The organism is Rhizobium sp. CF080, assembly GCF_000282095.2.
Lineage (GTDB): Bacteria > Pseudomonadota > Alphaproteobacteria > Rhizobiales > Rhizobiaceae > Neorhizobium.
In genome coordinates, this window is the sequence record NZ_AKKC02000016.1 from 113,237 (window position 1) to 550,335 (window position 437,099).

Annotated in this window: 465 protein-coding genes, 5 tRNA genes and 1 pseudogene (1 of these 471 cut by a window edge); 225 read left to right on the forward strand and 246 right to left on the reverse strand. The window is 62.5% G+C overall.

Features of this window, described 5'->3' with window-relative positions:
* The 11 genes from nuoG to PMI07_RS30875 form a co-directional block, all read right to left on the reverse strand.
* Positions 1 to 112, reverse strand: the 5' end (the start) of a protein-coding gene (nuoG, locus tag PMI07_RS30825; RefSeq protein ID WP_007772684.1) for an NADH-quinone oxidoreductase subunit NuoG. The gene continues 1,970 nt to the left of window position 1, outside the view; the window shows 112 of its 2,082 coding nt (coding positions 1-112); its start codon is at positions 110 to 112; its stop codon lies off the left edge, out of view.
* Between the two features lie 70 nt (positions 113 to 182).
* Positions 183 to 860 (reverse strand): hypothetical protein, encoded by a 678-nt coding sequence (locus PMI07_RS30830; RefSeq protein ID WP_155956704.1) that lies wholly within the window; start codon positions 858 to 860, stop codon positions 183 to 185.
* Positions 861 to 930: 70 nt separating this feature from the next.
* A complete protein-coding gene (gene nuoF / locus PMI07_RS30835; protein WP_007754583.1) occupies positions 931 to 2,235 on the reverse strand; it encodes an NADH-quinone oxidoreductase subunit NuoF in 1,305 nt (434 codons plus the stop codon).
* A 10-nt stretch (positions 2,236 to 2,245) separates the two neighbouring features.
* Entirely contained in the window at positions 2,246 to 3,457 is a 1,212-nt protein-coding gene (locus PMI07_RS30840) for an NADH-quinone oxidoreductase subunit E (RefSeq protein WP_007754585.1), read from the reverse strand.
* A gap of 16 nt (positions 3,458 to 3,473) precedes the next feature.
* Positions 3,474 to 3,731, reverse strand: a complete 258-nt coding sequence (locus PMI07_RS30845; RefSeq protein WP_007754590.1) for a hypothetical protein — start codon at positions 3,729 to 3,731, stop codon at positions 3,474 to 3,476.
* Complete coding sequence (locus PMI07_RS30850) at positions 3,731 to 4,921, reverse strand: NADH-quinone oxidoreductase subunit D (protein ID WP_007754594.1); 1,191 nt, start codon at positions 4,919 to 4,921, stop codon at positions 3,731 to 3,733. The genes PMI07_RS30845 and PMI07_RS30850 overlap by 1 nt, the downstream gene beginning before the upstream one ends.
* Before the next feature lie 77 nt (positions 4,922 to 4,998).
* Complete coding sequence (locus PMI07_RS30855) at positions 4,999 to 5,601, reverse strand: NADH-quinone oxidoreductase subunit C (RefSeq protein ID WP_024164317.1); 603 nt, start codon at positions 5,599 to 5,601, stop codon at positions 4,999 to 5,001.
* 18 nt (positions 5,602 to 5,619) lie between these two features.
* Entirely contained in the window at positions 5,620 to 6,201 is a 582-nt protein-coding gene (locus PMI07_RS30860) for an NADH-quinone oxidoreductase subunit B (RefSeq protein ID WP_007754646.1), read from the reverse strand.
* Positions 6,192 to 6,557, reverse strand: a complete 366-nt coding sequence (locus PMI07_RS30865; protein WP_007754643.1) for an NADH-quinone oxidoreductase subunit A — start codon at positions 6,555 to 6,557, stop codon at positions 6,192 to 6,194. The genes PMI07_RS30860 and PMI07_RS30865 overlap by 10 nt, the downstream gene beginning before the upstream one ends.
* 264 nt (positions 6,558 to 6,821) lie before the next feature.
* Positions 6,822 to 6,898 (reverse strand) — tRNA-Asp (locus PMI07_RS30870).
* Positions 6,899 to 6,969: 71 nt separating this feature from the next.
* A tRNA-Asp gene (locus PMI07_RS30875) sits at positions 6,970 to 7,046 on the reverse strand.
* A 265-nt stretch (positions 7,047 to 7,311) separates the two neighbouring features.
* On the opposite strand from PMI07_RS30875, the gene PMI07_RS30880 reads away from it, so the two are divergent.
* The 3 genes from PMI07_RS30880 to PMI07_RS30885 all read left to right on the forward strand — a co-directional run bounded on the left by PMI07_RS30880 (position 7,312) and on the right by PMI07_RS30885 (position 9,728).
* Positions 7,312 to 7,387 (forward strand) — tRNA-Val (locus tag PMI07_RS30880).
* Positions 7,388 to 7,837: 450 nt separating this feature from the next.
* Complete coding sequence (locus tag PMI07_RS35200; protein ID WP_007754640.1) at positions 7,838 to 8,002, forward strand: hypothetical protein; 165 nt, start codon at positions 7,838 to 7,840, stop codon at positions 8,000 to 8,002.
* Positions 8,003 to 8,006: 4 nt separating this feature from the next.
* Complete coding sequence (locus tag PMI07_RS30885; RefSeq protein ID WP_007754637.1) at positions 8,007 to 9,728, forward strand: hypothetical protein; 1,722 nt, start codon at positions 8,007 to 8,009, stop codon at positions 9,726 to 9,728.
* 36 nt (positions 9,729 to 9,764) lie between these two features.
* Here the strand turns inward: PMI07_RS30885 and PMI07_RS30890 are convergent, their stop codons facing one another.
* From PMI07_RS30890 to PMI07_RS35890, 14 genes are all read right to left on the reverse strand, one after another.
* Positions 9,765 to 10,676 carry a glycosyltransferase family 2 protein gene (locus PMI07_RS30890; RefSeq protein ID WP_007754634.1) on the reverse strand — a complete coding sequence of 304 codons (912 nt, stop codon included), beginning with the start codon at positions 10,674 to 10,676 and terminating at the stop codon, positions 9,765 to 9,767.
* Positions 10,677 to 10,692: 16 nt separating this feature from the next.
* The gene (locus PMI07_RS30895; RefSeq protein WP_007754630.1) at positions 10,693 to 11,286 is read right to left on the reverse strand and encodes an acetyltransferase; all 594 of its coding nucleotides are present in this window, start codon (positions 11,284 to 11,286) and stop codon (positions 10,693 to 10,695) included.
* A complete protein-coding gene (locus PMI07_RS30900; RefSeq protein ID WP_007754628.1) occupies positions 11,273 to 12,448 on the reverse strand; it encodes a glycosyltransferase in 1,176 nt (391 codons plus the stop codon). The genes PMI07_RS30895 and PMI07_RS30900 overlap by 14 nt, the downstream gene beginning before the upstream one ends.
* Positions 12,445 to 13,557 (reverse strand): glycosyltransferase family 4 protein, encoded by a 1,113-nt coding sequence (locus PMI07_RS30905; RefSeq protein WP_007754625.1) that lies wholly within the window; start codon positions 13,555 to 13,557, stop codon positions 12,445 to 12,447. The genes PMI07_RS30900 and PMI07_RS30905 overlap by 4 nt, the downstream gene beginning before the upstream one ends.
* Positions 13,554 to 14,597: a glycosyltransferase gene (locus PMI07_RS30910; RefSeq protein ID WP_007754623.1), complete on the reverse strand. Its 1,044-nt coding sequence runs from the start codon at positions 14,595 to 14,597 to the stop codon at positions 13,554 to 13,556. The genes PMI07_RS30905 and PMI07_RS30910 overlap by 4 nt, the downstream gene beginning before the upstream one ends.
* Positions 14,594 to 16,213: a hypothetical protein gene (locus PMI07_RS30915; protein ID WP_007754621.1), complete on the reverse strand. Its 1,620-nt coding sequence runs from the start codon at positions 16,211 to 16,213 to the stop codon at positions 14,594 to 14,596. Before PMI07_RS30915 ends, PMI07_RS30910 begins: the two co-directional genes overlap by 4 nt.
* Positions 16,210 to 17,745: a lipopolysaccharide biosynthesis protein gene (locus PMI07_RS30920; RefSeq protein ID WP_007754619.1), complete on the reverse strand. Its 1,536-nt coding sequence runs from the start codon at positions 17,743 to 17,745 to the stop codon at positions 16,210 to 16,212. The genes PMI07_RS30915 and PMI07_RS30920 overlap by 4 nt, the downstream gene beginning before the upstream one ends.
* An 18-nt stretch (positions 17,746 to 17,763) precedes the next feature.
* Entirely contained in the window at positions 17,764 to 18,666 is a 903-nt protein-coding gene (locus PMI07_RS30925) for a hypothetical protein (RefSeq protein ID WP_007754617.1), read from the reverse strand.
* Positions 18,663 to 19,970, reverse strand: coding sequence for a WcaI family glycosyltransferase (locus PMI07_RS30930; protein ID WP_007754615.1), 1,308 nt, complete (start codon positions 19,968 to 19,970; stop codon positions 18,663 to 18,665). The genes PMI07_RS30925 and PMI07_RS30930 overlap by 4 nt, the downstream gene beginning before the upstream one ends.
* Positions 19,970 to 20,941 (reverse strand): GDP-L-fucose synthase, encoded by a 972-nt coding sequence (locus PMI07_RS30935; protein ID WP_007754613.1) that lies wholly within the window; start codon positions 20,939 to 20,941, stop codon positions 19,970 to 19,972. The genes PMI07_RS30930 and PMI07_RS30935 overlap by 1 nt, the downstream gene beginning before the upstream one ends.
* Entirely contained in the window at positions 20,934 to 22,037 is a 1,104-nt protein-coding gene (gmd, locus tag PMI07_RS30940; protein WP_007754611.1) for a GDP-mannose 4,6-dehydratase, read from the reverse strand. The genes PMI07_RS30935 and gmd overlap by 8 nt, the downstream gene beginning before the upstream one ends.
* A 260-nt stretch (positions 22,038 to 22,297) precedes the next feature.
* The gene (locus tag PMI07_RS30945; RefSeq protein WP_024164318.1) at positions 22,298 to 24,574 is read right to left on the reverse strand and encodes a GNVR domain-containing protein; all 2,277 of its coding nucleotides are present in this window, start codon (positions 24,572 to 24,574) and stop codon (positions 22,298 to 22,300) included.
* A 66-nt stretch (positions 24,575 to 24,640) separates the two neighbouring features.
* A complete protein-coding gene (locus PMI07_RS35885; RefSeq protein ID WP_348626260.1) occupies positions 24,641 to 25,504 on the reverse strand; it encodes a polysaccharide biosynthesis/export family protein in 864 nt (287 codons plus the stop codon).
* Positions 25,505 to 25,534: 30 nt separating this feature from the next.
* The gene (locus tag PMI07_RS35890; protein WP_245277259.1) at positions 25,535 to 25,711 is read right to left on the reverse strand and encodes a hypothetical protein; all 177 of its coding nucleotides are present in this window, start codon (positions 25,709 to 25,711) and stop codon (positions 25,535 to 25,537) included.
* Positions 25,712 to 26,154: 443 nt separating this feature from the next.
* Between PMI07_RS35890 and PMI07_RS30955 the strand changes: the two genes are divergently transcribed.
* A complete protein-coding gene (locus PMI07_RS30955; protein WP_024164320.1) occupies positions 26,155 to 26,940 on the forward strand; it encodes a metallophosphoesterase in 786 nt (261 codons plus the stop codon).
* A gap of 13 nt (positions 26,941 to 26,953) precedes the next feature.
* Here PMI07_RS30955 and PMI07_RS30960 read toward each other — a convergent pair whose 3' ends face one another.
* The 4 genes from PMI07_RS30960 to PMI07_RS30975 form a co-directional block, all read right to left on the reverse strand.
* Entirely contained in the window at positions 26,954 to 27,739 is a 786-nt protein-coding gene (locus PMI07_RS30960; protein WP_037088741.1) for an SDR family oxidoreductase, read from the reverse strand.
* A 27-nt stretch (positions 27,740 to 27,766) separates the two neighbouring features.
* Positions 27,767 to 29,197 carry an aminotransferase class I/II-fold pyridoxal phosphate-dependent enzyme gene (locus PMI07_RS30965; RefSeq protein ID WP_007757825.1) on the reverse strand — a complete coding sequence of 477 codons (1,431 nt, stop codon included), beginning with the start codon at positions 29,195 to 29,197 and terminating at the stop codon, positions 27,767 to 27,769.
* Entirely contained in the window at positions 29,197 to 36,651 is a 7,455-nt protein-coding gene (locus PMI07_RS30970; RefSeq protein WP_007757826.1) for a type I polyketide synthase, read from the reverse strand. The genes PMI07_RS30965 and PMI07_RS30970 overlap by 1 nt, the downstream gene beginning before the upstream one ends.
* 247 nt (positions 36,652 to 36,898) lie before the next feature.
* Entirely contained in the window at positions 36,899 to 38,086 is a 1,188-nt protein-coding gene (locus tag PMI07_RS30975; RefSeq protein ID WP_037088743.1) for a polysaccharide biosynthesis/export family protein, read from the reverse strand.
* A 413-nt stretch (positions 38,087 to 38,499) separates the two neighbouring features.
* On the opposite strand from PMI07_RS30975, the gene PMI07_RS30980 reads away from it, so the two are divergent.
* On the forward strand, positions 38,500 to 39,351 hold the full coding sequence (locus tag PMI07_RS30980; protein WP_007757828.1) for a DUF6030 family protein: 852 nt from the start codon (positions 38,500 to 38,502) through the stop codon (positions 39,349 to 39,351).
* Here PMI07_RS30980 and PMI07_RS30985 read toward each other — a convergent pair.
* Entirely contained in the window at positions 39,348 to 42,800 is a 3,453-nt protein-coding gene (locus tag PMI07_RS30985; RefSeq protein ID WP_024164321.1) for a YhaN family protein, read from the reverse strand. The two genes, PMI07_RS30980 and PMI07_RS30985, sit on opposite strands and share 4 nt — an antisense overlap.
* Positions 42,801 to 42,803: 3 nt before the next feature.
* On the reverse strand, positions 42,804 to 44,039 hold the full coding sequence (locus PMI07_RS30990) for a DNA repair exonuclease (RefSeq protein ID WP_007753384.1): 1,236 nt from the start codon (positions 44,037 to 44,039) through the stop codon (positions 42,804 to 42,806).
* A 115-nt stretch (positions 44,040 to 44,154) separates the two neighbouring features.
* On the opposite strand from PMI07_RS30990, the gene PMI07_RS30995 reads away from it, so the two are divergent.
* Entirely contained in the window at positions 44,155 to 45,141 is a 987-nt protein-coding gene (locus PMI07_RS30995) for an aldo/keto reductase (RefSeq protein WP_007753386.1), read from the forward strand.
* A gap of 172 nt (positions 45,142 to 45,313) precedes the next feature.
* Here PMI07_RS30995 and PMI07_RS31000 read toward each other — a convergent pair whose 3' ends face one another.
* From PMI07_RS31000 to clpP, 6 genes are all read right to left on the reverse strand, one after another.
* Positions 45,314 to 45,781 carry a GNAT family N-acetyltransferase gene (locus PMI07_RS31000; protein ID WP_007753397.1) on the reverse strand — a complete coding sequence of 156 codons (468 nt, stop codon included), beginning with the start codon at positions 45,779 to 45,781 and terminating at the stop codon, positions 45,314 to 45,316.
* Between the two features lie 64 nt (positions 45,782 to 45,845).
* Complete coding sequence (locus tag PMI07_RS31005) at positions 45,846 to 48,041, reverse strand: esterase-like activity of phytase family protein (RefSeq protein WP_007753404.1); 2,196 nt, start codon at positions 48,039 to 48,041, stop codon at positions 45,846 to 45,848.
* Between the two features lie 178 nt (positions 48,042 to 48,219).
* Positions 48,220 to 48,495: a DNA-binding protein HupB gene (gene hupB / locus PMI07_RS31010; protein WP_007753405.1), complete on the reverse strand. Its 276-nt coding sequence runs from the start codon at positions 48,493 to 48,495 to the stop codon at positions 48,220 to 48,222.
* A gap of 200 nt (positions 48,496 to 48,695) precedes the next feature.
* A complete protein-coding gene (gene lon, locus PMI07_RS31015; protein WP_007753412.1) occupies positions 48,696 to 51,116 on the reverse strand; it encodes an endopeptidase La in 2,421 nt (806 codons plus the stop codon).
* Positions 51,117 to 51,520: 404 nt separating this feature from the next.
* The gene (gene clpX, locus PMI07_RS31020; protein WP_007753415.1) at positions 51,521 to 52,798 is read right to left on the reverse strand and encodes an ATP-dependent Clp protease ATP-binding subunit ClpX; all 1,278 of its coding nucleotides are present in this window, start codon (positions 52,796 to 52,798) and stop codon (positions 51,521 to 51,523) included.
* Between the two features lie 286 nt (positions 52,799 to 53,084).
* The gene (clpP, locus tag PMI07_RS31025) at positions 53,085 to 53,717 is read right to left on the reverse strand and encodes an ATP-dependent Clp endopeptidase proteolytic subunit ClpP (RefSeq protein ID WP_007753416.1); all 633 of its coding nucleotides are present in this window, start codon (positions 53,715 to 53,717) and stop codon (positions 53,085 to 53,087) included.
* 386 nt (positions 53,718 to 54,103) lie between these two features.
* On the opposite strand from clpP, the gene PMI07_RS31030 reads away from it, so the two are divergent.
* The 3 genes from PMI07_RS31030 (at position 54,104) to PMI07_RS31040 (ending at position 58,497) form a co-directional block, all read left to right on the forward strand.
* Complete coding sequence (locus tag PMI07_RS31030) at positions 54,104 to 55,354, forward strand: GGDEF domain-containing protein (RefSeq protein WP_007753419.1); 1,251 nt, start codon at positions 54,104 to 54,106, stop codon at positions 55,352 to 55,354.
* Positions 55,355 to 55,422: 68 nt separating this feature from the next.
* On the forward strand, positions 55,423 to 57,210 hold the full coding sequence (gene ggt, locus PMI07_RS31035) for a gamma-glutamyltransferase (RefSeq protein WP_024164322.1): 1,788 nt from the start codon (positions 55,423 to 55,425) through the stop codon (positions 57,208 to 57,210).
* 39 nt (positions 57,211 to 57,249) lie between these two features.
* Positions 57,250 to 58,497 carry a cytochrome P450 gene (locus PMI07_RS31040; protein ID WP_007772545.1) on the forward strand — a complete coding sequence of 416 codons (1,248 nt, stop codon included), beginning with the start codon at positions 57,250 to 57,252 and terminating at the stop codon, positions 58,495 to 58,497.
* A 119-nt stretch (positions 58,498 to 58,616) separates the two neighbouring features.
* Here PMI07_RS31040 and PMI07_RS31045 read toward each other — a convergent pair whose 3' ends face one another.
* Positions 58,617 to 59,426 carry an SDR family oxidoreductase gene (locus PMI07_RS31045; RefSeq protein ID WP_007772546.1) on the reverse strand — a complete coding sequence of 270 codons (810 nt, stop codon included), beginning with the start codon at positions 59,424 to 59,426 and terminating at the stop codon, positions 58,617 to 58,619.
* Positions 59,427 to 59,610: 184 nt separating this feature from the next.
* On the opposite strand from PMI07_RS31045, the gene PMI07_RS31050 reads away from it, so the two are divergent.
* The 3 genes from PMI07_RS31050 to PMI07_RS35205 all read left to right on the forward strand — a co-directional run bounded on the left by PMI07_RS31050 (position 59,611) and on the right by PMI07_RS35205 (position 60,562).
* Complete coding sequence (locus PMI07_RS31050) at positions 59,611 to 60,099, forward strand: MarR family winged helix-turn-helix transcriptional regulator (RefSeq protein WP_007772547.1); 489 nt, start codon at positions 59,611 to 59,613, stop codon at positions 60,097 to 60,099.
* Positions 60,100 to 60,170: 71 nt separating this feature from the next.
* Positions 60,171 to 60,410, forward strand: coding sequence for a hypothetical protein (locus PMI07_RS31055; protein ID WP_007772548.1), 240 nt, complete (start codon positions 60,171 to 60,173; stop codon positions 60,408 to 60,410).
* On the forward strand, positions 60,410 to 60,562 hold the full coding sequence (locus PMI07_RS35205; RefSeq protein ID WP_007772549.1) for a hypothetical protein: 153 nt from the start codon (positions 60,410 to 60,412) through the stop codon (positions 60,560 to 60,562). Before PMI07_RS31055 ends, PMI07_RS35205 begins: the two co-directional genes overlap by 1 nt.
* Here the strand turns inward: PMI07_RS35205 and PMI07_RS31060 are convergent.
* Complete coding sequence (locus tag PMI07_RS31060; RefSeq protein ID WP_007772550.1) at positions 60,552 to 60,896, reverse strand: cupin domain-containing protein; 345 nt, start codon at positions 60,894 to 60,896, stop codon at positions 60,552 to 60,554. The two genes, PMI07_RS35205 and PMI07_RS31060, sit on opposite strands and share 11 nt — an antisense overlap.
* Entirely contained in the window at positions 60,893 to 61,510 is a 618-nt protein-coding gene (locus PMI07_RS31065; RefSeq protein WP_007772551.1) for a TetR/AcrR family transcriptional regulator, read from the reverse strand. The genes PMI07_RS31060 and PMI07_RS31065 overlap by 4 nt, the downstream gene beginning before the upstream one ends.
* Before the next feature lie 85 nt (positions 61,511 to 61,595).
* Here PMI07_RS31065 and bdcA point away from each other — a divergent pair, with 85 nt between their 5' ends.
* Positions 61,596 to 62,309 carry an SDR family oxidoreductase gene (bdcA, locus tag PMI07_RS31070; RefSeq protein ID WP_024164323.1) on the forward strand — a complete coding sequence of 238 codons (714 nt, stop codon included), beginning with the start codon at positions 61,596 to 61,598 and terminating at the stop codon, positions 62,307 to 62,309.
* A 21-nt stretch (positions 62,310 to 62,330) separates the two neighbouring features.
* Here bdcA and PMI07_RS31075 read toward each other — a convergent pair whose 3' ends face one another.
* Entirely contained in the window at positions 62,331 to 63,614 is a 1,284-nt protein-coding gene (locus tag PMI07_RS31075) for an O-acetylhomoserine aminocarboxypropyltransferase (protein WP_007758599.1), read from the reverse strand.
* A 124-nt stretch (positions 63,615 to 63,738) separates the two neighbouring features.
* Here PMI07_RS31075 and PMI07_RS31080 point away from each other — a divergent pair, with 124 nt between their 5' ends.
* The gene (locus PMI07_RS31080; RefSeq protein WP_007758598.1) at positions 63,739 to 64,164 is read left to right on the forward strand and encodes a DUF6455 family protein; all 426 of its coding nucleotides are present in this window, start codon (positions 63,739 to 63,741) and stop codon (positions 64,162 to 64,164) included.
* Positions 64,165 to 64,211: 47 nt separating this feature from the next.
* Here PMI07_RS31080 and PMI07_RS31085 read toward each other — a convergent pair whose 3' ends face one another.
* Positions 64,212 to 64,640 carry a CoA-binding protein gene (locus PMI07_RS31085; RefSeq protein ID WP_024164324.1) on the reverse strand — a complete coding sequence of 143 codons (429 nt, stop codon included), beginning with the start codon at positions 64,638 to 64,640 and terminating at the stop codon, positions 64,212 to 64,214.
* An 87-nt stretch (positions 64,641 to 64,727) separates the two neighbouring features.
* Here PMI07_RS31085 and PMI07_RS31090 point away from each other — a divergent pair, with 87 nt between their 5' ends.
* The 3 genes from PMI07_RS31090 (at position 64,728) to rpsI (ending at position 66,831) form a co-directional block, all read left to right on the forward strand.
* Positions 64,728 to 65,078, forward strand: a complete 351-nt coding sequence (locus tag PMI07_RS31090) for a hypothetical protein (RefSeq protein WP_007759338.1) — start codon at positions 64,728 to 64,730, stop codon at positions 65,076 to 65,078.
* Between the two features lie 818 nt (positions 65,079 to 65,896).
* A complete protein-coding gene (gene rplM / locus PMI07_RS31095) occupies positions 65,897 to 66,361 on the forward strand; it encodes a 50S ribosomal protein L13 (protein WP_007759339.1) in 465 nt (154 codons plus the stop codon).
* Between the two features lie 2 nt (positions 66,362 to 66,363).
* On the forward strand, positions 66,364 to 66,831 hold the full coding sequence (rpsI, locus tag PMI07_RS31100; protein WP_007759340.1) for a 30S ribosomal protein S9: 468 nt from the start codon (positions 66,364 to 66,366) through the stop codon (positions 66,829 to 66,831).
* A 65-nt stretch (positions 66,832 to 66,896) separates the two neighbouring features.
* Here rpsI and PMI07_RS31105 read toward each other — a convergent pair whose 3' ends face one another.
* The gene (locus PMI07_RS31105) at positions 66,897 to 67,358 is read right to left on the reverse strand and encodes an Lrp/AsnC family transcriptional regulator (protein ID WP_007759341.1); all 462 of its coding nucleotides are present in this window, start codon (positions 67,356 to 67,358) and stop codon (positions 66,897 to 66,899) included.
* A gap of 153 nt (positions 67,359 to 67,511) precedes the next feature.
* On the opposite strand from PMI07_RS31105, the gene PMI07_RS31110 reads away from it, so the two are divergent.
* The 3 genes from PMI07_RS31110 (at position 67,512) to argC (ending at position 70,345) form a co-directional block, all read left to right on the forward strand.
* A complete protein-coding gene (locus PMI07_RS31110) occupies positions 67,512 to 68,303 on the forward strand; it encodes a phenylalanine 4-monooxygenase (RefSeq protein ID WP_007759342.1) in 792 nt (263 codons plus the stop codon).
* An 85-nt stretch (positions 68,304 to 68,388) separates the two neighbouring features.
* Positions 68,389 to 69,339: an agmatinase gene (gene speB / locus PMI07_RS31115; protein ID WP_007759343.1), complete on the forward strand. Its 951-nt coding sequence runs from the start codon at positions 68,389 to 68,391 to the stop codon at positions 69,337 to 69,339.
* 73 nt (positions 69,340 to 69,412) lie between these two features.
* The gene (gene argC / locus PMI07_RS31120; RefSeq protein WP_007759344.1) at positions 69,413 to 70,345 is read left to right on the forward strand and encodes an N-acetyl-gamma-glutamyl-phosphate reductase; all 933 of its coding nucleotides are present in this window, start codon (positions 69,413 to 69,415) and stop codon (positions 70,343 to 70,345) included.
* Positions 70,346 to 70,488: 143 nt separating this feature from the next.
* Here argC and PMI07_RS31125 read toward each other — a convergent pair whose 3' ends face one another.
* Positions 70,489 to 70,896, reverse strand: a complete 408-nt coding sequence (locus tag PMI07_RS31125) for a DoxX family protein (RefSeq protein ID WP_007759345.1) — start codon at positions 70,894 to 70,896, stop codon at positions 70,489 to 70,491.
* 157 nt (positions 70,897 to 71,053) lie between these two features.
* Complete coding sequence (locus PMI07_RS31130; RefSeq protein WP_007759346.1) at positions 71,054 to 72,154, reverse strand: COX15/CtaA family protein; 1,101 nt, start codon at positions 72,152 to 72,154, stop codon at positions 71,054 to 71,056.
* Between the two features lie 142 nt (positions 72,155 to 72,296).
* Here PMI07_RS31130 and PMI07_RS31135 point away from each other — a divergent pair, with 142 nt between their 5' ends.
* Positions 72,297 to 72,509, forward strand: coding sequence for a DUF2842 domain-containing protein (locus tag PMI07_RS31135; protein WP_007759348.1), 213 nt, complete (start codon positions 72,297 to 72,299; stop codon positions 72,507 to 72,509).
* Positions 72,510 to 72,628: 119 nt separating this feature from the next.
* Positions 72,629 to 73,876 (forward strand): GNAT family N-acetyltransferase, encoded by a 1,248-nt coding sequence (locus PMI07_RS31140; RefSeq protein ID WP_007759349.1) that lies wholly within the window; start codon positions 72,629 to 72,631, stop codon positions 73,874 to 73,876.
* 4 nt (positions 73,877 to 73,880) lie between these two features.
* Here PMI07_RS31140 and PMI07_RS31145 read toward each other — a convergent pair whose 3' ends face one another.
* Positions 73,881 to 76,103, reverse strand: coding sequence for an exopolysaccharide transport family protein (locus PMI07_RS31145; RefSeq protein WP_024164325.1), 2,223 nt, complete (start codon positions 76,101 to 76,103; stop codon positions 73,881 to 73,883).
* 187 nt (positions 76,104 to 76,290) lie between these two features.
* Here PMI07_RS31145 and PMI07_RS31150 point away from each other — a divergent pair, with 187 nt between their 5' ends.
* The 10 genes from PMI07_RS31150 (at position 76,291) to PMI07_RS31195 (ending at position 84,237) form a co-directional block, all read left to right on the forward strand.
* Entirely contained in the window at positions 76,291 to 76,875 is a 585-nt protein-coding gene (locus tag PMI07_RS31150) for a polysaccharide biosynthesis/export family protein (RefSeq protein ID WP_007764922.1), read from the forward strand.
* A 7-nt stretch (positions 76,876 to 76,882) separates the two neighbouring features.
* Positions 76,883 to 78,043, forward strand: coding sequence for a glycosyltransferase family 4 protein (locus PMI07_RS31155; protein WP_037088746.1), 1,161 nt, complete (start codon positions 76,883 to 76,885; stop codon positions 78,041 to 78,043).
* Positions 78,044 to 78,125: 82 nt separating this feature from the next.
* Positions 78,126 to 79,679, forward strand: coding sequence for an undecaprenyl-phosphate glucose phosphotransferase (locus tag PMI07_RS31160; RefSeq protein WP_024164326.1), 1,554 nt, complete (start codon positions 78,126 to 78,128; stop codon positions 79,677 to 79,679).
* Complete coding sequence (locus PMI07_RS31165; RefSeq protein WP_007774174.1) at positions 79,676 to 80,941, forward strand: O-antigen ligase family protein; 1,266 nt, start codon at positions 79,676 to 79,678, stop codon at positions 80,939 to 80,941. The genes PMI07_RS31160 and PMI07_RS31165 overlap by 4 nt, the downstream gene beginning before the upstream one ends.
* A gap of 76 nt (positions 80,942 to 81,017) precedes the next feature.
* Positions 81,018 to 81,266, forward strand: coding sequence for a hypothetical protein (locus PMI07_RS31170; protein ID WP_051484296.1), 249 nt, complete (start codon positions 81,018 to 81,020; stop codon positions 81,264 to 81,266).
* A 75-nt stretch (positions 81,267 to 81,341) separates the two neighbouring features.
* Positions 81,342 to 81,491 carry a hypothetical protein gene (locus tag PMI07_RS35490; RefSeq protein WP_007774176.1) on the forward strand — a complete coding sequence of 50 codons (150 nt, stop codon included), beginning with the start codon at positions 81,342 to 81,344 and terminating at the stop codon, positions 81,489 to 81,491.
* Positions 81,492 to 81,596: 105 nt separating this feature from the next.
* Entirely contained in the window at positions 81,597 to 81,785 is a 189-nt protein-coding gene (locus PMI07_RS31180; protein WP_007774177.1) for a hypothetical protein, read from the forward strand.
* A 184-nt stretch (positions 81,786 to 81,969) separates the two neighbouring features.
* Positions 81,970 to 82,293 (forward strand): hypothetical protein, encoded by a 324-nt coding sequence (locus PMI07_RS31185; RefSeq protein WP_007774178.1) that lies wholly within the window; start codon positions 81,970 to 81,972, stop codon positions 82,291 to 82,293.
* 280 nt (positions 82,294 to 82,573) lie between these two features.
* On the forward strand, positions 82,574 to 83,839 hold the full coding sequence (locus PMI07_RS31190; RefSeq protein ID WP_024164328.1) for a flagellin: 1,266 nt from the start codon (positions 82,574 to 82,576) through the stop codon (positions 83,837 to 83,839).
* Between the two features lie 321 nt (positions 83,840 to 84,160).
* Positions 84,161 to 84,237 (forward strand) — tRNA-Pro (locus PMI07_RS31195).
* 129 nt (positions 84,238 to 84,366) lie between these two features.
* Here the strand turns inward: PMI07_RS31195 and PMI07_RS31200 are convergent.
* The 8 genes from PMI07_RS31200 to PMI07_RS35495 form a co-directional block, all read right to left on the reverse strand.
* Positions 84,367 to 84,816: a BA14K family protein gene (locus PMI07_RS31200; RefSeq protein ID WP_024164329.1), complete on the reverse strand. Its 450-nt coding sequence runs from the start codon at positions 84,814 to 84,816 to the stop codon at positions 84,367 to 84,369.
* A gap of 98 nt (positions 84,817 to 84,914) precedes the next feature.
* On the reverse strand, positions 84,915 to 85,448 hold the full coding sequence (locus tag PMI07_RS31205) for a MerR family transcriptional regulator (protein ID WP_007770266.1): 534 nt from the start codon (positions 85,446 to 85,448) through the stop codon (positions 84,915 to 84,917).
* Between the two features lie 154 nt (positions 85,449 to 85,602).
* Entirely contained in the window at positions 85,603 to 85,941 is a 339-nt protein-coding gene (locus tag PMI07_RS31210) for an integration host factor subunit alpha (protein WP_007770264.1), read from the reverse strand.
* Positions 85,942 to 86,062: 121 nt separating this feature from the next.
* Positions 86,063 to 87,034 carry a beta-ketoacyl-ACP synthase III gene (locus tag PMI07_RS31215; protein ID WP_024164330.1) on the reverse strand — a complete coding sequence of 324 codons (972 nt, stop codon included), beginning with the start codon at positions 87,032 to 87,034 and terminating at the stop codon, positions 86,063 to 86,065.
* 20 nt (positions 87,035 to 87,054) lie between these two features.
* A complete protein-coding gene (gene plsX / locus PMI07_RS31220; protein ID WP_007766268.1) occupies positions 87,055 to 88,101 on the reverse strand; it encodes a phosphate acyltransferase PlsX in 1,047 nt (348 codons plus the stop codon).
* 151 nt (positions 88,102 to 88,252) lie between these two features.
* A complete protein-coding gene (locus PMI07_RS31225; protein WP_007766257.1) occupies positions 88,253 to 88,819 on the reverse strand; it encodes a DUF177 domain-containing protein in 567 nt (188 codons plus the stop codon).
* A gap of 6 nt (positions 88,820 to 88,825) precedes the next feature.
* Positions 88,826 to 89,377, reverse strand: a complete 552-nt coding sequence (locus PMI07_RS31230; RefSeq protein WP_007766254.1) for a ubiquinol-cytochrome C chaperone family protein — start codon at positions 89,375 to 89,377, stop codon at positions 88,826 to 88,828.
* The gene (locus PMI07_RS35495) at positions 89,328 to 89,681 is read right to left on the reverse strand and encodes a hypothetical protein (RefSeq protein ID WP_197032583.1); all 354 of its coding nucleotides are present in this window, start codon (positions 89,679 to 89,681) and stop codon (positions 89,328 to 89,330) included. Before PMI07_RS35495 ends, PMI07_RS31230 begins: the two co-directional genes overlap by 50 nt.
* Between PMI07_RS35495 and PMI07_RS31235 the strand changes: the two genes are divergently transcribed.
* Positions 89,602 to 90,117, forward strand: coding sequence for an outer membrane protein assembly factor BamE (locus tag PMI07_RS31235; RefSeq protein ID WP_007766252.1), 516 nt, complete (start codon positions 89,602 to 89,604; stop codon positions 90,115 to 90,117). The genes PMI07_RS35495 and PMI07_RS31235 overlap by 80 nt on opposite strands.
* Positions 90,118 to 90,189: 72 nt before the next feature.
* Here PMI07_RS31235 and PMI07_RS31240 read toward each other — a convergent pair whose 3' ends face one another.
* The 4 genes from PMI07_RS31240 to ribH all read right to left on the reverse strand — a co-directional run bounded on the left by PMI07_RS31240 (position 90,190) and on the right by ribH (position 94,747).
* Positions 90,190 to 92,331, reverse strand: a complete 2,142-nt coding sequence (locus PMI07_RS31240) for a sodium-translocating pyrophosphatase (protein WP_024164331.1) — start codon at positions 92,329 to 92,331, stop codon at positions 90,190 to 90,192.
* A gap of 221 nt (positions 92,332 to 92,552) precedes the next feature.
* Positions 92,553 to 93,776, reverse strand: coding sequence for an MFS transporter (locus PMI07_RS31245; protein ID WP_024164332.1), 1,224 nt, complete (start codon positions 93,774 to 93,776; stop codon positions 92,553 to 92,555).
* Between the two features lie 28 nt (positions 93,777 to 93,804).
* Positions 93,805 to 94,287 (reverse strand): transcription antitermination factor NusB, encoded by a 483-nt coding sequence (gene nusB, locus PMI07_RS31250; RefSeq protein ID WP_197032577.1) that lies wholly within the window; start codon positions 94,285 to 94,287, stop codon positions 93,805 to 93,807.
* A 1-nt stretch (position 94,288) separates the two neighbouring features.
* A complete protein-coding gene (gene ribH, locus PMI07_RS31255) occupies positions 94,289 to 94,747 on the reverse strand; it encodes a 6,7-dimethyl-8-ribityllumazine synthase (protein ID WP_007759364.1) in 459 nt (152 codons plus the stop codon).
* Between the two features lie 207 nt (positions 94,748 to 94,954).
* Between ribH and PMI07_RS31260 the strand changes: the two genes are divergently transcribed.
* Positions 94,955 to 95,473, forward strand: a complete 519-nt coding sequence (locus PMI07_RS31260; protein WP_007759365.1) for a GNAT family N-acetyltransferase — start codon at positions 94,955 to 94,957, stop codon at positions 95,471 to 95,473.
* Between the two features lie 175 nt (positions 95,474 to 95,648).
* Entirely contained in the window at positions 95,649 to 96,815 is a 1,167-nt protein-coding gene (locus tag PMI07_RS33865; RefSeq protein WP_007759367.1) for an HD domain-containing phosphohydrolase, read from the forward strand.
* 4 nt (positions 96,816 to 96,819) lie between these two features.
* On the opposite strand, the gene PMI07_RS31270 is transcribed toward PMI07_RS33865, so the two are convergent.
* From PMI07_RS31270 to PMI07_RS31290, 5 genes are all read right to left on the reverse strand, one after another.
* Positions 96,820 to 97,434, reverse strand: coding sequence for a riboflavin synthase (locus PMI07_RS31270; RefSeq protein WP_007759368.1), 615 nt, complete (start codon positions 97,432 to 97,434; stop codon positions 96,820 to 96,822).
* Positions 97,434 to 98,720 carry a bifunctional diaminohydroxyphosphoribosylaminopyrimidine deaminase/5-amino-6-(5-phosphoribosylamino)uracil reductase RibD gene (gene ribD, locus PMI07_RS31275; RefSeq protein WP_024164333.1) on the reverse strand — a complete coding sequence of 429 codons (1,287 nt, stop codon included), beginning with the start codon at positions 98,718 to 98,720 and terminating at the stop codon, positions 97,434 to 97,436. Before ribD ends, PMI07_RS31270 begins: the two co-directional genes overlap by 1 nt.
* A gap of 3 nt (positions 98,721 to 98,723) precedes the next feature.
* Positions 98,724 to 99,203, reverse strand: coding sequence for a transcriptional regulator NrdR (nrdR, locus tag PMI07_RS31280; RefSeq protein ID WP_007771094.1), 480 nt, complete (start codon positions 99,201 to 99,203; stop codon positions 98,724 to 98,726).
* 52 nt (positions 99,204 to 99,255) lie between these two features.
* Positions 99,256 to 100,545, reverse strand: coding sequence for a serine hydroxymethyltransferase (gene glyA, locus PMI07_RS31285; protein WP_007771097.1), 1,290 nt, complete (start codon positions 100,543 to 100,545; stop codon positions 99,256 to 99,258).
* Between the two features lie 178 nt (positions 100,546 to 100,723).
* A complete protein-coding gene (locus PMI07_RS31290) occupies positions 100,724 to 102,055 on the reverse strand; it encodes a L,D-transpeptidase family protein (RefSeq protein WP_007771099.1) in 1,332 nt (443 codons plus the stop codon).
* Positions 102,056 to 102,468: 413 nt separating this feature from the next.
* On the opposite strand from PMI07_RS31290, the gene PMI07_RS31295 reads away from it, so the two are divergent.
* A complete protein-coding gene (locus tag PMI07_RS31295) occupies positions 102,469 to 102,690 on the forward strand; it encodes a hypothetical protein (RefSeq protein ID WP_007771101.1) in 222 nt (73 codons plus the stop codon).
* Positions 102,691 to 102,808: 118 nt separating this feature from the next.
* Positions 102,809 to 103,045, forward strand: coding sequence for a hypothetical protein (locus tag PMI07_RS31300; RefSeq protein ID WP_007771103.1), 237 nt, complete (start codon positions 102,809 to 102,811; stop codon positions 103,043 to 103,045).
* A gap of 133 nt (positions 103,046 to 103,178) precedes the next feature.
* On the opposite strand, the gene PMI07_RS31305 is transcribed toward PMI07_RS31300, so the two are convergent.
* Complete coding sequence (locus tag PMI07_RS31305) at positions 103,179 to 103,694, reverse strand: MarR family winged helix-turn-helix transcriptional regulator (protein ID WP_037088832.1); 516 nt, start codon at positions 103,692 to 103,694, stop codon at positions 103,179 to 103,181.
* 233 nt (positions 103,695 to 103,927) lie between these two features.
* Positions 103,928 to 104,377, reverse strand: coding sequence for a DUF6163 family protein (locus PMI07_RS31310; RefSeq protein WP_245277260.1), 450 nt, complete (start codon positions 104,375 to 104,377; stop codon positions 103,928 to 103,930).
* A gap of 127 nt (positions 104,378 to 104,504) precedes the next feature.
* Here PMI07_RS31310 and hemB point away from each other — a divergent pair, with 127 nt between their 5' ends.
* The 5 genes from hemB (at position 104,505) to PMI07_RS31335 (ending at position 108,158) form a co-directional block, all read left to right on the forward strand.
* Entirely contained in the window at positions 104,505 to 105,518 is a 1,014-nt protein-coding gene (gene hemB, locus PMI07_RS31315) for a porphobilinogen synthase (RefSeq protein WP_037088749.1), read from the forward strand.
* A 62-nt stretch (positions 105,519 to 105,580) separates the two neighbouring features.
* Positions 105,581 to 106,039, forward strand: coding sequence for an RDD family protein (locus PMI07_RS31320; RefSeq protein ID WP_007771107.1), 459 nt, complete (start codon positions 105,581 to 105,583; stop codon positions 106,037 to 106,039).
* Between the two features lie 127 nt (positions 106,040 to 106,166).
* Positions 106,167 to 106,928 (forward strand): arginyltransferase, encoded by a 762-nt coding sequence (locus PMI07_RS31325; protein WP_007771108.1) that lies wholly within the window; start codon positions 106,167 to 106,169, stop codon positions 106,926 to 106,928.
* Between the two features lie 9 nt (positions 106,929 to 106,937).
* Positions 106,938 to 107,843 carry a DMT family transporter gene (locus PMI07_RS31330; RefSeq protein ID WP_024164334.1) on the forward strand — a complete coding sequence of 302 codons (906 nt, stop codon included), beginning with the start codon at positions 106,938 to 106,940 and terminating at the stop codon, positions 107,841 to 107,843.
* A 57-nt stretch (positions 107,844 to 107,900) separates the two neighbouring features.
* Positions 107,901 to 108,158 carry an AbrB/MazE/SpoVT family DNA-binding domain-containing protein gene (locus PMI07_RS31335; RefSeq protein WP_007759044.1) on the forward strand — a complete coding sequence of 86 codons (258 nt, stop codon included), beginning with the start codon at positions 107,901 to 107,903 and terminating at the stop codon, positions 108,156 to 108,158.
* On the opposite strand, the gene parC is transcribed toward PMI07_RS31335, so the two are convergent.
* Positions 108,159 to 110,441: a DNA topoisomerase IV subunit A gene (gene parC, locus PMI07_RS31340; protein WP_007759042.1), complete on the reverse strand. Its 2,283-nt coding sequence runs from the start codon at positions 110,439 to 110,441 to the stop codon at positions 108,159 to 108,161.
* Between the two features lie 257 nt (positions 110,442 to 110,698).
* Here parC and PMI07_RS31345 point away from each other — a divergent pair, with 257 nt between their 5' ends.
* Positions 110,699 to 111,889 (forward strand): hypothetical protein, encoded by a 1,191-nt coding sequence (locus PMI07_RS31345; RefSeq protein ID WP_007759041.1) that lies wholly within the window; start codon positions 110,699 to 110,701, stop codon positions 111,887 to 111,889.
* A 75-nt stretch (positions 111,890 to 111,964) separates the two neighbouring features.
* On the opposite strand, the gene PMI07_RS31350 is transcribed toward PMI07_RS31345, so the two are convergent.
* Positions 111,965 to 112,285, reverse strand: a complete 321-nt coding sequence (locus tag PMI07_RS31350) for a DUF1236 domain-containing protein (protein WP_007759040.1) — start codon at positions 112,283 to 112,285, stop codon at positions 111,965 to 111,967.
* Between the two features lie 198 nt (positions 112,286 to 112,483).
* On the opposite strand from PMI07_RS31350, the gene PMI07_RS31355 reads away from it, so the two are divergent.
* Genes PMI07_RS31355 through PMI07_RS31365 form a run of 3 tightly spaced genes read left to right on the forward strand, consistent with a single transcriptional unit; the run spans position 112,484 to position 116,112 of the window.
* Complete coding sequence (locus PMI07_RS31355; RefSeq protein ID WP_007759039.1) at positions 112,484 to 113,899, forward strand: cytochrome P450; 1,416 nt, start codon at positions 112,484 to 112,486, stop codon at positions 113,897 to 113,899.
* Between the two features lie 5 nt (positions 113,900 to 113,904).
* Positions 113,905 to 114,915, forward strand: coding sequence for a Lauroyl/myristoyl acyltransferase (locus tag PMI07_RS31360; RefSeq protein WP_007759037.1), 1,011 nt, complete (start codon positions 113,905 to 113,907; stop codon positions 114,913 to 114,915).
* A 42-nt stretch (positions 114,916 to 114,957) separates the two neighbouring features.
* On the forward strand, positions 114,958 to 116,112 hold the full coding sequence (locus PMI07_RS31365; RefSeq protein ID WP_024164335.1) for a serine hydrolase domain-containing protein: 1,155 nt from the start codon (positions 114,958 to 114,960) through the stop codon (positions 116,110 to 116,112).
* Between the two features lie 69 nt (positions 116,113 to 116,181).
* Here PMI07_RS31365 and aspS read toward each other — a convergent pair whose 3' ends face one another.
* Entirely contained in the window at positions 116,182 to 117,972 is a 1,791-nt protein-coding gene (gene aspS / locus PMI07_RS31370) for an aspartate--tRNA ligase (RefSeq protein ID WP_007765317.1), read from the reverse strand.
* Between the two features lie 168 nt (positions 117,973 to 118,140).
* Positions 118,141 to 118,671, reverse strand: a complete 531-nt coding sequence (locus PMI07_RS31375) for an isoprenylcysteine carboxyl methyltransferase family protein (protein WP_007765319.1) — start codon at positions 118,669 to 118,671, stop codon at positions 118,141 to 118,143.
* Positions 118,672 to 118,899: 228 nt separating this feature from the next.
* Between PMI07_RS31375 and PMI07_RS31380 the strand changes: the two genes are divergently transcribed.
* The 3 genes from PMI07_RS31380 to PMI07_RS31390 all read left to right on the forward strand — a co-directional run bounded on the left by PMI07_RS31380 (position 118,900) and on the right by PMI07_RS31390 (position 121,736).
* Positions 118,900 to 120,138: an MFS transporter gene (locus PMI07_RS31380; protein ID WP_007765323.1), complete on the forward strand. Its 1,239-nt coding sequence runs from the start codon at positions 118,900 to 118,902 to the stop codon at positions 120,136 to 120,138.
* Between the two features lie 77 nt (positions 120,139 to 120,215).
* On the forward strand, positions 120,216 to 121,361 hold the full coding sequence (gene rnd, locus PMI07_RS31385; RefSeq protein WP_007765339.1) for a ribonuclease D: 1,146 nt from the start codon (positions 120,216 to 120,218) through the stop codon (positions 121,359 to 121,361).
* A 57-nt stretch (positions 121,362 to 121,418) separates the two neighbouring features.
* Positions 121,419 to 121,736 (forward strand): hypothetical protein, encoded by a 318-nt coding sequence (locus PMI07_RS31390; RefSeq protein ID WP_007765343.1) that lies wholly within the window; start codon positions 121,419 to 121,421, stop codon positions 121,734 to 121,736.
* Here PMI07_RS31390 and PMI07_RS31395 read toward each other — a convergent pair.
* On the reverse strand, positions 121,708 to 122,115 hold the full coding sequence (locus PMI07_RS31395; RefSeq protein ID WP_007765345.1) for a DUF2000 family protein: 408 nt from the start codon (positions 122,113 to 122,115) through the stop codon (positions 121,708 to 121,710). The two genes, PMI07_RS31390 and PMI07_RS31395, sit on opposite strands and share 29 nt — an antisense overlap.
* On the opposite strand from PMI07_RS31395, the gene PMI07_RS31400 reads away from it, so the two are divergent.
* The 3 genes from PMI07_RS31400 (at position 122,114) to PMI07_RS31410 (ending at position 125,350) form a co-directional block, all read left to right on the forward strand.
* Positions 122,114 to 123,046: an AraC family transcriptional regulator gene (locus PMI07_RS31400; protein ID WP_081761011.1), complete on the forward strand. Its 933-nt coding sequence runs from the start codon at positions 122,114 to 122,116 to the stop codon at positions 123,044 to 123,046. The genes PMI07_RS31395 and PMI07_RS31400 overlap by 2 nt on opposite strands.
* Before the next feature lie 127 nt (positions 123,047 to 123,173).
* Positions 123,174 to 124,532 (forward strand): esterase-like activity of phytase family protein, encoded by a 1,359-nt coding sequence (locus PMI07_RS31405; protein ID WP_007765349.1) that lies wholly within the window; start codon positions 123,174 to 123,176, stop codon positions 124,530 to 124,532.
* 221 nt (positions 124,533 to 124,753) lie between these two features.
* On the forward strand, positions 124,754 to 125,350 hold the full coding sequence (locus tag PMI07_RS31410; protein ID WP_007765351.1) for a hypothetical protein: 597 nt from the start codon (positions 124,754 to 124,756) through the stop codon (positions 125,348 to 125,350).
* A gap of 49 nt (positions 125,351 to 125,399) precedes the next feature.
* On the opposite strand, the gene PMI07_RS31415 is transcribed toward PMI07_RS31410, so the two are convergent.
* The 5 genes from PMI07_RS31415 to PMI07_RS31435 form a co-directional block, all read right to left on the reverse strand.
* Entirely contained in the window at positions 125,400 to 125,597 is a 198-nt protein-coding gene (locus tag PMI07_RS31415) for a hypothetical protein (protein WP_007765363.1), read from the reverse strand.
* A 148-nt stretch (positions 125,598 to 125,745) separates the two neighbouring features.
* A complete protein-coding gene (gene ppx / locus PMI07_RS31420; protein WP_007765365.1) occupies positions 125,746 to 127,266 on the reverse strand; it encodes an exopolyphosphatase in 1,521 nt (506 codons plus the stop codon).
* A 5-nt stretch (positions 127,267 to 127,271) separates the two neighbouring features.
* Positions 127,272 to 129,464: an RNA degradosome polyphosphate kinase gene (locus PMI07_RS31425; RefSeq protein WP_007765367.1), complete on the reverse strand. Its 2,193-nt coding sequence runs from the start codon at positions 129,462 to 129,464 to the stop codon at positions 127,272 to 127,274.
* A 280-nt stretch (positions 129,465 to 129,744) separates the two neighbouring features.
* On the reverse strand, positions 129,745 to 130,464 hold the full coding sequence (gene hdaA, locus PMI07_RS31430; protein WP_007765370.1) for a DnaA regulatory inactivator HdaA: 720 nt from the start codon (positions 130,462 to 130,464) through the stop codon (positions 129,745 to 129,747).
* Between the two features lie 7 nt (positions 130,465 to 130,471).
* On the reverse strand, positions 130,472 to 131,668 hold the full coding sequence (locus PMI07_RS31435; protein ID WP_007765372.1) for an AI-2E family transporter: 1,197 nt from the start codon (positions 131,666 to 131,668) through the stop codon (positions 130,472 to 130,474).
* 178 nt (positions 131,669 to 131,846) lie between these two features.
* Between PMI07_RS31435 and purM the strand changes: the two genes are divergently transcribed.
* The 4 genes from purM to PMI07_RS31455 all read left to right on the forward strand — a co-directional run bounded on the left by purM (position 131,847) and on the right by PMI07_RS31455 (position 134,547).
* Entirely contained in the window at positions 131,847 to 132,920 is a 1,074-nt protein-coding gene (gene purM / locus PMI07_RS31440; protein ID WP_024164336.1) for a phosphoribosylformylglycinamidine cyclo-ligase, read from the forward strand.
* Positions 132,917 to 133,600, forward strand: coding sequence for a phosphoribosylglycinamide formyltransferase (gene purN / locus PMI07_RS31445; RefSeq protein WP_007761008.1), 684 nt, complete (start codon positions 132,917 to 132,919; stop codon positions 133,598 to 133,600). The genes purM and purN overlap by 4 nt, the downstream gene beginning before the upstream one ends.
* A 105-nt stretch (positions 133,601 to 133,705) precedes the next feature.
* Positions 133,706 to 134,032: an antitoxin Xre/MbcA/ParS toxin-binding domain-containing protein gene (locus PMI07_RS31450; protein WP_037088754.1), complete on the forward strand. Its 327-nt coding sequence runs from the start codon at positions 133,706 to 133,708 to the stop codon at positions 134,030 to 134,032.
* Positions 134,029 to 134,547 (forward strand): RES family NAD+ phosphorylase, encoded by a 519-nt coding sequence (locus PMI07_RS31455; protein WP_007761015.1) that lies wholly within the window; start codon positions 134,029 to 134,031, stop codon positions 134,545 to 134,547. The genes PMI07_RS31450 and PMI07_RS31455 overlap by 4 nt, the downstream gene beginning before the upstream one ends.
* A gap of 14 nt (positions 134,548 to 134,561) precedes the next feature.
* Here PMI07_RS31455 and PMI07_RS31460 read toward each other — a convergent pair whose 3' ends face one another.
* The 3 genes from PMI07_RS31460 to PMI07_RS31470 all read right to left on the reverse strand — a co-directional run bounded on the left by PMI07_RS31460 (position 134,562) and on the right by PMI07_RS31470 (position 138,680).
* On the reverse strand, positions 134,562 to 135,731 hold the full coding sequence (locus tag PMI07_RS31460; protein WP_024164337.1) for an alpha-D-ribose 1-methylphosphonate 5-triphosphate diphosphatase: 1,170 nt from the start codon (positions 135,729 to 135,731) through the stop codon (positions 134,562 to 134,564).
* Positions 135,732 to 135,951: 220 nt separating this feature from the next.
* Positions 135,952 to 136,545, reverse strand: coding sequence for an NUDIX domain-containing protein (locus PMI07_RS31465; protein WP_007756484.1), 594 nt, complete (start codon positions 136,543 to 136,545; stop codon positions 135,952 to 135,954).
* Positions 136,542 to 138,680, reverse strand: a complete 2,139-nt coding sequence (locus PMI07_RS31470) for a molybdopterin oxidoreductase family protein (RefSeq protein WP_007756481.1) — start codon at positions 138,678 to 138,680, stop codon at positions 136,542 to 136,544. Before PMI07_RS31470 ends, PMI07_RS31465 begins: the two co-directional genes overlap by 4 nt.
* A gap of 83 nt (positions 138,681 to 138,763) precedes the next feature.
* Between PMI07_RS31470 and PMI07_RS31475 the strand changes: the two genes are divergently transcribed.
* From PMI07_RS31475 to PMI07_RS31485, 3 genes are read left to right on the forward strand one after another with little or no spacing between them, the layout of a single operon-like run.
* Positions 138,764 to 139,642 carry a 23S rRNA (adenine(2030)-N(6))-methyltransferase RlmJ gene (locus tag PMI07_RS31475; protein ID WP_007756473.1) on the forward strand — a complete coding sequence of 293 codons (879 nt, stop codon included), beginning with the start codon at positions 138,764 to 138,766 and terminating at the stop codon, positions 139,640 to 139,642.
* Between the two features lie 50 nt (positions 139,643 to 139,692).
* On the forward strand, positions 139,693 to 140,358 hold the full coding sequence (locus tag PMI07_RS31480) for a ribonuclease (RefSeq protein WP_007756470.1): 666 nt from the start codon (positions 139,693 to 139,695) through the stop codon (positions 140,356 to 140,358).
* Positions 140,359 to 140,394: 36 nt separating this feature from the next.
* Positions 140,395 to 140,991: a glutathione S-transferase gene (locus PMI07_RS31485; RefSeq protein ID WP_024164338.1), complete on the forward strand. Its 597-nt coding sequence runs from the start codon at positions 140,395 to 140,397 to the stop codon at positions 140,989 to 140,991.
* Between the two features lie 57 nt (positions 140,992 to 141,048).
* Here PMI07_RS31485 and PMI07_RS31490 read toward each other — a convergent pair whose 3' ends face one another.
* Positions 141,049 to 141,684: an outer membrane protein gene (locus PMI07_RS31490; protein ID WP_007751716.1), complete on the reverse strand. Its 636-nt coding sequence runs from the start codon at positions 141,682 to 141,684 to the stop codon at positions 141,049 to 141,051.
* A gap of 681 nt (positions 141,685 to 142,365) precedes the next feature.
* Here PMI07_RS31490 and uvrC point away from each other — a divergent pair.
* From uvrC to PMI07_RS31510, 4 genes are all read left to right on the forward strand, one after another.
* Positions 142,366 to 144,405 (forward strand): excinuclease ABC subunit UvrC, encoded by a 2,040-nt coding sequence (gene uvrC / locus PMI07_RS31495; RefSeq protein WP_007751719.1) that lies wholly within the window; start codon positions 142,366 to 142,368, stop codon positions 144,403 to 144,405.
* A 151-nt stretch (positions 144,406 to 144,556) separates the two neighbouring features.
* Positions 144,557 to 145,144: a CDP-diacylglycerol--glycerol-3-phosphate 3-phosphatidyltransferase gene (gene pgsA / locus PMI07_RS31500; protein ID WP_007751721.1), complete on the forward strand. Its 588-nt coding sequence runs from the start codon at positions 144,557 to 144,559 to the stop codon at positions 145,142 to 145,144.
* Complete coding sequence (moaD, locus tag PMI07_RS31505; RefSeq protein ID WP_007751723.1) at positions 145,141 to 145,398, forward strand: molybdopterin converting factor subunit 1; 258 nt, start codon at positions 145,141 to 145,143, stop codon at positions 145,396 to 145,398. Before pgsA ends, moaD begins: the two co-directional genes overlap by 4 nt.
* Positions 145,399 to 145,523: 125 nt before the next feature.
* Positions 145,524 to 145,988 carry a molybdenum cofactor biosynthesis protein MoaE gene (locus tag PMI07_RS31510; protein WP_007751725.1) on the forward strand — a complete coding sequence of 155 codons (465 nt, stop codon included), beginning with the start codon at positions 145,524 to 145,526 and terminating at the stop codon, positions 145,986 to 145,988.
* 1 nt (position 145,989) lies between these two features.
* Here PMI07_RS31510 and PMI07_RS31515 read toward each other — a convergent pair whose 3' ends face one another.
* The gene (locus PMI07_RS31515; RefSeq protein ID WP_024164339.1) at positions 145,990 to 146,886 is read right to left on the reverse strand and encodes a branched-chain amino acid ABC transporter permease; all 897 of its coding nucleotides are present in this window, start codon (positions 146,884 to 146,886) and stop codon (positions 145,990 to 145,992) included.
* Positions 146,887 to 146,950: 64 nt separating this feature from the next.
* Between PMI07_RS31515 and PMI07_RS31520 the strand changes: the two genes are divergently transcribed.
* Both PMI07_RS31520 and PMI07_RS31525 read left to right on the forward strand, forming a co-directional pair.
* Entirely contained in the window at positions 146,951 to 147,499 is a 549-nt protein-coding gene (locus tag PMI07_RS31520) for a CGNR zinc finger domain-containing protein (RefSeq protein ID WP_007769590.1), read from the forward strand.
* A complete protein-coding gene (locus PMI07_RS31525; RefSeq protein WP_037088840.1) occupies positions 147,499 to 147,996 on the forward strand; it encodes a hypothetical protein in 498 nt (165 codons plus the stop codon). The genes PMI07_RS31520 and PMI07_RS31525 overlap by 1 nt, the downstream gene beginning before the upstream one ends.
* Positions 147,997 to 148,107: 111 nt before the next feature.
* Here the strand turns inward: PMI07_RS31525 and ndk are convergent, their stop codons facing one another.
* Positions 148,108 to 148,530 carry a nucleoside-diphosphate kinase gene (gene ndk / locus PMI07_RS31530; protein WP_007769585.1) on the reverse strand — a complete coding sequence of 141 codons (423 nt, stop codon included), beginning with the start codon at positions 148,528 to 148,530 and terminating at the stop codon, positions 148,108 to 148,110.
* A 96-nt stretch (positions 148,531 to 148,626) separates the two neighbouring features.
* Positions 148,627 to 149,316 (reverse strand): glutathione S-transferase family protein, encoded by a 690-nt coding sequence (locus PMI07_RS31535; protein ID WP_007769582.1) that lies wholly within the window; start codon positions 149,314 to 149,316, stop codon positions 148,627 to 148,629.
* Positions 149,317 to 149,547: 231 nt separating this feature from the next.
* Here PMI07_RS31535 and PMI07_RS31540 point away from each other — a divergent pair, with 231 nt between their 5' ends.
* The gene (locus PMI07_RS31540) at positions 149,548 to 150,582 is read left to right on the forward strand and encodes a GGDEF domain-containing protein (RefSeq protein WP_007769569.1); all 1,035 of its coding nucleotides are present in this window, start codon (positions 149,548 to 149,550) and stop codon (positions 150,580 to 150,582) included.
* Positions 150,583 to 150,717: 135 nt separating this feature from the next.
* On the opposite strand, the gene PMI07_RS31545 is transcribed toward PMI07_RS31540, so the two are convergent.
* Positions 150,718 to 151,437: a hypothetical protein gene (locus tag PMI07_RS31545; RefSeq protein WP_007769566.1), complete on the reverse strand. Its 720-nt coding sequence runs from the start codon at positions 151,435 to 151,437 to the stop codon at positions 150,718 to 150,720.
* A 264-nt stretch (positions 151,438 to 151,701) separates the two neighbouring features.
* Between PMI07_RS31545 and PMI07_RS31550 the strand changes: the two genes are divergently transcribed.
* Positions 151,702 to 152,370, forward strand: coding sequence for a Crp/Fnr family transcriptional regulator (locus PMI07_RS31550; RefSeq protein WP_280949785.1), 669 nt, complete (start codon positions 151,702 to 151,704; stop codon positions 152,368 to 152,370).
* Between the two features lie 60 nt (positions 152,371 to 152,430).
* Here the strand turns inward: PMI07_RS31550 and PMI07_RS31555 are convergent, their stop codons facing one another.
* Positions 152,431 to 153,318 carry a hypothetical protein gene (locus tag PMI07_RS31555; RefSeq protein WP_007769562.1) on the reverse strand — a complete coding sequence of 296 codons (888 nt, stop codon included), beginning with the start codon at positions 153,316 to 153,318 and terminating at the stop codon, positions 152,431 to 152,433.
* A gap of 167 nt (positions 153,319 to 153,485) precedes the next feature.
* Here PMI07_RS31555 and PMI07_RS31560 point away from each other — a divergent pair, with 167 nt between their 5' ends.
* The 6 genes from PMI07_RS31560 (at position 153,486) to PMI07_RS31585 (ending at position 157,724) form a co-directional block, all read left to right on the forward strand.
* A complete protein-coding gene (locus PMI07_RS31560; RefSeq protein WP_007769559.1) occupies positions 153,486 to 155,369 on the forward strand; it encodes an ATP-binding cassette domain-containing protein in 1,884 nt (627 codons plus the stop codon).
* Positions 155,370 to 155,426: 57 nt separating this feature from the next.
* Entirely contained in the window at positions 155,427 to 155,702 is a 276-nt protein-coding gene (locus PMI07_RS31565; protein WP_007769557.1) for a type II toxin-antitoxin system VapB family antitoxin, read from the forward strand.
* The gene (locus PMI07_RS31570; protein WP_007769556.1) at positions 155,689 to 156,078 is read left to right on the forward strand and encodes a type II toxin-antitoxin system VapC family toxin; all 390 of its coding nucleotides are present in this window, start codon (positions 155,689 to 155,691) and stop codon (positions 156,076 to 156,078) included. Before PMI07_RS31565 ends, PMI07_RS31570 begins: the two co-directional genes overlap by 14 nt.
* A 119-nt stretch (positions 156,079 to 156,197) precedes the next feature.
* The gene (locus PMI07_RS31575; RefSeq protein WP_007769555.1) at positions 156,198 to 156,491 is read left to right on the forward strand and encodes a hypothetical protein; all 294 of its coding nucleotides are present in this window, start codon (positions 156,198 to 156,200) and stop codon (positions 156,489 to 156,491) included.
* Positions 156,492 to 156,496: 5 nt separating this feature from the next.
* Positions 156,497 to 156,796, forward strand: a complete 300-nt coding sequence (locus PMI07_RS31580; RefSeq protein WP_007769554.1) for a type II toxin-antitoxin system RelE/ParE family toxin — start codon at positions 156,497 to 156,499, stop codon at positions 156,794 to 156,796.
* A 73-nt stretch (positions 156,797 to 156,869) separates the two neighbouring features.
* Positions 156,870 to 157,724: a polysaccharide deacetylase family protein gene (locus PMI07_RS31585; protein ID WP_007769552.1), complete on the forward strand. Its 855-nt coding sequence runs from the start codon at positions 156,870 to 156,872 to the stop codon at positions 157,722 to 157,724.
* A gap of 18 nt (positions 157,725 to 157,742) precedes the next feature.
* Here the strand turns inward: PMI07_RS31585 and PMI07_RS31590 are convergent, their stop codons facing one another.
* Together PMI07_RS31590 and PMI07_RS31595 are read right to left on the reverse strand one after the other, a co-directional pair.
* On the reverse strand, positions 157,743 to 158,192 hold the full coding sequence (locus PMI07_RS31590; RefSeq protein ID WP_007769549.1) for a DNA polymerase III subunit chi: 450 nt from the start codon (positions 158,190 to 158,192) through the stop codon (positions 157,743 to 157,745).
* 45 nt (positions 158,193 to 158,237) lie between these two features.
* On the reverse strand, positions 158,238 to 159,734 hold the full coding sequence (locus tag PMI07_RS31595; protein ID WP_024164340.1) for a leucyl aminopeptidase: 1,497 nt from the start codon (positions 159,732 to 159,734) through the stop codon (positions 158,238 to 158,240).
* Between the two features lie 230 nt (positions 159,735 to 159,964).
* Between PMI07_RS31595 and PMI07_RS31600 the strand changes: the two genes are divergently transcribed.
* The 7 genes from PMI07_RS31600 (at position 159,965) to rsmA (ending at position 168,424) form a co-directional block, all read left to right on the forward strand.
* The gene (locus PMI07_RS31600; RefSeq protein WP_007750828.1) at positions 159,965 to 160,756 is read left to right on the forward strand and encodes a phosphatase PAP2 family protein; all 792 of its coding nucleotides are present in this window, start codon (positions 159,965 to 159,967) and stop codon (positions 160,754 to 160,756) included.
* A gap of 113 nt (positions 160,757 to 160,869) precedes the next feature.
* Positions 160,870 to 162,045, forward strand: a complete 1,176-nt coding sequence (gene lptF, locus PMI07_RS31605; protein ID WP_007750830.1) for an LPS export ABC transporter permease LptF — start codon at positions 160,870 to 160,872, stop codon at positions 162,043 to 162,045.
* Entirely contained in the window at positions 162,042 to 163,130 is a 1,089-nt protein-coding gene (gene lptG / locus PMI07_RS31610; RefSeq protein ID WP_007750831.1) for an LPS export ABC transporter permease LptG, read from the forward strand. Before lptF ends, lptG begins: the two co-directional genes overlap by 4 nt.
* A complete protein-coding gene (locus tag PMI07_RS31615) occupies positions 163,130 to 165,457 on the forward strand; it encodes an LPS-assembly protein LptD (RefSeq protein WP_007750834.1) in 2,328 nt (775 codons plus the stop codon). The genes lptG and PMI07_RS31615 overlap by 1 nt, the downstream gene beginning before the upstream one ends.
* A gap of 138 nt (positions 165,458 to 165,595) precedes the next feature.
* Entirely contained in the window at positions 165,596 to 166,531 is a 936-nt protein-coding gene (locus tag PMI07_RS31620) for a peptidylprolyl isomerase (RefSeq protein ID WP_155956726.1), read from the forward strand.
* A gap of 43 nt (positions 166,532 to 166,574) precedes the next feature.
* The gene (gene pdxA / locus PMI07_RS31625) at positions 166,575 to 167,591 is read left to right on the forward strand and encodes a 4-hydroxythreonine-4-phosphate dehydrogenase PdxA (RefSeq protein ID WP_024164341.1); all 1,017 of its coding nucleotides are present in this window, start codon (positions 166,575 to 166,577) and stop codon (positions 167,589 to 167,591) included.
* Positions 167,591 to 168,424, forward strand: a complete 834-nt coding sequence (gene rsmA, locus PMI07_RS31630; protein ID WP_007771433.1) for a 16S rRNA (adenine(1518)-N(6)/adenine(1519)-N(6))-dimethyltransferase RsmA — start codon at positions 167,591 to 167,593, stop codon at positions 168,422 to 168,424. Before pdxA ends, rsmA begins: the two co-directional genes overlap by 1 nt.
* A gap of 501 nt (positions 168,425 to 168,925) precedes the next feature.
* Here the strand turns inward: rsmA and PMI07_RS31635 are convergent.
* The 3 genes from PMI07_RS31635 to PMI07_RS31645 all read right to left on the reverse strand — a co-directional run bounded on the left by PMI07_RS31635 (position 168,926) and on the right by PMI07_RS31645 (position 171,214).
* The gene (locus PMI07_RS31635; protein WP_037088761.1) at positions 168,926 to 169,291 is read right to left on the reverse strand and encodes a hypothetical protein; all 366 of its coding nucleotides are present in this window, start codon (positions 169,289 to 169,291) and stop codon (positions 168,926 to 168,928) included.
* A 147-nt stretch (positions 169,292 to 169,438) separates the two neighbouring features.
* Positions 169,439 to 170,047, reverse strand: a complete 609-nt coding sequence (locus tag PMI07_RS31640; RefSeq protein ID WP_007771428.1) for an N-acetyltransferase — start codon at positions 170,045 to 170,047, stop codon at positions 169,439 to 169,441.
* A 405-nt stretch (positions 170,048 to 170,452) separates the two neighbouring features.
* Positions 170,453 to 171,214, reverse strand: coding sequence for an SDR family oxidoreductase (locus tag PMI07_RS31645; protein ID WP_024164342.1), 762 nt, complete (start codon positions 171,212 to 171,214; stop codon positions 170,453 to 170,455).
* Positions 171,215 to 171,371: 157 nt separating this feature from the next.
* On the opposite strand from PMI07_RS31645, the gene PMI07_RS31650 reads away from it, so the two are divergent.
* Positions 171,372 to 171,971: a TetR/AcrR family transcriptional regulator gene (locus PMI07_RS31650; RefSeq protein ID WP_007771623.1), complete on the forward strand. Its 600-nt coding sequence runs from the start codon at positions 171,372 to 171,374 to the stop codon at positions 171,969 to 171,971.
* Between the two features lie 94 nt (positions 171,972 to 172,065).
* Here PMI07_RS31650 and gmk read toward each other — a convergent pair whose 3' ends face one another.
* The 5 genes from gmk to PMI07_RS31675 all read right to left on the reverse strand — a co-directional run bounded on the left by gmk (position 172,066) and on the right by PMI07_RS31675 (position 176,654).
* Positions 172,066 to 172,746, reverse strand: a complete 681-nt coding sequence (gmk, locus tag PMI07_RS31655) for a guanylate kinase (protein WP_007771624.1) — start codon at positions 172,744 to 172,746, stop codon at positions 172,066 to 172,068.
* A gap of 3 nt (positions 172,747 to 172,749) precedes the next feature.
* Positions 172,750 to 173,637 carry a YicC/YloC family endoribonuclease gene (locus PMI07_RS31660; RefSeq protein ID WP_007771625.1) on the reverse strand — a complete coding sequence of 296 codons (888 nt, stop codon included), beginning with the start codon at positions 173,635 to 173,637 and terminating at the stop codon, positions 172,750 to 172,752.
* A 32-nt stretch (positions 173,638 to 173,669) separates the two neighbouring features.
* Positions 173,670 to 174,863: an endolytic transglycosylase MltG gene (gene mltG, locus PMI07_RS31665; RefSeq protein WP_007771626.1), complete on the reverse strand. Its 1,194-nt coding sequence runs from the start codon at positions 174,861 to 174,863 to the stop codon at positions 173,670 to 173,672.
* A 162-nt stretch (positions 174,864 to 175,025) separates the two neighbouring features.
* Positions 175,026 to 176,288, reverse strand: coding sequence for a beta-ketoacyl-ACP synthase II (gene fabF / locus PMI07_RS31670; protein ID WP_007771627.1), 1,263 nt, complete (start codon positions 176,286 to 176,288; stop codon positions 175,026 to 175,028).
* Positions 176,289 to 176,417: 129 nt separating this feature from the next.
* Positions 176,418 to 176,654 (reverse strand): acyl carrier protein, encoded by a 237-nt coding sequence (locus tag PMI07_RS31675; protein ID WP_003502080.1) that lies wholly within the window; start codon positions 176,652 to 176,654, stop codon positions 176,418 to 176,420.
* Between PMI07_RS31675 and PMI07_RS35210 the strand changes: the two genes are divergently transcribed.
* Positions 176,653 to 176,967: a hypothetical protein gene (locus PMI07_RS35210; RefSeq protein ID WP_155956709.1), complete on the forward strand. Its 315-nt coding sequence runs from the start codon at positions 176,653 to 176,655 to the stop codon at positions 176,965 to 176,967. The two genes, PMI07_RS31675 and PMI07_RS35210, sit on opposite strands and share 2 nt — an antisense overlap.
* Here the strand turns inward: PMI07_RS35210 and fabG are convergent.
* On the reverse strand, positions 176,942 to 177,679 hold the full coding sequence (fabG, locus tag PMI07_RS31680; RefSeq protein ID WP_007771628.1) for a 3-oxoacyl-[acyl-carrier-protein] reductase: 738 nt from the start codon (positions 177,677 to 177,679) through the stop codon (positions 176,942 to 176,944). The two genes, PMI07_RS35210 and fabG, sit on opposite strands and share 26 nt — an antisense overlap.
* A 28-nt stretch (positions 177,680 to 177,707) precedes the next feature.
* Positions 177,708 to 178,655: an ACP S-malonyltransferase gene (fabD, locus tag PMI07_RS31685; RefSeq protein ID WP_007771629.1), complete on the reverse strand. Its 948-nt coding sequence runs from the start codon at positions 178,653 to 178,655 to the stop codon at positions 177,708 to 177,710.
* Between the two features lie 165 nt (positions 178,656 to 178,820).
* Here fabD and PMI07_RS31690 point away from each other — a divergent pair, with 165 nt between their 5' ends.
* Together PMI07_RS31690 and PMI07_RS31695 are read left to right on the forward strand one after the other, a co-directional pair.
* On the forward strand, positions 178,821 to 179,867 hold the full coding sequence (locus PMI07_RS31690) for an aldo/keto reductase (RefSeq protein ID WP_007771630.1): 1,047 nt from the start codon (positions 178,821 to 178,823) through the stop codon (positions 179,865 to 179,867).
* Positions 179,868 to 180,058: 191 nt separating this feature from the next.
* Entirely contained in the window at positions 180,059 to 180,997 is a 939-nt protein-coding gene (locus tag PMI07_RS31695) for a hypothetical protein (protein ID WP_037088763.1), read from the forward strand.
* A gap of 94 nt (positions 180,998 to 181,091) precedes the next feature.
* On the opposite strand, the gene PMI07_RS31700 is transcribed toward PMI07_RS31695, so the two are convergent.
* Positions 181,092 to 182,639 (reverse strand): peroxidase family protein, encoded by a 1,548-nt coding sequence (locus tag PMI07_RS31700; protein WP_007771632.1) that lies wholly within the window; start codon positions 182,637 to 182,639, stop codon positions 181,092 to 181,094.
* Positions 182,640 to 183,117: 478 nt separating this feature from the next.
* Between PMI07_RS31700 and rpsF the strand changes: the two genes are divergently transcribed.
* The 14 genes from rpsF (at position 183,118) to PMI07_RS31770 (ending at position 195,046) form a co-directional block, all read left to right on the forward strand.
* On the forward strand, positions 183,118 to 183,597 hold the full coding sequence (rpsF, locus tag PMI07_RS31705) for a 30S ribosomal protein S6 (RefSeq protein ID WP_007771633.1): 480 nt from the start codon (positions 183,118 to 183,120) through the stop codon (positions 183,595 to 183,597).
* 22 nt (positions 183,598 to 183,619) lie between these two features.
* Positions 183,620 to 183,874, forward strand: a complete 255-nt coding sequence (gene rpsR, locus PMI07_RS31710) for a 30S ribosomal protein S18 (protein ID WP_007771634.1) — start codon at positions 183,620 to 183,622, stop codon at positions 183,872 to 183,874.
* Positions 183,875 to 184,033: 159 nt separating this feature from the next.
* Positions 184,034 to 185,023 (forward strand): hypothetical protein, encoded by a 990-nt coding sequence (locus tag PMI07_RS31715; protein ID WP_007771635.1) that lies wholly within the window; start codon positions 184,034 to 184,036, stop codon positions 185,021 to 185,023.
* An 18-nt stretch (positions 185,024 to 185,041) separates the two neighbouring features.
* A complete protein-coding gene (rplI, locus tag PMI07_RS31720) occupies positions 185,042 to 185,617 on the forward strand; it encodes a 50S ribosomal protein L9 (RefSeq protein WP_007771636.1) in 576 nt (191 codons plus the stop codon).
* A gap of 255 nt (positions 185,618 to 185,872) precedes the next feature.
* Positions 185,873 to 187,369: a replicative DNA helicase gene (locus tag PMI07_RS31725; RefSeq protein ID WP_024164343.1), complete on the forward strand. Its 1,497-nt coding sequence runs from the start codon at positions 185,873 to 185,875 to the stop codon at positions 187,367 to 187,369.
* 358 nt (positions 187,370 to 187,727) lie between these two features.
* Positions 187,728 to 188,090, forward strand: a complete 363-nt coding sequence (locus PMI07_RS31730) for a hypothetical protein (RefSeq protein ID WP_007762472.1) — start codon at positions 187,728 to 187,730, stop codon at positions 188,088 to 188,090.
* 113 nt (positions 188,091 to 188,203) lie between these two features.
* A complete protein-coding gene (gene alr, locus PMI07_RS31735) occupies positions 188,204 to 189,370 on the forward strand; it encodes an alanine racemase (RefSeq protein ID WP_007762475.1) in 1,167 nt (388 codons plus the stop codon).
* A gap of 66 nt (positions 189,371 to 189,436) precedes the next feature.
* Positions 189,437 to 189,694: a type II toxin-antitoxin system ParD family antitoxin gene (locus tag PMI07_RS31740; RefSeq protein ID WP_007762477.1), complete on the forward strand. Its 258-nt coding sequence runs from the start codon at positions 189,437 to 189,439 to the stop codon at positions 189,692 to 189,694.
* A 47-nt stretch (positions 189,695 to 189,741) separates the two neighbouring features.
* On the forward strand, positions 189,742 to 189,987 hold the full coding sequence (locus PMI07_RS31745; RefSeq protein ID WP_245277268.1) for a type II toxin-antitoxin system RelE/ParE family toxin: 246 nt from the start codon (positions 189,742 to 189,744) through the stop codon (positions 189,985 to 189,987).
* Positions 189,988 to 189,995: 8 nt separating this feature from the next.
* A complete protein-coding gene (gene radA / locus PMI07_RS31750; protein ID WP_024164344.1) occupies positions 189,996 to 191,399 on the forward strand; it encodes a DNA repair protein RadA in 1,404 nt (467 codons plus the stop codon).
* 103 nt (positions 191,400 to 191,502) lie between these two features.
* A complete protein-coding gene (locus tag PMI07_RS31755) occupies positions 191,503 to 192,090 on the forward strand; it encodes a CvpA family protein (RefSeq protein WP_007758009.1) in 588 nt (195 codons plus the stop codon).
* 155 nt (positions 192,091 to 192,245) lie between these two features.
* Positions 192,246 to 193,748 carry an amidophosphoribosyltransferase gene (purF, locus tag PMI07_RS31760; RefSeq protein WP_007758008.1) on the forward strand — a complete coding sequence of 501 codons (1,503 nt, stop codon included), beginning with the start codon at positions 192,246 to 192,248 and terminating at the stop codon, positions 193,746 to 193,748.
* A gap of 235 nt (positions 193,749 to 193,983) precedes the next feature.
* Entirely contained in the window at positions 193,984 to 194,724 is a 741-nt protein-coding gene (locus tag PMI07_RS31765) for an SDR family NAD(P)-dependent oxidoreductase (RefSeq protein ID WP_007758004.1), read from the forward strand.
* Between the two features lie 103 nt (positions 194,725 to 194,827).
* Positions 194,828 to 195,046 (forward strand): hypothetical protein, encoded by a 219-nt coding sequence (locus PMI07_RS31770; RefSeq protein ID WP_007758003.1) that lies wholly within the window; start codon positions 194,828 to 194,830, stop codon positions 195,044 to 195,046.
* A 201-nt stretch (positions 195,047 to 195,247) separates the two neighbouring features.
* Here the strand turns inward: PMI07_RS31770 and pyrE are convergent, their stop codons facing one another.
* On the reverse strand, positions 195,248 to 195,763 hold the full coding sequence (pyrE, locus tag PMI07_RS31775; protein ID WP_007758002.1) for an orotate phosphoribosyltransferase: 516 nt from the start codon (positions 195,761 to 195,763) through the stop codon (positions 195,248 to 195,250).
* 231 nt (positions 195,764 to 195,994) lie between these two features.
* Here pyrE and PMI07_RS31780 point away from each other — a divergent pair, with 231 nt between their 5' ends.
* The 12 genes from PMI07_RS31780 to PMI07_RS35500 all read left to right on the forward strand — a co-directional run bounded on the left by PMI07_RS31780 (position 195,995) and on the right by PMI07_RS35500 (position 205,052).
* A complete protein-coding gene (locus PMI07_RS31780; RefSeq protein WP_007758001.1) occupies positions 195,995 to 196,375 on the forward strand; it encodes a hypothetical protein in 381 nt (126 codons plus the stop codon).
* 215 nt (positions 196,376 to 196,590) lie between these two features.
* Positions 196,591 to 197,976, forward strand: coding sequence for a cysteine--tRNA ligase (gene cysS, locus PMI07_RS31785; protein WP_024164345.1), 1,386 nt, complete (start codon positions 196,591 to 196,593; stop codon positions 197,974 to 197,976).
* A 34-nt stretch (positions 197,977 to 198,010) separates the two neighbouring features.
* Positions 198,011 to 198,397: a VOC family protein gene (locus tag PMI07_RS31790; protein ID WP_024164346.1), complete on the forward strand. Its 387-nt coding sequence runs from the start codon at positions 198,011 to 198,013 to the stop codon at positions 198,395 to 198,397.
* Positions 198,398 to 198,460: 63 nt separating this feature from the next.
* On the forward strand, positions 198,461 to 198,700 hold the full coding sequence (locus tag PMI07_RS31795) for an AbrB/MazE/SpoVT family DNA-binding domain-containing protein (RefSeq protein ID WP_007775698.1): 240 nt from the start codon (positions 198,461 to 198,463) through the stop codon (positions 198,698 to 198,700).
* Positions 198,697 to 199,116: a type II toxin-antitoxin system VapC family toxin gene (locus tag PMI07_RS31800; RefSeq protein WP_007775701.1), complete on the forward strand. Its 420-nt coding sequence runs from the start codon at positions 198,697 to 198,699 to the stop codon at positions 199,114 to 199,116. The genes PMI07_RS31795 and PMI07_RS31800 overlap by 4 nt, the downstream gene beginning before the upstream one ends.
* On the forward strand, positions 199,113 to 199,610 hold the full coding sequence (locus PMI07_RS31805; RefSeq protein WP_007775702.1) for a GFA family protein: 498 nt from the start codon (positions 199,113 to 199,115) through the stop codon (positions 199,608 to 199,610). Before PMI07_RS31800 ends, PMI07_RS31805 begins: the two co-directional genes overlap by 4 nt.
* On the forward strand, positions 199,607 to 200,104 hold the full coding sequence (locus PMI07_RS31810; protein WP_007775705.1) for a GFA family protein: 498 nt from the start codon (positions 199,607 to 199,609) through the stop codon (positions 200,102 to 200,104). Before PMI07_RS31805 ends, PMI07_RS31810 begins: the two co-directional genes overlap by 4 nt.
* The gene (locus PMI07_RS31815) at positions 200,101 to 200,577 is read left to right on the forward strand and encodes a GFA family protein (protein WP_007775706.1); all 477 of its coding nucleotides are present in this window, start codon (positions 200,101 to 200,103) and stop codon (positions 200,575 to 200,577) included. The genes PMI07_RS31810 and PMI07_RS31815 overlap by 4 nt, the downstream gene beginning before the upstream one ends.
* Positions 200,574 to 201,533, forward strand: a complete 960-nt coding sequence (gene pip, locus PMI07_RS31820; protein WP_007775708.1) for a prolyl aminopeptidase — start codon at positions 200,574 to 200,576, stop codon at positions 201,531 to 201,533. Before PMI07_RS31815 ends, pip (PMI07_RS31820) begins: the two co-directional genes overlap by 4 nt.
* Positions 201,534 to 201,774: 241 nt before the next feature.
* On the forward strand, positions 201,775 to 203,391 hold the full coding sequence (cimA, locus tag PMI07_RS31830; protein ID WP_007775711.1) for a citramalate synthase: 1,617 nt from the start codon (positions 201,775 to 201,777) through the stop codon (positions 203,389 to 203,391).
* Between the two features lie 247 nt (positions 203,392 to 203,638).
* Entirely contained in the window at positions 203,639 to 204,661 is a 1,023-nt protein-coding gene (gene rsgA / locus PMI07_RS31835) for a ribosome small subunit-dependent GTPase A (RefSeq protein ID WP_037088849.1), read from the forward strand.
* 232 nt (positions 204,662 to 204,893) lie between these two features.
* Positions 204,894 to 205,052 carry a hypothetical protein gene (locus PMI07_RS35500; protein WP_007775716.1) on the forward strand — a complete coding sequence of 53 codons (159 nt, stop codon included), beginning with the start codon at positions 204,894 to 204,896 and terminating at the stop codon, positions 205,050 to 205,052.
* Between the two features lie 155 nt (positions 205,053 to 205,207).
* On the opposite strand, the gene PMI07_RS31840 is transcribed toward PMI07_RS35500, so the two are convergent.
* Positions 205,208 to 205,897: a pentapeptide repeat-containing protein gene (locus PMI07_RS31840; protein ID WP_007775717.1), complete on the reverse strand. Its 690-nt coding sequence runs from the start codon at positions 205,895 to 205,897 to the stop codon at positions 205,208 to 205,210.
* A gap of 162 nt (positions 205,898 to 206,059) precedes the next feature.
* On the opposite strand from PMI07_RS31840, the gene PMI07_RS31845 reads away from it, so the two are divergent.
* Positions 206,060 to 206,734 carry a DUF5343 domain-containing protein gene (locus PMI07_RS31845; RefSeq protein ID WP_007775721.1) on the forward strand — a complete coding sequence of 225 codons (675 nt, stop codon included), beginning with the start codon at positions 206,060 to 206,062 and terminating at the stop codon, positions 206,732 to 206,734.
* Positions 206,731 to 207,207, forward strand: a complete 477-nt coding sequence (locus PMI07_RS31850) for a TIGR02391 family protein (protein ID WP_007775723.1) — start codon at positions 206,731 to 206,733, stop codon at positions 207,205 to 207,207. The genes PMI07_RS31845 and PMI07_RS31850 overlap by 4 nt, the downstream gene beginning before the upstream one ends.
* An 89-nt stretch (positions 207,208 to 207,296) precedes the next feature.
* Here PMI07_RS31850 and PMI07_RS31855 read toward each other — a convergent pair whose 3' ends face one another.
* Complete coding sequence (locus tag PMI07_RS31855; RefSeq protein ID WP_007775726.1) at positions 207,297 to 208,169, reverse strand: methyltransferase domain-containing protein; 873 nt, start codon at positions 208,167 to 208,169, stop codon at positions 207,297 to 207,299.
* 154 nt (positions 208,170 to 208,323) lie between these two features.
* On the opposite strand from PMI07_RS31855, the gene rarD reads away from it, so the two are divergent.
* Together rarD and PMI07_RS31865 are read left to right on the forward strand one after the other, a co-directional pair.
* Positions 208,324 to 209,238: an EamA family transporter RarD gene (gene rarD / locus PMI07_RS31860; protein ID WP_007775729.1), complete on the forward strand. Its 915-nt coding sequence runs from the start codon at positions 208,324 to 208,326 to the stop codon at positions 209,236 to 209,238.
* Between the two features lie 20 nt (positions 209,239 to 209,258).
* Complete coding sequence (locus PMI07_RS31865; protein WP_007775731.1) at positions 209,259 to 209,588, forward strand: DHCW motif cupin fold protein; 330 nt, start codon at positions 209,259 to 209,261, stop codon at positions 209,586 to 209,588.
* Positions 209,589 to 209,599: 11 nt separating this feature from the next.
* On the opposite strand, the gene PMI07_RS31870 is transcribed toward PMI07_RS31865, so the two are convergent.
* Complete coding sequence (locus tag PMI07_RS31870; RefSeq protein ID WP_037088770.1) at positions 209,600 to 210,229, reverse strand: TIGR00730 family Rossman fold protein; 630 nt, start codon at positions 210,227 to 210,229, stop codon at positions 209,600 to 209,602.
* A 145-nt stretch (positions 210,230 to 210,374) separates the two neighbouring features.
* Here PMI07_RS31870 and PMI07_RS31875 point away from each other — a divergent pair, with 145 nt between their 5' ends.
* From PMI07_RS31875 to PMI07_RS31895, 5 genes are all read left to right on the forward strand, one after another.
* Positions 210,375 to 212,201 carry a LysM peptidoglycan-binding domain-containing protein gene (locus PMI07_RS31875; RefSeq protein WP_024164347.1) on the forward strand — a complete coding sequence of 609 codons (1,827 nt, stop codon included), beginning with the start codon at positions 210,375 to 210,377 and terminating at the stop codon, positions 212,199 to 212,201.
* A gap of 928 nt (positions 212,202 to 213,129) precedes the next feature.
* Positions 213,130 to 213,816 (forward strand): hypothetical protein, encoded by a 687-nt coding sequence (locus PMI07_RS31885; protein WP_007775689.1) that lies wholly within the window; start codon positions 213,130 to 213,132, stop codon positions 213,814 to 213,816.
* A 350-nt stretch (positions 213,817 to 214,166) separates the two neighbouring features.
* The gene (locus PMI07_RS31890) at positions 214,167 to 216,056 is read left to right on the forward strand and encodes an ABC transporter ATP-binding protein/permease (RefSeq protein WP_007759307.1); all 1,890 of its coding nucleotides are present in this window, start codon (positions 214,167 to 214,169) and stop codon (positions 216,054 to 216,056) included.
* A 140-nt stretch (positions 216,057 to 216,196) separates the two neighbouring features.
* Positions 216,197 to 216,337: a hypothetical protein gene (locus tag PMI07_RS35215; RefSeq protein ID WP_024164348.1), complete on the forward strand. Its 141-nt coding sequence runs from the start codon at positions 216,197 to 216,199 to the stop codon at positions 216,335 to 216,337.
* A gap of 98 nt (positions 216,338 to 216,435) precedes the next feature.
* The gene (locus tag PMI07_RS31895) at positions 216,436 to 217,458 is read left to right on the forward strand and encodes an LLM class flavin-dependent oxidoreductase (protein WP_007753473.1); all 1,023 of its coding nucleotides are present in this window, start codon (positions 216,436 to 216,438) and stop codon (positions 217,456 to 217,458) included.
* A 78-nt stretch (positions 217,459 to 217,536) separates the two neighbouring features.
* On the opposite strand, the gene PMI07_RS31900 is transcribed toward PMI07_RS31895, so the two are convergent.
* Together PMI07_RS31900 and PMI07_RS31905 are read right to left on the reverse strand one after the other, a co-directional pair.
* Positions 217,537 to 218,208: an isochorismatase family protein gene (locus tag PMI07_RS31900; protein WP_007753477.1), complete on the reverse strand. Its 672-nt coding sequence runs from the start codon at positions 218,206 to 218,208 to the stop codon at positions 217,537 to 217,539.
* A 216-nt stretch (positions 218,209 to 218,424) separates the two neighbouring features.
* Positions 218,425 to 219,270 carry an SDR family oxidoreductase gene (locus PMI07_RS31905; protein WP_024164349.1) on the reverse strand — a complete coding sequence of 282 codons (846 nt, stop codon included), beginning with the start codon at positions 219,268 to 219,270 and terminating at the stop codon, positions 218,425 to 218,427.
* 94 nt (positions 219,271 to 219,364) lie between these two features.
* Here PMI07_RS31905 and PMI07_RS31910 point away from each other — a divergent pair, with 94 nt between their 5' ends.
* The 3 genes from PMI07_RS31910 to PMI07_RS31920 all read left to right on the forward strand — a co-directional run bounded on the left by PMI07_RS31910 (position 219,365) and on the right by PMI07_RS31920 (position 221,967).
* Complete coding sequence (locus PMI07_RS31910) at positions 219,365 to 220,294, forward strand: AraC family transcriptional regulator (RefSeq protein WP_024164350.1); 930 nt, start codon at positions 219,365 to 219,367, stop codon at positions 220,292 to 220,294.
* A 117-nt stretch (positions 220,295 to 220,411) separates the two neighbouring features.
* Positions 220,412 to 221,110 (forward strand): phosphatidylserine decarboxylase, encoded by a 699-nt coding sequence (locus PMI07_RS31915; RefSeq protein WP_037088851.1) that lies wholly within the window; start codon positions 220,412 to 220,414, stop codon positions 221,108 to 221,110.
* A 17-nt stretch (positions 221,111 to 221,127) separates the two neighbouring features.
* Complete coding sequence (locus tag PMI07_RS31920; RefSeq protein ID WP_007773027.1) at positions 221,128 to 221,967, forward strand: phosphatidylcholine/phosphatidylserine synthase; 840 nt, start codon at positions 221,128 to 221,130, stop codon at positions 221,965 to 221,967.
* Positions 221,968 to 222,282: 315 nt separating this feature from the next.
* On the opposite strand, the gene PMI07_RS31925 is transcribed toward PMI07_RS31920, so the two are convergent.
* Genes PMI07_RS31925 through PMI07_RS31935 form a run of 3 tightly spaced genes read right to left on the reverse strand, consistent with a single transcriptional unit; the run spans position 222,283 to position 224,087 of the window.
* Positions 222,283 to 222,900, reverse strand: coding sequence for a LysE/ArgO family amino acid transporter (locus PMI07_RS31925; protein ID WP_197032582.1), 618 nt, complete (start codon positions 222,898 to 222,900; stop codon positions 222,283 to 222,285).
* A gap of 37 nt (positions 222,901 to 222,937) precedes the next feature.
* Complete coding sequence (locus tag PMI07_RS31930; protein WP_024164351.1) at positions 222,938 to 223,705, reverse strand: SOS response-associated peptidase; 768 nt, start codon at positions 223,703 to 223,705, stop codon at positions 222,938 to 222,940.
* Positions 223,706 to 223,760: 55 nt separating this feature from the next.
* Positions 223,761 to 224,087 carry a YnfA family protein gene (locus tag PMI07_RS31935; RefSeq protein ID WP_007752651.1) on the reverse strand — a complete coding sequence of 109 codons (327 nt, stop codon included), beginning with the start codon at positions 224,085 to 224,087 and terminating at the stop codon, positions 223,761 to 223,763.
* A 167-nt stretch (positions 224,088 to 224,254) separates the two neighbouring features.
* Between PMI07_RS31935 and PMI07_RS31940 the strand changes: the two genes are divergently transcribed.
* From PMI07_RS31940 to PMI07_RS31990, 11 genes are all read left to right on the forward strand, one after another.
* Positions 224,255 to 224,533: a type II toxin-antitoxin system RelE/ParE family toxin gene (locus PMI07_RS31940; RefSeq protein WP_007752652.1), complete on the forward strand. Its 279-nt coding sequence runs from the start codon at positions 224,255 to 224,257 to the stop codon at positions 224,531 to 224,533.
* 24 nt (positions 224,534 to 224,557) lie between these two features.
* Positions 224,558 to 224,866: a HigA family addiction module antitoxin gene (locus PMI07_RS31945; RefSeq protein WP_037088773.1), complete on the forward strand. Its 309-nt coding sequence runs from the start codon at positions 224,558 to 224,560 to the stop codon at positions 224,864 to 224,866.
* Between the two features lie 22 nt (positions 224,867 to 224,888).
* Positions 224,889 to 225,305 (forward strand): NUDIX hydrolase, encoded by a 417-nt coding sequence (locus PMI07_RS31950; protein ID WP_007752660.1) that lies wholly within the window; start codon positions 224,889 to 224,891, stop codon positions 225,303 to 225,305.
* A 46-nt stretch (positions 225,306 to 225,351) separates the two neighbouring features.
* Positions 225,352 to 225,786 carry a TIGR02301 family protein gene (locus tag PMI07_RS31955; RefSeq protein WP_007752663.1) on the forward strand — a complete coding sequence of 145 codons (435 nt, stop codon included), beginning with the start codon at positions 225,352 to 225,354 and terminating at the stop codon, positions 225,784 to 225,786.
* Between the two features lie 101 nt (positions 225,787 to 225,887).
* Complete coding sequence (locus PMI07_RS31960; protein ID WP_007752665.1) at positions 225,888 to 226,145, forward strand: hypothetical protein; 258 nt, start codon at positions 225,888 to 225,890, stop codon at positions 226,143 to 226,145.
* 16 nt (positions 226,146 to 226,161) lie between these two features.
* Positions 226,162 to 226,926, forward strand: a complete 765-nt coding sequence (locus PMI07_RS31965; RefSeq protein ID WP_007752669.1) for a hypothetical protein — start codon at positions 226,162 to 226,164, stop codon at positions 226,924 to 226,926.
* Positions 226,927 to 227,243: 317 nt separating this feature from the next.
* Positions 227,244 to 227,546: a hypothetical protein gene (locus tag PMI07_RS31970; RefSeq protein WP_007752672.1), complete on the forward strand. Its 303-nt coding sequence runs from the start codon at positions 227,244 to 227,246 to the stop codon at positions 227,544 to 227,546.
* Positions 227,547 to 227,726: 180 nt separating this feature from the next.
* Positions 227,727 to 228,569 carry a folate-binding protein YgfZ gene (locus PMI07_RS31975; protein WP_007752674.1) on the forward strand — a complete coding sequence of 281 codons (843 nt, stop codon included), beginning with the start codon at positions 227,727 to 227,729 and terminating at the stop codon, positions 228,567 to 228,569.
* Between the two features lie 32 nt (positions 228,570 to 228,601).
* Positions 228,602 to 229,186 (forward strand): HD family hydrolase, encoded by a 585-nt coding sequence (locus PMI07_RS31980; RefSeq protein ID WP_037088775.1) that lies wholly within the window; start codon positions 228,602 to 228,604, stop codon positions 229,184 to 229,186.
* A complete protein-coding gene (locus PMI07_RS31985; RefSeq protein ID WP_007768808.1) occupies positions 229,183 to 229,719 on the forward strand; it encodes a tyrosine phosphatase family protein in 537 nt (178 codons plus the stop codon). Before PMI07_RS31980 ends, PMI07_RS31985 begins: the two co-directional genes overlap by 4 nt.
* A 107-nt stretch (positions 229,720 to 229,826) precedes the next feature.
* On the forward strand, positions 229,827 to 230,732 hold the full coding sequence (locus tag PMI07_RS31990) for a mechanosensitive ion channel domain-containing protein (RefSeq protein ID WP_007768811.1): 906 nt from the start codon (positions 229,827 to 229,829) through the stop codon (positions 230,730 to 230,732).
* Between the two features lie 83 nt (positions 230,733 to 230,815).
* On the opposite strand, the gene PMI07_RS31995 is transcribed toward PMI07_RS31990, so the two are convergent.
* The gene (locus PMI07_RS31995; RefSeq protein ID WP_007768814.1) at positions 230,816 to 231,508 is read right to left on the reverse strand and encodes an RES family NAD+ phosphorylase; all 693 of its coding nucleotides are present in this window, start codon (positions 231,506 to 231,508) and stop codon (positions 230,816 to 230,818) included.
* Complete coding sequence (locus PMI07_RS32000; RefSeq protein ID WP_007768817.1) at positions 231,505 to 231,894, reverse strand: MbcA/ParS/Xre antitoxin family protein; 390 nt, start codon at positions 231,892 to 231,894, stop codon at positions 231,505 to 231,507. Before PMI07_RS32000 ends, PMI07_RS31995 begins: the two co-directional genes overlap by 4 nt.
* Positions 231,895 to 232,036: 142 nt before the next feature.
* Here PMI07_RS32000 and PMI07_RS32005 point away from each other — a divergent pair, with 142 nt between their 5' ends.
* Positions 232,037 to 232,531: an HIT family protein gene (locus PMI07_RS32005; RefSeq protein ID WP_007768820.1), complete on the forward strand. Its 495-nt coding sequence runs from the start codon at positions 232,037 to 232,039 to the stop codon at positions 232,529 to 232,531.
* 44 nt (positions 232,532 to 232,575) lie between these two features.
* Here the strand turns inward: PMI07_RS32005 and PMI07_RS32010 are convergent, their stop codons facing one another.
* The 3 genes from PMI07_RS32010 to PMI07_RS32020 form a co-directional block, all read right to left on the reverse strand.
* Complete coding sequence (locus tag PMI07_RS32010; protein ID WP_007768823.1) at positions 232,576 to 233,388, reverse strand: ABC transporter permease; 813 nt, start codon at positions 233,386 to 233,388, stop codon at positions 232,576 to 232,578.
* Positions 233,385 to 234,173, reverse strand: coding sequence for an ABC transporter ATP-binding protein (locus PMI07_RS32015; RefSeq protein ID WP_007768827.1), 789 nt, complete (start codon positions 234,171 to 234,173; stop codon positions 233,385 to 233,387). The genes PMI07_RS32010 and PMI07_RS32015 overlap by 4 nt, the downstream gene beginning before the upstream one ends.
* Positions 234,174 to 234,358: 185 nt before the next feature.
* A complete protein-coding gene (locus PMI07_RS32020) occupies positions 234,359 to 235,399 on the reverse strand; it encodes an ABC transporter substrate-binding protein (RefSeq protein ID WP_007768830.1) in 1,041 nt (346 codons plus the stop codon).
* A 505-nt stretch (positions 235,400 to 235,904) separates the two neighbouring features.
* Between PMI07_RS32020 and PMI07_RS32025 the strand changes: the two genes are divergently transcribed.
* The 4 genes from PMI07_RS32025 to PMI07_RS32040 are packed head-to-tail and all read left to right on the forward strand — an operon-like array spanning position 235,905 to position 240,695.
* Positions 235,905 to 238,673: a DUF2339 domain-containing protein gene (locus PMI07_RS32025; protein ID WP_007768833.1), complete on the forward strand. Its 2,769-nt coding sequence runs from the start codon at positions 235,905 to 235,907 to the stop codon at positions 238,671 to 238,673.
* Positions 238,670 to 239,320, forward strand: a complete 651-nt coding sequence (locus tag PMI07_RS32030; protein ID WP_007768836.1) for an HD domain-containing protein — start codon at positions 238,670 to 238,672, stop codon at positions 239,318 to 239,320. The genes PMI07_RS32025 and PMI07_RS32030 overlap by 4 nt, the downstream gene beginning before the upstream one ends.
* Positions 239,321 to 239,332: 12 nt before the next feature.
* Complete coding sequence (locus tag PMI07_RS32035) at positions 239,333 to 240,184, forward strand: MOSC domain-containing protein (protein WP_024164353.1); 852 nt, start codon at positions 239,333 to 239,335, stop codon at positions 240,182 to 240,184.
* A 13-nt stretch (positions 240,185 to 240,197) separates the two neighbouring features.
* Positions 240,198 to 240,695 (forward strand): GNAT family N-acetyltransferase, encoded by a 498-nt coding sequence (locus tag PMI07_RS32040; RefSeq protein ID WP_007762091.1) that lies wholly within the window; start codon positions 240,198 to 240,200, stop codon positions 240,693 to 240,695.
* A 26-nt stretch (positions 240,696 to 240,721) separates the two neighbouring features.
* On the opposite strand, the gene PMI07_RS32045 is transcribed toward PMI07_RS32040, so the two are convergent.
* Positions 240,722 to 241,945: an MFS transporter gene (locus PMI07_RS32045; RefSeq protein WP_024164354.1), complete on the reverse strand. Its 1,224-nt coding sequence runs from the start codon at positions 241,943 to 241,945 to the stop codon at positions 240,722 to 240,724.
* Positions 241,946 to 242,152: 207 nt separating this feature from the next.
* Between PMI07_RS32045 and PMI07_RS32050 the strand changes: the two genes are divergently transcribed.
* Positions 242,153 to 242,722, forward strand: a complete 570-nt coding sequence (locus tag PMI07_RS32050) for a TetR/AcrR family transcriptional regulator (RefSeq protein ID WP_155956728.1) — start codon at positions 242,153 to 242,155, stop codon at positions 242,720 to 242,722.
* A gap of 259 nt (positions 242,723 to 242,981) precedes the next feature.
* Here the strand turns inward: PMI07_RS32050 and PMI07_RS32055 are convergent, their stop codons facing one another.
* A complete protein-coding gene (locus PMI07_RS32055; protein WP_007772778.1) occupies positions 242,982 to 243,977 on the reverse strand; it encodes a DUF3883 domain-containing protein in 996 nt (331 codons plus the stop codon).
* A gap of 319 nt (positions 243,978 to 244,296) precedes the next feature.
* On the opposite strand from PMI07_RS32055, the gene PMI07_RS32060 reads away from it, so the two are divergent.
* Positions 244,297 to 245,196: a DMT family transporter gene (locus PMI07_RS32060; protein ID WP_007772776.1), complete on the forward strand. Its 900-nt coding sequence runs from the start codon at positions 244,297 to 244,299 to the stop codon at positions 245,194 to 245,196.
* A 399-nt stretch (positions 245,197 to 245,595) separates the two neighbouring features.
* Positions 245,596 to 246,837 carry an MFS transporter gene (locus tag PMI07_RS32065; protein ID WP_037088857.1) on the forward strand — a complete coding sequence of 414 codons (1,242 nt, stop codon included), beginning with the start codon at positions 245,596 to 245,598 and terminating at the stop codon, positions 246,835 to 246,837.
* Positions 246,838 to 246,853: 16 nt separating this feature from the next.
* On the opposite strand, the gene PMI07_RS32070 is transcribed toward PMI07_RS32065, so the two are convergent.
* Together PMI07_RS32070 and recO are read right to left on the reverse strand one after the other, a co-directional pair.
* Entirely contained in the window at positions 246,854 to 247,228 is a 375-nt protein-coding gene (locus tag PMI07_RS32070) for a GFA family protein (RefSeq protein WP_007760684.1), read from the reverse strand.
* Positions 247,229 to 247,255: 27 nt separating this feature from the next.
* On the reverse strand, positions 247,256 to 248,008 hold the full coding sequence (recO, locus tag PMI07_RS32075; protein ID WP_007760682.1) for a DNA repair protein RecO: 753 nt from the start codon (positions 248,006 to 248,008) through the stop codon (positions 247,256 to 247,258).
* A gap of 188 nt (positions 248,009 to 248,196) precedes the next feature.
* Here recO and PMI07_RS32080 point away from each other — a divergent pair, with 188 nt between their 5' ends.
* Positions 248,197 to 248,589 carry a hypothetical protein gene (locus PMI07_RS32080; RefSeq protein ID WP_007760680.1) on the forward strand — a complete coding sequence of 131 codons (393 nt, stop codon included), beginning with the start codon at positions 248,197 to 248,199 and terminating at the stop codon, positions 248,587 to 248,589.
* A 10-nt stretch (positions 248,590 to 248,599) separates the two neighbouring features.
* Here the strand turns inward: PMI07_RS32080 and PMI07_RS32085 are convergent, their stop codons facing one another.
* The 7 genes from PMI07_RS32085 to PMI07_RS34625 form a co-directional block, all read right to left on the reverse strand.
* Positions 248,600 to 249,058: a PAS domain-containing protein gene (locus PMI07_RS32085; RefSeq protein ID WP_245277269.1), complete on the reverse strand. Its 459-nt coding sequence runs from the start codon at positions 249,056 to 249,058 to the stop codon at positions 248,600 to 248,602.
* Between the two features lie 232 nt (positions 249,059 to 249,290).
* Positions 249,291 to 250,244 (reverse strand): GTPase Era, encoded by a 954-nt coding sequence (gene era, locus PMI07_RS32090; protein ID WP_007760676.1) that lies wholly within the window; start codon positions 250,242 to 250,244, stop codon positions 249,291 to 249,293.
* A gap of 10 nt (positions 250,245 to 250,254) precedes the next feature.
* Positions 250,255 to 250,974, reverse strand: coding sequence for a ribonuclease III (gene rnc / locus PMI07_RS32095; RefSeq protein WP_037088858.1), 720 nt, complete (start codon positions 250,972 to 250,974; stop codon positions 250,255 to 250,257).
* Positions 250,971 to 251,720, reverse strand: a complete 750-nt coding sequence (gene lepB, locus PMI07_RS32100) for a signal peptidase I (protein ID WP_007760671.1) — start codon at positions 251,718 to 251,720, stop codon at positions 250,971 to 250,973. The genes rnc and lepB overlap by 4 nt, the downstream gene beginning before the upstream one ends.
* An 83-nt stretch (positions 251,721 to 251,803) precedes the next feature.
* Positions 251,804 to 252,205 carry a holo-ACP synthase gene (acpS, locus tag PMI07_RS32105; protein ID WP_007760670.1) on the reverse strand — a complete coding sequence of 134 codons (402 nt, stop codon included), beginning with the start codon at positions 252,203 to 252,205 and terminating at the stop codon, positions 251,804 to 251,806.
* Positions 252,206 to 252,245: 40 nt separating this feature from the next.
* Positions 252,246 to 252,806 (reverse strand): DUF2062 domain-containing protein, encoded by a 561-nt coding sequence (locus PMI07_RS32110; protein ID WP_024164355.1) that lies wholly within the window; start codon positions 252,804 to 252,806, stop codon positions 252,246 to 252,248.
* A 232-nt stretch (positions 252,807 to 253,038) separates the two neighbouring features.
* Positions 253,039 to 253,194 (reverse strand): DUF3563 family protein, encoded by a 156-nt coding sequence (locus tag PMI07_RS34625; protein WP_007774693.1) that lies wholly within the window; start codon positions 253,192 to 253,194, stop codon positions 253,039 to 253,041.
* A gap of 289 nt (positions 253,195 to 253,483) precedes the next feature.
* On the opposite strand from PMI07_RS34625, the gene PMI07_RS32115 reads away from it, so the two are divergent.
* Positions 253,484 to 254,962: an FAD-dependent oxidoreductase gene (locus PMI07_RS32115; RefSeq protein WP_007774691.1), complete on the forward strand. Its 1,479-nt coding sequence runs from the start codon at positions 253,484 to 253,486 to the stop codon at positions 254,960 to 254,962.
* 176 nt (positions 254,963 to 255,138) lie between these two features.
* On the opposite strand, the gene PMI07_RS32120 is transcribed toward PMI07_RS32115, so the two are convergent.
* On the reverse strand, positions 255,139 to 257,355 hold the full coding sequence (locus tag PMI07_RS32120) for a bifunctional (p)ppGpp synthetase/guanosine-3',5'-bis(diphosphate) 3'-pyrophosphohydrolase (RefSeq protein ID WP_007774011.1): 2,217 nt from the start codon (positions 257,353 to 257,355) through the stop codon (positions 255,139 to 255,141).
* 158 nt (positions 257,356 to 257,513) lie between these two features.
* Entirely contained in the window at positions 257,514 to 257,921 is a 408-nt protein-coding gene (gene rpoZ, locus PMI07_RS32125) for a DNA-directed RNA polymerase subunit omega (protein ID WP_007774009.1), read from the reverse strand.
* Positions 257,922 to 258,210: 289 nt separating this feature from the next.
* Between rpoZ and PMI07_RS32130 the strand changes: the two genes are divergently transcribed.
* Together PMI07_RS32130 and PMI07_RS32135 are read left to right on the forward strand one after the other, a co-directional pair.
* Entirely contained in the window at positions 258,211 to 258,786 is a 576-nt protein-coding gene (locus tag PMI07_RS32130; RefSeq protein WP_007774007.1) for an NYN domain-containing protein, read from the forward strand.
* 85 nt (positions 258,787 to 258,871) lie between these two features.
* Complete coding sequence (locus PMI07_RS32135) at positions 258,872 to 259,933, forward strand: trifunctional transcriptional activator/DNA repair protein Ada/methylated-DNA--[protein]-cysteine S-methyltransferase (protein WP_007774004.1); 1,062 nt, start codon at positions 258,872 to 258,874, stop codon at positions 259,931 to 259,933.
* 216 nt (positions 259,934 to 260,149) lie between these two features.
* Here PMI07_RS32135 and PMI07_RS32140 read toward each other — a convergent pair whose 3' ends face one another.
* From PMI07_RS32140 to dapA, 3 genes are all read right to left on the reverse strand, one after another.
* Complete coding sequence (locus PMI07_RS32140) at positions 260,150 to 261,115, reverse strand: YbhN family protein (protein ID WP_037088779.1); 966 nt, start codon at positions 261,113 to 261,115, stop codon at positions 260,150 to 260,152.
* A gap of 293 nt (positions 261,116 to 261,408) precedes the next feature.
* On the reverse strand, positions 261,409 to 261,885 hold the full coding sequence (gene smpB / locus PMI07_RS32145) for an SsrA-binding protein SmpB (protein WP_007773998.1): 477 nt from the start codon (positions 261,883 to 261,885) through the stop codon (positions 261,409 to 261,411).
* A 120-nt stretch (positions 261,886 to 262,005) separates the two neighbouring features.
* Positions 262,006 to 262,890 carry a 4-hydroxy-tetrahydrodipicolinate synthase gene (dapA, locus tag PMI07_RS32150; protein ID WP_007773996.1) on the reverse strand — a complete coding sequence of 295 codons (885 nt, stop codon included), beginning with the start codon at positions 262,888 to 262,890 and terminating at the stop codon, positions 262,006 to 262,008.
* Between the two features lie 275 nt (positions 262,891 to 263,165).
* Between dapA and PMI07_RS32155 the strand changes: the two genes are divergently transcribed.
* Positions 263,166 to 265,241, forward strand: coding sequence for a lytic transglycosylase domain-containing protein (locus PMI07_RS32155; RefSeq protein ID WP_024164356.1), 2,076 nt, complete (start codon positions 263,166 to 263,168; stop codon positions 265,239 to 265,241).
* 377 nt (positions 265,242 to 265,618) lie between these two features.
* Here the strand turns inward: PMI07_RS32155 and PMI07_RS32160 are convergent, their stop codons facing one another.
* The 5 genes from PMI07_RS32160 to PMI07_RS32180 all read right to left on the reverse strand — a co-directional run bounded on the left by PMI07_RS32160 (position 265,619) and on the right by PMI07_RS32180 (position 270,670).
* The gene (locus PMI07_RS32160) at positions 265,619 to 266,629 is read right to left on the reverse strand and encodes a porin (protein WP_007757950.1); all 1,011 of its coding nucleotides are present in this window, start codon (positions 266,627 to 266,629) and stop codon (positions 265,619 to 265,621) included.
* Between the two features lie 308 nt (positions 266,630 to 266,937).
* The gene (locus tag PMI07_RS32165) at positions 266,938 to 267,996 is read right to left on the reverse strand and encodes a porin (protein ID WP_007757952.1); all 1,059 of its coding nucleotides are present in this window, start codon (positions 267,994 to 267,996) and stop codon (positions 266,938 to 266,940) included.
* Between the two features lie 417 nt (positions 267,997 to 268,413).
* Positions 268,414 to 268,503, reverse strand: a tRNA-Ser gene (locus PMI07_RS32170).
* A 125-nt stretch (positions 268,504 to 268,628) separates the two neighbouring features.
* Positions 268,629 to 269,429, reverse strand: a complete 801-nt coding sequence (locus PMI07_RS32175; RefSeq protein ID WP_007757955.1) for an HpcH/HpaI aldolase/citrate lyase family protein — start codon at positions 269,427 to 269,429, stop codon at positions 268,629 to 268,631.
* Between the two features lie 11 nt (positions 269,430 to 269,440).
* A complete protein-coding gene (locus tag PMI07_RS32180) occupies positions 269,441 to 270,670 on the reverse strand; it encodes an FAD/NAD(P)-binding oxidoreductase (RefSeq protein WP_007757957.1) in 1,230 nt (409 codons plus the stop codon).
* Positions 270,671 to 270,955: 285 nt separating this feature from the next.
* Between PMI07_RS32180 and PMI07_RS32185 the strand changes: the two genes are divergently transcribed.
* The 3 genes from PMI07_RS32185 to PMI07_RS32195 all read left to right on the forward strand — a co-directional run bounded on the left by PMI07_RS32185 (position 270,956) and on the right by PMI07_RS32195 (position 273,705).
* Positions 270,956 to 271,309, forward strand: coding sequence for a PilZ domain-containing protein (locus tag PMI07_RS32185; RefSeq protein ID WP_007757964.1), 354 nt, complete (start codon positions 270,956 to 270,958; stop codon positions 271,307 to 271,309).
* Between the two features lie 348 nt (positions 271,310 to 271,657).
* Positions 271,658 to 272,521 carry a LysR family transcriptional regulator gene (locus PMI07_RS32190; RefSeq protein WP_007758907.1) on the forward strand — a complete coding sequence of 288 codons (864 nt, stop codon included), beginning with the start codon at positions 271,658 to 271,660 and terminating at the stop codon, positions 272,519 to 272,521.
* 74 nt (positions 272,522 to 272,595) lie between these two features.
* Positions 272,596 to 273,705 carry a pyridoxal phosphate-dependent aminotransferase gene (locus PMI07_RS32195; RefSeq protein ID WP_007758906.1) on the forward strand — a complete coding sequence of 370 codons (1,110 nt, stop codon included), beginning with the start codon at positions 272,596 to 272,598 and terminating at the stop codon, positions 273,703 to 273,705.
* A gap of 186 nt (positions 273,706 to 273,891) precedes the next feature.
* On the opposite strand, the gene PMI07_RS32200 is transcribed toward PMI07_RS32195, so the two are convergent.
* A complete protein-coding gene (locus PMI07_RS32200; RefSeq protein WP_007758903.1) occupies positions 273,892 to 274,158 on the reverse strand; it encodes a sel1 repeat family protein in 267 nt (88 codons plus the stop codon).
* 524 nt (positions 274,159 to 274,682) lie between these two features.
* On the opposite strand from PMI07_RS32200, the gene PMI07_RS32205 reads away from it, so the two are divergent.
* From PMI07_RS32205 to amn, 9 genes are all read left to right on the forward strand, one after another.
* A complete protein-coding gene (locus PMI07_RS32205; protein WP_037088860.1) occupies positions 274,683 to 275,018 on the forward strand; it encodes a DUF2147 domain-containing protein in 336 nt (111 codons plus the stop codon).
* 574 nt (positions 275,019 to 275,592) lie between these two features.
* On the forward strand, positions 275,593 to 275,814 hold the full coding sequence (locus PMI07_RS32210; RefSeq protein ID WP_024164357.1) for a hypothetical protein: 222 nt from the start codon (positions 275,593 to 275,595) through the stop codon (positions 275,812 to 275,814).
* 86 nt (positions 275,815 to 275,900) lie between these two features.
* Positions 275,901 to 276,173 carry a hypothetical protein gene (locus PMI07_RS32215; RefSeq protein WP_024164358.1) on the forward strand — a complete coding sequence of 91 codons (273 nt, stop codon included), beginning with the start codon at positions 275,901 to 275,903 and terminating at the stop codon, positions 276,171 to 276,173.
* Between the two features lie 87 nt (positions 276,174 to 276,260).
* Positions 276,261 to 276,482: a hypothetical protein gene (locus tag PMI07_RS32220; RefSeq protein ID WP_024164359.1), complete on the forward strand. Its 222-nt coding sequence runs from the start codon at positions 276,261 to 276,263 to the stop codon at positions 276,480 to 276,482.
* Between the two features lie 87 nt (positions 276,483 to 276,569).
* Entirely contained in the window at positions 276,570 to 276,797 is a 228-nt protein-coding gene (locus tag PMI07_RS32225; protein ID WP_024164360.1) for a hypothetical protein, read from the forward strand.
* Positions 276,798 to 276,901: 104 nt separating this feature from the next.
* Positions 276,902 to 277,189 (forward strand): hypothetical protein, encoded by a 288-nt coding sequence (locus tag PMI07_RS32230; protein ID WP_007765559.1) that lies wholly within the window; start codon positions 276,902 to 276,904, stop codon positions 277,187 to 277,189.
* A 452-nt stretch (positions 277,190 to 277,641) separates the two neighbouring features.
* Positions 277,642 to 277,914: a hypothetical protein gene (locus PMI07_RS32235; protein ID WP_007765556.1), complete on the forward strand. Its 273-nt coding sequence runs from the start codon at positions 277,642 to 277,644 to the stop codon at positions 277,912 to 277,914.
* 248 nt (positions 277,915 to 278,162) lie between these two features.
* On the forward strand, positions 278,163 to 278,333 hold the full coding sequence (locus tag PMI07_RS35225) for a hypothetical protein (protein ID WP_007765554.1): 171 nt from the start codon (positions 278,163 to 278,165) through the stop codon (positions 278,331 to 278,333).
* A 74-nt stretch (positions 278,334 to 278,407) separates the two neighbouring features.
* Positions 278,408 to 279,910, forward strand: a complete 1,503-nt coding sequence (gene amn / locus PMI07_RS32240) for an AMP nucleosidase (RefSeq protein ID WP_007765548.1) — start codon at positions 278,408 to 278,410, stop codon at positions 279,908 to 279,910.
* Positions 279,911 to 279,944: 34 nt separating this feature from the next.
* On the opposite strand, the gene PMI07_RS32245 is transcribed toward amn, so the two are convergent.
* Both PMI07_RS32245 and PMI07_RS32250 read right to left on the reverse strand, forming a co-directional pair.
* A complete protein-coding gene (locus PMI07_RS32245) occupies positions 279,945 to 281,048 on the reverse strand; it encodes an acyltransferase (protein WP_007765532.1) in 1,104 nt (367 codons plus the stop codon).
* 153 nt (positions 281,049 to 281,201) lie between these two features.
* Positions 281,202 to 282,155: a lysylphosphatidylglycerol synthase transmembrane domain-containing protein gene (locus tag PMI07_RS32250; protein ID WP_037088781.1), complete on the reverse strand. Its 954-nt coding sequence runs from the start codon at positions 282,153 to 282,155 to the stop codon at positions 281,202 to 281,204.
* An 85-nt stretch (positions 282,156 to 282,240) separates the two neighbouring features.
* Between PMI07_RS32250 and PMI07_RS32255 the strand changes: the two genes are divergently transcribed.
* Positions 282,241 to 283,260 carry a glycosyltransferase family 2 protein gene (locus PMI07_RS32255; protein WP_007765527.1) on the forward strand — a complete coding sequence of 340 codons (1,020 nt, stop codon included), beginning with the start codon at positions 282,241 to 282,243 and terminating at the stop codon, positions 283,258 to 283,260.
* The gene (locus tag PMI07_RS32260) at positions 283,244 to 284,743 is read left to right on the forward strand and encodes a glycosyltransferase family 39 protein (protein ID WP_051484299.1); all 1,500 of its coding nucleotides are present in this window, start codon (positions 283,244 to 283,246) and stop codon (positions 284,741 to 284,743) included. Before PMI07_RS32255 ends, PMI07_RS32260 begins: the two co-directional genes overlap by 17 nt.
* A 76-nt stretch (positions 284,744 to 284,819) precedes the next feature.
* Here PMI07_RS32260 and PMI07_RS32265 read toward each other — a convergent pair whose 3' ends face one another.
* Entirely contained in the window at positions 284,820 to 286,187 is a 1,368-nt protein-coding gene (locus tag PMI07_RS32265; RefSeq protein ID WP_024164362.1) for an aspartate aminotransferase family protein, read from the reverse strand.
* A 96-nt stretch (positions 286,188 to 286,283) separates the two neighbouring features.
* Here PMI07_RS32265 and PMI07_RS32270 point away from each other — a divergent pair, with 96 nt between their 5' ends.
* Complete coding sequence (locus PMI07_RS32270) at positions 286,284 to 287,618, forward strand: glutamine synthetase family protein (protein WP_024164363.1); 1,335 nt, start codon at positions 286,284 to 286,286, stop codon at positions 287,616 to 287,618.
* Here the strand turns inward: PMI07_RS32270 and PMI07_RS32275 are convergent.
* Entirely contained in the window at positions 287,615 to 288,337 is a 723-nt protein-coding gene (locus PMI07_RS32275; protein WP_007763663.1) for a hypothetical protein, read from the reverse strand. The two genes, PMI07_RS32270 and PMI07_RS32275, sit on opposite strands and share 4 nt — an antisense overlap.
* A 388-nt stretch (positions 288,338 to 288,725) precedes the next feature.
* Between PMI07_RS32275 and PMI07_RS32280 the strand changes: the two genes are divergently transcribed.
* The gene (locus PMI07_RS32280; protein WP_007763662.1) at positions 288,726 to 289,469 is read left to right on the forward strand and encodes a GGDEF domain-containing protein; all 744 of its coding nucleotides are present in this window, start codon (positions 288,726 to 288,728) and stop codon (positions 289,467 to 289,469) included.
* Positions 289,470 to 289,508: 39 nt separating this feature from the next.
* Here the strand turns inward: PMI07_RS32280 and PMI07_RS32285 are convergent, their stop codons facing one another.
* Complete coding sequence (locus PMI07_RS32285) at positions 289,509 to 290,447, reverse strand: diacylglycerol kinase family protein (RefSeq protein ID WP_024164364.1); 939 nt, start codon at positions 290,445 to 290,447, stop codon at positions 289,509 to 289,511.
* 260 nt (positions 290,448 to 290,707) lie between these two features.
* On the opposite strand from PMI07_RS32285, the gene PMI07_RS32290 reads away from it, so the two are divergent.
* Complete coding sequence (locus tag PMI07_RS32290) at positions 290,708 to 291,949, forward strand: MFS transporter (RefSeq protein ID WP_024164365.1); 1,242 nt, start codon at positions 290,708 to 290,710, stop codon at positions 291,947 to 291,949.
* A 193-nt stretch (positions 291,950 to 292,142) separates the two neighbouring features.
* Here PMI07_RS32290 and PMI07_RS32295 read toward each other — a convergent pair whose 3' ends face one another.
* On the reverse strand, positions 292,143 to 292,538 hold the full coding sequence (locus PMI07_RS32295) for a helix-turn-helix domain-containing protein (RefSeq protein ID WP_007757679.1): 396 nt from the start codon (positions 292,536 to 292,538) through the stop codon (positions 292,143 to 292,145).
* A gap of 123 nt (positions 292,539 to 292,661) precedes the next feature.
* Here PMI07_RS32295 and PMI07_RS32300 point away from each other — a divergent pair, with 123 nt between their 5' ends.
* Positions 292,662 to 293,678: a zinc-binding alcohol dehydrogenase family protein gene (locus PMI07_RS32300; protein ID WP_007757680.1), complete on the forward strand. Its 1,017-nt coding sequence runs from the start codon at positions 292,662 to 292,664 to the stop codon at positions 293,676 to 293,678.
* Between the two features lie 77 nt (positions 293,679 to 293,755).
* Here PMI07_RS32300 and PMI07_RS32305 read toward each other — a convergent pair whose 3' ends face one another.
* The gene (locus PMI07_RS32305) at positions 293,756 to 294,367 is read right to left on the reverse strand and encodes a L,D-transpeptidase (protein WP_007757681.1); all 612 of its coding nucleotides are present in this window, start codon (positions 294,365 to 294,367) and stop codon (positions 293,756 to 293,758) included.
* Between the two features lie 184 nt (positions 294,368 to 294,551).
* Here PMI07_RS32305 and PMI07_RS32310 point away from each other — a divergent pair, with 184 nt between their 5' ends.
* Entirely contained in the window at positions 294,552 to 294,773 is a 222-nt protein-coding gene (locus PMI07_RS32310) for a type II toxin-antitoxin system VapB family antitoxin (RefSeq protein ID WP_007757682.1), read from the forward strand.
* Between the two features lie 35 nt (positions 294,774 to 294,808).
* Here PMI07_RS32310 and PMI07_RS32315 read toward each other — a convergent pair whose 3' ends face one another.
* Positions 294,809 to 295,381: a hypothetical protein gene (locus PMI07_RS32315; protein WP_155956711.1), complete on the reverse strand. Its 573-nt coding sequence runs from the start codon at positions 295,379 to 295,381 to the stop codon at positions 294,809 to 294,811.
* Between the two features lie 90 nt (positions 295,382 to 295,471).
* Complete coding sequence (locus PMI07_RS32320; protein WP_007757686.1) at positions 295,472 to 297,148, reverse strand: electron transfer flavoprotein-ubiquinone oxidoreductase; 1,677 nt, start codon at positions 297,146 to 297,148, stop codon at positions 295,472 to 295,474.
* 258 nt (positions 297,149 to 297,406) lie between these two features.
* On the opposite strand from PMI07_RS32320, the gene PMI07_RS32325 reads away from it, so the two are divergent.
* The 5 genes from PMI07_RS32325 to PMI07_RS32345 all read left to right on the forward strand — a co-directional run bounded on the left by PMI07_RS32325 (position 297,407) and on the right by PMI07_RS32345 (position 303,536).
* Positions 297,407 to 298,195: an SDR family oxidoreductase gene (locus tag PMI07_RS32325; RefSeq protein ID WP_024164366.1), complete on the forward strand. Its 789-nt coding sequence runs from the start codon at positions 297,407 to 297,409 to the stop codon at positions 298,193 to 298,195.
* A gap of 128 nt (positions 298,196 to 298,323) precedes the next feature.
* Complete coding sequence (locus tag PMI07_RS32330) at positions 298,324 to 298,683, forward strand: hypothetical protein (protein ID WP_007775249.1); 360 nt, start codon at positions 298,324 to 298,326, stop codon at positions 298,681 to 298,683.
* Positions 298,684 to 298,783: 100 nt separating this feature from the next.
* Positions 298,784 to 298,987, forward strand: coding sequence for a hypothetical protein (locus PMI07_RS32335; RefSeq protein ID WP_007775256.1), 204 nt, complete (start codon positions 298,784 to 298,786; stop codon positions 298,985 to 298,987).
* Between the two features lie 200 nt (positions 298,988 to 299,187).
* On the forward strand, positions 299,188 to 300,414 hold the full coding sequence (locus tag PMI07_RS32340; RefSeq protein WP_024164367.1) for an efflux RND transporter periplasmic adaptor subunit: 1,227 nt from the start codon (positions 299,188 to 299,190) through the stop codon (positions 300,412 to 300,414).
* Complete coding sequence (locus tag PMI07_RS32345) at positions 300,411 to 303,536, forward strand: efflux RND transporter permease subunit (RefSeq protein WP_007757809.1); 3,126 nt, start codon at positions 300,411 to 300,413, stop codon at positions 303,534 to 303,536. The genes PMI07_RS32340 and PMI07_RS32345 overlap by 4 nt, the downstream gene beginning before the upstream one ends.
* Positions 303,537 to 303,584: 48 nt before the next feature.
* On the opposite strand, the gene PMI07_RS32350 is transcribed toward PMI07_RS32345, so the two are convergent.
* Together PMI07_RS32350 and blaOXA are read right to left on the reverse strand one after the other, a co-directional pair.
* A complete protein-coding gene (locus PMI07_RS32350; RefSeq protein ID WP_024164368.1) occupies positions 303,585 to 305,147 on the reverse strand; it encodes a hypothetical protein in 1,563 nt (520 codons plus the stop codon).
* 295 nt (positions 305,148 to 305,442) lie between these two features.
* Positions 305,443 to 306,267, reverse strand: coding sequence for a class D beta-lactamase (gene blaOXA / locus PMI07_RS32360; RefSeq protein WP_007760936.1), 825 nt, complete (start codon positions 306,265 to 306,267; stop codon positions 305,443 to 305,445).
* 104 nt (positions 306,268 to 306,371) lie between these two features.
* Here blaOXA and PMI07_RS32365 point away from each other — a divergent pair, with 104 nt between their 5' ends.
* From PMI07_RS32365 to PMI07_RS35235, 5 genes are all read left to right on the forward strand, one after another.
* Positions 306,372 to 307,262, forward strand: a complete 891-nt coding sequence (locus tag PMI07_RS32365) for a LysR family transcriptional regulator (protein WP_007760923.1) — start codon at positions 306,372 to 306,374, stop codon at positions 307,260 to 307,262.
* 140 nt (positions 307,263 to 307,402) lie between these two features.
* Positions 307,403 to 308,695 carry an Hsp70 family protein gene (locus PMI07_RS32370; RefSeq protein WP_007760921.1) on the forward strand — a complete coding sequence of 431 codons (1,293 nt, stop codon included), beginning with the start codon at positions 307,403 to 307,405 and terminating at the stop codon, positions 308,693 to 308,695.
* A 251-nt stretch (positions 308,696 to 308,946) separates the two neighbouring features.
* Positions 308,947 to 309,846 carry a uracil-DNA glycosylase gene (locus PMI07_RS32375; protein ID WP_037088783.1) on the forward strand — a complete coding sequence of 300 codons (900 nt, stop codon included), beginning with the start codon at positions 308,947 to 308,949 and terminating at the stop codon, positions 309,844 to 309,846.
* A 174-nt stretch (positions 309,847 to 310,020) separates the two neighbouring features.
* Positions 310,021 to 310,212: a hypothetical protein gene (locus PMI07_RS32380; protein WP_007760916.1), complete on the forward strand. Its 192-nt coding sequence runs from the start codon at positions 310,021 to 310,023 to the stop codon at positions 310,210 to 310,212.
* 27 nt (positions 310,213 to 310,239) lie between these two features.
* Positions 310,240 to 310,389: a hypothetical protein gene (locus PMI07_RS35235; protein ID WP_007760914.1), complete on the forward strand. Its 150-nt coding sequence runs from the start codon at positions 310,240 to 310,242 to the stop codon at positions 310,387 to 310,389.
* A gap of 13 nt (positions 310,390 to 310,402) precedes the next feature.
* Here the strand turns inward: PMI07_RS35235 and PMI07_RS32385 are convergent, their stop codons facing one another.
* Complete coding sequence (locus PMI07_RS32385; RefSeq protein ID WP_007760912.1) at positions 310,403 to 311,341, reverse strand: DMT family transporter; 939 nt, start codon at positions 311,339 to 311,341, stop codon at positions 310,403 to 310,405.
* Positions 311,342 to 311,683: 342 nt separating this feature from the next.
* On the opposite strand from PMI07_RS32385, the gene pepN reads away from it, so the two are divergent.
* Entirely contained in the window at positions 311,684 to 314,332 is a 2,649-nt protein-coding gene (gene pepN / locus PMI07_RS32390) for an aminopeptidase N (protein WP_007760909.1), read from the forward strand.
* Positions 314,333 to 314,370: 38 nt separating this feature from the next.
* Here pepN and PMI07_RS32395 read toward each other — a convergent pair whose 3' ends face one another.
* Positions 314,371 to 315,090: a hypothetical protein gene (locus tag PMI07_RS32395; RefSeq protein ID WP_007760906.1), complete on the reverse strand. Its 720-nt coding sequence runs from the start codon at positions 315,088 to 315,090 to the stop codon at positions 314,371 to 314,373.
* A gap of 124 nt (positions 315,091 to 315,214) precedes the next feature.
* Here PMI07_RS32395 and PMI07_RS32400 point away from each other — a divergent pair, with 124 nt between their 5' ends.
* Positions 315,215 to 315,676, forward strand: a complete 462-nt coding sequence (locus PMI07_RS32400) for a helix-turn-helix domain-containing protein (protein WP_007760889.1) — start codon at positions 315,215 to 315,217, stop codon at positions 315,674 to 315,676.
* A 31-nt stretch (positions 315,677 to 315,707) separates the two neighbouring features.
* Here PMI07_RS32400 and PMI07_RS32405 read toward each other — a convergent pair whose 3' ends face one another.
* Positions 315,708 to 316,271, reverse strand: a complete 564-nt coding sequence (locus tag PMI07_RS32405) for a TetR/AcrR family transcriptional regulator (RefSeq protein ID WP_007760887.1) — start codon at positions 316,269 to 316,271, stop codon at positions 315,708 to 315,710.
* A 122-nt stretch (positions 316,272 to 316,393) separates the two neighbouring features.
* Between PMI07_RS32405 and PMI07_RS32410 the strand changes: the two genes are divergently transcribed.
* Together PMI07_RS32410 and PMI07_RS32415 are read left to right on the forward strand one after the other, a co-directional pair.
* Positions 316,394 to 317,596, forward strand: coding sequence for an MFS transporter (locus PMI07_RS32410; protein WP_007760883.1), 1,203 nt, complete (start codon positions 316,394 to 316,396; stop codon positions 317,594 to 317,596).
* 163 nt (positions 317,597 to 317,759) lie between these two features.
* Complete coding sequence (locus PMI07_RS32415) at positions 317,760 to 320,090, forward strand: PAS domain-containing sensor histidine kinase (RefSeq protein ID WP_037088865.1); 2,331 nt, start codon at positions 317,760 to 317,762, stop codon at positions 320,088 to 320,090.
* Positions 320,091 to 320,126: 36 nt separating this feature from the next.
* Here PMI07_RS32415 and PMI07_RS32420 read toward each other — a convergent pair whose 3' ends face one another.
* From PMI07_RS32420 to PMI07_RS32525, 22 genes are all read right to left on the reverse strand, one after another.
* Entirely contained in the window at positions 320,127 to 323,117 is a 2,991-nt protein-coding gene (locus PMI07_RS32420) for a bifunctional [glutamine synthetase] adenylyltransferase/[glutamine synthetase]-adenylyl-L-tyrosine phosphorylase (protein WP_024164370.1), read from the reverse strand.
* A gap of 32 nt (positions 323,118 to 323,149) precedes the next feature.
* Entirely contained in the window at positions 323,150 to 324,559 is a 1,410-nt protein-coding gene (locus PMI07_RS32425) for an ATP-binding protein (protein ID WP_155956730.1), read from the reverse strand.
* A gap of 9 nt (positions 324,560 to 324,568) precedes the next feature.
* On the reverse strand, positions 324,569 to 325,327 hold the full coding sequence (locus PMI07_RS32430) for a response regulator transcription factor (RefSeq protein ID WP_007766459.1): 759 nt from the start codon (positions 325,325 to 325,327) through the stop codon (positions 324,569 to 324,571).
* A 76-nt stretch (positions 325,328 to 325,403) separates the two neighbouring features.
* Positions 325,404 to 326,996 (reverse strand): Do family serine endopeptidase, encoded by a 1,593-nt coding sequence (locus PMI07_RS32435; protein ID WP_007766457.1) that lies wholly within the window; start codon positions 326,994 to 326,996, stop codon positions 325,404 to 325,406.
* A 146-nt stretch (positions 326,997 to 327,142) separates the two neighbouring features.
* Positions 327,143 to 327,577, reverse strand: coding sequence for a cytochrome c-type biogenesis protein (locus PMI07_RS32440; protein ID WP_037088784.1), 435 nt, complete (start codon positions 327,575 to 327,577; stop codon positions 327,143 to 327,145).
* Positions 327,578 to 327,765: 188 nt separating this feature from the next.
* Positions 327,766 to 329,754 carry a heme lyase CcmF/NrfE family subunit gene (locus tag PMI07_RS32445; protein WP_024164372.1) on the reverse strand — a complete coding sequence of 663 codons (1,989 nt, stop codon included), beginning with the start codon at positions 329,752 to 329,754 and terminating at the stop codon, positions 327,766 to 327,768.
* The gene (gene ccmE / locus PMI07_RS32450; RefSeq protein ID WP_007768228.1) at positions 329,751 to 330,236 is read right to left on the reverse strand and encodes a cytochrome c maturation protein CcmE; all 486 of its coding nucleotides are present in this window, start codon (positions 330,234 to 330,236) and stop codon (positions 329,751 to 329,753) included. The genes PMI07_RS32445 and ccmE overlap by 4 nt, the downstream gene beginning before the upstream one ends.
* Entirely contained in the window at positions 330,233 to 331,369 is a 1,137-nt protein-coding gene (ccmI, locus tag PMI07_RS32455) for a c-type cytochrome biogenesis protein CcmI (protein WP_037088785.1), read from the reverse strand. The genes ccmE and ccmI overlap by 4 nt, the downstream gene beginning before the upstream one ends.
* Positions 331,370 to 331,530: 161 nt before the next feature.
* Positions 331,531 to 331,965 carry a membrane protein gene (locus PMI07_RS32460; RefSeq protein ID WP_037088869.1) on the reverse strand — a complete coding sequence of 145 codons (435 nt, stop codon included), beginning with the start codon at positions 331,963 to 331,965 and terminating at the stop codon, positions 331,531 to 331,533.
* 266 nt (positions 331,966 to 332,231) lie between these two features.
* On the reverse strand, positions 332,232 to 333,638 hold the full coding sequence (locus PMI07_RS32465) for a HAMP domain-containing sensor histidine kinase (protein ID WP_155956712.1): 1,407 nt from the start codon (positions 333,636 to 333,638) through the stop codon (positions 332,232 to 332,234).
* Between the two features lie 7 nt (positions 333,639 to 333,645).
* The gene (locus PMI07_RS32470; RefSeq protein WP_007765053.1) at positions 333,646 to 334,317 is read right to left on the reverse strand and encodes a response regulator transcription factor; all 672 of its coding nucleotides are present in this window, start codon (positions 334,315 to 334,317) and stop codon (positions 333,646 to 333,648) included.
* Between the two features lie 50 nt (positions 334,318 to 334,367).
* Positions 334,368 to 334,634 carry a hypothetical protein gene (locus PMI07_RS32475; RefSeq protein ID WP_007765050.1) on the reverse strand — a complete coding sequence of 89 codons (267 nt, stop codon included), beginning with the start codon at positions 334,632 to 334,634 and terminating at the stop codon, positions 334,368 to 334,370.
* Positions 334,635 to 334,751: 117 nt separating this feature from the next.
* A complete protein-coding gene (locus tag PMI07_RS32480; RefSeq protein WP_007765048.1) occupies positions 334,752 to 334,964 on the reverse strand; it encodes a hypothetical protein in 213 nt (70 codons plus the stop codon).
* Between the two features lie 21 nt (positions 334,965 to 334,985).
* Complete coding sequence (locus PMI07_RS32485; protein ID WP_024164375.1) at positions 334,986 to 338,777, reverse strand: glycoside hydrolase/phage tail family protein; 3,792 nt, start codon at positions 338,775 to 338,777, stop codon at positions 334,986 to 334,988.
* A gap of 377 nt (positions 338,778 to 339,154) precedes the next feature.
* A complete protein-coding gene (locus PMI07_RS32490) occupies positions 339,155 to 339,619 on the reverse strand; it encodes an NlpC/P60 family protein (protein WP_007766176.1) in 465 nt (154 codons plus the stop codon).
* Positions 339,616 to 340,491: a DUF2163 domain-containing protein gene (locus PMI07_RS32495; protein WP_007766180.1), complete on the reverse strand. Its 876-nt coding sequence runs from the start codon at positions 340,489 to 340,491 to the stop codon at positions 339,616 to 339,618. The genes PMI07_RS32490 and PMI07_RS32495 overlap by 4 nt, the downstream gene beginning before the upstream one ends.
* A complete protein-coding gene (locus tag PMI07_RS32500; RefSeq protein ID WP_007766185.1) occupies positions 340,488 to 341,129 on the reverse strand; it encodes a DUF2460 domain-containing protein in 642 nt (213 codons plus the stop codon). The genes PMI07_RS32495 and PMI07_RS32500 overlap by 4 nt, the downstream gene beginning before the upstream one ends.
* A gap of 145 nt (positions 341,130 to 341,274) precedes the next feature.
* A complete protein-coding gene (locus PMI07_RS32505; protein WP_155956713.1) occupies positions 341,275 to 342,405 on the reverse strand; it encodes a hypothetical protein in 1,131 nt (376 codons plus the stop codon).
* 271 nt (positions 342,406 to 342,676) lie between these two features.
* Positions 342,677 to 343,225: a phage tail tape measure protein gene (locus PMI07_RS32510; protein WP_007766199.1), complete on the reverse strand. Its 549-nt coding sequence runs from the start codon at positions 343,223 to 343,225 to the stop codon at positions 342,677 to 342,679.
* Positions 343,212 to 343,424 carry a rcc01693 family protein gene (locus PMI07_RS32515; RefSeq protein WP_037088788.1) on the reverse strand — a complete coding sequence of 71 codons (213 nt, stop codon included), beginning with the start codon at positions 343,422 to 343,424 and terminating at the stop codon, positions 343,212 to 343,214. Before PMI07_RS32515 ends, PMI07_RS32510 begins: the two co-directional genes overlap by 14 nt.
* Positions 343,425 to 343,447: 23 nt before the next feature.
* Positions 343,448 to 343,795 (reverse strand): gene transfer agent family protein, encoded by a 348-nt coding sequence (locus PMI07_RS32520; RefSeq protein ID WP_007766200.1) that lies wholly within the window; start codon positions 343,793 to 343,795, stop codon positions 343,448 to 343,450.
* Entirely contained in the window at positions 343,795 to 344,202 is a 408-nt protein-coding gene (locus PMI07_RS32525) for a phage major tail protein, TP901-1 family (protein ID WP_007766201.1), read from the reverse strand. The genes PMI07_RS32520 and PMI07_RS32525 overlap by 1 nt, the downstream gene beginning before the upstream one ends.
* A gap of 104 nt (positions 344,203 to 344,306) precedes the next feature.
* Here PMI07_RS32525 and PMI07_RS32530 point away from each other — a divergent pair, with 104 nt between their 5' ends.
* Entirely contained in the window at positions 344,307 to 345,521 is a 1,215-nt protein-coding gene (locus tag PMI07_RS32530; RefSeq protein ID WP_037088871.1) for an MFS transporter, read from the forward strand.
* On the opposite strand, the gene PMI07_RS32535 is transcribed toward PMI07_RS32530, so the two are convergent.
* The 13 genes from PMI07_RS32535 to PMI07_RS32595 all read right to left on the reverse strand — a co-directional run bounded on the left by PMI07_RS32535 (position 345,507) and on the right by PMI07_RS32595 (position 353,118).
* Entirely contained in the window at positions 345,507 to 346,007 is a 501-nt protein-coding gene (locus tag PMI07_RS32535) for a GNAT family N-acetyltransferase (protein ID WP_007766205.1), read from the reverse strand. The two genes, PMI07_RS32530 and PMI07_RS32535, sit on opposite strands and share 15 nt — an antisense overlap.
* Before the next feature lie 4 nt (positions 346,008 to 346,011).
* A complete protein-coding gene (locus PMI07_RS32540) occupies positions 346,012 to 346,287 on the reverse strand; it encodes a DUF1778 domain-containing protein (protein WP_007766211.1) in 276 nt (91 codons plus the stop codon).
* A gap of 78 nt (positions 346,288 to 346,365) precedes the next feature.
* A complete protein-coding gene (locus PMI07_RS32545) occupies positions 346,366 to 346,764 on the reverse strand; it encodes a DUF3168 domain-containing protein (protein WP_024164376.1) in 399 nt (132 codons plus the stop codon).
* A complete protein-coding gene (locus PMI07_RS32550) occupies positions 346,761 to 347,093 on the reverse strand; it encodes a phage head closure protein (RefSeq protein WP_007754690.1) in 333 nt (110 codons plus the stop codon). Before PMI07_RS32550 ends, PMI07_RS32545 begins: the two co-directional genes overlap by 4 nt.
* On the reverse strand, positions 347,093 to 347,662 hold the full coding sequence (locus PMI07_RS32555) for a head-tail connector protein (RefSeq protein ID WP_007754688.1): 570 nt from the start codon (positions 347,660 to 347,662) through the stop codon (positions 347,093 to 347,095). Before PMI07_RS32555 ends, PMI07_RS32550 begins: the two co-directional genes overlap by 1 nt.
* Before the next feature lie 131 nt (positions 347,663 to 347,793).
* On the reverse strand, positions 347,794 to 349,071 hold the full coding sequence (locus tag PMI07_RS32560) for a phage major capsid protein (RefSeq protein ID WP_024164377.1): 1,278 nt from the start codon (positions 349,069 to 349,071) through the stop codon (positions 347,794 to 347,796).
* On the reverse strand, positions 349,068 to 349,649 hold the full coding sequence (locus PMI07_RS32565) for an HK97 family phage prohead protease (protein ID WP_007774366.1): 582 nt from the start codon (positions 349,647 to 349,649) through the stop codon (positions 349,068 to 349,070). The genes PMI07_RS32560 and PMI07_RS32565 overlap by 4 nt, the downstream gene beginning before the upstream one ends.
* Positions 349,650 to 349,712: 63 nt before the next feature.
* Positions 349,713 to 350,042 carry a DUF6107 family protein gene (locus PMI07_RS32570; RefSeq protein WP_007774364.1) on the reverse strand — a complete coding sequence of 110 codons (330 nt, stop codon included), beginning with the start codon at positions 350,040 to 350,042 and terminating at the stop codon, positions 349,713 to 349,715.
* A 221-nt stretch (positions 350,043 to 350,263) separates the two neighbouring features.
* The gene (locus tag PMI07_RS32575) at positions 350,264 to 350,569 is read right to left on the reverse strand and encodes a type II toxin-antitoxin system RelE/ParE family toxin (RefSeq protein ID WP_007774357.1); all 306 of its coding nucleotides are present in this window, start codon (positions 350,567 to 350,569) and stop codon (positions 350,264 to 350,266) included.
* Entirely contained in the window at positions 350,569 to 350,829 is a 261-nt protein-coding gene (locus tag PMI07_RS32580; protein WP_007774355.1) for a ribbon-helix-helix protein, CopG family, read from the reverse strand. The genes PMI07_RS32575 and PMI07_RS32580 overlap by 1 nt, the downstream gene beginning before the upstream one ends.
* 54 nt (positions 350,830 to 350,883) lie before the next feature.
* Entirely contained in the window at positions 350,884 to 352,071 is a 1,188-nt protein-coding gene (locus PMI07_RS32585) for a phage portal protein (protein WP_024164378.1), read from the reverse strand.
* A 38-nt stretch (positions 352,072 to 352,109) separates the two neighbouring features.
* Entirely contained in the window at positions 352,110 to 352,424 is a 315-nt protein-coding gene (locus PMI07_RS32590; RefSeq protein WP_007775377.1) for a Dabb family protein, read from the reverse strand.
* Between the two features lie 49 nt (positions 352,425 to 352,473).
* Positions 352,474 to 353,118, reverse strand: a complete 645-nt coding sequence (locus tag PMI07_RS32595; protein ID WP_007775383.1) for a hypothetical protein — start codon at positions 353,116 to 353,118, stop codon at positions 352,474 to 352,476.
* A 158-nt stretch (positions 353,119 to 353,276) separates the two neighbouring features.
* Between PMI07_RS32595 and PMI07_RS36015 the strand changes: the two genes are divergently transcribed.
* Complete coding sequence (locus PMI07_RS36015; RefSeq protein WP_007775397.1) at positions 353,277 to 353,402, forward strand: hypothetical protein; 126 nt, start codon at positions 353,277 to 353,279, stop codon at positions 353,400 to 353,402.
* 29 nt (positions 353,403 to 353,431) lie between these two features.
* Here PMI07_RS36015 and PMI07_RS32600 read toward each other — a convergent pair whose 3' ends face one another.
* The 4 genes from PMI07_RS32600 to PMI07_RS32615 form a co-directional block, all read right to left on the reverse strand.
* Complete coding sequence (locus tag PMI07_RS32600; RefSeq protein WP_051484312.1) at positions 353,432 to 354,652, reverse strand: terminase family protein; 1,221 nt, start codon at positions 354,650 to 354,652, stop codon at positions 353,432 to 353,434.
* Between the two features lie 301 nt (positions 354,653 to 354,953).
* Positions 354,954 to 355,613, reverse strand: a complete 660-nt coding sequence (locus PMI07_RS32605) for a hypothetical protein (protein WP_007771808.1) — start codon at positions 355,611 to 355,613, stop codon at positions 354,954 to 354,956.
* A 273-nt stretch (positions 355,614 to 355,886) separates the two neighbouring features.
* Positions 355,887 to 357,386, reverse strand: coding sequence for a protein adenylyltransferase SelO (locus tag PMI07_RS32610; RefSeq protein WP_051484313.1), 1,500 nt, complete (start codon positions 357,384 to 357,386; stop codon positions 355,887 to 355,889).
* 71 nt (positions 357,387 to 357,457) lie between these two features.
* A complete protein-coding gene (locus PMI07_RS32615; RefSeq protein WP_155956715.1) occupies positions 357,458 to 358,846 on the reverse strand; it encodes an MFS transporter in 1,389 nt (462 codons plus the stop codon).
* Positions 358,847 to 359,053: 207 nt separating this feature from the next.
* Between PMI07_RS32615 and PMI07_RS32620 the strand changes: the two genes are divergently transcribed.
* Complete coding sequence (locus PMI07_RS32620) at positions 359,054 to 359,683, forward strand: outer membrane protein (protein WP_007771811.1); 630 nt, start codon at positions 359,054 to 359,056, stop codon at positions 359,681 to 359,683.
* 91 nt (positions 359,684 to 359,774) lie between these two features.
* Here PMI07_RS32620 and PMI07_RS32625 read toward each other — a convergent pair whose 3' ends face one another.
* From PMI07_RS32625 to PMI07_RS32660, 8 genes are all read right to left on the reverse strand, one after another.
* Positions 359,775 to 360,005, reverse strand: coding sequence for a hypothetical protein (locus PMI07_RS32625; protein WP_007771822.1), 231 nt, complete (start codon positions 360,003 to 360,005; stop codon positions 359,775 to 359,777).
* A 458-nt stretch (positions 360,006 to 360,463) separates the two neighbouring features.
* Positions 360,464 to 360,661 (reverse strand): heavy-metal-associated domain-containing protein, encoded by a 198-nt coding sequence (locus PMI07_RS32630; RefSeq protein ID WP_007771842.1) that lies wholly within the window; start codon positions 360,659 to 360,661, stop codon positions 360,464 to 360,466.
* 109 nt (positions 360,662 to 360,770) lie between these two features.
* On the reverse strand, positions 360,771 to 361,202 hold the full coding sequence (gene cueR, locus PMI07_RS32635; RefSeq protein WP_007771844.1) for a Cu(I)-responsive transcriptional regulator: 432 nt from the start codon (positions 361,200 to 361,202) through the stop codon (positions 360,771 to 360,773).
* Positions 361,199 to 363,619, reverse strand: coding sequence for a heavy metal translocating P-type ATPase (locus PMI07_RS32640; RefSeq protein ID WP_024164380.1), 2,421 nt, complete (start codon positions 363,617 to 363,619; stop codon positions 361,199 to 361,201). Before PMI07_RS32640 ends, cueR begins: the two co-directional genes overlap by 4 nt.
* A 73-nt stretch (positions 363,620 to 363,692) precedes the next feature.
* On the reverse strand, positions 363,693 to 363,962 hold the full coding sequence (locus tag PMI07_RS32645; RefSeq protein WP_007760740.1) for a type II toxin-antitoxin system RelE/ParE family toxin: 270 nt from the start codon (positions 363,960 to 363,962) through the stop codon (positions 363,693 to 363,695).
* Complete coding sequence (locus PMI07_RS32650) at positions 363,946 to 364,170, reverse strand: DUF6290 family protein (RefSeq protein WP_007760739.1); 225 nt, start codon at positions 364,168 to 364,170, stop codon at positions 363,946 to 363,948. Before PMI07_RS32650 ends, PMI07_RS32645 begins: the two co-directional genes overlap by 17 nt.
* Positions 364,171 to 364,204: 34 nt before the next feature.
* A complete protein-coding gene (locus PMI07_RS32655; protein ID WP_037088791.1) occupies positions 364,205 to 365,299 on the reverse strand; it encodes a helix-turn-helix transcriptional regulator in 1,095 nt (364 codons plus the stop codon).
* 214 nt (positions 365,300 to 365,513) lie between these two features.
* Entirely contained in the window at positions 365,514 to 365,975 is a 462-nt protein-coding gene (locus PMI07_RS32660) for a YcgN family cysteine cluster protein (RefSeq protein ID WP_007760737.1), read from the reverse strand.
* A gap of 185 nt (positions 365,976 to 366,160) precedes the next feature.
* Between PMI07_RS32660 and PMI07_RS32665 the strand changes: the two genes are divergently transcribed.
* Positions 366,161 to 368,371 (forward strand): PBP1A family penicillin-binding protein, encoded by a 2,211-nt coding sequence (locus tag PMI07_RS32665; RefSeq protein ID WP_051484314.1) that lies wholly within the window; start codon positions 366,161 to 366,163, stop codon positions 368,369 to 368,371.
* Here the strand turns inward: PMI07_RS32665 and PMI07_RS32670 are convergent.
* Both PMI07_RS32670 and PMI07_RS35505 read right to left on the reverse strand, forming a co-directional pair.
* The gene (locus PMI07_RS32670; RefSeq protein WP_155956716.1) at positions 368,352 to 368,828 is read right to left on the reverse strand and encodes a hypothetical protein; all 477 of its coding nucleotides are present in this window, start codon (positions 368,826 to 368,828) and stop codon (positions 368,352 to 368,354) included. The genes PMI07_RS32665 and PMI07_RS32670 overlap by 20 nt on opposite strands.
* 318 nt (positions 368,829 to 369,146) lie before the next feature.
* Positions 369,147 to 369,270, reverse strand: a pseudogene (locus PMI07_RS35505) (IS5/IS1182 family transposase); the annotation flags it as partial.
* A 23-nt stretch (positions 369,271 to 369,293) separates the two neighbouring features.
* On the opposite strand from PMI07_RS35505, the gene PMI07_RS32675 reads away from it, so the two are divergent.
* Entirely contained in the window at positions 369,294 to 369,707 is a 414-nt protein-coding gene (locus tag PMI07_RS32675) for a ribonuclease E inhibitor RraB (protein WP_051484302.1), read from the forward strand.
* Positions 369,708 to 369,747: 40 nt separating this feature from the next.
* Here the strand turns inward: PMI07_RS32675 and PMI07_RS32680 are convergent, their stop codons facing one another.
* Positions 369,748 to 370,068, reverse strand: a complete 321-nt coding sequence (locus PMI07_RS32680) for a HigA family addiction module antitoxin (protein WP_007760732.1) — start codon at positions 370,066 to 370,068, stop codon at positions 369,748 to 369,750.
* Positions 370,040 to 370,324, reverse strand: a complete 285-nt coding sequence (locus PMI07_RS32685; protein WP_007760722.1) for a type II toxin-antitoxin system RelE/ParE family toxin — start codon at positions 370,322 to 370,324, stop codon at positions 370,040 to 370,042. Before PMI07_RS32685 ends, PMI07_RS32680 begins: the two co-directional genes overlap by 29 nt.
* A gap of 125 nt (positions 370,325 to 370,449) precedes the next feature.
* Between PMI07_RS32685 and PMI07_RS32690 the strand changes: the two genes are divergently transcribed.
* Together PMI07_RS32690 and PMI07_RS32695 are read left to right on the forward strand one after the other, a co-directional pair.
* The gene (locus PMI07_RS32690) at positions 370,450 to 371,043 is read left to right on the forward strand and encodes a DUF1214 domain-containing protein (RefSeq protein ID WP_007760721.1); all 594 of its coding nucleotides are present in this window, start codon (positions 370,450 to 370,452) and stop codon (positions 371,041 to 371,043) included.
* A 55-nt stretch (positions 371,044 to 371,098) separates the two neighbouring features.
* Entirely contained in the window at positions 371,099 to 371,713 is a 615-nt protein-coding gene (locus tag PMI07_RS32695; RefSeq protein ID WP_245277262.1) for a DUF1254 domain-containing protein, read from the forward strand.
* Positions 371,714 to 371,727: 14 nt separating this feature from the next.
* On the opposite strand, the gene PMI07_RS32700 is transcribed toward PMI07_RS32695, so the two are convergent.
* Positions 371,728 to 371,904 carry a hypothetical protein gene (locus PMI07_RS32700; protein ID WP_007765783.1) on the reverse strand — a complete coding sequence of 59 codons (177 nt, stop codon included), beginning with the start codon at positions 371,902 to 371,904 and terminating at the stop codon, positions 371,728 to 371,730.
* 660 nt (positions 371,905 to 372,564) lie between these two features.
* On the opposite strand from PMI07_RS32700, the gene PMI07_RS32705 reads away from it, so the two are divergent.
* Positions 372,565 to 373,605: a DUF2336 domain-containing protein gene (locus PMI07_RS32705; RefSeq protein ID WP_197032580.1), complete on the forward strand. Its 1,041-nt coding sequence runs from the start codon at positions 372,565 to 372,567 to the stop codon at positions 373,603 to 373,605.
* Between the two features lie 3 nt (positions 373,606 to 373,608).
* On the opposite strand, the gene PMI07_RS32710 is transcribed toward PMI07_RS32705, so the two are convergent.
* Positions 373,609 to 373,953: a DUF1491 family protein gene (locus tag PMI07_RS32710; RefSeq protein WP_007772658.1), complete on the reverse strand. Its 345-nt coding sequence runs from the start codon at positions 373,951 to 373,953 to the stop codon at positions 373,609 to 373,611.
* Between the two features lie 124 nt (positions 373,954 to 374,077).
* On the opposite strand from PMI07_RS32710, the gene PMI07_RS32715 reads away from it, so the two are divergent.
* Both PMI07_RS32715 and PMI07_RS35245 read left to right on the forward strand, forming a co-directional pair.
* Positions 374,078 to 374,413, forward strand: coding sequence for a GIY-YIG nuclease family protein (locus tag PMI07_RS32715; RefSeq protein WP_007772656.1), 336 nt, complete (start codon positions 374,078 to 374,080; stop codon positions 374,411 to 374,413).
* 114 nt (positions 374,414 to 374,527) lie between these two features.
* Positions 374,528 to 374,695 (forward strand): Thivi_2564 family membrane protein, encoded by a 168-nt coding sequence (locus PMI07_RS35245; RefSeq protein ID WP_007772654.1) that lies wholly within the window; start codon positions 374,528 to 374,530, stop codon positions 374,693 to 374,695.
* A 255-nt stretch (positions 374,696 to 374,950) separates the two neighbouring features.
* Here the strand turns inward: PMI07_RS35245 and PMI07_RS32720 are convergent, their stop codons facing one another.
* The 7 genes from PMI07_RS32720 to PMI07_RS32750 all read right to left on the reverse strand — a co-directional run bounded on the left by PMI07_RS32720 (position 374,951) and on the right by PMI07_RS32750 (position 380,140).
* Positions 374,951 to 375,559: an ATP-dependent Clp protease proteolytic subunit gene (locus PMI07_RS32720; RefSeq protein ID WP_007772650.1), complete on the reverse strand. Its 609-nt coding sequence runs from the start codon at positions 375,557 to 375,559 to the stop codon at positions 374,951 to 374,953.
* Between the two features lie 45 nt (positions 375,560 to 375,604).
* Positions 375,605 to 375,964 (reverse strand): SRPBCC domain-containing protein, encoded by a 360-nt coding sequence (locus tag PMI07_RS32725; RefSeq protein WP_007772648.1) that lies wholly within the window; start codon positions 375,962 to 375,964, stop codon positions 375,605 to 375,607.
* Positions 375,961 to 376,275: a metalloregulator ArsR/SmtB family transcription factor gene (locus PMI07_RS32730; RefSeq protein ID WP_007772647.1), complete on the reverse strand. Its 315-nt coding sequence runs from the start codon at positions 376,273 to 376,275 to the stop codon at positions 375,961 to 375,963. Before PMI07_RS32730 ends, PMI07_RS32725 begins: the two co-directional genes overlap by 4 nt.
* A gap of 51 nt (positions 376,276 to 376,326) precedes the next feature.
* Positions 376,327 to 376,611: a hypothetical protein gene (locus PMI07_RS32735; protein ID WP_007772646.1), complete on the reverse strand. Its 285-nt coding sequence runs from the start codon at positions 376,609 to 376,611 to the stop codon at positions 376,327 to 376,329.
* A gap of 19 nt (positions 376,612 to 376,630) precedes the next feature.
* Positions 376,631 to 376,870 (reverse strand): hypothetical protein, encoded by a 240-nt coding sequence (locus tag PMI07_RS32740; protein WP_081761034.1) that lies wholly within the window; start codon positions 376,868 to 376,870, stop codon positions 376,631 to 376,633.
* 791 nt (positions 376,871 to 377,661) lie between these two features.
* Positions 377,662 to 378,612: a peptidoglycan-binding domain-containing protein gene (locus PMI07_RS32745; RefSeq protein ID WP_024164384.1), complete on the reverse strand. Its 951-nt coding sequence runs from the start codon at positions 378,610 to 378,612 to the stop codon at positions 377,662 to 377,664.
* Positions 378,584 to 380,140 (reverse strand): HAMP domain-containing sensor histidine kinase, encoded by a 1,557-nt coding sequence (locus PMI07_RS32750; RefSeq protein ID WP_051484304.1) that lies wholly within the window; start codon positions 380,138 to 380,140, stop codon positions 378,584 to 378,586. The genes PMI07_RS32745 and PMI07_RS32750 overlap by 29 nt, the downstream gene beginning before the upstream one ends.
* A 443-nt stretch (positions 380,141 to 380,583) precedes the next feature.
* On the opposite strand from PMI07_RS32750, the gene PMI07_RS32755 reads away from it, so the two are divergent.
* The 3 genes from PMI07_RS32755 to PMI07_RS32765 all read left to right on the forward strand — a co-directional run bounded on the left by PMI07_RS32755 (position 380,584) and on the right by PMI07_RS32765 (position 382,730).
* On the forward strand, positions 380,584 to 381,003 hold the full coding sequence (locus PMI07_RS32755) for a DUF5330 domain-containing protein (RefSeq protein WP_007759407.1): 420 nt from the start codon (positions 380,584 to 380,586) through the stop codon (positions 381,001 to 381,003).
* A gap of 205 nt (positions 381,004 to 381,208) precedes the next feature.
* Positions 381,209 to 381,631, forward strand: a complete 423-nt coding sequence (locus PMI07_RS32760) for a SufE family protein (protein ID WP_007759405.1) — start codon at positions 381,209 to 381,211, stop codon at positions 381,629 to 381,631.
* Positions 381,632 to 381,746: 115 nt separating this feature from the next.
* Positions 381,747 to 382,730: a phosphotransferase gene (locus tag PMI07_RS32765; RefSeq protein WP_007759401.1), complete on the forward strand. Its 984-nt coding sequence runs from the start codon at positions 381,747 to 381,749 to the stop codon at positions 382,728 to 382,730.
* Positions 382,731 to 382,812: 82 nt separating this feature from the next.
* Here the strand turns inward: PMI07_RS32765 and PMI07_RS32770 are convergent, their stop codons facing one another.
* The 10 genes from PMI07_RS32770 to PMI07_RS32815 all read right to left on the reverse strand — a co-directional run bounded on the left by PMI07_RS32770 (position 382,813) and on the right by PMI07_RS32815 (position 391,860).
* Complete coding sequence (locus PMI07_RS32770; protein ID WP_037088798.1) at positions 382,813 to 383,640, reverse strand: DUF6456 domain-containing protein; 828 nt, start codon at positions 383,638 to 383,640, stop codon at positions 382,813 to 382,815.
* Positions 383,641 to 383,680: 40 nt separating this feature from the next.
* A complete protein-coding gene (locus PMI07_RS35895) occupies positions 383,681 to 384,112 on the reverse strand; it encodes a helix-turn-helix domain-containing protein (RefSeq protein WP_007759398.1) in 432 nt (143 codons plus the stop codon).
* Between the two features lie 314 nt (positions 384,113 to 384,426).
* Positions 384,427 to 384,858 carry a MucR family transcriptional regulator gene (locus PMI07_RS32780; RefSeq protein WP_007759396.1) on the reverse strand — a complete coding sequence of 144 codons (432 nt, stop codon included), beginning with the start codon at positions 384,856 to 384,858 and terminating at the stop codon, positions 384,427 to 384,429.
* Positions 384,859 to 385,296: 438 nt separating this feature from the next.
* The gene (mnhG, locus tag PMI07_RS32785) at positions 385,297 to 385,641 is read right to left on the reverse strand and encodes a monovalent cation/H(+) antiporter subunit G (RefSeq protein ID WP_007759395.1); all 345 of its coding nucleotides are present in this window, start codon (positions 385,639 to 385,641) and stop codon (positions 385,297 to 385,299) included.
* Positions 385,638 to 386,054, reverse strand: a complete 417-nt coding sequence (locus PMI07_RS32790; protein ID WP_007759394.1) for a cation:proton antiporter — start codon at positions 386,052 to 386,054, stop codon at positions 385,638 to 385,640. Before PMI07_RS32790 ends, mnhG begins: the two co-directional genes overlap by 4 nt.
* Complete coding sequence (locus tag PMI07_RS32795) at positions 386,051 to 386,524, reverse strand: Na+/H+ antiporter subunit E (RefSeq protein WP_007759393.1); 474 nt, start codon at positions 386,522 to 386,524, stop codon at positions 386,051 to 386,053. The genes PMI07_RS32790 and PMI07_RS32795 overlap by 4 nt, the downstream gene beginning before the upstream one ends.
* A complete protein-coding gene (locus tag PMI07_RS32800; RefSeq protein WP_024164386.1) occupies positions 386,521 to 388,086 on the reverse strand; it encodes a Na+/H+ antiporter subunit D in 1,566 nt (521 codons plus the stop codon). The genes PMI07_RS32795 and PMI07_RS32800 overlap by 4 nt, the downstream gene beginning before the upstream one ends.
* A gap of 354 nt (positions 388,087 to 388,440) precedes the next feature.
* Positions 388,441 to 388,818 (reverse strand): Na+/H+ antiporter subunit C, encoded by a 378-nt coding sequence (locus PMI07_RS32805; RefSeq protein ID WP_024164387.1) that lies wholly within the window; start codon positions 388,816 to 388,818, stop codon positions 388,441 to 388,443.
* A complete protein-coding gene (locus tag PMI07_RS32810) occupies positions 388,818 to 389,240 on the reverse strand; it encodes a Na+/H+ antiporter subunit B (RefSeq protein ID WP_007763722.1) in 423 nt (140 codons plus the stop codon). The genes PMI07_RS32805 and PMI07_RS32810 overlap by 1 nt, the downstream gene beginning before the upstream one ends.
* A 274-nt stretch (positions 389,241 to 389,514) precedes the next feature.
* Complete coding sequence (locus PMI07_RS32815) at positions 389,515 to 391,860, reverse strand: putative monovalent cation/H+ antiporter subunit A (protein WP_007763720.1); 2,346 nt, start codon at positions 391,858 to 391,860, stop codon at positions 389,515 to 389,517.
* Positions 391,861 to 392,030: 170 nt separating this feature from the next.
* Here PMI07_RS32815 and msrB point away from each other — a divergent pair, with 170 nt between their 5' ends.
* A complete protein-coding gene (msrB, locus tag PMI07_RS32820) occupies positions 392,031 to 392,441 on the forward strand; it encodes a peptide-methionine (R)-S-oxide reductase MsrB (RefSeq protein WP_037088877.1) in 411 nt (136 codons plus the stop codon).
* Positions 392,442 to 392,488: 47 nt separating this feature from the next.
* Here msrB and PMI07_RS32825 read toward each other — a convergent pair whose 3' ends face one another.
* The 3 genes from PMI07_RS32825 to PMI07_RS32835 form a co-directional block, all read right to left on the reverse strand.
* Positions 392,489 to 392,875 carry a VOC family protein gene (locus tag PMI07_RS32825; protein ID WP_007763715.1) on the reverse strand — a complete coding sequence of 129 codons (387 nt, stop codon included), beginning with the start codon at positions 392,873 to 392,875 and terminating at the stop codon, positions 392,489 to 392,491.
* Positions 392,876 to 393,023: 148 nt separating this feature from the next.
* Positions 393,024 to 393,893: an aldose 1-epimerase family protein gene (locus tag PMI07_RS32830; RefSeq protein WP_007763714.1), complete on the reverse strand. Its 870-nt coding sequence runs from the start codon at positions 393,891 to 393,893 to the stop codon at positions 393,024 to 393,026.
* A 115-nt stretch (positions 393,894 to 394,008) separates the two neighbouring features.
* Positions 394,009 to 394,416, reverse strand: a complete 408-nt coding sequence (locus tag PMI07_RS32835; protein WP_007763712.1) for a cupin domain-containing protein — start codon at positions 394,414 to 394,416, stop codon at positions 394,009 to 394,011.
* A 415-nt stretch (positions 394,417 to 394,831) separates the two neighbouring features.
* Here PMI07_RS32835 and PMI07_RS32840 point away from each other — a divergent pair, with 415 nt between their 5' ends.
* Positions 394,832 to 395,458 (forward strand): DUF1062 domain-containing protein, encoded by a 627-nt coding sequence (locus PMI07_RS32840; protein ID WP_007763709.1) that lies wholly within the window; start codon positions 394,832 to 394,834, stop codon positions 395,456 to 395,458.
* Here PMI07_RS32840 and PMI07_RS32845 read toward each other — a convergent pair whose 3' ends face one another.
* On the reverse strand, positions 395,459 to 396,412 hold the full coding sequence (locus PMI07_RS32845; protein WP_081761036.1) for an SDR family oxidoreductase: 954 nt from the start codon (positions 396,410 to 396,412) through the stop codon (positions 395,459 to 395,461).
* Positions 396,413 to 396,480: 68 nt separating this feature from the next.
* Between PMI07_RS32845 and PMI07_RS32850 the strand changes: the two genes are divergently transcribed.
* On the forward strand, positions 396,481 to 397,050 hold the full coding sequence (locus PMI07_RS32850) for a TetR/AcrR family transcriptional regulator (protein ID WP_007773365.1): 570 nt from the start codon (positions 396,481 to 396,483) through the stop codon (positions 397,048 to 397,050).
* On the opposite strand, the gene PMI07_RS32855 is transcribed toward PMI07_RS32850, so the two are convergent.
* Positions 397,047 to 397,526 carry an Lrp/AsnC family transcriptional regulator gene (locus PMI07_RS32855; protein WP_007773364.1) on the reverse strand — a complete coding sequence of 160 codons (480 nt, stop codon included), beginning with the start codon at positions 397,524 to 397,526 and terminating at the stop codon, positions 397,047 to 397,049. The genes PMI07_RS32850 and PMI07_RS32855 overlap by 4 nt on opposite strands.
* 86 nt (positions 397,527 to 397,612) lie before the next feature.
* Between PMI07_RS32855 and PMI07_RS32860 the strand changes: the two genes are divergently transcribed.
* The 3 genes from PMI07_RS32860 to PMI07_RS32870 all read left to right on the forward strand — a co-directional run bounded on the left by PMI07_RS32860 (position 397,613) and on the right by PMI07_RS32870 (position 399,509).
* Complete coding sequence (locus PMI07_RS32860) at positions 397,613 to 398,533, forward strand: DMT family transporter (RefSeq protein ID WP_024164389.1); 921 nt, start codon at positions 397,613 to 397,615, stop codon at positions 398,531 to 398,533.
* Positions 398,534 to 398,630: 97 nt separating this feature from the next.
* The gene (locus tag PMI07_RS32865) at positions 398,631 to 398,816 is read left to right on the forward strand and encodes a hypothetical protein (protein ID WP_007760859.1); all 186 of its coding nucleotides are present in this window, start codon (positions 398,631 to 398,633) and stop codon (positions 398,814 to 398,816) included.
* A gap of 60 nt (positions 398,817 to 398,876) precedes the next feature.
* Positions 398,877 to 399,509, forward strand: coding sequence for a LysE family translocator (locus PMI07_RS32870; protein ID WP_007760858.1), 633 nt, complete (start codon positions 398,877 to 398,879; stop codon positions 399,507 to 399,509).
* A 157-nt stretch (positions 399,510 to 399,666) separates the two neighbouring features.
* Here PMI07_RS32870 and PMI07_RS32875 read toward each other — a convergent pair whose 3' ends face one another.
* Positions 399,667 to 400,170, reverse strand: coding sequence for a GNAT family N-acetyltransferase (locus PMI07_RS32875; protein ID WP_007760857.1), 504 nt, complete (start codon positions 400,168 to 400,170; stop codon positions 399,667 to 399,669).
* A 119-nt stretch (positions 400,171 to 400,289) separates the two neighbouring features.
* On the opposite strand from PMI07_RS32875, the gene PMI07_RS32880 reads away from it, so the two are divergent.
* Positions 400,290 to 400,766, forward strand: coding sequence for a hypothetical protein (locus PMI07_RS32880; RefSeq protein ID WP_007760855.1), 477 nt, complete (start codon positions 400,290 to 400,292; stop codon positions 400,764 to 400,766).
* Positions 400,767 to 400,787: 21 nt separating this feature from the next.
* Here PMI07_RS32880 and PMI07_RS32885 read toward each other — a convergent pair whose 3' ends face one another.
* From PMI07_RS32885 to PMI07_RS32895, 3 genes are all read right to left on the reverse strand, one after another.
* On the reverse strand, positions 400,788 to 401,453 hold the full coding sequence (locus tag PMI07_RS32885) for a hemolysin III family protein (protein ID WP_007760853.1): 666 nt from the start codon (positions 401,451 to 401,453) through the stop codon (positions 400,788 to 400,790).
* 86 nt (positions 401,454 to 401,539) lie between these two features.
* The gene (locus PMI07_RS32890; protein ID WP_007760851.1) at positions 401,540 to 401,884 is read right to left on the reverse strand and encodes a TraR/DksA family transcriptional regulator; all 345 of its coding nucleotides are present in this window, start codon (positions 401,882 to 401,884) and stop codon (positions 401,540 to 401,542) included.
* 14 nt (positions 401,885 to 401,898) lie between these two features.
* Positions 401,899 to 402,309 (reverse strand): universal stress protein, encoded by a 411-nt coding sequence (locus tag PMI07_RS32895; RefSeq protein WP_007760848.1) that lies wholly within the window; start codon positions 402,307 to 402,309, stop codon positions 401,899 to 401,901.
* Positions 402,310 to 402,506: 197 nt separating this feature from the next.
* Between PMI07_RS32895 and PMI07_RS32900 the strand changes: the two genes are divergently transcribed.
* The 3 genes from PMI07_RS32900 to PMI07_RS32910 all read left to right on the forward strand — a co-directional run bounded on the left by PMI07_RS32900 (position 402,507) and on the right by PMI07_RS32910 (position 405,904).
* A complete protein-coding gene (locus PMI07_RS32900; RefSeq protein WP_007760845.1) occupies positions 402,507 to 403,370 on the forward strand; it encodes a VOC family protein in 864 nt (287 codons plus the stop codon).
* A gap of 99 nt (positions 403,371 to 403,469) precedes the next feature.
* Positions 403,470 to 404,624, forward strand: coding sequence for an AI-2E family transporter (locus PMI07_RS32905; RefSeq protein ID WP_155956717.1), 1,155 nt, complete (start codon positions 403,470 to 403,472; stop codon positions 404,622 to 404,624).
* Between the two features lie 23 nt (positions 404,625 to 404,647).
* Positions 404,648 to 405,904 carry an FAD-dependent oxidoreductase gene (locus PMI07_RS32910; RefSeq protein ID WP_007760833.1) on the forward strand — a complete coding sequence of 419 codons (1,257 nt, stop codon included), beginning with the start codon at positions 404,648 to 404,650 and terminating at the stop codon, positions 405,902 to 405,904.
* Here PMI07_RS32910 and PMI07_RS32915 read toward each other — a convergent pair.
* Positions 405,895 to 406,284: a DUF930 domain-containing protein gene (locus PMI07_RS32915; protein WP_037088883.1), complete on the reverse strand. Its 390-nt coding sequence runs from the start codon at positions 406,282 to 406,284 to the stop codon at positions 405,895 to 405,897. The two genes, PMI07_RS32910 and PMI07_RS32915, sit on opposite strands and share 10 nt — an antisense overlap.
* 118 nt (positions 406,285 to 406,402) lie before the next feature.
* On the opposite strand from PMI07_RS32915, the gene PMI07_RS32920 reads away from it, so the two are divergent.
* From PMI07_RS32920 to PMI07_RS32940, 6 genes are all read left to right on the forward strand, one after another.
* A complete protein-coding gene (locus PMI07_RS32920; protein ID WP_155956718.1) occupies positions 406,403 to 406,648 on the forward strand; it encodes a hypothetical protein in 246 nt (81 codons plus the stop codon).
* A complete protein-coding gene (locus tag PMI07_RS36020) occupies positions 406,645 to 406,767 on the forward strand; it encodes a hypothetical protein (protein ID WP_007760828.1) in 123 nt (40 codons plus the stop codon). Before PMI07_RS32920 ends, PMI07_RS36020 begins: the two co-directional genes overlap by 4 nt.
* Positions 406,768 to 406,858: 91 nt before the next feature.
* On the forward strand, positions 406,859 to 408,952 hold the full coding sequence (locus PMI07_RS32925; RefSeq protein ID WP_037088885.1) for a S9 family peptidase: 2,094 nt from the start codon (positions 406,859 to 406,861) through the stop codon (positions 408,950 to 408,952).
* 282 nt (positions 408,953 to 409,234) lie between these two features.
* Complete coding sequence (locus PMI07_RS32930; RefSeq protein ID WP_007760826.1) at positions 409,235 to 409,750, forward strand: DUF1697 domain-containing protein; 516 nt, start codon at positions 409,235 to 409,237, stop codon at positions 409,748 to 409,750.
* Positions 409,751 to 409,757: 7 nt separating this feature from the next.
* Positions 409,758 to 410,297, forward strand: a complete 540-nt coding sequence (locus PMI07_RS32935; RefSeq protein WP_024164390.1) for a hypothetical protein — start codon at positions 409,758 to 409,760, stop codon at positions 410,295 to 410,297.
* 135 nt (positions 410,298 to 410,432) lie between these two features.
* Complete coding sequence (locus tag PMI07_RS32940) at positions 410,433 to 410,708, forward strand: hypothetical protein (protein ID WP_007752939.1); 276 nt, start codon at positions 410,433 to 410,435, stop codon at positions 410,706 to 410,708.
* A gap of 10 nt (positions 410,709 to 410,718) precedes the next feature.
* On the opposite strand, the gene dmeF is transcribed toward PMI07_RS32940, so the two are convergent.
* Positions 410,719 to 411,705, reverse strand: coding sequence for a CDF family Co(II)/Ni(II) efflux transporter DmeF (gene dmeF / locus PMI07_RS32945; RefSeq protein WP_007752938.1), 987 nt, complete (start codon positions 411,703 to 411,705; stop codon positions 410,719 to 410,721).
* 20 nt (positions 411,706 to 411,725) lie between these two features.
* Positions 411,726 to 411,998 (reverse strand): Ni(II)/Co(II)-sensing transcriptional repressor DmeR, encoded by a 273-nt coding sequence (gene dmeR / locus PMI07_RS32950; protein WP_007752937.1) that lies wholly within the window; start codon positions 411,996 to 411,998, stop codon positions 411,726 to 411,728.
* A 127-nt stretch (positions 411,999 to 412,125) separates the two neighbouring features.
* On the opposite strand from dmeR, the gene PMI07_RS33870 reads away from it, so the two are divergent.
* Positions 412,126 to 412,683 carry a hypothetical protein gene (locus tag PMI07_RS33870; RefSeq protein ID WP_007752935.1) on the forward strand — a complete coding sequence of 186 codons (558 nt, stop codon included), beginning with the start codon at positions 412,126 to 412,128 and terminating at the stop codon, positions 412,681 to 412,683.
* Positions 412,684 to 412,734: 51 nt separating this feature from the next.
* On the opposite strand, the gene PMI07_RS32960 is transcribed toward PMI07_RS33870, so the two are convergent.
* The gene (locus PMI07_RS32960; RefSeq protein WP_007752928.1) at positions 412,735 to 412,956 is read right to left on the reverse strand and encodes a hypothetical protein; all 222 of its coding nucleotides are present in this window, start codon (positions 412,954 to 412,956) and stop codon (positions 412,735 to 412,737) included.
* A 117-nt stretch (positions 412,957 to 413,073) separates the two neighbouring features.
* Between PMI07_RS32960 and PMI07_RS32965 the strand changes: the two genes are divergently transcribed.
* The 5 genes from PMI07_RS32965 to PMI07_RS32985 all read left to right on the forward strand — a co-directional run bounded on the left by PMI07_RS32965 (position 413,074) and on the right by PMI07_RS32985 (position 415,895).
* Positions 413,074 to 413,487, forward strand: a complete 414-nt coding sequence (locus tag PMI07_RS32965; RefSeq protein WP_007752925.1) for a helix-turn-helix domain-containing protein — start codon at positions 413,074 to 413,076, stop codon at positions 413,485 to 413,487.
* Between the two features lie 31 nt (positions 413,488 to 413,518).
* On the forward strand, positions 413,519 to 413,869 hold the full coding sequence (locus PMI07_RS32970; RefSeq protein ID WP_007752924.1) for a type II toxin-antitoxin system RelE/ParE family toxin: 351 nt from the start codon (positions 413,519 to 413,521) through the stop codon (positions 413,867 to 413,869).
* 1 nt (position 413,870) lies between these two features.
* Positions 413,871 to 414,179, forward strand: a complete 309-nt coding sequence (locus PMI07_RS32975) for a helix-turn-helix domain-containing protein (protein WP_007752923.1) — start codon at positions 413,871 to 413,873, stop codon at positions 414,177 to 414,179.
* 77 nt (positions 414,180 to 414,256) lie between these two features.
* Entirely contained in the window at positions 414,257 to 415,219 is a 963-nt protein-coding gene (pip, locus tag PMI07_RS32980) for a prolyl aminopeptidase (RefSeq protein WP_007752922.1), read from the forward strand.
* A 178-nt stretch (positions 415,220 to 415,397) separates the two neighbouring features.
* Positions 415,398 to 415,895, forward strand: coding sequence for a GNAT family N-acetyltransferase (locus PMI07_RS32985; RefSeq protein WP_037088801.1), 498 nt, complete (start codon positions 415,398 to 415,400; stop codon positions 415,893 to 415,895).
* Between the two features lie 16 nt (positions 415,896 to 415,911).
* Here PMI07_RS32985 and PMI07_RS32990 read toward each other — a convergent pair whose 3' ends face one another.
* The 4 genes from PMI07_RS32990 to PMI07_RS33005 all read right to left on the reverse strand — a co-directional run bounded on the left by PMI07_RS32990 (position 415,912) and on the right by PMI07_RS33005 (position 418,371).
* Positions 415,912 to 416,103, reverse strand: a complete 192-nt coding sequence (locus PMI07_RS32990) for a hypothetical protein (protein ID WP_007752918.1) — start codon at positions 416,101 to 416,103, stop codon at positions 415,912 to 415,914.
* A gap of 18 nt (positions 416,104 to 416,121) precedes the next feature.
* Entirely contained in the window at positions 416,122 to 417,036 is a 915-nt protein-coding gene (locus PMI07_RS32995; RefSeq protein WP_007752916.1) for a cytochrome c, read from the reverse strand.
* 82 nt (positions 417,037 to 417,118) lie between these two features.
* Positions 417,119 to 417,559, reverse strand: a complete 441-nt coding sequence (locus PMI07_RS33000) for a cytochrome c (protein WP_007752915.1) — start codon at positions 417,557 to 417,559, stop codon at positions 417,119 to 417,121.
* Between the two features lie 179 nt (positions 417,560 to 417,738).
* Positions 417,739 to 418,371: a LysE family translocator gene (locus PMI07_RS33005; RefSeq protein WP_024164391.1), complete on the reverse strand. Its 633-nt coding sequence runs from the start codon at positions 418,369 to 418,371 to the stop codon at positions 417,739 to 417,741.
* A gap of 135 nt (positions 418,372 to 418,506) precedes the next feature.
* On the opposite strand from PMI07_RS33005, the gene PMI07_RS33010 reads away from it, so the two are divergent.
* Positions 418,507 to 419,211 carry a YafY family protein gene (locus PMI07_RS33010; protein WP_007762499.1) on the forward strand — a complete coding sequence of 235 codons (705 nt, stop codon included), beginning with the start codon at positions 418,507 to 418,509 and terminating at the stop codon, positions 419,209 to 419,211.
* Here PMI07_RS33010 and PMI07_RS33015 read toward each other — a convergent pair.
* Entirely contained in the window at positions 419,208 to 420,050 is an 843-nt protein-coding gene (locus PMI07_RS33015; protein WP_037088802.1) for a metallophosphoesterase, read from the reverse strand. The two genes, PMI07_RS33010 and PMI07_RS33015, sit on opposite strands and share 4 nt — an antisense overlap.
* A 208-nt stretch (positions 420,051 to 420,258) precedes the next feature.
* On the opposite strand from PMI07_RS33015, the gene PMI07_RS33020 reads away from it, so the two are divergent.
* Positions 420,259 to 420,705: a hypothetical protein gene (locus PMI07_RS33020; protein WP_155956719.1), complete on the forward strand. Its 447-nt coding sequence runs from the start codon at positions 420,259 to 420,261 to the stop codon at positions 420,703 to 420,705.
* A 13-nt stretch (positions 420,706 to 420,718) separates the two neighbouring features.
* On the opposite strand, the gene PMI07_RS33025 is transcribed toward PMI07_RS33020, so the two are convergent.
* On the reverse strand, positions 420,719 to 421,090 hold the full coding sequence (locus PMI07_RS33025; protein ID WP_007762506.1) for a DUF4440 domain-containing protein: 372 nt from the start codon (positions 421,088 to 421,090) through the stop codon (positions 420,719 to 420,721).
* A gap of 104 nt (positions 421,091 to 421,194) precedes the next feature.
* Positions 421,195 to 421,797 carry a superoxide dismutase gene (locus tag PMI07_RS33030; RefSeq protein ID WP_007762509.1) on the reverse strand — a complete coding sequence of 201 codons (603 nt, stop codon included), beginning with the start codon at positions 421,795 to 421,797 and terminating at the stop codon, positions 421,195 to 421,197.
* A 174-nt stretch (positions 421,798 to 421,971) separates the two neighbouring features.
* On the opposite strand from PMI07_RS33030, the gene PMI07_RS33035 reads away from it, so the two are divergent.
* Entirely contained in the window at positions 421,972 to 422,295 is a 324-nt protein-coding gene (locus PMI07_RS33035) for a hypothetical protein (protein WP_007762516.1), read from the forward strand.
* Positions 422,296 to 422,355: 60 nt separating this feature from the next.
* On the opposite strand, the gene PMI07_RS33040 is transcribed toward PMI07_RS33035, so the two are convergent.
* Complete coding sequence (locus PMI07_RS33040) at positions 422,356 to 423,240, reverse strand: branched-chain amino acid aminotransferase (RefSeq protein ID WP_007762517.1); 885 nt, start codon at positions 423,238 to 423,240, stop codon at positions 422,356 to 422,358.
* A 169-nt stretch (positions 423,241 to 423,409) separates the two neighbouring features.
* Here PMI07_RS33040 and tam point away from each other — a divergent pair, with 169 nt between their 5' ends.
* A complete protein-coding gene (gene tam, locus PMI07_RS33045) occupies positions 423,410 to 424,180 on the forward strand; it encodes a trans-aconitate 2-methyltransferase (protein WP_007762519.1) in 771 nt (256 codons plus the stop codon).
* Between the two features lie 49 nt (positions 424,181 to 424,229).
* Here tam and PMI07_RS35255 read toward each other — a convergent pair whose 3' ends face one another.
* Complete coding sequence (locus PMI07_RS35255) at positions 424,230 to 424,631, reverse strand: hypothetical protein (RefSeq protein WP_155956720.1); 402 nt, start codon at positions 424,629 to 424,631, stop codon at positions 424,230 to 424,232.
* On the opposite strand from PMI07_RS35255, the gene PMI07_RS33050 reads away from it, so the two are divergent.
* Together PMI07_RS33050 and PMI07_RS33055 are read left to right on the forward strand one after the other, a co-directional pair.
* Complete coding sequence (locus PMI07_RS33050) at positions 424,630 to 425,352, forward strand: gamma-glutamylcyclotransferase (protein WP_007762531.1); 723 nt, start codon at positions 424,630 to 424,632, stop codon at positions 425,350 to 425,352. The two genes, PMI07_RS35255 and PMI07_RS33050, sit on opposite strands and share 2 nt — an antisense overlap.
* Before the next feature lie 165 nt (positions 425,353 to 425,517).
* Entirely contained in the window at positions 425,518 to 426,177 is a 660-nt protein-coding gene (locus tag PMI07_RS33055; RefSeq protein ID WP_007762533.1) for a glutathione S-transferase family protein, read from the forward strand.
* 31 nt (positions 426,178 to 426,208) lie between these two features.
* Here the strand turns inward: PMI07_RS33055 and PMI07_RS33060 are convergent, their stop codons facing one another.
* Complete coding sequence (locus tag PMI07_RS33060; protein WP_007762534.1) at positions 426,209 to 426,544, reverse strand: hypothetical protein; 336 nt, start codon at positions 426,542 to 426,544, stop codon at positions 426,209 to 426,211.
* 107 nt (positions 426,545 to 426,651) lie between these two features.
* Positions 426,652 to 427,545, reverse strand: a complete 894-nt coding sequence (locus PMI07_RS33065; protein ID WP_007762535.1) for a LysR family transcriptional regulator — start codon at positions 427,543 to 427,545, stop codon at positions 426,652 to 426,654.
* A gap of 368 nt (positions 427,546 to 427,913) precedes the next feature.
* On the opposite strand from PMI07_RS33065, the gene PMI07_RS33070 reads away from it, so the two are divergent.
* The 4 genes from PMI07_RS33070 (at position 427,914) to PMI07_RS35510 (ending at position 431,350) form a co-directional block, all read left to right on the forward strand.
* Positions 427,914 to 429,110, forward strand: a complete 1,197-nt coding sequence (locus tag PMI07_RS33070) for an MFS transporter (RefSeq protein WP_007772506.1) — start codon at positions 427,914 to 427,916, stop codon at positions 429,108 to 429,110.
* A gap of 24 nt (positions 429,111 to 429,134) precedes the next feature.
* Positions 429,135 to 430,172, forward strand: a complete 1,038-nt coding sequence (locus PMI07_RS33075) for an aldo/keto reductase (protein ID WP_024164392.1) — start codon at positions 429,135 to 429,137, stop codon at positions 430,170 to 430,172.
* A 103-nt stretch (positions 430,173 to 430,275) separates the two neighbouring features.
* Positions 430,276 to 431,103, forward strand: coding sequence for an aldo/keto reductase (locus tag PMI07_RS33080; RefSeq protein WP_007764446.1), 828 nt, complete (start codon positions 430,276 to 430,278; stop codon positions 431,101 to 431,103).
* 70 nt (positions 431,104 to 431,173) lie between these two features.
* Positions 431,174 to 431,350: a hypothetical protein gene (locus tag PMI07_RS35510; RefSeq protein WP_007764442.1), complete on the forward strand. Its 177-nt coding sequence runs from the start codon at positions 431,174 to 431,176 to the stop codon at positions 431,348 to 431,350.
* Between the two features lie 39 nt (positions 431,351 to 431,389).
* Here PMI07_RS35510 and PMI07_RS33085 read toward each other — a convergent pair whose 3' ends face one another.
* The 4 genes from PMI07_RS33085 to PMI07_RS33100 form a co-directional block, all read right to left on the reverse strand.
* Positions 431,390 to 432,424 (reverse strand): magnesium transporter CorA family protein, encoded by a 1,035-nt coding sequence (locus PMI07_RS33085; protein WP_007764439.1) that lies wholly within the window; start codon positions 432,422 to 432,424, stop codon positions 431,390 to 431,392.
* A 318-nt stretch (positions 432,425 to 432,742) separates the two neighbouring features.
* The gene (locus tag PMI07_RS33090) at positions 432,743 to 433,027 is read right to left on the reverse strand and encodes an acylphosphatase (RefSeq protein ID WP_007764437.1); all 285 of its coding nucleotides are present in this window, start codon (positions 433,025 to 433,027) and stop codon (positions 432,743 to 432,745) included.
* A 174-nt stretch (positions 433,028 to 433,201) separates the two neighbouring features.
* On the reverse strand, positions 433,202 to 433,591 hold the full coding sequence (locus PMI07_RS33095; RefSeq protein ID WP_007764435.1) for a hypothetical protein: 390 nt from the start codon (positions 433,589 to 433,591) through the stop codon (positions 433,202 to 433,204).
* 90 nt (positions 433,592 to 433,681) lie between these two features.
* Positions 433,682 to 434,662: a YihY/virulence factor BrkB family protein gene (locus tag PMI07_RS33100; protein WP_007764432.1), complete on the reverse strand. Its 981-nt coding sequence runs from the start codon at positions 434,660 to 434,662 to the stop codon at positions 433,682 to 433,684.
* Between the two features lie 116 nt (positions 434,663 to 434,778).
* Between PMI07_RS33100 and PMI07_RS33105 the strand changes: the two genes are divergently transcribed.
* A complete protein-coding gene (locus PMI07_RS33105) occupies positions 434,779 to 436,353 on the forward strand; it encodes a helicase HerA-like C-terminal domain-containing protein (RefSeq protein WP_024164393.1) in 1,575 nt (524 codons plus the stop codon).
* A gap of 192 nt (positions 436,354 to 436,545) precedes the next feature.
* Here the strand turns inward: PMI07_RS33105 and PMI07_RS33110 are convergent, their stop codons facing one another.
* Complete coding sequence (locus PMI07_RS33110) at positions 436,546 to 436,851, reverse strand: alkylphosphonate utilization protein (protein ID WP_007767444.1); 306 nt, start codon at positions 436,849 to 436,851, stop codon at positions 436,546 to 436,548.
* Between the last annotated feature and the right edge of the window lie 248 nt (positions 436,852 to 437,099).

Here is a 437,099-nt window from a genome sequence, read left to right on the forward strand (position 1 = left end):
GTTCGTGGAAACAAAAGCGCGGGACCTCGGCGCCGGCTTCCTCGCATGCCTGAAGCAGCGTGAAATGATCCGGAACTTCGACCTCTTTGCCGTCAACCTTCAGCTTAACCATCGTCTCACTTACGTCCTTAGTTCCATCCTTTGGGTCTCCTGGGGGTCAGGCGACTCGGGGACATATTCTTTTATTTCAACAGAGCTTTCGCCTGGCCGACCCAGTCGTCGCGGCTGATGCGTCCGTTGAGCCCCAATTCGTTGTCGAAGCGGGCGATATCGGCTTCATCCCAGGCAGCGACCTCAGCGAGGCTCGTTACACCCAGGCCGTTCAGCACTTCCACCAGCTTCGGGCCAATGCCCGAAATCTGTTTCAGATCGCCGCCGGCAGGTGCCTTGGCCTTGACCGTCTTCGCCTTGGGCGCCTTGACCTTCTTCGCCTCGACTACCGGCTTTGCCGGAGCTTTCGGAGCTGCGGCCTTGGCCGTCGCAACCTTGGCCTTGGCGGCCGGCTTCTTGACCGCTTCGGCCTTGGGCGCAGTTACGGCAGCCTTGGGCGCCGGTGCAGCTGCCTTGCGAGCCGGTGCGACCGGCTTTGCCTTCGGCTTTTCAGCGATCGCCGCGGGTTCTGAGACTGCGGCCGCGGCGGTCGGGGCCGGCGTTTCCGTGGCAGCGGACGCCTCAACCGGAGCCGCCGCGGAAGGAGCTTCTCCAGCAGCCTTCTGGCGATTGCTTGCTTCCATCGCGCCATGCAGCGCGCCGAAGAAAGCACCGGCCATCTGGCTGGCAATGCCGAAGCTGATCGCGGTTGCCGCGGCCATGTTCGCCATCAGCGGATTGAGCTTCATGGCCTCGGAAAAATCGGGCATTCGCGCGGGATCGTGCGCCGGACGATCCGTCGCCTCCCCTTCATGCTCCTTGCCCGACTTTGTCACTTGGCTACTCCGCAGCTTCGAGGACGGCGCCATGCGCCGTCGCGTTTCGGGTATACTGGTCGATACGCGCTTCGATCTCCGGACGGAAATGCCGGATCAGGCCCTGGACAGGCCAGGCCGCGGCATCGCCGAGCGCGCAGATGGTGTGACCTTCGATCTGCTTGGTCACCTGGAACAGCATGTCGATTTCGCGCTTCTGGGCATTGCCCTTGACCATGCGCTCAAGCACGCGCCACATCCAGCCCGTGCCTTCGCGGCACGGCGTGCACTGGCCGCAGCTCTCGTGCTTGAAGAAGGCCGAGATGCGGGCGATCGCCTTGATGACGTCGGTGGACTTGTCCATGACGATGGCGCCGGCCGTGCCGAAGGAGGAGCCGACGGCGCGCAGGCCGTCGAAATCCATCTGGCAGTCCATGATATCCTTGGCCGGCACGATCGGGCAGGATGCGCCGCCCGGAATGACCGCCAGCAGATTGTCCCAGCCGCCGCGGATGCCGCCGGCATGCTTGTCGACCAGTTCGCGGAAGGTGATGCCCATCACTTCTTCGACGGTGCACGGCTTGTTGACGTGGCCGGAGAGCATGAACAGCTTGGTGCCGACATTGTTCGGACGGCCCATGGACGAGAACCAGCCGGCACCGCGGCGCAGGATGGTCGGGGCAACCGCGATCGATTCGACGTTGTTGACGGTGGTCGGGCAGCCGTAGAGGCCCATGTTCGCCGGGAACGGGGGCTTCAGGCGCGGCTGGCCCTTCTTGCCTTCGAGACTTTCGAGCAGCGCGGTCTCTTCGCCGCAGATATAGGCGCCGGCGCCGTGGTGGACGTAGATGTCGAAATCCCAGCCGAGCTTGTTGTTGCCGCCGAGCAGGCCGAAATCATAACATTCATCGATCGCCGCCTGCAGCGCTTCGCGTTCGCGCATGTATTCGCCGCGCACGTAGATATAGGCCGTGTGGGCGCCCATGGCGAAACCGGCGATGACGCAGCCCTCGATCAGCGTATGCGGATCGTGGCGCATGATGTCGCGGTCCTTGCAGGTGCCGGGCTCGGATTCGTCGGCATTGACCACGAGGTAATGCGGACGGCCATCGCTCTCCTTCGGCATGAAGGACCACTTGAGACCGGTCGGGAAGCCTGCGCCGCCGCGACCGCGAAGGCCGGAGGCCTTCATCTCGTTGATGATCCAGTCCCGGCCCTTCTCGATGATCTCCTTGGTGCCATCCCAATGGCCGCGGCTCATCGCGCCTTTCAGGGACTTGTCCTTGAGGCCGTAGATATTGGTAAAGATGCGATCCTGGTCTTTAAGCATGTCTCACCTCTTACCGCGGCTTCTTACCGAAGACTCTAATGTATTCGGCCTCGCCGCCCTTGGCGAGCGCCTTTGCCTGCTTGACCCAATCGTCGCGATCGATGCGGCCCTTGAAGTTCAGATACCCGTCGACCCAGTCGCGCTCGGCCTTCTTCCAGGCGGAAACCTGCGCGAAGGTGAAGATGCCGAGTTCATGCAGCGTGCCCTCGATCTTCGGCCCGACGCCGGAGATCATCTTGAGGTCGTCCGGCTCGGCCGGCCTGTCGATGCCCTTCGGACGGTTCTTGTCGTCGAGCGACGGCTTTTCGACCTTGGCAGCGGCCGGTCTCGCCGGTGCGGTTGCCGCACCTGCCAAAGGAGGAGCGCCTTCGGCCTTGCTGCCGGCAGTCTTCGGGTCCGGCTCGCTCTTGGCGGTGCCGGAAAGCGGCTGCGTTTCGGCGGCCTTGGCATTGCTGGCGGAAGCCGCCGGCGCCGTTGCCGGCGTCTTCAGCGACGGATTGGTTTCAGCCGCCGTGTCCTTCGGACGGGCGGCATCTGCCGGAGGAATGCTGGCCGCGGCAGCGACCTCTTCGGCGCTCGGATGCGGATCGAGATTGGTGCGGACCGGCTTGATCTCGTCGTTCAAGGTCTGCGGCCCGCCCTCGGGCGCCGAGAAGATGCGATCGATCTGCGGGCCTGGCTTCACTTCGTGGCCCTTGCCGGCTTCGAAAGCGTCGATGATCTCTTCCAGGCGCTCAGGCGTCAGGTCCTCATAGGCATCCTTGAAGATGATGACCATCGGTGCGTTGACGCACGCGCCCTGACATTCGACCTCTTCCCAGGACAGCGTGCCGTCGGCATTCAGCGCGAACGGATCGTGGTGGATCTTGTGCTGACAGACCTTCATCAGGTCCTCGGCGCCGCGCAGCATGCAGGGGGTGGTGCCGCAGACCTGGATATGGGCGCGGGTGCCGACCGGCTTCAGCTGGAACTGGGTGTAGAAGGTCGCGACTTCGAGGACGCGGATATAGGGCATGTCGAGCTTGCCCGCGACGAACTCGATCGCCGCGCGGGTCACCCAGCCGTCCTGTTCCTGTGCACGCATCAAAAGCGGGATGACAGCCGATTGCTGCCGGCCTGCCGGATATTTCCTGATCGTTGCCTCGGCCCAGACGGAATTCTCATCATTGAAGGCGAAAATTGCCGGCTGCACCTGGTCTTCGGCTAATCGACGAACGGACATTCTTTTCCACGCCTTATCAGTTTATGGATCCACACCGCGATCTCGTGAGCGTCACGAATTCGCAGGCATAGGCAGACTTGTCTTTCTGCATGAACACTATGAACTTTGTTCCACTGGGAACGGAGGTTTTGATCTCGTATCCTTCCGACAGGAGATCCTTCATCGACTTCGATCCGCCGCTTTGCGTCGTAATCGCGCCATCCGTCTGGGCCTGCTGCGCAAACGCAGCCGGGGCAGCAGACAGAAGGCCCATGAAAACGACGGCGCGGATCATCAGCGGTCCACCTCGCCAAAGACGATGTCAAGCGAGCCGAGCACTGCCGAAACGTCGGCGAGCTGGTGTCCCCGACAGATGAAATCCATGGCCTGGAGATGGGCATAACCCGGAGCGCGGATCTTGCAGCGATACGGCTTGTTGCTGCCGTCGGCGACCAGGAAGACGCCGAACTCGCCCTTCGGCGCTTCGACAGCCGCATAAACCTCGCCGGCCGGTACGTGATAGCCTTCGGTATAGAGCTTGAAGTGGTGGATCAGCGCTTCCATCGACCGCTTCATCTCGCCACGCTTCGGCGGCACGACCTTGCCGTCCGCAGACGAGAACGGGCCGGTCTTTGCGTCACCGAGCAGGCGGTTGACGCACTGCTTCATGATCTTCACCGATTCGCGCATCTCGATCATGCGGATCAGGTAACGGTCGTAGCAGTCGCCGTTCTTGCCGATCGGAATGTCGAATTCCATGTCCGAATAGCACTCGTACGGCTGCGCGCGACGCAGGTCCCAGGCAGCGCCCGAACCACGTACCATGACGCCCGAAAAACCCCAGGCCCAGGCGTCTTCGAGCTTGACGACGCCGATATCGACGTTGCGCTGCTTGAAGATGCGGTTGCCGGTCAAGAGGTCGTCGATGTCGTCGAGCTTGGCCGGGAATTCATCGCACCACGTGCCGATATCCTCGACCAGTTCCGGCGGCAGGTCCTGGTGGACGCCGCCCGGGCGGAAATAGGCGGCGTGCATGCGGGCGCCACAGGCTCGCTCGTAGAACACCATCAGCTTTTCGCGCTCTTCGAAACCCCAGAGCGGCGGTGTCAGCGCGCCGACGTCCATCGCCTGCGTCGTGACGTTGAGGAGATGCGACAGGATGCGGCCGATTTCCGAATAAAGCACGCGGATCAGCTGGCCGCGGATCGGGATCTGGATATCCAGGATCTTTTCGACGGCGAGCGCGAAAGCATGTTCCTGGTTCATCGGCGCGACGTAGTCGAGGCGGTCGAAATAGGGAACCGCCTGCAGATAGGTCTTGGTCTCGATCAGCTTCTCGGTGCCGCGGTGAAGCAGGCCGATATGCGGATCGACGCGCTCGACGATTTCGCCGTCCAGCTCCAGCACGAGGCGAAGAACGCCGTGTGCCGCAGGGTGCTGCGGCCCGAAATTGATGTTGAAATTACGGACGTTATGTTCGGTCATGCTGCTCGCTCCATGCCGGGCGGATAACCGCGCCAAGCGGGAAAGAAGTGCGGTTGGCCGGCGCTGATGCGCCGGTCTCAGGCCTTGGCTTTTTCGTCACCCGGAAGGACGTAATCGGTGCCTTCCCACGGAGACAGGAAATCGAAATTGCGGAATTCCTGGCGCAGTTCGACGGGCTCGTAGACGACGCGCTTGGCGTTGTCGTCGTAGCGAACCTCGACGAAACCGGTGGTCGGGAAGTCCTTGCGCAGCGGGTGGCCTTCGAAACCGTAGTCGGTCAGGATGCGGCGCAGGTCCGGGTGGCCGGTGAACAGAATGCCGTAGAGATCCCAGGCTTCACGCTCGAACCAGTCGGCACCCGGATAGACCGAGAAGGCCGACGGAACCGGTTCGTCCTCGGCCGTTGCGACCTTGACGCGGATGCGCTGGTTCTGACGGGGCGACAGAAGGTGGTAGACGACGTCGAAACGCTTTTCGCGCGCCGGATAGTCCACACCGCAGATATCGATAAAGCTGATGAACCCGCACTGCACGTCGTCGCGCAGGAAGGTGAGCAGCGGCAGCAGGTTGTCCGCGGTCGCCGCCAGCGTCAGCTCGCCATAGGCGATCTCCGCCCCGGCCACGAGAGACGGGCGCGCTTCGCGGATGTAGGTCGAAAGCTCGTTCAGGGCTTCAGTCATGATCTTGTCCTCAAGCCCTCAGCGCTCGATCGTACCGGTCCGCCGGATCTTCTTCTGCAGCAGAAGCACGCCGTAGAGCAACGCCTCTGCCGTGGGGGGACAGCCCGGAACATAGATGTCGATCGGCACGACGCGGTCGCAACCGCGCACCACCGAATAGGAATAATGGTAATAACCGCCGCCATTGGCGCAGGAACCCATCGAGATGACGTAACGCGGCTCCGGCATCTGGTCATAGACCTTGCGGAGCGCCGGCGCCATCTTGTTGGTCAGCGTGCCTGCGACGATCATCACGTCCGACTGGCGTGGGCTAGCGCGCGGCGCAAAACCGAAACGCTCGACGTCATAACGCGGCATCGAAAGCTGCATCATCTCGACCGCGCAGCAGGCGAGGCCGAAGGTCATCCACATCAAGGAGCCCGTGCGGGCCCAGGTGATCAGCTCGTCGGTGGAGGTGACGAGAAAACCCTTGTCGGCGAGCTCGTTGTTGATCTCGCCGAAGAACGCGTCGTCGCTGCCGATGGGCTTGCCGGTATTCGGATCGATAATGCCCTTGGGTTGCGGCGCGACGAGAGTGCTGCCGTTGTCGACTACTCCCATTCCAGCGCTCCTTTCTTCCATTCATAGATGAAGCCGATCGTCAGAACGGCCAGGAATACCATCATCGACCAGAAACCGAACCAGCCGACCGCGCCGAAGGACACGGCCCACGGAAAGAGGAAGGCCACTTCGAGGTCGAAGATGATGAAGAGGATCGAGACCAGGTAGAATCGAATGTCGAACTTCATGCGCGCGTCGTCGAAGGCGTTGAAGCCGCATTCGTAGGCCGACAGCTTTTCCGAATCGGGCGCCTTGTAGGCGACGGCGAAGGGCGCAACCAGAAGCGCGATGCCGATCACCAGGGAAATGCCGATGAAAATCGCGATCGGGATATAGGAAGTGAGGAGTTCACTCATTGTATTCGATCCCAGCTTGCCTGAAGCGTCGGGAGACGACGCCTGAATATCAATGCACAGGCAAGCGAACGTGCATTGCAACAATGCCGTGGTTAGCGCAGGCGAAGCCGCGGCGCAAGCGTTTTGAATGTCGCATCCTGTGCCAAAATGGAGCATTTCAAACGATTACCGGCGGCTGTATCATGGCGACAACCATAGACCGTGATCGTGAGGGACCGGTGACGGTCGGATCGTTCAAGGAAGTCGGCTTTTTCTGGTAGTGAATGGCGCGAGTGACGGGGCTCGAACCCGCGACCTCCGGCGTGACAGGCCGGCACTCTAACCGACTGAGCTACACCCGCGCATAATGCCGACTGGCGGCGACCACCTTATGCGCGAGACGCGCAATCGGCGGAGAGTTCGAAGAAGAGAATGGCGCGAGTGACGGGGCTCGAACCCGCGACCTCCGGCGTGACAGGCCGGCACTCTAACCAACTGAGCTACACCCGCGCATTTCTCTTGAGGCCGAAACCTCTTGGCCGGGCGACCTCAATCGCTCGGTTGAGCGGCTAACTAAGAGGTTCGGGATCGGGTGTCAAGCGCGTTTCAAGACAAAAGGATGACGTTCCATCGCTTTGCCCTCTCCTGCCCCTGTCCAGTCGGCTCTTCCCCAAAAATTTCAAAAAAACATCATGAAAGCTCTTGCGGTTTTTCCGCGATCCGCATAGATCACGGCCACCGACGCGGCGGGCCTTGATGCTCCGCAACCGCGAACGGGCGATTAGCTCAGTTGGTAGAGCGCCTCGTTTACACCGAGGATGTCGGGAGTTCGAGTCTCTCATCGCCCACCATTCCCAACTTCTCTTCCCGTTCCGTTTCGGCTTTTTTCTGACAAATCGCGCTGTCCCGTGCTTCGGCTTTCGGCCGAACACGCGCAATCTCGTTCGATTCTTTTGGCTATCGCGGGGAAGAATATCGGCTCCGAGCGCGACACAGCGCTCCGTTCCGACCGCCCCATAGCCTCCGATCCATAAAGCATATCAAGCGTTTCATCGCCGACCGTTTCCGTGTTCCATTGATCATTTTGCGAATCTTTTCCGCCATTTCGTCCCCGCTCCTCAACCCGTTCCTAAAATCGGGTTCTGAAATGCCCGCCGGCAGATAACCGATCGGCCGGGCTTGGAACCCAAGGAGACAGGAATGGGAAAACATCGCCTCAGGCACGGAATCAACGCCACAGGCGCCCGATGCGCTCGAATCGATGAGGGCCGGACGGTCGGCGTTGGCGGCGGGAGGGGATGATGCTGGATCTCGGACTTTCCCTGACAGGCCCATGCACTTTTCCCATCGGCGGCGAGCCGCCCGAGGAGGACGGGTTCGTCCTGATGGATGCCGAGGGCAATGCGCTTGCCGACGCCGAAAACAATCAACTGACAATCAGCCAATTCACCGACCTCAAGGACTGACACGATGCCATCGCGCCAAATTCCGAAACTCTACATTCCTTCCGATGCCTCGGAGGCGGCCATCCGGGCAGCGCATGCGGCGGCGGTCGCAGCGGGCGGCGGGGGCACCATTCTGCTGCCGGATGCGACGATTGCGCTGACGGAACCGCTGCCGGTCGCTTCCGGCATCGGTTATCAGGGGGTGCAGCCGGTGCTCGACTATCTCAACGACAGCGTGCCGGACAGCGGATGGGATTTCGTCGGCGGCACCGTGCTTGCCGGCGACGGGACGTTTCCGGCCTTTGCCGCCAACGACGCCGATCTCGGTTCGCCGCATTCTCATATCACCGACGATTGCGTCACCGGCTGGCGTTGCGAGCATATCGGTTTTACCGGGTTCACGCGGGCGATCAGCATCGGGGCTGTGAACAATATCGGCCTGCAGTTTTCCACCATCCACGATCTCTTCATTCGCGACTGCGGCGACTGGGGCCTATTCCTCGCCAACTTCATGCACACGGATGTCTCGCGCATCTGGACGCATCTCTGTGAAAACGGCCAGTTTTACGGCGCCCTGCTGCCGGCCTCGACGCTGATGCCTGGAAACAGCCGCTTCGATTCGCTCTTCAACATCATCCCCGCCGATGGCCGGGACAACCGGCTCTGCCGGGGCATCGTGTTCGAGGCGGGCGGCACCGGCGCGCATCTCAACGAGATGTATGCCGACCGGATCCAGAACAACGCCTTCAACCGCGCCGAGCTTCTGATGAGCGCGACGTTATCGAGCGGCTCGGCGAGTATTGCCGTTGCGGACGGGGCCAAGTTCCGGGCGCGCATGCCGGTCACCTTCACGGGCAGCAATTACGGGGTCACGGCCGGGCGGGTCTATGTCGTCAAGTCGGTAAACGGCAACACGATCCAGATCGGAACCGCATTCACCTCCCCGGCCTTCACCGCGTCCGGAAACGGCTCGTTGACCCTTTCGTCCTGGGGCATGCCCTGTTTCGAGCTGAGTTCCCGCAACGAAGGCGCGTTCGTCTCCAATTCGCGCTTCCTCGGCGTGGATGTGGAGGGCGGCTCCGGCGCGGGTGTCTATGTCGAGAATGCCCAGGGCTGCGACATCAACATTTCCGAAGTGCCAGGCGACAGGAATGCCGACATCGTCGGGCGTGCCGCCGGCTTCAGCCGGTTCTACAGCGGCAACACGACAATCACCGATTTCGACACGGCCTCGGCCACCAGCCAGTTCCATGGCGCGCGCGGGACTGCCCGTCAAGCAATGCTGGCGGGTCTGTGGACCGACCATACTCGTGGCGGCCTGGCGTCGCTCAATATTCGTGGCGATGCTTGGGAAAACCAAGGTGATCTGGAGGTCAGGGGCGGCAACAGCTTCATCTATCCGAGATTCGGAATGGGAATGAAGTCGACGCTCAAGACAGCGAACACGACACTCCATCCGCTGGACGCAGGCCTCGTCACCTTCGAAGCTTTGTCGGCGCTCGTCTGCACCCTGCCGACCATTACCCATGCCTCGGATGCGTCCTCGCTGGTGGGGCTGCCGTTTCATATCGTCAATGCCGGATCGGCGGATCTAACGGTCAACACCAGCGGCACGCAGCTCTTCAACAAGATCTCGGGCAAGACCGGCTACACCCTGAATGCTGGCGAAAGCCTGCTGGTAGTCGCGGCCGAAGGGGCATCTTCGACGCTTTTCTGGGCCGCCTTCCCCAGCGTGGGTGTTGTGTGAACCGGACATTTATCGCTCCCCAATCGGGCTGTCGCTTCACAGCGGCAACCCGGTCAGCCGTGCCAGCGCCGTGCGCTTTTCCTCAGGCGTTGCCAGCGAACGGATCGACCGGTCGAGCTCCATGACTTTCGCACCGACGAGGAAACGGTACCAGCAGCCTTGCAGGACATGGTAGATCAGCCCTTCGCGGCCATCGAGGAAGCCGAGCTGACCGATATAGCGGAACAGGAAATAACCGAGCGCAGCGATAGGAAACGGCAGCCAGTTATAGATGTACTCCTTGATGAACCGCTTGACGGAAGCCTGCCGTGAGGATGCCTCTCTCGATAGGCTCCGGTCTTCGAGAAACAGGCCGTAGCGCCGGCCGAGGACATCGACGGCTTCACGGGTTGCATAGCTGTTGTGCTTGCTGGTGAAGAAGCTCAGATCGTTGAGATTGTGATCCGAGAACGGTGCCTCGAAAAGCACCGGGCGACCACCCGTTACGACGATATGTTCGTCCATCCAGCGGTCCTCGATCCGCCCTTGCCCTCGCCGCCAGATGCGGGTGAGGATGAGCGGATAACGCCCGCCATAGCGGATCCAGCGTCCGAGGAAGATGTGTCTTCTCCTCAGGTTGATGCCTGCGATATCGGGGCCAAGCGCGGGGAGTTTTCGGGCGATCTCAGCAGCTAGTTGTGGTTCGACCACCTCATCCGCGTCGAGACGCATGATCCAATCCGCGGCGATCGGCGCATTGTCGAGCCCCCATCGGAACTGCCGGGAGTGGCTGGTCCATGAGTTGAAAAGAACGGTTGCGCCAAGCGACCGGGCGATCTCGACCGTCCTGTCGGTCGAGAAACAATCGATGACAAAGACCTCAGAAGCAAAAGGCGCGACGCTTTTCAGGGCGCGGGCGATATGGCGTTCTTCGTTGAAGGTGAGGATGAGGACGGCGAGGCTGACCATTCGGCGACTGTCCCGGTTACGAGATCATCCGCGCCGAAAAGACGCCACGTGTGTGCTTCTCGAAGCGGCGCCGCAGCTTCCTCGCAGGATTGCCGGCGTAGATCGTCCAGGGATCGAGATGGCCAAACGTGACGGCGCGGGCGCCGAGCACGGCCCCTTCCCCGACGACAACGCCCGGTCCAACGAATGCCTCCGCGGCGATCCAGGCATTTTCTCCGATGACGATCGGCCTGGTGACAATCTGGAAATCGGCATCGTCGACGTCATGCGTGCCGGTGCACAGATATGCGCTCTGGGACACGGTTGCATGGGCGCCGAGTTCGATGCGGTCCATGCTGTAGCAGGTCACATGTCTTCCGAGGCAGGCATGCGCGGCCATGACGAGGTTCGGCGGATACCAGATCTCGACGCCGGGGTAGATTCTTGCCGTGCGGTCGATGCGGGCGCCGAAACAGCGCAGCAGGGACCGGCGCCACGCAAACAGCGGCACCGGCGTCCAGCGGCCGAGAAGGCCCCAGACGAGGTTCCAGACGAGCCGGAACAGCCGGTGTCTCATCGAAAAGCTCGGCCCGCCCAGTGGATTGAAGGTCTTCGCGTCAAGCGGCTTCATGAAGTCCTCGCCCGGAGATGGAATGCAGAACGGTGATGAGATCGCGCGCCGCAGCCTCGATGCGGAAATGCCGTTCGAAGCCGGCACGCGCATGGGCGCGCATGGCGCTCCTGGCATTGTCGGAGAGGCCGAGCCAGGAGCGTAGAAGGCTTTCGATGCCTTCCGACGTGTCCGGCCCGACGAGACCGCCGCCGCTGGCCTTCACTTCGCGCCAGATATTGACCTTGTCGGTCAGCAGGACCGGCGTTCCGCAGGCCATCGCTTCGGCGACGACAATGCCGAAATTCTCCTGGTGCGATGGCAGGACAAAGGCATCGGCGGCGCGGAAGGCGCCCCATTTGGCATCGCCGGCCAGCATGCCAGGCCAGTGGATGCGATCGGCGAGGCCCGCCCTGACTGCCTGGGCAATCAGTTTCGATTTCAGCCCGGATTGGTCCGGTCCGGCCATCACCAGATCGATATCGGGATGAGATGCGGCGATCTTCGAAAAAGCTTCGACGAGCAGGTCGCAGCCCTTCTTGGCATGGATGCGGCCGAGGAACAGGAGAAAGCGCCGGCCCTTTAATGCCGGCAAAAGCCGGTGGAACGCGGGAAGCTGATTTTCCGCCCGCGCCGGCGAATCGGCCGTGCCGAATGACAACACGCGTTCCGTGTACCCGTAGCCGCGGAAGGTGCCGCGCGCCCGGCAGCGCTCTTCTTCGCAGGTGAAAAGCACGGCCGCCGCATCGCGCAGAACCTTGCCCTGCCAGGCAAACCAGAACGCCTGCTTGGCGATGTGCTTGAGCGGATCGCTTTCTCGGAACCATGGATCCATCATGCCGTGTGCAAAAACGACATAAGGCAGCCCTGCCCGCCTCAACGCCGACCAGCCGCCGATCGAGGCATGATTCCACAGCCCGTGGATGATCGCGGCATCGAAACGATGTGCGTTGGTGGCGACCCAGCGCGCCAATTCCGGCGTATATCCGTATCTCCGGGTCCATCGCCCGCAGGCATGAATGGGCAAGGGAAAATCTCTCAGATAGGCTGCGGAAGGATTATCCAGAGTGACGGCTTGGACAGGATGGCCAAGGCGCGCCATTTCCAATCCGCTCAGCCGCAGCGCTTCGATGGGACCGCCGGTTTCGGGATCGGCGCTTGCAATGATGTTGAGGATTCTCATGGCAGCTCCGCGATGAGTTCTTCGAGATTTCCCTTGAAATGCTGCATGAGGTAACGGGACCGCACCTTTTCAGCCCCCGCCTCTCCCATCGCCGTGGCGATTTCCGGATTGGCGAGAAGCATCGCGATCTTTTCGGCGGGCGCTTCGATGTCCCGCGGGTTCACGGCAAACCCGTCGATGCCATCGGTGACGATTTCCGCCGCCGCATCCTCAGTGCTGCAGATCACCGGCAGGCCGTGCAGCCAGGCTTCGAGGAAGACGATGCCAAAACCTTCTTTGGACGAGGGCATCGCGAACAAGGATGCCTGGGCATAGGCTTCGGCCAGTTTCGCATCCGATACGCGGCCAAGGAATTTTACCTTGTCTTCGACCGCAAGCTCATTCGCCAACGACATCAATTCCGGCTTGAGCGGCCCCTCGCCGACGACCTGGAGAATGCATTCCACATTCCGGCGCTTGAGCAAGGCCATCGCCTTGATCAGGGCGTCGATATTCTTGGCGCGGTCATGCCGGTCCAACCGGGCGACTGTCAGGATATTCTGACGATCCTTTTCCGGAGTGGGCTGCCGACCGATGTCGTCGATGGCATTCGGAAAGATCCTGAATCTCTCGGGGGAAAGCTTGAAAGCCTTCTGCATCCGGTTTGCCGTGAAGGCGCTGACGGAGGCGATGCGATCGAGGGCTCTCGCCATAAGCGGCTCGTAAAACCGCATCCGGCGATAGGCGGGGTCGTCCCACACTTCGTCGCCGTGGACAAAAAGCACGAGCCGGATTTTCGGGGAGAACAGCTTGCACAACAGCCCGAGGGCCAAGAGGTTGATATGCCCGAGAAACAGGATTTTGGACCGACGGGCGGCGGCAACCGAATGGAAGATAAAGTCTAAGCGCCGGGGGCCAAAGGCGGTTATCGCGGCAGGCATGGTTTCGGGGATATCCGCCTGATCGTCCCGCATGATCTGGATGGCGGGGTGCTTCCAGCTCTTGTCCGCCGAGATCGTTGCAAGCGCGGCGATGACGCGCCGGTTGAAGCGCTGAATTCCGCCGATCCGGCCATAGGTGTCCAGCGCGAGGAAAAGGACGCCCGTCTCGTGCCCCTCTGCCGACCTCATCGCGCTTCGCCTCCCGCCCGTCTCAGGTCGGCAACCTGTTCGAGTATCCGGTGCGCCAGGACCTGGTTATAGGTCCCGTTTGCGAATGTGCGGCGATGTCCGGCATCGGCGATCTTCCGGCGCCTGTCGTCATCCGCCAGAAGCTGTTTGCAGGTTTCCGCGCAGTCATCCGGTCCATCGAAGAAAGCGGCCTCCTCGCCTTGCCTGTAGAGTTGCTGATGATGTGCGGTTCGCGGGGCGCACATGGCGGTGCCGATGGCGGGAATCTCCGCAGAACGCGTCGTATGAAGGTCGGCGTTTGCGCCGTTCAGCAGAGCCAGGGCGATTTTCGCGCCGGCGATCGCCCGTGTGTAGTCCGCGCCCTCAACGTGGCCGGACCGGATAGACGGGCGGAGCAGCCTGTATTCAGGAGCCCTTTGCCAGCGTGGACCGTGGATCGCGAGCGGCACGCCCTTTTCGATCAGACGCGCCATGAAGGCGCCGCGCCCTGGCATCCAGGTTCCGACGAAGACGACCTCCGACGACCAGCGGTGTCGCTCCTCCTGCGTCAGAGACAGGGGGCGATGCGCGAGTTCGTCGGCGCATTGCCAGATCGTGTCGATCCGCCCTGCCCCTCTCCCGGCCATCATCGCTTCGATCCCGTCCCGGCGCACGCCTATGGCCAGATCGTAGTGCGGGAGAGCGCGGTGAAAGATGCTCCAGCGACGACGTTCCGGGGACGGGTCCAGAAAGGGATTGTCGGCATTGTAGTTGACGATGACCGGCGCTGCCTTGCGGATGACGTTCAGGGCAGCTGGGCCGATCACGTCGCCGCAATCCACCAGGGCAAGGTCGAAGCGCTGCCCCCCGATCCGCCTGCTGAGCCCCTCTGCCACGAGATGGTCGATACCGGGACCGCCGGCCCGGTTCAGCCAAAGTGCCCAATGGGACGGCAGGTGGGTATAGGGTGACAGGTGCAGGACATCGGCGCCGATTCGCCCGAATGCCGCCGCGCGCTGCAGACTGGTTCCCGAATCCGCGCCGACATAGAGGAGCTTCATCTCAGCGTCACGCCCCTCGTCAGCCAGAACATCAGCACATAGAGCAGCACCGTCTGGGGAAGCGCGCGGACGAGGTTGCCGGCCTGGACTGCGACGGATTCGTCCATAAGCCCGTTCATGAAGAAGCGGGTGATGCAGATGCAGGCCAGCGTCGAAAGCAGCACGCGCCCGTCCGCCATCCGGATAATCAGCGCGTCGCCGACGAGGAAACTGGCGAAGGCGAATAGTGCGAAGACGGCCATGTAAAACGCGCCGAGAACGACGAAGCCATCGGCGATCGAGGAACCGGTGCGATAACCTCCCAGCTCATCGCCGGTGACGAGGAAGTTGTAATAGTCGCCCGACGAGAAGGCGTAACCCGACTTGTCCAGCCCTGGCGCGATGAAGTTTAAAACCGGCGTCGGAAGCAGCAACAGCAACTGATTGACGGCGTTTTCACGCGCCAGGTCCTCTCCGGTCTGCGATAGCGAAAGGCCAAGCGCAATGTTGTGGTCGATATATTTGGTGGAGACAAAGAGCGCCAGAAGCGGGTTGTCGACATAGATCTCGTTATAGCTGCCCTCGGCCAATATCCGGTCCATCTCGCGTCTGGACTGCAGAGCTTGGCCGTCGAAATATGTGCCGATGGTCGAGAGAACGAGTTCCTGCGACGAGATGTCGGAGCGGTCGTCGCGGGCAATGACCATGGCGGTCGCAAGATCCGAGAGGATGCCCGCCGGGATGGGGCTGAGCAGGACGGCGGCGGCCATCCAGATCATACCGCGCCTCGTGAGGATGAAGCGCCCGATCAAAACAGCAATGGCGAGGCAGAGCAGCACGGTCAGGGCGTTGATCGCAAAGGCGCCCCGGCTGTTGCGCGCCAGCGCGATATAGAGCGTCAATGCGCAATAGGCAGTCAGCGTGAGCCAGTTGACCTGCCGCTTTCGGTCCGGTGGATCGATGAGGTAGGCGGCGATCGGGATCAGGAAGGGCGCGACGGAAAATTGCGACAGGCCGGCGAGCAGCTTGAAGGCGATATCGCCGAAATTGTCCTCGCCCCAACGGTCGGCATTGGTGTACCAGGAGGCGAACGAGCCAAGCAGCCCCATCCACCACAATTGCCGGTTCGTCGGGGCGCGGTAGACGCCGAGCGGCGCAAAAATCCTTTGCCGGATCGTGAAAGTGATCGCATGCATCACCCGCGACTGGATGTAGAGCCAGTGCAGCGCCGCCGCCCATATCTGCAACAGTGCCAGGGCCGAAAAGGTGGTGACCGGCGCTTCGAGGTTGAAGGTGATCGGTTTCCAGGCCAGGGTCTGAACGATCAGGGCGGCCAGGGTCGAGTGGACCTGAAAGCCGAGCACGACCAGAGTCGAGATCGTATGGCGCTCGATCCGACCCGGCCTGGTGCAGTAGGAAAATACCCAGGCCCCGACCAGTCCGGCAGAAACAGCGCAGAAAACGTTGGCGATATCCGGCGATATCCCCGCCTGGATCGCCGCGCAGAGCAAGACCAAAACAACCACGCCCCAGCGGGCCTTGGCGACATAACGGGCGTTGCCGGAATCAATTCGCCTCCGCAGGGAACGCCAGCCGAATGCAGCATCGCCGCTCGCCAGACCTCCGCTCTCTGTCATGGCCGATCCCCCATGAGAGCGGCCTGCCTCCGAGTGAGGTTTGGAACGCGACGCAGGAGGGCGGCTAGTCTGTGAGGCGGCAAAGTCCGGTAGGCCATCCACGCCGCCAGCAACGAGCCGATCACGGCCGGAATGGATGCCCAACCTGTCGATTGCGGCCAGATTGCCATGGCGAACAGGCCGGCAATGACCGAGAGGCAGCCGCAAACAGATGCAGCGAAGGCATGGCTGGGCAGGCGCGAGCGCAGCTTCCGGAGCACGGCACGGGCAGCCGCGGCAAAGATCAGGAAGCTTGCGATCTCGGCCGCCAGCAACGAGAGACCAGCGCCCGGCAGGCCCCATGAGGGCCATGTCAGATAACAGCCGATCACGGTGATCAGCAGGGACACGCCGTTCGCAACGACCGGCGGCAGCAGGACATTGTTTCCCCGGACGATCGACACCAGCGGCTGCGAGAAGCCGTAGACGAGGACGCAGGCGCAGAGCGAGGCGAACAGGAGCGGATCCAGGTGGAAATTGCCGTGGGTCCACCACAGGAAAAAGCCCGGCGCCACCCATTGGAGTAGAATGCAGCCAGGGCCGACGATGACCAGCGCGAAGAGCCAGCTGAGGGTGACCGTGGTTTCCGCCGGTTCGCTCTTCCCTTCCCTCAGATAGCGCAGGAGCTCCGGCTCCACCGGACCGGCCAGTGCGCTAACGCCCTGGGTGGCGATATTCGGGAGCGTCCGGGTCGCCGTGAACACGCCGAGAAGGCTGACGCCCGCGAGCGGCGCGATCAGCAGCCGGATGCCCTGCTGGTTTGCGATAACGATCAGTTCGCAGAGTGATACGACCAGGCTTCTGGCGAGATTGGACCAGCCCCGCCGCAAATCCGGCACGGCGAAACCGATCTTCTCGCGCCGCCAGAGACGAAAGCAATCGAGATGCACGCCGATATTGACGACGACGTTGGCGACCGACGAGGCGATCACGGCGTCGAGGACATTGCCGCCGGAGACGACAGCCATCAGGGCCGCGAGGTTGATGCCGACCAGCAGCCCAAACCGCCACCACGCCATTCTCGCGTAATAACCGAAGGGGATGAGCGCGCGGCCGAGAACGCCGCCCACGGAGCCGGTGAGCAGCCAGGTGAGCGCATGGACGATCATCGAGCCGGTGAGGTCGTCTATCAGCTCCGCGGAGATGAAATCGCCAAACAGCGTGTCGGCCCATCCGAATGCCGGGACGGCCGTCCAGAAGCACAGAAATGCCGTTCCGAGGAAAATGGCGGCCGGAACGGACGAGAAGAAGTCCAGCCTCACGGCTTCCCTTGTGCCGAGGCGCTGGAATTCATAACCGAGGTAGTTCTGGTGGCCGAGGTCGAAGACGACGGAGAGGGAATAGAGCGCCTGCAGCAGCACCCAGAGGCCGAATTGCTGCGCCGACCACCAGCCGAACATGATCGGCACGCTGATCAACTGGATCAGGATATTGCCGGCGAGGAACGCCCCGTTGGCGATCGAACCCGAGATAAGCCGTACTGACACACTCATCGAAAACGCGACCTACGGCTACACGGTTAACCTTCTCAATAATTTTCGCGCGACGATGCGGACGTCCGTCACACAGTCGCGAAGCATGTTTTCCAGGACATCGATGAAGCCCAGCGGCGCGGTTTCCTGGCTCAGGTTCATGAAATGGGAGGCGAAGGGAGGCTGCTTGCCCAGAAACCGGATCGCCTTTGGCCAGAACAGCGGCGTGACCGGATGAAGGTAGGAATGGGCGGGGGTCCATCCGAGCCATTTCAGCCGGAACCATTTTTGCGCATTCACCTGATGCGCATGTCCCCAGGTGGTGATCTTTTCCCACATCTCGGCATCGCTCATGACATAGCCGTAGTGGTAGCAAGGCTCATCGACGAGGATTGTCGCGGCCGAAGTGGTCTTCCGCGCCGTCTCGAAGCGGACGCCGCTCCTGCAGCGGATCGCGAAACCCGCATTGACATCCCGGATCGAGCCGTTGCCGCTGGTCAGCACCAGTTCGGGCGTCTTCCAGAAATTATGCCATGGGGTCAATATCCGGTCGTGCCCGCGATCGGCCGCCATGAACTTCAGCAGCGCCTCCCAGGAGACGTCGGAATAGAACTCGTCCGCATCCTGGATGATCAGCCAGTCATAACCTTCGCCGATCGCCCGATCGAGGCAGTCGTTGCGGGTATCCTCTTCAGTCTTGAAATCACTACAGATGACCTCGATTTCGGCGGTTACGCCCTTCGCGCGGGCGGAAGCGATCGCCTCCTCCACCTTTTCTCTGGTCGTCGGATTTCTCTTGGCAGCACGGGAGGCAGGCGCATAGTCCCAGGGACGCTCAGGCCAGACGATAAAAATCTTGTCGACGAAACGGCCGCAGTTCTCGACAACGTGCGGCAGAAAACGATCGACGTTGTAGGCGAGGATGTGGCCGGCGACCCTCATGGCTCACCGCCGTCGATCAGCTGCCTAATAGCGAGGATGGCCGGCCGTTTCGACAGGCTCTGGACCAGAGCCGTCCGGGAATGCGGCTGCCATGCGTACCGCTCGGACATCGCGCGAAAAATGCAGGCCGCGAGGTTTTCCGGGTCGTTGGGCGGTGTCAGGTAGACGACCCCCTCGACAAATTGCGCCAGTTCGGTGCCTTCGTCGGCGGTGACCAGGACGGGTTTTCCAGAGGCCAGCATACCGCCGAGCTTGGAAGGCAGCGCGAGGTCCGCGGTGCTTCTGTCCTGCGGCAGCACATGCAGATCCGGCATGTTGAGCAGCGCGTTCAGCCGCGCATAGGGCTGGAAGGCCAGGAAACGGACATTTGCAAGGTGGCCGTAACGGGCCTCCAGTTCCGGCTTCTGCGGGCCCTCACCAGAGATCACGAAATGGATGTGCCGCTCATCCTTCAGGCGCTCGGCTGCGTCGAGGAGAACGTTGAGGCCCTGCTTGGCGCCGATACTGCCCGAATAGAGGACGACGAAATCCTTGGCGCCGAAGCCGAGTTCCGCCCGATAGGGGCTCACCTCTTCCATCGGATGGATATGAGCCAGATCCACCCAGTTGCGGACGACGGACACTTTGGCGTCCGGGACGCCTTTCAGGATGAGGCCTTCGGCCATGCGGTTGGAAATGGTGATCAGCCGGTCGAACCCGCCGAGCACGCCGCGCTCGAAAACATGGCCGAGCGTCTTCAGCCAGGCCTTGGAGCTCAAATGCCCGACGGCGAATGCGGCATCGACTTCCATGTCGTGGACATGCAGCACGGTACGCGCGCCGATCAATCTGGCGGCAATCTGGGCCGCAGGAGCGGCAAACAGCGTCGGCTCGACACAGAAGACGGTCACCGGGCGGCGGCGCAGGATCTGCCAGAAGACCAAAGGCGCCGATGTGAGCGCGAAGGAGAGCGGTGCCAGGAGCCGCCAGATGCCGCCCATCTTCCGCCGTAACATCAGGGGTGCCCGCAGCACCGTGATGCGGCCTTCGATCTTCAAGGAATAGCGGTTGCGATATCCGGGCTGGACGGCCCAGCCGGGATAATGCGGCGGGGTCGTCACCACCGTGACGTCCATGCCCTCGGCGGCCAGGTATTCGGCGATCTCGCCGGTATATTTGCCGACGCCGGCGGTTTCCGGCGCGTAGTTCATCGCATAGACGACCACGCTTTTGCGCGGCGATGTGGCAGCTGCCGTGGCCAGACCCAGTGCGGCGTCGAACGTCTGTTCGCATTCGTCGCTGAGGGGCTGGGCGGTTGCTGTCATCAGGCAGCATCTCCGCGTTTGCGCTCGAGATATTCACCCTTGAGGAAGGCCTGATAGGCATCGGTTATGCCCTCCTGCAGCCCTATCCGCGGCGACCAGCCGAGCCCCCGCAGCTTGTTCGCGCTCATCAGCTTGCGCGGCGTGCCGTCGGGCTTGGTGAGATCGTGGACGATCTCACCTTCGAAACCGACGACCTTGCAGACCAGTTTCGTGAGCTCCAGGATGGTGACGTCCTCGCCGGACCCGACATTGACATGGGTCTCGGCCGAATAGGTCTTCATCAGGTGTACGCAGGCATCGGCGCAGTCGTCGACATGCAGGAATTCGCGGCGCGGCGTGCCCGTGCCCCACACGGTAATGTCCGGAAGGTGGCCGGTCTTCGCCTCATGCGCCTTGCGGATCAGCGCCGGCATGACATGGCTGGACTTCAGGTCGAAATTGTCGCCGGGGCCATAGAGATTGGTCGGCATGGCGGAGATGAAGTCGTGACCATGCTGCTTGCGATACGCCTGGCAAAGCTTGATGCCGGCGATCTTGGCGATCGCGTACCATTCGTTGGTCGGCTCCAGCGAGCCGGTCAAAAGCGACTCCTCGGTGATCGGCTGGTCCGCGAATTTCGGATAGATGCAGGAGGAACCGAGGAACATCAGCTTTTCGACGCCCACCGTATGGGCCGCCTGGATGATGTTCGCCTCGAGGATGAGGTTGTCGTAGAGGAAGTCGGCCGGATAGCTGTCATTGGCAAGAATGCCGCCGACCTTGGCGGCAGCCAGGAACACCGCGTCCGGACGGTTCTTCTCCATCCAGGCCTCGACCTCGTCCTGCCGCGTCAGATCGGCATCGCCACGCGTCGCCGTCAGGATCTCGCAACCTTCCGAGGCGAGACGCCGGACGATCGCCGAGCCGACCATGCCGCGATGTCCCGCGACATAGACCTTCTTTCCGGCAAGGCTGTAGATCGTCTCAGGCATGGGAGAGCCCCTTGTTGCCGCCTGAGGTCGGCACGTTGCGCGCCATCACCTTGAGATCCTCACGCACCATTTCGGCGACGAGCTGGTCGAGATTGGTCTCGTGTTTCCAGCCGAGCTTCTGGTGCGCCTTGGTGGGATCGCCGATCAGAAGATCGACCTCGGTCGGGCGGAAATAGCGCGGATCGATCGCCACGACGCATTCGCCCGACGTCGTGTCGTAGCCCTTCTCATCGACGCCCTCGCCGCGCCACTCGATCGGCATGCCGACCTTGGCGAAGGATTTTTCGACGAAGGAGCGCACCGTATGGGTCTCGCCGGTCGCCAGAACATAGTCGTCCGGCTGGTCCTGCTGCGTCATCAGCCACATGCCGCGCACATATTCGCGGGCATGGCCCCAGTCGCGCTTGGCATCGAGGTTGCCGAGGAAGAGGCGTTCCTGCAGGCCGAGATGGATGGCGGCGGCGGCGCGGGTGATCTTGCGGGTGACGAAGGTCTCGCCGCGGATCGGGCTTTCATGGTTGAACAGGATGCCGTTCGAGGCGTGGAGACCGTAGGCCTCGCGGTAGTTCACGACGATCCAGTAGGCATAGAGCTTGGCGACGGCGTAAGGCGAGCGCGGATAGAAGGGCGTCGTCTCGCTCTGCGGCACTTCCTGCACCTTGCCGTAAAGCTCGGAGGTCGAGGCCTGGTAGAAACGGGTTTTCTTGGAAAGGCCGAGGAGACGGATCGCTTCGAGCAGGCGCAGCGTGCCGGTACCATCGGCATTGGCGGTATATTCCGGCGTCTCAAACGAGACCTGCACATGGCTCTGGGCGGCCAGATTGTAGATCTCGTCCGGCTGGGCTTCCTGCACGACGCGGATGAGGTTGGTCGAATCCGTCATGTCGCCGAAATGCAGGATGAAACGCGGGTCAGCCACATGCGGATCTTCGTAAAGATGCTCGATGCGGGTGGTGTTGAACGAGGAAGAGCGCCGTTTGATGCCGTGGACCGTATAGCCCTTCGCCAGCAGCAGTTCCGCAAGGTAAGCGCCGTCCTGGCCCGTTACCCCGGTGATCAATGCTACCTTGCCGTTGCTCTTCACATTCTCAGTCATCATATCCCCCTAACGGAACCCGTCAGTCTTTAAGTGAAACGTGCACGTCCGTGCGTGCAATGTGCCAGTCGCGAGTGCTGGGAACACCGTTGTGATGCCCCCCGGAATGCGGCGAATCCGAGACATACAGTGATTCGTACCATTCGGGGCTTATGCCAAACATTGCGGCCAAGCGCTTCAGAAAAGATCATCGGTGGTTGTCAGGCTCCTTCCTTCTCGTTTTCATTCCGGTTGCGGCATCGATGGAAACCGGCATCGGATCAGGACGTGTTTTCCTGGTAATAGTGCGTATAGCGTGACGCGTAGTAATCCGACGATCCGTATCCCTCGTAGAGTTTCATCCTGCCGGCATCGACCTTGTTGAGGATCACACCGAGGCAGCGGCCGGCGATCTGTGGTTCGGCATTCAACGTATCCTTGACGGCCTTTCGGGATGTCCCGCCCCATTCGACGACCATGATGAAGCCGTCGACGCGGGGCGCCACCGCCCTCGCATCGACGACGGGGCCGAGCGGCGGCAGGTCGAGAACGACATAATCGAACTCGGCGGCGACCTGCGCCAGCAGCCTGGCCATCGCGGCCGATGCCAGCAGTTCCGACGAATGCGGTATCCGCCGCCTGACGAAAGCCGGAAGGAATCTCAGGCCGGTATCGGGATCGGTCAGTATCGCGGAGGCCGGCGCACGGCCTTCCAATAGAACTTCGAGCAATCCTTCTTCCGCATGCTGGCCGAGCGCCCTCGTGGCGCCCGGATTGCGCAGGTCCGCATCGATCAGCAGAACTCTCGCGCTTCCGGCAAGCGCCTGGGCGAAATTCATGGCGATCGTCGATTTCCCCTCGCCGGGCAGCACGGAGACGAAACCGATGACCTTGTGGGGCCTCTCGATATGGACGTCTGCCGCGATCCTGGCGCTGCGGAGCGTCTCGGCAAAGGCGGACGACGGATGCTCGGTTGCAAAACCGGACACTTCGTTTTTCCTGTAGACCTCTCCCCTCACCGGCTCTGCGGGCGGCCTCCTGCCTGGCGGCGGCTCCACCAGCGGTACCGATCCGAGATATTCGAGGCCCAGAAGGTCCCTCACCTGTTCACCGGTGCGGAAGAACCGGTCCCGGAATTCGCGAAAAGCCCCGACCGCTCCGCCGACACCGCAGCCGAGCGCAAGGCAGAGCGCCAGGACCAGCGACAGCCGCGGCTCGCTCGGCCCCGTCGGCGGCACGGCGCGGGAGATGATCCGCGCTTCCGTGACAGGGAAAGACTGTTGCTGCAAGGCTTCCTGATAACGTTGCAGAAAGGTCTGGTAGAGGTTCCGGTAGGTTTCGGCGGCCCGTTCGAGCTCCCGCAGCTGCACCTGCGTTTCGCCGGCGGTGACGCTGATATCGGTGGCATCCCGCACGCCTTGCGTGATCTGGCGCTCGCGCGACTGCGCAACTTCGAGCTCGCTTTGATAGCTCCTGGCGATCCGCCTGAGCTCGTCGAACATCAGCCTGTTGTATTCCGTCATTTCCTGGCGAAGGCGGGTGACCTGGACGTGCCCCTCCCCCAGCCGCCTTGAGATCTCGGCCTCCCGCTTCGACGACTCCAGATATTTTTCGCGCAGCGAGCTGATCACGGAACTGTCCAGCGCATCGGTGACGATCGCGTCCGTCTCGCCGCTCGCGATGATCGCCTCGATGCGTTCGGAACGCGCCCGGGCCCTGGCGGTATCCGCCCGCGCCGCGATCAGCGCGCTGTTCAGTTCGGTGAGCTGCTGGTCGGAGACGAGTTTGTCATTGGCCGTGACGAGGCCGTTTTCGGCGCGAAACCTCTGGACCGCCAGATCCGATTCCAGCGAGCGCTGCCGCAATTCCTCGATGCGCTGCTGCAGCCAGTTGCCGGCGCGCCTTGTGGCATCGTATTTGGCGTCCAGCTTGTCGGTCAGATAGGCATCCGCAATCGCCCCGGCGACCGCTGCGGCAAGGCGCGGCGATGTGGCCGTGAAAGAGATTTCCAGCACGTAGGATCGCCCGACGCGCGAAACCTTCATATTGCCGATGAGCATGGCGAGCGCCTGGCGGCGGTTCGCCTCGATCTGGTCGAGCCGTGACGGACTGACGCCGCCCAACCATCGCCTGACGTTGAATATCGCCCGTATGTCCGAGACTGCCGCAAGCACCGGGTTGCGGCGGCTAGCCATGAATTCGGGATCATCCTGCAGCTTCAACTGGTCGACCGCCGACAGGCCGATCGTCTCGGATCGCAGCAGCTCGACCTGGCTGAGGACCGACGCCTCGTCGTCCAGCACCCCGCCGATCGTCGACAGCTGCTCGACGACCTGCCGATTGCCCCGGTCGATCAGGACGCTGGTTCTCGCGGTATATCGGGGTACCGCGGTCAGGACGTAACCCAGGCCGAACACCATGAATAACGCGACGCAGAGGCCGGCCACCCGCCACTGCCGCCGGGCGATGGCGATCAGGCGGTCCAGATCCAGTTCCGGAGCCTCTTCCTCCCGGAGCTCCGTTTGTTGGCGCGTGAGAAAAACAGGCCGCTGGTTCATCGCTTCGCCCCATCGATCTGAGGGGTGCAAAGCACCGGTATGGAACCGCCGCGAGCGGCCTGAATGTCAGTCGCGCCAGGCATCATGACTGCTCGCAATATCGCGGGTGGAAGCGGTGACCGAATTGAGGATGGTGAGGAACTTGACGAGCTCGACGGCATCGGCTGTCGATACGTAGAGCACGTCCTTGTCCTGCATGGGGAATTGCTGGACGGCGAAGAACGCAGCCGGATCGCGCAGATTGGCGCGGAAGATCACCGGCACGTCCCGGGTTCCGAACCGGCTCACGTCGACGCCGATATCGCGCAGAAGATCACGGTCCGTGACGCGGTAAAGCAGGACCGATTGCGGTTCGGCCTTGTCGTCGATGAGGCCCCCGGCCTTGGCCAAAGCCTCCCCGAGCGACAGGTCGGAGTCTTCGAAATCAAATCGTCCGCTTTCGCCGGTCAGGCCGAAGGCGAGGAAGGTCCGGCGATTGCGATCGACGAAGATCGTGTCGCCCGGCTGCACATAGATATTCTCCTGCGGATGATCGCTCAGCGTCCGGTAGGCGACGGTGACGCGGCGGCCGCGGCGCTGGAGCGTCACCGTCGCCTCCTCATCCGGGACGCTCAAGCCGCCGGCCTGCGAAATCACATCGATGATACGTTCGCCGGCCGGGCTGAGCTCGATCTTCTTCGGCTGCTTGACATCGCCGAGGACGGACGCGCCCATCGAGCGGCTCATCACCGTCGAAATCACCACCTGCGGCTCGATGGCGCGATTGGCCAGTCGCTCGGCGATATCGAGTTGCACGGCATCGACCGGACGGCCTGCCGCCCTCACCTTGTTGGCGTAAGGAACGCTCAGCGTGCCGTCGCGACCGATCGTCTGGTTCGGCAGGGTGATGTAGTTGCCGGGACGCGCGCCCGCATCGGCGGGAATGAACAGGCCACCGCTCTGCGCTTCGAAAACGGAGACCTAAACGACATCGCCGATACCGAGGGTCAATGGCGGTGGTGCGTTGCCGCCACCGCCGAACCCGGCGTTCAAGCTCGGCCTCGCCGATTTCGGCAGATGGGCCAAGACGGTGCGATTGATATCGACAAGCGCGTAGTCGATGCCGGCCTTGTTGCCAGCCGCGGCAAAAGCCGTCACGGTTGCATTGGCTTCAACGGCGTACGGATCCGGCCCCGACCGCGGAAGTCCCGTACAGCCGGACAGAAACGCAACAGTAGCAAGCGTTAAAACAGCACTCAAGGAACTCAGCATACGCCCCGCCATACAACCCAAAGTATGGTATCGGTTTAGCCGATCAGTGGACCCGGTAATTCTAAGGGGTAAGCAGGGGGCGAATCAGAAATCGGCGGAGTGTGGCAGATCAACAACATGGATGGTTAATCAATTTCCTATCCACAGAATACAGGCACTGTGCGGTGAACGCCGTCGAACGGACTTGTGGCGTGCGCAATTGTCCCACAGAGATGGCGGCGACGATCCCTGCGCCCAACAGTCCGGGCTTCAGATGTTGTTAACACTCCTTCGGGCATCCATTTCTCCTTGTCGGCGGGATCGTCCATATCAGGCGGATGGCGGGAAGCATGCGAAAGTTGACGGACTGGTTTTCGAGGCGCCGCCCGGCTGGACCGGTCAGGCCTCGCCGCCGCCGGATCGACCTCGGTCAGAACCCGCCCACCTACCCGATCTATGCGATCGGCGACGTGCATGGCTGCATCGACGAACTCAGGGATGCCGAGGCTCGCATCGCCCACGACATGGCGGAGAACCACCGTCCCGGAATGGTGATCCTGCTCGGCGACTATGTCGACCGAGGCCCCGCTTCGAGCCATGTCCTGGAACACCTGATCAGACCCAGCCAATACGGCTTGCGGCGGATTCCGCTCTGCGGCAACCACGACGATATTTTCCTGAAGTTCGTCGACGATCCGGAACGTTATTCGGAATGGCTGGGAATGGGCGGCGAACAGACGCTTCTGTCCTATGGCATGGACCCGTATAATCTGGGCACGCGCCAAAAGAGGAACCGCGCCAAGCTCGGCGATCTGCTGATGGAAACCGTGCCGGTGCCGCACCGGAAGTTCCTCGCCAATCTTCCGGTCAGCCTCACGATCGGCAAGCTCGTCTTCGTCCATGCGGGCCTGAGGCCGGGGATACCGCTGCAACACCAGAGCGAGGAGGACATGCTCTGGATCCGCGAGGCGTTTCTCGCCGCCGGGCCGCAGCTGCCGCTTCTGGTCGTCCACGGCCATACGCCGCACCCGGAACCCGACCTTGGACCTGGCCGGATCGGCATCGATACCGGCGCCTATTATTCCGGCAGGCTGACGGTCCTCAAGATCGACGGGGGCCGCTTCTCGTTCCTGTGAAGGACAGCGGATCTCAGAACCGGCGCTGGTACCACCAGAACAGCAGAGGCTTGATCAACGAACCGAACAATCCGAGCCCGGTGATCGAAAAACCGAAATAGATCCTCGGCGTGCCCCGGTCGATGCCGCGGACAATCCGTTCCGCCACCGCCTTCGCCGTCCAGGGCAAGGCCGCCCCCATGACGATTTTCGCCTCCCGTGGCCGGGTCAGCATTTCCCTCTCGAACTGCGGCGTGATCGTATCCGGGGGATAACAGATGGAGATGCGGACACCTGAGCCTGCGGCCTCCATGCCGAGCGCTTCGGCAAACCCCGTCAGCGCCGCCTTGGAGGCGCAATAGGCAGCATAACCGTAGATGCCGATCAGCGCCGCGCCTGAGGACACGATCATGATCCGGCCCTCTCCGCGCGATTTCATACCCTTGTAGATCGCGCGGACGGCATTTGCCGTGCCCATGAGGTTGGTTGTCACCTGCGCGGCAAAGGCCTCGCTCGACAGCGTTTCGAAGCTGCCGGGCTCGACAATGCCCGCCGACGTGACCAGCACGTCGCAAGGTCCCAGCGCCGCCTCTGCCGCAGCGACGGCTGCCGACAGATCGGCATCCTCGCCGACATCGACGGTTGCAATATGAATATCGACGTCCGAAACCTGCCCTGTCGTGATAAGTTCCTCGCGGGCCTTTTCAAGCCTTGGGGCATCGCGGGCAATCAGCGTCAGCCGATAGCCGCGCGCCGCATAGAGCCTTGCCACCTCCAGGCCGATGCCGCTCGATCCGCCGGTGACGACGACATGCATGATCCCATCCGTCCCGGCCTGGCTCGCAGCTCAGAGTTTGCCCGTTGCCTGCAGCAATGGCTGCAGCTGCATGACCTTTTCCATGTCCAGCGACGCTAGGCCGAAATTGCGATCCTGTAAATCTTTCAACTTGTGGGCGGTGACCTCGACCGAATGGCGGATCTGTTCCTCCGTATGGTCGCAGGTGATGAAGAAGCGCAGCCGGGCCATGCCTTCCGGCACCGCCGGGTGGATGATCGGCAGGACGTTGATCCCCTCTTCCAGCAGGTCGTTGGAAAGCTGCACGGCACGCAAGGAATCGCCGACGATGACCGGCACGACCGAAAAGCCGACGCTGAGGCCCGTGTCGAGGCCGGCGGTCCTGGCGCATTCGAGGAAAAGCGCACCGTTGCGGTGCAGCCTTTCGGTCCGTTCCGGTTCGGTGCGCAGGATATGCAGTCCGGAACACGCAGCCGCCGCCAGAACCGGCGCCAGACCGACGCTGTAGACGAACCCGCCCGCTTCCGCCTTCAGAATATCGACAAGCGCCTGGGAGCCGGCGATATAACCGCCGCAGCTCGACGTGGTCTTGGAGAGCGTTCCCATCCAGATATCGACATCGCGCGGATCGAGCCCGAAATGTTCGAACGTGCCACGGCCGCTCTTTCCCAGCACGCCGAGCGCATGGGCCTCGTCCACCATCAGCCAGAAGCCGTAGCGCGAGCGCAGTTCGATCAGCGCCGGCAGGTCGGCGATATCGCCGTCCATGGAATAGACGCCCTCGACGATGACGAGGATGCGCCGGAACTCGGCCGAGAGCGTCCGCAGCACGGATTCCAGGTTGTCGGTATCGTTGTGCCGGAAAAGGCGCCGCGTCGCGCCGGATTGCTTTATGCCGGCAAGCGCGCTGTTGTGGATGAACTCGTCATGGATGACGAGATCCTGCGGCCCCATCAGACAGCTGATCGCCGCAACATTGGTCAGGTATCCGCTGACGAAACAGACGGACGCATCGACGCCATAGACCGATGCGAGATCCGCTTCGAGGTCCGTATGCACCGGCCGTTCGCCGGCGACGAGACGACTCGCCGAGGCGGAGATGCCGAACCGGTCGATCGCGGCCTTGGCCTTTTCCACCGTCTGCGGATCGGTATTGGTGGCGAGGTAGTCGTAGGACGCGAAATTGATCAGTTCGCGCCCGCCCATCGAGGTCGTCGCACCGGCGGCCCGGTCGTGGGAGCGGTAGAAGGGATTGGCGACGCCGATCATCTCGCCGGCCATGCGCTGAAGCTGGACACGCTGATATTCCGGCAATTCATCGAAACGAAGCGCCTGGCGGACCGGCGCCGGCGGTTGGCGGTTCAGCCGTGCGGCACGGTTGCGGCCGGAGGCTTCGCTCGTCCGGCGCATCTTGTCCAGCAAGCCGCGCTTTCCCTCGGTGCCGAGCCCCGGGGTTGTTTCGTCATCCGGACCTTTGCTCATCAATGCGCTGCCGCTTTCTGCTGCTTTGAGACGGAATGGCTCTTCACGAGCTTGTCGACAACGCCGTTCTCAGCCGGCGCCGCGTCTTCCGTCTCATCACTATGCGTCGATACGCGCTCGCGCAAGCGCGTGACGACATCGCCGACGGTGGTGTCGTCGCCGACCCCGCTTAAGGGGATATCGAAGCCGGTCTTCTGCTGGAAGCCCATGCCGAGCTCCATTGCCATCAGACTGTCGAGGCCGATCTCTTTCAGGATCTTGTCCGGGGTGATCGTATCCTCGGTGACGCGCAGGATCGCCGCGATCTCGCCGGCGACCAGCGTATGGAGGATCTGCTGCGCCTCCTCCGCTGATTTGCCGCGGATCAGCTCTTCCAGATCGATCGTGTCGCCTTCCGCCGTCGCATTGCTGCTGCCGGCATGGCGCAGCACCGTCTCGAAGATCGCGCTCCGGGAGATCGGCAGCATCCGCACGGCATTCCAATCGACTTCCGCAATCATCGCCGCAGCAGCGCCGATGCTGCCGGTATCGGCAACCATGTAGCGCTCGACCTGTTCCAGTGCTTCGCGCGCCTTCATTGCCGTCTTGCCGATGCGCTTCGACAGCAGCTCGTTGACTTCGCTGTTGCGGGCGAGGAAACCTGTGTCGGCGATCGCGCCGAAACCGACGGCGAGCGCCGGAAGACCGGCGGCACGGCGGGCGCGCGCCAGGCCTTCGAGATAACCGTTGGCGATGACGTAATTCGCCTGGCCGGGATTGCCAATCATCGTGGTGGCCGAGGAGAAGAGCAGGAAGAGTTCCAGCTCGTCCTTCAAGGTCAGGCGGTGGAGGATTTCGGCGCCCTTCACCTTTACGTCGACGACCGGCTTGTTACGTTCGGGCGTCAGGTTGGAGAGCAGCGCGTCGTCGAGCACCATGGCTGCATGAATGATGCCCTTCACCGGACCTTCGCTGCGCAGGAGCTCGAGCAGAACGGCGGTGGCGGTCTCGTCGGTGATGTCGCAGGCATGGACCGTCGCATGGACGCCCTTCTTGTGCCAGACGGCGATTGCCGCATGCGTCGCATCGTCGGCCATGCCGCGGCGCGAGCAAAGCGCGATGCGGCGTACACCCTTGGCGACCAGCCATTCCGCTGCCGAAAGGCCGAAACCGCCAATGCCGCCGGCGACCAGGAAGATGCCGCCTTCGGAGAAGCGCAGCGGCTTGCCAGGGGTGGCCAAAACCTTGTCCTTTCCGGCAACCGGCGGACGGACGACGATCTTGCCGATATGGCCGGAATTCTGCATCAGCCGGAAGGCGCTGCCGATCTCGTCATGGCTGAAGGCGCGGTAGGGAAGCGGCGCCAGCTTGCCCTCGGCAAACAGGCGGCCGATCTCGGTGAAGATCTTCTTCGTCACCGCCGGCAGGCTGACCAGAAGCTGGTCAGCGTCGATGCCGAAATAGCTGATATTGCGGCGGAATGGCCGCAGCCCGATCTTGCGGTCGGAATAATAGTCGCGCTTGCCGAGTTCCAGGAAGCGGCCGAACGGTTTGACCAGTTCGATGCTGCGCTCCATCGCTTCCGAGAACAGCGAATTGAGAACCAGATCGACGCCCTCGCCGTTCGTCACGCCGCGGACGCGTGCGACGAAATCGAGGGAACGGGAATCGAAGATGTGGTCGGCGCCGAGCGCTTCGAGGAAGCGGCGCTTCTCGACGGTTCCGGCTGTCGCAATCACCGTCGCGCCTTTGAGCTTGGCGATCTGCAGCGCGGCGAGACCGACGCCGCCGGCAGCGCCATGAATGAGAATCGTCTCGCCCTTCTCGATATGGCCGAGCTGGACCATCGCATAGTAGGCGGTCAGGAAGGCCACGGGCACTGTGGCGGCGGCTGCAAAATTCAGCCGGTCGGGGAATTTCGTGACGCCGTCGCGGCGAACCCGGACATGGGTCGAAAACGCCGCTGGCGCGATGCCCATGACCCGGTCGCCCGGATAAAGGTCGTTGACATCAGATCCGACCTGGACCACGCGACCGGCAAGCTCCATGCCGATCGTGGCGCCGGCAAAGCCGTCTTCCAGCGCCTCTTCCGGCAGCAGGCCCATCGCCCACATGACGTCGCGGAAATTGAGACCGGTCGCCTCGACCGCGATCACCACCTCGTCCTTGTCCGGCACGGGAAGATCGCAGGCTTCCCAGGCAATGCTGTCGACGCGGCTGCTGACAAGCTGCCGGATCGTCGCCGCCGGAAAATCGGAGACCAGGACGTCGGACGTCGGGAACGGACCGGTGGCGGCGCGGATTTCCCGAAGCCGGCCATCGACGATCGCCCATTCGCGATTGTTCGTGGAAGCGGACAATATGTCCGTCAATGCCGCAGACGTTGCGGGGAGATCGGTTTCGGCATCCAGCAGGTGCACATCGAACAGATCGTATTCGTTCTGCAGCACGCGGGCGAAGGTCCAGAGGCCGGCATTGGCCTCGTCCGTTCGCTCGCCAGCCAGCGGCGATCCGCCGGGCGCCAGGATTGCGAGTTTCGGTCTTGCCGCGAAGATTCCGGCTTCGCGAAGATAGGCAACCAGAGACTCCGCAAGCGAACGGGAGGTCCGCAAGCGGTCCTCAGCCAGCACCGAGACGTCACGCGTGCCCCTGCGTTCAGCCACATAGATCAACCGAAGCGGCTGGTCTTCGAAACGGACAAAGGCTTCGCCAAGCTCTGCCTCGCCGCAATCGGCACCGAGCGTATCGACCTTTACGACGCCAAAGGAAATTGCAGCATCAGCCCGCTCGGCAAGCAGCAGAACCGGGCTTCCAGGCGCAAAGGAGGTGATCTCCTGCGGAGCGACGGCAGCAGAAGCGGTCGCCAGCAGCAACGCCCCTTCCGGATAACCGCGCTCTTCCACATGCGGCCGGACAAAACCGAGATCGCCGATCAGATCCTCAACCTGAGGCGCGGCTCCGAGCTGGCCGATCGGGAATTCCGGGGACTGGCTGTTTTCGAACCAGCCGTCCGACTGGCCGAAGACGAAATCGTTGAATGCCGACGGGGCACGATCGGCAAAGAGAAGAACGGCGCCATTGGCGGCGGCAGAACGGATAGCTGCCCGCACCTCGTCATGGCCCGACAGCAGCTTCTGGCTCTGGGTACCGGCAGCAACCACCAGGTCGGCTGATGGCAGCGCCTTGAGCTTGTCCATTTCCGGCAGCGTCACGTGGACATCGTGTTCGAAAGCAAGTTCGAGGGTGCGGCGGACGCTTTCCCGGGGCTCGGCGATCGTCAACGTCGCGCCGTTTTGCGCGGCGATCGTCGCGAGACGGCGGCTCAGCGCCACCGACGTCGAACCGGCTTTGAGGATATGGCGAACCTCGCCCTTGCGCGCGGCGACGGCTGTTTCGACGGCTTCGACCGTGGCCGACAGGCGGCGGCCGGCAAGCGGCGAATGGACGAGCACGTGGTCGAGCGTCGCTTCGCTGACATTGTCGGCTTTCGCACCCTTCTCACTGTGATCGTGGAGAGATGCCGAAGAGAGGCGCTCCAGCGCATCGCAATAGGCATTGTTGACGAGTACCGCTTCGGCGACGCGGCCCGCATCCTCCCGGTAGACTTCCTGCAAGATCTCGCTGACCGGCGGCAGGGTGAAGTCGCGCGGAACGTGCCACTCGCCATCGTCCGAGGTCGCAATCCCGGCGTCTTCGAGGATGAACAGGCAATTGGTCAGGAACGAACGGAACGGCGTATCACCCGGAAGACGACGGGTCGAGACGATGCCGCGATGATCGGCGACCGTCGCGGCAATCTCATGACAGGCCCGGTAGATGGCCGCGTCGATCAGCAGGGTCGCGTTGTCCGACGGTCGGGACTTGGCGGCCGCGAATATATGCGCAGCATCGAACCCCTGCTCGTCCCGCGAGGACGCGAGCGACGCCGGAACGCTTTCATAGTGGAATGCAACGGATGCCAGTGTGTGATGACGGCGCAGCGAGGTGCGCCGGAAACGGCAATCATCGAAGGCCGCGACACGATTTCCAACCGCGTCGAACATCTGGAAGCGGACCTTGATCGAATATCCGCTGAACCGTTCGATCTCGATCCGTGCCTTGGCGATCGGGCCACCCTTGCCAGACACCCGGATCGAGCCGAAGCGAACGGGGATATAGGGCGCGCCGGCCTCGTTGCCGGAAAGCGCGCCGAAAAGCGCGACCAGGCCATGGAAAGCCGCATCGACGGAAAACGGATTGAGGTTGTATTCGACAAAGGGATGAGCCGGCTTTTCCGCCGGTTTCAGATCCACCTCGATGAAGGTGCGTCCGAAGGACGTGGCTTTGGATAGGAGCTGGAAGCACGGACCGTATTGAAGGCCGAAGCGCTCGGCAGTCTCGTAAGCTTCGTCCGATGTCACCACCGAGCCCTGCGCGCCGGCAGGCCTTGCCATCGGCACGTCGGCTTCGGCTTCGATCGGGCGGCGGCTGCGGGCGACTGCGTGAACCGTCCAATCGTCATGGCTCAGCCGCTCGCGCGAGCGGATCTCGATATAGCCGGTCTCCGGCGACAATAGCGTCGAAAGCTCGACGATACGGTCCTGGCGCAGTTCCAGCGGCCGGACGATTTCGAGGTTGGAGATCTCGACCTCATCGGTGCCGTAATAACGCTGCGCAGCCGTCACAGCGATTTCGATGAAACCGCTGCCCGGCAGGATAGGGCGCGAATCCACCACATGCTCGGCGAGATCGGGGAAAAGCCGCGCGTCGATATGGTTCTTCCAATGAGCCGCATTGGGATCGGCACGCCAGCCGAGCAGCGTGTAGGGAAGTTTGGCATTGCGACCGAACACGTCGATTTCGTCGGTCGTCGACAGGCTCTGCAGATCGATCGGCTCGAACGGCAGACCCGGCAGATCGACGAAAGCGTTGCGCTTGCCGCTGTGGCGCGACAGCAGCGGCGACGCGCCGTGCGCGACCGCGCGGGCAAAAGACTGCGCGACCGGATCCCTGCCCGGCACCGGCGTCTCGCGCTGCAGCGTCGCAGTCACCACGGCCGGGACGGAATTCTGCTTGGCGATATCGCCAACGTAATTCGACAGGATGGGGCGCGGTGATATCTCGATAAACAGATTGCAGCCCATGTCCATCGCCGCCTGCGCAGCGGCCTTGAACATCACCGGTTCGCGGACATTGTGCCACCAATATTCGGCATCCAGTCCCTGGCCGTCCTGAACCGCACCGGTAACCGTCGAAACGAACGTACAGGTGCCGGTTTCGGGCTCTATCTGCGGCAGATCGGCAAGGAAGGCGTCCTTCGCCTTGTCGATGATCGGATGATGAAACGGGTAGTTGATATCGAGGACATGGGCGACGATCTGGGCCTTGCGGGCCGCATCGCGGAATGCCTGAATCTCGTCGGTCGGACCGGAAATCGTTACCGAGTTCGGCGCATTGATCGCCGCCACGCAGATTTCGTCCAGACCGTTCGCTCTCGCAAAGGCAAGCGCGGCCTCTTCGTTCATGACAACGGCGGCCATCTTGCCTTGGCCGGCAAAAAGATCCTGGTAGCGGGAGCGCTTGGCGACGATCGCGACCGCCTCCGCCGCCGTCAGGGCCTTTGCCACATAGGCTGCGGCGATTTCCCCGACCGAATGGCCGAACACCACATCCGGCCGCACGCCGAGAGCGACGAGACAATCCGAGAGGGACGCCTGGACCGCAAAAAGCAGCGGCTGAGCGATCTTGGTATCGCCAAGGCGAAGCGCAAGGTCGGGCGCGACGAGTACATCCGTCAGCTTCTCGCCGAGATGATATTCGAAGAGCGCGCTGAACGACTGGAAACACTGGCGGAAATGCCGGCTCTCCTGATAGGCCTCGACGCCCATGCCCGCCCATTGGGCACCGTTTCCGGAAAACACGAAGGCGATCCTGGCAGCCTGGGCCGGAGCCTCGCCGCGCTCGCCCTGCGAAGCCTCGCCGGCAATATGTGTTTCGATCGCCTTCAGGACACCTTCGCTGTCCTTGGCCTCGACCGCGAACCGATGGCGCAGCGCGTCTCTGTTGGCAGCGGTCGAACCGATGATGCGACGGGCTTCCTGCGGCGCCGAGGCGGACAGCCGGTTCCGGTAATCTTCGAGCAGCCGCGACAGAGCCGCAGCCGTATGGGCGCTTGCAACGAACAGGGCACCCTCGCCCTTCGGCGGATCGACCGGCGTAATCCGCTCGGGATCGCTGATCACCACATGCGCATTGGTGCCGCCGAAACCGAAGGAGTTGATGCCGGCAAAACGCGGCTCCTTGGCAGGAAGCAGCTTGACCGCCGAAGTGGTCACCCGGACATTGAGGCTATCGAAATCGATATCCTCGTTGACCCTTTCGATATGCAGCGATGCGGGCAGGAAATTGTCTTCGAGCGCGATCATCGCCTTCAGCAAGCCGAACAGGCCCGAGGCCGGCTCGGTATGGCCGATATTGGTCTTGATCGAACCGATCGGCACCGGGGCGCGGCGCTTCTTGCCGATCACGGTACCGATCGCCCAGACTTCGGCCGGATCGCCGACGCGCGTGCCAGTGCCGTGCCCCTCGACGAAGGCGAGACGATTCACGTCGATCGCGCCGTCCTCGTAGATCGAGCGCAACAGCGCCGCCTGGGCTTCGCGGGACGGAAGGCTGATGAAATTGGTGCGGCCGGAGGAATTGACCGCGACTGCGTGCAGCCGGGCATGGCTGCGGTCGCCTTCCCGCCGCGCCCGATCGGAGCGGCGCAGAACGATCGCAACACCACCCTCCGAGCGTACGTAGCCATGGCCGTTGGTATCATAGGCCCGGCAGAGCCCTTCCGGCGACAGCATCCGCGCCTGGGCGAACCCCACGAAGGACAGCGGATGCACGAGCAGGTTGATGCCGCCGACGATCGCCGTGTCAATATCGCCCCTTTCAAGGGCTGCGACCGCCTGATCAAGGGCGACCAGCGACGACGAACAGGCCGTATCGATCGTCATACTCGGGCCCTTGAGGCCGAAGACATGCGAGATGCGGTTGGAGACGATCGACAGCGTGTTGCCGGTCATGAAATAGGGGCTGCCGGCGGCCGGATCCTCGGACAGAAGGTTGCCGCTTTCGAGGCTCGATGCGCCGATATAGACCCCGACCCGCTCGCCCGCGAGCTTGCTGACCGGCAGATTGGCATCTTCGAGCGCCTGCCACACCAGGTTGAGCAGAACCCGCTGCTGCGGGTCCATCTGCATCGCTTCGCGCTGCGACAGGCCGAAGACCGCCGGATCGAACGCATAGATATCATCGAGCACGCCAGCGGCGAACGTATAGGTCTTTCCGGGAATGCCCTGTGCGGGATGCCAGAAACGGGCGCTGTCCCAACGATCATCCGGTATCCGAGTGATTGTGCACAATCCCTCGCTCAGAACCCTCTGCAGCTCCCGTACAGAATTTGCGCCTGGGGCAACGCTGGCCCTGCCGATGATCTCGATCGTCATGGTCACTCGGTGTTCGTCACATCTAGTGTGGCAGAGGGGTCAGGCCATCTCGCCAGATAACTTTAACAACACACTTAATAAGGGTTGTCACGAAAAAACCTCGGGATATTCAATCCTGCATATGGATTTCTGGGGGTTGTGAAACGCGAATTAACCATCGGTTGCACCACCATGCAAGTCCGTCCAAAGAGGTGGGAGATCTAATATTCCCGCCACAGGGCAGTCTGAAAAGTTCCCTGACCCTTGGTCAGTTTCCGAGCCGGTCTAGATTATACGCCACACCAGCCCCTTGCGACGCGATGCCGAGGGGCGCACCGATCAGCGTCAGGAACTTTCGCAGGTCGACGCTCATATGACGAGACGCATAAATCACGTCGCGATTTTTGATGGGGAACGTCTGGCCGACAAGCAGGCTGTCCGGGTGGGTCATGTCGAAACTGTAGACGATCGGATAACGACCGACTCTATCCGGCTTCATTCCCTTACTCAGCAACTCGTTGAAGCGCTGCGTGCCGAGCAGACTCATGACGACATCCGGCTCTTCGTACCGGAAAAGGAAGTAACCTTTGGCATCGACAGCAGTGTCGTTGCCGCCTCCTCCGAGCGCCACCGCTTCGAGCAGATTGAGATCGCTGGCGCCGAAGTTGACGCGTCCATTCGTCTTAACCGATCCGAGCAGCGTGAACGTCCGCGGATCGCGAGAGACAAAAATCTGGTCTCCCGGCTGAACGAAGATATTTTCGGACGGGTTATCGATGACCGAGGACAGTAGTGCCACCCCGGTCTTGCGACCACGAACAAGCGTAACATAGGTTTCGTACGGTTGTCCCGTCGGGCCGCCCGCCTTGGCGATCACGTCGGTAATCTTTTCGCCGACAAGGCCAAGCGGAACCTGAGCGGAATTTGCGACGGCGCCGGAAACAGTGACTTTTCGCGACGCGGTGTTTACGCTGCTGACGATAACATCCGGTTCGACGGCCTTGCTCGTCAATGCGGACAGAATGGCCTGGCGGGCTTCTTCGAGTGTCTTTCCCGCAAACCGCACAGCGCCGACGTAAGGGATCGCGGCAGTCCCGTCTGGCTGGACGACGACATCGATATTCGTCTGCTTCGATTCGCTTGTGGAGAACAGCCCATCCGCTCCCGCTTCGAAGATGCTGATCTTCAACTGGTCACCGACACCGATCACCACCCGGCCAACGCCTCCGCCAATTCCGAACCGGCGATTGAGGGCTGTGGCAATATATTCAGACACCAGCTTTGCGGTTCGACTGTCGACATTGACTATATCGAACACGGCCGCATCGATGCGCCCGACCTGCTCGGGAGATTGACCGGCATCAGCCTTGATATCAGCCGTCAATGGTCCTTCGCCGGGTACGGCCTGGCAACCAGCCAAGGCTGCACAGATCATCATCGCGGTCATTCGAACCAAATTCGATACTCCAAAATCAACGCCGGTGTGCGTGCGCGGGAGGTTGCACAAACACCTGTTTGAATCCGACCGACCCTCAAAAGCACACCGGGCCCTGAACAACAAGCCGGATTGCGCGGAGCCCCGGAAAATAAAAATCCTGTGCGCTTTTATGGCCATCGTCCGGCGACAGACTAGTACCAGGACGCGAACCTAAACAAGTTGAGTTAAATGCCTTCTAATCAACGTGGTTAACGGGCCGGCGACGGGCACCGCTCGGGAACGCGAGTGGAAGCAGGAATCACTTTCCTTGCAAGGCCGCTCGATCCGCATAAGCTCCCGCTGCCGCATGGAGATGGAGCGGTTTGAGGTTATCCCGTATTATGTTATCCGCGGGCCGACCGCCCGACGATCCTCGATCGGAAATGGAGCCCATGCCGGAAGAGGGTAAGGCAGACATACTGACACCAGCCGATCGGCGCCGCAGGCAGCGTTCGGCCGTTCTCGTGTTCGGCCTCTTCCTTGCCGTCGTGCTGGCGGTACTCGCGACCACCGTGCTCGCCGTCAACAATGGCAGCAACTACAAGCGGCTCGTCCGGCAATTCGCCCTGGAGCAATACCTTCTCCCCGCCCCGCCGGCGCCGCCCCTGCGAATCGGCCGGCAGAGAGCGTTGCCCCCGGTCGAGCATTATCCGCCCTGGCTCCTCAATGCAGGCCTCGAACGGATGGCGGTGTTCGAGAAGACCTCGGCACTTTCCGCCGAGGAACGCTGCGAGCTGTTGCGGGACGACAGGGGCACGGCGCCCACCTTCACCCGTTCGGGCAACGATTGGGAATGTCTGTTCTTCGAGACGTTCGGGAATGCTGCGCCGGAACCGGCTGCACTGTTCATCCAGGCCCGCGGCGTCGAGCCCGACATCGTCAACAGCTTTCGCATCAAGGTCAGCCTGACGGATCTGACCATGGAGCTTGCCGTGCTCAGCGAGGCGATCGGCGCCACCGAGCGGTTCGGCCTGCCGATGACGCCGGAGACGCGCAGCTACCTGATCGAGAAACTGGCGGGACGCACCGAGTTCAGCTCGATCGTCGAAAACTACCGGATGACGTTCAGCCGGGAGATCACCGACGCGCGACGCTACAATCTGCTGATCCTGCCGCGTCGGCAGACGGCGAGCTGCGGCGAGCACCCATCGCCCCCGCCGGACAGGTGGACGACGCCGATCTATCACATGCCTGTCGGCTGCCTGGCGCTGCGCAACGCTATTCCCGGGCAATCCGCCTCTTAGGCTCTTTCCAACTGGACGAGGTCGAGCCCGTCGCCCAGCTCGCGGCGTGCGGTCTCGACCAGGCTCATCTGGTGGGTGAAGAGCACCGTCTGGAATTTTTCGCCAGCCGCCGCCAGAGTACGGATGCCGGCGGCGGTCCGCTCGTCGTCGAAGGTCTGGAAAATGTCGTCGAGGATCAGCGGTGCCGGCTCGTTGCGGCTGCAATAATCCTCCAGGAAGGCGAGGCGCAGCGCCATGTAGAGCTGGTCGCCGGTGCCCTCGCTCAATCCATCAAGCCGCACCTGCTCGCCGGTTTTGCGCTCGACCGCGAGCTGCAGCTCATCCTTCTCGTCATAGATCTGGACGAGGCGCGAAAAGCGGCCGCCAGTGAGATCGGCAAAGACCTGCCCTGCCCGCTGCATGACCGGATCGGCCTGGCGTTCGCGATAGGCTTCCATAGAGTTGGCCAGAAGGCCGGCCGCGAGTTTCAGTACCACCCAGCGCCGCGCGAGATCCTTTGCCTCCGTCTCGGCTGCGAACTTCTGGAAGACCGCGCGTTCGGCGCCGATGCCGGTTTCGAGCTCGCGGCGGCGGCGTTCGCTGTCGGCCCCCGCGATACCGAGCGCCTTCATCCGCTCGACCTGGCGGGCATCCTCGGCATCCAGCCTCTCGATTTCCAATCCCGCGGCGATCCTGTCAAAACCAGCGAGTGCGGCGCGCGCCTCGTCCTCGCTTGCACCGTCTGCCTGTTCCGCAAAGCGGGTACGGCATTGTGCCAGGCTCGCTTCCAACCGGTTATGCTCGTGAAGATCACGAAGAAGGCCAGCGGCTTCCTCGATTTCCGTGGATGCGGCAGAGGCAAGGCTGCGCAGGTCCGCCAAAAGCGCCTCAGCCTCTGCCGAATGGCGGGCGACCGCGAGTTCCGCGCGCTCCAGCGCCGTGGAGAGCGTTGCCTGCTGGTTCGCGGCGGTCCTGGCGCCCATGGCGCGGTCGTTGAGCATGCCCGCTGCGACATCGGCCGGCAGCAAAGCAAGATCCGGCGACACTTCGGCGGCGATCCTGCGCACCTCCGTTTCGAAATCCTCCATGTCCCGCGTCATGCCGCGCACGCGCCGGTCGCGGTTTTCCCGCTCGGAAAGCAGATCCGGGACGGTGCGCCAGATATCCAGCGCCGCCAGAGCCATATCGACGGTCGCGTCTTCCGGAAGACCCGCCAGGACTGCCGCATTGGAAAACGTGGAACGCCAGAGTTCGATATCACGGCGGAGGACCGTCTCGCGCTCCTCCAGTTTTTCCAAGGCTTCTTCGGCGGAGTGACGCTTGCCTTCCAGCGACCGGCTTTCGGTCCAGCGCTCGTTGAGTTCGCCGATCCGGCGTTCGAGCCCGCGGGCGAGAGCGGGCGGCGGAAGAGCCGCCGCGGCCAGACCGACCGCATCGGCCAGCGCCAGCAGGGCCGGCTTGAGTTTCTCTTGCCTGAGGCGCAGCGTCTCCAGCTCATCGCGCGCCTCGTTCAATGCGCCCGACAGCAGCGAAAGCCCATCGACGGCACGTCGCCAGTCGATCATCCGCTCCGGCGTTGACGGCGCGACGGGTGCGGCATGGAAAAGATCTTCGAATTCGGTGACCGCGTCGGCGGCGGCAATGCCGCTTTCCTTGGCAGTGATCTCGGCAGCGCCGATCGCCTGTTGCAGTTCGCGCTGTCGCAGGGTGAGCTGGGCATGGCGCGACACACGCTCGGCATCGGCGAGCGCCGCATCGGCCAGCCGGTCGGTTTCCCCAACCGCGATCTTCAACTCGCTGAGTTTATCGGCCGATGGCGTTGTCCCGAGCGCATCGATCTTCTCGTCTCGGCCGGCTCTTGCCGCTGCGATATCCTCGCGGGAGACGATCCTCCCCTGTCCTTCCAGGGCCGCAAGCTGGCTGGTGATCGCCTTGGCTTCGTCCCTGAAGCCGGCGAGCTTCTGGGCCGCCTGCACGCTTTCCGTCTTCGCTGCCTCGATCAGCCGGCGATGATGGGTAAGCGTCGCGATATCCGGCAGCGGCACCGAAAGAAGGCGTGGGATATCCTTGACTGGCGGGTCGAGGCGAGCGGCAGCTACGGCGAGGTCACTTTCCGCCCGGGCGACGCGCACCTGCAGGGTTTCGATGCTGGAGAGTTCGTTGATCTCGGGGCGCAGTGCCGCAAGCTGCTCCGCCCAAGGTTTCGGGTCGATCAGGCGGCCGTCACGACCCTGGTCTCCAAGCCGCCGCACAACATCCTGGGCGTCCTCGATCTGCTGGCGCAGCTGTTTTAGGCCTCGATCGAGCTCGGTGCCTTCCTCGACCAATTTGCGGAGGCGCACGAGATCGGCATCGGCCGGCTGGGCGCGCTGAAGCTCTTCGAATTTGCCAAAGCCGAGCCGGCGGGCCGACTGGGCGATACGCTGGTCGAAATCGTCGACCTCGCCGCGCACCCGGGCGATGTCTTCCCGCGCATTGACGTAAGCACCCTTATCAGCATGAGCAGCAACAATTCTGGGCGCAGCGGCGATCAACGCTTCGTCAACATGCACGGCAGAGATCTCATCGCGCAGACGCAATGCCTCGGCGTCCGCGGCCTTAAGCGCCTCGGCGTTCTTGCGCTCAGCGTCCAGAGCTGCGGCAAGCCGGTCCTCGAAGCCGGCCGGCAGCGGAGCCAATGCCTCGTATTGCGTCAGGGCTTCCCGCTCGCGGTCGATCTCCCGCAGCACCGGTTCCAGCCGCATCAATGTCCTCAAGCGATCAAGGGCGCGCTTGGTCTCCTGCCGTTCGGCCTGCACGGCGGCGAGGTCCGCGTCGAGCTCCCCCTGTTCGGCGAGCAGCTTCTTCCAGTCACCGGATTTCAGCTCGTTGTCGCGTTCAGCCTTGCGGGCTTCGTCGTGGCTGTCGAGCACCTGATAGAACAGCCGGTCCTTGGAGCGGCGCGGCGCATAGATGCCGTCGGCCTCCGCATCGAACGACTTGCGCAGGTCAGAAAGCCCGGTCAGGCCGGAAGCGGCGGAAAACAGCAGGCTGCCAATCTCGCCGCCGCTTTTCAGCATCGTCTCGCCACCGGCCCTGAGCGATGCGGAATCCAGCCCGAAGGCGCGTTCGAACACATCGCGGGACAGGGTGCCGAGGAACGGCGCCAGGGCATCCTCGGGCAAGGCCTCTTCCGACTCGCTGGCGGAAAGCAGCGTATTCTTGCGGCCGCGGCGACGGCGGAATTCGAGCGTCTGCCCGTCGCGCGTCGTGATCGCAGCGCCGACGCGCAACGCAGTCGCATCATGCAGGAAACTGTATTCGGCGGCATTCGGGAAACCGAACAGCAGATCGGAGATCGCCGACAGCGCCGAGGATTTCCCGGCCTCATTCGGTCCGTAGATCACATGCAATCGGGCATCAGGCCGGAAGATGAGCATCCGGTCGGTCAGCGCGCCATAGCGCAGAATGTCGAGGCGATTGAAACGCATGGATCAGCCAGCCCTCGCCGCACGCGAGAGCAGGAGATCGCGGGCCTCCGCCAGCAGCGCTTCGGCATCGTCACCGAGCGCCAGTTCGCCTGTACCGATGCCACCCGGCAGGCGCGCGGTGATCTCGGCGATCTTGGCGTTGGCATCAGCGAGTAGTTCGGCGGGAAAGCCGTCCACCGGGATGAGGCTTTCGAGGCCGAGCATATCGGCCGCGACGCTTGTCCCGTTGGTTGACGGCTCAAGCCGCACTTCCAGCTTTTCCAGCCAGATATCCTCGTGGGAACGATGGCAGGCGGCCTGTACCTCGTCGCGAAAGTCCTCGGCGCGGGCCATGACTTCGTTGCGGAAGTGGCTTTTGCCGGTGATGCGGATGCGTAGCGCCAGCGGCCGGGCTTCCATTCGCTCAACGACGTTTTCGAGGGCGCTCTCGATACGGCGCAGGATCGCCGGAATGTTGTCGTCCGGTTCGACCGCGACGGCGAGTTCGGCGAAACGGGCGCTGTCGGTGATGACCCGCTCATGGGTGATGCGGCCGTCCTCGACCGTCACAAGGACCGCGCCCTTCGCCCCCTGCTCGCGGATCGAGCGACCCTGGAGGTTGCCGGGGAAGACGACCAGCGGGTCCTCGGCGACGATCTCGAAATCATGCACGTGGCCGAGTGCCCAGTAGTCATAACCGCGCGAGCGCAGATCCTCGACCGAGCACGGCGCATAGGGCGCATGCGGTTCGCGGCCGGTGAGCGAGGTGTGCAACACGCCGATATTGAACCAGCCGGTTTCCGGCTTCGGATAGGCGAGTGCCAGGTTCTCGCTCGCGGAGCGTTCGGCAAAACCCTGGCCGTGCAGCGCCACCTTCAGGTGATCGAGCTTGAAACTGCCCGGCTTGTTGACCGGGAATTCGCTGACATTCTTCGGCAGGGTGATCGTTTTAGTGATGACGCTTTCGGCGTCGTGATTGCCCTTCAGCAGGAAGACCGGAATGCCGGCGCGTTCCAGCCGCGCCACTTCGCGGTTGAAGAACAGGCCGATCTTGTTGTCCTTCCAGTCACCGTCATAGACGTCGCCGGCGACGATGAAGAAATCCACCCTGCGCTCGACCGCCTCGTCGACCAGGCCTGAAAACGCCCTGCGGCTTGCCTCGATGAACAGTTCGGCAATCGCGGCATCCTTCAGCGCCAGCCCCTGGAAGGGACTGCCGAGATGCAGGTCGGCGGCGTGAATGAATCGGAAGGAGGTCATCGAATCGCTTGTTTCGGTTGCCGGAGCAGATCAGGTGTTTTAGGCAAATGCCGGGCACGAAGAAAGCTCGGGGTTCCGCAGCCTGTGGATAGCCCAATCAAACTCGGAGGACACCATGAGAAACCATGCGTTCGGACGCACATCCTTCACCGTCAGCGAGATCGGTTTCGGCGCCTGGCAGATCGGCGGCTCCTGGGGTGACGTCAGCGAAGCGGATGGACGCAAAGCGCTGGAAGCGGCGCTCGATGCCGGCGTCACCTTCATCGATACCGCCGACGTCTACGGCGACGGCCGCTCGGAAAAGATCATTGCCGGCGTCCTGAAGTCGCGCGGCGGCAATCGTCCGATGGTGGCGACCAAGGCCGGGAGGCGCTTGAGCCCGCATGTCACTGAGGGCTATACCGAGGCCAATCTCGAAGGCTTCATCGACCGCAGCCTGAAGAATCTCGGGCTCGACAGCCTCGACCTCGTGCAACTCCACTGCCCGCCGACCGAAGTCCTCTACCGTCCGGAAGTTTTTGGCGCGCTCGACGATTTGCGTCGTGCCGGCAAGATCAAGAATTACGGGGTCAGCGTCGAGAAGGTCGAAGAGGCGCTGAAGGCGATCGAATATCCCGACGTCACCAGCATCCAGATCATCTACAACATCTTTCGCCAGCGCCCGGCGGACCTGTTCTTCAAGGAGGCCAAACGCAAGAACGTCGCGGTCATCGTCCGCGTGCCGCTGGCGAGCGGTCTGCTCTCCGGCAAGATTTCCCGCGATACGGCCTTTGCCAAGGACGACCACCGCAACTTCAACCGCCACGGCGATGCCTTCGATGTCGGCGAGACCTTTGCCGGCGTGCCGTTCGAAGTCGGCCTTGAGGCGGTCGAGGAAGTCCGCAAGCTGGTGCCGACGGGCGCTTCGATGGCGGCTTTCGCGCTGAAATGGATCCTGATGAACGAGGCCGTCACCGTCGTCATCCCCGGCGCCCGCAACGAGGCACAGGCCAAGGGTAATGCGGCGGCAGCCGAGCTTGCCGCCCTTTCTGCCGACGTGATGACTGCGACAAAGGAAATCTATGCGCGGCTGGTCGCCCCGCATGTGCATCAGCGCTGGTAGCGGGTGGAATTGCTATCCTGCATCGGCGGGAAGCCCCTCATCCGGCTGCCGCCACCTTCTCCCCGTAGAAACGGGGAGAAGGAATTTGTGGCACCGCCGCGCTCCGTCCTCCTTCTCCCCGCGTGCGGGGAGAAGGTCCCGGCAGGGGGAGGAGGGGCCATCGTCTTTTTTTCTACTGCCCGATCGTAAACCGGTAGATCGTCCCGCCATCTGAATTGATGCGCTCTACGTCCCCTCCTCCGGCGGCGTCGATCACCCGAGGCCAGAAGGCCTGAGCCGGTGTGTTCAACGCCGTGATGCTCAATTCCCACAGGCCGGGACGGGCGTGCAGGACAGCCTTCGCGGCGTCCCGGCCAGCGCCAAGCCCCCGCGCGCCCGGGACGATATAGAATTCGGCGATCGCGAAATCCGTGCCTCGGCCGGATGGTGACCAGGTATTGACGAAGGCGAAGCCGATACATTCGCCGCCCCGTCGAACGAGATAGGGCCAGCGGCTTTCAGGTTCCTGCCAATAGGCCTCGAAATACGGGTCGTCAGCGCCGGAGCCGCCATATCGTTCGAACTCGGCGAGACATTCGGAGAGAAGACCCTTCAGCAGAGGTTTGTGCGCCGCAGACGCCAGTTCGATGCAAATACCCATCACATCTCCTTACAGAAAAAGGCCGGGCAAAACCCGGCCTTTTCCGTTTCAGCCTTGAAGGGGCTCAGTTCGTGCCCTTCAGGTCAACCGGGAAGAACAGGGTTTCGCCGGAGCTGTCGTCCACGCCGTCGTTGTCGGTGACGGCGAAGGCCTTGCCGGACTTGTCGAAGGTGAAGCCTTCGAGCTTGTCGGCGATATAGCCGTTCGATGCGGTCTTCAGGTCGACCATGAAGTCATGGGCTTCCTGCTTCTTGACCACCGGCAGTTCAGTGCCGATCTTGCCCGGCTTCAGGTCGGCGATCGCCACCCGATAGAGCTTCTTCAGCTTGGCGGCATCGCCGAGCAGGTTGTCACGCTCGACGATATAGACGTGATCGCCATGAGCGGTGATTTCCGAAAGGCCGACCCATCCGGCTTCGGTCTTGTCGAGCGGGTAGCGCACGGCGCCCCATTCCTTGGACTTCGGCTTGTAGGAGACGAGCTTGACGGTACCCTTCGGGTCGTCCTTCCACTCGCGCTGCATCGCCATCCACAGCACCATGTCGTCGCCTGACCCAACGGTCGTCACGCCTTCGAAACCGTAGCGGGTCTCACTGGCAAGCAGGTCTGCGGGCAGGCCGATCTCGGCCTTGATCTCGCCCTTGGCGTTGACGTTGTAGAGGCCATGGCCGGTCAGCTTGGCGGAATCGCCTTCCGACGCGAGCCAGAAACCGCCCTTGCCGTCGAGGGCGATGCCTTCGATGTCGAGCTTCTGGGCGGGCTGGCCATCACGGGTGATGCGGACCACGCCGGTGATCTCGGCCGGCTTCCTGGTGGTATCGATGGTGAAGATCGACGGCTGCATGCTGTAGACCGAGTCGCTGACGGCATAGAGGATGCCGTCCTTCTGGGCGTCGCCGACCAGGCCGGAGAGCGCGCCCCAGCCGAGCACGTTGCCGTCCAGATCCTTCGAGACGAGCCTCGGATAGTTGGCAACGCCTTCTTCGAGCGCATAGATCATCACGTGCGAACGGGCGCCGCCGTCCTTGCCGAGATCGACTTCGTTGGCGGTCGCAAACAGGTTGCGGCCCGGAATGGCGACGGCACCTTCCGGCGAAATGCCCGAAGGCAGGATCTGCATGAGCTGCGGCTCGGCGCCGGTGTCCTTGTAGACGGCGACGATCGAGGCGCGTTCGGCGAGCAGGAAGAAATACTTCTGGCCGTTGAAGGTCGCAGCCTCCATGCCCTCGACTTCGATGCCCTTCGAGCGCGCGCGCTTTTCCGGGAAATGGCCGAGGCGGGCAACCGCGCGCTCCAGCGAGGCGCCGGATTCGTAAAGGACCTTGCCGGTGCGGTCGAAGATGGTGAAGCCGCGCGAACCGCCCTTCCAGTCACCTTCGTTGGCGACGACGAGGCGGTTGTTGTCGAGCCACTTGATGGCATCCGGCTCGCGCAGCACGCCCGAGGCCTTGCCGGTGAACGACAGCTGGCCGTCGGTCTTGTTGTCGATGCCTTCGAGATCGGCCTTGCCGGCGGAGAAGTGGCCGGTGACCTGGCCGGTCTTGCCGTCGATGATGACGATCTCGTTGTTTTCCTGCATCGTCAGGGCAATTTCGCCATTGTCGTTGATGGCAACGAATTCGGGCTCCGGATCTTCCGGCGCGACACCGGCAAGGCCGGTCAGCGTGACGTGCTTGATCGAGGCGCAGTCGGCGATACCGTCCTTCAGCGAGACGATGACGAGGTCGCCGGCCGGCATCTGCGGGATGGCACCGTCATTGACCTCTTCATCGCGCTCGTTCTCGATGGCGATCGCGGCAAAGGTCTTGTCCTTCGAGACGGCGATCGAGTCCGGCTGGCCGCCGAGATCGCAGGTCAGGTCGATCTTCTTGGTCGCGATGTCGACGACGGCGAGCATGCCGGTCGGCTTCTGCTTGCTTTCGCCCGTGTTGACGGCGGCGAGAACCTTCTTGCCGACAGCCGCGACCGAGGTCGGCTCACCCTTGAAGGTGAGCGCGCCGAGCGCCTTCGGAGCCTTCGGATCGGTGATGTCGATGAAGCCGATCGCACCGAGCGGGCTGTCGGAATAGATGAGCGTCATGCCGTCTTCGCTGGCGGTGACGATTTCGGCCGAGCTGGTGCTCAGCTTGTCCTTGTCGGCGGGAAGATTGCCGGCAACGGGAAAGGAAGCAATGCGGTTGAAAACCTGTTCGGCGCTTGCCGGCACGGCGACCGAGGCAAGAAGCGCTGCGGTCAGCGCGGCACGAAGTGAAAACGTCATGGGAAGCCCTCCTGTCCATGAAACTACAGGTGGCTTTTGGGCCACGGTCATGACAGGCGGATGACAGTTTTCGCATCCACGGTTGCGGCCGGCAGGGATCGGCTATTCGTAAAAAAGGCCCGGGAAACCCGGGCCTTCTTAAACACGAGACTGTAACAGGATGCCCGAAGGCAGCGTGTTAGCTGTTGACTGCGTCCTTCAGGCCCTTACCGGCCGAGAACTTCGGCACATTACGTGCCGGGATGTCGACTTCGGCGCCGGTCGAGGGATTACGACCCTTGGACGCTTCGCGACGGGAAACGGAGAAGCTGCCGAAACCGGCAAGACGGATATCGCCGCCCTTCTTCAGTTCAGCCTGTACGGTCTCAAAAACGGCGTCTACAGCGGATGCGGCATCAGCCTTGGAGAGGCCGGCCTTCTCGGCCACTGCGGATACCAACTCATTCTTATTCATGTTTCCACCCCTTTCAAACGGTTTTGGAACGACTCATGTAATCGGGGCAAACAATAGTCAGGCGCCTGCCCGTGGCAACCCAAAAGCTCCGCAATCGCCTGAAAAACAAGGGGTAAGCGTTATTTTTCACAAAAAAAGCCGGCTTTGTGCCGGCTTTTTTCATTGCTGGTGCCAATTTGGCATAACCAAAAGGCTATCGATCAGTGCGCTATGGTCACGCCTGCGTCGTCCACACCTTCGACCGTGGCGATCAGAGGCGTCTCCACCGTGCCGTCCCATTCGATCGCTTCCGGCTGACGGACGAGCGCGTGACGGATCACCTCGCCCATGCGGGAAACCGGAATGATCTCCATGTTGTTCTTCACGTTGTCCGGAATCTCGGCCAGATCCTTGGCGTTTTCCTCCGGGATCAGAACAGTCTTGATGTTGCCGCGAAGCGCAGCAAGCAGCTTCTCCTTGAGGCCGCCGATCGGCAGCACGCGGCCGCGAAGGGTGATCTCGCCCGTCATCGCCACGTCCTTGCGGACCGGGATGCCGGTCATGATCGAAACGATCGCCGTTGCCATGCCGACGCCGGCCGACGGACCGTCCTTCGGGGTTGCCCCTTCCGGCACGTGGACGTGGATGTCCGACTTGTCGAAGCGCGGCGGTTCGATGCCGAAATCGATCGCACGCGAACGGACATAGGAGGCCGCCGCGGAGATGGATTCCTTCATGACTTCCTTGAGGTTGCCGGTGACCGTCATGCGGCCCTTGCCCGGCATCATCACACCTTCGATCGTCAGCAGCTCGCCGCCGACTTCCGTCCAGGCAAGACCGGTGACGACGCCGACCTGATCCTCGCCCTCGGCTTCGCCGTGGCGGAACCTAGGTACGCCGAGGTAATCGGAGATGTTGGCCGCGGTGATCGCAACCGACTTCGTCTTGCCCTTGATGATCTCGGTGACCGCCTTGCGGGCGAGCTTCATCAGCTCACGCTCGTAGCTACGAACGCCGGCTTCGCGCGTGTACTGCTGGCTGATCGCCATCAGGGCATCGTCGGTGACCGAGAATTCGTTCGGCTGCAGGGCATGTTCCTTGATCGCCTTCGGCAGAAGGTGACGCTTGGCGATCTCGCGCTTCTCATCCTCGGTGTAACCGGCGATGCGGATGATTTCCATGCGGTCCATCAGCGGCGCCGGGATGTTCAGCGTGTTCGCCGTGGTGATGAACATCACGTCGGACAGATCGTATTCGACTTCCAGGTAGTGGTCCATGAAGGTCGAGTTCTGCGCCGGATCCAGCACTTCGAGCAGAGCCGAAGACGGGTCGCCGCGGAAATCCATGCCCATCTTGTCGATTTCGTCGAGCAGGAAGAGCGGGTTGGACTTCTTGGCCTTCTTCATCGACTGGATGACCTTGCCGGGCATCGAGCCGATATAGGTGCGGCGGTGACCGCGGATTTCGGCTTCGTCACGGACGCCGCCGAGAGCCATGCGCACGTATTCACGGCCGGTCGCCTTGGCGATCGACTGGGCGAGCGAGGTCTTGCCGACGCCCGGAGGGCCGACAAGGCACAGGATCGGACCCTTGAGCTTGGTCGCGCGGGCCTGCACGGCGAGATATTCGACGATGCGTTCCTTGACCTTGTCGAGGCCGAAGTGGTCGGCTTCGAGGATCTTTTCGGCATTGTTGAGGTCGGCCTTGATCTTCGACTTCTTGCCCCACGGAATGCCGAGCAGCCAGTCGAGATAGTTGCGCACGACGGTGGCTTCCGCCGACATCGGGCTCATCTGCTTGAGCTTCTTCAGCTCGGCATCGGCCTTTTCCTTGGCTTCCTTGGAGAGCTTGGTCTTGGAGATGCGCTCTTCCAGTTCGGCCATCTCGTCACGGCCTTCCTCGCCGTCGCCGAGCTCCTTCTGGATCGCCTTCATCTGTTCGTTGAGGTAGTATTCGCGCTGGGTCTTCTCCATCTGGCGCTTGACGCGCGAGCGGATGCGCTTCTCGACCTGCAGAACCGAAATCTCGCCTTCCATGAAGCCGAGCGCCTTTTCGAGGCGCAGCTTGACGGAAACCGTTTCCAGCATTTCCTGCTTTTCGGTGATCTTGATCGACAGATGCGACGCGACCGTATCGGCCAGCTTCGAATAGTCTTCGATCTGGCTTGCGGCGCCCACCACTTCCGGGGAGATCTTCTTGTTGAGCTTCACGTAGTTTTCGAATTCGGAAACCACGGAGCGCGACAGGGCTTCGACCTCGACCGCATCTTCGTCGGGTTCGGCAAGCACGCTGGCCGTCGCTTCGTAGAACTCTTCGCGGTCGGTATAGCCGTTGATCTTGGCGCGCGAGCGGCCTTCCACCAGGACCTTGACGGTGCCGTCGGGAAGCTTCAGGAGCTGCAGCACGTTGGCGACGGTGCCGACCTTGTAGATTGCCGAGGGTTCGGGATCATCGTCGCCGGCATTGATCTGGGTGACCAGCATGATCTGCTTGTCGGAACCCATGACCTCTTCAAGCGCGCGAATCGACTTTTCCCGGCCGACGAACAAAGGCACGATCATGTGGGGGAAAACCACGATGTCGCGCAGCGGCAGCACCGGATAGGTTTCGCCGCCAGGCGCCGCAGACGTTGAATTCGTCATTTCATTTCCTTTCCATCGTCCCGTTTCCGGGATACGTCCCGGGCAAATCACCCGGGCACTTCACTCTCGCCCAAAGTGGAGTTTTTGAAATTTGATTTCAAGCCTTGCAAGGCCGCCGTCGCCTCGGATTGTGACAGGGGTATTACAAAGCGTGCGCACACAACGCCACGCGGAATGCCAAAGAACACGGGACGCGATCACCGGTACTGCCAACCTGTTGTCACAGACTGGCGAAGCAGCCGAAGTGCCAATGATCTTCCCGCACCGTCTCTAATGCAAGACGAATATGGTGTAATTCTTCGCGAGGCAAAAATGGTGGAAAAAACAAAAAAAGCAACCCTGTCCGCCGACATAAAAAAGAGGCCCTTTCGGGCCTCTTCAGGGTGCCGGACGGGACGGCCGGATCAGGCCGAAACGTTCGCTTTTTCGTCCTGCCGGTCGGCATAGATGTAGAGCGGCCGGGCGTTTCCACGCACGACATCGTCCGAAATCACCACTTCGCGCACGCCTTCGAGCGTCGGCAGTTCGAACATGGTGTCGAGAAGGATCTTCTCCATGATCGAGCGCAGGCCGCGGGCGCCGGTCTTGCGGGTGATGGCCCGCTTGGCGATCTCGCGCAGAGCATCCTCGTGGAAGGTCAGATCGACATCCTCCATCTCGAACAGGCGCTGGTACTGCTTGATCAGCGCGTTCTTCGGCTCGGACAGGATCTGGATCAGCGCGTCTTCGTCGAGGTCTTCTAGCGTCGCCAGAACCGGCAGACGGCCGATGAATTCCGGGATGAGGCCGAACTTCACCAGATCTTCCGGCTCCAGTTCGCGCAAGACTTCGCCGACGCGACGGTCTTCCGCAGACTTGACGGAGGCGCCGAAGCCGATCGAGGTCTTTTCGCCGCGGGCCGAGATGATCTTGTCGAGACCCGCAAAGGCGCCGCCGCAGATGAACAGGATGTTCGTCGTGTCGACCTGCAGGAATTCCTGCTGCGGATGCTTGCGGCCGCCCTGCGGCGGGACCGAGGCAACCGTGCCTTCCATGATCTTCAGAAGCGCCTGCTGCACGCCCTCGCCCGACACGTCTCGGGTGATCGACGGGTTGTCGGACTTGCGGGAAATCTTGTCGACTTCGTCGATATAGACGATGCCGCGCTGGGCGCGTTCGACGTTGTAATCCGCAGCCTGCAGAAGCTTCAGGATGATGTTTTCGACGTCCTCGCCGACATAGCCGGCTTCGGTCAACGTCGTGGCATCGGCCATCGTGAAGGGAACGTCGATGATCCGGGCCAGCGTCTGGGCAAGATAGGTCTTGCCGCAACCGGTCGGGCCGACGAGCATGATGTTCGACTTCGCAAGCTCCACGTCGCCGCCCTTGGAGGCGTGCGCCAGGCGCTTGTAATGGTTATGCACCGCGACAGACAGGATGCGCTTGGCCTGCTTCTGGCCGATGACATATTCGTCGAGGACCTTGATGATGTCCTGAGGCGTGGGCACGCCGTCGCGGGACTTGACCATCGAGGTCTTGTTCTCTTCGCGGATGATGTCCATGCACAGTTCGACGCATTCATCGCAGATGAATACGGTCGGCCCGGCAATCAGCTTCCGGACTTCGTGCTGGCTCTTTCCGCAGAAAGAGCAATACAGGGTATTCTTGGAGTCGCCGCCGTTGCTGCCGCTGACTTTGCTCATATCACTTTCCTTCCAGCACTCCGCACTCTCGTCAAAACGGGCGCGGTCCACTCTACCGCTTGCCGGCGCGCGCCCCGACGGGCCTTGCGCGCCTGCCTTGCCTTAAGGGTACTCTACCGATCCTGCGCATACCATGCGGGATCAGCGGCAACGAAACCCCTAAGAGACGAATGCTATGTCATAAAAGTTCAACACAGCATTAATAAGTACTAATAGCGCTTTCCGTGCGACTTGAAACCCCTTTTTCCTCACATCGGGGTGAGTTGCATGGGTCACGCCATCAGACTCAGTCTCCGGAGCCACCTTCCATTTCCTGACGCGATGTCAGGATCTTGTCGATGACACCCCAATCCTGGGCTTCGTCGGCCGTCATGAAGTGGTCGCGATCGAGGGTCTTTTCGACTTCCTCCAACGTGCGGCCCGTATGCTTCACGTAGACCTCGTTAAGACGCCTTTTCATCTTCAATATGTCACGGGCATGGCGTTCGATGTCGGACGCCTGGCCCTGGAAGCCGCCGGACGGCTGGTGCACCATGATGCGCGAGTTCGGGGTTGCAAAGCGCATCCCCTTCTCGCCGGCGCATAAGAGCAGCGAGCCCATGGAGGCAGCCTGGCCGATGCAGAGCGTCGAAACCGCCGGCTTGATGAACTGCATCGTATCGTAGATCGCCATGCCGGCTGTCACGACGCCGCCGGGCGAATTGATGTAGAGGGCGATTTCCTTCTTGGGATTTTCCGCTTCCAGGAAGAGAAGCTGGGCGCAGATCAGCGACGCCATATAGTCTTCGACGGGACCCGTCAGGAAGATGATGCGCTCCTTCAGAAGACGCGAATAGATGTCGTAGGAGCGCTCACCGCGATTGGTCTGTTCGACGACCATCGGCACCAAGGCCATTGCGGTATCAACTGGATTTCTCATGTCCGTCCTTTGTCAAGCTTCTCTTGATCCCTGGCCGAAGGCAAAAAGGCGCTCCGGAATCAAATGGAATGGGTCATCCCTACATAGAGTGTCAACGCCCGGTACTTCAAGACGGAGCATCCGATATCCTTAATTGCCCGGGGATGCGCGAGGCTGACCGCTATTACGATTCTTGCCCGGCCACAGCCGGCAAAGGGGCCCGTTCGCCCGATGGCACAGGTTTTTGCGCGATCAGGGTAAAGCAGGCATGAACATTGTCTCGAAAATCCCGCCGACACCAGTCCGAGGGCCGGACTTTCCGCGATCCGTGCAACGTCGTCTTAAAGACTGCATGTCATTCTAGATGCCATTCTGGGGGCGCTCGACGTTAAGTATTGGAGTTTCGGGTGGATATTTTAACGGGCCTGATGATCTGGGCGGCGGAGGCTTTGACGCTCGCCGTCCTTCTGTGCTCGCGCTGGTATTACGAGCGGGACCGTTTCTACTTGAGCTGGGGTAGCGGTTTTGCGCTGCACGGGATCGGCGTCGTGCTGGTCGCGCTGCGCGGAGATATCCCCGATTTCGTCTCCATCCAGATCGCCAATACGCTGGTGCTCGCCGGCGTCGGCCTGTGGATCGCCGGCCTCCTGCAGTTCGACCGGAAGCCTGTGGAAGCCTACATCGCCATCCCGGCACTTCTTTGGGTGGCGGGCATGTTCCTTTATCCGATACGCGAGAACTTCGCCCACCGGGTGGCCCTTCACAACGGCGCGACCATGGTCGGCCATGCGATCATGATCTATATCCTCCTCAGCAACGACGGCGCGTCGAAGATAACGCGGCGGGTGCTGGCGGCATTCATTGCCATACAATTCTGCGCGAACGGCGTGGTCGCAGTTCTGGTGGTCGCCGGCGAGGCGAAATCCATTGGCGTGTCGCCGCACTCCGCCTGGCTGCTCTTCCCGGCGGCAATCTGTTTCGTCGCCAGCATCATGACCGGCGCAAAGCTGCTGACCGAGCGTTCGGAAGAGAAGCTCAAGGCACTTGCCGTCACCGACCCGCTAACCAGCGTTCTCAACCGGCGCGGCCTGATCGACCAGTTCCATGCCTTGAAAAAACTCGAGAACGAGGAGAAGCCGCTGATCGCGCTCCTGCATTTCGACCTCGACAACTTCAAGCAGATCAACGACCGCTGCGGCCATCAGGCAGGCGATTCGGTGCTGGTCGCCTTTTCGCAGGTCGGCCAGACCTCGCTGCGCGGCCGTGGCTTCTTCGGCCGCATGGGGGGCGAGGAATTCGCCTCCATCCTGCGTGTCGGCCACATGATCGAGGCCGCCAGCATTGCCGAGGCGATCCGCCTCACGCTGAAACGCCAGACCATCGTCGCCGGCGAGCACAGCATCACGGTCACCGTCAGCGCCGGTATCGCGCTTGCGGGCGCCGGAAACGCCGACCTCGATCTCCTGCTCAGCGCCGCCGACCGGGCCCTCTACACCGCCAAGGACAGCGGCCGCGACCGAACCGCGATCGATACCGGCACCGAAGCCTCGATCGTTCCGGCCGTCGACCGGCAGGGCGAGGACGATGCCCCGACGGACGTGCGCGCCAGCCGGCAGGTCGCAGCCCTGAAACGCCTCGCTTCGCTCGGCAAACGCTGACCTCCTCTTGTCCTCTTCATCCTGAAGCCCACATTCGTCAGGAGGGATAAAACCGCGGAGGGCGCGCCATGCGGGCAAGATTTTTCGGGACACGTTTCTTCACCGGCATCCTTCTTTCTTCGACGCTTCCCGCCTTGATGTTTTCGGCCGGAACAACGCTGGCGCAGCAGGCGTCCGATACGGTTGCGCCGGAACGGGCGACCGGGTTCACCTCCGCCAAGCGCGTCGAGGCGAAAAGCTTCATGGTCGCCGCCGCCAATCCGCTGGCGGCCGAAGCCGGGCGCGACGTGATCGCCAAAGGCGGAAATGCTATCGATGCCCTGATCGCCGTGCAGACCGTGCTCGGCCTCGTCGAGCCGCAAAGCTCCGGCCTCGGCGGCGGCTCCTTCCTCGTCTATTACGATGCGGCATCCAACAAGCTCACCACCTTCGACGGCCGCGAGACGGCGCCGATGGAGGCAACGCCAAAACTGTTCCTCGATGCGCAGGGCCAGCCGCTGAAATTCATGGACGCGGTGGTCGGCGGCCGTTCGGTCGGCACGCCGGGCACCGTGCGCCTCCTCTCCGACGTCCATAAGCGCTACGGCAAGGCCGACTGGGCCAGCCTGTTCGAACGGGCGGAGAAGCTTGCCGCCGACGGCTTCCAAGTCTCTCCCCGTCTGGCTTCGCTGATCGCCGCCGAGGGTGACCGGCTGAAGAAATACGACGGTCCGCGGGGCTACCTCTACGACGCATCAGGCGCGCCACTGAAGGCCGGCACGGTGCTCAAGAACCCCGCCTATGCAGAGACGCTGAAGGCGATCGCGACTGGCGGCGCGGATGCCTTCTACAAGGGGCCGATTGCCGAGGCGATCGTCAGGACGGTGCGCGAGGCGACGGGCAATCCCGGTGTCCTGTCGCTCGCCGACCTCGCCAACTACCGCGTCAAGGAACGCGAGCCGATCTGCGCCAGCTACCGGGCGCTCGACGTCTGCGGCATGGGTCCGCCCTCCTCCGGTGCTGTCGCGGTCGGCCAGATGCTCGGCGTGATCGAGAATTTCGACATCAAGGCACTTGGGCCGCAGAATGCCGAAAGCTGGCGGATCATGGGCGACGCGCAGCGCCTCGCCTTTGCGGACCGCGAGCGCTACTTGGCCGACCCGGATTTCCAGCCCTTGCCGATCAAGGGCCTGCTGAAGAAGGATTATCTCGGCAAGCGCGCTTCGCTGCTCGACGGCACCAAAGCTCTCGGCGCCGACCAAGTGAAGGCCGGCGAGCCGGAATGGGACCATGCGCTGCTGTTCGGCCGCGACGCGGCGATCGAGTTGCCTTCCACCAGCCATTTCGTCATCGTCGACAAACAAGGCAATGTCGTCTCGATGACCACGACGATCGAAAGCGGTTTCGGCTCGCGGCTGATGACGAACGGCTTCCTGCTCAACAACGAGCTCACCGACTTCTCGTTCAAGACCCATGACGGCAACCTTCCTGTCGCCAACCGCGTCGAACCCGGCAAGCGGCCACGTTCCTCGATGGCGCCGACGATCGTGATGAAGGAAGGCAAGCCGCTGCTGGCGATCGGTTCGCCCGGCGGCAGCCAGATCATCGGCTATGTGGCCCAGGCTCTGATCGCCTATATCGACTGGGGCATGCCGGTGGAGCAGATCGTCGCCCAGCCGCATTTCATCAACCGGTTCGGGCCTTACGAGATCGAGGCCGGCACCGAGGCCGAAAAGCTTGCCGAACCGCTGAAGGCGCTGGGTTATGAAGTGAAGCCCGGTGAGATGAATTCCGGCCTGCATGCGATCGAAATCACGGCAAACGGACTGGTCGGCAGCGCCGACCCGCGCCGCGAGGGCGTCGCGGTCGGGGACTAGAGGGCTTTTCCGCACGCCAGTTTCGGCTAGGTCTTTCGAATGACCGCCCTGCCCGACTTCCTGCGCATCGATCTCAAGACCCGCCACGTCTCGCTCGACGGCCGCAATCCGGCTTTCTACAGCGATCCGAACTGCGTCTATGCCCTCCTCCACGAACATTGCCCGACCTTCTATTGGGAAGAGCAGCGGCAGTGGTTCTTCACCCGCTACGAGCATGTGAACGGGCTGTTGCGCGACCGACGGTTCGGGCGGCAGATCCTGCATATCGCCAGCCGCGGGGAACTCGGGCTTCCCGAACCCCTGCCGCATCTCGAAAACTTCGATCTCGCCGAGCGGTATTCGCTGCTGGAGCTCGAACCGCCGGAACACACGCGGCTCCGTACACTCGTCAACCGTGCCTTCGTTTCACGCCATATCGAAAGGCTCCGGCCGGAAATCGCAGAGCTTGCGGAGACGCTGATCGACGGGTTCGAGGGTCAAGGCGAGACGGAACTGCTCTCCTCCTTCGCCGACATCATCCCGGTGACGATGATCGCCCGGATGATCGGCATCCCGGACGAGATGGGGCCGCAGCTTCTCGCCTGGTCGCATGCCTATGTCGGCATGTACATGTTTAAGAGGACGCAGAAGGACGAACATGCCGCCGACCGCGCGGCCGGGGAATTTGCGGGTTACGTCAAGGGCCTGATCTCAGAGCGCCGCAGGGAGCCGCGCGAAGACCTGCTGACCCACATGATCCACACGGAGCACAAGGGCCAGTACCTCACCGACGACGAACTGGTTTCCACGACTATCGTGCTGCTCAATGCCGGCCACGAGGCGACGGTGCACCAGATCGGCAATTCGGTGCGGGTGATCCTGGAGAACGATCTTCCGGCCGCCGAACTTTTCTGCGACGAAACTGCGACCGAACGGACGGTTGAGGAGACGCTGCGGATCTGTGCGCCGGTGCATATCTTCCAGCGCTGGGCGCTCGAGGACGCCGAGATCGACGGGCTCAGTTTCAAACGCGGCGACAAGGTGAGCCTCATCCTTGCCGCGGCCAATCTCGATCCGAAGAAATTCTCCGATCCGCTGGCCTTCAAACCTGACCGGCAGGAAGCCCCAAACCTCTCCTTCGGCGCCGGCATCCATTTCTGCATCGGCGCGCCGCTTGCAAGGCTGGAACTCAACACCGTGCTGCCGATCCTCTTCCGGCGGCTGCCCGGGATGCGGATCGCCACGCCGCCAGTGATCAAGGACGTCTACCATTTCCACGGGCTGGAGCGGCTGGATCTGGCTTGGTGAGCGGCATAGAAACGGCTTATCGGTAGTGATCAAAACGGTCGCGTAAACCGCTGAAAACAATGCAAAGAACCACTGCGCAACTGCGGACGTTTGTCGCAGTTGCGCATCGATTGTCGCGATCAAGCCTTGGCGACAACTCCGTACCGGGCCGCCGGCTTGTTGAGCGACAGGTAGGGACGCAGCCCGCCTCGAGCAGCCGTGTAAGTGTCATAAAGCTGCGTATCGGCGAGCGATGGCATGGTGACGAGTTCGCCGCGGTCGAGACCGGCAAGCGCCGCATCGACGAGGTCGCCCACTTCCATCACCGTGTTCGGGTCGAGACCATCCATCGAGCCGCCGACGCGATCGAAGATTTCGGTGCGGGTATAGCCCGGCAGGACTGCCTGGATCGTGACGCCGGTGTCCTTCAGCTCGGAAGCCAGCGCTTCCGTCAGAGCAAGCACGAAGGCCTTGCTGGCGGCATAGGTGCCACTGAAGAATTCTGCGGCGAGTGCGACGGCGGAGGCGATGTTGACGATGGCGCCCTTACCCCGGGCGGCAAAGGCCTGGGCTGCCACAACGGCGAGACGATTGGCGGCGGTGACGTTGAGATCGACCATCTGGTCGAGATAATCCAGATCGGCTTTCAGCAGCGGGCCCTTCGGGCCGATGCCGGCATTGTTGACGAAGAGCGTGATCGAACCGTCCTCGCGCAGGCGCTTGTCGACAAGAAGCACATCGGCGCGCTGGCTGAGGTCGGCGCGCAGCACATCTGCCTTGACGCTATGTTCGCTCGCCAGCCGGCCGGCAAGCGCCTTCAGGCGATCCGCGTCACGGGCGACGAGGACGAGGTCATAGCCGCGCCTGGCGAGCTTTTCCGCATAGGTCGCGCCGATGCCCGAAGATGCGCCGGTTACGAGGGCGGTTCCGAGTTTCGAGGTATTGGTCATGGTCCATCTCCTTTGGTTTTGGCTGGAATTGCGGCCGGGTTTCCGGCATCTGGAATTTACTGGCATATGCCACTATATATGAAAGGCACGATTTGAAGCTGCAAGAGGCGGCCGCAAATTTTTCATCGGAGTGGAAGGGCCAGCCGAAAGCGGGCATTGTCCCGCGACGAGATCGGAACGAGACATGACGGACGACGACAAGCAGAACAAGCAAGGGGAGAGTTCAGATGGCATCTGGCTTCATTGCAGCAACAGCGCGGTGCGCCGCGCCTCGCGGCATCTCGGCCAGCTCTACGAGGATGCCATGGGCGATACGAGCCTCAGGGGAACGCAGTTTTCCCTGATGTCGCAGATAGCCGGATCCAACGAGCCGACATTGAAGAACCTCGCGGAGGCGATGGTCATGGACCTCTCGGCGCTCGGTCATACCCTGAAGCCGCTGATCCGCGACGGACTGGTGGAACTGGTGCCCGATGCCCAGGACCGCCGCGCCAAGCGCGTCCGCCTGACGGACATGGGCGCGGCCACACAGCGCGACCTCATCGCCCGCTGGCAGATCGCCCAGGACCGTTTCGACAAGGCTTTCGGCAAGGAAAAATCGGAGGAACTGCGGCGGACGCTGGCGTTTATTTCGTCGGATGAATTCGCGAAGGCCTTCAACCGGAACGACTGAAAGGTCAGTGGTTTCGGCTATTGTTTTAAGCCGGACTGAGCCATATTCTACATCGATCTCGGAGGTTCAGAATGCGGACATATTCCGTTGCGGAAGCCGATCGCCATTTTGCCGACATGCTGGATCACGTCCGGCATGGGGAAACCGTGCTCGTCGAAAACGGCAAACCTCTCGCCCGGTTCTCGCCTGCAGAAGCACCGAGGCTGGACGATGCGGGCACCCGGCACGAACGCCTGCAGAAGATCCGGCAACTCTTCGACAACGTCACCTTCGATGAAATGATGTCGGCACGCGACGAAGGCCGCGAATAGTGGCCGGCATTGTCATCGACGCATCCGTTGCCGCCGCCTATCTCGAACTCTCCATGCGCTTGGATCTTTCGCTGGCGACGTTCGACAAGGCTCTGGCGGCCGCGGCGGCCCGCAACGGCAAGCTTGCGCACCACACGCCCCTCAAACCCTGATCACGTAATCCTTGCGAGTCGTTTCAACGACTTCCCAGGTTCCCTTGAAGCCGGGTCTGAGGATCATGCTGTCGCCGGCCTTCAACTGGACCGGCTCGCCGCCCTCCTCCGTGACGATCGAATGGCCGGAGAGGATGTGGAAATATTCCCACTCCTCATAAACGATCCGCCACTTACCGGGCGTTGCCTCCCAGATGCCGGCATAGAGCCCGCCGTCGGCTTCCTCGAAATTCCAGGTTCGGAATGTCGGGCTGCCGGAGACCAGCCGGTCCGGTGCCGGGGCGCCCTCTTCCGGTTCGATGGACGAGAGGTCGAATTTGATCCAGGCGCTCATTGTTTGGTCCCCTTGGGTGCGATCCCCTCGATATGGTGGGAAAGCTGTGTTGACGCGATCGCGGCTATGGCCCGCAGGCGTTCTGCCGGGACGCCGTTGCGGGCGCTTGCGGAAAGGCCGGCCATCGTCATCATGATGTAGTCGGTGATGAGTTCTGCGCGCTCCGGTTCACGGCCGGCGATTGCCGCGTCGATGACGGCACGGCTCATGTCCAGCATGCGCCGGGCCTGGCTGCAGGCCTGCTGGTCAGCCGTGCCCCTTGCCCCCTCGATTACCATGCAGCCCGGCGCCGCACCGCTGCCATAGTTGTCGGCGGCCTGTCTCAGCAGCGTGGCCACCCCCTCGTCGAGCGGCCTGTCCGGTGCCAGAGCACCTGAAATATCCAGACCTTCCTTTTCCTCATAACGCTTGAGAGCTGCGCCGTAGAGCTCGGCCTTGCTGCCGAAGGCGGCATAAAAACTCGGTGGATTGATGCCGATCGCCTCGGTGAGGTCGGCGACGCTCAGGGCGTCGTACCCCTTGGCATGAAACAGAGCCTGGGCCTTGGCCAAGGCCTCTTCCTTGTCGAAAGCGCGCGGCCTGCCCCGCGTCGAGACTTTTTTTGTAGCGCTCATTACAAAATCCTTGACTACCATGCTCGTTCAATTTATGTAGCGCTCATTACATTAAATCTCAAGCCTCAATCAAGGAGACACGACAATGACTGACTTCCATGGAAAGAAAGCGCTGGTTCTCGGCGGCAGCCGCGGCATCGGGGCTGCGATCGTCCGCCGTTTTGCCGGCGATGGCGCCGACGTGACATTCACCTATGCCGGCTCGAAGGATGCGGCAGATGCTCTTGCCGCAGAAACCGGCACCAAAGCAGTCCGCTCGGACGCGGCCGACCGCGCGGCCGTGATCGGTACCGTCCGTGATGCCGGCCCGCTCGACATTCTGATCATCAGCGCCGGTACGCTGGCACTCGGCAATCCGCTGGAACTCGAAGCCGACGCGGTCGACCGGATGATCGACGTCAATGTCCGGGCACCGTACCATGCGGCGGTGGAAGCCGCCCGCGGCATGCCGGACGGCGGCCGGATCATCGTCATCGGCTCGGTCAATGGCGACCGCATGCCGTTTGCGGGCGGTGCTGCCTATGCGCTCACCAAGTCGGCCATGCAGGGCATGGCGCGGGGCCTCGCCCGCGACTTCGGCGACCGCAACATCACCGTCAACGTCATCCAGCCCGGCCCGACCTCCACCGACATGAACCCGGAAGACGGTCCTATGAGCGCCTTCATGCACGGTTTCATGGCCATCAAGCGCCACGGCCGCCCGGAAGAGATCGCCGGCCTTGCCGCCTATCTCGCCGGTCCGGAAGCCGGCTTCGTCACCGGCTCCCTGCAGACGATCGACGGCGGTTTTGGCGCCTGACGCCGGCCGTTATCCCTTCTCTCAGATCTTCGACAAAGCCTGGTCGAGGTCGGCGATGATGTCGGCGGCATCTTCGATGCCGATCGACAGGCGCACCACGTCCGGCCCGGCTCCGGCAGCGATCTGCTGTTCCTCGGTCAGCTGCCGGTGTGTCGTCGAAGCCGGATGGATGACTAGGGAGCGGGTATCGCCGATATTGGCGAGGTGGGAGAACAGCTGCAGACCTTCAACCAGTGTCTTGCCCGCCTCGTAGCCGCCGGTGACGCCGAACGTGAAGACCGAGCCGGCGCCCTTTGGCGAATATCGCATCTGCAGGGCGTGGTTCGGGTCGTCTTCGAGGCCGGAATAGCTGACCCAGGCGACCTTTGGATGCGCCTTCAGCCATTTCGCGACAGCGGCGGCATTGTCGCTGTGTTTGTGCATGCGCAATGGCAGCGTTTCGATGCCGGTCAGGATCATGAAGGCGTTGAAGGGCGAGATCGCAGGCCCGATATCGCGGAGGCCCAGCACGCGGCAGGCGATGGCGAAGCCGATATTGCCGAAAGCCTGATAGAGGACGACGCCGCCATATTCGGCGCGTGGTTCCGAGAGCATCGGGTAGTTGCCCGATTTCGACCAGTTGAACGTTCCCCCGTCGACGATCACGCCGCCCATGGAATTGCCGTGTCCGCCCATGAACTTGGTCAGCGAATGGATGACGATGTCGGCGCCGTGTTCGAGCGGCCGGACGAGATAGGGGGTCGCCATCGTGTTGTCGACGATCAGCGGAATGCCGCGTCTTTGCGCCACCTCGGCAATCGCCGCGATATCCACGAACGTGCCGGCGGGATTGGCAAGGCTCTCGATGAAGATCGCCCGGGTGCGCTCGTCGATGCCGGCCTCGAAGCTTGCCGGATCATCGGTATCGGCCCAGCGTACCTGCCAGTCGAAACTCTTGAACGCATTGCCGAACTGGTTGATCGAGCCGCCATAGAGCTTTCGAGCCGCGATGAAATTGTCGCCCGGCTGCATGATCGTGTGGAAGGTCAGCATCTGGGCGGCATGGCCGGAGGCGACCGCCAGCGCCGCGGTGCCCCCTTCGAGGGCCGCCACCCGCTCTTCCAGCACCGCCTGGGTGGGGTTCATGATGCGGGTGTAGATATTGCCGAACTGCTGCAGGCCGAAAAGGGCGGCTGCGTGGTCCGCATCGTTGAAGACGAAAGACGTCGTCTGGTAGATCGGCGTCGCCCGCGCCCCGGTCGTTGGGTCGGGCTGCGCGCCCGCATGCACGGCCAGCGTCGAAAATCCCGGATTGAGTGTCGGCATAATAGTCCCTCCCCTTGAGATGGCGCCCGGTTGATAGCGCTGCAACAGACCCCGGCGGTTGATCACGATCAAGGAATATCGTTCTCCGGAACCTATCCTCATGGGAAATAGAGAGGAGTTCACGATGGACAACACGATCCATACCCCGGAAAATCTCGCCGACAGGCTGAAGCGCTGGTGTTCCGCCACGTGGGAGGCGATCAACGAAGCGAAGCTTCTCGCCAGCCTCGACGATGAAACCGTCAAGCTCTTGGCGCAGGACAACGCCCTGTCGGAGCAGGAACTGCGCGACTTCATCGCCAAGGGCCCGCATGCAGCCGACGAGATGCTGGCGCTGATGAAGCTGCTCAATATCGACCCGGAGGAAGCCAGTCTGGAAGAGCCGGCGGAATTCCGCGAAATGCACGTCACCTGCACCCATTGCGGCGAGAAGACCCGCTGCCGGCGCGAACTTGCCGACGGCAGCGCCGCCGCCGACTTCGCAAACTATTGCGGCAATGCCGAGATGCTCGACGACATGCGCAGCCGGCCGGAACTGCTCGCCAGATAGCCAGGCGTCCGAATGGCCAGGTCAGCCGATCCGTTCAGGCGGGCACCTCAGGCGATCAGGCGGGGATACTCGATCGCCGGGCAGCGATCCATGACGACCTTGATGCCGGCGGCCTCCGCCTTTGCGGCAGCCTTGTCGTCACGCACGCTCAGCTGGCCCCAGATCACCTTGGGCTTGGTTTCGAGCGCGACCGCCTCGTCGACCACGCTGTCCAGATACTCGGCCGCCCGGAAGACATCGACCATGTCGACCGGCTGCGGCACGTCCGAAAGCGTCCTGTAGACCGTCTGACCAAGGATCTGCTTGCCCGCCTGGCCGGGATTGACCGGAAACACCGTATAGCCCTTGGAGATGAGGAAACCCATGACCCGGTTGCTCGGCCTGTCGGCATTCGGGGACGCGCCGAGTAGCGCAATCGTCCGGGTGCCCTTCAGGATATCGGCGATATAGGCATTGTCGTAATGGTCATGGTTCATGACGGCGGCTCCGGTGGTGGCGCGCCTCTGGCGGCGCAGTGCTTCCGCGCTATGTAAGTCCGCGTCTCGTCAAAAGGGATGCAGGTCATGAAAAAATTTATCGGCTGTCTTGCGATCATCGCCTGCGGCACCTTCCTCCCGGCTGAGCCGGCTGCCGCAATATCGCGTTACAATTCCACCGGCATGTCCTGTGCTGCCGTACAGCGGGCGATCAGCCGCGAGGGCGCGGTGATCCTGCGTTACCCATCCCGCAACAAGGCGCGGATGACGCTCTACGACCGCTATGTCGTCGACAGCGGCTACTGCGACGGCCACGAATTCGCCGACCGGGCGACGGTGCCGACGGCCGATACGCCGAGCTGTCCCGTTCGTGCCTGCAAAAGAAGACCCGATCCCGAAGATTGTTTTCCTCTCCAGGCAGGCTGCCTGAGATTTTAACCGGCTTCTTGACTCAAAAAATCGAGAAAGCTCTGCACCCCAATATTCCCTAAGCGTTCCCTCAATATTCACTTTATGTACATGTACATATTAGCACCATCTTATGGTTGAATTAGAAAGTGCTACTAGATTTTGGTGGGCAAACTTGGTTCCACCCAACATTTGTCAGGTTCCGCCCTTCTTGATGCATCGTATTGAAACATGAGCACATGACAGCTATCCTGCCCTCCAAAATCCCCCTAAAACCTTCAAGAAAGCATGGACTCGGCAATTCACTCATCATTCGCCGTCTTTCGATTTACACAACTCAGGATATAGATCGAACGAGCGATGGGCCGACAGGTGGCGCAACTCGGCGTGCCATATCAACAGATCTTTCGGGGCGTCCAACGGCTGTTCGCAGACGTCATATTGCCGTGCGACAACATTTCCGGCCGGCGGGTATTGGATGGGTTTTCTTTCCCATCGGGAAAAACAGGGGGCTTCCTTTCCGGACAACGGCCGAATGCCCGGTTTGACAGCCGCGGTGGGCAGAACCCGTCATTTGGGTATCAAGCGCCTCCCAATTTCTCCCGAAAAGTTGTGGTATCATAAAACCACATACACAAGCCATTGATTTTGCTTAATCTATTTTTCGCCTCGGCAAAACCGTCTCCTTGACGCTTTTGGCCTCCCTCGGTATAAGCCGCCCAGATCGCGGACCTTCTCGGCCCGCTTTCTTTTTTGCCGGCTTCGGCCAAGGCAATCCAAGCAACAAGAAACGCCCTGCATTCGAACCTTTTCGAGTGTCACGGGTCCTAGATGAAAGAGCTAAAGACATGTCAACCTTCGTTCAGAAGCCTGCCGAGGTGGTGAAGAAGTGGGTGATCATCGATGCCGAAGGCCTCGTTGTCGGTCGCCTCGCTACCATCGTTGCCAACCGGCTCCGCGGCAAGCACAAGCCCACCTTCACCCCGCATGTCGATGATGGCGACAACGTCATCATCATCAATGCGGAAAAGTGTGTCCTCACCGGCAAGAAGTATTCCGACAAGACCTATTACTGGCACACCGGTTATCCGGGTGGCATCAAGGAGCGCACCGCGCGCCAGATCATCGAAGGCCGCTTCCCGGAGCGCGTCATCGAGAAGGCTGTCGAGCGCATGGTTCCCCGTGGTCCGCTCGGCCGTCGCCAGATGAAGAACCTGCGCGTCTATGCCGGTTCCAACCATCCCCATGAAGCACAGCAGCCGGTCGCTCTCGACGTGGCATCGCTGAACAGCAAGAACGTAAGGAGCGCCTGATAATGGCCGATCTTTCCTCCCTGAAGGACCTCGCGCCGGCTTCCGAAGCTGCCGCTCCGGTCTATGTCCGCAAGGTCGACAGCCTCGGCCGCTCCTACGCGACCGGCAAGCGCAAGAACGCCGTCGCCCGCGTCTGGGTCAAGGCCGGCACCGGCAAGATCACGGTCAACGGCCGTGACTTCTCGACCTACTTCGCCCGTCCGGTCCTGCAGATGATCCTGCAGCAGCCGGTCATCGCCGCTGCCCGCACCGGCCAGTTCGACATCGTCGCGACCGTCGCCGGTGGCGGCCTCTCCGGCCAGGCCGGCGCTGTTCGTCACGGCGTCTCCAAGGCACTCACCTACTTCGAGCCAGGCCTTCGCGGCGTGCTCAAGAAGGGTGGCTTCCTGACCCGCGACAGCCGCGTGGTAGAGCGTAAGAAGTACGGCAAGGCCAAGGCCCGCCGCTCCTTCCAGTTCTCCAAGCGTTAATCGCTTCGGAACTTGTACCTTCAAAAGGCGGAGCTTCGGCTCCGCCTTTTTCGTTTAGGCAACGCTCATATCGGCAGTTCGGTCGTCGATTTCAGTTCGCGAAGAACAAAGCTGGAGACCACGTTGCGCACATGCGGATTGCGCATCAGGTGGCGGGTCATGAAAGCCTCATAGGCTTCGACATCGCGCGCCCTGATCTTCAGCATATAATCAAATGTCCCGGACAGTGCGTAACACTCCATGATCTCCGGTCGGTCGCGCACGACCGTGGCGAAGGCCTCGATCGCCTCCTCGTGGTGATCCTCCAGCGTCACATGGGCGACGATGCAGAGCTTGAGGTCGAGCTTTGCCGGATCGAGAAGTGCCACCCGCTTTCGAATGACGCCCTCGGCCTCCAATTCCTGGACCTTCCGCCAGGCGGTGCTTTGCGACATGCCGGCCTTCTCCGCCAATTCGGCGAGCGATGAGCCATCCCCCGCCTGCACGAGCTGCAGAAGCTTGCGGGCGGCCTGCAGATTTTCTTTCATGAAGCTTCCTCCTCCTGGAATATCCTCCCATTATTTAATCTCAATTCGGCAAAGCTGAAATGATTACCCGCGTATTCAGAGATATATTGGTGATCTGGCAGCCGGCGGCTGGAATACCCTCGGCTCATTGGCTTAACGAATGGGAGGTCGTTCATGAGCAAGCAAAGCACCTATTCGGCGACCCTGCCGGATGCGGAGGGCATCTATCGCTACACGAGCGAGGAAGACCTGATCTGGAGCGAACTCTACCAGCGCCAGATGACGCTCTTGGCCGACAAGGCCTGTGGGGAATATCTGGACGGGGTCAAGGCGCTTGGGCTGAAGCCGGACAAGGTTCCCCAGCTTCGCGATGTCGACCGGCGCCTCAACGAGACCACCGGATTCGGCGTGGAGGGCGTTCCCGCCCTCATTCCGCCATCGCGCTTCTACGAATTGCTGTCGCAGGGCAAGTTTCCACTGGCAACGTTCATCCGCCGCCGCGAGCATATCGACTATATCGAAGAGCCGGATATCTTCCACGAGGTCTTCGGCCACTGCCCTCTCCTCACCAACCAGAGCTACGCCAATTTCGTCCGCCGCTTTGGTGAAAAGGCCGTCGGGCTCGGCCGGGAATATTCCTGGCATCTGTTCCGGATCTTCTGGTTTACCGTCGAATTCGGCCTGATCGATACGCCGGAGGGCCGCCGCTGCTTCGGGGCCGGCATCGTCTCATCGCCCAACGAGACGCGTGCGGCGATGGAAGGCAAGGAAGCCGAATTCCGGCCCTTCGATCTGATGACGGTGCTGAGGACCCCCTATCGCATCGATATTGTCCAGCCGATCTACTATGTCATCGACAGCTTCGCGCAGCTGGAATCGATCATCGAGGAGGATATCGGCGCGCGGATCAGGGACGCCAAGGCGCTTGGCGATTTCCCACCGGTTTTCGAAGCCAAGGCTTCCTGAGCGGAAGGAATTCTCTCTCGCTCAGGCTTGCCTTGTCGGCCCTTATTGTCCAACGTTCCCGCCACGTTAACAATGGAGGGACGCCATGGCAGAAAAGTCGATCGACCATGCCTTCACTGCGAAAGGCCTGACCTCAGCCGCGTCGGATCCCACCTTCGCCGGGGCTCTGTCCTTCATGCGCCGCCGCTTCACGAAGGATCTGACCGGTGTGGATACGGTCGTGTGGGGCATTCCCTTCGATGCCGCGACCTCCAACCGGCCGGGCGCCCGGTTCGGGCCGCAGGCGATCCGGCGGGCATCGGCGATCTTCGACAACGATCCGCAATATCCGTTCCGGCGCGATCTCTTCGCAGACATGGCCGTCATCGATTACGGCGACTGCCTGCTCGACTACGGCAACCACCAGAAGACGCCGGCTGCGATCGAGGCCCAGGCGAATGTCATCCTCGACAGCGGCGCCTTCCTGCTGACGCTCGGCGGCGACCACTATGTCACCTGGCCGCTACTCAAAGCCCATGCGGCCAAACACGGGCCGCTGGCGCTGGTACAGTTCGACGCGCATCAGGACACCTGGCTAGACGAGGAGGGACGGATCGACCACGGCTCTTTCGTGGCGCGGGCGGTACGGGCCGGCATCATCGATCCTGCCCGCTCGATCCAGGTCGGCATCCGCACCCACGCGCCGGAAGATTTCGGGATCCGCCTCCTTTATGGCCACGAGGTCGAGGAGATGACGGCAGCCGAAATCGCAAAGGCGATCCTCGATCATGTCGGGCAAACGCCGACCTACCTGACGTTCGACATCGACTGCGTCGACCCGGCCTTCGCGCCCGGAACCGGCACGCCGGTCGCCGGCGGGCCTTCGAGCGCGAAAATCCTGTCGGTCCTGCGCCAGCTTGGGCACCTCGATATCCGTGGCGCCGATGTCGTCGAAGTGGCGCCGGCCTATGATCATGCGGATATCACCGCCATTGCAGGGGCGACGGTTGCAATGTATATGCTCGGGCTTCGAGCGGAACGACGCGCGGTCCGTTAATTTTCTGAATCAACTTGCTGGTAGACTGAATCCGGCGCTCAACCCAAGGCACTGATCTAACAGGACAATGACCATGACAGCGAAAATCTTCATCGATGGCGAACACGGCACCACGGGACTGCAGATCCGCACCCGCATGGCCGGCCGCCGCGACGTCGAATTGCTGTCTATCCCGGAAGCGGAGCGGCGCAATGCCGCCATGCGCGAGGATCTCCTGAACAGCGCCGATGTCGCCATCCTCTGCCTGCCGGACGATGCGTCGCGGGAAGCCGTGACAATGCTTGCCGGCAACAACAGAGTGCGGGTAATCGACACCTCGACCGCCTTCCGCGTCGATCCCGCCTGGGCCTACGGCTTTGCGGAAATGGACAAGGCGCAGGCCGACAAGATCAAGGCCTCGCGGCATGTCGCCAATCCTGGCTGCTATCCGACCGGCGCGATCGCCCTCCTTCGGCCGCTGCGCGCCGCCGGCATCCTGCCCGACGGTTATCCGGTCACGGTCAACGCGGTCTCCGGTTATACCGGCGGCGGCAAGCAGCTGATCGGCCAGATGGAAGACCAATCGCGGGAAGACGCGATCTCGGCCAACAATTTCCTCTACGGCCTGAACCTCAAGCACAAACACGTGCCGGAGATGAAGATCCACGGCCAGCTCGACCGGGCGCCGATCTTCTCGCCGTCGGTCGGCCGTTTTGCGCAAGGCATGATCGTCCAGGTGCCGCTATTCCTCGAAGATCTCAAGGAAGGCGCGACGATGGAGAGCATCCACAAGGTGCTGGTCGAGCATTATGCCGGCCAGGACATCGTCACCGTCGTGCCGCTGGAGGAGAGCAAGGCCCTGCCGCGCGTCGATGCGGAAGAGCTGGTCGATACCGACACGATGAAGCTTTTCGTGTTCGGCACGCCGGGCGGTGCGCATGTCAATCTCGTGGCCCTGCTCGACAACCTCGGCAAGGGCGCTTCGGGTGCTGCCGTCCAGAACATGGACCTGATGCTTTCGGCCTGATGGCGGGAAGCATTTCCTTTCCCGCAATACGCCTTCGCCTTTGGCTGCCTGTCTGCCGCGCGGCATGACGAGAACGGCAACGCAAAAGACCGCGACGACGCGCTTGCCGTTGCCGCCTCGGTCCCCAACGTGATGCAGCGAGCTTAGGCAAACACCCGCTTCAGACCCAGATTGACGGCAAGCTTTTCACCCGGTCCATGCACGGCGGCAAACAGCAGGCCGGCCAGGAAGGTGAAGTGGTCGACGAAGAAGCCGAACTCCGCCTGGTTGGCTTCCCAATGGCTCGGGCCATGGAAAGCGAAGGCCAGGAAGATGACGTAGGCGCCAGCGAGCAAGGCGGCCTCCGAGAAGAACGCGCCGGTCAGGAATGCGAGGGCCAGCCCCACCTCGAAGATCGCCGCGACCCAGGCGAGGAACAGCGGGAACGGGAAACCGGCGCCCGCGATGAAGGCTGCGGTCGCGTGCATGTCGAGAAACTTGAATACCGTCGCCATGACGAACAGGCCGCCGAAGATCAGCCTTGCGACGAGAATTGCGATTGTCTTTGCCATAACCCTACCCTCTCCTTGGCCGAAGCCGTTTGAACTATGTCTCAAGGACGGGCGCGGAATTCCAAATCCGACACAAGGCCGCGATTTTTTCACAGACAAAAGGCGGATGGAAGATTGATCCGCCCGCCTTCGCCTGTGTCTAGCAATGTGTGGGAGATCAGCTCCGCGTGACGATCGCCGTCTCCGGCGGATATTCGCCGACAAACGCGCGCCAGTGGGCGACCGCAAAACCCAGGACGATCAGTGCAGCAGCCTGGTGCGTCAGCGCCAGATCGAGCGGCACCTGCATGACCAGCGTCGAGATGCCGATGACGGCCTGGACCGTCACCAGTCCGAACAGCAGGACGGAACGGCGGGCATGGGTCGAGCCCGGGGCCAGCCGAAGCGAGATGATCATGTGCACGAGGGTCGCGGCCCACAGAACATAGGCGCCGCAGCGGTGCACGAACTGCACCGTCTTCGGGTTCTCGAACAGATTGATCCACCAGGGCTGCTGGACGAAGAGATCGCCGGGGACCAGAGCACCGTCCATCAGCGGCCAGGTGTTATAGGAAAGGCCGGCATCGAGCCCGGCCACCAGGGCGCCAAGATAGATCTGGAAGAGGACTAGGAAGGCGATGCCGCCAGCCGCCCATTTGGATCTTGCCGTCGGCGGAAGGTCACGGCTGTGCGGCGCCAGCCCGCGCATGATCCAAATACAGGCGGCGAAGATCAGACAGGCGATGACCAGATGCGTGGCGAGCCGGTATTGCGAGACGCTGACCAGTTTGGTGAGGCCGGAAGACACCATCCACCAGCCGATGAAACCCTGGAAGCCGCCGAGCGCGAGCAGGCCGACCAGGGGGCCGCGCAAACGCTTTTCGATGCGGCCGGTGAGCCAGAAGAAGATCAGCGGCAGCGCGAAGACCATGCCGATCGAGCGGGCGAGGAACCGGTGCGCCCATTCCCACCAGAAGATCGACTTGAATTCGTCGACTGTCATGTCCTTGTTGATTTCCTGATATTGCGGGATGCGCTGGTAGAGGCGGAACTCCTCGTCCCACTCCGCAGCCGACAGAGGCGGGATGACGCCGTGGATAGGTTTCCATTCGGTGATCGACAGGCCGGAATCGGTGAGCCGCGTCGCGCCGCCGACCAGCACGAGACAGAACAGCGTGAAGACGACGACGCCGAGCCAGATGCGCACCGCCTTGCGGTCGCGCTCGCGGCGCTTGGTATGGTTCAGGACATCGATGATCACAGCATCGGTTGCCGACATGGGTATGCTCCTGTCGCTCAAGCCAAAAGGACGCGGCACATGGCAAGCGCCCACAAGCATTTCGCGTTGCTTTGCCCCATCAACCCATGCAAAACAAGCCCCGGCGCTTTGCGGCATGCGGTCGCGGATAGGAGAAGACGTCTTGGTCCCGCGTTTGAGAAGTTTCATCGGCACGATCCTGATCATCATCCTGGTGATCGTTTATGCGCTTGCCGCCACGACCTTCGCCATGTTGCTGCTTGCCACCTCCCCCTGGTGGGTCCATTTCCTCTACTTCCTGATCAGCGGCCTCCTCTGGATCCTGCCGGCCATGGTGATCATCAAATGGATGGCCGGGCCGAAGCCGAAACCGTGATCGGTTTTACCAACGGTTAACCAGCGGCAGCGGTTTCGCAGGGCTGAAACCCACCGGTAAACCGATTTTTGGTGCCCTCCCCCTATGTTGCCAGCCAAACGGCATCAGCGGGCGAAGCCATGCAGCAGCGTGAAATCCACCACGAAGAGCAGATCGAGGAAAAGCTCGACCTGCGAACCGATGACCGGACGGTCCGGTTTGCCGCGCTCAGCCTTATTGCTGTCGCCGATCTCGGTCCACTGGAAGCCGAATGGCGACGCCTCGAAAACCTCACCAAGAACTCCCTGCACCAGGGTTTCGACTGGTGCCTTGCCTGGGCGCAGGCGCATCGCAACGAACTGGCGATCGTTCAAGGTTTCGTCGGCGACCGCGTGCTTTTCATCCTGCCGCTCGAAATTGTCCCGGAACGCGGCGTGCGGATCGCCCGTCTGCTCGGCGACCGGTTCAACAACATCAATACCGGCCTTTTCGATGCAGACCTTGCCGCACCCGATGCGGAGGAACTACAGAACTTCGCCTATGGCTTGAGGCTCGCGCTTTCGGACAAAGCCGATCTCGTCGTTCTCGACAATATCCCGCTCGTCTGGCGCGGTATGCGGCATCCGCTTGCCGGTCTGGCGACGATCGAGAACCAGAACCATTCCTTCCAGCTTCCGCTCTTCCCAAATTTCGAGGCGACGCTTGCCCAGTTGAACGCCAAGAGCCGCCGCAAGAAGTTTCGCTCGCAGAGCCGGAAGATCGAGGCGATCGGCGGCTATGATCATATCGCCCCGACCGACCCGACTGAAAAACACGCCCTGCTCGACACGTTCTTCCGGCAGAAGAGCGAGCGGCTGAGGCTGTTCGGCCTGCCGGACGTCTTTCACGCAGCCGGTATCCATGACTTCTTCCACCGCCTCATGGATATTCCGGCCGAAGGGACCGATACGCCCCTGACGCTGCACGCGATCCGCCTGCGCGGCGAGCATGACGGCCATATCGCGGCAGTTGCCGGCCTGTCGCGCAAGGGCGACCACGTGATCTGCCAGTTCAGTTCGATCGACGAAACGATCTGCCCGGAGGCAAGTCCGGGCGAACTGCTGTTCTGGCTGATGATCGAGCTGTCCTGCCGGGAAGGCGCCACCGTGTTCGATTTCGGGGTCGGCGACCAACCCTACAAGCGCAACTGGTGCACCCGGGAAACGGTGCAGCACGATATCCTGCTGCCGCTCACCTGGAAGGGTTCGCTGATGCGCCCGCTTTTGATCGGGGTGACCAAGACGAAGGCGGCGATCAAGCGCAATCCGCATCTCTATGCGATGGCCCAGCGCTGGCGGTCCCGCCAGTGCCCGAAAGTGCCGGAAGCTCCCGCCTCCGACGCGGAGTGATCAATCAGGCGGCGCGGCGCTTGCCGGGGCGCGGCGAACGCCGGTCGCCGGCCTGCGCCATGACCAGCAGGTTGCTGTAGCCGGCCGCTTCGAAATCCGTCACCAGTTCGGCGACCTCTTCATCCTTGAAGCCCGGGACCGACAGGATGATTTCTGCCATCGCGTTGCGTGTCAGGCGCGAGATGCCGGCGATCTCGGCCGGGCCGCATTCGATCAGCACCAGGTCATAGGCATCGGCCAGCGCATCTACTATCATCGACAGGCGGTCGGCGCCGCGCATGGCACGGGCCGGATCCGAAGCGCCGTGCGGGATGATATGCGCGTCGGAGAGCCGGTCCGGATGGATCGCATCGCCAAACGCGGTCTCGCCGCAGAGAAGATCGGTAATGCCGGGAAGCTTCGGATTTTCCGCCATCAGCTCCGTCGGAGTGGCGGAACCGGTCATGTCGACCAGCACGACGGTGCGGCCACGCTCGGCGAGCTCGCGGGCGAGCATGACGGTCGCCGTCGAACCTTCGTCACCGCCCGGTGAGATACCGATCGCGACGGGGACATCGTGACGCTGCAGGTAATGTGCAACAGAGCCTATCGTGAAACCGCGGTCGTCGGGCTCCGCCACGGCATCCTCTTCTTCGCTCTCCTTCTCGGAAAGCGACTGTTCGGCGATCCTGGCATAGGCGAGCGCTGCCGCGTTCTTCGGGTTTTCGCGGGCGGGTTCCGGCCGGTCGAAACGGGCGGCGTCGGCCTGCATCTGATGGACCGGCAACGGAGCCGCGGCTGCCGATGCGGCAGGTTCGAGTATCAAGTCGTCCTCGACATCACGAACGCCCGACGGGCGCAGAGCACGGCCGGAAAAGAGCTCGATGACGATGACGATCAGGCAGCCGAAGATGAACGTCGCGAGCGAAACGACGATGACGATCGGGATAATCTTCGGGAAATAGGGCTCCGACGGTTCGACGGCTTTCGAGACAACGCGGGCGTCGGCCGGGCTCGAATTGCCCTCGAGACGTGAGCTCGCTTCGCGGTAGCGGGCGAGATAGGTTTCGAGGAGCTGACGCTGGGCGGTGGCCTCGCGTTCCAGTGCGCGCAGGCCTACTTCCTCTTCGCCCGCCTTGGCGGAATCCGCCTTCAACCCGTTGAGCTGCCCCATCAACTGACGCTCGCGGATACGCGACATTTCAGCTTCGTTGTCGAGGCTCGCGAGGATCTTCTTGGTCTCGCTTTCGATCTGTAGGCGGATGCCGGAAAGCTGGCCGCGCAGGCCTTTCAGCCGCGGATGGCCTTCGAGCAGCGAGGTCGAGGAGTCCGAAATCTGCGCCTGCAGATTGGCTTCCGCTTCCTTCAGCCGCTGGATGACCTGCGAGCCGACGACATCGCTCAGCGTATCGGAGGCGCGGCCGGCCTTCAGAGCAGCACGGACATTTTCGGCGCGCGCCTCGGCATTCGCCCGCTCGCCGCGGATACGGGCAAGCTCGGTCGAGATGTCGTTGAGCTGCTGGGTCGAGAAACTGTTGGTCTCGGTGGTCTGGAACAGGCCGTTGGAGGACCGGTAGTCCGCCACCTTCTTCTCGGCCTCCTTGACCTTCTGGGTCAGGTTGGCAATTTCCGGCTCCAGCCACTTGGCAGTCTCGGAATGGGTGTCGAGCTTGGCGCCGCTCTGGATCTTAAGGTAAGCCTCCGCCATCCGGTTCGGGATCTCGGCTGCGAGCTTCGGATCACGCGAGGAAAACTCGATGGCGATGACGCGCGAATTCTCGACCGCGTAGACATTCAGCTTGTCGCGGAATTCCTGGATCACCCGGTCTTCCGGGTCGAGCTTCATCGGATCCTGCTTCAGGCCGATCAGGACCAGAGGATCGGGCAGGAAGGATTGCGCGGCCGGATCGAATTCCTTGAGCTTGGCGAGGTTGAGGTCGCGGGCGACCCGCTTGATGAGGTCGGTCGATTGCAGCAGCTGCGCCTGGCTGGTGATGTTGAGCGAGTCCAGCAGCGGATCGTTGGCCTGCGCGGCGGCATCCCCTCCCGCAAGGTTCGGCGAGCGGGATTCGATCAGCATCCGCGTCTCGCCCTTATAGCTGGGCTTCATCAGGCTGGTGCCGACCAGTGCGATTGCGGCTGCGACGATCGTCGCGCCCAAAATCCTGCCCTTGCGTTCCCAGACCGCCGAGATGACCCGCCCGAGGTCGATATCCACGTCCTGATTGCCACCGTTTACGCCTGACATGATACGCTCCAACTGATCGGTTTCGGCGAAGAGTAAAGGATCATGGTAACGCGAGGGTTAATGGCCGAGTACAGCCGTTAAAGCTCCAAGAAAATCTCGAAATGCCCGGCCTCTTTACCGGGCATTAACCCTAACGGATCGATAACGGGGACAGATGGTATGAACAGCCGGAGCCTGGAACGCGGAAATGTCCTTCGCCCCCTTCAAACGCGTGATGGCCAGACACTTGGCTGCGCTCGCCCTTGCGGCGACTGCGCTTGCCGGCTGCACCAGTTATGCGCCCGCTCCGAAGAGCTTCCAGGAAGCGACCATGCAGCCCTATAGGCTCGACAGCGGCGACCGTCTGCGTGTCAGCGTCTTCGAGCAGCCCGGCCTCACCAATACCTATACGGTCGACCAGGCCGGTTACATCGCCTTCCCGCTGATCGGCCAGGTCGCTGCCCGCGGCCAGACGCTGCCGGCGCTGGAAGGCTCCATCGCCTCACGCCTGAAGCAGGGCTATCTGCGCGATCCGGACGTCACCGCCGAGATTGACCGCTACCGTCCCATCTTCGTGATGGGCGAAGTCGGCCGGCCGGGGCAATATTCCTACGTGCCCGGCATGACCGCCCAAAACGCGATCGCCATTGCCGGCGGTTTCACCTCCCGCGGCAACCAGCGCGACATCGACGTCACCCGCAAGATCAACGGCCAGGTGCTGACCGGCCGCACCGTCATCTCTTCCACGGTGCTTGCCGGCGACACGATCTATGTCCGCGAGCGGCTGTTCTGACCGGTCCATGGCTGAGAGCCCTCCCTTGCGGATACTCCACTGCTTCAGGTCGCCCGTCGGCGGGATCTTCCGCCATGTGCGCGATCTCGTCGAGGAGCATCGGGCGGCCGGCCACGAGGTCGGCATCCTGTGCGACAACTCGACCGGCGGAGCGCATGAGAACCGCCTCTTCGACAGCATCAGGCCACAGCTTTCGCTCGGCCTCACCCGCATTCCGATGCGGCGCGCGATCGCCCCTTCCGATTTCGGAGCGATCTACAGGAGTTACAAACATATCAAGAGCTTGCAGCCGGACATTCTGCACGGGCACGGCGCCAAGGGGGGCGCCATTGCCCGGCTGATCGGCTCAGCCCTGCGGGTCAACAGGTATCGCGTAGCCCGCCTCTATTCGCCGCATGGCGGCAGCCTGCACTTCAGCCGGTCGAGCCTTTCCGGCCAGGCCGTGCTGCGGCTGGAACGCTTCCAGGAGCATTTCGGCGACGCCCTCGTCTTCGTCTGCGACTATGAGCGGCGCACCTACGAGGCCAAGGTCGGCAAGCCGCGCAAGGTTTCCCGCGTCATCTACAACGGCATCAAAGATGCCGAGTTCGAAACGATCGACACCGATCCCTCGGCACCGCACTTCCTCTATATCGGCATGCTGCGCGACCTCAAGGGTCCGGATGTCTTCATCGACGCCTTCGCGCGCACCGAAAGGGCGATCGGCCACCCGCTTTCGGCGCTGATGGTCGGCGACGGCCCGGATCGCGACCGCTACGAGGCGATGATGGCCGAGCGCGGGCTTGGCCGCCGCATCCAGATGCGGCCGGCCATGCCGGCGCGCGACGCGTTTGCCATGGCAAAGATCGTCGTCGTTCCCTCCCGCGCCGAAGCGATGCCCTATATCGTGCTCGAGGCCCTGGCGGCCGGCAAGCCGGTGATCGCCTCCCGGGTCGGCGGCATTCCGGAGGTGCTCGGCGATACCAGTGCGGCGCTTGCCATGCCCGGGGACGCCGAGGATCTCGCCCGCGTGATGACCCAGGCAGTCACCACGCCCGGCTGGCAGGACGCGGTGATGCCGAAACCGGAAGCCTTCAAGGCGGTGTTTTCCGCCTCTGTCATGGCCCGAGAAATGCTCGGCCTGTATCAATATCTGACAGGTTCGAGGCCTGATTCCGGCCGCGGCTAAAGGCTTCCTTCACCTCTTTTTGGTAAGCGTTTCCCATATCTTCCTGCGCCCCCCGGGACTGGAAGGCCAAAGGGATCGGTCTATGAACCAGCCGAACAAGTCCGAGCAGTTCGATGTCGAAAGCCTTCGCAAGAAGGTTTCGGAACTCCGTGCAGCCGACGAGAAGCACGATCCGGCGAATGCCACCGTGCTCAATCCGTTTGCCCGCCAGATCGCCGAGCAGTTCCGCAACGACAGCTATTCGCCGACAATGCTGATCGGCCAGTTCCGGCTGTTCGAACTTCTGGCGTTGCTGGGGATCGGTCTTGGCGTCGGGGCGCTTTTCTCGCCGATCGATCTCACCGGCTTTTTCGCCCGGTTCGCGCTTGTCGCCTGGGGCTCGACACTCACCGTGCTGCTTCTGCAGGTGGCCGACACCTACCAGATCCCGTCGCTGCGCGGCGCCCAGCGCACCGCCAGGCGCGTCTTCGTCTGCTGGGCGATCGGTTTTCTGCTGACGGCATCGACCCTCTATCTCGTCGAACCCACCCCCTATCCGCTTGCCGGTCTTTGCGCCTGGTTCATCACCGGTGCCGCTTTCCTCTTCCTCGAGCGGCAGCTCACCGCCTTTGCCATCCGCCACTGGGGACGCAATGGCGTGATGGAACGCCGCGCCATCATCGTCGGCGGCGGCGAACCAGCCAAGCAGCTCGTCCGCCAACTCGAACAGCAGCCCGACAACGACATCCGCATTTGCGGCATTTTCGACGACCGCAACAGCGATCGCTCACCGACCGTCGTCGCCGGCTACCCGAAGCTCGGGACCTTCGCCGAACTCATCGAATTCGCCCGCCTCGCCCGCATCGACATGCTGATCATCGCGCTGCCGGCCAGTGCCGAGGCCCGCATCCTGCAGCTGCTGCGCAAGCTCTGGGTGCTGCCGGTCGATATCCGTCTCGCTGCCCATGCGAACCGCCTGCGCTTCCGCCCGCGCTCCTATTCGCATGTGGGCGCGGTGCCGATGTTCGACATTTTCGACAAGCCGATCCGCGACTGGGATTCGGTCGCCAAGCGCGTCTTCGACATCGTCTTTTCGGTGGTCGGCCTCCTCCTCACCTGGCCGATCATGCTGGCTGCGGCGATTGCCGTGAAGGCGACGTCGAAGGGGCCGATCCTGTTCCGCCAGAAGCGCCACGGCTTCAACAACGAGATCATCGACGTCCTGAAGTTCCGCTCGATGTACACCGATCTCAGCGACCAGACCGCGGTCAAGGCCGTCACCAAGGGTGATCCGCGCGTCACGCGGGTCGGCCGCTTCCTGCGCAAATCCTCGATCGACGAGCTGCCGCAGCTGTTCAACGTGCTGCGCGGCCAGCTTTCGCTCGTCGGCCCGCGCCCGCATGCGGTGCTCGCCCAGACGGGCACGCGCAAATATGTCGATGTGGTCGAGAGCTATTTCGCCCGCCACCGCGTCAAGCCGGGCGTTACCGGCTGGGCGCAGATCAATGGCCTGCGCGGCGAACTCGACAGCGACGAAAAGATCCGCGCCCGCACGGCCTACGACCTCGACTACATCGAGAACTGGTCGCTGCTCTTTGACCTGAAGATCCTGTTCCTGACGCCGATCAAGCTGCTCAACACGGACAACGCCTATTGAGCACGCTCGACTATAGCCGCGGGCGCGGCCACCCAGTGGGTTTCGACAGCCGGCTTGCGGCGCTGAGGCTTGCCGGCTCCGGTCTTGTCGCCTTCGGTGTCTTCCTGTCGGGCTTCGTCATCTCGGAACCGGCGCCGTACGAACTGATCATGGTGATACAGATCGCCATCTGGTTCCTGCTGGGGCTGAAGATATCGCGCACCGTCGCGCCTTTGCTGGTCATGATGCTGACCTTCAATATCGGCGGCCTGTTCACCATGCTGATCATGAAGAACATGAGCGAGGCGCCGATGTATTTCGCCGTCTCGGGCTTCCTGGCGCTGAGCGCGGTCTTCTACGCGGCGATCATCGAGGATGACCATCGGCGCCTCAACCTGATCTTCAAGGCCTGGGTAGTGGCGGCGATCATCACCTCGCTGCTCGGCATTCTGGGATATTTCAACGCCTTTCCGGGCTCGCATGTCTTCACCCGCTACAATCGCGCCATGGGCGCCTTCCAGGACCCGAACGTCTTCGGTCCCTATCTCGTCGCCCCCCTCCTCTACCTCCTCTACCGGTTGCTCACCGGACCGCTGATGAAGGCGCCGATGCTGATCGGCGGCATCCTCATCCTAGCGCTGGGCATCTTCCTCTCCTTCTCGCGCGCCGCCTGGGGCCTCCTGGTGTTCGCCGGCATCGCGCTGGTCATCGTCATGCTGCTCAAGGAGCGCACGACCGCCTTCCGCTTCAAGATCCTGGCGATCGCCGGCGGAGCCGCGATCTTCCTCGTCCTGGCGCTGGCGATCGCGCTGCAGTTCCCGCAGGTCTCCGACCTGTTCATGAACCGCGCCAAGCTGGTGCAGGAATACGACGGCGCCCGCCTTGGCCGTTTCGAGCGCCACAAGATCGGCTTCCTGATGGCCATGGAGCGCCCGCTCGGTCTCGGCCCGATGGCGTTCGGCAAGATCTTCGGCGAGGACGAGCACAATATCTGGCTGAAGACGCTGACTACCTATGGCTGGCTCGGCGCGGTCACCTATCAGATCATGATCTGGTCGACGCTGTGGTTCGGTTTCCGCTACATGCTGCGCGAACGCCCGTGGCAGGCCTATCTGATGATCGCCTGGGTGATGATATTGGGCCACGCGATCATCGGCAACGTCATCGATACCGACCACTGGCGGCATTTCTATCTGCTGCTCGGCATCGTCTGGGGCTGCGTGGCGCTGGAACACCGCTTCATCCGGTCGCAGCGGCGGTCCCCCTCGCCCAGGCCCGCTTGACTTTGCAGCCTAGCGCTCCAAATTTCCTATCATGCTGACGGTTTCTCAACTCCGCGCCGCACGCGCGATGACAGGAATGACGGTGGAGGAACTCGCCGCCGCATCCGGGATTTCCAAATCCGCGATCGAAGAAGCCGAAGCCTCGCAGGTCTTCGCCAACGCTGATATCACCGACCGGCTGCGGTCGATCTTCGAGTCGAAGGGTGTGTTGTTCCTCGGTGCCGGACAGGACGATGCCGGCGCCGGGCCGGGTCTCCGGCTACGCCAGCAGTTCCAGGACGAGGGAATTCGTCCACAGAACCTCAACGCCGCAAACGACGATTGATATTGCCGCGACGCGGGAACTCTTTGAGTTCCCATGCGTTTTCCCGCCGCTGGAAATTATGCAGGGGGTTTACGCATGACACGCACCAACAATCTATATCTCATCATCGGCGCATTGCTCGTGGTCGTCATCGGCCTCGGCTTCTATGCCTATCGCGAGGAAACCAAGCCGAAGGGCGTCGAGCTGAGCATCGGCCAGAATGGTATAAAAGTCCAAGAAAAGTGAGGGTTACTAAGAGGATACATTTTTAACGATAACAGATCAGACTTGCCTGGAACAAAAATTCACCATGTGAATTTAGGTTCAAATAAGCAAGAAAAGGGGATAATTATGACCACGCGCATGAATCCAGACGATGTCGACAGTAAAGGCTTCAAGAAAGTCTGGAGCGTCGCCGAGTTTGCCAAGCGTTATCGTCTTGACCGTCAAGAAGAATCTCGACTGCTGAAGCTTCTCGGGCCATTTGCATCCCAGCAGGAATTGCTGATGAATGCGAGCCGCGCGCCACGCTTCCGGTAGACATACGGACAAATACGGCAATTATCTTTTGCGTCGTCTCCATGCCGAATTTCCGAGCATGTGTAGCCTCTGGTTTTACATTGAAATGCTCTTTCAAGGAACCTTTGCCTCCCTCTTCTAGTTGGTCTTTCGTGAACCCACTGGCGCCCAGGCGGTGAAACCGCAGCGCCGAAGGAGGATAACCATGATGAAACTGATCTCGAGCACCGGGCTTGCCGTTGCCCTCTCGCTGAGCGCGATCGGCGCCTTTTCCACTCCCGCTTCCGCACAGGATATCGAACTCCGCTTGGGCCCTGATGGTCCACGGCCGATGATCCGCGACCGGGAACGCGACTATGACCGGCGGGGCTGCAGCTTGGGCGAAGCGCGGGCCGCCGCCCGCGACGAAGGTTTTCGCGACGCCCAGGTCGTGCGCGTGACCAGCCGCAGCGTCACCGTCGAAGGGCTCACCAGCAACGGGCCGGATCGCATCACTTTCGCCAACCGCCGCGGCTGTCCTGAAATCTGACCTGCCGCGATTGGCCAACGGATCGAGAGCCCTGCCCGCCGGCGGGGCTTTTTTTCGGGATGTGCCGTCCAGCGCAGATGCAGCAAATTAAGAGCAATTGTTAGTTTTCATGTTTACCGTAAATAAATTGGCAAGGAGTTGAAGCCAGATTTGCCCCGTACGACGGATTTGGTGTTCCTTCAGATTGAAGAAACCGAGTGGGCATGACGCCGGACCGACGTGCCGGTAAATACAGCCCGGAATGTCCCTTCCCGCCATCAGCCATTCAAGGGGCACCTAAATGACGAGCATTCTTACCAATATTGCGGCCATGTCCGCTCTCCAGACGTTGCGCGGTATCGCTTCCGATATGGATTCCACGCAGAGCCGCGTTTCCTCGGGCCTGCGCGTCGGCACCGCTTCCGACAACGCCGCCTACTGGTCGATCGCCACCACCATGCGTTCCGACAACGGCGCGCTTTCTGCGGTCCAGGACGCCCTCGGTCTTGGCGCTGCCAAGGTCGATACCGCCTATTCCGCCATGGAATCGGCCATCGACGTCGTCACCGAAATCAAGAACAAGCTGGTTGCCGCTTCCGAACCGGGCGTCGACAAGTCCAAGGTCCAGGAAGAAATCACCCAGCTGCAGAGCCAGCTGAAGAGCATCGCTTCCTCCGCCTCCTTCTCCGGCGAAAACTGGCTCCAGGCCGAAATCGGCGGCACTCAGAACGCCACCACGGGCATCATCCAGGCCGGCAGCGAAATCAGCAAACAGCTCGTCGGCTCGTTCGTCCGTGACGCCGACGGCAATGTCACGGTCAAGACCATCAACGTCGTCCTCGACGAAACCAACGTCCTGTTCGACCTGAGCGGCGGCCGTGGTGGTCTTCTCGACGCCAATGCCCTCAACGGTTTCCGTGCCATCAATTACGACGACGGCACGACCAACCAGAAGCAATATTTCGGCAAGGTCAACACGTCCTCGTATTATGCGACCAACTCTGTCTGGAAGGACATCGGCGGCGGCGTGTTCATGCGGGGCGATACCAACGGCGTCTACTCTTCGGGCTCCAACGGCACCTATATGATCAAGGTCGGCGGCGCTTATATCGATGCAGTCTACACCACCAAGGGCTACGACTTCTCGGCTGGTGCGACCGCGACGGCCGGCATCAAGTACGGTACGGACATCTCCATCTCCGACCTCGACATCACCAGGCTCGAAGACTACCGCGACTCCAGCGGTGTCAGCTACCTCGGCCTGGGTACCAAAGCCAGCGATGAGGACATCATGGCGGCACTGACCTCGTTGGTCGACGGTCAACTGGAACTGATGGCCAGCGGGGCGGCGAAGCTCGGTGCGGTGGCCAAGCGTCTCGAAATGCAGACGGACTTCGTCTCCAAGCTGACCGACTCGATCGACCAGGGTGTCGGCCGACTGGTGGATGCCGACATGAACGAAGAGTCGACCCGGCTCAAGGCACTGCAGACCCAGCAGCAGCTGGCGATCCAGTCGCTCTCGATCGCAAACTCCGACTCGCAGAACATCCTGTCGCTCTTCCGTTAATCGAAACAGGGGAAATGGCGTGGTGGCTGACCACGCCACGCACCTCCGGAGGCCGCGTCCGAGTTCGGACGCGGCTTTTTTCATGTTCCAGCTTCCGCGCGGATGTGCCGCCGTTTTCATCTGCGAAACACGTGATCATCGTTTTGGGACAGGCGAGGATGCCAGACACGGGATGGCTACATCCCGCGAGACTTTCGGGGATGCATCTGCGCCACTGCGGGCATTCTTGCACCGACCGTTTTCTTTTTCTTCCGATCAGAGGATTTTGAGCTTGCGCCGGCAAAGCGGAGCGACTAGGGAAAACATGCTCATCGAGCAGGTCGGGGCGTAGCGCAGCCCGGTAGCGCACTTGACTGGGGGTCAAGGGGTCGTCGGTTCAAATCCGGCCGCCCCGACCAATTAAATCCCCTTGAAATCTCAGTCAGATCAAAAGCCTTTTCCGGGAACCGGGAATTTCCACACGCGATTTACCCACCCCACCGGATCCGGCAGGGCGGGCTGAGGTTTGCATCCCGCTGCGACTGATCTCAGTAGGGCGAGAAGCACTGCTGGCGCGGGCCGTAATAGGGCTGGAACGTATTGTCGTAGGCCCTGTAGGACCGATAGCGGGCATAACACCAGTTCACGTGCGCATTGCCGCCGACATAACGCCGGGGCGCGTAATAGCGCCGTGCGTATCTTGGTGCATAGCGCGGCTGGGCCAGCGCTCCGCCGATGATCGCGCCAAGCGCAAGCCCTCCGATGATCGCACCGGCATTCGAGCCACGGCGGCGATAATGGCGGTCGCCATAATATCGGTCGCGATAATAGCGACGTCCTTCCCAGCGGTCACGATCGCGCCAGCGGTATTGCACCTGCTGGATATCCTGGGACGCCTCGATCCTAGGGGCGCTGATCGACGGGAACGCCTGGGCGGGAGCGACGCCGCTAAAAGCCGTAATCAAGGATAAAACGACGACGGCGAGCTTCTTTTTCATAATTCACCTCCTCTGATTTCCTCATGAAGAAATGATCCTCCATTTCTCCTGAACCAGAGGTGAATGGTAAATTTTGCTTAACATTGCCGTGCGTTGAATTAGCGAACCTGATCCAGGAGGCGCTTGCATTCCAGGAGGTCGAACAGCGCTTCCTGCAACAGGGCGCGGTCCTCCTTGCCGATGCTGGACTTGCCGATCGACACTTCCATGTCGTCCTCGTGGGAGGCGCCGAAACCGAAAAAGCGGCCGCTCGGCTTCACCTTGGGGCGGCCGACGATCTGATCCTCTTCGGCCGTGCTGACCTTCGGCTCGACCTGCTTTTCGCTGTTTGCCGCCATGATCGCTTCCATCGTGGCGAGATCGCCCGAGGCGATCGCCGAAACGAACTTGTTGCCGTTCGTCTTCAGAAGCTTCTGCACGCCTTTTATGGTGTAGCCGTGATCGTAGAGAAGGTGGCGGATGCCCTTCAGGAGATCGACGTCCTCGGGACGATAATAACGCCGCCCGCCGCCGCGCTTCATCGGCCGGATCTGCGGGAATCGCGTTTCCCAGAAACGCAGCACATGCTGCGGCAGATCGAGGTCGTCGGCGACCTCGCTGATCGTACGAAAGGCGTCCGGGCTCTTCTCCAAGGTCACACTCCAAACGGCAGGCTGCCCATGCCCCAAGGGCAGACTCATAGCCTCCGATACATGCGCGAATTATGCGCCGAATCGGACATATCTCAACGGTTTAAGCCGGGAGATTCAAGCATGTTCACAGGATTACAGAAAAGGTCGCGGCTCTTCAGGCAACCGGGCTTGCCGGCTTCAGTTTCGCCTTGCGCGCCGTGTGCGCCTTGAGGATACGGCTCTTCAGCACGTTGGAGGCCTTGAACGTCATTACCCGACGGGGAGAGATCGGCACTTCCTCGCCGGTCTTCGGATTGCGGCCGATGCGCTCGTTCTTGGAACGCACCTGGAAGGTCGCGAAGGAGGAAAGCTTGACCACCTCGCCCCGCACGATCGCGTTGCAGATCTCGTCTATGACCGTCTCGACGAGCTCGGCCGATTCCGTCCGCGAAAGCCCGACCTTGCGGAAAACCGATTCCGCCAGATCCGCGCGTGTTACTGTCTTGCCGGCCATGATCCCCGCCCAATTTTCGAAATTGATCTTATCAAAGCCGATAGAGAGTATTTTGCTTGAGCGCGAGGGTCAAGCGCCTGTGCTCAATCGCTTATTTACGTTTCGGCCTACCGTTGCCGCCCTACCAGCGGACCAGCAATGCGCCCCAGGTAAAACCGCCACCCATGGCTTCGAGCATCACCAGATCACCCTTCTTGATGCGCCCGTCGGAGGCGGCAACCGAAAGTGCCAAAGGAATCGATGCAGCAGAGGTGTTACCATGCAGATCGACGGTCACGACGACCTTTTCGGACGGAATGCCAAGTTTTTTCGCGGACCCGTCGATAATGCGGCGGTTGGCCTGGTGCGGGACGAGCCAGTCGAGATCGTCTGCCGTCGTGCCGGTCGCGGCGAATGCGCTGTCGATCACGTCCGTGATCATGCCGACCGCATGTTTGAAGACCTCACGGCCTTCCATGCGCAGATGCCCGACCGTGCCCGTGCTGGACGGGCCGCCATCGACATAGAGCTTGTCCTTGTGCGAACCGTCGGAGCGCAGATGCGCGGTGAGCACGCCGCGATCGGCGATCGTCCCCTCGCCTTCGGCCGCTTCGAGCACCAGCGCACCGGCGCCGTCGCCGAAGAGCACGCAGGTGGTGCGGTCCTTCCAGTCGAGAATGCGGGAAAAGGTCTCGGCGCCGATGACCAGCACACGCTTGGCCATGCCGCCGCGGATATGCAGGTCGGCAGTCGCCATCGCATAAACGAAGCCGGTGCAGACCGCCTGCAGGTCGAAGGCATAGCCATGGGTCATGCCAAGCCGGTTCTGGATATTGACGGCGGTCGCCGGAAAGGTGTTGTCGGGCGTCGAGGTCGCGACCAGCACCAGATCGATGTCGTCAGGCGTCAATCCGGCATTGTCCAGCGCCGCACGCGCCGCCTGCTCGCCGAGGGAGGCGGTCGTCTCACCCTCGCCGGCAATGTAGCGCTGACGAATGCCCGTGCGCTGCACGATCCATTCATCGGAGGTCTCGACGATGTCTTCCAACTCGCGATTGGTCACCACCCGCTTCGGGAGCGCTGCCCCGTAACCGCGAACCACTGAACGGATCATTCTTAACTCACATCCTGTCGTCATGCCGCTTCGGGGCCAGCCGGAGGCTGGCGACGGGCATGGTAAATTGCCAGATCCTGCCGGATCTTCGCGTTGAGATCATTGCGTGCCATATCATAGCCGACATCGATCGCGGCAGCGAACCCGTCGGCATTGGCGCTGCCATGGCTCTTGATGACGATGCCGTTCAGGCCGAGGAACACGCCGCCGTTGACCTTGTTCGGATCCATCTTCTCGCGCAGCCTGTCGAAGGCGGGCTTGGCGAGAAGGTAGCCGATCCTGGCCAGCAGCGTGCGCGACATCGATTCGCGCAGAAGCGTGGCAATCTGCCGGGCCGTGCCCTCCGCCGCCTTCAGCGCGATATTGCCGGTAAAGCCTTCGGTCACCACCACATCGACGGTGCCCTTGCCGATGTCGTCGCCTTCGACGAAACCGTGATAGGCGATCGTCGGCAGGTTGGCCTCGCGGATCAACCGCCCGGCCTCCTTGACCTCTTCCTGGCCCTTCACCTCTTCGACGCCGACGTTCAGAAGCCCGACAGTCGGCCGATCCACCTCGAAGAGAGAGCGTGCCATGGCGCCGCCCATGATCGCAAAATCGAGGAGCTGCTGCGCGTCGGCACCGATCGTCGCGCCGATATCGAGGACGATGCTTTCGCCCTTGAGGGTCGGCCAGATGCCGGCAATCGCCGGGCGTTCGATATTGGCCATGGTGCGCAGACAGAACTTCGCCATCGCCATCAGGGCGCCGGTATTGCCTGCGGAGACCACGACCTCCGCCTCGCCGACTTTCACCGCCTCGATCGACCGCCACATGGTCGAGATATAACGGCCGCGGCGAAGGGCTGCACTCGGCTTCTCCTCCATGCTGACGGCGAGTTCGCATTCGTGGAAGACGGATTTATCCCGCAGCTTTGGATATTTCGCCAAAACCGGATCGCACTGAGCCTTCAGGCCATAGATGAGGAAGGTCACATCCGGGTGGCGTTCCAGTGCCTTGGCGGCACCGGCAATGACGACCTCGGGACCAAAATCGCCGCCCATGGCATCGATAGAAATTCTGATCACGCGTCCCTGATCCTTATCTTCGCCGAACGCACCACCTGTGGGGATGATGCGCCAGTTCTCACGTCTCCAACGGCCTTTCGCTCCTCATGCGGGGCCCTGTCGGCGAATTCGTGGCCAAAATATAGTTTTTGCTGCCGCTTACAACCCGTCCTCAATCCTTTTTCCAGTCCTTAAGGGCGGCAAAGGGATTGGGGCGCCCGGACCTTTCATCCGCATCGCCTTCCAGGTGATCGGAGAACTGTGCGCCCGGTTCGCGCGGATAGGGATCGATCGCAAGTGCTGCGAATTCGGCCACCACTTCACCGACATCGATCGTATCGCCCGTAAACATTTCAGGAAGATCGGGACCATCGGGATCGATCACCATCTCCGCGGTATCACTGGTGACGATCCGCGCGAGCTTCGACCCTTCAGGCACGAAGATCTGCTCGAACGGCTCGTCTATCTTCGATGCGACCGGATCGAGCGTGACGACGGAGGACTGGACGATGTCGGCCTTGACACGCCCCTTGAGGCGCACGCCGTCCTTCTTCCAGCGGGCGATCTGCAGCTCGGCCTTCAGCGAACCGACCGAGACGACCTGCCACAGCCTTGCGAGGCCTTCGAGTTCGCGCGCATCGGCTTCGAGCTTTACCGTCACCGCGTTGGCGGAAATATTCCCGACTTTGACGGGATAGGAAAAGGGAGGCTTTTCGCCTCCACCATTGTCATTCTTCATGAAACCTCACTTTTCCCGCGACGGCGGGCCCGGCAGGGGCAGCACCGCTTGCCCGCGGGAAATCTCATCTTCGGAAACACCGGCGAGCGCCGCTTCCGCGGCGATCATCCAGTTTGCCAATCCTTGCATCGCGGGTGCATCTTCGGTCTTGGGATAGATATTCCGCCGGAGCGCCGCGGCAAGCGCCTCGATGTCCCTGCCTTCGAGAGCGGCAGCATAGGTCTCCACCCGGCCGTAGAACATACCGGCCAGCTTTTTCATGCGCTTCGGCACGCTCTGGTCGCCAATGCCGAGTTCGCGGATCGAGTGATCGATATCCTGGAAAAAGGCGTCGACGATCTCCTGAGCCAGTTCCTGGCCGCTCGAATCGGACTTCGCCGTCCGCCGGAAGAACAGGATCATCACGATCGAAAGCATCTCGAAACGGCCCATGACCGTGTCCGGGACATCCAGATCGCTGTAGAAGAACGGAACGCGCGCCATCGACGTCAAGGTCGAGTACTGGCGGTCAACGATCGCGTGGTTCTGGTTTTTCTTCTTGAAAAGGCCGAAGATCATCTGAATTCCCGTTATTTGCCTCCAGGAACGCCCCAGCCTGCCGCCGGCCATGTTGCATGGAAACGAAAGCTGGTTTACCGAAGCATGCACGAATTGCAATGCCGTTCCGCCGGATCAGCGAACGGGGTGGGATCTTCGCGGCCTTATCATCAGGGTCGAGATCGATCTTGTGTCCCTGAATAGCCACAATGGTAGGGTCAGCAGGGGCAGGTTGAGTTTGGGGGATGCCGTTGAACAAGCGGGTTTTCGGATACGAGATGACATTCTTGAGTAAAACCGCGATGGCAATGGTCGTCGCATCCATCACCGTCTCGGGTTGCACTTCCATGCATATCGGCGACACCATGTATAACGGCTACGTGGTCGACCAGAAGTCGCTGGAACTCATTCCGGTCGGGTCGAGCCGCGAGCAGGTGATGTTGACGATGGGCACGCCCTCGACGACGGCGACCTTCGATACCGAGGTGTTCTACTACATCTCGCAAAAACGCGAGCGCGCCGCGGCCTTCATGAAGCCGAAGATCGTCGACCAGACGGTGCTTGCCATCTATTTCGACAAGGACGGCATCGTTGCCCGCCGTGCCAACTATACGATGCAGGACGGCAAGGTGTTCGACACGATTTCGCGCACGACGCCCACGGGCGGCCGCGACCTCACCTTCCTGCAGCAGCTGCTTTCCGGCGGCGCCAGCAGCGGCGCTGCTGCCGCTCGCAACCTCTTCCAAGGCTTGAGCAAATAAGCACAGGAAACGAGATACAAAAGCCCGCGAGGATCGCTCCTCGCGGGCTTTTTGTTTGGCCTGGTTCAGAGATCAGCCGGCAAGAACCGCCAGCAGCAGAAGCGCCACGATATTGGTGATCTTGATCGCCGGGTTGACGGCCGGGCCGGCGGTGTCCTTGTAGGGATCGCCGACGGTGTCGCCGGTGACCGATGCCTTGTGAGCCTCGGACCCCTTCATGTGACGAGTGCCGTCCTTGTCGACGAAACCGTCCTCGAAGCTCTTCTTGGCATTGTCCCAGGCGCCACCGCCCGAGGTCATGGAGATCGCCACGAAGAGGCCGTTGACGATGACGCCGAGCAGCGAGGCTCCAAGCGCCGCAAAAGCCGAGGCCTTGTCGCCGCCAGAGATCAGCAGAACGCCGAAATAGACGACGATCGGCGCCAGAACCGGCAGCAGCGACGGAATGATCATCTCGCGGATCGCAGCCCGGGTCAGGATGTCGACGGCGCGGCCATAATCCGGTTTTTCAGTTCCCTCCATGATGCCCGGCTTTTCGCGGAACTGCTTGCGCACTTCCTCGACGATCGAGCCCGCAGCGCGGCCGACTGCAGTCATCGCGATGCCGCCGAACAGGTAGGGGATAAGGCCGCCGAAGATCAGGCCGGCGACGACATAGGGGTTGGAGAGGTCGAAATCGATTTCGCCAACGCCGTTGAAATATGGATACTGGGCGCTGTTGGCGGCGAAATATTTGAGATCGTTGGAATAGGCGGCGAAGAGGACCAGAGCGCCGAGACCGGCGGAGCCGATCGCATAACCCTTGGTGACCGCCTTGGTGGTGTTGCCGACCGCGTCGAGCGCATCGGTGGATTTGCGCACTTCCGGCGGCAGATGCGCCATTTCGGCGATGCCGCCGGCATTGTCGGTGACCGGGCCGAAGGCGTCGAGCGCGACGATCATGCCGGCGAGACCCAGCATGGTGGTGACGGCGATGCCGGTGCCGAACAGGCCGGCGAACTGGTAGGTGGCAATGATGCCGCCGACGATGACGATAGCCGGAAGAGCGGTCGATTCGAGCGAGACCGCGAGACCCTGGATGACGTTGGTGCCATGGCCGGTCACCGAGGCCTGGGCGATCGAGTTCACCGGGCGCTTGTTGGTGCCGGTATAATATTCGGTGATGACGACGATCAGCGCCGTCACCACGAGGCCGAGAAGGCCGCAGATGAAGAGGTTCGCGCCGGTGATCGGCTTGCCGGCGACGGTGCCGATCGGCCCCCAGCCGATGGTCACCGAGGTTGCAACGGCGAGACCGACGATCGACAGGAGGCCGGTGACGATCAGGCCCTTGTAGAGGGCGCCCATGATCGAGCCGTTGGAGCCGAGCTTGACGAAGAAGGTGCCGATGATCGAGGTGATGATGCAGGCGCCGCAGATCGCCAGCGGATAGACCATGACGGTTGCGAGGATCGGCGCGCCGGCGAAGAAGATCGCCGCCAGCACCATGGTGGCGACGACGGAAACCGCATAGGTCTCGAACAGGTCGGCTGCCATGCCGGCGCAATCGCCGACATTGTCGCCGACGTTGTCGGCAATGGTCGCCGGGTTGCGCGGGTCGTCTTCCGGAATGCCGGCTTCCACCTTGCCGACGAGGTCACCGCCGACGTCCGCACCCTTGGTGAAGATGCCGCCGCCGAGACGGGCGAAGATCGAGATCAGCGACGCGCCGAAGCCGAGCGAGACGAGCGCGTCGATGACTTCACGCGAGCCGGTCGGATGGCCGAGGCCGGCCGTCAGGACCCAGTAATAAATCGAGACGCCGAGGAGAGCGAGGCCTGCCACCAGCATGCCGGTGATGGCGCCGGATTTGAAAGCGATATCGAGACCGGCCGCGAGGCTTTGGGAAGAAGCTTGCGCCGTGCGCACGTTGGCGCGGACCGAGACGTGCATGCCGATGAAACCGGCAGCGCCCGAAAGCACGGCGCCGATAACGAAGCCGATCGCAGCGGTGCCAGACAGCAGCACCCAGGCCAGGATCGTCACGACGACGCCGACAATGGCAATGGTCATGTATTGGCGCATCAGATAGGCTTGTGCGCCCTCACGAATATATCCTGCGATCTCCTGCATGCGGATACTGCCCTGATCGGCAGCCAGCACGGAACGCGTCGCCCAGACGGCATAAATGATCGATAGCAAACCGCACACGATCACACCCAGAATTACAGTCATTCGCTTTTCCTCTCCCTTAGCGCCGGATGGTCCATACCCCCCGGCCATGCACGCCCTGCAGCGGCGCGCATCCACGGGATGAGCAAAGACCGCCGCAGCACTCCATAGTGCGCATTCTCGCGCAGACGACCGCCTCCCCTCCCAAGGATTCCGGGATCGTCCACGCGGACGGGAGATTGCGGTGGAGATGAATTGGCGTCAAGCCCCGAAGGGGCAAGACTCTAGGCGGATTTCACGGAAGTACGCTTGAGCATCAGCGCCAGAACGAGACCGAGGCAGATGATGGTCACCGGCCAGATGATCAGGTTCATGAAAGACCAGCCATAGGCGGTGAACACCTTGCCGGAGGAGAAGGAGGAGAGTGCCACCGTGGTGAACAGGATGATGTCGTGGAAACCCTGTACCTTGTCGGCCTCGTGCGGGCGGTAGCTGGAGGCGACGATCGCGGTCGAGCCGATGAAGGCGAAGTTCCAGCCGATGCCGAGCAGCACCAGCGCGCCCCAGAAATTCCAGAGTTCGATGCCCATGTGGGCGACCACCGCGCAGCCCATCAGGATCAGCAGACCGGCGGCGACGATCTTCTCGACGCCGAAGCGGGAGATCAGCATGCCGGTGAAAAAGCTCGGCGCGAACATGGCGAGCACGTGCCACTGGATGCCGAGCGTGGCCATTTCCGACGGGAACCCGCAGCCGATCACCATGGCGAGCGGCGCGCCGGTCATCATGAAGGTCATCAGTGCATAGGAGGAAATGCCGCAGATCATGCCGGTCAGGAACCGCTGGGTGACGACGATCTCACCGAGCGGACGTGCCGGCACTGAGGTGCTGGGACCGCCGCTCATCGGCGGCAATTTCAACGGCGCCAGCATCACAAGGGCGATCAGGTAGAGCGGAATGACGGCCACGAAAGCGCCGGCAAACAAGACGGGCGACAGCAGGTCCTTGGTCCAGATCGCAAGCTGCGGTCCCAAGACCGCCGAGACGATGCCGGCCGCAAGGATCCAGGAGATCGCTTTCGGCTTGTAGAAAGAGGGCGACGCGTCGGCGGCGGCAAACCGGATTTTCTGGCTGAAGCCGTTACAGAGGCCGATCAGAACCAGACCGACTGCAAAAAACCAGAAATTCGAATGGAAGAGCGCGATTGCCGCAATCGCCGCGCCGAGGGCTCCGAGAACCGAACCCAGCATGAAACTCATCTTGCGGCCGAGGAATCGGGAGGCGACCGCGACCGCGACCGCGCCGGCTGCCATGCCGATGTTGAAACCGGTCAGCGGGGCGGTCGCCAGCGACTTGTCGTCGCCGAGCAACTGGTAGCCAACGAGGCCGCCGAGCGCGAAAACCAGAGGCGGCGCCGAACCGAGGACCGCCTGGACGCCGGCAAGCAGCGCGACGCTGCGCCGGGCGGTTTTCATCTGTGTCTGAAGACCGTCCACCGCACCGTCCATGCTGCCCACCCTGACTTTTCGTTGTTTTTTATTTCTTGGCTTCGCCGCGCACCTGCTTGGCGATGCGGTCGAGGACGGCGTTGACGATGCGCGGCTCTTCCTCTCCGAAGAAGGCGTGGGCGATCTCGACATATTCGGTGACGATGACGGCGACCGGCACATCCTTGCGCTCGAGGATCTCGAATGTGCCCGCGCGCAGGATGGCGCGCAGTGTCGAGTCGAGACGCGACAGCGGCCAGTCTTCCTGCAGAGAGGCGCGGATCAGCGGGTCGATCTTCACCTGGTCGCGCACGACGCCGGCAACGATCGAGCGGAACCAGGAGGCGTCGGCCTTGAGGTAGGTATCGCCGTCGAGCTCCTGGCCGAGGCGATGGGTCTCGTATTCGGCCACGACCTCCAGCACGCCGGTCCCGCCGACATCCATCTGGTAGAGCGCCTGCACGGCCGCCAGGCGGGCTGCACCGCGCTGGTTGGCCGGCTTGACCGGGTGTTCGCCTTCCTTCGCCATCAAATCAACCGCCGTTCATCTTTTCACGCAGCGCGATCATGGTCAGCGCGGCGCGGGCGGCGAAGCCGCCCTTGTCCTTGTCCGAACGGCGGGCGCGCGCCCAGGCCTGTTCGTCGTTCTCGCAGGTCAGGATGCCGTTGCCGATAGCCAGCGATTCCGACACGGCGAGGTCCATCAGCGCGCGCGAGGATTCGTTCGAGACGATATCGAAGTGATAGGTCTCGCCACGGATGACCATGCCAAGCGCGACGAAACCGTCATAGTCGGTTCCGCCTTCTTCCGACGCATCGAGCGCCATGGCGATTGCCGGCGGGATTTCGAGGGCACCCGGAACGGTGACCACGTCATAGGTCGCCCCCGCCTCTTTCAGCGCATGGGTTGCGCCTTCGAGCAGCGCATCGGACATATCGTCGTAGAAACGCGCCTCGACGACGAGGAGGTGTGGAGCGGTTTCGCGTGACATGGTTCACCTTTGTTCAAAATCGGCCCAGCATGACCTCGTATCGCCTTCAAGGCGGGCCGAAAGGCATATGGGTCTCGGGCAGGTGGCGGTCAAAACACGCTCTGAGGGGAATGGCAAGCAATTTTCGCTGAACGCAGCGATGCGAATCGGGAATAGCTGAACGAACGACCCGACAGACCCACCTGTCCGTGCCCCCTGGAGCCCGTCATGATCATCCCCACCATCGAGACCGAACGGCTGATCCTGCGCCCGCACCGGCTGGAAGACTTCGAGGACTATGCCGCCATCTGGGCCGATCCGGACGTGGTGCGCTTCATCACCGGAAGCCCGATTTCACGCGAAAACAGCTGGAGCCGCATGCTGCGCGTCAACGGCATGTGGCATCTGATGGGTTTCGGCTTTCTGGCGATCGAGGAGAAGGCGACCGGCCGCGTGCTCGGCGAAGCCGGTTTCCAGGATATGCGCCGGGAGTTTCAGCCTTCGATCGAGGGGACGCTCGAGACCGGCTGGGCGCTCATTCCAGCAGTCCATGGCCGCGGTTACGCGACCGAAGCGGTCAGCGCGATGATCTCCTGGAGCGAGGCCCGTTTCCCTGACCGCCGGATGACCTGCATCATCAGCCCGGAGAATGCCGCCTCGCTCAGGGTCGCGGCAAAACTTGGCTTCCGCGAGTTCGCCCGCGCCGATTACCACGGCCCGATCGTGGTGCTGGAACGCGAAAACTGACCATCGACCGTTCACTTTTCCGCAAGTATCGAATGCAGACCATGAACGGCGATTGCATTTTGGAAAAGCTCAACGAAAATATTCCAGAAGTTGCAAGAACAGCCTGATTCCCGTTTCAACTTTCTATTTTATTAGAAGGTTGCGATATAGATAGACCTATATCATCGAGAACCATATGGACGCACTCGTGAAACAGCATCCTCTTCCATCCGGTGGCATGGAAGACCTCATCTTGCGAATGTCGATGGCCCGTGGCCTCGACGAAATCATGGCGGCGGTCCGCCAGTCCGCCCGCAGCCTCATCGGTGCCGATGGAGTGACTTTCGTCCTGCGCGACGAGGGCAAATGTTATTACGCCGACGAGGATGCAATCTCGCCGCTGTGGAAAGGCCAGCGTTTCCCGATGGAGACCTGCATCTCCGGCTGGGCGATGCATCACGCCCAAGTGGTCGTCATCGAAGACATCTACAAGGACGATCGCATCCCGCACTCGGCGTACAGCCCGACCTTCGTCAAAAGCCTCGTCATGGTGCCGGTGCGCGAAGAGGACCCAGTCGGGGCGATCGGCGCCTATTGGGCGAAGGCCGAGCGCCCCTCGGCGGAAGCCGTCCGGCTTCTCCAGAGGATCGCTCATAGCGCAGCGGTCGCCATGACCAATGTGGCCCTGATCAATTCGCTCGCCGCCGCCAAGGAAGAGGCCGCACGGGCACGCGATGCGATGATCCTTGCCATGGCCTCCCTCGCGGAAACGCGCGACCACGAGACCGGCAATCACATCCGCCGCACCCAGCATTATGTGCGTGTGCTCGCGGAGGCTCTGAAAGAATACGAGCCCTATTCCTGGCAATTGAGCGACGACGTGATCGATCTGCTCTACAAGTCGGCGCCACTGCACGATATCGGCAAGGTCGGCATTCCCGACAACATCCTCCTTAAGCCGGGCAAGCTCGAGCCGGAGGAGTTCGAGGTGATGAAGACCCATGCGGAACTCGGTCGCGCAGCGATCGCCACCGCCGAACGCTATATGGGATCGTCAACGCCCTTCCTCAGCCTCGCCAAGGAAATCGCCCATACCCATCACGAGAAATGGAACGGCACCGGCTATCCGCAGGGGCTTAGAGGCGAGGATATTCCGATCGGCGGGCGAATCATGGCGATCGCCGACGTCTATGATGCGCTGGTCTCGGAGAGAATCTACAAGCCCGCCATGCCGCACAAGGACGCCGTCGACATCATCATCCGGGACAGCGGCACGCATTTCGATCCCAGTCTCGTCGAAATCTTTGCCAGGATCGCGCCGAAATTCGAGGAAATCCACCGCAACTTCGAAGACGCAGCGTGAACCGTCAGCTCCTGGCCGGGAACTCCGCGAGCCGTGCCGCGTAACGCGCCATCGTATCCACTTCGAAATTGACGAAATCGCCTGCCTTGCGGTCGCCCCAGGTGGTGACCGCAAGCGTGTGGCGGATCAGCAGAACGTCGAAATCGGTCCCCTCCACGGCATTCACCGTCAGCGACGTGCCATCCAGCGCGACCGAGCCTTTCGGGGCGACGAAGCGGGCAAGCGCCTCGGGTGCGCGAAGACGGATGCGCACCGCCTCGCCTTCGTGTTCGATGCCAAGAATTTCCGCCTTGCCGTCGACATGGCCGGAGACGATATGGCCGCCGAGCTCGTCGCCGATCTTCAACGCCCGTTCGAGATTGACCCGCGTGCCCTCCGTCCAGGCGGCGATCGTCGTCAGCCGCAGCGCCTCTTCCCAGGCCTCGACCTCGAACCATCGTTCGTTGCTGCCTTCGTCCGGCAGGTTTGTCACCGTCAGGCAGACGCCGCCATGGGAAATCGAAGCCCCCATGTCGATGGTTTTAGGGTCGTAGTTGGTGGCGATCCTGAGCTTGACGCCCTCGTCCATCGGCGTCGTTGCCGCGACCGTGCCGACATCGGTGACAATTCCGGTGAACATCAGAAACCTCTTTCGTATTCAAAACAGCGGTCCGGCCCGAAGCTTTCTTCGCGCACGAGCTTAAATCCTGCCGGCATATCGGATGGCGTCAGCGGCGATTCAAGCCCGCCCTCGCCGACAATGCCGGTGCCCTGGAAGAGGAGAATACGGTCGACAAGGTCTGCTTCGAGGAAGGCTCTCGCGACGGTGGCGCCGCCTTCGACCAGAAGCGAGGAGATGCCGCGCACCGCAAGGATCGCCAGGAGGATATCGAGTTCGGTGCTGTCCATGATCTCGACGCCGGCCTCGATCAGTCTCTCGCGCTTGTCTCCCGGGGTCCCCCCCTCTGCCCTGCCGGGCATCTTCCCCTCAAGGGGGGAGATCGGCAAGAAGCCAGCACCCTGCGCAACTCCGGCCGGTTCGTCTGCCGCCGCGATATCGGAGCTTGAATGGGACGGACGAGCCCGCCGCTGGTCGATCTCCCCCCTTGAGGGGGAGATGCCCGGCAGGGCAGAGGGGGGTGCGGCCCCACTCTCAACCTGAGAAGTTAAACCCGGCGCAGCCACAACGATCACCGGCACATCCCGCGTACTCTGTACCAGCTTGGAATCCAGCGGCAGTTGCAAATGCCGGTCGAGCACGATGCGCACCGGCGAGCGGCCTTCAAGCCCGGGAATACGTACGGTCAACTCCGGATCATCGGACAGTACCGTACCAATACCGACGAGAATCGCATCCGCCTCGGCCCGCAACCGATGTACCTCAGCCCTCGCCTCCGCGCCCGTAATCGACACTTCCTCGCCCCGCCGGCCGAGCATGCCGTCGGCGGAAACCGCAAGCTTCAGAGTCACATGCGGCCGGCCCTTCGTCTGGCGCGTGAGGTAGGCGGCAAGCGCACGGCGCCCCTCCTCCTCCATCAGCCCCGTCTCGACGACGATCCCGGCATCGCGCAGGATCGCAATCCCGCGGCCGGAAACGCGTGGATCGGGATCGGTCAATGAGATGACGACGCGGGCGACACCTGCCTCGACGAGCGCGTTGGCGCAAGGCGGCGTGCGGCCGTAATGCGAGCAGGGTTCGAGCGTGACATAGACGGTCGAACCCCTCGCCTTTTCGCCGGCGATCTCGAGCGCCTGGGTTTCCGCATGCGGCCGTCCGCCCGGTGCGGTGACGGCGCTGCCGACGATCTCGCCGTCTCTGACGATCACACAGCCGACCGAAGGATTGGTCCCGGTCTGGCCGGTGTGAAGGCGCGACAGGCGCAGCGCCGACGCCATGAACCACCGGTCTTCGGCAGCGCCCGTCATGATCTACGGCTCGATGCCGGGATCGCGGGCGATCTTGGCATTGATCTCCTGGATCACCTTCTCGAAATCCTCCGCATGGGAGAAATCGCGATAAACGGAAGCGTAACGGACGAAGGCGACGTCATCGAGGCTCTTCAAGGCCTCGAGCACCTGCAGGCCGATCTCTTCCGAGGAAATCTCGTTTTCGCCGGAGCTTTCGAGCCGGCGCACGATGCCCGACACCGCCCGCTCGATGCGGTCATTGTCGACCGGCCGCTTGCGTAGCGCGATCTGGAACGACCGTACCAGCTTGTTGCGGTCGAACGGAACCTTGCGGCCGGTCTTCTTGGTGACCATCAGCTCGCGAAGCTGGACGCGTTCGAAGGTGGTGAAGCGGCCGCCGCAATCCGGGCAGATGCGCCGCCGGCGGATGGAGGTGTAGTCCTCCGCCGGACGACTATCCTTGACCTGCGTGTCTTCCGAACCGCAATAGGGGCAGCGCATCGCCTCTCCTTAGGCTTGCAAGAGGGACTGCGAGATGCAGTCCCCGCTCGGATCACATGTAGGGGTACATGGGGAAACGGCCGGTGAGCGCCACGACCTTGTCGCGCACGCCGGCTTCGACGCTCGCATTGCCCTCATCGGAATTGGCGACCTTCAGGCCATCGAGAACGTCGATGATGAGATTGCCGATCTCCCTGAATTCCGCTTCCTTGAAGCCGCGCGTCGTGCCGGCCGGGGTCCCGAGGCGGATACCGGACGTGACGAAAGGCTTTTCCGGATCGAAGGGAATGCCGTTCTTGTTGGTGGTGATGTAACCACGGCCGAGAGCCGCCTCGGCGCGCTTGCCGGTGGCGTTCTTCTTGCGCAGGTCGACCAGCATCAGGTGGTTGTCGGTGCCGCCGGAGACGATGTCGAGGCCGCCGGCCATCAGCGTTTCGGACAGCGCCTTGGCATTCTTGACGATCTGGGCGGCATAATCCTTGAAGTCCGGCTGCAGCGCCTCGCCGAAGGCAACCGCCTTGGCGGCGATGATGTGCATCAGCGGACCGCCCTGGAGGCCCGGGAAAACCGCCGAATTGAACTTCTTGGCCAGTTCCTCGTCATTCGTCAGGATGACGCCGCCGCGCGGCCCACGGAGAGACTTGTGCGTCGTGGTGGTCGCGACATGGCAATGCGGGAACGGCGACGGATGCTGGCCGCCGGCAACCAGGCCGGCGATATGGGCCATGTCGACCATCAGATAGGCGCCGACCGAATCGGCGATCTCGCGGAACCGCTTCCAGTCCCAGATGCGGGAATAGGCGGTGCCGCCGGCGATGATCAGCTTCGGCTTGTGCTCTTCGGCCTTCTTCTGCACTTCGTCCATGTCGAGCAGGTTGTCGCCTTCGCGCACGCCGTAGGACACGACGTTGAACCATTTGCCAGACATGTTGACCGGCGAACCGTGCGTCAGGTGACCGCCCGAGTTGAGGTCGAGGCCCATGAACGTATCACCCGGCTGCAGCAGCGCCAGGAACACGGCCTGGTTCATCTGGGAACCGGAATTCGGCTGGACGTTGACGAAATTGACGCCGAACAGCTTCTTGGCGCGCTCGATGGCGAGTTCCTCGGCGATATCGACGAACTGGCAGCCGCCGTAATAACGCTTGCCTGGATAACCTTCCGCATACTTGTTGGTCATGATCGAACCCTGCGCCTCAAGCACGGCGCGGGAAACGATGTTCTCCGATGCGATCAGCTCGATTTCGTGGCGCTGGCGACCCAGTTCCTTCTCGATCGCGCCAAAGATTTCCGGATCGGATTCGGCCAGCGGGCGGGAGAAGAAGACGTCGGTGTTCGACATGTGCGAGGCTCCTCAAAGGGGTGGGCATTGCAATGTCGCGTCTTAGCGTTCCGCCTCCCGCAGAGCAATACGCAGAACGACATTTGCGCGTCGGAAGACGCGGGGATGATCGCAGAAAACGAAAAAGCCGCACCCTCTGGCAGATGCGGCTTGCCGTAAACGGAAAATGAGGCCGATCTTATTGCGGCAGCAGGTCGTCGTCGGCAGCGCCGGCCGGCTTCTCGATGCCGGTGGTCGTCTGCAGCGCGAGTTCCTGGTTGCCGTCACGCTCGTAGATATCGTCACGGAACTGCACGACGCGGTCTCGGGCGGACCAGGCGGTAATGTAAACGATATAGACCGGAACTTCCTCGGTCAGTTTGATCGGGGTGTTCTGGCGCGTCGAGATCACCCGTTCGATCTCCTGGCGCGACCAGCCTGTGGTGTCGCGCATCAGCCAGGTGATGAGGTCGCGGACGTTCTGAACGCGCATGCAGCCCGAGGATTCGAAGCGCATCAGCTTGTTGAACAGGCCCTGCTGGGGCGTGTCGTGCATGTATTCGTTGTTCGGGTTGTGGAAGTTGATCTTCGTCGAGGCCATGGCGTTGATCTTGCCGGGATCCTGCCGGAACATCAGGTTCGGCGCCTTCGGCGCAAACCAGTCGACCGTTTCCGGCGCCACTTCGTTACCCTTGCCGTCGATCAGGCGGATATTGTTGCGGGTCAGATAGGTCGGGTCCTTGCGCATCAGCGGCACGATGTCCTTCTCGACGATCGAGCGCGGCGCAGTCCAATAGGGGTTGAGGATGACCTCGTAGATCTTCGAGTTGATCGCATGCGTCGGCCGGTCGATGCGCCCGACGACGGCATTGGTGCGCAGCGCCACCCGGTCGCCCTCCACCGCCTCGATATAAGCGGCCGGAATATTGACCATGACGTAGCGGGGACCGAGATCCCCCGACATGGACTGCAGGCGCACCAGATTGGTCCCGAGCTGGCGCAGGCGCACGTCGGCCGAGATGTTCATCGCCTTGACGGTGAACTCGCCCATCACGCCGTCGGAGGGCAGGCCGTGGCGGGCCTGGAAACGCTTTACCGCGCCATCAACGTAAGAGTCGAACGAGGAGGACATGCCCGCCTCGCGTGGCAGGTCACCTGAAATCATCAGGCGCTGGCGCAACTGCTGGACGGAAGGATCGACGACGCCGAGACGCAGGCGCTGCTGGCCGGGATTGACCTCGGGCCAGCCGCCGTTGGCGACGATCTGCTGGTAGTCGACGATCGCCTGCTGGATGTTCGCCGGTCCGCCGGGGCCGAGCACCGGATTGTTGGAAACGACGTTGACGGCGGTACGCGATGCGGCCTTGGCGTCGAACTGGTCGTCCCAGGTGCCGCGGCGCGGCGCATTGATCAGATCGTCCATCGCCGTCTGGGCGAATGCGGGCGCTGCAAGCGCGGCGGCGCCGGCAGAGACAGCCGTGCGAAGCAAGGCACGGCGGGAAAGAGCTTCAGATCCGATCTTCTTCGACATCAATTATACCCATCTGGTCCGAGCAGCATCAGAGACGCCTACAGGGATATGGTTAAGAACGCGCAAAAAGTTAGCGCAGCCGCTCGGGGCTTCGTCGTCATCGCAATGTTATGAAAGCGCGAATTCCCGCCGGCCCGTTGCATCCAGCGGGTCCCATAGCAATATGGCCAATTCGTGTCAGGTACTTGCGCGTCACAAAGCCGTGTTGGCACGTGATTTTTTCAAGCGGCATATACGCCACACCGGGACGAACGCAAGCGATCCGGGATGGGCGCCCCTCAGGTCTGCCCTTTGAAAAAAACCACCGAGCATTGCGGCCATCGGGACCGCCCTTTTGCCGAAACGTAAAAGCCGTAAGCCTGGGACAAGCGGATCGGTTAAAAATCACCCCTCAGAAATGAGGAATTTGAGAATTGAACTGGTACCCGATCGAAGCCCTTGAACCTGGAAAGCTGGTCGTCCTGCATTTTCGCGATGAAACCGCGCCGCAATGTGTAGGCTATGTCGAACGGGACGGCGTCTGCGGATGGCCCGAAAAGGTGACGGGCCGCAGACCCGACGGCTGGCTCGACCTCTCCTCGCTGTTCTCCGGCATGACAACCGAGATCCGCCGGGCGGTGGCGGCCACCTTATAGGCAAGATTCCGGGGCAATCGGACGGAACGGGCCGTATTCTGACGCTCATGGCAGAATACGCCTATCAACCCGGCCCCCATACTGGTAGGCACCTCAATCACCATATTGGAGAGCTACCGTGACCCTCGACGAAAAATACCAAATCATTGTCAATGCTTTCCACAACAATAAGTTTGGCGTTTCGCCGACCTCCACACGCGGAGCCGTCCAGAATTATTGCAAAAAACACGGGCTCGAAGGCGAAGACTATACCGAGACCCTCGCCTCGGCGATGACCGCCGGCTTGATTGCCCAGATGGCCGACTCGGCCCTCACCATCAGGAACGCCGGCCGCGCCCTGCTGGCCAAGCAATAGCCTGAAACTGCCGGAGGTTGCTACGCAGTTGGCGCACAAACGGGCGTAACGGCGCGTCTTCCGACGCCCCGTTACGCTTTGCGTAGCACCGCATGACTGGAGGTAATGGAGTGTTTCGCAAGCCCCCGGTGGATCAAAGGCGGTAGAGGATCTGGTCGTTCCAGAAGCGGTCGAGACGCTGGAGCAGCTTGTTCATCTGCGAGAATTCGCCCTCGCCGATGCCGCCGACCTTTTCGATGGAGCCGATATGGCGTTCGTAGAGCTTGCCGACGGTTTCAGCGATCCCCTGGCCTTCCGGCGTCAGGCTGATGCGGACCGAGCGGCGGTCGATGCGCGAGCGCTGGTGGTTGATGAAGCCGAGATCGACCAGCTTCTTGACATTGTAGGAGACGTTGGAACCGAGGTAATAACCGCGGGAGCGCAGTTCGCCGGCCGTCAGTTCCGAATTGCCGATGTTGAACAGCAGGAGAGCCTGGACGGCGTTGACGTCGTCACGACCCTGGCGGTCGAACTCGTCCTTGATCACATCGAGAAGACGGCGATGCAGGCGTTCGACCAGATGCAGCGACTCCATGTAGAGAGCGCGAATGGTTTCTTCATGCGGATCTGCTACTGCCGGTGCCGCCTGCGGCTTCAGTTTCGTGTTCATCATGACTGCCTCATCTGTTTTGTTTGGCGGTGTTTGTTGTGTTCCCGCCTTGAGACAGACACTATCCAATACGCATAAAATTCGACTTAAAACATAGGCTTAACAAGCGCTTAACGCGTTCCTTCGAATTCCCGCGACCGGTCGCCGACCGGATCCACCCCCATTTCGATTTCAAATAAATCAATCACTTAACAGCGAATTCCCGATCAAATCCGGCCGTCAAAGCTTTAATTTCAGGGTGAATCAATCCTTACCCGCTCCGCCTTGCGGCGCGCTTCGACCCACAGGGAGAGCCGAAACACGACATAGAGCGCGGCGACGAGGCCGTGCATGAGGGGAACGAGACGGTTGTGCCCGAAGATCTCCGGCCAGACGATGTACATCGATATCTGCGAGATCGCGGCGATCGCCCAGAGCACCGGGCCCCAGGAGACGGTGAGCCAGAGGCCGAGCGAGGCAACCGGAAACAGGACGGCAAGAGAAGACGCCGCCACCTTCCATGGAAGCGCCAGCAGATCGAAGCGGGCCATGCCCCTCAGCGAATAGCCGACCAGCATCGCCCAATATTGCAGGCCGAACCAAAAACAGGCGACCGCGACCAACCTCAGGAAGATCACGTAGAGAATTTCGGTCAGCGTGCGCTTCGGCACCGTGAGTGAATCAGGCTCCATGGCGGCCACCATAACGACGAGACGTTCCGTTCGCCAGCACCCGCGAAGCGGTGGGCGTGCGGCGATCCCGCCCATTCATAATCGTTCGTGCACATGGTATGGACCGGCGCAGGTAAGAAGGAATGGAGACATGAGGCCCATGGACAAGACGCATCTGGTCGACGAGATCACCGGCCATCGCCGCATGCGACGCAACCGCAAGGCCGACTGGACGCGGCGGATGGTGCAGGAAAACCGGCTGACGGTCGACGACCTGATCTGGCCGATCTTCATCGTTCCCGGCACCGGCATCGTCGATCCGATCGCCGCCATGCCCGGCGTCAACCGCATGAGCATCGACAAGGCGGTCGAGGCGGTGAAGGAAGCTGCCGACCTCGGCATTCCGGCGATCGCCACCTTCCCCGATATCGAGATGGACCTGCGTGACGAGACCGGCTCCAACAGCCTGGTCGCCAACAACCTGATCAACCAGGCGACCGCCGCCTTCAAGAAGGCCGTGCCGAATATCGGCATCATCACCGACGTGGCGCTCGATCCGTTCACCAGCCACGGCCATGATGGAATCCTGCGTGACGGTATCATCGTCAACGACGAGACGGTCGACCAGATCGTCCGGGCCGCCGTGATGCAGGCGGATGCGGGCGCCGATATCATTGCGCCGTCGGAAATGATGGACGGCCGCATCGGCGCCATCCGCCGCGGCCTCGATGCCAGCGGCCATCAGGATGTCGGCATCATGTCCTATGCGACGAAGTTCTCCTCCGGCTTCTACGGCCCCTATCGCGAGGCGATCAACACCAGCGGCCTGCTGAAGGGCGACAAGAACAGCTATTACATCTCGCCGGCCAACGGCACCGAAGCGGTGCGGGACGCTGCCCTCGACGTCGAGGAAGGCGCCGACATGCTGATGGTCAAACCCGGCATCGCCTATCTCGACATCTGCTGGCGCATCAAGGAAGCGTTCGGCCTTCCCGTCTTCGCCTACCAGGTCTCCGGCGAATATACCCAGATCAAGGCCGCCGCGATGAACGGCTGGATCGACGGCGAACGGGTCATGATGGAGACGCTGCTCTGCTTCAAACGCGCCGGCTGCGACGGGATTCTTTCGTATTTTGCGGTGGACGTGGCGAAGAAACTGGCGAAAAACGGATAAGTCTTGTTGCCGAGGCGGTTTCTTCCCATATCAATATCCGAGAAACAGGAGATGTTGAAACGATGAGCCTCGACCCGAACCCGACCTATGCCGCACCGGACGATTGGCGCGCCTATAGCGGCGTTCTTTCGCGCCGGGTGTTCGCCTTCATTATCGACTACGTGATCGTGCTGCTGCTGTGCATTCCGGCAGCGGTCGTCGTGTTTTTCCTCGGAATCATCACGCTCGGCCTCGGCTTCATGCTCTACCCGGTCCTGTTTGTGATCGTCGCGCTTCTCTATTTCGGGATGACGCTCGGCGGCTCGGCCCAAGCCTCGCCCGGCATGCGCGCCATGGGGATCGCCATGCTGCGGGTCGACGGCCGGCGGATGGATTTCCTCACCGCCATGGCCCACACGGTGATCTTCTGGATCATCAATTCGGTGCTGACGCCGCTCATCCTGCTCGCGGGCCTGTTCATCGAGCGTTCGCGTCTCGTGCACGACCTGTTGCTCGGCACGGTCGTGGTGCGTACGCCGTAACGATTACGTCACTGGCCAAAAGTTTATGGTACATGCCGGCTGCCTGTCGCAGCATATGGTTGACGTTTTACTTTTATGCGCCATGGTATGACATTTACGACACTAAAGACCGGACTGCCACGACGCAATGAACACCCAGGCAACGCCCTCACCGCAGTTCTATCTGACGGCCCCGGCAGTTTGTCCCTATCTCTCGGGTGAAATGGAGCGAAAGGTCTTCACTCACCTGGTCGGTCCGCGCGCCGCCGAGATGAACGACCTACTGACCCAGGGCGGTTTCCGCCGTTCGCAGAACATCGCCTACCGGCCGGCCTGCGAATCCTGCCGTGCGTGCATTTCCGTGCGCATTCTCGCCCATGAATTCGAGCCCGTGCGCTCGATGAAGCGGGTTCTCGCCACCAATCGCGACGTGATCGCGACGGTCTATCCGGCGCAGCCTTCCACCGAACAGTTCTCGCTCTTCCGCCGCTATCTCGACGACCGTCACCAGCGAGGCGGCATGTCGGACATGTCGGCACTCGACTATGCGATCATGGTCGAAGACACGCATGTCAACACCCGAATCATCGAGTACCGCCGCCGCGAGCCGGGCTCCGGCATCAGCGCCGAGCCGAAGGGCGAGTTGCTCGCGGTGGCGCTCACCGACATGATGAGCGACGGCCTGTCGATGGTCTATTCCTTCTTCAACCCCGAGTATGAAAAGCGCTCGCTCGGCACGTTCATGATCCTCGACCATATCGCCCGCACCAGGACGCTCGGCCTGCCGCATGTCTATCTCGGTTACTGGGTCAAGGGTTCGGCGAAGATGGGCTACAAGACCCGCTTCCAGCCCCAGGAACACCTGACCCCGCGCGGTTGGGAAATCTTCGATCCCGCCACGGACATCTGAAATCACCTCATGAACGATCATAAAAAGGGCCTCGTGCTCACCGCCATCGGCGGACTTGCGCTCTCCTTCGACGTGCCGCTCGTGCGTCTCGGGCATGGCGAAATGTGGTCGACGGTCGCGCTGCGCAGCACGGCGACTTTTGCCGCCGCCATCATCCTGTGGCTGCTCGTCCGCCGCCTCAGTTCGAGCCGTCCGGTGCTGATCCCCGGCAGGGCCGGACTTGCCGCCGGGTTCTGCTACGGCATTTCGACGATCGCCTTCCTCGGCGCCGTCTTCAACACGGCGACGGCCAACGTCGTCTTCATCGTCGCCTTCACACCCATGTATGCCGCCATTCTCGGCTGGCTGATCCTGAAGGAACGGCCCTCGCCTGCGACGCTCGTCACCATGCTGGTGATGTTTTTCGGCGTCGGCCTGATCGTTTCGGGCGGGCTTGCCGGCGGCCACATCCTCGGCGACATCCTGGCGGCAATAGCCTCGTTCCTGCTTGCACTGGCGATCACGCTCAGCCGGGCTGCGCGCATTGACATGGGTTTCGTGCCGCTGGTCGCGACCATCATCCCGGCAACGATCGGTCTTTCCTTCGTCGGCACATCCTCACTTGCCGGCACGGGCGGCTTTTCGGTCGAACACCCCATCTGGCTGATATTCGACGGCGCGATCATGATGCCGCTCGCCTTCTGGTGCCTGGCGACCGGCCCGAAATACCTCTCCGGCCCCGAAGTCGGCATGTTCTACCTGCTCGAAACCATCCTCGCGCCGATCTGGGTCTGGCTGATCTTTTCCGAGGTCCCGTCCGCCCGCACCCTGCTCGGCGGCTCGATCCTCGTGCTGGCACTGATCGGTTATTCCGCGTGGCAGATGCGGCGGGTGGAGCGGATGCGGGTCAAGACGATGGCCTCGCAAACGATTTGATATTCGCGAGCTCTTTTGCATGTGGTAGTGTCCCGCTACTACTATAGGTGGCTGGCGATGAGCACGAAGAGCACTGTTCAGAAGATCACCATTCAAAAGATCGGCGAAGATCACGGCATCGTCTTGCCGCAGGAGATTCTCGATCGTCTTGGTTGGAAAGAAGGTCAGATACTGGAGCTTCATGTCGACGATACCGGGATCGAGCTTTTCGATCCCAAGACGGTATCAGATGAGGATTTCCAGCGTCAGCTCCTCGCCGCCAAAATGGCGATGAGGAAGTATCACGTAACCCTCAGCGCACTCGCCAAAAGCTGATCACCCCGCAAACTTCCCACTCCGCGGAAAGCCCTTCGGAACGGCGCGGCCGGCGGTGGCGCGGTCGGCGATCCATTCGAGCAGTTCGTCCTTGTTGCGGGTGAACGAGCGGCCGGCGCTGTCTTCCCATGAAAGTCCGTCGGCCATGGTGAAGCAGCGGATGTCGGAAATGCCGCCATCCTTGTAGCGCTGCAGGCGCACGCCCTTGCCGCGGGTCATTTCCGGCAATTGGGTCAGCGGGAAGACCAGCAGCTTGCGGTTCTCGCCGACGACCGCGACGTGATCGCCCGAAACCGGCACGACCAGCTTCGTCTCGTCGGGCATGGCGACGTTCATGATCTGCTTGCCCTTGCGGGTATTGGCGATCATCTCGCTTTCGGCCACGACAAAACCGTTGCCCGCAGTCGAGGCGACGATCAGCTTGCGCGATGGCTCATGGACGAAGGCGGTCAGGATGTCCTGGTCGTTCTCCATGTCGACGATGATGCGGATCGGCTCGCCATGACCGCGGCCGCCCGGCAGCTTGTCGGCGCCGAGCGTATAGACCTTGCCGCCGGTCGTGACGAGCAGCAGCTTGTCAGTCGTCTGTGCCGTAAACGCGATCTTCGGCCCGTCGCCTTCCTTGAAGGTGAGCGTCGAGGTATCCGAGATGTGCCCCTTCAGCGCGCGGATCCAGCCCTTCTGGGAAACGACGACGGTGATCGGCTCCTTCTCGATCATCGCCTGGTTGATCGCGTCGATATCGGCATCCGGCGCGTCGGCGAAGGTCGTCAGGCGCGCATAGGGCTTGCCCCGGCCCTTGGCGAAATTCTTGCGGACGTCCTGGATCTCGTGCTCGATGACCCGCCACTGCTTGTCTTCGGATGCGAGCAGCGATTCGATATCCGCCTTCTCCTTAGTAAGGTTCTCATGCTCGGTGCGGATCTCGAATTCTTCGAGCTTGCGCAAGGCGCGAAGCCGCATGTTGAGGATCGCCTCGACCTGGATGTCGGAGAGCGACCAGCGCTCCATCATCACCGGCTTCGGCTCGTCCTCCTCGCGGATGATGCGGATCACTTCGTCGATATTGAGGTAGGCGATCAGCAAACCGCCGAGGATTTCCAGCCGCCGGTCGATCGCGGCTAGCCGGAAGCGCGAGCGGCGGACCAGCACGTCGCGGCGGTGCGCCAGCCATTCCAGCAGCACTTCGTTGAGCGCCATCACCTTGGGCACACGGCCCATGGAGAGCACGTTCATGTTGAGCGGCAGGCGGGTCTCGAGTTCGGAGAGCTTGAACAGCGATTCCATCAGCAGGGTCGCATCGACCGTGCGGCTCTTCGGCACCAGCACGACGCGAACGTCTTCGGCCGATTCGTCGCGCACGTCTTCGAGAAGCGGCAGCTTGCGGGCGAGCAGCAGTTCGGCAATCTTCTCGATCAGCCTGGACTTCTGCACCTGGAACGGAATTTCGGTGACGACGATCTGATAACCGCCGCGGCCGAGATCCTCGATCACCCAGCGGGCGCGGACGCGAAAACCGCCGCGGCCCGTCTTGTAGGCCTCGACGATCGATTCCCGGCTGTCGATGATGATGCCGCCGGTCGGAAGATCGGGGCCTTCGATGCCGCCCTTGGCGGGCTCGGCCGGATCCGCCATCAGATCCTCGACGGTCGCCGCCGGGTTCTTGATCAGGTGCAGCGCCGCATCGCAGAGCTCATGGACATTGTGCGGCGGGATTGATGTCGCCATGCCGACCGCAATGCCCGACGTGCCGTTGGCGAGCAGGTTCGGGAAGGCGCCGGGCAGCACGACCGGCTCCGAGTTCGACTCGTCGTAAGTGTCGCGGAAATCCACCGCGTCCTGGTCGATGCCTTCGAGCAGCAGTTCGGAGACCGCCGTCATCTTCGATTCGGTATAACGCATCGCGGCCGGGCTATCGCCGTCGATATTGCCGAAATTGCCCTGGCCGTTGACGAGCGGATAACGCTGCGAGAAATCCTGCGCGAGACGCGCCAGCGCGTCATAGATCGACTGGTCGCCGTGCGGATGGAAATTACCCATCACCTCGCCGACGATCTTGGCGCATTTGCGGAAGGCGGCGTTGGGGCGCAGGCCCATCTCGCTCATCGCGTAGACGATGCGGCGGTGGACGGGTTTCAGGCCGTCGCGCACGTCCGGCAGCGCGCGGTGCATGATGGTGGAAAGCGCATAGGCGAGGTAACGCTCTTCGAGCGCTGCTTTCAAATCGACCGGCAGGATGTTGTCGCCGCCGTCGCCGCCGGGTGGTGTCAGATTTTTTCCCATGGGCCTTGACTAGCGGAAAGCCCGATTCTCGGCAAGAAAGTAAGGGCGACAGCCTGTGGATGAAGGCTTTTCCCAAGCGGAAATCAGTGATTGGTTTACCCTGAATCGTCAGCCGCAATTTTGACGAAAGGAATGTGGAACACAGCCATAAACCTTTTACCCGGCTTGCCTATAAGCTGCCGCGAACAAGCAGACCGAACTATCGACAAACCCTAAACGATCGCGGGCCGGACCATTGCCCGCCAGGAGGAACTTCGATGCAATACTCCACCAAGGCCCGACTTCTGCTCGCCGGCGCAGCACTTTCGACTTTCGCCGGCCCGGCATTCGCGCTCGACGGCAACGATCTCGTCGCCAAGATCAACAACGCGCTCTCGATCCAGGGCGGCGCCGGCTTCTCGGCGGAAAAGGCCACCGTCAACGGTTCGGACGTCACGCTCACCAATGCCAAGTTCCTGGTTCAGGCCGGCAAGCAGAGCCTGCCGCTCGGCACGGTCAAGTTCGAGGGCGTCGAAGAGGATAGCGGCGGCTACACGGTGGAGAAGGTCACGTTCGACAACGTCAACGCCACCGAAGACAAGACCGCTTTCACCGCCTCGGACATCTCGATCAGCGGCCTCACCGTGCCGGCCAATGCGACCGGCGACAGCCTCGATGCGATCCTGCTCTACGATGAAGCCCATGTCGGCAAGATAACGGCCACCGTCGACGGCAAGCCGGCCTTCTCGGTCGACGAGACGAACGTCACCACTGAGGTTGCGGACGACAATTCCTCCGTCGGCTTCGACCTCCAGGTCAACGGCATCAAGAGCGACCTCAGCCTCGTCGAGGACGCGCAGACCAAGGACACGCTGCAACAGCTCGGCGTCACCTCGCTTGACGGCAAGGTTGCAATGTCCGGCGCCTGGACCCTCAAGGACGGCACGCTCGACATCGACGAATACGCCCTCGATTTCGCCAGGGTCGGCAAATTCAACCTCGCCTTCAGCATGTCCGGCTACACGCTCGACTTCATCAAATCGGCGAACGAGACCGCCAAGGCGATGGAAGCCAATCCGAACAAGGAAGAAGCCCAGCAGGCCGCAGGCCTTGCGATGCTCGGCCTGATGCAGCGCCTCACCTTCAACAGCGCCGAGATTCGCTTCGAGGATGCCGGCATCACCAAGAAGGCACTCGACTATGCCGGCAAGAGCCAGGGGACCACGGGCGAAGCCATGGCACAGATGCTGAAGGGCATGACGCCGATGATGTTGGCGCAGTACAATGTGCCGGAACTGCAGAACATGGTGAGCGCTGCGGTCAACACCTATCTCGACAAGCCGGGCAGCTTCACGATCACTGCCGAGCCGGCAGATGCCGTCCCGTTCCCGATGATCATGGGTGCCGCGATGGGCGCGCCGAACACGCTGCCAAAGGTTCTCGGCGTCAAGGTCACCGCCAACGACTGAGGCCCCGCCCTCGACATGAAAAAACCCGGCGATCGCTCGCCGGGTTTTTTATTGCTCTGACTGAGCTTGTCCGAACTATTCCAGAACCTGGATGACCGTGCGGGTCTGCGGATTGACGATGACACGGCGTTCGTTGACGACCGTGTAGGCGTAGTCGTTGTAACCATCGACCGTGTGCACCTCGACCGTATCCGGAAGGGCCGTGCCGACCGCGATGTCGCCCTGATAGGAAACCGACGGAACGCTCTGCTGCATCACGTAGGTGCGAACCTCGCCGGGCAGAACGACGGTCGAATTGGTGGTGACCGGGTCCTGGGTAACGATCGTCGTCTGGGCATAAGCTGCGCCCGAGAGTGCGATCAGCACCGCCGACGCGGCCAGTAGGGTCTTGCGCATATTGTTTCTCCCTGTGCTTCTGCTGCCCTAACAACACAAACGCGCGGATATGGTTCCCCCCAGCCCCTCCACGCATGGGAAAGCCTGGTCGGCATCTTGACGCCGCGGCCAAGCGCAAGCGACAAGATTGCGGTGACGAGGCGGGGACGGACAACCAAGCATCGGCAAATGTCGTTTTGACGAGAGGCTTGCGTTTTCATGCTGTCCTGGCTTGCTGCCGACACCCAGACGATCGAGACCTTCGATGGCGCCGGACAACGCTTCGAGCCGGCTCGCCCATCCTATTACAGCGGTCGGCCGGGTAATCCGCTGCAGCGGCTGATGACAGCCCGGCGGGACTTCCTGTCCATCTGGCGGCAGACCGACTATTCCGAGCGGGTCAGCCAGATCAGGCTGCTCGGCCGCCAGATCGTGGCGGTGAATTCCCCGGAGGCGATCAAATACGTGGTCGCGACGCGCCACGAAAATTTCGAACGGAAGACGCCGCAGATGCGCCGCGCGCTCGAATACCTGCTCGGCGACGGCCTGTTCATCTCGGATGGCGAGACCTGGAAGCAGCGGCGTCCGCTGGTGTCCGACATCGTCCACAAATACCGGGTTCCGGCCTTCGGCAACATCATGAAGACCACGTCGCTCGAACTCGTCGAGCGCTGGACGAAGCTCGGCGACCGCGCCTCCGTCAACGCGCTCTACGAGATGGCCGGGCTGACCGCGGAGATCATCTCCCGCAGCGTCTTCGGAAACGACCTGGGCGAAGAACAGGCCGGCAGCGTGACGGACGGTTTTAGCAGCTACCAGGCGCTGATCGATTCCGTCAATATCGGCTATTTCCTGGGTTTCGACGAAGGCCTGCCGCTCATGCGCACCCCGTCGCTGCGCCGTTCGGTCAAACGCATTCACACCATTATCGACCGGGTCATCGAGGATCACCTGGCCGGCAAGGGCGACGACAATTCGATGGTCGAGCTGCTGATCCGCCGGCAGCAGCGCAATCCGGAACTTAAGCTCGACGTGGTCGCCCTGCGCAACGAAGCGGCCACCATCTTCATGGCCGGCCACGAAACGACGGCCGCAACGCTCACCTGGGCCTGGTATCTGCTGTCCAAGGCGCCCTGGGTCGAAGAGGCCGTACATGCGGAGATCGAAGCGGTCTGCGGCAGCAACGTGCCCACAGTCGACGACGTGCCGAAGCTCAAGTGGTGTACGGCGGTGATCGAGGAGACGCTGCGCCTCTACCCGCCGGTGCCGATCCTCGCCCGCCAGGCCAAGCAGGCCGACCGTGTCGGCACTATCGACGTCAAGCCGGCATCGCTGGTGATGATCGTGCCCTGGACCCTGCACCGGACCCCGTCCCTCTTCGAGGATCCGCATCGCTTCAATCCGGAGCGTTTCATGGGCGGAAAAAGGCCGGTTCCCTATAGCTACATTCCGTTTGCGAGCGGCCCGCGCATCTGTCCCGGCCTGCAGTTCGGGCTGACGGAATCGATCCTGTGCCTGGCGGTTCTGGCCCAGCGGTTCAAGCTGCGGGTGCCGGAGAGCCACAAGGTGGAGCCCGTCTGCCGGCTGACGCTCAGGCCGCGCGGCGGCCTGCCCGTTACGCTGCATCGACGGTGAGCGGGATGGAGGAGAACCGACCGCTGGAAGCGGGCCATAAGGCAAGCAAACGCAAGGCTTGGGTTTTCGAAGAGGGAACATCCCTTCGTTTCTCCGATTTCCTTGCCGGCGGTGAAGCCCGCCGGCAGTTCTTCAAGCATCTCCGCAAGGAAACACCGCGCGATATCCGCGACCTTCTGATGGTTTTTGCCTTCAAGATGCTGCCGGCGAGCGTCGTCTCGAATATCGGCGGCTTTCTCGGCCGCCATGTCATACCGCGCCGATACAAGGTGATGTCGGCCCGCGCCCGGGAAAATTTCCGCATCATCCGGCCCGAGGCCTCCGAAACGCAGATCGAGGCCTGGCTCGAGGAATTCGCGGATTCGCAGGGGCGCCAGCGGGCGGAATATGCCGTGATGCGCCGCCTCGCCGCCAAGACGCAGAACATCCGTTTCGTCGGCACCGAGAACCTCGTCCAGCAGTGCGCCGGCCAGCCGGTCATCTTCATCGGCCTGCATCTCGCCAACTGGGAGGTCGCCTGGCAGTCGCTGGTGGCCATGGGGCTGGAACTGACCGGCAGTTATGATCCCCCGAAACGCCGCGTGCATCACTGGCTGGTCAACCGCGAACGGCGGCGCGACCGTTTGACCGTGCTGAAGCCCGGAAAGGATGCCGTCCGGCCCGCACTTCAGACGCTCAAGGACAATGGCAACCTGATCGTCTTCTGCGACGAGGGGTTCGAAGGAAAGGTCAGAGCTCCCCTGTTCGGCCGGCCGGCACATCTGCAGGGCAATTACGCCTTCGTCGCCCGCCTCGCCCGCAAGACGGATGCGCTGCTTTATCCGATCTATGTCACCCGCGACCGCGGCACGCATTTCACCTTCCGCACGGTCGAACCCTTTCGGCTGCCGCCGGAGGACAGTCCCGGCGGCCGGCTGATCGACGATGTGAAACTGATCAATTCCGTCGTCGAGCCGATCGTCGCCCAACATGTCGCCCAATGGTTTTTCGTCGCCCACCGGATCGTCCCGCTCTGAGGCGGCCCTAGATGAAAGCGTCTTCACCGGAGGTTTCGTCCCATGAATCTGCCCATCAGTCCCTCGACCCGAACATCCTGCCCCACCATCGACGCTGCAATCGATAGTGCGCTCGCCTCCAGGCGCCTCGTCGGTACCGTCGTGATGGTCGCCAAGGACGGCGAGGTCATCTACCGCCGCGCCGCCGGTTTTGCGGACCGTGAGGCACGCTTGCCGGCCAGCGAGGACACGATCTTCCGGCTGGCCTCGGTGACCAAGCCGATCGTCACCATCGCCGCCATGCGGCTCGTCGAACAGGGCCGCATCGGCCTCGACGATCCGGTGACGAAATGGCTGCCGGACTTCCGGCCCCGCCTCGAGGGCGGCTCCGAGCCGGCCATCCTCATCCGGCATCTTCTCACCCACACGTCCGGTCTCAGCTATTGTTTCGAGCGGGATGATGGACCTTATGTCCACGCCGGCGTTTCGGACGGCGTCGACCAGCCAGGCCTTTCGCTCGAGGAGAATCTCCGCCGCATCGCCTCCGTACCGCTGCTCTTTACGCCCGGCACCGGCTGGCAATATTCGGTCTCGATGGACGTGCTCGGCGGCGTCATCGAGACGGAAACCGGCAAGCGCCTCGGCGAGGCCGTCGCGGCACTGGTGATGCGGCCGCTCGGCCTTTCCGATACCGGCTTCACCGTCACCGACCGCAGCCGGCTGGCGGCCCCTTACGTCGACGGTTCGCCCGAGCCGAAGCGGATGGGCGAGACGGAAAAGGTCCCCGTCCTCAACGGCACGGTGACCTTCGCCCCCGACCGCATCTTCGACCTCGCCTCTTTCCATTCCGGCGGCGGCGGCATGGCCGGGATCGCCTCCGACGTGCTGACCGTGCTCGAAGCCATCCGCAAAGGCGGCGCGCCGCTGCTGTCCGAAAAGACGGTCAGGGCGATGACGACCAACCAGATCGGCGATCTGCTGGAGCCGACGCGGCCGGGTTTCGGCTTCGGTTTGGGCTGGGCGATCGTTCTCGATCCGGCAAAGGCGGGACTGCCGGTGTCACCCGGCTCGCTGCAATGGGGTGGCGTCTACGGCCACCACTGGTTCATGGACTTGACGAGGAAAGTCACGCTGGTGGGGCTGACCAACACGACACTCGAAGGCATGTCGGGCCAGTTCACGCTCGACCTGAAAAAGGCCGTCGCTGCCGACCTTTAGGTCCATCAACCTCAGAGATTGAATCAAAAAGCCCGGCACATGGCCGGGCTTTTGTGTTCTTGCAAGAACTCAGTCCTTCTTCGGCGTCGGCATGACGCGGATGGCGAGTTCGCGCAGCTGCTGCGGCGTGGCCGGCGACGGGGCGCCCATCAGCAGGTCCTGCGCCTGCTGGTTCATCGGGAACAGCGTCACTTCGCGCAGGTTCTTGGCGCCGACGAGCAGCATGACGATACGGTCGATGCCGAAAGCCGCGCCGCCATGCGGAGGCGCGCCGTACTGGAAGGCGCGGTACATGCCGCCGAACCGGTCCTCGACGTCTGCCTGGCTGAGGCCGACCTTTTCGAAGGCCTTGACCATCAGTTCCGGCGACTGGTTGCGGATCGAACCCGAAGCGATTTCGAAGCCGTTGCACACCGCGTCATACTGGAATGCCTTGATCGTCAACGGATCCTGGTTTTCCAGCGCCTCGATGCCGCCCTGCGGCATGGAGAACGGGTTGTGGGCGAAGTCGATCTTCTTTTCCTCCTCGCTCCATTCGTAGAACGGGAAGTCGACGATCCAGCACATCTCGAAACGGTCGCGGTCGACGAGGTTCAGTTCTTCGCCGGCGCGGGTGCGGGCTTCGCCTGCAAACTTGTAGAACTTGGCCGGGTCGCCGGCGACGAAGAAGCAGGCGTCACCGTCATCGAGGCCGAGCTGGGTGCGGATCGCCTCGGTGCGCTCCTCGCCGATGTTCTTGGCGAGCGGCCCGGCGCCTTCGAGCTTGTCGCCTTCCTTGCGCCAGAAGATGTAGCCGAGGCCCGGCTGGCCGGTCGACTGCGCCCAGGCGTTCATGCGGTCGCAGAATGCGCGGCTGCCGCCGGTCTTGGCCGGGATTGCCCAGACTTCGACCTTGGGGTTCGAAGCGATCATGCCCGCGAACACCTTGAAGCCGGAGCCGGCGAAATGGTCGGTGACGGCCTGCATCTCGATCGGATTGCGCAGGTCCGGCTTGTCGGAGCCGTATTTGCGGATCGCCACGTCATAGGGAATGCGCGGCCAGTCCTTGGTGACCGGCTTGCCTTCGGCGAACTGTTCGAACACGCCGGTCATGACCGGACCCATCGTGTTCCAGACGTCTTCCTGGGTGACGAAGCTCATTTCCAGGTCCAGCTGGTAGAACTCGCCCGGCAGGCGGTCGGCGCGCGGGTCTTCGTCGCGGAAGCACGGAGCAATCTGGAAATAACGGTCGAAACCGGCGACCATCAGCAGCTGCTTGTACTGCTGTGGCGCCTGCGGCAGCGCGAAGAACTTGCCCTCATGAATGCGGCTCGGCACCAGGAAGTCGCGTGCGCCTTCCGGCGACGAAGCGGTCAGGATCGGCGTCGAATATTCGGCGAAACCGATTTCGCCCATGCGGCGGCGCATGTCGGAAATGATCTGGGTGCGCTTGACGATGTTCCGGTGCAGGGTTTCGCGGCGCAGGTCGAGGAAGCGGTACTTGAGGCGCACGTCTTCCGGATAGTCCGGCTCGCCGAACACCGGCAGCGGCAGTTCCTTGGCAGCGGAGAGCACTTCGATCTCCTGGGCGTAGAGCTCGATCTCGCCGGTCGCCATGCCCTTGTTGACGGTGTCTTCCGAGCGCGCCTTGACGAGGCCGTCGATGCGGATGACCCACTCGCCGCGAACGATCTCGGCGGTCTTGAAGGCGGGGCTGTCCGGATCGGCGACGACCTGGGTCATGCCGTAATGGTCGCGAAGGTCGATGAACAGCACGCCGCCGTGATCTCGCACGCGATGCACCCAGCCGGACAGGCGGACGGTCGATCCGACGTCGGACTTCTTGAGGGCGGCACAGGTATGGCTGCGGTAACGGTGCATTTCAGTATCCTGGACGGTTAAGTTTTGCGGTCTTTTGGCGTGCGTAGCACGGCCTGCCGGCTTTATGGAAAATCGGCGGGAAAAGCGCATGATGGACATGCTTTGTCAAGGCAGAACCGATCTGCCGCCCAAAACGCCGTGAAGGATCGCAGGTATATCGGGCCGCGGTCAGCGGGCTGCGGCGGCCCCGAACAGGTCGCGCATCGCCTTCTCCTCCTGCACGATACGAACGATCAGGATGACGAGGTAGACAGGCAGCCCGATCATAAGCGTGAGCCAGCTGTGGAAGATCAGTGCGTAACCGACGAGTTCCGGCAGGATGTTCAGAAAATAGTTCGGGTGCCGGATGGTGCGGAAAAGCCAGTGCCGGCTGACCAGATGGTTTTTCGCGATCATGATCTTCACCGTCCAGACCGGACCGAGCAGCCGGACGATCCAGACCAGCATCAGCAGAGAGGCTACGAAGATCGCAAGACCGGTCGCGGACAGGCTGTCGAATTCGGTATGCCGGCTCCAGCCTTCGCCGAACGCCCCGAGATAGAACACGCCGTGGGCGAGCGCCAGCAGCCTGGTGTTCAACGCTCCGTACTCCACCGCGCCCTCCTCCCGCAACTTCAGTTCATGCCGCTTGGAGACCACGACGCTCGCGATTCGGGCCGTGGCAGCAGCGAGAAAGATGACGATGAGGATGGGACTCATGTGTGGGCGCCTCCGTTTCCTCCCGATTAGGACAACAAAGGTCGCAACTCCAGAGGCCTCCGATACGGACACGCGTTGCCGCCAGAGCACCGGCACAATCTCCCGCACATGACCCGAAGGATCGAAAGACCGTAAGTGTCGCTTATCGCTGTGCCCCGCCCGCCGTTCAGGATATAGGTTCGGTAGAACTGCCAGTGCCTCTCCCGATTCCCGTGCAAAGCCCTGCCGATGAGCCATATCCGTCCGCTGATCCCCCTCCTCGTCACCGCAGGCATCCTCATCGGCGGCAACGGACTTCAAGGAACATATATCGCGCTGCGCGGCTCGGCCGAAGGGTTTTCGCCTTCGACCATCGGCATGATCGGCGCCGGCTACAGCATCGGTTTCGCCTTCGGCTGCATGTATGTGACGCGGCTGCTCCGGCAGATCGGCCATATCCGCACCTTCTCGGCCATGGCAGCGGTCACAGCTTCGGCTTCAATCGGCATGTCGATGATCATCGACCCGGTCTTCTGGTTCGCGATGCGCTTCGTGATCGGTATTGCCGTCGCCAGCTTGTTTGCAACGGTCGAGAGCTGGATCAACGCCAAGGTCACCAATGCCAACCGCGCACGCACGCTCTCCGTCTACCGTTTCGTCGATCTCGGCTCGGTGACGGTGGCGCAATACATCATTCCGACCGTCGGCATCGAAGGCCCGATCATCTTCAACATCATCGCGATTGCGCTGGTCTTGTCGCTGGTGCCGATCTCGATCGCCGACAAGTCGAGCCCGGCGCCGCCGGAAGCGATCGCCTTCGACCTCAAGGCCGTCTGGCGGATTTCGCCGCTTGCGGTCGTGGGCGTCATCTCAGTCGGCCTGTCGATGGCGGCCTTCCGCAATATCGGGCCGATCTATGCCGAAGAGATCGGCATGAGCATCACCTCGATCGCCACGTTCATGAGCGCCGGCATCATCGGCGGCGTGGTGCTGCAATATCCGCTCGGCATCTATTCCGACCGGCTCGACCGGCGCCGCGTCATCCTGTGGACGACGATCGGCTCGATCATCACAGGCGCCTACCTCTCCTTCGGGGCGGGTACCAACGAGACCGCCAATATCGTCAGCGTCTTCCTGTTCGGCGCCTTCTCGATGCCGCTCTATTCTCTCTGTTCGGCACATGGCAACGACTATGCCAAGCCCGGCGAGCACGCGCTGGTCTCGGCGGGCCTGTTGTTCTACTGGTCTGTCGGCGCGACGATCGGGCCGCTGCTCGCCTCGATCCTGCTGCAATATTACGGACCGCGCGCCTTTTTCGCCTATACCTCGTTCATTTTCCTGGGCTTCATGATCTTCACGCTCAGGCGAATGCGGGCGCGTGCCTCAGTGCCCCCATCGGAGCGATCCTGGCGCTTTCGTGCACTGCTTCGGACATCGGCCTATTTCAACAGGCTCGCCGGTCCGCCCGATAAAGACGAGCGCGAGTAACGCTTAAACACCGTTGCGTATTGACATATGCGGCCGGAAGGAGAAGGAAGGTTGATCACCCTCACGTGAATGAAACGATGATCCAAACGACCGCTGCACTCGAAGAAGCCTGCATCCAGCTGGCCCAATCGGACTTCATCACCATCGACACCGAGTTTCTCAGGGAAACGACCTTCTGGCCGGAGCTGTGCCTCATCCAGATGGCAAGCCCGACTGTCGAAGTCCTTGTCGATCCGCTCGCCAAGGGGCTGAGCCTGAAACCCTTTTTCGAGCTGATGGCCAATCCCGCCGTCATCAAGGTGTTTCACGCCGCCCGCCAGGACATCGAAATCATCCACCATCTCGGCAATCTGGTGCCGCATCCGATCTTCGATACGCAGGTCGCCGCCATGGTCTGCGGTTTCGGGGATTCGGTCTCCTACGACCAGCTCGTCAGCCGCATCAAGGACGTCCATATCGACAAGTCCTCGCGCTTTACCGACTGGAGCCGCCGGCCGCTGTCCGACAAGCAGCTCGAATATGCGCTGGCCGATGTGACCCATCTGCGCGACGTCTATCTCTTCCTGAAAGCCCAGCTCGAGCGCGAAGGCCGCGCCCTGTGGCTGACCGAGGAAATGGCAGTCCTCGAATCGCCCGGCACCTATGACCTGCATCCGGACGACGCCTGGGCGCGCCTCAAGTCGCGCCTGCGCAAGCCGACGGAGCTCGCCGTCCTGAAATACGTCGCCGCCTGGCGCGAACGTGAAGCGCGCAGCCGCAACGTGCCGCGTTCCCGTGTGCTGAAGGACGACGCGATCTACGAGATCGCCCAGCAGCAGCCGAAGGACGTGGAGGCCATGTCGCGGCTCCGCACCATTCCGAAAGGCTGGGAGCGCTCCGCCTCCGGCACCGCCATCATCGAAGCGGTCAATGCCGCGCTCGCCCTGCCGAAGACCGAGATGCCGCATGCGCCGAAACATGTGCATGTCCCGGAAGGCACCGCCGCCGCCGTCGAACTGCTCAAGGTCCTCCTGAAGCTGATCTCCGACAAACAGGGAGTCGCCGCCAAGATCATCGCCAATACCGACGATCTGGAAAAGATCGCCGCCGAAGGCGAAGCGGCCGAGGTTGGAGCCCTGCACGGCTGGCGCCGTGACCTCTTCGGCGACACGGCGCTCAAACTGATCAGCGGCGGCGTGGCGCTGCGCTTCGTCAACAAGAAGGTCGAGGCGGTGGAGCTTTAAGGGTTATGCCCTGAGCGCTTGCCTTGAACTTCGCGGCGCTGGAGGCCTGAGCGACCGATGCGCTACCCGACATCGAATGTCCTGATCGCCGTCGTCGTCCTGCTCTCGCTGTTGCTCGTCCTCGTCATGGAAGCGTCAGGGTTCGGGGCCTTTTCGCCGCTCTGGAACCGCCCGATCGTCCGGGGGATCTGCGCCGCCAACCTGCTCGTCGCCCTGCCGGGCCTGATGAGGGCGAAGCACGTTGCCTGGATCAACTACCTGCTCCTTAGCATCACCACTTATATCGTGGCCTCGACCACGCCGATCGCCGCGCTCTGGATCATTCCGAGGACTGCTTTCCTCGCCGTCAGGCATGCATTTTCGAGCCTTTGGTGATCTTGTCGACGATCTTCTTGTCGGTCCTGATCGCGATGCCCACCAGTTTCGCATCCTCCGGCGAGAACTGTGCGAACACCTCGCGGTTGGCAGCATCATGGCCGGTCGAGAACATCTCCTCGATATAGGCCGATGTCGTCACGTCCCGTTCCAGCGAGCGCCGGTGGATGGTGCGCAGCATCTCCTGGTCGGCGGTCAGCACCACGACCGGCTGGATGCTCATCGGATTGTAGACATGACCTGCCGCATCCCGATATGCTTGGCCGATGATCGCGGGATTTTGCGCGATGATGCCGCTCGTCAGAAACGCGGTCACATTGAGCTCCTGCCAGGGGGCGAGGTCATCGCGAAGCACGATCGCGATCTTGGTATCGAACATGAAGAACAACTCCGTCGAAGGTTATGCCAAAGGTCATGCAAGAACTGACGAGATAGCGGCAGAGGGTGCCGTGGGTCTTGAACGTTCGTGCAGCGCCGCAGGCACATCTGGGATCAGCACAGATTGCGCATCGGACGGCATCGTCCAGGCGCCCTCCTCGCGCGGCATCGAGCGGATCGAGGCTCGCTTCCACGGGCTCGGTTTCGAGCCGCATCGCCACGACACTTACGCGCTCGGCCTGACGCTGTCGGGCGTCCAGACCTTCCACTATCGCGGTGCGGCCCGCGCCAGCCTGCCCGGCAATGTCATCGTGCTGCATCCGGACGAGGTGCATGACGGTGCGGCCGGCACCGACGACGGCCTGCGCTACCGCATGCTCTACCTGCCGCCGGAGCGGCTGATCGAGGCGGTCGGCGGTTCGCGCGGCCTGCCCTTCGTGCCCGACCCGATCATCGCGGATGCGCAATTCCGGCAGTGTCTTGCCGAAGCTCTGGACGATCTTGAAGCCGAGCCGCAGGACCTGCTGCTCGACGACCTGATCGCCCGGCTTGCGACAAGCCTCTGGCGCCATGCGGACGGCAAGGGCAGCGCGGCGGGCACGCCGCGCGCAAAAGAGGCGGTTCTGCGCTGCCGCGATTACCTGCAGGCGAACACGGACCGGACTGTCTCTTCCGAGGAACTGGAGGACGTCAGCGGCTTCGACCGCTACACCACCGCCAGGCAATTCCGGAAGCTTCTCGGGACCAGCCCGCACCGCTATCTGGTCATGCGTCGGCTTGATCGGGCGAAGGTCTTGCTGTCGCAAGGCGGCAGCCTGGCGGATATCGCGGTCGAGACGGGCTTTGCCGATCAGGCGCATTTCACCCGTCATTTCAAGAAGACATTCGGCATGACACCGGGCCGCTGGATGGCGCTTCGCAGGAGCGCCTGAAGCTGCGGGCCCTTGTAAAATAACCGTCATCAAAGCTTCATCGAAGCGTCAATCTTCCATCACCTCCCCGTCACGCACTCGCCTTAACCGGTTGGCGTCTTCGACACGCCAACCAACAGGTGATCCCATGACTCGCTTTCTGCTTGCTACCGTCGCGCTCGCCGCGCTGATCAGCGGCTCCGCTTCCGCCGACGACAAGGTTTTCCCAGCCAAGCTCACCGGCCAGGCGGTCCTGCCCGCCAACACGGTCCTCCCGGCTCCGGCCGATGCACCGGCGTTCCTCAAGACATCCGGCAAGTTCACCACCGCCGACCGCAAGCGCACCGAAGCCCTCGGCACCCTGCCGGGCAAGGACGGCGCCCGCATCACCGACGTCAAGCTGCCGCTCGACGGCCAGCCGGTCCAGGGTTTCTCCGGCATCAAGACTATGGCTGACGGCACGTTCTGGACGCTGTCGGACAACGGTTTCGGCGGCAAGACCAATTCCTCCGACGCCATGCTGTTCCTGCACCAGATGAAATTCGACTGGGCTGCCAACAAGGCCGAAGTCGTCAAGAACGTCTTCCTCTCCGACCCGAACAAGATCGCGCCGTTCCCCATCGTCGCGGAAGCTTCGGAGACCCGTTACCTCACCGGCGCCGATTTCGACATCGAATCGATCCAGCCGGTTGCCGACGGCTTCTGGCTCGGCGACGAATTCGGTCCCTATCTCATCAAGGTCGACAGCCAAGGCCGCCTGACGGACGTCGTATCGACGTTCGTCGACGGCAAGCCGGTCACATCTCCCGACAGCCCGCTCGTCCAGCTGCAGGCGAACCCGGTCGCCAAGGCACCGGTCTTCAACGTGAAGCGTTCCGGCGGCTATGAAGGCCTTGCGATGTCCAAGGACGGGGCCAAGCTCTACGGCCTGCTCGAAGGGCCGCTCTACAAGGAAGACGGCAAGGTCGAAGACGCAGACGGGCTGACCGCGCTGCGCGTCATCGAGTTTGACGTCGCCTCCAAGGCGTGGACCGGCCGCTCCTGGCTTTACCCGCTCTCCAAGGGCGGCGAGGCGATCGGCGACTTCAACATGGTCGACGCGACGACCGCTCTCGTCATCGAGCGCGACAACGGCGCCGGCACCGCCGACAAGCCCTGCGCCGACCCGGCAAAGCCGGAGCCGACCTGCTTCAACGCACCGGCCAAGCACAAGCGCGTCTACAAGATCGAAATGACCGACGCCAATGTCGGCAAGGCCGTCCGCAAGATCGGCTATATCGACCTGATGAACATCCAGGACCCGGACAACAAGAAGAAGGCCGGCAATGTCGCCGGCGTCTACGACATGCCGTTCGTGACGATCGAGAACGTCGACGTCATCGACGCCACCCACATCATCATCGGCAACGACAACAACCTCCCCTTCTCGGCCGGCCGCGCCGTCGACAAGGCTGATAACAATGAGTTCAGCGTACTCGAAGTTGGGGAGTTTTTGACCGCGAAGTAAGCGGGAAGCGTCTCAAAGGCGAAGAGCGTCCGGTGAAAGCCGGGCGCTCTTTTTTGGGGGCTTGGCCGTTAGTGGGGCCGCTTTTGGCCCGAAGCGGTCATACGCGGTATGTGATATCGGAAAGCCAGATGCATCAATGATATCTTCGTCCGCGACGCGAAGGGCTGTTATCCCTCACTGAGTAAAGCGACAGTCGAGGCAATAGAAAGGCAGAGGTGGGGATGCAGCATATTCCAGATGATGCGTGGGATGCCTGGGCACCGGAACTGCTTTTTGAGCGCTTCCGCTATCAGAGTTCACCCTGGTACGTTGTCGGTGGCTGGGCACTGGACCTGTGGCACGGCTACCAGACCCGCGATCATGAGGACTTGGAGTTCTGCATACTTTCGGAGGATGTCGATCTTTTTCGCGCCCAGTTATCCGAGCTGGATTTCTTCGAGGTCCATAACGGCACGTTTGCTTATCTTGCTCCCGAAATCAGGCCTCGACCAGAGACCTACCAATTGTGGGGAGCCGACACGACCAACGTTTGCTGGCGAGTAGACATGATGATCGAACATGGCACCCCGGAAAACTGGATTTACAAGCGCGATCCATCGTTCCGTTTGCCTAGGTCGACTGTCGTTCGAGAAACACCATCCGGAATTCCTTATCTCGCTCCTGCTCTCGTCCTTTTGTTTAAGGCAAAACACATTCGGCCCAAAGATGCTGCAGACTTCCAGGCTGCGTTGCCGAAGCTTTACGATCAGGAAAAAGCCGACCTACGATGTTGGCTGGAGGCGATGTATCCCGGACATGAATGGATCACACAGCTTTGAGGAAAGGCAGGGTGTCCACTATTGGCGCGAAGCAGCCACTCACCTGCCCTCAACCGCGATAATTAAACAACCACTTGATGAACGCGGTCGATATCGTCACGAAGACCATCAATCCCGCCCAGGTTTCCAGGTAGAACGGCGGCGGGGCCGGTAGTTTTCCTTCGATGTCGAAGTAACCCAAGGTCATCAGGGACGCACAGATGACGAACGCCAACGTCGCCCAGATCCAGATACGCAGATATGACATTCGTCCCCTCCCGTTTAGCGCGCCGTAAAATAATTCAACGGCGGCATCGGGGAAGTTGTCCAATTGGAGTAGACCCTCAGGCTGAGTGTGGGGGTCCGGCATGGCGACGAACTGTCCCCATGCCCGTGTTCCCGCCCCCCTCCGGGTACTACTCGAACCGGAACGCCAGCCGCTTGCCCGTCAGCCTCGCCAGCTGCTGCAAACGCCCGTCCAGCCGCTCGCCGGCGAAATTGCGGTAGGCGGAGGGCACCACGAATTCGAGGTCGAGATCCGGTTCCGAGGATGGGCGGAAGCTCAGGTGGTCGACGAGGCCCGGCATGGAAGCGGAGAAGAGATAGACGACCCGCAGCAGCCCGCCGAGCAGCTTTGCGAGATCGAGCAGGCGGGGTGTGGCGATCGTCGCCAGCGGCCCGGTCGCGCCGTCGTCATGCAGACCTTCGAAACGGTAGTAGTTGGCGAGCGCCAGATAGGCGCGGCCGGCATGAGTGATGCCGACGAAGGAGGAATGGGCGATCAGGTTCAGCGCCTGCAGGCCGCGATAGTCCGGATGGGCGCGCCAGCTGATATCGGCGAGCAGGCAGGCGGCCTGGCGATAGCGGCTTTCCTCTTCCGTCTCGACAATCCCGAAGGCCGGCACCATGCGGCCGGTCCAGTCGGCGAGTTCGCGGGCGTGTTCGGGCGAGCGGGCGCGCAGGATGGCGAGCTGGTCGGCGGCGACCAGCAGCGGATCGCCCGCCTGCTCTTCATCGGAAAGCAGCGAGTAGAGATAGCCTTCGCGAACGCCCTGCGCGGAAAAGCTCACCTTGGCGGGCTTCATGACGTCCAGCACTTCCTGCATCGCGACGGCGCCGAAAGGCAGCAGCGAACGGCGGTTCTTGGAAACGGCCTGCCAGGCGGGATCCTTGCTGTCCTTGGCGGCGATCACTTCGTCGAGGAATTTCCGCATCTCGTCGAGCGTAAGCTCATAGCCCTGCATCATGTGCAGCGGATATTTGCTCATCTCCATGTGCAGCTTGGCGATGTTTCGCCAGGTGCCGCCGACGGCATAGAAGGTGCGGCCCGCACCGTTTTCCAGGAACCGCGCCGTATTCACCTGCTTGCGGGCGAAGGTGCGCGCCTTGGAAAGCGAATTGCCGGAGGATTCCGACAGCCTCAGCCCGCCGAGCGGCAGGGTGATGCCCCGGCCGAATTCCGTGCCCTTGATGTCGATCAGCTCCAGCGAACCGCCGCCGAGGTCGCCGGCGATGCCGTCCGGGTCATGGAAGCCGCTGATGACGCCGAGCGCCGAATACCGCGCCTCTTCCTCGCCCGACAGAAGCTGGATCCGCTGGCCGAGGATCTCTTCCGCCTGGGCGATGAAATCCGGGCCATTCGACGCTTCGCGGGCGGCAGCGGTCGCCAGTACGTAGACTTCGGTTGCCTGGGCCTGAGTGGAGAGCGCGCGGAAGCGCTTCAGCGACGACAGGGCGCGCGCGACACCCTCGTCATCCATGCGGCCGTTCGAACCCAGCCCCTTGCCGAGGCCACACAGCACCTTCTCGTTGAAGAGGACGGTCGGGGCGCGGGAAAGGCCTTCGTAGATGACGACGCGGACGGAGTTCGAGCCGATGTCGATGACGGAGACAGGAGCGATCCCCGGAAGGCGCCCCTGGGCTTCTGATCGTACCATAGTGCCTATTTCTTGCGTCCGGACACGAGGCCGGCGATGAGTTTCGGAGCACTCGACTTCAGGGCTTCACCGCGCCCCGAGAGGCTCGGATTGGTCATGAAATAGTGCTGCGCGTTAAAAGGTTCCTCGCCCTTGCGCACTTCCATGCGCCGCGACGTGCCGTCGGCCAATATCTCGTAGCTCTGCTGGTTGTCAATCAGGTTGCCGAGCATGATCTGGGATAAAACCTGCTCGTGCACCGTCGGATTGAGGAGCGGCACCAGCGTCTCGACCCGGCGGTCGAGGTTGCGCGGCATCATGTCGGCCGAACCGATATAGACCAGCGCCTTGTCGGACGGCAGGCCGAAACCGTTGCCGAAACAGAAGATGCGGCTGTGCTCTAGGAAGCGCCCGACGATCGACTTGACGCGGATATTGTCGGAGAGGCCGGGAACCCGCGGACGCAGGCAGCAGATGCCGCGCACCACGAGATCGATCTCGACGCCGGCGCGGCTGGCGCGATAGAGCGCGTCGATGATCTCCGGATCGACCAGCGAATTCATCTTCATCCAGATCGCCGCCGGCTTGCCTTCCTGGGCGTGGCAAATCTCTTCCTCGATATGGCGCAGGATGCGGGGCCGCAGCGTATAGGGCGAGACCGCCAGCTTCATGCTCTCGGCCGGCTCGCCGTAACCGGTGATGAAGTTGAAGATGTTCGCCATATCATGGGCGATCTTCGGGTTGCAGGTGAAGAAGGACAGGTCCGTATAGATCTTGGCGGTGATCGGGTGGTAGTTGCCGGTGCCGAGATGGCAATAGGTCCTGAGCTTGCCGTCCTCGCGGCGAACCACCATCGACATCTTGGCATGCGTCTTCAGTTCGATGAAACCGAAGACGACCTGCACGCCGGCGCGCTCCAGGTCGCGCGCCCAGCGGATGTTCGCCTCTTCGTCGAATCGGGCCTTGAGCTCGACCAGCGCCGTCACCGACTTGCCCATTTCGGCCGCATCGATCAGCGCCCGGACGATCGGGCTGTCGTTCGAGGTGCGGTAGAGCGTCTGCTTGATGGCGAGCACGTCCGGGTCGCGCGCTGCCTGCAAAAGGAACTGCACAACCACGTCAAAGGACTCATAAGGGTGGTGAACCACCATGTCCTTTTCGCGGATGGCGGCAAGGCAGTCGCCGGCGTGTTCGCGAACCCGCTCGGGAAATCGAGCATTGTGGGTCTCGAAGCGCAGGTCGTCGCGCGGTGCCTTGGTGATCTCCGACATGGTGTTGAGCGCCAGAAGGCCCGGCAGAACCGCGACGCGGTTTTCCGGCACGCCGAGTTCCTGCACCACGAACTGGCGGAGCGACGCCGGCATTTCCGAATCGGTCTCGATGCGGATGACCTTGCCGCGGCGGCGGCGCTTCAGCGCCGTCTCGAAGAAGCGCACCAGGTCTTCGGCCTCTTCCTCCACTTCGATATCGCTGTCGCGGATGATGCGGAACGTGCCGGCGCCCCTGACCTCGTAACCGGGGAAAAGCCGGTCGGTGAACATGCCGACCACATCTTCCAGGGTGATGTAGCGGATCGCCGAATTGAGGTCCGGCAGACGGATGAAGCGGTCGAGCGTGGTCGGCAGGCGCAAAAGGCCGGTCATCGGCTCCTTGCCGTGCTTGCTATGCAGCTGCAGGCCCATCGAGAAGCCGAGGTTCGGGATGAACGGGAACGGATGGGCCGGGTCGATCGACAGCGGCGTGAGGACCGGGAAGAGCTCGTCGTCGAAGGAGTTCGCCAGCCAGTTGCGATCCTCGGCGGACAGAGCCCCGGGCCTGACGATCAGGATGTCTTCCTTGGCAAGATACTGCTGCAACACGGCGAGTGAGGCCTGCTGCTCCATCTGCAGGTTGTCAATCTCCTGCAGGATATTGTCGAGCTGTTCGGCCGGTGTCTTGCCGTCCGGCGAGCGGATGACGATGCCCTGCCGCACCTGGCCTTCGAGGCCGGCGACGCGCACCATGAAGAATTCGTCGAGATTGGCCGCCGAGATCGACAGGAAGCGAACCCGCTCCAGAAGCGGATGGGCGGTGTTCAGCGTTTCCTCGAGGACGCGGCGGTTGAACTGCAGCCAGGAGAATTCACGATTGATGAACCGATCCGGACTCGTCATCAGGTCGAAGTCGGTATTGGCCGCCTCCAGGCCGGGCTCGCGCGCTTCAGTCGTGATCGAATCCATGTCTTCACCTCCACCGCCGCACCATCGTTTCCCGATGGCAGGCTAAATTCTCCGTCCTCATCCCTGTGCTTGTCACAGGGATCCAGCCAGCCCAAGTCCTTGGGCTGAGAAGAGCCTTTCACCGCGCAGACGCGCGGTTGCTGGATTCCTGTGACAAGCACAGGAATGAGGATGGCGAACGTATGCACTTGCCACCCTCATCTCATCCGTTGCGCGACATTCGTCCCAGTCGGGCAAATCGTTACGCAACACCATAAACTCGGCAACCATCTTGTCACAGTCAATCGTCAGTGCCGGCGCCGGTTCCGGAATTCCCAAAATCGTTCAGTACTTCGGCCGCGAGCGGTCGGGTTATCCGGGTGCCGCGCGCCAGCGCCAGGCGGTCCAGCCGCTCGACGATCGTCTGGGCCGCACCGAGCGACCGTTCCATCCGGTTGACGATGTAGCCCACGAGCTTGTCATCGATATAGAGCTGGCGGTCGGCGAACAGCTTGACGATCACCTGGGCCAGCAGATCCTCGTCAGGCTCACCGATTTCCACGACCGTCGCCGCCTTCAGCCTGGATTTGAGGTCCGGCAGGGTGACGCCCCAGGAAACCGGCCAGAGGCGCGACGTCATCAACAGGCTGTGGCCGTTCTCGCGCACGCTGTTGATGACGTGGAAGAGTTCGGTTTCGTCGAAACCGCGGCGTTCGGCATCCTCGAACAGGACCGGACCTGCCGCGGCCATTGTCGCGGCATCCGAGCCGACGACGGGATGGATGTCGGCCGCACCCGCCTTTTCCCGCCAGATATGCGCCAGGTGCGATTTTCCCGACCCTACCGGACCCGCCAGCACGACGACCGGCGACGGCCAGGCCGGCCATTCGTCGACGATCGCGACGGCCGCAGCCAGGCGTCCGGACACCAGGAGGTCGTCCCGGGTTCTCGCCGCATCATGGGTGAATTGCAGCGGCAACTGCTCGTGTCTGCGCCGCTCGCGCTCGCTCGTCTCGGTCATTGGTCTTTCAAATGCTCTTCTGAGAGTCATTCGCGTGAGGGTCATTCGGGGCGGTTATCCCGGCACCAGTTTCGGCATGTTCCAGCACATGCGGCCGTTCGGCCTCTTCCCAGGGAAGAACGGCCGCCCGGCCGTAATAAATATCGCTGTCAAGATACCGCGACAGCACGAAGCGGACAAGCACGCCCACCACGGCGGCGGCCGGCACCGCGATCAGCAGGCCGACGAAGCCGAATATCGCGCCGAAGGCAAAGAGCGCGAACATCAGCCAGACCGGATGCAGCCCGACGCTTTCGCCGACCAGCTTCGGCTGCAGAATGTTGCCCTCGACGAACTGGCCGACGAAGAAGACGCCGGCGACGGCGAGGATCCAGGGATAATCCGGCCAGAACTGCACCAGCGCCACGCCGACCGAAAGCACCAGGCCTATCAGCGAGCCAATATAGGGAATGAAGCTGATCATGCCGGCGATGAAGCCGATCAGAAGCCCGAAATTCAGTCCGACGACCGACAGGCCGACGGCATAGAAGATGCCGAGGATGAGGCAGAGCGAGCCTTGGCCGCGAATGAAACCGGCGACCGACTCGTCCATTTCCCGGGCGATCTCGCGCACCGTCGCCACCTGGTCGCGTGGCACCCAGCTATCCACCTTGGCAACCATGCGGTCCCAGTCGAGCAGGATATAGAAGGCAACGACGGGGGTGACGATCAAGAGCGACACGACGTCGATGATCGCCTTGCCGGAATTCCAGATCTGGGCGAGCAGCGAGCCGATGAAACCGGCGCCCTGGCTCAGCACCTCGGAAAAGTTCTGCTTGACCGTCTCGATCTGAGCGCTGATCCAATGGGGCAGGAACGAGCTTTCCGGGCTCGATATGATCTGCTGCAACTGGGAAATATAGCCCGGCAGGGCGGCAGCGAACTCGGTGAACTGGTTGATGATGATCGGGATCACCAGCATCAGCGACAGCGCGAAGACCAGAACGAAGCCGACGAGGATCAGCACCGTCGCCATCAGGCGGCTCAACCCCCGTCGTTCCAGCCAGTCGGCCACCGGATCGAGGAAATAGGCGAGCGCCATTCCGGCGACGAAGGGCAGCAGGATCGAACGGAAGAACCACAGGAAGACGACGAAGACGATGAGAACGCCGACCCAGAAGAAGACGTAGCGCTTCAGGCTCGCGCCACTGATATGATATGCCATCGCCGCTTCCTCTGAATTGCCCGGGCAAAAAAGGGATAGGGAAGCCCGCAACCCAGGTCAAGGGTTAGGAAGCGGTGCAGCAAGGCCTGTGAAAAGCCTTCAAAACCGCGTCCAACGCTTGCATCCGGCGCCATGTCGTGCAATTGCGGGCCGCTATAACGATCATTGGAGATGAACGATGAGCGAGGCGGGCAAGAACGGTCTCACCTATAGCGATGCCGGCGTCGATATCGACGCGGGCAATCTGATGGTCGAGAAGATCAAGCCGGCCGTGCGCTCCACCCGCCGCCCCGGCGCCGATGGCGAGATCGGCGGCTTCGGCGGCCTCTTCGATCTCAAGGCCGCCGGCTTCACCGATCCGATCCTGGTGGCCGCCAATGACGGCGTCGGCACCAAGCTGAAGATCGCCATCGATGCCAATTTCCACGACACCGTCGGCATCGACCTTGTCGCCATGTGCGTCAACGATCTCGTGGTCCAGGGTGCAGAGCCGCTGCTCTTTCTCGACTATTTCGCGACCGGCAAGCTCGATCCGGACCAGGGCGCGGCGATCGTTTCCGGCATTGCCGCCGGCTGCCGCGAGGCGGGCTGCGCATTGATCGGCGGCGAGACCGCCGAAATGCCCGGCATGTATTCCGACGGCGATTACGATCTGGCGGGCTTTGCGGTGGGCGCTGCCGAACGCGGCCAGCTCCTGCCGGTCGGCGATATCGCTGCCGGCGACGTCATCCTCGGCCTGACCTCGTCGGGCGTCCATTCGAACGGCTTCTCTCTCGTCCGCAAGATCGTAACGCTTTCCGGCCTCGCCTGGGATGCACCCGCCCCCTTCCGTGAGGGCATGACTCTGGGTGAGGCGCTTCTGACGCCCACCCGCATCTACGTGAAGCCGCTCCTGAAGGCGATCCGTGAGACCGGCGGGCTGAAGGCACTCGCCCACATCACGGGTGGTGGTTTTCCGGAGAACATTCCGCGCGTGCTGCCGAAGCACCTGGCGGCCGAAGTCGATCTCGACAGCATCCCCGTGCCGCCCGTCTTCTCTTGGCTGGCAAAAACCGGCGGCGTCGAGTCGAAGGAAATGCTGCGCACCTTCAACTGCGGCATCGGCATGATCGTCGTGGTCGCGCCTGAAAACGCCCAGGCCGTCACCAATATCCTCACCAATGAAGGCGAGATCGTCGTGCCGCTCGGCCGCATGGTCGAACGCGCCGAAGGCAGCGCCGGCGTGATCTACCAGGGCACCCTCGGCCTATGAGCGCATCCGCGGCAGAAACGGTGCGCAAGAAGCGCGTCGCCGTGTTCATCTCCGGCGGCGGCTCCAACATGCTGGCACTCGCCGAAGCCTGCGCTGCGCCGGACTTCCCCGCCGAGATCGTCGCCGTATTCTCCGACAAACCAACGGCCGGCGGCATCGCCAAGGCGGAAGCCCGCGGCATCAAGACCTTCGTCTTCGAACGCAAGGGTTTCGCCGGCAAACCCGAACACGAGGCGGCGATCCTCGCCGCACTCGACGAAGTGAACCCGGATATCCTCTGCCTCGCCGGCTACATGCGGCTATTCTCCGCCGAGTTCATCAGCCGCTACGAAGGCCGGATCCTCAACATCCACCCTGCCCTCCTGCCGCTCTTTCCGGGTCTCCACACACATGAACGGGCCATCGAGGCCGGCGTGAAGATTGCCGGCTGCACCGTGCATTTTGTCACCGAAGGCATGGACGAAGGCCCGATCCTCGCCCAGGGAGCCGTCCCGGTGCTTGCCGACGACACTCCCGAGACCCTGGCCGGCCGCGTGCTGACGGTCGAGCACAAGCTCTACCCGCTGGCGCTGAAGCTGCTGGCGGAAGGCAAGGTGCGGATGGAGGGCGACCGGGCGATCACCTCACCCGGCACAACGATCGATGTCGCGGATCAGCGGATCTTCTCGGCGGGCAGCTAAGCGCCGCACTCGACAAGCGGCGCCTCACGTCCTACATTCTGTACGCAATCTTCGTACAGGAGACCGGACATGGCCAGTACAACTCAGAGAATTCCCGATCTAGGGATGCCTTCGATGGAAGCCGAAGCCGTCTCCATCCGCCTCGGGATCTCGAAACGCGAACTGGCTGAGACGGCCGGACTTTCCGCCAACACGCTCCAGCGCAAGGAGCGCGCCCAGTCCCCCGCAGTAACCACGCGGATCGGTGAAATGGCGGAGATCATCCATCGCGTCAGCGAATGGGCAGGAAGCGAACGGCAGGCGCTCGCCTGGTATCGTGCCGAGCCCATTCCGGCTTTTGGCGGCCGGACAGCAGAGAGCATCGTCAAGAACGGCAAGGCAGCCGCCTTGCGCGACTATCTCGATCATCTTGCGCTCGGCGGCTTTGCTTGAGGTTCCAGGGCGTCTGTTACCGCGCGCACGATCCTCGCTGGGCGATCAGTCCGACATCCGGCGATGGTGCCGCCATTCGCGGCGCCCGTTTCAATCCCAAAGGCGTGTCGGCGCTCTATCTCGCCACCTCGATCGAAGGCGCAATCACCGAGGCAAGCCAGGGCTTTGGCCATAAGATCCATCCGCTGACGATCTGCTCCTATGACATCGATTGCGACGATATCGCAGATCTGACGGATGAAGTATCGAGGCAGGAACTTGGTATTTCCCTTGAGGTCATGGGGTCGGCCTGGGCGACCGCCCTTTCCGACAATAAACGACCCGGGTCATGGGTGATCCACGATAATCTTCACAGTGAGTATGCCGGAATAATCGTTCCGTCTTTCGCCCACAGAGCCGGGCGATCCATCAGCAATCTCGTCCTTTGGAATTGGAGCGCCGACCTGCCGCACAAAGTGACGGTCATCGACCCGACAGGCCGGCTGCCAAAAAACCAGAGGTCCTGGGAAGAATAGGCTCCCTCCGAACCTCAGGCCGCCAGCGCCCGGAGCGGATGCAACGTGCCGTCGCTGTAGACGAAGCGGCCGGCGCGGAAGGTGGCGCGGATGCGGTGCACGTCGCCCTTTTCCACCACGACCAGATCGGCGCGCTGGCCCACAGTGATCTCGCCACGATCGGTCAGGCCGGCGGAGCGGGCGGCATTGCCGGTCGCCATGGCGACGGCCGCCGGCAGACCGCCTTGCGACACATCCGCCAACTTGAAGATGCCGGGCACGAAGGCCGCCGGGTGGTAGTCGGCGGCAATGACTGTCAGCAGGCCGGCCGCGGCGGCATCGAGCGCGCTCAGGTTACCGGACATCGACCGGCCGCGCAGCGCGTTCGGCGCGCCCATCAGCGTCCAGAGCCCGCGGCGGCGGGCTTCCTCGGCAGCCGCCAGCGTCACGGGGAATTCGCTGATCGTCACGCCGAGATCGAACATTTCGGCGACCTTCTCGACGCTGTCGTCGTCATGAGAGGCCAGCGACAGCTTGTGGCTCAGGGCGAGCCCGACGATATCCGTCAGCTTTGTCGCGATATCGGGGTTGTCGCGCATGGCGATGCGCTTGCGGACGATTTCGGCAGCCATCTCCTCGGTAATCGCCCGGCGTTCGGAAATGCTGGCGATGTACGCGGCAAGATTGTTGTACTGGCCCTGGCCCGGCGTGTGGTCGGTGAGCGACACCATGTCGATCTCGTCGGCCTTCAGCAGCCGTTCCAGCGTCGGCGCGGCGCCGATATTGGTGATCTCGTAGCGGGCGTGGACGCGGTGGTCGATCAGCAGGTTGTCGCGCAGGCGGTTGATGCCCTCGATCACGGCCGAGGTTGTCTCCAGCGAGCGGACATGGCCGTAGACGCTTTCGGTGGCGAAGGAGACGGCTGCGTAAGCCGTGGTGACGCCCGCTGCGGCGAGCTTCTTGTCGAGTTCGTGGATGCCGAAATCGATCGGCATCTGGGCGTTCGGCCGCGGTGCGATCTCGCGCTCGATCATGTCGCCATGCAGATCGACGAAACCCGGCATCAGCAACCGTCCGCCGCCGTCGATCACGGCGCCGGCGACCGGTTCGGCGCGGATTTCGGCGATCACGCCATCTTCAATCCGCACCGAACCTGCGTCCACCACCTCGTCCGGCAGAACGAGGGTGAAATTGCTGAGCCACATGGGCTTTCTCCTGATCATATAGGTGATTATCAAGGGGCAGCGCATAACTGCAGTTCGTGACAGAGATGTGAAATCCGGGAAGCACAAGGTCAAGTCACATTCGCACGGCGACTGAAACAGGCTGCGAACTCCGCGAAATCGTACCGGGCATCGGGACCCGCTCCCGATGCGGACCCGTGCAGCAGCAAGCCCCGGTCGTCACCGTGCGGCAGGTGCCGTGTCAGCCTGCGAGCGATGCCCGGTTTATCACAGCCCATTGCAGCAGCATGATCGTCTTGGCGTCGATGATTTCGCCGGAGCCGATCATCGCCACCGCCTCGTCGAGCGGCAGTTCGAGAACCTCGATATCCTCGTGCTCCTCAGCCAGTCCACCGCCGTCCTCGACGCGGTCGGAAAGGTCTATCGGCGCGTAGAAGAAATGCACGACCTCGGTCACCGAACCGGGCGAAGTCAGCGCCTTGAACAGGAACTTCACGTCGCGGACGCGATAGCCGGTCTCCTCCATCGCCTCGCGGCGGATCGCTTCCTCGGCCCCGTCCCCGTCCAGCAGGCCGGCCGGAACCTCTATCATCCATGCGGGATCGCCGGTCAGGTAGGCCGGAAGGCGGAACTGCTTTGCCAGCACGACAATGTCGCGCCTGGCATCATGGAGCAGGATGCAGGCGGCCGGGGTGCGGTGAAAGATCTCGCGGCGGAGGCGATGGGTCGCGCCACCGCGGTCGGTGTAGTCAAGCGTGTAGCTGGAAAGCCGCGTCCAGCCGTTCGACAGCGTTTCGTCGCTGACGATGGTCGCCCGTTCATGCGTATCCGTCATGCTGTGTCCTTGCGAAGCCATACCTTGTTGTCGTGGAAGGCGGCGCCGCCATAGGGCGCCACGGCGTCGGCGCCGGTCAGCACGTTGATGCCCTCGCCGTCTAGATGTTTGTGGTTCGGCCACAGGCCCTCGGCGATCAGCACGCCCGGCCTCGCGCCGGCCACGAGCTTCGCATGCAGGCGGATCTCGCCGCGCCCGTTGCCGAGCCGGACGATATCGCCGTCGATGATGCCGAGGCGTTCCGCATCGGTCGGCTCGATCATCACTTCCGGCCGCCCTTCCCGCTCGTAGGAGCTTTTCGTCTCGGTGAAAGACGAATTGAGGAAGCTGCGGGCCGGCGAAGTTGCCAGCCGGAACGGGTGTGCTTCGTCGGCCGCTTCGATGACATCGACCTGATCCGGGAAAACCGGCAGTTCGCCGATCGGTCCCAAAGGCCCGACATTTTTCGGCGGCTTGTCCGGCGAAGGGCCGTTCGCCCAGTCCGGCCGGAACCGGAATTTGCCATCCGGATAACCGAAACCCTTGATGTAGTGGGCGGTTTCGAAATCCGGCTGGGCGTCGATCCATTTGGTCCGCGCCAGGTCCTCGTAGGCGCCCCAGTGGCTCGCCTTGAGGATGCGGTCGATATGCTGGCGCTCGTCGAGGCCGAAACCGGGGAAATGATCGACGCCGAGGCGTTTTGCCAGTTCCTCGATGACGAAGAGATTGGTGCGCACCGTCGACGGCGGCTCGACCAGCTTCGGACCCAGCAGGATATGCTGCTGCCCGCCGGCGCGGTAGAGGTCGTCATGCTCGACGAACATGGTGGCCGGAAGGACGATGTCGGCGACTTCGGCCGTATCGGTCAGGAACTGCTCATGCACCGCCACGAACAGGTCTTCGCGCAAGAAACCCTGGCGGACGAGGCGCTGTTCCGGCGCGACGTTCATCGGGTTGGTGTTCTGGATCAGCATGGCCGTCACAGGCCCGCCGTAACGCAGCGCTTCCGCGTCGCCGGTCAGCACACGGCCGATCTGCGACTGGTCGAGCTGGCGGATATCCGGATCGGCGTAAGCCGTGCCCATCAGTTCCGACTTGTTGAGCCGGAAAATCTCGCCGTTGTTGTGAAAGGCGCCGCCGCCCTCGTATTGCCATGCGCCGAGGACGGTCGAAATCGAGAGCGCCGCATGCATGGCCACCGTGCCGTTGCGCTGGCGGGCGAAACCATAGCCCAGCCGGAAGAAGGTCTTTTTCGTCGTGCCGACGAGCTTGGCGAAGGTCTCGATCTCCTCGACGGACAGTCCTGTGATGGCGGCGGCCCATTCCGGCGTCTTCGCCTTCAGATGTTCCTCGAGGCCGGCCGGATCGTCGGCATAGGTCGCCATGTAGGCCCGGTCGGCATAACCATCGCGGAAGGCGATGTGCATGACGGCGCAGGCGAGTGCGGCATCGGTGCCGGGCCGCACGGTGAGCGCCATGTCCGCCTGTTTCATGGTCGGGTTGTCATAGATGTCGATGACGACGATCTTGGCGCCGCGCTCCTTGCGGGCCTTCACCGCATGGGTCATGACGTTGACCTGGGTGGAAACGGCGTTCGTCCCCCAGATCACCACGCAATCGGATTTCGCCATCTCGCGCGGATCGGGACCGCGAAGCGCGCCGGTGCCCATCACGTAACCGGTCCAGGCCATGTTGGTGCAGATCGTGCCGAAGAAGCCGGAATATTTTTTCGCGTGGCGCAGGCGCTCGATGGAATCACGCTGCACCTGACCCATCGTGCCGGCATAGAAATAGGGCCAGACCGCCTCCGAACCGTGTTTCGCCTCGGCCTTGACGAAGGCATCGGCGATCTCGTCGAGGGCTGCTTCCCAGGAAATCTCCTGCCAGGCCCCCTCGCCCTTGGCGCCTACGCGGCGCTTAGGGTGCATCAGCCGGCCGGGATGGTAGAGCCGTTCGGAATACCGGGCGACCTTGGCGCAGATGACGCCGGCCGTATAGGTATTGTCGGCCGCCCCACGCACCCGGCCGATCCTGCCGTCGGCGGTCAGATCGATATCCAGCGCACAAGCTGACGGACAGTCGTGCGGACAGACTGTATGGCCGACCGAATTGTGGCCGAGGGAGGTTTTCGCGGTAATCGGAGTCGCAACGTTCATGGCTTTTCTATATTGCAAGCTGACGCCCGCAAAAAGCGTGATTTGCAGCGCATCAATTTAATTCAAGCGAGACACCAGCAACGATGAACTACCGGCATATCTATCACGCGGGCAATTTCGCCGATGTCCTGAAACACGCGGTCCTGGCGCGGCTGATCCGCTATGCCCAGAACAAGGACAAGGCGTTTCGGGTGCTGGATACCCATGCCGGCATCGGGCTCTACGACCTTTCCTCGGACGAGGCGCAGAAGACCGGCGAGTGGCGCGACGGCATCGGCCGGCTGATGGAAGCGGAACTGCCGGAAAAGGTCGCGAACCTGCTGGAACCTTATCTGACGGCGGTCCGGGAGCTGAACCCCACCGGCGCGCTGAAACTCTATCCCGGCTCGCCGAAACTCGCGCGCATGCTGTTCCGCCCGCAGGACCGGTTGTCGGCGATGGAACTGCATCCGGAAGATTTCAACCGCCTGCACAATCTGTTCGAGGGCGACTTCCAGGTGCGGGCCACCGAACTCGACGGCTGGCTGGCGCTCGGCGCCCATCTGCCGCCGAAGGAAAAGCGCGGCATCGTACTCGTCGATCCGCCTTTCGAGGAGGAAGGCGAATACAAGCGGCTGGTCAAGGGCCTGTCGACCGGCTGGCGTCGCTTTCAGGGTGGCACCTTTTGCCTCTGGTATCCGATCAAGAAGGGCGCGCCGCTCAAGGCCTTCCATGACGAGCTGAAGGCGCTGGACATCCCGAAAATGTTGTGCGCCGAACTCACCGTTCAAAGCGACCGCGAGACGACCGGGCTCTCCGGCTCCGGGCTGATCATCGTCAACCCGCCCTTCACGCTGAAGGACGAGCTGCACGCGTTTCTGCCGACCGTGAAAACCGTCCTGGCGCAGGATCGGTTCGCCTCCCAGCGAGCCTTCTGGCTGACCGGCGAGACCGTCGACAACGAGCTTGATCCGGACGCTTGACCGGGCGCGGCTTCCCGCCCATGGTGCGCCGCATTGCAGGGGGGCGGCCGATGACCAACCGATTTATCGCTTTTCTTTTCCTCGCCCTTTTCGCGTCCACGGCCTCCGCCCAAGAGCGCCGTTCGGACAATCGGCAGGATCATGCGGGACAGTTCGATTTCTACGTCCTGTCGCTTTCCTGGTCGCCGACCTTCTGCGCTTCGCAGGGCGGGAACAGGAACGACCAGCAATGCAGCACGGACAAGGATTTCCGCTTCATCGTCCACGGTCTGTGGCCGCAGTACGAAAAGGGTTATCCCGATTTCTGCGAGACGAGGGAGCCCGGCCGCGTGCCGCAATCGCTCGGCGAACCGCTGTTCGACATCATGCCGTCTATGGGCCTGATCGGACATCAGTGGCGCAAGCACGGAAGCTGCACCGGCCTCAGCCAGCGTGAATATTTCGGCAAGCTGCGCGAGGCCTTTGCCCGCATCAAGCTGCCCGCCGACCTGTCGCGCGGCGACACCGGTGTGACGCTGTCGGCCGACCAGATCGAAGAAAAATTCGTCGCCGCCAATCCGGGCATGAGCCGCCGCGGCATTTCGACGAGCTGCGAGGGCCGTCGGCTGGAAGAGGTGCGCATCTGTCTCAGCAAGGACCTGCAGTTCCGCGATTGCGCCGAAGTGGACCGGGACGGCTGCAGGATCAGCCAGATCACCCTGCCGCCGGCGAAATGACCGGCTTGTGCTGAAATCTATCGAGAGGACACGACCATGAAGCTGCTCTACTCCCCGGCCTCGCCCTATTCCGCCAAGGTGCGCATGGCGGCGCGCCATCTCGGCATCGAGATAACCGAGGTGAAGACCGATACCAACGCTTCCCCGCCGGAACTGGTGAACAACAACCCGCTCGGCAAGATCCCTGTTCTGATCCGCGAGGGCGAGCCGCCGATCTACGACAGCATCGCCATCATGCACTGGCTCGACCGCCGGTCCGGCGGCAAGCTCTATCCGAAGAAGGATGCGAAACGCACCGAGGCGGAGGTGCTGGAATCGCTCTGCGACGGCATCATGGATTGCCTTCTGGCGATCGTCTACGAGCGCCGCTCGCGCGACGAGGAGAAGGTCCACCAGCCGTGGATCGACAAGCAGTGGAGCAAGGTGGTGCGCGGGCTCGACCATCTCGAAAACAACCTACCGAAGACCGGCAAGAAGCTGCATGGGGGCCATTTCGCGCTGGCCGCGACAATCGGTTATCTCGATCTGCGCTTCAACGGCCAATGGGCCGAGGGCCGTCCGGAACTCGCCTCCTGGCCGGATGTCTTCGCCAAGCGCTTCGCCTCGTATACTGCCATGAAATCGGCAGCCTGAACAAAAAAAGCCCGGACCGAAGTCCGGGCTTTCCCCAGCCTGTTAAGGCTATCGAACTTAGAACTTCACGCCGATACCGACCTTGACGCTGTGATCGTCGAAGCCCTTCGAAACCGAACCGGCGCTGAGATCGTAATCCTGGGCGGCGAAATCGGTGTAACGATATTCGATACGAGCGGTGATGTTGCTGGTGACGAAGGCTTCGGCACCGGCACCGACCGTGTAACCGACCGAGGTCTTGTCGTCGGAGGTGACGCCGTCATCCAGTTCGTTGTTCTGGAAAGCAACACCGGCCGTACCGTAGATCAGGAAGGGGTTCAGGTCGTAACCAACGCGGCCACGGACAGAGCCGTTCACGCCGGCCTTGCCTTCAAAGCCTTCGATCGTGGTGTTCTTGACACCGCTGTAGCCGACATCGGCTTCGATGCCGTATACGATCGAACCGGTCTGGAAGTTGTAACCGGTGTAAGCACCGCCACCAAACGCGCCGTCACGGTCGCCACCACCGAAGCGACCCCAGTCATACTGACCGTAACCACCGAGGTAGAAACCCTGCCAGTTTGCAACCGGCGCCGGCTCTTCGACTGCAACCGGGGCCTGCGGAACTTGATCAACGGCATCAGCGGCATTGGCCGCGGAGATGGCGATGAAGCTGACTGCCGAGGCCATCAGAGTTGCGATGAGAGTACGCATACATTTTCTCCTTTTACTGCTGCGCCGGGAATTCGCCGCGACAACATGGTTGGCGACACATTGGTTCCCTGCCCGCTGAAATGGAATGTGGCGTTCAATTGAGGAATAGAAAGAGCCGAAATGTGAATTGATTGTGGCGCACAGAAGGCCAAACTTGGATGTTGCTGTATCGCAACAGGCATTTCGTTAACCCTAACCAATACTTACTTTAAATATAAATATTTTTACATTTGCTACTTACTTCTTAAATCACAAGAATAACTACGTCAATACGACTTGACGCGCGACCTGACGCCGATCCCTTTCCGGCAATTCCACTTATATCCCGAACAAAACGCCAGCCCTGCTCCCGACAAAATAAGAATTGATCGCCGGAAATAGCTCCTTCCTGGCTTCGCGCAATCGTCTGGCCGACATCCGCGCGTTGCGATGCCGAATTTCTGCCTTGAATGAACCCCTTCCGGGCAGCCCTTTTTGCCCCCTGCGCCTTCAGGAGGAGGATTGCCTCTCGACGCTTTCAAAATCGGCGCGGAGACACTATTTCTCCGGCAGCGGCCTTTGTTCAGGGAATCGGGGCGCTTCACCGCAATATTTTGACAAGCTGCCGGTCGCGCGCACATGTCATGAGCACAGGGATCGAATCGCCAAGGCCGGATGCCGACATCCGGCGGAGACTATGGAATGAACGGAACGAAGCTGCCCGACGGCGGCGTTCTCTATGACGAGACGGAAGAAGACGACGACGAAACGCCGGTGGCCGAGCCGAGCCAAGGCCCTGCTGCGTCGATCGACTGGAACGAAGGCTGGAAGAACGACAGCGGCCTGAAAGGCGCCGACCTGATCGCCGAGTTCGTCAAGCACCTGCCGAATGCGCCGGGCGTCTACCGCATGTTCAACGATGCGCAGGACGTTCTCTATGTCGGCAAGGCGCGCAGCCTCAAGAAGCGCGTCGGCAATTATGCGCAAGGCCGCGTCCATTCCAACCGCATCGCCAAGATGGTGCGCGAAACCACCCATATGGAATTCGTCACGACGCGGACGGAAACCGAGGCGCTGCTGCTCGAGGCCAATCTCATCAAGCGCTTGCGGCCGCGTTTCAACGTTTTGCTGCGCGACGACAAGTCCTTCCCCTATATCATGATCACCGGCGACCACCGGGCACCGGCGATCTTCAAGCATCGCGGCGCGCGGGCGCGCAAAGGCGATTATTTCGGACCCTTCGCGTCGGCTGCGGCCGTCGGCCGCACCATCAACTCGCTGCAGCGCGCCTTTCTCTTACGCACCTGCACCGACAGCGTGTTCGAGACCCGCACCCGCCCCTGCCTGCTCTTCCAGATCAAGCGCTGTTCGGGGCCATGCACCCATGAGATCAGCGACGAGGGGTATGCGGCGCTGGTCGGTGAAGCCAAGGATTTCCTCTCGGGCAAGAGCCAGAACGTCAAGTCGGCGATCGCCCGCCAGATGGCGGAAGCCTCCGAGGACCTGGATTTCGAGCGCGCCGCGATCTATCGCGACCGATTGGCAGCGCTCAGCCACGTCCAGAGCCATCAGGGCATCAACCCGGCCGGCGTCGAGGAGGCGGATGTCTTTGCCATCTACAACGAAGGCGGCCTCTTCTGCATCCAGGTGTTCTTTTTCAGGACCGGCCAGAACTGGGGCAACCGCGCCTATTTCCCGAAGGCCGATCCGCAGCTCTCGGGCGCGGAAGTGCTCAATGCCTTCCTCGCCCAGTTCTATGACGACAAACCGGTGCCGAAACAGATCCTGCTGTCGGAAACCGTCGAGGAACAGGACCTGCTGGCGCTCGCCTTTTGCGAAAAGGCCGGCCACAAGGTGACGATCTCCGTGCCGCAGCGCGGCGAGAAGAAGGACCTGACCGATCACGTGCTTGCAAATGCCCGCGAGGCGCATGGCCGCCGGCTTGCCGAGACCTCGTCGCAGGCCCGCCTGCTGCAGGGCCTGGCCGAGACCTTCGGCCTGCCCTTCGTGCCGCGCCGGATCGAGATCTACGACAACTCGCATATCATGGGCACCAATGCCGTCGGCGGCATGGTCGTGGCGGGGCCGGAAGGTTTCGTGAAGAGCCAGTACCGCAAGTTCAACATCAAATCGACGGAGATCACCCCCGGCGACGATTTCGGCATGATGCGGGAAGTGATGACCCGCCGTTTCTCGCGCCTCCTCAAGGAAGAAGGCATTCCGGACCGCACGGCCGCTGCCGGCGCCAGCGCCGAGGATGCGGCCGATGCCGCCTTCCCCGCCTGGCCGGACGTGATCCTGATCGACGGCGGCCAGGGCCAGATGACGGCGGTACGCGCCATTCTGGACGAGCTCGGCATCCGCGACCTGGTAACCGCGATCGGCGTCGCCAAGGGCGTCGACCGCGATGCCGGCCGCGAGCGGTTCTTCGCCGACGGCCGATCCGACTTCTCGCTGCCGCCGCGCGATCCGGTCCTCTACTTCATCCAGCGCATGCGCGACGAGGCGCACCGGTTCGCGATCGGCTCGCACCGGGCGCGGCGCAAGAAGGAGATGGTCAAGAACCCGCTCGACGAGATCTCCGGCATCGGGCCCGGCCGAAAGCGCAAGCTCCTGCAGCATTTCGGCACGGCGAAGGCCGTGTCGCGCGCAGGCCTCACCGACCTCATGGCCGTCGAGGGCATTTCGGAGGCCGTGGCGAAACAGATCTACAATCATTTCCACGAGAACCGGGCGGGGTAAGGGACTAATCGCCGCAGATCTACCCCTCACCCTGCCATATCAGACAAGCCCCAAACGCCTCCGACGCAATCGTCTGCAAAAAAGCCGCGAAACCCTGTTGACGCTTCGGCCTCAACACATCAACTAGGGACAAACATCCGGAAGGCTTTCCATGGCGTCGCGCGCGTACAACATTCCCAATCTTTTGACCTATGCGCGCATCCTGGCCGTGCCGATCATCGTCGGCTGCTTCTTTGTCGAGGGACAGCTTGAAAGCTCCGATGTCGCGCGCTGGACGGCGCTGGTGCTTTTTGCCGTCGCGTCGCTCACAGACTATCTCGACGGTTATCTGGCCCGCATCTGGAACCAGACGTCGAATATCGGCCGGATGCTCGACCCGATTGCCGACAAGCTGCTGGTCGCCGCAGTGCTGCTGCTGCTCGCCGCCGACCAGACGATCGCCGGCTGGTCGCTCTGGGCGGCAATCACCATCCTCTGCCGCGAAATCCTGGTCTCGGGCCTGCGTGAGTACCTCGCCGCGCTGAAGGTCTCCGTGCCGGTGACGCGCATCGCCAAGTGGAAGACGACGATCCAGATGGTGGCGATCGCCTTCCTGCTGGCCGGGCCTGCCGGCGACAAGATCGTGCCCTACACGACCCAGATGGGCATTGCACTTCTGTGGATCGCCGCCATCCTCACCTTCTACACCGGCTACGACTATTTCAAAGCCGGCGTCAAACATCTGGTGGACGAAGAATGAGCGTCAAACTCGTCTATTTCGCCTGGGTGCGCGAACGGATCGGCAAACCGGAGGAAGATCTCGACCTGCCGACAAGCGTCGTCACCGTCGGCGACCTGCTCGCGCATCTGACGACATTAGGCGAGGAATACGAAAACGCCCTGCAGTTCCCCGAGGTCATCCGCGTGGCGATCAACCAGGAACATGCCGAACACGACGAACCGATCGCCGGTGCGCGCGAGATCGGTATCTTCCCGCCGATGACGGGCGGGTGAGAAGCGGTCTGGCGAGGGCGGAGAAATCGATCCCGTGAATCGATTTCAGCGACGAACGCTCTGAGCCAAAGCGAAGGGCGGGGAGCCGGTGAGGCAAACTCGCCCCACGGCAATGGAGACGACAGATGTCGATAATCACCCCCAGCATTCGCGTCCAAGCGACCGACTTCGACCTGCAGGCCGAAATCACGGCCCTGACCGCCGGCCGCAAGAATATTGGCGCCGTCGTCACCTTCACGGGCCTCTGCCGCGACGAGCAGGGTGCCCTGTCGGCACTCGAACTCGAACATTATCCGGGCATGGCGGAGGCGGAGATGCTCCGCATCGGGGAACTGGCGATCGAGCGTTTCTCGCTGCTCGGCCTCACCGCCATCCACCGCTACGGCAAGATCCTGCCCGGTGGAAACATCGTGCTGGTCATCGCCGCCGCCCCGCACCGGCAGGCGGCCTTCGACGGCGCCAATTTCGTCATGGATTTCCTGAAAACCTCGGCCCCCTTCTGGAAGAAGGAACACGCCGCCGACGGCCGCCAAGGCGACTGGATCGCCGCCAAGGACACCGACGATACCGCCCGCGACAAGTGGCGGTGACCTAAGGCACCACCCGCTCCCGCCGGCTCATCACCAGCACCATGACCAGGGCGGCGACCACGAAAAGGTCGCGCCAGACGATCGGGCCGTAGCCGCTCCAGAGCGTCTCGGCGAGCCCGATGACGGCGGCGCCGGCCGCCGAGCGCAGCGGGTTTGAATGGCCGCCTGCTGCGGCGATCAGCACGACCTTGAGCCCAAACAGTAGGCCAGCGCCAAAATCCATCGTGCCGTAATGGGAGGTGGCGAGCACGCCGCAGATCGAGGCGTAGAGTGCCGCCGCCGCGTAGGCCACGACGAAGACCCGCGCGGAATTGGTGCCCGAAAGTTCCGCCGCCAGCGGATCGTCGGAGACCGCCCGCCACATGCGGCCCCACCGGGTGCGCGCCAGCACCAGATAGCCCAGGCCGATGACCACCAGCATCACGGCGATGTTGATGAGCTGGATCAGCGTCAGCGTCACCGGAAAGCCGTCTGCGTGCCAGAAGACGATCGCATCGTTGAGAAAAGGCGGCAGCCAAAGCTCGCGGGTGTCGGCGGCGATCCGGGCGCCCTCCATCAGCACCATCAGCGCGCCGAGCGAGGCGACGATCACCGCATTCGGCGATATCTTTGCAAGCGGCCGCATCACCAGCTGCCCGATCGTCACCCCTACCCCGATGCCGCCGGCGATCCCGGCCGCAGCACCGAGCCCCAAGGCGGCCGGCAGGATCAGCCACAGCCGGTTCCAGCCGAAATGGGCAAAGAGCAGGTAGAGATGGCCGGAAAAGGCAAAGATCGCGCCATAGGTAATGTCGGCCCGCTTCGTCACGGCAAAGGCGATCGAATATCCGAAGGCGAGCGTCGCATAGAGCGCCGCCAGCGGAACCGCGTTCGCCAGTTGCTGCAGCAGATAGGCCATGGGCACTCCGATAGCGATATCGAATATAACTGGTCAACCGTATTTTACCAGTTATAATATCGCCATGAGCTTTTCCTGGACCCCGCATCGTTTTGCCGGAGGCGCGCTGGCGCTGGATGTCGCCAACAGCGTGATCCTGCGCTTCGACCCCGAGCACAGCATCGATCGTTTCGCCGAACTGCCACAGATGGACGCCTTTCCGAAGGCGGCCGAAAAATTCTCCGCCGAGCGGGCGCTGTTCGGCGATCTCGCGCCGGTAGAACCCAAGAACCGCACGCCGTTCATCGTGATGCGCGAAGCGATCGACCGTTATTTTCGCGCCCGGGTGCTGGGTGACGACGCACAGACGCTGCTTGCCGATTTCCTCGAAGCGACGGCGGCCATCCTGCACCGCGCCGGGAAAAACTCGCTGGAGGCGGCGACCGCCCATTCGGCACTCAGGCTGCTTGCCGATGAGAAAATCTCGCGGATGAAGATCTGCGGCAATTGTGGTTGGCTGTTCATAGACCGCAGCAAAAACCGCAGCCGCACCTGGTGCGACATGGCGGTGTGCGGCAATCGCGTCAAAGCCAACCGCCATTATCATCGCAGGAAGAAGGAGGCCGTGTCATGATGCGCCGGCTTGTGGTTTTCAGCCTAACAGCCCTCACTCTTGCCGCCTGCCAGCGCGAGACGGAAAAGCTGGTGGAGGTCAGCGGGCACATCTTCGTGTTCAACTACCGGGTCGCCAGCGCCACCTATCTCGTGACGCTGAAGAAGACCGGGCCGATCCCGGAGGGCACCGTGGCGATCGCCAAATTCGACGACCCCGCAGGTGGCGACCCGATCGTCATCAACGAAAAGATCTTCCCCGCATGGGACAAGATTACCCTGCAGAGCCCAAATGTCCGCTGCGTGCGCAAGGACAAGCCCTATTCCGTGGATATCCGGCTAGTGGATGCGGGCGGACAGACGCTGCAGGAATTGAAGACCCAGCTCGTCTCGGATGTCGACCAATCGGTGCTTCCCAGCAAGCCGCTGGTACTCGGAGCCGGCTATGAGCGGAACCCCGACGTCTTCAAGCCGGATGGCACGGTGGACTATGGCCGGGACGCCAACTGCCCGGCATGAACGGCAGCTCACGCCTGCCACACGAGGCCGGCCCATAAAAAAACCGGAGCCAGGGCTCCGGTTTTGATTGTCCCGATCAGAAGCTCGAGGCTCCCGACCTCAGATTTCAAATCAGCCGACGATCTCGGTTTCCGAGAACCAGTAGGCGATTTCCTGGGCGGCGGTTTCCGGAGCGTCGGAGCCGTGAACCGAATTTTCGCCGATCGACAGGGCGAAGGTCTTGCGGATGGTACCTTCGTCGGCGTTGGCCGGGTTGGTGGCGCCCATGATCTCGCGGTTCTTCAGGATGGCGTTTTCGCCTTCCAGAACCTGGACGATGGTCGGGCCGGAGGTCATGCCTTCGACGAGTTCGCCGAAGAACGGGCGTTCCTTGTGAACGGCGTAGAAGCCTTCGGCTTCGCGCTTGCTCATCCAGACGCGCTTGGAAGCGATGACGCGCAGGCCATTGTCTTCAAACACCTTGGTGATGGCGCCCGTGAGGTTGCGCTTGGTGGCATCCGGCTTGATCATCGAAAACGTGCGTTCAATCGCCATTGTTCTATCCTTCGTTTCCTGTGGCCCCTGAATAAGGGGGAAAGTGCGGGGTCTTTACCCGCCCCTTTCACTGGAAACAAGGGGGTTCCGGCAATTTCACGCCGCTGTCACACTGCGCCCGACGCCATTGTGGAGATCGAGGCAGCGTTCGAACCACAACCCGACCGGATCGTTGTCGGAAAACACCTTGGCGCCGGCGGTGACTCGCATCCACTGCAGCGCCCCGAACAGGATGTAGTCGACGAAAAGCGGTCCGTCGCCGCCGATGAAGTCATGATATTTCAGGGCGTGGCGGATCGGCTCCAGTTTTGGCGCGAAACCGTCGATCTCGGCCTGGCGGCTCGCCTCCATCTCCTCCAGCGTCCTGCCGAGCCGGGCCTCGCGGCTGGTGCGGAAATAGACCTGGTCGGTTTCGCCGAGCATGTCATGAATGTTCTTCACCGCGATCTTGGTGATCGCCGTATGCACCACCATCTGGGAAAAACCCTCGACGAAACGGGCGAGCGCCTTGCCGGCCGGTCCGCCGAACAGCGTCGGGCGGTCCGGATAGGCCTCCTCCAGATAAAGCGCGATCTCGAAACTGTCGCGGATCAGCTCGTTGCCGTCCCGAAGGATCGGCACGGTCTTCGAAAACCCGCCTTCGAGGCTGGGAATCTCGGTGAACGGCGTCGGCTTCTCGATGAAATCGAGGCCCTTGTGGGCAAGCGCCTGCACGACTTTCCAGCAGTGCGGCGAAAACGGGCGGCTCTCGTCGGCACCGCAGAGCGAATAGAGAATACGGGTCATGGCAGGCTCCTGATCCGGATGTTCGGCCCGGGATATTGAAAGCAAATTCCCTTTTGAATCCAGTCAGGAAATTTCATGGATCGCATTCGATCGGTCGTCTGGACGATCCTTTAACCGTAACTCCCGACGATCCCGTCCTTTTTAGCAAATGTTAAAAGCCGGTGCCGCATGGCTTGTCGCACAATCGAACAAACCGGATCTGTTGGCCGGATCAACCTGTGGGGACGAGAGATGGCGGGCGAAGCGAGCAGAACTGGACAGGATCGCAGCCTGCAGGCTGTCATCCAGCTCATGATCAAGCTGGACGTGAGCGGCCTGCCGCGCAATTACGAACTCTTCCACGAGGCGCTGCTGGGTGGCGATCCGGCCCTTTCGCGCGAGGTGCTGGCACTCCCGGCCGGCCCTTCGCAGACGGTGCTCGACGAGATGGGACTGCGGCACCAGCTCCCCGCTTTCGTTGCGCTCATGCCCGTCAGGGGGCGCGATCAGGAAATCAAGCTGCTGCTGGAACTTCGGGACAAGATGGTCAGCGGCGTTACCCAGAAGAAGGGTTTCACCCGGGTGCTGGAAACCGTCGCGCGCAGCCTGCGCCAGGACAGCAATGCGGGGCCTGAGGACATTCTCGCCGAGATCGAATACTTAAGCGTCTCGCTCTCCGATGCCGTGGTCGCCGAAACCGAGCTGGAAGCCATCCTGAGATCGGGCGCCGATCGTCTCGTCAAGGCCGAGCGCGAGGCATCCGTCGCCCGCTCGGTGACGCTGCGCGACCGGCTGACCTCGCTGCCGAACCATGCCGCTCTCGCCGAACGGCTGGAGGCGCTCTATGGCGTCGATGCCGACAGCCGCGATACCGCACTGTTTCTGGTGACGCTCACCGACCTTGCATACCTCGCCCGCACCTATGGCGATCCGGCCGTCAACCGGATCGTCAAGAAGGCCGCCTCGATCTTCCGCAAGGCGATCAAGAAGAACGATTTCCTGGCGCGCATCGGCAAGGGCGATTTCGCCTTCGTCTTCCGCGACGTCGGCCGCGACAGCGTGCAAACGATCGCCGAACGGCTGATCGCCTCGATCACCGACAATCTCGTCTTTGCCGCCTCCGACGGCACGAGCGGCATCGGCTTGTCGGTCGGCGCGGCGCTCACTGTGGACGCGTTTTCCCCGCAGGAACTGCGCCTGCAGGCCGGCACCGCGCTTGAAGCGGCGAAGGCCAATCCGCGCCTGATCGTCGCGGTTCACGGCGGAGCGCCGAAACGGGCGTCTTAGGACGGATATATTTACCGAACCAGAAGGCCGCGGTTGCCCACGGCCTTCCATTTCGCGAACAACGATCGGTTACCGACAGGGGTAGCATCCGACGACCGGTCCCTGTTGAAGGCTCGGGGCGGGCCGCCGGCAGAACTATACCGGCATGAACTGGTTCTGCTGGGTGAACCGGACCGCAACATCCGTGACGCCGGCAAAGCTCACCTCATAGGCTGCCGAAGTCGTGGCCGTGTCGATCACCTGTCCTTCGACGAACGCGCCGGCGAGAATGTAGTATTTCGGCTTGGGCGTGAACTGATAGGTGATGCCGGGCTCGAGTTGGACCGCGATCGTCGGTTTGCCGGCCATGGCGATGCCCACATTCAGGTAGGTGTTCTTGCTGTCCTGCACCTCGGTGTCCGGAATGGTGCTGTCGGCCTTGACGACGATCAAACCCTTGACACCGTCGGTGGGCCCCTCCGGAAAGCCGGGAGCACCATTGGGGAACGGTCCCTGATAGGTGACCGGCACCGTATTGTGAGTGTCGATCATGACGCTGGTCGTGCTCGACGTCATGAATGAGCGGGGCGAACCCGCAGAGCCGAGCTGCTGAATGTGACCGACTGTCGCGGCATAGTCGATCGTCCAGTTGAAGGACGACATGCTCGGCTGAGTAGCGCTGCCAGCGGCGGCACCACCGACCATCCAGGCCAGCGACGACGGGGAGAACGACGGCCCGATGACTTGGGGGATCGTCTGATACAGCGCGAACTGCTGCCATTTCGAATGCTCGTTGAGAACCCTGAGGCTGTAGAGCTGGCCAGCAGCCTGTGCACTGAAGGCCTTGATCGCGTTCTGGCCCATATAAATGGTCATAATACCTCTCCTCTTTCAGGTTGCCGCACCGCACCACGCGATGACGGCGTCTTCGCTCCCGGCACCCGTTTCCGTGGAATGCCATTTGCACAAGCACAACCTAGGATATTTAAATCTCGAAATATGTAACACGGGTGACAACCCTGGTTTGCATTGTTGATAAATATCAACCCGACGGATGGTAACGGCGTTTCCGATCTCAGGGTGGTCACGGAGAAGATGAAAACAACGAAGAGCCAGAAAATCTCGGACGAGATAAGAAAAATGGAACTGTTCAGCGCTGCCGATGATGTGGTTATCTCGGCGTTTTCCAACAGAATAAATATAAATACACACAAGGATCGACAGACACTATTCATGAGTGGGGATCCTTGCGATACGATCTATATTATAATTTCTGGCGGAATATACCTTTACTTTATATCCGAGGAAGGTAACGAGGTGATATTTTCCGAACTTCAGCCGGGGGATGCCGTCGGCGAGATCGAGTTCGCTCTCAACTACCGGCATTCCTCGAACGCGGTGATCTGCGGGACGACCCGGTTGCTCGAAATCGATCGGAAGACATTCAACGAACTCTCGACAATCCCGCACGTGTCTTCCTACCTGATACGCACGATCGCCCGAAAGCTCCACCGCACCATGATGTTTGCGGAAGGAATGGCGCTTTACCCGCTGGAGACCCGCCTTGCGCGCCTTCTGCTCAATCTCGGCGCCGCGCACGGGCGGTCGACCAGCGACGGCATCCTCATCGAAAAACCGATATCCCAGAGCCGCATGGGCCAGCTCATCAATGCCAGCCGACCGCGCATCAATGCCCAGCTACAGGCCTGGAAGAGCGAGCGGCTGATCGGCGTGCGGCAGCACCGCATCGTCATTTTCAACAAGAGGTCGCTGCAGATCATCTCGCGTCATTCAGACCCTGCGGCCTGAATGACGCGAACGCCTCCCCGGGGCCGGGCCGCCCGTCGCCGCCTGCCCGGATTGGGTGACTTACGGGCAACCGTTCTTGACGATGGCGATCAGATCGGCGGTGTCCTGCGTGAAACTCGGACCGAAAACGCCGTCCGGTGCGCCGCTGGAGACGACGCTGACCGCCTTATGGACGTTGTTCGCTGTCACGAACCACGCCCCGCCGCTTGCGCCGCCGCCATGCATCGGATGCGGGCGGGCGTCATAGGAGGTGCCTGCCTGCACCACGATACGGGCGGTTTCCTGATACATATACTGGCCGTCCTCCAACCTTGCGGGGTAGCCGGTCACTGTCACGTTTTCATCGACATGGGCGCCGTCGATGCCGAGTTCATATTTGCCGACGGCGGATGCGACGGTGGTGCGCATCACCGAATAGTCGAACTGCGACCGCGCGAGGCTCGGATCGTTGTCCGCGACCTCGGTCCAGCGCAACAGCACCGCTGCCCTGTCCATGCGGTAGAGCGTCCCGCCGCCGTTGGAATATCCCTGATAGAAGCGGATGTTGCTCGCCGCCATGCCGCCCTTCCAGAGACTGTGGGCGGCGCCGATGACAATATTCGCATCCGCGACGAATTGGGCACTGGCGGTGTAATCGTCCCCGCCACGCGTGTAGAGCAGCTGGCCGCCGAATTTGTAGGGCGCCTGGTCGATCGGCGCCCGCTCCGCATCCTCCGTGAGGGTGCCGCCGCCATCGCGCGGAAACCCGGTTGTGGGCAAGGTCTCGATCATTTCGCGCTCAGGGATCGCCGCGGCAATTCTTTCCGGCGTCCAGTATTCCGCGTCCGCATTGGCTGATCCCACGCCGCCGGGATCCCAGCAGGTAAACTCCACCGCCCCCGCGTCGAGCGGGATCATCAGCGCGGAGGCCGACAGCAGCATCGACCACGTCCATCTTCTCACTCTCATGACATTTGCTCTCCCGATTGAAGTTCGGTCGCGCCATCGCGGCCGACGGCAGCGCCGCTTCATTTAGCTACCAGGGCGTGCAATCACTTTCTGTTTCCCTCGGGACAGGGAATACCGATCCATCGCCGCCCTTGCCAACCAACAGGGTTTCGGCCAAAACCGCCGCCATGATCACGATTACCGACCTTTCCGCCCGCATTGCCGGGCGCCTCCTCCTCGACAATGCCAGCGTGACGCTTCCGGCGGGCACGAAGGCCGGTCTCGTCGGCCGCAACGGCGCCGGCAAATCCACGCTGTTCAAGGTCATCACCGGCGATCTGGGATCGGAAACCGGTTCGGTCTCCTATCCGAAGAACGCCCGGCTCGGCCAGGTGGCGCAGGAGGCGCCGGGCACCGAGGATTCGCTGATCGAAATCGTGCTTTCCGCCGACAAGGAGCGCGCCGCACTGCTGGCGGAGGCGGAAACGGCCACCGACCCGCACCGCATCGCCGACATCCAGATGCGGCTCGTCGATATCGACGCCCATTCGGCGGAAGCCCGCGCTGCCAGCATTCTCGCCGGCCTCGGCTTCTCCCAGGAAGCGCAGTCGCGCCCTGCCTCGTCCTTCTCGGGCGGCTGGCGGATGCGCGTGGCGCTCGCCTCCGTCCTGTTTGCGGAGCCCGACCTGTTGCTGCTCGACGAGCCGACCAACTACCTCGATCTCGAAGGCACGTTATGGCTGGAAGACTATATCCGGCGCTATCCGCATACCGTCATCATCATCAGCCATGACCGCGACCTGTTGAACAACGCGGTCAATGCCATCGTGCATCTGGACCAGAAGAAGCTGACCTTCTATCGCGGCGGCTACGACCAGTTCGAGCGCCAGAAGGCCGAGGCCGACGAATTGCAGACCAAGGCCAAGGCCAAGAACGAGGCGGCCCGCAAGCACCTGCAGAGCTTCATCGACCGCTTCAAGGCCAAGGCCACCAAGGCACGGCAGGCGCAGAGCCGCGTCAAGGCATTGGAACGCATGGGCACGGTCGCCGCGGTGATCGAGGATCATGTCCAGCCGATCACCTTTCCCGAGCCGGAAAAACAGCCCGCATCGCCGATCGTTGCGATCCAGAACGCCGCCGTCGGTTATGAACCGGGCAAGCCGATCCTCAAGAACATCACACTGCGCATCGACAATGACGACCGCATCGCGCTGCTCGGCTCGAACGGCAACGGCAAATCGACCTTCGCCAAGTTCATCGCCAGCCGCCTCAAGGCGGAGAGCGGCGATATCCGCCTGGCGCCGAACCTGAAGATCGGCTTCTTCGCCCAACACCAGCTCGACGACCTGGTGCCGGCGGATTCGCCCGTCGCCCATGTGCGCCGGCTGATGCCGGATGCGCCCGAGGCCAAGGTTCGCGCCCGCGTGGCGCAGATGGGGCTTGCGACAGAAAAGATGGCGACGGCCGCAAAGGACCTCTCCGGCGGCGAAAAGGCGCGCCTGCTGATGGGCCTTGCGGCCTTCCATGCGCCGAACCTGCTGATCCTCGACGAACCGACCAACCATCTCGACATCGACAGCCGCCGCGCGCTGATCGAAGCGCTCAACGACTATGAAGGCGCCGTCATCCTGATCAGCCACGACCGCCACCTGATCGAGGCCACCGTCGACCGGCTGTGGCTTGTGAACAACGGCACCGTGTCGAACTTCGAAGGCGACCTGGAGGAATACCGCAACCTGATTGTCAGCTCCGGCAAAAAAAAAGACGAAAAAATTGAGCTGACCGAAGATCTGTCCTCGAAGGCGGACCAGCGCAAGGCGAATGCCGAAAAACGCGCCTCGCTGGCACCGCTCAAGAAAAAGATCAACGAAATCGAAGCCGTAACGGCCAAGCTCGAGAAATTGATCAAGGCTCTTGATAAAGAACTTGCAGACCCGGTTCTCTACGAAAAAGCCCCCGCCAAGGCCGCCCAGAAAGCCAAGGAACGTGGCGAGGCCGCAGCAAAGCTCTCCGCCGCCGAAGAGCAATGGCTGATGCTGTCGTCGGAGTACGAAGAGGCGATGGCGGGGTGACCTTGTTCCGCCGGTGAATATACATTACCTTTCGCTGTATATTCACGAGGTGCCGCCATGCCCCTTTATGTCCGCGACGAACGCGTCAACGAACTCGCCGAACAGGCCCGGAAGATCCTCAAGGCGCCCACCAAGACGGATGCCATCCGCCAGGCGCTGCAGCGCGTGGTGGAAGCGTCGGAGGCATCGGACAAGGCGGAAAAACCGCCGCTTAGAGAGCGCCTCGATCAGCTGAGAAAAGAATTCAACCTGCCCGAATATTCGTCCCTTCCTCCTTTCGACGAGAAGGCCTTCCTGGACGACATGTGGGGAGAGAACGATGTTCATCGATAGCTCGGCTGTCGTTGAGATCATTCTGGATGCGGACATGGCCAATAATCTCCTTCGGCAGATCGGTGTCGCGTCGCACCGCTATTTAGGTCCGAGCGTCATATATGAAGCCGCGGTCGTCTTGAGCACCCGTCTTCACATGGAACCTGCAACGACAAGGCTTCTGGTCAGCAGGTTCATCGAGCGTTTCGAAATCGAAGTCCTCCCTGCCTCAGCCGAAACTGCCTTTGCCGCAGTGGACGCCTTCGCCCGCTACGGCAAGGGCCGCCATCCCGCCAAACTGAACTTCGGCGATTGCTTCAGCTACGCCGGCGCCAAAATGGCCGGTGTCGGCCTGCTCTATGTCGGCGAGGATTTTGCGCTGACGGACCTCGCGTGATCATTATTCCGGCAGACGTTTTAGTCGGTCTAGAAGGCGGGGGCAGATGAAGTTATCTTTGGGTCAGCAGAACATTTAAGCTATCATCCTCCCTCAACCCTGACTTTACCAGGTCGCCAATGCAGAACCACTCGCTATCACTCCGCCTTAAACCGGATGTCCAGGCACGCCTGCAGGCGGAGGCGGAAGCCAGCGAGCAGAAGATGGCCGAAATAGCGGTGACGGCTATCGAGACCTATCTGGAAGGCCAGGCGGAGAAACGCCTTCAGCTCGAGCAGGCGATTGTGTCAGCCGACGAAGGCACCTTTATCTCCAGCGAAAAAATGGACGACTGGATCGCCTCCTGGGGAGCCGAAAACGAACTTCCGGAACCGGAACCGGATATCTTTCTGAAGCCTTCCAAACCCGTCTGATTCTGATGAAGATCGTCTATCTACCGCAGACGCGCGCGGATCTCCGATGGATGAAGGATTATTATACGCAGGTCTTTCCGCAAGGTGCTCGTTACGCGCGGCTGCGGTTTCAGAACGCTGAGCGGCTTCTCAAGGACAATCCGGAAATAGGACGCCCCGGAGCGCTTCCCGGCACCCGCGAACTCGTCATCGCAAGAACGCCTTTCATCATCCTCTACCGCATTCAGATGGACAGGATCGAGATCCTGCGCATATGGGATGGACGCTCAATTCGCCAATCGAGCACAACCGAAGACCCATCATAACCAGCCATTAACCATAATCGGTGAATGTGACTTCGCTTCAACTCCTTAGTCACTTTTTAGCCGAGTCGCTCCCATGTTCGTCCGCGTCCTTTGCGTCGCCGCTGTCGTCGCGTGCCTTCTTTCCTCCTGCGCCGGTCGCAGCCAGACCGAGGGCGGCTCGCTTGCCACTTCGTTTGCACCCGCCAAGGCGCTCTCCTCGACCAACCCGGTCAAGAAGGCCGAGGCGGATTCGCCGGTGGCGCTGACGCCGGTCGCCTGGGGACGTTTCAACAATCCCGGCAGCCTTTCCGGCCGCACCCTCACCGTTTCGTCGCTTTCCGACCTGAAGCTCGCCAACAAGGAGGTCGTGCTGACCTTCGACGACGGCCCGATGCCGAAGAAGACGGAGAAGATCCTCTCCATCCTCGACGAATACGACGTCAAGGCGACCTTCCTGATGGTCGGGCAGATGGCCAAGGCCCATCCGGAGATCGCCCGCAAGGTCGTCAATGCCGGCCACACGATCGGCAGCCACACCTATCGCCATGCCGACCTGCAGCACCTTTCCTTCGATGCGGCCGTCGCCGAGATCGAGAAGGGGCGCGATGCGGTGACCAGCGTCACCCACGAAGATGCCGGCTTCTTCCGATTCCCCTACCTTGCCGATACAAGCCGCCTGCGCCAGTGGATCGCATCGAACGGCATGGTCGTGCTGGACGTGCAGATCGACTCCAAGGACTATTTCGGCGTCTCGCCCGCTGCCGTGGCGACGCGGACGATGAATTCGCTGAGAGCGCACGGCAAGGGCATCATCCTGCTGCACGACATCCATGCCCGCACGGCCGCCATGCTGCCGGCGCTGCTGACGCAGCTGAGTGCGGAAGGCTACAAGGTCGTCAGGCTGCGCCACAGCAATTCGTCGATGATGCTGGCTTCGCTCGTCGACTGAGAGGTCAACAGGCTCGGTTCAGGCCTTCTTGACCCAGCGCCCCTCTTCCGATTGCTGCCAATAGGTCAGCGCATGGCCCTCGCCCTTCAGCTTTTTCCACTGGGCGCGGGCATTGTCCAGCTGGATGGCGTCGTAGCCGTCGAACATGAAGACGATGCGGTCATAGTCAGCGATCGGTGGCGGCTCGGCACCGTCCACCAGAAAACGAACGGTCGCCCCGTTGCCGTTTTCGGCGGCGGAGGTCAGCAGAACCGGCTGCGCCTCGGCCATCGGCGAGACATCCGTGCCATGCGGCAGAAAACTGTCCTCGCGAAACGTCCACAGATGGGCGTCGAGAAAGTCCCGCCGCACATCGCCGCTCGTCTGCACCGCCACCTTCCAGCCGCGCTCGACGCTCTTTTCGAGAAGCGCGGGCAGCGCATCCTCGAGCTTCGATTCGGTCAGGTGATAGAACAGGACTTCGGTCATCACGGTTGAGAACCCATATTTCGTCGAACCGACAAATGTGGGTTCTCAACCCATCTCGTAGTGCGCCCGGACGAGTTCGTCCAGCAGCCGCACGCCGTAGCCCGATCCCCAGGACTGGTTGATCTCGCTCGACGGCGAGTTCATGGCGGTGCCGGCGATATCGAGATGAGCCCAGGGCGTCTCGCCGACGAAGCGCTTCAAAAGCTGCGCCGCGGTGATCGAGCCTGCATAGCGGCCGCCGGTATTCTTCATGTCGGCGAATTTCGAATCGATCAGCTTGTCGTAATCCTTGCCGAGCGGCATGCGCCACAGGCGCTCGCCGGTCACGTCGCCGACACCGGTCAGCTGGCTGGCCAGTGCGTCGTTGTTGGAGAAGAGACCTGCCTGCAGATTTCCGAGCGCCACCAGGATGGCGCCGGTCAGGGTGGCGAGATTGATCATGAAACGCGGCTTGAAGCGGTCGTTGCAATAGTGAAGCGCATCGGCAAGCACCAGCCGGCCTTCCGCATCGGTGTTGATGATCTCGATCGTCTGGCCCGACATGGTGGTGACGATGTCGCCCGGCCGCTGGGCATTGCCGTCCGGCATGTTCTCGACCAGGCCGAGAATGCCGATCGCGTTGACCTTGGCCTTGCGGGCGGCGAGCGTATGCATGAGGCCGATGACGGCGGCGGCACCGCCCATGTCGCCCTTCATGTCCTCCATGCCCGCGCCCGGCTTGATGGAAATACCGCCGGTGTCGAAAACGACGCCCTTGCCGATGAAGGCAACCGGCGCCTCCTTCGGCTTGCCGCCCTTCCACTGCATGATGGCGAGCCGCGGCGGCCGAACCGAACCCTGGGCCACGCCGAGCAGCGCGCCCATGCCGAGCTTCTTCATCTCTTTTTCGGTGAGGATTTCCACCTCGACCCCGAGCTTTTCGAGCTCCTTTGCCCGGTCGGCGAATTCGACCGGCCCGAGCACGTTCGGCGGCAGGTTGACGAGCTCACGCGCCAGAAGCACGCCGCCGGCGATCGCCTCGGATTCGGCAAAGGCCTTCTTGGCGGCCGCGTGCTCGGCGGTGACGATCGTCACCTTCACCGTCTTCGGCGCCTTGTTGTCGTCGTCTTCGCCCTTCTTCGTCTTGTAGGTGTCGAAGCTGTAGGCGCGCAGCAGCATGCCGAGCGCTAAGCCGGCGATCTGTGCGCCGCCGACCGCAAGGCCGGGCGCATCGGCAAAGATCACTACCCTGGTCATCGACTTGACCGTGGAGGCGGCGATGCCGCCCGCCTTCAGCCAGTCATAGGCGGTCAGCGTCTCGGCCTTGCCGAGGCCCAATACGACCAGCCGATCAGCCGGCGATCCCTGCGGTGCGATGAGGTCCAGCGTCGACATCGGCTTGCCGGAAAACTTCGCGATCTCCGCAGCCCGGGTCACGATGCCGGCGGGGTCGGCCTCTGCGGCACCCGCCGCGGGTCCGTCGCCAGCAAGCTTGAGCTGAATGGCAAGGCCGCCATCGATCTTGGCGGACTTGGCGAAGGAGATATCGAATTTCACGGACATTGCGACTCCAGGAGGCTTTCGAAACAAGCGGCGATCATCGCCGTTTCGGCTTGAAGCGCAAGGGCGAGAAGTCACAACCGCGTCAACCCGGAGTCGGGCGCCCTGTCCCGACGCGTCAAAAAGCCCGATTTCGGGCGCGGACATTCCCGGCTATCGGCACACGGCCCTGTTCAAATCCCGCGCGTCTTGCTCTAGGGTCGCGCCGCCTGATGACCACCGGATCAATTCGCATGACCCCGCCCTCCCCCACCGTCTCCGACCGGTTTGCCGCCATGCGACGATTCTTCGCCAGACCGAAGGGATGGTTCATCGTGCTGATGGCGCTCTGGTGGGTGCTGCTGGCGGTCTTCTACCTGGCACCGCAGATCGACCTTGCCGTAGCGCGCGCCTTTTTCGCCCAGGCCGCCTGTGGGGAGGCGATCGAACGGGGCCGCGTCTGCGGCAGTTTTCCCTATGGCGCCGAAACGGTCTTCGTCCTGATCCGGCGCGTCCTCTTCTACCTGCCGGCGCTGGTCGCGATCTACATCCTCTACCGGCTGATCGCCAACCTGCAGCACCACGGCACGACCTATAGCCCACGCAAGACGCGGGACTATTCCATCGCCCTGATTTCCTTCCTGATCGGCCCCTATGTGCTGGTCAACCTGATCCTCAAACAGGTCTCCAACCGGCCCCGCCCCTACGAGACCGACTTTTTCGGCGGCAAGGCCATGTTCACGCCCGCCGGCGATTTCGGCGGCGCCTGCATCGGCAACTGTTCCTTCATTTCCGGCGAGGCGGCCGGTGCCGGATGGCTGGCCTGCCTGATCGTTTTGCTGCCGAAACCGCTGCGTCCGGTGCTCGGGCCGCCGCTGATCGCCATCTCGCTGATCTCGCCAGCGCTCAGGACCTCCTTCGGCGGTCACTATTTTTCGGACGTGACCCTCGGCTGGCTGTCGTCGCTGGTGGTCTATGCGGGGGTGGCAGCTTCTTTCGAAATGTCACAGCGGACAAGAAAACGAAATTCGCGAACAAATTTGTGACGCGGCCCCTGTCGCAAAGCTGGCTTCGATCGCTTAGATAGGCGCGACCGTCATCTCGGGGTAACAAGTCGTCACCATCCCCGGGTGACGTTGTGCAAGGTGTCTAGGCCGGAATGAAGCTTCTCGAAGTCTACATATTGCGCCGGATTTTTCAGATGTTCCTGGTGACGCTCCTGCCGGTGCTCACCATCATCTGGACCATCCAGGTGCTGGGACGCATCAACCTGGTCACCGATACCGGCCAGTCGATGGGCTCTTTCGCGACTCTTGCCACCTTCATCCTGCCGACCATCATTCCCGTCGTGCTGCCCTTCGCTCTCGTGATCGGCATCACCCAGACGCTGACGGCGATGAACAACGATTCGGAACTGCCGGTCATCGACGCGGCCGGGGCGACGCGCAACATCATCTACCGGCCGGTGCTGATGCTCGGGATCGCGCTCAGCCTGTTCTCCTTCCTGGTGACGAATTTCGTCGAGCCACCCTCGCGCGTCGCAGCCCGCCAGATGGTCGCCGCGGCCTATGCGGACCTTCTCTCCTCGGTCATCGAGGAGAAGACCTTCCGCAGCATCGAGCCCGGTCTTTACGTGCAGATCTCGGAGCGCCATTCCGGCCGCGTGCTCAGGGGCCTGTTCGTCGTCGACTATCGCGACCCGAATTTCGACCTCATCTATTACGCCCGCGAGGGATCGATCGACGAAAGCGGCACCTCGCTCACCATGCGTGACGGCGAGGTTCACCGCAAATCCGCCGACGGCCGCATCTCGATCATCAAGTTCGTGTCCTACGCCTTCGATCTGTCGGCGATGACGAAGGCGGAAGGCGGATTGCCGCAATATTCCACCGACCGCAGTCTTGCCTTCCTGCTGAACCCGGATCCGAACGATCCGGTCTATCAGAAGTCGCCGGATGCCTATCGATCGGAACTGCACAGGCGCCTGTCCGACTGGCTTTTCCCGATCTGTTTCGCGCTGATCTCGCTGGTCATCGCCGGCAGCACCCGTTCGCACCGGCAGACCCGGGTCCATCCGATGGTGTTTGCGCTGTTCCTTGCCTTCGGTGTGCGCTGGATCGGGTTCTCGGCCACCAACATGGTCGAACGCCACCCGCTCTACACGCCGCTTCCCTACGTCGTGCCGATCGTCTTCTCGCTGATCGCGATCTTCATGCTGGCCACCAACCGGCAGTTCTCGGCGCCGGGCTTCATCACCCGCGGCATGTCGCGCCTGGCGAGCAGTCTGCACCGGCGCATGCCCGCCTCGCGGACTTCGGGCGGAGGTACGGCATGATCTTCACGACGCTCGGCCGCTATTTCTTCCGCCGCTATATCGTCACCGCGCTCTGGTTCCTGCTCGGCGTCGGCGCCATCATCTTCCTCGCCGACTTCAGCGAAACCAGCCGCCGCATGTCGGGCTTTACCGGCTACACGGTCTCGGCCGGGCTCCTGATGACCGCCATGCGCGTGCCGCTCATCCTGCAGCAGGTCATCCCGACGCTCAGCCTGTTCATCGGCATGACGGTGCTGATCGCTCTCAACCGCCGATACGAACTGGTGGTGACGCGCGCCGCCGGCATTTCCGTCTGGCAGTTCGTCTCGCCCTTCGTCATCGGAGCGTTTCTGATCGGGCTCGCCACCCTGCTGGTGGTCAATCCGCTCGCCGCTTGGGGTCAGCGCGAATCCGCCTCCATGGAGGCGAGCTGGCGCGAGGCGAGCAACCGTTCCCGCGCCTCCGCCTTCGTTCCGTGGATCCGCCAGATCAGCGGCGACGACGATACGATCATCGGCGCCAAGAGCTATCAGGAGAAGGGAACGCTGCTCGTCGACGTGGTGGTTTTCCAGTTCGACAAGGACGGCCGCGTCATGATGCGGCAGGACGCCAAGACCGCAAAATTGGAAGATGGTTACTGGCTGCTTAACGAGGTTTTGGAAAACCGGCCGGGCGAAATTCCGGTGCGTCGCGAGACAGCACAGGTTCGCACCAACTTGAAGCAGGAATATATTCAAGAGAGCCTGGCGCAGCCTGATACTGTTGCGTTTTTTGATCTTTCCAGAAAAATCGAGGTCAGCAAATCTTTCGGCATTCCCACAAAGGCGCTCGAGACGCAGTACCATTCGATGCTCTCGCTGCCGATCCTGCTCGTGGCAATGACTCTCATTGCTGCAACAGTCTCATTAAAATTCAGTCGGTTCGCCCAGTCCCGCTCCGTGATTCTGGGTGGAATAGTTTCTGGCTTCGTGCTTTATGTCGTCACAGTGCTTGTCAAAGCATTCGGGAGCAGTGGGGCAATTCCTCCTTTCGTGGCGGTCTGGATTCCAGTGATCGTCGCGACGGCGCTGGGGACGACAATTCTGCTTCATCAGGAGGATGGCTAGTGGCGGTAAGTGACCGCAAACATATAAGACGGCTCGCCGCCGCCCTGCTGACAGGTGTGTCTGTATGCGTATTCGGCGTTTCCGCAACGGTCGTGCAAGCGCAGGGTCTGGTGCCTCAGGCAGCGGACGGCGCCAAGCTGCTGCTGCGCGCCAATGAGCTTGTCTACAATCAGGATGCCCAGGTGGTCACCGCCACCGGTGGCGTGCAGTTGTATTACAACCGCTACAAGATGGTGGCGCAGCGCGTTCAGTACGATCAGAAGAGCGGCCGCGTCATGGCGACCGGCAATATCGAGCTGATCGAGCCGGGCGGCACCCGCGTCTATGCGGACCAGCTCGACATCACCGACGACTTCGGCGAAGGCTTCCTCAACGCGCTTCGCGTCGAAACCACCGACAATACCCGCCTTGCCGCGGAGAGCGCCGAGCGTCAGCCCGGTGACCTGATGGTCTTGAACAACTCCGTCTATACCGCCTGCCTTCCCTGCGCCCAGACGCCAGGCAAGGCGCCGCTCTGGCAGGTCAAGGCGCAGCGCGTGGTCCGCAACGGCCAGGCCCATACGATTCGTCTGGAAAACGCCCAGTTCGAACTGTTCGGCCTGCCGATCGGCCGCCTGCCCTTTGCAATCGAAGTGCCGGACGAAACGGTCGAGCGCAAGTCTGGCCTTCTCTTCCCGCAGTTCAGCGCGAGCGACAATCTCGGCTTCGGCGTGACGGTGCCCTACTATCACGTGTTCTCGCCGAGCATGGATGCGACGCTCAGCCCGACCTACTATTCCAACCAGGGGCTGCTGATCCAGGGCGAGATCCGCAACAAGTTCGAGACCGGCGAGCACACGTTCCGCTTCGCCGGCATTCACCAGAACGACCCGGGAGCCTTCGACGGCGGCACAAGCGACGCGCGCGCCGACAACCGGTTCATGGCCGCTTCCAAGGGCGTGTTCCAGATCAATCCGCGCTGGACATTCGGCTGGGACGTCATGGCGCAGAGCGACAACAACTTCTCGCGCACCTACAAACTGACCGGCGTCGGAGACGATACGTTCACCAACGATATCTACCTGACGGGTATCGGGACGCGGAACTACTTCGACCTGCATGGCTACTATTTCAACATCCAGGACGACACCTACAGCAACACCGCCGAACAGAAGCAGGCGATCGTCTATCCGTCGCTCGACTACAGCTATTACGCGCCGCAACCGATCCTCGGCGGCGAGCTTTCGGTCACCTCCAACATCACCAACCTGTCCCGTCGCGAAGACGACTGGTACACGGAAGGCACGACCAACCGTTTCCCGGGTCTCGAAGGCAGCTATAGCCGCTTCACCGCGGAAGCCGAGTGGAAGCGCACCTTCAACACGCTCGACGGCCTGCTGCTGACGCCGATCCTGGCCGCTCGCGGCGACGGCATCCGCCATACGGGCTCCAGCACGCCGGGGGCCTATCTCGGCGATATCGAGCCGGAGGGCGGCAATGGCCGCTATATGCTCACTGCCGGTCTCGAGGCCCGTTATCCGATCCTGCTGACCACCGAAAACAGCAGCCACGTCATCGAACCGATCGCGCAGATCTTCGTGCGTCCCGACGAGCAGATGGCAGGCGGGTTGCCGAACGAGGACGCGCAGAGCTTCGTCTTCGACGCCACCAGCCTTTTCGAGCGCGACAAGTTCTCCGGCTTCGACCGTGTCGAAGGCGGCACACGCGCCAATGTCGGCCTGCGCTATACCGGCACCTTCGCCAACGGAATCGGCGTGCGCAGCATTGTCGGCCAGTCGTACCAGATTGCCGGTCAGAACTCGTTCGCCACCGAGGACCTCGTTCAGGCAGGCGCCAATTCCGGTCTCGAAACGCGCCGGTCCGACTATGTCGCGATGGCGGCCATCGACCTGCCGCAGGGCTTCACAATCGGTGCAAACACGCGCTTCGACGAAAAGACGTTCGCGGTGAAGCGCACCGACGCCTCGTTCGGCTACACGACGCCGCGGCTGAGCGGCACGCTCGTCTACACCCAGGTGGATCCGCAGCCGGAATACGGTTCGGACGAGTCGAGAGAAGTGCTGAAGAATTCGATGAGCTTCCGGATCAACGAAAACTGGGCGCTTGCCGGCACGGCGACCTGGGATCTCGCCGACAAGGAATTGATCCGGCGCGGCATCGGCATCAGCTATGCGGACGAATGCACGATCTTCACGCTTGCCTATACGGACAAGCCGTCGGACACGGCCGCCAACGACTGGACCGTCAGCGCACGCCTGAGCTTCCGCACGCTTGGCGACATCAGCGTCGGGTCGACCGAAGGTTTCGATCAGGACTACCGCTACTGACGTAGCTGCTCGTCCGGTCGATTGTCATCGTTTCGCCGTAAGAATTGTGCAAGCGGTCGCAGATAGAGTATGGAAGGCGAGGCCGGTCGGGCTCGGGTGCCCACCGGGGCGGGAAAAGGAATTGGTATGATGTTCGCAATGACCGCAACGCGCAAGCTGGTGCTGGCCGCAGCCGTCTTGGCCGCCTCGGTGGTCATTCAGCCCGCCGTTCAGCAAGCGCAGGCCGCAAGCGAAGTCTCGGCCGTCGTCAACCGGACGGCGATCACCAGCACCGACGTCGCAAAGCGCGTCGCCTTCCTGCGCCTGCAGCGCCAGAAGGCCGACACCAAGACGGCTCGCGAGGCACTGGTGGATGAGGCGCTGAAGCGCCAGGAAATCGCCCGCGTCAAGATGTCGGTCAGCACCGAAGACGTCGACAAGTCCTTCGAACGGTTTGCCGCCGGCAACAAGCTGACTGCGGCGCAGATGGGCCAGATCCTCGATCGGGCCGGCGTCGGCGTGGAGCATTTCAAGAATTACATCGCCGTGCAGATGAGCTGGCCGCGACTGGTCAACGCCCGCTATGGGGGATCGCGCGGACGCATGTCGAGCCAGGAACTCGTCACGCGCATGATGGAGAACAAGGAAAAGCCGGTCACCACCGAATATTTCCTGCAGCAGGTGATTTTCGTCGTGCCGCCGGCCAAGCGCAACGCCATTCTCGCCAAGCGCCAGAAGGAAGCGAACGCCGCGCGCTCCAAATTCCCGGGCTGCGAGCAGTCGAAGGATTTCGCCGCGACCATGCTGGACGTATCGATCCGCGACCTCGGCCGCGTTCTCGCCCCCGAACTGCCGGCCGATTGGAAGCCGCTGGTCGAGAAGACAGCCGAAGGCGGCACGACGGGTACCCGCGTCACCGAACGCGGCGTCGAATTCCTGGCCATCTGCAAACAGCGCCAGGTGTCGGACGATCTCGCGGCGGAAGTCGTGTTCCGCGCCGAGGATCTCGGCAAGGAGAAGAAGGGCGCTCCCGATCCCAACGACAAGAAATATCTCGACGACCTGCGCAGCAAGGCCCAGATCGAGTATCGCTAAGACCATCGCTGACCTCGACATCTAAGTCATTTCCGGAGCCGCAATGCCTCTCGACCGTCCGCTCGCGTTGACCCAGGGCGATCCTGCCGGCATCGGCCCCGACATCACCCTCGTCGCCTGGGCGTCGCGCCGGACATACGACCTGCCGCCTTTCCTTTTTCTCGGCGACCCGGCCGTGCTCAAGGCACGCGCCGTGATGCTCGGCCTCGACGTGCCGATCCGGGAAGTGGATAGCGATAACGCGATGTCGATCTTTGACGACGCCCTGCCCGTGCTGCCGATCCCGGCCGGCGCTGAAATCGCCGCCGGCCAGCCGCATGTGGCGACCGCCAGGGGGACAATCCAGGCGATCGAGACCGCCGTTTCGCTCTCGCTTGCTGGCAAGGCCGCCGGCACGGTCACCAATCCGATCGCCAAATCCATTCTCTACCAGGCCGGCTTCGGTTTTCCCGGCCATACGGAATTCCTGGCCGACCTCGCCGAGCGTGCCACGGGCAAGACGATCCTGCCGGTGATGATGCTGGCCGGGCCGAAACTCCGGGCCATCCCAGTCACCATCCATATCCCGATCGCCCAAGTCCCGGCGGCCCTCAATGCGGAGCTGATCGCCGAGACCTGCCGCATCGCCCATCACGATCTCAAGACCCGCTTTGGCATCGACAAGCCCCGGCTCGCGGTCGCCGGCCTCAATCCGCATGCGGGCGAGGACGGGGCGATCGGCCGCGAGGACCAGGACATCATCCATCCGGCGATCTTCAAGCTGCGCGCCGAGGGCCTGCATGTGTTCGGGCCGCTGCCGGCCGACACGATGTTCCACGACGAGGCGCGCGCCCGTTACGACGTGGCGATCTGCATGTATCATGACCAGGCGCTGATCCCCGCCAAGGCGCTCGGATTCGACACGTCGGTCAACGTCACGCTCGGCCTGCCCTTCATCCGTACCTCGCCGGATCACGGCACGGCGTTCGGCATTGCCGGCCAGGGTGTCGCCCGCGAGACGAGCCTCGTCGAGGCGATCAGGCTCGCCGGCAATCTCGCATCCACATCGAAAGCCGCCTGATGGCCACTCTGGATGGCTTGCCGCCGCTGCGTGACGTGATCCAGCGTCACGGGCTCGATGCCAAGAAGTCGCTCGGCCAGAATTTCCTCCTCGACCTCAACCTCACCCAGAAGATCGCCCGCAGCGCCGGGCCGCTCGGCGATGCGACGGTTTTCGAGGTCGGTCCCGGCCCCGGCGGCCTCACCCGCGCCATCCTGTCGCTCGGCGCCAAAAAGGTGATCGCCGTCGAGCGCGACAGCCGCTGCCTGCCGGCGCTTGCCGAAATCGGCGAGCATTATCCCGGCCGGCTGGAAGTGATCGAAGGCGATGCGCTGAAGACCGACTTCGCGGCTCTCGCGCCGGAAGGCCCGGTAAAGATCATCGCCAACCTGCCCTACAATGTCGGCACGCAGCTGCTCATCAACTGGCTGCTGCCCGCACCGGACCAATGGCCGCCCTTCTGGGAAAGCCTGACGCTGATGTTCCAGAAGGAAGTCGGCCAGCGGATCGTCGCCGACGAGGAGGACGACCATTACGGCCGTCTCGGCGTTCTCGCCGGCTGGCGCACCGATGCGCACATGGTCTTCGACGTGCCGCCGCAAGCCTTCACGCCGCCGCCGAAGGTGACCTCGACGGTCGTGCACCTGACGCCCCGGACACATCCCCTGCCCTGCGACGTCACCAAGCTGGAGCGCGTCACCCACGCCGCCTTCGGCCAGCGCCGCAAGATGCTGCGCCAGAGCGTCAAATCGCTCGGCGGCGAGGCGCTGCTGGTGAAAGCCGGCATCGACCCGGCACGGCGGGCGGAAACGCTGTCGGTGGAAGAGTTCGTCAGGTTGGCGAACAACCTCTGAGCGGTGGCAATGACCGTTTTGGCCCATTGCGGCCATCACGGCAGTGTCCATATCAGTCGATTACATCTGGATGTAAGCTAACGACGAGATCGACGCAGCTTTCGAGCGTCAACTACAGTCGCGCCCATGTAACCGATAAAACAGCTTCGAAGTTTTTCATGCATTAGCGTTGCTGACGGACTTCCTAGCCATTGGTCGCCATCAGCGATGAAAAGCCAGTCAGCGAATTGCTCTGCTGTAACCGATCCTCGTTCAGGAACGAAATCGGTGACATGTACAAAGCCTTCGTCCTGTAGGCTCCCACAATAGCCGTAACCTACGCAGACAGCCCTCAAAAGCCCGTCGAAATCTGATCTCTTTGACATGGGAAAACCCGGCGTCCGGGTTGGAATGGAGACGCAGCAAACAAACACAGAAGCGGAAATCCGTCAAGCATTCCGGCCAGTCTCATACGACCGCTCTTGGCGCTCTTGCGTCATGACGCCAATCGGCCCATTGCGATCATCGGCTGTACTTGACAACGTATTCGCCGGCGATTGGCCCGCTAGTCCAAGGGCCAACATCGTAACCCGCTTCAAGGCTGTTGATCTGCTTCTGAACTGCACCCTCCAACTCATCTTGCAGTGATTGATATCGTTCGATGACGCCGAACTCCGACCATGGTGATCGATTGAACCCATGCTCGAAGTGGTTGTAATAGATTACAACTTCGCCAATCAATGCGACAACCCAGCAAGGGCCGTAGCCCTTCAGCTCCCACTCTTCAGGCATCCGCTTAATAGCGTCCCAAAACTTACGCTGTTTGAACGACATGCGGCTCCAACCATCATTGATGTGGTCCCAAAGTCTTTCTTCTGGGAAACGCATGATCGTCTTCTGTCGTTATGCGGTCGATTTATAGCTTCCTAGGGCTTCTGGAAGGACTTGGCAACGTCCACAATTTGGCGCTTTGCCGCCGCTCGTCGCTGTCGGCCCTAAGTGGACTAGCGCTGTCGCACCGATCTGCAGGTAGTGTCAGGAATTCCGCGACAGCTCCTTGACCATAAGTATCCACTCTCCCGGTTCATCCGATCCTGGAAACGGAAAGAACGGGCGTCTGTCCCATTCCGTGAAGCCACTTTTCCGATAAAGGCCATACGCCCTCGGGTTGAAGCTGCCGACCAACAGTGTCAGACAATCGTTTCCCGCTGACCGTGCCAAGCTCTCCGCTTCCACCAGTAGCGATTTGCCGAAGCCCTTGCTCTGATGTTCAGGATAGATGGCGGCGGCGGACATGTACCACGTCCCGGCGGCCATCGCTTTCAGCTCATTCAATGGCGTCACGACTTTGATGGTTGCGGCCGGGCCGGATACCTCGGGAATAATGTAACCGTTCAAAGCTCCGGCGATTTGGCCGTGATGTTCGGCAACGCGCCAGTTCTTGAAGTGGGTAAAATGGCTTTCGTCATTGCGGATGACGTTCCGGCCGATCTCATAGGCCGATTGGCCGGGAGCGGCCATCTGCGCCCACAGGAATGACGTCAGGCGGCGTGTCGCCATATCTGCGAGAAGAACAAGATGGGCGCAATCCTCCTGGGTCGCGGACCGAAAGGTTATGGGCGGAGGAACAGGCGTTGAGAGCATATTTTCTCCAAAGGGTTCGACAGGTTCAGACAACAAAAAACCCGCCGACCGAGAGGTTGGCAAGTTGCGGAAAATCCTGGGATGGTACAGAGGTCTATCCCTCCATGAACTTTCGCCATCGCAGTTTCATCACGCCGCCCTGCATCGTCCCGCAGCGTCGGCGTCGGAGGATGTTTTTCGGGGCGCATGGTCATAAGTCGATCATGAGTTGGATGACTTCCGGCGTCAACTACGCACGAGGGAGTTGTCGCAACGGCCGGTGTTGGCGCTTTCAGGCCGGAAGTTACGTCACCCGTCGGCCATTGCGGCCGTGGGCGGTCGCAAGCGTGATCCCTGAACTTCGTTCGAAGCTCAGGGACTCGCGCCCGATCCGGATTTCGGAGCCGGAGCGTTGGGCTTCGGCGCTCAGATTCCAATACCACCGGCCACGTTGACGGTCTCACCGGTGATGTAGCCGGCGTGTGGTCCGGCCAGGAAGCAGATGGTTTCGGCCACCTCTTCGAGGGTTGCAATGCGACGGATCGGATGCATGTCGAGGATGGCGTCACGGTTCGGAAGCTCGCCGGCAACCTCCGCCGCCATGTCCGTCGGCATGATGCCCGGCTGCACGACGTTCACGGTGATATCGCGGGGGCCAAGGTCGCGCGCGATGCCCTTCGCATAGCCGGCGAGCGCCCACTTCGTTCCGGCATAGTCGGCGACACCCGAGAAAGGCACGACTGAGCCGAGGCGAGAGCCGACGAAGATGATCCGGCCGCCATCGGTCAGCCTGGGCGCTGCCGCGCGGGTGTTGGCGATCGTGCCCAGGACGTTGACCTGCCATTGGCGGTTATAGTTGTCCCAGTCGAGTTCCGGATCGTCCACCATCTGACCCTGGATGGCGATGCCGGCATTGTTCACGAGGATGTCGAGCCTGCCAAATTCCGCCATCACCGTGTCGATCAGCGGCTTTGCGGAAGAAAGGTCGGCCTGGTCGCTCTTGACCGCAATCGCGCGAACGCCCTTTGCCCTGAGCTTCTCCACGACGGCTTTCGCCTTGTCGGCCGAGGCCGCGTAGCTGATCGCCACATCTGCTCCATGATCGGCGAACGCTTCCGCCGTCGCGGCACCAAGGCCGCGCGAACCGCCCGTAATAAGGACGACCTTCCCCTTGAATATGTTGGACATGAGTATCCTTTCCTAGTTCGACGAGGGCTCCCGCTCGATCCTGCCGAGCGGGAGCTCAATTTCGTAACGTACGTTACGATAACGATCGGTATGGAATTTGACAGAACCAGTCAAGGGGTTTAGTAACGATCATTACGAAAATGACAGGGCAGAGTTGATGGGACGCCATCGCGAATTCGATGTGGAGAAGGCGCTCGACGCCGCGTTATGCGTCTTCTGGCGCAAGGGCTATGAAGGTGCCTCCTATGCCGACCTGACGGAGGCGGCGGGTGTCGAAAGACCGGCCCTCTATTCCGCGTTCGGCAACAAGGAAGCGCTCTTCCGCAAGGTCTTGGCACGCTACTACGAGCGCTATGTGGACTATCTTCCCGCCGCACTCCAGCTCCCGACGGCGCGCGAGGTCGCGGCGCGCGCTCTCCAGGGCGCAATCGACCTCACCACCCGTTATCCCGAGCATACGGGATGCCTCGCCATCCAGGGGGTCCTGGCGGGATCCGACGAAGCGGAGCCTGTCCGGCAGGCCCTGATAGAGGCGCGCGCCGAAGGCGAGGCGCAGCTTCGCAAACGCTTCGAGCGGGCAAGGGCCGAGGGCGACCTGCCGGAGACGGCAAGGCCCGACACGCTTGCGGCATTCCTGATGGCCGTTCTTCACGGCATGGCGGTGCAGGCCAAGGCCGGCTTCAGTCGCGACACGCTGGAGGCCGTCGCCGAGCAAGCGCTCGCTACCTGGCCCGCGGGCAAGTCCACGCCGTCCTGAACGTCAGGACGGATTGTGCGCCCGTGCGTTGGCATATACCGAACTTGAGCCGCTGAATCGGCAGCGAGCAAGCCCCCACCACCAGCCCCAGCCCTTAGAGCTTCGGCTCTTCCGTCAGCAGTTCGCTCACAAAATCGAACAACCCATGGCGGCGGTCGCGGCGGATGCGTTCGGCGTTGACGATGCAGCTGACATGCCCGAAAGCTTCGTCGAGATCGTCGTTGACGATGACGTAGTCGTATTCCCGCCAGTGCTCGATCTCGGCGCGGGAATTCAGGAGCCTGGTGCGGATCACCTCTTCCGAGTCCTCGGCGCGGCGGTGCAGGCGAGACTGCAGTTCGGTCATGGTCGGCGGCAGCACGAAGATCGAGACGACGTCCGCCGCCATCTTTTCCTGCAGCTGCCGGGCGCCCTGCCAGTCGATGTCGAACAGCATGTCGCGGCCTTCGCCCATCGCCTGTTCGACCGGCTCGCGCGGCGTGCCGTAGAAATTGCCGTGCACTTCGGCCCATTCCAGCAGGTCGCCGGCATCACGCATCTTCTCGAACTGCGGCACGGTGATGAAATGATAGTGCTTATCCGCGATCTCGCTCGGGCGCTTGGCCCGCGTGGTGACGCTGATCGAGATTTCGAGGCTGCGATCCGCGTCCAAAAGATTGCGGGCGATCGTCGACTTGCCGGCGCCCGATGGCGAGGAGAGAACCAGCATCAGCCCGCGACGGGCGATCTTCACCGGCGAGGACGGCTTGCCCTGAGACGATGGGGCCGGGTTCATGTCTTACTCCAGATTCTGGACCTGTTCGCGGAACTGGTCGATGACGACTTTCAATTCGATGCCGGCGGAAGTGACCGCCGCCGAATTGGACTTCGAACAGATAGTATTAGATTCCCGGTTAAATTCCTGTGCAAGGAAATCGAGCCGGCGCCCCACCGGACCGCCCTTGTCGATGAGGTCGCCGGCGGCCACCACATGGGCCTTCAGCCGGTCGATCTCTTCGCGCAGGTCCGCCTTGGTCGCGAGCAATGCGGCTTCCGCATGCAGCCGGTCGCGGTCGAGCGTCGGCGCCTCCTGGAGCAGCGCTGCGAGCTGCAAGGAGAGCTTGCGGGCAATCTCTTCCGGCGTGCGGGAACGATCGGCTTCGACGATTCCCACGAGTTCGGCGATCCGGGCGACCTGGCTCCTGAGCACGGCGGCAAGCGCGGTCCCCTCGCCTTCGCGCATCCGCTGAAGATGGCCGATCGCCTCGTCGAGGCTTGCGAGGATCGCGGCATCGCGGGCGGCGACCGTCTCTGCGTCCTCCTCGGCCTCGCGGATGTCGACCAGGCCGCGAATGCCCATCAGCGTGTCGAGCCTGAGCGGCGACGGATCGACGAGGTCGCCGAGTTCGGCGCGCAGCGCCAGAACCGCTGCCAGCGCATCGCGGTTCAGCACCGCCTCCACCTTGGTTTCGGCAACGGTGAGGGTCAGCGTCGCCTGCAGGTTGCCACGGGAGAACTTCTCCGTGATCAGCCGGCGAACATCCGGCTCCAGCCGTTCGAGACCGGGCGGCAGGCGCAGGCGCATATCGAGGCCCTTGCCGTTCACCGAGCGCAGTTCCCAGGCATAGCGGTTGCGCCCGCTGGTGCCTTCGCTGCGGGCAAAACCCGTCATGGACTGCAGGGTCATCGGTCTCTCCAGGTACGCTTTAAAGGAAGCGGTCAGTTGCTCTTCGGCGGCTTTTCCGCTTCGTCGCCATCCGGCTGGCCGTCCACCACTTCGGGATTGGAGGCGCGCTCGGATTCCATTCTGCGCCAACGGCGGACATTGGCGTTGTGTTCCTCGAGGGTTGCTGCGAACACATGCCCACCGGTGCCGTCGGCCACGAAATAGAGGTCCTTGGTCCGCCAGGGATTGGCAACCGCCTGCAGCGCCGCACGGCCGGGATTGGCGATCGGCGTCGGCGGCAGGCCCTTGATCTGGTAGGTGTTATAGGGCGTCGGCTTGACGAGGTCGGACTTGAAGATCGGCCGGTCGGAGGGTTTTCCCTCGCCGCCGAAGATGCCGTAGACGATCGTCGGGTCCGATTGCAGGCGCATGCCGCGCTGCAGCCGATTGATGAAGACGGAGGCCACATGGGCGCGTTCGTCTTCCTTGCCGGTCTCCTTCTCGACAATCGAGGCGAGTACGACGAATTCTTCCTTGGTCTTGACCGGCAGGTCCGGATCGCGGCGTTCCCAGATCTGGTCAACCATCTTCTGCTGCGCGATGCGCATCTGCTGGATGATGTCGGCGCGCTTGCTGCCGCGCGAGAACTTGTAGGTATCGGGCCTCAGGCTTCCCTCGGCCGGGAGCTCGGCCGGCAGGTCGCCTTCGAGTACCGTATCCTCGGCAAGCCGCAGCATCATCTGGCGCACGGTCAGGCCTTCCGGCAGCACGACCGAATAGAGTATCGACTTGCCCTCTTCCAGCACGCCCATGACGTCCTTCATCGAAGCGCGGGCCTTGATCTCGTATTCGCCGGCCTTCAGCGTGTCGCCCTTGCGCAGGTAGGTCGCGGTCACGTACCGGAAAACGCGCGCATCGGAGATGATGCCGTTGCGTTCGAGATTGGTGGCGATTTCCGAAAGCCCGTTGCCGGGCCGGACCATGAAATGGGTGTTGGCTTCCAGCGGGCCGGGCTTCTGGAAAGCCGAGATCATGTAGTAGAAGCCGGCAATCCCGATCACGCAGAGAACCACGACCATGGTCATCACGAAATTCAGGAAGATGACGACCTGGCTGCGCGCCTTCCTGGAACGGCGGGGCGGTTCCGGCACGCGTTCGGGCTTCAGGGCCTCGTTCGGCGATTTCGGAATAATCGGCCCTCTGCCATTGCCGGGCGGCAGTTCACTGACATGATTCGTATCGTTCAACCGCGCCCCCCGGGGTTAACGCCCCCCTACAGACTCAAAGACTTGCAACCTGCTGTTTGGCCAACCAATGCGGCGAAAAACAGGTCCAGAAGATGATACGAGCCGGCTCGCGAGTCCAGCCGGCATGTGTTTCGGGGTTCGAAACGATCAGGCCCCGAAAAATTAGGCGTCGTAGCGGCGCAGCACGAGGGATGCATTGGTGCCGCCGAAACCGAAGGAGTTCGATAGCGCCACGTTGATCTCGCGCTTGCGCGCCGTGAACGGCACGAGGTCAATCGCCGTCTCGACGTCGGGATTGTCGAGGTTGAGCGTCGGGGGCGCGATGTTGTCGCGGATGGCGAGTGCCGAGAAGATCGCCTCAACCGCACCGGCCGCTCCGAGAAGATGGCCGATCGCCGACTTGGTCGACGACATCGAGATCCTCGAAGCCGCATTGCCGACCAGGCGCTCGACCGCGCCGAGCTCGATCGTGTCGGCCATGGTCGAAGTGCCGTGGGCGTTGATGTAGTCGATGTCGGCGGCCGCGATACCCGCGCGCTTCAGCGCCGCGGTCATGCAACGGAATGCGCCGTCGCCGTCTTCCGAAGGCGCGGTGATGTGATAGGCATCGCCGGAAAGCCCGTAACCGACCACTTCGGCATAGATCTTGGCGCCGCGCGCCTTGGCATGTTCCAGCTCTTCCAGAACCACGATGCCGGCGCCTTCGCCCATGACGAAACCGTCGCGGTCGCGGTCATAGGGGCGCGAGGCCCTTTGCGGATCGTCGTTGTGCTGGGTGGACAGCGCCTTGCAGGCGGCAAAACCGGCGAGCGATATGCGGCAGATCGGCGATTCCGCGCCGCCGGCGACCATCACCTCGGCGTCGCCGAAGGCGATCATCCGGGCCGCGTCGCCGATCGCGTGCGCGCCGGTGGAACAGGCCGTCACGACCGCATGGTTGGGCCCACGCAGCTTGTGGCGGATCGACACCTGGCCGGAAACCAGGTTGATCAGACGGCCGGGAATGAAGAAGGGCGAAATGCGGCGCGGGCCCTTGTCGCGCAGGGTGTAGCCTGCCTCGACGATGCCTTCGAGGCCGCCGATGCCCGAACCGATCAGCACGCCGGTGGCGATCTGGTCCTCGTCGGTCTTCGGATGCCAGCCGGCATCCTCGAGCGCCATGTCGGCGGCGGCCATGCCGTAGATGATGAAGGGATCGACCTTGCGCTGTTCCTTCGGCTCCATCCACTGGTCGACGTTGAACGTGCCATCGGAACCGTCGCCGACAGGAATGCGGCAGGCGATCTTTGCGGGAAGGTCTTCGACCTCGAATTCAGTGACGACGCGGGCGGCATTGCCGCCGGCCAGTAGCCGCGACCAGCTGATTTCCGTTCCGCATCCGAGAGGAGATACCATGCCGGTACCGGTGATAACGACCCGTCTCATCGCCAGTGCCCTACCCTATATTCTTTTCTCAATGTCAGGACCCCAGGCCCCAATTGCTGAAACGGCCCGAACAAGCGGGCCGTTTGCGGGATCTGCCTTGCGGCGTCATCCCCTATATCGTCTGATCGATCAGGCCTGGGCCTTCTCGATGAACTTCACAGCGTCGCCGACGGTCAGGATGGAATCCGCAGCGTCGTCGGGGATTTCAACGCCGAATTCTTCCTCGAAAGCCATGACCAGTTCGACGGTGTCGAGCGAGTCCGCACCGAGATCGTCGATGAAGCTTGCGCCTTCGACGACTTTGTCGGCATCGACGCCGAGGTGGTCAATAACAATTTTCTTCACGCGTTCTGCGATATCGCTCATGTCGGTTTCCTCGACCTTTGTCTTTATCGAATGCCCGAATGGCATCCGCACCCTGTTAAAAACCTGCGACCGCCGCTTGTTCAGCGCCGATGCGGGCAAACCCGTTCTCCCCTTTTCAGGTTCCGATCCTATCGCTTTCACGCAATATGACGGCCTGCATTTCAGGGTGACCATTCACAGTCATGGCCCGCTTAACATGGTTTCCGTGTTCAGCAAAGCCAGAATTTGTTCCATTGCACAGCTGCCAACAACCGATTGCAACGTGTTTTTCCGAAGCCTGGCCTCGATCAGATCATCGCCATGCCGCCGTTGACATGCAGGGTCTGGCCGGTGACGTAACCCGCCTCGCTGGAGGCGAGATAAAGAACCGCAGAGGCGATGTCCGAACCGGCGCCCATGCGCTTCATCGGAATGGCGCCAAGGATCGCTTCCTTCTGCTTGTCGTTCAGCTTGCCGGTCATGGCGCTGTCGATGAAGCCCGGCGCGACGCAGTTGACCGTCACGTTGCGGGTGGCGATTTCCTGGGCGAGCGACTTCGAAAAACCGATCATGCCGGCCTTGGAGGCGCAGTAATTGGTCTGGCCCGGATTGCCGGTGACGCCGACCACCGAGGTGATGTTGATGATGCGGCCGTAACGGCGACGCATCATTGGATGGGTGAGCTCGCGGGTCAGACGGAAGACGGCCGTCAGGTTGACTTCGAGGACCGCATCCCAGTCCTCGTCGCTCATGCGCACGAACAGGCCGTCCTTGGTGATACCGGCATTGTTGACGAGGATGTCGACGCCTTCGAGCTCAGCCTCGGCCTTCTCGCCGAGCGCCTTCACCTCGGCGCGGTCCGACAGGTTGGCCGGGAAGATTTTTACGCGTTCGCCGAGTTCGGCGGCGAGCGCCTCGAGCTTCTCGACGCGCGTGCCGTGCAGGCCGACGGTGGCGCCCTGCTTGTGGAGCATCCGGGCGATCTCTTCGCCGAGCCCGCCGGTTGCGCCCGTCACCAATGCCTTGCGGCCGGTCAAATCAAACATGATCGTGTTCCTTCGCGTGTCTTTGGTTTCAGCCGAGAATGGCTGTGAGCGCGGCTTCGATATCGGCCGGCGTGTTGACGGCAATGCCGGAGATATTCTTGTCGATGCGGCGGGCAAGGCCGGTCAGCACTTTTCCCGAGCCGATCTCGTAAAGGGTGGTGATGCCGTTGGCGCCGAACCATTCCACCGTCTCGCGCCAGCGCACCTGGCCGGTCACCTGGGTGACGAGCAGCTTGGCGATCTCGTCGGCGTCGTAGACCGGCACCGCCCGGACGTTTGCGACGACCGGCACGACCGGGTTGTTCTTCTCCACCTTGTCGAGCGCGTGGCGCATGGCGTCGGCGGCCGGTGCCATCAGGTCGCTGTGGAAGGGTGCGGAGACCGGCAGCATGATGGCGCGCTTGGCGCCCTTTTCTGTCGCAAGCGCAGCCGCCTTTTCGACAGCCGCCTTGGAGCCGGAGATGACCAGCTGGCCGCCGCCATTGTCGTTGGCGATCTGGCAGACGCCGGCATCGCGCGCTGTATTGCAGATGGCGTCGACGTCACCGTGTTCGAGGCCGATGATTGCCGCCATAGCGCCCTGCCCGACCGGAACCGCCGACTGCATCGCATCGCCGCGGATGCGCAGCAGGCGTGCCGTATCGGCCAGCGAGAACGTGCCGGCGGCACACAGCGCCGAATATTCGCCGAGCGAATGACCGGCGACGAAGGCGACCTTGTCGGCGAGCTTCAGGCCGCGCGCTTCCATGACCCGGACCGCCGCGACCGAAACCGCCATCAGCGCCGGCTGCGCATTGGCGGTCAGCGTCAGCGTTTCTTCCGGGCCGTTCCACATGATTTCGGAGAGTTTCTGGCCGAGCGCCTCGTCGACTTCATCGAAGACGGCACGGGCTTCGGGAAAAGCCTCCGCCAGATCCTTGCCCATGCCGACGGCCTGGCTGCCCTGGCCGGGGAACGTGAATGCGATCGTGCTCATGGGGATGATTTCCTTCCCTTATGTTTTGCCTTTCCATTCACATTCCGGCCCGGAGAGTCAAGGGCAGCACGGTTTTCGGGACCGTTTACGTCCCGTTGTCCCCTTGCGCTTCGTCAAATCCCGCTTAGAGTGCCGCCGACTTTTTGAGGACGGGATCTCATTTCCATGAAGTATAGGAAACTCGGCCGCACGGATTTTTCCGTGTCGGAAATCTGCCTTGGCACCATGACCTGGGGCACCCAGAACTCGGAGGCCGAAGCCCACGAGCAGATGGACCACGCGTTCGAGAACGGCATCAATTTCTTCGACACCGCCGAACTCTATCCGACAACGCCGGCAGGTCCCGCCACCTATGGCCGGACCGAGGAATATATCGGCACCTGGCTGAAGAAGAATGCAGCCAAGCGCAAGGACCTGATCCTCGCCACGAAGATCGCCGGCGGTGGCCGTCCGCATATCCGCGAGGGTCGCGAGATCGAGGCCGCCACCATCCGCCAGGCGGTTGATGCCAGCCTTGCACGCCTGCAGACCGATTATCTCGATCTCTACCAGATCCACTGGCCGAACCGCGGCACCTTCCATTTCCGCAATTCCTGGACCTTCGACGTTTCGAAGCAGGACCGCGACAAGGCGGCGGCCGAAATCGCCGAAATCCTCGAAACGCTCGGCGAACTGGTGAAGGAAGGCAAGCTGCGCGCCGTCGGCCTTTCCAACGAAAGCGCCTGGGGGGCAATGAAATACCTGCGCCTGTCGGAGAAAAAAGGCCTGCCGCGCATCGCCTCGCTGCAGAACGAATACAATCTCCTCTACCGGCATTTCGATCTCGACCTCGCCGAGGTCGCCCATCACGAGGATGTCGGGCTGATGGCCTATTCGCCGCTCGCCGCCGGCCTCCTCACCGGCAAGTACCAGAACGGCGCAAGGCCGGAAGGGTCCCGCGCGACGATCAACACGGATCTCGGCGGCCGCCTGACGCCCTACCAGGAGCCGGCGGTGAAGGCCTATATCGGGGTCGCCGAAAAGCACGGCCTCGACCCGGCCCAGATGGCGCTCGCCTTCTGCCTGTCGCGCCCCTTCATGGCCGCGGCCATCATCGGCGCGACGTCGATGGCCCAGCTGAAGCACGACATGGCGGCTGCGGAACTTAAGCTGTCGGACGAGGTGATGAAGGACATCGCCGAGGTCCATCGGCAGTGGCCGATGCCGCTCTGATCCGGCGATCTTCGCGTTTGGTTCGAGGGATGCTCTGCAGACGCAAAGCATCCCTTTTTCTTTACGAAGCGCTTACCGCGCAAAGCGATGCCGCTGTCTTGCGGCCCTCGGCTCCTATAATCTGTTCTCAATCAATGTCCGGTATGATGGCGGCATATGAAAGACGGGACCTGCGGCCTCTGACGGGCCGCATGCCGGAGGACGGAGCCATCACCAGCATCACCAACTCGTTCTACCGGAACTCCAATGCGGGCGCCTATGCCTCGCTGCTGTTTTCCGGTTCGTCCATTTCGGCGAGCCCGTCGTCAGGTAGCAGCCAGGGTTTCACCTCCGGCAGCGCGGGCGGCATCGAGCCCGACACGCAGGGGCCGGCGCAGCGGGCGTTGGCGCGGATCGTCGAGATCCTCGCGCTCGGCAACGCCGACGACACGTCCGAGGTGAGTGTCAGCGAGAGCCTCGGCTATATCACCCACGCTTCCGGCAGCGAAGGCGACGACAGCCTGACGATGACCGGCCGGGCCGTCTACAATGTCGATAGCGGCGCCGGTGACGATACGTTGAAAATCAAGACCGCCTCGCTCTCAGGCGTCGATGCCGGCGAAGGCGCCGACAAGATCGAGGCGAAGGCAGACCTTTTGCGCGCGATAGACGGCGGCGCAGGCAAGGACGACATCCAGCTTGCAGGAAAGCTGGCGATGGAGATTTCGGGCGGCGACGGTGCCGACAGCATCCGGATCTCGGCCGAGACGATGACCGGCATCGATGGCGGCGACGGCGACGATACGCTCTATCTCGAAGGACGCCGCATCTTTGCCTCCGGCGGCGCCGGCAACGACACCGTGACCATCCACCAGACGGGCAAACCGGCCGGCAGGGGCGTCGTCGAATACACGTTCGGCAAGAATGGCGGCCAGGACACGATCGCTTCCGACGGGCCGATCTCGCTGCGGTTCGACGGCTATTTCGAGAAGGACGTCAGCATTTCCGTCAAGGACAACGTGCTGACCGCCTCTTTCAAGGGTTCGGACGACAAGATCACGGTGACGCTCGACGAGAAGGCGCTGAAGGGCAGTGCCCTCACTTATGGCTTCTCCTTCGACAGGGGACAATCGATCCTCAAGATCGGCTGATCCAACCTCCCAAGCAAAAGCATGCCCTCCCTGGGGACATTATTGGGGATATCGCCGGTTTTCCCGGCGATATCTGATGGTTATGTCCGACAGTTCATTCCGTCGGCGGTGCCGCGGGCTCGACGACGGGTTCGGGAACCGGCACCGGTGCCGGGCGGAACGGTGCGGCATCGACCGGCAGGCCCGACAGGCGGATGATGGTCGGAAGCCCCCATTTGCGGCCGTTGACCTGTTCATCGGCATTGAGGCCAGGCTGACCGGCTGCCGTCAGGTCTACCTCGACGCTGTCGAGCAGTTCGTCCTTGTCCGGTGTCCATCCGGGTTCCAGATTGAAGAACGACAGCGGATCGCCCTTCAGCAGCCCTGCGAACGTCGCCGCGACGATGATCGAGCCGAGCGTTCCCAGCCGATCGCCGGCCCCGCCGACGGTCAGCGTCGAGCCCTCGACCTGGGCATCGAACTCTGCCTCCCGCAGGATGTAGTACCAGAGGGCCTCCCGCTCATCCTCGTTGATCCTGATGACCGGAATGTCGAGCAGCTTGGCGACCTCGATCGCCGACGGCAGCTGCATCCTGACGCCGCGTACCAGATTGCGGGCGGCAAGCACGTTGAGGATCTTGGTGTTGTCGCCCGGCTTGTCGGGATCCTCCGGCAGTTCGCGCAGCGCATTCGCCAGCACGCCGTCGAATTTGCGGGCGACCTGCGGGAATGTCGGCCGGACCGAGGACGACATCCTGAGGAACCAGTCCCACTGCACGACACGGTCCGGGTGCAGCGCGCGAAACCCTCTGAGGTCCTCGGCATTGAACTTGAAGGTCGGCGTGAAGACGCCGACGCCCTTGGCGAAATTCGTCTGGTAACCGTTGCGCACCAGCGAGTGCCCGAACCGATAGGCGGCGACCGAAAACTCCAGCGGCATGAACGGATTGTTCTTCCAGTCATAGACGTCTTCGTAGCCGAGCTCCCAGGAGGTTCGCCCGTTGCCGGCGTCGCGATCCTTGCGAAGCGCCCGCTTGTGGACGGAGGGATCGCAGATGCGGGCCATGTAGTCATGCCAGATAATCCACTGGTAGAGCCGCCGCAGCGTCTTCCGTGCCGCCTCGAAGGCCTTCCTGGACGACATGCCCTTCTTGACCGCCGCCTTGACGAGCGTGTTATGGGCCAGAAGGAAGGCCAGGTGCAGCTGGGCGACGATGGCGTTCTCATCATTGCGCGGGTCGCCGATCAGAGCGGTATCCTGGCCTGCGGCGCGCGGAAGATCCTTGAACGGCGTGCCGGCGATCTCGCCGATCCGAAAACAGCCCGGCGCCGCCTTGTCGTAGAGATAGGGCTGCGCATCAGGCCCCTGTCCGTAGATGCAATCGAGATCGAGCCGCGGCGTCCGGAAGTTATGAAGCCGGTTCGGATCGAGCTCCGCCTCGCTGAGCGGCGTCGTGTCCAGCGTCAGGTCATGGTCGATGAACTGACCGAAATAGACGTAACCGGACGGAAGTTTGGAGTCGCCCGCAGGCGGCGCCGTCGTATCGACCATCTTGGTCGCGACGAAATTCATGAAATAGGCTTCGAGCGCAGCAGCACTACCTATCCCTGCGCCTGTAAAACCGGTTGTATCCGGCTCCCAGCCCGGAAGCTCGGGAAACAACCGCCCGAAACCTCCTTGGTAAAATCGAGAACGTGGCGCGGTTACTTCAAAGTTCTTCTCTCCATGATGCATAACAAATTCCCCTCCACCTTGGTTGAATACCCTCCAGCATTTTTCCCGCGGCAGACTATACTCCAATTACTCGCATTTTCAACCTTTATGACTGTTAACTCTACCTTAAGTATAATTTAGGCATCGCTAATTGAATACATTCGAGGAACCACCCTTGCCTTCTCTTCAAAAATCCGTATAAGCGCGCTGTTCGCAACACCCGGTCTTCTGGCTGGTGGCTGAACGGAGGGCAGGTTTGCCGAAAGGCAAGCCGCAGGGACCATAGGGTCCAAGCCTCCCGTGTCTCCGCTCTCGACCGTCTCGATACAACACTTTTCTTGGGTACGGGTTTCCCCGTTCAGGAGCTGTCGTTGAGGCTTAGCCGCCGAGGTCCGGGTAGACAACCGCAAGAAAAGGCAAAGCTTACATGGCTCTTTACGAACACGTATTCCTTGCCCGGCAGGATATGTCCGCTCAGCAGGTTGATGCCCTCGTCGAACAGTACAAGGGCGTCATCGAAGCTAACGGCGGCAAAGTCGGGCGCATTGAAAACTGGGGCCTCAAGTCCCTCACCTACCGCATCGCCAAGAACCGCAAGGCTCATTACGCGCTGATGGACATCGACGCACCGGCTCCGGCCGTGCATGAGATGGAACGCCAGATGCGCATCAACGAAGACGTTCTCCGCTACATGACGATCGCCGTCGAGAAGCATGAAGAAGGTCCGTCCGCGATGATGCAGAAGCGCGACCGTGACGACCGTCCGCGCCGCGATGGCGACGACCGCGGCCCGCGCCGCGAATTCGGCGACCGTCCTCCGCGCCGCGAAGGCGGCTTCGGCGACCGTCCGGACCGTGGTCCGCGTGAAGGCGGCTTCGAGCGCCGTCCGCGCGAAGACCGTGCGTAATAGAGGCTAAGGAGAAAAGACCATGGCTGACGTATCATCATCCTCCTCCCAGGCACGCCGTCCGTTCCATCGCCGCCGCAAGACCTGCCCGTTCTCGGGTGCCAATGCGCCGAAGATCGACTACAAGGACGTACGCCTCCTGCAGCGCTACATTTCCGAGCGCGGCAAGATCGTTCCGTCGCGCATCACGGCCGTTTCCCAGAAGAAGCAGCGCGAACTCGCCCAGGCGATCAAGCGCGCCCGCTTCCTCGGCCTGCTGCCCTACGTAGTAGCATAATTCAGAACACCGGACCCGCTGATCAAAAGTCAGCGGGTTCATCCCTTCCGCGATGGGCGCGGATCGGAACCTCTAAAACCCCATGTTGGGGATGAAGCGCCTGAGAGATCGATTCAGGACTTGTCCCCTAACTGCTTCCAAAAGCAGGACAGCGAGACCGTGACGAACAAGTTACAGACAGTGCTGCCGACCGGCATTCTTGCCGGCATTGCCGCCACCCTGCTCGTGCTGGGTGCGAATGCGCAGCTGTCTTTTGCGTCCCTGCTTTACGCCGCCTCCTCGCTTCCGATCTTCATTGCCGGCCTCGGCTGGGGCAATCGCGCCGCGACCATCGGCATCGTGACGGCCGGCGTCCTCGGCGCCATCCTCGTCTCGCCGATGTTTGCGGTCGCCATGGCGGTGTTCACGCTGATCCCGGCGGGCTGGCTTTCGCATCTCGCGAACCTCGCGCGTCCCGCCTCCGAACTCGGCGGCCCGGACAACCTGATGGCCTGGTACCCGATCTCGGATATCCTCCTGCATCTGTGCGGCCTGGTGACGATCGCCGTCATCGCGCTCGGAGTGGCGATCGGCTACGGCCCGGAACTCACCGACCGGATGGTCGACGCGATGACCGCGGCCCTGCAGGCCCAGGAACCTGCCTTTACGCCGGAACCGGCGGGCATGGCGCAGACCAAGGCGCTTTTGGTTCTGATGCTGCCGCTCGTCCAGGGCGGCGTCTGGGTGGTGCTGCTGTTTGCCGCCTTCTACATCGCCGTGCGCATCGTCTCGCGTTCCGGCCGGGCGCTGCGTCCGCGCGAAGACATGCCGTCGGCGCTCCGGATGAACCGGCACGCGATCTTCATCTTCCTCGGCGGCATCGTGCTCGCTTTCCTGGGCGGCGTTCCGGCAATGATCGGCGCGACCATCTGCGGCACGTTCGGCGCCGGCTTCCTGATGGCGGGTTTCGCCTCCTTGCACTTCCGCAGCCTCGGCAAGGACTGGCGCATCCCGGCCCTCGTCCTCTGCTATCTCTCTTCCATGCTTGTCCTGCCGGCGATCGCGATCCTCATCCTGGGGCTTTCCGACACAAGGCGGACGATCGCGCTGACCCCGCTCAAAGCCGGCGCGAGCCCCGACAACAAGACTACCGACAACAAGATTGACTGATCGAAAGGAAACCTAACCATGCAAGTCATTCTGCTTGAACGCGTGCCGAAGCTCGGCCAGATGGGCGAAACCGTCAAGGTCCGCGACGGCTTTGCCCGTAACTACCTCCTGCCGCTCGGCAAGGCTCTCCGCTCCAACGAAGCCAACAAGAAGCGCTTCGAATCCGAGCGCGCCACGCTCGAAGCTCGCAACCTCGAGCGCAAGGGCGAAGCCCTGAAGGTCGCCGAAGTTCTCGACGGCAAGTCCTTCATCGTCGTGCGCGCCGCCGGCGAAACCGGCCAGCTCTACGGCTCGGTCGCTGCCCGCGACATCGTCGAGACTCTCGCTGCCGAAGGCTTCAACATCGGCCGCAACCAGGTCGACCTCAACACGCCGATCAAGGAAATCGGCCTGCACAAGGTCGTCCTGCACCTGCATGCGGAAGTCGAAGTTTCGGTTCAGCTGAACGTCGCCCGCTCGGCGGAAGAAGCTGAACGTCAGTCCCAGGGTGAAAGCCTCACCTCGGCCGACGCCATCTACGGCGTCGACGAAGATGCCCTGCGTCCGGAAGACTTCTTCGATCCGGAAGCCGACGGCGTCGGCGACGACGAATAATCGTCGTCTTTCCAAGTTTCAAAAAGCGCCCGGGCTGACAAGGTCCGGGCGTTTTTTTGTCTTTTTGCAACGTGTAGGATGAAGGCCTCGCGCCACCGATTCGCCGATTGCCACAGTCAAACGGATTCGTGCCGTTTTCCGTAAATTCGTAAGCAGCCTGTGAATCACTGTGTGTAGCGAACTGAATCATTTCAGGACGCCTCGCAACCCGTTAGAACCGACGGCTTGGCAGCAGGACAGGACGGACAAAAGACCATGAACGACGCAGTACGCAAGCTTGCCAATATCCAGCCGGCAGAGCCGCATTACCGCGAAGCCCCGAACAATATCGAGGCCGAGCAGGCTCTGCTCGGCGCGATCCTGGTCAATAACGACGCCTATTACCGCGTCTCCGACTTCCTGAAGCCTGTCCATCTCTACGAGCCCCTGCACCGCAAGATCTTCGAGGTCACCGGCGACATCATCCGCATGGGCAAGACCGCCAACCCGGTGACAATCAAGACCTTCCTGCCCGCCGACGACAAGGTCGGCGACCTGACGGTGGCGCAATATCTCGCCCGCCTTGCCTCCGAAGCCGTGTCGATCATCAATGCCGAGGACTACGGCCGGGCGATCTACGACCTGGCGCTGCGCCGCGCGCTGATCACCATCGGCGAGGACATGGTCAACATCGCCTTCGACGCGCCGCTCGACATGCCGCCGCAGACGCAGATCGAGGATACCGAGCGCCGGCTGTTCGAACTGGCCGAAAACGGCCGCTACGACGGCGGCTTCCAGTCGTTCAACGATGCGGTGGCGCTCGCCATCGACATGGCCGGGCAGGCCTTCGAGCGCGACGGCCACCTCTCCGGCATCTCGACCGGCATCATGTCGCTGGACGGCAAGATGGGCGGGTTGCAGCGCTCCGACTTGATCGTGCTTGCCGGGCGCCCCGGCATGGGCAAGACCTCGCTCGCCACCAACATCGCCTACAACATAGCCGCGTCCTACGAACCGGAAGTCCAGCCGGACGGTTCGTTCAAGGCCAAGAACGGCGGCGTCGTCGGCTTCTATTCGCTCGAAATGTCGGCCGAACAGCTCGCCACCCGTATCATCTCCGAGCAGACGGAAGTCTCCTCGTCAAAAATCCGCCGCGGCGACATCACCGAGGCGGATTTCGAAAAGCTCGTCGCCTGCAGCCAGATGATGCAGAAGGTGCCTCTTTTCATCGACCAGACCGGCGGCATCTCGATCGCCCAGCTTTCCGCCCGCGCCCGCCGCCTGAAGCGCCAGCGCGGCCTCGATTGCCTGGTGGTCGACTATATCCAACTGATGACCGGTTCCGGAAAATCCGGCGAAAACCGCGTCCAGGAAATCACCCAGATCACCACCGGCCTGAAAGCGCTCGGCAAGGAATTGAACGTGCCGATCATCGCGCTGTCGCAGCTCTCGCGCCAGGTCGAAAGCCGCGACGACAAACGCCCGCAGCTCTCCGACCTTCGCGAATCGGGCTCGATCGAGCAGGACGCCGACGTGGTGCTATTCGTGTTCCGCGAGGAATATTACGTCAAGAACATGGAGCCCCGCGACATCGCCGACCCGAAATATCCGGAATGGGAGGCGCTGATGGACAAGGTCAAGGGCACGGCGGACGTGATCATCGCCAAGCAGCGCCACGGACCGACCGGCACCGTCAAGCTCGCCTTCCAGTCCGAATACACCCGCTTCGCCGATTTGGCCGACCCGAGCTTTACGCAGTACGAAGAGCATTGATCGGGGCGTTTACCCATCATCCCTAGCTCTCTCCCCGCATGAGGGAGGGCGATCGCATATGGGATGCGAGGCGGTGCGTGGAGCCCCTCCCCCTTGTGGGGGTCCGCAGGACGGGTTGAGACGAGTGGCTCAACCCAGGCAGGGTTGGGGAAGGGTCTTCGCTCCGCATCAAAACCCCTCCGGCCTGCCGGCCACCCTCCCCACAAGGGGGAGGGTTGGGGGTGCCGTACCGCCCCACCTCCCATCTACGATAGCCTGCCGCTCGCAGGGAGAAGATGCCGGCAGGCCTGTGAGGGGCTTTCATCCGCAAGCAAAGGCGTTCATTCTCGTGTTCTCGCCGACACATGAGGCCGCGCCGATGACAACCGCAACAATCCGAATTCAGCGGGATGACGAAGCTGCGCTCCAAGGCGCCGCAGACGGCTTTCTCGCTGCCTGGAAAAACGGCAAAGCTCAGGAGCACGTCTTCAGCTTCTCCTCCCCCGAACAGCTTTTTACCGTCCTGACGCCGAAGCGCTGGACATTGATCGAGACGCTGCAGAGCCTTGGCCCCTCGACCTACCGCGCTTTGGCCACAGCCCTTTCCCGCGATGTGAAGCGGGTGCATGAGGATACGGCAGTCCTGATCGAATGGGGCCTTGTCGAGGTAAACGAAGACGGTCGGATCCACGTGCCCTACGAGGTCATCCATGCTGATTTCGATCTGCGCAGCGTCGCCTGACGGGTAGCGGCCCAAAAGATTGTGCAGCGCGAAGGATTTTCCCGGTGTGGTCTTTTTCCTGCCTTCGAAACCGGTAGGATCGCTGCAACCGTTCTCATGCCTCACGAGCCTACATGACCGATTTCGACAGCGAGCTTTCCTATCCCGACGACTTCGATATCGCGCCGGTCCGGCTGACGGTCGATCTCGGTGCGCTTGGCGACAACTGGCGGGAGATGGCGCGGCGTTCGGGCACTGCGCGGACGGCGGCCGTCGTCAAGGCCGATGCCTACGGGCTCGGGCTCGAGGATTGCGGCATCACGCTTTACGAGGCCGGCGCCCGGGATTTCTTCGTCGCCGTGGCGCGGGAAGGCGTGACGCTGCGTGCCTATGCGCCCGACGCGCGCATCTATGTTCTCTCCGGCATCTGGCCCGGCCAGGAGGCGATGTTCTTCGAACACGATCTGGTGCCGGTTCTGGCCTCGGAAGAACAGCTCGCCTTCTGGATGTCGGTGACATCGGAATATGGCGACCACCCCTGCGCGCTGCAGGTCGATACCGGCTTCAACCGGCTCGGCCTGCAGCTCGAGGATGCCATCGCCTTTGCCGACGACGTGTCGCGGCCGGCAAGCTTCTCGCCCGTCCTAGTGCTCTCGCATCTCCACAGCGGCGATACGCCCTCCTCGCCCCTCAACCAGAAACAGCTTGCGGCTTTCCGGAGGGTGGCGGAGGCTTTCGAAGGCATCGAGACAAGCCTCTCGGCCTCCGCCGGGATCTTTCTGGGGCCGGACTACCATTTCGATCTCACCCGTCCCGGCATCGCGCTTTACGGCGGCGAGGCGGTCGTCGGCGTGCCTAACCCGATGAAGCCGGTCGTCAAGGCGGAAGCCCGCATCATCCAGATCCGCGACGGGAAAAAGGGCGAGACCGTGAGCTATGGCGGCACCTATCAGCTTTCCCGCGACAGCCGGCTGGCGATCGTGTCTGCCGGTTATGCGGATGGCTACAAGCGCTCGCTCTCCGGTTCCGGCGTGCCGCTGCGCCAGACGGTCGCTGAGGGCGGCTTCGGCTTCGTCGCCGGCCGCAAGGTGCCGGTCATCGGCCGCATCACCATGGACCTGACGATCTTCGACGTCACCGACATCCCGGCATCCGACATCAACGCCGGCGACTATGTCGAGCTGTTCGGCCCGAACGTCGCCCTCGACGACGTCGCCCGCGCCGCCGGCACGATCGGCTACGAGCTGCTCACCAGCCTCGGCCTGCGCTACGAGCGGCGGTATATCTATCCCGACGAGTGACTGGCATCCGCTTGCCTCTTGGAAGCGGAAATTCCTCGTGCTATATGAGAACAAAAGGAGATCGAAATGACCGAGATCCATCTCAGCGAGAAACAGCAGGCGTTCATCGACGCCCAAGTCGAGGCCGGAGTCTACAAGGATGCCAACGAAGTCATCGCCGCCGGATTGCAACGGCTTGGGAGCGAAACAGAACTGCTGCAGCAAATGATTGCCGAGGCGGACGCTCAGTTCGAACGGGGGGAGTATCTGACCTTTACCACTGCCGATGCTCTGGCTGATTCCGTCATCGAGCGGGGGATGCGGCTATTAAACAGAAAGAGCTGATCTACTCTCCTCTCGCCGATCAGGATCTCCTCAATATCTTCCTTTATATCGCCGGCCACGATCCGGTCGCGGCGTCCCACTTTGTCCGCGACCTTGTGCGAAAGATGGAGTGGATCGCGTTGAGCGGCTTTCCGGGCGTTCCCCGTGACGAACTGTCACCGGGATTGAAGGCTCTCCCCTACCGCCGAAGATGCATCTACTTCCGTATGGACGAGAAGAGGGTGCGCATTCTCCGCGTCCTGCACGGCCACCAGAACGTCTCCCCCGACGATTTCACGACAAGCGAAACCTGAAATTCCCCATGGCAAAATCCAAGACCCAATTCGTGTGCCAGAACTGCGGCACGGTGCATAACCGCTGGGCCGGCAAGTGTGACGGCTGCGGCGAGTGGAACACCATTATCGAAGACGACCAGATGGGCGGCATCGGTGGAGGCCCCGGCAAGGTGCCGAAGAAGGGCCGTGCCGTGGCGCTCACCACCCTCTCCGGCGAGACGGAGGAGGCGCCGCGCATCTTCACCGGCATTTCCGAGCTCGACCGGGCGACCGGCGGCGGTTTCGTGCGCGGTTCCGCGGTGCTGGTCGGCGGCGATCCGGGCATCGGGAAGTCGACGCTTCTGATGCAGGCGGCGGCCGCCCTTTCCCGCCGCGGCCACCGGATCATCTATGTCTCGGGCGAAGAGGCGGTGGCACAGGTGCGACTGCGCGCCCAGCGGCTGGGTGCCGCCGATACCGAGGTGCTGCTCGCCGCCGAGACCAATGTCGAGGACATTCTCGCCACGATCGGCGAGGGCAAGCGCCCCGACCTCGTCATCATCGATTCGATCCAGACGCTGTGGAGCGATACGGCCGATTCGGCGCCCGGCACCGTCACCCAGGTGCGCACCGGCGTGCAGGCGATGATCCGGTTTGCGAAGCAGACCGGGGCGGCCATGGTCCTCGTCGGCCACGTCACCAAGGAAGGCCAGATCGCCGGCCCGCGCGTCGTCGAGCACATGGTCGATGCGGTCCTCTATTTCGAGGGCGACCGCGGCCACCATTACCGCATCCTGCGCACCGTCAAGAACCGATTCGGGCCGACCGACGAGATCGGCGTCTTCGAAATGTCCGACAAGGGGTTGCGCGAAGTCACCAATCCGTCCGAACTTTTCCTCGGCGAGCGCAACTCGAAATCGCCCGGCGCCGCCGTCTTCGCCGGCATGGAGGGCACGCGGCCGGTTCTCGTCGAAGTCCAGGCGCTGGTGGCGCCGACCTCGCTCGGCACGCCGCGCCGTGCCGTGGTCGGCTGGGATTCGTCGCGCCTGTCGATGATTCTCGCGGTGCTGGAGGCCCATTGCGGCGTCAAGCTCGGGCAGCACGATGTCTATCTCAACGTCGCGGGCGGCTACCGGATCACCGAGCCGGCGGCTGACCTTGCGGTCGCTTCCGCACTCGTATCATCGCTCGCCGGCCTTGCCCTGCCGGCCGATTGCGTCTATTTCGGCGAAATCAGCCTCTCGGGCGCGGTGCGGCCGGTTTCGCAGACCGCCCAACGCCTTAAGGAAGCTGAGAAACTTGGCTTTGCAGGCGCGATGCTGCCGGCCACGTCCACTGAGGTGCCGAAGGGTGCGAACGGACGCTGGGTGACGATCGAGGACCTGCCGGACCTGGTGTCACGCATCGCCGGTTCCGCTTCCAAGCTGAGGCAAACGCCGGAAGATGATTGATCTTCCGTTAACAAGCCCGCTGATGTATGACGGCTGCGGTAAGGCGGGGCGCCGGGCTAAAGCCGGCAAGTCTTGAAGTCGGCAAGTCTGGAGTAGATCATATATGCCCATCACGATTTTCGACGGTATTGTCATCGGTGTGACGCTGTTTTCCGCCGTGCTCGCCATGGTTCGCGGTTTTTCGCGAGAGGTGCTGTCGATCGCAAGCTGGGCGGGCTCGGTTGCCGCGGCCTATTACCTCTATCCGCTGGTCCTGCCCTATGTGAAGCCGCACCTGAGTGACGAGCGCATCGCGATCGCCGCATCCGCCGGCGCCATCTTCATCATCGCGCTGATCATCATCTCGTTCATCACCACGCGGATCGCCGATTTCATCATCGACAGCCGCATCGGCGCGCTCGACCGCACGCTCGGCTTCCTGTTCGGCGCCGCCCGCGGCATCCTGCTTCTGGTCGTGGCTGTCGCATTCTGGAACTGGCTGGTGGCCGCCAACGCCCAGCCGACCTGGGTGACGCAGGCGAAATCGAAGCCGTTCCTCGACACGCTGGTCGCGCGCCTCGAAGCCGTGCTGCCGGCCGATATCGAGCCGCAGATCCGCGCCCGCATCCTCGGCCGCGAGGCAGCGCCAACCGATGGCGCTCCGGCTCAGGATCAGCCCGCGGCAGACGACGCGCCTGCGACAAATAATTGACGTGATCTTGCGCTTGATGCAGCGCAAAACGTCACCATTTGTGGTAACATTCGCATCCAAGTGAAAAACAGGCTGGTTTCCGGGGAGATCCTCCCCCGGCCGGCCTTTCCATTTTTCCGACAGGGACAGGTTGTCCAAAGGGATAAGGGGCCAAGATGAATCAGCCGGTTTCCGAGACATTTGCCGCAGACAGCGTCAATGAATGGGATGGCGATACGCTGCATGAGGAATGCGGCGTATTCGGCATTCTCGGCCATCCCGAGGCTGCGACGCTGACGGCGCTCGGGCTGCACGCCTTGCAGCATCGTGGTCAGGAAGCGGCCGGCATCGTCTCCTTCGACGGGTTGCGCTTCCATTCGGAACGCCGCATGGGCCTCGTCGGCGACCATTACACCGATCCGGTCACGCTGGCCCGCCTGCCCGGCAATATCGCCATCGGCCATAACCGCTACTCGACCACCGGCGAAGTGGCGCTGCGCAACGTCCAGCCGCTGTTTGCCGAACTCGAAGTCGGCGGCATCGCGGTTGCCCATAACGGCAATTTCACCAACGGCCTGACGCTGCGCCGGCAGTTGATCGCCGGCGGCGCCATCTGTCAGTCGACCTCCGATACCGAAGTCGTCCTGCATCTCATCGCCCGCTCCCGTTATTCGTCGACGGCCGACCGGTTCATCGACGCGATCCGGCAGATGGAAGGCGGCTATTCGATGCTCGCCGTAACCCGCACCAAGCTGATCGCCGCGCGCGACCCCACCGGCATCCGCCCGCTGGTCATGGGCGAACTCGACGGCAAGCCGATCTTCGCGTCGGAAACCTGCGCGCTCGACATCATCGGCGCCAAATTCGTCCGCGACGTGGAGAATGGCGAAGTCATCATTTGCGAGATTCAGCCGGACGGTTCGATCTCGATCGACGCCCGCAAGGCCGGCAACGGCCAGCCGGAGCGGCTGTGCCTGTTCGAATACGTCTATTTCGCCCGTCCCGATTCCGTCGTCGGCGGCCGCAGCGTTTATGTCGCCCGCAAGAACATGGGCATCAATCTCGCCAAGGAAGCCCCGATCGACGCCGATGTCGTCGTGCCGGTGCCGGATGGCGGCACGCCGGCTGCCCTGGGTTACGCCCAGGAAAGCGGCATTCCGTTCGAATACGGCATCATCCGCAACCATTATGTCGGCCGCACCTTCATCGAGCCGACCCAGCAGATCCGCGCCTTCGGCGTCAAGCTCAAGCATTCCGCCAACCGGGCGATGATCGAGGGCAAGCGCGTCGTGCTGGTCGACGATTCGGTGGTGCGCGGCACCACCTCGCTGAAGATCGTGCGGATGATCCGCGATGCCGGCGCCAAGGAAGTGCATCTGCGCGTCGCCAGCCCGATGATCTATTATCCGGACTTCTACGGCATCGACACGCCGGATCGCGACAAGCTGCTCGCCAACCAATACGACAGCCTGGAAGCCATGTGCCAGTATATCGGCGCCGACTCGCTCGCATTCCTGTCGATCAACGGCCTCTATCGCGCCGTCGGCGGCGAAGACCGCAACAACGCCCGCCCGCAATTCACTGACCATTACTTCACCGGCGACTACCCCACCCGCCTGCTCGACAAAGACGGCGAGACGATGGGGCGCAAGGTTTCGGTTCTGGCCAGCAACGGCTGAGGGCTTGTGAAAGCACGGCCTCATACTCTGCCCTCATTCCTGTCCTTGTGACAGGAATCCAGCCACGGCGCGTCTGCGCCGTGAAAAGACTCTCCCGCGCGCAAGGACTTGCGCGCACTGGATCCCTGTGACAAGCACAGGGATGAGGGAGATTGAGGCCGGACTGGTGCAAAAAAGCAGCCGCCTCCTCCGCGAAGATCTATCGGCGCGCATTGCATTTTGAGGGCGGAAAATCATGGACATCGATCTGAAGGGCAGGATCGCGCTGGTGACCGGCGCATCGCGGGGCATCGGCTATTTCACGGCGCTGGCGCTCGCGAAAGCCGGCGCTCATGTGATTGCCACCGCCCGCACCGTCGGCGGCCTGGAAGATCTCGATGATGCGATCAAGGCGGCCGGCGGCACCGCCACTCTGGTCCCCTTCGACATCACCGACATGACCGCGATCGACAAGCTCGGCGCCTCGATCTTCGAGCGCTGGGGGAAGCTCGACATCCTCGTGGCGAATGCCGGCATTCTCGGCGTCATCTCGCCGCTCGGCCATATCGAGGCAAAAGTGTTCGAGAAGGTGATGCTGACCAATGTCACCGCCACCTGGCGGCTGATCCGCTCGGTGGAACCGCTGCTGACCAAATCCGATGCCGGCCGCGCGCTGATCATGTCGTCGGGCGTCGCCTCCAAGGCGCCGGCCTTCTGGGGCGCCTATTCGATCTCCAAAGCGGCGGTCGAGAACATGGCCCGCATCTGGGCCGCCGAGACCAACCACACGCCGCTCAAGGTCAACATCGTCAATCCCGGCGCCACCCGCACCGCCATGCGCGCCCAGGCGGTGCCCGGCGAAGATCCGGAAACCCTGCCGCATCCGTCGGAAGTCGCCGAAAAGATCCTCTTCCTCGCCTCCCCCGATCTTCAGGATACCGGGCGCCTGTTCGTGGTGCGTGACAACACGTTCGTGGATTTCCGCGCGCCGGAATAAAAGCGACCCCTTGCCGCATGGGCGCACTTGCATTTGACATTGGTCAATTCTGGGGGTCGATAGGAAACCGCCCCAGAACGGCCGCCGCAATGCAAGGACGTCCATGCAACCGCACCTTACCGAAGAGCAAAGAGAACAGGCGACGGCAACCGCCAATCTGGTCGCAGCAGCGATGGCCCGCCTTCACCGCGAGCATGGCGAAGCGGCCGTCATGGAAGCGATGCGGCTGATCAGTTCCGCCATGACCGACGACGCGCGGCGCAAGTCCATCGCCCAGGCCCTGCTCGACAACAGCAATCCGCCAACCGACGAAGGCCGCTGATGCGGCCGCATCCATCAGAAGTGGCGGAAAAGATCCTCCTCCTTGCATCCCTGGATGCTTGCCGTTGGCGGCTGGAAACCTGGCGATCAGCTTCGGCAATCCCGGCTGCAGCTTCGGCGACCGCCCATATCCGCGAATGCCGATATCCGCCACCTGGGAGCAACCGCTCAACGCCTCTCCGCAAGCGAATCTTCGGTCCTCTCAGGTGAGGTCAGCGAAATCCAGCGCCGGAAGCACCAGCAGGTCCGGCAGCACAGCAATCAAAGGCTTGCCTTCGCCTCGCCAAATAGCGCAGACGACGGCTTCAACATCTGCGCCGGCGGAGCGCACCTGGCTCGCAGCTTCTGCAACGGCTCCGCCGGTCGTTATAACATCCTCGACGAGTAGGACTTTCCGGCCCTCTATCTGCACGCCTTCGACGGCTTTGCAGGTTCCGTATTCCTTCGCCTGCTTGCGCACGAACACCAGTGGCAAATCGCTTTCCAGCGACATGGCCGTGGCGATCGGGATGCCGCCCAGTTCCAGCCCGGCGAGAATTTCGGTACCTGTCGGAACCAGATCCAGCATGCGCCGGGCGATGCGGCGCAGCAGTGCCGGGTCGGACTCAAATCGGTATTTGTCGAAATAGCGAGTGGAGTTTTGCCCAGACCGAAGTCGAAAGGTCCCATGCAGAAGTGCGGCGGCAACGATGTCGGCGCCCAGCGATTCCTTGCTCATAGATTTTCTCCTATGATCTGCTCTGGGTCGGGTGCCATAGTCGATGATTGTTACAGCTATAATGTCGCCGCTGAAAATTCTCGAGAAGACCGGAGGCTGGTGCGAGCTTGCAACCCTGCCCTCCTCCTCCGAATTGCCATGACCTCTACCCCATGGATAAGAATCGATTTCCCGCTATGCTGCGGGGCCTGCGATAGGGCGCAGGAACTTCATATTTCGGGGGAAAATCGGATGAGAAACATCGCTTTCTACTTCTTCGGTGCAGCCGTGCTCTGTGTGACCATCGGTATGTTCTGGGGCATTCACATGGCTATTTCAGGCGACCACCTGATGGCGCCGGCGCATGCGCATCTGAACCTGGTCGGCTGGACGACGATGGGGCTTTTCGGCCTCTATTACACCGTGACGCCGTCGGCGGCCGACACCCTGCTGTCGAAGGTCCATCTCGGCTTTGCGGTTCTCGGCGTGCTCTGTATCGTGCCGGGCATCGCCATGGCGGTGTCCTCGGGCGGCGAGGCACTTGCCGCGATCGGCTCGATCCTTACCGTCATCTCGATGCTGATCTTCCTGTTCACCGTCGCCAGGAACGGTATCGGCAGCAAGACGGCGTAAGGCCAGTTTCAGCCGTCCGGTGCGGGTAAAGCCACTTGACCAAACGGCTTGCCCGCGCCATAAACCTGCGCATGAAAACGGCGATTTCCATTTGTGGGATCATTATCCGCTAGCGTTCGCGCTGGCCCGGCCGTTTTCGTCTCTCGAAAAGCCTTGAAGACAAACGACCCGGTCCTGCCGGCCGCTCGCCGTGGGAGACTTTGGGGAGATTTTCGATGAGCACCACGCTCAGGCTCTACAATACGCTGACCCGTGAAAAGACGGCGTTCGCACCGATCGACCCGCAGAACGTGCGCATGTATGTCTGCGGCCCGACGGTCTATGACTATGCCCATATCGGCAATGCCCGACCGGCTATCGTCTTCGACGTGTTGTTCCGTCTGCTCCGCCATGTCTATGGCGAGGCCCACGTCACCTATGCTCGAAACATCACCGACGTCGACGACAAGATCAACGCGCGGGCGCTGCGCGACCATCCCGGCCTGCCGCTCAACGAGGCGATCCGCGCTGTCACGGAAAAGACCGAGACGCAGTTCCACGAAGACGTGGCGGCGCTCGGCTGCCTGGAGCCGACCGTCGAGCCGCGGGCGACCGACAACATTGCCGAGATGATCGAGATCATCGGCAGGCTGATCGGCAACGGCCATGCCTATGTGGCATCCGGCGAAGTGCTGTTCCACACCAAGTCGATGCGTGACTACGGCCAGCTTTCCAAGCGCCCGCTCGACGAGCAGCAGGCCGGGGCCCGCGTCGCGGTCGATGCGCACAAGAAGAACCCCGGCGATTTCGTGCTGTGGAAACTCTCCTCCCACAACGAACCAGGCTGGGAAAGCCCCTGGGGCCGCGGCCGTCCGGGCTGGCATATCGAGTGCTCGGCGATGAGCCGGCGTTACCTCGGCGAGGTGTTCGACATTCATGGCGGCGGGCTCGACCTGATCTTCCCGCACCACGAGAACGAGATCGCCCAGTCGCGCTGCGCCCATGGCACGGATGTGATGGCGAATGTCTGGATGCATAACGGCTTCGTGCAGGTCGAAGGCCGCAAGATGTCGAAGTCCGAGGGCAATTTCGTCACCATCCACGATCTGCTGCACACCGAAAAATTCGGCGGCCGCCAATGGCCGGGCGAGGTGCTGCGGCTTGCGATGCTGATGACCCACTACCGCGAGCCGATCGACTTTTCGGTGAAGCGGCTGGAAGAGGCCGAACGCCTCATCGCCAAGTGGCCGGCGGCGGAAGCCTCCGGCGCGCTCCCCTGCGATACGGTGATGAACGCGCTTGCCGACGACCTCAACACGGTCGCTGCCGTGCAGGCGCTTCACGCGCTGGCGCAGGAGGCTCACGGCGATCCAGATGCGCTTGCGGTGTTTGCCGCAAGTGCTGCCCTTCTCGGCGTGCTTCCGGAGAAGACCGAGGTGGACGAGGCGTTGGCGTCTGCCGTCGACGCGCTGGTCGCCATGCGGCTCGAAATGCTGAAGGCGAAAAATTTCGCCGAGGCCGACAAGATCCGCAACGAACTGGCCGACAAAGGAATCCAGCTGAAGGACGGCAAGGACCCGGCAACGGGCGAGAGGGTGACGACCTGGGAGGTGAAGCGGTAAGCTTCACCTCTCCGATAAAGGCGAGGAGCAGGCGATGATCGATCACATGGGCATCAAGGTCGCGGATTTCGACCGCGCCCGAGCATTCTACGACGCAGCCTTGGCGCCGCTCGGCGCCTCGCTGCTCTACATGGTGCCCGCCGAATATACGGGTGGCGTCAAGGTTGGCGGCTATGGGCGCGAGAGGCCGGTCTACTGGCTGCATGAGGACAAGCCGGCAGGCGGCCATTCGCAGCATATCGCATTTACCGCCAACAACCGCGCCGAGGTGGACGCCTTCTACGCGGCGGCGATGGCCGCCGGCGGAACCGACAACGGCCCGCCCGGTCTGCGCGTCCACTACCATCCGAATTATTACGGCGCCTTCGTCTTTGACCCCGACGGCAACAATATCGAGGCGGTGTGCCACGCGCCGGAATAAAGGTTCGGTTGTTCCGGGCGGCCAACAGGCATATGCTTACGGCATAGGCCAAGGAGAATGAACATGGGTGCAGAGCGTCATGTGAAGCTGTTCCGCAACGGCCGCAACCAAGCGGTCCGTATTCCTGTGGAATTCGAAATGCCCGGTGACGAGGCGATCATGCGTAAGGAGGGCGATCGGCTGGTCATTGAGCCGGTGAGAAAAACCGACCTTCTTGAATGGCTGGCAACAATCGGACCGTGGGAAGGAGAATTCCCCGAGCTCGACATCGATGAACCTCTGCCACGGGACTTCGATCTGTGACCGATCATACGTTCATGCTCGACACCAATATCCTGTCGGATCTCGTTCGAAATCCGCGTGGTCGCGTGCAGCAGAAAATCCGGCGACATGGCATCAATGCCGTCTGCATGAGCGCAATTGCGGTCTCGGAGATAAGATTTGGACTCGCAAAGAGACGTTCCGAGGAGTTTTCCGATCGAGTCGAGGCTGCGCTGAGCCGTATCGCTCTTCTGGATTATGGAGATGACGCTACATTCGCCTATGCATCAATTCGCGATGATTTGCAAAGTCGCGGTACGGCCATAGGAACGACGGATCTGTTTATCGCCGCGCATGCCAAGTCCCTGGATCTCACACTTGTCACCAACAATATCCGCGAGTTCTCGCGGGTCGATGGATTGAAGGTGGAAAACTGGCTTGAGGAGGACAGCCCATGACCCAGATCCACACCGGCGGCTGCCAGTGCGGCGCTGTGCGATACCGGGCGGAAGGAGCCCTCGGGTTTCCGCATCTGTGCCATTGCCGCATGTGCCAGAAGGCGGCCGGCAATTATTTCATGCCGCTCGGCGGGGTGATGTACGAAAACTTCAAGCTGACGCGCGGCGAGCCCGCCTGGTTCCAGTCGTCGGAAACCGTACGCCGCGGCTTCTGCGAAAAATGCGGCACGCCGCTCTTCTATGACGGATCGAGCGACCATATCAGCATCACGCTCGGTTCCCTCGACGACCCGCAATCGGTAAGGCCGGCACTGCAGACCAATCTTGCCCACAAGATGTCCTGGTTCGGCGAACTCGACCGCCTGCATCACGATCTGAAGATGGACATGACCGAGGACGAGGAAAAGACGGTCCTGGCCAGCAGCAACCAGCATCCCGATCACGACACCGAGGTCTTGCCGCGCCGGAACGGGCAAGCGGAGGGCCGGTCATGAACGATGTCGCACGGACCGGTGGCTGCCAGTGCGGGGCGATCCGCTTCCGGCTTTCGGGGGACGCGCCGGATGCCTCGATCTGCCACTGCCGCATGTGCCAGAAGGCGTTCGGCGCCTATTATGCGCCGCTGGTGGCGGCCGGCGAGGCGGAACTGACGTGGACGCGGGGCGAGCTCAAATATTTCCACTCGTCGAACCATGTGCGGCGCGGCTTTTGCGAAAACTGCGGCACACCGATGACCTACGAGGCGGCCGATGGGGTCGCCATTTCGGCGGGCAGTTTCGACGAGCCGGGCCTGCTGCCACCGGTCGTGCAGTTCGGCGTCGAAGCCAAGATCGGCTTCGTCGACCGCCTGCATGAACTTCCCGAACGGGATACGATGGACGACGTCGCGTCGGCGCCGTTCCTCGACGACATCGTCTCCTACCAGCATCCCGACCACGACACAGATACCTGGCCGCCGGAAAACAGTCCCAAGGAGGACCGCGAATGACCGAAACTTTGAGAACAGGCGGCTGCCAGTGCGGCGCCGTGCGCTTCCGGATCCACGGCGAACTCGGCCGCGCCTCGATCTGCCATTGCCGCATGTGCCAGAAGGCCTTCGGCGGCTTTTTCGGGCCACTCGTCTCGACCCCGAAGGACGGAGTCGAATGGACCCGCGGCGAGCCGAAATATTTCCAGTCTTCGGTGAATATCGACCGCGGCTTCTGCGAAAATTGCGGCACACCGCTCACCTACCGTTATCCCGGCGGGCTGGAACTGGCGATCGGCGCCTTCGACGACCGCGGCGACCTCGCCCCGAAGATCCAGGTGAACTATGCCTCGCATATCCCGTGGGTGACGACGATCTTCGACCAGCCGGTGCGCGACAGCGGCGAGGACGCCGTCAAGCAGGAGCAGATCATCTCCTTCCAGCATCCCGATCACGATACCGAAAACTGGCCGGCGAAAGGGCTGCATCTGTGACCGAAGTTCTGCGCACGCTCTATCCCGAAATCGAACCCTACCAGACCGGCACGTTGGATGTCGGCGACGGCCATGTTCTTTCCTGGGAACGGGTCGGCACGCCGGGCGCCAAGCCTGCCGTCTTCCTGCATGGCGGCCCCGGCGGCGGCATCAATCCGAACCAGCGGCGGCTGTTCGATCCGTCGCTTTACGACGTGCTGCTGTTCGACCAGCGCGGCTGCGGCAAGTCCACGCCGCATGCGAGCCTGGACGCCAACACCACCTGGCACCTGGTCTCCGACATCGAGCGGCTCAGGCAGATGGTCGGCGTCGAAAAATGGCAGGTCTTCGGCGGCTCCTGGGGTTCGACGCTGGCGCTCGCCTATGCGGAAACCCATCCCGAGCGCGTCAGCGAACTTCTGGTGCGCGGCATCTACACCGTGACGCGGCCGGAGCTCGACTGGTACTACCAGTTCGGCGTCTCGGAAATGTTCCCGGACAAGTGGGAGGCCTTCATCGCCCCCATTCCCGAAAACGAACGCCACGAGATGATGGCCGCCTATCACCGCCGGCTGACCGGTCCCGACAGGGCCGAGCAGATCCGCTGCGCCAAGGCCTGGAGCGTCTGGGAAGGCTCGACCATCACGCTTCTGCCGAACCCTGAACTGGCCTCGGACCATGACGACGACCATTTCGCGCTCGCCTTCTCGCGCATCGAGAACCACTTCTTCATGAATGCCGGCTGGCTGGAAGACGGGCAGCTCCTGCGCGACGCGGTGAAGCTCAAGGGCATTCCGGGCGTCATCGTGCACGGCCGCTACGACATGCCCTGCCCGCTGAAATATGCCTGGCAGCTTTCAAAGGTCTGGACGGACGCAGATTTCCACATCATCGAAGGTGCGGGGCATGCGGTCTCGGAACCCGGGATTACCGACCAGCTGATCCGCGCGACGGACCGGTTTGCGGGGAAGGTTTGACCGTGGAGTTCGTGGCCACCCCCCTCTGCCCTGCCGGGCATCTCCCCCTCAAGGGGGGAGATCGAAGGAGGCACGGCCTTCCCCAAGCAATGACCGCAAGAGACGGCCGCGGCAATCCTAAATCTGTCTTGCGGGCGAGGCATCGCTCCTGTCCGATCTCCCCCCTTGAGGGGGAGATGCCCGGCAGGGCAGAGGGGGGTGATGCCGCCAACAGCATAATCTTGCTCCAGGAGGAGCACCCATGACACGTGAACGCATCTATCTCTTCGACACCACGCTGCGCGATGGCCAGCAGACGCCTGGCGTCGATTTTTCCGTCGAGGACAAGATCGCCATTTCCAACCTGCTGGACGAATTCGGCCTCGATTACGTCGAAGGCGGTTATCCCGGCGCCAACCCGACCGACACCGCTTTTTTCTCGCAGAAGCGCACCGCGAAGTCGAAATTCGTCGCCTTCGGCATGACCAAGCGGGCCGGCATTTCCGCCTCCAACGATCCGGGCCTGGCCGTGCTGCTGCAGGCCAAGAGCGATGCTACCTGTTTCGTCGCCAAGAGCTGGGATTATCACGTGCGCGTCGCGCTCGGCTGTTCGAACGAGGAGAACCTTGAATCCATCCGCGACAGTGTCGAGGCCGCCCGCGGCGCTGCTAAGGAAGCGCTGGTCGACTGCGAGCATTTCTTCGACGGCTACAAGGCGAACCCCGAATATGCGCTCGCCTGCGCTAGGACTGCCTATGAGGCCGGCGCACGCTGGGTGGTGCTCTGCGACACCAATGGCGGCACCCAGCCGGGCGAGATCCGCGCCATCGTCGAGGCAGTCATCGCGTCCGGCATTCCGGGCACCTCGCTCGGTATCCATGCCCATGACGACACCGGCCAGGCAGTCGCCAATTCGCTCGCCGCGATCGAGGCGGGCTGTCGGCAGATCCAGGGCACGTTGAACGGCATCGGCGAACGCTGCGGCAACGCCAATCTCGTGACGATCATCGCGACGCTTGCCCTGAAGGACGCTTACATCAGCCGGTTCGAGACGGCGATCGATGCGGAGCGGCTGACCGGCCTCACCCGCCTCAGCCACGCCTTCGACGAGCTCTTGAACCGCTCCCCGAACCACCAGGCGCCTTACGTCGGCGCGTCCGCTTTCGCCACCAAGGCCGGCATCCATGCCTCGGCGCTCTTGAAAGACCCGCGCACCTACGAACACGTAACGCCGGAAAGTGTCGGCAACCTGCGCAAGGTCATGGTGTCCGACCAGGGTGGCAAGTCGAACTTCATCAACGCGCTGAAGCGCCGCGGCATCGAGGTCGGCAAGGACGATCCGAGGCTCGACCAGCTGATCTCGATCGTCAAGGAACGCGAGGCGACCGGCTATGCCTATGAAGGCGCCGACGCGAGCTTTGAACTGCTCGCCCGTCGCACGCTCGGCACCATTCCGGAGTTCTTCTCGGTCGAAGGTTTTCGGGTGATGGTCGAGCGCCGGTTCGACAGCCACGGCCGCATCAAAATCGTCTCGGAAGCGGTGGTCAAACTCGTCGTCGACGGCCAGACGCTGATGTCGGTCGCCGAGGGCGACGGCCCGGTCAACGCGCTCGACCGGGCGCTCCGCAAGGATTTCGGCAAATACCAGCACGAGATCGACGACCTGGTTCTCGCCGACTTCAAGGTGCGTATCCTCAACGGCGGCACCGAGGCGATCACCCGCGTGCTGATCGAATCCACCGATGGCGACGGCGTGCGCTGGTGGACGGTCGGCGTTTCGGAAAACATCATCGACGCCTCGTTCCAGGCGCTGATGGATTCGGTCATCTACAAGCTGATGAAGAACCGGCAACTGGCGGGGAAGATCGCGGCGGAGTGAGGGCTCGTAAAACACCGCAGCCCGATCGGCGTGGCCCGACCGTCATATGCTGCGCGGGTTGATCGTTTCCTCGACTTCGGCGGCATGCTGGTTTAATGCTCCGACGTAACAACGAATGGTCAGAGGTTTTGGTCAAGCCAGGAGCCGGCACCTTTGCACCCGATCTGCGGCTCTTCCCCGGATGAGCGCAATCTCAACCTGCGGAGAGCTCATCCATGACGGTGTCACCGAATTTTCGTATCAAACCTTGACCGGCTCCAACCCGCCCTCATCGCTTGAACGGCTTGGCTGGTCCGATTTCTTTGCGGATCAGCTCGAGCCGGGCGAAACGGAACTTCTGCCCTGGCGCATTGCCTCGGTTCACCGGGCGCGCATCGACGCGATCGATGTCAGCGGACCGGTCGGGATCGAGCTTCCTCCCAATGCCAATACCGCGGAGTTTGCGGTGGGCGACTGGGTTCTGGCCGATCCCCTGACGGGCATGTTCGTGCGCCGCCTCGACCGAAAGACCGTGTTTCAACGGCGGAACGAAGGCGGACACGGCCAGCAGCTTGCCGCGGCCAATGTCGATACCCTGTTCATCGTCACCTCCTGCAATGCCGATTTCAACCCCGGACGGCTGGAGCGCTACCTGATCATGGCCAACCAGGCCGGCACCAATCCGGTGATCGTGCTGACCAAGGCCGACACGGTCGAAGATGCCAGCCTGTTCGAACAACAGGCCAAGGCGCTGCAGCGCGACCTGCCGGTGGTTGTCCTCAATGCGCGGTCCGAAGATGCCGTTTCGCTGCTGAAGCCGTGGTGCGACGTCGGGCAGACGGTGGCCCTGGTCGGCTCCTCCGGCGTCGGCAAGTCGACGCTGGTCAACACCCTGGCCGGGCCTGCGTCCGCCACGCTGCAGAAGACCGGCAGCATCCGCGAACATGATGCCAAGGGTCGCCACACCACGACAGGACGATCGCTGCATGCCATTGCCGGCGGCGGCTGGGTGATCGACACGCCGGGGATCAGAACGCTCTATGTCAGCGATGTTACCGACGGCATCGATACGCTGTTTGCGGAAATCACCGATCTGGCGCCGCTTTGCCGGTTTCGCGATTGCACCCATGCCCACGAACCGGGATGCGCCGTGCAGGCGGCCGTCGCCAGTGGCGAACTTGCCGCCGATCGCCTGGAACGCTGGCGCAGCCTGCTTGCGGAAAACCGCGACAGAACGCCGGTGTTGAGCGGTCCAAAGGGCAACAAGATCGTCCGCAAGAAGAAATACTGAGGGACATCGCCCGATATCCTTGCGGCAGGAGGCTGCGGGTGTATATAGCCCCAATCCTCTGGCCCGCTCCCCTGGCCATTGAATATCAGGGGCCTTCATACCCATATAGATGACACATCGAGGCAGCCGCTCGCGGGAATGACGCAGCAGCGCCTGGCAACCAACTCCCTCACTATCCATTCATCCAAGAGGCTTCGGCATCCTGCTGGAGCATCGAGATCGGAGACGTCCCATGTCTGACAAGAAAGCAAACACCTCGGACCAGCCTTACGAACCTATCCCCTTTGCCAAAAAGCATCGCATATCGGTCGAGGATGCCAAGGCTATCATCGAAAAGTACGGCGCAGACCGAAAGTCGGCCGACAAGGAAGCACGGCGCGTCGCCGTTTGACCAAGACCGCGATCGGACCCTGCCCGGCTGCCCGCAGCCTGAGGCCCGAGCGAAAATGAATCCATCGACGATCGACCGATGAAGGCTCGCCATGTGGCAGGTCCTCATCCCACGACGCGGCTGGAGAACCGGAGACTGAAGGATGCCGGACCCGGCTACTGAACCTTCAGTCCCAGTTCCGCCAGGATTTGCCCGGCCTGCTGCCGCGAGATCGTCGCTCCTCTGAACTTCTTGGCATCGATCAGCTTCAAGCCTCCGAGGTCCGCGCCGCGCAGATCCGCGCCTTCGAACCTCGCATCGACGAGGCCCGTGTCGCGCAGGCTGCAGCCATCGAACACGACATCTCGAAAATCGCATTTCGACAGATCGGCCATGCCGAAATCGACCCGCTCGATCCGGGATTTCCGGAACGACAGCGCGGGAAGTCTCGCCTGAGCGAGGATGGTCTCCTTGAACGACAGGCCGAGGGAGGCGATCCGGGTCAGATTGGCACCCGTCAACTTGCAGCCGACGAACTGGGTGTCGTTCATTTTGGCTTCCAGGAAAGCGGCGTTGTTGAAATCGCAATTGCGGAATTCCGCGTCCGCGAGGTTCGCACCTGAAAAATTGGCGAACGGTCCCCGGCATCCCTCGAACTTCGCCCCTTCAAGGTCGGCGGCCCGCAGATTGACGGTCGTCATCCGGCAGTTCCTGAATTCCCAGCGCTGCAGATCGAGCCCGGACAGGTCCGCCTCCTCCAGCGTGCAGCCGTTCAGGACCACCGTGTTTCCGGCGGCCGTAAAGCCAAGCACCTCGGCGCGTCCGATCCGCTGTTCGGAAACCTCGATGGGATCCTGCTCCACCATGACATTCGCCTCTGCTGACAGTTGTTTGCGTGATTGATCAGAGATTCGGGTTGCAAACAACCGGTGGGATGCGACGGTGGAGGCTAGGGGTTCAGCTTGCCACCGTTGACCGCCTAAGCGACTCGGTAGAAGGTTGCCTCAGAAGACAATCGGGGGTTCTAGATGGCATCGCATCCCTACATATCCGGCCCACGCAACATTACGCAGATGATTGGGTTCCTGCGTAAGAACTTCCCGGCCACTGTAACGTCCGACACAGTCAAGAGGCTAGGCCTTGCTTCCAATAACGAGAGCTACGTTATAAATGTACTTCAGTTTCTCGGCCTTATAGATGAACAGGGAAAGAGGACTGTCGAAGGCCACGCCGTGATGACGAAGCATGACGAAGGCGAGTTTCAATCGTCTTTCGAGGCAGTCGTGAAGGCGGCGTATTCTGATCTTTTCGATTTGCGAGCCGACGACGCTTGGTCAATGAATAGGGACCAACTTGTCGGCTTTTTTCGCAGTGTCGACAAGACGAGCGATATTATTGGTGGCAGGCAGGCCGGTGTATTCATGGCTTTGCGAGAGTTGGCTGGTCATCAACCAGAAGAAGTAACGGCAGGAAAGCCAAAGGTAGCCAACGGCGGTAGAACAAAGACGTCAATTAAACGAGCAAAACCTGCGGAACAAACAAAGTCCGACGAGGTAGTGCAGGATGTGTCGCCTCCGCCATCGAAACAGCTAAAAGGTGACATGGCTTTGACTGTACGTATCGAGATCAATTTGCCTGCCGAGGGGACGCAGGAAACTTATGACGCAATTTTTAAAAGCATCAGGGCCAATCTATTCCCATGAGCGACGCGTTTTCGCTTTTCGAACGGATCGCGCGTGGAGCTAGGAATATTGGGCAACCTACAGCCATCGAGAGCCGTGGGGTTCATCCCTTTGATGAGCGTAATATCCATCCCGATATTACCAGCGTATCGTTAAAACTGTTCGATGATGGTCACTACGCACAAGCGACATTCGAGGCGTTCAAATATATCGACAATCAAGTTAAAGCGATTTCTGGAATTGAGGAGACGGGCTTTAGCCTGATGATGAATGCGTTTAACGAAACAATCCCGAAGATTAAGCTCACCGACCTAAAAACTATGAGCGACAAAGACGAGCAGAAGGGTTTCCGATACGTATTCGCTGGTACTATGTCCGGAATTCGGAACCCTCGTGGACACGACAACCGCGTCGATCCAATCGATCTCTGCCTAGATCATCTTTCGGTTGCCTCGGTCCTGCTAAGGACACTTGAGGCTCGCAAAACCCCCTAGTGAGACAACCGTACAGAGGGTGTTATGCTGGGCGCTTATGGCACGAAGCGGAGTATATCTCGGGTCTCGCCTAGATTTCGAAGCCTCCGTCACACCTCCTCGAACGACAGTCCCCAATCCTCCTCGCCGTACCACTCGCCCTCCTGAGGCGGCCGATGCCAACGCAGGCTGCGGACCTGATAGCCTCGGCGCGAGCGGAAGGCTTCGGCGAGGCCCTCGTGGCGGCCCGGCGGAGGTGGCTGCTGGCCTTCGGCCCAGACGAAGGAGACCGGCTGCAGGAATCTGGCACCAAAACCTTTCGCGCGGCGGTCGATCATCAGAAAACCCGCAGAACGGGTGAAACCGCTCGACCGGCCGTGGTCGGTCGCCGGGAAGCCGAGCGGGAAGAGCACCCGGCCGGAAACCGCGAGATTGTCGATCCAGGCGGCCGGCGGGTGGTCGAGCGCGAAATTGGCGTAGATCACGTCCGCATCCTGCTTCGGCCATTCGGTCGCGTCGCCGCGGACGAGCTCGACATTCGCGTAAGCCGCTAGGTTCTGCTGCGCCTTTTCCGCGAGAGCCTCGTCGTATTCGACGGCGATTACCCGGCCGGACGGCCCCACCAGTTCGGCGAGGATCGCCGTGTAATATCCGGTCCCGGCGCCGAGATGGGCGACCGTCTCGCCATCGCGGATGCCGAGCGCGTGCAGGGCACCGGCATGCAGCGACGGCATGCCGTTGTTGACGCCGCGCGCCGTATCCAGCCCGACCAGCACATCCTGGTAGAGCACCAGCGGATCGGTCGAGGCAAGCTCGCGATAATTGCGGAAATCGTTGTAGACCCAGGGCGGCGGGCCGACGAATTGTTCGCGCGGCACCGTGGCGAAAGCGGAAAGAAGCCGGGCGTCCGAACCCACGCCGGCCTTGGCCAGGATCTGGCGGGCGTAGATCTGCCGGTGCGATGGCTGGTTTTCAAGATCCATCCAACTCCTCCATTCTGACAAACAATCACTATCGCGAACCTAACCGACAGAATCGCCACAAGCGATAGGTCCTTCAATGAAATGAATTGGTCCGGCCCGGCCACATCGTCTAGACGGGAGGGATAACCAGAACAGCATACTGGAAACACCTCGCATGGCCATCGATACCGCCCCGGCGGCGACAGTGAAGAACGAGGACACGCCGCGCGGCTTCGCCTTCGGGCTGACGGCCTATTTCCTCTGGGGTTTCCTGCCGTTCTACCTGAAGGCCGTCGCCCATCTTCCCTCGCTCGAAGTGCTGGCCCACCGGGCGCTCTGGTCGGTACCGGTCGCCGGGATCGTTCTCCTGATCCTGCGCCGCACGGGCGATCTCAAGGCGGCGGTGCAGAACCCGCGCATGCTTGCCATGGCATGCCTGACCGCGCTGATCATCATGGCGAACTGGGGCATCTATGTGTGGGCGGTCGCCGCCGGCCGGGCGCTCGATGCGGCGCTCGGTTATTTCATCAATCCGCTGTTCAGCATCTTTCTAGCGGCCGTCCTGCTCAAGGAACGGCTGGCGCCGGTCCAGCTCGCCGCGATCGGCCTTGCGGTGGTCGCGGTGGCGATCCTCACCTATGACGCGGGCGGATTGCCGTGGGTTTCGCTGGCGCTTACCGTCACCTGGGGCTTCTATGCGCTCTTCCGGAAAACCCTGCCGATCGGTCCGAACCAGGGTTTCTTCCTGGAAGTGCTGCTGATCAGCATTCCCAGCCTGCCCTACGTGATCTGGCTGGAATCGACCGGCCAGGGCCATCTGCTCAATTCGACCGGCTGGGACACGTTCATCCTGGCGATCGCCGGCGTCGTCACCGCCGGGCCGCTGATGATCTATGCCAACGGCGCCAAGCTTCTAAAACTCTCGACCATCGGCATCATGCAATATATCGCGCCGACGATGATCTTCCTGATCGCGGTCTTCGTCTTCCACGAGCCGCTCAGCCTGGTGAAGCTCGGGGCCTTTGGGCTGATCTGGCTGGCACTCGCCGTCTACACCTGGTCGATGCTGCAACAGACGCGCGGCCGATAAACCTTTCCCGGAGCACAAGAATGCAGATCAGCGACATTCCGTTCGGCACGACCGACTGGAGCACCGTTCCCAAGACCGAACACAAGGGCGACACGGGGCTCGCGACCTGGCAGACATGCCATTTCGGGAAGATTCGGGTGCGGATGGTCGAATATACGCCCGGTTATCTCGCCGACCACTGGTGCGTCAAAGGCCATATCCTGCTCTGCCTTGCAGGCGAACTGAGGACCGAACTCGCCGACGGCCGGGTCTTCGTGCTGAAGCCCGGCATGAGTTATCAGGTGGCGGATGAGGCCGAGCCCCACCGCTCCTCGACATCCGTCGGCGCAAAACTCTTCATCGTCGACTAAAGCGCCTGATTTCAAAGCCTTGAAATCACAGCCTCCTCGCCGTCCGACGGCGGGTGGTCCTCGCCCTGTTCGAGGATCGCCGGGACGATCTGCTCGACATCGGCGATGACCAGCGGCTGGACCAGATGGGCACGGTGGATGAAACCCTGTTCGCGCATGTGGGTGATGAGGTCGAGCATCGGATCCCAGAAACCGCCGATATTGGCAAATGCCATCGGTTTCTGATGCCGCCCGAGCTGCGCCCAGGTCATGATCTCGACGATCTCCTCCAGCGTGCCGATGCCGCCCGGCAGGGTCACGAAAGCGTCAGCGCGCTCGAACATCTTGTGCTTGCGTGTATGCATGTCCTCGGTCACAATCAGCTCGTCGAGCTGGCCGAGCGAATGGCGCGTGGCCTCCATGTCGACCAGGAATTCGGGAATGATGCCGGTGACCTGACCGCCGTTCGACAGAACGCCGGCCGCGACTGCACCCATGATGCCCTTGGTGCCTCCGCCATAGACAAGCCGAAGCCCATGGGCGGCGATGGATTTTCCGAGCGCACGGCCGGCTGCAATATAGGCGGGATCGCGCCCCGGCTGCGAGCCGCAGTAAACGCAGATGGATCGAATCGGCACAGTTTTCTCCGCAACGCATTTCAAAGGGAGGGCCAAACCGAGGCCCGGTCGTCAAAATTGACGGGAAATGCCCGGAAGAGCAAGGGTTTATCGTGTGAAAAGCTTGTGAATGCGGGAGGAAAAGGTTAATCCGAATATGCGATGGCTATAGCTGTCGGGAGAGGCATTGATGATGAAAAACCGCGCCGGCTGGCTGGCTCTGATCGTACTCGCTATCGCTTCGCTGCTGATGGTGTTCTTTGTGATGCCCGGATTGAACCGGGATTCAAAGCCGATCGGCGACGCGATCAATGCCGCAGGCAATGCCGTCAAGGACGCGGTGACGGAACCCCAGCCGACAGCCAGAGCGCCTGATGCCGCAAAGCCGGCCGACCAGACCGCTGCTGCAGCGCCGCAGCCGGCTGCGCCCCAGACGCCCCAGACTCAGACAACCCCGGCTCAGGCCGCCGCGGCGATGACGCCGCCCTCCTTCGACGTGCTGCGCGTCGAGCCGGACGGTTCGACCGTAATCGCCGGCCGCGCCGCGCCCCATTCCAAGCTCGAAGTCACCGATGGCGCGACGATCGTCGCCAAGGTCGATGTCGGCCCGAGCGGCGATTTCGCCGCCATCCTCGACAAGCCCCTGCCGCCCGGCGACCACCAGCTCGTGCTGAAGGCGACCGGCAAGGACGGCAAGGCCACCGTATCGGAGGAAACCGCGACGGTTTCCGTGCCCACCGACAAGAACGGCAAACTGCTCGCCATGGTCACCAAACCGGGCAAGGCAAGCCGCATCATCGCCACGCCGACCCCGGATGCCGCAACTCTCCCGGCCGCGCCCGCCGCTCCCCAGACTGCAGCAACCTCGCCCGCAACTGCCTCGCCTGCAGCCAATCCGGCCCCGGCCAGCCCCGCTCCGGCACTTGCTGCGCCGTCGCCCGACACGTCGGTCGCTGCGCTTCCGGCGCTGCCGGCCGGCTCGTCCAGTCTTGCAGCGTCTGCACCGGGTATCCAGGTCTCGGCGCCCGCCTCCCCGGCGGCGACATCCGCTGGACCTGAACTGCGCGTCACCGCCGTCGAGATCGAGGGCAACAAGATTTTCGTCGCCGGCAACACCAAGGCCGGTACCGCGCTGCGCGGCCAGGCCGATGGCAAGCCGATCGGCACCGCCCAGGCGGGCCAGGACGGCAGTTTCGTGATCGAAGGCGCGATCGACCTTGCAGTCGGCGACCACCGGATCGGCGTCGAGGCGCTTGGGCCCGGCGGCCAGGTTCTGGTGCGGGTCGAAGTGCCCTTCAACCGCCCGGCCGGTGACCAGGTTGCCGCGGTCGCAGTACCGCAGGCCCCCAATAACGGCATGTCGGCCGCCGATTCGGGCGCCTTCGACAAGCTGCGCAACGAGACGGTGCGCGCCTTCAACCTGCTGCGCGGGCTTTACGACAACGGCCGCGTTCCTTCCGCGGAACAGATGGTTGCCGCCCGCTCCGCCACCTCGATCGCGCTGAAGTCGCTTTCCGAATACCGCCTGCCGGCCGATGCCGCGGCCGCTGCCCGGGTGCTTGCCGAAACCACCGCCCAGAATGCGGCGGCGGCGGTTGCCGCGCTCGACGCGCTTCCCAAGGATGTCGCCGGCGTCGGCGCCGGCTTGAAGCGGATCGGCGACATGATCGCCCGCGCCGTCGGCCCGATCATCGCCCGCGAGCTGCGCGGCATCGAAGTGGCCGCAGCCGCCCCGATGACGGCAACCGATGCCGGCGGCGCCCGCACCATTCAGCAGGAGCCGCTGACTCAGAGCGAACGCAGCTCGGTGATCATCCGCCGCGGCGACACGCTCTGGCAGATCTCCCGCCGCGTCTACGGCCAGGGTGTGCGCTACACGACGATCTACCTCGCCAACGAGGACCAGATCCGCAACCCCGACGTCATCCAGCCCGGCCAGATCTTTGGCGTGCCGGACGAGGCCCGACCGGACGCGGAAGAACTCCACCGCCAGCGGATGCAGCACCGCCGGTCGTAAGGGCCGTAAGGCGTTGGATTGGCTTGCTGGGTGGTGCAGAAAAACCCCTCCCGGCCTGCCGGCCACCCTCCCCACAAGGGGGAGGGAGATATGCCGCGCGCTCACCGATCCCTCTGATGAACTCCGATATTTCCGATGGCACGGGCAGTGGTATCTTCGATGTGTGAGGATGCCGGCAAGCCTATGATCAAGGCTGACGATTTGGCGTAGACATCACGGCTGGGTCTCCCTCCCCCTTGTGGGGAGGGTGGCCGGCAGGCCGGGAGGGGTCTTTGCCGGGGATAATTTTATTTGATTGGAAAAACCAGGCCAACCTCATCAATCCCTTACCCACATTCGCTTCCCCGCTCATCCCCGCCTCCCAAACCCGCCCCATAATCACCTCCGTCATCGGATCGGAAACCGGGTTCGCGAACCGGCATCCTCGTCCCAGGTTTTCGGACCCCGGTTTCCGGTGATGGCTGCGGCGGTGGAGAGACGAGGGCTCGGAAATCCTCGAAAGACCATCGAAACGGCCGGGGCAGGCGGAAAGCCTGAATACCCAATACCCTGAAATACCCGCCTGCCCCATTCCCAAACCAGAACCGCGCCGGACAAGACGTTCCGTGCGGCCAAAGGTGCTTGCTGTCCGAAATCGCCGTCAGCCGGGGGCTGACGGGCGCTGCCAGCGGCGGCGGCGCCGGGCCTCACTGAGTCGCGCTGCCAGCGCACAGTCAGCCCGTCAGCCCGGGCTTTTCAGTCCTCACAATGCCGCCGCACCACCGCCATATCCCCGGAATCACCCGGAAATGCGCCTTTCGACACCGGGGGCCGCGACGATGCCGTTCCGGCCAGCTTCACGCAGGTTACGGGGAGAATAACCTCGGTCATCAGGCGGTATGTTCCATATTATCTCCACTGACCCATGCCGCGCGGACAGGAGAAGACAATGGTTTCCAGCATTCATTCCGTTCGGATCTGGTCCTCCCAGGTAGCCCTCAACGCATTCAAGGATGTCTCCGACAACAAGACCTCCGACAGCTCGGCGTCCGGCACCTCGTCCTCATCATCGTCGCTTGCCGACATGCTGTTCTCCAGCAGCAGCGGCGGTGAAGACGATTACGAGGATGAAAAGCTCTCCGCGCTGATCGCCTCGCTGCAGCGGACGATGAACGGCACCGTCCCGGACGACACGGCCGGCGACGGATCGGTCGGCGACATGTCCAGCAAGGCGTTCATGAAGGCGCTCCAGGAAAAGCTGGACGCGCTGAAGGCCAACCCAGACAGCAAGGCAATGGCCGAGGCGATGCAGAAGGCGCTTGACGCCGGCACGCTGACAGTGACCGACGCGGTCGCCGGCGACCAGATCACCGCCTGGGATATTGCCGACGGCACCCAGACGTCGACCGGCGTCACCTCCGTCGACACGTCCGACTGGACCCAGTTCCTGAAGGACCGCCTGACCCGCGACGAAAGCGGCAAGTTCGTGCGCAATGCCGATGGCAGCTATATCGAGAAGGCGACCGGCAACAGCTCCTACTTTGGCATGGTCGGCGAGGCCTATTACTACATTTCCTGGGCAGCGACCAAGACGGCAGCCGGAACCACGGCCGCCTCCTCCACCGACACCAAGTAATCATCGCCGGCGGCGGGCGAACAACATCGCGCCCTCGCCTCCCGCCGCCGCTCCGGCCTTGAAGTTTCACGAAACCGTCATTGCAACATTCTTCGCCGGACCTTATGTGCGGGAGGCGTTTTGACGCGCCCGTCCCAGGGTAACCGCATATGGGACTGCCCCTCATCCGGCTGCCGCCACCTTCCCTCCGTCACGACGGGGAAAGGGCGCGGGCCGCGGGCTTCAACCCTCGCACCGCCTGCGAGGGGCTCTGGAGAACGAGTTGAGACCTATGGCTCAGCTTCCGCACCGGCTGGGATTGGGGGGCAATTCCATATGCGATTATCCCCGCGCCCGCTCCGGAGATATCGATGGCGAATACCAAGAAGACCATTTCGGCGGATGCCAGCAATCCGTTCGGCACGCTCGTCAACCTGTGGCCGTATATGTGGCCGGAGGGGCGTGCCGACCTGAAGGCCCGCGTCGTCTGGGCGACCTTCTATCTCTTCATCGCCAAGTTCGTGCTGCTGACCGTGCCCTATTTCTTCAAATGGGCGACGGACGCGCTGAACGGCAAGCTGGACATGGCGGGTCTTTTGCCCGCCTTCCTGCTCGGCGCCGTGGTGCTGGTCATCGCGCTCAATTTCACCCGCATCCTGCAGGTCGGGCTGAACCAGCTGCGCGACGCGCTTTTTGCGTCTGTCGGGCAATATGCGGTGCGCCAGCTCGCCTACCGCACCTTCGTGCACATGCACCAGCTGTCGCTGCGTTTTCATCTCGAGCGCAAGACCGGTGGCCTGTCTCGGATCATCGAGCGCGGCACCAAGGGCATCGAGACGATCGTCCGCTTCACCATTCTCAACACCGTGCCGACACTGCTCGAATTCCTGCTGACGGCCGTTATCTTCTGGGTCAGCTACGGCTTCTGGTATGTCGCGGTGACGGCCGTCACGGTGGCGCTCTACATCTGGTTCACGGTCAAGGCCAGCGACTGGCGCATCGCCATCCGCCGCTCGATGAACGACAGCGACACCGACGCCAATACCAAGGCGATCGATTCGCTCCTCAATTTCGAGACGGTCAAATATTTCGGCAACGAGGAGATGGAGGCCAAGCGCTTCGACTCGTCTATGGCCCGTTACGAGAAGGCAGCGACCGACGTCTGGACCTCGCTCGGCTGGCTGAACTTCGGCCAGGGCGTGATCTTCGGCCTCGGCACGACGGTCATGATGGTGATGTCGGCGCTTGCCGTACAGCGCGGCGAGCAGACGATCGGCGATTTCGTGTTCGTCAACGCGCTGCTGCTGCAGCTTTCCGTACCGCTCAACTTCATCGGTTTCGTCTACCGCGAAATCCGCCAGGGCCTGACTGATATCGAGCAGATGTTCGAGCTGCTCGAAGTGGAGCCGGAGGTCGTCGACCGGCCGGATGCGAAGCCCCTCGACATCGCGCAAGGCACGATCTCCTTCAGGGACGTGCATTTTTCCTATGACGCGGCCCGGCCGATCCTGAAGGGCGTCTCCTTCGACGTGCCGGCCGGCAAGACGGTGGCGATCGTCGGGCCGTCGGGCGCCGGCAAGTCGACCATCTCGCGTCTGCTCTACCGGTTCTACGACATCCAGGGCGGCTCGATCACCATCGACGGTCAGGACGTGCGCGACATCACGCAGCATTCGCTGCGCGCGGCGATCGGCATGGTGCCGCAGGATACCGTGCTGTTCAACGACACGATCGCCTACAACATCCGCTACGGCCGGCCTTCGGCCAGCGAGGAAGAGGTGCTGGCCGCCGCCGAAGTGGCGCAGATCGGCCATTTCATCAGCGCCCTGCCGGAGGGTTTCGACACCAAGGTCGGCGAACGGGGCCTCAAGCTTTCGGGCGGCGAGAAGCAGCGCGTGGCGATCGCCCGCACGGTGCTGAAGGCGCCGCCGATCCTCATTCTCGACGAGGCGACCTCGGCGCTCGACACCACGACCGAACACGAGATCCAGTCGGCGCTCGACGTGGTCTCCAGGAACCGCACGACGCTCGTTATCGCCCACCGGCTTTCGACCGTGATCGGTGCCGACGAGATCATCGTGCTGCGCGACGGACGGATCGCCGAGCGCGGCACGCACAATGCGCTGCTCGAACAGAACGGGCTTTACGCCTCGATGTGGAACCGCCAGCGCGAGGCGGTGCAGGCCGAAGAGCAACTCCGCAAGGTGCGCGAGGAGGACGACCTCGGCGTCGTGCTGCGCGGCGTTCCGGCGGCGGAATAATGGTTTGGGCAGTAGGCAGTAGGCAGTAGGCAGTAGGCAGTAGAGGCAGGAAGCCGATATGCGAGCAACGCTCCACTACTACTGGCTACTGGCTACTGGCTACTGGCTATTGCCTAACCCCTAATCACGGACCGGAAACGATGAAACGCTACCTCACCCCCCGCATGCTCATCCTCGGCAGCATTGCCATCGCCTATATGCTGGTGCTGGTCTTCTTCGGCTCGCCGCTGCTCGCCTTCACCACCTGGATGGGCTGGGTCGATCCGCAGGCGGCGCGGTAAGCGGACGCACTGTTCACAGGGCGGCGACTGTTCGTATCGCGGTTGAGATGCCATCTAACGTGTAACTTCAGACAGAGTAAATTCACGGTGGTAACGCAATGAAAAAGATCGGCTTTCTCTCCTTCGGGCACTGGACGCCCTCGCCGCAGTCGCAGGCGCGGTCGGCATCCGATGTCCTGCTGCAATCCATAGACCTCGCAGTCGCGGCCGAAGAGCTCGGTGCTGACGGCGCCTATTTCCGGGTCCACCATTTCGCCCGGCGGCTCGCCTCGCCCTTCCCGCTGCTTTCGGCGGTCGGCGCCCGCACTAAGAAGATCGAGATCGGCACCGCCGTCATCGACATGCGCTATGAAAACCCGCTCTACATGGCGGAGGACGCCGGTGCTGCCGACCTGATTTCCGGCGGACGCCTGCAGCTCGGCATCAGCCGTGGCTCGCCGGAACAGGTGATCGATGGGTTCCGCTATTTCGGCTACCAGCCGGCGGAAGGCGAGACTGATGCGGATCTCGGCCGGCGCCATGCGGAAGTGTTTTTCGACGTGCTGCGCGGCGAAGGTTTCGCCAAGCCCAATCCGCGGCCGATGTTCCCGAACCCGCCAGGCATGCTGCGCCTGGAGCCGCATTCCGCGGGCCTGCGCGACCGCATCTGGTGGGGTTCCAGCTCCAACGCAACCGCCGTCTGGGCCGCCAAGCTCGGCATGAACCTGCAGAGCTCGACGCTGAAAACCGACGAGAGCGGCAAGCCGTTCCACATCCAGCAGGCCGAGCAGATCCGCATCTACCGCGAAGCCTGGAAGGAAGCCGGCCACGCCCATGAACCGCGCGTCTCCGTCAGCCGCAGCATTTTTGCGCTGATGAACGACACGGACCGCGCCTATTTCGGCGGCAGCGGCGAAAGCCAGGACCAGATCGGCAATATCGACCCGCAGACCCAGGCGATCTTCGGCCGCTCCTATGCCGCAGAACCGGACAGGCTGATCGACCAGCTGAAGGCCGACGAGGCGATCGCCGAGGCCGATACGCTGCTGCTGACCGTGCCGAACCAGCTCGGCGTCGAGTACAACGCGCATGTGCTCGAGAGCATCCTGAAGCACGTCGCACCGGGCCTCGGCTGGCGGTAACACGGCTGCATCACAATGACGAAGGGCCGGCGATAGCCGGCCCTTCTGATTCTCCACACCGATGCCCTGTCGCTTCGGCTAGTACTTGATCTGGCTGAACTCGGTCAGCGTCGTTTTCGCCGTCACGCCCGGGGCGTGGGTGAAATGCCAGGCGACGTATTGCTCCGCATAAAGTTCGGTGGACGACATGCCGTCGACCGGCAGGATGACGTTCATGCCGCGGCTGAGCGCTGCATCCGATGCCGTGGCCAGGACCGCACCCTCGGCCGCCGTGCCGGTGACGATGACGGTCTTGATACCCTTCGCCTCCAGAAGCTTGCCGAGATCGGTGCCAACGAACTTGTCGGGGCCGGACTTGACGACCGGATCATCCGGGCCGGGCGCGATCGCCGTGGCGATATCGGCGGCCACGCCGCTGCCGCCGAGGCTGTAGACGACATAGACGCCGGCCTTGCGGGCTGCGGCAAGCGCTGCCTCGACCTTCGGGACCGAGGCCAGGCAGCGGGGCTTGGTGTTGCTGTTGCAAGGACCCTTGGTCGGGTCCTGCGCGCCATTGAAATCGAGCACCAGGAATGCGGTGGTCTTGGCATCGACGGTGACCGGCTTCAGCACCGGCGCGGCCGGCACCGTGACCTTGCCCCAGTCATTGACGATGGTCTGCGCATTTGCGGATGGCGACGTGGCCAGAAGGCCAAGGACGGCCGCGCAGGCGGCGGCGGATGTTTTGAGAAGCGAGATTGGCTGGCGCATTTTTGTTTCCCCCAGGAACGGCGTGATCGAATACCTGCACGAGCCCGGGCGCCGGGCTCGCATATCGGCGGAGCCCGTGCCGTAGCGTCTTGCTGCCCAGGCCAATGCTCGGGCGCAAGGTACAATAGGCAATGGCAGGTTCAATTGACGTCTTGAGGCTTGCCAAGCACGTCTGCGTGAAGATGTGCCGCCTTGGCGGTCGGGCAGCAATGGCGATCACTTCGCCATGTCGCGCCAGGCCGTGTGTCCGGTCAGCTCCTGCATGCTGGCGCGATATTCGTCCTCCGAGGTCGACCAGCGCAGGCGGGCATATTCCTCCACGTCCGGGCCGACCTGGTAGCGAAGGCGATCGGTCGGGTCGGTGGCGGCGGCGTGGATCGCCTCGACCACCGACTGCTCCTCCGTCGAGGCGAAGGGGTAATTGATCATCGACTGCAGCATGTGGTCGAAATAGGGCTTGTAGTTTTCCGGTACCGGTGCTGCCTGCGACGCCGCCATGCCGGTGGCGGTGAAATTGGTGCTGCGCATCGCGCCGGGCTGGATTAGCCGGACCATGATGTTCTGCGACGACAGTTCGTAGGAGAGCGATTCAGACAGGCCTTCGACGGCCTGTTTCGAAGCGCTGTAGAGCGAGAGCAGCGGCATGGCCGCGATCCCAACGCCCGAGCCGACATTGACGACCGTGCCGCCGCCGCGCCGGCGCAGATGCGGCACTGCCGCCTGGATGACGTTCATCATCCCGAACACATTGGTCTCGAAGATCTGGCGGATCGCCTCGGCCGGCGTCGCCTCGAAGATCGACACCATGGTGATGCCGGCATTGTTGACGACCGCGTCGAGGCCGCCGAAACGATCGACGCCGGCCTTTATGGCCGCCTCGATGCTGGCCGGGTCGGCGACGTCGAGGGCCGCGACCAAGATGCGGTCGGGATATTCTCTGGCAAGCTCCGGCTCCGGCCTGCGCATCGTCGCGACGACGTTCCAGCCTTTTTCCGCGAAGTGGCGGGCAGTCATTTTCCCGAGGCCCGACGAGCAGCCGGTGATGAGAATGGTCTTGGTCATGTGTTTGGCTCCAAATTGCTGATGAGCGCTCACTAGCCCGGCCACGCGGAACACTCTATAATGGAAAGTCTGTTATTCATTATGGATCGTCCCAATGGATGCTCTCACTGATGTCATCAAGCTGCTTCGCCCCGCCACCGTCCTGCTCGGCAGCATGTCGGCCAGGGGGCGGTGGGGCGTCCGCGTGCCGGAACAGCCGGGACCGACCTTTTACTTCGTCACGCAGGGCCGTTGCTGGTTCAGGATGGAGGACACTGAGCCCGTCGAGCTGCAGGAGGGCGATTATCTCCTCTCGGCAAAGCCGCTCTCCGACTCGTTCCTCAGCGAGCCGAATGGACAGACCGAACTGTCCGACGATGCCTTCAAGGCCCGCCATACCGTGGATGGCGAAATCCGGGTCGGCGATGCGGGACCGGGGCCGGCGACGCGCGTTCTCGGCGGGCTCATCCAATGCGATCCCGCCAATGCCGACCTGCTGATCGGGCTTCTGCCGCGCCTCGTGCATGTGCCGGCCACCGAACAGACGGCCGTGCGATTGCGGACGCTGGTCCCGATCATTCTGGAGGAGGCCGCCGACACCCGGCCTGGGCGCGATGCCGTCCTCTGCCGCCTGATCGAGGTGATGCTGATCGAGACCCTGCGGCGCGAGGCGGCCGCCTGGGCGCCGCATGCGGGCCTGCTCGGCGGCCTTGCCGATCCGCAGCTCGCCCAGGCGCTCAGCCATATCCATGCCGATGTCGCCCGGAGCTGGACGGTCGGCGAACTGGCAAGACGGGTCGGCATGTCGCGCTCGGTTTTCGCCCGCCGGTTTTCCGAGGCCGTCGGCGTCGCGCCGGTCGAATATCTGCTCAGCTGGCGGATGGCGCTGGCGAAGGACGTGCTGCTGCGCGGCCGCGGCACGCTGGAGGAGATCGCCGAGACGGTCGGCTACAAGTCGGCCAGCGCCTTCAGCACCGCCTTCAGCCACCGGGTCGGATGTCCGCCCAGCGAATATGCGTCATATCTGCAGGCCGGGCGGGTATGAGGATCGGCATTTTTGCCCGGCATCTCCGCTCGGCTGTTTCGCCTATACGGAACCGCATTGCCGCAAAAACGGTTTCCCTGTAGTCAGGTGACCCTGACCATACGGGAGAAAACGTTGATCAACCTCTTCGACACCATCCGCAACACGCTCGTGCCGATCCACAAGGAAGGTTACGTCTTCGTTGCCGCCTTCTTCATCGCCTCGCTGATCCTCGGCTATATCGCCGAGCCGCTGTTCTGGATCGGCCTCGTGCTGACTTTGTGGTGCGCCTATTTCTTCCGCGATCCGGAACGGGCCGTGCCGCAGGACGACGACCTGATCCTCAGCCCTGCCGACGGCCGCATCAGCCATGTCGCCATGGTCGTGCCGCCGACCGAGCTGCAGCTCGGCTCCGAGCCGATGCTGCGCATCTCGGTGTTCATGAACGTGTTCGACTGCCACATCAACCGCTCGCCGGTGCGCGGCCAGGTGTCGCGCATCGAGTATCGCCCCGGCCAATTCATCAATGCCGAACTCGACAAGGCCTCCGATGACAACGAGCGCAACGGCCTCGTCATCGAGACCCGCCACGGCAAGGTCGGCGTCGTGCAGATCGCCGGCCTTGTGGCACGCCGCATCGTCTGCTGGGTGAAGCCGACCGAACCGGTCAATGCCGGGGAACGGTTCGGCCTGATCCGCTTCGGCTCGCGGCTCGACGTGTTCGTGCCCGCGGGCGGCCAGCCGCGCGTTTCCGTCGGCCAGCGCGCCATCGGCGGAGAAACCGTGCTTGCGGAATTCGGCTCGACCAAGGGCCCGACCCTCAGCCGCCGAACGTAAAGGGAAGACAGAGCATCATGGAGACGCCCGCTTCGCCGCCCCCGCCCGCTCATTCGCATACAGAGCAGAACCACCAGAATGAAGAGGCCCGAGGGCCCCGCCTGCGCGAAATCCCGCTCCGGCTGCTGGTGCCGAACCTGATCACCGTGCTCGCCATCTGTGCGGGCCTGACGGGCATCAGGCTCGCCTTCGAGGGGCGTTACGAGCTGGCTGTCGCCATGGTGCTGCTGGCGGCCTTCCTGGATGGGATCGACGGGCGCGTGGCGCGGCTCCTGAAAGCCACGTCGAAATTCGGCGTGCAGATGGATTCGCTTGCCGACATCATCAATTTCGGCGTCGCACCGGCGCTGGTCTCCTACGCCTTCCTGCTCGATCAGGCGCATTCGATGGGCTGGATCGCCGCCCTGCTCTATGCGATCGCCGCCGGCCTGCGCCTCGCCCGGTTCAACGTGATGGAAGACCGCAACATCAAGGCCGACTGGCAATCGGAATTCTTCGTCGGCGTGCCGGCGCCGATGGGCGCCATGCTGGTGCTGCTTCCGGTCTATCTCGGCTTCCTCGGCCTCGAGTTCTCCCCGGTCTTCGTATACGCAAGCGTCGCCTATACGCTGCTGATCGGCTACCTGCTGGTGTCGCGCCTGCCCGTCTGGTCCGGAAAATCGAGCCGCATCCGCCGCGACCTGATGCTGCCCATCATGCTTGCCGTCGTGCTCTATGTGGCGCTGCTGATGAGCTACACTTGGCAGGTACTGTCGGTCACCGTCGTTGCCTACCTCCTCGTCCTGCCGTTCAGCGCCCGCGCCTGGCACCGCCGTTACGGCACGATTACAATCGAGGATGACAGTGCGAACGTCTGAAGGCGGCTGCACTCGGTAAGCTGCAACTTTCACGCAACAGTTTCCCGCAAGATGAGAAGTCTACGAAAACGTGAGGATCGTACCGGCTTGCCGGCCACGATTCCGCCCGCTTTCGTGGGAAAGGCGGTGATTGCAAATGCAACCAACAGAATCGCATGTCGAGGAGACAGCCATGAGTACCGAGAAGACGTCAGAGAAGATTGAATCCAAACCGGAAATGACCACGCCTTACCGTCCGCTCGGCCTGAAGGCCGTCATTGCCGAAGCTTACCCCCGCCAGCTGATCCCGCCAGCCGACCCGGGAGTTGGGCCGCCTCATTCGCCGCCGAAAAAACCCCACAGGAGCCCGAGCGCGAGCAGGCTCATGACCACCCCGATGACGACATCCAGCACCCGCCAGGCGGCGGGTCTGGCAAACAACGGCGCCAGGAACCGCGCGCCGTAGCCGAGCCCGAAGAACCAGACGAACGAGGCAATCGCCGCGCCGGCGCCATAGGCCGCCCGTTCCGCTCCTTCGAAGGCCGCAGACAGGCTGCCGAGCAGCACGACCGTATCCAGATAGACATGCGGATTGAGGAAGGTGAAGGCCAGGCAGGTGAGCACCGCCGCCTTCAACCCCATCGGCTCCGGCGCCCCGGCAACCATCGCGGCCGGCCTGACCGCCCGGCGGAAGGCCATGACAGCGTAGAACCCAAGAAATACCGCGCCCCCCAGCGTCACCACCGAAATCAGTAGGGGCGATTGCGACACGATCGTGCCGAGCCCGGCGACGCCAGCGGCGATCAGCGTCGCATCCGACAGGGCGCAGATCAGGCAGAGGATGAAGACGTGGGAGCGGATCAGCCCCTGGCGCAGGATGAAGGCGTTCTGGGCGCCGATGGCAATGATCAGCGAGGCACCGAGTGCGAGGCCGGAAAGGCCGGCGGAAAGCAGGTCCATGGGATTGTCCGTGTCAGGAGGAAGCCGAAAGCTAGAAAAGCGACATCTGGGTGGAGTCGGGTTTCGGCTTTTTCGGCGGCTCCTCTTCCGGTTGGGCGACGGCGACCGGTGTATGCAGGTCCGGCCCCATGTTGGCGACCTTGTTGACGAGGTCGGACACCGGCAGCGCCTCGAAGAAATCCTCCTGCACCGGCCGCATCAGGTCGGCCACTTCGCGCGGTTCCTGCGTCTTGCAGTCGAGCCAGCGGGAAAAGTCCTCCGGCTCGATGACCACGGGCATGCGGTCGTGGATGTGCCGGATACCGCCGTTCGCCGCCGTCGTCATGATCGCGGCGGTGTCGACTTCGGAACCGTCGGCCGAAGACCAGGTTTCCATCAACCCGGCAAAGGCGATGACGCCGCCGCGCTTCGGGCGGATCCAGTAGGCCTGCGGCTTGACGCCGCTTTCCTTCGGCGGCCGGCGCCATTCGTAGAAGTCGGTGGCGGGGATCAGGATGCGGCGATGGCGCATGGCGGCGCGGAAGGAGGCCTTGCCGATCGCCGTTTCGGAGCGCGCGTTGATCAGCAGCGGAAACTCCTTCATGTCCTTCACCCAGCCGGGGATCAGGCCCCAGCGGGCGAGGAAGGCACGGCGCTCCGGCAGGTTGCTGCCCGGCTCACGCTTTTCCGACGTCATGACGACGAGGATCGGCTGGGTCGGGGCGATATTGTAGCGGGCCGGGAAATCGTCGAGATCCGCCAGCGCGAAGAATTCCGAAATATCCTTGGGAGTCGCCGTCAGGGCGTAGCGTCCGCACATGCGAACTATGTGGCACTGGGCTTTGGAAGGGTCAAGCGCCGATCAGGCGCTGATGTCATGCGCTCCTGGGGCCGAAGAGGATGATGGCACCACCGACGAGGCAGACCGTGACGCCGAGAATGTCCCAGCGGTCCGGCACGCGAGCTTCGACAGCCCAGAGCCAGAGGATCGAGGCGAGGATATAGATCGCCCCATAGGCCGCATAGGTGCGTCCCGCCGCCTCGCTCGGCACCAGTGCCAGAACCCACGCAAAGACGATGAGCGACGCTATGCCCGGCGCCAGCCACCAAATGGGCTTGTCCAGCCGGAACCACGCCCAGAAGGCGAAACAGCCGGCAATCTCGGCAAGCGCGGCGATGGCGTAGAGGGTGTAGGTTTTCATGGGAGACGGAGGCTTGAAGGAAGTGTCATACCGGCCACGGTTTCATATGATTTGAACGATGGAAACCGAAATCTGCACGCTCTCTCCCCGACTTAGGCGTGAAGTGGCCATGTAAATTATCTGCTTACACATCTTGACGACGTGTAAGCGATATACTTACATGCCGCATGATCAAATCCTTCAGGAACAAGGCTCTGGCCACCCTGTTCGAGACCGGCAAGACGGGTAAAATCGACGCAAAGATGCACAAGCGGATTCTTGTGCGGCTGGACCGTCTCGAAGCGGCCGAGCGACCGGAGGATATGAACCTGCCGGGGTTTGATTTTCATGCCCTGCACGGCTTTGATCCGACCCGCTATACTGTCCACGTCAACGGGCCATGGTGCATCACATTCGAATTCGACGGCAAGGACGCCGCCCGTGTCGATTTCGAGCAATATCATTGAGGCGGCGGTTTAGGGATGAGATCGATGACGGAATATGAAGTAAAAAGGCCGATCCAGCGTTGCCCGTCGCATCCCGGCGCACTGCTTGAGGAGATCATCCCGGCGACCGGCAAGACGAAGGTGGAGATCGCTGAGCTTTTAGGCATTTCCCGCCAGCAGCTCTACGACATCCTGCGCGAACGCAAGCCCGTCTCTCCGAATGTCGCGGCCCGACTCGGCAAGATGTTCGGCGATGGCGCGGCGATCTGGCTGCGCATGCAGGCCGCCCATGACGCATGGCACGCGGAACGCGAGGTGGACGTCAGCAAGATTCCGACGTTGAGCGCAGCGTAAGACGCGACGAGAAGACCGTAACATGCCCCAATCCCCCCAAGCCGCGTCCTCCGCCATCCTTGAACGCGATGGCCGGTTCCTGCTGATTCGCCGCATGAACCCGCCGTCGATGGATCTGTTTGCCTTTCCGGGCGGGCGGGCCGAGCCCGGCGAGACGCCGGACCAGACGGCGGTGCGGGAATTCCTGGAGGAGACCGGCATTCCGGTGCGCAATCCCGTCCTCTTCGCCACCTATGACCTGAAGAGCGAGAAGCAAGGCGGGCGGCATTTTTTCCTCTCGGTCTTCAGGGTGGAGGCTGACGACGACGCCCAGGCCATCGCCGCTGACGATGCGGCGGATGCGGGTTGGTATACGGTCGAGGAAATCCGCTCGCTGCCGGTGCCGGCAAGCGTGCTCGAATGCGCCGAGAGGCTGGCGGCGGACATCAATGCCCGCTAAGAATGCTCGCAAAACCGGCGCAATCGCGCCTTCTCGAGACCCGTTCATGAAACCTATTCCGCGACTTGGCTGCTTGACGCTGCTGGCACTCCTGGCGGCCACCCCGCTTGCCGCCCAGTCGACGCGGCAGCAGCAGCCGGTCGCGCCGCCCCCGCCTCCCCCGGTGATCGAGGAAAAGCCGGCGCCCTATGACGTACAGCTGACGCGGCTCGCGGAAGTGCTCGGCTCCATCCAGTACCTGCGCTCGCTCTGCGGCGCATCGACGTCGGAATGGCGGGCCTCGATGCAGCAGTTGCTGGATGCCGATACCGGCACCGAGCCGAAGCGACGCGAACGGTTGACGGCGGCCTTCAACCGGGGGTATCGGTCGTTTGCCGCCGTGCATACGTCCTGCACGGATGCGGCCAGGACCGCCGAGGAGCGTTATCGTATCGAAGGCGCAACACTTGCGACAGAAATCGCCGCGCGCTTCGGAAATTAGAGGATTATTTACCTCTTTTGGCAGGAGGCCGTGTCGTTTTGATAAAAGGCTGATAAAGTTTTTAACGGGCTAGTAATTAAACGGGCACCGAGGACGACAGAATGCAGACAGGCCGCAACGACATCGACGACATGATTGTGCATGAGAAGATGCAGGCTGCCTTGGAATATCAGAGCGAGGCATGGGCCGACGGCCGTGCCGACGGTATCGAGCCGGAAATCATCGCCGACGCAGCCCTGGTCCTTGCCATGCGGGAAACCATTCGCATACACGGGGAAATGGGTGCCGAAGCCATGCTTGATTCGCTCAAGAGCCGTATGCTCGCAGGCGAATTCTCCCCCGAGCGCACTGTTCAATAAACGATAGAGGTTTCCCATGCGGAACGCGGCGGAAACGACGAGGTCCCAATTGATCATCCGCTTTTCGGCGGCAACGGTGGTTGCTGTCGCGATGGCAGTCGGCGGCCAGGCTTTTGCGCTGTCCGAATTGCGCCCAAGCGTCGAGCCGCGCGAACCGGAGCGCGGCCAGAGCCGCGCCATCCTCCAGGCTTTCGAAGGCACGACCCTGCCGCAGCCGGGTCCGGCGATCAACCGGTCGGCACAGGCCGGCGACGCCAAGACGCCCGCCGCCCCGGCAGACCCGAATGCCGCCAAGCCCGCGCCGAGCGACGACAAGCCGGCGGAAATCATCCGCGACATGACCAAGCTGCCGGCACCGGTCAAGCAGATGCGTGAAAAGCTCGTCGAGGCCGCGGCTTCCGGCGATGTCACCCGCCTGCGCGCCCTGATGGGAACCGGGGCCACCCAGACGCAGGTGATGAACGGCGAATTCGAGGATCCGATCGAAACGCTGAAGAGCTTCTCGGGCGACGCGGACGGCCAGGAGATCCTCGCCATCCTGCTCGACATCCTCTCCACCGGTGTTGCGCATTTCGACGTCGGCACGCCTGAGGAGGCCTATGTCTGGCCCTATTTCGCCGGCAAGCCGCTTTCGGCGCTGACGCCGCCCGAACGGGTCGACCTGCTGCGAATCGTCACCGCCGGCGACCTTGCCGGCATGGAAGAGAACGGCAACTACAACTTCTTCCGCACCGGCATCAGCCCCGACGGCAAATGGAAATTTTTCTCCGGCGGCGATTGAAACGGATAGTAACCTCTATCGCCGCATTTGCCGCACCGCTGCTCATCCTTCGGGCCCTTCGCTGACATCTCCCGCATTGTTCAGCAAATGCCCCAACGGCAACTCATAACCCGTTGCGGACAACACGCGGCTTCACGATGACCGCGCTAACTTTAGCTCGTGGTCGATCTGCGAATGGCGTATAAAAGAGATACTAGCACGTTGGTCAGCAGGACCGGAGCCGTCGGCTTGGATCGATGCTCGCCACAATGCGCGTTCACATCGTGGGCGCCTTTGTTCACATAGTGAACGCCTTCATTCAGATGAGGGAATCCATTATGGACGTCGTCGTAAGAACTTACTCAGGCAAGGGCTCGAAAGAGCTATTTTCACTCCTGGAGGAGCGCAAGGCGGAGATTGAGAAGCTCTTGCGCTCAACAAAGGGATTTGTGAGCTACACTCTGGCTCGGAGCAGTGAAAGTGACGGAGGGCTATCGATGACCGTATGCCAGGACAAGGCGGGCATCGATGAGAGCGTCAGCATGGCCAGGGATTGGATTGCAAAAAACGCGGCGCACATCGGCGTAGATGCGCCAAAGGTATCTTTGGGAAAGATCATCATCCACGCCACAAATAACTGACTTCCGTACTTCCGCCCGGTCGAGCGGACCAACCGGCCGGGCGTTTTCCCGCTGATCCCGTTGCAACCAGGCCGATCCCCTCATTGCCCATGAACTTTATCATCCAACCGGACGGCATGTCTTGCCGCCGCCGTCGCGAAGACTTAACTCTCAGTCTCAGAACAACCGGATTCCTTCACCATGCCCGCCGCCATTCTTCCCTCGCGAAGCCTGATCCGCCTCACCGGCAAGGACGCGCAGGATTTCCTGCAGGGGCTGATCACCACCGACATCGATTCGCTGCCGGAAGGAGAAGCCCGGCCGGGTGCGCTCTTAACGCCGCAGGGCAAGATCCTGTTCGATTTCCTGGTCTGGCGCGAGGGCGACGGTTTTCTCATCGAGACCGAGACGGCCCAGCGCGAGGCGCTGATGCGGCGGCTGACCATGTACAAGCTGCGCGCCGCGGTCGATATCGCGGCCGGTGCGGAAGACGGAGTTACCATTTTCTGGGGCGACGATTCGGACAAGAGCGCGGTGAGGGACGCGGCCTTTGCCAAGGCAGGAATCACGCTCACCCGCGCGCCCGGCAAGCTGGGTGACGGGCCGGAACCGGCCTATCATGCTCTCCGCATCGACGCCGGCATCCCGATGTCCGGCCACGACTATGCGCTGCAGGACGCCTTCCCACATGACGTGCTGCTCGACCAGACGAGCGGACTTTCCTTCCGCAAGGGCTGCTATGTCGGCCAGGAGGTCGTTTCCCGCATGCAGCATCGCGGCACGGCGCGGCGGCGGGTGGCGATCGTTTCGGGCGAGGCCGCCCTGCCCGCTTCCGGCACCGAGATCATAGCCGGCGGCAAGCCGGTCGGCACGCTTGGATCGGTCTCGGGCAACAAAGGCCTGGCGATCGTGCGCATCGACCGCGTCGGCGACGCCTTGGCGCATGGGGTGCCGATTTCCGCCGGCGATGTCACCGTCAGCCTGACGCTTCCCGCCTGGAGCGGGCTCTCCTTCCCGGTCGAGGCTGAAGAGGCCGAGACGTGAGCCCAGCAGTAACGGCACGGGCCTGGCAACGCATGCTGTCGGGACGGCGGCTCGACCTGCTAGATCCCTCGCCGCTCGACGTCGAAATTTCCGATATCGCCCACGGGCTTGCCCGCGTCGCCCGCTGGAACGGCCAGACGCGCGGTGACCATGCCTTTTCGGTCGCCCAGCATTGCCTCGTGGTCGAGGAAATCTTCCGACGCTGCAACGAGGCCTGCGCGGCCGATGCTCTGCAGATGGCGATGCTGCACGATGCGCCGGAATATGTGATCGGCGACATGATCTCGCCGTTCAAATCGGTGGTCGGCGGCGGCTACAAGGCGGTCGAGCAGCGGCTGGAGGCGGCGATCCATCTGCGCTTCGGCCTGCCGCCGCATCCGACCCGCGAACTCAAGGCGCTGATCAAGAAGGCCGATACGATCGCCGCCTTTTTCGAGGCCACCGAACTTGCCGGCTTCTCGGTCGCCGAGGCCCGGAAATTCTTCGGCCAGCCGCGCGGCATCACCCGCGACATGCTGCCGATCCAGCCGATGCCGGCACTGACGGCCCAACAGCTTTTCCTCGACCGGTTCCATCAGATCGAGGCCGAACGCGCCGCTCCGGGCAAGGCGCCATGACCGCGATTATCGTCTGCCCGCTCGCCGCCATCGCCGAGACCGCCGTGCGGCACAAGGCGCGCGAAATGGTGAGCCTGATCGCCGAAAAACAGGATTTTCACCGGCCGGGCGTGATTTCCGCCGATCGCCACCTGAAGCTTGCGATGAACGATATCGGCTTTGCTGGCACGGGCGACCTGATCGCGCCCAGCGAGGCGCATGTGGAAAGCCTGATCGCCTTCGTGCGCGACTGGGACCAGTCGGCGCCGATCGTCATCCATTGCTGGATGGGCGTCTCCCGATCGCCGGCCGCCGCGGTGATCGCCGCGCTCTCGCTGCATCCCGAGGAAGACGATTTTGCGCTGGCCGCAAGGCTTCGCAGCGTCGCGCCGCATGCGACGCCGAATACGCGGCTGATCGAGATCGGCGACCGGCTGCTCGGGCGGAACAGCCGGCTGGTCGCCGCCATCAAGGGGATCGGCCGCGGCGCCGAGACCGATGGGCGGGCGTCCTTCATCCTGCCGCTGAAATCTCGCATTGAACCTGAAAGTTGAACTTTCCTAATTGTTTAGCCAGGCGCGGGAAAGCGCCATTTTTTTCTTGACCTCGCGGTCTGCTGCGCCAATTAACGGCGAAACCGAAAGAAGGAGCAGATTGCCGGATGGACCAGGCATCGGAATTCGTTGTGGCCACGAGAGCAGCGCTCGCTCAGCTGAGCGCGCTGGCGGTGCAATATTCCTTCTCCGCCGTCGGCGCGATCGTCCTGCTCATCCTCGGCTGGATGGCCGCCGGCCTGATCAGCCGCTGGGCGCATCGCGGCCTGTCGCGCATCCACGGAATCGATGCGACGCTGTCGCAATTCTTCTCCAACATCATCCGCTACGCCATCCTAGTCTTGGTCATCGTCATGGTGCTCGGCCAGTTCGGGGTGCAGACGGCGTCGGTGCTCGCGGCGCTGGGCGCGATCGGCCTTGCGGTCGGCCTCGCGCTGCAGGGCACGCTGCAGAACATCGCGGCGGGCATCATGCTTTTGGTGCTGCGGCCATTCCGGGTCGGCGAGAGCATCGAGACCGGCAGCGTCACCGGCACGATCGTCGATGTCGGGCTGTTTGCGACGGAGCTCCGGACCGCCGACGGCGTCTATCGGCTGGCGCCGAACTCGACGCTGTGGAACGTGCCGATCACCAATTACAGCCGCTTGAAGACCCGCCGCAACGAGATCTCGGTCGGCATTGGTGACGGCGATATCGGCCGGGCGCAGGCGAAACTGATGGCCATCGCCGGCGGCGACAAACGAGTGCTGAAGGACCCGGCGCCTCTCGTCTACATGGCCGAATTCGATGCCGGCAGCGCCAAGCTGACGCTGCGCTACTGGACCAGGAGCAGCGACTGGTGGAGCGCAGGCCGCGACCTGACCAAGGACATCAAACTCGCCTTCGACAAATTCCCTGGCGACAAACCGCCAGAACAGCTTCCAGACCCTCAGGTAGAAACCCGCGACGTTTCCGGTGAGAGCGGACCTCCGGCTCCTCACGGTGCGGACGAACCGGTCGCAGAGCGGACCTGAAGGAAAGGATGCATCGGGCCGGCTTTTCACGAGGAAGCCGGCCCGATGCCCAAATCTCACGAGAATCGATTCGGCAATCGCCGTCACACGGCCTTGAGGCCGTATTCCTCGCTGCCCGACCAGACGATGTCCCAGGCCGCGCCGGGGCGGACGTTGCGAATGGCCGTCGGTTCGAAGGCGACGAGGCAGCGACCATCGTTGTGGCGCACCGATGGATAGATCAGGCCGTCATGGCCGTCGCGCCTCAGTTTTTCGGCAAGCGCCTGGCCCTGGGGATAACCGATAGCCGGATCGGGGTCGAGCGCCGGGTGGCCTCGCTCGTCGGTGATATCGGGGTACTCGCCGATGAAATCCGCGAGCAGTTCGACGTAGCGCGCCGTCTCCTCGAACAGGCCGATGAACTTCAGTTCGCGGGTCTTGTGGAAGGCGACCTCGGCGAGCGAGGTCATGGTGTCCCAGCTGCAGTACCAGGCGCCGCGGGTCTCGTCGTTGAAGCGGTTTCCGCCTTTTCGCGTGTAGGTGAAGGCGGCGTTGATATGCGTGTTGCCATAGACCTGCAGGTCGTGCTTGCGGCGTTTCCAGGCGAGCTCGCGGCGGTCGAGATGCAGGTTCAGCCCGCGCTCGGCGGCGAGGCGGGCGCTGGTCATGCCCTCGATCTCGGCAAGGATCGCCAGTTCCTCGTCGCTATCCACCAGGCCGCGCAGGCTCGGCGGCTTGTGGTAGGTCGCCGGGATCAGCCGCACCAGGGCCCGGTCGCTGACCGGCGTGACGATCACGCGCCGCCCCGCAGGGCATCGAGGTAATTGCGGACGGCGAGGAATTGCGGCAACCCCTCGTCAATCAGCGTATCGATGGGCCGGGCGCCGCGAAACAGCGGTCCCTCGTTCGGTAGCGTCATCCACCTGGTGGCGATCGGATCGCTGAAATAGAGTTTCAGCGCCTTGTAGATGCCGATGACGGCGCTGAGGCGCAGCATCTGGTCCTTGGTCAGCCCGCCGGAGTAACCGGGTTTCCGGGCGCGTTTCCAGGTGCTTTCCGACATGTCGGCGAGTGCTGCCGCCTCGTTCACCGGCACGCCCCATTCGGCCACAACATTGCCGAACGCTTTCAGGGCAACCGCCGTCAGCTGTTCCGCCTGTTCTTTCCTTGCCGTGACCGCCATGCCGAAGCTCCTTTGCGTCGAGACCAAATGTAGTTCATTTGGTCTCAAAGTAAAGGTCAAATGGACTTTCCTTATTAACATTGCCGCGGCCTGTGGCTGTTGCTACCCCTTCTGCAAGGATTCCTCGCACGGATCGATCGAAATGCCCATTCCTCCAGAACTTCATGTCTTCGAGACGCCGCACTGGCTCGTCAATCACCGGACGAATTCCGCCTTTCCCGGCTATCTGATGATCGGCTCCAAGCGCTTTGCGGATGATCTCTTCGAGCTTGCGGACGAAGCGCTCCTGGAACTCGGGCCACTGATGGCGAAGGCTCAGAAGGTGCTGAGGCAGAACCTAAATGCGGAGCGGGTCTATATTGGACGATACGGACATTCGCCGGGCCATTCGATCCATTTCCACGTGATTCCCATCTACGCTTGGGTAGAGGCACTTTTCTGGCAGGACAAGCGATACAGGATGCTCAATACCTTCGCGGAAGGCCCGGGCGAGACCACGACCGACGGGGCGGAACTGACATTCTTCGTCTGGCGGGAACTCTGCGAACGATTAGTGCCGCCGCCGATTCAAGGGCCAGGCGTTGCAGAGGTCGTCGAGCGCTTGCGGGATGTTTTTCGGGCGGAACAACGGGAGTAACCGGGATCGCAGACGCAAAACCCGCGCCGAAGGCCACCGGCGCGTCACTGCGACATGGTCGAACGATGCGCCCAGCCCGTCATGCGCATCTCGATCCAGGCCATCAGCGCATACATGGCGATGCCTTCGACGGCGAGCATCAGGAGGCCGGCGAAAACCAGAGGCACGTTGAACTGGCTCTGGGCGGAGCTCATCATGTTGCCGAGGCCGTAGTTCGAAGCGACGGTTTCCGACACGACCGAACCCACGAAGGCGAGCGTGATCGCCACTTTCAGCGAGCCGAAGAAATAGGGCATGGAACGCGGGATGCCGACCTTCAGCATGATGTCGAGTTTCTTCGCGCCGAGCGCGCGCAGCACGTCCTCGGTTTCCGGCTCGATGGTGGCAAGGCCGGTCGCGACGTTGACGACGATCGGGAAGAAGGAGATCAGGAAGGCGGTGAGGATGGCAGGCACGGCCCCGATGCCGAACCAGATGACCAGGATCGGTACGAGCGCCACCTTGGGGATGGCGTTGAAGCCGATCATCAGCGGATAGAGCCCGGCATAGATCGCCTTCGACCAGCCGATGAAAAGGCCGATCGCCAGGCCCGCCACCACGGCGATCGCGAAGCCGACGGTGGTCGTATAGAGCGTCTGCAGCGAGTTCTTCCAGATCGGCGACCAGTATTGCACGATCGCCTGGAAGACGCGCGACGGCGCCGGCAGGATGGTGGGCGGTGTCTGCAGCACGATGACCAGTAGTTCCCAGGCGAGGAAAAGCCCGATCGTATAGAGCCAGGGGGCGAGTTTCACCCAGTTGATCCGCTGGGCAAGCGGTTTTCCGGGCGTCGCGGTGTTTTCGGTCAGCACACTCATGCGACAACCCTCGCGCTGGCGATTTCACCGTGCAGTTCATGCACCATGTCGTTGAAGGCCTTTTCGTACATGACTTCCAGATCGCGGGGACGTGCGAAGGGCACGGCATGTTCCTTCAGCACCTTGCCGGGACGGGCGCTCATCACGAAGATGCGGTCGGCCAGGAAAGTCGCCTCGCGCAGGTCGTGAGTGACGAGGATGATGGTGACGCCCTGCGCCGCATGCAGGTCGCGGATGACGCACCACAGCTCCTCGCGGGTGAACGCGTCGAGGGCGCCAAACGGTTCGTCGAGCATCAAGAGTTCGGGTTCGTGGATCAGCGCCCGGCAGAGATTGGCGCGCTGCTGCATGCCGCCGGACAGCTGCCAGGGGAATTTCGAGCCGAAACCCTTCAAGCCGACGGTTTCGAGCAGGTGTTCGGCCTTTTCGACATACTCCTTCTTGTTGGCGCGCAGGCGGTGGCGGTGTCTCTCGACGATTTCGAGCGGCAGGAGGATGTTGTCGAGCGTGGTGCGCCAGGGCAGCATGGTCGGGTTCTGGAAGGCCATGCCGACGATCGAAACCGGCTTGGTCACCTGCTTTTCGGCGACGACCACGACGCCGCTCTGCGGGATGTGCAGGCCGGTGACCAGTTTCATCAGTGTCGACTTGCCGCAGCCGGACGGGCCGACAACCGCCGCGAACTCGCCCTTGCCGACCTTCATGGTCAGGCCGGAGACGGCAAGCGTGCCGGCAGCACCGCCATAGCGCATGTCGACATTGTCGATGGAAACGAGGTGCGTCATTGGGTCTCCGTTGCTGGCGGCTTGCTTCCTCTTCTCCCCTCGGGGAGAAGGTGGCCCGAAGGGTCGGATGAGGGGGCGCCCGCCGCGGATTCGGCCTTTCGCTTATCGCTCAAGGCGTCGCTGCGCTCCTCCCCCTCATCTGCCCTATCGGGCATCTTCTCCCCGAGGGGAGAAGATAGATCCAATCAGGGCAGCAACCGCTGTTCCTTGGCCGGCAGGAAGCTGGCGTCGAAGACCTGGTCGGCCTTGACGTTGCCCTTGAGGCCCATGGAGACTTTCAGCGTGTCGATCGAGGCGGCAAGGCGGGCCGGATCGATGCCGCCAAAGCCGTTGGCGACGACGTAAGGGGTCTTGATGTTCATCGCGTTTGCCATTTTCAGGCGCTCGAGTTCGATATCCTTGTTGAGCGTCTCGTTGCGCTTCAAGACGGCGGCGACGCCTTCTTCCGGCTTGGCGACGGCATCGGCAAAGCCCTTGGCGAGCGCCTTCAGGACACCCTTGACGGCGGCCGGGTTCTTGGCCGCGAAATCGGTGTTGATGAGGATGGCGTTGCCATAAAGGTTGAGGCCGTTCTCGGCCATCAGGATGGTGGCGATGTCGTCATCCTTGATGCCCTGGGCCTTCAGATTGAGGATGACCGAGAAGGCGAAACCGAAGACCGCGTCGACCTTGCCCTGGGCGAGCATCGGCTCGCGGACCGGGAAGCCGATCGATTCGAGCGTGATCTTGGAATCGTCGATCTTGGCTACCTGCTTGAAAGCCTTCCACTGGGCGAAGGCGCCGTCCGGCGGCGGCGCGCCGAGCTTCTTGCCTTCCAGCGACTTCGGATCGGTGGTGATGCCGAGCGACTTGCGGCCGACGACCGCGAAGGTCGGGCGCTCGTAGATCATCATCGCGGCCTTGATCTTCTGGTTCGGGTCCTCGTCGAGGAACTTGATCAGCGAGTTGATATCGCCGAAACCCATCTGGTAGGCGCCGGTCGCAACGCGCGGGATCGCCTCCACCGAGCCGTTGCCGGTGTCGATCGTGACGTCGAGGCCCTCGGCCTTGAAGTAACCCTTGTCCTGCGCCAGCAGGAAGCCGGCGGCCGGGCCTTCGAACTTCCAGTCGAGCGTCAGCTTGACCGCGGTTTGCGCCAGCGCCGGGGCGGGAGCAGAGGAAAAGCCGGCGGCAAGCGCAAGGGCCGCGACGGCCGGGAGTTTTGAGAACAGTCTGCGCGAGATCATGAAAGGTCGTCCCCCTGGAGTTTTTTGTTCGGATAGGAAGCATCCAAGCGTTTATTATGCGGGCGCGCAAGTCGAAATTGCACATAAAACAATCATACTTTAGAATTGATCGTTATATGTGCGAACGCTATTTCAATGCGCAGAGTTCTGCCGATGTTTTTGGCAGAACCGCTTGAGAACTGCACGTCAGGCGGGAGCGCCAAAAATCCACTTCGATATGGTTCAGTGCGTTAGCGAAGCGGTGAGCCATGGTTCGCGGAACACGGGAATACGGCAGCGGGCACCGTGGAGGAGAAACGGGTTGCCGCAGCCAACGCCTGAAACCTCGTCCGGACGATACCGCAACCGAAATCCGGGCCATTGGATCCGGCTTGGGTGGTCCTCAAAAACGGCAATGGTTTCCGTGGCTTCCGATTGAGGTTGGGTTGTGGAACACGGCTCTTCCCTTCCCTCGCCCGGCAATTGTATAACCGCTCGACAGAACTCCTCACCCGCGAGCGTGCCGATGATCGAAATCCTCCTTCTGCTGCTGGTGATCCTGATGATGGGTCTCAATCGCAAGACCGCGACCCGAGTGGGTGCGCTCGAACAGGAGCTGGAGGCGATCAAGGCCGATCTGCTGGCGCGGCAACCGGTCTCCGCAGCAGCGCCGGGGGCACTTCCCGTGGCTGCAGCCGCTGCCGTCACCGAGGACGTGATCGAGGAACCGGTGCCCCAGGCCGAAGCAGTTCCGGCCGAAGCCTTGCCGGAAGAGACGATCGCGGCGAGCACAGCCGCCGAGGACGTTGCAACCGCGGAAGAAGCCCCTGCTCCCGCAATGACGGCAGCACCGCCGGCCGCCAAGCCGAAGACCAAGGAAAACCTCGAAAGTTATCTCGGTGCCCGCTGGCCGGTCTGGGTCGGCGGCGTGGCACTTGCCTTCGGCGGCATCTTCCTGGTGCGCGCTTCGATCGAGGCCGGGCTGCTCGGCCCGGGCGCACGCCTCGTGCTCGCCTGCCTGTTCGGCCTCGTCTTGATGGCCGGCGGCGAGATCGTACGGCGCCGGGCGATGCCGCAGGTGTCCGACCGGTTCAGCAATGCGATGATCCCCGGCGCGCTGACGGCGGCGGGTGCAGTAACGCTGCTCGGGGCAATCTATGCGGCCTACGGCGTCTATGAATTCATCGGCGCGACCCCGGCCTTCATCCTGCTGGCGCTCGTGTCGTTTGCCACCATCGCGCTGTCGCTGCTGCACGGGCAGGCGCTGGCCGGGCTCGGCCTGCTCGCCTCGCTGCTGACCCCCGGCCTCGTCGCCAGCGACGAACCGAACGCCAATGCACTGTTCCTCTTCCTCGGCCTCACCTGGGTTGCTGTCAATGCCGCCTCGCGCTTCCGTCAATGGACGATCGTGCCGATGCTCGCCAATATCGGCGTCGGGCTCTGGGTGGTCGCCTATGCGATCGGCGCGGACGAGTTCGATACGCTGCCGCCGGCGCTGACGCTGATCGTGATGATCGCCGGCACCGGCTTCTTCTGGCCGGGTGCAGTCTATGGCAGGGACCGGGTGGTCAAGGCCGGCTGGGGCGGAATGCTGGGACGCCAGCCGCTGACCATCACGCTGTCGGTGGCGTTCATGTCGGTACTGCCGTCGCTCGCGATGCTGGCGACCAACCCGGTGGGCGGCATCGATCCGTATTTCGCCGCCGCGGCAGTGATCGCCGCGCTCGCGGCACTCGGTGCCAGCCGCGTCTACACGGTCTGGCCGGCGATGATTGCCGCTGGCGGAGCGGTGCTGAGCCTCGCCATCGTGGCGATTTCGCTGCTCGATACCTATGTGCCGCAGCCGGTCGGCAACGAGCCGCTGCCGGTCATCACCTATACGACCGAAATCGCCGTCAGCCTGCTGCTCGGGGCGGTGTTCACGCTGCTCGGCTTTGCGTTTCTCAGGCGCTTCCGCAAGGCGGAGCCGGAATTCGCGATGGTCTGGAGCGTACTGATGTCGGGCGTGCCGGTGGCGCTGGCGACGATCAGCTTCCTCAATTTCGGCAATCTCGGGCGCGACTGGATCCACGGGCTCTACGGGGTCGGTCTCGGCCTCGTGCTGCTGGCCGGTGCCGAATGGCTGTTCCGCGACCGCGACGAGACGGATGGCCGCATAGACTGGGCGGCCAATCTGGTCGTTGCCGGCTCGTTTGCCGGTTTCACCCTGGCGCTGCATGCGCTGACCAACGGCATCGTCACCACCATTCTGGTTTCGGTGCTCGGCTTTGCCTATGTGCTCGGCATGCGGGCGCGGCCCTGGCCGGCGCTGCCCTGGATGATGGCGGCGGCGATCCTGATCGTCTTTGGCCGCATCGCCTGGGAACCGACGCTGATCGGCCAGAACAGTCTCGGCACCACGCCGTTCTTCAACGCGCTGCTACCGGGCTACGGCATTCCGACTCTGCTGGCGATCGTGACGGCCTATCTCTTGAAGGACTCTTCGGATTTCCGCATCCGCAATCTGATGCAGGCGCTCGCGTCGCTCGCCGCCCTGATGACGGTCGCGGTGCTGGTGCGCCACGCGATGAACGGCGGTGTGCTGGACGACCGGGTGCCGACGCTCGGCGAGCAGTCGATCTACACGCTGCTGACGGTCGGCTTCTCGGGTATCCTGATGACGCTCGACCTCAAGTCGCCGAGCCCTGTCTTCCGCTGGGGTTCGATGATCGCCGGTGTGCTCGCGACGATCAATGCGCTGTCGCTGCATGTGTTTGCGCTCAACCCCTATTTCAGCGGCGAAAACACCGGTTCATGGCCTTTCCTCAACCTGCTGCTGCTCGGTTATCTCCTGCCCGGCCTCGCCTATGCACTGGTCGCCTATTACGCCCGCGGGCGGCGGCCGATGCCTTACGTGATCATGCTGGCGCTCTCCGGCGCCGTGCTCGGTTTCCTGTGGGCAACGCTTTCGGTGCGCCGTTTCTGGCAGGGCGAGAACATCGCCGACTGGAAGGGATTCATGGCCGCCGAGACCTATACCTATTCGGTGGTCTGGCTGCTGATCGGCGTGTTGCTGCTGGCGATCGGCTCGAAGCTCGACGCCAAGAGCCTGCGGCTCGCTTCCGCCGCTCTCGTGCTGGTCGCGGTGGTGAAAGTGTTCCTGGTCGACATGTCGAACCTCGAAGGGATTCTTCGGGCGCTGTCGTTCATCGGGCTCGGCGCGGTGCTGATCGGGATCGGGCTTTTCTACCAGCGCATTCTGGTGAACAAGAGCGGTGAGCCCGCCGCCACCGATTCCCAGGAACCCGCTTCGTGACCGTTTCGCTTGTCGCCGCCTTTTCGCCTTTCGAGGCGCTTGCCGAAACCCTGATCCCGCATGCGACCGAGGGCGACGACGGCTCGCACGATATCGCCCATATCCTGCGCGTCTTCCGCAATGCGATGCGCATCCACGCCCAGGAAGGCGGCGACGGGCGGGTGCTGGCCGCCGCCGTGTTGCTGCACGATTGCGTGTCGGTCGAAAAGAACTCGCCGCTGCGGGCGCAGGCCTCGCGGCTGGCGGCCGAGAAGGCGTCCGCGATCCTTGCCGATCTCGGCTGGGAGAAGGCGGATATCGCGGCGGTCGCGCATGCGGTGATCGCGCACAGCTTTTCGGCCAATATTCCGCCCGAGACGCTGGAGGCGAAGATGCTGCAGGATGCCGACCGGCTGGATGCGATCGGCATGGTGGGCGCGGCGCGCTGCTTCTACATCGCCGGGCGGATGGGGTCAGGCCTCTATGACCCGGCCGATCCGCTCGCCAAAGATCGCCCGCTCGACGACAAGGCTTTTGCGATCGACCATTTCGAGGTGAAACTGTTCAAGCTCGCCGACGGCTTCCAGACGGCCGCGGGGCGGGCTTTTGCCACAGAGCGGCACGCGCGGCTGAAACAGGTCCTCGACCTCTTCATCGACGAGATCTGAAGGAGACCCCCGATGCGGATCAGCGAACTCAACTTCTATCCCCTGAAGAGCGGCCGCGGCATTGCGCTTGACGAAGCGGAGATCACGGCCGCAGGCATTCCCGGCGACCGGGAGATGATGGTCGTCGATCCGACGGGCATGTTCATCACCCAGCGGGAATTGCAGTCTCTCGCCAGGCTCGAGGTCTACCCGGAAACCGATGCCGTGCGCTTCGCGGTGGAAGGGCAAGGCGAGATCAACGTCGCTCGGCCGCCGGCCGACCGGCGCATGGAAACGGTGGTGTGGAAATCCAGCGTCAACGCTGCGCTTGCCGACGATGCGGCCAATGCGGTGCTGTCGGAATGGCTCGGCCGCGATATCCGGCTGGTGTTCTTCGACGAACAGGCCCGGCGCGTCGCAAGCCCCGAATGGGCGGGCGACAATTCGCCGATGACCTTTGCCGACGGCTACCAGGTGCTGGTGACCACGACGGGGTCGCTTGCCGCGCTCAATGCGGACATGGCGGCGAAGGGCGAAGGCGCGGTCGGCATGGAGCGGTTCCGGCCGAACATCGTGCTCGATCACGACGAACCTTGGGCGGAAGACGGCTGGACCGGCATTGAGATCGCCGGCATCCGCTTCGATTTCGTCAAGCCTTGCGCCCGCTGCATCATGACCACGCAGGACCAGCAGACCGGCTCGCGCGACGTGCCGGACCCCATCCCCGCCATGGGCCGCATCCGCATGTCCGCCGACCGGCGCGTGCCCGGCCCGCTGTTCGGCTGGAACGCCGTGCCGCGCGGCACCGGGCGGATCAAGATCGGCGATGAGGCGACGGTGGTTGCCGAGCGGGCGGAGGCCTGGGCGATCAAGCGGCGGGCTTGAGCGGTTCCCATCGATGATCGTCACCGACCGGCTCATCCTCAGGCGCCCAAAGCTTGCCGACGTCCCTGCCCTGTTCGAATTCCTCGGCGACCCGAACGCGATGCGGTTCACCCATGTGGACGGCTCACCGAGGGAATGCCGGCGGCGGGTGGCGGTGCACGAATGGCGGCGGCGCCGGGACGGTTACGCACCCTGGACGGTGGAGCTGAAGGAGAGTGGCCGGATCATCGGCTGGGGCGGGCTTTACGACGACCCCTTCGATCCGGGCTGGGGCGTCGAGCTCGGCTACTACTTTCACCCCGATAGCTGGGGCAAGGGATTTGGCCGCGAGCTGACGGCGGCAGCGATGCATGAAGCCGACGAGGTGCTGAAACTGCCGAAGGTCGGGGCCTTTGCCCGGCCGGAAAATGCCGCCTCACGGCGACTGCTCGAAAAGACGGGCTTTCAGGTGGTGCGTTACGTGCCCGAGATGGAACGCTATTATTTCGAGCGCCTGTCGCCGGAAAGTTGAAGGGCCGCCCGAGGCGGCCCCTCCCATCACTCGGCGGGATTGAGCGCCACGCCACTCGGCACTGCCTGCGGCTCCGGCCTGTTCAGCAAGCCATAACCCAGCAGCATCGTTGTGAAGGCCAGCCCGCCGCCGGCGACCGCGACCCAGAAGCCGTTGGAGGCGCCGTAGGCATCGATCGTCCAGCCGGCGAGCGAGGAGCCGGCGGCGAAGCCGATGCTCATGCCGGTCATCGCATAGGTGATGCCTTCCGTGACCTGCGACGAGGGAACGATGCGTTCGATCAGGGTCATGGCGGAAATGAAGGTCGGCGAGATCGCGGCACCGGCGAGGAAGATCACCGCCGTCAGGCCCCAGAGGCTGCCGACGAAAGGCATGGGCAGCGTGGTGACGGCGGCAACCAGGCTTGCGAAGAGCAGCCGGCGGGCGAGCGACGACTTGAACCTGATGGCGCCGAAGACGAGGCCGACCACGAAGGAACCGGCGGCATAGGCCGACAGGATGTAGGTGGCGGCGCCCTTGTTGCCCAGCGCTTCCGAGAAGGCGACCACCGAGACTTCCGCCGTGCCGAAGATAACGCCCATGCCGGCGCAGAGCACGACCAGGAACCACATGGCCAGCCGCCGCATGACCGAACCGCCGCCTTTTACGCGATGCGGATCGACCTTCGGTTCGGTCGATTTCTGGACGACGAACAGCGTCGTGCCGACCGCTAGGAAGGCTGCCGAGGCGAGCACGCCGGCTTCCGGGAAGAGCGCGACGCTAAGGCCGATGCCGAAGACCGGGCCGCAGATATAGACGAGCTCGTCGATGACAGATTCGAAGGCGAAGGCGGTGTGCAGTTCCGGCCGGTCGCGATAGATCTCCGACCAGCGGGCGCGCACCAGCGCCATCATGCTCGGCATCAGCCCGGCGACGAGTGCGAAGGCGAACAGCGTCCAGATCGGCCAGCGCATCCAGGCAGCAGTGGCAAGACCGATCAGAGCGAAAAAGGTGACGAACGTCGTCGGCAGCAGCACGGCCGACTGGCCCTTGGCATCCACCCAGCGCGACACCTGCGGGGAGATGAAGGCGTTGGCGAGGGCAAACGTGGCCGAGACCGCGCCGGCCAGCCAATATTCGCCATGCGTCTGGGAAAGCATAGCGACGAGGCCGATCGTCGTCATCGGCAGCGGCAGCCTCGCCACGAAAGCGGCGGCGGAAAAACCTTTCGTACCCGGCCTTGCGAATATCTCGCGATAGGGATTGGGCATAACCTGCTCCTTGGGTTATCTTGAATGAGAACTTACATACGCTGCGTATGTGAGCTAGATAAACGCATACATCCCGTATGTCAATTTGCATACGCAGCGTATGCGAATAATTCCGGAGTCCGCATGGCTGAGAAGATGGCCGACAAGATCGTCACCAAGATGACTTCCGACACGGCCCCAAGGAGCGCCGCCAGGCCGCGCAAGGAAATGATCGCCGAAACACGGGCGAAGCTGATCGCCGCCGCAAGGCATGCGTTTGCGCGCCAAGGTTATGCCGAAGCCTCGATGGACGATTTCACCGCCGGCGCCGGACTGACGCGCGGGGCGCTCTACCACCATTTCGGCGACAAGAAGGGCCTGCTGATGGCGGTGATCATGCAGATGGACGCGGAAATGTCCGACCGGCTCAGCGAGATTTCAGCCAGGGCGGAAAACCCCTGGCGCGGCTTCGTCGACGAATGCGTCGCCTATATCGAGATGTCGCTGGAGCCGGAAATCCAGAGGATCATGCTGCTCGACGGCCCGGCCGTGCTCGGCGATCCGTCGCAATGGCCGAACCAGAGCGCCTGCATCCGCGCCACCACCGCAAGCCTGCAGACCCTGATCGACCAGGGCACGATCCGCCCCATCGACGCCGAAGCCACCGCCCGCCTCGTCAACGGCGCCACCTTGAGTGCCGCACTTTGGATTGCCAGTGCGGAGGACCCGGAGGCGGTGTCGAAAAAGGCGGTGGAGGCGTTTCTGACGCTGGTTTCGGGGTTGTTGGTGGAGAGGTGAGGTGTGGGGCGGTGAGTCTGGTGTAGATCGAACAACTTCATGCTCCTTCAGACGGTCGCATGAGACCTGAATTTTGCCTCCGTCTTCGGCCCTTTGCTCTTCTCGCGCCGTACCTCAACTGAAGGCTTTGGGAACTGTGATGTGCACCAGAACCCACCGTTAGCGTGGTAATTTCGGTTTCTTCGATGGTAGCTGTAGTTACCAGTGACCGTCTTTGCCTCAAGGGTGATATCAGCGCCCGACTCGAACCATAATGTCTTTAGAGCTTGATTGGCTCAAAAACGCGGCTGCCAATGAATACGTAAGGTTCTAGATCAAATGCGGACTTTAATGCCTTGTCGTCGTATACGGTCACCTTGGGATTTTTGCTAAGCGCATGCGTCACAATACCGAGCCGCCAATTTTCGTCGGCGCGCGCGTTATTCTCGTTTCTTGTCAAGAAGAAGCGTTCCACCGAGGCGGAGGTACCCTTAACCTCGACGCAGTGAACTGTGCGCCCTTTTCTAAAGAGAATGTCAAACCCCATGTTGAGATGCGCTACTCGCTCGTGGGAGAAACCCTTATCCTCGTAATATCGCTTAATCGCCTCTTCAGCCGCCATTTCGACTGCGCGGCGATGCTCTGCGGTTCCAAAGCCTGTTAGGGGGTCTCCCTCGTCGAGCTCGGGATTTGGTGCATTCGCGTCGGACGGATTATGTACCGCAATGTTCTTTAGCGAGTTCCGTCTCTCCTCAATCATTTCGAGAACCTGGTTCTTATTTGCTGTAGCGGCGACACCCGGCCCGTCTAGGAAGGAGTACTTACCCATACGCACCGAAGGGTGCGAAAAGGGGTTTGTCCGTTCCTCAGGAGGGATGAAAAACGCAGACTTACTGGTGATACAATAGGTCCAATCATAGGCTGAACCCGTCTCCGGTGCCTCAGCAAAGAAACTCTTTGGTGGCTTGTACCAACCACCCCAAAGGGTCGCATTCTCATACCAGCCAACAATGTGTACGCCATTGTATTTGGGGTTCTTAGCGAGGCAAATAACGGTCCACCCCTCGTTGTCGGCGTTTGACGGGGCATGGTCTCCTGCCTGCGGCGGAACGTAACAATAATAAACCCCGTCCGGGGAGGGCTTAAAATTGAAAGCCTCATGCCCCGGAGCCTTGTTATCTTTACCTCGGTTCTCCTTGAGCCAACGGAAGTTTCCGCCAATCAAGCCGCCACGATAGTATTCCGACCATCCGAACTTGACCCAAAGTATCTTCATTTCGCCCGAATGCTCCTGCTCACAGAATCACCACCCCTGCCGCGATCTTGCGGGTATTCCTGTGCGATCACAACTGCAGCGCTCGGGCGAGATCGTATTGTTGATGTGCAGCCAAAGCCTCGGAACACAATGGAATGGCCGCGCTTGGCGCTAAGCGGCCACCACGCCCCCACTCCCCCGCCTCACGCATGGCAGCTATTCGCAAAAGCAGGTTGTCCGGGCCCTTGCCGAACGGTCACAACGGGGTCATCACCATACGCTGCCTGATCCTCATGCGCCGGCCGGGTTTTCGGGCGGTTTCCCGAAAGAGACTGCCTTCATGACCCCTCGGTCCACCGGCCTCCTCTGCGCCATCGCGGCGGTGACGATCTTTTCGATGCAGGACGGGATTTCCAAACATCTGGGCACCGCCTATCCGCCGATCTTCATCACCATGATCCGCTACTGGGCGTTCGCGGGCTTCGCATTTGCGCTGGCGGGCCGGTCTTCGGGCGGGGTGAAGGCGGCGGCGAAGGCCAACCGGCTGTGGCTGCAGATCGCCCGCGGGGCGCTGCTTGCGGTGCAGATCGTCATCTCGATCTTCTCCTTCTCGCGCGTCGGGCTTGCGGCCAGTCACACGATCTTTGCGGCGACGCCGCTGGTGGTCGCTTGTCTTTCGGTGCCGTTGCTCGGCGAAAAGGTCGGCTGGCGGCGGTGGACGGCGATCGGCGTCGGCTTCATCGGCATCCTTCTGATCATCAATCCGCTGCACGCCACCTTCGACACCAAGATCGCCATCCCGATGGTCGCGACGCTGATGTTTGCGCTCTATTCGGTGATGACCCGGCTTGCCAGCCGCACCGACACGTCCGACACCGCCTTCTTCTATACCGGCGTCGTGGGTGCCGTGACGATCACCCTCGTCGGCCCGTTCTACTGGACGCATATCACGCTTGGCGACTGGCTGTGGATGCTGGTGCTGTGCATCACCGGAATGAGCGGGCATTACCTTTTGATCCGCGCCTTCGACCTGCTCGATGCGGTGGTCGTGCAGCCGATGTCCTATATCCAGTCGGTGCTGGTCTGCCTGATCGGCGTCTTCGTGTTCGGCGAGGTGATGACCGCCAACATGATCCTCGGCTCGGCGATCGTCATCGGCGCCGGCATTTTTACCATCTGGCGGGAGGCTCGGCTCGGCCGCGCGAGCCCACCGGCAATCGATCCGCCGGGGACGCCATAAGGGGGCGTGGAGGTCCAGGGGATATTTTGCTCCGATCCTGATTCGATACGGCTCCTGCCGTGCCCTCCCGATACCCCCCTCTGTCCTGCCGGACATCTCCCCCTCAAGGGGGGAGATTGACTCGTGGCGCCGCCCCTCCCCTGTCTCAGCTATCTTCCTTGCTGCAAATGATGCGGCAAATGTTGCGGGAAGGTCGTGCCACATCCGATCTCCCCCCTTGAGGGGGAGATGTCCGGCAGGACAGAGGGGGGTGCAGCACCCGGAACCACAGTTATGCGGGCAGTTCCCGAGCGTGTCCCCATCAATCCCGGTGATGGATTGATTGAGGAAAAGTTGTTTTAAGAACAGCGGCGCACGCGATATGGTTTGCCCTTGTTTTCGAGGAGGAATCGCATGCCCATGTCTGCATCGCCATCCGCGCGGAGGCCGGCTTCGCTGCCCTGGCTGATCATTGTCGCCGGAGCCTTGATCGCCATGCTGACCTTCGGGCCGCGATCGGCCATGGGCTTCTTCCAGCTGCCGATGCTCCACGACACCGGCTGGGACCGGTCCACCTTCGGGCTGGCGATGGCGATCCAGAACCTTGCCTGGGGCCTCGGCCAGCCATTCTTCGGGGCGCTTGCCGACAAATACGGCACCGGCCGCGTCCTCACCATGTCCGGGGTGCTTTATGCCGCCGGCCTCATCGTCATGGCCAATGCCAATGCGCCGGTCTGGCTGCATATCGGCGGGGGCGTGCTGATCGGCCTGGCGATCGGCGCCGGCTCCTTCAGCGTCATCCTTTCGGCCTTTGCCCGCAACGTGACGCCGGAGCAGCGCTCGATGGCGTTCGGCATCGGCACGGCCGCCGGCTCGGCCGGCATGTTCCTGTTTGCGCCGCTGAGCCAAGCGCTGATCAGCAATTTCGGCTGGTCCGACAGCCTGGTCTATATGTCGGTCATGATGCTGATCGTGCCGCTGCTTGCCTTTCCGCTGCGCGGCAATGCAAGTTCGGGAAGCCAGTCGCACAGCCAGTTCCAGCAATCGGTGGGTGCGGCCCTGAAGGAAGCCTTCGGCCATCAGAGCTACCTGCTGCTCACCTCCGGTTTCTTCGTCTGCGGCTTCCAGGTCGCCTTCATCACTGCACATTTCCCGGCCTATCTCGGGGATATCGGCATCGATGCGCGGTTTGCGGTGATCGCCATGGCGCTGATCGGCTTCTTCAACATCATCGGCTCGCTCGGCGCGGGCTTTATCGGCCAGCGCTATTCGAAGCCCTATTTCCTCGCCTATATCTATATCGCCCGGTCGATTGCGGTGACGGCTTTCCTGCTTCTGCCGCAGACGCCGGTCTCGGTGATCGTGTTCGCGATCGTCATGGGGCTGCTCTGGCTTTCCACCGTGCCGCCGACCAACGGGCTCGTCGCCATCATGTTCGGCACGCGCCATCTCGGGCTGCTCGGCGGCATCGTCTTCCTGTCGCACCAGGTGGGCTCGTTCCTCGGGGTTTGGATGGGCGGTTATCTCTACGACCGGTTCGGCTCCTACGATCCGGTCTGGTGGCTCGGCGTGGCGCTCGGCATCTTTGCCGCGGTCGTGCACTGGCCGATCCAGGAAAAGCCGGTCGACCGCGGCGTGCTGCAGCCACAGCCGGCGAAATAGACGCCCGGCGGGCAGGTCAGCCGAGCACCGGCACCCACGGGTGCCGGTGCTGGTCGTAGACCTCCTGGGACGGTGCCGGAAAACCGGGATCGGCAAACGAACCGATACCGACCGCGATCACATCGGGCTTGCGCTGCGGCTCCCAGAACACCGTCGAGCCGCAATCCGGGCAGAAATGCAGGTTGACGGCAAAGCCGCTGTCGCTCAGGCGGGCATAGGTCTTGCTCTCCCCCTCGATGCGCACCTGAGCGCGATCGAAGAAGGCGGCGATACCATAGGTGCTGCCGGTCCGTTTCTGGCATTCGAGGCAATGGCAGAGCGACACTTTTGCCGGCTCGCCCTGGCAGATGGCCTGCAGCTTACCGCAGGCGCAGGTGGCTATCCGTTCCATTGCTCCTCCTTCAACCGGGCTCCTCTTTCAGCCGGCCCAGCGTTCAGCATCCTTCGAAAGTGCCTTCAGCGCCGCCTGGACAAAACCGTCGCGGGCGGCGTTTTCCGTAAGCCCGCGCGGTTCGTAGACATGGCGGTGCAGGAAATAACCGGTGAGCCTGAAAGCTTCCGCCATGCTGTCGCGGTCAGCGGCCGAGGCGACGCCTTCGCTCAGGAACCCCGGCAGCGCCAGCATGCGGTCGGCATAGGGCGCGCCGGCATCGCGGGAGACGGCACGGCCGGTTTTCGGCGAGACGTAGACGAGGTCCTGCCGCCCGCCGGTCGCCGCGCATTCGGTGAGGTCGAGGCCGAAACCGAGGTCGTTCAGCACCGCGAGCTCGAACCGCACGAAAAGCTCGCCGGCATCGGAGGGGTCGTCGAAGGCATCGAGGATGATGTCCAGCGCATCGAAGAGATGCGGATGCGGATCGCGCTCGGGAAGCAGGCGCAGCAGCGCGCCCATGGCCTGGACGCCGTAGACGGCAGTCGCCGTTTCCATCAGCTTTGCGGCGCGCAGCCTGACGGGCTCCAGCTTGAACTCGCCGAGATGTTCGTCGAGTCTGGCGCGCCAGACGGCCTCGACCCGATTGCCGGCCTGCAGCACAGGCTGCATCGACCGCGAACGGCCGGAGCGGACGAGGCCGAGATGCCGGCCGCGGTCACGGGTCATCAGCTCGGCGATGACGCTCGTCTCGCCGTGGCGCTTGACGCCTATGATGATCGCTTCGTCCTGCCACTGCATGTATCTGTTCAAGCTCCTTCCGAGCCGATTCAACAATAGAGCATAAGTCATTCGGACTGAATCGGTTTCTGCTTTTGCCGGTCCGCGGCAAAGATGCAGGTTCCCATGGGCTTGCCTGGAACAAATCGGCCTCCATTTGGATTCCTGTGCGAAAATTCGCGCCGCCACTATGACCCCTGGGAGTCTTCATGAAATACGCCCTCTTCGCCGCCGCCCTTCTGGCCGCCTCGCCTGCCGCCCTTCTCCTCGCCTCGCCGGCCGCCGCGCAATCGCCGCAGCTCGAACAGGCCTGCATCGCGGTCGCCAAAAACTTCCTGCTGGTGCCGTCGATCAAGACGGGCGTCGTCCAGTCCTTCCCCGAACTGGACCCGCCGGGCGCGCGGCTGACCTATTCCACCCGCGAGGACGCCAAGCCGACCGATTTCACCAATGACATCGAATGCGAGTTCGACAAGCCGGCCCCGCCCTTCCGGCTGCAGCGCTTCTGCATTTCCGACACCTGCTACGGCCCCAACGAGCAGGACCAGGATAACCGCCGCCGGTACCTGGAGGTCAAGGCGCTGATGGACCGGCAGAAGTGAGACGGGGAGCCTATTTGCCGAGCACGTTGAGCGCAGACGTCAGATAGCGCGCGGCAAGCATCTGGCGGCGTTTGGTGGCAAGCCCGAGAGCGGCACGGCAATGGGTCTCCAGCGGATCGGTCGCGGCAACCGCCGCGGCCGCGGACTGGACGGTGACGGTGCCGGTGTAGATATACGGAACACCCTCGGCATCGCGCAGGCACCGGCCGTTCGCCGCGACGTCGATCCGGCGGCCGTCCGGATGGGTGACGCGGTAGCTTTCCTGGTATGCGCAGCCTGTGACGATCGCATCGTGGATCGCCCTTGCGACCCGTTGCCTGTCGCCCTCGTTGATGTAGCGGATGACCCTCTCGATCGGGGCGCCGGCAGCCAGCTCCTGATCCGAAACGCCGAATATGTCGGCGATCACCTGATCGCCATACACCTTGTTTTCAGGCACGACCCAGCTGTAGAAGCCGACAGAATTCACATCATCCAAGCCTGTGTCTTCCTTTCCGAACCCGACGTCCGACATTCATGACTCTCCGTGCCATCTTGCCGATAAATTGGATCTTCGGCTCTACGTTAGCAAGTCCTTATGATTATGGATAAAATTAGTTAACCGGAGATAATTCGTCCACAGGTAGCACTGAAAGCCCGGCCACCACCGGCATGTGGTGGCATGGGCGGATTCAAGCCGGGTTTTTTCAGGGTGTCGCGGCTCAGGACTTCGGAAATTCCAGTCCCATTTCGCGAAAACGTTCCGGATCGTCCCCCCAGTTCTCGCGGACCTTGACGAACAGGAAGAGGTGGACCGTCTGTTCGAGGATCTCGGAAAGTTCCTTGCGGGATGCGGTGGAGATCGCCTTGATGGCATCGCCGTTCTTGCCGAGCGCGATCTTCTTCTGGCTGTCGCGCTCCACGTAGATCACCTGTTCGATGCGCACCGAACCGTCCTTGCGCTCCTCCCACTTCTCCGTCTCGACGTGGCTCGCGTAGGGAAGTTCCTGATGGAGGCGCAGGAAGAGTTTTTCGCGGGTGATTTCGGCGGCGAGCTGGCGCATCGGCAGGTCGGAGATCTGGTCCTCCGGATAATACCAGGGACCTTCCGGCAGCTTGTCGGCCAGATAATCCATCAGGTCATCGCAGCCGGAACCGGTGGTCGCCGACACCATGAAGGTGCGCTCGAACGGCACGGCCTCGTTGGCCGTGGCGGTGAGCTTCAGCAGATCCTCGTGGCGCACGCGGTCGATCTTGTTCAAGACCAGGATCTTCGGCTGATGCACTTCCTTCAGGCCTTCGAGGATCGCCTCGGCATCACCGCGGATACCGCGTTCGCTGTCGATCAGGAGCAGGATCAGGTCGGCATCCTTGGCGCCGCCCCAGGCGGACGTCACCATCGCGCGGTCGAGCCGGCGGCGCGGCTTGAAGATACCGGGCGTATCCATGAAGACGATCTGGGCGTTGTTGTGGATGGCGATGCCGCGCACGATGGCGCGCGTCGTCTGCACCTTGTGGCTGACGATCGAGACCTTGGCGCCGACGAGCCGGTTGAGCAGCGTCGATTTGCCGGCATTGGTCGGGCCGATCAGCGCCACGAAACCGGAATGGGTCGGGCCGGCATTGTTCGGGCCGGCTTCGTTCTCGTCACCGGTGATGTTGTCGTTTTCGGTCATAGTGTCCAATTCATTGTTCGGCAGAGGGTTTCTGCCATACGCCTTCGCGTTCGAGCATCTTGGTGGCGGCCACCTGTTCGGCGGCGCGCTTGGAACGGTCCTCACCGGTCTCCGGCGCTACGCCCGTGACCTCGACGGTCACCGTAAACCGCGGATCATGATCCGGGCCGGAGCGTTCGTCCACCCGGTAGGCGGGGGTCAGGCCGAATTTCGCATGCGCCCATTCCTGCAGCTCGGTCTTTGCATCGCGCCGCGCGCCATCGGCGCGGGTGGCACGGCCCTCCCAGTAGCGCAGAATGAAGCCGCGGGCAGCTTCGAGCCCGCCATCGAGATAGAGCGCGGCGATCAGGCTTTCCACCACGTCGGCACGCACGTTCATCATCCGCTTGCCGGTCAGCTTCTTGACGTCGGCGCCGGTGCGGATGAAGCGGTGCAGCTCCAGTTCGTCGGCCACGATGGCGCAGCTATCGGCGCTGACAAGCTGGTTCAACCGAACCGAAAGCTCGCCTTCGGCGGCGGTGCGGAACGTCTTGAACAGCAGCTCTGCGACGCAGAGTCCGAGCACGCGGTCGCCCAGAAATTCCAGCCGTTCGTAATTGGCGCTCTTGGCCGATCCGGTGCTCGCATGGGTGAGCGCCCGGTCAAGCCATTGCTTGTCGGCGAATTCATGACCGATGGCTTTTTCAAGCTGGCCGCGTTCCTCCGCCGAAAGCGTCTTTGACTTCATCACCGAACGACCTTGAAAATCCGATCCCAGCGCATGTTGGTCGGCCATTTCCAGATCTCGCGGAACGAGGTGTCGTTGCCGAGCGAGAAGAAGATGACGCTGGCGCGACCGACCAGGTTTTCGGCGGGCACGTAACCGACGTCGAAACGGCTGTCGAGCGAGTTGTCGCGGTTGTCGCCCATGAAGAAGTAATGGCCGGCCGGAACGACGAATTCCTGGGTATTGTCACCGCGCGAAACCGGCGAATGGTCGAGCGTGTCATAGGTGACGCCGTTATCGAGCGTTTCGCGGAAGACCGGCACGTCGGTGCCGGGGTCGAGGCTGTAATCGGAGGTGAAGGTGCCGTCGCCCTGCTTGGGGACCGGCTTGCCGTTGACCAGCAGCACACCGTTGGTGACCTGGACGCGGTCGCCCGGCAGGCCGATCAGGCGCTTGATATAGTCGATATCCGGATGGCTCGGCAGGCGGAAGACGATGACATCGCCGCGCTTCGGCTCCTTGAATTCCAGGATACGGCCGGAAAACAGGTCAGGCGAGAACGGCAGGGAGTATTTCGAATAACCGTAGGCGAACTTGTTGACGAAGATATAGTCGCCGACGAGCAGGGTCGGCATCATCGAGCCGGACGGGATGGTGAAGGGCTGGAAGAGCACCGTGCGGATCACCATCGCCAGCAGCAGAGCCTGGATGATGACCTTGATGTTTTCCCACAGACTGTTCTGCGACTTCGTCTCGGCTTTATCGGACACGTTTGACGTCTTTCTGTTCGGCTCGGCTGTTGCCAGCGGTTTTGCGTTCTCTAAACCCTTCGCAAAGCGGCGGCAATGGTCGATTAGGCCGCGAGGCGGGCTTCGATCACCACAAACGCCTGCGCATAAGGGTATTCGTCGGTGATGGTGATGTGAATAACCGCTTCGTGGCCGGCCGGCATCATGCTTGAAAGATGCTCCGCAGCCCCGCCCGTCAGCACCATGGTCGGCCGTCCGCCGGGCAGGTTGACGACGCCCATGTCCTTCCAGAACACGCCGTGGGCGATGCCGGTGCCGAGCGCCTTGGAACAGGCCTCCTTGGCGGCGAACCGCTTGGCATAGGAGGCGGCGCGGTTCTGGCGGCGGTCGGATTTCGCCCGCTCGATCTCGGTGAAACAGCGATGGGTGAAACGCTCGCCGAACCGTTCAATGGATTTCTCCACGCGTCTTATATCGATGAGGTCACTGCCCATGCCGATGATCATGACATCTTCCTTGCGGCGCCCGGCCGGTTCTCGTCAGTCTTTATACTGACTTGAGGGCTCCGGCCCGCGCCGTCAAGCGTTCCAGGCGCCGGTTGCGGAAACTGCGCACGCCGAGATAGGTGACTGCGTAAAATACCAGGCCGCAGAGGATACCCGGCGGCAGGGAGCCGATCAGCATCGGCTCGAGGATCGGCCGCCAGAGCTGCGAGAAATCGAGATGGTGGAAAAGCCGGCCGAGATCGAGATTGTCGTGGCCTGAGGCCTGATTGCCGAGCATCGTCTCGCCGATCTTCCAGGTGAGCGGCCAGATGATCGGACAGGTGATGGGATTGGCAAACGTGGTACCGAGCGCAGCCGCGATCATGCTGCCGCCGAAGAGATAGGCGAGCGGGATGGCAAACAGGATGTGGAGGCCGAGGAAGGGCGTCCAGGCGCTGACCACGCCGATCGCAAGACCTGCCGCGACTGCATGCGGGGAGCCGCCGATGCGCATGACCTTCAGGCGATAATAATCGAGGACGCGGCGGAAGCCCTTGGGAGGCAGGACGGCCCGGCGCAGTCTTTCACGAAAAGCAAGCGGTGTACGGCGGCGAAACGGCATGGGTGCGCATCTGGTTCGGCAGCGGGATCTTCATCCGACGGCTGCGGGAATCTTCGATCAAACAGGCTTTAGCCCAAGCCGAAGATGATGGCGAAAATTGGCCCGTCTCGCTGGAGATAAGGTTTTCGCGGAGGTGATCGGGTCTTCGGCCGCATCGACGCGGCACGGGAAGACATGCATCTGCCGCGCGGCGATTTTCCGCGCGAACGGGTGACTGATCGGAGCGTATCGCTTAGAAGGACGACTTGCGGAACATGCCGCGGTCGACCTGGCGCATGCGGTATTCGAGGTCGATCCGGTCGTTGGCTTCGTTCAGGTAAGCGACTTCGCGGTCCTGGGTTGTTGGGACGCGGAAAGCGCGGGCGAACTTGCGTACTGTGTCAAACATGATTGTTTCTTTCTCTCTTATGTTGCGATGCACAATATAAGACGAGGCATCGGGTTTTACCAACGCCGCAACCGCTGGTCAGCCCTGCGTAGGAAGCATGGCGGGTTAACGATGATGCGCAGAAAATGGGCGGGCAAGTCGAGGTCGCCAGGCGTGAGGCTTCATCATCTAGCGTGAATCGAGAAAGCTCTATCGGCGTATTGGTGTCTTTCCGAGCCCCCTTTTCCTTGGCTAAATCAACCCTCGGACTCGTCGGACATGATGGGCGGCGGACATCAGGGAGGGTGCCATGGATGATCAGAAGGTTTCGGTGAAGGAGATTCGTCAAAACGAGAACCGCTTCCTGAGCTCCGACATCTTTGAATCAGGGCACTATGTCTTCCCCCGCCGCAACGGAGAAGGCGTCCTGAGGGAAGAGGCGCGCGACATTCCGGTCTATCATCGCTGCGACGTGCTGGTCGTTGGTGGGGGACCATCCGGAACCGCGGCAGCGCTCGCCGCTGCGCGAACCGGGGCGGACGTCGTGGTGCTGGAGCGCTACAATCATCTCGGCGGCCTTTCCACGGGCGGCGTGGTGATCTGGATCGACCGGATGACCGACTGGGAAGGACGGCAGGTCATTCGCGGATTTGCCGAGGAGGTTCTCGGCCGTCTTCCGCCCGAGGCCGTCGCGGGGCCGGACAGGAGCCTCTGGGGGCAGCGGGATGCGGATCTCGCAAAATACTGGCGGCTGCGCACCTCCGCCTTCCACGGCATCGTCACCTGGGCGCCGACCATCGATCCCGAGCGGCTGAAACTGATCTCGCAGGAAATGCTGATAGAGGCCGGCGTGCGGATCGTCTTCCATTCCTGGGCGGCGACGCCGGTGGTCGAGGACGGCGCGGTAAAGGGGGTCATCTTCGAAAGCAAGGAAGGCCGCCAGGGGCTGATGGCCAAGGTCGTGGTCGACTGCACCGGCGACGGCGACGTTTTTGCGCGCGCGGGCGCAAATTTCGAGGCCGATATCGAGGAAGGCGACGTGCACCACTCGATGAATACCGGCTTCATGCTGGGCGGCGTCGACATGGCCACATGGCTCGCCTTCCGATCCGAGCAGGAGCAGGCATTTACGGAATTCAACGCGCTGGGGCGCGACCAGCTCGGGTTCTTCCAGACGCCATACGTTTCCTGGCGCAACGACATCGCGCTGTTCCTCGGCCCCCGGCAATCGGGCCTTTCGGCGCTCAACGTCGACGACATGACGGAAGTCGAAATCCGCTCGCACCGGTTCATGCAGTCGCATTGCGAATTCTTCCGCAGCCATGCGCCGGGGTTCAAGGACGCCTACATGCTGCTCAGCGCGCCGCAGCTGGGCGTCCGGCATACGCGGCGCCTGGCGGGTGTCGGACGGATCGAGCGCGGCCAGTGGGGAAGCGGCGCGGTGCAGCCAGACGAAGTCGGCGTCAGCCCTTCGGTGTCGCCAAAATTTCCGGTTCTTTCGGTGCCCTACGGAGCGCTCGTGCCGGCAAGGCTGGACGGACTGCTCGCTGCCGGACGGCACATCTCCTGCGATGCGAACAGCCACGGCTTCATGCGCGAGATTCCGCAGTGCTGGCTGACGGGGCAGGCTGCGGGTGCCGCGGCAGGAATTGCGGCCAATCGCGGCGTGGCGCCGCGGAATGTGGATATCGCGGAGCTGCAGGCGACGCTGCGGGCTCAGGGGGCGTTTGTGCGGGATGCGAGCGAGGCGGTTCAGGTGGCGAGCCAAGCGGAGACGGTGTCCGGCTGATTGTTAGGTAAGCGGCGGGCTCCCTTCTCCCCCCTTGCGGGGGAGATGTCGCCAGAGGCGACAGAGGGGGGTGGTGCCGCATATTCCATGGGTCGTTGAGTTCGCTGAGCTACCCCCCTCTGTCAGCTCTGCTGACATCTCCCCCGCAAGGGGGGAGAAGGGGCTTGCCGCGCCCCTCAGTCATACACCCGCTTGACGTTCGCGACGCAATCCAAGTCTTTCATCTGGCTCAACAGTTGGTTCAGCTGGCGCAGGTCCCAGACCTCCACCTCCATGGTGATCTCGGAAAAATCGGCAGCGCGGTTGCTGCCCATGGTCAGCGTTCTGATGTTGATGTCGAGATGGGCGATCGTCTGGGTGACGGTCGCGAGCGTGCCGGGTTCGTTCAGCGTATTAACCTCGATGCGGGCGAGGAAGCGGGACTTGTTGGCCTCGTCGAGATCCCAGCGCACGTCGATCCAGCGTTCCGGCTGGTCGTCGAACCGCTGCAGGGCGGACGCCTGGATCGGGTAGATGGTGATGCCCTTGTCCTTGTCCATGATGCCGACGATGCGGTCGCCCGGCACCGCGCCGCTCGGCGCGAACCTGACCTGCATGTTGCCGGTAAGTCCGCGGATCGGCAGCGGATCGGGGCCGGCCTCGAGCTCTTCCGGCGAGACGCGCCGCTGGTTCGGCAACTTGAAGATCATGCCCGAGGCGCTGCGCATGTTGAACCAGCCGTCGTCGGCGGCCGGCTTCACGGTGACGCGCTCGTCCTTGTAATCGGGGAAGACGGCGCGCAGCACATCGAGCGAGGAAAGCTCACCACGCCCGACGGCGGCGATCGCATCCTCGACATCCTTGTGCGCCAGACGGGGCAGCGCGGGCTTGAGCGTATCGCGGGCAAAGACCTTGCCGGCGCGCTCGAAGGTGCGCTCCAGGATGCGGTGGCCGAGGCCTGCATATTGCTTGCGGATCGCCATGCGGGTGGCGCGGCGGATCGCCGAACGCGCCTTGCCCGTCACGACGATCTCTTCCCAGGCGGCGGGCGGCACCTGCACGCCGGAGCGGATGATCTCTACCTCGTCGCCGTTGTTCAGCCTCGTGACCAGCGGCATGATGCGGCCGTTGATCTTGGCGCCGACCGTGGTGTTGCCGATATTGGTGTGGACCGCGTAGGCGAAATCGATCGGGGTCGCCCCGCGCGGCAGGGCGATCAGCTTGCCCTTGGGGGTGAAACAGAAGACCTGGTCCTGGAACAGTTCGAGCTTGGTATGCTCCAGGAACTCTTCCGGATTGTCGCCTTCGGCCAGTGACTCGATCGTGTGCCGCAGCCAGGAATAGGCGTTGGATTCCTTCGGCAGCAACTCCCCGCCCCTGCCGTCCTTGTAGAGCGCATGCGCGGCGATCCCGTATTCGGCGATCTCCTGCATCAGCTGGGTGCGAATCTGCAGCTCGATGCGCTGGCGCGAGGGGCCGACGATAGTGGTGTGGATGGAGCGATAGTCGTTCTGCTTCGGGTTCGAGATATAGTCCTTGAAGCGGCCGGGCACGACGCGCCAGCGGGTGTGGACGATGCCGAGCGCCCGGTAACAGGACGGGATATCGCCGACGATGATGCGGAAACCGTAGACGTCCGAAAGCTGCTCGAAGGACAGCGACTTCGACTGCATCTTGCGGAACACCGAATAGGGTTTCTTCTGGCGGCCCTTGACGAAGGCGTCCTTGAGGCCGTTGGCGATCAGCAACTCACGCAGCTCGTCCTCGATCTTCTTGATCAGGCCCTCGTTACGGGCTTCGAGATCGGCGAGCCTCTGGGTGACCGTCTCGTAGGCCTCCGGGTTCATGTAACGGAACGAAAGCTCCTCCAGCTCGTCGCGCATGTCCTGCATGCCCATGCGGCCGGCAAGCGGCGCATAGATATCCATGGTCTCTTCGGAGATGCGCGCCTTCTGCTCGGCCTTCATGTGCTCGAGCGTGCGCATGTTGTGCAGGCGGTCGGCGAGCTTAACGAGGAGGACGCGCACGTCGTCGGAAATGGCGAGCAGCAGCTTGCGCAGGTTCTCGGCCTGCTTGGCTTTCTTCGACACGAGGTCGAGGCGTTTCAGCTTGGTGAGCCCCTCGACCAGCCGGCCGATGTCCTCGCCGAACAGTTCGTCGATCTCGGCGCGGGTGGCGGTGGTATCCTCGATCGTGTCGTGCAGCAGGGCGACCGCGATGGTCGACTCGTCGAGATGCATGTCGGTGAGGATGGCGGCGACTTCGAGCGGGTGGGAAATGTAAGGGTCGCCGCTGGCGCGCTTCTGCTGGCCATGCTTCTGCATGGCGTAGACATAGGCCTTGTTGAGCAGAGCTTCGTTGGCTTCGGGCTTGTATTTCTGGACCCGCTCCACGAGCTCGTATTGCCGCATCATCCTGAAAAATGTCCTCGATACCGCTTCAGTGCCCGTGAATGGGCACCGGACGAAAAGAAAATGGCGCGCCAACCAGGAAGGTTGGCGCAGCCATCATAAAACATTCAAGCAGATTAGGGCGAGAGAATGAACGAAAACTTGCTAAGCGAATGTTTCGCTTAGTAATCGTCACTCTTTTCCGGCGGTACGAGACCTTCGATACCGGCAAGCAGCTCCTCTTCCGACATCTGGTCGAAGGTGACGGTTTCCGGAGCGTCGTCGTCCTCGTCGCGATCGGAGGCGACGGAAACGCCGCCGGCAGCGATCAGCGATGCCGGATCGGGCTCGGGCTCGTCCACTTCGACATGCTTCTGCAGCGAATGGATGAGGTCTTCCTTGAGGTCGTCCGGCGAGAGCGTCTCGTCGGCGATTTCGCGCAGCGCCACGACCGGGTTCTTGTCATTGTCGCGGTCGATGGTGATCGAAGCGCCCTGCGAGATCTGGCGGGCGCGATGGCTCGCGAGCAGGACCAGTTCGAACCGGTTGTCGACTTTGTCAATGCAATCTTCTACTGTGACACGGGCCATTGCCTGTCCTTTGATCAGTGATTTTCGGAATTGATACGCCCGATACAGGCATTGCGCGGCAAATTCAAGTTTTTCCTGATAATTGACTTTTGACAAGTCAGATCGCCTCTTCTGGGGGCGCCGGCGAAATTCAACCCCAAGCTGCTTGGATTATTGAGAATCGTGCCATAAATGACAGTTATATGAATAGTTCGTAATGTAGTGGATTATTCCGGAGATTTGGTTCGGCTTATATTGACCAGGCCTCCACCTGCAAAGCAGGTTCATAAGAAAAGGGGATGGAGACCATATGTTTGACCCAAGGGAGAAGATTGCTCTCTTTATAGACGGCGCAAATCTTTACGCTGCTTCGAAAAGCCTCGGCTTCGACATCGATTACCGGAAATTGCTCAAGGCCTTTCAGAAACGCGGTTATCTTCTTCGCGCCTATTACTATACGGCCCTGATCGAGGACCAGGAATATTCTTCGATCCGCCCGCTGATCGACTGGCTCGACTACAACGGGTACAAGGTCGTCACCAAGCCGGCCAAGGAATTCACGGACTCGATGGGCCGCCGCAAGATCAAGGGCAATATGGACATCGAACTTGCTATCGATGCCATGGAACAGTCCGAGACCGTCGACCATCTTGTGCTGTTTTCCGGCGACGGCGACTTCACCACGCTGGTCGAGGCGCTGCAGCGCAAGGGCCGCAAGGTTTCCGTGGTTTCGACCATGGCAACCCAGCCGCCGATGATCGCCGATGACCTGCGCCGCCAGGCCGATCATTTCATCGATCTCGTATCGCTGAAGGCCGAAGTCGGCCGCGACCCGTCCGAACGCCCGGCCCGTCCGGCGGAATCGGCTGAGGCCGCCGATCTCTGATCGAGGCGACACCTTGGATATCAAAAGGAAAATAGGCGCCCGTTTTTCGGCGGCGCCTTTTTTCGTTCTGGGCTAGAAAAGGTGCATGCTTTTCGAACGCCCTTCCGACGACACCCTTTACGATGCCCTGGTCGCCCGCGACGCCTCCTATGAAGGCTTTGCCTGGGCGGCGGTGAAGACGACCGGCATTTTCTGCCGCCTCACCTGCCCAGCCCGAAAGCCGAGGCGCGAGAATACCAGTTTCTTCGAGACGATCGCCGAATGCCTGGAGGCCGGTTTCCGGCCGTGCAACCGCTGCCGGCCGATGCTCAAGCTCGGCGAGACCGATCCGATGGTGACACGGTTGCTGACGGCGCTCGACGCCGAGCCCTTTCGCCGCTGGAGCGAGGAGGATGTCGTGTCGTTCGGTATCGATCCGTCGACCGCGCGGCGTGCCTTCAAGCGGCAGTTCGGCATGAGCTTCCTCGAAATTGCCAGGCTCAGGCGGATGGGCAAGGCGGCCGAGACGCTGAAGGAGGGTGCGAGCGTTCTCGATGCGCAGCTCGATGCCGGTTACGAATCCGGCAGCGGCTTTCGTAGCGCCGTGACGAAGCTGTTTGGCGCCGCGCCCGCCAGCCTGCGGAACAAGACCCTGCTGCGGGCGGACTGGGTCGAAACGCCGATCGGGCCGATGATGGCGATCGCCGACCAGCATTCACTGCACCTCCTCGAGTTCGCCGAACGTAAGGCGCTGCCGGCGGAGATCAGGAAACTTCAAAAGTTTACCGGCAGCGGCATCGTCATGGGACGGCATCCGCCGATCGACCAGATCGAGGCAGAGCTGAAGGCCTATTTCGCCGCCGAGGATCTGGGCTTCAAGACCCGGCTTGCCGGGCACGGATCGCCTTTCCAGCGCCAAGTCTGGGAGGCATTGCGGGCGATCCCGGCCGGGGTGTCCACGACTTATGGGGCGGTCGCGGCCGAGCTCAACCTCCCCTCCTCCACCCGCGCGGTGGCGGGCGCCAACGGCGCCAACCAGATCGCCATCGTCATCCCCTGCCATCGGCTGATCGGCGCCGATGGGAGCCTCACCGGTTATGGCGGCGGGCTGTGGCGCAAGCGCTGGCTGCTGGAGCACGAGCGGCGGATGGTGGTGCGGAAGGGTTAGGGCGTTCGCGGTATCGCGGATGCTTACCCCCCTCTGCCCTGCCGGGCATCTCCCCCTCAAGGGGGGAGATCGGGTGGAGCATGCTAACCGTTTCCTCTTTAAAGTCTCACCCTCGGCTGGAAAATTTGGGAGAATGACGGTCGCGCCGCTTGTGATCTCCCCCCTTGAGGGGGAGATGCCCGGCAGGGCAGAGGGGGGTGACGCCACCCACCAATCTTACGCCGATGCCGGGTCGGAGAACTCAAGCGCCGACTGCGACTGCCGCTTCGCCTTCCTGGCGCGAAAAATCGCCTCGACGATCAAGGCCAGCGGCAGACCGATGAAGAACGGGATGAAGAAATAGATCACCCGGAAGGCGACCAGCGAGCCGATCGAGGCCTGGTCGCCCATGACATGGCGGACGGTCGCCTCCAGTACGCCGAGACCGCCCGGCGCGTGGGTGATCAATATCGCCAGGTTGGCGAGTACGAAGGCGGTCGCGGCCTTGAGGTAACTGACATCCGCGGTGGCGGCCATGACCTCGCGCAGGCAGGCGGAGACGAGCGCGAAATTGATCGTGCCGATCACCACCTGGGCAATGGCGATCTTCAGGGTCGGCATTTCGAAGGTCCAGGCCCGGATCTTCAGCGGCGTTCGCACAAAGGCGGCAAGCGCCAGGTAACCGGCCGTTGCGGCAAGACAGGCAAAGCCGATCGAGATGACCACGGCATTGCTTAAACCCAGTACAGAAGCGGCATCTCCGGGATTGATGATCAAAACGATGCCCGACAGCACCGCCATGCCGATGCCGACAGTGACGCCCGACAGCAGCACGATCTTCGCCACATCTTCGGTGCTCATGCCCCAATGGGCATAATAGCGATAACGCAGTGCGCCGCTGCTTAGGCCCGAAAGCCCGACGCTCTGGCCGATCGAGAGCGCAATGAACGAGGCAAGCCCGATCTTCGGATAGGCGAGATCGTTTTTCACATAACGCACACCGGCCCAGTCGAAGCCCGAGAGGCAGACATAGGAACCGAAGGCGAAGAGGAGCGCCATCAGCAGATTGGCGGTCGGGATGGCCCGGAAGGACTCGACGATCTCGGACAGCGTGAAGTCGCGGAACGTATGGTAGAGCAGGTATCCGGCGGCACCGAAGCCGACCACCAGCATGACGTAAGTGAAGATTTTCTTTCGGGTCATTGGCCCCATAGCCCGCTCGCGCTCACAAGATCACACGCAACGGGCGGATGCGGATTTTGTTCCTAAAGCGGGACGCCGCCCATACAGGCGCGAGCCGATATGAAGCTCTTGGAGGAGACGGCCCTCACCTTCGTCATCCTCTGGCTCGACCCGAGGATCCAGTGACGCCGCATCTGCCGCGGCAAGGGCTTTTTTTTCTCGCGAAAGACTTACACGTGGCTGGATCCTCGGGTCGAGCCCGAGGATGACGGAATTTGTGGCACCGCATCGGTCCCCCACTGACTCCGGCGGGATCAGTGCGACTTCAGAAGCCGCGACTTCTGGCGGTTCCAGTCGCGTTCCTTCTCGGTCTCGCGCTTGTCGTGCAGCTTCTTGCCCTTGGCGAGCGCAAGTTCGAGCTTGGCGCGGCCCTTTTCGTTGAAATAGATCTTCAACGGCACCAGCGTCATGCCTTCGCGGTTGATGCCGGCGCGCAACCGGCCGATCTCGCGCTTGGAGAGCAGAAGCTTGCGGCGACGGCGCGGTTCGTGATTGAAGCGGTTGGCCTGCAGGTATTCCGGCAGATGCGAATTGATCAGCCAGATTTCGTTGCCCTCGTCCGAAGCATAGGATTCGGCGATGTTGGCCTTGCCTTCGCGCAAAGACTTGACCTCGGTCCCGGTCAGGACCAGGCCGGCTTCGTAGGTATCCATGATTTCATAGTTGAAGCGGGCCTTGCGGTTCTCCGCGACAATCTTGTTGACCGTGCGCTGGCTGCCTTTGGGGGCCATGGGTGTATTCCGTTCCGCCCTTTATCCGAAAACAAATCCCCGCCCATGGGCAATGAGCGGGGTTGGTTATCTATGTAATGCGGCGGATGCCGAAAGTGAAGCGGTGAGCGCGGATGCGTCTCAGTTCAGCAGGCCGGCATGGCGCAGCGCCGCGTCGATCGCCGCTTCGGTTGCCGGCTCCAGCGTCGAGACCAGCGGAGAGCGGACCGTGCGGTTCATGCCGCGGATCCTGTTGAGGCCGTATTTGGCGCCACAGAGGCCGGGTTCCAGGAAGATCGCCTTGTGCAGCGGCATCAGGCGGTCCTGGTATTCGAGCGCCTTGGCATAATCGCCGGCAAGCGTGGCCGCCTGGAATTCCGCACAGAGGCGCGGCGCGACATTCGCCGTCACCGAGATGCAGCCGACGCCGCCATGGGCGTTGAAGCCGAGCGCTGTCGCATCCTCGCCCGAGAGCTGGACGAAATCCTTGCCGCAGGTGATGCGCTGTTCCGAGACGCGCTCGATCTTGCCGGTCGCATCCTTGACGCCGACGATGTTCCTATGCGCCTTGACGAGCGCGCCCATCGTTTCCGGCGACATGTCGATAACCGAGCGCGGCGGGATGTTATAGATGATGATCGGCAGCTTCGTCGCTTCCGCGATCGCCGAAAAATGCGCGATCAGGCCCTTCTGGGTCGGCTTGTTGTAATAGGGCGTGACCACGAGGATGGCATCGGCACCGGCCTTTTCCGCGTGCACGGCAAGCTCGACGGCTTCGCGCGTATTGTTGGAGCCGGCGCCGGCGATCACGGGTACCCGCTTTTTGGCCACTTCGACACACAGTTCCACGACGCGCCTGTGCTCGTCATGGCTCAGCGTCGGCGATTCACCGGTGGTGCCGACCGGCACCAGGCCGCTGCTGCCTTCGCCGATCTGCCAATCCACATGCGCGGCAAAGGCCTGTTCATCCACCGCACCATCGGTGGTGAACGGGGTAACCAGGGCGGGCATCGATCCCTTGAACATGCAAAACTCCCAATCGGCAGCGTTCATTCTGCTGCCGCAATCCATGACTATGAGAGCATTCAGGACATTTGGACGGGCCGCGACGCAGCCGATCTTTTCCCGAAAGCCTCTCAGGTCGCGCACCATAAAGCGACGGGAAAGCGACGACAAGCGCAAGTGCCAGGGATTTCATATGGAATCTCATATAAGAAACCGCGCATTTTCATAAACGTGGTAAGCTTTCGTTAACGTGGCTGGCGGCTAATAAGGGGACGACTATTTTCGCGAGTTACCGGATGTACAGGCCTGTTCTGATCCTCGCAGCACTGGGGCTCGGCGCTGCGAGCATGCATGCATTTGCCGCATCGCTGCCCGAAAGCATGGCCCCCCTTCCCTATATGAAGCCCGAGAACCCGGTCGCGATCACAATGCCTGCCGCCATGCCGGCGCCCGACGTGACCGGTACGATCCCGCGGACCGGTCCGCTGGTGGTTGCCCCCGAGCTGAAGGCCGGGCTCGACGCGCTTGCTGGCAACGATATCGCCGCAGCCCTTGCCGTCCGCAACAGTCTCTCCGAAGGCTCGCTCGACCGACATATCCTCACCTGGGCGATCGCTACATCCGGCGCGCCGGGCGTGCCGTCAGGCGAGATCGCCGCGGCCCAGACGGAGCTTAGAGGCTGGCCGGGCCTCAGGGGCCTGCGCGCCAATTCCGAACGGGCGCTTTACCGCGAAAACCCGCCGGCCTTGACCGTGCTTGCCGCCTTCGGCTCGACCCGACCGGAAACCACCGAGGGCACGCTCATCCTTGCCCGCGCACTCGTCGCATCGGCCAGACAAGTGGAGGCCACCCGGCCGCTGCGGCAGATCTGGTTCACCGAAACGCTCGACAAGCCGACCGAAGACAAGATCCTCGCTGAATTCTCAGGCCTGCTAACCCCCGCCGATCACAAGGCGCGGATGGATTTCCTGATGTACAAGGGGCGCGCGGCGCAGGCCAAGCGCTTCGGCGATCTCGGCAAGGCGCAATCGCTCTACAAGGCCTGGACCGCCGTCATCAGCAATGCCAAGAACGCCGAGGCGCTGCTGAACGGCGTCGACGGATCGCTCAAGGAAGATCCGGGTTATCTCTTCGCCCGCGTCGAATACCTGCGCCGGCAGGACAAATACCGGGATGCGGCGGACCTGCTTGAAAAGGCGCCTCGCGAGGCGGCCAAGCTGGTCAACACGGCGGAATGGTGGAACGAGCGGCGCATCGTGGCGCGCGGGCTTGCCGACCAGGGCGAATTCAAGCTCGCCTACCGGACCGCAGCCAATTATGTCGCGGCCTCCTCCACCGATATCGTCGATGCGGAATTCCACGCCGGCTGGTATGCGCTGCGGGCGATGCATGAGCCGGCGACTGCCGAGAAACATTTCCGCAAGATCCTGGAGACTTCGAACAAGCCGCTGTCCGCCTCCCGCGCCCTCTACTGGCTCGGCCGCGCCGCGGAAGACGGCGGCCCCGGCAGTGCCAAGGAGTTCTTCGCCAAGGCGGCGCATTTTTCGAGTACGTTCTACGGCCAGCTTGCCGCCGCCCGCCTCGACCTCAAGGCGCTCGACGTCACCTACCCCATGCCGAGCGGAACGGACCGACAGAATTTCGAAAGCCGCGAGGCTGTCCGGGCGATCGCCCGGCTCGAAGATGCCGGCCATGGCAAACGAGCGGCCGTGCTTTATCGCGCGCTGGCGGAAGAGATGACCAGTCCAGGCGAACTTGCAATCCTCGCGGCAAGGGCCGAATCGGAAGACAATCACGCCCTGTCGCTGCAGATCGGCAAGGCCGCCTTCAGCCGCGGCATCGATGTGGCAGCACTCGCCTTCCCGATCGGCGTCATCCCGGCCGGTGCCGATATCGCCGGCTCAGGCAAGGCGCTTGCCTATGCGATCGCGCGCCAGGAAAGCGCCTTCAACCCCGGCGCGGTTTCGCCCGCCAATGCCCGTGGCCTGTTGCAGATCCTGCCCGGCACCGCGCAGGGCGTCGCCAAGCGGCACGGGCTGACCTATGCGGCCGCGCGGCTGACCACGGATGCAGGTTACAACGCCACGCTCGGCGCCCACTATCTCGGCGAACAGATAGACACGTTCGGCGGCTCCTACATCCTCACCTTCATCGCCTACAATGCCGGCCCGAAACGCGTGCCCGAATGGATCACCCGTTACGGCGACCCGCGCGGCAAGTCCCTCGACGAGGTGGTCGACTGGATCGAGCGCATCCCCTTCCCCGAAACCCGCAACTACGTGCAGCGGGTGATGGAGAACTATCAGGTCTACAAGATCAGGCTCGGGCAAAAGGCGGATATCGAGGCGGATTTGAGGTTCGGGCGACAGTAGGCGGAGTTGCCGGTCACGGAGGCATATCGACTTACGTGAGCGGGCCTGATTCGTGCCCCTGCTTTGGTGAACATTGCCTCTTGAGGCCAGCGGGCGCCTTGGACGATTTGCGGAAAATTCGCGCGATCTCAACGTCTTGCGGCGAGAAGCCTGCCATGCGTCGGGGTAGATTGCGGCACGTGTCTGATCAAGCGATCATCACATCCGCCGCAGCCCGATTGCAGCGCTCTTCCACCATTGTGGCACCGGGATTCTCGCAGAAGCGAACAGGGTGCAAATGCACCTGTCACAACAACAAGCATTCGACAATCTTCGGCATAAAACGAAAAAGCCCGGCGCGATAGCCGGGCTCCTCCGATCTGATCCGTTTAACCGGATTAGAAGTCGCGCTGAAGGCGGACGATACCGGCCCAGTCATCAGTCGCATCAGAGTAATTAACAGCAACCTTGCTGGAGAGGCCGTCGGTGATCTTGTAGTTAACGGTCGCGCCAGCCCTCCAGAAGTCGTCGCCGTCGAATTCACCAGCAGCGTCAAGCGAGTTCCAGAAATACTGGAATTCCGGGATGACCTGCAGCTTGTCGGTGACGTCCCAGGCATAGGCGGCCGCGACAGTCCACTCTGCGGAGGCATAATAGGTGTTCGGGTCAGACGACCAGATGGCCGAGAGGTAGAATGTGCCCGGGCCGGCGGCGACAGAGCCGATACCACGGATAGAGCCTTCTTCGGCAGCATTGTCATAGGAACCGAGAAGTTCGATCTTCGCCGGGCCGAGGGCTGCCTGCAGAACAGCTTCGATACCGATGTTCTGGGCATCGCCAGCCGCGCCAATAGCGTTCGAGATCTCGTCGATCTGCAAGCCCGCGGTGAATGCGCTACCCGTGTAGGTGTAGGAAATCGCGGTCAGACGATTAGAACCGAGGTCATCGAGTTCGCCCGGAAGATCGTTGGCATCCCACCAGTTCAGATAGGTACCAGCCTTAAAGCCGCCGAGCGACAGGTAAACTTCGTCGAAATAGAAGGGATCGGTAACTGCCGATGTCGAATCCTGGGAAGCTTCAGCGTGGATCGCAATGAAACCGGTCAGTTCGCCGAGCTCGGTATCGCTCTTCGAGGTAACGGCAAGGCGACCACGTGTCCAAGCATCCCAGTCGCCTTCATTCACGTCGTTGGAATCATTACCGAAATCCACTTGGAAACGAATATAACCGCCGATCTTGAGGCAGGTTTCGGTACCCGGGATGTAGAAATAGCCGGTGCCAAAAGCGTCGCAAACGCGAACATATTCCATCGGCTCCGGCTCGGCTGCGACGATTGCGTCGGCGGCCTTGGCACCCGACACGCCGGCGAGCGCGGCAGCGGAAGCGATGAGAAGGCTCTTGATTTTCATAGATTGACCTCCAAGTCAGCAATAAAGGCAATACAACCTCAATTCAGGTAAATTACATCAATGCTGCGGCGGACAACAAGCGCATTCGCCGGCATGACGGCATCTCGTTGTGCAGTTGCGAAGGCATCGTTTCTTTTTTGCCACAAAACTTCCAAAGCCGCGTACCGCATACCTCTGGTTGTTTACGGAACGTTAGGGATTGTCAGCGGCTGGCCTCCATCTGGCGGTGCGCTGACGCGAATCAATAACGTAAACGCAAGAAGCCCGGCCAATGGCCGGGCTTCCAAACTCAAATCTGAAAAATCAGATCAGAAGGTGCGCTGCAGGCGGACGAAACCAACCCACGTATCATCAATGCCGTCGTGCTCATCCTGGTACTGTACCGAAACCTTGGTAGACAGACCCGAAACGATCGCGTAATCGACAGTCAGACCAGCGCGATAGAAATTGTCGCCTTCGAAGTCGCCAGCACCAGCCGCGCTGTTCCAGTAGTACTGGAAGCCAGGAGTCAGGGTCAGCTTGTCAGTTGCCTTGTAGGCGTACGACACAGCAGTCGTCCACTCAGACTCGGCGTAGTAGATCTGGCCAGCGCCAGTCTCGCCTTCGCCAGAAGACCAAACCACTGCACCCTGAAGCGTGCCCGGGCCGATAGCAGCGCTGCCGAGAAGGCGGATTGCACCGTCTTCAGCTTCGATGTCGTAGGAACCGAGAAGGTCGAGAGCTACCGGACCAAGCTTAGCCGAAACGATGGCTTCGACACCCAGGCCCTGAGCTTCGCCGGAAACACCAACCGCGTTGCTGCGGCTTACTTCATCAAGCTGAACACCAGCCGAGAAAGAAGAGCCGGTATAGGTGTAAGAGATCGAGGCCAGACGGTTGGAGCCGAGCGAATCGGTTTCACCGTTGATGCCCTTATCCCACCAGTTCAGGTAGGTACCAGCCTTGAAGCCGCCGAGCTGCAGGTAAACTTCGTCGAAGTAGAAGGGGTCGGTTACCGCAGAAAGGCTGTCCTGCGAAGCTTCGGCCTGGAAGGCGATGAAGCCGGTCAGGGTACCAAGTTCGGTATCGCTCTTGGAAACAACTTCCAGACGGCCACGGGTCCACGCATCCCAGTCGCCGCCGTTAGCCAAATTGGATGCGAGGCCAGCGGTGGTATCACCGAAATCAACCTGGAAACGGACATAACCGCCGATCTTGAGGCAGGTTTCAGTGCCCGGGATGTAGAAGTAGCCGGTGCCGAAAGCGTCGCAAACGCGAACGTATTCCATGGGCTCCGGTTCTGCAGCTACGATGGCGTCAGCTGCCTGAGCGCCGGATACTGCTGCGAGGGCAGCAGCGGAGCCGAGAAGAAGGCTCTTGATGTTCATTTTTGACCTCCAGTCAAAGTTTCGTATGGGTCTGGGTTCTTTTGGCTGAAGGACAGCGTTCCCTGCCCCATCCCCGTCGATTGCTAGAAGAAGGACGATCCACCGCCTCGCTTCCGGATTTGAAAATACAAGACGGGGAGGGTCATGCAATCTGGAACTTCAACCGGACGCCATTCCGGTACCCGCTTCCCAGAAGTCTGTTGCCGAAAGGACACAAAGCAAGGGACCGCCTTAGGTGGTATTTTACACTTTGTTAAGAAAGGGCTTATCGCGCAGTCACTTAGCGCGGCCGAAACGAGCCTGAAGGACTCGCGGGACAGGACAGGATTCGTGAGTGAGTCCATCGCGCCCGAAAGGCTGTGAAACCGATCAAAAGACAAATCGTATGCAGGATTGGCGGGAGTTTTCGGTCAGGAATGGCGGAGAAGATGGGATTCGAACCCACGATACCCTCTCGGGTATACTCCCTTAGCAGGGGAGCGCCTTCGACCACTCGGCCACCTCTCCGGTCGGGCCTGATTATTGGGAAACGATATCGATGGCAAGGTCTTTTATGGAAATGTCATGCGATTCCACCGGCAAGGACACACGAATCGCAACAACTGATTCCATTCTTCCCACTGGCGCGATTCTCAGTAGCCCGAACGCGGCTTGCCGGTCCCCGTGCCGCGGCCATAGCGGCTGGCCAAGGACTTGAGCGCGCCGGAAAACTCGGTGACGTCGGCGCCGACCGCCACGAAGCTCGCGCCGAGATCGAGATAGTGGCGATTCAAGGATTCGCTGAAGGTGAGGATGCCGGCCGCCTTGCCGGACTTCACGATCGTGCCGATCGCCTTCTCGATCACCTCCTGGACCTCCGGGGCCTCCATGCGCCCGAGATAGCCCATGTCGGCCGAAAGGTCGGCGGGGCCGATGAAGACGCCGTCAACACCATCCACGGCGGCAATGTTCTCCAGGTCGCGAATCGACGCCATGGTCTCAGTCTGGACGATCAGGCAGATCTCGTCGGCGGCGGTCTCGGCATAGTCGGGGATGGCATTGAAGCCGGAGGCGCGGGCGACGGCCGCGCCGACGCCGCGCACGCCGCGCGGGGGATAACGCACCGCGCGAACGAGTTCCTTCGCCTGCTCGGCCGAATCGACCATCGGCACAAGCAATGTGCGGGCGCCGATATCGAGCATCTGCTTGATGACCCAGGTCTCGCCGATCGGCGGGCGGACGACCACTTCAGAGGGCGAGGCGGACAGCGTCTGCAATTGCGCCAGAATGCTGCGGAGGTCGTTCGGCCCGTGCTCGCCGTCGATCACCAGCCAGTCGAAACCGGCATGGCCGGCGATCTCGGCGGTCAGCGCCTCGCCCATGTTCAGCCAGAGGCCGATCTGCGGCAGGCGGGCTTTCAGCGCCGCCTTGAAGTGATTCTTCGGAGACGGCATGGCGTTTCCCTTCAGACGAGGAGCTGTTTCAGGTCGGCGGTGGGATCGGCAAGGACGGCGCGGCTGGGTTCGATGCCGGTGTCGAGCAGCTTCTTGCCGCTGACATAGGCCTTGGCGTCGTTGATCGCGTCGACGGCGATGAACCGCCCCTCGCGGAAATACCAGATCGACAGGCTGCCTTCGCGGGCGCCCTTGCGCACCAGGATCTCGTCATAGCCGAGGTTGAAGCCAGCGATCTGCAGCTTCACGTCGTACTGGTCGGACCAGAACCAGGGTTTTGCGTCATAGGGCGCTGAGCCGCCGGCGAGGACGGCTGCCGCGGCCTCCGCCTGGTCGACGGCGTTCTGTACCGATTCGAGACGGATGCGCTTGCCCTTCCAGGGCAGCATGGCGCAGTCGCCCATGGCGAAGATCGAAGGATCGGAGGTGCGGACGAATTCATCGACGATGACGCCATTGCCGACTTCGAGGCCGCATTGCTGAGCCAGATCGTCGTTCGGCTTCACGCCGATACCGACGATGACGAAATCGACCTCGATCGTGCTGCCGTCGGAAAGCTCGGCCGCGCGCACATGATTCCCTTCCGGGCCGCTTCCTCCGATCAGGCGGTGCAAGCCGGTCTTTTCGCGGATGACCACGCCATGGCTGTCGTGGATGGCGCGCATCACGTCGGCGGTCTCTTTCGCCGCGACCCGCTGGAGGATGCGGTCGGCCATTTCGATCAGGGTCACTTCGAGGCCAAGATGGCGGGCGACGGCCGCCGCTTCGAGACCAATGTAACCGCCGCCTATAATAAGGAGCCGGCGGCCCGGCTTCATTTCGCCGGCGAGAAGGTCGGCGTCGCGCTTGTCGCGCACGGTGAAGACGCCGTCGAGATCGCCGCCGACGCTTGGCGGCAACGTGCGCGGCGTCGAGCCAGTGGTGAGCGCCAGGGTGTCGTATTCGATGACCGCGCCATCCTGCATGCGGACGGATTTTGCCTTGCGGTCGATCTCCTCGACATAGGTGGAGAGCAGAAGCTCGACGTCGTGTTCGGCAAACCAGCTTTCGGGCCGGAAGGTCAGCCGGTCGAATTCCATCTCCCCGAGCAGATATTTCTTGGAGAGCGGCGGGCGCTGGTAAGGGATCACGTCCTCCGAACCGATGATCGTGATCGGTCGCGCATCCTTCAAGGCCCGGAGTTTCGCAGCGAGCGCAAAACCCGCTTGGCCCGCACCTATTATCACCAACCTGCCCGTCACGTCTCACTCCCCACACTGATCATGGTTTTCGTTGAGATAGCACCATTAATCCGATCGAAAGGGGTATCCCCGCGACACCGCTCCGTCAACAACGCGACATCGGCGATTACACGCTTTGAGTTCGCAGCTGTCCCATACGGAAAGTAAAAACCGCCTCGCCAGCGATCAGATGCCGGATTTTTCGGCGATTTTCCGCCTATCCGATCACATTTTATCAATCCGTTTCAGAATGTGTCAGCGGACGAGGAATATAGTCACATCGTACGAATGAAACAGGAGGGTGTCATGCCCTTGAATATGGACCAGGACACCAGAAAAAACGGCCCGCGCGACCAGGCTTTCGAGAAGTTCACGATCGACCGCCCCGGCAAGGTCATCCTTGTCGGTCATCATCTCAGCACCAAAACGAGCTTCCGCTGCCTGATCCGCAGCATCTCGCTGTATGGTGCGGAAATCGAGGTCGGCCCGACCCTGCCGATGCCCAACAACTTCTTCCTCGAAATCCTCGGCATCCAAGACGACATTGGCTGCACGGTGATCCGCCGCGAGGAAGAGAAAGTGACCGTCGGCTTCAACATGCTGATCGATGCTGAATTCCTGCATCACGTGATCCGGCTGAGTTTCGAGACCAGCCACTGACCGGCAGGTCGTGGTGCGGCCGGCGGGCATTCTTCGCCCGCCGCCTCTGGCGGCCGTTCGTCAACCACGACAGAAACGGCACGGCCCAGAGCAGCCCGCGCCATTCGGCGCCCTCCAGGGGATCGGCAAGAGGATCGGTCATCGGATCCCGCCGCCCGCTCCGGCCTGTCTCCGCGTTCAATTGATCCCAAAGTTTCGCCCAGTTGAGAAGCATGGTGGTCACTCCATCTATAACGTGATGCCGTCGAGCTAGTGGTTTGCCGCGCAGGCTTGTAGACGCGCCGGCAAAAGCCGCTTTTCATCCATGAACGATGGGAAGATCACCGGTGAAACGATAGGGTGTCTCACATGACAGATGCGGGCTGGGACGATCTGAAACTGTTCCTGCATGTGGCGAGCGAAGGGGCCTTAAGCGCCGCCGCCACCCGCACCGGCATAAGCGCCCCGACCATCGGGCGGCGGATGCTGGCGCTTGAACGGACGACGGGCCGGACCCTTTTCGTGCGCAGCCAGCAAGGCTACCGGCTGGCACCGGACGGCGAGACGCTGCTCGAACATGTCCGCGCCATGCAGAAGACTGCCGACAGCATCGCCGACTGGAAGGCGCAGGCCTTCGCCATGCCGATCGTTTCGATCGGCACCGATGCCTGGCTTTCCGGTTTCGTCAGCGAACATACGTCCGAGATCAGGGGCAAGGAGGACCTGTTCCGGCTCTGCTGCAAGTCGCTGCACAAGGGCGTGGATTTCACCTATCGCGAGGCGGATGTGGGGATCGTCAACCGAAGGCCGGAATCCGGCAATGTGGCGATCCGCCGGTCGGTCGCCGTCGCACACTCTATATATAGAGCAAGTGGCCTTGCCGAACACGAGACCATGCCGTGGGTCTCGATCGGCACTGAAAGTTCCCATTCGCCGGCCGACAAATGGGTGTTTCAGCATCACGAGGCTCACATCCGCACCTGGACCAATTCACCGGAGCTTCTGCCGAAGCTGATCGTGGCCGGCAACGGGCGCGGCGTGCTGCCCTGCTTCATCGGCGATGAGCTCCCCGGCCTGGTGCGCGAGGGCGGGATCATCTCGGAGCTCACCTACACGATGTGGATCATCGCCAACGACGACGACCGGCATCGCCCGGAAGTGCGCCAGGTGATCGAAAGACTCGATGCGCTTTTCAAAGGGCAAGCGAAAAGATTCGCCGGTCACAAGGCGTAATCGCCTCAAGCAGGCTTGCGTGCCGGTGAATCGATCCTATTGTGTGCCGGTTTTAGCGAACCGGAACTCAATCCATGCCTGCATTCTCGCGCTTCACACCCCTGATCAGCGCCCTTCCCGCCAGCGTCCCCTTCGTCGGCCCCGAAGCCATCGAGCGCAATCGCGGCCTCATGGTGAAGGCGCGCATCGGGGCCAATGAAAACGGTTTCGGACCGGCGCCTTCCGTCATCGAGGCGATCGGTGCTGCGGCAACCAGCACCTGGAAATATGCGGATCCGGAAAATTTCGAGCTCAAGCAGGCGCTCGCGGCGCATCTGGGCTGTCAGGCCGACAATATTGCCGTCGGCGAAGGCATAGACAGCTTGCTCGGGCTGATCGTGCGGATGGTGATCGAGCCCGGCATGCCGGTCGTCACCTCCTTCGGCGCCTATCCGACCTTCAACTTCCATGTGGCGGGCCATGGCGGCCGGCTGGTGACGGTGCCTTATGTCGACGACCGCGAGCATCTCGACGGACTAATGGAAGCCGTCCGCCGCGAAAACGCACCGCTCGTCTATTTCGCCAATCCCGACAATCCGATGGGAAGCTGGTGGGATGCCGACAACATCGTCGCGTTTGCCAGGGCGCTGCCGGAAACCTGCCTGATGATTCTAGACGAGGCCTATTGCGAAACCGGACCGGCCGGCGCGACGCCTGATATCTCCGCCCTGATCGACCGGCCGAACATCATCCGCACCCGCACCTTCTCGAAGGCCTACGGCATGGCCGGCTCGCGGGTCGGTTATGCGATCTCGACGCCCGGCACGGCCGAGGCCTTCGACAAGATCCGCAATCATTTCGGCATGAACCGGATCGGCGTCGCCTCGGCACTCGCGGCGCTGAAAGACCAGGCCTATCTCGGCCAGGTGATCGGGCAGATCAAGGCCTCGCGGGAACGGATCGCCGCGATCGCGCAAAGCAACGGGCTGAAGCCTCTTGCCTCCGCCACCAATTTCGTGGCGATCGATTGCGGTCATGACGGCGCCTATGCGCGTTCGATCGTCGACGGACTGATGGAGCACGGGGTTTTCATCCGCATGCCGGGTGTCGCGCCGCTCAACCGCTGCATTCGCGTGAGCACGGGCCCGGAATCGGACATGGCGCTCTTCGAAGAAGCGCTGCCGAAGGTGCTGAAGGCTCTCTGAAGCAAAAGAAAACGACCGCGCCGGCCTTGTTCCTGCCGGTCGCGGTCTCGATGTCAGGCGTCGCCCCCGTCCGGATCCGACCGCCTTGTCTCCCGATCCCCTTTTGGGTGGATGTTTTTTAGACTGTTCTCCCGCCGGCCCTCTTGCGGGGCCGGTCAATTCGTCGACCACGGCGCTCCTTGGAGCTCAGTGCATGGTCATCCATTCGCGAGCGGCGCGCAGGGCCGCGGCCAACTGCATCTTGCTCATCGTCTGCGCCAGGTCGGCGCGCAGCTCGGCGGCGCGGTCGGAGCCCTTGATAGCGGCGATGTTGAGCCATTTATGAGCGGAAACGAGATCGACGTCGCAACCACGGCCGGTCGCATACATCAGACCCATTTCGCAGAAAGTGTCGGCGCGGGTCTCGCCACCCATGGTGGCCATTCCGGAATTGTTCATTTCAAAGCGTGCCATCGGTTTGATCCCTGTTAAAGCCTGTTGTTCGTCGTCTGCCCTGTTTTTTGCCCTTTCGGGCTCCGTCCGGATCACCGTCTTCAAGCGGCTGTTTCGATCCTTCCGGCCGGCGGTTTTTCCCGCTCGTTTGATGACTTCACTATGGGCCAAACCTTCCAAAAGACGCCTAAAAAGCATGATTAATTCAACGAAAACAAAGTTCAAACGCTTCGTAAACTTGAACTTTTGTTAAACATGGGATGCCTTGCATTTTAAGGAATTTGCGGAGATTTTTACGAAAAATTTAGAAAAGGATTTAAACTGAACGCTAACCACGAATCCGGGTCGCATCGATGAGCCTGTGGAAAACTTGGCCTCACCCGGTACCGGAATTCCGCCATTTCCAGCCAGTCCGATATTTACCTTTACGTGTGGGTAAGATAAATTTCGAGCCAAGTTCGCGCAGAGGGGTGCGAATTGGAGGAAACCGCGCCGCCATTGCTTCAGAAGGCCTGGCGGCGGAAGCAAGGAGGAAAACAATCATGATGCGCAGACTGATGCTTGTTGCCGCACTGGCACTTGCCGCGACTGGAGCCCAGGCCGCCGAGCCGATCGAAGGCAATTGGAAGACCGCCAGCGGCGAGACCGCCGTGATCGGCAAATGCGGCACCGCCTATTGCGTGACGCTGAAGACCGGCAAGCATTCGGGCAAGCAGATCGGCAAGCTCTCCGGCAAGGACGGCGAATATAGCGGCGAGATCACCGACCCGGCAGACGACAAGACCTATAGCGGTTCCGGTTCGGTCAGCGGCAATTCGCTCAAGATGAAGGGCTGCGTCCTTGCCATCCTTTGCAAGTCGCAGACCTGGACGCGCCTCTAGAGCGGAGCCTCCGATATTTCCCTATATAAGGAGTGCAGAGATGGTCGCGCCGGCAAGAGCGCGACCATTTGTCGTTTCGCGACGTCAAGAACTGCCTGAATCTTTTGCTGCGTCGCACCAAGAAAAGGCAATGTGATCACGGAAATGGCATCGGTTTTGACCGCAGAATTCCGCGGAATTTTCGATGTCACAGTTTTGTGAAAAGCTTGCATACCCCTTGCACACGATTTACGCCACACAAAAGCCATAAAAAGGCCTTGATTGGCCGGAATCTGCACGCAAATGGTGCAAATTCTTTCCAACCCGCACATCCATTTGTTTTTGTTTGTTTTTTATCTTACAAAACCGTAACTTAATCGGTTTATTTGTGGCACATCGCAAAAAATTAGCATGCTCAGCACTTTTTACGAGTATTTTTGAAGGTCGATTTCCGTTGTCAACGTTTCGTTGACAGCAGTCGTCGAAATGGGGGGCTTTCGGATCGAACCGATCGGTCCGATATCAGCATCGCAAACAGAAATTCACTCCGGTTCGAACCCAAGACCGAACCGAACATAACCCGAGGATAAAGACAATGACCAAGATCACTTCCGCAATCGCCGCTGCCCTCATCGCTTCGGCTTCCTTCGCTTCCGTCGCCCTCGCTGACGGCGACTACTATGAAGGCGCCTCCAAGGCTTCCGCTACCGTCGATCATGTTCAGACCGGCAGCATTGCCAAGGACCAGAACGCCAATCAGGTCCCGGCTCCGATCAGCCGCGGCGACTACTACGAAGGCGCAAACCGCCCGAACTAATCGCAGCTCATTCAAGACACCGAAACAATCTCCGCAGGCCAGGTCGCAAACTCAAAGCCGCGGAACACTCTGAAAGGACTACCCCAATGACCAAGATCACTTCCGCTATCGCCGCAGCCTTCATCGCTTCGGCTTCGTTCACCTCCGTCGCCCTCGCTGCCGAAGGCGAATATTATGACGGTGCCGTACGGTCCTCCGCTGGCCAGCAGGTTCCTGCCCAGCACCAGAAGGCCCAGGGTTCGCTCAGCTACGGCTACACGGGCTCGGTCTCCAACGCCCAGGGTTCGAACCAGTCGTTCGACGGCACGGTCACCCCGAACCGCGGCGACTATTACGAAGGCGCAGTTCGCCCGAACTAATCGCAGCTCATTCAAGACACCGAAACAATCTCCGCAGGCAAGGTCGCAAACCAAGTGCCGCGGGAACACTCTGAAGGGACTACCACAATGACCAGGATCACTTCCGCAATCGCCGCTGCCCTCATCGCTTCGGCTTCCTTCGCTTCCGTCGCCCTCGCTGACGGCGACTACTATGAAGGCGCCTCCAAGGCTTCCGCTACCGTCGATCATGTTCAGACCGGCAGCATTGCCAAGGACCAGAACGCCAATCAGGTCCCGGCTCCGATCAGCCGCGGCGACTACTACGACGGCGTAAACCGCCCGAACTAATCGCAGCTCATTCAAGACACCGAAACAATCTCCGCAGGCCAGGTCGCAAACCAAGTGCCGCGGGAACACTCTGAAGGGACTACCACAATGACCAGGATCACTTCCGCTATCGCCGCAGCCTTCATCGCTTCGGCTTCGTTCACCTCCGTCGCCCTCGCTGCCGAAGGCGAATACTTTGAAGGTGCCTCCAAGGCTTCCTCTACCGTAGACAACGTCCAGACCGGCAGCATTGCTCGGGATCAACAGACCGCCAACCAGGTCCCGACTTCCGTCGACGACGGCGATTACTACGCAGGCGCAAACCGCCCGAACTAATCGGGCGGCTTGCGAAAGCACGGTTCATCCGAACCACCCAAACAACCGTCTGCAGGCCAGGTCGCAAACTTTGGGCCGTGGACAACACTCTGAGGATTAAGACAATGAGCAAGATCGCTTCCACAATTGCAGCCACCTTGATCGCTTCCGCCTCGTTCGCCGGCGCTGCGATGGCTACCGGCGACTACTACGAAGGCGCTACGCCTCCGTCGGCCGGAATCCAGCATCCTGCCGGTTTCCAGAAGCAGGCCCAGCACCCCGGTGTCAGCTACGGTTATACCGGCTCGATCGCGCATGCCGCTGGCTCCAACAATCAGTCCAGCCAGTACTTCGACGGCACACCGAACCTCGGTCATGGCGACTATTATGAAGGCGCAAACCGCCCGAACTAACCGGCATGATAAGGATCGGCAATCGAACTCCGTTATCGACGGCGGCAGCCCGCATCCAGGACGATCCGATTGCTGAAACAGAAATACCAGCCGCGTGAGCGGCTGGTATTCGCAGTTCATTCAAGACACCAATCAGAAAGACGGGTCGCAATCGTCTTTCCGGTGTACGGTTAACCAGACTCTGAAACCGGTTAACCTCATCAACATTAAGTGAAGCCGTTTTGCGAATCAATCACAAGACTGCGTCTGCGCGAAATTTTCGACAACTTGGGCAGCGATCGGGCAGGACGGTTGAATTTCGATGCCGGGCCTGATGTTTGGATTTTTCCAAATTCGCGTTTCTTACCGGCAATCTTTGGAACGATCCCTGGCCCAGGCGATTTCTATGTTTGCGAGATGACGCGACGTCGTTTCGCACAATAGAACTGAAAAAGAACTGAAAAGGACAGGATATGAAAATCTCTCTGACCTCCACCATTGCCGCTGCCCTCATCGCTTCTGCGGGGTATGCGAGCACTGCCGCTGCCCAGAATTACGATATGACAGTTGCGCCGCAGCGCCAGGGTGATTCACCGAACCTCGACGATACTTCCGTCGATCGCATGTCCACCGGCAGCATCGTTGCTCCGATCACCCCATCGATAAACAATATTGGAGCCGATACGGACATCGACAATTCCCAGGATGATGGCGACTACTATAACGGCGTTTCCCGCCCCCAATAAGCAGTTGCTTCAAGACACCGCCGCCGCATCGGTCGCACGCCAGATGTGGCGGCATCGCTCAGGCCCTCAAACCTTTGCGAACAGGAGCCGGCCCCTCGGGGCCGGCTTTGTTTTTGCGTTGACATGGTCGACGCGGCAGGCATGAAGCCTCAAATTTTAATCATTCTGAACCTCAGATGAAGTTCTCTCTCAGCACACATTCAGCCCTGCGCCTTTATTCTGCCGTCATTGGCTTTGGGGAGAGAACCATGACCGTCCTTGCGCGTCGCCTGACAATCGTAATGCTGATCATGACCATTTTCGCATTCATCTTCAGCGCGCTGGTGGTTGCTCCGGCGCGCAACGATCTGCGCGTGCATCTCGGAACGGCGGTGCCCTGCTATCACCCCGCCACGCCGAACTGCGTCGCAGCACTTTGAAAAGTTCATGTGATCAATCGGTGGGAGTCTTTTCACGTCGTTTGATTGTTATTGAGTTCCCACTATAATAGCGCATGAACACACGAATCTTTTCCCTGACCCCGCTTTCCTTTATCAGCCCGAGCCCGGTTGAGCCGCGCGCCTTCGACAATCCGGTCGAGGCGGTCGATGCTCTGACCGAGCTCTACGAGCGCAACACGAAGTTCCTGATCGACGCGTTCGGGGCGCTTGCCGACGGCGCTGCCGTGACCGGCCGCTACCGCGCCTGCTACCCGCAGGTGAGCATGGAGACGACCTCCTTCGGTCACGCCGACACGCGCCTCTCCTACGGCCACGTGTCGTCGCCGGGCGTCTATACGACGACCATAACCCGGCCAAAACTGTTCCGGCATTACCTCAAGGAACAGCTCGGTCTGTTGATGCGCAATCACAGCGTTCCGGTAACGATCTCCGAATCGACGACGCCGATCCCGCTGCATTTTGCCTTCGGCGAAGGGGCGCATGTGGAAGCATCCGCGACCAGTTCGCTCGCCGACATTTCGCTGCGCGATCTGTTCGACACGCCGGATCTCAACAATACCGACGACCTGATCGCCAATGGCGAATACGACCAGGTGCCCGGCGAGCCGGCGCCGCTTGCACCGTTCACCGCGCAGCGCATCGACTATTCGCTCGCCCGTCTCAGCCACTATACGGCGACCAGCGCGGATCATTTCCAGAACTTCGTGCTGTTCACGAACTATCAGTTCTACATCGACGAATTCGCCGCCTGGGCGCGCGAGATGATGGCCAGGGGCGGCGATGGCTATACAGCTTTCGTGGAACCCGGCAACGCGGTGACGCTTGCCGGCAACGACAAGCCCGAAACGCCGGCCCTTGTCCGCATGCCGCAGATGCCGGCTTATCACCTGAAGAAGAAAGGCCATGCGGGCATTACGCTCGTCAATATCGGCGTCGGACCTTCGAACGCCAAGACGATCACCGACCATATCGCCGTGCTGCGCCCGCATGCCTGGCTGATGGTCGGCCATTGCGCCGGCCTGCGCAACAGCCAGCGGCTCGGCGACTACGTGCTGGCGCATGCCTATGTGCGCGAGGACCACGTGCTCGACGACGACCTGCCGGTGTGGATCCCGATCCCGGCGCTCGCCGAAGTGCAGCAGGCGCTGGAAAGCGCTGTCGAGGAAGTCACCGGCTACCAGGGTTTCGAACTGAAGCGGATCATGCGCACCGGGACGGTGGCGACGATCGACAACCGCAACTGGGAACTGCGCGACCAGCGCGGGCCGGTGAAGCGGCTCTCCCAGTCGCGCGCCATCGCGCTGGACATGGAATCGGCAACGATCGCCGCCAATGGTTTTCGCTTCCGCGTCCCCTATGGAACGCTGCTCTGCGTCTCCGACCGGCCGCTGCACGGCGAGCTGAAACTGCCGGGCATGGCGACGGCGTTCTACCGCACCCAGGTCAGCCAACACCTGCAGATCGGCATCCGCGCCGTGCAGAAGCTCGCGGCCATGCCGATCGAGACGCTGCACTCACGGAAGCTGAGAAGCTTCTACGAGACGGCGTTTCAGTAGAGCGCGGCAGGATCGAGCGTGGACTCTCCCGGCCTCAGGTCCGAATTTCGGAAAGCACCGCGGAAGACGAGAAGCGCCTTGCAATGTTTTTCCCAAAAGTAACAAACCTCTTTTCGAACCCGTAATAGGTCATCGCGGAGACAACCGTCGCGCACAGGCTGACCAGCAGGAACTTCAACGTCGGATTCTGCATCCAGACCCCGCCATACCGCGTCAGCAGATCCAACAGCGGCATGTGCGCCAGATATAGCCCGTAGCTGACGATACCCAGGAACTGGGCCAAACGGTTGCCGAAGACGAGAGTGAACATGCGGCTCTTGGCGGAGCCAAGCAACAAAAGCACTGCTGTAAGCAGAGACGTGAATACCAACTCGTCGAAAAATATCCTTGCAAACACGCGTGGCGCACACACATACGCCACGACCAGCGCCGCCGAGATCAGGAAAGCCAGATTCCCGATCGCATCCGAATGGCGGATATATGTCCGAGCACGGTAGACGGCGATGCCGAGCGCATAGCAAAGCGCATAGGGAAATGGGCTCCACTGAATGGCGAGTGGTGCGTTTGCTCCGATGGACGGAAATAGAACCGGCGCCCTTGCAGAAATCATGTGGGCGATCAGCGAGATAGCGATCAAGGCAGAAAGCTGTTTCGTGCTTCCAGACAATTTCAACATGAGTGGGACGGCCAGATACCAGAAAACCTCGATCGGGATCGACCATTCAACGCCTATAATTGTGCTGGCGATACGAAAATCGAGGAAGCTGAGGAAGGCCAGGTGCATGGCGACATTGTAGGTATCGACCGGCGCGGAAAACTGTTGTTGCCAGTAGAGCGAGGTGGTCCCGAGCAAGATCGATGAACCCAGCCAAAAGTAATAAAGGGGCGCGATTCTCCAGAGCCGCTTGCTCAGATAGCTTCGGTAACTACTCGATGCCTCGTAAGACAACGCGACACTGAAACCCGAAATGACGAAGAAGACGAAGACACCTGCTGCGCCAAAATTGGCGAAGTTTTTTCCAATTTCACCCAATTCCCTAAAGCCGGCGCCGCCGGTGTGAATCATGATGACTGCAAGAGCGGCGAAGGCCCGCATTCCGGTAATAAAACTCGTATCGCCGTATACTTTAGTAAACATAAACATACTCTCCAAATACACGCTTTTCGTGCCGAAAGCTTATGGAGAATACAACCCTCTATTTTTAGGGGCTTTAGGGCTGATATTTTTTTGCTTTAGAAAAGTTGCCGTGAAGCAAAAGCTTCTGGACCGAAAGATACATTTCGGCCCGACTCAACCCCGCTTCGCCATCAGCAATGACAGCGCCGTCCCCGCCAGCGAGGAGACGATCACCAGGAGATGCGTATTGACGGCCGCCTGGCCGAGTTCCTCCAGCGGCAACCCGGCCGTGCCGGCGCCGAACGCGATGGCGCCGGCGGTGATGCCGGCGGGATAGGTGCCGACGCCGGCGGGGGCGTGGACCGGCAGGACGGAGGAGAGCTCGCCGCCGAGCGCGCCGCCGAAGCTTGCGGCGATCGAGAGGTCACCCAAAAGGCCGAGAACCCAGGCAAGCACGGCGATCTTGGTGAACCAGTTGATCAGCGTCGCACCCCAGGCGCGGGCGAAGGCCTTTGCATCGAGCGGCAGGCCGGCTTCGACCTCGTCGAGCAATTTTTTCGCCTTGTTCGGCAGGGCCTTGGCCGCAAGACGGAAGGCGTGTTTGCGCAGCGCAAAGGCAATAGCCGGCAGGATGAGGAAGGCGAGCCAGAGCGCCCAGGCCCAGGGTTTTCCCGTCTGCAGCGCCAGCCCCGTGCCAGCGGCAGCGAGCAGCGCGTGCAGGTCGAAGAGCCGCATGACCAACAGCGCCGCGGTACCGCGGGCGACACCGAGGCCGAATTCGCGCTTCATCAACAGCGGAAAGCTTGCCTCGCCGGTGCGGAAGGGCAGCATGATATTCAACAGGTTATGGACCTGGACGAGCCTCAGCAGCGTGCCGAAACGGCCACCTGTCTCGGCCGGGAAATAGTCGTAGATGCGCCAAGTGCGCAGGACATAGGTGCCGAGCAGCAGTGCCAGCGCGATCGCGGCCGAACCCCAGCCGGCATCGCTCCACAGCGACACGACGCTCTGCCAGCCCCAGACCCCTTGGATGAAGGCGGCATAGACGAGGATGATCGCCACCGTTCCAAGCGTCATTGCGTGGCGAATTATCCACGCCCGGCGACTGGCAACCGGAGAATTCTTCATATAGTAGGGTGCCCCATGTGATATTTCGGGTTTTGCCGCCATCAGGGCGCGCCGTTTCAAGCCCGTGGTTTAGGAGAAACGCAAGGTGCGTACAACAGCAGAGTCGGTGACCAGCCGCATCGAGACGGCCGAGCCGATCGAACTGTCCCTCGTCGTGCCCCTCTTCAACGAAGAAGAAAGCGTGCGCCCGCTGATCGAGCGGATCTGCGCGGCGATGGACGGTTACGCCACGACCTGGGAACTCATTCTGGTCGATGACGGCAGCACCGATGCGACGATCGCCAATGCCCGCGAGGCGCTCAACCGGCCGGGCCTCGACCTCAAGATCGTTGCGCTGCAGCGCAATTTCGGCCAGACGGCCGCCATGCAGGCCGGCATCAACCAGGCGGAAGGCCGGTTGATCGCCACGCTCGACGGCGACCTGCAGAACGACCCCAAGGATATTCCCGGCATGGTCGCCGAGCTGGAACGGCGCGAGCTGGACCTTCTCGTCGGCTGGCGCAAGAACCGCCAGGACGGGTTGCTGCTGCGCAAGATCCCCTCCTTCATCGCCAACCGGCTGATCGGCCGCATCACCGGCGTGCGCCTGCACGACTATGGCTGTTCCCTGAAGATCTATCGCGGCACGGTCATCAGGCAGGTGCAGCTGATGGGCGAGATGCACCGCTTCATCCCGGCCTGGGTGGCTGGCGTGGTGCCGAGCTCGCGGATCGGCGAAATGCCGGTGACCCACCATGCGCGCCAGCACGGGGTTTCGAAATACGGCATTTCCCGCACCTTCCGGGTGATCCTCGACCTGCTGTCGGTGATGTTCTTCATGCGCTTCAAGGCGCGGCCGGGCCATTTCTTCGGTTCGCTCGGCCTCGGGCTCGGGGCGCTGTCGGCGATCATCCTCTTCTACCTGTTCATCGACAAGTTCGTGATGGGCAACGACATCGGCACGCGACCGCTGTTCCTCATCGGCGTCATGCTGTTCCTGTCGGCGGTGCAGATGATCACCACCGGCATCCTCGCCGAAATGATTGCCCGCACCTATTATCGCGACGACAACTCGCTCAGCTACATCGTCAGGGAAGTCTATGAGGGCGATGCGGCGCATCAGTGACGCGCTCGCCCGCCGTCCCGACCTGATCCTTTGGCTGATCGCGGCCTATTATGTGCTGGCGATCATCCTTCGGGTGCTGCGGTCGGAGGCGCTCGAAAGCGACGAGGCGGAACAGCTCTACCAGTCGCAGTTCTTCCTGATGGGCTACGGCCGACAGCCGCCGTTCTATAATTGGCTGCAATATGGCGTCGTGCACTTGACCGGCCCGTCGGTTTTCGCACTCTCGCTGGTCAAGAACCTGCTGCTTTTCCTTACTTGCGCGCTCTATGGGCTCGCGGCGCGGGTCTTGTTGAAGGACCAGAGGCTGGTGGCCATTGCCATGATCGGCGTGATCGCCATGCCGGCGGTCAGCGTCATGGCGCAGCGGGACCTGACGCATGCCCTCGCCACGCTGTTTGCCGTCTCGCTATTCTTCTACGGTTTCCTCAGGACGCTGACGCGGCCGAGCCTCTGGACCTATCTGCTGACCGGTATCGCGGTGGGCTTCGGGCTGATCGCCAAGTACAATTTCGTCATCGTGCCGGTCGCGGCGATCCTCGCCATCCTGCCGGAACCGGAGATGCGCAAGCGCATTCTCGACTGGCGGCTGATCCCGGCGCTTGCCGTCACAGCAGTGATCTGCCTGCCGCACGGGCTCTGGGTGCTCGGGAATTTGAGCGAAGCGACGGCCGGGACGATCAAGGCGATGCGGGAGGATGCCTCCGGCAACCCCCTTCTCGACCGGCTTTCCGGCATCGGCACGCTCTTCGTCGCGATATTGACGGGCGGGCTGCCGGTGCTCGCCTTTTTCCTGATTGCCTTCCGGCGGTCGCTGGTGGATGCGTGGAGGGCGACGAACCAGTGGACGCGGGTGATCGGCCGGACGCTGGTCATCTGCCTGATCGCCGTCGGGCTGATCGGGCTCGGTTTTGGGGCCACAACGATCAGCGAAAAATGGCTGTCGCCCTTCCTGGTTCTGCTGCCGCTCTATCTTTGCCTCAAGTTGGAAGCCGCCAATACGGAGACAAGCCGCAGCATTCCGCGGCTGCTGTTTCCGGTGGCCGTCCTGGCGCTCGGCTTCGTCGTCTATATCGCGCTCGGCAATGTCATCGGCCCGCTATTCGGAAACTACACCAAGGAAAACCTGCCGTCCGGGCCATTCATCGAGCAGGTCGTAGCCGAACATGCCGGCGCAAGGCCGGGTTATGTGATCGCCGCCGATCCCTATCTTGCCGCCAGCGCCCGGCTGGAGCTGCCGCAGGCGCGGGTGCTGCTGCCGAGTTTCGGGCAGACGCCGGTGCTCGCTGAGGCCGAGCGAAACCAGCCGGGGCTGATCGTCTGGCAGGGCAGCGATGACATGCTGGTCGCGCTCAAGCCCTATCTGCAGGCGAACGGGATTGTGGCGGAAGGGCTGGTGCCGGCGACCAGGGCCGTGCCCTATCTCTTCTCAGGCGGGCAGGACAGCGTCGCGTTCGGGTATGCGTGGGTGGAGCCAGGCAGATAGAGATCGGCGGCAGGCTCCCTCTTCCCCTGCCGGGGCATCTCCCCCGCAAGGGGGGAGATTGACTCGCGGTGGCGGCTCAGTCCCTTACTGTGTCCCGCAGATGATCCAACGCGGCGCACAGCTTCTCGATCACCTCGTCCACTTCCGAACGGCTGATCGTCAACGCCGGCGAGGCGAGCATGCGGTCCCCGGTGGCGCGCAGGATGAGGCCGTTTTCGACGCAGTGATTGCGCACCAGGGTGCCGATATCGTCGGGCTTGGCGTAACGGCGGCGGGTGGATTTATCCGCAGCGAGCTGCAGGCCGCCGATCAGGCCGACGCTTTCGGCCTGGCCGACCACGGCATGGTCCTCGAGGCTCTTCCAGGCCGCGGCAAAATACGGGCCGATATCGTCGCGAACACGCTCGACCAGCCCTTCCTCCTCGATGATACGGATGTTTTCGAGAGCTGCGGCGGCTGAGACCGGGTGACCGGAATAGGTGAATCCGTGGTAGAAATCGCCTAACTCTTCGACCATGACATCGGCGACGCGGTCGCTGACCAGCACGCCGCCGATCGGCAGGTAGCCTGAGGACAAGCCCTTGGCGATCGGCGCCAGATCCGGTTCGAAGCCGTAATATTGATGGCCGAACCAATGCCCAAGACGGCCGAAACCGCAGATCACCTCGTCGGCGACAAGCAGGATGTTGCGCGCCTTGCAGATTCGGGCGATTTCCGGCCAGTAGGTTTCCGGGGGAATGATGACGCCCCCTGCCCCCTGGATCGGCTCGGCGACGAAGGCGGCGACGCGCTCTTCGCCGAGTTCGTCGATCTTCGCCTCCAGCTCGCGGGCGACCTTGAGGCCGAATTCGGCAGGCGAAAGATCGCCGCCCTCGGCATACCAGTAAGGCTGGCCGATGTGGTGGATGCCCTCGATCGGCAGGTTGCCCTGTTCGTGCATCAGCTTCATGCCGCCGAGCGAGGCGCCGGCGACGGTAGAGCCGTGATAGGCGTTCCTGCGGGCGATCACCAAGGTCTTTTCCGGCTTGCCGAGCGCCTTCCAGTAGACCCGCGCCATTCGGAACCACGTATCGGTCGCTTCCGAGCCGGAATTGGTGAAGAAGACGCGCTTCAGCTTTTCGCCCGTGTGCGAGGCGATCTTCTGGGCGAGTAGCGCCGCCGGCTCGGTCGTGGTGCCGAAAAAGGTATTGTAATAGGGCAGTTCCTGCATCTGCCTGTAGGCGGCATCGGCGATCGACTTGCGGCCGTAACCGACATTGACACACCAGAGGCCGGCAAAGGCATCGAGATATTTCTTGCCCGTCGAGTCGTAGATATGGACGCCCTCGGCACGCTGGATAACCCGCGCGCCCTTGGCATTCAGCTGCTTCATGTCCGAGAACGGATGCAGGTGATGGGCGGCATCGATAGCGGCGAGATTGGAAAGCGGCGGCCTATCGTTCATGACTGTCTCTCCTCTGCCTCAGATTGTGCCGTCAATTCTTATCGGCTACGAACAGGGCTCCGCAACACCCTGCAGAAGACATTTCCAAGGCTCCCAATGACCGACGAGACTGCACCACCCCGCATCGAAATCCTGCTCGTCGGCATGAACGGCGACCTGCGCGGCAAGCAGATCCCGCTCGAGGCCGAAAAGAAGGTCTGGGACGGCACGGTGCGCCTGCCCTCTTCCACCCAGTCGCTGGATATCTGGGGTGACGACAACGACGACATCACCGGCCTGTCGCTGACGATCGGCGATCCGGATGGTGTGTGCATTCCCGACCGCCGCAGCCTCGTGGCCATGCCCTGGGCGCCGGAGGGATCGAAGCAGGTGCTTTCGACCATGCACGAATTCGACGGCACCCCTTCCTTCATGGATCCGCGCGCCATCCTCGCCGCCCTTCTCAAGCGTTTCGACGAACGCGGCCTGACGCCGGTCGTGGCGACCGAGCTTGAATTCTACGTCGTGCAGGACGACTGGCGCGAGACCGGCAGGCCGCGCCCGCCGGCAAAGCTGATGTATCGCGATCAGCCGAACGGTTTCCAGCTCTACGACATGAGCGCCGTCGATGCGCTCGACGCCTACCTGCAGACGGTGCGGACCTGGGCGAAGGCGCAAGGATTGCCGGCCGATGCGACGACCGCCGAATTCGGCCCCGGCCAGTTCGAGATCAACCTGCTCCACCGCGCCGATGCGCTGGCGGCGGCAGACGACTGCATCTACCTGAAACGCATCGTCGAACAGGCAGCGAAAAAGCATGGGCTGAAATCCACCTGCATGGCCAAACCCTATGCGGACCAGGCAGGCTCCGGCCTGCATGTTCATGCAAGCATCATCGACCATGACGGCAACAATGTTCTGGACGCGAAGGGCGGGGATCCGGTGCGGCTCAAATCCGTCTGCGCCGGCATGCTGAAGACGATGCGCGACGCGCAGCTGATCTTCGCGCCGTTCGCCAATTCCTACCGCCGCTTCCAGCCGGGCTCGTTCGCGCCGGTCGATATCGACTGGGGTTTCGGCCATCGCGGCACGGCGGTTCGCATTCCCGACGCTGAAGGCCCGGCCGCCCGCATCGAACATCGCGTCGCCGGCGCCGACGTCAATCCGTATCTGCTACTCACCGCCATTCTCGGCGGCATGCTACTCGGCCTCGACGAAACGCTCGATCCAGGTCCCGCGACCGAACCCGGCAAGGAGCCGCCGGCCGGCACCAAAAAGCTCACGCACGACTTCCTGACGGCGGTCGAGGAGTTTTCCGCCTCGCCCTTCATCGCCGACGTTTTTGGGGCGCGGTATCAGAAGCTCTACGGCGATACCAAGCGCAAGGAGGCGATCACCTACCTGCGCACGGTCTCGGATTTCGACTACCAGACCTATCTGCCGCGGATTTAGAAAGCCGGCTTCGGCATCCAGGAAGTGAGGAGAATATCCTTGACGTCGACGAATGTCGGCGGCTTGTCTTCCGGCTTGAAGCCGAATGCATCGCTCCAGGCCGCGATGTACGAACCGAGTTCGTTGTAGAGTTCGCCAAGCGCCGTCGTGTCGCCGGTCTTGGCAGCGTTCATCTTCTCATCATCTATCGTTTTCATCAGGTCGCGATAGGTACTGTTGCCCTTGCTGTCCGGAATGAAGACGATGATGCCGCTCTTGTCCTCGAACTTCACCGAAAGCTCGATCTCGTCCTCGGTGAAACGATCGCGGTTCTTGACGATCATCTGGGGCAGCACGATCGCGAAGAGGTTCTCGCGCGAAATCGCGCCGTCATGGGCCTCCTGCTGCTGCTTGACCAACTGCATGAATTCCCATCCGTTTTCGGAGATCAGCTGCTTCAGAGTCTCCTTGACGGTGAGGTCGGTGACCTTGAACTGATCCGAGTCGATGAATTTCATGGCCTCGGCGGCCAGTTCGCCCTTGGCGTCCAACTCCATGAAAGCGAGGCTGACCGAAAAGGCGGCCTTCAGCGTCTCTTCAGCGGGCTCGCCGGTAATGCCGTTCGCCACCTGGACGAGATCGGCCTTCTTTTCCTTGTCTTCGTCAGTTTCTTCAGGCCGGGCATTTGCCTGCTGAAGGATCAGCAGGGCCGCGGGTTCGATTGCGGAGATGGAAGTCATGCCGGTCCTCGTCCGCGACGCGCCACCCCTAATGGGCATTACCGCGATTTGCCGGGCGCTTCATGGCCAGAACAACCAATGATTCTATCAATGGTTGAGAAACTAGGGTCCTGAAGTTAACGAGGCATGAACGGCCACGTGCGAAAGGTTGTATTGGCCGCCGCGAACTCGCTCGGACCCCGCTGCCGTCCCGTTCCTGCGGCTGGTTGACCAGCACGGTCAACTCGCCCACAGGGACCGACGGCACTGCCTCATCGTAAACAGGCCATCTGCGGTGGCCGGATTACGCATTGGCCGGACACAATCGATGTTTAAGCGAATGTTTCAACCTATCTTAAATTCATAGGGCCTAAGGAAGCTGCCTATTTCAAGTCTTGCGGCAGTTTCGATGCGTATTGTTATCGCCAAGTCACTCCTGACCGGACTTTTGTCCCTACTCGCTTCTCTGGCCCTGTCGTTTGCCTTCGTTCCGATGCTGGGCGGGGAGGTAGCCGGTGCCGGCCTGGTGATGACCATCGTTTGCCCGCTTGCCATCTCCATTCCCGCCTCGGCCGTGCTTTTCAGCCAATCAGAGCGAGTTCGACGGGCGGAGGCGATGGCCTCCGACGCACTCACGAAACTGGCAGCCGCCTACGAGGAACTTCACCGGCAGTCCCGCCTGGACGGCTTGACCGGGCTGTTGAACCGCAGCACCTTCATGGAGGAACTGCAGACTTTTAGCCGGGAAGGCCTAACGGGAGCCCTTATCTTCCTGGATCTCGACCATTTCAAATCGATCAACGATCGCTACGGTCATGCAACCGGTGACGAGGTCCTTCGCCGCACCGGGCAGATCCTCGCCACGTATCGCGGGGAATTCAACATTGCGGGCCGCCTCGGGGGCGAAGAATTCGCTCTCTTTCAAGGCGGCCTGAGCATCGACGAGATGTTGAAGTGGTGCGAGGATATCCGCGAACTCATCGAAGGCCTGGATGTGCGCTCCGCCTCACGATCGAGTGTGCCGGTATCGGCCAGCATAGGAGTTATCCACTGCGCTTCGGGCTTCGATCCTCATGAATGCCTCAGAGCGGCCGATGTCAATCTATACGAAGCGAAATCGCTCGGGCGAAATCGGGTCGTTTCATCCATCTGAAGAGGCGGCGGAACGGTTCGGATACCGCCGCGAACTGGCTCAGATGCCGCTGCCGTCCCGTTCTCGCGTTTCGCGCTCCTGCGGATGGTTGACCAGCACGGTCAGTTCGCCCGCGTGGATTTTCAGAAGCACGTCGCGGTCCATCGGCAGCAGCTCGCCGTCGATGACGCAGCGGATGTCGTGGCGTTCGCGCGGAAAATGCAATTCCAGTTCGGTCACCGTCATTGCGGTGACCGCGGCGTTTTCCTTCAACCGGCCGCGCAGGATGTCGAAAGTCAGCCTCGCCACGCCTGCCGGGGTCAGCGGGTCGGCGACATAGAAGCCGAGATGGCCGCCGGTCAGGCTGTCGGCGAACATCAGCGGATCGCGGCCGAATTCGTTGTTGGAGACGGAAATCGCCGAGACCTTGCGATGCCCGGTCTTGCCCTCCGCATTGTACTCCACCTCGAATTCCGGCGGATTGAACATGACGCCGATCGCCGCCCGCGTGCTCGCGCGTATCTTGCCGAGCCGCGAGGCGAAAGTCATCGAATTGCGGTAGCGCACCATGCGCGCATGCAATCCGGCGGAAAACTGGTGCACGAAACTCTTGCCGTTGGCGCTGGCAATATCGATGTTTTCAGGCGTCGCCTCTGCCAGCGCATCCAGCGCGAGCCAGATGTCGAGCGGCAGTTTCAGCGAGCGGGCGAAAAGATTCATGGTGCCGGCCGGCACGACGCCGAGCGCGATGCCGCTCTTCCAGGCGATGCCGGCGGCCGCCGAGATGGTGCCGTCGCCGCCGCCGGCGATCAGACCCTCGACGCCTTTCGTCGAGGCTCCCTTTTCCATGGTCGCCACGACATCCTTGCCCGAAACGACATGGCACTCGATCTCGTGGCCGGCCGTCTTGAACGTCTCGACGGCACGGGCGCAATAGGCGTCCATGTCAGTGGTTCGGAATGTACCGCCATCGCGGTTGAAGACGGCAAACAGGTTCATCGGATCTCGCTTGCAGGGGGGCGGATTTCGCGGCGGGACAACGGCCCATCCTAGAAATGGTTGCGCCCGCGCCTTTTATCAACGAACACCTGCAAGATAGCTGCCACCACACAATCCCGTGAATTCGACAGAAGCCCTACCGCAATGCACCATTGCATGCTAACCTTTTTCGTGGTCGTTTCGATGACCCGCTCACCTCCAGAGCGGGTGGATGTCTCTCACATCTTACCCGCGTCTTTTTTTCCAGCAGAATCAATGCCATGACCGATAGTGCCGCCCGTTTCGATTCCGCTCGCGACCGTTCGGAACCCGAAGTCTTTGACAAAGCGCCCGAGCTTTCGCGGCTTGCCGTCATCCTGATCGAGATCGCGCTTGCGGTCGGCGGTTTCGGCATCGGCACCGGTGAATTCGCGATCATGGGCCTGCTGCCGGATGTCGCCTCCACCTATCAGGTCAGCATTCCGATGGCCGGTTACGTGATCAGCGCCTATGCGCTCGGCGTCGTCATCGGTGCGCCGATCATCGCGGTCGCGGCCGCCCGGATGACGCGGCGCGCGCTGCTCTTGATCCTGATGACCGTGTTTGCGCTCGGCAATATCCTGAGTGCCGTCGCCCCGGATTTCTGGAGTTTTACAGCACTCCGCTTCATCACCGGCCTGCCGCATGGCGCCTATTTCGGGGTCGCGGCACTGGTTGCCGCCTCGATGGTGCCGCCCAACAAGCGCGCCCGCGCCGTCGGCCGGGTGATGCTCGGCCTCACCGTCGCGACGCTCGTCGGCACGCCGATCGCCACCTTCATGGGACAAATGCTCAGCTGGCGCGCTGCCTTCTTCCTGGTCGGCGGCATCGGCGTCGTGACGGTGGCATTGCTCTGGTACTTCCAGCCGCGCGACAAGGTGCATGAAGGCGCCAGCATCTGGCGCGAACTCAGCGCCTTCGGCCGCGCTCAGGTGTGGCTGACGCTCGGCATCGCCGCGGTCGGTTTCGGCGGGATGTTCTCGGTGTTCAGCTATATCGCCTCGACCACGACGGTGACGGCCGGCATGCCGGTCAGCATGGTGGCGATCGTGCTCACGCTGTTCGGCATCGGCATGAATGTCGGCAATATTTTGGGTTCGCGACTGGCCGACGTATCGCTCAAGGGCACGATCGGCGGCGTCATGGTGTTCAACGTCGTCGTCATGGGCGCCTTCGGGCTGTGGGCGGAATATCCCATCGTGCTCTGCCTCTGCGTCTTCCTGATCGGCTGCGGGTTCGCCGCAGGTCCTGCGCTGCAGACGCGGCTGATGGATGTGGCAGCCGACGCGCAGACGCTGGCCGCCGCCTCCAACCATTCGGCCTTCAACATCGCCAACGCGCTCGGCGCCTGGCTCGGCGGCCTCGTCATCGCCTGGGGCTGGGGATTTGCCGCGACGGGCTATGTCGGGGCAGTTTTGTCGCTGCTGGGCTTTGGGGTGTTTGCGGTATCCGCGGCGCTTGATAGGAAGACTGCAGCGGCCTGAGAGTCAGCAGCCCCCTCACCCCGCCTCCGCTTTGCTCGGCGGACCTCTCCCCGAGGGGAGAGGAGAATAGAACCGTTGCGGCGACTTCCCTCTTCTTCCCAGCGGGGAGAAGGTGGCCCGAAGGGCCGGATGAGGGGGCCGCACGCGCTGGCCTTTCCTATGGCAAGCATGCAGATGTGCCGGACTTTACCGGCTAGGCTGCCTTCGACGCCGCCTTTTCCTCCGGCATCATCATGTATCGTCTGCCATTCTCGCAGACGAAATGAGTCTTGCCCCAAATGCGGAGCGCAGTGATGACCGGTTCGAGGCTCAGACCGATCGGGGTGAGCGCATAATCGACGCGCGGCGGCACGACCGGGAATATGGTGCGCGTCAACAGCCCCGCCTCTTCAAGCTCCCTGAGCTGCTTGGTGAGCATGCGCTGGGTGACCGCGGGAATGCGGCGGCGAAGCTCGTTGAAGCGCAGCGTGCCATCTTCCAACAGATGATAGAGGATGACGCCTTTCCATTTTCCATCGAGGAAACTCAGCGTCGTTTCGACCGGGCATCCGGGAAAATTGTCGGTCAGCTTGGCACGGGGTTTCGACATCGGAAGCGTCCTTTCACGGTATACTTTTCGGTACTATAGGCCAAAAATGTGCATTCTTGCGCTCGCTGAACATAGGCGCCATCTAGTTTCCGGACAACAGGACACAAACCCAGGAGACGTTCCATGCGCGCCGTCGGCTTCAACACGCCCCAGCCCATTACCGCCGAAACCTCGCTGATCGATATCGAGCTGCCCATGCCGGAGGCGGCGGGCCGCGACCTGCTCGTGGAGATCAGGGCGGTCTCGATCAATCCGGTTGATACCAAAGTGCGCCGCTCGGCCGCGGTCGAACCCGGCCAGCACCGGATCCTCGGTTATGATGCGGCGGGCGTGGTCAAGGCGGCCGGCCCGGGCGTCAAGCTCTTCAAGCCCGGCGACGAGGTCTATTACGCCGGTGTGATCAACCGGCCGGGCACCAATGCGGAATTCCATCTGGTCGACGAGCGCATCGTCGGCTTCAAGCCGAAGACCTTGAGCTTCGAGGAAGCCGCCGCGCTGCCACTGACGGCGATCACCGCCTATGAGGCGCTGTTCCATCGCATGAAGGTGCAGGACAAGGTGGCGGGCGCCTGGAACGCGGTGCTGGTCATCGGTGGCGCCGGTGGGGTCGGCTCGATCGCCATCCAGCTCCTGCGCGAACTGTCGGACGTGACGGTCATCGGCACCGGCTCGCGGCCGGAGACGCAAGCGTGGATCAAGGAACTGGGCGCCCATCACGTGCTCGACCATTCGAAGCCGATGGCGCCGCAGCTCGCCCAGATGGCGATCGGCGCGCCCGCCTTCGTCTTCTCGACCACCCATACGGAAACGCATCTCAAAGACATCCTGGAGCTGATCGCGCCGCAGGGCCGCTTGGCGCTGATCGACGACCCGAAGGAGCCGATGGACCTGCGCGTCTTCAAGGGCAAGGCGTTGTCGGTGCATTGGGAAATGATGTTCGCCCGCGCCGTCTTCCAGACCGCCGACATGATCGAGCAGCACAAGCTGCTGAACCACGTCGCCGAACTGGTGGATGCCGGGAAGATCCGCACGACGCTTGCCGAAACGCTGGGGCCGATCAATGCCGCCAACCTGAAGACCGCGCATGCGATGATCGAAAGCGACCGCACCAAGGGCAAGCTCGTGCTCTCGGGTTTCTGACCGCCGCACTGTGAACTGAAACAAAGAAAGCCCGCCATGGCTGAAACGGCGGGCTTTCTTCACGGCCTGGCGGTGGATCAGGCCTGGATAACGACGACCTTGGCGCCGACATTGACGCGGCTGTAGAGGTCGATGACATCGTGGTTCATCATGCGGACGCAGCCGCTCGACATCGCAAGCCCGATCGATTCGGGCTGGTTGGTGCCGTGGATGCGGAAATGCGTGTCGTTGCCGCTGCGATAGAGATACATGGCGCGGGCGCCGAGCGGATTGTTCGGACCGCCGGGCATGCCGCCTGCGAGCTTTCGGTAACGGGCTTCGCGGTTCTGCATGTTCTGGGTCGGGGTCCAGGTCGGCCATTCGGCCTTGCGGCCGACATAGGCATTGCCGGCAAGCGCCAGGCCCGCGCGGCCGACGCCGACGCCGTAACGGATCGCGCGGCCATTGCCGAGAATATAGTAGGCGCGGCGGGCCGGCGTATCGACGACCACGGAGCCGGCGGCGTGCGGAGTAACATAGGCGACTTCCGTGCGGCGCAGTTCCGGATTGATCCTGTCGACCGGTACGGTCTTCAGCGGGAACTGTTCGTTCGGCAGCGCTGCGTAATTCGTCTGGTCATTGATGGTGGAAGCGCAACCAGCAAGCAGAAGCGGCAGACCCGCAAGAAAGCCGCGACGGGAAATCGACATGAATGTGTCCTTGATGCGTCGAGAAGATGACGCTGAACTTAAGAATATTATGGTTAATGAAGTGCTAAACGGGTGATCGTTGCAGTCATCACGAACGCGTCAGAAGGACGCTGATGTAGAGATGCAACATTGCCATGTGCGCAATGGGAAATGCACCTTATATGGGCGACCGGGAGGCTAGGATATGCGCACGACCATAACCGTCGACGAAAAATTACTTGCAGACGCCAAGGAATTCAGCGGTATCAAAAATACCTCGAACGTGATCAAAAGAGCCCTCATGCTTCTCGCCCGACACGAGGCAGCGCAGAGGTTGATCATGCTTGGAGGCAGCGCGCCAGATCTGGAAGATCCGCCACGCCGACGCTGGAACCCGGATGGCACCTGGGAGGGTAATCCGGAGTGAAATTGCGGGGGGCACCCGCAACTATGAGCCCTTGGTTACGGTGCTTCGTCAAACTTGCTGACTAGCGCCAGATAATCCTGCGCGGAAAAATCTTCCCAGCCGTCTAAAGGCGCCCGGTCACCTTTTGGGTGGAAACAAGAATAGATACCGTGGAAGCCCGTTGAGAGCTGATCGCGTCGAGCGACGTAAGCCGCCTTCGAGAGGTTCGGGGCCTCTTTCTCGAGCATCTCATCGTCATCGTCCCACATGTGCCAAACCAGGCGCACCTTCTCGGTATGGATATCGATGTTTGCCCATTCGGGAGAAATACCGACCACGACGTTTTCGTCAGGCGTCCAGATCGGCATGCGTAGCACATCGGAGAGTTTCGTTTCGTCGCTTATGGCATCTGTCGAGACCCAGAGCCGCCAGGAGATCTGCAGGTATCGTCTTCCGGCAGGAGGTCTTTGGCGAAACTTTATCATTTCCACGCTGTAAGGAGGTTCCGCGCCAAAAAGAACATCCAATGTTCGATTATACATCCAGTATAGATGGACGGGAGTATCCTGACCGACGTCCACCCATGAATCAGGTGGTCCCAAAATATCCGAGACCTCGCGCATCGTCATGCCAAGCTTCAGGGACCCGAGCTCTCCCGTCCTGATGAAGGAGAGCAAGGACGCTATTTCCCGCTTGGTCCGACGTAATGTCATCCAGCCTCACATATTCGGATAGACCGGCCCCTCGCCGCCCTGGGGCGGGACCCAGTTGATGTTCTGGTTGGGGTCCTTGATGTCGCAGGTCTTGCAGTGGACGCAGTTCTGGGCGTTGATGACGTAGGTCTCCTGGCCGTCCTTCTCGACCCATTCGTAGACGCCGGCCGGACAGTAGCGCGTCGACGGTCCACCATAGACGTCCAGCTCGGAACGCTTCTGCAGATCCATGTCCTTCACCTGCAGATGGACCGGCTGGTCCTCCTCGTGGTTGGTGTTGGACAGGAAGACCGAGGACAGGCGATCGAAGGTCAGCACACCGTCCGGCTTCGGGTAGTCGATCTTTTTGTGCTGCGCGGCCGGTTCTAGGCTCTGCGCGTCGGTCTTGCCGTGTTTCAGCGTGCCGAAGACGGAGAAACCGAACAGCGTGTTGGTCCACATGTCGAGACCGCCGAGCGCAATCCCGAGACCCGTGCCGAGTTTCGACCACAGCGGCTTGACATTGCGGACCTGGCGGAGGTCCTTGCCGATCGGGGTCGCCCGCCACTGGTTCTCGATCTCGATCACCTCGTCATTGGCACGGCCGGCCTCGATCGCTCTCGCGATGTTGTCGGCGGCCAGAATGCCGGAGAGCACCGCGTTATGGCTGCCCTTGATGCGCGGCACGTTGACGAGGCCGGCGGAGCAGCCGATCAGCGCGCCGCCCGGGAAGGTCAGCTTCGGCACCGACTGGTAACCGCCCTCGGTGATGGCGCGGGCGCCATAGGACAGCCGCTTGGCGCCCTCAAACGTGCCGCGGATCGCCGGGTGGGTCTTGAAGCGCTGGAATTCCTCGAACGGATAGAGATAGGGGTTCTTGTAGTTCAAGTGCACGACGAAGCCGACGGCGACGAGATTGTCCTCCAGGTGATAGAGGAACGAACCACCCCCGGTCCTCAGGTCGAGCGGCCAGCCGAACGAATGCTGCACCAGGCCCGGACGGTGATGTTCCGGCTTGACCTGCCAGAGTTCCTTCAGGCCGATGCCGTATTTCTGGGGCTCGCGATCGCTCGAGAGATCGAATTTGGCAATCAGCTGCTTGGCGAGCGAACCGCGCACGCCTTCGCCGATCAGCACGTATTTGCCGTGCAGTTCCATGCCGCGGGTAAACGCCGGGCCTGGTTCGCCGTTTCGCTCGACGCCCATGTCGCCGGTCGCCACGCCCTTGACCGCGCCGTTCTCGTTGTAAAGCACTTCGGTGGCGGCAAAACCCGGATAGATTTCGACGCCTAGCGCTTCGGCCTTTTCGGCAAGCCAGCGACAGACGTTCCCGAGCGATACGATGTAATTGCCGTGATTGTTCATCAGCGGCGGCATCATGAAGTTCGGAAGCCGGATCGAGCCGGCTGGTCCCAAGAACAGGAAGTGGTCGGCGGTGACCGGCTGCTTGAAGGGATGGCCCGTCTCCCCGCGCCAGCCGGGCAACAGCGCGTCGATGCCGACCGGATCGACCACCGCGCCGGAGAGGATATGCGCCCCGACTTCCGAACCCTTTTCGAGCACCACGACCGTCAGGTCCGGATTGACCTGTTTCAGGCGGATCGCCGCCGATAGCCCCGCAGGACCCGCACCGACGATCACAACGTCGAATTCCATGCTCTCCCGTTCCGGCAATTCGTGGGCGGGACGTTCTTGCTCGCTCATATCCAACTCCGCTCGCCGGCCCCTTCCGGCTTTATTCAGGCAACCTGTTTGACAAAAGCGCCCCGGCTTGTCGAGGCGTGAAAACGTCCTGCGCCTTGTCATTCGCGCAAATGGCGTTTCGGTTTTCTCATATTACGTTTACGTTTACGTCAATTATAGGTACCGAACCGCAGAAAGCAAGATCGACCTTTCGCGGCCGCCTGCCGCTGCTATAAAGGCCCGACAACCGATGACAGGAATTGGCGAAGGAACAGCATCATGGATTTGGGTCTCAACGGCAAACGCGCTCTCGTGCTCGCCTCGTCGCGCGGGCTTGGCCTCGGCATCGCCAAGGCGCTTGCGAGCGAAGGCGCACATGTTCTCCTCGTCGGCCGCTCCGGCGACCGGCTGGCGGAAAACTGCAAGGCGATCAATGCCGAAGGCAAGGGGAAAGCGGACTGGGTCTGGGGCGATCTCGGCGAGGAGAATTTCGTCGAGGCAATGAAGACCGCCGTCAAGGAGAAGCTCGGCGGCATCGATATCCTGGTCAACAATACCGGCGGCCCGACGCCCGGCACCGCGGAAGACATGACCGCCGACAAGCTCGACATCTTCTTCCAGTCGATGGTGCTGCGCGTCATCACGCTCACCAATGCCTTCCTGCCGCAGATGAAGCAACAGGGTTGGGGCCGTATCCTCACCTGCGCATCGTCAGGCGTTTACGAGCCGATCGCCAACCTGGCGCTGTCCAACACGCTGCGCTCGGCGCTGGTCGGCTGGAACAAGACGATCGCGACCGAAGTGGCGGGCTTCGGCATTACCTGCAACATGCTGCTTCCCGGCCGCATCCATACCGACCGCATCGACGAACTCGACGGCGCCAATGCCAAGCGCACCGGCAAGTCGGTGGAGGAAATCCGTGTCGCTTCGCTGGCGACCATCCCCGCCGGCCGGCTCGGCAAGGTCGAGGAATTTGCAGCCGCGGGCGCCTTCCTCTGCTCGGTCCCGGCAAGCTATGTCACGGGCACGATGCTGCGGGTCGACGGCGGCGCGTCGCGCTCGATCTGAGGTTTCGAAAAGACCGTTAAAGCCAGGTCGCTAAACATTGAATCGAATTGAGGTGCCGCCGTTGGCGGTATCTCAATTCGCCTATCGTAAGAGGCAAGCCGGCCCCCAAAAATTAAAGGATCGCCGGCATGATCGAAAGTGTTTCGGGGGCGACCGAGGCTCCCGCACCCAGTACGCCCTCCTCCGCGCCTCATGCGCCGGTCTCCGCTGCCGCCTCCATCTCGGCGACGCTTGCGGCCGGACAGGTGGTGACGTCCTTTGCCGGCACCTGGGAAGCCGCGACACGCCACGCCGCCGAAACTTCCGCGATTTCCAGCCGCCCGGGCATCCAGCATGCACGAAGCCTGGAGGCGATCGAGGACGTGGTGGTCCGAAACCTTCTCGACAGCCTGTCGCCCGCAAGCCGCGTGGCCGGCAGTTTTTTCCTGGCCGACGGCGAGGAACCGGCACCCAGATCGCTGATCGCGACCTACTACGAAGACGTCTGACCGGAAACGCTTCGGGCGATCCGACATCACGCGAATGCGTTTCGCTGCAGGCTCCGCACAGGCCTATGATCTCCGAGCCCCCGTCCCTGGAGTTCTACCCATGACATTCGTTCGACTTGCGCTCACGGTGATCGGCGTCCTGATGGTCGTGACCGGCCTCATCTGGATCGGCCAGGGAAGCGGTGCCTTCCCCTATCCTGCCAGCAGTTTCATGATCAACCAGACGCCCTGGATCATCCGGGGCGCCGGCGTCGCGATCGTCGGCCTTGCCGTCATCTGGGGCGCCCGCCGGTTTCTCCGCTAGCTCTGGTGGGCGCGCGTACCTTGCGCAGCTAAAAGGCGAAGAAGATTAACTCCAGTTCATCTAAGCCCTTCATTACAAACCTTTAATCAGCTTTCACCGGTTCGTGAGCCGGTGGGGTAAAACCTGTCTTTTTTGCGCCGCAATATGGGCGGCTCGATGGAGTGATACCATTGGCGCAACCATAGGCGAGCGGTTACCTCATGAAGAAGATCTGGATTTTTGCTGGCGTTCTTGTTGCTGCCGGCGTAGCGGGCTGGGAGTTCCGCGATCGGCTTCCCTTTCTTTCATCCTTCATCCAGCAGGCATCCGCCGATACCGGCGATAGCCAGTCACAGGGCGCGCAACGCCGGCGCGGCGCAGGCGGTCCGCCGCCGGCGGTGAAGACGGTCGCCGCCACCCGCGCCGCCCTGCCGATGGACGTCACCGCCTCGGGTGCAGCCAATGCGGACGAGAATACGACGATCGCCGCCCAGCAGCCGGGCATCGTCGTCAGCATCGCCGCAACCGACGGCGCCTTTGTCAAGAGCGGCGACCTGATCGCCAAGCTCGACGACAGCACCGCCAAGGCCGCGCTCGACAAGGACAAGGCGCTTCTTGTCCGCGACCAGGCGACGCTCACTCAAGCCCAGACGGCGCTTGCCCGCGCCAACGACCTGCTGCGTGGCAATGCCGGTACGCAACAGACCGTGGACCAGGCGAAGGCGGCGCAGGATACCGCCGCCGCTACCGTGCAGAGCGACAATGCGGCGATTGCGTCCGACCAGATCGACATCGACCATACGGATATCCGCGCGCCCTTCGACGGCAGGCTCGGCGATATCGACATCAGCACCGGTGCCTATCTCAGCGCCGGCTCGGCAGTGGTGACGATCGCCAAATACGACCCGATCTACGTGAAATTCCATCTTCCCGAGGCCTATCTCGGCCAGCTCAAACAGGGTTCGCCGACGAATGCGGTTACGGTCGATGCCGTGCCACAGGGTGGCGGCACGCCGGCCAGGGGGACCTTGAGCTTTTTCGACAATAGCGTTGACCCCGCTTCGGGCACGATCCTCGCCAAGGCCAAGTTCGACAATCCGTCCGGCACGCTCTGGCCGGGACAATCGCTGAATGTCACCGTGCATTTCAAGAGCGACGACAAGGACATCGTGGTGCCGACGGTAGCCGTCAATCCGGGCGTAGACTCGCCGTTCGTCTACGCCGTCGGCGACGACAAGAAGGTGCATGTGATGCCGGTCACGCTGGCGCGTTCCAACGGCCCGGACACGGCGATTGCCAGCGGGCTGACCGAAGGGGCGCATGTGGTGGTCGAGGGCCAGGTGCAGCTCGTCGATGGCGCCACCGTCGTCGAGCAGTTCGGCAACGGCCAGAAGACGGCCGATGCCAAGGGCAATGATCAGCCGATCGAAGTGGGAGAGGCGCAATGATCCCCGAATTCTGCATCCGCCGCCCGGTCGCCACCACGCTGCTTGCCATCGGCGCCGTGCTCGCCGGTCTTGCCGGTTACCAGCTGCTGCCGGTTGCCGCCCTGCCGCAGATCGATTTCCCGACCATCAACGTTTCCGCGCAGCTCACCGGCGCCTCGCCGCAGACCATGGCGACGGCGGTGTCTACGCCGCTGATCAAGCAGTTCGAGACGATCCCCGGCATCAGCGAAATCAGCGCCACCAACTCGCTCGGCAATACCTCGATCGTGCTGCAGTTCGACCTCAACCGCGATATCGACGCGGCTGCGGCCGACGTGCAGGCGGCGATCTCGCATGCAACCCGGCAACTGCCGGACAACATGACGACGCCGCCGAGCTACCGCAAGACCAACCCGGCCGATGCGCCGGTCCTGCTCCTGTCGATCCGCAGCGATACGATGCCGCGCAGCAAGATCGACGAGATCGCCGAGGATGTGCTATCTCCCTCGCTCTCGACGCTGCCCGGCGTTGCGGAAGTCTCGATCTTCGGCGCCCAGACCTATGCGGTGCGTGTCGAGGTCGATCCGAACAAGCTGCAGGCCCGCAATCTCGGCGTCGACAACGTCACCAACGCGATCGCCAACGCCAACAGCCAGGCTCCGGTCGGCTCGCTCGAGAACAACAGCCAGCGGCTGACCATCAATGCCGATACCCAGCGCACCAATGCCGACCAGTTCCGTTCGCTGGTGATCGCCAGCCCGAACGGCGCGCCGGTGCATCTCGGCGATGTCGCCAACGTTCAGGACAGCGTCGAGAACCTCGATGCGGGAAGCTGGTATGACGGCAACCAGTCGATCATCCTCGCGATCCAGCGCCAGCCGGATGCCAATACGGTCGATGTCGTCGATTCGGTGCGCGCAAAACTGCCCGGCCTGTCCGCCGAGCTGCCGGCCTCGGTATCGATCAACGTCATGAACGATTCGTCGACCGCGATCCGCGCCTCGATATCGGACGTGCAGTTCACGCTAATGCTGACGATCGGTCTTGTCGTGCTGGTCATCTATCTCTTCCTCGGCCGGATCACCGCAACGCTGGTTCCGGGGCTTGCCGTGCCGCTGTCGCTGATCACCACGTTCGGCGCCATGTATGTGCTCGGCTACAGCATCGACAACATCTCGCTGCTCGGGCTGACGCTCTCCGTCGGCCTCGTGGTGGACGATGCGATCGTCATGCTGGAGAACATCATGCGGCATGTCGAGGACGGCATGCCTGTGATGCAGGCGGCGCTTACCGGCGCTTCGGAAGTCAGCTCCACGATCATTTCCATGTCGGTGTCGCTGATCGCCGTGTTCATTCCCATCCTCTTGATGGGCGGAGTGGTCGGGCGGCTGTTCAACGAGTTCGGCATGGTGGTGGCGCTCGCCATCGTTGCCTCGGCGGTCGTCTCGCTGACGGTGACGCCGATGCTGGGGTCGAAACTTTCTGACGCGCACCACCGGCCCAGCCTGATCGTGCGCATCTTCGACGCCGGCTTCTCCCGCACGCTGAAGGCATATGACCGCTCGGTCGGATGGTGCCTCCGCAACCGCGGCATCATCCTGCTCGTCTTCCTCGCCTCGGTCGGCGGTTCGGTCTACCTGTTCAAGACCTTGCCGACGAGCTTCTTCCCGCAGGAGGATATCGGCCGCCTGACGATCTCGACCCGCGCCCGCGAGGACATTTCCTATCCGGCGATGCGCGACCTGCAGGCGCAGGTGGCGACAGCGGTGCAGAAAAACCCTGCGGTCAAGCATGTGACCTCGATCGTCGGCAGCAATGGCCGCAGCTCGCTCAACAACGGCACCATCTGGGTGGAGTTGAAGGACCGCGACAAGCGTCCGCCGCTCGACCAGACACTGCGGGAGCTCAGACAGGCGACATTCAGGTTTGCCGGGATGAAAACCTTCATCACCCCGCAGCAGAGCCTGCGCTTCGGCGGCCGCGCGACGGCGAGCCAGTACCAGCTCGTGGTGCAGGCGCTGAACGCCTCGCAGACCAGCGAATGGTCGGACAAAATCCAGACAGCGATGCGCGCCGACCGGGCGCATTTCACCGACGTCACGTCAGACGCCCAGAACGACGCGATCGAAGCCAATATCAAGGTCGATCCCGAAAAGGCCGCCTCGTTCGGGATTACCGACGACGAGCTGCGCCAGACGCTGCAGATGGCCTTCGGCGGTTATACGGCGGCCGAAATCCAGTCGACCGGCGACAGTTACGACGTCATCACCGAATTCGACAATACGCAGCAATGGAACGACCAGATGCTGCAGGGTGTCAGGGTGATGTCTTCGAACGGATCGCTGGTGCCGCTTTCGAACTTCGCCACCATCGTGCGGCAGACGGCGCCCGTCACCATCAACCAGACCGGTCAGTTGGTCTCGACGACGGTGTCGTTCAACCTACCGGCCGGCGTGTCGCTCTCCGATGCGACGGCCGCGATCGACCAGATCAAGGCGAACCTGCAGATGCCGAACGACGTGTTCACCTCATACGGCGGCACGGCGCAGATCTTCCAGCAGAGCCAGGGCAATACGCCGCTGCTGATTCTGGCCGCCGTGCTCACCATCTACGTGGTGCTCGGCGTGCTCTACGAAAGCTTCATCCACCCGCTGACCATCCTGTCGGGCCTGCCGGCTGCAGCCTTCGGGGCGCTGCTGGCGCTGAAACTGTTCGGCTTCGACCTGTCGATCATCGCGCTGATCGGGCTGTTGATGCTGATCGGCATCGTCAAGAAGAACGCGATCATGATGATCGACGTGGCGGTGGAGACGATGCGCTCGAAGGGAGAGACGGCGGCGGTGGCGATCCACGAAGCCTGCGTGCGGCGTTTCCGGCCGATCATGATGACGACCTTCTGCGCGCTGCTCGGAGCGCTGCCGATTGCACTCGGCACCGGCGCCTCGTCGGAACTGCGCCAGCCGCTCGGTGTCGCTGTCGTCGGCGGGCTGATCGTTTCCCAGGCGCTGACGCTGTTCATCACGCCCGTCATCTTCGTGGAGATGGACCGGTTCGGCCGCTTCCTCGGGAGGCTTTGGACGAAGAAGGACAAGGACCTGCACGAGGCAAACGACGACGCGCCGACGGCGATTGCGGCGGAGTAAGCTCCCTTATCCTGCCGTTCCGCCCGGTGGAGGTGCTGCCCGTCCGGATCAGAGGCTGGTGACGTATCGGCCGCCTTCCCACGTGAATATGGACTGACGCTGGTACGGTTCGGTGTATCGGCCGCAGTGTATTTTCGCGGAAGCCAGCTCCGAGGGATCCGGGTGGGGGGCGGCAACCATGCCGGTGAAGCTGCAGGTCAGCTCGATCCCATAGGTGCAGGTGTAGGAGCTTCCCGAACCGGCACACGAAAAAAGCTCCGCGCCCACGAGACCTAGATTGACGGTGACCCCGTCATTCATGATCCGCCCGAAGATTTTGTTGATCTCATCGGCAATCGCCGCGCCCTCTTGGCTTCTGCCATATCCGATGTTGCACCCGAAGCGTTCCCGATTGAACTGGTGACCGCCGTCGTCGCAGCTATACTTCCTGGTGATCGCCACTTTCAACGCCTCGATCACCTCGTCGTCGCGAGGCGGGCGCTTGCCTTCAAGAGTGGCCATCTGCCGGCGGCCCTTGTCGATTTCCGCGCGGTCGACGATCTTGTGCTTCTCCACCAGGGCGAAAACGTCTGCGCAGCTCAGATCGAAGAGACCGGCCTGGAAGTTTTCGTACCTCGCCTTCTTGATGGTCCGGTACATGCCGATCTGCTTGCCTGTCACGCATTCCTCGAATGCCGCCTTCCACATCCGGGCGAATTCCGGATCGGTGGTTTCCTTGCCGGAGCAGTTGACAAGTTCCTCTCCGATATTGCCGGCCGAGCGCTTGCATGTGCTGAGGGCAGGCATTCCCAGCGGAACGCGCATGGCATCCAGATTTTCGCAGATCTTGGGGCCCGTGGCGTCGCGGCGCCAGGAAGCGGCGGCTTCCAAGGGGAACTTGCGTTCGATCATTCCATGCGCGCGACCGACGAACTGCCTGCACGAGCTGACGCTCTTAAGGAAATCGCTTCCCGTGCCGCCGCGGCCGTCGATGAACAGGATGCCGCCAAGGCACTCGGGCGTGCTGTCCGGATCAAAGTTTCTGAAGGCGCTCTCGCAGGCTTTTCTCAATAGCTGGTTGGGAATGCCTCGACCGAAGCGGGGCGTGTTGCGTGCCTCGACAATGCAGTCCATGCGCTTGCCGTAATCGGCGAGCGCCTGACACGCTTTTTCCTTGTGCTTGCGCGGGTCGTCCTCCCCTCTCGCTATCCGTTCCAGGTCTTCCTTTGACGGCGGCTTTGTCCGACTGAGTTCGAACGAACCGCAGTTCTGGATATCCCCGGTATATCGCTTGCCGTCCGGAGAGACCTGGCCGACCAGCCTCACCGGCTTGTAGCCATTGGGGTTCTGCCGCCAGCTCCCCATCGCGAGCTCGATCAGACCGTCCGGCCTCAAGTTTGCTCTTACCGTGAAGACGGCAGCGGGTTTTCTCGTGCCGGGGAGAGTGAGGGAAACCACACCTTCGCGAATCTGTCCCCGCAGCTTGAGGGTCACCGTCGCCTCCAGCCGTTCCGATGCGCAGTCGTAGCGCCCGGCCCACTCTCCGAGGATGGCATTGGCATCGGGTTCCTGACTTTGGGCCGGCATCGCCAGCGCCAGGCACACAAAGGCCGCCCAGAAGATGCACCTCATGCTCACAATAGGCTCCGATGAAACGTCGATGATGGATGGGCAGGCGTTCGCCAGGATAGGTTGCGCCGTCCCCACCGACAATTCGCCTGATGGAGCTAGGATGTCGCGGACCACCGCGTCGGCGACGAATACGGTTAGGGTAACGTTAATGACTAACCTGAATATCGAACTCCGTTTGCATTAGCCATCCCTAAAGCTTCTTATAGGTGGTGCAGCGTAGTACTGCGTACACGCTGTGGCGGTCGGGCTTGGGGGTCGCCCGGCCGCTCTCAGTTTCAGGCAAGGGGCTGGAAAATCAGAAACTTTCGGCCAGTTTCGGGAAATCGCGGATCAGCGAATCCCGCACCACGAAGCTGATCGGGTCGTTCGGATAGCGCTTGGTATCGACCAGCAGCCTTGCGAAGATGACGCGGCGCTCGTCCTTCATCGCCCAGCCGACGAACCAGCCGAGCGGGCGGTCGTAATCCACCTTGCCAGCCTTGTCACGCAGCCAGCCGGAGCCGGTCTTGCCCTGGATGTCCCAGCCGTCGCCCGCCTCGAAATGCGGCACGATCGCCAGCGTCATGTCGACCGCATGTTCGGAGATCGGCAGGCCGCCGTTCAGGAACCGGCGCAGGAACCGCACCTGCTCGTCGGCGGAAATCTTCAGCGACGACATCAGCCAGGATTCGGTCAGGCCATCGGTATTGCCCGGGCCGCCGGCGATGTCGCGATTGCCGTAACCGAAGCGCTGAACGTAATCCGCAAAGGCTTTGCTCCCGAGCTTGCGGGTGATTTCCTGCGAATACCAGACGATCGAGTCCTTTTCCCAGATCACCGGATCGACATCCTTCTTCACCCGCTCCGGCCCCTTGAACTTCTCCTGGTACTTCCAGCGCGGGTTCTGGGCATCGGTGAGGATACCGGCATCATAACCCATCATGGCCAAAGGCAGTTTGAAGGTCGACTGGGGATAAAAGCCCTGGTCGCAGGTGCCCTGACGGTAGAGCGCATCGCCGCTGTCCTCGTCGATGATGACGGTGCAGCGGATCGGATCGGCGGCACCGGCGGAGGCGCAATCAAGAAAAGTAACGGTAATTCCGAGAGAAAATGCCAGAAGAAAAGAATTTCTGAAAGCCATCGAGGTGCTCCAATTGGGGTGACACCGCTTTTCTAGGTCGGCTTGCTAGCCCCAATCAAACGATGATATCTGCGGGCAGACATGAATCAAACTAGGGCATGGCCATGGTTCGACCATATTTGCCGCTGAACGCGCTGCGGGCTTTCGAGGCGGCCGCGCGGCACCTCTCCTTCACGAGGGCGGCGATCGAGCTCTGCGTCACCCAGGCGGCCGTCAGCCATCAGGTGAAGCTGCTCGAACAAAGGCTCGGCGTGACGCTGTTCCGGCGCCTGCCGCGCGGGCTGATGATCACCGAGGAAGGACTGGCGCTGCTGCCGGCGCTGCAGGACAGTTTCGACCGCATGGCCGCCATGCTGGAGCGCTTCGAAGACGGGCATGTGCGCGAGGTGCTGAAGCTCGGCGCGGTCGGGACGCTGGCGGTCGGCTGGCTGCTGCCGCGGCTTGCCGACTTCCGGGAAAAATACCCGTTCATCGACTTGAGGCTCTCGACCAACAACAACCGCGTCGACATCGCCGCCGAAGGGCTCGACTACACGATCAAGTTCGGCAACGGCGCCTGGCACGATATCGAGGCGGAGGCGCTGTTCGAGACGCCGCTTTCCGTCCTCTGCATTCCGCCGGTCGCAAGGCAGCTCAAAACCCCGGAGGATGTCGCCCACCAGGTGCTGCTGCGTTCCTACCGCGCCGACGAATGGCCGAGCTGGTTCGAGGCGGCGCATGTCGCCCCGCCGCAAATTCGCGGCCTCGTGTTCGACAGTTCCGTGCTGATGGTCGAAGCGGCGATGCAAGGGGCGGGCGTGGCGCTCGCCCCGCCGCTGATGTTCTCCCGCCAGCTTGCCGCCGGCATGATCGAACAGCCCTTCCCGATCACCATTTCCAAGGGCAGCTACTGGCTGACCCGGCTCAAATCCCGCACCGTGACGCCGGCCATGGAAATGTTCCGCAACTGGCTTGCGGAACAGGCGGCGGAGACGCGGCGACAGCGGGAAATCTAGGGTTTGCGGGGTTGCCATCCCGTCCGCCTTGTGCGATCACGCGCCCTCTCAAAAATTCCGGGCGCCAGTAGCGCCCTTTTCGCATTCGGAGCCTCATCGCTCCGGTTCAATGATCTTCGATGGATAAAAGGAGCACGGCGATGGCACGGGCGCTCGGGCTTGATTTCGGCACGACGAATACGGTTCTGGCACTGGCGGATGGCGGCAGCACCACCCATTCGATGCGCTTCACCAGCAGCGCCGGCGAGAGCGATTCGATGCGCACCGCGCTCTCCTTCATGAAGGATCCGGTGATGGGGGCGCAGGCGCTGAAGGTCGAGGCGGGTCAGGCGGCGATCCGCCAGTTCATCGACAATCCCGGCGACTGCCGTTTCCTGCAGTCGATCAAGACGTTTGCGGCGAGCGCGCTCTTCCAGGGCACGCTGGTGTTTGCCCGCCGGCACGTCTTCGAGGACCTGATGGAGATCTTCCTGAAGCGCCTGAAGATCTATGCGGAGGACAACTGGCCGAGCGACGTGTCGCGGGTTATCGCCGGGCGGCCAGTGCATTTCGCCGGTGCCAATCCGGATCCGAAGCTTGCGACCGAGCGCTACAACGAGGCGCTGACCCGGCTCGGCTTTCCGGAAATCCACTATGTCTACGAGCCGGTCGCGGCTGCCTATTACTTCGCCCAGACGCTGAAGAGCGATGCCACCGTGCTCGTCGCCGATTTCGGCGGCGGCACCACCGACTATTCGCTGATCCGCTTCGAAACCAAGGCCGGCAAGCTGACCGCCACCCCGATCGGACATTCCGGCGTCGGCGTGGCGGGCGACCATTTCGACTACCGCATGATCGACAACCTGGTGGCGCCGGAAATCGGCAAGGGCAGCAAGTTCAAGAGTTTCGACAAGGTGCTGGACGTGCCGGCCGGCTATTACGTCAATTTCGGCCGCTGGAACCAGCTGTCGATCTTCAAGACCAGCCGCGAGTTCACCGACCTGAAGTCACTGGTGCGCTCGGCGCTGGAGCCGGACAAGCTCGAACTGTTCGTCGACCTCGTCGACCATGACGAGGGTTATCCGCTCTACCAGGCGATTTCGGCGACCAAGATGGCGCTGTCGGGCGCGGAGGAAGCGGAGTTCAATTTCGCGCCGCTCGGCAAGGCGGGCCGCAAAATGGTGAAGCGCACGGATTTCGAAAGCTGGATCGCCGAAGACCTCGGCCGTATCGAGGGCGCGCTGGACGAGGTGCTGGAAAAAACCGGCACCGCGCCTGCCGAGATCGACAAGGTGTTCCTCACCGGCGGCACCTCCTTCGTGCCGGCCGTGCGCAGCATCTTCACGCGGCGATTCGATGCCGGCAAGATCGAGAGCGGCGGCGAACTTTTGTCGATCGCCCACGGCCTGGCGCTGATCGGCGAGAGCGACAATATCGCGCAATGGGCGGCTTGAGGGCGGCGTACTCCCGCTGATCTCCCCCCTTGAGGGGAGATGTCACCGAAGGTGACAGAGGGGGTAGCGACGGTGCGGCAAAACATTCGGCCAGAGAATATGCGGAGAGGTTACCCCCCTCTGCCCTGCCGGGCATCTCCCCCTCAAGGGGGGAGATCGGCTAGCCGCGCCGTCTCCGTCCACATCCCATCGCCCATTCGGGCCCAAAAGCGGTTCCCTCTTCGTTGCGACATGCTGTAGTGTGAACGATGATGAACATCGCCAAAGACATGGACGCCCCTGAACTCGCCGCCCTTCTGCATTTCTATGCGGATGCGGGTGTCGAGTGGCTTGTCGAGGACGACCCTGTCGACCGGTTCGCGCAGTTTGCGGCCCAGAAAGCGGCACAGGCTGAGGCGAGAGCCCCGGCATCTTCGCGGCAGCAGCAGCCGGCCCAGAACGAGCCCGCCCCCACGTCCCGAGCGGCGGCATCGACGCCAAAACGCACTGCCCCAACGGCACGCGCCGCGGCCCCACCACCCGCTTCCGCGCCCGTATCGGTGCCCGACGAGCAGGCGGTCGCCTCGGCGCGGTTTGCGGCGGAAAGCGCCCGCTCGCTCGACGAACTCAAGACGGCGCTCGAAGCCTTCAACGGCTGCAACCTGAAGAACGGGGCGCGCAACACCGTGTTTGCGAGCGGCAATCCTGCGTCCGGCATCATGGTGATCGGCCCGATGCCGAATGCCGACGACGACCGCGACGGCGTTCCTTTCGCCGGCCGGCAGGGGCAGCTGCTCGACCGCATGCTTGGCGCAACCGGCCTTGCCCGCGACGCCGTTCTGCTCACCAACGTCATCCCCTGGCGGCCGCCGGGCAACCGCATGCCGTCGCAGGCGGAAATGGATATCTGCCGACCGTTCCTGGAGCGCCAGGTGGCGCTCGCCGAACCGAAACTGCTGCTGCTGCTCGGCAACTTTCCGGCGCGTTTCTTCTTTGGCGGCAATGGCACGATCCATTCGATGCGCGGCGAATGGCGCGATCTCTCCTTCGGCGGGCTGACCGTGTCGGCGATCGCCACCCTGCACCCGCAGGAATTGCTGGCGGCACCTGCCAACAAGGCGCTGGCCTGGCAGGATTTGCTGATGTTCAAAATGCGGCTTTCCGGGCGCTGACTGCCCGCATTCGGGCAGAACTGCCCAAAATTTGCGTAGGGTTACGGAAATATGAAGACTGCCATGCAAATCACGCATGGCAGCGCAGCGTTTCGTTGCATTGCAGAATCGATGTTGCGCTGCAATATTAGAGCTGTGTCTTGGGAGGAATTCTAGGTTTAAGGAACCAAGGCCATGACTACCCGCTTCCGCCCGATCCATTCGGGTTTCGAAACTCTTCGCATCGCCGGCCTGTCGCCGCGATCGACGAAGGGTTATCACCATTTCGGCTCTGCGACGAACGAACAGCTTACCTCCCGCGCCATGGCGCGTCCGGTCGGCATCACCCGTCCGGCTGCGGTCTTTGCCGATTTCCGCGAACGTTGATCGCGCGACACCAAGGAAGCATCAGCCATGACGGCTATTCTCCACCCGATCCGTACCCTGCGTGAGAACTTTTCTCACATCGGCGCTGCCGTGAACGCCTCGCGTGAATACAGCCGCGCGGGTGCTGCCCGCGCCTGCGCCGAGACCAATCCGGTCACCGCGGCCATCCCGCTTTAAACACCCGGCCTGATCAAGCCCCGGGCGGCGAAGCCTTGCGCGCCGCCTTCCGCTCGAGCCCCAGCTGGTGCTCGCGGTAGATGATGAAAATCCCCGCCGATACCGTGATCGCCGTTCCGACCAGCATGGTCGCCGTCGGCACGTCCCCGAACAGAACAAAGGCAATGCCGATCCCGAGCAGGATCGAAGTGTATTCGAACGGCGCAACCGTCGAGACATCGGCATTGCGATAGCTCTCGGTCAGCAGGATCTGCCCGAGGCCGCCGCAGAAACCGGAGCCGACCAGGAACAGCTTTTCGGACATCGTCAGCGCCGCCCAGCCGAAGGGCAGGCTCGCAAGAGAAAACAGCGCACCCGACAGCGAGAAATAAAGCACGATCGTCGCCGTCTTTTCGGTGCGCACGAGCTGGCGTGTCTGGATCATCGCGAAGCCGGCCAGCACCGCCGAGAGGATGACCGAAGCGGCGCCAACCGCCTGTTCCGACCCCATGCCGCCCTGTTCGAACATGGTGAGCTTTGGCCAGGAAATGATCACCACACCGACCATGCCGATCATGACCGCCGTCCAGCGGTAGATGCGCACCGTCTCTTTCAGAAAGATTGCCGCGAAGACGACCGCCAGCAGCGGCGAGGAATAACCGATCGCGATGGCATCCGGCATCGGCAGGTGCACGAGGCCGTAAAAGCCGAAAACCATCGAGAGAATGCCGAGAAAGCCGCGCTTCACATGGCCGGTCAGGCTATCGGTGTGGAAAGCGCCGCGCAATTCGCCCTGGAAGGCGAGATAGGCCATGATCGGCACGAGCGCGAAGGCGGAACGGTAGAAGGTGATCTGTCCGGCCGGGATATCGGGACCTGCGGATTTGATACAGGTCTGCATCATCACGAAGATCACCACGGAGGTGACTTTGAACATGATCCCGCGCAGGGGATTCAGGGCATCGGCGGACATCAACAACTCATGGGGATTTAAGGGGGGATTTTAGGCGGAAATCCAGTCCGCGCTGACAGGGCGCTTGGAGAGACAATGGGGGAAGATTCAGTTTGACGACAAAGTAACGGAAAAGTGGCATGAGCGGGATCAAAACTGATGATAGGTCGATCAATATCCGTGACCTCGTGAAAGATTGCGCGAAATATACCAGAATGAAATCGAGCTTTATTTTAGCCAAAGTTTCAACAATCGTTTAGCATTGCGTGCAATTATCCGCGCGGCGACGGGTGTGTGCCAATTCGAAGGGAATGCCCGCGGGGGCTCCCGATACCAATTTGAAGACCCGGTTCAGGAAGCAACATGCGAACAGATACGGGCCAGATCGTTCATCTGGCAGATTACCGCCCCACCGACTTCGTCCTGGAACGCGTCGATCTGACCTTCGAGCTCGACCCCACCAATACAAAGGTTGATGCGCGGCTGATCTTCCACCGGCGCGAAGGTGTCGATCCGTCTGCGCCGCTGGTGCTGGATGGCGACGAATTGACGCTGTCCGGACTGCTGCTCGACCAGAACGAGGTTCCCGCGGCGCAGTACGATGCGACGCCGGAGAGCCTGACGATCCGCGACCTGCCGGCCGAATCTCCGTTCGAAATCACCGTCACCACCTTCATCAACCCGGAAGCCAACAGCCAGTTGATGGGTCTCTACCGGACCAACGGCGTCTACTGCACCCAGTGCGAGGCCGAAGGCTTCCGACGCATCAGCTATTTCCCCGACCGGCCGGACGTGCTGGCGCCCTATACGATCACCATCATCGGCGACAAGGCCGCCAATCCGGTCATGCTGTCGAACGGCAATTTCCTCGGCGGCGCCGGTTACGATGAAGGCCGCGCGTTTGCCGCCTGGTTCGACCCGCATCCGAAGCCGAGCTATCTGTTCGCATTGGTCGCCGGCGATCTGGGCGTGGTCGAGGACACGTTCGTCACCATGTCCGAGCGCGAGGTGACGCTGAAGATCTATGTGGAGCACGGCAAGGAAGCTCGCGCGGCCTATGCCATGGACGCGCTGAAACGGTCGATGAAATGGGACGAGGAGCGGTTCGGCCGCGAATACGACCTCGACATCTTCATGATCGTCGCCGTGTCGGACTTCAACATGGGGGCCATGGAGAACAAGGGCCTCAACGTCTTCAACGACAAATACGTGCTCGCCGACCCGGAAATCGCGACCGACCAGGATTACGCGAATATCGAGGCGATCATCGCTCACGAATATTTCCACAACTGGACCGGCAACCGCATCACCTGCCGCGACTGGTTCCAACTCTGCCTGAAAGAAGGCCTGACGGTCTATCGCGACCACGAGTTCTCCGCCGACCAGCGTTCGCGCGCGGTCAAGCGCATCGCGGAAGTGCGGCACCTGAAATCGGAACAATTCCCGGAAGATGCCGGTCCGCTCGCGCATCCGGTCCGCCCGACCAAATACCGCGAGATCAACAATTTCTACACGACGACCGTCTACGAAAAGGGTTCGGAAGTCACCCGCATGATCGCCACGCTGCTTGGCCGCGACGACTTCAAGGCGGGAATGGACCTCTATTTCGAGCGCCATGACGGCCAGGCCGCGACGGTCGAGGATTTCGTCAAGTCGTTCGAGGATGCGAGCGGCCGCGACCTGACCCAGTTCTCGCTCTGGTACCACCAGGCCGGTACGCCCTTGGTCACCGTGTCGAGCGATTACGACCAGGCAAGCGGCACGTTCACGCTGTCGCTCGAGCAGATGATCCCGGCCACCCCCGGCCAGACGGCCAAGGAGCCGATGCATATCCCGCTCTCCTTCTCGCTCATTCTCGACAACGGCTCGGCTGCGGTGCCGACCAAGGTCGCGGGCGGCGAGGTGACCGGCGAGGTGCTGCACCTGACCGAACGCCGGCAGACCTTTACCTTCTCGGGCATTTCCTCCCGTCCGGTCCTGTCGCTCAACCGGTCGTTCTCGGCGCCGATCAACCTGCATCTTGACCAGACGCCGGCCGATCTTGCCCATATCGCCCGCCACGACACGGATCTCTTTGCACGCTGGCAGGCGCTGACCGATCTTGCCCTGCCCAACCTGATGCAGGCAGCGCGCGACGCCCGCGAAGGCAAGGCGATCACCTGCGATCCGGCTTTCGCCGCAGCCCTTCTCGAAGCCGCCGGCGACGAGACGCTGGAGCCGGCCTTCCGCGCCCAGGCGCTGACGCTGCCGAGCGAGGCGGACATCGCCCGCGAACTCGGCGGCAACAACGATCCGGATGCGATCCATGCGGGCCGCAATGCCATTCTTTCGGAGATCGCCAAGGCCGGAACCAAGACCTTCCAAAGCCTGTTCGACGCGATGAAGGTCGAAGGCACCTTCACGCCGGATGCGGCAAGCGCCGGCAAGCGTTCGCTGCGCAACACAGCGCTGTCCTATCTCACCTATGCGGAAGGAACGCCGGCCCGCGCCGCCGCTGCCTTCGCATCCGCCGACAACATGACCGACCTCGCCCAGGCGCTGGCCGTTCTCACCCACCGTTTCCCGGACGCACCGGAAGCGGCCGATGCGCTCGCCACGTTCCTGACGCGCTTCGACGGCAACCCGCTTGTCATCGACAAGTGGTTCTCAACCCAGGCGACTATTCCCGGCGAAGGCGCGCTTGCCCGCGTCAAGGCGCTGATGGAAAATCCGCGCTTCATCGCCACCAATCCGAACCGGGTGCGTTCACTGATCGGCACGTTCGCCTTCGGCAACCCGACCGGCTTCAACCGCGCCGACGGCGAAGGCTACCGGTTCCTGGCCGAGCAGATCCTGGCGATCGATCCGCGCAATCCGCAGCTCGCCGCCCGCATCCTCACCTCGATGCGCTCCTGGCGGTCGCTGGAGCCGCAGCGTGCCGACCACGCCCGCGCTGCTCTGTCGACCATCGAGCACGCGGCGACGCTCTCGACCGACGTGCGCGACATCGTCGAGCGGATGCTGAAGGGCTGATGCTCAACGACGCCTGACCGCGACTGCCGAGCGACCATTTACTCCACGTCGATGGTGTGGATATCGATGGCAACGGCGACGCGGTCGAGCAGCGGCTTGTTGTCCAGGCCGACCGCATAAACGCGGCGTTTCGTCGGGTAGATGAGTCCATCGAAGGTCTTTGGTTCGCTGGCATAATTCGCGCTCGACGTTCCGCCCATGATCTCAACGCTGTAGTCGTGTCGGCGGAGAAGACCGGAGACGTCGAAATAGAATGTCTGTTCGGTGGAATGGCTGTGGACGCCCGGCGGGAAAGTTACCTTCAGTCGCCGCCACGTCTCGCCGTTTTCGTCCCACGGCTCGACTTCTTCGACCTCGAAGCCTGGCAGCCTGAACAGGAACGGCGTGGTCAGGTAGGTCCACATCGCATAGCCCGAGAAATAGATCAGGTTCTGGGCGTCCCAAGGTGTCATCACCACGTGACCTTCGAAAGCTTCTCTCGGCCGCTGGCGCTCTTCGATAAGCTCGCCGTCATCGGTAACGATGGCCGTCCGCTCCGGCTCGTAAACGCTGTGCCGCCCCACGTCGACAAACGGCGAGAATTCGACGTGCTGGCGATGCGTCTCGATCGTCACGCGGGCGTTGGCGAACACGTCCGGCCAGCCCTTTACATGCCACATGGCCCCGCCGACGGAAACATGCGCCGTCAGTTTCCGAAGCTGCTGCCAGCGCTCCCAGCCGCCATGGGCTGCAATGGCAAGATCCACGAGTTCATTCATCTTTGATATCTCCGAGAAAGGTTTGCATCCGGCTTCAATGGTTTAATTTTGAAACCTATCGACAGGCTGATCCATATGGTTTAACTTTGCAACCAATATTTCCGACCCCTATGCGGAGAGCGCGATGAAGGGAAAGAAGACTGACCTGACCGATGCCAATTGCGGCATTGCGCGCACGCTTCAGATCATCGGGGACTGGTGGACACTTCTCATTGTCCGGGATGCCTTTCACGGACGCCAGCGGTTTGGTGAATTCCAGAAGAGCCTTGGCCTTGCCAAGAACATCCTGTCCTCGCGACTGAAAAAGCTCGTCGAGGATGGCATATTCGCGCTCGAGCCTGGCAGCGGCTCGGCCTCAAGTCACCGCTATGTGCTGACCCCGAAGGGTGAGCAGCTCTGCACCGTGCTCGTCGCACTCTGGCAATGGGGCGAAGAAAACTGTTTCGAACCCGGCGAACTCACATACGCCATGGTGGACAAGCCGGACAGGCAGCCACTCGCCCGGCTGCAATTGAAGGCGCAGGACGGACGCGTTCTCGGGCCGCGCGATTTTCGCATGGTCGCAAAGGAGGCAACCACGTCCTAGCCTGCCTAGGGGGCCGCTTGTGGTACCGGCTTCAAGCGCCGGCGCATTTTTCCAGAAAACGGGAAACCAGCGAGCGGCAATAGTCGGGAGTCAGCGCGCGGTCGCCGAACAGGATGTGGTAGATGATCGGCGCGACGACGAAGTCGATCGCTTCGCTCACATCGAAGGCCGTCTCGCCCCTGGTCAAGGCGCGCTCGCGCAACGTCTCCAGGTGATCATAGGTGAACTGGCAGCAGCGGCCCGCCGCGTCGCCTTCCATGCTGCCCAGCACGTCCGCCAGCATCGAGCGCCCGACCTTGGACGACATCTCCTCCGCATATTGCAGAATGAAGGTCTCGATGTCGCTTCCCATCGCGCCGGTATCTTCCGGGTCGGCGACGGGCCGCATACGGGCGACCGCGACATCCGCCAGCAGTTCGGACAGATCGCCCCAGCGGCGATAGATGGTCGACGGCGTCACGCCGGATTTTTCCGCAATCATCGGCACCGTGATCTCGCCGCGATCCATGGTCTTCAGAAGATCCTGGACCGTGCGATGCACTTCCGACTGGATGCGGGCACTGCGCCCGCCCTGGCGCACCATTTCCCTGGCCATTTTGTTCTCCTTGCCGGCACGTCGCCGGAAATATCAAATCTCTTAATGCAAAGATATTGCATTAATCCAGGAATGCAACTATATGCGGCTAACGCTAAAAAATTGCATTAAGGTGAAACGCCATGAGCAATATCCTCTCCGCCTCCCCTTCGCCCTCCGCGCTGAGGATGACGGCCTACAGTTTCCTCGGCGCCGTCCTGATCTCCGCGACCAGCAGCGCGCCGACGCCGCTCTACCATCTCTACCAGGAGCTCTTCCATCTCTCGCCGGCGATGATCACCCTGATCTTCGGCTCCTACTCCTTCGCGCTGCTCGCAGCGCTTCTGACCGTCGGCGGGCTTTCGGACTATCTCGGACGCCGCCCGCTGATCCTGCTGGCGCTGATCTTCAACGCCGCGGCGCTGATCGTCTTCATGGTGGCGGAATCCGGCACGATGCTGCTCATTGGCCGTATCGTGCAGGGTTTTGCAACCGGCATCGCCTTCCCGACCTTCGGCGCGACGATCCTCGATACCGACAAGCGGAGAGGCTCGATGCTCAACAGCATCACCGCCTTTCTCGGCCTGATGATCGGGACGCTGGCCGGCGGCACGCTCGTCGCCTTCGCGCCTGAGCCGACACATCTCATCTATGCGCTGCTGTTTCTCGTGACGCTCGCCGGCATCGTCGTGCTTGCCTTCATGCCGGAGACCATCACCGGACGACCGGGGGCTTTGGCCGCCATGCGCCCGCATATCAGCGTGCCGCAGCGGGCCCGTGCGACGCTTCTGAAAGTCACGCCGGTCAATGTCGCCGGCTGGTCGCTCGGGGGCTTCTATCTGTCGCTGATGCCGACTCTGGTGGCTGTCACGACCGGCATCACCTCGCCCTTCGTCGGCGGCACGGTCGTCGCGACGCTGATGCTCAGCGCCACCGCCTCGGTCTTCGTCTTCCGCACATGGGCGCCGCAGCGGGTTCTTTTCACCGGCGCGACCGCGCTGATGATCGGCGTGCTGATCACGCTCTCCGGTGTGCATCTGCAGGCGGTCGGGCTTCTCTTCCTCGGCACGGCGGTGGCCGGTCTCGGGTTCGGATCGATCTTCTCGAACATTCTGAAGATCGTCCTGCCGCTTGCCGAGAGCCACGAAAGAGCCGGCCTGTTTGCGGCCTTCCTGGTGGAAAGCTACCTCGCCTTCTCGATCCCGGCGATTGCCGCAGGACTGATCGCCCCCACGCTCGGCCTCTCCAATACCGCCTATGTCTATGGCGGTGCAATCATCACGCTGGCAGTGATTTCGATCGCGGCTACCCGCACCAGCCTTGCCGAAAGCCCAGCCGCTTCTTGAGGCGGCCGATTTGCCGCCTGCGCGGACTCTTCCGATTCGCAATTGAATCAAATCGTTAAAAAAATCTTAGCAAGCCTCTGGACACGAAGAATCACTAATGATTCATTGAGTCAGGTTCGCGCGAGCGGCGCGTCGAATCACCATGAGGGACACAATGAAAACCATGTCGGACGTGCAGCGGGCAACCGCGGCCGAGGGGCGGCTGCGTCTTAAATTTCCGAGCTTTGGAAGTTTGCGGCGGGCCATTCCGGACGAGCCGCGGCTCTCCGTCAAGCCCATCGCGCGGCAGTTGCCGCGCGTCGAGCTCGTTCTCAAGCGTTCGATCCCTCTTCTCATCATCGCATTCCTGACCGTCGTCGCCGCCTCGCGCATTCTCGGCATCGTTTCGGAATATACGCGGATGGAAAATGCCGCACGGCAGGCGACCGCGCTGATGGCAGCCACGGCAAACGCTGCCTTCTCCGACGATGCGACGGCGCTCATCGGGCACGACCGCGCCGCCGCGGAAAAACGCCTTGGCTCGTTCCTGCCGCAGGAACAGCTGGAGACGGATGCCTTTTTCCTCTTCGTCGACGAAACCGGCCGCATTTTCGGCGGCACCAAGCAGGCGGCCGCCTATATCGGCAGGCGCCTGACTTCCGTCCTGCCGGAAACCGCGGCGCTCAGGCGATTCGGCGACGAGAGCGGCGTGATCGAGACCTATTTCGGTGAGATCCCGCATTACGCGGCCATCGAGACAGTCGGCAGCGAAGGCGCGCTGGTCGTAGCGGCCTATTCGCTGGAGAGCATCAATCTGGCATGGCGTCACGACGTATCGCTCAACGTCACGCTTTTCACCGGCATTTCGGCGATCCTCCTGATCATCCTCTATGCCTATTACATGCAGGTGAAACGCGCCCGCGAGGCCGACGAGACCTTCGTCGAATCCAATCTGCGCATCGAGACGGCGCTGTCGCGCGGCCGTTGCGGGCTGTGGGATTTCGACGTTACCAACCGGCGGCTGTTCTGGTCCGGATCGATGTACGAGATGCTCGGCCTGCCGCCCGCCGGCAACGTCATCTCCTTTACCGACGCGGCGCGGATGATGCATCCGACCGACGGCAATATCTATGCGCTCGCCCGCGCCATCAGCCGCGGCAATGCCAAGCAGGTCGACCAGGTCTTTCGGATGCGCCATGCGGCCGGCCACTATGTCTGGATGCGCGCCCGCGCCCAGCTGGTGAAGACCGGCCAGGGCCGCACCCATGTCATCGGCATCGCCATGGACGTCACCGAGCAGCACCGCCTCGCCCAGCGTTACGCTGAAGCCGACCAGCGTCTTGCGGATGCGATCGAGTGCACCTCGGAAGCTTTCGTGCTGTGGGACAAGAACGACCGGCTGGTGATGTGCAACACCCATTTCCAGCAGGCTTACGGCCTGCCCGACAGCGTGCTGGTGCCCGGCACGGAACGGCACGCCGTCAATTCAGCTGCCGCCCGCCCGGTGATCGAACGCCGTGTCGCCGATCCGGACGGCAGCGGCCTTTCGCGCACCACCGAAGTGCAGCTCGCGGACGAGCGCTGGCTGCAGATCAACGAGCGCCGCACCCGCGACGGCGGCCTGGTCTCGGTCGGCACCGACATCACGCTTCTGAAGCGCCACCAGGAGCGGCTGCGCGACAGCGAGCGCCGGCTGATGGCGACGATCGGCGACCTTTCCTCCTCGCAAAAGAAGCTGGAACGCCAGAAGTCCGAGCTTTCGGTCGCCAACGCCAATTACCAGGCGGAAAAGGAACGTGCCGAGGCCGCCAACAAGGCCAAGTCAGAATTCCTCGCCAACATGTCGCACGAGCTCAGGACACCGCTCAACGCGATCCTCGGCTTCTCGGAAATCCTCGCCAACGGCATGTTCGGGCCGCTCGGCTCGCCGAAATATTCTGAATATTCCAAGGACATCCACGACAGCGGCAAACACCTGCTCAACGTCATCAACGATATCCTCGACATGTCGAAGATCGAGGCCGGCCATATGCGCATCCAGTGCGAGGCGGTCGACCTGAAACCGCTGATCGAGGAAAGCCTCAGGCTGACCACGATTTCCGCTCAGGACAAGGAGATCGCCATCCATCAGCGCCTGTGCGACAGCCTCAACATGGTGGCCGATCGCCGCGCGCTGAAACAGGTAATGCTCAACCTTCTCTCAAACGCGGTGAAATTCACCAATCACGGCGGCAGGATCGAGCTGCGTGCGCGCAAACTGGAAAAAGGCGTGCTGCTGACGATCGCCGATACCGGCATCGGCATTCCAACCGAAGCGCTCAACAAGATCGGCCAACCCTTCGAACAGGTGCAGAGCCAATATGCCAAGAGCAAGGGCGGCTCCGGCCTCGGGCTTGCCATCTCCCGCTCGCTGATCGGCCTGCACGGCGGCACGATGCGCATCCGCTCGAAGGTCGGCGAAGGCACGGTCGTCTCGCTCCACATCCCCGACCAGCCGCTGCCGGTGGCGCGGTAGCGCTCGGCCGCCTGAGGCACGGCGGGGCTTATGCCTTCAGCTCACCCTGACTTTCTGCCCGGGATTGGGGCCTGTCACCTTTCCCACAACGGTCTGAAACACCTCCCGCACCGCCGTCGACAGCCGCTTGACTTCCCCCTCCAGCGTCCGAATGTCCGGGCAGCCACCTGCCCTGCAGACGCGCTCGACAAGCCCTGAGGGTGCATCAGCCAGATCGAACGGCCCGTCAACGCAAAGCCGGACGATCTGGGAGAGTTCGGTGAACAGCCGCAGCGCCCCCACGCAGATATCGAGATCGCCGGGCTTCATCAGCTTGTCACCGAGCGCCTTCAAGGCGTCCTCGGTGCTGAACCCGTAGGTATCCGGCGCAACGCCTTTGGCCGGCGCGATCAGGCGCAGATACTGGGCGATGAACTCGATATCGATCAGGCCGCCGGGGATGAGCTTGAAATCCCAGATATCGCGCGGCGGCTTTTCCGTCTCGATCAGCGCACGCATCTCGGCGACGTCCTTGGCGATCTTCGCGATATCGGGCTTCACCGACAGCACTTCTCCGATCAGGCCCTTCGCCTCCTCGACGAGGCTTTCGTCGCCGCAGAGCAGCCGGGCACGGGTGAGGGCCATATGTTCCCAGGTCCAGGCCTCTTCGCGTTGGTACTTGCCGAAAGCATTGATGCGCGTGGCGACCGGCCCCTTGTTGCCCGAGGGCCTGAGCCTCAGGTCGACCTCGAAGATCACCCCTTCCGCCATCGGCGCCGAAAGGGCCGCGATCAGCCGCTGCGTCAGGCGGGTGAAATAGCGGGTGGAATCGAGCGGCTTGTCGCCATCGCTTTCCATCCCCTCACCGTCGTAGTCGTAGAGCAGGATGAGATCGACGTCGGAACCGGCGGTCAGCTCGAAACTGCCGAGCTTGCCCATGCCCATGACGGCGACGCGGCCGCCCGGATAGGTGCCGTGGGCACTGCGGATTTCCGCGATGACCGCCTTCAGGGCGGCATCGATCAAGAGGTCGGCGAGATGGGTGAAGGCCCGCGAGGCCTGGGCACCCGAGATCGCCCCCGTCAGCAGCCGGATACCGATCAGAAACCGCTGTTCGGCAGCAAAGATGCGCAGCCGGTCGAGCTTTTCCTCGTAGTGCCGGGCACCGGTCAGGAAGTTGGTCAGGCGATAGGAGAGATAGTCGCGGGTCGGCAGTTCGGCCATCAGGCCGGGATCCAGCATGCCGTCGAAGACATGCGGCTTGGAGGCGATGATATCGGCAAGCCGCGGCGCCGAGGACATGATGGTGACGATCAGCGCCAGGAGCGGCGGATTGTTGCCGATCAGCGAGAAGAGCTGGATGCCGGCAGGCAGGCCCTTCAGGAAACTGTCGAAGCGCAGCAGCGCCTCGTCGGCGCGCTTGCTCTCGCCGAAGGCCTGCAGCAGCGCCGGCATCAGCTCGGTCAGCCGCTCGCGCGCCTCGGCCGACTGGGTGGCGCGATAGCGGCCGTAGTGCCAGGTGCGGATGACGCGGGAGATGTCGGCCGGCCGTTCGAAGCCGAGCGAGGCGAGCGTCTTCAGCGTGCCCGGATCGTCCTGCTGGCCAGTGAAGACAAGGTTGCCGTCACCGCTGGACAGCTTTGCCTCCTGCTCGAAGAGCCGCGCATAACGTTTTTCGACGGTCTTCAGAACCTCTTCAAGCCTTGCGGAAAAACCGGCGGTGTCGGCAAAACCGAGCATGAAGGCGATGCGCTTCAGTTCGGCATCGGTTTCCGGCAGGTTATGAGTCTGCTCGTCGCGCACCATCTGGATGCGGTGTTCGACATCGCGCAGGAACCAGTAGGCCTCCGTCAGTTCGGCGGCGATCTCGGACGTGATCCATCTCGCCTCGGCGAGTGCGGCAAGCGCCACTTCCGTATCTCGGGCGCGCAGCGGCGGCATGCGGCCGCCGGCGATCAGCTGCTGGGTCTGGGCGAAAAACTCGATCTCGCGAATGCCGCCTCGGCCGAGCTTGACGTCATGGCCCTTCACGGCGATCGCGCCATGGCCCTTGTGAACATGGATCTGACGCTTGATCGAGTGGATGTCGGCGATCGCCGCATAGTCGAGATATTTGCGGAACACGAAGGGCGTCAGCAGGCGCATGAAATTTTCGCCCGCCGCAATGTCGCCAGCGATCGGCCGCGCCTTGATGAAGGCCGCCCGCTCCCAGTTCTGGCCCCTGCCCTCGTAATAGATCAGCGCCGCATCGAGCGAGACGGCGAGCGGGGTGGAGCCGGGATCCGGCCGCAGGCGCAGGTCGGTGCGGAACACGTAACCGTCGGCCGTGCGTTCCTGCAGGATGCGGATCAGGCGGCGCATCATCCGGCCATAGACTTCCGACCCGTCGAGTGGATCGGTGAGGATGCCGGTTTCGGGGTCGAAGAACACGACGATATCGATGTCAGAGGAATAGTTGAGCTCGCGGCCGCCGAGCTTGCCCATGCCGAGCACGATCAGGCCCGAGCCCTTGCTCGGCTCGTCCAGGTCGGCGAGTTTCAGCTTGCCGCTGTCATGACCGGCGACCAGAAGATGGTCGATCGCAGCGGCGACGGAGGCTTCAGCAAGCAAGCTCAGCCAGCGTGTCGTGTCCTTCGCGGAAAAGATGCGGGCGAGATCGGCGAGCGCGACGAGGAAGCTCAAGGCCCGCTTGGTGGCCCGCAGCGCCGTCATTACCTCGTTTTCGGACGGCGCCTTGCCGTCCTTCTTCTCCCAGGCCCGCCGCGCCGTTTCGACCAGCCGGTTGAGCGCCGGCTCCAGCGGCTCGGTGATCGCGGTCACAAGAAGCTTTGGCGAGATGACCGCCGTGTCGCGCAGATAGGGCGAGAGGGTAAAGGCCGTGACGATGAAGCCCTTGAGCGCGCTGTCCTTGCCAAGCAGTGCCGCGACCGAGGGTTCGGACTTGCCGATATCCTTCAGGACAGCCATCGCCGCCTTGGCTTCCGTCTGGTTCAGCGGACGGATCCCCCCCGCCTTCACCGTATCGAGCCGGTTTCCGGTCTCCGACACTGGCACCTCCCGTGATTCTTCCCTGGCGGAACTTAGGGCTTCGGCTCCGGAAAGACCATGGTGACCGTCAGGCCGGGCGCGGCGATGTTCGTCTCGTCGGTGGCGGAGAGTTCCAGCGAGCCGCCATGCAGTTCCATCACCGCCTCGACCAGCGAGAGGCCGAGACCGGTGCCGGGCTTGGAGCGGCTTTCGTCGAGCCGGAAGAAACGCTTGGTCACCTCGCCGCGCTTGTCAGCCGGAATGCCGGGGCCGTTGTCGCAGACGGAGAGCCGCAGGGTGCCGCCGCTTCTCGCGAGGCGGACGCGGATACTCGCCGCATCGCTTGCCTCGGAGGCATATTTGATGGCGTTGTCGAGAAGATTGAAGATCGCCTGGCCGATGAGCTCGCGGTTCCCGTTGACAACGAGGCCCTGTTCCAGCTCGGTGGTGAGCGACAGCCCCGCCTCCTCCGCCGCCGGCTCGTAGAGTTCGGCACTGTCGGCGGAGATCGCGGACAGATCGACATCGGACATTTCCGCCGCGATCGACCCCGCCTCGACGCGGGAGATCATCAAAAGCGCATTGAAGGTGCGGATGAGCTGGTCGGATTCGCCGATGATCCCTTCGAGCGCGGCACGGCGCACATCCGCGCGATCTTCGCCCAGCGCATCGGCCGCTTTGTTGCGCAGCCTCGTCAGCGGCGTCTTCAGGTCATGGGCGATGTTATCGGAGACCTGCCGCAGGCCTTCGTTCAGCTTCTCGATGCGGCCGAGCATGGCATTCAGCGAATCCGACAGCCGGTCGAATTCGTCGCCGGACTTGCCGACCGGCAGGCGCTGCGACAGATCGCCGGCCATGATCTTCTGGCTTGCCGCCGACATCCGGTCGATGCGTTTGAGCGCATTGCGACCGATGCCAAACCAGATCACCAGCGCTCCGACGCCCATGATCGCCAGCGCCACCATCAGCGCCCGGCGGACGATGCCGCGGAACCGGCTCGGATCGCCGAGATCGCGGCCGACCATCACCCTCAGCCCGTTGTCGAGACGAATGACATTGGCGGTCGCCAGATGCCGGCCCGGCCGGTCCACTTCCGTATAGGGTTCATAAGTGAAGGGAATGTCCGTCCAGCCCTGGTCGTCCAGCACGCCGGGCTGTACCGACGCGACGTTGCCCGCGAGCATTTCGCCGTTCGGACCGGCGATGACATAGAGATTGGCGCCCGGCTGACGGGCCCGCCGCTCCATCATCCGCAGAAGAAGGTTGACGCCACCGCGCTCATAGGCGCGCTGTATCTCGAGCACTTCCTCCTGCAGCGACTGGCGCGTCTGCTGCGCCAGCAGCCGTTCGGACATGGCCGTCACGTAGAAGACGAGGAAAGCGGCGCAGAGCGCGAAAAGCAGGATATAGAGCGCCGACAGCCGCACGGCCGTCGAGCGGAACATCAGGCGGGCACGTGCCAGCAACTCGGCTTACCCCTCGTCCTTGATCATGTAGCCAGCGCCGCGAATGGTCTTCAGAAGCGGCTTTTCGAAATCCTTCTCGATCTTCGATCTCAACCGCGAGACATGCACGTCGATGACATTGGTCTGGGGATCGAAATGATAGTCCCAGACGTTTTCGAGCAGCATGGTGCGCGTCACCACCTGGCCGGCATTCTTCATCAGATATTCGAGCAGACGGAATTCGCGGGGCTGCAGCAGCACTTCCTTGCCGGCGCGCTTCACTTCGTGGGACAGCCGGTCGAGCTCCAGGTCGCCGACCCGGTAGACCATGTCCTGTTCCGGAGTGCCCTTGCGGCGGCCGAGCACCTCGACCCGGGCGAGCAGCTCGGAAAAGGCATAGGGCTTCGGCAGATAATCGTCGCCGCCGGCGCGCAAGCCGGTGACGCGGTCATCGACCTGGCCGAGCGCCGAGAGGATCAGTACCGGCGCATTGATGCCACGCTTCCTCAGCTCGCTGATGACGGAAAGCCCGTCCCGGCGCGGCAGCATGCGGTCGATGACCATCACGTCGTAGGAATTCTCCGTACCCATGAACAGGCCGCTTTCGCCGTCGCTTGCATGGTCGACCACGATACCCGCCTCGCGAAAGGCCTTGGTCATGTAGGCTGCGGCCTCCAGGTCGTCTTCGATCACCAGAATCTTCATGTGCGGAACAATAGCGTCCACGCCCGTCTTTGCACTATGGGAATCTGCGGTACCGGCAGAATATCGGGCATCCGTCTCCATCACCTACTCCATGGAAAGAAAAGGGCGCCGACCGTTGCCGGCGGCGCCCCCGATCTTGCGACCTGTTTTTCAGAAATCAGCCTTCGTTGATCGGCAGGGCAACGAAGCGGCTGGTGTTGTTTTCACCGGCCACCTGGAACAGCGCGCGGGTGCGGCCGTCCTTGCGGGCCTGGTCCAGAACCTTGCCGACATCGGCGGCGCTGACGACCTTGCGGTTGTTGACCGAGACGATCTTTTCACCCGTCTTCAGGCCGCGGGCAGCGGCTTCCGAGTCCGGATCGACATCGGTGACCGAGAGGCCGGAACCATCCTCGGCCGGAGCGACGGTGATACCGAGGCTGGCAAGCGCCTTGTCGCTGGAGGGCGCCGGAGCGTCGGGCTGCTTCGGCTCGGCCGCTGCAGCTTCGTCGCTCTGGAGATTGCCGAGCGTGACCGGGATCTTCTGGGCCTTGCCGTCACGCCACAGGTCGACATCGACCTTGGTGTTCGGGCCAAAGGCGGCGACGCGCTTGGCGAGATCACGGGCATCCTTGATCGGCTGGCCGTTGACGGCAGTGATGACGTCGCCTTCCTTGATGCCGGCCTTCTGGCCCGGAGAGCCTTCCTGCGGAGCGACGACGAGGGCGCCGGTCGCCTCCTTGAGGCCAAGCGAGTCGGCGATATCCTGGGTGACCGGCTGGATCTGTACGCCGAGCCAGCCGCGATCGACCTTGCCGTCCTTCATCAGGTTGGCAACAACGTCCTTGGCGGTGGAAGACGGGATCGCGAAGGCGATGCCGACATTGCCGCCCGACGGCGAGAAGATGGCAGTATTGATGCCGACGACTTCGCCCGAGAGGTTGAAGGTCGGGCCGCCGGAATTGCCGCGGTTCACGGCCGCATCCACCTGGATGTAGTCGTCATAGGGGCCGGAGCCGATGTCGCGGCCACGGGCCGAAACGATGCCTGCGGTGACCGTGCCGCCGAGGCCGAACGGGTTGCCGACGGCAACCACCCAGTCGCCGACGCGAACCTTCGAGTCGTCTGCGAAGTTGACATAGGTGAACTTGCGGCTGGTGGCGTCGACCTTGAGCACTGCGAGGTCGGTGCGGCTGTCCTTGCCGACCAGCTTGGCTTCGAGTTCCGTGCCGTCATTCATGACGACCGTATAGGCCGAACCGTCGGAGACGACGTGGTTGTTGGTGACCACGTAACCGTCTTCGGAGATGAAGAAACCGGAGCCTTGTGCCGCCGGACGCAGGCGGTGCGGACGATTGCCGTTGTCGCGGTTGCGCGGGCCGTTGCGGTCGGCGCGGTCCTGGTTGCGGTCACCCGGAGCGCCGGGGCCGCCCGGCATCTGGCCACCGAATTCGCGGAAGAACCGCTTCAGCGGATGGTCGTCGGGAAGCTGGTCGAAACCACGACCGCCGAAATTGAAGGAGAAATTACTGCCGCTGTCATCGGAAACGGGCTGCGCGTCCGACTGGACGCGGACGGAAACGACGGCGGGGGAAACAGCGGAGACGACATCGGCAAAGCTCGGGGCCTGCGGTGCGGTGACGCTGACCGGAGCCGCGAAGGACTGCACGACCTGGCCGGGGATGCCGCTCGAGAGCATGACCGCGGCAAGACCAGCAACCGTGGTGGTCTTCAAGACGGTCTTCAGAGAGGGACGTCCAATATTGCGCATGTTTTAAGCTACCTTCTTCTCTTCAGTCATTTTGGCTGGAGGTCAGCCAAGCGGTGGATGACGAGAGATATAGGCGCTCGCAGGTTAACTGCAGGTGGCGGACGAATGAAATATTGGTAATGTTTGGGTGACGCTGCCTCAGCCCGCTATTTTTTCAGAAGCTCTTCGATGCGAGCCTGTTCCTCGGCGGAGAGCGCCGCAACCGCGCGTTGGCTTGGCCGTGTGCGGACGAAGACAAGGATGGCGATCGCACCGACCAGCAGAAGCAGGACGGGGGTGGCCCAGAGGATCACCGTCTTGGCGCCGAGCCGCGGTTTCAGCAGCACGAATTCGCCGTAGCGCGACACAACGTAGTCGATCACCTGATCGTCCGTATCGCCGTTCGTCAGCCGCTCGCGAACCAGCACCCGCAGATCGCGGGCCAGCTCCGCATTGGAGTCGTCGATCGACTGGTTCTGGCACACCATGCAGCGCAATTGTGCCGAAAGATTTCGGGCGCGCTGTTCGAGCACGGGGTTGGAGAGGACCTCGTCGGGGTTGACGGCGAAGGCCGGGAGGGGGGCGAGGAGAGCCAGGATCATTGCTAGAACGACCCAGAACACCCCCCTCTGCCCTGCCGGGCATCTCCCCCTCAAGGGGGGAGATTGGCAAGACGCACCGACACTGCTCCAATCGCAGCGTTTGCTTGGGGCGGGACATGGCAACAAGTCGATCTCCCCCCTTGAGGGGGAGATGCCCGGCAGGGCAGAGGGGGGTAGCTTCAGGTCTCTCACTCCGCAGCCTCCAGCGTCGCCTTGATCGGCTTCACCTTGCGGCTCGGCGCCCCCACTCTGAGCCGCCGATCCGACAGGGAGACGAACCCGCCGAACATCATCACCAGCGCGCCGCCCCAGATGCAGAGGATGAACGGTTTCCACCAGATGCGTACCACCATGCCGCCACTGTCCATCGCGTCGCCGAGCGAGACGTAGAGCTGGCTGAGCCCGAAGGTGAGGATGCCGGCCTCCGTCGTCGGCATGCGCCGGGCCGTATAGAGCCGCTTCGACGACCAGACGTCCGCCACCTGGACGCCGCCGCGGCTGACGGCGAAATGTCCGCGCTGTTCGGTATAGTTCGGCCCGACCGCATCGCGCAGGCCGTCATAGGTCAGCGAATAACCGCCGACATCGACGGACGCGCCCTGCTTCATCTCGACCACCGTCTCGGTGCCGAAGGTCGTCGCCGCGAAAATACCGAGCACGGTGACGCCGAGGCCGAAATGGGCGATCGCCGTGCCGAACACCGAACGCGGCAGGCCAGTCAGCCGCTTGAGGCCCACCGAGAGCCCGACCTTGGCAAAATTGGCGCGATACCAGAGATCGGCGAATGCGCCGATCATGCCCCAGAAGCCCAGCACCAGGCCGAAGATCGCCAGAACCGGCCCGCCGTTCTGGATGTAGAAGAAGATAAGCCCCGCCGCCAGCGCCAGGCCCGCGAAGACATAGAGCCGCTGCAGGGCGCCCAAAAGATCGCCGCGCTTCCAGGCCAGCACCGGCCCGAACGGCACAGCGACCAGGAGCGGCAGCATCAGCAGACCGAAGGTCATGTTGAAAAACGGCGCGCCGACCGAGATCTTCTCGCCGGTCAGCGTTTCGAGGATCAGCGGATAGAGCGTGCCGGTCAGCACGGTGGCGGTCGCCACCGTCAGGATCAGGTTGTTGAGCACCAGCGCGCCTTCGCGCGAGATCGGCGCAAAGATGCCGCCCGCCTTCAGCATCGGCGCCCGCCAGGCAAACAGGACGAAGGCGCCGCCGATGAAGATGCCGAGAATGCAGAGGATGAAGATGCCGCGGGTCGGGTCGGTCGCAAACGAATGCACCGAGGTCAGCACGCCGGACCGCACCAGGAAGGTGCCGAGCAGCGACAGCGAGAAGGTCATGATCGCCAGGAGCACGGTCCAGATCTTCAGCGCCTCGCGCTTTTCCATGACCAGCGCCGAATGCAGCAGCGCCGTGCCGGCGAGCCAGGGCATGAAGGAGGCGTTCTCGACCGGATCCCAGAACCACCAGCCGCCCCAGCCGAGCTCGTAATAGGCCCAGTAGGAGCCCATGGCGATGCCCGCCGTCAGGAAGGTCCAGGCAGCAAGCGTCCACGGCCGCACCCAGCGCGCCCAGGCGGCATCGATGCGGCCTTCGATCAATGCGGCGACGGCAAACGAGAAACAGACCGAGAAGCCGACATAACCGAGATAGAGCAGCGGCGGATGCACGGCGAGGCCGAAATCCTGCAGCACCGGATTGAGGTCCTGCCCTTCCGCCGGCGCCGGGTCGAGACGCAGGAACGGATTGGAGGTGAGCAGGATGAAGAACAGGAAGGCGGTCGAGATCCAGGCCTGAACGGCGAGAACATTGGCCCGCAGCGTATCCGGCAGGTTGCGGCCGAAGACCGCGACGAGCGCGCTGAAAAAGACGAGGATCAGCAACCAGAGCAGCATAGAGCCTTCGTGATTGCCCCAGACGCCGGAATATTTGTAGATCAGCGGCATCAGCGAATGGGAATTCTCCCAGACGTTCGCAACCGAGAAATCCGAGACCACATAGGCCCAGGTCAGCACGCCGAAGGAGAAGGCGACGAGCGCAAACAGCACCAGCGACCCGGTCGGCGCCAGCGCCATCATCGCCGCGTCGCCGCGCCGTGCGCCGATTACCGGCAGGACGGAGACGATCAGCGCGGTCGCGAGCGCCAGAACGAGTGCATAGTGGCCGATCTCGATGATCATCTCGTTGCCGTCCCCTTGGTGCCGCTGCCTTGACCCTGGTTGCCCTGGCCTTCGTTCCAGACCCCCTGCGCCTTCAGCCGGTCGGCGACTTCCTTGGGCATATAGTTCTCGTCATGCTTGGCAAGCACGCTGTCGGCCACGAAACTGTGCGATGCGGCGTCGAAAGCGCCCTCGGTCACGACGCCCTGCCCCTCGCGAAACAAATCCGGCAGGATGCCCGTATAGGTGACCGGCACATTGCCCGTGCCATCCGTCACCGTGAAGCTCACGGTCGAGCCCTGGCCGCGCTTCACCGAGCCTTCGGCCACCAGCCCGCCGAGCCTGATGCGGGTGCCGGGCTTGACGTCGGCCTTGGCAAGATCGGCCGGCATGAAGAAATAGGCGACCGACTGGCTGAAGGCGAACATGACGAGCAGCACCGCGACGAGGATGAAGCTCATGCCGCCTGCGATCACCGCCAGCCGCTTCTGTTTGCGGGTCATTGCGCCACTCCTTCAACGGCAAGCCCCATCTCGTGGGCGAGTGCTACAAGCTCGCCTGATGACGGGAACTGCTTGAGGCCGCTCTTCAGCGCCTCTTCTGCCTTGGGTTTATCGCCGAGCACGGCATAGGAGCGCACCAGCCTTACCCACCCCTCGAGATTGTTGGGCTCCTGTTTCAGCCGTTCCGCAAGGCTGTCGACCATGCCACGGATCATCGCCTGCCGATCCCCCTGCGACAGGCTTTCGGCTGCCGCCACATCCGCCTGGCTTGGATTGCCCGGCGCCTGCGCCGTGTCCTGGCCAGCCGCAACGGTGCCGCCATTCTTTGCGATATGCTGATTGACGAGCTGCATCCATGGCGCGTCCGGCGGCGAGCCCTTGGCGATCGCCTCGAACTGTGCCCTCGCCTCCGCCGCCCGGCCGGCCTGTTCGAAGCCGAGGCCGACATAGAAACGTGAACGCGGGTTGTCCGGATCGAGCTTCATCGCCTGCTCGAATGCGGCCCGTGCATCCTCGGTGACGATCCCGTCGTTCGACGCGACCAGCGTTTCGCCAAGCCCCGCGAGCCTGAGGGGATTGGGGCCGAGAATGCGGATGGCATTGCGATAGGCCAGTTCGGCATCGCCGAGCCGCATGGAGCGGAAATAGATCGGCGCGAGCAGATCCCAGCCAGCGCCGTCATTGGGATTTTCGGCCAGATGTCGCTCGGCCTTGGCGACCAGCAGCGCGACATTGTTGCCGGGATTGGCAAGCCGCGCTTCGAGCGGCTGGTCCGGCATCCCGGGATTGCCGAGTGCCAGGTAAAGACAGAGGCCGACGAGCGGCGGCACCAGCGTGACCACAGCAGTGGCGAGCGCATGTTTTCGCGCCTTCGGAGCAGCGATCTCCTTGCCCTCCCCCGCCCCGGCCGCGGCAAGCAGCCGCCGGCCGATTTCGGCACGGGCGTATTCGGCTTCCTCCGCATTGATCAGGCCCTGGGCCCGGTCGCGGTCCAGCTCAGCCAGCTGGTCGCGATAGACGGCAACCTCCCCGGCCCGGTCAGCAGACGCAGCTTTGGTGGCTCGGGCGAAGGGCAGGATGAGGATTGCCGCTACGGCCGCCGTCAGAGCTGCGAGGATGATCCATAAAACCATAGTGGCCCAATACTGCAACAGCCCGCGCTTTCCAACAGCGCAGCCGGCGTTGACGCGAATTTGAGGCCTTTCGCCGCAAGTTCAAACCTGCATATGGGGCCAATCCGATCCGGCGGCCATGACCCATGTCAAACAACCGCAGAGGAAACCGGGTGGCGAAATCAGGTGAGCGGCGTCCAGGTGCCGTTCGAATTGCGGCAGGCAGCGCCCCGCGCCGTCATGTCGCGGCCATTCATCGTCACGGTGTGGCGATACTGGCGGCAGTTCTGGGTGCCGACCTGATAGGGAGCGTTGGCGACCACCTGGCCGCTCGCATCATCGCCCTTCCAGGTGATTGCCTCGCCGCCGGCTGCCCCTTCCAAGGCGCGATATTCCGCTTCGAGGGCGCGGGAACGGTCGCTTGCCGAAAGCGTCGCACCGGTACGGCCGACAATGCCGCCCTGCAGTGCGGAAATATAGGACGTCGAGGGCGATGGCCGCGGTGTCAGCAGGCCGCGTCCGCCGCCGGTTCCCGCTCCCGAAGACGTGCCGCAGCCGGCGAGCAGGCCAGCGACCACAAGCGATGAAACGGCATTTCGGAGGCTCAATAATCGCATCGTGTCGGAAACCGGTCGCGGGTCGTTTTCTTCGGAAATCTTGCCGAGACTGGTCACGTCCCGGCATGGCATCATTATGGCGTCGCTGGGAAAACACACAAATCCGGTGATCGTTCAGTCTCCCCGCATATTGGCAGACATCACAGGAATGTCCGTTCCGACAAAGATATAGCAGGCGATCCATCCGTCCATCACCAAAGGCAGGGAATGAACCGCTGTTGCCCATATGCCACAGTTTGGCGCGGCTGTATTGCACGATCTACCGTTCAAGGAGCTTCCTTGGCGACGCCCGGCAGCAGAAGTTGCGCCCTCAGGCCACCGCGCGTCCCGCGCGTCAGCTCGACTGAACCCTGATACTCGCCGGTGATCTCGCGCACGATGGAAAGCCCGAGCCCGGCTCCCGGCTTGCTCTCGTCAAGCCGCCTGCCACGTTTCATCGCCTCGCGGATCTGGTCTGGCTCCAACCCCGGGCCGTCGTCCTCGACGGCGATCTCGACCCAATGGCGCCGTGTCGCTTCGCCTTCACCGGACTGCGGGCCGGATGTCGGCGTCGCGGTGATCCATACGCCGGTCTCGCAGAAGCGAGCGGCGTTTTCGAGCAGGTTGCCAATGGTTTCCTCGACGTCCTGCTGCTCCATGGCAAGTGCCACGCCGGGCGGAAAAACCGACAGGTGGAATTCCTTTTCCGGATTGAGCCGCCGCATCACCCTGACTAGGCGTTCCAGCACCGGCTCGAGCTCGGTTCGGGCAAGCAGTGATTCGCGCTGGGCGGCGATTCGCGCCCGGTTCAGGTAGGATTGCACCTGCGCCTGCATTCCCTCCGCCTGCGACCGCACCATGTCCGACTGCACCTTTTCGACGGCGCGCGATTCGTTGAGCAGAACCGCGATCGGCGTCTTCAGCGAATGGGCGAGATTGCCGACCTGCATGCGGGCCCGCTCGACGATGCGGCGGTTGCTTTCGATCAGCGCGTTGATGTCGCTCGCAAGCGGCATGATCTCGCGGGGAAACTCGCCTTCCAGCCGCTCCGCCTCGCCTCGCCGCACCCTCTCGAGCGAGCGCCGGGCGCCATCGAGCGGCTGCAGGCCGTAAAGGATTGCCAGGCCATTGACGACCAGGCTACCGAAACCGAAGACGGCGAGCGCAATATAGAGACTGCGGGTAAAGGCCTGGATATCCTCCTCGACGACCGCGAGATTGCCCGACACGCGGAAGCGTGCGGCGCGGCCTTCGCCATCGAGCACGACCTCGGTCTCGGCGACCAGGACATTGTTTTTGTAGGCGTCGATGGCGGGGTAGAAGCGCTCGTAGCGATTGTTGAAGGGCACCGCCAGGATCGACGGCACGCTGATGTTCGAGGTGCCGAGCGAGGAGGACGACAGCGGCGTTGCGGCAAAGGTGCCAAGCGGCTCGATGATCCAGTACCAGCCGGTCTCCGGCTGTGAGAAGCGTAGGTCCCCGAGCTGCGGGCTCCCGGCGAGCTTGTTGTCGTCGCCGATCGTGATCGAGTTGATGACGTTATAGAGCTGGGCCCGCAGCAGGTCGGTGAAGGCGCGTTCGGCCGATTGCCGGTAGAGCTGCGAGATGACGATCGAAATGACCACCAGGGCCAGCGCCGACCACAGCGTGGCCAAAAGCAGCACGCGGGCAGTCAGCGATCTTGGTCCGATCATTCGGAATTTAACGCGCATCGTTTGGCGCTTGCATCCTGTAGCCGAGGCCGCGGACCGTTTCGATGAGGTCGACTCCGAGCTTCTTGCGAAGCCGCCCCACGAAAACCTCGATCGTATTGGAATCGCGGTCGAAATCCTGATCATACATGTGCTCCACAAGCTCGGTGCGGGAAACGACCTGCCCCATGTGATGCATCAGGTAGGACAGAAGCCTGAATTCGTGCGAGGTCAGCTTCAGGGCAACGCCTTCGACGCTCGCCTTGGAAGCCTTGGTATCGAGCCGCACGGGCCCGCAGACGATCTCGGAGGATGAGTGCCCCGCCGCCCGGCGGATCAGCGCCCGCACGCGGGCCAGCACTTCCTCCACATGGAAGGGTTTTGCAACATAGTCGTCGGCACCGGCATCGATGCCCGCCACCTTGTCGCTCCAGCGGTCGCGGGCGGTCAGCATCAGCACCGGCATGCCCTTGCCGCCGGCACGCCATTTCTCGACGACGGTGATGCCGTCCATGACCGGCAGGCCGATATCGAGGATCACTGCGTCATAAGGTTCGGTATCGCCGAGATAGTGGCCTTCCTCACCGTCGAACGCCTGGTCGACCACATAACCCGACTCCTTCAGGGCGTCTGAAAGCTGCCGGTTGAGATTGACGTCGTCTTCGACCACCAGAATGCGCATGCACCGCCCCTCGAATGATATGCCGGCGGTCGATCACCGCCGGACCCGCTTTACATGGGAACCCTGACGGTCACCTTGCGCGGTCTTTGATTGCCATCGCCTTGGACGAGAACCGTCACGACACAGGTCTGGCCATCGGAGGAGGGCTGAGCGGAAAGAAGCTGGCCGCCGGTTTCCCGCACAACGCGAGACGCCGCCGACCCGCAATCGCCCGCCACGAGAACCATATAATCAACCGCAGAGACCTCTTCCGGCATAAAGCCGGCGAAACCGGCAAGGCCGGCGGTCAGTATCGCGATGATTGGCAGTCGCGCCATGGTTACAATTTCCACTCACAAGACAAACAGCATTCATGTCCAAAGCATGTGATGGAATATGTAGCCAAAGGCGGCTGAATGGCAAATGAATGGTCCGTAATGCTTTCCTTCATCGGGCTATTTTCCCCTGATTCCGGTCTGCGCCGCGACACGCCCATAGATCGCAAAAAGTCCGCCCGCTGCACCCGCCAGCGTAACCGCGAGGTCGGCGAGATCGGCCTGAACATCCGCTCCGAGCTGAATTCCCGTGACCTGCAGAAGCGAGGCGGCGACCGCAATCAACCCGCCCCAGACCGTTTTAGATTGATACCACGCCTTCATGCCGTCCATGCTTCATCTCCTTTTTTCAACTTAGAATATAACAATCGTCTCGGCCGGGAGCCCAAGCGGGACCGCCCGGCCCATCTGCCGGATGCGCAGGGAAAGGCTCGATTGAGCGCTGCCGAAATCGGCGATCTCGTCGGCGGCCGCATAGGTGAAAACCGGCTCCGGCACCTCGACCGTACGCCTGACGATCGCACCCTCCAGAAGATCGATCCGGTAACGCTCCTCCGGCTCGTCGAGCGGAATTTCCGTACTGTCCCAGCCGTCCGCCTCGATCCTGCTTCGCCTCACCCAGGTGATCCGGGCTTCGCCGCCTGCCTGTCGTTCGCCGCGGATATGCACCGGCGAAAGCGGCGTCTCGGCACGCACGCCGCCCGAAAACACATGCGGGCCGGATCGCCCACCCGCCTGTCCTAAGCTTTCCGCCAGCCAGTTCAGGGCAAGCCCGCGTTCGTCCGCCGAAAGCCCCAGCGACACCACCGCCTCGTCCAGCACGATGACGGCCCGGCCTGCTACGGCGCCGGCCAACATGGCGTCCTCGGTCCCCGCCAGCCCACGCAACAGGTTCGACAGACGCCAGCGATTCGGACTGACCTCTTCGGCATCGGCAAAGCCGATCACTTCCCAGACGCCGTTCTGCGCCTTCACCGCAACGCGGTTTTCGCCATTCAACACGGCCTGCTCATCCGCCGACGACAGCCCGCCGAAAAACAGTTCGATCTCCATCACCGAGCCACGATCGAAACGCCCGGCGATGCCTCCGCCAAGCGGCGCGGCCAAAACGCCCAACCTCGCCGGCCGGTCGAGCGCTGAGCGCGTGCGATACCCTTCCGTCGTTACAGAGGAAGACAGCACCATCCGCCTCCATGGCCGGCAGAGGCCTGCGGCCCTGGCAAAACTCGTAGCCTCGCCGGACGCAAACCGCGGCAGGTCGAGAAAATGCAGGACCGGCGCAAACGCGTCGGAAACGGCACTCCCACCATTCCTGTGCCCCTCATCGCTGGCATAGTTCGACGGTGCAAGCGGCGCGTGATGCCGCGCCTCGATCCGACGTGCGGCCCCTTCCTCGATCCTTTCGACGATGAATGTCCCCTCCGGGTCGCTCGCATCCGGCAAAGCCAGCCGCACCGCGTCCCCGGGCTCGACCGCGATATCCGCCGGCGAAAGCGCGAAACTCAGCGACCGTCTCGCCACTCTGTGGCTGCGCAAAAGCGTTTCGACTGCATCGAGCGAAATCTCCTCCGGCAGCACCGCGGGCAGATCGTAGCTCAGAATGCGCTGGCTTTCCGCTCGCGCCCGTCGCGACCGCACGCCCGACTGTTCGTAGTCGAGACTCGGATTGTAGGACGTCAGCACCGCCTCTGCCGCGAAATCGCTGTCATGCCCGCGGTTTTCCGACCACAGCGGCTCATCCTCGATATCGGCGATGACGGTGATCTCCTTCGCCACCAGGCTCGCCTTCAGCCGCGACCGGAAGCGCAGCCTGCCGCCATCCTCCGCGACATCCAGCTGAAACACTTCGAGCAGCGGCTCCAGAAGCGCTCGTGCCGAGGTCACCTCCCCCTGCACATAACCGGTCAGATCGCCGCTCACTTCCGAAACGTCGAAATCCTCGAACCCGTGCTCGGTCAGGATCGCGGCGATGGCATCGGCCAGCGTCGTGCCGCCCAGCCGCCCGTTCAGCCAATGGCCCGTACGCCAGTTACCGCCGTCACTCCAGGCCGAAAGATCGCCAGGAAAGGCCGGGACAGGTCGCGCATCCCAGGTCCACACGAAGATATGGTTGGGATCAACCATATCGACCGGCGCAGCCTCGCCCTGCCACCACCCATGATGGGCTTCGAGAAACCGCCGCTGCATGCTGTCCGATCGCCCGCCGCTCGAAAAATGCGGAAGCGCACTTTCGGCCGATTTCGGATCGACGAAGACATTCGGCTGATTGGCACCCTTGTCGATCGCCGGGCAACCGAGTTCGGTAAACCAGATCGGCTTCATGCCGGGCACCCAGGCCGTCGGCGTCACATTCTCGGCGCCGTCCACACGGTCAAAATGCCGGTTCGACCACCAACCCAAAAGGTCCTTGTAACGATAGACCCAGGGCTTGCCCGCCAGGCCATCGCTGACCGGCGACCTCACCCGGTTTATTCGGTCCGCATCGCTCGCGTAATACCAGTCGAAACCCTCGCCGGCACCGATCTGCGCCGCCATGGCCTGCCGGTCGTCCGCAAGCCGAAAACCATCAGGATTGTCGGCCCTAAGATCCTCGTCCCGCCAATCGCCGAGGGGCATATAATTGTCGATGCCGACGGCATCGATATCCGCTGAGGCCCATAGCGGATCGAGATGGAAATGCACTTCGCCCGAGCCATCCTGCGGATGGTAGCCGAAATATTCGCTCCAGTCGGCGCCATAGGTCAGCTTCGTCTGCGGCCCAACGATCGCCCTCACATCCGCCGCCAGCCCGACCAGTTCCTGCACAAACGGAAAAATTCCCGTTTCGTCACGCAACTGCGTCAGCCCACGCAGTTCCGAACCGAGGATGAGGCCATCGACGCCGCCCGTGGCCGCCGCCAGACCGGCATAGTGCAGCACCATGCGCCTGTAGCCTTGCGCACCGGCGCTGAATGCCTCCACCTGCTCTCGCGCATCGGCACTCCTATTCGCCGACAGCGGAAAACAGCTGATCCGCCCCCGCCAGGGAAAAGCCGCCTGTTCCGCCCCGCCATAGGGGTCCGGCAGGCCATTGCCGGGCGGAATATCCATCATCACGAATGGATAGAGATAGATCTTCAGCCCGCGCGCCTTGAGGTCGGCAATCGCCTGCACCACACTCGCATCGCTCGGCGTGCCGCCGAAAGCCGGCCCACTGTTCTGGCTCACCAGATGCGCATCGCCACGCGACATCCCTGCCACGGACCACTCGGCGCTCTCTTCCCACCGTGCAGGCACTTCGACACCGGGCACGATCCGGCAATGCCCCGCCCTGAGATCAGTTCCGAACCAGGAGATCACCAGCGCCACCCGTTCAAGGTTCGGGCAGAGCGCCTGCAGCTCGTCGAGCGACGCCTGCCAGTCGGTTCCCGCCGTCAGCGTATGGCGGTTGAGAATGCGGGCACTGCCCTCGCCGGTCTTCTCGATCACCGGCCGGATCGCATAACCATGCTCGGTCGCGCCGGGAATGATCGTCACGGCGCGGATCTGCTCTTCGAGCCTGCCCACCGGCCGCAGCACTTCGAACTGCAGGAGCGGGATGCGATTGCCGAAACCGTCGAGCGGCAGCCGTTCGAACACGACGTAAGCCAGGCCGCGATAGGCCGGCGCATTGCCTTCGCCCTGCTTCGCCTCGATCAGCGGATCGGGCAACTGCCCCTCGTCGCCGCGATAGACCCGCATCTCGATCGCGGTCAGGTCGAGCTCACGCCCGTCGGCCCAGACGCGCCGTACGCCCGCGATCCTCCCCTCACAGAGCCCGACCGCCAGGTTGGCGAAATAGCGGAACGTCTCCACCCGCGGCCCGCTCGTCGCCTTGCCGCCGGAGCGCTCGCGCGTCACCTCTTCCTCGAAACGCGTCGCCCAGATCAGCGTGCCGCCGATCCGCGCCGTCCCGTAGACACGGTTGATCGCCGTCCCCTCATCCGCCCCCGGAATGCGCGCAGTCGCCAGCCGAGGCCCGGAGATCGTCGCGCCGCTGCTGCCGATCAGCGCCCGATCGACCATGCTGCCGGCCAGCGCCCCCGCCGCCCGCCCGATGATGGCGCCGACCGGACCGAACACACTGCCGAGCGCCGCACCCGCCGCCTGGAAAAGGATAGTGGCCATTGACAACTCCACATATTCGAAAAGGCGAGTCGACCGCTAGTCGCCCGCATCCAATGCGTGTTATGCTTGCAGGCGGTTGAGGGAAAAGCAGTAAGCGCATCACACTGCGCATCGGTGGCGTAGGCAGCACTGACCTCGGCAGGAGGCCCCTGCTCTCAACCATGGAGGTGATGTTATGAGGCTAACGCCCATTAGCATCATGCTTACTGTGAGAAAGACCCGGACGGGCTGGCTTGTCTCCGTCCGGGTAACATTCACTAGACAATGCTAGGTGAGCGAGGTTCCCGCCTCGCTCACCTCTCCATAATAGGCCTACCCGTGCAAAATGCAACCTCGATTGCGAAATGCATCTTAAAGTTACATTATTTTAAGTTGCATCAGGTTGCATTTCGGTTCGGAGGGACCGGACACGCCGTCGGAAACCGATACACCCCCGCAATCCGCCGCCGCCACGATGGCACCAGGGCCGAACGTGTCACTGCCGATTGCTCATAGGCATGGATGAAATGCTGCGGCCCGGCCAGCACCCCTGCATGTTTCGCCGCGCACTCCGGCCGCCAGCGGAACAGCAGGAGGTCGCCGGGTTCCGCCTCACCCATCTCTACCGCCGGCCCGAAGAGCCGCAGGGCAGCGTCCACCAGGCGGTCTTCGCCACTCCGCTCGGCCCAATCGGTTGCATAAGCCGGCACCGCCTCCGATTCCTCGCAGTAGAGTTCGCGCCAGATGCCCCGGATCAGCCCGATGCAATCGCAACCAACGCCCTTCAGCGCGCCCTGATGCCGATAGGGTGTGCCGATCCACCCCTCGGCCAACGCAACGATCTTCTGGCCCTGCCCCCTCATTCGAAGATCGGCCCGCCGTCATGGACCCGCTCCCCGTCAACATAGGAGTAAGCGAAATCGGCGCCCGGCACATGCGGGAAACCCCGGAAATTCAGGTGGTTCGCAAAGCGTGCCCTGCAGGTCGCAAACGACTTGTCGCACCCCGCGGTCACCGTAAACGTGTCGCCCGCCGCAACCTGTACTTCCAGCGGCAGCCAGAACGTCAGCTCCGCCGAACCGTCGGCCTTCCTCGCATGCGCCTCGACATCGACCGACACCCTGCCGGAAAACGTCAGAACGCCCTGCCGGAAGAAACCGCTGTCAAAGCCGCCAAGCCCGGAGACCGCGATCCGGCTCGCATCCTCGACAGCGAGCACCGCTCCCTCACCGCGCCACAGATCCAGGTTTACGCCACAGCGCGCATCGCCCAGGCTGGCGTCGCAGCGGCGGCTGTAGACGCGCCCCTGCGGTTGGCTCAGCCGGTGCGCCAGACTACGCAGCTCCGCCCGAAACTGCGCGCCGGCTCGGGAAACCTCGCCGATCTCCCGCATATTGAGCAGGATATGCTGGTCGGGCGCCGCCCAATTGACGAGAAACAGTTCGACGCGCGCGCCGTCATATCTGCCGGTCGCCAAATCCCGCTCCCTAATCGCCGCACTCGAAAACCCGCCGGCCACCTCGTCGGCACTTACGGAAAGCCCCGTTGCCGCCTCTGCCTCGCTTGCCGAAAACCCGCTCGCCGCCAGGAAGATGGTTCCGTCGAACGTCAGATCGCGGTCATGCTCGGTAAAACCCAGCACGATGCCGTCGCGCCGCGTCACCCGCCAGGCGTGGCAGGTGGTCGTCGCCTCCTGCGCCAGATGCGCAGCCAGATCAGCCGGTACCGTTTTCATGCCAAAACCTCCGTCAGCGGAATGGTCGGGATGCGCCCGGCATCGAAATGCGCGAGGTTGACATCGATCCGGTCCGTATCGAACCGCACCGGCACATCGAATTCATAACCGGCGCGCACCACATCGCCGACAGCGGGAACATGCCCGGCCGCAAAGGTGATGATCCCCGTCGCGGCATCGACCGACAGAGTTTCATCCGCCGCCGCAACGCCGTTTACCGACACCGCGACCGTTCCGGCGACCGGCTTGACGATCCGCCGCACCCAGCTCCCGCCGCTATCCGCATAGGTCTTGATGAGCTGGAACGCTGCGATCTCACCGTCGCCGGTGCCGATCCTCTGGTCGGTCGCCGATACCGGCTCGCCCGGCGCGCAGGATTTCCAATCGACCGGATCGCGAAACCGAAATCCGTAAAGCCGCCCCGCACGAGCCTCGAAAAATTCCAGCACCGCATAGAGGTCGCCGAGCGATTTCACCCCCGATCCAGCGTCATAGCTGCGCCGTGAATCCCGCCAGCGCTGGTTGCGCTGCTCGCGCCCGTTGGAAAGGTTGACGATATCGGTGCGCCGCACCGGCCCGCCGGTCGCCCCGAGCGCCAGGCGCAACGGGAGCCGGATCTCGTGAAAAGCATCAGCCATGACCCGCAACCTCCATTGCACATCCGAAGTGTCTCGTCGCGGGGCAGGATCGCTCTGCCCCGCTGATGTCGCGCTCAACGGACCTGCCTGAAGGCCAACGAAAGCCCTTCAATGCATTACCGTTTCAGTTTGCTCACGGAAGGCTTCAGCTGATCTGGATCGTGCCGATTTTGTACCGCACGTTTTCGTCAGCCGTGATGACGACAGCGCTGTTGCCGAGGATTGTCTGATAGTTCTGATCCTGAGAATTCGGATCGAATACGCCGATGAAGTGATTGCTGTGATATTCATTCATCGCGCCACCGCCGGCGAGGCTGACCATTTGGCGACCGTTCACCTCGAATTGCGGATTGGCCAAGGTATCCGATACGCAGTAGCAGAAACCATCCGCCTGCAGACCGGTATAACCGAACAGAACCCATTTCTGCGTGGGAACGTGATATCGGATGGTCTGCGCCATGCGTCCGTTCTGGTCATACATGGTGTAGGGATTATAACCCGAGACCTTGAAGAAGATCTTCGGTTGCTGGGGCGCAATGTTGCCTTGGTAGTATTGGTGGTTGACCGTCTCCCACTGGTTCGAGTTGTTATAGAATTGCCAGCCGACCGAAGCGTCGAGATTCGAGGTGCGGATCATTGCGAAGCCGTTGTCGAGCAGCGTGGTATTACCTGGCAGGTTGCGAACCTCCACGAAGGCGTAATAATAATTGCCTTCCTGCACGATGTTCGAAGGATGCAGGAACCCGTAGGCCGTATTAATAGACTGATAGGACCACGGCTCCGGGATCAACACGCAGCGAACGTTATGATGATTTTGGCCATAATCGCCGGGCTGCGGGATTGTCCAGGCCTGACCATCATTGGTCGAGCGCACATAGCCGATTGCGTTGACCCAGCGTGTATTGAACCCATAGGCGTTGGAATTGAAGCCCGGAACCCCACCAATCGTGGCAGATGATTGATAGAACTCATGATGAGTCAGGGCAACAACGAGGGAACCGCGGGCGAAAGGGGACATGATCCAGTGACGGTTGGCATAATGCCCTTCATAGGTGTCACGCGGGGAACTCCAGTGCATGCCCGCATTCCAGTTGGTCCAAGTGTTACCGTTATGCCAGTCGTAGACAACATTAAAACGGTACCCTTCTGAATGAGCGGTAATGAACGTCGGTGTGCCGTTTGCATCGCGCCACGGATGCAGGGGACCATCCACCCACAAGCCATAAGGCGTGCTTCCGCCAACATAGCCGTGCCATTGGTTCGTGCTGAAATCCATGCACGTCGTGTTTCCAGACGTCGTAACTACACTCGTAACCATTTTTGATTTCTCCTTCGATTACATGCTGAAGTGCCTCGGCTCCCTCCATTTCAGGAGCCGGTTGTTTGGTCCTGGCGATATCGTTGAGCTGGAGAGAGGGCGGTAAACCGGAATTCTTTTCGCCGCTCTCGCCCTTCGCATCGGATCGAGGACTGACTCGTCCCTGATCGACTGGCCTATCGCGTTTCCGATATCCGGAGCGCGGATGCCTGAGCGTCTGGCATAGACCTCAAAGACCGCGCCTGCCGCGTGCGACGCCGCGCGCCAGCATGGCAGAAATCTGCCCCTCGCTTTTCCGAAAGCTCCCCGCATCGGTCGCCGTTACGTTGAAGACGATCTGGGGCATTGCCCCGCCGCCTGCCGCCGCCACGCCCAATGCACCATCCGGGCCGCGTTTCAGCGGCAGGATCGCCTCGGCACCCGCTTCGCCCATGAGACCCATATTGCCGCCCATCGGGAAGAAACTCGGGCTGCGCACGACACCGCCGTCCGCAAACGGTGTCACGGAGCCGGCCAGTCCGCCGATTGCCCCGTTGACGAAATTGCCGAGCATGTTTTCGAGCGGCTTCAGCCCTGCGGAGAGCGCAATATCCGTCATCCGGCTGCCCAAGCCCCGCAACACCGCCTCGAGCCCCTTGCCGCCACTTGCGGCAGAACTCAGCGCGGTCGTCAGCGCCGATCCGAACCGTTGCGATCGGTTTTCCAGATCGGCCATCACGCCGGCCAGCGCCTCGGCGTCGGAAAGGGTGGCGGAAAAGTTCATGTCATCGTCTTCCATCAATAGCCTCATCGTCGGGAAACGCGGTCATCAAAGCCTCCAATCCGGCCCGCTCCATCGTCACACGCTGCGGTCCTAGTCCGCCGGTGATGGTGAAAAACTCGACCGGCGTCAGCGCCCAGAAATCCTTCGCAGGAAGCCGCAGCAGGCAAAGGCCGGCGTGCATCACCGCATCCCAAGGAAACGGCATGCCCGCCATTGCCCCGTTACCCGCTGCGGCTCTCAAGGGTTTGCTGCAGCGTCCCTGCCCGGCCCGGCAAATGTCGCCGCCAGCAGATCCCCGACGATCCGCGCATAACCGACGACACCGTCGTCGACGCTCATCGCCGCCACCTCGTCGTCGGAGAACAGATTGCCGCCGCCGCGCAGGCCGGCGCCGATCAGCCGGATCATGTCCGCCGCCTTCAGCCGGCCGGAGGAAAAACGCTCCGCCAGCCCGTTGAGATCGCCGACCGAAAACGCCGTCTCCAGCTCCGCCAGCGCGCCAAGCGTCAGGCAGAGAATGCGGCGCTCGCCGTCGATCACCGCCTCCACCTCGCCGCGCCGGCGATTTGCCCGTGCGCCCTGCATCAGAGCGCCCCGAAGGTCAGGCTGCCCGCCGATTCCAGCGCAAGCTCGAAGCGGATCTCGCCATTGTGCTCGCCGGAATATTCAAGCGCCGTCACCTGGAACGGCCCGGTCACCGTGCCGAAGGCCGGGATCAGGATCTGCCAGGCAAGAATGCTGCCGGCAAAGAACGCGCCGCGCACCAGCGCATCGCTCGCCTGGTCCTTGAAAATACCGGCCCCGGTTAGCGACGCGCGCTGCACGCCCGCGCCACCCAGGAGCTCGCGCCAGCGCCCGGCGCTTTCGGCATCGGTGATGTCGACGGTCTCAGCATTGAAGGCGAGCCGCTTCGAGCGCAGCCCCGCCACCGTCAGGAACGCGCCGTCATTGTCGATCTTCAAGAGCAGGTCCTTGCCCTTCTGCGCAACCATGTGGAAGTCCTTTCCGCTGTTGTCGTTTGTCGCTTTCGCACCTCCGGAAGCGGTGCTAGAGCGTCGAGCGCTCACACCCGTTTTCGCGAATGCTTCCCGCCACCATGCCCAAAATCCTCCCCCTGCGCTCGGCGCAGACGATCGCCGTGCTCGCCGTCACCCAGATCATCTCCTGGGGCACGAGCTTTGATATGCTCGGCGTCATGGGCCGCGTCGTCGCGCCGGAACTCGGCCTGCCCAACGAGGTCGTGTTCTTCGGCCTGTCGATCATGATGCTGGTCAGCGCGCTCGCCGGCCCCGCAACCGGTCGCCTGCTCGTCCGCCATGGCGCCGCCAAGGTCATGGCGACAGCGTCGGTCACCTTCGCGATCGGCCTGCTGCTGCTCGCGAGCGCCCACGAAGTCCTGGTCTACGGGCTCGCCTGGATCATCATCGGTGTCGGCGGCGCGCTCGGCCTGTCGGCGCCGGCCTATACGGCGGTCGTCGAGCGCGAGGGCCTCGACGGCAAGCGCATCATCGCCATCCTCATGCTGTTCACCGGGCTATCAGCCACCATCTTCTGGCCGGTCCTGGCACTGATGAACGATCTCGTCGGCTGGCGGATGACATTTGTGCTCTCCGCCGCTCTGCAGATCTTCGTCTGCCTGCCGCTCTATCTGTTTGGTCTGCCGAAACCGATCGACCGGAGCGAACAAGCTCAGGCCACGGATACGGTGCCGGTCGATTTCACGCCGCCGGAACGCCGCCGCGCCTTCTTCCTGGTGGCTGCAGCCACCGCGATCAGTTCGTTCATCAGCTTCGGCCTGTCGCCCTCGTTGCTCGCTCTCCTGCAACAGGCCGGCGCCTCGCCGGCGCTCGCCCTTCAGCTCGGCTCGGCGCGCGGCGCGATCGGCGTCTCGGCCCGTTTCGTCGATATGGCTCTCGGCCGACGTGGCAATACGCTTCTGACCTCGATGGTCGGCACCAGCCTGGTGCTCATCAGCTTCCTGCTGGCAGCCATGATCACGTCCTCGGCTCCGATCCTCGTCATCTTCGTGCTGCTCTATGGCTTCGGCACCGGCGTGCTCGCGGTCGCCCGCGCGCTGCTGCCGCTGTCGCTCTTCTCGCCGCGCGAATTCGGCCTGCAATCCGCCCGCCTGTCGCTGCCGCAGAACCTCGCCAATGCCGCCGCCCCGGTCATCTTCACCGCCCTCCTCGACCGCGCCGGCGCCTCCGCCGCCCTCATGACCGGCGCCGTGCTCTCGGCGATCTCGCTGGTGTTCGTGCTGATGCTGGTCGGGCTGGTGCGACGGGCGAATGGGCGCTTAATTGCTGATTGAAGCGACGATATCCTTGACCGGCAAGAGCAGGGTACGGTCCAGCCCCTTGGCCTGCCGAAACCCGTGTCTGAGATAAAAACTCGACGCCTCGTCGTCGAGGGCGTGAACCATGACGGCCCTAAAGGCGACCACTTCCGAGGTCGCAACAACGGCCAATAGGGCATTCTTCAGAAGTTCGCCGCCCAGGCCCTGTCCATGATGCCTCCGGTCCACCGCAAGCCGAGCCAGCAAAGCCACGGGGATCTCGCCCGGCGCCTGATGCCCCTTGACCTGTCGAGGCGCGTTTTCGCGCGAAATCATGCCGGCGCACAGCGAGTGATAGCCGACCACCCGAAAATCGGCGTCGGCAATCACGAAGGTCCGCGTATAGCTCTGCGCTTGATTGTGAAGCGCCATCTCCTTCAGGAATCTATCGAGCACCGGCTTGCCGCTCTCGAAATCTCCAAGATGATGTTGCTCACCCAGGGGAACTGGTTTGCGATACATGGGCTCAGTCGAGCCATTGCCGGTTCGACTTGAGCAAGGCAGAAAGCTTCTCATTCACCTGCGCCGGCTCCCCGAGCAAACTTTCGACGGCATCGAACATCGTCGCATCGACGCCAATGAACCGCTGGTCCAGGAGCTCTTTCTGGGCAGTTGCCAAGGCCGCTTCGGTCATGAACGCCGACAGCGACTTGCCGGAGATCTCGGCCGCGCGGGCAATGACCTCGCGTGTCGATGCATCTATCCGCAGATTGATCGTTTCGTTTTTTCGAAGTGCTACCATAACCCTGGAATCCACAATGTACATTCATTGTATATACATTTTCCTCGCGTTATTCAACGACCAATCCGAGCAGTTCCATCACTCCGTCACCGCCCGAAACCGCATCTCCCCCAGATAAAACTTCGTCTTCGGCTCCCGCCGCGTCCGCATGCTCACCTGCAGCAGGCTCACCAGTGCCGCGCCTTCAAGCGCCAGCCCGGCGTCATGCAACATGGAGTGCGCCAACCCGGCGATCTCCTGAACCTGCCGCCGCCCCTCGCCGTCGGACCATATTTCCAGGACCAAAAGATGTTCCTCGCCTGCCTCGGTGGCGGTCGAAAAATCCCGTGTCTCCATCTCGCCGAACACCACGCAGGGCAACTTTGCCCGCGGCAGAAGCCGGTCGCGGATGCCGTCGGCACCGACGATCGCGGTCAGCGCCGCATCGTTGGTAAGCGTCTGATGGATCGCTCGCAGAAGCGCGTTTCCCGCCGTCATCGGGTTTCCTCCTCGCATTGGCAGACGAGGTAACGCCGCGTCTCGTCCGGATCGTGCACCAACTTCACCAGGAAGAGCCGCCCGCCCTTGCGAAACCGCTGGCCGGCTGAAATGCCGTCGCGGAACCGTACCCAGATACGGTGGCTGACCGTGCCGCCCTCGGCCGCCGCCTGTTCCTCCACCACGAACGAGACCGGCTCGATCCGCGCCCAGAGCGTCGCCGTCACCTCCCAGGTCACCGCCGCGCCGCCTTGCCCGTCCGGCACCGCCTCCGGTGCCTCGAGGTCGAGCTTGGCGGTCATCGACCCCGGATCGAAGAACAGCGCCATCAGAGCCTCCGCATCCGGAAGGGCGCGATCAGCCGTTCGTAACCGTCGGGAATTCCGGCCGGCTGGTTGTCCGGCGAAACGACCCCGCGGAAGGCGAACATGTGGCCGATATGGAGGGACATCGCCCGTTTCAGCGTGTCCGGCACATCGGTGCCCGCCTCGCCGAAGCCGGCCGAAAAGTCGATCTCGATGCCGTTGACGGCCCTGCCCGGCTGCGGCGGATGTCTCAGCCACAACCGCGCCGGCCGGCCTTCGCCGTCGAGCAGATGATCTTCCAGTGGAACTTCAAGCGCCGTTCCGTCGGCGTCATAAACCATAACAGTCTCAATCGCCTGCACCGGCGATCTCGATATCCGGATCACCCCGTCGGCCGGCCAGCGGTCGAGATAGAGCCGCCAGACTTGAGAGATCAGGCAAAGCCCCGTCTCCCGCTCCAGATGCTCCCGGGCAGTGGTGATCAGTGAGGCCAGCAGCGCATCCTCGTCGCCTCCATCAAGACGCAGATGCGCCTTCACCTCGGCAAGCGTCAGCGGCTCCGCGGAAGGCGGAGTGGTTTGAGCGTAGGTCATGGGGATCCTGAGGTGGGTAGTGGGTAGTCGGCAGTGAGTAGTAAGACGCAAGTAGGGGCCGTGACGTGAAAAAGGCGACCAACTGACTGGCCGCCCCTGCTCACTAATCACTACCCACTACTCACCGAGCTTCAGCTCGCCGCAAACTTCACCACCTTAATCGCCTCGAAATTCTGTACGCCCCCGCCCACGCGCTTAGTGGTGTAGAAGAGCACATAGGGTTTTGCCGAATAGGGATCGCGCAGGATGCGCACGCCGGCCCGGTCGACGACGAGGTAACCGGAGCGGAAATCGCCGAATGCGATAGAGAGCGAATTCGCCGCCACATCGGGCATCTCTTCGGCTTCCGCGATCGGAAAACCCATCAGCGAGGCCGGCTGGCCGGCGGCGGCCGGTGGGTGCCAGAGATAGTTGCCGTCGGCATCCTTGAACTTGCGGATATCGCCCTGCGCCTTGCGGTTCATCATGAACGTGCCGTTCTGGCGATGGCCGGCCTTCAGCGCATAGATGAGGTCGATCAGCGTGTCCGAGGGACCAGTCGATTTCCAGCCGCCTGCCACGCCGGTGGCGATATAACCGATATTGCCCCAGGTCCAGGCGCTGTCCGCCACCGTCGGATAGGATAAAAATCCCTTCGGCTTGTTGATGCCGTCGCCGCGGATGAAGGCATCGCCCTCCTGCTCGGCAAACACGATGTCCACCTCGCCGGCGATCCAGGCCTCGATATCGACCGCCGCGTCATCCAGCAGCGCCTGCGTGGCCGCCGGCATGGCGTAGAGCTCCATGGTCGGGAAGGAGAGTTCGGCAAGCTGCGGCGTATTGGTCTGCGGCCGCGCCGCCGTCTCGGCCACCCAGCCCGTCGAAAGGCCGGCCGCGGCAAAGGGCTTCTTCAACACGGCGGAGGAGACGGTGCGCACGGTCGAGAGCGCCCGCATTGGCGAAACCACCGAGATGCGCCGGCCGATTTCCGTATCGGTCTCCGACGGCACGAGATAACCGCCGTCAGTGCCGGACCCTGCCGAAAACGCCTTGGCCTCCAGGTCGCGCAGACCGTTCTCCTCGCCTCGCCGGACATAGGCGTCGAAGGCCGCCTTGTGCTCCACCGCCTCGGCCGAAAGCTCGGCGCCACCGCGGCCGAGTTCCGACCCAAGACGGGGCCGGGCCTTCTTCAGCACCAGCTGGTCGAGCACCTTCTTCTGGTCGTCGACGGCGCGGTTGATGCGGTCCATCTTGTCGCGGGTCACCACGTCGGCGGTCAGCTTCTGCTCGATCTCGCCAAGGCGCCGGTCGTTGACCTCCTTGAAGGCCTCGAACGCCTCCATGAATTCGTCGAAGGCCGCCGTCACCGTTTCCGGCACGGCCTTCACCTCGGGCGCCACGCTTGCCATAGTCCTGGGCTGATCCGTCATATCGCTTTTCCTTTGAAGGTTGATTTCATCATCATCTTCGCCGCCCGCCGCATCTGGCGGACGAGTTCGGTTTCCCTGTCGCGGAAGAACCGCGCATGCTTGACGTTGGAGACCCGCGCCGAAGGCAGCATCGGAAAGGTCACCACCGAGATCTCCCAGAGATCGGCTTCCAGGATCCTGCGCACCCCCGTCTTGGCGTCGGTGCGGGCCTTCACCGTGCGGAACCCGATAGACAGTCCGTCGAGCGCACCTGATTTCATCAGCGCCAGTACCTCGCGGGAGCGGGCAACGCCCGGCGACAGCATGCCCTCGACATAGAGCCCCCGAGCATCCTCGCGGATGGTCCGCCAGGCGCCGATCGGCTCGGAAGGGTCGTGCTGATAGAGCATCCGCACCCCCATCGCCCCACGCTCGACGAGGCAATTGCCGAAGGCACCGCGCTCGATCGTATCCTTGCCGAGGTCGATCTCGCCGAAGACGCTGGCATAACCGGAAAAGAACCCGTCGCCGGTCACGCCTGCGAGTTCCAGATTGGCGAATTTGCGCGCAGTCGGACGCGGCCCGCGATAAGCGTGCATCGGTATTCTCCTGATTTTTTTGATTTTTCTTCCTCCCCCGCAAGGGGAGAGATAGGCCCGAGCTTAGCCGCTCCGCCCGCCATATCGCGCAGCAATCCGCGCCAGCACGCCCAGCACCCACCAGGCACAAAGGCTGGCCGCCGCCGATCCCGTCAGCATCACCTCTGGGCCGGAAAGCTCAGCCCCGATCCCCAGCCGCTCGACCAGCCACAGCCCGGTCGGCCCGCCGAAGATCGTCCCGCAGCTCAAGCCCGTCAGAAACCGGCTCGCCGCCTCGCGACGGCTCTTCGGCAGGAGATAGATCAGCGACACACCGGCCCCCGCCGTGGCACCGGCGATCCTCGCCGCCCACAAGCCGGGCAGTGCGCCCGGATCATTTCCGAGGTCAGCCATTTTTAATCTCTCTTGATTATGATGTACGCATATGGATCGAGCGGCGCTGTTGCCATTCAACCAGCCGTTCCGCGCCTGACGCAGGGTCAGGCGGATCCAGTTTCCATGAGTCTTTGGAATCAGTTGGGGCTACCTGCTGCGAAGTTGAGTTCGGCACTTCGCAGGTTGGGTGAGTTCATTCGGAGACCGGCCAGACCACAGAAAGTGTGCCTTCAACAATTTCACTCGAAATCGTCGTCTTCGTCCTTTTCGAGATCGGCTGGCCCCTGCCGCGCATGCATGATGGAAACAACCAGTATCCGATCCGCTTGGATGACATAGTCCAAATGATAAGGCGCCGATACGAAACGGCGAATTCCCTCGACCGGCGCCACAGCGGTCCCCACACGAGGATGATCCGCAATCAACCGTATCGCCCTCTTGACCTGTTCCGAAAAGGCAATGGATGCCCGTCGGCTGAATTGGGCAAGATACGCCCTTTCCCGTTGGACATAGCGTATCGCTTCCTCCGACAGGAACACCTTCATCAGGCGGCGTCCTCGCGGTTGAGACGGTCAAGCTCGGTGAAAAACTCCTCCGCATCCTCGAACCGCCCCGCCTCGATATCTTCCCCGCCACGCCGAATGCTGAGGATTTCACTTCCCTCCGCCATCAGGTAATATTTCAGCGCCCGCACGATCACCCAGGATCGGCTGCGATCCGCCGTCTCGGCGATCTTCTCGATGTCCTCCAGAATGTCGACCGGCAGACGCAGGGTGATCGGATCGGAGAGAGTGGGCTTGGCCATGACAGCCTCCATTTTGTAATACATAGTATTACAAATACACCACACCGTGCCCGATTAATACCCCACCGCCTCGCGCTTCTCCTCGTCGCTCAGAAACGCCGCCGCCCCGACCCTTGCCCACAGCGCCTCGCGCTCGGCGGAAAGGCCGGCGATCCGGTCGAGATCCGGGTCCAGCCGCAGCCGCTCGCCGTAGGCTTGCGACAGCCAGGCGGAGAAGCTCGCGGCGGTGCGGGATATCAGCGGCAGCACGGTGAGGCGGTAGAAGGCGCGGTTGGCCTCCTGGTAGTTGGCATAGGTATTGTCGCCGGGAATGCCGATCAGCATCGGCGGCACGCCGAAGGCGAGCGCAATGTCGCGGGCCGCGCCGTTCTTCGCCTCGATGAAATCCATGTCCTTCGGCGACAGGCCCATCGATTTCCAGTCGAGCCCGCCTTCGAGCAGCAGCGGCCGCCCGGCATTGACGGCGCCGGAATAACCCGCCTCCAGTTCGTCCTTCAGCCGCTCGTACTGGTCGGCGGACAAGTTGCCGCCATCCTTCGGCTGGTAGACCAGCGCCCCGGAAGGTCTTGCGGAATTGTCGAGCAGCGCCTTGTTCCAGCTCGCCGCCGCATTGTGCAGGTCGAGCGCGGCACCGGCCGCGCCGAGCGGCGGAAAACCGCAATGGTCGTCGAGCGGATGAAACAGCTTCAGATGCAGCAGCGAGACGCCGTCGGTCTCGGCCGGCAGCCGCCGCGTGGTGCCGCCGGCGCGATAATCGTAACCCGCCACCCAGCCGTCGCGGCCCTCGACCACGCTCACCCGGTCGGGCCTGAGCAGATGCAGTTCGCGCAAATCCCCGCCGATCGACAACGGCTCGACATAGGCATTGCCGGACAGCGCCAGGTGCCCGTAGAGCGCCTCGAAGAAATCCGGCCCGCCCTGCCGGGCGTTCGGTTGGGCTAGCAGCGCAAGCGCCGGATGTTCGGCAAGCTCCGTCGCACCGTCATAGGCAAGCCATGGCACGGCCGCGGCGGCTTCCGCGATCATCCGCATCGCCCGATAGGCGACCGGGTTCCTCATGAAGCCGGCCCGCGCCAGCGCCGCATAGGACCGCCCCGACCAATGCGCCGCCCCCTCGCCGGAGACGATCGCAAAACCGGAAGCCGTCTTGGTCTCCGTCTTCTGGGCATCGGTCTTCTGGATGTCAGGCACGGCCCGTCGCCCACCCGTGGAAAACCACGGGCGCCGGAATGGAGATTTCATGGTGGATTGTCCTTTCGCTCGCGGGCGCAGAGCCCGCCTTACGGAAGCGGCAAGGGCGCCTTCACCGCGCTTTCACTGTCGAAGTCCGCCGCCAAACGCATCTCGCGGATCGGCCGGACGATATCGATCGATGCCTGATAGACCGGATGCGCCTTGTAGGCGGCCAGCGCCGCCTCATCCTCGAATTCGCCGTAGACGACCAGATCGACCTCGTTGCCGAGCTGGTCGCTCTTCACATTGGTGCCGATCTCCAGGATCGATGCATGCGGATTGCCGGTCAGCAGGGAGAGGCCCGCCCGGACCCGCTCGATTTCGCCTGTTTGCGCCGTGAAAAACACGATGTGACGTATCATGGAACCTCCAGCAATGCGGAGGCCTCGCTATCATGGCGCGCCACGGGCTTCAATGCGGCTTGGTGTCCAGTGCCTCGGCAAACACCCGCGCATGCCGCGCCACCAGTTCTGCCCGGTCATTGCCGTTGATGATCTTTCGCGCGCCCACCCAGTCGGCTCGACCCGGCCCGAAATAGTCGTCGAGCTTCCGGCCGGTGAAACTGCCGCGCCGCATGCCTTCGATCAGGATCGCGACCGACACCGGCATCTCCATCGCCCGCCCCGGATCGGCCAACAGGTCGATCCCGGTCACGCCGGACATCGCCTCGTAGTTCCGCCGGTGGGTGAGCTGCACCAGGCCGCGACCGAGCCAGCTCCTGCCATCCGCGTCCGGCCGCCAGTAAGGCGTCCTGACCGATCCCAGCCTTCCTGCCGCAAAGGCCTCCTCCAGCCGCGCGATCGCCACCCTGTCGCTCGCCGCCAGGGTCTCGCGGACGGGCTGCATGGTGGCGGCGGTCTCGTGAAAGGCGGTCGCCAGCACATAGGCCAGCGGCTGCGCCGAGCATGGGGCCAGCGGCTGCATGCCGCCCTGCCCCACCCTTGCCAACCAACCGTCGAGAATCGCCGTCAATCCCGCCACCTGGCCGGCGCCCAGCCGACCCTGGAAAAGTTTCATCCGCACGAAATCGAAGAAAGCACGTCGGCTGAGCTGCATGAAAACCTGTCCTTCACTTCTGTCACCAAGTTTCAATCGGTTTAGAAAAACTAAATCGTTTTAAGCGTTTAGCGGGCAGTTTACATTTCCGTAACGGTATGGAACCAACGGGTCCACGCGCCGTTCATGTCGGCCTTCTCATAGAAACGGAGATCATGATGATGCAGCAGCCCGTGCCGGCAGCCCCTTCCAAGCCGATCCCCCAGCATGTCCTCGAGCGGATGGAATCCGAGTGGAAGCAGATCCGCGAAAGCGCCCAGCCGAAGCCGGCCACCCCGCGCTGATCAGCATCAACGAAAGCGACGAGCCGCGCTCAAACACCCCGCACGCGCGGCTCTCCATGACCTTCCAGCATCAGCGCCGTCAGCGCCCAGACCAGCGCGTCGAGCCTGTCCGGCGAGCGGCCTGAAGACAGGCCGTCCGGGCCGAAATCGCACATCTGGTCCTCCAGTTCCGCGAACCGCCCGGCATGCGCCACCCGTCCCTGTTCGTAGAGGGCGGCCACCGGTTCGGCCCGCAGGAATTTCCCCCGCGTCGCCCGCACCATCGTCACCGGCAGTCCCGCATCGACGCTTTTCAGCATCGCCGTCACCATCTCGCCACCCTGGTTGACTTCCGCCACGACCCGATCCGCCTGGAAGCGCGCATAAGCCCGCGCCACCGCATTCGCCCAGCCGGCAGGGCTCTTGCCCTCCACCGAGCAATCGGCCAGCACCACTGCCCGGCCGCTCGCCTCCAGCCCGGCGACGACAATGCCGCAGCAGGAAGTCTCGCCCGAACCGGAAGGCGGGTCGACCGCCACGACGATGCGCCTCAACGCCCCCGCAAACCGGATCGTGAAGGCCTCCAGGTCGCTGCGTTTCCACAGCGCATCCTCGCGGTCCTCGATCAGCTCTCCGGCCAGTTCCTGCCGCCCGAGCCTGGTCCCGCCGTAACGGGCCTCCAGCGCCGAGATGAAACCCGGCGCGAGATTGCCGGCATTGGCCTGGGTCGAAATCCTCACAAGCTGCGTGCCGGGATCGGCGATCAGCCGTTTCAGGATCGGCACCGGCCGCGGCGTCGTCGTCACCAGCTGGCGCGGATCGGCGCCGAGCCGCAGCCCGAACTGCAGCATGTCGAAGGTTTCCTCCGCATGCCGCCATTTGGCGAGCTCGTCGCACCAGGCGAAATGAAACTGTGGGCCGCGCAGGCTTTCCGGGTCTTCCGAGGAAAAGATCTGCGCCACCGCCCCGTTCGGCCAGACCAGCCTTCGGCGCGAAATCTCGAAGTCCGGCCGGTTGCGTCGCGCAATCCGGCAGATCCCCGAAACCCCGTCGATCATCACCTCGCGGGCATCGCCCAGCGTTTCCGCCACCAGTGCGATCCTGAGCCCCGATCGTGCGTCGGCCGAGGCCAGCCCATGGATCCATTCGGCGCCTGCCCGCGTCTTGCCCGACCCGCGCCCACCCATGATCAACCAGGTGCGCCAGTCGCCTTCGGGCGGTTTCTGTTCGCGGCGGCCCTTAATATCCCAATCCCGTTCATGGCTGGGCATGAAGCCAATCAGGGACGTATCGGGCTGCTCATTCCCCTCGGAAAAGTGCTCGCCTGCAGGAGAACGCCGGTGCGGCATCTCGATCTCCCCCCTTGAGGGGGAGATGCCCGGCAGGGCAGAGGGGGGTGCCGCGGCATGCTCTTCGACAATTGAGTTCGCGGCGCCACCCCCCTCTGTCACCTCCGGTGACATCTCCCCCGCAAGGGGGAAGATGGCGTTTGTGGCACCGCTTGCGATCACCTCTGACAGGTCCCTGCCCTTTCCGAGGGCTGCGCCGCTTTCTGCGCGAGCAATCTCCACCTCACGGGCAATCTCGATCTGCCGCATGCCCTGGCCGAAATGCTTCGATGACGTCACCGTCTTGCCCGCGATCTTTTCCTGCGCCAGCCGCAACGTCCGCAGACTGGGCTCCCTGACTTTCAAGCCGCGCAGCAACCCAATCCGGAGGCCCATCCCGCTTCCACGCTTCGTAAAGTCGATGGGCTTCTTCATTGGCGCGATCCTCGATCATTTTCAGGAAGCGGGCCTTGGCCTCCTCGTACCCGCCCTCGTCCGCCGCACGATCCGCCGCCGCCTCGCGGTCGCGGGCAAGCTGGCGCTGCAGGCTATCGACCTTTTCGAGCGTGCGGACGATCAGCGACATGGCGTCGGTGGCGGCCTTCACGTCGGCGCGCGCCAGTTTCTGGGCGGCATCGTCGCCACCCTCCAGCGCAGCCTCCGCCGAGGTCCGCATCCTCCGGAAGGTCGAAAACTGGTCGCGCATCTCGACCGTCATCTCGTTCAAGAGCTGCCGCAGCTCTTCGCCGGGCGAGATCGCACCGTCGGCCGACTTGGTTTCCAGCAGCACGCCGCGCACCGTGTCCGCCAGCGCCGTATCCTCCATCACCAGCCCGTCGCCATAGACGGGCGTCTCCGTCCAGAGCCCGAAAAGCGCCGGATCGAACCTCTCGAATTCATCCATCTCGGATATCCCTGGGCCCGGAGTTAGGGCCAAAATTTCGACGCAGAAAATCGCGCCGCGCCGTTTCCGGTCACTGCCAATCCCCGCTGCCGATTTTCGAGATAAAAAGAAGGCCCGGCTTTTGAGACCGGGCCAGTTTGACTGGAAGTCTTGCCACCGGCTGCCCTGAGGCTACCCACCGGCGCAATTCTTCGACTGTGCCTAAACCCTATCAAACAACCGTCACGCCGTCAAGGACTATTTTCCTAATTAGCAAAAATTAATTTACGGCGGTCACGTCCCGCAGAAAGTCTGCGTCACCCGTTCCTCGGGCTTCGGCGGCTGCGTGTAGTCGGCAAATTCCGGCCGGTCCTCATAGAGCTTTTCCAGCGCATCCAGCAGCCGTTCGAAGAAGCTGAAGTCGCCGTAATTGGCGGCCGCCAGGGCTTCCGCGACCTTGTGATTGCGCGGGATGACCGCCGGGTTGACCGCCCGCATCGCCTGCGCCCGCTCGGCCGGGCCCTGTGGTTCCGCATCGAGCCGCGTTCCCCAGAGTTCCAGCCATTCCTGCGCCTTGGCGAGGTCGGAGAAGGAGGAGAGGAACAGCTCGTCTCCCTCCGTCCCCGCTGCGGCGCGGCAGAGCCTGCGGAATGTCAGCGTGAAATCCGCCTGGCCCTCGTGCATGATGCCAAGCAGCGCCTGGATCAGCTCGCCATCGCCATCGGCCTCGGAAAACAGCCCGAGCTTGGCCCGGAAAACGCCGACCCACTCTTTCTGGAACCGCTCGCCGAAAGCCTTCAGCACGGCGTTGGCCGCCTCGACGGCCTTATCCTCGTCCTCGTCCAGCAGCGGCAGCAGGCATTCCGCCAGCCGCGCGATGTTCCACTGGCCGATGCCCGGCTGGTTGCGATAGGCGTAGCGGCCGCCCTGGTCGATCGAGGAAAACACCTTCATCGGGTCGTATTCGTCGAGGAAGGCGCAAGGCCCGAAATCGATCGTCTCGCCCGAAATCGTCATGTTGTCGGTATTCATCACCCCGTGGATGAAACCCACGCCCAGCCACCTGGCGATCAGAGCTGCCTGCCGCGCCGCCACGCCCTGCAGCAGCGCCAAATATGGGTTTTCTGCCGTTTTCAGCTCCGGGTAATGCCGCTCGATCACATAGTCGGCAAGCAGCTTCACCCCATCGTTGTCGCCGCGGGCAGCAAAAAACTGGAACGTGCCGATCCGCACATGGCTTGCCGCGACCCGCACGAAAACCGCGCCCTGTTCGATCGTCTCGCGATAGACCCGTTCGCCGGTCGCAACCGCCGCCAGGGCGCGCGTCGCCGGCACGCCGAGCGCGTTCATCGCCTCGGAGACGATGTATTCGCGCAGCACCGGCCCGAGTGCCGCCCGCCCGTCGCCTCTGCGGGAAAACGGCGTCGGTCCGGCGCCCTTCAGCTGGATGTCGCGGCGGATGCCGTTGCGGTCCACGACCTCGCCCAGCAATATCGCCCGCCCGTCACCGAGCTGCGGCACGAAATTGCCGAACTGGTGGCCGGCATAGGCCATGGCGATCGGCATGGCGCCGGGCGGCACGACATTGCCGGCGAGGATCGCCGCCAGCCGGCCGGGATCGGAGAAATCGGCCTCGACGCCCAGTTCAGCCGCCAGCGCCTCGTTGAATTTCAGGAGCTTCGGCCCCTCCACCGGCTCGGGATAGACGGAGACGAAAAACCTGTCCGGCAGGCGGGCATAGGAATTGTCGAACTGGAACACGGAAAGAACTCCTTCGGCCGCCCGGCCGAGGATGCGGCGGCCCTTCTCCCAAATATGGGCAATCCCTCCTGCCGAACAAGCGAAATGCGCTTTTGTTGCGCCGCTCAAGGCTTCGCAAGCCGCACCCCGAAACCGAGGACGAAGGTGAGCAGCGCGCCGGCTGCAGCCGTCCCGTAGAGCCACAGCGCCGGCCCGCCGGCCTCCCCCTTCTCCAGCGCAGCAACCAGTCCGGTCGCCGCCGCAATCATGCCGGCGATGCCGGCGCCGATCGCATATCCCGCGGTCGAAATCGTCGGCAGCAAGGCACTTGCGAGATCGCGCTCCTGCCTTGCTGCCGCTTCCATCGCCGCCTGGTTGACGCTTGCCCAGGCGACGCCGAAGCCCGTTCCGATCGCCACCTGGCCTGCCAAAAGCAGCGCCAGCGAGCCGCTTGCAAAAGCTGCCCCGAGGCAGAGGAAACCGACCAGTTGAAACAATGCGCCTGCGCGCATCCACCGATGCCGCAGAGCCAGGGCCGTGATCCGGCTCGCGACCACGGCCACCGCGCTCCAGGAGAGCGCCATGGTCACCACCAGATAACCGACCATCGCCGGCCGGAAATCGAACACGGAACCGATCATCAGCGCCAGGTAGACGCTGCCGACAGAGTGGCTCGCCGACATCAGGAACAGCACCCAGAACCCGTGCCCCACAACCGAACCCAGCCGGAAGGCGCCTTCCGGAAACAGTTTCGGCCCGATCCGCCCGTCGAGCTTCAGCGCCGACAGGAACAGCCCTATCCCCGCCACGACCGCCACCGCCTGCATCGCGCCGCCGCTCACCACCGACGACAGCGACAGGACGAAGGCAGCAGCCAGGCAGAGCGAAATGGTGGCAACGGACAACGGCACCGCCGCCGCCTCGGTCACCCTAATCCTCGCGGTCAGCGCAAAACCGGCCAGCAGAGCCACGAAGGGCGAAACGGCCAGGAACGACGCCCGCCAGGAATAGGCCTCGGTCAACAGCCCGCCCGCCAGCGGCCCTGCAATCGCCGCCACCGCCCAGACGATCGCCTCCACCGCAAACACTTTTGCGATCAGCGCGGAGGGGAAATTGGCAGGGATGAGGCTGTAGCAGATCGCCACGATCAGCCCGTCGGCAATGCCCTGCAGCAGGCGCCCGGCCATGATCCAGGAAAAGGCCGGCGCCGACAGCGCCAGCAGCCCGCCAACCGCAAAGATCAGTGCCGAAAGGACGAGGATGAAGCGCGCCCCGAACCGGTCGCGCATGGCCGCAGCTCCGGTGCCGCCAGCAATCGAGCCCAAGAAATACAGCGTATAGGCCCAGCTGAAATAGGCCGTGCCGCCGATCTCCTTCGCCGCCGGCGGCAGCGCTGCGACGATGGCGAACTGGTTGAAGGCATGCAGCCCGATCCCGGCAGAGATCAGCCCCAGCATCGCCCCTTCGCGGCCTTTGAGCAGCCTCGACCAACCCGCATTCACATCCTGCAACACGCCCTGCCCCTTATCCGGTTTTTCAGTCCTCGGCACGCTACAACCTCAACCGCGATTGAGGTCAAGGGTCGCGATAGAAAATAAAATATTGTAATTTCAATGCCCTATGGCGCTGCTGCAGATTTTTTCCGACGTTGTATTTTAGCTACAGCTTTCCAAGCAAATCGCCCTATTTGCGTTTTTACCAAACAATCGGAGGGAATATCCATGAAGGCTCTTTTCATTTTTGCAGCGTCGGCCGCCATGACCGCCTCTTCCGTTGCCTATGCAGCCGATGCTGTCGAGCAGATTCCGCAAGCCCCGCAGGCCGTCGAAATGCCGGTCGTGTTCTCCTGGAACGGCCCCTATGTCGGTCTTCATTCCGGTTATGCCTGGGGTGAGGGCGATGCCGCCGGCGGCGGTTCGGACGATTTCGACGGCTGGAGGCTTGGCGGTTTCGTCGGCTACAACTGGCAGTTCTCCAGCGGTTTCGTTGCCGGTATCGAAGGTGACGTGAACTATGACTGGAACAAGAACAGCTATGCAGGCGGCGTCGACATCGATACCGGCTTCTCCGGTTCGGTTCGCGGCCGGGTCGGTTATGCCATGGACCGCGCCCTGATCTTCGGCGCAGCCGGCTGGACGGCCACCACCGCCCATATCGATGGCGGAGGTTTTGACGACGACGACATGCTCAACGGCTGGACAGTCGGCGCCGGCGTCGACTACGCCTTCACGGACAATATCTTCGGTCGCCTCGAATACCGCTACAACGATTTCGGCAACGGCAGCCTCGCAGGCGCCGATTTCGACTTCAGCCAGCACGTCATCAATGTCGGCATCGGCGTGAAGTTCTAAGCCGCCGGGCAGGCGCAAGGCACCTGATCGCGAAAATGAAAAAGCCGCCTGGAGGAAACCTCCGGCGGCTCTCTGTCAGGCAGATATCCCATCAGGAAGCGCGCTGACGCCGCCCCCTCGAACGCAGGTCGATGGTGTTGGTCGCAACTTCGAGCGCTGCCAGGCCTGCCGGGGTGATGGCGCGCGGATGGTTGCTGGTGCATAGCCCCCTGCGGCTCAATTCTTCCAGGCAGATCCACTCACGGACCGTGCCCGCCTGCCGCCTCTGGCCGGCCAGGGCCTGCAGGGCTTCGATTTCCGGCTCGATCAGATCGCTGTCCATGCCGGTCTTCTATTCGTCGAACTTATACGCGCGCAGAGTCTTGAGATTGGCCGAGAAATTCCCGATCAGACGGAGCCCGTTTGAGATGAAGAAAGTTATAACAAATGCCGCAATCACCGTTGCAGCATTCCAAAGCAAAACCATGGCCCCCGCCCCCCGCTGAACTAGCGCCAAGTATTACGGCAAACCGCGGGCCTCGTAAATTTGGGACTTATACGTAGCCGGCCATGCAGGCGCCGGAATGGTTACTTCCCCAGCGCCCACCAACTGCCGATCAAGCTTGCGGATGCCGATTTCAACCGGCACGTGTCAGATTGGAGTGAGCGTTGATGCTACACCTTGCGAAAAGGCGGAGCAAAATCTCGGGAGCGGGCTGCGTCCTCAGGGCGGCGCGCGAAATCAGCGGGGCGCTGCCGCCGGTGCCCTTGGCAAAGGTGACGCCTCAATCTGCCCTGTCCTCAGGCCGCCCTTTCCGGCGAATACCCAGCCTCGCGGATCGCGTCCTCGGCCTTCACCGCGTCACCTTCGACGGTCACCCTCTGGGCTGCCAGGTCGATCGCCACCGCAGCGCCCGGCAGGGCGTCCGCGAGCGCGCCGCGCACGGTCTTTTCGCAATGGCCGCAGGTCATGTCCGGCACGGTGAAAATCGCAGTCATCCGAATCTCCATGTTCGATATGTGTGTTGTGCACCCTCCCATGGAGGGAAGGTCAAGGGTACTGCGGGCATGTCACGCGGAGTGGAGGGGCATTCCCACCGCGAAACTTTCAGGCATGAATCTTCTTGCCCACAGCCCGATCCCCCATCTCGCCATCCCCCGCCAGATCATCGAGGATCGGGCAGTTGGGGCGGTTGTCGCCGCCGCAGCAATGGGCCAGGTGCTTCAGCGTTTTGACCATGCCCTGCATCTCGGCGATGCGCCGTTCGAGGTCGCCGATATGGGCGGTCGCGATTTCCTTGACGGCCGAGCTTTCGCGGCTCTTGTCCTGCCAGAGCTTCAGCAGCGTCTCGGTTTCCTCCAGCGAAAAGCCGAGATTGCGGGCGCGTTTGATGAAGCGGAGGATATGCACCTCCTCCTCGCCATAGACCCGGTAATTGTTGCCGGAACGGCCCATCGGGCGGATGAGGCCGATCTCCTCGTAATAGCGTATCATCTTGGCCGAAACGCCGGATGCGCTCGAAGCCTCGCCGATATTCATCGCGTCTCTCCCACTTTCACCGCCTTCAGCCGCAGCGCGTTGCCGAGCACGAAGACGCTCGACAGCGCCATGGCGCCGGCGGCGATCATCGGCGACAGCAGCCATCCGAAGGCTGGATAGAGCACGCCGGCCGCGACCGGCACCAGCGCCACGTTGTAACCGAAGGCCCAGAACAGGTTCTGCTTGATATTGGTCATCGTCGCGCGGCTCATGGCGATCGCCGAGACGGCGGCTGACAACTCGCCGCCGACCAGCACCACGTCGGCGCTTTCGATCGCCACATCCGTGCCGGTGCCGATGGCGATGCCGATATCGGCTTCGGCGAGCGCCGGCGCATCGTTGATGCCGTCGCCGACGAATGCCAGCTTGCGGCCACCGGCCCGCATCTCGTGGATCGCCTTGACCTTGCCTTCCGGCAGGACCTCGGCGACCACCCTCGCGATGCCGACCTGACGGCCGATGGCTTCGGCGGTGCGGCGGTTGTCACCGGTCACCATGGCCACCTCGACGCCCATGGCCTGCAGCGCCCTGATCGCCTCGCGGCTCGACGGCTTTAGCGGATCGGCGACGGCGATGACCGCTGCGAGCTTTCCATCCACGGCCGCATATAGCGGCGTCTTGCCTTCGTCGCCAAGCCGGGCGGCCGTCTCGGCAAACGTCCTGACCGAAAGCCCCAGCTTTTCCATGAAGCGGTCGGCGCCGACCGAAACTTTTCGCCCGCTGACCTCCGCCTCGATGCCGTAACCGGTCACCGATGCGAATTTTTCCGCCTTCGGCACGGCCAGGCTCTTGGCTTCTGCCGCCTTGACGATCGCCTCGGCGATCGGATGTTCGGACTGCGCCTCGACGCTCGAGACCAGCGCAAGCACCTCGTCTTCGGCAAAACCTTCCGCCGTTACGAGGTCCGTCAGCTCCGGCCGCCCCTTGGTGACGGTGCCGGTCTTGTCGACCACGACGAGCGCAACATTGCGCAATTCCTGCAGCGCCTCGCCCTTGCGGAACAAGACCCCTAGTTCGGCCGCGCGACCGCCGCCGACGACGATCGAGGTCGGCACGGCAAGCCCCATGGCGCAGGGGCAGGCGATGATCAGCACCGCGACCGCATTGGCCAGCGCATGGGCGAGCGCCGGTTCGGGGCCGACGAACAACCAGACGGCGAAGGTGAGAACGGCGAGCACGATCACCGCCGGCACGAACCAGGCCGTCACGCGGTCGACCAACCCCTGGATCGGCAGTTTCGATCCCTGCGCCTGTTCAACCATGCGGATGATCTGCGCCAGCATCGTATCGCGACCGACCTTGTCGGCCCGGAAGCGGAAGGCGCCGGTCTTGTTGATCGTGCCGCCGACCACCGTGGCGCCGGTCGCCTTTTCCACCGGCAGCGGCTCGCCCGAAATCATCGACTCGTCGACATTCGAAGAACCGTCGATCACGGTGCCATCGACCGGAATGCGTTCGCCCGGCCGGATCACCAGCACGTCGCCGGCGACCACCTGTTCGGACGGAATATCCAGCACCTTGCCGTCGCGCTCCACGCGGGCGGTCTTGGCCTGCAGCCGGCTCAGCTTCTCGATCGCCTCGCCGGTGCGGCCGGTGGCGCGCGCTTCGAGCAGCCGGCCGAACAGGATCAGGGTGACGATCACGGTGGCGGCTTCATAATAGACGAAGCGGGCGCTCTCCGGCAGCAGGTCCGGAGCAAACGTCGTTACCAGCGAATAGCCGTAGGCCGCCAAAACGCCGACCGCGACCAGCGAGTTCATCTCCGGCGCGCCGCGCAACAGCGCCGGCAGGCCGATCCTCAGGAAGCGGAAACCGGGACCGAAGACCACCACCGTCGCCAGCGCGAAATAGGCATAATAAAGGTTCTGCGTCTCGATCACGCCCATCAGCCAATGATGGAATGGATCGTAGACATGGCTTGCCATTTCGAGCACGAACAGCGGCAAAGTCAGCACGAAGGCGATCGCCAGGTCACGCTTCAGCGCACCCTCCTCGCCCTGGTGCATATGCATATGGTCATGCCCGCCGGCATGGCCCGACTGGTCATGACCCATGGCGGCGTGATCCATGTGCTCGTGGCTTTGCGGCCCGGAATGGCTGTGGTGATGCTCGTGTCCCGCATGCGAAGCGTCGGCGGTCGGCGGCAGCATCCCCGCCTCGCGCAGCGCATGGTCCATGGCGCCCGGCGGGATCTGGTAACCGACCTTGCGGATCGCCTTTTCGAGGTCCTCCGGCGAAAAACCCTCTGTCGATTCCACCGTCAGCTTCTTGGTCGCGAAGTTGACCGCGCTTTTCTCGACACCCGGCACTTTCGCTGCCGCGTTCTCGACCCGGCGCACGCAGGAGGCGCAGGTCATGCCTTCGACGGGAACGGTGAAGGGCTCGGCTTTGTGGATCGGTTTGACGGTCTGGTTCATGGGACGGACCTCGCTTTCCCGCCCTATGTGGAGCTTCCCATCATGGGAAGGTCAAGGGGTGATCGGCCGATTTTCAGCGATACACGTCACGCCGATTTCCGATGCGTACGATCAGGATGCGGACGACGTCGTCCTGGATGTCGGCGATAATCCGGAAGTCACCGACGCGATATTTCCAGAAGTCCCCGAACTCCGCACCTTTCAGCGCTTCGCCGATCGAACGAGGATCTTCGAGCTTCGCCACGCGTTCATGAAGAAACCGCAGGACGCGTCGGGCGCTTTCATGTCCCAGCTTGGCAAGTTCCCGCTGGGCATCCCGCTGCAACTCAATCGTCCAGGCCATATTCCTTCATGACCTCGGAGAGTGGCACTGTGTCACTTTCGCCCCGGCGAAGGCTCTCCAGTCTTTGTCGGGCGAGATAGATATCTTCGAGATCGTCGAGATGAGCCAGGATAGCTTCCCGCGCATAATAGCTCTTGCTGCGGCCAGTGAGCCGAGCAAGTTCATCGAGGCGGGCTTCTATGTCAGGTGGGAGCCGAAGCGCGAGCATGGCCGTTTTCCTTTGTGCTATACAGATATAGCACTCATGAAACGTCTCCGCCAACGCCAAAGCTCGGCGCATTCAGCCCGGACAGCAGCAGCACCAGTTCCGCCTGGCGGGTGGTGCCGGTCTTCAGCATGATCTTCTTCAGATGCGAGCGGACGGTTTCGAGCGAGACGCCGAGCGCGGCGGCGATCATTTCCGGCGTCTGGGCCATGGCGATGCCGCGTGCCACGCGGGCTTCGGCGGGGGTGAGGTCGAAGAGGCCGCAGAGCACCCGCATGTCCGGCGGGCCGACCAGTCCCACCTGGGTGACCGCCAGCACCGCCATCGAGCGGGAGAAGATGTCGCGCGCCGCGCGGCGGACCGGCAGGAGATGCAGGATCAGCGGCGGCGCCCCGTCGCGTCCCGCCATCGGCAGGGATTGAACGGTCGGCGAAGCCTGCGCCTTGTAGTGTTCGATCGCCTCGTCCAAGAGGGCATTGGCGCCCGCCCCTTCCAGCACCAGCCGGTCGCCGGCGCCGGTGCGGATGCGGGGGCTCAAACCCTCCATTTCCGGGTTCATGGCGACCGCCTGGCCGCCGTCGCCGATGACCGCCGCCGGCAGTCCGAGCAGCGACAGCGTCTCGGTCATCGAACGAGCTTCGCTGAAGGCGAGCCGCGACGACATATAGGCGGCCCGGGCAATATCCGGCTTCAACAGGTTGAGGCGCGCCAGCTGTTCGTCGGAAAAATGCGTCAGGCCCTTGGCGCGCATCATGCTGATGACGACGACATGGCCGGTGGGTTCCTGAAAGGCCCAGCCGGCTTCCCACTCCATCCCGTAGGGCAGCAGGAAATTCCGGCGGATCAGATCCTCCTCGAATTCCTCCCCGCTCATGATGTCGACTTCCCGCGCGAAGGAGAAGGGAAAGCGCTCCATGCCGCGCGCGGGGCGGATATTGTTGAACCGATGCTCGCTCTGCACGAACGCGGCAAAGGCGTCCGCGATGTTCGGCGTGGTGACGTAGCGATGATTGCCGCTGGCGTCGATGGTGAAGATGGAGGCGGTGCTGGAGCCGGCCTCCATCGCCAGCCTCTCGCAGGTCTCAGTCCAAAGTTCAGGAACCAGGGCGGCCTCGTAGAGGCGGTCTGCCAACGTACCTTCTGCATTCATCGGGATGCCATTGGAATGAATTCGGAATGAATCTTGACTGTCACGGTAGTCCTAGCGTTTCTGCAAGCCTGGTCCTACTGGTAGAATTACCTGAAACTCGGATCGTCCACTTTAAATTATGTTATTGGCAAGTAATAAACTTGTGTTTCGAGCGACTTCCCGCGCGATCCTCACGCCCGGGATCACCCTTCCGGGGCTAGTTTTCCTCGCCCACCGTGAGCGGCCAGTCGACCACGTAGTCCTCGAAGTCCTCCACGTCGACGTCGTTCTCGCTGACCGTGCGGCCGCGAGCGGAGATGCCGGCCTGGTGCACGGTGTCGGGATCGCCCGACACCAGCGGGTGCCACCAGTAGAGGTCCTCGCCGTCGCGGATGAGGCGATAACCGCAGGTTGGCGGCAGCCAGGCAATCTCGTTGACCGTCGTCGGGGTGAGCTGGATACAGTCCGGCACCTGGCCCTGGCGGTGCTGGTAATCCTTGCAGCGACAGGTCTCCCCGTCGAGCAGCCGGCAGGCGACGGAGGTGAAGACGACGTCTCCCGAATCCCAGTCCTCGAGCTTGTTGAGACAACAGAGCCCGCAACCGTCGCACAGGCTTTCCCATTCACTTTGGTTCAGCTGGTCGAGCCGTTTGGTCTTCCAGAAAGGTTCGTCGGTCATCGCGGATATCACATTTGCGGCAGAGGGGAACAAATCCCGATATCTGCATTTTACCTGTTGCGATTTTGGTATCGCGTATCAACCATTTGTCAGCTAAAGCTGATTAACGGTGAGAGGCTAGAGGTCTTGATCCCTTGAAGGGACCGCGTCAAGCACATCTCATCGATAGGGCGGGGAATTCCAAGGTGCAGGACGAGCCAAAGTCATCCGACGACCGGCCGCGCAGCAAGCGCCACCTGCTGCTGCGTATCGATTCCTGGATCGATTCCACCGTCTGGAACCTCGGTTTCCGGCTTGCCGAAATCTGGGAAGAAATCACCATCTTCTTCCGCCGCTTTCGCGTCCGCGGCTGGAAGCGCATCGGCTTCGAACTGGCCGGCGAGGCGATGACCTTAGGCACGGCCGGTTTCGTCCTGCTGCTCGCGCTCGCCCAGCCGGCGTTCGAGGAAACCCACGAGGACTGGCGCAACCGGGGCGATTTCGCCGTCACCTTCCTCGACCGCTATGGCAGCGTCATCGGCCACCGCGGCATCATCCATGAAGATTCGGTGCCGATCGACGAGCTGCCGGACCACCTGATCAAGGCGGTGCTGGCGACCGAGGACCGCCGCTTCTTCGACCATTTCGGCATCGACTTCTTCGGCCTTGCCCGCGCCATGAGCGAGAACGCCAAGGCCGGTGGCGTCGTGCAGGGCGGCTCCACGCTGACCCAGCAGCTCGCCAAGAACCTGTTCCTCACCAACGAGAGGTCGATCGAACGCAAGATCAAGGAGGCCTTCCTGTCGCTGTGGCTGGAAGCCAACCTCTCCAAGAAGGAAATCCTGTCGCTCTATCTCGACCGCGCCTATATGGGCGGCGGCACGTTCGGAGCGGCGGCTGCGGCACAGTTCTATTTCGGCAAGAACATCACGGAAGTGAACCTTGCCGAATCCGCCATGCTCGCCGGCCTGTTCAAGGCGCCGGCCAAATATGCGCCGCATGTCAACCTGCCGGCCGCCCGCGCCCGCGCCAACGAGGTACTCTCCAACCTGGTGCAGAGCGGGCTGATGACCGAAGGCCAGGTGATCGCCGCCCGCCGCAGCCCGGCGACCGTCGTCGACCGCGCCGACGCCAAGGCGCCCGACTATTTCCTCGACTGGGCCTTCGACGAAGTTCAGCGGCTGGCCGCCGCCGGCAAGTTCCACGAACATTCGGTCGTGGTGCGCACCACGATCGACATGGGCCTGCAGCAGGCCTCGGAATCGGCGGTGGAATCGAGCCTTCGCGAATATGGCGAGAGCTTCAAGGTCAAGCAGGGCGCGCTCGTGATGATCGAGAACGGCGGGGCCGTGCGCGCCATGGTCGGCGGCCGCGACTACGGCGAGAGCCAGTTCAACCGCGCCGCCAAGGCGCTGCGCCAGCCGGGCTCGTCCTTCAAGCTCTATACCTATTCTGCGGCGATGGAAAACGGCTTCAAGCCGGAATCGACGATATCGGACGCGCCGATCACCTGGAACGGCTGGTCGCCGCAGAATTACGGCCGCTCCTACAAGGGCAAGGTGACGCTGCTGTCGGCGATGGCGCAATCGCTCAACACCGTGCCGGTCAGGCTCGCCAAGGACTATCTCGGCACCGACGTGATCGTTAAGACAGCCAAGGCCTTCGGCGTCGAGACGCCGCTCAGGAAGGACAAGACCATCCCGCTCGGCACCTCGGAAATGACCGTGCTCGACCAGGCGACGGGATACGCGGTGATGCCCGCCGGCGGCATGCAGTCGCGCCGCCACGGCATCGAACAGGTTCTCGGCTACGGCGGCGACGTGCTCTACGATTTCAATCGCGACGAACCGCCGGCCAAACGGGTGCTTTCCGAGCAGGCGATGTCGTCGATGAACCGCATCCTGTCCCAGATCCCGGTGATCGGCACGGCCCGCAAGGCAGCGCTCGACGGCGGCATTGTCACGGCCGGCAAGACCGGCACGTCGCAGAGCTATCGCGACGCCTGGTTCATCGGATTTACCGGCAATTACACGACCGCCGTCTGGTTCGGCAACGACGACTTCACCTCGATGAACAACATGACCGGCGGCTCACTGCCGGCCGCGACCTTCAAGACTGTCATGGATTATGCCCATCAGGGCATCGAGCTGCGCGCCATTCCCGGCATCGACAACCCGCTGCCGACCGGCGACCACAAGGGCAACGCGGTCGCCAAGAAGAAGGAAGGCCCCGACACCGGATTGCAGGCGCTCATCCGCCCGCGCTCGCTATCGGCCGAATCCACCCGGCTGCTGCGGCAGATCGCCGGAAAGCTGAAAGAGGCCGGCCGGCTTGGACCTGCGACCGCCAAGGTCGCCGACAAGACCACGACGGGATCGGTCGCCGAGGTCACCCCGGTCAGTTCCAAAACCCCCTGAAGCCCCGGGTTCCGAGCCTGCCGCGCACGGTCGCGGCGATGCAGAGCGCCGTCACGCCTTCGTGCAGGCCGCCCTGCAGCAATTTTTCGAAGGCGATGCGGTCCCGTTCCGACAATCCGTCGTCGGCTCGGGAAATCCAGCTGTCGAATTGCGCGGCGCGTTCGCCCTGATCGATATCCTGGCCCATCAGGTCGAAGAAGCGGACATAGGTATCGACCGCGAGGTTCTTGACGGGCGGGCTCGTCCACCCCTGCCGGGCCGCCTGCGGCAGGCAGGTATCGATGGCCTCGACGACGGCGCGGCGCGCCTCGGTCGGCTGGCTTTCGGTCAGCGTCATGAAGTCGGCGGAAATGGTCTTCGGGCTCGCCGGCCCCTTTTCCGGCTTCAGGTGGTAATAGGCGCCCGATCCTGCCGCCACGGCCATCAATGCGCCGGTCGCCATCATCCATAATCTCATCGTCTCTGTCCCGGAACGTTGTCGCGGGCTGACGGTAGCCAAGGAACGAGCCGCGCAATGTGCCGGAGGGAACTAGTCACAGGAACCGCTCGAAAAAGCCTTATCAAAGGGTTAGCAGCGAGATCCGGATGTACGGGTATAGGACGTATGGCGTATAAGCTGGATGATAGCGGCACGGCTGGCGGCATTTACCCCATTCGGAAGTGGAAGCCAGCAGCCGGGCGAGGCCGTTATTCAACGCGTCCAGGCGGACCGATTCGGGCAAGGCATGCGCGCGCGCCGGAAAGACACGCCCACCCATTCCCAATAGAAGCAATGCTAGGCCGTGGACTCGTAATGGCGTAAGATCAGACGAATGCAGCTATCTTCGCATCGCCAGGAAGATCGAGCCTAACTTATCATAGCGAGTTGCGATCCTTCGCGAGCATTTGAGCTTGTTGAATTACCCGCCACTTGAAGTCAGTCATGTCGTATCGGCTCATGCCGATTTTTAATCGTACTTCGAGGCAACTGGGAATCCTGCTACGCCTACAAATCAACTCGCTTCACGAGGCGCCGATGTCGTTGTTTGAAGAGAACGCAGCGATCCTGCAAAAGATGGAGTCCGATGGAAAAGACCTTAGCTCGCCGCGGTCCGTCGATTTCTGCCACGTTTTCCCCGACAAAGTATCGGCTGACGCTTTTGCTCGGATGGCTGAAGCGCAAGGGTTTGCCGTTGCGGTGGACGAAGTCGAGCGAGAAACGAACCCATGGGACGTAACAGCGTCCAAGGACATGACACCGACCTGCGGTGCGATCACAAGCATCGAAGATCGTCTGGACGCCGTGGCGCGATCATATCAAGGTCGAGCAGATGGCTGGGGCTTCTTCAACGTCTGATCACCCCGGTTTATGAGTTCACGACCTAACCCTCAAGGTATCAGGCTGCGCGCGGCTCGATGCTGTTCAAGGCGTCACCCAGTTCGCGGCGCCGCTGCATCAGGTCGTAATCCGCCTGCAGGCCGAGGAAAAAGCCCTCGGACATGCCAAAATAACGAGCCAGCCTGAGATCGGTATCGGCGGAGATCGACCGCTTGGCAAGCACGATCTCGTTGATCCGGCGCGGCGGCACGCCGATGGCACGCGCCAGTCCGTTCTGAGAGAGATCCATGGGTTTCAGGAAATCCTCCAGCAGGATTTCCCCCGGATGCGGGTTCGGGAGCCATTCGGTCTCAACCATGGTAGTCGACGATTTCGACATGGGCAGGCCCTCCTTCGGTCCAGACGAAACAAATACGCCATTGATCATTGATGCGGATCGAGAACTGACCCGAACGGTCGCCTTTCGGCGCCTCGAGCCGGTTTCCGGGCGGAATGCGCAGGTCCGACAACGCGCGTGCCTGATTGAGAAGACGCAGTTTTCTCAGCGCAACCGACTGCATGTCCGGGGGCAGTTTACGGCTTTTCCTGCCGGACCAAATCCGCTCGGCTTCGCGATCCGCAAAATCCCTGATCATGCGACAGCTATAACGCAACGCGTTATAGTCTGCAACGGATCTGGGTTTCGCCCGCGGCCCCATTCCTTCGCAACGGAATCAATGCTAACCCTCTGACACTGCTGTCCGAGGACCAAAGCAAACCCGTGTTTCGTGTTCCCTTCCTCATTGCGATTGCGCTCACCATCGCCTTCGGCGGCGGGATTTGGTCCACCCTGTTGGCGCTGGATGCCACGATCGGTTTCGGTGCGATCAAGCTCGGCTCGTGGGAAGCATTTCCACAGGCGCAGACCGCGCAGGCCGACCCTTACGCGAAGTCGCACCGGGCCAATGCCGGCAAGCTCATCTATGCGAGCGCGGAAGGCCTCACCTTCATCGCCTCGGTCGACGAGAAGGGCGAGCGGCTGACCGGAAGCTGCTCCTATCGCCTCACCGGCCACACGCCGCCGGCGCGTTTCTGGACGCTGTTTGCCGCAGTTCCCGGTGGCGCGCCGCCCTTAGCGCAATCCGACCTGCCGACCGCACTCAATTCCCGCATCGTGCTGCGCAACGGCAGTAGCGACGGCGGTTTCGACATCGCGATTTCCGCAACCGCAAGGCCGGGCAATTGGCTCGCCGTTTCGACGCCCGGCGTGTTCCGGCTGACGCTGACGCTGTTCGACACGCCGACGGCCGGCAGTTCCGGCCTGATCGACCTCACCATGCCGCGCATCGAGAAGATCGGGTGCGGCAATGTCTAGAGGTTTTGGGTCTAGAGGTTTTGGGTCCCGGGGTTTCGGGTCCAGGGGTTTGGGCTTGGGGTCCAGAGGTCTGGTGTCCAGCGGCTTGGGGTCCCGGGGTTTTGCGCTGAAGCTTCTGCTGGCGGTGATCACCGGGCTCGTCGGCGCGGCGCTGCTGCACCTGATCATCGTGCTGGCGCTGCCGGATTTCAGCGAGCGCGACGCCTATACGCGGGTGCTGGCGGAGGGCGAGATCTTGCGGTTCTACCGCTTAAGGGAAACGCCGGACCGCGCCGGGCTCTCCAAGGACGATCCGTTCGTCGATGCGGCGGTCTGCGCCTTCGACGTCTCCGAGGGACCGGTGCGGCTGACGGCCGCCAATGGCGGCGTGCCCTTCTGGTCGCTGGGCGTCTATGACCAGTCGTCCAACGAGGTGTTCAGCATCAATGACCGGACGTCGGCCGGCGGCGTGCTGGATGTGGTGATCGCCTCGCCGATGCAGTTGACCGCATTGCGCAAAGCGCTGCCGCAGGCGGTCTCGCAGTCGATATTGGTGGAAGCCAAGGAGGCGGCGGGATATGTGGTCCTGAGAAGTCTCGTCCCGCAACCGAGTTTTGCGGGGATCGTGTCGCAATTCCTGAACCAGGCCACCTGTGCGCCCTTCGAATGGCGCTCCCGAAGCCGGTTCTGATGTCCGGTTCCCGACTATTCGGCACGCACCGCGTGGTTTTCGGCCTTGCGGTCGCCAAAGTCCTCGAAACGTTCATACCGCACGCCGGTGAACAGCAGAAGCTGCCCGGCGTTCTCGCTTTCGCCGATCCTGATCTGCGGCCGGCGTTCTCGCTCGCTGCGCCATCTGTTCAGTACTACGATCTCTGCCATGCTCGGCTCCATTCAAGGAATTCGAGACGGATGAAGACGGACCGATCTCACCCTGCCCTCCAAGGGGCCTGACGCTTCCCGGACACGTCCGGGCATCCGCGCCTTTCTCGTCTGTGCGCCTTTTTCGAAGACGCAACGACATTTCCGCATGAACGGCCGGTTCCGCCCGAACCGGCCGTTATCGGGAAGACCCCAGGAACTCAGGGGGTCCAACCGGAACTTGAAAACCCGGCAGGCACACGCCGGTTACTGCCTGGATTCAGCCTGAGCACCGTTAACAATGTCTTACCGCTAATATAGCACTTGCTACCGGTGCATGTCTGTTGTCCGCAGCCAAAACGCAGAAGCGTCCATTTGGTTCGCCCCCTTTGCGGGGCGCGACCGGAGCCGCGATTTCTTGGCCGAAACAGCACAACTGCAAGAAATCAGGGACGTATCAAAACGATCCATTTTCACAGACCGTTAACTCTCCAAGGGTTAGCATCCGGTTAAACCAGGGCGACCTCATTCTGCAGATGTTCTCACAGCTGCGTGAGCGAGCGGCGCGCCACCGGGAGTTTCCCAGGCAAGGTACGATGAGAGCGCCAGGCGAGCTTTTCCGGCACACCTGATCGGCGTTCGGCACTCCGGATTTGTTTTGCGTAGATTGCGAGTTTGCCAGTGACGAATGAATTTCGAGACCTTGAAAGGCCCCAGGCCATGCGTAAGAAGGATGTGGTGCTGATGGCCACGGTGACGAGCTTCGAAAGTCTTCCGTACCCTTCGCGGTCGGAGCTTCGACAGTTCGCCGAGCTCTTCGCCCCCCTGTTTTCCGCATCGTCCGAAGAAGCCCGCCGCGATGCGGTGGCAGCCCTTTCTCAATGCAAGACCGTGCCTCCGGCCGTCGCCTTCTTCATCGCCAGCCAGCCGATCGCGGTCGCAGCCCCCTTCCTCACCGCCTCGACCTGCCTTTCCGACGACGCGCTGATCGCGATCGCCCGCACGCAGGGCGAAGCGCATGCCCGTGCCATCGTCCGCCGCGAGGCGCTCTCGCCGACGGTGATCGACGCGCTGGTGGGCCTGCGCCACGACCGCAATACCCGCCGCGATGCGCCCGAGAACCTCGAGGCGCTTGTGCCGCGCAGGCCGACGCCCGAAATGGTCGACGAGGCCGAACGCCAGGCGCGCGAGGAACTCCTGCGCAGCCGCATCAGGGCGCTTGCCGGCCATATCGACCGGCCGGCCGACGACCGGCTGGGCCTGCGCAATCTGTCACCGATCCAGGAGGCGCTGCTCGTCCGGTTCGCCCGCAACCGGGAGACCGGCCTGTTCGCGACCGTACTCGCCGATACGCTTTCCGCCAGCCACTGGCTTGCCGAACGGATCATGCTCGACATTTCCGGCCAGCAGCTCGCCACGACGCTGAAGGGCCTGGCGATGGAAACGGCTGATGCGCTGTTTATCCTGCAGCGGCTCTACGACCATCTGGGCTTTGAGCAGGATGGAGTGACGCGCGCCGCCGCCCTCTGGGATGCGCTCGACGAAACCGAATGCGGCAACCGGGTCGAGGCCTGGCGCCGCGCCGACAGCTACACCTATTCGGAACCGCAGCATCAGCCGATGTTTGCCGAGAACCGCGCAGAGGACAGCCGCCAGCCGCGGGTGATCCGCACCACCGCCAGCGCCCGCAAGCCGCTCAACGGCCTCTACCGGGTGCGCTGAACCCTAGCCGGGCTTCACCACTTCGAAAAGATCGGCGATGTCGTCGATCTCCAGTTCCAGCAGCCAGAGATCCGGATCGAAGCGCAGTTCGCGCGACAGTATCTCGCGGATCGCCTCCGGCTCGGCCCGTTCCGCCCTCACCTCGAATTTGCGCCCGCCGTCGTCCTCGTCGCCGAAGAAATTCTGCGGCGCCGGCGCGTAGAGCGTTTCCAGCCCGTCGCGAAAACGCTGGCGGATGAAGATCGCGCCCGCCGCCTCCGCGCCCTTCTTCTCGACGGCGGCAAAACCACCGAGCCCGAAGACGCGGCGGATCATGGCGGAGACGACGATCTCGGATTTCAGGCGCATGCCCCCTCTTACGGCGCTTCGGGGCCGAGCGCAAATACGCCTCCACACAATTTTACCCGGATACAACTATTGCCATAATATTACCCGGATGATATTAGCGGACCTCCATCAAGAGGGCACGGACATGAACAACATCGACAGGAAAGCGGCGATCTCCGCCTACAAGGAACGCAAGGCGCCGGCCGGCATCTATGCCATCCGTTTTGCGCCCATGGGGCAGCGATGGGTCGGCCGCGCCGGCGACCTCGACAAGATCCAGAACCGCGTGTGGTTCACGCTCCGCCACGGCAGCCATGTGAGCAAGAGCCTGCAGGCCGCCTGGAACGCCAACCGGCCGGAGGATTTTGCGATCGAGCGGCTGGAGGCGATCGACGAGGAACTGACCGGCTACCTGCGCGACCGGACGCTGAAGGACCGACATCTGCACTGGGCCTGGGAACTCGGCGCCGAGGCGGTCTGAGCCCTCCCCACGAAGCCCCTGAGAAGAAACAGGAAATCGCGCCCTTTTCTTTCTCCGAATGCACCATAATTACACATCGATGCCACACGGCATTGTTGAAAAGGAGTTTGGGGCTTGGCTACTTCCGCATTGATCAGCATTCTGATCACCTTCCTGGTGATCGTCCTGGTTCTCTATCTCGTCGCTCGCCTGCCGATCGACGGACGCGCGAAACAGATCGCGCAGATCATCATCATCATCATCGGCATCATTTCGCTGCTGAAATATCTCGCCGTTTTCTGAGGCGATTTTCTGCAAATTGAGAAATTGCCTTTCATCCTCTCTCCGTTCCGGCGGAGAGGGGCGCTCTCTTGAGAAGGCGGTAAACGGTGCAGCCTATCCCGGCATTCGGCAGCAAATGCCCGTCGGCTGTGGGGCGATCGCGGCCGCTTAGCGCCAATTTCGGACATTGCCGGTATCGCGAAACTGCCAATTCCACGACGTTGCGAAAGTCAGGAAAACAGGCGCCGCTTTAATCGGGATTTTCGCGACAACCGATTAGGCGGCCACGTCTTCCCGAACCTGTAGAATGCGGTCGATAAGCCCCCATTCCAGTGCTTCTTCCGCCGTCATGAAGCGGTCGCGGTCCATCGCGCGTTCAAAATCCTCATAGGAGCGCCCGCAATGCTCGGCATAGAGCCGTGTCATGCGATGCTTGGTCTTCTGCATTTCCTCGGCATGGATCAGCATGTCCGATGCTTGCCCCTGGAATCCGCCCAGCGGCTGGTGAATATGGATGCTGGCATTGGGAAGCGCAGTGCGTTCGCCCCGCTGGCCGGACATCAACAGGAACGACCCCATCGAGCGGGCGGTCCCCATGCACAGCGTATGCACCGGGGCGTGAATGTAACGCATCGTATCGTACATCGCGAGGCCGCTGGTTACGACGCCACCTGGCGAATTGATGTAGAGATGGATCGGCCTTTTGGGGTTTTCGGCTTCGAGAAACAGCAATTGTGCGCAGACAAGCGCCGAGACCGAATCGTTGACCTCACCATTGAGGAAGATGATCCGCTCGCGCAGAAGCCGGGAATAAATATCAAATGAACGCTCTCCCCGGCTGGACTGTTCTATAACCATAGGGACGAGCTGCATCGCTTCGCGCATCGGCGACCTCCAAACTTCGAGAATTTTAGGGTGAGGCTCGCCGCCTCAGGCGGCGAGCATGAGCTGCGGGCTGTTGCCGTTCGCGGCCGCCCTCGTCATTCCGTCGAATCTCGCGTCCGTCAGTTCGTGGACGATCCGAAGGCAGGTTCCGCCCGTCGCGTTCGGGGTGATAGTGAACGTCACGGTGCTTTCAAGGAACGGCGGGCTATCATCGCGCAGCTTGTAGCGGACCTCTTGGCCGGGCGTGACGGTAATCGCATCGGGATTGGCCAATGCCTCCTTTGGCAACCACCTTTCCCGGAACTCGGGAATACTGATAGCGCGCCAGACCTTTTGCGGCGGATCGCCCAAGTCAAACTCCAGCTCGACGCCGCTCTCCTGCACCTTGGGCTTCCCTGCGTTCATTGATCCATGTCCTTCAGCAAATCCTTGAGAGCTGCAATGCGCGTGGGCCAATAGGCGCGATACTTCGCCAGCCATTGTGCGATGAGAGCCAGCCCCTCCGGATCGACTTCGTAATTCACGAAACGCCCCTGCCGTTCTTCCCTCACGAGCTTTGCACTGCGCAGAACCGCGAGGTGTTGCGACATTGCCGGTTGGCTGATCTCCATGCCCTTGCGCAAGGCGCTGGCGTTCATGCTCCCTGCCGCCAGCTTCTCGAAGATCGCGCGGCGGGTCGGATCTGCCAAAGCTCGGAAAAAGTCATTCTCGATCATGCAAACACATAAGCACACACTTATGCGAATCGCAAGCTGTGTTTAAGATATTTAGGAAATTTTGCCGCGAAACTCACTGGCAACTCTAAGATTCGCGGCCGACTTTTGCGACGTCCAATGACCGCTTCGGGCTGAAAGCGGTCTGGGCCCCGGCGACACCGTCGACCCGACATCCGCATAGGCGATGTTCGACAGGCCGCGCTGGATCTGCAGCATGAGGTCGCTCGGCTGGCCGGGCGCGTTCGGTTGATTGGGCACGTTCGGCTTCTGGGAGACGGGCGTGGCCGCGGGCCGGCCGGAATTGGAGGCGGCGTTCGGGATATTGGCGGGCGGCATCATGCCTCATGAGAAGGCTTCACGAAGAAGCCGAAAATTTCACCGTCACGCCGCGCTGGCGAAAGTAGGCCTGCATGAGCTTCCTGCCAGAACGGTTGTTCTGCACGAGCTTGGCCGGGTCGAAGACGGCCTCTTTCAAACCCGTTCGGGCCATCGCCGCCTTGAGAATCGCGATATGCATGTCGATGTCGGCGTTGTTCGCTTGGAGCGATTCATAAATGCGGCCTGTTGCATCTGCTACGGTCGGTTCGCTCACTATTTTACTCCTGTTGTTGTTTGGCTGGCGCTTACCACATTTTTTCGGCTTGACCTTATTGTGGTGAAAAATGCCCCCGTCAATGTGCGACGATAGATTGGAACATCGCGTCCGCTTTCGAAGATATGACACCAGAAGCAGACCAGCGGAAACCAGCATTGCTGCCCAGATGCTGGGGTAACAATGCGCCAAGAGCCTACATTGGGTCTAAGCCGAGGAAACTGTCTTCCGCATGTACCTCTGGCGCACGATCTGGTTCTCTTGCCACAGTTCTGTAGGCTCAAATCCACAAGATCGATACAGACTACCTGCCTCCACCGCGCCGGGATTGCCTTCCGCAAACGTATCAACGCTCAGGGTTGCGTCGAGTGGAGTGATCAGGATCGCAGTGTCAACTAGAGACCTTCCGACACCTCGACGTCTAGTCTCTCGAGAAACAGCAAGCCATCTAATCCAAAACCCGTTGCCACTCCCGCCAAAAAGCATGGCACCTAACAGGTGTCGGCTAGATGAGCGAACGCAATATGCTTGCCTCTGAAGGATTTTTCTCCGGAGCACAGTTTCGAATTCAGGCATCGGCCCAAAAAGCGGAATGACCTCTTGGTTCAGTTCCATCCAAGGCTCAATATCGAAAGCTTCGGCTAGTTCAACTCGCATGGTACTCCCCGAACCCTAGCGATGTTTCGGATGGATCGTGGCGGGCTTAATATCAATGACCGCTTCGGGCCAAAAGCGGTCGCTGGTGGCCCTCGCCGCAATAAACAAGAGAAAACTCGGGAGATCGAGAGCGTCGCCTACAGCGCGCCGATCGACTTCAGTTTCTTCAGCACCAGTTCGTCGGGCTCGCCGGTCTCGGGCAGGCGATAGTGGCGCTGGAAGCGGCGGATGGCGGCCTTGGTCTGGGCCCCGGCGACACCGTCGACCCCGACATCCGCATAGGCGATGTTCGACAGGCCGCGCTGGATCTGCAGCACGAGGTCGCTCGGCTGGCCGGGCGCGTTCGGTTGATTGGGCGCGTTCGGCTTCTGGGAGACGGGCGTGGCCGCGGGCCGGCCGGAATTGGAGGCGGCGTTCGGGATATTGGCGGGCGGCGTCATGGCCGGTTTGCGCTCGGAGGCGCGGATTGCGGCGGCCACCGGGTCTTCACCCCGCGCATTGGCACTTTCGGCCGGGCGGACCGGAGAAACGGGCTTCGGCGGCAGGGCGGCGGATTGAACAGGCCTTGTCGGTGCGGCGGGGGTTGCCCTTGCCGTCTCGGCGAGCTTCGGCGTCGCGGGCTGCGCCTCATGGGGCGTTGCCGGCTGGGCGGCCGCCTGCTGCGGGCGCGGGAGCGGCGCGACGACGGAAGGGGCGGACGGCACGGGTGCGGACGGCACTGCTGTCTGCACAGGCGCGGCCGCAGGTGCTGCGGCTGGAGCCGGCGTTACGGCATCCGGATCGGCGCGCTCGATGCGGAACGTGGTGACGTCGGCGGGCGCGGTGCGCCTTGCCGGGCGATAACCGGCGATCGCATTCGGGTTCTTGGAATCGCGGGTGGCGAGGAAGGGGGATGGATGACCGCCCGGCTGGTACCAGAGCGCGTTGGCGGCGACGAAGGAGAAGACGACGCCGAAGGCCGCGCAACCGAACAGCGCTTTCGGCCGGCGCGCAGCCGCCCGCGCTCCCGCCAGAGCCAAGCTCGGCAGAAGACCCGGCTGCTTGACAGATTTTTTCCTGTCAGGCGATTTTCGCTTCCGCGCGGTCATCGATAAAATCCTGTTCGTCCATCATGGCCGCATGCCGGGCTGCCCTCAGCCGCGGCGGGAATTCGACTTTCTCCTCCCGGGATTGATCCCGTTCTCCTTCGACGCCAGAGCCGTCTGCCGGCAGCGAGATCGTCACCACGGTCCCCTCGCCCGGACGGCTGGCGATCGCGAAACGACCGCCGTGCAGCGCCACCAATCCCTTTACCAGAGAAAGACCGAGACCGGTACCTTCGTAGGAGCGGGTATAAGCATTTTCCACCTGCATGAACGGCTGGCCGATGAATTGCAGCTTTTCGGGCGCGATGCCGATGCCGGTATCGCTGACGGAAATCTTGATGTCATCGCCCTCGAGCATGGCGTCGATCGACACCACGCCGCCGGGGCCGGTGAACTTGATCGCGTTGCCGGCAAGGTTGATGAGGATCTGCTGCACGGCGCGGCGGTCGGCGATTACTTCGCCAAGCCCGCGAGAGGCGCGGCTGGTCAGCGTCACGCCCTTTTCGCGGGCGGTCAGGTCCAGCATGGCGCGGCAGGTTTCCACGGCTTCCGCGATCGCGAAGGGTTCGGCGAGCAATTCGTAACGGCCTGCCTCGATCTTCGACATGTCGAGCATGGTGTTGACGACCGAAAGCAGGTGGCCGCCCGACTGGCGGATCAGGCCGACATATTCGCGCTGGCGGTCATTTTCGAGCCTGCCGAAATATTCGCCGGCGAGAACGTCGGAAAAACCGAGAATGGCGTTGAGCGGGGTGCGCAGTTCGTGGCTGACGGCGGCAAGGAATCTCGACTTCGCCTCATGGGCGGAGCGTGCCTCGTCGATATGGGCTGCCGCTTCCGAGCGGAGCTGCTCTTCTTCCGACATGTCCCGCGCCTGCGCCAGGACGTGGAGGAGCTCCCCTTCGCCGTCGCGGATGGCGGTCATGTCGAGGCGGACGGCCAGGAACTGGCGGCCGGCAGCCGAGAACGGCCGCTCGATGCGGATATCGGCAATCGCGCTCGATGCACCCTGGCGCAGCATGTCGAAGGCCTGGACGAGGCCGATCCGGTCGGACACGTGGACGCGTTCGGCCAGCGGCTCGCCGGCCGTCTCGCGCAGGCTTGCGGGAAACAGATGCTGGTCGCGGCCGCCGGTCTTCAGCAGCAGGCCGTGCGGATCGAGAATGAGGGACAGGCCCGGCATCGCATGGAAGGCTCCCTCTTCCGGCTGCGGCGCGGCAACGGACACCACGGCATGGCGCGGAAAGGCGAAGGAGGCGGCAACGGCCAGAAGGAAGAGCGACAGCACCAGCGCGACGCCGACGGGCAGCGCCAAGGCCGGCGGCAGAAGCAGCGAAAGCACCGGCGGCACCGAGACGAGTGCGGCAAGGGCACAGAAAGCGAGGCGGCGGAACTGCGCAATTTCACCGGCGCGGGCGGTCTCGCCCTCGCCGAGGCGCGTGAGCCAGCGGGTCGCGGTCTCATCGACCAGCGTGACCGCCTTTCCGGCAATGTTACTCAATACGCGCACGCAAAACCCTGACAGACTCATTCATCCAGGCCGACAATAGGCCTCCGTGGCTTAAGGAAAGGATAAAAGAAGGGGGTGCGGGAAGCCCCGCAATGGGCCAAAATCCGGCTTTGGGACAGAAGGGCCAAGCCTTCCGAGTTTGTGGTTAACGGGGCGTAAGCGGCGGATTTGCTTCGATTTTTCCCAAGACGTTAACCTTTGTGGCAGACAGGCGGTCCAGAAAGCCAAGGGTTTAGGGCGGCCTGCCGCAATTATGCTTAACACGGATTGCTAAAATTCGATTCACGTTCGCGACAAAGGCGCTGCAATATCGGATATTTCGCATTTTAGGCAAATTTGACGAAAAACCGACCGGTCCCGTCAAAGCCATATTTGCTTCCCGGCGGTACAACCATGTTCAAGACCGGCACAGATCCGGCGGCCCGCTTGACGAGAATGGCGGGAAAAAACAGGTGGACAGAACGATGTGGTTTCTCATCAAGGGAAGTATGTGGTTCGCAGCCGTGCTGGTAGTGCTCTCCTACTTCAGCAGCCGGCCGGCGACCGAGACCGAGGGGCTCTCGCCCCTGCAGGTCAGCAATGCCTTTTCGGCCGCGACCGAAGCCTATCAATATGTGAGCGCCATCTGCACCGAAAAGCCGGAGGTCTGTGAAAAGGGTGCCGAGACCTTCTCGGCGCTCGGCACGAGGGCCAGGCAGGGCGCCCAGGTCGCCTTCGAACTGCTCGACAAGCAGTTCGGCGACAAGGGCAAGGAAGCCGCGGTGCTCGCCGATCCGGAACCGACGCCCTTCCCGGCCAAACAGGCCCAGACGGTGGCCACCGCCGTCAGCGACACGATCTTCACCGGCACCGTGCCGGTCCCGCAGAAACGGCCGATCCACTAACAAAGAGCCGATACGGACGTTTCACCCGATTTCGAATTTCAAAGCTTGCGCCGGGCTCTGATAGCCATGGTTCCTGGCGCCGGACTGCCTGCCCCTGTATTCAGCATGTGCTGACGCCGTGAGGATTGCCCCCCTTACGGCGCTTTTTTTGCTTTTATCCCGGCCTGCAGTGCCTATATGGAACGATAGAAGAACCGGAGCGCTTATGGCCAGCCTCGAACAGATCATCGAAGATTTCGAATTCCTCGACGAGTGGGAAGACCGCTACCGCTATGTGATCGAACTCGGCAAGGCGCTGCCGGACTTGCCCGACGACCAGAAGACCGCAGCGAATAAGGTTCAGGGCTGTGCCAGCCAGGTCTGGCTGGTCAGCCACATCGGGGATGGCAGCGCCGATCCGGTGATGACCTTCGACGGCGATTCGGATGCCCATATCGTGCGCGGCCTCGTCGCCATCGTGCTCGCCGTCTATTCCGGCAAGACCGCCTCTGCGATCGCCGCCACCGACGCGATCGAAATCTTCGACCGTATCGGGCTTGTCGAACACCTGTCGTCCCAGCGCGCCAACGGGCTGCGCTCGATGGTCAAGCGTATCCGGGAAGAGGCAAGGGTCAGGGCGGCGGCTTAAGGCGCGCGCGGCTTTCTCAGACCCTCTCGGCCGCCCCCGACTCCATACTTGACTTTAACCGAGCCTCTGCTGCCTTCTGGCTCGGAGATCTAGGAGATTGCTGGGGGAATCGGCCATGCTCGACCTTCGTCCGTCGTACTCGACCCCGAATATCGAGGCGATCGAACGGTTTATCAATCAACACTACGCGCTCGAAGGTCCGATCTCCTGTCAAATGCTCCAGCGCGGGTTAAATGACGTTTATCTCGTCGTTGCCAAGAATGGCGAACGTTACGTGTTTCGACTTTCCCAGCATAGGGCGCGTGGTCCGGCTGACGTCAAAGCCGAAACAACCTTCCTGATACACCTCAAACATGCGGGCGTTCCAGTTGCCGCACCCATCCAGACGCGAGAAGGTAGTTTCTTCGTTCAGGGGCAGGCGCCAGAAGGTTGGCGCTCGGGGGTTCTTTTCCAGGCCCTCGATGGCCGGGAGCCTCAGGCGACAGATCATGGTGATGCGCAGGCCAACGGAAAGACGCTTGCCATGCTTCACAACGCAGCCGAGACATTTTCCTCCACGGGGGCGCTATATCGGCTTGATCTTGAATATTTATTGCGGCGGCCGCTTGCCCAGATACGGCAGAGCCGCATTGTCGAAGACATCGGTGTCTACAACGATCTTGAAAAAATCGCTGAAAGGACGAGCACGGCGATTGAAGCATTCGGCAATCTAACGTGGACGTATTGTCATGGAGACTGCCACGGCTTCAATTCACGCATCAATCATATTGGCGAGGCAGCATTCTTCGACTTTGACGATAGCGGTCCAGGCTACCTTGCTTACGACCTGTCAGTCTTTCTATGGGCCAATGTTTCGTTCAACCGGAGATCGACGTCGAGGTGGAATGCGTTCATCGATGGATACCGCGCAGTTCGGCCAATAACGTCAGACGACTTCGAAGCCGCCATGCACTTCGTAATCGTCCGCCATTTTTGGCTAATGGGAGAGTATGCAACTCGCCTCAACGAATGGGGAAGCAACACTGTAGGCTGGATTGCGCGAGAAGCAAACTTCCTCAAAACGTGGGAAAGCGAGCAACTCGTCGATCGGTTGCTCTAAGCTTTCACTCGGACCAATGACCGCAACGGCCGGAAGGACCCGTGGGCGGCATTTGCGACGTAAGCCGACGGGTCTTCTCCTTTCACAACACCGGCCGAAAATCCTCCGCCCCCCAATGATGGCTCTGGCGGCGCTTGGCCGGAGCCGGCGGGGCATAGTGGCGGGCGAGTGCCAGCAATGCCGTGCGCAGCATGAGTTTGGCCGAGCGTGCCGGCCACTGGCGTTCGCGCTCCACCGTCTCGAGGCCCTTGGCAAAGCAGCAGACATCCGCCGCGACGCCGGAGAGTTCCGGTCCCATCGCCTCCATCGCCGTGGAGAAGCGGGTGCGGGCCGAGATCGCGCTGTCGGCGATGTCGGCCTGGCCGCCGGGGGCTCCCTTGGCGCGGGTGGCGAGACGCGGTTCCCAGGAGGCGGTGACGCGGGGCTGGAGCTGGCCGCGGGTGAAATCGGCAGCCAAGCGCTCGCCCGCTTCCAGAGCTTCGGCCGGCAGGAAGGGTTTTCCGTCGCGGTCCTTCATCCGGGCGATCGTGCCGAGCGGTGATTCGGCAAGGTTGCGGCGCACCGGCTGACGAGCGCCCTCGATCTCGACCGACACCGTGACGATCTCGCCATGCTGTTCGATGAAAGCCTCCTCTCCCGTCACCAGCGCCCGGCGCAGAAAGCTCGACGCCTGCGCACTTGCGGCGATACGGCCTTGCGAAAGCTCGGCGAGCCCGAGCGAGCAGGCCTGCGCGATCACCGCTTCGGGATAGGTCCGCTCCTCCGCCCCGGTCAGCCGCACCTCGCTTCCCTGCCCCGCTTCGATCGCGCAGTCGCCGCGGGCGAGCTGGCGGATCAGCCGGAGGAGATGCCGCCTGAGAGTTGGATCCGTCCCCTTCCCGGTCGTGGGCTTCGTTATAACCGCGTCCATATCACTTTTCGTCGTTCCAGCCATCCTCCCGGTCATGCGCTCACTCATGGGCCGTCACCTCCGACAGGCCGAAGACGGCGGTGACGATGCGCTCGACCGCCGAGATGAACTCGTCGAAGGCCAGGTCGTCGCGGCGATCCTCGACCACGTGGCAGGCGTGGCCAACGGTGGTGCGGTCGCGCCCGAAGGCTTCGCCGATGTCGCTCATCGAAATCCTGAGCGCCACATGGCAGACATACATGGCGATCTGGCGCACATGGCAGGACAGCCGGCGCCGGTCGCGGCGCAGCATCACCCGGTCGCCGAAAAGCTGGACCAGTTCGCAGACCATCTGGCGGACGATGCGGCAGGCGGTCTTGAGCGGCAGGCTGGCGGGAAGCCAGGGAGAATCGGCCGCATCCACCAGGACAGGCGGGGAAAAGGGCCGGGAGGAAGGCGGGGCGGAGGGCGCAAAATATCTCTCGAAAGGCATGACAACTCCTCAATTGATAGGAATTAATTCATACACCCTAGAGCAAAAGCGGGGACGCTGGAAACCGCCTCCTCGCAATTATGCGCTGAAAACGCTGACATTTTCCACAAACCTCAGAAAGATAATGGGATTTTTTTCCTTCAACCGTCCCCGCGGCGGCCACTTCAAAAAAGAAAAGCCGGGCGCTTGATCGCCCGGCTCTTTCTCCGCATCTCTCTGTCGATGCCAAACCTACCCGCCGGTCGCTGGCGCGATCGGTCCTCATCGGGCAGGTTTCAAATCCTCCCGGTGCCTGTGCCGGGCGTTGGCCCGGCTCAGGCCTTGCCGCGCTTACGGCGCTGGCCGAGGCCCATTTCCTTGGCGAGCCTGGAGCGGGCTTCCGCATAGGCGGGCGCCACCATCGGATAGTCGGCCGGCAGGCCCCACTTCTCGCGATATTCTTCCGGCGTCATGTTGTAATGGGTCATCAGATGCCGCTTCAGCGACTTGAACTTCTGCCCGTCCTCCAGGCAGATGAGGTAGTCGTCCTCGATCGATTTCTTGATCGGGACCGGCGGCTTCGGCTTTTCGATGGCCGCTACAACCGGTGCCGGCGAAGAGGTGTTGCTCAACGCCGAATGCACGTCCGCGATCAAGTGCGAAAGATCGCTGACGGGCACCACATGGTTGCTCACATAGGCAGCCACAATATCTGCGGTCAGTTCCACCAGCAGATCCGGGCTCTTGCCCAATGCGATGTCTGTCATTTCCTGTCTCCTGTTTAAGTGACTGGACCGGCCCCGCGACCTCCGCGACACCTGCCCGTTCGTAGAGTCACCCGGAGAAACCCCTTGCCATCCCGCCGTCTTGCGACCGAAGCCTACCCCTAAGCTTCATGCGGAAAAGAAAACGGTTCACACCGGATATTGCGTTCGATTGAACTTGCCCTCGTCTGTGAACGGCGCTTATCGTTCCTCATTCCGAAGAACTTGTCGACTTCACCGAATTGACGAGAGAACGCCTAATCTAGAACAACATATGCACTCTACTTGTAATGAAGTACCACTGCTTCGCTTTATCTCCAAGTGCGAATTTTGCTGGTTACCAGCCTTTCTGCAGCCTATATCGCGCCTACATCAGCTTTACTGATGAATAGATGGGCATTTGTTCAATCACGACAGCGTTATAACTCGTTTGCGAAGGGATTATATTCGCTTATCATAATCCTTCATTTCATCCCGGACGGACTCACCGTAAAGTGGATATCCGACCTTGTGCGCTGCCATTGCGAGCAGATGCGCCGAAATCGGCGCGGTCAACACGAAGAAGAAGAAGCCCGCAAGCGCTCTCGCGAACGTCGACAAGTCGCCCGCATGGACGCCGACCGCCAGCAGCAGCAGGCCTGAACCGACAGTGCCGGCCTTGGATGCCGCGTGCATGCGGGTATAGAGATCGGGCAGCCGGTTGAGGCCGATCGCCGCCACCAGCGCAAAACCGGCGCCTGACAGCACCAGCAGAGCGGTGAGGATGGCAAGGATACTGTCGGTCATTTCTTTGCCTTCCGTCTGACGGCCGGGCCGGTGCCGGCAGCGGTTTTCTTGCGCGCACCGCGGCGCGGTTCGGGCACGGGGGCCGCAAGCGCCCTGATCATGTCCGCCTTGACTGTCTCCCCTTGCGGGCCTTCCCGGCCGCCGCGCGACAAAATGAAGCGGGCAAACGCGACGGTCGCGAGAAACCCGACAAGGCCGAGCGAGATGGCGATATCGATATAGAGCGTGAAGCCGGTACGGATGGCGATCAGCGCGATGAAGCCGATGACGATGCCGGTCAGCATGTCGAGCGCCACGACCCGGTCGGGAAGCGTCGGCCCCCTGATCACCCGCCAGACGGTGAGCAGGAACGAGATGCAGAGCACCACGAACGCCAGCCAGATCGAATAGGAGAGGATCACCTGAGCCGTCATTGGAAAGCCTCGATGATCCTGCGCTCGAAGCCCGCGGCGATATCCCGTTTCGTGGCTTCGATATCGGAACAATCGATCGCGTGGACGAACAGCGTCCTGCGATCCTGCGACACGTCGACAGACAGCGTGCCGGGTGTCAGCGTGATGAGGTTGGCAAGCAAGGTGATCTCGAAATCGCGCGTTACGGTCAGCGGAAAGGCGAAGATGCCGGGCTTCAGGTCCATGCGGGGACTCATCACCAGAACGGCCACTTTCCAGGCCGACAGCGCCAGTTCCTTGAAGAACAGGGCAAGCAGCAGCAGGATGCGGCCAAGCCGCCGCCAATAGCCGCGCGCCCCCATTTCTCCGCGCACGATCCAGAGCGCCAGCGTCGACAGCGCAAACCCGAAGATCAGGTTGTGGAGCGTCGCGCTGCCGGTAACGGCGACCCAGACGATCGCAAAGACCAGCGACAGGATATAGGTGATCATCGCGCTGTCCCTCCCGGGAAGACCGACTGGATATAGGCCGCCGGCTCACCAAGTCCGGCTGCCGCCGTCTGGGTCAGATCGAGCAGCGGCTCCGGCATCAGGCCGAACAGCACGGTGAGCGCCGTCAGGCAGAAGAGCGGCAGGGCGATGCGCCAGTCGACGGTCAGGCCGCCCGCAGCGGCGGCCTCGGGAACAGGTTCGGGCTGCGGCCGCCAAAAGGCAAGCAGGAAGACGCGGGCAAGCGCCAGCGTGACCAGGAAGGCGGAGACGAGGATCGCTGCGGCCAGCCACCACGCGCCGATATCCAGCGAGGCTTTCAAGAGCGCCACCTTGGGCCACAGGCCGGACAGCGGCGGCAGGCCGGCAGCGGCCAGGAACAGCAGGAAGGCGGCGCCCGAAAACCACGGCGCCTTGCGGTAAAGCCCGCCAAGCCCGGTCAGCGACCATGTTCCGCCGAGCCGGCCCGCTTGCCCCGCCACCAGATAGAGCGCGGTCATGGTCACCACCGAATGCAGCGCATAGAGGATCGCGCCGCTGACCGCCGCCGGCGTGCCGATCGCGACGCCCGCCATCATGTTGCCGATGCCGGCGATGACCAGGTAACCGACGAGCCGGCGGATATCGTTCTGCGCCAGGGCGCCGAGTGCGCCGACCAGCATGGTGAGCGCTGCCGATATGGCGACGATCAGGCTCAACGCCTCGCGCTCGACGGGGAAGAGCATGATGGCGACACGGATCAGCGCATAAATGCCGACCTTGGTAAGCAGCCCGCCGAACAGCGCCGACACGGTGACCCGCGGCGTGTGATAGGAAGCCGGCAGCCAGAAATTCACCGGGAAGGCGGCGGCCTTCATGGCGAAGGCGAGGATGAACAGCGCCGTCAGCGTCGTCAGCGGCGCTGTCTCGCGCAGGCCTGCCGCCTTGCGGGCGATATCGGCCATGTTGAGCGTGCCGAAGACCGCATAGAGGATGCCGACCGCGATCAGGAACAGCGTCGTGCCGATCAGGTTGAGGATCGCGTATTTCAGCGCGCCGTCGATCTGTTCCGGCTCGGAGCCGAGGATCAAGAGGCCGAAGGACGCGATCAGCAGGACCTCGAACCAGACATAGAGGTTGAAGATGTCGCCCGTCAGGAACGCGCCCGTGACGCCTGCCATCAGCAGCATCAGGAACGGGTAGAAGCCGTAGCGCCGGCTGTTTGCGTCGATATCGCAGAGCGCGAATATGCCGGCGGCAAGGGCTGCGATCGCCGCGGCAAGCGCCATGACCGCGCCAAAAAGGTCGGCGGTAAACGCGATGCCGAAGGGCGGCAGCCAGCGGCCCATCACCATCGTGACCGGGCCGTGGACCATGACGCGCCAGAGCAGCCCGGCATCGAGGAAGACGAGCAGAACAAGGCCGGCGATCGCGATGCCGCTGTGCAGGCGGACGGATTTGCGCACCATCATCAGGATGGCGCCGAGGGTTATCATCAGGGCGACAGGCAGCACCACCAGCCAGTCGGTCAGCGGCGGGGCGGAAAGGACGAGAGCGGCGGAGAGGTCGGTGGGAGGAGAGGCCATCAGTGGAGGCCTCCCGCTGTCCTGCCGGCTATCATGGCCGCGCTACATTCCTCTGCTCGGCCCGCTATCCTCGAAGCCGGGATACCCCCCTCTGCCCTGCCGGGCATCTCCCCCTCAAGGGGGGAGATCGGCTGGGGCCGACGCCCTGCCCGGATCGTAACAAGCGGTTGAGTGAGACACAGCGCGTATCGTTTGACAGAGGCTTGCGTATGCCCCGGTCCAATAGGAAGCGGGGAGCCTGCCTCTGGCCGATCTCCCCCCTTGAGGGGGAGATGCCCGGCAGGGCAGAGGGGGGTGCCGCGGCATCCAAAGCCGGCAGTACGAAAGGGAATAACGACCTGCAACACCATTCCCTCAATACCCCACAGGCGGAAGCTGCTCGTCCCGCGGTTCGGCGAGGCGCATCTCGTCGGTGTCGTCGGTTCCGAGTTCCTGGTAGGCGCGGTAGGTCAGCACCAGAAGGAAGGCGAAGAAGGAAAACGAGATGACGATCGCCGTCAGGATCAGCGCCTGCGGCAGCGGATTGGCAGCGCCTGAGGGCAGCGTCTCCATGCCGGCCGGGATGATCGGCGGCACTTCGCGGGTGAGCCTGCCGGTGGTGAAGAGCAGCAGGTTGACCGCATTGCCGAGCAGCGCCACGCCGAGCAGGATGCGCACGGTGTGTTTCGACAGAAGAAGGTAGATCGCCGCGGCGAAGAACAGGCCGATGAGGATCGAGAACAGCGCTTCCATCAGCTCTCCCCCTCATTCTGCTCGAGCGCCAGCGCGATCGAGGTGATAGCGCCGACCACGACCAGGTAGACGCCGATATCGAAGGACATGACGGTCGAGAGCGGCACTTCGACCTCGAAGATGACCGGATAGACCCAGAGCCCGGTCATGAACGGCACGCCTGAGAGGATCGAGATCAGGCCGGAGAGGGTCGCGAGCAGCAGGCCGCTGCCGGCAATCGCCATCGGGTGGAACCGGATCGCCCGGCGCACCGCCGAGACCCCGAAGGCGATGCCGTAGATCGCCAGCGCCGAGGCCGCGATCAACCCGCCGATGAACCCGCCGCCGGGCTCGTTGTGGCCGCGCAGGAGGACAAAGACGGAGAACAGCAGCATCAGGGCGGTGAGAAACGGGGCAACGGTGCGCAGGATGAGGGTGTTCATGGATGAGCACCTTGCACGTTGGTTGCCACCACTTCTTGGAGGTTGAACAAGGTCCGTTCCCCTTGCGGGTCGAACCCCTCCAGCCCCCCTCTGCCCTGCCGGGCATCTCCCCCTCGGGTGGGGAGATCACAAGTGGCACGACCCCCGTTCACCCAAAAACGTCGTGCGGAAGATGACACCAAACTGCAAGCGGTGAGCAACCTCCCAGCCGATCTCCCCCCTTGAGGGGGAGATGCCCGGCAGGGCAGAGGGGGGTAAGCCGCGGAGCACCGCATCATTGCCCCTCCCCCGAACCGGCGCGTTTGCCCGCCCTCACCCTGATCAGCGCCAGCACCGCAAGCCCGGTCACCATCACCACCGCGATCTCGCCCAGCGTATCGGTGCCGCGGAAGTCGACGATGATGACGTTGACGACGTTGGCGCCGTGGGCGACGGTCTTGGAATAGGCGTTGAAGAAATCGGTGAGCAGGGTGTCGAACGGCGCCTGCGTCGATTTCATGAGCAGAAGCGTGAAGCCGAGGCCGCAGGCGATTGCGACCATCGCATCGAAGAGTTTTTGCGCGAGCGGACGGTGATCGCGAGGGCTGAGCCGCAGCCGGGTCATTACCAGCGCCAGGATGACCACCGACAGCGTCTCGACCATGAACTGGGTGAACGACAGGTCCGGTGCCCCGAACAGCAGGAAGATGACGGCGACGGCAAAACCCTGGATGCCGAGCGAGACGATCGCCGTCAGCCGGTCCTTAGCGCGCAGCACGGCGACGAGGCCGATCACCGCGATGGCGAAGAAGGCCGCTTCCTGGACCAGAATAGTGGCGGGCCAGGTCGGAAAGCCCGGCAGTTCGCCGAACACGAAGGGCGGCACCAGCAGCGTTACCGCCAGCAGGATGAAGGTCGCAGTGATGTAGATCTCCAGCCGGCCGGGCTGAATGAGACGGGTGACGACGCCCGACACGCGCACCAGGCCCGAGACGAAATGATCGAAGCCGCGGTCCGGGCCGGGGCCGAGACTTTCCAGCGCCCGCCCCATGAAGGCCCGCAGCTCGGTCAGCCGCCAGAAGGCGAGCGCGCCGAGCAATACGGTGATCACCGACAGAAGCAGCGGCAGACCGAGATGCGGCATGGTGGACATGTCGATGACGATCTTCTGGTCGGTGATCGCGCTTGCCATCGGCGAGGAAACGTAGCGATGCGCGATACCGGAGAAGAGCGCCGCCAGCAGGCCGAGCACCGAGAGAACCACCGGGCCGAGCCAGAGTGTGACCGGTCCCTCATGGGCGTGTTTCGGCGTCTCGACATGGGGGCCGACGAACGGCTTCAGGGCGATGGCGAAGGCTACCGCGAACATCAGCGCATTGCCGATCACCGCAAGGCCGGTGAAGAACACGGCGCGCGGATTGCCCGCGGCGAGCGCCGCATAGATCTCCTCCTTGGCGAGGAAACCGAAGAACAGCGGCAGGCCGCCCATCGAGAGCGCCGCCAGCAGCGCAGCGCCGAAGGTGATCGGCATGGCGGCACGCAGGCCGCCGAGCTTCGTCACGTCGCGGGTGCCTGCCTCGTGATCCACCGTGCCGGCGACCATGAACAGCGCGCCCTTGAAGAGCGAATGGGCGACGAGATAGAGCACCGCCGCCTCGACCGCATGGGCCGAGCCGAAACCCGTCAGCATGGTGAGCAGACCGAGCGAGGCCATGGTCGTATAGGCGAGCATCAGCTTCAGGTCCGTCTGGCGGACGGCAAGAAAGCTGCCGGCAATGAGCGTGATGCCGCCGAAGAAGGGCAGCAGGATTTCCCAGGCGGGCGTATTGCCCATGACCGGGTTCAGCCGCATCAGCAGATAGACCCCGGCCTTCACCATGGTCGCCGAATGCAGGTAGGCCGAGACCGGCGTCGGCGCTTCCATGGCGTTCGGCAGCCAGAAATGGAAGGGAAACTGCGCCGACTTGGTGAAGGCGCCGCCGAGCACCAGAAGAAGAGTGGCGAGATAGAACGGGCTCTGGCGCAGCCCGTCGCCGAGATGCACGAGCAGCGAAAGCTGGGTGACGCCGGTAATGTTCCAGAGGAAGACCAGGCCGGCGAGCAGGCAGAGCCCTCCCCCGCCGGTGACCACCAGAGCCTGCAGCGCTGCACGCCTCGCGGCCTCCCGTTCGTGATCGAAGCCGATCAGCAGGAAGGAGGTGATCGAGGTCAGCTCCCAATAAACGAACAGCATCAGAAAGCTGTCGGAAACGACAAGGCCGAGCATTGCGCCCATGAAGGCGAGCATGAAGGCGAGAAACCGGCCCTGCCCTTCATGGCCCTTCATGTAACCGCCGGAATAGACGACGATCAGGGTGCCGATGCCGGTGATCAGAAGCGCGAAGGTGAGCGACAGGCCGTCGAGGAACCAGGAGAAGGAGAGGTTGAAGCTCGGCGCCCAGGCATAACCGCCGGTGACCACCTCGCCGCCGGCGATTTCGGGCAGGAAGGTGCAGAAATGCGCAAACGCGAGCGCCGGCGCCAGCGACAGGACGAAGGCCGCCCTGTCGCCCAGAAGACGGGTGAGGACGGGCGCGAAAACGGCCGCGATAAAGGGCAGGAACAACGCGAAGAAAGTCAATGCCGGCGCATTGGCAGCCATGTCATCTCCCCGCTCCAGAAGCCCCAAACCGCCCGACTGTTCGGAAGGAAATGATTTTCTATGGGAAACATGTCCCCGCCTCAAGCGGAACCGGGCGAAACACACAGAAACGCGACTTTTCCTTCGCCCACCGCATGCCTATCTATGGGGAAAACGAAAGGAACCTTGCGATGTCCGATGTCATCACCCCGAAAGTCCAGAAGACCGATGCGGAATGGCGCGCGCTCTTGACGCCCGACCAATACCGCATCCTGCGGCAGGCCGGCACCGAACGCGCCTTTACCGGCCCGTTCTGGAACAGCCACGAAAAGGGTCTCTACAGCTGCGCCGCCTGCCACGAGCCGCTGTTCGTCTCCGACACCAAGTTCGATTCCGGCTGCGGCTGGCCGAGCTATTTCGAGGCGGTGAAGCCGGAGGCGGTCACCGAAATCCGCGACACGTCGCACGGCATGGTGCGCACCGAAGTCCGCTGCACCAATTGCGGCGGCCATCTCGGCCACGTCTTCCCGGACGGCCCGCCGCCGACCGGCCTGCGCTACTGCATCAACGGCCACGCGCTGGATTTCGAGGCCATGAAGTAACGCAAAACACCCGAAGCGTCGGCGATCCGCCGGCGCTTTTTTAATTCTCAATAATCGTCGCTGATCTCGAGCCAGTAGCCGTCCGGATCCTGCAGGTAGACCGACCGCACACCGTCACGGCGGATATGGATCTTGCCCTCGTTTCTCGCCAGATCGCTGTATCTGGTGCCAGTGCCGGCGATATGGGAGATTGTACCGTCGAGGTCGGTCACGGCGATGCAGAGATGCGTCGACATGGTGACGTAGGTGGCGCCGAAATCGCCTTCGATCAGGTGGATGGAGTGGTCGTCGCCGATGCCGAACCAGCGGATGTTGGGTTTGCCGACCTTGCACTCGATTTCCGGCAGCCGCAGGACCTCCCGGTAGAAATCGGCGCTGCGGGTGAGATCGCGAACCATGATGGACAGGTGGTTTATGCGAAGCGACGCGGCCATGGTCTCCCTCCAACAGCACTCGCGGGACAGCCTGAGGTCAGGCCGGGTCCTTGTCGTGGACATCGTTCGGGCGGCAACTGCAACCGAAATGCCTGCGGCAGTCATAAACCGAATGCGGGGTGGCGGGAAGCCGGGATGGCTCGGTGCGCTATTCCGGCAATTCCACCGCGAAGGCGAAGCGGGCCTTTTCGCCCGGCTGAAGAACCATGCCGTAAGGGCGCCTGGCGAGATCGTCCGAGCCGCCGAGTTCGGCCGCGGTGCCGTGCCAGGGCTCGATGCAGATGAAGGGCGCGCCGGGCTTCTGCCAGAGCGCCAGGTTCGGCAGGTTCTCGAAGGAGAATTTCAGAGCGGGACCGCCTTCGGCGGCATAGGTCAGCCCCTCGCCGGCCCCTTCCGGGAAGATCATCGCATCCGCCTCGAACATCGCATGGTCGAGCGTCAGCTTGCCGGCGGTGAAGGGCGACGGCAGCTTTTCCGGCTTTACCAGCCCACCTTCGAGCCGCGTCAGGGCCGGTTCGGCGCCGTTGTCGAGGGTGATGGTGTGGGCCTTTCCGACCGCACCGGGGATCGGCCAGACGAAGGCCGAGTGGAAACCGAGGCCGAAGGGCATCGGTTTTTCGTCGCGATTTTCGACGTCCGCCGCGACCGTCAGCGCCCGGCCGTTGAGCGCATGCTCGACCGCCAGCAGGAATTCGAACGGGTAGACGGCGCGTGTCGCGTCGGACGCGGCGAGTTCGTAACGGCACATGGTCGCGCTCGACGCGGCAAGCGTAAATTCGCTGCGGCGGGCAAAGCCGTGCTGGCCCATCTCGTACGACCTGCCATCGACGCTGATCCGGTTTTCCGGCGCCTTGCCGACCATCGGAAACAGCACCGGCGAGCGGCCGTTCCAGAAGGCGGCATCGCCGTTCCAGAGGAAGGAGCGGCCGTCCGCCGCGGTCAATGCCTGCATCTCTGCGCCGAGCGAGGACACATCGACAGTCAGGTATGGGTTGGAAATGCGGGTCTGGCTCGGCACGGCGGCGTCTCCTGGTTCCGGTTCGGAATCATGCATCATCTTTGCGCGCCAGACGTTTCCGTTCAATGACGCGCAATATCTTTTTGAACGTCGAACGACGCCGAGCCGGTTCGGCTCAGTCCTCCGCGACCTCGCTCGCATATTGCAGGTCGGTCACCGGGCCGAACCACTCCGCCGTGCTGCCGTTCAGCGATTCCTGGATGGCGATGTGGGTCATGGCGTTGGTGGCGGTTGCGCCGTGCCAGTGTTTTTCGCCGGGCGGGAACCAGATCACGTCACCGGGGCGGATGAACCGGATCGGCTCGCCCCAGACCTGGGCCAAGCCCAAGCCGGCCGTGACGAGCAGCGTCTGGCCGAGCGGGTGGGTGTGCCAGTCGGTGCGCGCACCCGGTTCGAAGGTGACGGACAATGCCCTGACCCGGGCCGGCTCCGGCGCCTCGACGATCGGATCGAGCCGGACGGTGCCGGTGAAATATTGTGGCGGAGCCCGCGAAGGCTGCGAGCCGCTGCGCTTGATGTCCATGGTTCGATCCTCGCTGTTCGATTGGTCCCACCTTTATACAGGTCAGGACGGGCGGGCGCGACGCCCAAAAATCTTGACTTCCGTTTTGGCATGATTATGCCTTGCAGTCGAAGAGCGTCGGCCTTTGAGGTTCAGTTTGCCTAAGTAATCCCCGGTCTCGACAGGTTCACCCTCCCATGCTGGAAGAGCGATGACGCTTGTCCGCGTGGGAACACTGTTCATCGGGGTGGCGGCTTGAGACCGGTTTGGCATTGATCGTGCCAGTGCGGCCTTTAAGTCGCCCTGAACCGTCCGACGACAACCTCAGACGCTTGCCTCCCACAGTCCGGACCTTCGCCACGCCGTGTGCGCCCCCAAGAGGGCTTCTTGAGTGCCGTTTCCCGCATGAACTTCCTGACCGGAAGATCAAAACGGCATGTGCGACATCCTCCATCTCGAATGGACAGCAACCCCTAAAACTCCACCCCGGCCGATCCTTGCCTGCAGCACCTGCGGGGTATCAAAACCCTTCCGCTCCAGCGGCCGCATCCGCCTCAATGCCAATGGCAAGCGGCTCGATGCCTGGCTGATCTACAGATGCGTGGCCTGCGACGGCACCTGGAACCGGCCGGTCTTCGAGCGGCAGACCATCCGGGCGATCGATCCTGACATGCTCGAAGCGATGCAGGCGAGCGCGCCGGATTTCGTGGCCCGCATCGAATTCGACGCGCTGGCGCTCAAAGCGCGGGCGAGCCGCATCGAGGAAAGCGACGAGATCGATATGCGCAAGACGGTGCTGCGTCACGATGCGGACTGGCGGCGGATCGCGATCACGCTCGCCCTGCCCCATCCCACCGGTCTGCGGCTCGACCGACTGCTGGCGGCGGAACTGCCGCTGTCGCGCAGCCGGCTGCAGGTGCTGTTCGACAGGCAAGAGATCCGGGTCGAGCCGGAGCGGAAGGATGCGCTGAAACGCGGTATCCGCGACGGCACCGTGGTCACGCTTGACCTGCGCGACGAGGCCGAGCGCCTTGCAATCGGGAGGGCGGCGATGGACGGTTGATCAGCGATAGCCCGTCGCGTCGGCCGGCTTGCCGGGCTCCTGCACTTCTCTCATGTAGCGCCAGCAATCCGGCCGCGAGCCGTCGAGATCGTTGAATTCATAGACCTTGGCGAGGCCGCCGCTCGACAGCGACCGGCCGTTCCAGCGTGCCCGGTCCGGATCGGCGGCAAGTGCCGCCACTGCGCGGCCGATAAAGCGCGGGGTTTCCGAAATGCAGAAATGCGGCTGAGCAACGAGGGCATCCCGCCAGTTCTCCTCGGTCACCTCGTAGATATCGAGCATCATCTCGGAGCGCAGCCAGCCGGGCGTGATCGACACGGAGGTACTACCCACCTTCTCAAGGTCCTTGCCATGCGCCCAGGCGAGCCGGGTGACCGCGGTTTTGCAAAGATCGTAGAAAGGCGAAAGCCGGTAGTGCTCGGCATTGTATTCGGCGGTGCCGTCGGTGACCTCGACCAGGAGGCCGCCCGGCCTTTCGATCATCAGCTTCAACGCATGATGGGCGGTGATCAGATGCGTGTCGATCGCCAGCCGCAGCATGCGCAGGCCCTTTTCAAGGTCGTGCTCCCAGACCGGCTTGTCCCATTCGAACAGATGTTCGCCGCCCCAGATGTCGTTGACCAGGATATCGAGCCTCCCCTGCTCACGGCGGATGCGCTCGACGAGGGCTGCGACATCCTCCGGGACGAGGTGATCGAGCGGCACCGCGATGCCGGTGCCGCCAGCTTGCGTCACCAGGTCGGCGGTGTCCTCGATCGTCTCGGGCCGGCGGTATTCGGACTGTTTCTGCCGCGTCGTGCGGCCGGTCACATAGACGGTGGCGCCGGCCGCGCCGAGCTCGACCGCAATGCCCCGCCCGGCGCCCCGCGTGGCGCCCGCCACCAGGGCGATTTCCCCTCCAACGGCTTTTTGTACACGTGCGACATGACGGCTCCTTCCCTTCCGGTTCGGTATGGTTAGAACTGGCCTTTCAAATGGAGACAATATATAAACGTTTATTCGTTTATAATTCCAGAGGCAAGATGGCGCGACCAAAAACCATGCCCGACCGCGAGGTGCTGGCGGCAGCGCTGAAGCTGATGCACGAAAAAGGCCCGGAGGCGCTGACCTTCGCCTCGCTCGCGGCCGCATGCGGCCTTTCCGGCTCGACGCTGGTGCAGCGTTTCAAGAACAAGGACGAACTTGCCCGCGCCGCCCTGCTCCACGCCTGGGACGATCTCGACGCCAGGACCGAGGCGGCAATCGCCGCGGCACCAAAGACGCCGCAGGGTGTCGTGGACATTCTCGTTACGCTTTCGGGAGACTATGGCGGCATCGAAGCCTATGCCGAGGGCCTGCTGATGCTGCGCGAGGATTTTCGCGATCCGCGCCTGCGCGCCCGGGGTTCCGCCTGGGGCGAGGTTCTCTCCACCGCGATCACCGCCTGTTTTGCGTCGACGCCCGGCACGCCGGACAATATCGGCATGCTGATGGCCTCGCAGTGGCAGGGCTGTCTTGTCTGGTGGGGGTTCAATCCGGCAGGCCCGATCGACGCGCATGTGCGCGCGAGCCTGGAAGCGTTCGTGGCGGCAGTGCTTGGCCGTCGCGATTAGAGTGGCGGCATGCGGCGTTTCACCGACGTGCCCTTGATCACCGCCGTGCTGGTCACCGCATATTCAGAAAGCGCCTCGAGAACGTCGTCCATCTCCTCGATCGAATGCACGACAAGCCGGGCGAGAAACGGGTCGTCGCCGGTGATCTTGTCACACTCGATGAACTGCGGCGTCTCCTGGATGAGCTTTTCGACCACATGCAGCTTGCCCGGCAGCGGCCGGATGCGGACCAGGGCGCGGATCGGGTAACCCAGCATGCGGGTATCGACATCCAGCGTGAAACCGCGGATGACGCCGCTCTCCTCCAGCCGCCGAACGCGATCCGCAACGCCCGGCGCGGACATGCCGACCATGCGGGCAAGCTCGCTGACCGGCAGGCGGGCATTGGCGTCCAGTGCCGCAAGGATGGCGACATCGACGGCATCCAAGCCCGTATTCGCAATCTGAAGGCGATTTGCCTTATCTATCTTTGACATGGAGATCTTTTAACAAAGATACCTTCGATTATCCATGGAAAACCTCCGCGCTGCCTCGCATCATGCGGGTCTCAAAGGAGTTTTCCATGCCGATCGGTATTCTCGCCGGCCTCGCGACCTGTGCGCTGTGGGGCCTTACATTCGTCGCGCCGCGCGCCGTCGAGCCGTTTTCCGCCCTGGATCTCACCGTGGCGCGTTACGGGATATTCGGTTTCGCCTCCCTCCTGCTGATGGGCTTCAAGCGGTTTCGTCCGCGAGGGCTTTCGGGGCGGCAAGTCGCTATCGGCCTGCTGCTGGGCGGCGTCGGTTATCTCGGCTATTTCATCGGCGCGGCCTATGCCGTGCGAATGGCCGGGGCGGCCATTCCGCCGCTGGTGATCGGCACGATGCCGGTGCTGCTGGCCGTGATCGCCAACCTGCGCGACCGCACGCTGCCCTTGCGGCGGCTCACCGGGCCGCTTTCGCTGATTGCCGCAGGTGTCGCAATCGTCAATCTTGCCGCGTTCGGCGAGGCTGCGGCCGGAGCGCGCGGCGAGTTGCTGATCGGCCTTTGCGCCGCCATAGCCGCGCTCCTCATCTGGATCGCCTACGGGATGGCGAACGCCGCCGTCTTGCGTGCGCCGGACGCCCCGGACGGGCTTCATTGGACGGGTCTGCAGGGCCTCGGCGCCGGGATCGGCAGCATTTTTCTGCTGCCCTTCACGTCGTTCGAGACCGCCACCGCCGCCGGAGGCCTCGGCACTTTTCTCCTCTGGTCGCTGCTGATGGGACTTGCGGGATCCTGGCTTGCCACCTGGTTCTGGGTGGTCGCATCCCAGCGGCTGCCGCTGGCGCTCGCCGCCCAGCTGATCAGCGCCGAGACCCTGTTCGGCCTGACCTACGGCTTCATTTTCGAAGCCCGCTGGCCAAGTTTCAGCGAGACGGCTGGCTCCCTATTACAGATGGCGGGCGTTCTCATGGCGATCTCCCTCTTCACACGGAAACGGCCGGAGCCGGCCGTCGTATGATCAACAGGTGCAAGCCTTCCGCGCACCGGGCCGGTCATGGCAGCAACTGGTCAACGCCAAGCGAATGCTTGGGCGCGATCCCTGGCGGTTTCAGCTGATGCTCGACGATGCCGATGGCGAGACATGGCATTCGCGGCGGTCCGCCGCCGTCCGGCGGCCGAAGGACGAGCAGGATTTCTCCGCCGCCTTGCCGCTCTTGAGCGAGCTACAAAGGGCCTGGCTGCGGGATGCCATTCGCACCGCCTATGGCGATGAAAATGCGTGGCTGGAACGGTTCAACTGAGCCGACTTGCCCTCAGGCGCTGCCTGTTGCAATGATGCAGGTTCATTCAAGGAACAAGACATGCCCTCGACCGAGCTGTTTCTCGCCTTCCTCGCCACCACGGCGGTCTTCGCCTATATCCCCGGTCCGGCCATGCTTTATGCCGCGGCCCAGACGCTGGCGCGCGGGCGATGGTCGGGGCTGATGGCCTCGCTCGGCATCCATATCGGCGGTTATGCGCATGTGTTTGCCGCTGCTGCCGGGCTTTCGGTGCTGTTCCATGCGGTGCCTATGCTCTACCTGGCGGTGAAGCTGGCGGGGGCGGCCTATCTCGTCTGGCTCGGCATCTCGCTGTTTCGCGCCAAGGCGGCGGGCGATGTCGAACTTCCGGAGATCACCCGGAAATCCGGCCGGCGGGCGTTTTTCGAAAGCATCACGGTGGAAGTGCTGAACCCGAAGACGGCGATCTTCTTCCTCGCCTTCCTGCCGCAGTTCATCGACGCCTCGGCCGCCTTCCCCATCTGGCTGCAGTTCGTCATCCTCGGCACGATCGTCAACCTGATGTTCTCGTCTGCCGATATCGTCTGCGTGCTGCTGGCCGGCGCGGTGATTACCCGGCTGAAGCGTTCGAGCGGGGCGCAAAGGCTGATGCAGAGGGCTGGAGGGGCGCTGCTGGTCGGGCTCGGCGCGCATCTGGCGCTGCAGCGGAGCTAGTCAGTCCGTCTCCGTCCGGCCGTTCGTGCCGCGTTCTTCCGACAACTGCCGATATTTGGCCTTCAAACGGGCGGCCACCGCGGCCGGCGTCGGCAAGACCGCGAGCAAGCACAGCGTTCGATGCCAAAACCGCCCCAAGGAGCAACGCCGCGCTACCTCACCCCGTAACCTTCAGCTCCATGCAGGTCAGGTCCAGCCAGCGGCCGAACTTGGTGCCGACTTCGGAAAACGTGCCGGCGGTGCGGAAGCCGAGCCTCTGGTGCAGGCCGATCGAGGCCGCATTTCCTGCCTCGATGCAGGCGACCATGACGTGGATGCCGTTGGAGGCGGCGCGGGTGATCAGCTCCTGCATCAGCAGCCGGCCGATGCCGCCGCCGCGAAAATCGCGATGGACATAGACTGAGTGCTCGACCGTATGCCGGAAACCGTCGAAGGCGCGCCAGTCGCCGTAGGAAGCGTAGCCGGCGACCTTGCCCTCGGCATCCGCCACGAGGACGGGAAAGCCTCGTGCCTTGCGGGCGGCGAACCATTCCTTGCGGTTCTGGAGGTCGACGAGAACCTCGTTCCAGATCGCCGTCGTGTTGGCGACCGCGTCGTTGTAGATCTCCATGATGACGGGGAGATCGGCTTCGGTGGCATCGCGCACGAGCGGCTGGGTCATCTTGTTTCGTCCATCATGGTGCAATTTCGTCCACTATAACAGACGCTCAAGCGGAGAGTCCAGAATTGTTGGCGTCCGACTCTTCTGATAGCTTCATCGGCATTCATGCGGGAGGGCGGATGCGGTATTTTCTGATAGCTCTGGCATGGCTGATCGCCGTGCCCGCGGCTTCCGCCGCCGAATGGCAGACCTACAGCAATGCCCGTTTCGGCTACCGTGCCGAGGTGCCGCCCGGGTTCAGGATGGCACGGGCGCCCGACAATGATGATGGCAGAACGTTTACCGGCCCCAATGGCGACCGCATTCTCGTCTTCGGCACCAACCTTCTCGACACCGCCTTTGAGGGCGAGGCCTCGAACCGCATCGCACAGGCGATGGACGACGGCTGGCAGATTTCCTATTCGCGGGTCGAGGCGGATTGGGCGAGCTATTCGGGAACCAATGGCAGCCGCATTCTCTATGTGCGCGGCGTGCAGCTCTGCGACGAGGCGGCGGCGTTCGTGATGCTCGAATACCGCAGCCGGGACCTCAAGGCCTATGACGCGATCGTCAAGCGGATGGTCGCGAGCCTGAAACCGGTCGGCTGCGCCCGATAAATCCCTAGTGGGCGACGACGGTCAGAGGCCGCCGGAGAGGCTGAAACAGGTGATGACTGCACCGTAATGGACGGCGGCGGCGGCGACCACGAAACCGTGCCAGATGGCGTTCTGGAAACGCAGCCGCTCCCAGACGTGGAAGATGACGCCGAGCGAATAGATGAAGCCGCCGATGACGATCAGCCAGATGGTGACTGCTGGCAGATATTGCGAGATCGGGTCGGCGACCATGACACCGCTCCAGCCCATTGCGAGATAGAGCAGGATCGTCAGTTTGTCGTAGCGGCCGGGAAACAGGCATTTCAGCGTGATGCCGAAGATGGCGGTCGCCCAGATCGCCAGAAGCATGGCGAAGATCCAGGGATCATGCGCGCCGCGCTGCAGGAAGGGCGTATAGGTTGCCGCTATCAGGATGAAGATCGCCGAATGGTCGAGCCGCCGCAACACCCATTTGGTGCGCGAATGCGGCCAGATATTGTAGGTGAAGGAAATCGACAGGCAGATGATCAGGCCGAGGCCGTAGATCCAGGCGGCGGCGATCTCGCCGTGGCTGGACCAGACGGTCGCGTAGAAGATCAGCGCGGTGGCGCCGACCAGCGCGAACACGATGCCGATGCCGTGGATGATGCCATCCGCGACGATCTCGTGAAAATCGTATTTTCGCCCGAAGTTGAAGAACTCGTTCATCCGACCTTTCCGCCTCCTCTGCTCAAGAATGAGCATGGCAAAGGCGGAAGGCAAGAGCGGGGCGATTCACATTCCGTTTCCCGCTTTTAAACTTCGCTTGAAATCTCCCCGGACACCTCGCCGGCGCAGGTCTGGCAAAGCGGCGTGTGCGGCACGGCATCCAGGCGTTTTTCGGCGATCGGCTGGCCGCATCGGGTGCAGATGCCGAACGTGCCGGCGGCGATGCGGCCCAGTGCCGCATCGATTGCCGCAAGCTCCCGTTCGCCGGTTTCGCCGAGTTCTTCCAGCACTTCGTCATTGTTGCGTTCGACGGCACGGTCGTCGTCGTCCGGATTGCGGGGCGTGACGAAATCCTGTTCGATGCGGTTCAGGCGGCTTTCCAGTTCCGCCTTCCTCGCCCTCAGGACACTGTTATATCTTGCGGTATCCATGGTTCCGTTCCTTTTCAGCGGTCGACGAGGACCGAACAGGTGGCGTGGCGCACGATGCGGTCGGCGGTAGCGCCGATCAGATAGTTCGACAGGTCCGGGACATGCGACGCGACGATGATCAGATCGGCGCCCTGCTCTTCCGAAGCGGCCAGGATTTCGCGCGCCGGGGCGCCCTGGCGGATCTCAATATCGGCCTCGATTCCGACCTTTTGGCGAAGCTCGATAAGTTGCGTTTCAGCATCCTTGCGGGCAGCGACGATCAGATCGACGGCCAGGTCGGAGACGAGATAACCGGGCATGTCCTCGACCACGTTGACGACGAGGATCGTGCCGTCCCCATCCAGCAGGTTCGATGCGGTGCGCAGGATACGCTCGCCCTTTTCCAGAGCGGAAACGTCTACCGCAACGATGATCTTCTTGTACATGCGATCTCCTTTATGCTTTTCGCCTGTCGTAGATTCGCATGTTTCGAGCTGCTTTGACCAAGGTCAAGCGCCCCTCGATTGTCCACAATTTGGAGACGATCAATCGCCATTTTGCGCCCTATCGTGAACGATGGGCATGGGCCATATAGATTGCAACAGGGCGTTTCGATCCGCCCGACGCCCGAAAGGATTTCGATATGTCCGATGTCACGCAGCCCTTCGCCCTGACCCGTCCAGCCCATGTCCGCGGCGCGCATCTTGTCGTCAGCGACCTGCCCCTGGTGTCCGGCTTCTACCAGAACATCATCGGCCTCACGGTTCTCGAAAAGAGCCCGAGCAGCGAAGTGCTGGGCGTCAACGGCCAGCCACTTTTGACGCTGACGACCGGCAACACTGTCGCCCGCGCGCCGCGCAATGCCGCCGGCCTGTTCCACACCGCCTTCCTGGTGCCGAACCGGCAGGAGCTCGCCCGCTGGCTGGCGCATGCCGCCCACAACGATATCCGGCTCGACGGCGCGTCCGACCACCTGGTCAGCGAGGCGATCTATCTCGCCGATCCGGAAGGCAACGGCATCGAGATCTATCGGGACCGCACGCCGCAGGAATGGACCTACCAGCCGGACGGCACGGTCGCCATGGCGACCGAACGCCTGAACCTGCAGGAACTCTACAACAGCGCACCGAAGGAAGCCTTTGGTGGAATGGCAGACGGCACGGCCATCGGCCACATCCACCTGCAGGTCGGCGATATCCCGCAGGCCGATGCCTTCTATCGCGACGTGCTGGGCCTAAAGATCATGGCGCGCTATCCGGGCGCCAGCTTCTTTGCGACCGGCGACTACCACCACCATATCGCCGCCAACATCTGGAACAGCCGCGGCGCGAAGGCTCGCGAAGGCAACATGACCGGGCTTTCGGATTACACGGTGCGCTTCAACGACAAGGCGGCGTTGGACGCGGCGCTGACGGCGCTCGATACCCAGGAGATCGCCACGACGAGGACAGCCGAAGGCTGGTCGCTCAAGGATCCCTGGGGCATCGGCCTGACGCTCGCCGCCTGAGCCTGATCCACCCCGTTTTGCCGACAAGCGGCGCCCCGGAACCGGAGCGCCGCTTTTGCGTTAAGAGGCATCACGGGGACCTCTGGACATATGGCGATCATGAGCGCGCGCAACGGCAGCAAGCCGAAAAGACATCCGATCGGCCTGGCGGCACAACCCCGAGGGGAAACGGCGTTGCGTCCCGAGGATATCGAATCGACCGAGAACCTGCCGCTTGGACGTGAGGCTCTCGACGTGGCGATGGCCTGGGCGGTGATCGGCATTTTCGCGATCGTGTTCTTCGCGCTGGTCCATTACATGTCGCTGATCCTGATCCCGGTTACGCTCGCCGTCGTCGTCGGACTGATCCTCGGGCTCGTCGCGGATCGGCTGAGCAGGGCTGGCGTGCCGCGCTTCGGCATCGCTCTCATCCTGTCGACACTCGTCTTCGCGGTTCTGTTCCTGATCGCCAATTCGCTCGCCGAACCGGTCGCGACGCTGCTGCGGGAAGGTCCGAGTTTCATCGAGCGGACCATCAACCGCATCAAGCCCTTCCTCGAAAGCCAGCATTGGATCAACGTCTCGCCTACGACCTTCGAGACCGGGCCGATGTCGATGCAGTCGCTGATCGAAAATTCCGGCAATATTCTCGGCATCGTCACCGCCAACCTGACGCCGGCGATCATCCAGGGGATGATCTTCTTTGCCGCCCTCCTGCTGTTTCTCTACGGCCGGATACGGCTGCGGCGCACCATCATCCTCGCCTTTCCGACACGCAGGCAGAGGCTGATGGCAATCCGGGTGCTCAACTCGATCGACGAGGTGCTCGGCTATTATTTCGCGACGGCCAGCCTCCTCTATCTGGGGCTTGGGGTGGTGATGACGCTGATTGCCTATTTCGGCGGGCTTTCCATGCCGGTCCTCTGGGGCCTGTTCGCCTTCGTCTCGAGTTTCATCCCGTTCCTCGGCATCACGCTGATGACGATCTCGGTGGCGATTGCCGGCATTCTCACCCATGATGCCCTGCTGCTCGGCCTGCTGCCCGCGATCATCTTCTTCACCGTGCACCTTGCCATGGAGAACCTGATCTTCCCGGCAATCATGGGCCGGCAATGGGAGATCAATCCCTTCATCGTCTTCATCGCCATCCTGTTCTGGACCTGGATGTGGGGTGCTGTCGGGGCCATGCTGGCGCTACCGATCTCGCTGATCATGATGACCGTGCTGAACGAACTCTTCCCGGACAAGAAGACCGTGCCGAACCTGCCGGGATAACGGCACACTGAAGGACACAGTATTTGAGTTTTACCGAACTGAGTTTCGAACAGACCACCCATGACGATCTGACAACCGGCCGCTCCCCCTGGGGCGGCCTGTCCTTGAGCCCCGAACGCCGGCCGCTCTCAGACAGCCTGCGTACCGATATCGCGGTGGTCGGCGGCGGCATAACCGGGGCGCTGGCGGCCGAACACCTGACCTCGCTCGGCCACCGGGTGGCGGTCATCGACCGCGAACCGCTCGGCCTCGGCAGCACCAGGGCGAGCACCGCCATGCTGCAATGGGAGATCGACGCGCCGCTTGCCGAACTGACCGAACTCTACGGGTTCGAAACGGCGGCGCATGTCTATCGCCGCAGCCGGGCGGCGGTTGCGGGTCTTGCCGAGCTGATCGCCGTCCATCGCATTCCCTGCGCCTTCCATCCGCGCCCGACGCTCTATATCGCCGCCGGCGATACCGGCGAAAAGGAACTGAAGGAGGAACTGGATCTGCGCCACCGCGCCGGCCTTCCGGGCCAGCTTCTCCCGTACGCCGCGCTGCGGCGAGAGTTCGGGCTCGACCGCGAGGCGGCGATCCTGTCGCCCGGTTCCGCGGAAGCCGATCCACTGCTGCTCTGCTGGTCGCTGCTCGACCTTGCGGCGAGCCGGGGCGCCAACCTGATCGCCGGGGACGCGCTGCATTTCCACGACGACGGCGGGAAGGTCGTCATCGAGATGGACGGCCCGCATGTCATCGAGGCTCAGCATGTGGTTCTGGCGACCGGCTATGTGATGCCGCATTTCATCATGCCGCCGACCCATATCACCGCGTCCAGCTTTGCACTCTCGACCGTGCCGCAATCGCCGGACGCGCTCTGGCCGGAGCACGCGCTGATCTGGGAAGCGTCCGAGCCCTATCTCTACATGCGCGTGACGGCCGACAACCGGATCATCATCGGCGGCGAGGACGAGGAGATCGCCGATCCGCAGAAGCGCGACGCGATGCTGTGGGACAAGACGTTGAGACTGAAGGAAAAGCTCGGCCAGATCTGGCCGAAGGCGAATGCGACGATCTCGCATGCCTGGTGCGGCGCCTTCGGCGAAACCACCGACGGCCTGCCGCTGATCGGCCCGGTTTCGGGCGCGAACAACATCTATGCCGCCTATGGCTATGGCGGCAACGGCATCACCTTTTCCTACCTCGCCTCGCGGATGATCGCGGCGATGATTTCAGGCGACAAGCAGGCATGGTTCGAAGATTTTGCGCTCGACAGGCCGGAAAAGACCCCTCACTCGTAAAGGTAATATTTGTCCCACTCTTCCCTCGGGACCTTCGAGCCGATCTTGTAGTCGAAGGACATCACCTTCAGCCCTTCGTCGCCCGTCTCGCACTTGTATTTGAGGCGATACCAGTCACCGGCGCTGCGGAACACCGCGCCCGGGGCACGAATGGCATTGCCGGCCTCGATCGGATCGCCGAACGTGTAGGCGATCACCTTGTCCGGTTTGAACTCGCCCTTGTTGTCCTGCTTGATGCGATCCATCGCCTCGATATCGCAGCGCTGCTCGCGCCGTTCATCCGGAGCGAGCGCATCGAGTTGACGCACGATTCGGGCATCCAGCGCATGGGCCGGCAGGGCGGAAACAAGCGCCAGCGCGGCGAGCGACCAGGTTTTCATCATATCATTTCCCATCCAATATGGCTCGGATGGCGGGAAACTAGGAGATGGTTACGCGATTGACCACCTACCAGAACGGGAAATAGGATGATGTGATCGGGCTGGGGTAATGGGATCGATGACGGACGAGACGCTCTCGGATGCGAAGAAGGAACAAGTCAAACTGCGCGCGACGTTCCTGAACAATATCGGGATCGGGGTGATTTTGGTTGGCGTATTCACACCGGTCACGCGGCTCATTTATGGCGACATCAACATGCAGGTTAGCATGCTGTGGCTCATCGGCTCGCCATTGGCTTGTTTCGCCTTGGGAGTTACACTACATTTCATGGCTATAAGGCGGCTTGAGGGATTAAGCAGATGAACATCGAACAGTTGATCCTGTTCCTCACCCCGGTGGTGGGAATTGGTCTTGTGTTGCTTGCGTTGCGTATCCACGACAGGATCACCGGATTCCCGTTCGGCAAAGGCAAAGGTAAGTAAGCTCAAGCACCCGCTTGCCTCGCGGCCAAGCGCCCCCTATCTCTGGCACTCCTCGCCTCACAACCGGAGTGCTTCCTTGGCCACCTCCCGCATATCGCCTTTCGCCAATCTTCCCGCCGCTCCCGTTGCGCCCAAGAAGCCGGTTTCCGACACCCGCCACGGCATTACCCGCACCGACGACTACGCCTGGTTCCGGGCCGACAACTGGCAGGCGATGTTCAAGGATCCGTCGCTTCTCGATCCGGAAATCCGCAAGCATCTGGAGGCCGAGAACGCCTATATGGAAGCGGCGATGGGTGACACGGCCGCGCTGCAGAAGACTTTGTTTGCCGAGATGCGCGGCCGCATCAAGGAAGACGACAGCTCCGTGCCGATGAAGGACGGGCCGTTCGCCTACGGCACGCTGTTCGTGACCGGCGGCGAGCAGCCGCATTATTTCCGCACCCCGCGCGACGGCGGGGACAAACAGCTCCTGCTCGACGGCGACAAGGAAGCCGTCGGCAAGGACTATTTCCGCCTCTCCGGCATCGACCACACGAGCGACCATTCCCGCGGCATCTGGGGGTACGACGACAAGGGGTCGGAATATTTCACGCTGCGCATCCGCGATCTTGCCACCGGCGAGGATCTGGCCGACGTGGTCGAGAATACCGGTGGCGGCGGGGTCTGGGCGCCTGACGGCAAGAGCTTCTTCTATACGCTGCAGGACGAGAACCACCGTCCCTCGAAAGTCTTCCACCACATCGTCGGCCAGCCGCAGGGGCAAGACCGGCTGGTCTACGAGGAAGAGGATCCGGGCTTCTTCATGGGCGTCGGCGGCTCGCTGCTCGACGACTTCATCTATATCGACATCCACGACCACGAGACGTCGGAATACCGGCTGCTCTCGACCAGGGACCTGACGGCCGAGCCGGCTCTCGTCGCCGAACGCGAGGAAGGCATCGAATATTCGATGACCGAGGGCGGCGACGTCTTCTACATCCTCACCAATGACGGTGACGCCAAGGATTTCAAGATCATGCAGACGCCGGTCAATGCACCGGGCAAGCAGAACTGGACCGAGGTCGTGCCGCACGAGCCGGGCCGGCTGATCATCAGCCACATGGCGTTCGCCCGCTACCTGCTGTGGCTGCAGCGCAAGGATGGCCTGCCGCAGATCATCATCCGCGACCGGACGACCGGCGAGGAACATGCGATCGCCTTTGCGGAAGAGGCCTATTCTCTGGGGCTCCAGGGTGCCGCCGAATACGACAGCGACGTGATCCGCTTCTCCTATTCGTCGATGACCACGCCGAGCCAGCTTTACGACTACGACATGACGACCCGCGAGCGGGTTCTGCTGAAGACCCAGGAAGTGCCTTCGGGCCACAATCCGGACGACTACGTCACCCGCCGGGTGATGGCGCCGGCGCATGACGGTGAACTGGTGCCGGTCTCGCTGCTCTACCGGAAAGATACGCCGCTCGATGGCTCGGCACCCTGCCTGCTCTACGGCTACGGCGCCTATGGCATCACCATTCCGGCCGGGTTTTCAACCAACAACCTGTCGCTCGCCGATCGTGGCTTCGTTTATGCCATCGCCCATATTCGCGGCGGCAAGGACAAGGGTTTTGCCTGGTACGAGACCGGCAAGATGGAGCACAAACAGAACACGTTCAAAGACTTCATCGCCGCTGCTGATTATCTGAATCAAGAGAAGTTCACGTCCTACGCGAACATCATCGCCGAGGGCGGCTCGGCCGGAGGCATGCTGATGGGCGGCATCGCCAACATGGCGCCGGAAAAATTCGCCGGCATCATCGCCGCGGTCCCCTTCGTCGATGTCTTGAACACCATGCTCGACGACACGCTGCCGCTGACCCCGCCGGAATGGCCGGAATGGGGCAACCCGATCGACAGCCTCGAAGAATACCAGTGGATCGCCGCCTACTCGCCCTACGACAATGTCGAGGCGAAAGCCTATCCGCCGATCCTTGCCATTTCAGGCCTGACCGACCCGCGCGTCACCTATTGGGAGCCGACCAAATGGGTCGCGAAGGTGCGCGAATTCTCGACCGGCACCGCGCCGATCCTCTTGAAGACCAACATGGCCGCCGGCCATGGCGGCAAGTCGGGGCGTTTCCAGCGGCTGGAGGAGATTGCGTTCGAATATGCGTTTGCGATCAAGGTGGCGGGGAAGATGTAGGGGGTCTGCCAGAGAGGGCGTGCCGTGCCAGCCCCCCTCTGCCCTGCCGGCATCCCCCCCTCAAGGGGGGAGATTGGCTGGGAGCCTGCTCACCGCTCTACATTCAACGTCTCATCCTACGCCCCCGCATGACGCTTGTTTGGAAGTGAGGGTCGCGCCGCTTGTGATCTCCCCCCTTGAGGGGGAGATGCCCGGCAGGGCAGAGGGGGGCGGACGCGCGATGCCCTTCAATGCATGTTGGCGACACCAAAACGCTAACGGGTTGCCCTTGGGAGGTGAGAAATGACAGTCTACGTTGCCCTGCTCCGCGCGGTGAACGTCGCCGGCACCGCGCTCCAGATGACTGAACTCAAGACCATCTGCGAAGGGCTCGGCTTCACGGACATGAAGACCTACATCCAGAGCGGCAACGTGCTGTTCCGGTCCGACGAGCCGGAAGCCCAGGTCGCCGACAGACTAGACGACGCTCTCGGACGGAAATTCGGCAAGAAGCCGGGCGTGATGGTGCGCTCGACGGAAGAGCTGCAGGCGATCGTCGAAAACGCGCCCTTCCCCGAGGCGAAGCCGAATTTCCTGCTCGTGCATTTCCTGCCCGAGAAGGCCGCCAAAGATGCGCTCGACAAGATGGTCGGTCCAGACGGCGAGGAGGCGGTCGTCGCCGGGCGCGAGATCTATGTCCATTATCCGATCGGCTCGGGCAAATCGAAGCTGAAGCTGCCGGCGCTGAAACCCGGCACGTCACGCAATCTCAACACCGTGCGCAAGCTCGCCGAAATGGCCCGCGCCATGGAAGGCTGAACGGCCGATGGCGAGCATCGTCATTCCGATCGTCTGTTATGCCGTGATCCTCTATGTGCTCGGCGTAGCCGGCTGGTCCGTCTGGCGGCAGCGCAAGGCCAGGCGGCCCGCCTGGCCGCCCTACCCCTTGATCAATGCGAGCGAGGAGGAAATGGACCGGCGGCGGGCGGAGGTGCGCGACAGGCTCTCGCACAAGGCGCTCGGGGCTGAACGGATGCGCCTTGTGTGGCAAAAGCTGCAGAGGGCCAAGATCGGCGAAGGGCTGATTCACGAATTCCATCGCGACTTCTGCGGCCACGGCCTGATCCGCACCGAGACTGGCGTCATTCTCTGCGACATCCAGGACGGCTTTCATCCGGGACCGACCATCGCCACCTGGGCAAGCGAAGAAGAGTTCGTCGCCTTCTTCTCCCGCCAGAGCGATTTTACCCTGAGTGGCTGGGATCCAGCCGAACCCATCTTCTACACGCAAGATACATGGTATCGGCAGAACCAGCGGCTCACCCAGGCGATATTCGACCGGTTCTTAGGCAGCCGGAACGGATAAGGAACGCACCGAACAGCCTTGCATTGGCATATTTTTGTCAAGCCCCTGTCGTCAAACCGAAACATCGATCGCAAGCCTCGCGCAAGCTTCGTGCGTTAACTATTTGTTAACCATTCTGAACACGGGCGTTTCGCCATGAAGATCGATAGCGGCCTCAACGGCTATTATTATCCCAACCGGGCACAAGAGATGGACCGGAAAGTCGAAGACGCGCCCCAGCGCGAGACTGTCGCTGCCCAGCGTTCGCCGAATGCCTTGACGGGAAGCAGCACGCTGCTGTCGTCTTCGCTTGCCAATGCGCTCTGGGTGATGGAAATCGACGATGCGGGCTCCGCAAATGTCGACATGCAGGTCCGGGCCGTCCCGCAGGACTGGGTCGAAGGCCGCTATCAGGAATTCGCCGAATTCTAAACCGCCCCGGTTATGCCGTCCTAGCCGGCGTGACTTCCACCGTCACATGCGACAGATCCCGGATGCCCCGGAGCTTATCCTTGTAGAAGGACGGCGCCTGGGGTTTTGGCGTGACCAGCGCGACGATCGCCGCATGGTGTCCCGGCCCCACCTGCCAGACATGCAGGTCCGAGATCCTGTCCTCCTCCGTCTCGACGCTCCGGCGGATCCTGCCCGCCAGCTCCTCGTCATCCGGCTGCGCATCCAGCAAGACCGTGGCGGTCACGCGGATCAGCCCCCAGGACCAGCGGGCGATCACCAGACCGCCGACCACGCCCATGGCCGGATCCAGCCAGGCCCAGCCGTGGGACCGACCGAGAATCAGCGCCGCGATTGCCAGAACCGAGGTCAGCGCATCGGCGAGGACATGCAGGTAGGCGGCGCGCAGATTATGGTCCTTGGCAGCGGGTTGATGCGCATGGGCGCCGTGGTGCCCCTGATGATGGCCGCCGTCATGGGCATGACTGCCGTGATGGGCATGGCTGCCACCATGAGAATGGTGGTGATCCTCCCGGAGCAGCCAGGCGCTGAGCAGGTTGACGGCCAGGCCCACTGCCGCGACGAGGATCGCCTGATCGAAATCGATCGCCACCGGGCTGGCTAAGCGGGCGAAACTCTCCCAGGCGATCAGCAGCGCGATCAGGGCAAGCACGATGGCGCTGGCAAAGCCGGCGAGATCACCGAGCTTGCCGGTGCCGAACGTGTAGCGCGGATTGCGGGCCTGGCGGCGGGCATAAAGATAGGCAAGCGCCGCGATCAGCATGGCGCCCGCATGGGTCGACATATGCCAGCCGTCGGCCGTCAGCGCCATCGAACCGAAGACCGAGCCGGCGACGATTTCCGCCACCATCATCGTCGCGGTCAACGCGATCACCAGCCAGACCTTGCGCTCGTTGCGCTCGTGGGCGGCGCCCAGAAACACATGGTCGTGCTTCAGTTCCTCGACGGGATCGGCCATGGTCTTCTCCTTCATCTCGATCAGCGGATATAGGTGCGGAGCGCCTCGGCGAGTTCGTCCACCGCCTGCGCCCTCTGTTTCTCGTCACCGGCATGCAGCACATGCTCGCGCAGGTGATCCTCCATGACTTCTCCGGTGAGCCCGGAAAGCGCGCCACGGATCGAGGCGAGCAATTGCAATACCTCGCCGCAGGGTGCCTCCCCTTCGAGCGCCCGCTCGACCGCTTCCATCTGCCCCTTCAGCCGGCGCACCCGCGCCAGAAGCTTTGCCTTTTCCCGAATGGTATGGGCCACGAGTGTCTCCATATAATATAGGGGGGTATCCTATAATCCTATACCCGGCCGACACAACTCAAATCCGAAAGCTCCGTGCAGGTTTTGGGACCTAAGCCGCTGGTGGTCTCATACGAGGAGAGTCGCGATGACGACGATTGGCAGCACCAACCCATATTACGCATCTCTTTACGGTATCCTTGGCAAGAACGGCGGCGACAAGAATGCTTCGGGCGGCAGCGCCAACGACTACGCGGCGCCGCGGCAGTCCGTATCGGGCGGCATGACCGGCAGCGATACGGTGTTCGGCGCAAAGCTGGCAGATAGCCTCTGGACGATGGAAAGCCAGGGCGTCGAGGTCGATCAGGACGGCGGCGACACCTGGCTTGGCGAGGCGCCTTCGACGCGATACGAGGACGAGTTCATGGATCTCGCCAAGAAGACCTTCGCCGAGCGCATCCGCGAACAGTATCTCAAGGACAAGGATCTTACCGAAGACGATCTCAAGACCATGTCGGCGGAAGAGCGCGAGGCGGTCGAAGCGGATATCCGCAAGGCGATCCTCGAAGCGATGGGCGTCAACGGCCAGAAGCAGGAAACCGCGATGGATATGGGCGGCAACCCTGCGGCCCTGGCACAGGGCAACGCGCAGAAACAACAGCAGCAGCAGAACGGTACCGACGACGATCCGCTGCTCTCCATGTAAGGTTATAGGCCTTCGGCGGCTGCAACCCTGCCAGTCAGGGCTGTAGCCGTTTTACATCGGGCGATCGGCGCCATTGTCGTTGGCGATCACCGTGGATAGTTCCTCGTTTGCGTGCCGCTCGTGCTCCCATTGCGGCCGCGACCGCCGCAGCATCTCCATCGCCAGGATCAGCCACATGCCGGCTACCGTGGCGACCAACGCCCAGAACAGCCGGAGGATGTCCCGCGATCCCTCCTCGAACCTGGCGTGGCAGTGGCTGCAGCATCCGATCATGGCGTCACCTCTCTGTTTGCTCCGGTGCTCGTCTTTCGTCCGGCCGGCTTGTCTTCCTGCCGGTGACCGACTAGATAATTCCTCTAGTGACTAGAGCTACAAGAGGAATTTTCAGCCATGCTGTCGATCGGCGATCTTTCGAAACGCACCGGCGTCAAGGTGCCGACCATCCGCTATTACGAGCAGATGGGCCTCATCGAAGCGGCCGAACGTTCGGAGGGCAACCAGCGGCGCTATGAGCGAAACGATCTCGAACGGCTCGCCTTCATCCGCCATGCCCGCGATCTCGGCCTCGACATCCCGGCGATCCGCGAGCTGATCGCGCTCAGCCAGCATCCCGACCTGCCTTGCGCCAATGCCGACAGGATCGCCGCCGATCATCTGACCGCCGTGCGCGAAAAGATCGAAAAACTGAAGAAGCTGGAGCACGAACTCGAACGGATCATCTCACACTGCGACGGCCATTCGATCGAGGATTGTTATGTGATCCGGGCGTTATCGGATCACGGGCTATGCGAGGGGGAGCATTGACGGACATAACCCAATGGGTTAGTTTCAATTCATGAGAAAACTGCAGACGGTCGCCGAGCTGCCAACGTTCACAAGCCAGGCGGCCGCTATTTTCTCTGCGGAAGAAAAGGAAGAAGTGATTTCCTTTCTTGCGGCCAATCCCCTGGCCGGCGACGAAATTCCCGGAACGGGCGGCGTGCGCAAGGTTCGCGTGCCGGCGAAGGGAAAGGGCAAGCGAGGCGGCGCCCGCGTTATCTACTATTGGTACAGCGAGGATGCTCCGCTCTATGCGTTGCTCGTCTACGCAAAGAACAAGAAGACAGACCTGACGCCCTATGAGGCCAAGGTCGTATCCGCGCTCGCCAGGGCGATCAAGGAACATTACCGGACGAGGACGAAATAGGATGGCAAAAAATTCGAGCTTTGGCGAAGACCTGATCCGGGCGATGACCGGCGCTCTGTCTCATGCGAGGGGCGAAGCCGTCGATGGCGTCGCCGTCCACCATGTCGCGGTCGACATGCCCGATCCCAAACTGATCCGCCAGCAGCTTGAACTTACGCAGGACCAAATGGCGCGGGTGCTTGGTATGAGCGTGCATGGTTACCGGAAATGGGAGCAAGGTCATCGCCAGATGAGCGGACCGGCGGCGAACCTGCTGCGCGTGATGGAGAAGGAACCCGAAGCCGTTCTGCGCGCACTATCGGCCGCATAGGCCGAGCTCGTCACGGTTTCATCATGGGCTTGTTCTAAGAGACGCCCTCTCTTTTCGCCATGAGGGATCTCGCAAATATGCCCATCCTCTTCCCTGCCCTTGCCCCCTACGAGACCGGCTTCCTCGACAGGCCCGACGACAACCGGATCTTCTTCGCCCTTTCCGGCAACCCCGCCGGCAAGCCGGCGCTGTTGCTACACGGCGGGCCGGGGTCGGGCATGTCGGACAGTGCCCGGCGGCATTTCGATCCGGCCGTGTGGCGCATCATCCAGTTCGACCAGCGCGGCTGCGGGAAAAGCGCGCCGGACGCGGGCGATTTCGATAATAGTCTTGCCGACAATACGACGCGGCATCTGATCGGCGACATCGAGGCCTTGCGGGAGCGCCTGCGGGTGGAAAGTTGGCTGGTCTTCGGCTCCTCCTGGGGCGCGACGCTGGCGCTGGCCTATGCGCAGGCTTTTCCCGAATACGTCCGTGCGATCATCCTTGCCGGTGTCACCACGACGCGCTGGGCCGAAATCGACTGGCTTTACAACGGGCTGTCTATCTTCCTGCCGGAGGCCTGGGAAAAGTTCACCGCGGCCATTCCGGAGCCCTTCCGCAACCGCCATCCCGTCGCCGCCTATCATGCACTTCTCAATGACCCGGATCCGGCTGTGCGCCACAAGGCCGCCTTCGACTGGCATCATTGGGAGGCCGGCTCGATTTCGGCGGAACCGCAGGCAGGGCTGCCCGCCCGCTGGCAGGATCCGGCTTTCGTGCTCGCGCGGGCGCGGCTCTGCGTCCATTATTTCGGGAACCGCGCCTGGCTGGAGGATGGCCAGCTTTTGCGCGAGGCCTACCGGCTTGCCGGGATACCGGGCTTGCTGATCCAGGGCCGGCTCGACCTGCAGGGGCCCCCGGCAACGGCATTTGCACTGGCAAAAGCCTGGCCGGGGAGCGAACTGGTAATGATCGAGAATGCCGGCCATTCGACCGCCGACGAGGGCATGGCGGAGGCGATCATGACGGCTGCCAATCGTTTCGCAGATCACGCTTGACAAGATTTGAGATCGGGAGCATCTAGGCGCCATGATCAACACGCGCACGACCACCGCCTGCTCGTATTTTTGGGCCTTCCTTTAAAGGGCGGCTCGACAGATCACCATGTCAAAAAAGCCGCCGTCAGGCGGCTTTGTTGTTTCAAAAGGCACCTGACGGCAAGAAGACCGAACAAGGATGCCGGAAATGACCGAAGATACCGATATCACCCTGCCCCGCCCGCCGGTCGTGACGATCCGCAGTGCGAAATCGCGCGACCTGCCGGAACTCAACGAGATGATCGCGCTGCTCGCCGCGCATCACAACGACCCCGCCGCCATCACCCCTGAAAAACTCGAGCGCGACCTGTTCGGCGCGATGCCGTGGATCAGCGCGCTTGTCGCCGATACCGGCTCGGAACTGATCGGCTACGCCATCCTCGTGCCGCTCTACCGGGCGCAGGAAGGCACGCGGGGCATGGACCTCCACCATCTCTTCGTGCGCGACGGCCATCGCGGCCACGGCATCGGCCAGCACCTCGTGTCGCGCGCCCGCGAGATCGCCAGGAGCGCCGGCTGCGACTATCTTTCGGTCAGCGCCGCCACCGGCAATTTCGCCGCCCACCGCTTCTACGAACATATGGATTTCAAGCCGCGCCCGGTCACCGGCATGCGCTATACGCAGGCGCTCGCGTGATATCCGCGGCCGAGGCCTATCCGGCGGCCTTGGCCAGGATTTTGAGATAGTCGTCGACCGCCTCGCGGAAGGCGGTCTCGGCTTCGATCAGCGTATCGGCATGGAAGCCGACGATATTGGTAATCCCAGCAACATGGCCGACAAAGATTTCGTCTTCGGCATCGAATTCGATGACGGCGGAATGGCCTTTGTATTCTCGTAGGTTCATGGCTCGCCCCAGATTCGTCTACCGCGCCGGCACCGCCTTCAAATAAGCCGCAATCGCCTCCAGATCGCTCTTCGGCAGATGCGCGAGGTTCTGCTGCACTTCGACCATGGAGCCGCCGACCGTGTCGAAATCCGGAGTGAAGCCGGTTTCGAGGTAACCGGCGATGTCGCTCTCGCTCCACGAGCCGATATCCGTCGAACCCGGCGTGATGTTGGGGATGGTTCCCTTGCCCTCGGGGTTCGGGCCGCCGGCGAGCCAGCGGTCGGGCAGGAAGCCGCCCGTCGCGTCACGCGGTGTGTGGCATTCGCCGCAATGGCCGGGGCCTTCGACCAGGAACTGGCCGCGCTTGACTTTGTCGTCTGCCGACGCAAGCTGCACCCGCAGCTGATCGCTGAAATAGAGGAATTTCCAGCCGCCAACCGCCAGCCGGATATTGTAGGGGAACGGCAGTTCGTGCGGCGGCGCCACATTCGTGCTTGCCGGCAGCGTCTTCAGGTAACCGAAGAGATCGTTGATATCCTTGGTCGAGAGCCGCGAATAGGAGCCGTAGGGGAAGGACGGAAAGAGGTGTTCGCCGTTCGGCCCGACGCCGCGGGTGGTGGCATTGCCGAACTGCGCCAGGGTCCAGTTGCCGATGCCGGCATTCGGATCCGGCGAGATGTTCGGAATATGGAACGTCCCGAACGGGCTCGGCAGCGCCCTTCCGCCGGAAAGCACCTTCAGGGCATCCCCGGTAGCACCGGTCGCGGCATGACAGCTCGCGCAGCCGCCGGCCCAGAAAAGCTGTTCGCCCTTGGCAAGGTCTGGCGCGCCGAGACCCGCCCAATGAGAATCGGGATAGGGGTCGGGCTTGGTCAGCGCCCAGGCCGTGGCGGCGCCGGCGGCGATCACCACGACGCCCGCCGCCAGGATTTTGGACCATATCGAGGCCATCGCCTTCCTCCAGCGTAACGAGATCATACGAGGGCGGCCGCAGAAGACTGCGGCCGCCTTTCATTCGAAGATAGGGTCACAGTTACTTCAGGCGAAAGTTCTGGTGGCAGGTGTTGCAGTTGCCACCGAGCGTCTGCAGGGCCTTGCCGACAGCGGCCTGGTCTGCCGGCATGGAAGCCAGAACAGCCTCCGCATCGGAACCGAGCTTCTGGGCGTTCCCCCGGAATTCGGCGTTCTTTTCCCAGATGGCCGGTGCAGCCTTGGTCTTGTCACCAGTCTCGGAACCTGCCGGGAACTGATCGGGGAAGGCCTTGATATTGGTGCTGATCGTGGTCAGCGCGGTGCGCACCACAGCCTGGTCATAGGGTTTTTCGCCCTTGGCGATACCGCCGAGCGCGCCGGCTGCGCCGCCGATGCCCTTCATCAGCGCCTGGCGCTTGGCAATCGGGGTTTCCTGGGCGGTCACGGCAGTGATGCCAAGACAGAGTAGGGCCGCGGCGGCGGCAATCAGTTTAAACTTCATCCATTGTTCTCCTCGTTGAGCCGGTCATGCCGGCGCAGTTTTGCGGGCTCATGATTGCCGGCTTATGCGTTTGAAAAAAGTAACTTTTCTGTCATGACGCCGCGAGCGGCCCGCCTGTTGCCGGGCGGGCACGGAATGCGAGGGATATGTGTCTTGCCGCGATTGTGGCAACCCGTGCTTCAGGCCATCAGACCTTCCCAGAGCGTCAGCATGGAAACGCCAAGCAGCAGAAGGCCGGCAATCCGCCCAACCCAGATCGTCGCCCTGCCATTGCCGACGAGAAATTGCCGCGCCCGGCCGGCCGCTACGGCCAGGCCGCCATAGATGGCAAGCTGGGTCGCCGCCGTCATTATCGCCATGATCGCCGCCTGCGGCGGCAGCGGTCCGAAATCCGGCCGCAGGAATTGCGGGTAGACGGCGAGCATGAACAGATAGGCCTTGGGATTGATGAGGCAGGTCACTGCGCCGCGCCGGAACGCTTCCCAGTTCGACCGCGTGTCCGCCGGGCCGACGTGATCGACGGTGATCGAACTCCTGATCAGGCTGACGCCGATCCAGGCCATGTAGAGCGCGCCGGCAATCAGCAGCGGCCTGAACAGGACAGGCATGAGGCTCGCCAGCAGCCCGACGCCGACCGCGCCGTAAAGCGAGTGCACCAACCCGCCCGCGATGATGCCGGCCGTGGCGGCAAGTCCTGCCGTGCGACCGCGGGTCAGCGAATTGGCGAGCACGAAGATCATGTCCATGCCCGGCACGACGATGATGCCGAACAGGAGCGTGAAGAAGAGCCAGAGATTTTCGGTATAGGTCATGTCAGTTTCCTGAGCCTCGCATAGTCGGCTTCGGATGCCGAAGCCTTGTTTTTCAAACGGATATGCGGTCCTATACGGCAGCCCAACTGACAGCGTGTTGTCAGTAGCGATGGTTTGGGACCAAGGAAAAGCGGCATGCGCAAGGCCTCGCGCCTGTTCGAGATCATCCAGATCCTCCGGCTCGCCAAAAAGCCGGTGACAGCGGCCGATATCGCCGTACAGCTCGAGGTGACGGTGCGCTCAATCTACCGGGATATCGCGGCGCTGCAGGCGATGCGGGTGCCGATCGAGGGCGGGCGCGGCATCGGCTATATCCTTCGCCCCGGCTTCACGCTGCCGCCGCTCATGCTGTCGATCGAGGAGACGGAGGCGATCGTGCTTGCCCTGGCATTGCTCGAACGGACCGGCGACACCGAGCTCCGGCAGGCCGCCAAGCAGGTGAACCGCAAGATCGCCGCCGTGGTGCCGGTGCCGCTTGCCGGCACGTTTTCCGCCAATGCGCTGCATGCCTGGGGTTCGGTGGCGCCGGTGCCCGACGCGCTCGACCTTGCCATGGTGCGCCGGGCGATCCGCGACGAGCAGAAGCTGGCGCTCGACTACCGCGACGAATATGCCCGCGCCACGGAACGGACGATCCGGCCGGTGGCGCTGATCTATTATTCACAGACGGCCAATATCGTCGCCTGGTGCGAACTGAGGCAAGCGATCCGCAACTTTCGCGCCGACCGGGTGGAGCATTGCGAGCTCGCCGACGGTTTCTTCCGCGGCGAAGGCGAGACACTGCGACAGCTCTGGGTCCAGGGCTGGACGGACAAGACGGCCGCCGGGACAGCAGGCTAGAGTGGAAGCGTGCGGCTTTCCTCGCGGCCGTGGCCGATGATCTCGATACGATCGGCGAAGATCTCGACGACGGCGAAGGTGTTTTCCGTCTCGGTATCGACCATGCCCTTGAAGTTCACATACCAGGTGTTTTCGGCACGGCCGAGATTGCCCACGTGGTTGTGGCCGTTCAGATAGGCGATCACATTGCCGGAGCGGGCGAAGAGACCGGTGAGCCGCTCGCAGCCCCAGAGATTGTGCGCGTTTTCGGGGTAGAGCGGATAGTGGCCGAGAACGACGACCTTTTCGTCCACGGCGCGGGCGCGCTCGAGCACGGCTTCCAGCCACGCGAACTGCTCATCGCCGATGCCGCCGTTCCATTCCTTGGCGTTGATCGCGCCCTCGGCCAGCAATGTTTCCAGCCGCTGCTGCGCCAAAGTGTGGCGCGGGTGGCCTTCCGGCGTCGAAAACAGGCTGATCTCGTTGCCGTCGATCACCACGAAGCGGAAACCGCCGCGGGAAAAATCGTGCCAGGCGGAGGGCATGCCGAGCCGCGCATGGACATTGTCGAGCTGCGCCGGCGCGACGAAGAAATCGTGGTTGCCGGGCATGAGAAAGCTCTCGTGGCGCAGGCCCTCATAGACGGCAAGCACCGGACCGTAGTTCTCCCAGCTGCGATCGATGAGATCGCCGAGCGTCACCACGAAGGAGAGATCCTCGCCGTTCAGCACGCCGATCGCCTGACCCAGCTTGTCGAGGCTGTTGGCGTAATAACGGTTCATCTCCAGCCATGGCGGCAGGTCGGCATATTGCGGATCGGCGATCACGCCGAAGCGGAGGAGAGGTTTTTCGTGAGGCATTTCGCGGAGGTAGTGGGTGCGTATGACAGGCGTGTGACAGGGCCGGAGTGGCGGCAGCGGTATATTGCGAAGATTATGCGCTGCTTCGCAATAGCGCATCAATCTCGGTTGAAGATCCGAGGCGCTGCGGTAATTGCAACAAAATCATGCTTGTGACATCACATTGGTATCCGCCCGCAGCATCCTGAAAAACGTGGAATGGGAATTGTTGGCCGCTTTCTTTCGCACCCTTTGGGCGCTGTTCTGGCGCTCCATGCTCGTCCTGATCATCAACGCCGCTGCCACATATGGCCTGGCCCATCTGGCGCATGCGGTGTCCGAACCGTCGGATCTTGCCGTCAAGGCGCGGCTTTCGCTGGCCTTCCTGCCGGCCGCCATTCTCTTCCTGCTGCTTGCCCTGAACCGGGGGATGGCTGGAGCCCTGCTTATCGAGGCTGGATCGCCGCTCTCCGACGGTCAATGGCGGCGAGCCTATCTGGCGCTTTTCGCGGGCGCGACTTTCATCGTGATCATCGAGATCATCACCGCCCCTATCCTGCCAACGGACCCCTGGCTGGCAATGCGCTCGCTCCTGCCGATGTTGGTGTTCGTCATCCTGTGGCTGGCGCTGGCCGGCGGGTTGGCAAGGTCGCCGGATAGAACACTGAAGGCCTGAAGCAGGCGCCCATTCAGGCAATCACCGTTCCCTGGTGAAAGACAATCTTCCAGCCGGTCGCAGTGCTTCTCCAGAACGTGGACCGACGAGTGCGGCGGTCAGGCTCCTCCAGAGTGTACGACAAATGGTAGAGGTCGCCGGCGAGGCGGCTGATTGAAAAATCCCGGCAGGGCCAGTCATGAGGCTCCGGTTCGCGATATCGTTCGAGAAGATTGGCGATCACGACATCGCGCCGGTAGACCCGGCCGCTGGCGCCGATTTCCCAGAAGGCCTCGTCGGTCATGGCTTCGAGAGCTTCCCGGCTGGTGCCGTATTCGCGTCGGTGAAAGATCGGCTCGCGTGCGGCGAGCTCTGCCAGGACGGTCTCGATCGAAAGTTTGGTCATGCTGCTTCCTTTCAAAGTTGGAGGCTTCGCGAGTGCCAAAACAAAAACACCCGGCGCCTTGCGACACCGGGTGTTCTCAAAAGACCGACGATTGAGCCGTTCGATTACTTCGTGGCGGCTTCGTAGCGTTCGAGTACGTAGTCCCAGTTGATCAGGCTATCGACGAAGGCTTCGAGATATTTCGGGCGAGCATTGCGGTAGTCGATGTAATAGGAATGTTCCCACACGTCGACGCCGAGGATCGGCTCGGCACCGTGAACCAGCGGGTTTTCGCCGTTCGGGGTCTTGGAGATGGCGAGCTTGCCGTCCTTTACCGAAACCCAGGCCCAGCCGGAGCCGAACTGCGTCGTGCCGGCAGCGATGAAATCGGCCTTGAACTTGTCGAAGCCGCCAAGGTCGGAAGCGACCGCTGCTTCGAGCCTGCCCGGCAGCTTGGTGCCGCCGCCGCCCTTCTTCATCCACTTCCAGAAATGGACGTGGTTGTAGTGCTGGGCGGCATTGTTGAAGAGGCCCTGGTTGGTGCCGAAGGACTTCTTGACGACTTCCTCGACCGACAGGTCGGCAAGGCCGGCTTCGGCAGCGAGCTTGTTGCCGTTGTCGACATAAGCCTTGTGGTGCTTGTCGTGGTGGAATTCGAGCGTCTCCTTCGACATGAAGGGCGAAAGGGCTTCGTAGTCATAGGGGAGTTCGGGAAGTTCGAAAGCCATTGGTCTACTCCTTGTTCGGCACACACCGTAGGTAAAGCGTCGTGCGGGAACATAGGAGCGCAAGGCCCAAGAGGCAACGGTAAGTTTGCCAAAAATCAAGCCAATCGCGTCAAGAACTTGCTGAATTTTCAGCATACAAGAAATGGGCCAGATCACCGATTCGGAGACCGTTTGATGAAGACCACTTTTGCTCTTGCCGCAGCCCTCATCGCATCCAGCGTCACCGTCGCGCACGCCGCCTCGGACGATGCCTGGTCCAACTTCCGGGCCGAGGTCGCCAAGGCCTGCGTGACCGCCGCCAAGGGGCTGATCGAGAACGGCAAGGCGCTGGTCGATCCCTTCGGCAGCCAGAGCTACGGGCTCGCCATCGTCTCCGGCAAGGCGGTCGGCGCCAACGTCACAGTCAGCACGCTCTGCGCCTTCGACAAGAAGACCCGCAAGGCCGAGATCGGCGGCGAGATCTCCGCCGATAAGCTGACGGTGAAGACGGGGAAATAATACTCCGGATCAGGCGGCGCTGGTTACGCGACCGGACGGCGGGCCAGGGACGGAAAAGACTCAGGCTTCGTCGCCGGGGGAGCGGGCCCAGTCCATGTAGAGTTCCAGCGCCTTGCGGGCGACCGGGCCTTCCTGGAGCTGGCGTTCCTCGAAACGGTTGACCGGCACGATCTTGGAATAGTTGCCGGAGGTGAAGATCTCGTCGGCATCCGTGAAGTCCTCGACCGTCAGCGTCGTTTCGCGCACGTCGAAACCGCCGCGGCGCAGAAGGCCGATGACGCGCGAGCGGGTGATGCCGGCCAGGAACGTGCCGTTGGCGATTGGCGTCATGATCACCCCGTCCTTGACCATGAAGATGTTCGAGGAGGCTGTCTCGGCGACATTGCCGTTCATATCGCGGGCAAGCGCATTGTCGAAGCCGCGGTTGCGGGCTTCCATGATCATGCGACCGCTATTGGGATAGAGGCTGCCGGTCTTGGCGCCGGTGATCGCCACTTCCGGGTTCGGGCGGCGATAGGGCGAGACGGTCAGCGACGAGGGTTTGGCGGTCTGCATCGGCGCCTCGAACAGGCAGAGCGCGAAGCGGGTCGATTCCGGATCGGCGGTGACGGCGCTGTAAGGCATGCCATGTTCCGACCAGTACATCGGCTTGATGTAGATCGCCGTCTTGCCGTCGAATTTCTTGACGCCCTCCCAGGCGAGCGCCTCGATCTCCTCGGCCTGCATCACCGGCTGCATGCCCATGTTCTTTGCCGACCGGTTGACGCGCTGGCAATGCAGGTCGATGTCGGGTGCGATGCCGTCGAACCAGCGGGCCCCGTCGAACACGGTGGAGCCGAGCCACATGGCATGCGACGTCGGGCCGATGAGCTTCGGATTGCCCTCGAGCCATTCGCCATCCACGAAGGTCCAGGTGGTGGTGCGGGAGGCTGTGTTGACGGGCATGGCGATCTCCTTGACGCTTCAAAATTGCGGGGTGAGTGAAGTCCGGCCCCGCCGCCGAGGTCAAGCGATAATATGAAATGGATCATCACAAAAATTGATATTTTTGCCCATGGAGACCGGCGCGCCGGAGTGCCATGTTCCAGCGGGACACGATGGAAGGAAGACAGAAATGGCATGGTCTGCAGAGCAATATGTGAAATTCGAGGACGAGCGGACGCGGCCGGCACGCGATCTCCTGGCGCAGGTTCCGCTCGGCTCGGTGGCCCGTGCCTATGACCTCGGCTGCGGCCCGGGCAACTCCACCGAGCTGATCGCCGAGCGCTTCGGGGCGACCAGCGTTACCGGCCTCGACAGCGACGACAACATGCTGACGGCGGCTCGCAAGCGCTTGCCCGGCACGGAATTCCTGAAGGCGGATCTTAGTAGCTGGGTGCCGGAAGAGCCGGCCGACCTGCTTTATGCGAATGCGGTCTTCCAGTGGGTGCCGGACCATATTGCCGTGCTCGCGCGCTTGATGGACCACCTGAAACCCGGCGGCGTGCTGGCGGTGCAGATGCCCGACAATCTCACGGAACCCAGCCATCTGCTGATGGAGGAGACCGGGGCGGCCGGTCCGTGGAAGGCCGCCTTCGAAGGCGGCCGGGTGCGCCGCGCGGTGCTGCCTCCGCCGGCTGCCTATTTCGACCGGCTGATGCCGAAATCCGCCCGCGTCGACGTCTGGCACACGATCTATTACCACCCGCTTGGTGATGCGCCCGCAATCGTCGAATGGGTCAAGGCGACCGGCCTTCGGCCCTATCTCGATGCGGCCGGCGCGGAGCATGCGCAAGCGTTCACGGCGGACTACACCGCCCGCATCGCCAAAGCCTACCCGCCGATGGCCGACGGACGGGTGCTGCTGCGCTTCCCGCGGTTGTTCATCATCGCGGTGAAAGCCTGACGGTCGTCCTCAAGAGGTTCCCGGCGACTTCAAGGCGTGCCCGGCGACTTCAAGGGGTTCCCGGCGGCGGGGCGAGCGGGTTTTGCTGCTGAGGCTGTGTGACCTCGATCCGGCCAAGACCGGCATCGTTCAGCCAGATGATGCTCAGCACACAACCGACAAGGATCACCAGAACCGCAATAAAAAGCCAACGCATCAGTTCAGAAACTCCACTCTTCAAGTCATCGAGAAAGTTTCCAGCCGGAAACAATCCGTGATCCCTTGGAGCAAAACATCTGGGCGTCGATGCGGCAACGCAGCAAATCGGCGGTTTGATGGCAGCAAAACGGAGAATGAGCCCCCCGGAATGGCGAGCAAATGGCCGGGAAACAGGTTGACTCAGCTCCAATGCGCTTGCACTCTTTCTGCTTGCCATTTTGGTCGCCCTGCCCGAAAAACCGTTCGAAGCCATGCCGAAACCTTCCACATTGTCGTTGACCCAGGACCTGGTCGACCTCTGTTTTCGCGAGGAGGTGGACCCCGGCCCGCCGGCCACATGGGAGCCGCTGAGCGATGACGACTACATCCAGATCGCCGACCGGCTGGCAGCTGACATCGGCGAGGATCCACTCTGGGTGTTCGCCTATGGTTCGCTGATCTGGAAGCCGGGCTTCGATTCCATTGCCTGCCAGCGGGCGGCGGCTTTCGGCTGGCATCGTTCCTTTTCGCTGCGGATCGAGCGCGGCCGAGGCTCGCCGGAACAGCCGGGGCTGATGATGATGCTGTCGCGCGGCGGCCGCTGCGACGGGGTGATCTACCGGGTGGCCGACGACGACAAGCGCGTCCAGATCGAAAAGGCGCTGCGTCGCGAGGTCAGCCATCGCGACAGCCTCACCTCGTTCCGCTGGCTGCCGGTCCGCACCCAGGCGGGCGAGACCGTGCGGGCGCTGACCTTCTGGGTCGGCGGCACCAGCAAGCGCATCGTCCGTCCGCTATTGCCGCTCGACGAGGTGGCGACGGTTCTGGCGCGCGCCTGCGGGCATCGCGGGTCCTGCGCCGAATATCTCTACAATACTGTCGTGCACCTGGCCGAATTCGGCATCCACGACCGCAATCTCTGGCGGCTGCAGGAGATGGTGGCCCAGGAGATCCGGGCGATGCATGTGCGCGAGGCGATTGCGGTCGGGGCGTGAAGCGGAGGGCGCCGTTGTGGAAGCCTGAGCCGAGATGCGTGCCGTGCCAGGCGATCTCGCCAGAAGAGGCCCGAAATCGCCTCAACATAAAACCGATTGCAAAAAGCAATCAGCTGCGCTATCCGTAAACCAGTTTCATTTCGCAATCGGTTATGGGAGGCCGTCATGCGTCCGGTTCTGTATTCGCATCCATTCTCGTCCTATTGCCAGAAGGTGCTGACGGCGCTTTACGAGAACGACACCCCTTTCGACACCCGCATGCTCGGGCCGGAGGATCCTTCTGCTTACCAGGATCTCTGCAGCATGTGGCCGGTGAAGCGCTTCCCGATCCTGATCGACGGGGAGAAGCGGGTTTTCGAGGCGTCGATCGTCATCGAATATCTCGGCCTGCATTATCCCGGACCGGTAAAACTGATCCCGGACGATGCGGATGCGGCGCTCGACGTCAGGATGATGGACCGGTTCTTCGACAACTACATTTCCACCCCGCAGCAGAAGGTGGTGTTCAACGCCATCCGGCCGGAAGAGAACCGTGACCCCTACGGCGTGCAGGAAGCACGCGACATGCTGGACGCCGCCTATGGCTGGCTGGACCAGCGCATGGCCGACCGGCAATGGGCTGCCGGCGAGACGTTCAGCCTTGCCGATTGCGCCGCGGCGCCTGCCCTTTTCTACGCCGACTGGACGCACCGGATCGGCGAGCAGTTCGCCCATGTGCGGGCCTATCGCAGCCGGCTGCTCGCCCGGCCGTCGTTTGCGCGTGCGGTGGACGAGGCCCGGCCGTACCGGTCGTTCTTCCCGCTCGGCGCACCCGACCGGGACTAGGAGAGGTCACCGGGGGTAGCGGGCGGAGCCTTTAGAACATGCTGTCATTGGCGATCGGCAGACCGCGCAGGGCGGCATAGACCCGCCACACCTCCCGGCGCAGGACCGCGCTCGGGCGCACGCCGCCGCTGCCGTAATTCTTGTACTTGTCGCGATAGGCTTCCATGAAGACCGTCACCGCCTCGATGACGTCTGCATGCAGCTCAGCCCTGCGGCGCAGCTCCTCCTTCTCGGAATGGAGGATTTCAAAACTCTGAACGAGCAGCCGCAGGTCTTCCATCGACATGGTGACATGCGAGCGTTCGGCCGAACCGGCAGTCACCTCCGCCCGGATACGGGCGATGATTTCATTCAGTTGGTCATTCATGGGAAGATTCTCCTGTCCCGCGGATGTGGGTGGCAAAATCGACCAATGCAAGGCAAAACTGTGGCCGCAAAGACACTTTTCCCGATCAACGTGATCGAAACAGTCACCTAGAGCCGCGCCGCGAGGAAGTCGATATAGGTGCGGATGCGCAGCGCGAGGTGTTCGTGGCCGGCATAGACGGCGTGGATTTCCTCGATGTCCTCGGGATTGAAATCCTCAAGAACCGGCACCAGCCGCCCCGCCACGATGTCCGGTTCCACATGGAAACGCCCGACGCGACCGATGCCGAGGTGGTCCAGGCAGAACTGCCGGATGATCGAGCCGCTGCTCGCTTTCAGGCTGCCGGAAACCGGCAAGAGTTCACGCTTGCCGGTTTTCGGATCACGAAAAGGCCAGCCTTCGACCGATCGCCGGAAATTGAAATTGATGCAATTGTGATGGATGAGCTCGGCCGGAGTCTTCGGCACGCCGTGCCGCTCCAAATAGCCCGGCGAGGCGATCACCACCTGGCGGCTCTCGCCGAGTTTCCGCGCCATCAGCGAGGAGTTGCGCATCGGCCCGTGGCGGATGGCGATGTCGACCCGCTCGCGGATGAGATCGACGATATCGTCGGTGAGGGTGATGTCGAGCTGCACATCCGGGAAAAGCTGCTGGAACTCGCAGGTCAGCGGCAGGATGTAACGCTCGCCGAAACCAACCGAGGCGTTGATCGACAGCGGCCCGCGCGGCAGCGTCCGTCCGCCGCCAGAGACGATCTCCTCCGTATCGGCGATCTCGGCAAGGATGCGCCGCGCCCGCGCCAGATAGGTCTCGCCTTCCGGCGTCAGCTGCAGCATGCGGGTAGAGCGGACGACGAGACGGGTGCCGAGCCGGTCTTCCAGCCGGGTGACGAGCTTGCTGACGGCGGATGGGGAGAGTTTGAGTTTGCGGCCGGCGGCTGAAAAGCTCTTGAGTTCGGCTGCGAGGGCAAAAACTTCCATTTCACCGGCGCGGTTGTCCATCGACATCACCTTTGAATTCAATTCATAAATGATTATCCGCTTATGCGGCTACACAGGCAAGTCCGAGGCGACGATATTGCGGTGCAGAAGAAGGTCTCCGCGTCACCCAAGGCCCCCTCATCCGCCTGCCGGCACTTCTCCCCGCCGGGGAGAAGAGGATATGTCGCTGCTGTCGCCGTCCCTCTTGTCCCTCGTGGAAAAGAAGAGCGGAGAGGTTTGTGACTGTTCCTTTCGCGCCTAGGTCGGATGTGAATGGGACCGCACGGCATGTCTCTTCTCCCCAGCGGGGAGAAGGTGCCGGCAGGCGGATGAGGGGGCCTCGCGAACGACCACCGACCCCTTCCTCCCAAAGGACAAGGACCCAACCAATGCCTCTCGCTCTCTACGCCCTGACGGCCGGTGCCTTCGGCATCGGCGTCACGGAATTCGTCATCATGGGCCTGCTGATCGATGTCAGCGCCGATCTCGGCGTATCGATCTCGGCCGCTGGCCTGCTCATTTCCGGCTACGCGCTCGGCGTCGTCATCGGGGCTCCCATTCTCGGCGCGATCGCCGGCAAATGGTCGCGCAAGACGCTGCTGATGGCGTTGATGGTGGTGTTCACCGTCGGCAATCTCGCCTGTGCGCTGGCGCCCGATTACTGGACGCTGATGGCGGCCCGGGTGCTGACCGCATTCGCGCATGCTTCGTTCTTCGGCGTCGGTTCGGTGGTCGCCACCGGTCTCGTCGCACCCAACAAAAAGGCTTCCGCCATCGCCATCATGTTCACCGGCCTGACGGTCGCCAATATTCTCGGCGTGCCCTTCGGCACCTGGCTCGGCCAGGCCTATGGCTGGCGCTCGACCTTCTTTGCCGTCACCCTGATCGGTCTCGTGGCGCTCGCCGTGATCGCGCTCTTCGTTCCGAAGGACAAGGCGGCGGACAATCATGAGGAAAGCGCGCAGGGGGCGCTTGCCGTGCTCGGCCGTCGCCCGGTCCTGCTCGGGCTGCTGATCACCGTGCTGAGCTGGGTCGGCGTGTTTGCGGGCTTCACCTATATCGCGCCGATTCTGACCCAGATCACCGGCTTTTCGGAAGCCGCCGTCTCGCCGATCCTGCTCGTCTTCGGCGGCGGCCTGGTGGTCGGCAACCTGGCCGGCGGGTGGCTCGCCGACCGCCACCTTGTGCCGACCATCGTCGCCAGCCTCATCGCGCTCTCCGTCGTGCTGCTGGCGCTGACCGCCGCGATCCACCAGCCGGTGCTTGCCGTCATCGCCATCGGCCTCTTCGGCGCCGCAGCCTTCGCCACCGTCTCGCCGCTGCAGATGTGGGTGCTGCAGAAGGCGGAAGGTGTGGGCCAGGGCCTTGCCTCGTCGTTCAACATCGCCGCCTTCAATCTCGGCAATGCGATCGGTGCCTGGCTTGGCGGCGTGGTCATCGACCATGGCCCGGGTCTCGGTTCGGTCACGCTGATCGCCGGCCTGGTGCCGCTCGCAGCGCTTGCGGTCGCCCTCTTCGCCATCCGGCTGGACAAGCGCGAGACCGCCATCAGCGGCGCACCCGCCCTCTCCTGCCCGGCCGAATAACCGACACACCGAAGGATCACGACCATGGAATACCGCAATCTCGGCGCATCCGGCCTCAAGGTGCCGGTCTTGAGTTTCGGAGCCGGCACGTTCGGCGGTTCCGGCCCGCTGTTCAGCCACTGGGGCACGACCGATGTCGAGGAGGCCCGCCGCCTTGTCGACATCTGCCTGGAGGCCGGCGTCAACCTGTTCGACACCGCCGACGTCTATTCGGCCGGCGCTTCGGAAGAGGTGCTCGGCCAAGCGATCAAGGGCCGGCGCGACGACGTGCTGATCTCCACCAAGGCCAGCCTGCCGACCGGCGACGGGCCGAACGACTGGGGCTCCTCCCGCTCGCGGCTGATCGCTTCCGTGGAAGCCGCGCTGAAGCGGCTCAGCACCGACCATATCGACATCTTCCAGCTCCACGCCTTCGATGCTTCGACGCCGGTGGAGGAAGTCGTCTCGACGCTCGACCAGCTCGTGAAGGACGGCAAGCTGCGGTATATCGGCGTTTCCAACTTCTCCGGCTGGCAGATCATGAAGTCGCTCGCCGCCGCCGAAAAGCACGGTCAGACCCGCTATGTGGCCAACCAGGTCTATTATTCGCTGATCGGCCGCGACTACGAATGGGACCTGATGCCCTTGGGCAAGGACCAGGGGCTCGGCGCGCTGGTGTGGAGCCCGCTCGGCTGGGGCCGCCTCACCGGCAAGATCAGCCGCGGCAAGCCGCTTCCGGAAGGCAGCCGCCTGCATGAGACGGCGGATTTCGGCCCGCCTGTCGAGGACGAACTGCTTTACCGGGTGGTCGATGCGCTGCAGGCGGCGGCTGACGAAACCGGCAAGAGCGTGCCGCAGGTGGCGATCAACTGGCTCACCAGCCGGCCGACGGTTTCCTCGGTTATCATAGGCGCCCGCAACGAGGAGCAGCTTCGCCAGAATCTCGGGTCCGTCGGCTGGTCGCTGACGGCAGAGCAGATCAGCAGGCTCGATGCGGCCAGTGCCGTCACCGCGCCCTACCCGCATTTCCCCTATCGGCGGCAGGAGGGCTTTGCCCGCCTCAACCCGCCCCTCGCCGGCTGATACCCCCGAAAACTCGGGTGGTTGATCCGTTACAGAATCGGTCCATGTAATACGGGCCTCATTTGGCCCGGCCGTTTGCCGGGCTTCCCCATAGGAGTTCAAGATGTTCACAGTCAGCGCCAATGGCGCCAACATCCCTGCCCTCGGCTTCGGCACGTTCCGCATGCCCGACGAGGACGTCGCCCGCGTGCTGCCGGAGGCGCTCAAGCTCGGTTTCCGCCATGTCGATACCGCGCAGATCTACAAGAACGAAGCAGCCGTCGGCGACGTGCTTTCCAAGTCCGGCATTCCGCGCGCCGACATTTTCCTGACCACCAAGGTCTGGGTCGACCGGGTCGGCCATGATGCCTTCATCGCCTCGGTCGACGAGAGCCTCACGAAGCTGAAGACAGATTACCTCGACCTGCTGCTCCTCCACTGGCCGCAGAGCGAAATGCCGCTCGCCGACCGCATGGGCGCGCTGAACGCGCTGAGAAAGGACGGCAAGGTGAAGAATATCGGCGTCTCGAATTTCTCGACTGCGCTGATCGCCGAAGCGGTGAAGCTGTCGGACGCGCCGCTCGCCACCAACCAGGTGGAATACCATCCCTATCTCGACCAGACCAAGGTTCTTGCCGAGGTGCGCAAACATGGCATGTCGCTGACCTCCTATTACCTGATGGCGAACGGTGCGGTGCCGGGCGACGCGGTGCTGAAGGACATCGGCTCCAAGCACGGCAAGACGGCCGCGCAGGTGGCATTGCGCTGGGCGATCCAGCAGAAGGACGTCATCGCGCTTTCGAAAACCGCGACCGTTTCCCGTCTGCCGGAAAACTTCGACGTGTTCGATTTCGCCCTGTCGGAAGACGAGATGTTGGCGATCCACGCGCTCGCCAAGCCGGCCGGCCGCATCGTCAACCCGGGGCACCTTGCGCCGGAATGGGATGTTTGACCTTCATCGACAAAGCCGACACGATGCGCCGGAGATCTCCGGCGCATTTTTCGTTTCCAGAGGAAAGCCAATGACCGAGAGCAAAAAGCCTACGGCCCACAACTCCCTGGCCATTGAGGATGACGCGCCAGATTTGACGGAAAGCCCGTGGGCGGAAAAACTCGCGGCGGCGCCGGTCGTCCCTGGTCGTCCGGGCTGGCAGTCCCGTATCAACGACGTCCTGAGGGCGTGGCTCGCAAGGAGATGAGAAAGGCCGCCGGAAACATCCGGAGGCCTTTCTTGTTGTTCAAAGCCAGCCTCTCCGCTTGAAATACAGATAGGGCATGGCCATCGAGAAGATCATCAGCACGATCGCGGCGTGATAGCCGTAGTGCCATTGCAGTTCCGGCTGGTAGGCGAAGTTCATGCCGTAGATCGAGGCGACCAGCGTCGGCGGCAGGAAGACGACCGAGGCGACCGAGAAGATCTTGATGATCTGGTTCTGCTCGAGATTGATCAGTCCCAGCGTCGCATCCAGCAGGAAATTGATCTTGCTGGACAGGAAAGCCGAGTGATCGCCGAGCGAGGTGGCGTCCCGCTGCAGCAGTTTCAGGCGCTGGCGCAGTTCCTTCGACAGCTTGCGATCGACGCCATCGAGCGCTGCGTAATAGGCCACGACTCGGCTGACGCTGACGAGGCTTTCGCGCACCACGGTGATGAATTCGCCCTTCTGGCCGACCTCACGGATGAGGTCCTGCAGGTCGCGCGTCTTCTTGTTGGCCTTGGCCGCCTTGGTCGAAAAGACTTCCTGCGAAATCTGGTCGATCTCGGTGCCGAGCCGCTCCAGCGTATCGGCCATGCGGTCGATGATCGCTTCGATCAGCCCGGTCATGATCAGTTCGCCGTAGCTGCAATGCAGGCCGGCGCCGTTCGGCTTGCGGGCGCGCGCCATGAACGCATCAAAGGGGCGCGGTTCGGCATAACGGACGGTGACCAGAACCTGGCCCTTGACGATGAAGGTGACGGGAACTTTTCGCGGCGTGCCGGCATCGGGCCTGGTCAGCACCGTCATCGTCATGAACTCGGCGCCATCCTCCTGGTAGAGGCGGGCGGAGAGCTCGATGTCCTCCATCTCGTCCATGGTCGGCACGGTAATGCCAAGGCGCTCGCCGACCATGCGCTCTTCTTCCGATGTGGGGCTGACAAGGTCGTACCAGACGACTGCGGGGGCGGGCGTGACCGGTTCAGACAGGTCGGATGTTACCGGTGCTGCGGCAACGGCGGGCATGTCGGAAGCGACTGCGACGAGGCGATCAAGGTCGTAGGCATGGATGCGCAGCATGGCGGCTCCTTTTCGGACCATCGGTCCCCTCGGAGCGCGCATCCTTCAAGAAGGACTAGAGCCCCGCAGAGACGGGTCGGTATGATGACGTCGAACTTCGACTGTCGGGGTTCATCTCAATTTGTCCTTTGAAAGAAGGACGCCTGGACAGGCGCCTCTCACGCGTGAAATGTGCCTTAAACGGCGAAATGTCAATGGCTTTTCTGTCGCAGTTGCGAGGCCGGAAACAAACGAATCCGGCAGGCTTAACTCTCGCCGCTTCGGTCGAACAATGAAGGAAGGTCAGCCCCCAGAGCCAAACCGAATGACCGACCGGGGTCATCTGGTGATACGGAAGCCGACCGGCTTTTCCGCGAGCACCGTCGGCTGTCGCTCCACGCCGGAAACCGATGCGCCAGGCGGGCCATGCCGGAAACGCTCGAGTATTTGCGATATACCGGCGGCTGGTCCCGCAATCAAAGCAAGGACGGATCCATCCGGGTCATTGCGGACCCAGCCGGTCAAACCCAGCCGTTCTGCTTCGTCACGCGTCCAGGCACGGAAACCGACGCCTTGTACCCTTCCCGTTATCCGCACCATGGCGGCCTCGTCATCATCGGACATCGCAACCTCCCATCTTGGGGCTACTCTCATTGACATGGAGAGTGCGAAACCCAGGACAAGCCTGCAAGGTGCCGACAATATTCGATTGGCCCCTCGCCGGTCTCATTGCCCTGGATCCGACAAAAAAGCCGCCGGCCTCGCAGCCGACGGCTTGGAAGTGTCGAAGGAAGCGGATCAGACGAACTGGCTGAGGCCCGGAACCGAAGCGATGACCGTATCGACGACCTCGTCGCCGGCATGTTCGCGGGCGACTGCCATGGTTTCCTTGGCAAGGCCGGTGATCTCGCCCATGCCGAGGCCTTGGGACATCAGCTGCTGGCCGAGCGCCATGACGCCGCCGCCGAAGCTTGCCATCAGGCCGCCGAGGAGACCGCCGCCGCCGGCACCTTCGCCGTTGAACTTGGCGACGAGTTCGGAAGCGCCCGGGATAGCCTCGATCATCTTGGCAACCGCGCCGTCATCGGCCTCGCGCTGCAGGAAACCGAGCATCATGCCGATCGCCTTTTCGGCGACGTCAGGGGCAATGCCGACATTTTCGGCGACGCGGGAAACCAGTTCGTTCATCAATCTCTCCTCGGGGTTTTGACGTTCACGTCAAGGTAATACACACAGTCTTTGCCGAAGCCAACAGGGAGCCGGCGGCATCCCAAACCTTCAGCCTCCGGAACGCTCGCCCACCGTGTCCGCCATGTAGGCGCCGCGGGTACCCATCGGCTTCGGCTTGCCGGTGGTCGAATCGCGGGCCGTCTGGTGTTCGAGCTCGGCATTGATCTCGGCACCGACGATGACGATGATGACCGATATCCATGTCCAGACCATGAAGCCGATCAGCGCCCCGAGCGTGCCGTAGGTGGCGTTGTAATCGGCAATATTCCCCAGATAGAAGGAAACTGCAATCGATGCGGAGAGCCAGGCAACAGTCGAGAACGCCGCACCCCAGGTGAGCCATTTGAGCCTTGCCGGCTCGCGGCTGGGGCCGAAGCGGTAGAGCATCATGATGCCGCCGGTGACGAACAGCATCATGACGGGCCAGCGCGCCAGACGGATGATGATTTCCGTCCACCGGTCGAGCCAGAGATAGCGCAGCACCGCCGGCACCACGCCCATGGCAAACAGGATGACGATCGCCAAAAGCAGCGCGCCGAGTGTGAACAGGAGCGAGATGAGGTTGAGGCGCACGATGCTGCGCTTTTCCTCTTCCGCATAGGCGACGTTCATCGCCTCGAACAGCGCTTTCATGCCGTTATTGGCGCTCCAGAGCGCCAGCGCCAGGCCGCCGATCAGGGCGATCGACAGTGTCGCATTGCGCTCCGTGGTCAGCGCCCGCAGCTGGTCGAGAAAGATGTTCAGGGCATCTGCCGGCATAACCGAGCTCAGGAACGTGATGCGGTCGACGATCGCCGCCGGATCCGAGACGAAACCATAAATGGAGACAAGCGCGCTGGCGGCCGGAAACAGCGCCAACAAAAGATAATAGGTGACCCCGGCGGCAATCAGCGTGATGCGATCCTGCGCGAGGCTTCCATACACGCGCCAGAAGACGTCCTTCAGGCCGGGAGGAGGAATATCCTCGGGAGAATCGGCCTCACGGCCCCTGTTCTTTTCCAATGCGGGGACCGTTTCGCCGATCGTCATGCTACCCAACTTTCCTGTCGCGGGCGGGGTCGGACCGATCTCGTTGCCGTTGCCCGGCGCCTCCGCACATCCTATAAGCAATGGGCAGAGAACGCGGTCAGGGAGCGCATAGTTGCATGGACGATACGGGAAAGCTCTTCATCGGCGGCAGCCGCAAGCCGGACGATTCGCTCAACAAGGCTGAATATCTGGAACTGAAGTTCGGCAATCGCCACGGCCTCGTCACCGGCGCCACCGGGACCGGCAAGACGGTGAGCCTGCAAGTGCTCGCCGAAGGTTTTTCGAAGGCCGGCGTGCCCGTCTTCGCCGCCGACATCAAGGGCGACCTGTCCGGCATCGCCATGAAGGGCGAGGCCAAGGATTTTCTCCTGAAGCGCGCCGAGCAGATCGGCTTTGCGGATTACGATTTCGAACAGTTCCCGGTGATCTTCTGGGACCTGTTCGGCGAAAAGGGCCACCGGGTGCGCACCACCATCGCCGAAATGGGGCCGCTCTTGCTGTCGCGCCTGATGGATGCGTCCGAGCCGCAGGAAGGCGTCATCAACATCGCCTTCAAGATCGCCGACAAGGCGAACCTGCCGCTGCTCGACCTCAAGGATTTCGCCTCGTTGCTCAACTACATGGCCGAGAATGCCAGTGAGCTGTCTTCCCAGTTCGGGCTGATCTCGAAAAGCTCCGTCGCCTCGATCCAGCGCGGGCTGCTGGTGCTGGAACAGCAGGGTGCCGAGCATTTCTTCGGCGAACCGGCGCTGAAGATTTCAGACATCATGCGCATCAACCCGAACAGCGGTTACGGGCAGATCTCGGTGCTTGCCGCCGACAAGCTGATGATGAACCCGCGCCTCTATGCGACCTTCCTGCTCTGGCTGCTCTCGGAACTGTTCGAGGAACTGCCGGAAGTCGGTGATCCGGCCCAGCCGAAACTGGTGTTCTTCTTCGACGAGGCGCATCTGCTCTTCAACGACGCGCCGAAAGTGCTGACCGAGCGCGTCGAGCAGGTGGTGCGCCTGATCCGCTCCAAGGGCGTCGGCGTCTACTTCGTCACCCAGAACCCGCTCGACGTGCCGGAAACCGTGCTCGCCCAGCTCGGCAACCGGGTGCAGCACGCGCTGCGCGCCTATACACCGCGCGAGCAGAAGGCTGTGAAGACGGCCGCTGAAACGTTCCGCCCCAACCCGGACTTCGACTGCGCCACGGCGATCACCAATCTCGGCACCGGCGAGGCGCTGGTCTCGACGCTCGAAGGCAAGGGTGCGCCTTCCATCGTGGAACGCACGCTGGTGCGCCCGCCATCCGGCCGCATCGGACCGCTTTCCGACCAGGAGCGGCAGATGATCATCGACAAGAGCCCGGTGCTCGGCCTCTATGACGAGGATCTCGACCGCGAATCCGCCTTCGAAATCCTCGCCGCACGCGCCAAGCAGGCTGCCGATTCCGCCGCCGCCAAGAAGGCGCAGGACGAGCTGCAGTCCGCCCCGCCGGCCGGTTCCGGCGAGACGACGGGCTGGACCCTGCCGGGCTTCGGCGGCAGCAAGGACGACGACAACGACCAGGGCCGCGCCCAGCCGCGCCGCTCCGGCTACCAGCGCGAGACGATCATCGAAGCGGCGATGAAGAGCGTGACGCGGACCGTTGCCACCCAGGTGGGACGGGCGATCGTGCGCGGGATTCTGGGGAGTTTGAAGCGATAGGGGGCGTTTGGGGAGCTGGCGACTTGAGGCTTCTTCTCCCCGGCGGGGAGAAGGTGGCCCGAAGGGTCGGATGAGGGGGCCTTCACCGCGGGCTCTGCCTTTCGCTTCTCGCCCAAGGCGTCACTTCGCTCCTCCCCTCATCTGCCCTGTCGGGCATCTTCTCCCCAGGGGGAGAAGAGAGGGGATAAGCTCTCACCGCTTGCGCACAAATTCCGTCCGCAGCACAAGGCCCTTGATCGCCTCATGTCGGCAGTCGATTTCTTCCGGATTGTCGGTCAGCTTGATCGACTTGATGACCGTGCCCTGCTTCAGGGTCTGACCGGCGCCCTTGACCTTCAGATCCTTGATGAGGGTGACGGAATCGCCGTCCTTGAGGACGGTCCCGGATGCGTCGCGAACCTCGACAGCACCTGCGCCTGCCGCCGCAGCCAGTTCCGAGGCCGGGCGCCATTCGCCGGTCACTTCGTCATAGACGTAGTCGTCGTCATCGCCAGCCATCGGCTTTTCTCCTGAACAAAACGCCGGGTCGGCGGTTGGCCGCTTATAGCAGCCGAGATGCCTGGAGCAAGCCCGAGAGCATGTCGGCAGGGAACCGGTTTGCTACCTTGGCGCGATAACTTTTTTGCGGCACCGATCGGAAATCCGTTCGGCAGGGCGCGGGTCGATTGACGCTCCGGCGGGAGCACACTAGCTCGTTGACGTCGCAGTCGCCCGCCAGTCAGCCGACCTGCCGGTCAGCCGATCCG

What these genes read in the sequence shown, in the direction of transcription:
- PMI07_RS31490 (WP_007751716.1), bottom strand. Translation starts at nt 141,684, where the DNA reads ATGCGTACTCTCATCGCAACTCTGATGGCCTCGGCAGTCAGCTTCATC.
- PMI07_RS31795 (WP_007775698.1), top strand. Translation starts at nt 198,461, where the DNA reads ATGGGTGCAGAGCGTCATGTGAAGCTGTTCCGCAACGGCCGCAACCAA.
- PMI07_RS32275 (WP_007763663.1), bottom strand. Translation starts at nt 288,337, where the DNA reads ATGACTTCCATCTCCGCAATCGAACCCGCGGCCCTGCTGATCCTTCAG.
- PMI07_RS32120 (WP_007774011.1), bottom strand. Translation starts at nt 257,355, where the DNA reads ATGATGCGGCAATACGAGCTCGTGGAGCGGGTCCAGAAATACAAGCCC.
- PMI07_RS32225 (WP_024164360.1), top strand. Translation starts at nt 276,570, where the DNA reads ATGACCAGGATCACTTCCGCTATCGCCGCAGCCTTCATCGCTTCGGCT.
- PMI07_RS31380 (WP_007765323.1), top strand. Translation starts at nt 118,900, where the DNA reads ATGAGCCATATCCGTCCGCTGATCCCCCTCCTCGTCACCGCAGGCATC.
- PMI07_RS32295 (WP_007757679.1), bottom strand. Translation starts at nt 292,538, where the DNA reads ATGTCGAAACCCCGTGCCAAGCTGACCGACAATTTTCCCGGATGCCCG.
- PMI07_RS33000 (WP_007752915.1), bottom strand. Translation starts at nt 417,559, where the DNA reads ATGAAGTTTAAACTGATTGCCGCCGCCGCGGCCCTACTCTGTCTTGGC.
- PMI07_RS30900 (WP_007754628.1), bottom strand. Translation starts at nt 12,448, where the DNA reads ATGAGAATCCTCAACATCATTGCAAGCGCCGATCCCGAAACCGGCGGT.
- PMI07_RS33055 (WP_007762533.1), top strand. Translation starts at nt 425,518, where the DNA reads ATGCGTCCGGTTCTGTATTCGCATCCATTCTCGTCCTATTGCCAGAAG.
- PMI07_RS32495 (WP_007766180.1), bottom strand. Translation starts at nt 340,491, where the DNA reads ATGAAAACGGTACCGGCTGATCTGGCTGCGCATCTGGCGCAGGAGGCG.
- PMI07_RS30845 (WP_007754590.1), bottom strand. Translation starts at nt 3,731, where the DNA reads ATGATCCGCGCCGTCGTTTTCATGGGCCTTCTGTCTGCTGCCCCGGCT.
- pip (WP_007752922.1), top strand. Translation starts at nt 414,257, where the DNA reads ATGCCCATCCTCTTCCCTGCCCTTGCCCCCTACGAGACCGGCTTCCTC.
- PMI07_RS32750 (WP_051484304.1), bottom strand. Translation starts at nt 380,140, where the DNA reads ATGAGTCTGTCAGGGTTTTGCGTGCGCGTATTGAGTAACATTGCCGGA.
- rplI (WP_007771636.1), top strand. Translation starts at nt 185,042, where the DNA reads ATGCAAGTCATTCTGCTTGAACGCGTGCCGAAGCTCGGCCAGATGGGC.
- PMI07_RS31590 (WP_007769549.1), bottom strand. Translation starts at nt 158,192, where the DNA reads ATGACCGAAGTCCTGTTCTATCACCTGACCGAATCGAAGCTCGAGGAT.
- PMI07_RS30830 (WP_155956704.1), bottom strand. Translation starts at nt 860, where the DNA reads ATGCCCGATTTTTCCGAGGCCATGAAGCTCAATCCGCTGATGGCGAAC.
- PMI07_RS32265 (WP_024164362.1), bottom strand. Translation starts at nt 286,187, where the DNA reads ATGAACGATAGGCCGCCGCTTTCCAATCTCGCCGCTATCGATGCCGCC.
- PMI07_RS32245 (WP_007765532.1), bottom strand. Translation starts at nt 281,048, where the DNA reads ATGTTTACTAAAGTATACGGCGATACGAGTTTTATTACCGGAATGCGG.
- PMI07_RS30915 (WP_007754621.1), bottom strand. Translation starts at nt 16,213, where the DNA reads ATGACAGAGAGCGGAGGTCTGGCGAGCGGCGATGCTGCATTCGGCTGG.
- PMI07_RS32460 (WP_037088869.1), bottom strand. Translation starts at nt 331,965, where the DNA reads ATGCGATTATTGAGCCTCCGAAATGCCGTTTCATCGCTTGTGGTCGCT.
- PMI07_RS32765 (WP_007759401.1), top strand. Translation starts at nt 381,747, where the DNA reads ATGCTCGACCTTCGTCCGTCGTACTCGACCCCGAATATCGAGGCGATC.
- PMI07_RS32350 (WP_024164368.1), bottom strand. Translation starts at nt 305,147, where the DNA reads ATGAGGTGCATCTTCTGGGCGGCCTTTGTGTGCCTGGCGCTGGCGATG.
- PMI07_RS32600 (WP_051484312.1), bottom strand. Translation starts at nt 354,652, where the DNA reads ATGCCCAGCCATGAACGGGATTGGGATATTAAGGGCCGCCGCGAACAG.
- PMI07_RS32415 (WP_037088865.1), top strand. Translation starts at nt 317,760, where the DNA reads ATGTCGGACGTGCAGCGGGCAACCGCGGCCGAGGGGCGGCTGCGTCTT.
- PMI07_RS32590 (WP_007775377.1), bottom strand. Translation starts at nt 352,424, where the DNA reads ATGATACGTCACATCGTGTTTTTCACGGCGCAAACAGGCGAAATCGAG.
- PMI07_RS32975 (WP_007752923.1), top strand. Translation starts at nt 413,871, where the DNA reads ATGGCAAAAAATTCGAGCTTTGGCGAAGACCTGATCCGGGCGATGACC.
- PMI07_RS30865 (WP_007754643.1), bottom strand. Translation starts at nt 6,557, where the DNA reads ATGAGTGAACTCCTCACTTCCTATATCCCGATCGCGATTTTCATCGGC.
- PMI07_RS33080 (WP_007764446.1), top strand. Translation starts at nt 430,276, where the DNA reads ATGTTCACAGTCAGCGCCAATGGCGCCAACATCCCTGCCCTCGGCTTC.
- PMI07_RS31435 (WP_007765372.1), bottom strand. Translation starts at nt 131,668, where the DNA reads ATGGCATATCATATCAGTGGCGCGAGCCTGAAGCGCTACGTCTTCTTC.
- PMI07_RS31480 (WP_007756470.1), top strand. Translation starts at nt 139,693, where the DNA reads ATGACCAACCGATTTATCGCTTTTCTTTTCCTCGCCCTTTTCGCGTCC.
- PMI07_RS31695 (WP_037088763.1), top strand. Translation starts at nt 180,059, where the DNA reads ATGCCGGAGGACGGAGCCATCACCAGCATCACCAACTCGTTCTACCGG.
- ccmE (WP_007768228.1), bottom strand. Translation starts at nt 330,236, where the DNA reads ATGACCCGCAAACAGAAGCGGCTGGCGGTGATCGCAGGCGGCATGAGC.
- PMI07_RS32290 (WP_024164365.1), top strand. Translation starts at nt 290,708, where the DNA reads ATGACCGATAGTGCCGCCCGTTTCGATTCCGCTCGCGACCGTTCGGAA.
- PMI07_RS31485 (WP_024164338.1), top strand. Translation starts at nt 140,395, where the DNA reads ATGAAGCTGCTCTACTCCCCGGCCTCGCCCTATTCCGCCAAGGTGCGC.
- PMI07_RS32640 (WP_024164380.1), bottom strand. Translation starts at nt 363,619, where the DNA reads ATGAACCAGACCGTCAAACCGATCCACAAAGCCGAGCCCTTCACCGTT.
- nrdR (WP_007771094.1), bottom strand. Translation starts at nt 99,203, where the DNA reads ATGCGCTGCCCCTATTGCGGTTCGGAAGACACGCAGGTCAAGGATAGT.
- PMI07_RS31130 (WP_007759346.1), bottom strand. Translation starts at nt 72,154, where the DNA reads ATGTCGGCAACCGATGCTGTGATCATCGATGTCCTGAACCATACCAAG.
- PMI07_RS32995 (WP_007752916.1), bottom strand. Translation starts at nt 417,036, where the DNA reads ATGGCCTCGATATGGTCCAAAATCCTGGCGGCGGGCGTCGTGGTGATC.
- PMI07_RS32315 (WP_155956711.1), bottom strand. Translation starts at nt 295,381, where the DNA reads ATGACGATGCGCGAGGTCTCGGATATTTTGGGACCACCTGATTCATGG.
- PMI07_RS32025 (WP_007768833.1), top strand. Translation starts at nt 235,905, where the DNA reads ATGATCGAAATCCTCCTTCTGCTGCTGGTGATCCTGATGATGGGTCTC.
- PMI07_RS35500 (WP_007775716.1), top strand. Translation starts at nt 204,894, where the DNA reads ATGTCTGACAAGAAAGCAAACACCTCGGACCAGCCTTACGAACCTATC.
- PMI07_RS32055 (WP_007772778.1), bottom strand. Translation starts at nt 243,977, where the DNA reads ATGAAGATACTTTGGGTCAAGTTCGGATGGTCGGAATACTATCGTGGC.
- PMI07_RS32115 (WP_007774691.1), top strand. Translation starts at nt 253,484, where the DNA reads ATGGATGATCAGAAGGTTTCGGTGAAGGAGATTCGTCAAAACGAGAAC.
- PMI07_RS32385 (WP_007760912.1), bottom strand. Translation starts at nt 311,341, where the DNA reads ATGTCCGCCGATGCCCTGAATCCCCTGCGCGGGATCATGTTCAAAGTC.
- PMI07_RS32810 (WP_007763722.1), bottom strand. Translation starts at nt 389,240, where the DNA reads ATGAACACCCTCATCCTGCGCACCGTTGCCCCGTTTCTCACCGCCCTG.
- PMI07_RS31965 (WP_007752669.1), top strand. Translation starts at nt 226,162, where the DNA reads ATGCGGAACGCGGCGGAAACGACGAGGTCCCAATTGATCATCCGCTTT.
- PMI07_RS32220 (WP_024164359.1), top strand. Translation starts at nt 276,261, where the DNA reads ATGACCAGGATCACTTCCGCAATCGCCGCTGCCCTCATCGCTTCGGCT.
- PMI07_RS33105 (WP_024164393.1), top strand. Translation starts at nt 434,779, where the DNA reads ATGGACGATACGGGAAAGCTCTTCATCGGCGGCAGCCGCAAGCCGGAC.
- PMI07_RS35895 (WP_007759398.1), bottom strand. Translation starts at nt 384,112, where the DNA reads ATGCCTTTCGAGAGATATTTTGCGCCCTCCGCCCCGCCTTCCTCCCGG.
- PMI07_RS33085 (WP_007764439.1), bottom strand. Translation starts at nt 432,424, where the DNA reads ATGCTGCGCATCCATGCCTACGACCTTGATCGCCTCGTCGCAGTCGCT.
- PMI07_RS32930 (WP_007760826.1), top strand. Translation starts at nt 409,235, where the DNA reads ATGACAGTCTACGTTGCCCTGCTCCGCGCGGTGAACGTCGCCGGCACC.
- PMI07_RS32675 (WP_051484302.1), top strand. Translation starts at nt 369,294, where the DNA reads ATGTCGTATCGGCTCATGCCGATTTTTAATCGTACTTCGAGGCAACTG.
- PMI07_RS32895 (WP_007760848.1), bottom strand. Translation starts at nt 402,309, where the DNA reads ATGTACAAGAAGATCATCGTTGCGGTAGACGTTTCCGCTCTGGAAAAG.
- PMI07_RS32235 (WP_007765556.1), top strand. Translation starts at nt 277,642, where the DNA reads ATGAAAATCTCTCTGACCTCCACCATTGCCGCTGCCCTCATCGCTTCT.
- PMI07_RS31330 (WP_024164334.1), top strand. Translation starts at nt 106,938, where the DNA reads ATGAACGATCATAAAAAGGGCCTCGTGCTCACCGCCATCGGCGGACTT.
- PMI07_RS31155 (WP_037088746.1), top strand. Translation starts at nt 76,883, where the DNA reads ATGGCTGAGAGCCCTCCCTTGCGGATACTCCACTGCTTCAGGTCGCCC.
- ggt (WP_024164322.1), top strand. Translation starts at nt 55,423, where the DNA reads ATGCGGGCAAGATTTTTCGGGACACGTTTCTTCACCGGCATCCTTCTT.
- PMI07_RS32870 (WP_007760858.1), top strand. Translation starts at nt 398,877, where the DNA reads ATGCCCTCGACCGAGCTGTTTCTCGCCTTCCTCGCCACCACGGCGGTC.
- PMI07_RS31575 (WP_007769555.1), top strand. Translation starts at nt 156,198, where the DNA reads ATGCAGAACCACTCGCTATCACTCCGCCTTAAACCGGATGTCCAGGCA.
- PMI07_RS32530 (WP_037088871.1), top strand. Translation starts at nt 344,307, where the DNA reads ATGCCCAAAATCCTCCCCCTGCGCTCGGCGCAGACGATCGCCGTGCTC.
- PMI07_RS30965 (WP_007757825.1), bottom strand. Translation starts at nt 29,197, where the DNA reads ATGAGCAAAGGTCCGGATGACGAAACAACCCCGGGGCTCGGCACCGAG.
- PMI07_RS31985 (WP_007768808.1), top strand. Translation starts at nt 229,183, where the DNA reads ATGACCGCGATTATCGTCTGCCCGCTCGCCGCCATCGCCGAGACCGCC.
- PMI07_RS32395 (WP_007760906.1), bottom strand. Translation starts at nt 315,090, where the DNA reads ATGAATGAACTCGTGGATCTTGCCATTGCAGCCCATGGCGGCTGGGAG.
- PMI07_RS32755 (WP_007759407.1), top strand. Translation starts at nt 380,584, where the DNA reads ATGTGGTTTCTCATCAAGGGAAGTATGTGGTTCGCAGCCGTGCTGGTA.
- PMI07_RS32875 (WP_007760857.1), bottom strand. Translation starts at nt 400,170, where the DNA reads ATGACCCAGCCGCTCGTGCGCGATGCCACCGAAGCCGATCTCCCCGTC.
- PMI07_RS32500 (WP_007766185.1), bottom strand. Translation starts at nt 341,129, where the DNA reads ATGGCTGATGCTTTTCACGAGATCCGGCTCCCGTTGCGCCTGGCGCTC.
- PMI07_RS31850 (WP_007775723.1), top strand. Translation starts at nt 206,731, where the DNA reads ATGAGCGACGCGTTTTCGCTTTTCGAACGGATCGCGCGTGGAGCTAGG.
- PMI07_RS32865 (WP_007760859.1), top strand. Translation starts at nt 398,631, where the DNA reads ATGCTCGACGATGCCGATGGCGAGACATGGCATTCGCGGCGGTCCGCC.
- PMI07_RS31620 (WP_155956726.1), top strand. Translation starts at nt 165,596, where the DNA reads ATGACCGCAACGCGCAAGCTGGTGCTGGCCGCAGCCGTCTTGGCCGCC.
- PMI07_RS31145 (WP_024164325.1), bottom strand. Translation starts at nt 76,103, where the DNA reads ATGTCAGGCGTAAACGGTGGCAATCAGGACGTGGATATCGACCTCGGG.
- PMI07_RS31675 (WP_003502080.1), bottom strand. Translation starts at nt 176,654, where the DNA reads ATGAGCGATATCGCAGAACGCGTGAAGAAAATTGTTATTGACCACCTC.
- PMI07_RS31975 (WP_007752674.1), top strand. Translation starts at nt 227,727, where the DNA reads ATGCCCGCCGCCATTCTTCCCTCGCGAAGCCTGATCCGCCTCACCGGC.
- PMI07_RS32480 (WP_007765048.1), bottom strand. Translation starts at nt 334,964, where the DNA reads ATGGACGGCATGAAGGCGTGGTATCAATCTAAAACGGTCTGGGGCGGG.
- PMI07_RS32650 (WP_007760739.1), bottom strand. Translation starts at nt 364,170, where the DNA reads ATGCTCGCGCTTCGGCTCCCACCTGACATAGAAGCCCGCCTCGATGAA.
- PMI07_RS31200 (WP_024164329.1), bottom strand. Translation starts at nt 84,816, where the DNA reads ATGAAAAAGAAGCTCGCCGTCGTCGTTTTATCCTTGATTACGGCTTTT.
- PMI07_RS32965 (WP_007752925.1), top strand. Translation starts at nt 413,074, where the DNA reads ATGCTGTCGATCGGCGATCTTTCGAAACGCACCGGCGTCAAGGTGCCG.
- PMI07_RS32660 (WP_007760737.1), bottom strand. Translation starts at nt 365,975, where the DNA reads ATGACCGACGAACCTTTCTGGAAGACCAAACGGCTCGACCAGCTGAAC.
- PMI07_RS32210 (WP_024164357.1), top strand. Translation starts at nt 275,593, where the DNA reads ATGACCAAGATCACTTCCGCAATCGCCGCTGCCCTCATCGCTTCGGCT.
- PMI07_RS32375 (WP_037088783.1), top strand. Translation starts at nt 308,947, where the DNA reads ATGAACATCGCCAAAGACATGGACGCCCCTGAACTCGCCGCCCTTCTG.
- PMI07_RS32805 (WP_024164387.1), bottom strand. Translation starts at nt 388,818, where the DNA reads ATGGAAGCGCTGTTCTCGATCCTCATCGGCCTGTTCTTCGCCGCGGCG.
- PMI07_RS33095 (WP_007764435.1), bottom strand. Translation starts at nt 433,591, where the DNA reads ATGAACGAACTGGTTTCCCGCGTCGCCGAAAATGTCGGCATTGCCCCT.
- lptF (WP_007750830.1), top strand. Translation starts at nt 160,870, where the DNA reads ATGAAGCTTCTCGAAGTCTACATATTGCGCCGGATTTTTCAGATGTTC.
- rnd (WP_007765339.1), top strand. Translation starts at nt 120,216, where the DNA reads ATGATCCAAACGACCGCTGCACTCGAAGAAGCCTGCATCCAGCTGGCC.
- PMI07_RS32885 (WP_007760853.1), bottom strand. Translation starts at nt 401,453, where the DNA reads ATGAACGAGTTCTTCAACTTCGGGCGAAAATACGATTTTCACGAGATC.
- PMI07_RS32825 (WP_007763715.1), bottom strand. Translation starts at nt 392,875, where the DNA reads ATGGCCGCGTCGCTTCGCATAAACCACCTGTCCATCATGGTTCGCGAT.
- PMI07_RS31990 (WP_007768811.1), top strand. Translation starts at nt 229,827, where the DNA reads ATGGACCAGGCATCGGAATTCGTTGTGGCCACGAGAGCAGCGCTCGCT.
- PMI07_RS31765 (WP_007758004.1), top strand. Translation starts at nt 193,984, where the DNA reads ATGGACATCGATCTGAAGGGCAGGATCGCGCTGGTGACCGGCGCATCG.
- PMI07_RS32080 (WP_007760680.1), top strand. Translation starts at nt 248,197, where the DNA reads ATGAAATACGCCCTCTTCGCCGCCGCCCTTCTGGCCGCCTCGCCTGCC.
- PMI07_RS32270 (WP_024164363.1), top strand. Translation starts at nt 286,284, where the DNA reads ATGACCGACGAGACTGCACCACCCCGCATCGAAATCCTGCTCGTCGGC.
- PMI07_RS32545 (WP_024164376.1), bottom strand. Translation starts at nt 346,764, where the DNA reads ATGACGGCGGGAAACGCGCTTCTGCGAGCGATCCATCAGACGCTTACC.
- PMI07_RS35255 (WP_155956720.1), bottom strand. Translation starts at nt 424,631, where the DNA reads ATGGCTTCGAACGGTTTTTCGGGCAGGGCGACCAAAATGGCAAGCAGA.
- PMI07_RS31345 (WP_007759041.1), top strand. Translation starts at nt 110,699, where the DNA reads ATGCAATACTCCACCAAGGCCCGACTTCTGCTCGCCGGCGCAGCACTT.
- PMI07_RS32215 (WP_024164358.1), top strand. Translation starts at nt 275,901, where the DNA reads ATGACCAAGATCACTTCCGCTATCGCCGCAGCCTTCATCGCTTCGGCT.
- PMI07_RS32505 (WP_155956713.1), bottom strand. Translation starts at nt 342,405, where the DNA reads ATGGATTTCAGCACGAACCAATGGCACGGCTATGTTGGCGGAAGCACG.
- PMI07_RS30860 (WP_007754646.1), bottom strand. Translation starts at nt 6,201, where the DNA reads ATGGGAGTAGTCGACAACGGCAGCACTCTCGTCGCGCCGCAACCCAAG.
- PMI07_RS33015 (WP_037088802.1), bottom strand. Translation starts at nt 420,050, where the DNA reads ATGCCTCACGAAAAACCTCTCCTCCGCTTCGGCGTGATCGCCGATCCG.
- PMI07_RS31960 (WP_007752665.1), top strand. Translation starts at nt 225,888, where the DNA reads ATGCAGACAGGCCGCAACGACATCGACGACATGATTGTGCATGAGAAG.
- PMI07_RS32140 (WP_037088779.1), bottom strand. Translation starts at nt 261,115, where the DNA reads ATGACCCGAAAGAAAATCTTCACTTACGTCATGCTGGTGGTCGGCTTC.
- PMI07_RS31005 (WP_007753404.1), bottom strand. Translation starts at nt 48,041, where the DNA reads ATGACGTTTTCACTTCGTGCCGCGCTGACCGCAGCGCTTCTTGCCTCG.
- PMI07_RS32815 (WP_007763720.1), bottom strand. Translation starts at nt 391,860, where the DNA reads ATGGCTGCCAATGCGCCGGCATTGACTTTCTTCGCGTTGTTCCTGCCC.
- PMI07_RS30990 (WP_007753384.1), bottom strand. Translation starts at nt 44,039, where the DNA reads ATGACCTCCTTCCGATTCATTCACGCCGCCGACCTGCATCTCGGCAGT.
- PMI07_RS32920 (WP_155956718.1), top strand. Translation starts at nt 406,403, where the DNA reads ATGACGGACGAGACGCTCTCGGATGCGAAGAAGGAACAAGTCAAACTG.
- PMI07_RS32795 (WP_007759393.1), bottom strand. Translation starts at nt 386,524, where the DNA reads ATGATCACCTATATCCTGTCGCTGGTCTTTGCGATCGTCTGGGTCGCC.
- PMI07_RS31310 (WP_245277260.1), bottom strand. Translation starts at nt 104,377, where the DNA reads ATGGTGGCCGCCATGGAGCCTGATTCACTCACGGTGCCGAAGCGCACG.
- PMI07_RS31410 (WP_007765351.1), top strand. Translation starts at nt 124,754, where the DNA reads ATGCAGCATATTCCAGATGATGCGTGGGATGCCTGGGCACCGGAACTG.
- PMI07_RS30995 (WP_007753386.1), top strand. Translation starts at nt 44,155, where the DNA reads ATGAGAAACCATGCGTTCGGACGCACATCCTTCACCGTCAGCGAGATC.
- PMI07_RS32435 (WP_007766457.1), bottom strand. Translation starts at nt 326,996, where the DNA reads ATGCGCAATATTGGACGTCCCTCTCTGAAGACCGTCTTGAAGACCACC.
- PMI07_RS31600 (WP_007750828.1), top strand. Translation starts at nt 159,965, where the DNA reads ATGACCCCGCCCTCCCCCACCGTCTCCGACCGGTTTGCCGCCATGCGA.
- PMI07_RS32515 (WP_037088788.1), bottom strand. Translation starts at nt 343,424, where the DNA reads ATGGCGGGCATGCCGTTTCCTTGGGATGCGGTGATGCACGCCGGCCTT.
- glyA (WP_007771097.1), bottom strand. Translation starts at nt 100,545, where the DNA reads ATGTCGAACACCGACGTCTTCTTCTCCCGCCCGCTGGCCGAATCCGAT.
- mnhG (WP_007759395.1), bottom strand. Translation starts at nt 385,641, where the DNA reads ATGACCGACAGTATCCTTGCCATCCTCACCGCTCTGCTGGTGCTGTCA.
- moaD (WP_007751723.1), top strand. Translation starts at nt 145,141, where the DNA reads ATGAGCGTCAAACTCGTCTATTTCGCCTGGGTGCGCGAACGGATCGGC.
- PMI07_RS33100 (WP_007764432.1), bottom strand. Translation starts at nt 434,662, where the DNA reads ATGACGATCGGCGAAACGGTCCCCGCATTGGAAAAGAACAGGGGCCGT.
- PMI07_RS31970 (WP_007752672.1), top strand. Translation starts at nt 227,244, where the DNA reads ATGGACGTCGTCGTAAGAACTTACTCAGGCAAGGGCTCGAAAGAGCTA.
- PMI07_RS32645 (WP_007760740.1), bottom strand. Translation starts at nt 363,962, where the DNA reads ATGGCCTGGACGATTGAGTTGCAGCGGGATGCCCAGCGGGAACTTGCC.
- PMI07_RS35210 (WP_155956709.1), top strand. Translation starts at nt 176,653, where the DNA reads ATGTCGGTTTCCTCGACCTTTGTCTTTATCGAATGCCCGAATGGCATC.
- PMI07_RS31580 (WP_007769554.1), top strand. Translation starts at nt 156,497, where the DNA reads ATGAAGATCGTCTATCTACCGCAGACGCGCGCGGATCTCCGATGGATG.
- PMI07_RS31815 (WP_007775706.1), top strand. Translation starts at nt 200,101, where the DNA reads ATGACCGAAACTTTGAGAACAGGCGGCTGCCAGTGCGGCGCCGTGCGC.
- purF (WP_007758008.1), top strand. Translation starts at nt 192,246, where the DNA reads ATGAATCAGCCGGTTTCCGAGACATTTGCCGCAGACAGCGTCAATGAA.
- PMI07_RS31780 (WP_007758001.1), top strand. Translation starts at nt 195,995, where the DNA reads ATGAGAAACATCGCTTTCTACTTCTTCGGTGCAGCCGTGCTCTGTGTG.
- hemB (WP_037088749.1), top strand. Translation starts at nt 104,505, where the DNA reads ATGGACAAGACGCATCTGGTCGACGAGATCACCGGCCATCGCCGCATG.
- PMI07_RS32445 (WP_024164372.1), bottom strand. Translation starts at nt 329,754, where the DNA reads ATGATCATCGAGATCGGCCACTATGCACTCGTTCTGGCGCTCGCGACC.
- PMI07_RS31240 (WP_024164331.1), bottom strand. Translation starts at nt 92,331, where the DNA reads ATGACTGTAATTCTGGGTGTGATCGTGTGCGGTTTGCTATCGATCATT.
- hupB (WP_007753405.1), bottom strand. Translation starts at nt 48,495, where the DNA reads ATGAATAAGAATGAGTTGGTATCCGCAGTGGCCGAGAAGGCCGGCCTC.
- nuoF (WP_007754583.1), bottom strand. Translation starts at nt 2,235, where the DNA reads ATGCTTAAAGACCAGGATCGCATCTTTACCAATATCTACGGCCTCAAG.
- smpB (WP_007773998.1), bottom strand. Translation starts at nt 261,885, where the DNA reads ATGGCCCCCAAAGGCAGCCAGCGCACGGTCAACAAGATTGTCGCGGAG.
- PMI07_RS31515 (WP_024164339.1), bottom strand. Translation starts at nt 146,886, where the DNA reads ATGGCCTATCTGCTGCAGCAACTGGCGAACGCGGTTCCGCTGGCGGCG.
- PMI07_RS31570 (WP_007769556.1), top strand. Translation starts at nt 155,689, where the DNA reads ATGTTCATCGATAGCTCGGCTGTCGTTGAGATCATTCTGGATGCGGAC.
- PMI07_RS32555 (WP_007754688.1), bottom strand. Translation starts at nt 347,662, where the DNA reads ATGACCTACGCTCAAACCACTCCGCCTTCCGCGGAGCCGCTGACGCTT.
- PMI07_RS35225 (WP_007765554.1), top strand. Translation starts at nt 278,163, where the DNA reads ATGACCGTCCTTGCGCGTCGCCTGACAATCGTAATGCTGATCATGACC.
- PMI07_RS32540 (WP_007766211.1), bottom strand. Translation starts at nt 346,287, where the DNA reads ATGGTAGCACTTCGAAAAAACGAAACGATCAATCTGCGGATAGATGCA.
- PMI07_RS31810 (WP_007775705.1), top strand. Translation starts at nt 199,607, where the DNA reads ATGAACGATGTCGCACGGACCGGTGGCTGCCAGTGCGGGGCGATCCGC.
- PMI07_RS32300 (WP_007757680.1), top strand. Translation starts at nt 292,662, where the DNA reads ATGCGCGCCGTCGGCTTCAACACGCCCCAGCCCATTACCGCCGAAACC.
- lptG (WP_007750831.1), top strand. Translation starts at nt 162,042, where the DNA reads ATGATCTTCACGACGCTCGGCCGCTATTTCTTCCGCCGCTATATCGTC.
- PMI07_RS32585 (WP_024164378.1), bottom strand. Translation starts at nt 352,071, where the DNA reads ATGAAATCTCCATTCCGGCGCCCGTGGTTTTCCACGGGTGGGCGACGG.
- PMI07_RS31725 (WP_024164343.1), top strand. Translation starts at nt 185,873, where the DNA reads ATGAACGACGCAGTACGCAAGCTTGCCAATATCCAGCCGGCAGAGCCG.
- PMI07_RS32960 (WP_007752928.1), bottom strand. Translation starts at nt 412,956, where the DNA reads ATGATCGGATGCTGCAGCCACTGCCACGCCAGGTTCGAGGAGGGATCG.
- PMI07_RS32685 (WP_007760722.1), bottom strand. Translation starts at nt 370,324, where the DNA reads ATGATCAGGGATTTTGCGGATCGCGAAGCCGAGCGGATTTGGTCCGGC.
- rarD (WP_007775729.1), top strand. Translation starts at nt 208,324, where the DNA reads ATGGCCATCGATACCGCCCCGGCGGCGACAGTGAAGAACGAGGACACG.
- rpoZ (WP_007774009.1), bottom strand. Translation starts at nt 257,921, where the DNA reads ATGGCCCGTGTCACAGTAGAAGATTGCATTGACAAAGTCGACAACCGG.
- PMI07_RS31560 (WP_007769559.1), top strand. Translation starts at nt 153,486, where the DNA reads ATGATCACGATTACCGACCTTTCCGCCCGCATTGCCGGGCGCCTCCTC.
- PMI07_RS32915 (WP_037088883.1), bottom strand. Translation starts at nt 406,284, where the DNA reads ATGAAAACCTGGTCGCTCGCCGCGCTGGCGCTTGTTTCCGCCCTGCCG.
- PMI07_RS31270 (WP_007759368.1), bottom strand. Translation starts at nt 97,434, where the DNA reads ATGTTCACCGGAATTGTCACCGATGTCGGCACGGTCGCGGCAACGACG.
- PMI07_RS31235 (WP_007766252.1), top strand. Translation starts at nt 89,602, where the DNA reads ATGCCGTTGAACAAGCGGGTTTTCGGATACGAGATGACATTCTTGAGT.
- PMI07_RS31360 (WP_007759037.1), top strand. Translation starts at nt 113,905, where the DNA reads ATGGAGGAGAACCGACCGCTGGAAGCGGGCCATAAGGCAAGCAAACGC.
- PMI07_RS32970 (WP_007752924.1), top strand. Translation starts at nt 413,519, where the DNA reads ATGAGAAAACTGCAGACGGTCGCCGAGCTGCCAACGTTCACAAGCCAG.
- era (WP_007760676.1), bottom strand. Translation starts at nt 250,244, where the DNA reads ATGACCGAAAACGACAACATCACCGGTGACGAGAACGAAGCCGGCCCG.
- PMI07_RS31940 (WP_007752652.1), top strand. Translation starts at nt 224,255, where the DNA reads ATGATCAAATCCTTCAGGAACAAGGCTCTGGCCACCCTGTTCGAGACC.
- bdcA (WP_024164323.1), top strand. Translation starts at nt 61,596, where the DNA reads ATGACTGACTTCCATGGAAAGAAAGCGCTGGTTCTCGGCGGCAGCCGC.
- PMI07_RS30955 (WP_024164320.1), top strand. Translation starts at nt 26,155, where the DNA reads ATGCGAAAGTTGACGGACTGGTTTTCGAGGCGCCGCCCGGCTGGACCG.
- PMI07_RS31905 (WP_024164349.1), bottom strand. Translation starts at nt 219,270, where the DNA reads ATGACCAAGACCATTCTCATCACCGGCTGCTCGTCGGGCCTCGGGAAA.
- PMI07_RS32260 (WP_051484299.1), top strand. Translation starts at nt 283,244, where the DNA reads ATGCGGCGCATCAGTGACGCGCTCGCCCGCCGTCCCGACCTGATCCTT.
- PMI07_RS32935 (WP_024164390.1), top strand. Translation starts at nt 409,758, where the DNA reads ATGGCGAGCATCGTCATTCCGATCGTCTGTTATGCCGTGATCCTCTAT.
- PMI07_RS31060 (WP_007772550.1), bottom strand. Translation starts at nt 60,896, where the DNA reads ATGAGCGCCTGGATCAAATTCGACCTCTCGTCCATCGAACCGGAAGAG.
- PMI07_RS32280 (WP_007763662.1), top strand. Translation starts at nt 288,726, where the DNA reads ATGCGTATTGTTATCGCCAAGTCACTCCTGACCGGACTTTTGTCCCTA.
- PMI07_RS33070 (WP_007772506.1), top strand. Translation starts at nt 427,914, where the DNA reads ATGCCTCTCGCTCTCTACGCCCTGACGGCCGGTGCCTTCGGCATCGGC.
- rsmA (WP_007771433.1), top strand. Translation starts at nt 167,591, where the DNA reads ATGGCCACTCTGGATGGCTTGCCGCCGCTGCGTGACGTGATCCAGCGT.
- PMI07_RS33075 (WP_024164392.1), top strand. Translation starts at nt 429,135, where the DNA reads ATGGAATACCGCAATCTCGGCGCATCCGGCCTCAAGGTGCCGGTCTTG.
- PMI07_RS31040 (WP_007772545.1), top strand. Translation starts at nt 57,250, where the DNA reads ATGACCGCCCTGCCCGACTTCCTGCGCATCGATCTCAAGACCCGCCAC.
- PMI07_RS31890 (WP_007759307.1), top strand. Translation starts at nt 214,167, where the DNA reads ATGGCGAATACCAAGAAGACCATTTCGGCGGATGCCAGCAATCCGTTC.
- PMI07_RS31770 (WP_007758003.1), top strand. Translation starts at nt 194,828, where the DNA reads ATGCAACCGCACCTTACCGAAGAGCAAAGAGAACAGGCGACGGCAACC.
- PMI07_RS32195 (WP_007758906.1), top strand. Translation starts at nt 272,596, where the DNA reads ATGCCTGCATTCTCGCGCTTCACACCCCTGATCAGCGCCCTTCCCGCC.
- PMI07_RS32790 (WP_007759394.1), bottom strand. Translation starts at nt 386,054, where the DNA reads ATGACGGCTCAGGTGATCCTCTCCTATTCGATCTGGCTGGCGTTCGTG.
- PMI07_RS36015 (WP_007775397.1), top strand. Translation starts at nt 353,277, where the DNA reads ATGATGCAGCAGCCCGTGCCGGCAGCCCCTTCCAAGCCGATCCCCCAG.
- PMI07_RS33005 (WP_024164391.1), bottom strand. Translation starts at nt 418,371, where the DNA reads ATGACCTATACCGAAAATCTCTGGCTCTTCTTCACGCTCCTGTTCGGC.
- PMI07_RS31055 (WP_007772548.1), top strand. Translation starts at nt 60,171, where the DNA reads ATGCGGACATATTCCGTTGCGGAAGCCGATCGCCATTTTGCCGACATG.
- PMI07_RS31935 (WP_007752651.1), bottom strand. Translation starts at nt 224,087, where the DNA reads ATGAAAACCTACACCCTCTACGCCATCGCCGCGCTTGCCGAGATTGCC.
- PMI07_RS32110 (WP_024164355.1), bottom strand. Translation starts at nt 252,806, where the DNA reads ATGCCGTTTCGCCGCCGTACACCGCTTGCTTTTCGTGAAAGACTGCGC.
- PMI07_RS31690 (WP_007771630.1), top strand. Translation starts at nt 178,821, where the DNA reads ATGAAGTATAGGAAACTCGGCCGCACGGATTTTTCCGTGTCGGAAATC.
- PMI07_RS31930 (WP_024164351.1), bottom strand. Translation starts at nt 223,705, where the DNA reads ATGTGCGGACGCTACGCCCTGACGGCGACTCCCAAGGATATTTCGGAA.
- PMI07_RS32035 (WP_024164353.1), top strand. Translation starts at nt 239,333, where the DNA reads ATGCGGATCAGCGAACTCAACTTCTATCCCCTGAAGAGCGGCCGCGGC.
- PMI07_RS31525 (WP_037088840.1), top strand. Translation starts at nt 147,499, where the DNA reads ATGCGCCGGCTTGTGGTTTTCAGCCTAACAGCCCTCACTCTTGCCGCC.
- PMI07_RS31920 (WP_007773027.1), top strand. Translation starts at nt 221,128, where the DNA reads ATGGAGACGCCCGCTTCGCCGCCCCCGCCCGCTCATTCGCATACAGAG.
- PMI07_RS33865 (WP_007759367.1), top strand. Translation starts at nt 95,649, where the DNA reads ATGGACGCACTCGTGAAACAGCATCCTCTTCCATCCGGTGGCATGGAA.
- PMI07_RS32040 (WP_007762091.1), top strand. Translation starts at nt 240,198, where the DNA reads ATGATCGTCACCGACCGGCTCATCCTCAGGCGCCCAAAGCTTGCCGAC.
- pgsA (WP_007751721.1), top strand. Translation starts at nt 144,557, where the DNA reads ATGGCGTCGCGCGCGTACAACATTCCCAATCTTTTGACCTATGCGCGC.
- PMI07_RS31305 (WP_037088832.1), bottom strand. Translation starts at nt 103,694, where the DNA reads ATGAACACGAAACTGAAGCCGCAGGCGGCACCGGCAGTAGCAGATCCG.
- PMI07_RS33010 (WP_007762499.1), top strand. Translation starts at nt 418,507, where the DNA reads ATGCGCAAGGCCTCGCGCCTGTTCGAGATCATCCAGATCCTCCGGCTC.
- parC (WP_007759042.1), bottom strand. Translation starts at nt 110,441, where the DNA reads ATGGGAAAAAATCTGACACCACCCGGCGGCGACGGCGGCGACAACATC.
- PMI07_RS30850 (WP_007754594.1), bottom strand. Translation starts at nt 4,921, where the DNA reads ATGACCGAACATAACGTCCGTAATTTCAACATCAATTTCGGGCCGCAG.
- clpX (WP_007753415.1), bottom strand. Translation starts at nt 52,798, where the DNA reads ATGAGCAAAGTCAGCGGCAGCAACGGCGGCGACTCCAAGAATACCCTG.
- radA (WP_024164344.1), top strand. Translation starts at nt 189,996, where the DNA reads ATGGCAAAATCCAAGACCCAATTCGTGTGCCAGAACTGCGGCACGGTG.
- PMI07_RS32330 (WP_007775249.1), top strand. Translation starts at nt 298,324, where the DNA reads ATGATCGAAAGTGTTTCGGGGGCGACCGAGGCTCCCGCACCCAGTACG.
- rpsF (WP_007771633.1), top strand. Translation starts at nt 183,118, where the DNA reads ATGGCTCTTTACGAACACGTATTCCTTGCCCGGCAGGATATGTCCGCT.
- PMI07_RS32285 (WP_024164364.1), bottom strand. Translation starts at nt 290,447, where the DNA reads ATGAACCTGTTTGCCGTCTTCAACCGCGATGGCGGTACATTCCGAACC.
- PMI07_RS32015 (WP_007768827.1), bottom strand. Translation starts at nt 234,173, where the DNA reads ATGACGCACCTCGTTTCCATCGACAATGTCGACATGCGCTATGGCGGT.
- blaOXA (WP_007760936.1), bottom strand. Translation starts at nt 306,267, where the DNA reads ATGGCTTTCAGAAATTCTTTTCTTCTGGCATTTTCTCTCGGAATTACC.
- cimA (WP_007775711.1), top strand. Translation starts at nt 201,775, where the DNA reads ATGACACGTGAACGCATCTATCTCTTCGACACCACGCTGCGCGATGGC.
- PMI07_RS32020 (WP_007768830.1), bottom strand. Translation starts at nt 235,399, where the DNA reads ATGATCTCGCGCAGACTGTTCTCAAAACTCCCGGCCGTCGCGGCCCTT.
- ribD (WP_024164333.1), bottom strand. Translation starts at nt 98,720, where the DNA reads ATGACGGGCGCTGCCGAAGACCGGTGGTTCATGGCGTCGGCGCTGCGC.
- rpsI (WP_007759340.1), top strand. Translation starts at nt 66,364, where the DNA reads ATGGCCGATCTTTCCTCCCTGAAGGACCTCGCGCCGGCTTCCGAAGCT.
- PMI07_RS35510 (WP_007764442.1), top strand. Translation starts at nt 431,174, where the DNA reads ATGACCGAGAGCAAAAAGCCTACGGCCCACAACTCCCTGGCCATTGAG.
- PMI07_RS32310 (WP_007757682.1), top strand. Translation starts at nt 294,552, where the DNA reads ATGCGCACGACCATAACCGTCGACGAAAAATTACTTGCAGACGCCAAG.
- PMI07_RS32070 (WP_007760684.1), bottom strand. Translation starts at nt 247,228, where the DNA reads ATGGAACGGATAGCCACCTGCGCCTGCGGTAAGCTGCAGGCCATCTGC.
- PMI07_RS31945 (WP_037088773.1), top strand. Translation starts at nt 224,558, where the DNA reads ATGACGGAATATGAAGTAAAAAGGCCGATCCAGCGTTGCCCGTCGCAT.
- PMI07_RS32735 (WP_007772646.1), bottom strand. Translation starts at nt 376,611, where the DNA reads ATGCCGCCCGCCAATATCCCGAACGCCGCCTCCAATTCCGGCCGGCCC.
- PMI07_RS32780 (WP_007759396.1), bottom strand. Translation starts at nt 384,858, where the DNA reads ATGACAGACATCGCATTGGGCAAGAGCCCGGATCTGCTGGTGGAACTG.
- PMI07_RS32430 (WP_007766459.1), bottom strand. Translation starts at nt 325,327, where the DNA reads ATGGAGACGGATGCCCGATATTCTGCCGGTACCGCAGATTCCCATAGT.
- PMI07_RS32470 (WP_007765053.1), bottom strand. Translation starts at nt 334,317, where the DNA reads ATGCGCATTCTGGTGGTCGAAGACGACGTCAATCTCAACCGGCAGCTT.
- PMI07_RS31865 (WP_007775731.1), top strand. Translation starts at nt 209,259, where the DNA reads ATGCAGATCAGCGACATTCCGTTCGGCACGACCGACTGGAGCACCGTT.
- PMI07_RS33025 (WP_007762506.1), bottom strand. Translation starts at nt 421,090, where the DNA reads ATGACCAAACTTTCGATCGAGACCGTCCTGGCAGAGCTCGCCGCACGC.
- PMI07_RS32160 (WP_007757950.1), bottom strand. Translation starts at nt 266,629, where the DNA reads ATGAAAATCAAGAGCCTTCTCATCGCTTCCGCTGCCGCGCTCGCCGGC.
- PMI07_RS32700 (WP_007765783.1), bottom strand. Translation starts at nt 371,904, where the DNA reads ATGGCAGAGATCGTAGTACTGAACAGATGGCGCAGCGAGCGAGAACGC.
- PMI07_RS31355 (WP_007759039.1), top strand. Translation starts at nt 112,484, where the DNA reads ATGCTGTCCTGGCTTGCTGCCGACACCCAGACGATCGAGACCTTCGAT.
- PMI07_RS31160 (WP_024164326.1), top strand. Translation starts at nt 78,126, where the DNA reads ATGAACCAGCCGAACAAGTCCGAGCAGTTCGATGTCGAAAGCCTTCGC.
- PMI07_RS32550 (WP_007754690.1), bottom strand. Translation starts at nt 347,093, where the DNA reads ATGGCGCTGTTCTTCGATCCGGGGTCGATGACCGCCAAGCTCGACCTC.
- PMI07_RS32370 (WP_007760921.1), top strand. Translation starts at nt 307,403, where the DNA reads ATGGCACGGGCGCTCGGGCTTGATTTCGGCACGACGAATACGGTTCTG.
- PMI07_RS30980 (WP_007757828.1), top strand. Translation starts at nt 38,500, where the DNA reads ATGCCGGAAGAGGGTAAGGCAGACATACTGACACCAGCCGATCGGCGC.
- ndk (WP_007769585.1), bottom strand. Translation starts at nt 148,530, where the DNA reads ATGGCGATTGAACGCACGTTTTCGATGATCAAGCCGGATGCCACCAAG.
- dapA (WP_007773996.1), bottom strand. Translation starts at nt 262,890, where the DNA reads ATGTTCAAGGGATCGATGCCCGCCCTGGTTACCCCGTTCACCACCGAT.
- PMI07_RS31350 (WP_007759040.1), bottom strand. Translation starts at nt 112,285, where the DNA reads ATGCGCAAGACCCTACTGGCCGCGTCGGCGGTGCTGATCGCACTCTCG.
- PMI07_RS31210 (WP_007770264.1), bottom strand. Translation starts at nt 85,941, where the DNA reads ATGGCCGGCAAGACAGTAACACGCGCGGATCTGGCGGAATCGGTTTTC.
- PMI07_RS32510 (WP_007766199.1), bottom strand. Translation starts at nt 343,225, where the DNA reads ATGGAAGACGATGACATGAACTTTTCCGCCACCCTTTCCGACGCCGAG.
- PMI07_RS31950 (WP_007752660.1), top strand. Translation starts at nt 224,889, where the DNA reads ATGCCCCAATCCCCCCAAGCCGCGTCCTCCGCCATCCTTGAACGCGAT.
- PMI07_RS30890 (WP_007754634.1), bottom strand. Translation starts at nt 10,676, where the DNA reads ATGGTCAGCCTCGCCGTCCTCATCCTCACCTTCAACGAAGAACGCCAT.
- PMI07_RS31110 (WP_007759342.1), top strand. Translation starts at nt 67,512, where the DNA reads ATGAGCAAGCAAAGCACCTATTCGGCGACCCTGCCGGATGCGGAGGGC.
- PMI07_RS32620 (WP_007771811.1), top strand. Translation starts at nt 359,054, where the DNA reads ATGAAGGCTCTTTTCATTTTTGCAGCGTCGGCCGCCATGACCGCCTCT.
- PMI07_RS32840 (WP_007763709.1), top strand. Translation starts at nt 394,832, where the DNA reads ATGTGCGACATCCTCCATCTCGAATGGACAGCAACCCCTAAAACTCCA.
- ppx (WP_007765365.1), bottom strand. Translation starts at nt 127,266, where the DNA reads ATGGTACGATCAGAAGCCCAGGGGCGCCTTCCGGGGATCGCTCCTGTC.
- cueR (WP_007771844.1), bottom strand. Translation starts at nt 361,202, where the DNA reads ATGAATATCGGCGAGGCTTCGAGCGCATCCGGCGTTTCGGCCAAGATG.
- PMI07_RS32560 (WP_024164377.1), bottom strand. Translation starts at nt 349,071, where the DNA reads ATGACGGATCAGCCCAGGACTATGGCAAGCGTGGCGCCCGAGGTGAAG.
- PMI07_RS31365 (WP_024164335.1), top strand. Translation starts at nt 114,958, where the DNA reads ATGAATCTGCCCATCAGTCCCTCGACCCGAACATCCTGCCCCACCATC.
- PMI07_RS32680 (WP_007760732.1), bottom strand. Translation starts at nt 370,068, where the DNA reads ATGTCGAAATCGTCGACTACCATGGTTGAGACCGAATGGCTCCCGAAC.
- PMI07_RS31895 (WP_007753473.1), top strand. Translation starts at nt 216,436, where the DNA reads ATGAAAAAGATCGGCTTTCTCTCCTTCGGGCACTGGACGCCCTCGCCG.
- PMI07_RS31510 (WP_007751725.1), top strand. Translation starts at nt 145,524, where the DNA reads ATGTCGATAATCACCCCCAGCATTCGCGTCCAAGCGACCGACTTCGAC.
- PMI07_RS31230 (WP_007766254.1), bottom strand. Translation starts at nt 89,377, where the DNA reads ATGATCTTCGGCCTTTTCAAGAAGAAAAACCAGAACCACGCGATCGTT.
- PMI07_RS32185 (WP_007757964.1), top strand. Translation starts at nt 270,956, where the DNA reads ATGCCCTTGAATATGGACCAGGACACCAGAAAAAACGGCCCGCGCGAC.
- PMI07_RS31755 (WP_007758009.1), top strand. Translation starts at nt 191,503, where the DNA reads ATGCCCATCACGATTTTCGACGGTATTGTCATCGGTGTGACGCTGTTT.
- PMI07_RS32520 (WP_007766200.1), bottom strand. Translation starts at nt 343,795, where the DNA reads ATGCAGGGCGCACGGGCAAATCGCCGGCGCGGCGAGGTGGAGGCGGTG.
- PMI07_RS32900 (WP_007760845.1), top strand. Translation starts at nt 402,507, where the DNA reads ATGTCCGATGTCACGCAGCCCTTCGCCCTGACCCGTCCAGCCCATGTC.
- PMI07_RS31845 (WP_007775721.1), top strand. Translation starts at nt 206,060, where the DNA reads ATGGCATCGCATCCCTACATATCCGGCCCACGCAACATTACGCAGATG.
- PMI07_RS32670 (WP_155956716.1), bottom strand. Translation starts at nt 368,828, where the DNA reads ATGAGATTATGGATGATGGCGACCGGCGCATTGATGGCCGTGGCGGCA.
- PMI07_RS32490 (WP_007766176.1), bottom strand. Translation starts at nt 339,619, where the DNA reads ATGAGGGGGCAGGGCCAGAAGATCGTTGCGTTGGCCGAGGGGTGGATC.
- PMI07_RS32630 (WP_007771842.1), bottom strand. Translation starts at nt 360,661, where the DNA reads ATGACTGCGATTTTCACCGTGCCGGACATGACCTGCGGCCATTGCGAA.
- PMI07_RS31740 (WP_007762477.1), top strand. Translation starts at nt 189,437, where the DNA reads ATGACCGAGATCCATCTCAGCGAGAAACAGCAGGCGTTCATCGACGCC.
- msrB (WP_037088877.1), top strand. Translation starts at nt 392,031, where the DNA reads ATGTCCGATGTCATCACCCCGAAAGTCCAGAAGACCGATGCGGAATGG.
- PMI07_RS32340 (WP_024164367.1), top strand. Translation starts at nt 299,188, where the DNA reads ATGAAGAAGATCTGGATTTTTGCTGGCGTTCTTGTTGCTGCCGGCGTA.
- argC (WP_007759344.1), top strand. Translation starts at nt 69,413, where the DNA reads ATGACAGCGAAAATCTTCATCGATGGCGAACACGGCACCACGGGACTG.
- PMI07_RS30855 (WP_024164317.1), bottom strand. Translation starts at nt 5,601, where the DNA reads ATGACTGAAGCCCTGAACGAGCTTTCGACCTACATCCGCGAAGCGCGC.
- PMI07_RS31185 (WP_007774178.1), top strand. Translation starts at nt 81,970, where the DNA reads ATGATGAAACTGATCTCGAGCACCGGGCTTGCCGTTGCCCTCTCGCTG.
- PMI07_RS31955 (WP_007752663.1), top strand. Translation starts at nt 225,352, where the DNA reads ATGAAACCTATTCCGCGACTTGGCTGCTTGACGCTGCTGGCACTCCTG.
- purN (WP_007761008.1), top strand. Translation starts at nt 132,917, where the DNA reads ATGAGCGCATCCGCGGCAGAAACGGTGCGCAAGAAGCGCGTCGCCGTG.
- PMI07_RS32060 (WP_007772776.1), top strand. Translation starts at nt 244,297, where the DNA reads ATGACCCCTCGGTCCACCGGCCTCCTCTGCGCCATCGCGGCGGTGACG.
- PMI07_RS30910 (WP_007754623.1), bottom strand. Translation starts at nt 14,597, where the DNA reads ATGAAGCTCCTCTATGTCGGCGCGGATTCGGGAACCAGTCTGCAGCGC.
- PMI07_RS33110 (WP_007767444.1), bottom strand. Translation starts at nt 436,851, where the DNA reads ATGGCTGGCGATGACGACGACTACGTCTATGACGAAGTGACCGGCGAA.
- PMI07_RS32065 (WP_037088857.1), top strand. Translation starts at nt 245,596, where the DNA reads ATGTCTGCATCGCCATCCGCGCGGAGGCCGGCTTCGCTGCCCTGGCTG.
- PMI07_RS32880 (WP_007760855.1), top strand. Translation starts at nt 400,290, where the DNA reads ATGCGGTATTTTCTGATAGCTCTGGCATGGCTGATCGCCGTGCCCGCG.
- PMI07_RS31465 (WP_007756484.1), bottom strand. Translation starts at nt 136,545, where the DNA reads ATGACGGATACGCATGAACGGGCGACCATCGTCAGCGACGAAACGCTG.
- PMI07_RS32050 (WP_155956728.1), top strand. Translation starts at nt 242,153, where the DNA reads ATGATCGCCGAAACACGGGCGAAGCTGATCGCCGCCGCAAGGCATGCG.
- PMI07_RS31545 (WP_007769566.1), bottom strand. Translation starts at nt 151,437, where the DNA reads ATGACCATTTATATGGGCCAGAACGCGATCAAGGCCTTCAGTGCACAG.
- PMI07_RS31660 (WP_007771625.1), bottom strand. Translation starts at nt 173,637, where the DNA reads ATGACCCTGCAGTCCATGACGGGTTTTGCCCGCAGCGAAGGCACCAGC.
- PMI07_RS32230 (WP_007765559.1), top strand. Translation starts at nt 276,902, where the DNA reads ATGAGCAAGATCGCTTCCACAATTGCAGCCACCTTGATCGCTTCCGCC.
- PMI07_RS35490 (WP_007774176.1), top strand. Translation starts at nt 81,342, where the DNA reads ATGACACGCACCAACAATCTATATCTCATCATCGGCGCATTGCTCGTG.
- PMI07_RS31180 (WP_007774177.1), top strand. Translation starts at nt 81,597, where the DNA reads ATGACCACGCGCATGAATCCAGACGATGTCGACAGTAAAGGCTTCAAG.
- PMI07_RS32625 (WP_007771822.1), bottom strand. Translation starts at nt 360,005, where the DNA reads ATGGACAGCGATCTGATCGAGCCGGAAATCGAAGCCCTGCAGGCCCTG.
- PMI07_RS31395 (WP_007765345.1), bottom strand. Translation starts at nt 122,115, where the DNA reads ATGTTCGATACCAAGATCGCGATCGTGCTTCGCGATGACCTCGCCCCC.
- PMI07_RS31050 (WP_007772547.1), top strand. Translation starts at nt 59,611, where the DNA reads ATGACGGACGACGACAAGCAGAACAAGCAAGGGGAGAGTTCAGATGGC.
- PMI07_RS31140 (WP_007759349.1), top strand. Translation starts at nt 72,629, where the DNA reads ATGCAGCAGCGTGAAATCCACCACGAAGAGCAGATCGAGGAAAAGCTC.
- PMI07_RS32565 (WP_007774366.1), bottom strand. Translation starts at nt 349,649, where the DNA reads ATGCACGCTTATCGCGGGCCGCGTCCGACTGCGCGCAAATTCGCCAAT.
- PMI07_RS31170 (WP_051484296.1), top strand. Translation starts at nt 81,018, where the DNA reads ATGACGGTGGAGGAACTCGCCGCCGCATCCGGGATTTCCAAATCCGCG.
- PMI07_RS31225 (WP_007766257.1), bottom strand. Translation starts at nt 88,819, where the DNA reads ATGAAGAATGACAATGGTGGAGGCGAAAAGCCTCCCTTTTCCTATCCC.
- rplM (WP_007759339.1), top strand. Translation starts at nt 65,897, where the DNA reads ATGTCAACCTTCGTTCAGAAGCCTGCCGAGGTGGTGAAGAAGTGGGTG.
- fabF (WP_007771627.1), bottom strand. Translation starts at nt 176,288, where the DNA reads ATGAGACGGGTCGTTATCACCGGTACCGGCATGGTATCTCCTCTCGGA.
- PMI07_RS31375 (WP_007765319.1), bottom strand. Translation starts at nt 118,671, where the DNA reads ATGAGTCCCATCCTCATCGTCATCTTTCTCGCTGCTGCCACGGCCCGA.
- PMI07_RS32250 (WP_037088781.1), bottom strand. Translation starts at nt 282,155, where the DNA reads ATGAAGAATTCTCCGGTTGCCAGTCGCCGGGCGTGGATAATTCGCCAC.
- PMI07_RS30970 (WP_007757826.1), bottom strand. Translation starts at nt 36,651, where the DNA reads ATGACGATCGAGATCATCGGCAGGGCCAGCGTTGCCCCAGGCGCAAAT.
- PMI07_RS32720 (WP_007772650.1), bottom strand. Translation starts at nt 375,559, where the DNA reads ATGCGCGAAGCGATGCAGCTCGTCCCTATGGTTATAGAACAGTCCAGC.
- PMI07_RS32335 (WP_007775256.1), top strand. Translation starts at nt 298,784, where the DNA reads ATGACATTCGTTCGACTTGCGCTCACGGTGATCGGCGTCCTGATGGTC.
- alr (WP_007762475.1), top strand. Translation starts at nt 188,204, where the DNA reads ATGACCGATTTCGACAGCGAGCTTTCCTATCCCGACGACTTCGATATC.
- acpS (WP_007760670.1), bottom strand. Translation starts at nt 252,205, where the DNA reads ATGATCATCGGCATGGGCAGTGACCTCATCGATATAAGACGCGTGGAG.
- PMI07_RS32130 (WP_007774007.1), top strand. Translation starts at nt 258,211, where the DNA reads ATGTTTGACCCAAGGGAGAAGATTGCTCTCTTTATAGACGGCGCAAAT.
- PMI07_RS30985 (WP_024164321.1), bottom strand. Translation starts at nt 42,800, where the DNA reads ATGCGTTTCAATCGCCTCGACATTCTGCGCTATGGCGCGCTGACCGAC.
- PMI07_RS32760 (WP_007759405.1), top strand. Translation starts at nt 381,209, where the DNA reads ATGGCCAGCCTCGAACAGATCATCGAAGATTTCGAATTCCTCGACGAG.
- PMI07_RS31450 (WP_037088754.1), top strand. Translation starts at nt 133,706, where the DNA reads ATGCCTTCGATGGAAGCCGAAGCCGTCTCCATCCGCCTCGGGATCTCG.
- PMI07_RS31855 (WP_007775726.1), bottom strand. Translation starts at nt 208,169, where the DNA reads ATGGATCTTGAAAACCAGCCATCGCACCGGCAGATCTACGCCCGCCAG.
- PMI07_RS36020 (WP_007760828.1), top strand. Translation starts at nt 406,645, where the DNA reads ATGAACATCGAACAGTTGATCCTGTTCCTCACCCCGGTGGTGGGAATT.
- PMI07_RS32730 (WP_007772647.1), bottom strand. Translation starts at nt 376,275, where the DNA reads ATGATCGAGAATGACTTTTTCCGAGCTTTGGCAGATCCGACCCGCCGC.
- PMI07_RS32365 (WP_007760923.1), top strand. Translation starts at nt 306,372, where the DNA reads ATGGTTCGACCATATTTGCCGCTGAACGCGCTGCGGGCTTTCGAGGCG.
- PMI07_RS31900 (WP_007753477.1), bottom strand. Translation starts at nt 218,208, where the DNA reads ATGCGCCAGCCAATCTCGCTTCTCAAAACATCCGCCGCCGCCTGCGCG.
- PMI07_RS31635 (WP_037088761.1), bottom strand. Translation starts at nt 169,291, where the DNA reads ATGCGTTTCCCAGAAGAAAGACTTTGGGACCACATCAATGATGGTTGG.
- PMI07_RS31080 (WP_007758598.1), top strand. Translation starts at nt 63,739, where the DNA reads ATGGACAACACGATCCATACCCCGGAAAATCTCGCCGACAGGCTGAAG.
- PMI07_RS32320 (WP_007757686.1), bottom strand. Translation starts at nt 297,148, where the DNA reads ATGAGCGAGCAAGAACGTCCCGCCCACGAATTGCCGGAACGGGAGAGC.
- PMI07_RS31910 (WP_024164350.1), top strand. Translation starts at nt 219,365, where the DNA reads ATGGATGCTCTCACTGATGTCATCAAGCTGCTTCGCCCCGCCACCGTC.
- gmk (WP_007771624.1), bottom strand. Translation starts at nt 172,746, where the DNA reads ATGAACCCGGCCCCATCGTCTCAGGGCAAGCCGTCCTCGCCGGTGAAG.
- PMI07_RS35235 (WP_007760914.1), top strand. Translation starts at nt 310,240, where the DNA reads ATGACGGCTATTCTCCACCCGATCCGTACCCTGCGTGAGAACTTTTCT.
- PMI07_RS32850 (WP_007773365.1), top strand. Translation starts at nt 396,481, where the DNA reads ATGGCGCGACCAAAAACCATGCCCGACCGCGAGGTGCTGGCGGCAGCG.
- PMI07_RS33030 (WP_007762509.1), bottom strand. Translation starts at nt 421,797, where the DNA reads ATGGCTTTCGAACTTCCCGAACTCCCCTATGACTACGAAGCCCTTTCG.
- rpsR (WP_007771634.1), top strand. Translation starts at nt 183,620, where the DNA reads ATGGCTGACGTATCATCATCCTCCTCCCAGGCACGCCGTCCGTTCCAT.
- PMI07_RS32890 (WP_007760851.1), bottom strand. Translation starts at nt 401,884, where the DNA reads ATGGATACCGCAAGATATAACAGTGTCCTGAGGGCGAGGAAGGCGGAA.
- PMI07_RS30945 (WP_024164318.1), bottom strand. Translation starts at nt 24,574, where the DNA reads ATGAACCAGCGGCCTGTTTTTCTCACGCGCCAACAAACGGAGCTCCGG.
- PMI07_RS30895 (WP_007754630.1), bottom strand. Translation starts at nt 11,286, where the DNA reads ATGAAGCCGCTTGACGCGAAGACCTTCAATCCACTGGGCGGGCCGAGC.
- PMI07_RS32770 (WP_037088798.1), bottom strand. Translation starts at nt 383,640, where the DNA reads ATGGACGCGGTTATAACGAAGCCCACGACCGGGAAGGGGACGGATCCA.
- PMI07_RS32400 (WP_007760889.1), top strand. Translation starts at nt 315,215, where the DNA reads ATGAAGGGAAAGAAGACTGACCTGACCGATGCCAATTGCGGCATTGCG.
- PMI07_RS31540 (WP_007769569.1), top strand. Translation starts at nt 149,548, where the DNA reads ATGGCGGGCGAAGCGAGCAGAACTGGACAGGATCGCAGCCTGCAGGCT.
- PMI07_RS33090 (WP_007764437.1), bottom strand. Translation starts at nt 433,027, where the DNA reads ATGTCCGATGATGACGAGGCCGCCATGGTGCGGATAACGGGAAGGGTA.
- PMI07_RS31565 (WP_007769557.1), top strand. Translation starts at nt 155,427, where the DNA reads ATGCCCCTTTATGTCCGCGACGAACGCGTCAACGAACTCGCCGAACAG.
- PMI07_RS31425 (WP_007765367.1), bottom strand. Translation starts at nt 129,464, where the DNA reads ATGGATTCGATCACGACTGAAGCGCGCGAGCCCGGCCTGGAGGCGGCC.
- PMI07_RS32345 (WP_007757809.1), top strand. Translation starts at nt 300,411, where the DNA reads ATGATCCCCGAATTCTGCATCCGCCGCCCGGTCGCCACCACGCTGCTT.
- ccmI (WP_037088785.1), bottom strand. Translation starts at nt 331,369, where the DNA reads ATGGTTTTATGGATCATCCTCGCAGCTCTGACGGCGGCCGTAGCGGCA.
- PMI07_RS30930 (WP_007754615.1), bottom strand. Translation starts at nt 19,970, where the DNA reads ATGACAGCAACCGCCCAGCCCCTCAGCGACGAATGCGAACAGACGTTC.
- PMI07_RS31105 (WP_007759341.1), bottom strand. Translation starts at nt 67,358, where the DNA reads ATGAAAGAAAATCTGCAGGCCGCCCGCAAGCTTCTGCAGCTCGTGCAG.
- PMI07_RS33040 (WP_007762517.1), bottom strand. Translation starts at nt 423,240, where the DNA reads ATGCCCGTCAACACAGCCTCCCGCACCACCACCTGGACCTTCGTGGAT.
- PMI07_RS31075 (WP_007758599.1), bottom strand. Translation starts at nt 63,614, where the DNA reads ATGCCGACACTCAATCCGGGATTTTCGACGCTGGCCGTGCATGCGGGC.
- PMI07_RS31640 (WP_007771428.1), bottom strand. Translation starts at nt 170,047, where the DNA reads ATGCTCTCAACGCCTGTTCCTCCGCCCATAACCTTTCGGTCCGCGACC.
- PMI07_RS33035 (WP_007762516.1), top strand. Translation starts at nt 421,972, where the DNA reads ATGAAGACCACTTTTGCTCTTGCCGCAGCCCTCATCGCATCCAGCGTC.
- PMI07_RS32475 (WP_007765050.1), bottom strand. Translation starts at nt 334,634, where the DNA reads ATGGCGCGACTGCCAATCATCGCGATACTGACCGCCGGCCTTGCCGGT.
- tam (WP_007762519.1), top strand. Translation starts at nt 423,410, where the DNA reads ATGGCATGGTCTGCAGAGCAATATGTGAAATTCGAGGACGAGCGGACG.
- purM (WP_024164336.1), top strand. Translation starts at nt 131,847, where the DNA reads ATGAGCGAGGCGGGCAAGAACGGTCTCACCTATAGCGATGCCGGCGTC.
- PMI07_RS32200 (WP_007758903.1), bottom strand. Translation starts at nt 274,158, where the DNA reads ATGGCACGCTTTGAAATGAACAATTCCGGAATGGCCACCATGGGTGGC.
- PMI07_RS34625 (WP_007774693.1), bottom strand. Translation starts at nt 253,194, where the DNA reads ATGTTTGACACAGTACGCAAGTTCGCCCGCGCTTTCCGCGTCCCAACA.
- PMI07_RS31085 (WP_024164324.1), bottom strand. Translation starts at nt 64,640, where the DNA reads ATGAACCATGACCATTACGACAATGCCTATATCGCCGATATCCTGAAG.
- PMI07_RS31535 (WP_007769582.1), bottom strand. Translation starts at nt 149,316, where the DNA reads ATGACCCGTATTCTCTATTCGCTCTGCGGTGCCGACGAGAGCCGCCCG.
- PMI07_RS32405 (WP_007760887.1), bottom strand. Translation starts at nt 316,271, where the DNA reads ATGGCCAGGGAAATGGTGCGCCAGGGCGGGCGCAGTGCCCGCATCCAG.
- PMI07_RS32860 (WP_024164389.1), top strand. Translation starts at nt 397,613, where the DNA reads ATGCCGATCGGTATTCTCGCCGGCCTCGCGACCTGTGCGCTGTGGGGC.
- PMI07_RS32745 (WP_024164384.1), bottom strand. Translation starts at nt 378,612, where the DNA reads ATGACCGCGCGGAAGCGAAAATCGCCTGACAGGAAAAAATCTGTCAAG.
- PMI07_RS32440 (WP_037088784.1), bottom strand. Translation starts at nt 327,577, where the DNA reads ATGATCCTGGCTCTCCTCGCCCCCCTCCCGGCCTTCGCCGTCAACCCC.
- pyrE (WP_007758002.1), bottom strand. Translation starts at nt 195,763, where the DNA reads ATGAGCAAGGAATCGCTGGGCGCCGACATCGTTGCCGCCGCACTTCTG.
- PMI07_RS31400 (WP_081761011.1), top strand. Translation starts at nt 122,114, where the DNA reads ATGAAGAACAACTCCGTCGAAGGTTATGCCAAAGGTCATGCAAGAACT.
- PMI07_RS32000 (WP_007768817.1), bottom strand. Translation starts at nt 231,894, where the DNA reads ATGGCGGTCACGGCAAGGAAAGAACAGGCGGAACAGCTGACGGCGGTT.
- PMI07_RS31585 (WP_007769552.1), top strand. Translation starts at nt 156,870, where the DNA reads ATGTTCGTCCGCGTCCTTTGCGTCGCCGCTGTCGTCGCGTGCCTTCTT.
- PMI07_RS30840 (WP_007754585.1), bottom strand. Translation starts at nt 3,457, where the DNA reads ATGTCCGTTCGTCGATTAGCCGAAGACCAGGTGCAGCCGGCAATTTTC.
- PMI07_RS32715 (WP_007772656.1), top strand. Translation starts at nt 374,078, where the DNA reads ATGAACAACATCGACAGGAAAGCGGCGATCTCCGCCTACAAGGAACGC.
- fabG (WP_007771628.1), bottom strand. Translation starts at nt 177,679, where the DNA reads ATGTTTGATTTGACCGGCCGCAAGGCATTGGTGACGGGCGCAACCGGC.
- PMI07_RS31730 (WP_007762472.1), top strand. Translation starts at nt 187,728, where the DNA reads ATGACAACCGCAACAATCCGAATTCAGCGGGATGACGAAGCTGCGCTC.
- PMI07_RS32155 (WP_024164356.1), top strand. Translation starts at nt 263,166, where the DNA reads ATGTACAGGCCTGTTCTGATCCTCGCAGCACTGGGGCTCGGCGCTGCG.
- PMI07_RS32165 (WP_007757952.1), bottom strand. Translation starts at nt 267,996, where the DNA reads ATGAACATCAAGAGCCTTCTTCTCGGCTCCGCTGCTGCCCTCGCAGCA.
- PMI07_RS31875 (WP_024164347.1), top strand. Translation starts at nt 210,375, where the DNA reads ATGATGAAAAACCGCGCCGGCTGGCTGGCTCTGATCGTACTCGCTATC.
- PMI07_RS31980 (WP_037088775.1), top strand. Translation starts at nt 228,602, where the DNA reads ATGCTGTCGGGACGGCGGCTCGACCTGCTAGATCCCTCGCCGCTCGAC.
- pdxA (WP_024164341.1), top strand. Translation starts at nt 166,575, where the DNA reads ATGCCTCTCGACCGTCCGCTCGCGTTGACCCAGGGCGATCCTGCCGGC.
- PMI07_RS31470 (WP_007756481.1), bottom strand. Translation starts at nt 138,680, where the DNA reads ATGAACGTTGCGACTCCGATTACCGCGAAAACCTCCCTCGGCCACAAT.
- PMI07_RS32595 (WP_007775383.1), bottom strand. Translation starts at nt 353,118, where the DNA reads ATGCAGCTCAGCCGACGTGCTTTCTTCGATTTCGTGCGGATGAAACTT.
- PMI07_RS31650 (WP_007771623.1), top strand. Translation starts at nt 171,372, where the DNA reads ATGGGACGCCATCGCGAATTCGATGTGGAGAAGGCGCTCGACGCCGCG.
- PMI07_RS32940 (WP_007752939.1), top strand. Translation starts at nt 410,433, where the DNA reads ATGAAGATCGATAGCGGCCTCAACGGCTATTATTATCCCAACCGGGCA.
- hdaA (WP_007765370.1), bottom strand. Translation starts at nt 130,464, where the DNA reads ATGACCGAGACGAGCGAGCGCGAGCGGCGCAGACACGAGCAGTTGCCG.
- PMI07_RS32905 (WP_155956717.1), top strand. Translation starts at nt 403,470, where the DNA reads ATGAGCGCGCGCAACGGCAGCAAGCCGAAAAGACATCCGATCGGCCTG.
- PMI07_RS31065 (WP_007772551.1), bottom strand. Translation starts at nt 61,510, where the DNA reads ATGAGCGCTACAAAAAAAGTCTCGACGCGGGGCAGGCCGCGCGCTTTC.
- PMI07_RS32190 (WP_007758907.1), top strand. Translation starts at nt 271,658, where the DNA reads ATGACAGATGCGGGCTGGGACGATCTGAAACTGTTCCTGCATGTGGCG.
- PMI07_RS31325 (WP_007771108.1), top strand. Translation starts at nt 106,167, where the DNA reads ATGAACACCCAGGCAACGCCCTCACCGCAGTTCTATCTGACGGCCCCG.
- PMI07_RS31460 (WP_024164337.1), bottom strand. Translation starts at nt 135,731, where the DNA reads ATGTGGCTCAGCAATTTCACCCTCGTTCTGCCGGACGAGGTGGTGGAC.
- PMI07_RS31520 (WP_007769590.1), top strand. Translation starts at nt 146,951, where the DNA reads ATGAGCTTTTCCTGGACCCCGCATCGTTTTGCCGGAGGCGCGCTGGCG.
- PMI07_RS31215 (WP_024164330.1), bottom strand. Translation starts at nt 87,034, where the DNA reads ATGATCCGTTCAGTGGTTCGCGGTTACGGGGCAGCGCTCCCGAAGCGG.
- PMI07_RS31415 (WP_007765363.1), bottom strand. Translation starts at nt 125,597, where the DNA reads ATGTCATATCTGCGTATCTGGATCTGGGCGACGTTGGCGTTCGTCATC.
- clpP (WP_007753416.1), bottom strand. Translation starts at nt 53,717, where the DNA reads ATGAGAAATCCAGTTGATACCGCAATGGCCTTGGTGCCGATGGTCGTC.
- PMI07_RS31645 (WP_024164342.1), bottom strand. Translation starts at nt 171,214, where the DNA reads ATGTCCAACATATTCAAGGGGAAGGTCGTCCTTATTACGGGCGGTTCG.
- PMI07_RS35200 (WP_007754640.1), top strand. Translation starts at nt 7,838, where the DNA reads ATGCTGGATCTCGGACTTTCCCTGACAGGCCCATGCACTTTTCCCATC.
- PMI07_RS31405 (WP_007765349.1), top strand. Translation starts at nt 123,174, where the DNA reads ATGACTCGCTTTCTGCTTGCTACCGTCGCGCTCGCCGCGCTGATCAGC.
- uvrC (WP_007751719.1), top strand. Translation starts at nt 142,366, where the DNA reads ATGAACGGAACGAAGCTGCCCGACGGCGGCGTTCTCTATGACGAGACG.
- PMI07_RS32855 (WP_007773364.1), bottom strand. Translation starts at nt 397,526, where the DNA reads ATGTCAAAGATAGATAAGGCAAATCGCCTTCAGATTGCGAATACGGGC.
- PMI07_RS32800 (WP_024164386.1), bottom strand. Translation starts at nt 388,086, where the DNA reads ATGGCCTCTCCTCCCACCGACCTCTCCGCCGCTCTCGTCCTTTCCGCC.
- PMI07_RS32410 (WP_007760883.1), top strand. Translation starts at nt 316,394, where the DNA reads ATGAGCAATATCCTCTCCGCCTCCCCTTCGCCCTCCGCGCTGAGGATG.
- PMI07_RS32465 (WP_155956712.1), bottom strand. Translation starts at nt 333,638, where the DNA reads ATGATCGGACCAAGATCGCTGACTGCCCGCGTGCTGCTTTTGGCCACG.
- PMI07_RS31045 (WP_007772546.1), bottom strand. Translation starts at nt 59,426, where the DNA reads ATGACCAATACCTCGAAACTCGGAACCGCCCTCGTAACCGGCGCATCT.
- PMI07_RS32525 (WP_007766201.1), bottom strand. Translation starts at nt 344,202, where the DNA reads ATGGTTGCGCAGAAGGGCAAGGACCTGCTCTTGAAGATCGACAATGAC.
- recO (WP_007760682.1), bottom strand. Translation starts at nt 248,008, where the DNA reads ATGCAGTGGCAGGACGAAGCGATCATCATAGGCGTCAAGCGCCACGGC.
- PMI07_RS32010 (WP_007768823.1), bottom strand. Translation starts at nt 233,388, where the DNA reads ATGAGTGTGCTGACCGAAAACACCGCGACGCCCGGAAAACCGCTTGCC.
- PMI07_RS32710 (WP_007772658.1), bottom strand. Translation starts at nt 373,953, where the DNA reads ATGCGCCTGAAATCCGAGATCGTCGTCTCCGCCATGATCCGCCGCGTC.
- PMI07_RS30885 (WP_007754637.1), top strand. Translation starts at nt 8,007, where the DNA reads ATGCCATCGCGCCAAATTCCGAAACTCTACATTCCTTCCGATGCCTCG.
- PMI07_RS32325 (WP_024164366.1), top strand. Translation starts at nt 297,407, where the DNA reads ATGGATTTGGGTCTCAACGGCAAACGCGCTCTCGTGCTCGCCTCGTCG.
- PMI07_RS32135 (WP_007774004.1), top strand. Translation starts at nt 258,872, where the DNA reads ATGCTTTTCGAACGCCCTTCCGACGACACCCTTTACGATGCCCTGGTC.
- aspS (WP_007765317.1), bottom strand. Translation starts at nt 117,972, where the DNA reads ATGCACCGTTACCGCAGCCATACCTGTGCCGCCCTCAAGAAGTCCGAC.
- PMI07_RS31090 (WP_007759338.1), top strand. Translation starts at nt 64,728, where the DNA reads ATGAAAAAATTTATCGGCTGTCTTGCGATCATCGCCTGCGGCACCTTC.
- cysS (WP_024164345.1), top strand. Translation starts at nt 196,591, where the DNA reads ATGAGCACCACGCTCAGGCTCTACAATACGCTGACCCGTGAAAAGACG.
- PMI07_RS30905 (WP_007754625.1), bottom strand. Translation starts at nt 13,557, where the DNA reads ATGAGGTCGGCAGAGGGGCACGAGACGGGCGTCCTTTTCCTCGCGCTG.
- PMI07_RS31550 (WP_280949785.1), top strand. Translation starts at nt 151,702, where the DNA reads ATGGAACTGTTCAGCGCTGCCGATGATGTGGTTATCTCGGCGTTTTCC.
- PMI07_RS31595 (WP_024164340.1), bottom strand. Translation starts at nt 159,734, where the DNA reads ATGTCCGTGAAATTCGATATCTCCTTCGCCAAGTCCGCCAAGATCGAT.
- PMI07_RS32575 (WP_007774357.1), bottom strand. Translation starts at nt 350,569, where the DNA reads ATGAAGGTGTTCCTGTCGGAGGAAGCGATACGCTATGTCCAACGGGAA.
- PMI07_RS31125 (WP_007759345.1), bottom strand. Translation starts at nt 70,896, where the DNA reads ATGGCAAAGACAATCGCAATTCTCGTCGCAAGGCTGATCTTCGGCGGC.
- speB (WP_007759343.1), top strand. Translation starts at nt 68,389, where the DNA reads ATGGCAGAAAAGTCGATCGACCATGCCTTCACTGCGAAAGGCCTGACC.
- PMI07_RS31390 (WP_007765343.1), top strand. Translation starts at nt 121,419, where the DNA reads ATGCGCTACCCGACATCGAATGTCCTGATCGCCGTCGTCGTCCTGCTC.
- PMI07_RS32725 (WP_007772648.1), bottom strand. Translation starts at nt 375,964, where the DNA reads ATGAACGCAGGGAAGCCCAAGGTGCAGGAGAGCGGCGTCGAGCTGGAG.
- PMI07_RS32175 (WP_007757955.1), bottom strand. Translation starts at nt 269,429, where the DNA reads ATGCCGTCTCCGAAGAATCACTTCAAGGCGGCGCTGAAAGCCCGCCTG.
- PMI07_RS31000 (WP_007753397.1), bottom strand. Translation starts at nt 45,781, where the DNA reads ATGGGTATTTGCATCGAACTGGCGTCTGCGGCGCACAAACCTCTGCTG.
- fabD (WP_007771629.1), bottom strand. Translation starts at nt 178,655, where the DNA reads ATGAGCACGATCGCATTCACGTTCCCCGGCCAGGGCAGCCAGGCCGTC.
- PMI07_RS31475 (WP_007756473.1), top strand. Translation starts at nt 138,764, where the DNA reads ATGAACTACCGGCATATCTATCACGCGGGCAATTTCGCCGATGTCCTG.
- PMI07_RS32005 (WP_007768820.1), top strand. Translation starts at nt 232,037, where the DNA reads ATGCCCATTCCTCCAGAACTTCATGTCTTCGAGACGCCGCACTGGCTC.
- PMI07_RS32835 (WP_007763712.1), bottom strand. Translation starts at nt 394,416, where the DNA reads ATGGACATCAAGCGCAGCGGCTCGCAGCCTTCGCGGGCTCCGCCACAA.
- PMI07_RS30935 (WP_007754613.1), bottom strand. Translation starts at nt 20,941, where the DNA reads ATGCCTGAGACGATCTACAGCCTTGCCGGAAAGAAGGTCTATGTCGCG.
- PMI07_RS32045 (WP_024164354.1), bottom strand. Translation starts at nt 241,945, where the DNA reads ATGCCCAATCCCTATCGCGAGATATTCGCAAGGCCGGGTACGAAAGGT.
- dmeF (WP_007752938.1), bottom strand. Translation starts at nt 411,705, where the DNA reads ATGGCCGATCCCGTCGAGGAACTGAAGCACGACCATGTGTTTCTGGGC.
- PMI07_RS31245 (WP_024164332.1), bottom strand. Translation starts at nt 93,776, where the DNA reads ATGGACGGTGCGGTGGACGGTCTTCAGACACAGATGAAAACCGCCCGG.
- PMI07_RS32205 (WP_037088860.1), top strand. Translation starts at nt 274,683, where the DNA reads ATGCGCAGACTGATGCTTGTTGCCGCACTGGCACTTGCCGCGACTGGA.
- PMI07_RS32580 (WP_007774355.1), bottom strand. Translation starts at nt 350,829, where the DNA reads ATGGCCAAGCCCACTCTCTCCGATCCGATCACCCTGCGTCTGCCGGTC.
- PMI07_RS33065 (WP_007762535.1), bottom strand. Translation starts at nt 427,545, where the DNA reads ATGGACAACCGCGCCGGTGAAATGGAAGTTTTTGCCCTCGCAGCCGAA.
- PMI07_RS32605 (WP_007771808.1), bottom strand. Translation starts at nt 355,613, where the DNA reads ATGGATGAATTCGAGAGGTTCGATCCGGCGCTTTTCGGGCTCTGGACG.
- PMI07_RS30925 (WP_007754617.1), bottom strand. Translation starts at nt 18,666, where the DNA reads ATGAGGGTCGCCGGCCACATCCTCGCCTACAACGTCGATCGTTTTCTG.
- PMI07_RS31840 (WP_007775717.1), bottom strand. Translation starts at nt 205,897, where the DNA reads ATGGTGGAGCAGGATCCCATCGAGGTTTCCGAACAGCGGATCGGACGC.
- pepN (WP_007760909.1), top strand. Translation starts at nt 311,684, where the DNA reads ATGCGAACAGATACGGGCCAGATCGTTCATCTGGCAGATTACCGCCCC.
- PMI07_RS33870 (WP_007752935.1), top strand. Translation starts at nt 412,126, where the DNA reads ATGACGACGATTGGCAGCACCAACCCATATTACGCATCTCTTTACGGT.
- PMI07_RS33050 (WP_007762531.1), top strand. Translation starts at nt 424,630, where the DNA reads ATGCCGAAACCTTCCACATTGTCGTTGACCCAGGACCTGGTCGACCTC.
- lon (WP_007753412.1), bottom strand. Translation starts at nt 51,116, where the DNA reads ATGACGAATTCAACGTCTGCGGCGCCTGGCGGCGAAACCTATCCGGTG.
- amn (WP_007765548.1), top strand. Translation starts at nt 278,408, where the DNA reads ATGAACACACGAATCTTTTCCCTGACCCCGCTTTCCTTTATCAGCCCG.
- PMI07_RS31335 (WP_007759044.1), top strand. Translation starts at nt 107,901, where the DNA reads ATGAGCACGAAGAGCACTGTTCAGAAGATCACCATTCAAAAGATCGGC.
- PMI07_RS31790 (WP_024164346.1), top strand. Translation starts at nt 198,011, where the DNA reads ATGATCGATCACATGGGCATCAAGGTCGCGGATTTCGACCGCGCCCGA.
- PMI07_RS32380 (WP_007760916.1), top strand. Translation starts at nt 310,021, where the DNA reads ATGACTACCCGCTTCCGCCCGATCCATTCGGGTTTCGAAACTCTTCGC.
- PMI07_RS32570 (WP_007774364.1), bottom strand. Translation starts at nt 350,042, where the DNA reads ATGGCTGACCTCGGAAATGATCCGGGCGCACTGCCCGGCTTGTGGGCG.
- PMI07_RS32985 (WP_037088801.1), top strand. Translation starts at nt 415,398, where the DNA reads ATGCCGGAAATGACCGAAGATACCGATATCACCCTGCCCCGCCCGCCG.
- PMI07_RS32305 (WP_007757681.1), bottom strand. Translation starts at nt 294,367, where the DNA reads ATGTCGATTTCCCGTCGCGGCTTTCTTGCGGGTCTGCCGCTTCTGCTT.
- PMI07_RS32535 (WP_007766205.1), bottom strand. Translation starts at nt 346,007, where the DNA reads ATGTATCGCAAACCAGTTCCCCTGGGTGAGCAACATCATCTTGGAGAT.
- PMI07_RS31805 (WP_007775702.1), top strand. Translation starts at nt 199,113, where the DNA reads ATGACCCAGATCCACACCGGCGGCTGCCAGTGCGGCGCTGTGCGATAC.
- PMI07_RS32485 (WP_024164375.1), bottom strand. Translation starts at nt 338,777, where the DNA reads ATGGCCACTATCCTTTTCCAGGCGGCGGGTGCGGCGCTCGGCAGTGTG.
- ribH (WP_007759364.1), bottom strand. Translation starts at nt 94,747, where the DNA reads ATGTCACGCGAAACCGCTCCACACCTCCTCGTCGTCGAGGCGCGTTTC.
- PMI07_RS35495 (WP_197032583.1), bottom strand. Translation starts at nt 89,681, where the DNA reads ATGGATGCGACGACCATTGCCATCGCGGTTTTACTCAAGAATGTCATC.
- PMI07_RS31190 (WP_024164328.1), top strand. Translation starts at nt 82,574, where the DNA reads ATGACGAGCATTCTTACCAATATTGCGGCCATGTCCGCTCTCCAGACG.
- PMI07_RS35215 (WP_024164348.1), top strand. Translation starts at nt 216,197, where the DNA reads ATGAAACGCTACCTCACCCCCCGCATGCTCATCCTCGGCAGCATTGCC.
- PMI07_RS31320 (WP_007771107.1), top strand. Translation starts at nt 105,581, where the DNA reads ATGAGCCTCGACCCGAACCCGACCTATGCCGCACCGGACGATTGGCGC.
- PMI07_RS31260 (WP_007759365.1), top strand. Translation starts at nt 94,955, where the DNA reads ATGATCATCCCCACCATCGAGACCGAACGGCTGATCCTGCGCCCGCAC.
- PMI07_RS31555 (WP_007769562.1), bottom strand. Translation starts at nt 153,318, where the DNA reads ATGAGAGTGAGAAGATGGACGTGGTCGATGCTGCTGTCGGCCTCCGCG.
- PMI07_RS32990 (WP_007752918.1), bottom strand. Translation starts at nt 416,103, where the DNA reads ATGAACCTACGAGAATACAAAGGCCATTCCGCCGTCATCGAATTCGAT.
- PMI07_RS33060 (WP_007762534.1), bottom strand. Translation starts at nt 426,544, where the DNA reads ATGAATGACCAACTGAATGAAATCATCGCCCGTATCCGGGCGGAGGTG.
- PMI07_RS31885 (WP_007775689.1), top strand. Translation starts at nt 213,130, where the DNA reads ATGGTTTCCAGCATTCATTCCGTTCGGATCTGGTCCTCCCAGGTAGCC.
- gmd (WP_007754611.1), bottom strand. Translation starts at nt 22,037, where the DNA reads ATGACTGAGAATGTGAAGAGCAACGGCAAGGTAGCATTGATCACCGGG.
- PMI07_RS30920 (WP_007754619.1), bottom strand. Translation starts at nt 17,745, where the DNA reads ATGAGTGTGTCAGTACGGCTTATCTCGGGTTCGATCGCCAACGGGGCG.
- PMI07_RS31290 (WP_007771099.1), bottom strand. Translation starts at nt 102,055, where the DNA reads ATGTCGAAGAAGATCGGATCTGAAGCTCTTTCCCGCCGTGCCTTGCTT.
- PMI07_RS31150 (WP_007764922.1), top strand. Translation starts at nt 76,291, where the DNA reads ATGTCCTTCGCCCCCTTCAAACGCGTGATGGCCAGACACTTGGCTGCG.